Here is a 459,341-nt window from a genome sequence, read left to right as displayed (position 1 = left end):
ATTCCATCCGTGGCTGCACTTAAACCTTGTAAATTATTGCAAAAATGATATATTTTAGATATGAATTGGACGGTAGAAACACTGGATGAACGCGTAGATACCGAATTAGAAGACCTGCCGACCGATATGCGAGCAAAATTTATCTGGATTGGTGAACTGATTGAGGCCAAAGGGCTTGAAAACGTCAGAGAGCCTTATGTGAAACATCTCGACGGTCCGATTTGGGAAATGCGGATGAAGGGGCGCGATGGCATTGCCCGCGCCGCCTATGTCGCCGTGAAAGGTAAGCGTGTTGTGGTTGTTCGGGTGTTTCGCAAGACCACCCAGAAAACTCCGCGCCGGGAAATTGAAATCGCTCTGCAAAGGGCAAAGGAGGTCCGATGACCAGTATGAAAGACCTGAAAAAACAATGGGCGAAAAACCCTGCGTTTAAGGCTGATTATGATGCCATGGAAGAAGAATTCGCATTGGCGGGAGCCTTGATTGATGCCCGGTCCAAAGCGCACATGACCCAAGAACAGGTCGCCATAGCTATGGGAACAACGCAGGCTGTAGTCGCGCGGTTGGAAGGTGGAGGGTCAATCCCGTCCACGCGGACATTGAAACGATTTGCTGAAGCAACGGGAACAAGGCTTAGAATCAGCTTTGAACAGCCAACGGAGCAGCCGTCACGACCATCCTGAGATAAAAGGTAAACAGTTTGGTTTTCAATCAAGCGGCAAAAGAGAAACTCGGTTTCTACGTTTATGTTCTCATTGATCCGCGCGTTGACGCAAAGGACCCTTCTTCAGTTTTCTACGTTGGGAAAGGAAAAGACGACCGCTGCTTTAATCATGCCAACATGCAGACAAACGCTCAAGGAAATCCAAATGAAAAATACAATCTCATTCAGGGCATAAAGGACGAGAAGAATTGCGCGCCGGACATCCAAATCATCGCCCACGGCCTCACTGAGGACGAAGCCCTTCGAATAGAATCAATATTGATTGCAATGCCCTGGCAGTTAACGAATATTCGAGCTGGCCATCTCGCAGATGATTATTGGGTGTCAGCAAAAGATTTAAATGCGCGCTATACCAACCCTATAAAATCATCAGAAATAGATGGCTGCTTCCTTATTGTGAGCTTGAATGGGAATGGTGCCCGAAACCTTCCACCCTACCCTGAATTTGCGGATGATGAGGAAACACTACGACAACGCACTTTGGGAGACTGGCCAGTCAGCAAAAAGCGTGCGGAATCGGTGGAGTATATCGTCGGTGTTTTTCGCGGTTTGATAAGAGTGGTGTTTTCAATCGCAAAAGATGAACAGGCCAAGGCGGATTGTGAGTTAATCCCCCGGTCGGAAAAAGGGAAAATGAACCGTTATCGTTGGATCGGAGAGTTAGATAAGAACTATACGAAACAATATCACCACGGAATGATTGTCGACGAAAATGGACAGGAATTGACTAAAATGCAATTTGGCCGGTCCTGCCATTTCATACCACACTCATAAGCCCGCAGTGAGTTTGCGCGCGCGACCACGCTGCCTCTCCATTGACTGCATCTGTTCTGCTTGCTCCACAGCGCGAATGACCTGAGCGACATCGCGCGCGAGAATGCGGCGGAGTGTTTCAATAGCGAGTTGCAGGGCGCGCCGATCCTGCAATTGCGCGTTGACCAATTCATCTCGCTGGTGTTGGCCGCATTGAAGACCGCACCACCACCCTTTCTCATTCCGCTTTTTCACTTCGCAGCAGCCCAGAGAGACTTTGCCACAATCCGCGCAGTCCTGTGTTCAGTCGCGCTGATCGCTCGGCGGATTCAGCCTGCCACCGCATCTTTTGAATCCCTCGCAGCTTGCCGAGTTCCGCGCGTTGCGCTTTCTTCATCTCTTTACGTTGTTTGGGTAGCGGCGCGACTTCAGTCTCATGCTTCCAATCCACGTCATCCATGAAATCATAAAGCTTGTCTGTGACGGTGCCACGAACACGCGCATGAGTGCGTACCACACATTGAGAGCTGTTGCGGATCGCCGAGAATGCCTTGACCTCCTTGTCTTGATCCCAGACCTCTCTCTGGCTTCAATCAAAACCGCAATACACAGCCGGCGACGTGTCTTGAGCGCGGACATGGCTGCCACCTATCGCGGTAAACCCTGCACTTTCCGCCGCACAGACCGGCCGTGTCATGGTTTCTCTTGAAGCATTAGCCGCCGTGTACCATATTCTGAATAATAGTGATTGCCGGACGGGGTCACTGGAGGGTCGCTTTTTGGGCCGAAGAAAGGATTAGTCATGACGCGCGTTTCTGCGTTTTCCAGCCCCTTCATGCTGGGCTTTGATGAAATTGAACGGGTTTTGGACCGTGTCGCCAAGACCTCCGATGGATACCCACCTTATAATATCGAGCGGATTCGCGCCGATAACGAGACAAAAGGTGACGTGTTGCGCATATCCCTGGCGGTTGCCGGATTTTCCCGTCAGGAACTTGATGTCGCTGTCGAAGAGCGCCAATTGGTGATCCGCGGACGGCAACAGGATGATGACAACCGCGAATATCTGCATCGCGGCATCGCTGCACGACAGTTCCAGAGAGCTTTCCTGCTGGCAGACGGTATGGAAATTCTCGGCGCCGACCTGAAAGACGGTCTGCTCAACATTGACCTGGTCAGGCCGCAGCCTGAGCGCATCGTGCGCAAGATAGATATCAAAATCCACGATGAAACAGATATCGCGAGCGCACAGACCACTGTGGACCATGTGAACACGGTGCAAAAGCTGAAAACAGCACAGCACAAGAAGGAAACCGCGTCATGATAAACAAGACAGAGCCAAAAAAGATAATGAGCGCGCATGATTTTGCACGGCTTGGTGAAGGTAAGGTGGCCTATATCAGGAGCATGACCTCCGACCAGTTCCATGCCGCGTTTCCCGATGTGGAAGCACTTCCCGCCGGCCTGAACCTGTGGGCCTTGCTGAACGCCGATGGTGCACCGATTGTCATTGGCGACAGCCGTGAAGCACTGATCGCCAATGCCTGGGAACATGAATTGCAACCGGTCAGTGTTCACTGATACAACAGCCAGGCGATTTGTCGTACCGACAATAAAGACATCACAGGTGTACTGATGGCCGAGCCAAGCAACCCGGAATACCTTCTCGACCGCCGACGCCTGCGCCGCAAACTGACCTTCTGGCGGGTCGCCGGTCTGGGGTTGCTGGCTGTGGTGCTGATATGGGGCGTTGCGCGGCTGACCGGGCTTGATCCCTTCTCGGAAACACGCGGCCAACACATCGCCGAAATCAGCGTTGACGGACTGATTGTCGGCTCGGACGCCAGACTGGATCTGATCGAGGAGTTGGGCAATCAGGACAATGTGCGTGCCGTCATTGTCAAGATAAACTCCCCCGGCGGCACTACATCCGGGGGCGAGGCGCTGTATGAATCGCTGCGCGCGCTGTCAGAGAAAAAACCGGTTGTTGCAACCATTGACGGGATTGGGACCTCTGCCGCCTATATGGCTGCGCTCGCTACAGATCGGATCTTTGCCCGCCGCGCCAGCATTACCGGCTCGATCGGTGTCATCTATCAGAGCCCGAATGTCACCGCTTTGCTGGAAAAGCTCGGCATCCGCATGGAGGAGATCAAGAGTGATCCGCTGAAAGCCTCCCCCAATCCATTTTCGCCAACGACGCCAGAAGCGCGCGCCGTGATTCAGGATCTGATTGACGATTCCTATGAGTGGTTTCTGGATCTGGTGAAAGAGCGCCGCAATTTTGACGATGCGACTGCCAGAACACTTGCCGACGGCAGGGTCTTTTCCGGCGACCGGGCACTGTCGGTGAAGCTGATTGACGAAATTGGCAGCCAGAAGGATGCTCGAAACTGGCTTGTCATTGAGTATGATCTGGATTCACGGATCAAGGTCATTGACAGAGAAATTACCGATGATGAATCTGTGTTGAACCTGACAATGCGTGCCTTATTTGTCACCTTTGCAAAAACAATCGGCCTCAGGGGGGTCGAATCCGCCATATTGGACGCTGTTTCCGTACCCACACAGCTTGACGGCCTGATTTCTGTTTGGCACCCTATTCTCGATTAGGGAGTAATTCCAATAAGATAGATTCAAATTGAATCTTACCCCCGACAGGGGTCGCAGACATACGCGCTGCGGCCAAATTGCAGTTTGAAGGGCGACAAGGTGATTAAGTCGGAATTGGTGCAAAAGATAGCGGATCGCAATCCCCATCTTTTTCAAAGAGACGTGGAAATGATCGTGAATGCCATCCTGGATGAGATCACTTCCGCGTTGTCCAGAGGCGACCGGGTGGAGTTGCGCGGCTTCGGAGCCTTTTCGGTGAAAACGCGAAATCCGCGAGCTGGCCGGAATCCGCGCACAGGCGAGTCGGTCCAGGTTGAATCCAAAGTTGTTCCGTTTTTCAAAACCGGCAAAGAAATGCGGGAACGGTTGAACAGCGGGTAAAGACTGTCATATAACAGCTTCTCGCAACCCGAATTCTGGCCCTATTTCTGGTCCCTAATTTTGGCTCCGAATTCTGGTCCTGAACACTGGTATAGACAGGTGTGCAACCGATGATGCGGTTTATCAAATATCTTATTCTGATACCGCTCGGTATCATTGTCGTGGTGCTGTCGATTGCCAACAGGCGCGCGGTGACTGTCTCTCTCAATCCGTTTCCCGATGCCGCTGCCGGGACCGATCTTGCAGTGCTGAGCTATTCAGTGCCGCTGTATCTGCTGTTGTTCGGCTTTCTTCTGCTCGGCGTCTTGCTGGGTGGTTTTGGATCCTGGTTTGCCCAGGGAAAATGGCGGCGCAAGGCGCGCGCCAATGAACACCAGGCCAGCCTTCAGCAAAAACGCGCTGAGGAGGCCGAGAAAAAAGCACGGGAAATGGCGCCGGAACAAGAGACCAATCATCCGCTGCTGCCAGTCGCAAAAACATAACGCAAGCTGGCTGCCGGCCGATTTGAATTGAACCCGCTGAACTGACCTGTGATGGACCGGCCCGCAGCACAAGGCTGCCGGTACGGCTATTTCTCACACTGGTTGATGGATATGACGACAGAACCTGCCTTTGACATCAAGATTTGCGGCCTTTCAACACAGGCCGACATTGCCGCCGCAATGGCGGGCGGCGCATCGATGGTCGGCCTTGTGTTCTTTGCGAAAAGCCCGCGCAATGTAAGTCTTGCCCAGGCCGAGAAACTGGCCGCGTCTGCACGCCAGAACAGCCACAGACAGGTTCAGATCGTAGCGCTGACGGTCAACCCGGACGATGTTGAGCTGGCCGCCATAGTCGCGCGGGTCCAGCCTGATATTGTGCAGTTGCACGGCACCGAACCTGCCAGCAGGGTTGCGGAGATCAAGCTGACACATGGCGTTGAGGTCATGAAAGCGTTCGGCGTTCGTGAGGTGGCGGATTTCGACGGACTGAAACCCTATGCAAGCGTGGCGGACAGGCTGCTGATTGATGCAAAGCCACCACAGAACAGCGTGTTGCCAGGTGGCAACGGACTGACCTTCGACTGGAGTATTCTGGATGCGCTGACGGCACGGATTTGTGGTGGCCTGCCGGTCATGCTGTCTGGCGGTCTGAACCCCGACAATGTTGCCAGTGCTGTGGAGCTGTCGCAGCGTCATCCTGTTATTTCCGGCATTGATGTGTCATCTGGCGTTGAAACTTCGCCGGGGATCAAAGATAAAGGGCTGATCGAGACCTTTCTGCAACGCGCCAAGGCCGCGGCACCATCAACAAGCTCCCGAAAAGAGTATCTGCATGACCCAGCATCCTAATCCCAATTCCCTGCGCAACGGTCCTGATGACCAGGGCATGTTCGGCATTTTCGGCGGTCAATTCGTCGCTGAAACGCTGATGCCGCTGATATTGGAGCTGCAGGAAAAATGGGCGGAAGCAAAAGTAGATCCGGAGTTTCTTGCCGAATTGCAGCACCTCAACACGCATTATACCGGGCGTCCCTCGCCGCTGTATTTTGCCGAACGGCTGACTGAGCATCTCGGCGGTGCGAAAATTTATTTCAAGCGCGATGAACTGAACCATACCGGTTCTCACAAGATCAACAATTGCCTTGGTCAGATTCTACTGGCAAAGCGCATGGGGAAAACCCGGATTATTGCGGAAACCGGCGCCGGGCAGCATGGTGTCGCCACGGCCACGGTGGCGGCGCGTTTTGGCTATCCCTGTGAAGTCTATATGGGCGCAACCGATGTTGAACGTCAGGCACCCAATGTGTTCCGCATGAAACTCCTGGGTGCCAAAGTTCATCCCGTCAGCTCAGGCCACGGCACGCTGAAAGATGCCATGAATGAAGCCCTGCGTGACTGGGTGACCAATGTGGACGATACTTATTATCTGATCGGCACGGCTGCGGGTCCGCATCCCTACCCTGAAATGGTACGGGACTTTCAATCCGTCATCGGCACAGAAACCAGGGAGCAGATGCTGGCGGCGGAAGGCCGCCTGCCGGATATGCTGGTGGCAGCAGTTGGGGGCGGCTCCAACGCAATTGGCCTGTTTCACCCGTTCCTCGATGACGCGGACGTTCAGATGGTCGGTGTTGAAGCCGGCGGCAAAGGTCTGGATGGCGATGAACACTGCGCTTCGCTGACGGCCGGACGCCCAGGCGTGCTGCATGGCAACCGGACCTATCTGCTGCAAAATGAAGACGGTCAGATCAAGGATGGACATTCGATTTCGGCTGGACTGGATTATCCAGGAATCGGGCCGGAACATTCCTGGCTGAAAGAAAGCGGGCGGGTTGAGTATGTTCCGATCATGGACAATGAGGCCCTCGACGCATTTCAACTGCTGACCCGACTGGAAGGTATCATTCCGGCGCTGGAACCAAGCCACGCTCTTGCCGAGGTTATGAAACGCGCCCCGGACATGGACAAGGACAAGATCATTGTGATGAATCTGTGCGGACGCGGTGACAAGGACGTCAACACCGTCAGCAACCTCATCGGGGTGGAGCTGTCATCATGACCACACGCATTGACCGCAGATTTCAGGCTCTGAAAGCGGAAGGCCGTCCGGCACTGGTGACCTATTTCATGGGCGGTGATCCGGATTATGAAACCTCGCTGCGCATCATGAAGACATTGCCGAAGGCGGGAAGCGACGTGATCGAACTTGGCATGCCGTTTTCCGACCCGATGGCCGATGGCCCGACCATCCAGCTGGCCGGTCAGCGCGCCCTGAAGAGCGGTCAGACACTGGCCCGCACCCTGCAGATGGCGCGCGCGTTCCGCGAAGACGACGACACCACGCCGATTGTGATGATGGGCTATTACAATCCGATTTACATCTACGGTGTGGAGCGCTTCCTCAAAGATGCCAAAAAGGCCGGAATCGATGGTCTGATTGTGGTCGACCTTCCCCCGGAAATGGATGAGGAACTGTGTCTTCCGGCGATGCAGGCCGGATTGAATTTCATCCGTCTTGCGACGCCCACGACAAATGACAAACGTCTGCCGAAAGTACTGAGCAACACTTCCGGCTTTGTCTATTATGTCTCGATGACCGGCATCACCGGTTCGGCTATCGCCAGCACCGGCCCGGTTGCTGATGCGGTTGCGCGGATCAAGGCCCACACCGATCTGCCGGTCTGTGTCGGCTTTGGTGTCAAGACGGCAGAACAGGCACGGGTGTTCGGCCAGGCTGCAGATGGCGTAGTGGTTGGCAGTGCAATCGTCGATGCTGTGGCCAAATCACTGGCCGGCGGGGATGGGCCGCAGGGTGATCCGGCAGAAGCCGTCGCGGCTCTGGTGCGTGAACTCGCCGCAGGCGTTCGCAAGTCCCGCCTTGCAGAACTCACTTAAACTAACCACATTGGACATCAAACCTCACCAGCGCAGCTCGCTTTATAACTTTCGAGCAAGGAAAGCCTATGAATTGGATTAACAGTGTTGTCCGTCCCAAAATCCAGAATCTGTGGAGCAACAAGCGGGAAGTTCCGGAAAACCTCTGGATCAAGTGTCCGGAATCCGGTGAAATGGTATTTCATCGCGATCTAGAGGCCAATGATTTCGTAATTCCGAATTCCGGCTTTCACATGCGGATGAGCGCTGAGCGGCGGCTGACGAAATTGTTTGATTACGGGTCCTTTGAAAAACTGGCGCTGCCGACCGCGCCTGTTGACCCGCTGAAATTCCGTGATGAACGGCGCTATACAGACCGGCTGAAGGATGCGAGAGCCAAAACCGGATATGAAGACGCGATCTTGATCGGCAAGGGCAGGCTTGAGGAAAACATCGTCATTGCCGCGGTGCAGGACTTCAATTTCATGGGCGGCTCGCTGGGCATGGCCGCCGGCGAAGCTATTATCACCGGCTTTCAGGCGGCAACGGCTGCCGGCGTTCCCTTCATTCTGTTCGCGGCCTCTGGCGGTGCAAGGATGCAGGAAGGCATTCTCTCGCTGATGCAATTGCCACGCACGACAGTGGCGCTGCAGCAGCACCGGGAAGCGGGTCTGCCCTATCTGGTGGTTCTGACCAATCCGACAACCGGCGGCGTCACGGCCTCTTACGCGATGCTGGGCGACGTTCATATTGCCGAACCTGGTGCGCTGATCGGGTTTGCCGGGCAACGCGTGATTGAGCAGACCATCCGCGAGAAACTGCCGGAAGGTTTCCAGCGTTCTGAATATCTGCTTGAGCACGGCATGGTCGATATGGTGGTTCATCGCCACAAAATGCGGGACACTCTGGCCAATTTATGCCGGCTTCTGATGAAGCAACCGGCCGTGGCGATGACAACAAATCTGCTGGAATCAGATGCGCCTAAACCATCAAAAGCGAAACAAGAGACAGCAGATGAATATCTGGAAGTCATCGAGCTGGAACCGGTCGACAGCGACTTGAAACCGGCTGGCAATTCCGCGCAAGTGTCCGAAAAAGCCACAGGCAAGGCATCGTAATTTCGCACCAGTCCACCGGCGTGCGATCTGTCTACAGGTGATGAAATGGCCAGCAGAAAAATCTGCAATCAGACTTGCATAAGCCATGAGATGGCGGCTGATTTTTGCGGCCTTGTCACCGGCTCTGTGTATTTGTCAGCGATAATTGATCCGCACAGCGGATCGCACGCCAACCGTTTGCAGCAATTGAAGTAATCCGATGGACCATAGCACTGCCATTTTAGAGCGGCTGACACGGCTGCACCCGCGCCTGATGGATCTTTCGCTTGGCCGTCTGGAAGCGCTTCTGGAAAAACTCGGCCATCCGGAACGCCGCTTGCCGCCTACCATTCATATTGCCGGAACCAACGGCAAAGGCTCGACCACAGCGTTCATGCGCAGCCTGCTCGAAGCCGATGGAAAACAGGTCCATGTCTACACCTCGCCACATCTGGTGCGGTTTCACGAGCGTATCCGGCTGGGTCAGCCGGGGGCTGGGCGGCTGGTCGATGATGCCACACTGATTTCGACCATGCTGGAAGTCGAGCGCATCAATGGCGGCGCCGAAATTACTCAATTTGAAATCACCACAGCCATTGCCTTCAAACTGTTTGCCGAACACAAGGCCGATGTGCTGCTGCTGGAAGTCGGCCTGGGTGGCCGGCTTGATGCCACCAATGTGGTGGACACTCCGCGGGCGTCCGTGATCACCCCGATCTCCATGGATCATGAAAGCTTTCTCGGGGATTCACTGGCCAAAATTGCATATGAGAAGGCCGGGATACTGAAACCTGGCGTGCCGGCCGTCATCGCCCGGCAGGTGCCTGAAGTGATGTCAGTCATTGCCGAAGTTGCCGGGCGCATCGGTGCGCCGATGCGGTTGCTGGGGCAGGATTTCGATGCCTATGCAGAGCATGGCCGGATGATCTATCAGACCGACAGTCAGGTTCTCGACCTGCCAATGCCCAATCTCGTTGGTCAGCATCAGATAGGCAATGCGGCGATGGCCATCGCCACCCTTGAGACCGCTGGCATGATGCCCGCAGCAAAGGCACGCGAGACCGGTCTGAGCCACGCTGTCTGGCCGGCACGGCTGCAACGTCTTCAGGACGGTGGGATGACAAAATTCACCGATCCGGAAACGGAAATCTGGCTCGATGGCGGCCATAATCCAGGTGCAGGTGCTGTCGTTGCCAGTGCCATGGCGGCGCTGGAAGAACGGGTTGAACGCCCACTGTTCCTGATTGCCGGAATGCTCAATACCAAGGATCCGATCGGCTTCTTTGAGCCTTTTGAAAGCTTGGCACGACATGTCTTTACGGTGACTATTCCGGGCGCAGACGCCTCCAGAGACGCTGATGAACTGGCGCATCTTGCGATCGCCGCCGGGCTGAGTGCGGAACCCGCAGCTTCTGTCGAAGCGGCGCTGACTGCGCTGTCGCAAAACTGGCAGTATGACACCAGCCCGCGCGTGTTGATTTGCGGATCGCTGTATCTGGCTGGCGAAGTGTTGAAGGCCAACGGCACGCTGCCGGAATAGAAAACCCCCGAAGTTGGTGTCCAACATTCGGGGGTCAGTTCATGCTTCCGGGGCTGCTTTTTCAATACGCAAAAGCGCTTTGAAACATATTCTCCAGACCTTCAGAAGACCCTCAGAAGACCTTCAGACCGCGCCGGAAATCCACTTGTCGAGATCACTCTTGGGAGCAGCTCCGACTTTCATATCGACCGGCTCACCATTTTTGAACATGATCAGTGTGGGAATCGAGCGCACACCATATTTGATGGCCGTGTTCTGGTTCTCGTCAATGTTGAGTTTGACGATCTTCACCTTGTCGCCAACCGATTCGGAAATCTCTTCAAGGGCCGGGGCAATCATCTTGCAGGGACCACACCATTCCGCCCAAAAATCCACCACAACAGGTGTATCGGCTTCTAAAACCGAAACGTCAAAATCTGCATCTGTAACTGCTTGAGTTGGCATCTCTTCGTTTCTCCAGTTCAGCGCCTCGAAACACTCGATTCGCGCCTCAATTTCATGTCTCCAAGGTAGGAACCCGACGGGACCAGGTCAAGGACCGTCCACGGCAGATGCAATCACGTCGCTTTGATCTGCATTGGCGTTCAAAACATCCTATACAAGGAAAATAGTCTCAAAATCGGGTTGCGCAATTTCATGGACTCACCATTCAGCTTTTCAGAAGGCCTTGTCAGGCTGGCCGTATTCCTCGGAATTTTTGCGGCCATGGCAATATTCGAAATTGTCGCGCCGCGGCGTCACCTGCTTCATGGCCGCGGAAGTCGATGGTTCACCAATTTTTCCATTGTTGTCCTGGATTCGCTGATTATCCGGGTGCTGTTTCCAGCTGCCGCTGTCGGCATTGCGGTGTGGGCGGACGAGAATAATATCGGGCTCTATCCCTGGGCGGTGGCGCAGGGCGTGGCCCCGCCGCTGTGGCTGTTCGGCGTGCTGGTGTTCATGTTCATGGATATGGCGATCTGGGCACAACATCTGGTCTTTCACAAAGTGCCCGTACTGTGGCGGTTCCACAAGGTTCATCATTCCGATCCCGATTTTGATGTGACGACAGCAATCCGCTTTCATCCGGTGGAAATTGTGCTGAGCATGGTGATCAAGGCCGTGCTGATTATCCTTCTGGGCGCGCCTGCACTGGCGATCTTCCTGTTTGAAGTGGTTCTCAATGGTGCTGCCATGTTCAATCACAGCAACGTCAAACTTCCGGGATGGTTTGACGGATTGTTGCGCAAAGCGATTGTCACCCCTGACATGCACCGGGTTCACCATTCCATCCACCGCCGCGAGATCGACAGCAATTACGGCTTCAATTTTTCCATCTGGGACCGCATATTCCACACTTATAGAGCCCAGCCGGAGGATGGACATGAAGGCATGACAATCGGTCTGAAGGATTATCAGAATGGTGAGCCGGTTCGCCTGACCTGGAGCCTGTGGCTGCCGTTTCTCAGAAAAAACTGACCGGAAAATAGCGCAGATATAATTCGGCGAATTTTCCGGTCTTGAAGCTCTCGCGAATGGCGTAATCGAACCCCTGCTTCAATTCAGGACGGGCCGGCAGAAACGCCATGGCGAAACCGGCACCGAAAAACCGTGGCTCCAGATAGGGACCGCCGACAAAGTGACAACAGTCCTTTGACTGCTCGCCATTGAGCCAAAGAGACAGGGACAGACCATCGCCGAAGGTGAAATCCACCTCGCCGTCCCGCAAAGCGCGGCGCGCGGCAAACAGGGTGTCGTAGGGGCGCAGATCCGCGTTTGAAAAAAAGCCGTTCAGAAAGGCTTCATGAGCGGTGCCGGTCACATAACTGATACTGCGGCCAGCCATCTCATTCACTGCCGGCGATGTTTCATTGCCCTGTTGCGCAGCAAATCGCCCCGGCGTCGTGAGATAGGTCTCCGACAGCAGCAGCCCCTCCCCCAAGGCTGCAGGAATTGAGAGGCCCGAGACAATGGCATCGCCCTTGCCATCGCTCAGTGTGGCGACCAGATCCGCATAGGGACGCACGAGTATCTGGCAGGAAATCTTCAACTCTTCACACAGCACACGGGCAAAATCGACATGGAACCCTGCCAGCTGTCCGTCCCTTGCACGATAGCTGAAAGGCGGAAAGTCGTCGGTCATCAGAAAGCGCACCGAGCCGATATCTTCCGCGGAGGGTCTGTCGCCAACCGTCTTGAAGTCCCAATAATTGGGCACAGGTCCGAGCGTGGCGGCCTGGGACGCTTCCTCTGTAGCAGTTTTTTCGCCATCCTGGGCCAGGCCTGCTGCCGGTGCCAGCAGCCATAGAGCCGCGGCAAACAAGGCGGCCTGAACAGTGATTAATGCAGACCAGCCCGGAACATAGCGCCCGGCGACCATGGCTTCAGATCGCGACATGCAAAACCCGCTTTTCTGGCGATGATATTTCCAAGGGAACTGCATGACATATTTCAAATCGAAAATCCATTTTCCCAAAGCCGTTGGCAAGCAGAGTTTGCAAACGATGCGAAAAATGCCGGCGGTGCTGTTGTTCAAGGCAAAATAATCGCCACATCGGGTTTGCCCGACCATTCGGTCTGCGGCATCCCGTTTCCAGTATGTGGCATTTATGATCGACCAGACCCTGCGTAATTTCTATGAAAACAAGACAACGGAATATGCGGTTGCCGCGCTGGTTATTGTGAATGCAATAACGCTTGGCCTGGAAACCAGCCAGACGGCGATGCAGATTGCCGGACCTGCCCTGTTGCTGGCAGACAGACTTCTGCTTGGCATTTTTACTGTCGAACTGATCGGCCGAATGGTGGCCTATCGCAGAGCGTTTTTTCGCGACGGATGGCGGATATTCGATCTGGTGATCGTTACCGTTGCCCTGGTGCCGTCAAGCGGAGCGCTGTCCGTCTTGCGGGCGCTTCGCATCCTGCGGGTGCTGCGTTTGATCAGTCTGTTGCCATCCTTGCGGCGGGTCGTCGGCGCAATGGTCTCGGCCCTGCCCGGCATGGGGTCCGTGCTGATGCTGCTGATGCTGGTATTTTATGTGGCTTCAGTGATTGCCACCAAACTTTATGGCGACAGCTTTCCGCAGTGGTTCGGCACGATCGGCGGCTCCGCCTATTCACTGTTCCAGATCATGACCCTGGAAAGCTGGTCGATGGGTATTGTGCGGCCGGTGATGGAAGAATTCCCTTATGCCTGGGTTTTCTTCGTCGTGTTCATTCTGTTCTCCAGTTTCATGGTCATAAATCTGCTGATCGGGATCATTGTGGGAGCAATGCAGCAGGAGCATGAGGCCGCGCTGCTGGAGGAAGAAGGCGCGGACACGCATACGCGTCAAGACCAACTGACGGTGCTGGCGGAATTGAAGAATGTCCGTGCCGAACTTGCAAAACTGCGCGGCGAATTGCGCTCTAAGACCTGAAATGTTTCGACAGTTTCAGGCCCTGGCCCTGATAGTTTGACTTCATGTCCACGCCGTATAACGCCTCCGGGCGGCTGAGCATCGGTTCATAGACAAGCCGGCCAATGGTCTGGCCGTGTTCCAGAATAAACGGCACTTCGTGGCTGCGCACTTCCAGAACGGCGCGGCTGCCCAGAAGATTGCCAGCATCATCTTTGGTATGGCCGAAACCGGGATCGAAGAATCCTGCGTAATGCACGCGGAACTCTCCCACCAGGGGATCAAACGGCACCATTTCAGCGGCATAATCCGGCGGCACCTGAACCGCCTCACGCGATACCAGGATGTAGAACTGATCGGGATCAAGAATCAGCTCGGCAGCACCGCGCGGAAAAATCGGTTCCCAGAAATCCAGCACTTCGTAAGCGTCCGGCTTGTCGACATCGACAACAGCCGAATGCGGCTTGCCGCGATAGCCGATGGGAGCACCCTCGCCTGTACCCTCAAGATCGATCGAAAAGGCCAGTCCGCCAGCGATATGCGGCTCGCTGCCGATCACCAGAGGTGTTTCCTCGTGGAGCGCGACAAGTTCGCTGTCGCTGAGTTGCGGATGGCCGCTGCGAAAGCGGATCTGCGACAGGCGCGAACCGGGTCGCACCACAATCGGAAAAGTTCTGGGGCTGATTTCCAGATAGAGCGGACCGCTGTATCCCGCCGGGATCTGATCGAATTCCCGTGCCCTGTCGACGATCACCCGGGTAAAGATGTCAAGCCGGCCGGTCGAGCTTTTGGGATTGGCGGATGCGGACAGCCCTGCGGGCAGGTTGAGTTGCTCCTGCAGCGGCACAAGATAGACACAGCCTGTTTCCAGCACGGCGCCCTGGCTGAGATCAATCTCGTGCAGCTGATAGCGCGCCAGCTTGTCGGCAACCGACAAATCCGGTCCCGGCAGAAAACTGGCACGAATGCGAAAGGCGGATTTTCCCAAGCGCAGATCAAGGCTGGCCGGCTGAATCTGGCCTTCAACCGGCTCGGTTGCGGCACTGATTTCACCGGAGGTGAACAGTTTTTTGATCATGCGGTCCGGCAGTATACCTGCGACCTGTTCACCCGGCTCAATTGTCACAACGCCATCCTGTTACACCTGTGTCGTGCCTTCCTTAACCGATTGCAGGATTGACGCCAAGCAGCAAGGCGGCTATTGCTGCGCTTCGTGGTCATTTGAGCCGACCGGCTTGCCGCCACGTTAAACAAGGCGCTAAAAGGTCGGAAAGCGTGTAGCCCGCTCCGACCACACCAGCGTCGGAACGGGTTTTTTTTTGGTTTTTTGATGGAGCCAGCAATGCGTAAAGATCGATCCCGCCACTACCGCCCTGCCACCCAGATGGTTCATGGCGGCACCATGCGCTCCCAGTTTGGCGAAACCTCGGAAGCGATTTTCCTGACCCAGGGCTATGTCTATGACAGTGCCGAAGCGGCGGAAGCCCGCTTTGATGGCAGCGATCCCGGCTTTGTCTATTCGCGCTACGCCAATCCGACAGTGAAAATGTTCGAAGAGCGCATGAAGATACTTGAAGGCGCCAGCGGCGCCCGGGCGACGGCAAGTGGCATGGCAGCTGTTTACGCCGCGATTGTGTGCGATCTGCAGGCCGGAGATCATGTGGTGGCCGCCAAGGCGCTGTTTGGTTCTTGCCTGTATATTGTGGATGAAATCCTGCCGCGCTACGGTATTGAATCCACACTTGTTGACGGGACGGATCTGTCGGCCTGGCAGGCGGCGATGCGCCCCAACACCAAAACCCTGTTTCTGGAAAGTCCGACCAATCCGCGTCTTGATGTTCTGGATATTCCCGCGATTGCCGATATTGCCCATCAGGGCGGGGCGCGGCTGGTGGTGGATAATGTGTTTGCAACGCCGCTGTGGCAAAAGCCGCTGGCACTGGGCGCAGATGTGGTCGCCTATTCGGCAACCAAGCATATTGACGGCCAGGGCCGCTGTCTGGGCGGTGTCGTGCTGTCTGATGAAGACTGGGTGGAAGACAAGCTTGCCCCCTTCCTGAAACATACCGGTCCGAGCCTTAGCCCGTTCAACGCCTGGACATTGCTGAAAGGCCTGGAAACCCTTCAGCTGCGTGTTGCCGAGCAAACCAGAACCGCAGTAGCGCTGGCTGATTTTCTGGCCGATCACGCTGCGATTGAAACATTGCTCTATCCGGGACGCTCCGACCATCCACATTACGAGGTTGCCTGCAGGCAGATGGAACAGGGCGGCACCATGATTGCATTTGAAGTGAAGGGCGGCAAACAGGCAGCCTTCCGCTTTGCCAACGCGCTCAGCCTGATCCGCCTGTCCAACAATTTGGGCGATGCCAAGAGCCTGATCACCCATCCTGCGACCACCACTCATCAGCGCCTGTCCGATGAAGACAAGGTCGAGCTTGGCATTGCACCTGGCCTGCTGCGTTTTTCCGTCGGTCTGGAAGATGTTGAGGATTTGAAAGAGGATCTGGACCAGGCTTTGTCCGCCTGACCTCTGCTACGAGAGTGGCAGGTGGTACATGTAGCCTGTCCGAAGATAAGTCTGTAGTCTGGCTTGATGGATATCGTTCTTGCCCGCACGTTTCTGGAAATCGCCACATCAGGCAGTTTCTTCAATGCCGCCAAACGTCTGAATGTCACGCAATCCACTGTCAGCGTGCGAGTGAAACGGCTGGAAAAGGAACTGGGCAGGACTTTGTTCCTGCGCACCAAATCCGGCACCCAGATGACACCGGCAGGCGAGCAATTTGAGCGGTTTGCCCGCTCGATGATGAAAGTCTGGGAAGAAGCCAGATATCAAGTCGGTGTTCCCGACACATTTCAGTCCTCCCTTACCATCGGCAGCCAGTACAGTCTGTGGCCGAAATTCACGATGCGCTGGCTGCGTCTGCTTGAGCGCTTCATGCCGGACGTTGCTTTGCGGGCTGAAATGGGCATGCCGGACCGGTTGCTGCGCATGATGCTGGACGGTCTGGTCGATGTGGCGGTGATGTACACGCCGCAATTGCGCCCCGGCCTGTCGGTCGAAGTGCTGATGGAAGATACGCTGGTGCTGGCGGCGTCCGCGCCGGATTACCCGCGCCAACTGGACGCATCTTATATTTTCATCGATTGGGGCCCGGAATTTGCCCAAGCCCATAAAACCCATTTTCCCGAATTTCGCGCCTCCCATGTGACCCTGTCGCTCGGCACCTTGTCGGCACGTTATGTGATTGAACACAACCGGGCGGCCTATTTCCCGGCCCGCTTCATCGAAGAGGAGGTCGAAGAGGGGACGTTGCATCTGGTGAACGATGCGCCGGTTTTTCCGTTCCCGATCTATGCAGTATGGAACACCGATTCAGATACCGAGTTGGTCGAGAGGGCATTGAGAATATTGCGCCGCGTCGCCAGCCGGGTGGATGACGACCAGCACGAAATGCTGGAAGGGGCAGGCCTGGAATCCAGCATGGTGCCGCGCCTGATCGATATTATCGAAGGCACCGGGATCGATGGCACGTCTACTGAAGAATAAACTGCATATAATGTGCTGCGGTCAGAACAGCGGGGGCGTCCAGAATGCGGCTTTCGCAGAGCATCATCGGCAGGCTGCGTGAAACGCCGCCGCAGATGATCCGCATCTCGGTCTGATACAGCAAGATCTCAGTCTGCTCTGAATCTCCAAGTGATATCCGGTCGGAAATGCGCGCCGTGTAGCGCCTGCCATCCTGGGAACTTGCCAGCATGAAGCTGAGCGAGGGCGAGCCGTGAAAATCATAGAGGAAGGTATCTTTGACCCAGATCACGGATGCGCCAAGGCCATCGCTGATGACAAAATCAATTTCAGCCCGGCCATAGGTCGGCAAAATCATGTTGGCGGTCTGCAATTGAGCCTTGAATGTCCGCGTATCGGTATTTGTGTCGATCATCATCTCACACCCCGCACCAGTTCCGTGTCAGTCAAGTGATGCGCCCTTCGAAGCTGGGTGCCGCGACGCCGCCGGCACCCAGCCCGAACCCGTTCCCGGTTTTTGTTGCAGCATGAATGCTGTCTTGTGCGAACACCGGGCTGGAGTTGCAGAAGGCTGTCAACGAAAGCGCAACAATCATGGGCGTGCGTGCGCGTCCCCCCGGTATCGTTGACATGGCTGCCTCCTGCAAGGATTGAGAAGGATCAGGATCTGACCCTATTTTTCCGCATTGAGTGTCAGCGTCGAGACCGCCAAAGCGACATTCAGCCCGGTCTGACCTTCTACACTGAGCGGCTGCAGGCCGATCTGCTTGTCATTGCCGCCGACCAGTGCATTGGCGCCAAGACCAATGCCCAGGGTTGCCCCGGTCGATACACCGACATAACGGCCGGACAGCGGATGGTCCGCCAATTCCGTGCCTGCCGGTGTGAACACAACCCACTTGATGTAGGATTTGCCGGTGACACCCAGATCAAGGCCGAGCTTGCTGATCTTGCCGGAATAGGCGTCCACTGCGCCATTCGATTGGGCAAAAGTGCAATTGACTTTCTTGCTGGAACCGACAAGCAGCCCGATGCCGCCATCAACAGTGCATTCAAGGACGCCAAGCTGGTCGCCCTTTGGCGCAGCGTTTGCGGAAAGTGGTGCCATGACAGAAGCGGACAGGATTGAAGCCACGATAATTCTGATGTAGTTCATTGGGATGATCCTTACTCTATGGAGCGCGTGCCCCGTCAGGAAATGTGCCAGCCCGAAAGCAGCACAAAGTTCGATCTTGCGACCGCGAAAAGTGAAGCTGGAATTATTGGCAGGCCGGATCGTCATTGCGCACGTCGGTGCAAAAATCCTGCTTGGCCGTAGCCAGCAACTGCTTTCCGTCGCGGATCTGGTCCTGGCCCTTATCGATCAGGGTTTCGCCGCGGCTGACGTTCTTCTCGCCGAGCGCGACCAGTTTTTCGCCGCGCTTATAGTCTTCGGCAACTTCGCGCGCCGCCGCACCCCGTGCAGCGATGGTGTCGCCCAGACCGGGGCTGCTGACACAGCCGCCAAGAAGTCCGGCGACAAGAAAAGCAGACATCAGAAATTTAATACCAACACTCATATCCAACCCCCTCGAGTTCAAGTAGAGCGCTGTCTATCAAGAATTTATCTATTCGAATAACGATAAATAATCATGGGTTATATGATTTTTTTTCATTTAATATGCAAATGGTAAACGTGCACGTGACTGGTTTTGCTCACTTTCCGTAGCGCATCAAGCTTTGTTTTCTGCCTTGTTGCCCTGCAATACTCATTATTCCTGGTTGCGCGTCTGCAAAACCGTTGTGCCATCAATTGTCGGGATCAGAGCCCGCGCCCGGCTTCAGGGTTATCCAGCCGATGACCACACGATTTACCGCGGTCACGAAGCAGATGGCGGCAAAACCGTATGCGATCCAGGAGAACCAGTCCGGAAACAGACAGAACGCGACAAATACTGCAATGGTTTCCGTGCCTTCCGCCAATCCGGCGATATAATACAGAGATTTGATGCCCTGCGCCGTGGTGGTGATGTGGCGCCGTTCCGCCATCACGGCAAAAGCCAGAAAACTGGAACCAGTGGCATAGAACCCGGCAAGAAGGACTGCAGCTGCCAGAGCATTTGCTTCAGGATCGGCAATTGCAAAAGCCAGCGGAATTGCGCCGTAGAAAAAGAAATCCAGGGTAATGTCCAGAAATCCACCCAGATCGCTCGGCGCGCTGGCGCGGGCAACGGCACCATCCAGTCCGTCTGCGACCCGGCTCAGCAGCAACAATACAAGCCCCGCCAGATAAAACTGCAATGCGATTGCCAGAGCTGCCAGCAATCCAATGGCAAACCCAGTCAGGGTCACGCCGTTGGCGCTGACATGTTTTGACGCGAGCCAGACTCCGATCCGGTTCAGTGGCGGATCAATCAGTTTTCGCATTTGACCATCAAGCATGGCGTCTTCCCAACTCCGGCTGCTGTTCGAACCCCCGGCACTCACTCCGATTTGGGGGCGGCGTCATCCAATTCCTTCTGCAGCACTTGCGTCAGGCGCACCAAAGCCTGCGGGGAGAGTTCCGCAATTCCCGAGGACATCAGATTGGCCAGCCGGGTCGCCTCCGGGTCGAGCCCGGACGTGTCGACAATTACCCGCGGGTCGGACATGCGGGCCAGTACCACCAGATCTTCCGCATCGTCCCAGATCAAATTGAAATAGGCGATGATCCGTTGCAGCATCAACCACCCCGGAGTGCCGCGATGACCGTGTTCCAGTGCCGAGAGATAGGCTGATGAAACGCCAAGCTCATCTGCCATATGTTTCAGCGTCACTTCCTTTTGGGAGCGCAATTCCCGTAATTTTTGTCCAAATGGTGTCATATTTCTTGCAATCCGGGCCTCTTGCGCCGCAGTCTGACATATAATGCGCCGGTACCGCCATGGGGGGTCGCGGCCTCATCATAGCCAGCGACCAGCGCCGCCAGTTCCGGACCGGACAGCCAGATAGGGACCATCCGGCGCAATATTCCGCGCTCACCGGTATCAGCATTCACAGCTTTGCCTTTCCCGGTAATGACCAGCACATAGCGGGCGCCGCCGGCCTGAGCCTGATGCAGAAACCCGATGAGACGATTATGCGCCGCTGCCTGGGTAAGTCCATGCAGGTCAAGCGTTGCATCCAGCGTATTCTGTCCGCGTTTCAGGCGCCGCCTGCTTTTGCTGTCCAACGGGGCCAGCAACAAAGCTTGCGGCCGCTTGGGAGTAGATACCGGCGGATAATAGGCCGGCATGGCAACGCGGCTGCTTGAGGACCTGACATGATGCTGACTTTCGATGGAAGTCTGCGGACCCGTTTCAGCAGGCTCCGGGTCTGACATGATTTTCGGCCGCGCCGGATGCACGCTCTCCGTGACCCGGTTCCAGAGACGGCGCTCTTCCGGCGACAGATCGCGGGATCTGCGGCGTCTCATGCGGATGCACCCAGCTGAAGCCGCGGCAGCAGCACGGTAAAGCTGCACGGCGCGGCAAACCCGCCCGCATGGTCTGCCGCCTGATCGCCGCTTCCGCAGAAGAAATCTCCACGATGCGCGCCGACAATGGCCGAACCGGTATCCTGCGCAATCATCAGGCGGGCGTGATCGCGGTCATCTTTCCGGTAGTGCACGAAAACAGGCGTATGAAATGTATGCAGCAGGCGGTCGACCGCAAGAGAGCGGCCCTGTGTCAATTGCACACCGGCTGCAGCCCGGGGACCCAGTTCCGGCAGCAAATCCGTTTCCTTCCGAAAGAAAATGAAGGACCGGTTGCTGTGCAGAATGTCGGATTGCCGGTCCGGATGCGCTCGCAGCCAGGCTTTGATGGTCTGCATGGTGATCCCGCCGGATGGCAGCAGGCCCGAATCCTTCAGCACTTTTCCAATCGCGGTATAGGCATGACCGGATTTGCCGTCATAACTGACCCGCATCGTGCCGCCCTGTTGCAGGCGGATGCTGGCCGAGCCCTGTATGTGAATAAAGAAGGCTTCGACCCGGTCGGCCAGCCAGACCAGTTCCAGGCCCCGGTCCGCCAGGGCACCATCAGCCCCTTCAAATCCTTCGATTTCACCGCGATCATAATACGGCACCAGGCCCTGTGTGCCGATGCGGCCAAACCGCAAATCCGGCGGCCAGTCGGACGGCAGGGTTGAAGGTCCGTCCGCCGCCGCAGCCATGGACTTGACTTCCACCAGATCCGGCGGCCGCCGCAGCAAGGGCACGGGAAATGCTTGCGAGGGCGTCAGCGAGCCCTCCACCTCCGGCTCGTAATAGGCGGTCAGCAGGCCGGGATATTGCATCGCCGGCGTCGTCCCGTCCGCAACAGCAACCGGAACAAAATGGCTTTCGAAAAAGCGCCTTGCCGCCAAGTCATCCTGAATGCTGTCGGCCGACGCACGCGCCGTGGCAAAGATTTTACCTAATGCCGCCCCGTCCACACCGCAGCGTCTGGTCTTTGGACCCAGATCACCGGTAAAAATTGCGGCGCTGCGCAAAAAACAGTTGAAGGCGGCCAGATGCTGCTCACCCGCCCACTCCGGCAGATCGCTGAAGTTCAGAGGTTGAAAGGCCGCATGCACCATATCTGCCCCGGCCGTCTGCAAAACTCAGTCGGCGGCTTCAGTTGCAACCAGCCGCCAGTTCGGATCGCGCTCGCGCGGATCGCGGGCAAAAGTCCAGATATCGGTTACTTCGGTGACTTTGCTGGAACTGCCATCAATCACATCACCAGCCTGATTACGCGTTGCAGAAATCAACTCGCTGACAAACCGGATCGTGAGGCGCAATTCGGTCTCGTCGCCTTCGGCACCTACAATTCTGGCTTTTTCAATTCCGACAAATGTAAAATCAACGGCTTCAGAACGGCTTTCGCGTTCGGCAATCGCCTCTTCAAATCCGTCATAGACCTCTGAAGACAACAACGGTTTCAATTGGGTGCGGTTACCGGCGGCATAGGCTGTGACAATCATTTCGTAAGCAACCCGCGCGCCAGCTACAAACTCTTTGGGATCAAAATCGGGATCGACGGCCAGAACAGGAGCGATCAGCTTGTTGAGGGCAACAGTCTTGGGATCGACCTCTTCGTCGATCTGCTTCTGAGTGTCGTCCTGCCCGTCACTTCGTTTTGGAAGATTGATGACATTGTCATTCGAAGATTTCTGACCGGTTTTCGGCTTGTCAGCGTAAGGATCATAGGGACGCCGCTCCTGACCGGTCCGCTTTCCCAGAACGCCACGCAGGCGGAGAAAGAAAAACACCGCTATGGCAACGAAGATCAGAGTATAGAAATCGAAAAACTGCATGAATGTTTTGCTCACACCTTCACTTAACCAAAGCCCGCTTGCGACGCGGGCGCTCATCTGCGCTTTCTTAGTCCTGTTTTAAAGATAGCGCTAGGGCTGATCCGCGCAAGTGTTGAAAGCTCTGCAATCGTTTTTTGGCATATCTTTGACAAAAAAACTGCTGAAAATTCTCGTTTTTCCGGTTAAACCACCTATCTGCGGGACTACGGAGACACATTTATGCGCTTTTCACTGATACCTTTTGCCCTGCTTATCGTACCGCTTCTGGAAATTACCGCCTTTGTTGTCATTGGCGGCGAAATCGGCGTTTGGGCGACACTGGCCCTGGTAGTCGTGACTGCCGTGATCGGATCGTTCCTGTTGCGCTGGCAGGGCATCTCGCTGTTGCGCCGCATTCGCACTGACCTTGCGGCGAAACGTCTGCCGGCAAAGGAACTGGTGCGCGGCGCGATGCTGGTTGTGGCCGGCATTTTGCTGCTGACGCCCGGATTTGTCACCGACACGCTCGGGTTTTTACTGTTTGTTCCGCCGGTTCAGGAAACAGTGTGGCGGTTTCTGAAATCCAGAATCCAGCTGGTCGGTGCGGCAGCATCCAGCGGTTCGGCCACCCGGCAAAATTCCAATGCGCCCGGCGGTCCGTCACAAGCTGGCGAAAGCGTAGTGGAACTGGACGCAAAGGAATTCAGACGCAACGATCCTGACAGTCCGTGGGTAGGCGGGCCGGAAGACGATTCCAGGCGCTAGATCGTTTCCTGCCCGGTTCAATTCCGGTTGGGGGCGATTGCCAGGTTTAAAAGCAGGTGAATGGTTGTTTCCGCGCTAAGCTCATGCTAGCCAGCCACCACCAAATCTTGATTGACAGACAGGACTTACCATGAGCGATACTTCCTCATCCGATCAGGCCGCCACGCCGCAGAATGGTGACGGTGCTGCAAAACCACCGCAAATCAATATCGTCGCCCAATATATCAAGGATTTTTCCTTCGAAAATCCCAAGGCGCCTGACTCATTGCGTCCGCGTGAGGGTGGCCCCAATATTTCGATCAACGTCAACGTCAATGCCACGCCATTGTCTGAAACCGATTTTGAAGTTGATCTGAAACTCGATTCAAAAGCTACTCATGAAGATGATGTGCTGTTCAATGTTGAACTGGCCTATAGCGGCATATTCCGGCTGGCCAATGTTCCGAAAGAACATCTGCATCCGCTTATCATGATCGAGTGTCCGCGCCTGCTGTTCCCATTCGCACGCCAGATCGTGGCCTCGGCCACTCGTGATGGCGGCTTTCCGCCCCTTCTGATTGATCCGGTGGATTTTGCCGCACTATACCGTCAGCGGCTGGAACAAATTCAAGCGCAGCAGAAGGCTGGCGGTCAGCCCAACTGACGCATTTGCCTCCAAGCTGAATTGTTTCAAGCCGGCGCAAACCGGCTTGAAATCTCTCAACCGCCGAACAGGCGGCGCAGAAAACTGCGCTCCTGGCGGCGGCGACGCACCGGTCTTGCATCAACCTCATTGGCAGATCGGGCAAATGGCTGCAATTCGGCAGCTTGCGTCTCGGCCTGGGCCTGAGCTTGGGCCTGAGCCTGGGCGTCTGCTTGAGCCTGGGCCAGCAGCTCTCTGGATTCAGCAACCCCGATCAGATTGGCAACCGGGATTCCCTCATGGGCCGGTTGCATGAAATCACGCCAGATCATCGCCGGTAAATTGCCGCCGGTGGCCCGTTTGGTCGAGCTGTTATCGTCATTGCCAAGCCACACGCCGGTCACAAGATTTGCAGTAAACCCAATGAACCAGGCGTCGCGAAAGTCCTGGCTGGTTCCGGTCTTGCCACCGGCCGGCCGGCCATCCTCTAGCTGTGCCTTGGTAGCTGTCCCTGATAGCACTGTGCGTTCCAACATGCTGTTCATCAGGCCAAGAATGTAGGGCGAGATAACCTGTAGATTGCCGCTGGGCTGGCGCTCATACAGAACCTCGCCATCAGGTGTCGTAATCCGTGTGATAGCATGTTCGATGACACTGTAGCCGCCATTGGCAAACGGCACATAGGCCGAGGTCATTTCCAATGGCGTGGTTTCGCTGGTGCCAAGCGCCAGGCTGGGAATGCGTTGCAATTCGCTGTTGACGCCAAGCCGGTTGGCAACCTCGGCCACCGCATCTATTCCGACTTCTTCACCCAATCGGGCTGCAACCGTGTTCAACGATTTGGTGAGCGCCTCTTCCAGCGTTACAGGCCCGCGAAATTCCCGGCTGTAATTACGGGGCGACCAGCCGTTGATTTCAACAGGACCATCGATCCGTATCGTTTCAGGTGTCAATCCCAGTTCCATGGCGGCCAGATAGACAAATGGCTTGAATGACGAGCCGGGCTGACGGAGTGCATCGGTGGCGCGGTTGAACTGGCTGGCGCCGTAGTCGCGCCCGCCGACCAGAGCACGCACTGCGCCGGTCGGATCAATCGATACAACCGCTCCCTGGGTGACGCCGTAGGTCTCGCCGTCCCGGTTCAGGCCTTCTCTGAGAGCGGCCTCAGCAAGATTCTGCAGTCGAATATCTATCGTGGTTTCGACTAAAACATCTTGGTCAATTGTGCCGAGAAAGCCCTTCACCCGCTCAAACAGCCAGTCGGCCACATAATTTTCGGCACCGGCCAAATGGCGGCTTCTGGCCAAAGCAGGATTGGCGACTGCATAGTCGAGTTCTGCACGGGTAATGTAACCTTCGTCCTCCATGGCTTCAAGTACCAGTTGCGCACGCTCCTGCGCAGCTTCTGCGTTCTTGTCCGGCGACAGGCGGGAGGGTGCTTTCAACAATCCGGCAAGCATCGCGGATTCGGCCAGGTTCAGATAGCGCGCGGATTTCTGGAAGTAGGTCCGCGCCGCAGCATCGACACCGGTTGCACCGCCGCCTAGATAAACCCGGTTGAGGTACATTTCCATGATTTGTTCTTTGGAAAAATTATATTCCAGCCAAAACGCAATCGGTACTTCCTTGAGCTTACGGCGCCAATCGCGCTCCGGACCGAGATAAAGATTTTTTGCCAGCTGCTGGGTGATCGACGAGCCGCCCTGAACAACGCGTCCTGCACGTATATTGGCCACCATCGCCCTGGCCACACCGGGAATATCAATACCGGCATGGTCGAAAAAGCGGCGATCCTCGATGGCCATCACGGCCTGCGGCAGATAGGGCGGCAATTGCTCGAAACGAACCGATTCACCGCCGGTTTCGCCGCGATTGGCAATCAGATCGCCATCACGCGCCACCAATTGCACATTCGGCGAGCGCACCGGTATTTCCAGCTTCGAAAAATCAGGCAGTTCCGTGGAAAAATAGATCAGCAATCCGCCAAGACCGATTGCGCCCCAGAGCATCAGAATGAAACTCCAATAGACGAAGAAGCCCAGCAGACCGCGCTTCTTGCGGCGTCCTGCAGGTTTCGCCTTCTCCTTGCGGTTGCGTCGCGGCGGCTGCGGCTTCATGCCGCCGCCGTCGCCGCGATTGCCGCCGGCATTTATGCCAGGGTCAGGACGCGCCTTGCGCTTTGGCTGAGGCCGGGAACCTTGCGGCGCCGGCCGGCCGAATACCGGTTCTTTCCGGTCTTGTTGTCTGGGACCACTCATGGGGTGTCCTGCGCTATCCGATACTTGAGAAAACTGCTGTGGCGGCAATGGAGTTTAAATGCGGCGATTTAAGGGGCGGTTAAGCATCTGCATCTTTGTTTTCGGGGCTTTGCGAGACCTGGTCCGCCTTTTGTCGTGTACCTGCCGGGACGGGCAACCGGAGTTGCCGCATTAACTGTATCTTGAAATAACCCTGAAATCCGGCCTCCGGTTAACCCATGCTCTAGCCGACAAATGTTAAGACCTTGTTAAACATTCAAAGGAAGGTGACCATGACACAGGATCGTGTAGACTGGGTAGATGCCGCCAAAGGCATCTGCATTATATTCGTAGTCATGATGCATTCAACGCTGGGCGTTGAAAAAGCCGCGGGCGAGCTCAGCTGGATGAACCTGCTGGTGAGCTTTGCCGCACCGTTTCGCATGCCGGACTTCTTTCTTATATCCGGCCTGTTCCTGGCTCTGGTCATTGACCGGCCCTGGCGGAAATATGTCGACCGGAAAGTCGTCCATTTCTTCTACTTCTATGCGCTCTGGGTCACCATTCAGTTCGTCTTCAAAGCCCCCGGATTCGTCGGAGAATATGGACTTACCGGCACGGCACAGCTTTATCTTCTGAGCTATATCGAACCCTTCGGCACACTCTGGTTCATCTATATCCTGCCGATTTTCTTCGTTATTACCAAACTGGCGCGCGACTGGCATATCCCGGTCTGGATAACCGGTCTGGTTGCAGCTCTGCTGCATCTGTCCGGGCTTGAAACCGGGTGGTTGCTGATCGATGAGTTCGCGTCCCGATTCGTGTTCTTTTTCGCCGGCTACGCCCTTGCGCCACTGATCTTCCGCATTGCCGAGTGGGTCCGCCTCGACTGGCGTCAAACAGCAGCTTACATGCTGGCCTGGGCGGCGACCAACGGTGTTCTGGTATGGCTGGGATGGGCCGCAACTCCGTGGTTTTCCCTGCCGCTCGGCTTTGCCGGCGCGGTTGCCCTTATCTGCGTGGCGTCGCTCTGGGTCCAGAGCAGACATTCCACCATCATCACATGGTTCGGGGCCCACTCCATCGTCATCTATCTGGCATTCTTCCTGCCAATGGCAATTTCGCGCATCGTGCTGCTGAAAACAGGAATTATTACCGATCTGGGAACAATCTCTGTTCTGGTGACCATTGCCGGAGTGACCGGGCCTGCCATATTCTACCTCGTGATGAAACGCCTGAATATCGGCAAGTTCCTGTTTGAACGGCCTGCTTGGGCCTACCTTGATGAGCCTAAATCGCAGAAACAACGCAATGTCGTCCTGGAAGCTGGCGAATAGGGATTGACGGGCACCGCCAGGGAAGCTGGTCTGCAGCTTCCCTGGCGGCTTTCAGATTGTACCGACTGGTTTGCAAGCGAAGTTCATCAGTTCGTTGATTTCCGCTTTTTTATGGTCTGCGGCGGTGGCATAGTCCAGCGATGTCAAAACCAAAAGATTCTCACCCCGCCGCCGTAAAATCCGGCGATCATCTCATGCTTGTGGACGGCTCGGCCTATATTTTCCGGGCCTATCACGCGCTGCCGCCGCTGACGCGCAAATCCGATGGACTGCCGGTCGGGGCGGTGGCGGGCTTCTGCAACATGTTGTGGAAATTGCTGGCGGTGGCGGAAGACACTTCGCTTGGCGAAAAACCCACACATTTTGCGGTGATTTTTGATGCCAGCAGCAAGACTTTCCGCAATGAAATTTACGGTGAATACAAGGCCAATCGAAGCGAGCCGCCGGACGATCTGAGGCCGCAATTTGCCATCATCCGCGAAGCCACGCGTGCCTTCAATGTGGCTTGTATCGAAAAAGACGGTTTTGAAGCCGATGACCTGATCGCGACCTATGCACGCCTGGCCGAAGAAGCCGGTGCCCACGTCACCATTGTCTCCTCTGACAAGGATTTGATGCAGCTTGTCACTGAGCGGATCATCATGTTCGATCAGATGAAAGACAAGATCATTCGCAGCGCAGATGTGGTTGAGAAATTCGGCGTCGGGCCGGACAAGATGATCGATCTTCAGGCGCTGGCCGGTGACAGCACGGACAATGTGCCCGGCGTGCCCGGCATCGGTGCCAAGACTGCGGCGCAATTGCTGCAGGAATTCGGCGATCTGGAGACGCTGCTGTCGCGGGCTGCCGAAATCAAACAGAATAAACGGCGGGAAAATCTCATCGAATTCGCCGATCAGGCGAGACTGTCCAGACGCCTCGTCGAACTGGACCAGAAGGTACCGCTGGATTCCCAACTCGATGAGCTGGCAGTCGAAGGGCTCGACGGGCCCAAACTGGTCGCCTTCCTGAAGGGCATGGAATTCACCACCCTGACCAGGCGCGTCGCCGAAGCCACCCAGACCGAGGCCGAAGCTGTTGATGCGACAAGTGTCTCTGTGGATCACTGGGAGGGCAACGCCCAACAGGCCAACGCGTCGGACGAGAGCGGCGCGGCACACTCTCCCCAGGCACTGGCCGAGGCGGTGACAGCAGCTGCGTTCGGCCAGAGCATCGACCATGCCAGCTACGAATGCATCACTGATCTGGAGACGTTGACGGCCTGGTGCGATGCGGCGCGCAAGCAGGGCTTTGTCAGTTTTGACACCGAGGCGACGTCTCTGGATGCGATGCAGGCCGATCTGGTTGGCGTGTCGCTGGCGCTGGCACCGGGCAAAGCTGCCTATGTGCCGCTGCAACACAGGAGCGGTGTCGATGATCTGCTGGGTGGTGGCATGGTTGAGGGACAATTGTCCCTGCGCGACGCCCTGACGGTGATCAAGCCGCTGCTGCAGGATCCGGCAGTGCTGAAAATAGCACAGAATCTGAAATATGACGCCCTGCTGCTGTCGCGTTATGACATTGAAGTCATTGGTTTCGATGACACGATGCTGCTGTCCTATGCGCTTGATACCGGGCGCGGCGGGCACGGAATGGACGAATTGTCACAACGCTGGCTGGATCATACGCCGATTCCGTTCAAACAGGTGGCCGGGTCCGGCAAAAACAAGATTACATTCGATCAGGTGCCGATCGAAGCGGCAACCGCCTATGCTGCCGAAGATGCCGATGTGACGTTGCGGCTGTGGCAGGTGTTGAAACCACGTCTGGCAGCCGACCGCATGACACGCCTCTATGAAACGCTGGAGCGCCCGATGGTGCCGGTTTTGATGCGCATGGAAAGCCGCGGTATTTCCGTTGACCGGCAGATGCTGTCTCGGCTGTCAGGCGAGTTTGCACAGGGCATGGCCGGTCTTGAAGCTGAGATTACCACGCTGGCCGGTGAGCAATTCAACATCGGATCACCCAAACAACTGGGCGATATCCTGTTTGGCAAAATGGGCCTGCCGGGCGGCAAGAAGACCAAGACGGGTGCCTGGTCGACGTCGGCCTCGGTGCTGGAAGATCTGGCGGCTGAAGGTCACGACCTGCCGCGCAAGATCGTCGACTGGCGTCAACTTTCCAAGCTGAAATCGACCTATTCGGATGCCCTGCCCGGTTTTATCAATCCCGACACCAAACGGGTGCACACATCCTACTCGCTGGCCTCGACAACGACCGGACGCCTGTCATCCTCCGACCCCAATTTGCAGAACATCCCGGTGCGCACCGAAGCAGGCCGCAAGATCCGCAAGGCGTTTGTCGCCGAACCAGGCAACAAGCTGCTGTCAGCCGATTACAGCCAGATTGAGTTGCGGGTGCTGGCTCATATGGCCGATATTCCGCAACTCAAACAGGCCTTCGCCGACGGGCTTGATATTCACGCCATGACGGCAAGTGAAATGTTCAATGTGCCGATCGAGGGCATGGACCCGATGGTACGACGTCAGGCGAAGGCGATAAATTTCGGCATCATCTACGGCATCTCCGCCTTTGGACTGGCCAATCAGCTTGGCATTTCCCGCACTGATGCCAAAACCTATATCGACACTTATTTTGAGCGTTTTCCCGGCATTCGCGATTATATGGAAGCAACCAAAGCCTTTGCCCGCACTCATGGCTATGTAGAAACGATCTTTGGACGCCGGGCGCATTATCCGGAAATCAACAGCAAAAACCCCAATATGCGCGCCTTTATGGAGCGCGCCGCCATCAATGCGCCGATTCAGGGCTCGGCTGCCGATATTATCCGCCGCGCCATGGTGCGCATGGAAGCGGCATTGGAGCAAACTACCCTGTCAGCACAAATGCTGCTGCAAGTGCATGACGAGCTGATTTTTGAAGTACCCGAACCCGAGGTTGAGGCCACCAAAGCGGTGGTGTGCAAGACCATGGAAAATGCCTGTCTGCCGCTGATTGATCTGTCCGTGCCGCTGCAGGTCGATGCGCGCGCTGCCGACAATTGGGAAGCAGCCCACTAGATTGTTTGAATGGTGTGCCTGCGACCCGTATTGTCGCGCCGATCATGGTGGCACAGCGGGGTGGCGCCATTGTCAATATCTCCACCTTTGAACCCGATCCGCTGTTTCCCACGTCAGGCGTTTATCGCGCCGGCCGCGACAGGACTTGCATATCATGGCATATTCGGCTGGCATATCTGGCCGGCAAAATGCGCAAGCAGACGCAGAACCGGCCGCTGAAATCCGGTTGCAATGGACCATAAATCGGCCATACCGTAAGCGGATAGAACGAGGCAAATGCCGACAGTATTGCAGTCCAACAGCCGGATTCGGTAATGAGTTTTCGAGGCCTTTCCAAATTCGGACCGCAACTTTGGTGTCTGCTGGCATCGCTGCTCATCCACGGCCTCATTGTCGGCGGGGTGCTGTCCCTGCCAGCCCTTGCCCAGCAGGAGGTGACGGAAGAGGATGTTATGTCGGTAGCGGTCGTGACGCCGGACCAGCTTCAATCCGAAATTGATGCCGCACGCGAGCGCAAACAACAGGCCGTCGATCCCGCGCCGGAACTGGATGTTACTGCTCTGGAGCCGCGTCCCGAGCCGACACAACAGCCGCCAAGGGCGACAACGGAACAACAGCCACCAAACCCGGCGGCAGCGCCAGAACTGCCAAAAATACCAGATGTATCAAAAGCGCCGAAACCACCAGGCTCATCACAAGACCGGCCCGATCAGACCGCGCAGCGAATTGGTCCCAAATTGCCATCCGGCAAGCAGGTAGCGATTCCGCGCAGGCGTGTTTTGCCGAAAGACAAGATGGTGCTGGCAGGGGACCGGCAGCGCGAACAGCTTTGCCATAGCGCGGCCATGGCGGAAATTGTCAAGGCACGACCCGAACTCAAACCGGACCTGGTGATCTCCTCGGCAGTGGATGCAACCGTGGCGGGAGACAATGTCATTGTCGCCAACGGTGCCGCCTTCAGGAGCGAGGGACGCTGGTTCAATTTGAAGTTCCGCTGTGAAGCCGATCTTGTGGCCGATACAGTGATGTCGTTCGATTACCTGATTGGCGGGCCATTCCCCGAAGATCAGGTGGAAATGCGCAAGACGGCTGCGGAAAATTGAGGCCGCTTCAACGTTCGTTGGCAACACCGCTCTCCACTTCACTCCGGCCGCGCGTTCACGTATGAACCCAAGATACTGCCGATAATTGTGGAATTGACATGAACCTGACGATCCGATCCGTAGCTGAAGCCGACAGGGATAGCTGGCAAAGTCTGTTTGACGCCTATGCCGCGTTCTACAAGACCGAAGTGCTTTCGGGGGTTCATGACGCGGTCTGGGACTGGATTTTTGATCCGGCCGAAGCGTTCTGGTGTGATGTCGCTGAGGCTCAGGATGGAACGCTGCTCGGTTTTGCCCAGTATCAATTGATGCACCGCTCTTTGAGCGGTAGCAAGGTCTGTTATATGAGTGATCTGTTTGTCCGGCCGGATGTGCGGGGCAGCGGTGCCGGTCGTGCCCTGATCGACCATGTCATCGGATTTGCCCGGACCAACGGGATTTCCAACCTGCGCTGGCTGACCCAGGAATTCAACTATGATGCCCGCCGCCTGTATGACAGTTTTGCTGCCAGATCAGATTTCATTCTTTACTCAATTCCGCTGGAGACACAGTGATGAAAAACCTGTTCATTTTTGGCGTTGGCTATTCCGCAGGTCTGTTCGCTTCGCACATGCGCGAACAAGGCTGGCAGATAACCGGAACCACCAGAAGCCCGGACAAGGCGGTTGAACTGGCCAGAGCCGGAGTGACGCCGTTGATTTATCAGGGCGGCCACAGCAGCGATGTTGCCGCCGCAATGAGGGCTGCCGATGCAATCCTGGTGTCGATTGCGCCGGATGCAACCCAGTGCGATGCGCAAAGCTCCTCGGGAGGTGATGCGGTGCTGGCCGATTTTGCCGCCGACTTACGCGCCTTGCCGAAAAAGCCCTGGATTGGCTATCTGTCCACGGTGGGCGTCTATGGCGATCATGACGGTGCCTGGGTCGATGAAGTGACCGATTGCCGGCCTGTCTCAAAACGCTCGCGGGCCCGCGTCCTTGCCGAGACGGCCTGGAAAAACCTGACTGATGAAGCCGGCCTCACTCTTGGCATTTTCCGCCTGTCGGGGATTTACGGGCCGGGGCGTAATCCGCTGGAAAAAGTTGCACGTGGCGACGGGCGGCGGATCAACAAGCCCGGACAGGTTTTCAACCGCATTCATGTCAATGATATCGCCACCGCACTGCGCCTTGCGGTCGAACAAAACAAGGGCGGTATTTTCAACATCACCGACAATGAACCGGCCCCGCCGCAGGATGTGGTGGCCTTTGCCGCCGGTCTGCTGGAAATGGAGGTGCCGCCACTGATCGCTTTTGAAGACGCGGATCTGTCACCAATGGGACGGTCGTTTTACGGCGAGAACAAGCGGGTTTCCAATGCCAGATCGAAAACGCAGTTGGGGATGGACTATGCCGTGCCGGATTACCGCACCGGCATGCGCATGGCTCTGGAAACCTGGCAGACCGGGCGGAAAGCTGGCGGATGACACGGACGTACAGTATTGACGGCTATGCGATTGTGTCCGACGATCACTGCATTGCCGACGCCGCCGGCAACATGCCCGATGCCCTGAAAAATGAAGCCGACTGGGCCTATTTTCAGGCAGCGCTCGATGCCGCCACGTTGACCGTCGTTGGACGCAAGGGCCATGAGGCCAATCCGAACCACAAAAATCGCCGCCGTCTGATTCTGTCACGCTCGGTTGATGGGCTGGAGCGCCGCGCCGATGGCTGGTGGTGGAACCCGGCAGGATGTGACTGGTCCACTGCTCTGGCACAGGCGGCCCCGGAAGGCGGCGCCATTGCCATTCCAGGCGGCCGCGAGGTGTTCGATCTGTTTTTAGCGCTGGGCTATTCGAGCTTTCATCTGGCGCGTGCCGAAGGCACTGTGGTGCCGGGTGGCAGGAAACTGTTTTCCGGTCTCGAGGGCACCACGCCGGAACATCTGCTCGCCCGCCACGGCCTGCAGAAGGACGCGCCATATTGGCTGGATGAAGCTGCGCGCGTCAGCATGACGGTTTGGCGATCTTTTTAATTGCAAGATACTGGGTCCCCGGGACAAGCCCTGGGACGACGGGTTTGGAGGATTTCGCGGAATTCCAGACCTCCCAACACTCCCCTCGTCGTCCTCGGGCTTGTCCCGGGGACCCAGAATCAGAGAAATCTCCGGCCTTCCGCCATTACGGAAATCCGGTCCGCTGCTCTAACTCGCAAACACAAGCTCAAAATCCCGGAAGGTTTTGAATTCCAGCGCCACATCGCCCGGTGCATCTATGAAGAATGTGCCCTGTTCGCCCGGCTCGCCGGCAAACCGCATTTGCGGCTCTATCCGAAACGCCACATCGGCGCTGCGCAGGCGATCAACCAGGTTGTTCCAGTCATCCCAGGCCAGAACGACGCCAAAATGCGGCATTGGCACAGCCTTGTTGTCAACCGCTCCGGTGCCGCCTTCGGCCATCATCGAACGGCCCTGATGCAGCGATAATTGATGGCCGAAGAGATCAAAATCTATCCAGCTTGCCGCCGACCGGCCGCGCCTGCAGCCCAGCACGGTTTCAAAAAACCTGGCGGCCGCAGCAAGATCGGTGACCGGGAAGGCAAGATGGAACGGCGTCAGCTGCCGGGCCATGATTATTTCAGAACCTGGGCACGCATCGCCATGGCGCGCTGATCGGAAACCGCTGCATAAGTGTTGGCCTCGCTGCGAAATGCAGTGAAGGATTTGTAGATATCGCCTGCCAGCGGGCTGTTTTCGCCCAGTTCCCGCAACACCACTTCCGCTTCAACGCCCAGCGCATCCACGACATCATCCGGCAGGAAGCGAACTTCGACGCCTTCCTTTTCCAGCAATGGCTTGTAGGAGGTGATGTTGTGGAAGGTGAAATCCGCCAGTGATTCGTAGGAACTGGCCATCGCCGCGTTGCGCACAATTGCCTGCAGATGCTCTGGCAGATCAACATATTGCTGACGGTTCACCAGCAACTCCAATGCTGGCCCAAGCTCGTGAAATGCCGGCATGTAATAATATTTTGCCACCTTGTAGAGACCGAAGGCCAGATCATTCCACGGACCGATCCATTCCGCCGCGTCTATGGCTCCGGACTGCATGGCGGGGAAAATCTCGCCCGGTGGCAGCAGCACGGTGTTGACGCCGATGCGCCGCATTACCTCGCCGCCCAGCCCGGCGATCCGCATTTTGATGCCTTTGAAATCCTCCAGCGAGTTGAGTTCCCTGGCAAACCAGCCACCGGCCTGTGGCCCGGAGGAGCCGGCATAGAACGGCACCACGCCAAACGGTTCATAGGCTTTTTCCCACAGGGCCTGGCCGTCGCCGAACTGCACCCAGGCGGCATGTTCATGCGCCATCAGGCCGAATGGAACGCCGGTAAAAAAGTGGAACGCAGGATCCTTGCCCTGCCAGTAATAAGGTGTTGCATGGCCAAGTTGAGCCGTGCCGGACGAGACTGCGTCAAACACTTCAAATGGCGGCACCAGTTCCCCGGCGGCAAACACCTCGACGGTCAGCTCACCATTGGACATGGCTGTGATTTTGTCCGCCAGCCGCTGAGCATTGACGCCCACACCGGGCGAATTTTTGGGCCAACTTGTGGCCATTTTCCAGCTCCGACCGGTGCTTTGCGCAAGGGCCGGCGTTGCAAGGCCGGTCGTGGTCGCCGCAACGGCAGCACCACTTGTGAGGAATTTACGGCGTGTCACTGTGTCAATCATGAAATGCTCCCATTGTTGCCGCGGGGTCACCGGACAACCCGGTCCGGTTCATCAACTGCTTCAGCGTTCCTGCAGCGATAGTACCGAATTAATAGGCAAAGTTTCGTCCGTGTAAATCTTTTTCATTCAGAGGCGTGTGAACTGCTGTCTCCCCACAGCAGGGTCTTGTAATCAAAGCCTTTTTGAATTGTCGGCTTGATGATCGCAAAATAGGGTGAGAGATCGAAATCACGCGGTGCAAACAGCGAATGATGGCGAATGTGAAGGATTTCACGGCGGGTATAATACATGTGCTGGCCGCGCCAATCCTTGGTGACAGCCTTGTTGGTCACAAGTTCCACTCTCGGCAGGATTGGATATCTCACCGCCTGAAAGGCCTGGGCAATCAGGGTTGAGCAGATCGCACGGGTTGGGTCGCCCGACCCCAGCGCCAGCATACGGCGGCGCCAGCGCACTGGCACAGGTGGAGTGGGAAAAAAATAGCGCAGCATGTCAAGAATGTTTTTCAGATCGTATTTCAGGCCGACGCGGGCCACCATATAGTCCACAACCTTGTCCAGGTCAGCATCGATGAGCCCGACAGGACGGCAGATCCGGGTGTTGAAATCCCGGTATTTGGAGAGTTTCGCGGTGACACAACCTTCCCCCAGATTCACTTCAATCAGCCGGTGAGGTTCTCCATCCGCATCGCGCACATCGATGGCAGTGCCGACATACAGCGCGGCATGTGACCAGGTCGACTGAGTCAGATATTTGATCGCAGCCGAGATTTTCTGATTGCCCTCGACCAGAAGAATGTCGCCCGGACGCAGGCAGGATTCCAGTGTGTCCGGATCGAACGGCGCATATGGCTTATAGCCGCTCGATTCACTGCGCAGACGTCCCGCGATCCAGCGCCCGAGCCGGTCCAGCAGCGTGTCGGCAGGAAGTTTCAGTTTCTCAAGAACAGTGCCGGTTTTTCCCTCTCCAGCCATTTCTTTCCCTAGATTGTTTCATCGTGAAATTGAATTATTTGACCGGGTTCGCGCCCCTGCCGGCGTCAACTCAACCGGGCCCTAGAACAATTTGAACCGCTTGTTGTTCTCTTCCTCATCGGAAGGGCCCGGATCATCCGGCACTGGCGGCATTGCTTCGGGGGAGAGGAAATTCGGACCCGATTTTGCATTGGCTTCATCCGCCTTGCCAGTTTTGCTTTCCGTTTTGCTTTCCGTTTTGCTGGCAGGTCCGCTGGCCGTGACCTGTGGAACGGATGCTACTTTTTCAACGGGTAGCTCTTTTTGTGCCGCTGCAGGGCTTGCCGCAGGCTGGTCATTGACAAGCGTTGCCGCATTGGTTTCCGCATTTTCTTCAGACTGTCTGGATGTTTCGGGGGATGTCTGTTGGCCTTTTTCGCTGTTGCCGGTTTCTTGAGATGCTTTGACTGGCGCTGCTGCGGCTTTTACGGCCTCTGGTTTTGCTGCCGGTTCAGGTTTCGCCTCAGGTTTCGGTTCAGGTTTCGGTTCGGGTGCTGGCTCAGGTTTTGGCGGTTCAATTTCCAGTGGCGCCAGCAGCACGTCGTTTTCGCTGATAATGACAGTCGGCTTGGCCAGTGCCGTGGGCGGCACCTTCCATTCATAGGCATCCAACTGGCCGGAAACCGGCGAAACCGGTGCCCAGTGGTCGGAAATCACTCCATCGGCGATCCAGACCGGATCAGCGGCGGCATGCACCGCTTTTGAAAGCCATTCACGCACCCGGCCTTTGTCGCCGTGTTCGCCTTCTTCAATGTCGGCCATCAACAGACAGGCACGTTGGGTCGGCATGGTCAGATGCGGCCGCAGGGCTGCGCGCGCGCCGTCCCAGTCCTGAGCCTCGATTGAGGCTTTCGCCAGGGCAATGGCGCTTTCCAGATGATCCGGTGACAGCCGTGTCAGGGTCTTGATCCGCTTGACCCGGTCGCGTGGCGAATCTCCGGGCCGCACATGTGCATAGGTTTCAGCCAAATCCGGATGAGGATGCAGCTTCCAGGTTCCCTCCAGGGTTTTCACGGCACGGCGCAATTCACCAAGACGGGAGAGAACGCGCCCGGCAACAACAGCAGCCGGTACCAGCTCAGGTGCCAGCTTGTGGGCCTCAAGGGCTGCAATCTTGGCTTCCTGGGGTTCCCTGTCCTCATGAGCAAGGGCTTTGGCGACCAGAACAACCGCGCGTCTGCGTTTGACTTCCTTGCGGTCAATCAGCCCGGCGGAATTATTCGCCGAGATGGTTTTCAAAGCGCCATCCCAATCTTCTGCGGCGGATTGATAGCGCAACACTGCCGGTCCCGCCCAACTGGCAACCGTGGCGCCGTCATTCGGTCGCGCCGGATGTTTTGCCGCTTCATCCATGGCGCTGATGGCCAGTTGCAGGGCGGCGGAAGGATCGTTGGTGCGCTCTGCCTCCATGAACAATCCGCGCAGACCCAGAAGTTTTGTTTCCGGTCCCTCAAGCATGGAATGGAAGGTTTTTCTGGCGGTCTCATATTCGCCGGCAAGTTGCGCGGCCTGCGCTTTCAGCAACAGCGCAAGCGGCGCATCCTTGAGAAATTTATTGGCATCATGGGCAGCTTTCTGGGCGCGTTTTGCATCACCTTCTCCCACGGCGACAAGTCCGTTTGACAGCGCGTTGTAACCCTTGTCCCGCCGCCGCGCCGAAAAATAACCCTTCAGCATGTGCGGCGACCGCCAGATGGTGCGCAGCACCGACCAGACAATGCCGAGAATGATGATGAAAGCGACAAATGCCACTGCAAAAACCATCAGGCTGGTTTCGATTTCCCGGCCAGCCCAGGTGAACTGAACCATTCCCGGATTATCGGCGAGCCAGGCAAACCCGGCTGCAAACACCAGGAAGACGGCCAGGATACTAAAAACGCGGATCATGTACGGTCTCCCTTGCCGCTACGGGCCCAGATCGATTTTTCAACAGCATCAAGCTGTTGCAGAAGACCGGCGGCGCTCTGTTGATGCCGGGCCTGCGCCTGCCAGCCTGCCACTGCCTGTTGCAACTCTTCGGACGCGGCCGGATTGGCAGAAATGGTGTCCAGTATGGCGCTCAACTGGCCAGGATTTCCGGCACGGGCTGCTTGTTCGGCTTGGCTCAACTGGCCGGACAGCAAATCCGCCGGAGTGGTTTGCTGTTCTGCAATGGTCCTGACCGTAACCAGGCTTTGAGCGCCCTTCATCATGCCTTCCAACAATCCTTTGGCCGTAACCTCATTGGCCGCAGGTTCCGCTTCTGCTGCAGAGCCTTGCGGCGCAAGGGTCGCTTCATAAGTGGTGCGGGCCTGTGAAATTTCGCTGGCGATTTGCGGCAAAGGGGACAGACCGGATTGGGCAGCCTCGGCAAAATCTTCGGGAAGCTCCACTTCGCTGCCATTTTCAGCCAGCACGTCGCGGGCTTGCGACAGCAGGCCGGCAAATGGCAGGCCATTGGTCACAGCTGCGCTCAAGGCGTCCTGCATATAGGCCAGACGCGTACCGTCGGTGACATCATCGCTCTCCTCCACTTGCGGAGCGGCAGCAGAGGCTTCCAGCCTGTCAGTCTTGCCGGCAACACTTTCAAGGCTACTCGTCAGGCTTGCCAGATCGGATTGCTGTTGTTGCGACAGAATTTCCAGATTTTCGGTGATCGACATCTGAAGCTGCAATTTGGTGACCGCTTCTGTCAAAGCGTCCAGCTGCTGACGGATGGCATCCGGCACAGTACTGCTCTGTGTCTGGGTCTCGGTCTCGGTCTGGGCCTGGGCCTGTATCTGATCCGACAGTGCAGAGAGGCGGGTTTCCAGAGTAGCCAATGCCGGGGCTTCACCCGCATTGCCGTTCGACACCGAAGTTTCCAGCGCATTTTGCCGCTCGGTCAGATTGGTGAGCCCTTGCGTCACGGCCTGGTTCTGCGCCGCGGTCTCATCCGAGATTGTCGACATTCTCTGCTGCAGTTCATCGATGCTTGCCTGCATATCTGCCAGCGTTGTCCCGACACCATCCAGCGCATTCTGGTTCGACGCCAGTTCCTGGTTGACCTGCTCCTGAAGCGCCTCAATCTCAGCGGCAAGAGCAGCGGATGTGTCGGCGGCGTTGGAAGTGTCGGGGGCGTTGGAAGTGTCGACGGTGGCGGGTTGGCTCGCCAGAGCCTCAATCCTGTCGGACAGGGCCGCAGACTGTTCCGACAATCCGCTGACGCTGTTGGAAAGTTCGGAAATCTGTGTGTCGGTGGTGGTGGTGTCATTCTCCGGCAAAAGCCCGCTGTTGGCCAGTATGCCACTTCCGATCAGCGCATAGGCACCCAGCAGCGTCAGAATACCGCCGATACCGCCAGCCAGAACCATGGCAAGAATACTGCTGCCGCCTCTTTGGCTGCGCGTCCGGGCGGCGCCCGCAGCGGGAGCGCCGGGCTTTGCCGCCGGTGCTGACGGTTTGGGTCTTCCCGTCGTCTTCGGTCCGGTAGCTGAGGATGACGGCGACGATGATGACGAAGAAGAAGGAGTTGCCGTCGAGGAGGAAGCTGCGGACGGGCCTGGCTTGCCTGTGGTGGCAGACGCTTCGGTTTTCAATCCGGAAGGTTTGCCGGTATCGGCAGCCTTGCCAGCCATATTACGGTCAGGCGTGGCAGTTTCAGCGGATTTGGCCGGTCCGGTCTCCAGCTTCACTGCGGGGGTGGCGAAGGGTGCTGTGTTTTTGATATCAACAGGCTTCAGATCAATGGTGGCCGGCTTCGGCGTCAGTTGTGTTTTAGTGCCTGGCGGCGGCGTTGCAGCCGCGCCGGTTGCGGCGGACCGGGCTGCATTGCCTGCTGTCGAACTGGATTCATTCTGTGATTTTGCTTTACTGGACCGGGCTGACCCTGTGGATCCCGGTTTTGATGTCGGGCGCTGCGGCCGTTTTACCATTCTGGTGTTCCCTTCTGGCGCCATGTCCTGAAATGGGCATGGTAGTGTGCTGTCCTGATTAAGGCCAGCGCGCGGCGCGCTGTCGAACGCGATCCAGCGAGCTGAAACTCAGCACAGATGAATTGACTGACGTAATATAAGCAGTTGGAATCGCGGGTTACAAGAAGGTGTTGCGCGGAATCGGACAGTTCATAACAAATTGGTCTGAATTGCACCAATTTTAAGTTGTTCAACTAACTTTTTGGCCATTGAATCGGCCGTTTCGATGTTTGAAATGGCGATTCTGGTGAAACCGGATTGTCGCGCTTTGGTTGCCACAGATGGCGAAATGCAGACTGCCAACAGAGATCCCAGCACATCATCAGCGCGCGTGCCAAAGCTGTCTTGCAACAATTTTGCGGCATGGCCAGCCGACCGACTGGAAAACAGCGTGACGGCTGCGACCTGATTGGCGGCAAACGCCTCAATAGCCAAAGGCGTAAGCTGCGCGGCGAGCTCGGCCTGATAGGTCTCAACAAGCGTCAACTCGTAATTTGGTGCCAGAGCGGCTTCTAGAAAAGGCGTGCGGGTTGCCCCTGCCACATATAGAAGTGCGGGAGCGTGCGCGCTCTTCTCTGCCGGGATTGTAGTGCGTACCGAATCCAGCATTCCGCGGCTGCCTGCGCCTGTCGAGCCATGCACGTCAGTAAATCCGGCCCGTTTGGCGGCCTCCAGTGTTGCGGTTCCCGAGGCAAATACCGGATGGCGGGCAAATGCCGCAATCCAGGGTTCTGGAAAATGCAGAACTCCATTGAGGCTGGTAAAAATAAGGCCGGTAACCGCTTCCGGCACCAATGGCGGTGTCTTGGGAACAGGCAGCTTGCGGATCGACAGGACCGGGCTGAGCAGAGGTCTGAGGCCATGTTCTGCCAGCGCAGCTGCATGGACGTCAGCCTGAGGCTGCGGCCTTGTCACCCAGATATATGGCCGGGAGTCCGCGCTGCCCTGCTCAAGGCCGGTTTCGTGGGTGGAAATGTCTGCCCTCGATCGTGTCATATTCGCAATACCTGCTAGCGTGTTTCCAACACAAGCAGGCTGTTGGCAATGGCGCTGAGAAATTCATCACCAGCCTGGGCGCGGATCGATTTTCCGGCCTGGGTGCCCAGATCAACAGCCGTGGTTTCATCCGGGGCGGCCAGCGTCCGCGTAACTTCATAGCTCTCCTGGCCATCGGTCGACAGAACCATACCCCGAAAGGCCATGACATCGTCCTCCATCATGGCAAAGGCGGCAATCGGAGTGCGGCAGGAGCCATCCAACTCGCGCAGAAAGGCGCGTTCGGCAAGCAGGCACAGACCGGTCTCACGATGATGGATCGGAGCCAGGAACGATTTGATGGCAGCAGCGTTGCTGCAGACCTCCACACATACTGCGCCCTGCCCTGCGGCCGGTAGAAAGGTGTCGACTGCAAGCCGCGTCGTGATGTGGTGTGCCAGACCCAACCGGTTCAACCCGGCAGCGGCCAGCAATGTGGCATCAACTTCACCATCCGCCAGTTTGCGGATCCGGGTTTCGATGTTGCCGCGCAAATTCACCAGCTTCAAATCCGGCCGCAGGTGTTTGATCATCGCCTGGCGACGCAGGCTTGCCGAGCCGACCACTGCTCCCAATGGCAGTTTTTCCAGCGAATCGGCCTTGTGGCTGAGAAACGCATCTGTCGGGTCTTCCCGCAGCAGAATCGTCGACAGTTCCAGTCCGTCGGGCAGAACCGTTGGCATATCCTTGGAGGAATGCACTGCCAGATCCAGATCGCCGGACAGAAGCCGATCTTCGATCTCCTCGGTAAAAAGACCCTTGCCGCCCAGCTCGTTCAGCGCCCTGTCCTGAATCCGGTCTCCGGCGGTGCTGATGACGTCAATGGCAAAGCAATCTTCACTCAGATCATGCGCCACCATCAGCCTGGCGCGCAATTCATGGGCCTGCGCCAAGGCGAGCGGACTGCCCCTTGTGCCGATCCGCAAGGGTTCGGTGCTGGTCGGCGTCAGGCTTGTATCAGCTTTTGTTTGCAGCGTCATAGGGGCAATGCTAGGTGGTAGCGCAGATGCGCGGGCGGCTTTCGCGTTGTTGCATAGACCATTGTGACAAAGGTCCCAAGCGCAATTTTGGAAATTCAACATGCGCCTTCTCGGTATTGAAACCAGTTGTGACGAAACTGCCGCCGCGGTTATTGACGGTCATGTCGCATCTGACGGCACACCGAGCGGCCGCATTCTGTCGAATATTGTGCTCAGTCAGAAGGACCATGCAGCCTTTGGCGGTGTCGTCCCGGAAATTGCCGCCCGCGCCCATGTCATGGCGATTGACAGCGTCATCATGACGGCGATGAAGCAGGCAGCTATAGAACAGGCAGACTTGGAGTTTACTGCGCTGGATGCGATTGCGGTATCATCCGGTCCGGGTCTGATTGGCGGGCTGATTGTCGGTCTGATGGGGGCCAAGGCCCTGGCGCTGGCCCATGATCTGCCGTTTCTCGGCATCAATCATCTGGAAGGCCACGCCCTGACGGCGCGCCTCAGCGACGGGTTGGCCTATCCCTATTTGCTGCTGCTCGTCTCCGGTGGCCATTCGCAGATTCTGCTGGTCAGCGGATTGGGTCGTTATGACCGGCTTGGCAGCACTATTGATGATGCGCTCGGCGAAGCATTCGACAAGACCGCAAAATTGCTGGGTTTGGGCTATCCCGGCGGTCCTGCGGTGGAACGCGCCGCCCTTGGCGGTGATGCAGACCGGTTTCGCTTTCCCATGCCATTGCGCGGAAAGATGCCGCCGAATTTCTCGTTTTCCGGCCTCAAGACAGCCGTGCGCCAGCAAGCCGGCGAGCTTTTGAAGAGTGGCCACCTGTCAGATCAGGATGTGGCCGATCTGTGTGCAAGTTTCCAGAAAACCGTGGCCGCCATCGTCGAGGATCGCCTGATCCGGGCCTGGGAACTGGCCATGCAGCGCGCCGATCTTCAAGCCGTTCTGATGGGCCAGCCATTGCCGCTGGTTGTGGCCGGCGGCGTTGCCGCCAACATGGTGCTGCGGACGCATTTGACGCAACTGGCCGACCGGTTGGGTACCCGGATTGTCACACCTCCCCTGAATCTGTGCGGCGACAATGGTGCGATGATCGCCTGGGCGGGACTGGAACGTTTCAGTGCCGGCGAAAGCCATGATTTTTCGCTGGCACCACGCGCCAGATGGCCGCTCGACATGAAGGCACCGACCATGATCGGCCATGGCAGAGCCGGAGCCAAGGTATGAACAAAGCGAACCGGATCGGCATAGTGGGTGGCGGTGCCTGGGGGACGGCTCTTGCGGTAGCGGCACACAATGCCGGGGCGGAAACACTGTTGTGGGCGCGCAACAAGGCAATTGTCGATCACATCAACCGGGAGCACGAAAACACGGCCTATCTGCCCGGCATGAAGCTGCCGGAGCAGCTTCTGGCCAGCTCCACAATGCAGCCGCTCGCCGACTGCGATACTGCGCTGATGGTCGTTCCCACTCAGCAATTGCGTGCCGTGTTTGCCGAATTGATGCAATTTTGGCCAGCGGACAAGCCGCTGATTCTGTGCGCCAAGGGTATCGAGCGGCAGAGCGGCCTCCTGCCGGCGGGAATTATTCGCGACATACGTCCCAATCAGGTGGTGGCGGCGCTCTCCGGACCAAGCTTTGCCGTCGATGTTGTTGCCGGAAAGCCGACCGCTGTCAGCCTTGCCGCAGACACGATGGCGCGCTCGGAAGCGCTCTGCCAGATGCTGGCAAGCCCGTTCTTCCGGCCTTATGCCGGGGATGATTTGGCAGGGGTTGAAATCGGCGGTGCCCTGAAAAACGTCACGGCGGTGTGCTGCGGTATTGCAGCTGGTCGTGCTTTGGGAGCCAGTGCCGGGGCCGCGCTGATGGCGCGCGGCTTTTCTGAAATGGTGCGCTATGGCGTGGCCCACGGCGCCCTCGCCGAAACCTTCATGGGACTGTCCGGATTTGGAGATCTGGTGTTGACCTGTTCCAGCAGCCAGTCACGCAATTTTTCTTTTGGGTTTGGCCTGGGAGCAGGCACGCTTGATATTGGCGATGCGCTGGAAGGGCGGGTGCCGCTGGCCGAAGGCGCCTTTACCGCGAGCATTGCAGCGCGCACGGCACGCACGAAAGGTCTTGATTTGCCAATCCTTCAGACCGTATCAGAAATCCTTGAGGGAACGATTGGAATCGGCGCGGCGATTCACCGCCTGCTGGAGCGGCCGCTGAAATCTGAAAAATTGTAACGCGCGCCAGGCGCGAGGGAGACATATAATGTATTTTATCGTTTACGCCAAAGACAAACCCGGACACACTCAACTGCGTATCGACACCCGTCCGGATCATGTGGCGTGGCTGAAATTATCCCCGGTGCCTGTCGCCGGGCCGCTGCTTGCCGATGACAATGAAACCATGATCGGCTCCATGCTGATTGTGGAAGCAGACAGCCGGGCCGATGTGGAAGCCCTGCTGCCGAATGATCCCTATGCCATGGTCGATCTGTTTGAGACGGTCGAAATTCACCCGTGGAAATGGGCCATCGGTTCACCCGCCGCCTGACGCGAATTTCTGGAGATATTTATGGCCTACTGGCTCTTTAAATCCGAACCATTCAAATGGTCCTGGGAAATGCAGAAAGCAAAAGCAAAGGCGGGCGAAGAGTGGGATGGCATCCGCAATTATCAGGCGCGCAATTTTATGCGCGATATGAAAATCGGCGATCTCGGCTTCTTCTATCATTCCAATGAGGGCAAGGAAGTGGTGGGAATTGTCGAAGTCTGCAAGGAAATTCACCCCGACAGCACCACCGACGACCCGCGCTGGGAATGCGTCGACATCAAAGCCGTAAAAGATCTGCCAAAGCCGGTAACGCTGGCCGATGTCAAGGCAACGCCGGCGCTTGCCGAAATGGCGCTGGTCAAATCCATGCGGCTGTCCGTGCAGCCGGTCCGGCCCGATGAATGGGCGCTGGTCTGCAAGATGGGCGGCCTGTGATCCGCTCGCCTGCAAGACACTGGACGAAAGTTGCGCTACCAAAGTTTCAGGCCGCATGACTGGATTATGTCGCACAGCTTTGCATAATGGCGGCACAGACTGCATTTCATATTTTCCGTCTGGGAGGACATTCCATGAGCGAAATCATACTTCATCCGGTACCCGAAAGCTGGGCCGAATCAGCCCATATCGACAAACAGAGCTATCAGAAAATGTATCAGGCATCGGTCGATGATCCCGAGACATTCTGGGCTGAACATGGCAAGCGGATCGACTGGATCAAGCCGTTCACCAAAGTGAAAAACACCTCCTTTGCCTATGAGGATGTCTCCATCAAGTGGTATGAAGATGGGCAGCTCAACGTTTCTGCAAATTGCGTCGACCGCCATCTGGCGACGCGCGGCGACCAGACTGCGATTATCTGGGAACAGGACGACCCGGATGCACCGTCAGACCATATCACCTACCGGCAACTGCATGGCCATGTCTGCCGCTTCGCCAATGTGCTGAAAGATCTTGGCGTTAACAGAGGCGACCGGGTGATCATCTATATGCCGATGATCCCGGAAGCAGCCTATGCCATGCTGGCCTGCGCCCGCATCGGCGCGATTCATTCGATCGTTTTTGCCGGCTTTTCGCCCGATGCGCTGGCCGACCGTATCACCGGGTGCCAGGCAAAACTGGTCATCACTGCCGATGAAGCGCCCCGGGGCGGTCGCAACACTGCGCTGAAATCCAATGTCGACAAGGCGCTGGAAAAAGTGTCGTCAGATGTGAAAGCGCTAGTCGTCAAACGCAGCGGCGGCGATGTTGCCATGCAGGAGGGCCGCGACGTCTGGCTGCATGAAGCGGAAAAAAGTGTTTCCGACACCTGCGAGCCAGAGCCGATGAATGCGGAAGACCCGCTGTTCATTCTCTATACATCCGGCTCGACCGGCAAACCGAAAGGCGTGGTCCATACCACTGGCGGCTATATTGTCTACGCCGCCATGACACACCAATATGTGTTCGATTATCACGATGGTGATGTCTATTGGTGCACAGCCGATGTCGGCTGGGTCACCGGCCATTCCTATATCGTCTATGGCCCGCTCGCCAATGGCGCGACAACTCTGATGTTTGAAGGCGTGCCGACCTATCCCGATGCGTCGCGTTTCTGGCAGGTCTGCGAAAAACACAAGGTAAACCAGTTTTACACCGCACCCACTGCTATTCGCGCCCTGATGGGCAAGGGCAATGAATTTGTCGAAAAATGCGATCTGTCGTCCCTGAAACTGCTGGGCTCGGTTGGCGAGCCGATCAATCCGGAAGCCTGGAACTGGTATGATCAGATTGTCGGAAAAGGAAAATGCCCGATTGTCGATACATGGTGGCAAACCGAAACCGGCGGCATTCTGATTACCCCGCTGCCGGGTGCAACGGCCACCAAGCCCGGCTCGGCGACCTTTCCCTTCTTTGGCATCGAGCCTGTCATTCTCAACGATCAGGGACAACTCCAGACCGGCACTGCCGAGGGCGTGCTTGCCATCAAGGATTCCTGGCCCGGTCAGATGCGCACTGTCTGGGAAGATCACGACCGGTTTGTCTCGACCTATTTTGGGACCTATAAGGGCTATTATTTCACCGGCGATGGCTGTCGCCGCGACGAGGACGGCTATTACTGGATCACCGGCCGGGTCGATGATGTGCTCAATGTCTCCGGCCACCGTATGGGCACTGCTGAGGTGGAATCCGCGCTGGTCGCCCATCCCAAAGTGTCAGAGGCGGCCGTCGTCGGCTACCCGCATGACATCAAGGGCCAGGGAATATATTGCTATGTGACGCTGATGGAGGGCGATGTCCCATCCGATGAGTTGCGCATCGAATTGCAGAACTGGGTGCGCAAGGAAATCGGACCGATCGCAAAACCGGATATTCTGCAATGGGCTCCGGGCCTGCCGAAAACCCGGTCAGGGAAAATCATGCGCCGTATTCTGCGCAAGATTGCCGAAAACGAGACGGGGACCCTCGGCGACACATCCACTCTGGCAGATCCGTCAGTGGTTGATGATCTTATCGCCAATCGTGCCAACAAGTAGGGCCAGATGAGCTTTAAAAATCAACCGCCCGGCCGTTGATTTCCCAATCGCCGTAACGCGCCGGGTCGTGGCCGCCCCGGCCACCCTTCTCGAGCGGCAGGTTTTTTGCCGCAGCAGCGGCTTTGTCCCGGCGGGCAGCCGCTTCGGCCAGGGCCCGTACCGCCTCTGCAGGCAGAGCTTGGCCTGCGCCAGTGTCCGTCTGTGCCGAACCGGTGGCTTGGGTGGCATTTTCCGGCACTCGCACCGGGATTTGAGCTGATACATCCGCTGTTTTATCCATAGCGCTGATATAAGGCGGCACGGGGCACTTGCAAAGTCACATTTGTTTGCCCAATTTGGTCGCAGGATCAGGACTTTCAAAGGCTGACAATAATGAATTACGCCAAAACCGCCATGCTTCTGGCTGTTCTGACAGCTCTGTTTATGGGGATCGGATATCTGATCGGTGGCACTGGAGGCGCATTAATTGCGTTTTTCATTGCTCTGGCAATGAACCTGTTCAGCTACTGGAAGTCGGACAAGATGGTGCTGCGCATGCACAATGCGGTGGAAGCCCATGAGGAAAACGCTCCGGAATTTTTTGCCATTGTCCGGGGCCTGGCCGAAGCGGCTGATCTGCCAATGCCCGCTGTCTATCTGATCAAGAATCCGCAACCCAACGCTTTCGCTACGGGCCGCAATCCGGAAAATGCGGCTGTCGCCGCAACCACCGGGCTTCTGGAGGCTCTGGAGCCTGAAGAAGTGGCCGGCGTGATGGCCCACGAACTTGCCCATATCCAGAATCGTGACACGCTGACCATGACGATGACTGCGACGATTGCCGGTGCGATTTCGATGATTGCCAATTTCGGGCTTTTCTTTGGCGGCAATCGCAACAATAACGGCATCGGCATTTTCGGCGTCATTATCGCGGCCATTGTTGCGCCTCTGGCTGCCGCGATGGTACAGATGGCGATCAGCCGGACCCGCGAATATGCCGCTGACAAGCGCGGTGCGGAAATCTGCGATAATCCGATGTGGCTGGCCTCTGCTTTGGGCAAGATGGCCCGTGGTGTCAGCCGCTTTGAAAATGTGACCGCTGAGCGCAATCCGGCTTCCGCTCACATGTTTATCATCAACCCGTTGTCAGGTGCCCGGATGGATAATCTGTTTTCCACCCACCCTGATACTGAAAACCGCATTGCAGCGTTGCAGGCAATGGACCAGGACTGGAACGCGACTTATGACACAGCCGATCAAACGCAGACCCGGCGCAGCGGCAGGCCGCCAGATACCGGTCCCTGGGGGTGAGTAATTCCAAACCAGGTGGCACCGCCACAAAGCAGCATGGTTCAGGCCCCAACAAGCAGAATCACAGCAAACCGGGCCACAATAAATCGGGCCACAACAAATCGGGGCAGCGTAATTCGCCGGGCCTGGCGCCGCGCAAGGTTGCCGCACATCTGCTTGGACAGATCATCACCGGACACAAGTCCCTTGATGCCCTGCTGGACGATGGCAAGGACAGTGGCTACGCGCGTCTGGCACCGCAAGACAAGGCACTGGCGCGGGCTATTGCCTCCACCACTCTGCGCCATTTCGGCGAAATTCAGCAACTGGTCAACAATCGCCTGACCGGACGGATGCCGCCATCTGCGCCGTATCTTCCCGGCGTGATCTATACCGGCGTTGCCCAGATCCTGTTCATGGAGGTCGCCGATCATGCTGCCGTGTCGCTGGCCGTCGACGCCGCTGCATCTGATCCCAAAGCGCGGCATTTCAAGCCTCTGGTCAATGGTATTCTGCGCGGCATTCTGCGCGAGCGGGATGAATTTCAACCCGATGCCACGCTGAATGCGCCGGGCTGGCTGCGCGATATGCTGATCGACCAGTACGGAGCGGAAAAGGCCGGCGCTATCATGCAGGCCAACATGCAGCGGGCCGGACTTGACCTGACCATCCGGGAGGATGCTGAAGGCTGGGCGAAGCGGCTGGATGGGCAACTCATCGGCGATCACACTGTGCGTCTTGCGCCCGGCACGAAAGTGCTTGAGCTGGAAGGCTTCAAGTCCGGTGCATGGTGGGTTCAGGATGCTGCGGCATCGGTGCCGGCTGAATTGCTGTTGCAGGCGCTGCAGCGCCGCGCTGCGGTCTCCCGCGCCAATCTGCTGGATGCCTGCGCCGCGCCCGGCGGCAAAACTGCGCAACTCGCTGCGGCGGGTGCGAGGGTAACCGCGCTTGATATTTCAGAGCCACGTCTTGTCAGGCTGCGTGAAAACATGCATCGGCTGAATCTGCAGGTGGAAATCGTCGCAGCTGACCTGCTCGACATGGATGAACAGCCGGTGTTCGACGGCATTTTGCTGGATGCACCGTGCTCAGCCACCGGAACCATCCGCCGGCACCCGGATGTCCCCTGGTTGAAAACCCGGAAACAGATTGGCGAATTGGCCGAGCTGCAGCGTAAAATGCTGGCCAAAGCGGCAAAATTACTCCGTCCCGGCGGAATTTTGCTGTATTGTAGCTGTTCGCTGCTCGCAGAAGAGGGCGAATCCCATCTGGATTTTGTGCAGAATGAGTTGGGATTTCAGATTGATCCCATCGGGCCGGATGAAACCGCTCTGTGCAGCCCGTTAACCGTTGCAAATGGTGTCTTCAGAAGCACGCCAGACATGCCAACCGGCCTTGACGGATTTTTTGTAACACGGTTAGTGCACCCTTAACGTAACTGCTGTATCTGCTGGTGGCGGTAAACGATCCGGCATGCAATTTTTTTAACACCAAAGGATTTCGCGGTTGGCAGACGCGCGCAGAATGGTTGAAGTCAGAGTACCCGGCGTCTTCGCCGGACGGTTCCGCTTGTCCGGTGTGGTGTTGCGCGCGGCCGTACAATCCTACAAACGCAGTTTCCATTCAAGTTCGCTGTATCGCTGGCGCTACGGCGGACCTGCGCCCGAGCGGCTGCTGATTGCACCACCTGATGTGCGCACCGCTGATCCGACAATCGCCTCGGAACTGATTGACGGCACATTCGTTTTTGCCGGCGAAGTGGTTGATGCCCCCAATTATTCACCGTTCGAAGTTATTCCGCCGACCCTGGCTTGGGGCCGAGAAATCAACGGCTTCTCCTGGTTGCGCCACCTCAAGGCGACAGATAATCCGGCGGCCCGGCAGGTTGCTCGGGAACTGGTTGAAGACTGGATTGAAATTCATGGCCGATGGGACGATCTGGCCTGGGAACATGATGTCACATCGACACGCATTCTGGCCTGGCTGGCCCAGTCACCGCTGATCCTGCAGGGCAGTGATCACGAATTTTACTCCACTTTCCTGAAATCTCTCAACCGCCAAGTGCGCTATTTGCGCCGCATCGTCAACGAATTGCCGCCCGGTATGCCGCGCCTGAAAGCATCCATCGCGCTGGCGGCTGCAACCTTGTCGATGTCCGGTCAGAAACGCTATTCGCGCACCAGCGCCAGACGTCTGGATGAAGAGCTGAACGCGCAGATACTGCCCGATGGCGGCCATATCAGCCGCTCGCCTGCCGTGATTATCGATATCCTCACCGACCTGCTGCCCTTGCGTCAGGCCTTTACCGCCCGCGGCCTGGAGCCGACCAAGGCAATCATGACCGCGATTGACCGGATGATGCCGATGCTGCGCTTTTTCCGCCACGGCGACGGTGCATTTGCGCATTTCAACGGTATGGGCGGCACCAAATCCGATCTCATCGCCACGTTGCTGGCCTATGATGATGCGCGCGGCAAACCGGTTCTGCAGGCCAAACATACTGGCTACAGCCGCATGGAAGCCGGCAGCACAATTCTTATTGCCGATACCGGTGGAACACCGCCGATGCGCCTCAGCGAAAAGGCCCATGCCGGCACATTATCGTTTGAATTTTCCAGCGGCCGACAGCGAATCATAACCAATTGCGGTGCGCCCTCGGCACATCTTGCTGATTGGCATCAGATGACCCGCTCGACCGCCGCCCACAGCACGCTGGGCCTGAACGACACATCCTCGGCCCGCTTCCTGACAGATTCCAGTGCAGAAAAATGGCTGGGCCCGGTGGTCATTTCAGGGCCGGAAGACGTTCGCTCGACTATTTATGAAAACGAGCGCGGCCATGAACTTGTCATGAGCCATGATGGTTACGCTGCCCTTTTCGGACTGGTTCATGAGCGCACGCTTATTCTGGAACAGGATGGCAAGAGCCTGTTCGGCGTCGATACGCTGTCGGGCCGCCCTATCGAAGGCTATGATGAGTTCGCCATCCGGTTTCACATTCATCCAGGTGTTTCCGCCAACATGACGTCCAGTGGCGAAAGCGTGTTTTTGTCCTTGCCGAATGGCGATGCCTGGGAATTTGAAGCCACACCCGGCGTCGACATCGCGCTGGAAGAAAGCATCTACATGTCCGAGACATTCGGCCATCGGCGCAGCGAACAGATCGTAATTTACGGCAATGCCGGCAAAATGAATTCAGTGACATGGTCATTTGTGCAGTCCGGCAGTGCCCGCTCGCGGCCGCTGTCGGAAGTGGATCTGGAAGAGGCCATGCGGCTGGAAGAAGAGAATTACGCCGCAGAGCCGCATTTTGTTGATGAGCCAGAACCGGATGATGACGCTGAATCCGATGATGAAGTGGTTGGCAAAGACGCTTAGCTGCCGTAAGCAGGGCGCACTTTCCATCACCCATCATTGCGAGCCTTTCCATGTCTGCGCCCATCGCCAAAGCGATCACATTTCCGGATATCGTTGCGGTCAAAACCGCACTGCTGTCTGTCTCCGATAAAACCGATCTCATCCCCTTCGCCCGGGCGCTGCATGATCAGGGGGTTGAGCTGATCTCAACCGGGGGCACCTACAAAGCCATCTCGGATGCCGGCATTGCAGTGCGCGATATTTCATCGGTGACGGGCTTTCCGGAAATCATGGATGGGCGGGTGAAGACCCTTCATCCTTCCGTGCATGGCGCACTGCTGGCACTTCGCGATGATCCCGATCACCAAAAGGCCATGGCACAGCACGGCATTTCGCCGATCGATCTGGTTGTGGTGAATCTGTATCCATTCGAAAAAACCGTCGCGTCCGGAGCCGATTACGCGAATTCGGTAGAGAACATCGATATTGGCGGCCCGGCAATGATCCGCGCTGCCGCGAAGAATCATGGCTATGTCTGCATCGTTACCGATACGGCCGACTATGAAATGGTCGGACATGCCATTGCCGAACAGGGTGGCCTGACGCTGCAGGCGCGCAAGAAGCTGGCGGCACGCGCCTATGCACGTACTGCCCGTTATGACGCCGCCATCAGCACCTGGTTTGCTGGCCAGCTGGACGATCAACTGGGCAACGAGCGGGCCTTTGGCGGAACGCGGCATCTGCAGTTGCGCTATGGGGAGAACCCGCACCAAAAGGCGGCTTTCTATCGCAGCGATGAACCGCGCAACGGCGTTGCCACTGCCATCACCCTGCAGGGCAAGGAATTGTCCTATAACAACATCAATGACACCGATGCGGCCTTTGAGCTTGTCAGCGAATTCAACCCGGCTGACATATCGGCCATTGCCATTATCAAACATGCAAATCCATGCGGCGTTGCCACTGCCGGCACATTGAGTGAAGCCTACCGCAAAGCGCTGGCCTGCGATCCGGTATCGGCCTTTGGCGGCATTGTCGCCCTCAATCAGACACTGACTGCGGACATCGCCGAACAGATTTTGAAAACCTTCACCGAAGTCATCATCGCACCGCAGATTGATGAGGCCGCCAAAGCTGTTCTGGCGAGAAAACCCAACATTCGTGTGTTATCCGCAGGTGGCCTGCCGGACCCGCGCGCCAGTGGACAGATGATCAGATCGGTGGCCGGCGGATTGCTGGTTCAAAGCCGCGATAATATCTGTGCCGCAGATCTGGATTTGAAAGTGGTGACAAAACGCGCGCCGACGCCTGAAGAACTTGCCGACCTGCGCTTTGCCTTCACCATTGCAAAACACGTCAAATCGAATGCCATTGTCTATGCCAGAGACGGAGCCACGGTGGGTATCGGCGCGGGACAGATGAGCCGGGTGGATTCAACCCGCATTGCCGCGCGCAAATCGGAAGACGCGGCGAAGGCCCTTGGCGCGCCAATGGCCCTGACACAGGGCTCGGTGGTCGCATCTGATGCGTTTTTCCCGTTTGCCGACGGATTGCTGGCGGCCGCCGAGGCCGGGGCAACCGCGATCATTCAGCCCGGCGGATCGATGCGCGATCAGGAAGTGATTGATGCGGCAAATGCAGCCGGACTGGCGATGGTGTTTACCGGCGTACGGCACTTCCGGCACTAGCGGCAAAGCCGAGGACCACAAAACCGGCAATCAGAAACCCGATCAGGGCGCTGATGCCGATGCGCTGGGATTGTGAAAATGCCGTCAGCAGACCGACCGCCAGCGGTCCGGCAAAACTCGTTACCTTGCCAACCATGGCGTATAGTCCAAAAGCGCTGGTGCGCTCTGTCGGTTCGGTGATTTCCGCCAGATAGGTGCGGCTGGCGGATTGCAGCGGACCCGCGGCCGCGCCAATCACGCCGCCAATCAGATAATAGCTCAACTCGGCAATACTGCCGGACACCGGCACAACGAACAGAATGGCGGACTTTTCAACAGACAGGATTGCGAGGGATGACAGGATCAGGATTATGATACTGCCTCTGATGACGGCGATCGAGCCCAGCCGGTCGTTTAGCCGCCCACCAATCAGCGCCCCGGCAACGCCGGTAATGGTAAGAAAAATCCCGAACAGGCCAAGCTTCGTCGTGTCCCAGCCAAACACGCTTTGGGCGTAAATTCCGCCAAATGCAAACAACGCAATCAGACCATCGACATAGAGCATATGCGCCAGCAGATAGAGAAACAGCCTAGCATCCTGACGCGCCTGTTTGATGCGCGTGAGCAAATCACCGATGCCCTGCCGTGCCGCAGACAACAGACTGATGCCGTGTCGCCGCGCCGTGTCCGGCGTAAACAGAAACAGCGGCAGGACAAAAACCACATACCACACTGCAGTCAGCGGCCCGCTGGCGCGGGTGCCTTCGGCCAGACCGGGATCAAGACCAAACAGCGGCACCATGCCGAGCAGGGTTCGGCCGCTTTCGGGCGCGGCCACCAGAAAGCCGAGCATGATGACAAGCGATGCAAGCCCCCCAGCATAGCCAATCGCCCAGCCGGTGCCTGACAATCGGCCAAGACGCTCCGGCGGCACCAGATCCGGCATCATTGCATTGGTGAACACGGTGGCAAATTCAGCGCCGATGGTAACCAGAATATAGCTTACGAGAACCAGCAGGATGGCACCGGTCTGCACGGTCACAACGCCGTCGGCAGCGTTTGACAAAGGGGCGGAAAACCACAACAAAAACGCCCCTGATACCAGCAGAACCGAGAATGCGGCGATCCAGGGTTTGCGACGACCTGTGACATCGGCAATTGAGCCGAGAATTGGCGACAGCACGGCAATCAACACGCCCGCCACTGCTGTTGCGTAGCCCCAATAGGCCTGGCCCGCGACCCCGTCGCCGATAAACCGGCCGGCAAAATACGGCGCAAAGATAAAGGTGGTGATCAGAGTGAATACCGGCTGTGTCGCCCAGTCGAACATCAACCAGCCGAAGATGCCTCGTCTTGAAACCATCATCGCACCATCCCCGGCTCGTTCCGCTGCTGAGATGGCACCATGGCGGCCGCGATCAGCTTTGCGCCAGATCGGACAGCAGGCCGGCAGCGACAGCTAATTTGGAAACGGTCAGCGTGCCGTTGTCCACCACCTCTTCCACCGCCTGTATTGTGCGCTTGATGTTGGATTCATGCCCCGCCATCCACAGCGACGCATCGGCTTTTCCATCCGGTACGGCCTTCAGCACGTCTGTTGTGATTGCGCGGTGAGCTTCGCCCAAAACCTGCCTGGCACGCTGCACAGCCAAACCGTCAAAATATTCCGTGATCGGAATAGTCTGCGCCAGTGCGTCCAGACGGCCGAGTTTGAATATCCCGGCAACGTCAAGATATGCCTGGGCGACATGTTGCAGCGAGCGTCCGCTCTTTTCAGCGACCAGCACAATATCGGGCAACATGGCTTCCAGCGGCAAGGCGGCAAGGCGTCCGGCGAGATGTTCGGGAACTCCGCCTTCGCGATAGCGCGCCCTGGTTTCGGCAACCTGCTCCTTCAGATAATCCGGCAGATATGGCGTCAGCTCGCCACGCAAGGTGCCGATACCATTGCCAAAGAGCTCCACAACACTGGAAATGCCAGAGCTGAGATCGGCATTTTTCAGAAACCAGATAATCTGACCGATCAACAGCGCACGGATATTGGCATACAGCTCAAGCTGCAATTTTCCGTCAATCAGCGTGTCCAGCGCATCAATGTCCTCATTCAGATCGGTCAGTTGGAAACTGTCACGCACAATCGCAAAGGCGTGGGTGATTTCAGCCGGTGTCGCTCCGGTCTGATCGCTCACCCGTGTGAGAACGGTGGCACCACCGCGGTTGATCAGCGAATTTGCCAGCATGGTGGCGATGATTTCGCGCCGCAGCCTGTGGCCCGAGATTTCATCGACATAGGATTTGCTCATTTTCTGCGGGAAATAGCGCAATAGTTCCTTCGCCAGATAAGGATCATCCGGCACATCGGAAGCCAGCAAATCGTCAAACAGGACAATTTTTGCATAGGCCAGCAACACCGCAATTTCCGGACGTGTCAGCGATTCATAGCTTGACTGGCGCTCATTCATGGCGGCATCGTCCGGCAGCAATTCCACCGCCCGGTCGAGCAGGCCCCTTCCCTCCAGCTGATGCATCAACCGGGCCTGAAAGCCAAAATCTTCCATGCCCTCGCATTCGGTCAGCGACAAAGACAGGGTCTGCAGATAATTGTTGCGCAGCACCAGGTCTGCAACTTCATCTGTCATCGAGGCCAACAGGCGGTTGCGTTTCTTCAGATCAAGCCTGCCGCTGCGGATCGCCGCTCCCAGCGCGATCTTGATATTGACCTCCATATCGGATGAATTGACGCCTGCTGAATTGTCAATCGCATCCGTGTTCACGCGGCCGCCAAGCTTGTCATATTCAATGCGTGCGCGTTGCGTGACGCCCAGATTTGCGCCCTCGCCGATGGCTTTGGCCCGCACCTGGGGCGCAGAAACACGAATCGCGTCATTGGCCTTGTCACCAACATCCGCATCCGTCTCTGTACTGGCGCGGATATAGGTGCCGATGCCGCCAAACCACAACAGATCTGTGTCCAGCTTCAAGATGGCAATCATGATTTCGTTCGGCGTAGCCTTGTCTGCCGGAATGTCGAGCAGAGCTTTCATTTCAGCTGACAGGGCAATGGATTTCGCACTGCGCGGAAATACACCGCCGCCTTTGGAGATCAGCTTGTTATTGTAGTCCTGCCAGGACGACCGGCCCATCTCATACAGCCGCTTGCGTTCTTCCCAGCTCGTCCCGGTATCAGGATCTGGATCAATGAAAATATCGCGGTGGTCAAACGCAGCCAGCAGTTTTGTCGCCTTCGACAGCAGCATGCCATTGCCGAACACGTCGCCCGACATGTCACCGACACCGCAAACCGTGAAGGGCTCGGTCTGGATATCGCGGTTCAACTCGCGAAAATGACGTTTCACCGCCTCCCAGCCGCCACGGGCGGTAATGCCCATTTTCTTATGGTCATAGCCGGCTGATCCGCCCGAGGCGAACGCATCGCCCAGCCAGAAATCATGGGCTTCTGAAATGGCATTGGCGGTATCGGAAAAAGTGGCTGTGCCCTTGTCGGCGGCGACCACCAGATAGGGATCATCGGGCTCATGGCGCAGCACCTGATCCGGCGGCACCACCTTGTCCCCGTCCAGATTGTCGGTGATCGCCAGCAGGCTGCTGATAAAAGTCTTGTAAGCGTTGCGACCAGCCTCGAACCAGGCTTCGCGTCCGGCCTGTGGATCAGGCAATTGCTTGGGGTAGAACCCGCCTTTGGAGCCAACTGGAACAATCACGGCATTCTTGACCTGCTGGGCTTTCACCAGCCCGAGCACTTCGGTGCGGAAATCCTGCGGCCGGTCCGACCAGCGCAGCCCGCCGCGCGCGACTTTGCCAAAGCGCAGATGCACGCCTTCCACCTGAGGACTGTAGACAAAGATTTCGCGGAACGGCCGCGGTCGCGGCAAATCTTCGACTTTACGCGAATCGATTTTCAGCGAGATCACCCGTTCCGGGCTGCCATCCGCATTCTGTTGGTAGAAATTGGTTCGGACACTGCTTTTGATGACATTTGCGAACCGCCGTAAAATCCTGTCATCATCGAGGCTGACCACATCATCAAGGGCAGCAAGAAACTGCTCGAACAAGTTCTCTTCAACCGCCGGATCGGCATTTGCCGGATCGAACCGGGCGTGAAACAGGGCAACCAGTTCTGCGGCTATGGCACTGTAGCGGTTGAGGGTCGACCACATATAGTCCTGAGAAAACGGAATCCCGGTCTGGCGCAGATAGCGCGAGATGGTGCGCAGCAGGGCAATGTCCCGCCAGGCAATTCCGCCATTCAGGATGAGGGCATTATAACCGTCATTTTCGGCACGGTCCTGCCAGATGGCAAGGAAACACTCCGTCAGTTTGCCGCCCAGCGCTTCCAGACTGAAAGCACCGGAATTGGCCAGCAGCGTCATGTCATAGAGAAACACAATCGGACGCTCGTCCGGGGTAATCTGGTAGGTCCGCTCGTTAAGCGCAGCAAAACCCATATTCTCCAGCAACGGCACCCGGTTTGACAATGGCAATGCCTGTCCGGCGGAATAGACTTTCAGGCTGACGCGGTCTTCCGCCATCCCGGCATCCCGGCTGAAGGATATCGAGATGTTTTCCACTTCTCCCATAGCATCCAGCCGCGCAATATCCTCCACCGCGTGGGCACCGGAAAATGCGTACTGATAGGCCGCCGGAAACGCACCTTCGTAAAGTCCGGCGGTGGAGTTGCCGAGCGCGGCTCTCAGATCATCATCCCAGGTGCGGGCAATCTTGCCGACTTCGGCTTCCAACTCGCTCTGGGCCGGTTTTGGTGTCTCGCCTTCCGAGCGCCCGATGATGAAATGGACGCGGGCCATATTGCCTTCGGGAAAGGCGGGATAAAAGGCCGACAGGCGGCCCTTATAGACCTGTTTCAGATATTCGCCGATACGGGTGCGAACTGTCGAGTTGTAGCGATCGCGTGGCACATAGACCAGCACCGAGACAAACCGGTCAAATTTGTCCAGCCGCGACAAGACGCGCAAGCGCGGCCTTTCATCCAACTGTCTGATCTTGTCGGCAAATTCAGACAGGGTTTTCAGATCGATCTGGAATAATTCGTCGCGTGGATAGCTTTCCGCCACATTCAGCAGCGCCTTGCCGGCGTGGCTGTCCTTGTCGAATTCCGAATGCTCCAGCAGCATTTCGACTTTCTGGCGCAGCATCGGGATCTGTTTGACCGATCGGGTATAGGCGGTCGAGGTGAACAGTCCGACAATGCGCAATTCACCGGACAACTTGCCTTTCTCATCAAACGTCTTGATGCCGACATAGTCCATATAGGCCGGGCGGTGTACCCGCGATTTGACGTTTGCCTTGGTGATAATCAGCGGTTCCGGCGTCATGAAGAACTCGCGGATTTCCGGCGTCATCGTCACCAGTTCCCGGCCACGGCGCAACACCCGCACCTCAGGATCGCGCAATATACCCAGGCCACCGCTTTTGACACGCTTCAGCGTGCCCCGCTTGGGGCCGCCGGAAAAGGCATAATCCCGCATGCCAAGAAAGGTAAAGTTCTGATTGACCAGCCATTCCAGGAAAGCGACGGCCTCATCGATTTCATTTTCCGGAAGTGGTGGCGGGTTGGTCTTGTAATTCAGAATGGTTTCTTCAAGGCGCAGCAGCATCGCCTTCCAGTCCTGCACCGCCATGCGGACATCCTTCAGCACCAGATGAAGGTTTTTCTCCAACTCATCGACTGCGTCTGACCCGGCCAAATCGTCAATTTCTATATGGATTATGCTTTCCCGGTTGGCGCGGGATTGCTGGGTCTTCTTGTGTTGGGCTTTGAGGCTCTCAAGAGTTCCGTTTTTATCGCGGGTGACCGACAGCACCGGATGCAGCACCAGGGCAATGTCAACGCCGGTTTTCTGCAGTTCCGACATCACGCTGTCGAACAGAAACGGCATATTGTTGTTGACAATCTGGACCGCCAGCCCGCCAGGACGGGCGTTTGACGCATGCAGCGAGACATTCGCCGTATCGGCTTTGCGCTTCGCCAAGGCGCCATGGGCATCGCGGACAATCCCGGCAAGCTCGCCGGTGGAAAATCCCGCCAAATCTTCCGAGGCTCCATTATCAAACAGAAGTCCGGCAAAGTCCGCCAGTGGCCGTTCTCCGCTTTTCGTCAATGCGGATTTGACAGCGCGTATGATACCGTCACGGTTCGTGTCTTTCGCCAGGCTCATAAAAGCTCCCTCATTGCCCTTTCAGCATTCCGTCCCGGAGCGGGGAATGAGATGCAGGCAAATCACTCATTTTTTGCCAGCCTAGAGCCTATTTTTTGAATGTCTAGTCATTTGACTGGCCATGCGCACCCACCGCTCAAGCGCATTTCACACCGTGGCCGTCACGACCGGAAGTGGCGTGTAACAGTGGCTGGCCAGCAGACAATTCCGGCCTGCTGAGATGCATGCAAAATGATGCGTCACGCCAGAAATGGCTCGTGCCTGGACAGTTCCACCGGGGAAATTGCCAGCAAGAGTCCTTGTCATTTCCAGAGCTAACCGGATAAAGAGAGCCTCTCCACTGGTAGGATTCTTTCCTTGGAACTGATTGTCACAATTGTCTTGCCGGTCTTCGGTCTCATCGGCCTTGGCTGGCTGGCGGCGCACAGCGCTTATCTGAAACCGGAAACCGGCGACGGATTGATCGATTTCGTGTTTCGCGTCGCTGTTCCGCTGCTGATTTTCCGCACCATTGCCACCGCCGACTTTACCGGCGCCCAGCCCTGGAGCCTGTGGGCGAGCTATTTTTCCGGCGTCGTTGTCACCTGGGCGCTTGGCACGCTGGTTATCCGCCGGGTGTTTCACCGCGATGCCCGAGCTGGCGTCGTAGCCGGTGTGTCAGCGGCCTTTGCCAACACTGTTCTGATCGCCATTCCGCTGGTTCTGACCGCTTATGGCGATGAAGGGGCTGCTGCCGTATTTCTGCTGATTTCCATCCATTTGCCGCTGATGATGCTGGCAGGAACCCTGCTACAGCAGCGCGCCATGCGGCTGGATGGCCTGTCGGAAGGACATGTAAATCTGGCCGAAACCCTCCGCACCACGGCGTTGAGCCTCGTCGGAAACCCGATCATCGTTGGCATTGCCGCAGGCGGGGTGTGGTATCTGCTGGACCTGCCATTGACGGGACTGCCGGAAACGCTGGTCGCGCGCCTCGGACAAGTGGCCGGAACCCTGGCACTGTTTGCCATGGGCATGTCGCTCAGGCGTTATAAGATCTCAGGCAATATTCTGCCGGCCATCTGTCTGTCGGTGATGAAACTCAGCATCATGCCGGCGGTGGTTCTGGTCGCAGCGCTCTATGTGTTTCCGTTGCCGGTTGTATGGGTCAAGGCGATGGTCATAACCGCAGCCTGCCCGGTTGGGGTCAACACATTCCTGATCGCAAGTTATTTCAAGACCGGACAGGCGCTGGCCTCCAACGCCATCACCATTTCAACAGGGCTTGGCGTTGGAACAGTGGCGTTGTGGCTTTACATCGTTGAACTGGTGGTCTGAGGAGCGGGCCAGCCGATCCGCTGCAGCAGTTGATCCCGTGTCATGCCTTCTGCCCGCAGTGCTCGAAGCGAGATGGATTTGTCGGATTTTGACAGTTTCCGGCCGTTCTCGTCCAGAATCAGCCTGTGGTGATGGTACAGCGGTTGCGGCAGCCCCAGCAGATCCTGCAGCATCCGTTGCACCGTGGTGTTTTCCAGCATATCGAGGCCGCGGACAATGTGGCTGACCCCGATCAGCTGATCATGCACCACAGTTGCAAATGTGTAGACATCGTCACCGGATTTGGCACGCAGGACCACATCGCCCCAATCGGCAATGGCACGCTCTTGCATGTGCTCCGCGCCGGTTTCGTCAAATTCTGTCCAGGACACCTTGTCCTTGCCCAGAAGCTGCGCTGCAACGCCGATGCGCAGCCGTTCCGCTGCAGCGCCATGGCTGGTGCTCTCCTGCAGACTTGCCGGGTAAAACGGAGCGCCATCAGGGTCCTTCGGCCACGGCGTTCCCGTGTCGCGCTCATAAGAAACGGCAGCATCCTTGATCTGCCTGCGTGACAGATGCGCCTGAAACGTCAAATCCTTCAGACGCAATGTCTGCAGACAGGCGTCAATCTGTGCCCTTGCATCGGTAAAGCGCACAGGATCGCCCGACCATTCAATGCCGAGCCAGTTCAGATCATCCAGAATCTGCGCTTCGAATTGCGGTCGGACCCGGCTGCGGTCGGTATCGTCGAACCGCAACAGCATAACTCCGCCCAGCGTGCGGGCCAGGTGCTGATTGGTCAGGGCGGACAGGGCATGGCCGATATGCAGTTCCCCGTTTGGACTCGGTGCAAAGCGGAAAACGGGTTGCGAGGCAGGCATTTTCTGTATCAAAATCAGGGTCTCTCAATTGTGCTGCCACCATGGCGCAATTTCCGCAGCGCGCCAAGAAGCTGAATCATTTCATGGCTGGATTGATTTATCTGAGCGGACTGGCGCATCCGCTGGAATGATAATTCGGCATTCTTAAAATGGGCCCACATTACATGCAACCGATTCGCTGTCAGGAAGACGTCAACAGGGCCCTCACCGTTTTGCTGGCGCAAGACCCGGCACTGCAACCGCTGGCGGATCGGGTGGCAATTGTTCCGTTGCGCCTGCGCGAGCCGGGTTTTGAAGGGCTTGCGCGGATCGTCAACTCCCAGCAGCTTTCCGTCGCCAGCGCCACCGCGATCTGGCAGCGCCTCAGCGCCCTGGCCGATCCGTTCCGGCCCGATATGCTGCAGGCTTTGAGCGATGAGGAATTGCTCAAGGCCGGTCTCTCCCGGCCGAAACTGCGTACCTTACGGGCGTTGTCGCAAGCCTGCCTTGATGGACTGGATGTGGAGGCTCTGGCGCAGCTTCCGGCCGCACAGGCGCGCGCTGCCCTGACCGCCATTCACGGCATCGGTCCGTGGACAGCGGATATTTTTCTGATGTTCTGTGCCGGCCACCCGGATATCTTCCCGGTTGGCGATGTTGCCTTGCAGAATATCGCGCGCGATGTCCTCAATTTGACAAAACGCCCCAGCGAAAAACATCTTGCCCGGCTGGTGCGCCGCTGGTTGCCGCACCGCTCGGTTGCGGCGCGGCTGTTGTGGGCCTATTACGGCACGCAGAAAGCGACTTCCGGCAAAACCAGTGTGACCAGCCGGCTGCCGATCTAGGTGCGGCAGGACGTGGAAATCCGTTTCTGCACGCCGCGCCTGAAGACTGTCGGCGCGTGTCGTCTCACGACCCACCGTCGATTTTTGTGGTGATGTCGGTCTGGATCGCCCGCTGCTGCTCTGGCCACCTGCTCTTGATGAAAGCGAGCACCGCCCGGATTTCTTCATCCGCAAGCACGCCTTCGAAGGCAGGCATGTCGCTCTCATAGTCCGGCACGACAGCACTTACGCCCAGCTTGGTGACGGTGAAGAGGCCCCCGTCGGCGTGGTGCCAGGTGTGGCCGGTTTCATCATGCGGCGGTGCGGGCATGCGGCCGTTGTCGAGCCGGCGTTTCCAGTTGGACTGCCCCTCAAGATTGGTGCCGTGACACGACGCGCAACTCTCGGCATAGAGCCTCTGTCCGTTGGCTATTTCCGCCACGCTCACGGGCTCGCCGAGGAAGGTCACGCCTTCCGCGCCTGCTTCGTCACCCGGCTGTTGCGCGAGCGCGGCCATGGTTACCAGCGCTGCAGCAGCGGCGCCGGCAAGGAAGATTGCCTTGCGGTTCATTGGATCCCCCCGAGGTACATCTGCGGCTTTATCAGTCCGCCGCCAGCCATCATCAAGCCCATCATCAACTCGTTTTTCATGTCACCAACTCCTTTACTCATTGGAATAGACAGCGACGCCGTCATTGCCGAAGGCATATGTCTTCAATGTGCCGGTCTTCTGCGCCGCCATACCGGGGGCATTTCCCGGCATGCCCGGCAATGTGATACCGGTGATATCCGGCCGCTCTGTGACCATGCGCTCGATAATGTCGGCAGGCACCAGCCCGCTGACATAGTAACCGTCAATCTCTGCCAAATGACAGCCAAGACCCCGCGCCGGGACGCCCGCCGCGACCGACCGCTTGTCGAAATTCCGGTCGTCGATGCGCGTAACCTGATAGTCGTTCGCCTCGAGATAATCAGCATAGGCATCGCAGCAGCCGCAGCCGGGATCGCGCCAGATCGTGATCGCCCTGCTCTGTGCCGAGGCAGTCGGCATGGTGGTGGTCTGTGCCAGGGACAGCGTTGAGAATGTGATTCCGCCTGCGGCAGCAAGGGCCGCGACGGTGGCAATGACAAAACTCGGTTTCATGGTGTTCTCCGTTATTCGGCCGCAAGAGCGGTCCAGGTGGTGCCGCCGTTGCGGCTCTGCAAGAGGCCGCCATCGATGGCGGCGAGAATGTATTCAGCGTCGCTCGGATGCACCGCAACTGCCGTGGCACGTCCCCCTGTCACGCGGGACCAGACGACGCCAGCATCGCGTGATGCCCAAATGCCCGAGGGCAGCGCGGCATATAAGGTCTGCGGTGCGGAAGGCGCGCTGACCAGCGCCTTTATCGGCTCGCCGGCCGGGAGCGGCGCTTCAGGCGGTGCCTCTGCTCCGGATGCCAGCGCCGCCATTGCGTCGCCCGGCTGTACGTCCTGCCAGCGGCAGAAGCAGTCCGGCACGCGGGTCAGACCCGCCTCGGTTCCGGCATAGATCCAGATACCTCCCATACCGGATGCGAGATTCACCGATGCGAGTGTCATCGGATCGCGTTCGGCATCGATCAGCCACGGACGGTCCATGACGAATGTCCAGGACGATCCGGCATCTTCGCTCCGCCAGAGCCCGTCGCCCCGCACAGCAGCATAAATTATATCCGGCTGCGCGGCCGCCACGGCCGTCGCGGTCACAGCTTCGCCGGGCAGTCCTTTGTTCCGCGCTCCCCAGCTGCGACCGCCATCGGCGGATATGGCAAGGCCTCCTGTTGCCAGACCGGCGATAATTCTACCCGGGCGATCCGGATGGGTGGCCAGCGCCAGAATGTCAGACGCCTTGGGGACGGTCTCTGATACCCAGGAGGTGCCGCCATCGTCGCTGCGAGATAATGACATTCCCGCAACGAGAAGTGCGTCGCCGTCGAATGCGAGAGCCTGAACGCGCCCAACTTCAGCAGAGCCAGCAGACAGGCCTGGCGGCAGGCCGATCAGCCCGACGCCAGCCAGAGCTGTGCTCAGGAAGGCTCGTCGCGACAGGGTGGCCGATAGTCCAGAGGTACCTTTCATCTCGATATCTTTCTGTGTCAGAGGGTTTGGAACGTTTCGGAGACGATACAAAGTATGTGTTTGGGGTTCAGTCCTGCCTTCATCAGCGCCAGCGCCGGTCTATCCGAGGGGGACATTATTTTGTCTCAGCTGGTGGCCAGAATGACCGGGCGCGCAAGGCGTGTCTGCGCATGCGGACTGGGCGCGAACATCGGCGCAACAGCAACCTGACATCGCGAGCATGACGCGTCAGTCGAGACAGGTCTCGAGTGGCGTCAAATCAGATGAGCGTTCTGGGGGGATGCGGCTCGGGCTGAGCCGTTCGACCAACAAAGCCGTAAGCGCCCTTCGCAGCGGCAGTCGAGGCAGCGAGGGGCGCGCTGAGTATGGGCTGCGTGCCAAGATCAGCTATCAACGGAACAATGCACGCGAACACGCAGGACAGACCGTCTTCAGCGCCATTGCCGTCTGCATCGCAATTGGTGCAATTTGCCGCGTCCATAGTGCCGCCTTCGGCAAGTGCCATCTTGACGGCCATCGTTGACGTACTCGTCGCCTGAACAACCGAGCCCGCCGCAAAGCTGGCGATCAAAGCAATAACGAGGATTCGGACGAGTTTCAGCATAGCAATGGAGTAGAAGAGCGGAGCCGAATTGTCAACGGAATTGAAAGGTCGGCACCCCGGCTGATCCGCCCGGTTGCCGCGGCTTTTGCGGGTTGTTATGGCCCACCGAGAACTGCTTCCGGGGGAGAAGAGCGGGACCGGGTGGCCGCCTTTCCAGGGCCTGAAAGGCGCGGGCGGGAACCGGGTTTGCCCGGGATATTGCTGCAAAGACTTGAAAACCGGACAATTTCCTGCACATTTGCGCCAGACTGCGGTTGAAATCACATCGACCGCTATGCGATTCCCATTGAGTCCAGCCCCCCAGGATTTAGAGAATTATGCCTTTGCCCCTTCTCGACGGCCCGCGCCTTGCCCCGCAATCCGGCAGGCCCGCCAAACAACTGATTGTGTTTCTTCACGGCTATGGCGCCGATGGCCATGATTTGATCGGCATCGGCCACCAGTGGGGCTCGCATCTGCCGGATGCGGCCTTTGTCTCGCCCCATGCGCCGGAACCCTGCGGCATGGCTCCGGTCGGACGGCAATGGTTTCATCTGACCTTGCGCGATCCGTCCGAATACTGGCGCGGCGTGGTCGCGGCCCGGCCCGCACTTGATGCATTTCTGAATGCCGAGCTGCAGCGCGTCGGTCTGAAGGACAAGGATCTGGTGCTGGTCGGCTTCAGCCAGGGCACGATGATGGCGCTGCATTGCGGTCTGCGCCGTGCCCGTGCGCCCGCAGGAATTGTTGCCTATTCCGGCCTGCTGGCCGGTCCGGAACATTTGCAGAAGGAGATTTCCGGCCGCCCGCCAGTGCTTCTGGCCCATGGCAGCCAGGACGAAGTTGTGCCGTTTGCGGTGATGGCGATTGCGGAAACCGCCCTCAAAGCAGCAGGGGTTCCGGTGGTCAGCCATGTGGCAAAAGGTCTTGGCCACGGCATCGACAGCACCGGCCTTGCCCTCGGCCTGGCACATTGCCAGCAGGTTCTGGGCAGCAACTGACCCACGGGCTTTCTCACGATATCCAGCGTGCAATCGAAAAGCGCTTCACAACACTGACATAGTGGCTATACATTATGCCGGTGAATTGCAGAGCGCTGGCGCCGTGTCACCGCGATGTAGAGGAGCGTAGTGTGACTGAACATGTGTCACTCGATGCCCATCCGGCATTGGTGCTGAATGCGGATTTCCGTCCGTTGAGTTATTATCCTCTATCGCTTTGGTGCTGGCAGGATTCCATAAAAGCCGTGTTTCTGGAACGTGTGAACATTGTGTCGGAATACGATGTTTATGTGCACAGCCCCTCGACAAAAATGCGCGTGCCCAGCGTGGTCAGCCTGAAGGATTACATCAAGCCGTCGCGGCATCCCGCCTTTACCCGGTTCAATGTGTTCCTGCGCGATAAATTCCAGTGTCAATATTGCGGTTTTGACCGTGATCTGACGTTTGACCATGTCGTGCCGCGCTCAAGAGGCGGCCGGACCACCTGGGAAAACGTCATCACCGCCTGTGCACCCTGCAATCTGCGCAAGGCCAACAAGTCTCTGAAACAGGTCGGCATGACCGCGCGCGGCAAGGCGTTCCAGCCGACAGTGCATGAATTGCACAATAATGGCCGCTATTTTCCACCCAACTATCTGCATGAAAGCTGGATGGATTATCTGTATTGGGATGCGGAACTGGAGCCTTAGAATATCGCTCCTGGTCAAGCCAGCATCCAGATACGAGCTTCAGCGTTGCGGGAGGCTCGGCAAAATTGTGCAGCAGGCGGACAGAAGCGCTGACCGGTTTGTCAGGTGCGCCGGGTCAGCATTCGTCTGAGGGGAACCATTTTACGGGATTCATCTGAAACCGCCTTTATCAGAACCAGCAGTGGGACCGCGATAAGCAGCCCGACAATGCCCCAGACCCAACCGCAATAGGTCAAGGCCAGTACAACGGCGATCGGCGCCATTTTCATGTGGTTGCCAATCAGAGAGGGTGTAATGAAATTAGCTTCTATGAGGTTGATAAAGAGGTAGGCTGCGGGGGGAAGCATCGCCAGAAGAAGCGTATCGTAGGTTATAATCGACACCAGCGATAAGGCCGTTGCGCCAATGAATAATCCAGCAAAGGGTATGAAATTCAATAATGCTGCTGCCACCCCCCACAAGGCGGGAGAGGGCATGCCAAGTGCCCACAAGGACAGTCCGACAGCGAATCCGAGGCCGGTGTTGATGATTGAGGTGACGAGGAAATAGTGCGCCAGCTTATGCTCCGCATCGCGCCAAGTCTGGGCGGCGTGACGTTTGGAGGTAAATCCGGAAAACGGCAGGGTAGCCAATATTAAAAAAGGTCTTCGGGCCGCCAGAAGAAAACTGGTGAATACCACTGTCAGCGCGAAAATAGACAGGATTTCAAAAAACGACAGGGCGGCACTTGATAAAAAGCCCGGTTCGCGAACAATAACTTCCTGGACTTTATCATCTGCAACGATAGCCGTAACTTCCTCCGCTGCCTTCTTGATGTTTTCCGTGGCATCCTGCGCACCGCGGAAGGAGCGCCTCAATTCCAGCATTTTTGATCGTAGCTCAGTCTCCAGTTCGGGCGTTTCCAGAATCATCTGTTGCGCTGGCAAAAGCGCAAATTTGTAAATGCCAATTCCGCTGAGCAGGATGATGATGGTGACAGCAAGTACGGCAAGATATCTTGGAAAGCCACGATCCTCGGCTGCGGAAACCGGCATTTGCAAGATCAAAGCCAGAAAAGTTGCCAGCGCCAGGGGCTGAAGGATCGGGGAGCCGTATTTCAAAACAAAAGTGCCGAGGCTGATAAACAGCAATGCCATGACCGGCTTCAGAAACGGAATTTCATTTGTCACTCGATAGATCCTGATATGTGAGAAGCGCCTGCGGACACAGCTTTCCTGTTACATGCCGTATGGCAGTATAGCCAGAACTCTGGACAATGCGATTCAGTTCCAATTCGCGGTCACTTGGCAACGGTGCTCCAGCAGTGTACCGGCAGCGCTCCGGCTGCCATTGTGAACCAGTGACCGCTTTTTTTGAGTTTTTTGCAACCTTTTGCCCGCGTCGCCGTTGTTAAAGCAAAGGAGACACGCCATGGAAATCACATTTGCTGTTATGTTGCTGCTCGGTTGCGCGGATGATACGTCAGTATGCGAGGCCGCCCAGGAGGTTGCCCCCAAATATGTATCCATAGAAGCCTGTGAACAGGATATAGAAAACAAATTCCTGCAGGATACGCGTTTTCCAACGTTGATGGCTCAGTGTCTTGCAGTGCCAGCATCCCAGGATGCCGGACCGGTGGCGATTGACTGGCAAGTGACTGACGATGGCAGATTGCTGGCAAATGTGGTCGATTCGCAACGTCAGTATGCCGGTCTCAAAGCCGAGACAGCGACCGACTGATCACAGTTGTTTGATCCCAACCTGACGCCCGGACAGTTACGTATCCCGCGTCAGGGAATTGCAAGTACGATGAGTGCCCCCAGTTTTTCCGCCACGCTTAAAGCAGGCATTGCTTCATTGCCACGTGTTTTGCATGTTTACCCGACTGCCGTGCTAGATGTATCAATCTGTTCTGAGGCACGCCTGCTGACCCGCAGGTTCTGCCGATAGGCAACGGCAATTTTCGGGGATTCATGATGGGCGAGGGTGCAACATCCAAAATGGTGGAAGTTCTGGTTACGGCAACCGAGGCGTATCCAGCCATGGAACGCCTGATCCTGAACAGCGAGCACCAGCTGTGTATCTCACTGCATGCATTGTCCTTCGAAACGACCCTGACAAGCCCGGAAGCCCTGGCGGCAGGCCTCAACACCTGGTGCGATCTTCTGCTGAACGCCGCGGCGCGGGGCGTGGAAATATACCTGCTGCTTACTGATTTTGATCCTGTTGGAACGCACCAGCTTCATGCCCAGGTCTGGACCCGGGCGGATGTGCTGTTTGATGCGCTGAAAGCGGCACCACTGCAGACCACCGAGAAATTTCACATCCAGATCGCCTTTCCAGGCGGTCGGGCGGGTCTCATCCTGCAACAGGCTCTGTGGCTGTTGGTCAGACGCAAGGCTGCAGAACTGCTTGACGAACCATCGCCCCCGGCTCGTCATCCTCCGGGACTGGCAGATCTTTTGTCCAAAGACGATACAATCCGGCCGTCGCCGTCCAAACCACTCTTTTCCCAGACGTTTCACCAGAAGTTTTTGATTGCCGACAATTCGCACAGCATCATTGGTGGACTGGATGTGGACCCGCGCCGGTTTGACAGCCCCGAACATGACCGGGACGCAGAAGAAACCTGGCATGACGTGGATATAGAAATCAAAGGACCCGTGGTCCGCGATATCTGCCGGCATTTCCAGCTCAGCTGGAGCACTGCGAAGCAGGATGGATTTTCGTTTTTGCCCCAGCATCTGGCCCGGCATTATCCGCGCCTGCAATATCTGTCCGCAGCCAGCCATCTGAAATTTGCCTGTCTTGAAGGGGAAGCGGACGACGTACCCTGTCCTCAGATCGAGGTGGTGACCACAGCGGGACAGCAAAAACCCGACCTGCTGAGCTGGGGCTCGGAGAAGACAGTAACCGATATCGAGAAGGCCCATTTGCACCTGATTGGTTCAGCACAACATCAAATTTATATCGAAACCCAGTTTCTGCGCTCAACGCCGATTATCGATGCACTTGTTGATGCGGGCAGACGTAACCCGTCGCTGAGCGTTATTCTGCTGCTGCCGGCGGCGCCGGAAGACGTCGCTTTTGGCGGCGACCGATCCGCAATCCATCGTTATGGAGAATGGCTCCAGATTAAAGGCATTAACCGGCTGCGGCGTTGCTACGGTGACCGGTTCGGAGCTTTCTGCCTGACCAATGATCGAAAGCGGGCCGAACACGAGGAGCGGGATGCGCTGTTTGGCCACGCGATGGTTTACATCCATTCCAAGGTCATGCTGGCAGATAATACAGTCGGACTGGTTTCCTCGGCAAATCTCAACGGGCGGTCCCTGCGATGGGATTTTGAGGCCGGGTTGGTGATCCGGGCCCCGGAAATCATCGCAAAATTGCGCTGCCGTCTGTGGTCATGTCATCTGAGCAATGCAGAGAGCGACATCATCCGGTCTTTGCCGCTTGAGGATGGCCTGTCTTTGTGGCGCAGTAAAGCCGAGCAGCGCGCGGCCCTGAAAGAGCGGGCAAAGGGCGTTGGAGCCGTGCCGTTTCCCTATCAGAAAACCGCCCGGTTTTCTCTCCCGATGCCATTTGTCACGGAAAACATGGTGTGAACTCTCTGGAACAAAACGGACGGCAAGACGTTGTTGATCGTAGAACCTGACTTGCAGAATAAAATGTTGGCAATGGTGCCAGGATTCCCTAACAGAATGTCGCGCCGTACTGACCGACCTGATTGTTGGGTTGGCCTTTGCCAGCATCTCGGCGCTGGTTTTCGCGGCCGCCGAGATCTGGCTGACACGAGATGGATGGCGCGATCAGCGCGCCCCTCCAGAAAACAGTAGGGTGCCAAATGCGAAGTCAAACGCCGTCAAAGTGTCACGGATCGCAGATTAGCCGGCGCTGTGGCTGTGCCGGGTCTGGAATCCTATGATAGGCTGGTTATCGGTTAGACCTTTTATGAACAGATCGTGCGGCTCTTTCGCGCACGGGGCAACGGAGTAAGAAGATGGGTATGGAAGTTGGTTTTTTTGGGTTGCTGATTTTGATCGCAGATATTTATGCGATTATCAAAACTCTTGACTCAGGTGCCTCGACGGGCGGCAAAGTGATCTGGATTCTGCTGATCCTGCTGCTGCCAGTGGTCGGACTCCTGCTCTGGTTTATCATGGGACCATCCAGCAAAAAGCGCGGCACCATCTGATTTTCCGAGAAGCCGGCGAGGGCAGCCAAAGTAACTTGGCGTCGGCCTTTCAGGAGCGCTTCCTTCGATGTGAAAATCGCAGGTCAAAAATTCCGAGCGGTAGGGATGCCGGCTCTGTATCTGTTCAATATGGATACTTTAGATAAACCGTCGTTTGCCCTCCGGCAGCCCTTCCCAGCCAGCAATCTTCATGAGGGCATCGATGTCCTTAATCACAAATCCGGCATCCTTCCAGGCGATCACGCCACGGGATTGCAGTTTCCGCAGAGTTTTGTTGGTGTGAACCAGCGACAGCCCGAGTGTATCTGCGACATGCTGCTGGGTGAGCGGCGTTATGACCGCAGATTTGCGGAACAGACCGACCAGCTTGGCACGCTCATAGATGAAGGCCAGCAGATAGGAAGCGCGCTCCAGTGCTGAGCGGCGGCCGACACTGAGAAGATGTTCATCGAGCATCTGCTCCTCGCGCGCGCCAAGCCAGGTGATATCGAATCCAAGACCGGGCTGTTCTTTGAAAAGATCAAACAGCCGGTCCCGCTCAAAAACACACAACAGGATGTCGGACAGCGCCTCCACCGAATGCATCATCTCTGTCAGGAGCGAGCCCTGCAATCCGAGAAAGTCTCCCGGCAGGACATAGTTCAATATCTGACGGCGGCCATCTTCCAGAGTTTTGTACCTGAAGCCCCAGCCTGAAATCACTGTGTAGAGATGCGGGCTATTGGAGCCCTCGACATAGATCGTCGAGCCACCTTCCGCCACCAGTTCACCTCTTTTGAAGCCCGATATGTAAGACAGCTCATTGCCTTCAAAATTGCGGAAGGAATCGTTTCTGCATAACGGACATTCGTCGCAGGGAATGATCCGGGTACTTTTGGGCGGGCGTGTGTCCATTCCGACTTTCTCCGATATGTCTAAACCAGTCTTTTTGTCCGGTTATGTCATAGTTAAATGACGGCGACCGTTAAAACTACTAGCTCAAGGGATGAGAACTTAGCAACAGGGTGTTAAAATGGGCTTCGCAAAGTGTTGCGCCTTCATCGTCGATGATGAAAGTCTGATCGCCTTCCAGCTTGACGATATCGTCAAGTCTCTGGGCGTGCATGCCGTGACGATGTCAAAATCCGGCAGCGCTCTGGAAACTTTGAGGCAGGCAGAAGGGTGCTTCCAGTTTGCGATTGTCGATATTCGCAATGCTGGTAAATTCGGTGCCGACCTGCTTCAGGAAATTTCGCGTCAGAAGTTGCCAGTGGTGCTGACGACCACCGACGATGAGGTTGAGACAAACCTGCTGGGAAACAGCCCATTGAGACAGGTGGTCGTGCGCAAACCGTTCGACAGCGAAGATATACGGCGTGCGGTGCAGCGTTTGTCGCTGGAACCTGGTTCGAAGAGTGGCGAAGACCTGACCCGATCCACGGCTCTGAGCCAGACTCCCCCTGTCCTAGATGGTGTCAAGCATTGCGGCACGTGACAGTATGTGTGACGTGACCTTGTCAGGTCCAAATTCAGATGCTTCGCTGATGTCCAGTATTTCAGACAGGCGAACGCGCGCCCGTGACACCCGGCTCTTGATGGTTCCAACCGCAACAGAGCAGACTTCAGCAGCCTCCTCGTAGGACAGACCAGAGGCCCCGACCAGAATGATCGCTTCGCGCTGATCTTCCGGTAAAGTTGTTAAGGCTCGCTTGAAATCCTGCAGGTCCATCTTTCCGTCCTGCTCGGGATGACTGGCCATACGCTCGGTCAGGGTTCCTTCAGAATCGGATATTTCCCGCCCGCGCTTGCGCATTTGACTGTAGAATTCATTGCGCAGGATCGTGAACAGCCAAGCCTTGATATTGGTGCCGGTTTGAAACGATGACTGCTTGTGCCAAGCTTTTACGAGGGTTTCCTGCACCAGGTCATCCGCCAGATTGCCGTTGCCGCAAAGCGACAGCGCAAAGGCTCGCAAATTCGGGATTGCTTTGACCAGCAGACCCTTGAACTCGGGGCATTCACTCATGCATCACCATCTTTGTGACCGGTCTTTTCGGCCGCTTCAAGACTTGCCAGCAAATTGAGAAACTTGTCGGGAATAGGCTCATTCACAACTGCATCGTAACTGTCACGCAGCCGCTTTCCGATTTTGGATTTCGCCAGCGGGTCCAGCCGCAATCCGTCTTCGTTTGCATTTCGGTCTGCGCTCATCACATCAATTGCCTTTCAGTTTCTTGGCCAAGAAAACACACTCTATCTGCCCGTAAACGCACCATATTAAAAAAAGTTCCAAAAAAAAATGGAACTTGTACGCGGTTCACACATTTAGCATATAGAAGACTTCCACAAAGAAGACAAAAAGCGCTATCCAAGGAACCTTTCATATGTCGCTCGCTGCCGAAATCACCCCCTACATCCCATATCTGCGTCGCTTTGCCCGCGCACTGACCGGTGCCCAGTCAAGCGGAGACGCATACGTTGCAGCGGTTCTTGAAGCCCTGATTACAGACAGCGCCGATTTTCCCAAGAATCATGGTGCCAAAATCGGACTTTACCAGACTTTTATCGCGGTCTGGCAGTCCATCGAGGTTAATCTGAAGATGAATGTTCTGGGTGCGGAATCAAACCCGGGATCGGAAAAAAAACTGCAGGCCATAACGCCCGCCGCACGTCAGGCATTTCTGTTGACCACAGTAGAGGGGTTTACCAACGCAGAAGCCGCGCTGGTCCTGAAAGTCAGCCAGCGCGATATTGAGCAGCTGCTGGACCAGGCCAATAAGGAAATTGCGGCGCAGGTGACAACCAATGTGATGATCATCGAAGACGAGCCGCTGATTGCCATGGATATTGAATCGATGGTCGAGGATCTTGGGCATTCGGTGACAGGTATCGCACGCACGCACAAAGAAGCGATCGCGCTGTTCAACGCCCACACCCCGGGGATCATTCTGGCTGACATTCAGCTTGCCGATGGAAGCTCCGGGCTGGAAGCCGTTAATGAAATTTTGAAGGGCTTCGAAGTTCCTGTCATTTTTATTACCGCGTTTCCCGAACGCCTTCTGACCGGAGAGCGCCCGGAACCGGCATTTCTTGTCACCAAACCTTTTCAGCCGGATATGGTTCGCGCCCTGATCAGTCAGGCGCTGTTCTTCAGTGAAGGGGACGAAAGCCGGGCGGCTTGAAGGAACCTTTGTTGACCTGCCACGTTGATCCAGACATTCAACGAGGAAAATTTCATACGGCAGTCTTTGTTGCATCAAGACATTGGCAGCCAGAGTTGCTGGTTCCGGCAGTGATTGGGCATCTCGGCCGGAACAGTTATGATTCCATTGTTCCAACTTTAAGGCTTCGCCTGTTGTCAATACGGCTTTCGAATTCGTTGTCAGGTGCGCCGCAATTGTCTATGCGGCAATGCATGCCGATTCAAAAACATGCGTGCCCTCTATGATGACAAAAAAAGAAAATAGCGATCTCATTGCCCGCGCTATCATGGGAACGCCCATCACAGTTTTTCTGCAGGACAGTAAAGGTGTCATAACCTGGGTTGCAAATCCGCAATCAGGCTGGACCAAAGGCGCGATTGTCGGAAAACGCAACAGCGAAATTTTCGATCACCGGAATGCTTCCCTGCTGGACTCGGCAAAAGCTGTCGCCAAAGCAAGCGGTGAAGACCAAACCATCGTTGTCGAGGCTACTCAAAACAGCCGGGCTCAGTGGTTTAAAATTGTCATAAAACCGATTGAGGACAAGGAAGGCGACACCCACTTCCTGTGTTCATGTATTGAAATTACCAATGAACGTGAGCGTGAAGAAACCCTGCGCGCTTTGCTTCTGGAGGTCAGCCACCGGTCCAAGAACATGCTATCAGTGGTTTTGAGCATAGCGGCGCAGACTGCGAAAACCGCCCGGAACCCGGAGCTGTTTCTGCGGCGGTTTACCGGCCGGGTGCAATCGCTGGCAAAGTCACAAGATGTGATTGTCAACAGTGAATGGGTCGGTGCAACGCTGCAGGAACTGATAAACCGGCAGGTTTTGGGACACAATTCGGAGATCAGTTCACAAATCGTCGTCGAAGGCGACAACCCCCAGTTAAGCCCGAACGGCGCTACCCATGTGGGATTGGCGCTGCATGAACTGTACACCAATTCTATTACTTTCGGAGCATTGTCCGTACCGGAAGGGAAAATCGCCATCCGCTGCAGCAAGACCGTGATCGATGGCATTCCCAGCGCCCAGCTTGTCTGGGACGAGTCCCCGCGTGTAACACAGGGGGCGGCGCCGAAAAAATCATTCGGTCGCACTGCGCTGGAGCAAATCGTGCCATCCGCTGTCAATGGCAAAGGCACATTGTCAGTCGATTCCGACGGCGTGCGTTATTCCCTGACCATCGGCGCATCGGAACTGGTCGGCTAAACCGGTTTTTTCGAAACGCCGGCCCCTTCCCTTGCTATCACAAATAAGTGATAAGTTGCCTTGCTTGCCGGGAGGCACCCTCTGCTTCATGCTCACGACACAAAATTTCGACATTTGCAGAACAATTCGCCCCCCTGAAAAGTTTTTGTGGGAAAAGGGACGGAAGATGAGATCCATCGCTAGCGGCATTCTGGCTGGTCTTTGTGCCACTGTGGTGTTGTCCGCATTGATGGTTTTAAAATCGATGACGAAGTTTTTGCCGGAACTGGACATGATCGACATGCTTGCAGCAATGGTTGCGGGAGGGGCCACGATAGGATGGGTTCTGCATTTTTCCATCGGCGCATTCTGGGGCATTGCATTTTCGGTAGTTCATGACTTCCTGCCTGGCGGAAACGCGGTTGTGGAGGGAATTGTTTTTGGCCTGATTGCGTGGCTGATGATGATGGTTTTAATCATGCCTATGGCCGGAGGTGGCGTGTTCGGGTTAATGTTCGGTGTGCTGGCACCAATCATGACCGGAGTGCTTCATGTTATATTCGGGGCCGTGATGGGCTGGATCTACCAACACCTTACCCTGAGCGATGCCCTGCCGGCTGAATGACAGCCTGCTGAGCACCGTTTGTAAGGCAGAGCGCAAGAAAGACCGCCGCGAGGCGGCCTTTCCCTGCTACGCAGATTCAGCGCTAGAGAGAGTCGATCCAGTCATTGACTTCGCGCTTGGCGTCCTCTTTGGATTTGCCATATTGAGCCTGAAGCTTTCCTTCAAGGGCTTCACGATTGCCATTGACCTGGGCAACATCGTCGTCAGTCAGTTTTCCCCATTTGGCTTTGGCTTTTCCGGAAAACTCAGTCCATTTACCTTCTACTTGATCCCAGTTCATGTGTTGTTCTCCATGTTGATTGCTCGTTCGTAAATCAACGATCTGCAACTGGATTTGGTTCCAGATACGACACTTGTTTTTGCGGATTTCAGGGTGCTTCGTCAGACCCAGCCACATGATCAGCGACATAAGCGCCGCGCTGACCAGGAGGCGCATCAGGACCGACGGTCGTATCGGGGACGGTCTGCAGTTCAAGCTCCGCGTTGATGATGGCACCCGCGACAAACACCAGCGCTGAAAAATACAGCCAGAGCATGAGGATCGCTGCAGTGGCGATGGATCCGAACGTGGCGCCGTAATTGGCGAAATTCTCGATATAAAACGAAAACGCGATGGAGCCGCCCAGCCAGAACAGTGATGCAGTGATCGCGCCGGGCAGGACCCAGCGAAATTTCGGGTCGTGGCGGTGGGGAGCGATCTTGTAGAGGAAGGCGATTGCCGCCAGGACAATCAAAGCAACGACAGGCCACCGCAGCCAGAGCGCCATTGTTTCCGCCTTGATAGGCAAAGGGAGAAACGTGGTGAACACCGGCAGAATGGCGACAGCAGCCAGAACCAGCATTCCGATGAGAAAGGCTGCAATGGTCAATGAGATGGAAATTGCGGCAGCCAGAAAAAAAGGCCGTTGATCGTCTTCCCGATAGGCCTTGGTCATGGCATGGACCAGCGCATTGATACCGCGTGATCCACTCCACAGGGCAAGGACGAGACTGATAATCAGTCCAAGTGTGAGTGTTTCATTACTTTCGGTGATGATGGCTTCCAGCCTTTCTGAAAACAGCGCCGTCACGCTTGACGGTAGAAATCTGTCAGCCAGATACATTTGCTCATTGAGGGTCTGAATATCGGCAAACAGACCGTAAAGTGCAACGCCGACGGCCACGGCGGGAAACAGGGACAGGAAGCTGAAGAAAGCGATGCCGGCGCATCTCAGAGAGACGTCGGTTTCCGAGGCGCGAACCGCAGCCCGCTTCAAGGCAGCCCAGACATTGGCGCCAGACAGCCTGGTCGGATATCTGGCCATTTTTCCCGGGTCAACCACGTCCTCGCCGGATTTGCCGGAAGAGGTCATCTCGTCCGCATTGCCGCCAGGGCGATCATTAGCTTGTCTCATAGCCTCTACTTCTTCTGTCGGGTTTCCAGCGCCAGGCACAACGGCAATCGGGAACAATACCTGCCGCGCGGATGGACTGTCGCGGCAAGTTTCTGAAACTGTTGCACGGTGTGAGGTTTCGTTCAAAAACTATATCAGACAGGGGCGAAAGACCGATGCATCGCCCAAGAAAAAAGGCGCCACAACAGCGCCTCTCCAACCTTTTCGGGATTAATTGCCCGGAAGGTCCACCTTGATGTTGATATCCGACGAAGAGCCTCCGAAGATTGCATCGCGATATACAAATCCGCCAATCAGGAGCGCACAAATTGCAACGATTGCAACAATCCAGCCAGCGCTGCTCCCACCATTGGTCACGATGACCTTGCGATCTGTATCCGGCATAGGAATATATCCCCTTCATGTTTGATATCCGGCCCCAGCGCCGGCATGCGAACGCACCCGAACGCACCCGGACGCACCGGCACAATACCCCAAGCCGGTGGTTAATCAGAGTCAAAACTCCAGAATGTTTAAATCATTTTTTACCGGTGCCGCATCGCGGTCACCGAGGTCAGCTACACGGACCAAAATCGCGCCAGCGATTGCCAGAATGAACCGCCGTTTAACGCTCTGGATTTTCTGTCGATGTGAACATTGGCACGGTGGAAATAGACATCTTAGCCGAGCCGTCCTGAACCTGGCGCGAATGCGACAGATAGATCAGCGTATTGTTGGCTTTGTCGTAAATCCGCTTGACGATCAGCTTTTTCCAGATCAGCGAACGACGGCTTTTGAAAATTTCCTCACCGTCCTTGCTCATATCAATGTCGCCAATCCGGATCGGGCCAGTCTGGCGGCAATCGATCGACGAATTTGACGGGTCCTCGAACCAGTTGCCCTTTTGCAGGCGGTCAATCAGGCCGCGCTCGAAATAGGCAACATGGCAGGTTACGCCTTCAACCTCGGGATCCTGAACCGCTTCAACAATAATATCGTTGCCCAGCCAGTCGACGCCGATTTCGCCGACAACTTCTGCCTGGGCCGATTTGAGCGTCGGCGCGGCCAGCATGAGACCTGCCACAAACAGGCCTGTAATTTTCGATTTCATGAGCGTCATAGCCTTGCCTGTGCGTGTGTGTTGAACCACCGAGAAGATGCTACCCCTGCAAAGCAGATCAGTTGCGCGCTGCCTCGTCTTCAAGATCACGCAGTTCCTGTTTCAGCAGCTTCACGTTTTTAGTGTTGGATTTGTAGGCGAAGTCAAACAGATCGCCAATCAGCGGAATCGCCCCGATGACAAGATCGATCAGCGAGTTCGATACCATGCGCACCAAAGTGCGTTTGCGGGCACCCTTTTTATGCGCATCCAGAATGATGATCGCCGACAGACCTGCGGTAATGGTATCGCCAATGCCGGGTATCAGGCCAAGCAGGCCATCAAGACCGAAGTGCAACCGGGTTCCCGGCACGGCAAACCTGGATTCCAGCCAGCTTTCCAGAGAGTCGATCTGCTCATCACTGAGCATGCCCCGTCTTGCGGCCGGTTCACGGCGTACAGGGGTCAGATCGGAGACTTTGGAGAATTCAGTCATACTGTAATCTATCGGCGCGCTATGATCCAGATGGCGTGAATAATGCCGGGGATGTAGCCTAGAAGCGTCAGCAGAATGTTGATCCAGAAATGCAGGCCGATGCCGACCTGGAGAAAGACCCCGAGCGGCGGCAGCAGGATGGAAAGTATGATTCTGACAATATCCATAATTGCGTTCCTTAGTAATCCGGTGCCCCGAAAGGCACCGGATTTGATACAGTTAAGCCAAGCCCATGAAGGACAGAAGAGCCAATACCACGACGACAACGCCGATCAGGTAAAATACACTATGCATGTTCCAGTCTCCTTAGGATTTTGTATTGAAGCCGGTAACGGCATCAGACTTTTTCGAAGCCGAGTCGTGTGATGCGCTGTCAGGCCGGGGAGCACCGCCACGACTGATTCCGGTTGTCGCCGGACCGGACTTTGCTGAATTTGACGTGCCGGTGGCGGGTTTTCTGGATGTGGCCGGTTTTTTCCGCGTCGCAGTAGAAGCCTTCTGCGCGACGGTCTTCTGACGGGATGCGGCTGATTTCGGAGCTGGCTTTGGATCGGCACTGCTCTTGACCGGCGTCGGCGCGGCGTAGGCCGGAGCAGACACAGGTGAGGCAGATGCATAAGGTGCATCAGCGGGCCGACGCGAAGGATAGGAATTGTCAGGCCTGTCGGTAGATTCTGTGGCTTTCTTTGCAGTAAAGAAAGACGCCGCAGCAGCGCCGAGAGCCAATGCCATCAGCCCGACGGGTACCGGATTTTCTCTGGCCCAGTCAGCGGCATTCGTGGTCGATTGGCGCACCTGTTTCGGCACATCTTCGATATGGCGTTTCATGGACTCTGCCTGGTGCGCAAGAGTGTCGCCGATCTCACGGGTCTGCTCCTTGAGGCGATCAGATTGTGCGCCAATACCGGAGCGGGCACTGGAATAGGCCTGCTTCAAATCATCGGCCTTTTCACTGGCATAGCTCCGGGCGTTACCGGCAGCATCGCGCGCAGCATTTTGAACACTGTCGATCTTTTGTCCGGCAGCAGCCTTGATCCGCCCGGCTTCCGATGACAGGTCTGCCACATGAGAAGCGACTCGGTCAGCAGGGTCGGAATTGGACCTGGCGCCGGCTACTGACGCATTGTATGGCACCGGGACATTGGCTGCGCTCTGCGCAGGTCTGGCTTTCTGGCTGACCAGAAGCCCGACCAGACCAATACCGATCAGCGCTGCCGGAATCGGGTGCTCGCGCACGCTGTTGATGGCGGCATCCACAAGTTCACCAGGTTTTTCACCGTTTGCGCCCAGAGCGCGCGAGGCAATGGACGACAGACTCAGATCATCTGTGAGATGGTCCACGCGCTCGCTCATACGGTTCTGGATACGCTTGATGTTGTCTTCTATAGCTTCTGTTTCGCGTCCCATTATACAGCATCCTTTATGGTATCGGCGCTTTGGCGCACGGATTGTATTGTTTTCTCCGGCATCAGGTTTTTGGCCTTCAGCTGATCGGCTCCGGTTTTGATAGCAAAAAAGGCGATGACGGCGAGTGTGACCCCCACCAGCAGCGCGGCGACCGATGCCGGCATGATGTTAGCCAGAGCGACGACCAGTGCTTGCACCAGCACCAGAAGGGCGCAGAAGGCGATCAGCAATCCGGTGACAATGCTCACCATGCCGATCTGGATCTGCTCGATTTTCTCTCCAGCCTCAGCGCGGGCGAGACGGGCTTCCTGCTGCATCAGCAACGTCGCGTCGCTGATCAGCGCTCTTACGGTTTCGATAATGTTTGAAGTGTTTGTCATGATAAATCCGATTGTTGAAAATGGCGCGCCGTTATTTGCCGGACCTGGTGTTGAGGAAAGTTGCGAATGCAAATCCTGCTGCCGCCAGAACCCCGGCGGCCACCAGAGGCTTTTGCCGAACAAAATTCTCGACCCGCGACGTTACATTTTGCGGGTTGAAGCTGTCGACTTCATCGGCTGCGCGGTCGAACCCGCGGGCGGCTGCGCGCACATATCCTGCCGTTCCGGGCATTCCGTCGCGTTCAAGACTGGCGCTGCCAGCATCAATGGCGCGGCCAAGTTTGCGGACGATGGTCTGCATTTGCGTCTGCCGCTTGACCGCCTCTTCATCTGCCTTTGTCTTGGCGGTGTGGATTGCGTCTGAAGCCACACGTTCCGTTTTATCTGCGAGTTGTTCGGCAGCCTGGGCAGCGCTTTGTTTCACCTTGCCGGCGGATGTTGCCTGGCTGTCCTGTTGTGCCTCAGTTGAAGTGTTCACAAGGTCTCTCCCGTGTTGCTGTGTGACGTTTAAACAGCGGGATGCGGCAATTTGTTCCAAAGTTTTTTTGTCGGGTCTGTTGAATCCGGCCTTGCAGCGTCACAATTGCGCGCAGACCATGGCAACGCAACGAAAACGAGAGTTTTCAGAACAAATGCGCGCAAGCCGGGTGCCTGTACCGTTTGAAACTCACATCGAAAATTGCTGTTCTATTTTGCTGGCCCGCTTTGCCTGTACAAATTGGCCTGCATGGTCATGAAGCCTTGCCGGATTGCGGCTAACTCGCCCAGATGAGCTTTGCTCTCCGACACACTGCCATATTTGCTGATCAGAAACTTTTCCAGTCTCGTGGTCGCCAACTCGCTTTCGCCGTGGTCTTCATAGGCTTTCAGTATCCTGACGAGGAGGTCCCGCATCTCCGGGTTCGGATCGCTCAACCCGGTTTCGCGCACAGTATCGGCACGTTGGTGCCGCGTTATCGGCGCAGTGGTGAACAAGATATAGCCCAGCACGTCAAACAGATCGCTGTCCTGCGCATCTATCAGCCGGCGAATATCATCCAGCCGGTCCCGATCATAGCCATGGTCCCGCAGCTGCGACAGGAAATGCTGCCTGTTATCCGGATCACTCCAGACCTGTCTCAATTGATCTTCATCTCCAATCAGCCCGGATAAATCACCGAACAGACGCTCCAGCAGCTGTGCTGCGGAAACCGGTCGTCCGTCGGCATCCCAGTAGGTTGTCGTGGCGATGTACCGGATCGAATGTTTACGCCCGTCGGACAGGGATATGACCAGCATTTGCCGCTTTGGTGACCCGGGTGCTCCATCGTCATCAGTTTCAATATCGCCCGGATCGGGAACACCATCCGGCCCGGTGTCAGCTCCCTTACCTGGCCCGGGAAGGTTGATGATCGTTTCCTCCGGTTCACCATCCCATTCAGGGTCCTGGAAGTTTTCATGGGCTTTCACGAAATCCCAGATCGTGAAGAAATCCTTGCCGTCATAGGTCCGGGTGCCACGCCCGATAATCTGTTTAAACTCGATCATGGAGCGGATCGGGCGCATCAGAACAATGTTCCGAACGTTGCGCGCATCAACTCCGGTCGACAGCTTCTGTGACGTCGTCAGGACAGTCGGAATGGTTTTTTCATTGTCCTGAAAATCCCGCAGATGCTGTTCGCCAATCTGCCCGTCATCAGCAGTGACGCGCGCGCAATACAGCGGATTTGTACTGTCAGCCAACTGGTTGATCAGATCCCGTACCACCGCCGCATGATCCTGGGTGGAACAAAAAACAATCGTCTTCTGTTTCTGATTGATCTGCGCCATGAATTCCCGGACGCGGCTTTCCTCGCGCTCAGGAATGATAATCTCTCTGTTGAAGGCCGGCTCGAGAAACCCCGTGCCGTGATCAACTTCACCTTCTATGACCTTGTCACTGCCATCATAAACATATGCGTCGATCGTGCTGGCCATCTGGCGCACCTTGAAGGGTGTCAGGTAGCCGTCTTCAATGCCATCACGCAGCGCATAGGTGTAGACCGGCTCGCCAAAATAGGCATAGGTGTCGACATTGTTTTTCCGCTTTGGCGTTGCGGTCAGTCCCAACTGTACAGCAGGCTCAAAATATTCCAGCAATCTGCGCCATTCGCTCTCGTCATTTGCGCCGCCGCGATGGCATTCGTCAATCACGATGAAATCGAAGAAGTCGCCGGGATAATCCTTGTATACCGGCGCGCCTTCGCCGGTCATGAAGGTCTGGAAAATGGTGAAGAACAGGCTGGCATTCTTTGGCGGTCTGCCACTGTTCTTGCGGATCGTGTCAGGGTCGATCCGGGTCACCGCGTCGTTGGGGAAGGCGGAAAAGGCATTATACGCCTGATCCGCCAGAATGTTGCGGTCCGCGAGGAACAGGATGCGGGGGCGGCGCAGCGGCTCGCCGGACAGGTTCCATTTGGCCTGAAACAGTTTCCACGCAATCTGGAACGCGATGGAGGTCTTGCCGGTGCCGGTGGCCAGCGTCAGCAGAATGCGCCGGTCACCTTTGGCCACGGCTTCCAGCGCCGCCGTGATCGCCTTGTGCTGGTAGTAGCGCAGCTCCCACTTGCCGCCATCCGTCTCGAAATCCACCGCCCCGAACCGGTCGCGCCAGGCATTCCGGTCGGCGAAGGTGCGGTCCCACAACTCATCGGGCGTGGGAAAGGGCAAGGCCATCTCCCCTTCCGACCCGGTGCTCATGTTGATCTGGTACCACTCCAGCCCGTTGGTGGCATAGGCAAAGCGCGACCCCAGCCTTGTGGCGTAGTCCTTGGCTTGTGCAACCCCATTGCGGTGGCTGATGCCTGCGCGCTTGGCCTCCAGCACCGCCAGTTTCTGGCCCTTGTGGATCAGAACATAATCGGCAGACAATCCCCTGCCGCGCGTGCCGCCCGACTGGATGCGGCCCGGACAGATGACTTCGCGCCGCACCATTGATCCGTTCTGCCCCCAGCCCGCCGCCGCCAGGACCGGGTCAATGCGTTCGGCGCGGGTGTCGGCTTCTGTTTCGTCGTGGTGGCTCATACAAATCTCGGATTAGGTGTCTTTAAACGTCTGATCAAACCGCGTCGTCGCAACCTTAGCTTGGTTCAGCAGAATATTGAAATCATCGGGCGGGTTTCCGCTATCGAGCATGCCTTTAAACGTGGCATAGGCATCCGTCCTGCTGCCATAGGCCCGCAAGGTCTTTTCATCATTGACCCAGGCCAGAACGATGATTTCGGCCCCGGCGTCAAAGCGGAAGAACAATCTGTATTGTTGAAAGAATTTGGCGCGAAACCAGTGTTTCTTATCGGCCCCCAGCGTATGGCCCTGACGAAACCTGGCATCTGCCGGGTTTGCAGGGATCACTTCGGTTACAAGCTTGCTGATCGCCGCCAGTCGTTTGGCGCAATTCTTTTTCAGATAGGTTTTCGGGACACGGCGTTTTTTCTCTTCAACCTCCCCGATCAGACCTTCAAGCTGATCGAGAAAAACCGGATGCGCATAGATAGACCAGCCATTGACGACAATCGCCGCTTGCTGGCCGGTCATTCGTCATCAGGGGACAGAGCGGCGTCAAGATCGACATCACTGCCGCCGACAAGCGCCTGCAAGCGGTTCCGCAGGCCACCGTCGAAAGCGGTAAGGCGCTCGGGATGCGCTGTAATATCGGCTTCCAGCAGGTTCAGAAACGCCCCCAGCGCCGGGTCGCCTTCCGCCGGGCCAGCCGCTTCGAGATAGACGCGCCCATCCGCGTCATGGCGATAACAAAGCTGATCGCCCTTGCGCAGATTAAGCAGCTTGCGCACACCACGGGGCACCGTTGTCTGATAGCGATCCGTCAGCTTTGAAACTTCCTGCACAGGCGTAATTTTTGCAGGTGCAACCATGTCGGATTCCTTCGCCGTTTTATTGCGACAATTGAGCGAAGGTAATGCAGATGCATTACCAAATCAAGTGCTGCGTTTTTGGAGGCAAAATGCGCGGCTCAGGTCAGTTCGCCCGCAAAGGCTTTCTGCAACAGGGATTGGCGGAGGTCGTCGAGGTCTTGGAGTTTGAATTTGGCGTTTTTGAGAAGATTGTCATGTAAGTTCCTAATCGCATGAACTCGCGATACGATTTCGGCTTGCTGATCTTGCGACGGTGTCGGGAACAAGAACTGAGGAAAGTCCTTGATTGAGAGTCTATCGACTGTTGCTCCTTTGATGGTCTTGCTTCTAAGGAAGTTCTGGAAATGAGGAGATAGATAGCAAAGAACAAAATACTCAGGGTCAATCAATGCAGGGTTCAATCGGATTAGGCCCATCCGCCTACCGAGACAGCACCTCATTCCGGCGGGAATTATGCCGACTTGTCCAAGCCGCGTCTCGTAGGAGAACACGACATCTCTTGGTCTGGGCGTTATACGCCTCGTCCACTTCGCGAAGTTCTCTTCGGTGACGTGGCGCGTCTTTGTTAATTCAATTCGGCCATCTACGAGCGACGAAATTCCAAGAAATAGAGGTCCATCATCAACCGTTTTAGGCGTTGCATGCGGGCCGTCAAATACCTCGCCGAGACTAGAAATCTGTGGTGAGGGCCATTCAGACGCTTTTCCAAAGACGTGGTCGATTGCGCTATCAAACAACTCCCGCGCGTTTTGGAGGTTGGCTTCGGCATGGGCGCGGGCGCGGGCCAGACCCTCGAAGGCCTCGTCCAGAACCGCAACAATCCGCTGTTGTTCTTCCGGGTCTGGATAGCTGATCGCTAATTCCTTCACATGGCGATAGTGGCGCGCGTATCCGAGAGATGGAGCGCGATTGGCCATGACGAAGTAGTATAGGTACTTGGCGTCTATAAAAGGTTTCGGCGCAAGCACTTTGACGCCATCTGCGCCCACCACAAAGTCAAAATCCACATATTTCAGAACTTGGGTGTGATCTCCAAAGATAACGACTGGGCGATCCAGCACACAAACGTCCGCCGCCTCGTCCCAATAGCCATTAATGAAATCAGCCTCTTGCGACACAATCGGAAAGGTGCCGGCATTGCGAAATTGTTTTCGCTGTATTTTTGCGGGAACGCGGAACCGATCAAGGCAATGTTCCAGCGGTCTGACATCCCAACCAGCCTTCACAGCATCCCCCGGATGTTCTTCAGAATCTCCGCCGTCTCTGCATCCCGCACCAGCATGTCGGCGATGATCTCTTCGGGAGCGCGCAACGCCGCTACTTCGGGTGCGTTGGGGTTTTTCACCGAAAGGTCACAGGTGGCCTCGTCCAGTTCGGCGCGATTGATGATCCAGCTTTTCGGACCATTCGCGCGGCGGCGCTGCAGTTCAACGAATTCTGCCAGGTCGTCATCGTTCAGCGGGTTGGTTTTGCCCAAACTCCGCCCCGGATCAAGCTGGTAAAACCAGATATCCCGTGTCGCTGCGCCCTTTTCAAAGAACAGTACCACGGTCTTGACGCCCGCGCCCTGAAACGTGCCTTGCGGGCAATCTAGGATGGTATGCAGTTCTGCCGCCTCCAGCAGTTCGCGGCGCAACGCCACGCTGGCATTGTCGGTATTGCTGAGGAAGGTGTTCTTGATCACGATTGCGGCCCGGCCCCCGGCGCGCAGCTTGCGGATGAAATGCTGCAGGAACAGATAGGCGGTCTCGCCAGTGCGGATCGGGAAATTCTGCTGCACCTCGCGCCGCTCTCCGCCACCGAATGGCGGATTGGCAAGAATGATGTCGTGGCGGTCCTTTTCCTGAATATCCATCACGTTTTCATTCAGCGTGTTGGCGTGGACAAGGTTCGGGGCCTCGATGCCGTGCAGGACCATGTTCATGATGCCGATAATATAGGCGAGACCCTTCTTTTCCTGGCCATGGAAGGTGCGGGTTTGCAGGGTCTCAAAATCCGACGCCGACAAATTGCCTGTGCGCATGTAGTTATAGGCTTCACAGAGGAAGCCGGCCGAGCCGACAGCGCCATCATAGATGGTTTCTCCGATCTTCGGATCGGTGACCTTGATCATGGCGCGGATCAGCGGGCGGGGCGTGTAATACTCACCGCCATTACGCCCCGCGTTGCCCATGCGGCGGATGCGGGTCTCGTAAAGCTGCGACAATTCGTGGCGCTGGGCCTGTGTGTTGAAGGACATGGCATCAAGGATCTGCAGCACGTCGCGTAATATGTAGCCGGACCGGAACTTGTTGCGCAGTTCGGTAAAGATTTCACCGATCTTGTATTCAATCGTCTGAGGCCCCGTCGCCGATTGACGGAAAGCCGCGAGATAGGGAAACAACTCCCGGTCAACAAAATCAACCAGATCATCGCCGATATGTGCGGTATTGTGATCGAATGCGCCGTCTTTTTGAGGTGCGGCCCACTGATCCCAGCTGAAAACTCCATTGATGATCGGGGCGTAGCTATCGCCCTTCAGTTCCGCGCGATCCCGGCGTTCGGTTTCCAGATCGTGCAGATATTTCAGAAACAGAACCCAGGAAATCTGCTCTACATAGTCCAGCTCATTGGCAACGCCTTCCTCGGCGCGCAGATCTTTCTCGATCTGGTTGAAGGCATTTTCGTACATATAATTCCCCGGTTCTTTCCACTCCGACAGCAAGTGGTTCAATGATGTTGCCGCCACGATGGTGTCAACCCATGATTACCGTCGGCAACCAATATCGAGGACGGGAATAACTGGAAAATCTGGACGCTCTCAAACGAGCCGATGGCGCCTCCCGCACTCATATTAAGTGATTATGTATATGATTTTATAATGTTATTTATATAAGGTTTTCATACATACCCCCAATGATACCCCGATACTCATACACTTAGTCGAAACCGACAGACAGCTTTGAACAGAGGCCCACTTACACTCCACCCTTTTAGAGAAGACGCTTGCTTGCGCGTACCTGTTTCCTGTCAGGGTCCATGGTGCTTCCGTCCATTCAATGGAAGGAAGCACCTGATGATCTCCAAGTCATGCGCTTGCAACCCTGCAAGCGCACTGCATAATGAAGCCAACCAGATGAACCGTTTCCACTGAGGAGATGACAAATGTCGCAGCACTACGCTTTCGTTGGATGCTATTCAGGGTTTGCGCCCGGGCAGCTTGGATGGGTCGGTTCAAACAATCCCGGCGAAGGCATTCTCTGCTTTTCATTCAACAGTGCCGATGGCTCACTGTCCCCAACCGGCAAAGTTACGAAGCAGGATTCACCGACATGGCTGGAGGTTCACCCAAACCAGCGCTTTCTGGTTGCCACACATGAGCTTTCCCACCACACGGGCACGCCAAGCGGTGTCGGATTTGTGACATCGTATCGGATACTGCCTGATGGTTCGCTTGAAAAGATATGCACCCAGTCAACCGGTGGTCGGGGAAACACGTGTGCAGCCTTTGACCGTACCGGGCGGTTTCTGCTGGTGACCAGATATTGGGAGGGTGGCATCTCGGTGCTGCCTTTCGACCCCGATACTGGAATGATCGGCAAGGTAACAGCGCGGCCAGACCATGAAGGCGCGGGGCCGCATCCCCTGCGTCAGTCGACGCCTCACCCACACGGCATCCACGGCGATCCCCAAACGAACCGGGTGTACGCAATGGATCTGGGTACGGATAAGGTCCACCAGTACATGCTTGACCCGGCGAGCGGAGATCTGACGCCGCAGGGTGACGTGGCGCTGGCTGCGGGGTGCGGTCCGCGCGGCATCAACTTCCACCGCTCACTGCGGGTGGCCTATGTAAATTGCGAGCTTGATGGCACCGTCGTCGTATGCGCTGTTGACGATGAGAAGGGACTGGTTCCCATACAGTCCACAGACTGCTATCCGGACAGCTTCGAGGGCCGCGACCATCCGGAGAATTTCGGCATGGCAGATTTCTGGGGTGCCGAAGGCTGTTTGTCGGCCAGTGGATCACATTATTACTATATCTGCCGGGTCGACCAGAGCATCGCTGTGTTCACCGTGGACCCTGCCAATGGTATGCTGACCTTTTCCAGCCGACACGCGCTTACGGCACACTCAAATGCCCGAAATCTCACGCTGGACCCAAGTGGCGGGTTTCTGCTTGTGGCGAGCCAGGACGCTGACTGCGTTGAGTGCTTCCGAATTGATTCAAGCACTGGCGCGCTCGAGCTGGCGCACACGCAGTATGCGCCATGTGCCGCCGACGTGGCAGTCATTTGATCCGAATGCCGGTTGAGCACCCGCTCATTGCAAGGTTCAAGCTTGGTTTATTGCTTCCCCACAACTCGAAACCTCGATCAAATAGCACTTGATTAAACGGGCGAATACAAACTGGATTAGTGACGCCAAACAAGAAGCCGAAAAATCTTCCGATAGGCAAAGCCCAAATCAGGCCCATAGACGCTGCTGATATACAAGCAGTGGTCAACAGGGCGTGTGAAAACCCAGTAGACACAAGCGTTTATCGGACGTATTGGGATGTAGCTGTAATAGCCGATGGTGCCCCCTCCCGGAATCGAACCGGGACTCCCGAAGGAACGGGATTTTGAATCCCGCGCGTCTACCAGTTCCGCCAAGGGGGCCTCGCGCAGTTCGTGCAACTGGTGGGCACTGATTAACCGAAAGTGGCGGTGCTGCACAAGGGTCTTTCTTTGCGCCGTGACGTTTGATACAGCAGCGCCATGACAGATGTTACACCCTCTCCCCTGCGCCGGCTCTATGACTGGACCATGGCCCTTGCTGCACAGAAAAATGCGGCCTGGGCGCTGTCCTGCGTCTCGTTCATTGAAAGCTCGGTGTTTCCGATTCCGCCGGATGTGCTGCTGGTGCCAATGGTGCTGGCCGATCGGCGCAAAGCCTGGTGGTATGCGTTGTTATGCACCATTGCCTCGGTGCTGGGCGCGCTGCTGGGCTATGCCATCGGCGCACTGCTGTTTGAGGCGGTGGCACAGCCGATCCTGGGATTTTACGGCTATGCCGACAAGTTCGACGAATTTGCCCTGCGCTATAATGACTGGGGCCTGTGGGTGGTGCTGATTGCCGGGCTGACACCGTTTCCCTTCAAGGTCATCACCATTGCCTCAGGAGCAACCGGGCTGGCGCTGCCGGTGTTTATCATCACCAGTATTGTCGCCCGCGGCATCCGGTTTTTTGCCGTGGCCGGACTGATTTACGTGTTCGGCCCGCCGGTGCGGGCCTTTGTGGAAAAGCGCCTCGGCCTGGTTTTCACCGCCTCGCTGGCAATATTGATCGGCGGCTTCGTGCTGGCCCGCTATGTGATCTGAGGATTTTATGACAATGACCGAAATAACCGGCTCCGATACAACCGCCCAAACCCGGATGCGCCTTGGCCTGCTGGCGCTGATTGTGGCGCTGGCAGCGATTGGCGGGGCGTGGGCCTTCCAGCTGATCGGCGGCTATATTCCCTGTGCGCTGTGTCTGCAGCAGCGCGTGCCCTATTATGCCGGCATTCCGGTGCTGCTGGCAGCGCTGCTGGTGCTGCGCTTCAGGCCGCAATTGAATTTTTCGCGCCTGCTGTTTTTCGGGTTTGCCGTGATCATCGCCTATAGTCTGTATCTGGCGGTCTATCACGCCGGTGCGGAATGGGAATTCTGGGCGGGCCCATCGGATTGCGGCGGCAATGCCATGCAATCGGACGACACCAGCACGCTTCTGGCACAGCTCGAAACCGTACGGCTTGTCAGTTGCACCGAGGCCGCCGGGCGCTTTCTCGGCCTGTCCTTTGCCGGCTGGAATGCGGTCTCGACCCTGCTGCTGACTGGGCTTGGGCTACTGGCAGCCCTGCTTCCCGCCAGAGCGGCAAACCGGAGCAGCATTTGAACATATCGGAATATCCGGCCGGGTTGATGCGTGATCTCGCGATGAAGCGCTTTTCCAGACAGCCAATCTGATAGATACAGCCTATCACCTCTTCTATTATTATTATTTGCGCTAATGGCCAGCTTTGGTAATTCTTGTTGCAGGAGGACCCACCACTTCCAGACGCTCAATCTCGCCACTGTTGAAAAAGTTTTCAAAGCGCTCCTTCAATTCAGTTGACCGCACCATCGTCACCCATTTTTGATCCGACAGATAGGCAACGCCCTTCTTCTTCAATGCGGCCTGGTGGTGACGCTGGCAGATGCGCCAATTCTCAGGGCGACATCGCGGCGTTCGCGAATCGCGATCACGGCATCCTTCAGCAGGGCCATGTCATTGGACAGAACTTTTGCATAGACCGCGAGCTGCCGGCCCTCCGGGGTAATGCTTAATCCGCGCGGTGTGCGCTCGAAAAGCTGAAACCCGATTTCCAGCTCCAGTTCGCGCAGGCTCTGGCTTAAAGCCGGTTGACTGATGTTGAGAAACTCCGCCGCCTTGCGCATTGACCCCTTTTGCGCGATTTCCAGAAAGCGCATCAGAGAAACCGGGTTCGTCATTGCCGTTTTTACCCCTTGTTCTTCCACCGGTTTGCCAGCGCTTCCGTGCGGCGGAATTGTAACCAGGCAGAAGGTGGAGACGAAGCCTAATCCATAGCTTCTTTCCAGTCTATTCATCAGCTCCGACTAAAGCAGTTAAAACGTTCTTTTATCGTTGCAAATCAATGTATTAATGGGTAGTTTTTTGGTACAAATCCTTGCCGGGAAAAAGCACTCTTTCTGCTGCGCTGGCGACCAAAACCTTCGACCTGCGGGACCTGTCCTATGGCAACAAAAGAGAAACCGAATATTCTGTGGTTCTGCACCGATCAACAGAGATTCGATACAATTGCCGCTCTTGGTAACGAGCATATTTCCACGCCGAACCTTGACCGGCTTTGCGCCTCCGGGACCGCGTTTACAAGGGCCTATTGCCAGGCGCCGATCTGCACACCCAGCCGGTCGAGTTTTCTGACCGGCATGTATCCCTCGACGATTGGTGCCAGCCGCAACGGAAACGCCTATTTTGCTGACCGGTTTCCGCTGTTGCCAAAAATTCTGGCCGATGCAGGATATCGCTGCGGCAATGTCGGCAAGCTGCATCTGGCGTCGGCCTTCAAAGGCGTTGAACCGCGTGTCGAAGATGGTTACAGCGAGTTTTACTACAGCCATGCGCCGCGCGATGCATGGAAAGAAGGTCATGATTATGCTGACTGGGTGAAACAGAAGGGCGGCAATCTGGCCGAACTCAGCATGGATATTGACGGGGTGCCGGCCGAGTTTCACCAGTCGACCTGGGCGGCAGAGCGCAGCATAGAATTTGCCGCGCGCAAAGATCCGCGCCCCTGGTTCTTAAGCGTCAATGTCTATGATCCGCATCCGCCGTTCAATCCTCCCAAACAGTATCGCGAGATGTTCCCGCCGCAATCGCTACCCGGTCCACACTATATTCCTGAAGATCTGGAACAGCAGAAATATCTCGAAACTATCGATTTTCAGTCACATGCGCAGCACCCGGATGCGCTGGATATTCCCAACCCGGTCCTGCCGGTCGATCCTGCGCCGGACCCGGATAATCCGGGGGCCGAAACTGCGGGCGAGCGCGACGCGCAAACCCTGATCAGCGCCTATTATGCGATGATCCGGTTGATTGATGATCAGTTGGGCCGCATACTGGATGCGCTGGAAGACAGCGGCCAGGCGGAAAACACGATCGTGGTATTCACCTCCGATCATGGCGAAACGCTGGGCGATCACGGCCTCATTCTCAAAGGCTGCCGCTTCTATGAGGGGCTGGTGCGGGTGCCGATGATCTGGAGCTGGCCCGGCCATATCGAGGCCAATGTGGTGCGCGATGATCTGGTTGAACTGACCGATATTGCGCCCACCCTGCTGGACCTTGCCGGACTGGAACCGATGGAGCGCATGCAGGGCCTGTCGCTGCGCTCAACCCTTGCCAATGGCGCAACCGTTGAGCGCAGCGGTGTTCGCTGCGAATTCTACGACGCGCTCGATCTGCCGCATCACAGCCGGGCCACCATGTGGCGCACCGAGCGCTACAAGCTTGTGGTCTATCACGGCACCGGCAAGGGCGAGCTGTTTGATCTGGATGCCGATCCGTGGGAGCATGACAATCTCTGGCTCGATCCGGATCACGCGGAAATCCGCCAGGCACTGCTCGCCGAAAGCTTCGACCACACCGTTGCCGCTATCGATCCCGGCCCGCCACGCACCGGGTCTTTTTAAGGGGAGAACAGACGTTTCAGATTGGCTGACTGACCGCGCTCAATTCATCCCAATCCGGATACGCCGCAACTGCCAGACCGGGCCCGTGCAGTGATTTCAGCGATACGGAGCCATTCTCGATCTTCAGCCGTACCCGTCCGTCCGCACCGGTGGCGTAAAGATCGCCATGGGCCTTGGCAAATCGCTGTTGCTCTGCCAGCGGCGCGTCGCCGAAACCGTGGACATAATGGTGGCCGTTGCGCTCCACATGAGTGGCACCGGTCAGCGCTGCCAGGGCAAAATCCTGTTGCACGGAAATGCCGGGCTGGGTGGTCAGATCCTCGGCGATGATGAAGTAATCGCCGCCGCTGCCGGCCGCATTCCACTGGCGTGCGCGCACCGCATTGAGAATGGCACGGTAAAAGCCCTTGCAGGATTTCGACGAGATGCCGCGATAGCCAAAGGCGCGGGCCACTGGGAAGACGCCGACATGGCTTTCGGATTCATCAATCGCGACAGCTTTGCGGGCGGCGATGGCGTGGACCGGCTGCTCCAACGCCTGTGCCCGTGCAATGGGTTGCTCCAGATAGAGCGTTGAGGCCCATAACCGGGCCAGCGCAGGCACGCTTTCGACCGCATCAATCCAGTCAACCACGGCTGCTGCATCGGCAAACTGCTCGTTTCCATCGAGGCTGACGCGGTAATCTGCTGTGCTGCGGTCGAGCAATTCGGCAATTTGGCCAAGGCGCTCAATGTCGGCGCTGGTATCGCCGCCGACCTTCAGTTTGAAATAGCGATGGCCGTAGCGGGCAATGACGGCTTCCAGGCTTTCCGGCAATCCATCATCAACCCGGCTGGTCAGCTCAGCCTCGGTAATCGCATCTGCCATGCCGACCGTATGGCGCACATCAATCCGTTCGGGCGCGGGCAGCGCACGCAAATGCGCTGCGATGTCGGTTCCGTACAAATCCGGCGTGGTGGCAGCATCAATGCCCGGCAGATTGCTCTGAACCGCCTGAAAAATCGACTGGCCCTGCGACCGGCAAAGCGCGTCGAGCACTGCGCGGTCCATCAAAGCCGTGCCATATGAAGCAATCAGCCCGTTAAGATTGTTGCGGGTGCAGGCGGCATAATGAGCCGCCTGCAGGCCCGCGTGCAAGGCAAAGGCGGAGGAGAAACGCCCTGCCTCTTGGTAGAGGTCTGCAGCAATTCGCATCGAGGTGCGCAACTGCTCGAAATTGTCCTCATTGGACAGATCCGGGTTCTTGTCGAACCATTTCGGTGCCAGCAATTCGGCCGAAACTCCGATTTCCTCGCCGGTTCCGCAGGCAATACGAGCGCGCACGAAAAGTTGCGGCGTCTCCCGCAGCGTCACTGCGCCGAACTTGAATGGCAGCCGCAGGGTGACGGGCCGTTCAAACAGTTCAACTTCGCGCACTTCGACGGCAGGACTATTCTGGCTCATTGGGTCCGTCCGGATGTGGCGGCCTGCTCCAGCGCTCGGATGGTGCCGATAGCACGGGCGGCGGCGGCCGGCCCGTCCGGCACGTAATCGAACGGTTCAACGCCGATCCAGCCATCATATTCCAGTTCGGTCAAACGCTGCACAATCGGCAGGAAATCCAGCTTCCCCTGACCCGGACCGCGCAGATTGGGATCGTTGAAATGGACATGACGGATCAGGCCGGTGGGCAGATGCCGGGACAGCAGCTCGGGGATCGGCGCTGTCTCCGCCTGCGCTGCCGAGCAGCAGTCGATCATGGCGGAAAAATGCGCATTGCCGACAGCGCCGACAATGGCAGCGGCCTCATCAAGCGTATTGACATAAGCGGTCTGGGCCGATGACAGAGGCTCCAGCAGATAATTCACGCCGGCCTTGCTTGCCGCATCTGCCGCAAGGCGGAAATGATCAAGGGCGCGAGCGCGGGCAGCTGCTTCATCATCGTCTGGCAGAACACGCTGGGCCGGAGATCCGTGGATCAGATAGGCACCGCCCAGTGTCGCGCACATTGTGACCAGCGCTTCGATGGTGTCCCGTGTGCGCTGCTTTATGTCTGCAGCGGCATCGGTGATCGACAAGCCGTCCGGTGCAACCAGCAGCCAGTGAAGTCCGGAGACTTCAATTCCTTCTGCCTCGACGGTCTTGCGAATGCGCAACAATGCCGCCTCATTCAGCGCGCGCGGCCCATTTTTGTTGAGCGTAAAGGGCGCGATTTCGAGACCGTCATAACCCAGCGCCGCTGCGAAGGCAGCCTGTCTGCCGATCTCCCAATCGCGGATCACCTCGTTGCAAAGCGCAATCTTCATGATGTTTTTCCTGTCAGGCGTGCGCGCAACGAAGCCGCCATGGCGGCGACACGTCGACGCAGCGCAGGAACTGCGCCAAGCAGCATCAGCAGGCAGGCAAGCGCCAGAAACGCCGAGATGGGCCGGGTGATGAAAGCGACAAAGTCACCATCCGAGAGGGTCATTCCACGGCGGAAGCTCTTGTCCAGAAGATCGCCCAGCACGATGCCAAGCACCAGCGGTGCCATCGGATAGTTCATCTCGCGCAGTGCAAATCCCAAAATACCAAAGGCCAGCATGACCTGAATGTCGAAAACCCGGCCAGCGATGGCAAACGAGCCGATTGTGCAGAGCGTGAAGATGATCGGCATCAGGTAAGCGCGCGGCACTGCCAGCACCAACAGCAGCGGACGGGTGAGCAGCAATCCGATGATGAGCATGGCAATCATCGCCATTGCGACCATCGCCACGACCTGGAATACGAAGGCGGGAGACTCGATCATGATCATCGGCCCGGGGCGGATGCCGTGAATGAACATCGCGGCCAGCAGCACGGCAGCGGGCGCGGAGCCGGGCACGGCCAGTGTCAGCACCGGTATGATGGCTCCGGGCACGGCAGCGTTATTACCGGTTTCAGCGGCCATCAGACCGTCGAGCGAGCCCTTGCCGAAGGTTTCCTTGACCTTGCTGGCGCGCTTGGCGGCGGCATAGGACATCCACGCGCCCATATCCTCGCCGACACCCGGCAACAGCCCCATGAAAGTACCGATCAGACCCGAGCGGACAATGGTCCGCTTATAACGCCAGACATCGCTGAGGCGCGGCAGGATCCGGTCCGATGCGTCGCGCACGGACTGGAAGCCCCGCGCTTTCATGACAGTCAGGATTTCGGCAAAACCGAACGCGCCGACAAGGGCCGGTAGAAGGCCGATGCCTCCGGCCAGATCTGACGAGCCGTATGAGAACCGCTGGTAGGACTGAATGCCTTCCTGCCCAATCATTGCAACGAACAGTCCGAGGAATCCGGCGATCCAGCCTTTCAGCGAATCTCCTGTCGTCGTGATCTGGCCGGAAATCAGGACCCCGAACAGCGCCAGCCAGAAAAACTCGTAAGAGCCGAAGGACAGGGCAAAATCGCCCAGAACCGGCGCGACAAGCGCCAGTGCCAGCATGCCGATGACACCGCCGGCGAAGGAGCCCGCCGTGGCGATGCCCATCGCCTGCCCGGCCTTGCCTGCCCGCGCCAGGGGAAAGCCGTCCAGCGCTGTCGCCGCATTGGCCGGTGTTCCGGGAATGTTCAGCAGGATCGCGGACCGCGAGCCGCCATAAATTGCGCCGACATACATGCAGATCAGAATGAGGATGGCCTGGGTTCCGTCCATACGGAACGTCAGTGTGGTCAGCAGAGCAATGCCGAGCGTCGCCGTGAGACCGGGCAGAGAACCGACAATAATGCCGAGAAATGTTGCCCAGGCCACATTGAACAGCGTCATCGGACTGGTCAGGAATGCCACCATTGCATCGGCGAAAAAGCCCAGCCCGGTCACGGCAGACGCACGTAAAAGACGTCTTCAAAGACGGTGGTGATGCCCCAGGCTGCAACTGCCGAAATGACAAATGCCAGGGCGGCGCGCTTCGCCAGAGCCCGGCCGGTAAGCGACTTGCCTTCGACCCGGCGATCTTCGCGGTCAAACAGCATGATAAAACTGAAGAGAAACAGAAATGCGGCGAGAACGAACGGAATGAGTCCCACTGCCACATAGGCGAACCCGATACACAGCAGCAGTGTAATCAGTAGACGCCGAACCGTGCCCGGTTCACGTGGTGGCGGTGCCAGGCCGATGGCCTGGCGGGCGCGCAGGAACAGGAATGCACCCATCGTGGTGAGGGAGAGACCGATCATGCCGGGAACGACACCGGGTGCGGACCAGATACTGGAACCAAATTCCTCCATGCGCGGCATCCGCCAGGATTCGAAAGCGATGAGCAGACCGAAGATGACAAAGAATATGCCGGTCCAGGCATCTGCTCTTGTAGGTTGCTGGGCATTATCAGGCGATTCTTCCGCGACCGTCGTGCCATTGTTGTCGATCATGCCATTGTCGATCATGTCGCCGAAACATCTCCCGCTGCAATGAAACCGGCCCCGGCGGATAATGCCTATCCGTCGGGGCGTTCTGTCTGTCTGCCAATCTTATTCCGGCCGAGTAATACCTACACTAGCAGGATCGACCTTGGCCTTGCCGCCATCAAACAACAGATATGCATTGTTCTGAATGGCAGGCAGCACGCGCTTCTGCGCGTCGTCACCGTAAAATGGTGCGAAGACCGCGCCGCGATTGGCGGCATAGTCCTTGAGCGCCTGGCTGTTGGCAATATCACCAGCCCAGACCTTGTCGAGCGCGGCCACCACTTCGGCAGGAGCGGTTTTCGGCACGAAGATGCCGAAATAGTTCGGTGCAATCGGGACATCTTTGACGAAATCGGTGATCGGCGGAATCTCGCCATAGCCTTCCAGTATCAGTGGCTCCGCATTGAGCACTGCAAGGGGACGGATTCTCTTGGCGCGGATCATTTCGGCCTGTTCCACGGCAAGTTGTGTTGTCGCCATGGTTTCGCCCGATACAGTGGCAATGACGGCCGGATTACCACCATCATAAGTGACATGTTTGTAGTCGCCACCTGCAGCCTTCTTGATCGCTTCAATGGCATTGTGGCCACCTGAGTTGAGCCCGGCTGTGGCCACTGTCACAGACTGTGGATCGTCCTTCATGGCCTGCAGCATGTCGTCCATGGTCTGATACGGCGAATCCGCATTGACGCCGATGACGGCAACATTGGCAACGTCGAGATACAGGTTCCAGTCCTCGATCGAGGTGTCGAGCATTCCCAGAACCTTGTAGGTGCCAAGATCCTGCGCAGCGCCCGCCGTCCAGGTATAGCCGTCAGGGTCGGAATCCAGCGCACTCTTCGAACCGATTGAACCGGATGCACCGGGCTGGTTTTGAACCACAACGGTTCCGCCAAGAGCTTTTTCCAGCTCGGCTGCAACAATGCGCGTGACTTGGTCGGTGGAGCCGCCCGCTGACCATGGAACGATAATATTGATGGGTTTTTCCGGCGTCCATTCCTGCGCTACCGCAGTGCCGGCGGCTGATACGCCAAGGGCAAAACCAGCCCCCAGAAACAGCCCTGTCAGGGTCTTGATGCTCATGCGAAATGTCCTCCTGTTAAATGACAAGAGCCGGTCTGCGCGTCTTGTCGCACGCAAGTAACCAGCTGGTTATTGCAGAATGAAGCGGTGACCCCGCTGTGTCAAGCGTGCCTTCCGCATAAATGCTCCGGCACCTGTTTAATCATTCAACCAGCGATCCAGATGCAGGGCAACAAAGGAATCATCGGTCAGGTGCGGATAATCTTTAGTAACGCGCGTCAGCTCCTCCGCCTGTCCCGGTGAGAGGCTTTCCTGCGGATCAAGGCACCAGATGCCTTCAAGCAAGCCCTGGCGGCGCAGGATCTCATGGCAGCCGGCGATGACCCCGGCAAAATCATTGGCGACATCAAACACGGCCGCGTTGATATCCGTCATCTGCGCGTCCAGCGCGAGCAGCGCCGCAGGCACATCGGCATCACCGGCCACTGCGGCGCGGCATCTGGCGTGCAGATCGACAGCTGCTTTGGTCCAGACCGACCATTGTCCCAGCAGGCCACCGACAATGCGAATGGTGACGTCCTCGCCATTACGCCTGTGTGCAAAAGGCATCAGCAGATCGGCGACAATATGATCATCATTGCCGGTATAGAGCGCGACGCGGTCCTCGGCCTGCGCAGCAATGACGCCGCGCACCACGTCAAGCGTGCGATGGCGGTGAAATGGTGCGATCTTGATGGCCAGGACATTATCGAGGGAAGCGAACCGTCGCCAGAAATCCACCGACAGCGCACGGCCGCCGACGGCCGTTTGCAGATAGAAACCGATGATCGGCATCACTGCGGCAACAGCGCTGCAATGGTCGATCAACTCGCCTTCGCTGGCATCGCGGAAGGGTGCGGGGCTGACCAGGGCTGCGTGATAGCCAAGCGCCGCTGCGGTTTTGGCTTCCGCCACCGCCTGCGCGGTTCTGCCGGCAACACCGGCGATCATGGCAAGCGGGCGGTCGGTCCAGTCGGCGGCGCTTTGCGCGGCCAGTTCCAGCACCGGTTGATAAAGGCCGGCCTCGCGGATTTCAAACTGGGTTGTGTGCACGCCCACAGCCAGGCCGCCACTGCCCGCATCGATATAATAGCGCGATAGCGCCCGCTGCCGCCGCCGGTCAAGCTCGCGGCTGGCATTCAGCGCCAGCGGATGCGCCGGAATTGCCGTGCCGCCAGATATCAACTCACGCACATTGGAGGGAAGGTCGGCGATCTTCATGGTGTCAGTACTTTCCGTCGCGGGCTTCAAAATGGGTCGGCTTGTCAAGGCTCCTGCCACCCTGCAACAGCCAGTCCGCCTGCCAGTCAATCATGTCCTCCAGTGACACCGTCAGCGGGCCGAACGCCTGCATCGATGCGCTGGCATCATTCAGCCAGGCGGTCAGTGCCTCCTCGCCGGTGATCTGCGCCGGCTTGCCGAAACGACTGGCAAAAGCCTCGGCGATGGCGCGCACCCGGACCACTTCGGCACCGGTGACATTGATCGGGCTGGTCGGTGTGGTGGCCAACGCCAGACTGCGCAAGGCACGGGCATTGGCATCGCGTTGCCAGATCACCGTGACATGACCCATCGAGACGTCGACCGGTTCTCCGGCCAGCACTTTTTGGGCGAGATCATGGAGCACACCGTAACGCACATCGATGGCATAATTCAGCCGGAACAGCCGCCCCGGGGTCTGATGCACCACGCTCATATGTTCAAACATTCGCTCTCGCGCAACGCAGGACCAGGCATAATCCCCCGGCGGCGGATTGGGCGCGACCTCCTCTGTCGGGCCGGAGGCCGCATCAACCGGCCAGAACGGATAGACGCATCCGGTCGAAAATGCGACAATGCGCGCCGAAGCATAGCGTTCCGCGACCAGCGCAGGACACAGCGCATTCATCGCCCATGTCAGATGCTCCGCGCCTGACGAGCCGAATTTTCGGCCTGCCATGAACATCACATTGGCCGCCTCCGGCAGGCCGGCCACCGCATCGCGGTCGAGCAGATCGGCTTTGATGGTTTCAATGCCGTCACGCTCCAGTTCGTCGCGCAAACCGGTTTCGGAAAACCGGGCCACGGCGATGACCTTGTGTTCGTCCGCCATGGCGTTGCGGGCGAGACGGGCAAGGCTCGGCCCCATTTTGCCGCCGGCGCCGAGTAAAATCAGATCGCCGGGCACTTTGGCCATGTCGGCACGCAGCGCATCGTCAGGGAGGGCAAGCGCTTTTTCCAGCGCCGCCTCATCGGCAAATGGGCCCCTGCCTACTGTGTTACCAGTCGTATTGCCTGTTGTGATTCCTGGGGGCATGGTTTCCTCCTAAATTGCGCGGTAGCGGGCTATACATGTTTCCAGCACAAGGTCGGCATCACGCTTCCACCAGTTTTCTGCTGAGAAAATCTCGACTTCCTGATGACCGCTGAATCCAGCCTTTTCAATCATGTCGCGAAAGCCCGACAGATCGATAATCCCGTCCCCCATCATGCCGCGATCGAGCAACAGATCTTGGGTCGGCACCAGCCAGTCGCAGATATGATGTGCAAGGATGCGGCCCTCCCGGCCGGCACGGGCGATCTGAGCGGCAAGCTCGGGGTCCCACCAGACATGATAGGCGTCGATGGCGAGGCCCAAATCGCCGCCATTGCCGGGCGCGAGTGTATCGCACATGTCAAGCGCCTGACTGAGCGTGTTGACGCAGCAGCGATCGGCGGCATACATCGGATGCAGCGGTTCGATGGCAAGCGGAACGGCGGCGGCACGGGCATGATCGAGCACTGCGCCGATGCCGTCTGTCACCATCTGCCGCGCACCGGCAATGTCGCGGGAGCCATCCGGCAATCCACCGACCACCAGCACCAAGCAATCCGCGTTGAGACTGGCGGCCTCATCAATGGCGCGCATATTATCGTCAATCGCGGCGCGGCGCCCAGCCGCGTCAGAAGCGGTGAACATGCCGCCCCGGCAGACACCGGTAACCGTAAGATCATGCTCGCGCACCAGGCGCGCCGCCGTGTCGAGGCCGATGGCCGCAATCTGATCGCGCCATGGCGAGATCGCGCTGATGGAGTGGCGCAGACAGGCATCCACCGCTTCGCTCATGTCGCATTGTTCACGGATGGTAGCAAGATTGATCGAAAGGCCGCCGCGTCCGCCCAGCGCCGCGCTCATGCCAGCCCCCTGACAGCAAGAACACGCTGCATGCGCTGCGCCGCGCGCTCCGGATCCAGCAGAATACCGGCCTTGTCAGCCAGCCGGAACAGCTCTGCCAGATGCAAAGTGGAGCGGGCACCTTCCTGGCCGCCAACCATGGTGAAATGGTCCTGCAAGCCGTTGAGATAGGCAATGAACACGACACCGGTTTTGTAAAACCGCGTCGGCGCAGCGAAAATGTGTCGGGACAGGGCAATTGTCGGTGCCAGAATGTTGTGAAAGCGCTGCCTGTCATCATTGCCAAGGGCGGCAAGTGCGGCGGAAGCCGCCGGAGCGATGGCGTCGAAAATGCCCAGCAGCGCATCGGAATAGCCGTGCTCATCCCCGGCGATCAGATCAGGATAATTGAAGTCGTCACCGGTATACATGCGAACGCCTTGGGGAAGCCGGCGCCGCATGGCGATTTCCTTGTCTTTCGACAGCAGCGAAATCTTGATGCCGTCAATTTTCGCGGCATGGGCGGCGAGCACCTCGAGACAGGTATTCATCGCCTCGTCATGATCGGCGGCACCCCAGTAGCCTTCCAGAGCCGGGTCGAACATCTCGCCGAGCCAGTGAATGATCACCGGTTCGCGCACCTGTGACAGCACGCGGTCATAAATACGGACATAATCATCCGGTCCCTTTGCCGCCTGCGCCAGTGCACGTGACGCCATCAGGATGATGCGCCCGCCCTCGCCTTCGACAAAACCGACCTGCTCTTCGTAGGCGCGCAGAATGTGGTCCAGCGTGACATCGGGTCCGGGCTGCAGATGATCCGTACCTGCGCCACACGCGATCAGAGCATTGTCACGGCTGCGGGCAGCGGCCAGCGCGCGTGAAATCAGCTCTTGCGCCTCAGCCCAGCCAAGGCCCATGCCGCGCTGCGCCGTATCCATCGCTTCGGCCACGCCAAGTCCAAGATCCCAGAGATGCTCGCGAAAGGAAATGGTCCGGTCCCAGTCGATCGCAGGCGTGAGGAACGGATCATTATCGGCCAGCGGGTCAGAAACCACATGGGCTGCCGCGTAGGCGATTCTGTTGAATTTCATCGTGCCGGACACCGGAAGCGCCAGCGGCGCGCCCATTGTGTAGCTTTCAGATTTGCCGGACCGTGCCGGAAGGGTCAGCGTTACCGTCATGCGCCAATCTCCGGCACATCAAGCCAGCGGCGCTCGCGCCAGCTTGCCAGACCCAGTTCGGCCAGTTGGACCCCCTTGACGCCTTCCATCAGGCCGTATCGCCAAGGCGCATCCTCAACCACATGGCGGATAAACTGTTCCCACTGAACCCGGAAACCATTGGCATAGGTCTCGTTGTCGGGAACCTTCGACCATGTTTCGTAAAAATCGATGGTCTGCGGCACGTCCGGGCTCCATACCGGTTTCGGTGTGTTGGCGCGGTGCTGGGTCCAGCAGTCGGTCAGCCCGGCCACAGCGGAACCTTCCGTACCATCGACCTGGAAGGTCACGAGATCGTCGCGGCGCACCCGCACCGTCCAGGAAGAATTTATATGTGCGATCACGCCGCCTTCCAGCTCGAAAGTGGCATAGGCGGCATCGTCGGCGTCGGCTTTGTAGGGCTTGCCGTTTTCATCCCAGCGTTCCGGGATGTGCGTCGCGCCCATGCAGGACACAGCGCGCACTTCGCCAAACAGATTGTCGAGCACATAGCGCCAGTGGCACAGCATATCCAGAATGATGCCGCCACCCTGGGCCTGGCGGTAGTTCCACGATGGGCGCTGAGCCGGCAGATTGTCGCCTTCGAAAACCCAGTAGCCGAATTCACCGCGCACCGAGAGAATGCGTCCGAAGAAACCGCTGTCGATCAGCCGCTGCAGCTTGCGCAGACCGGGCAGGAACAGCTTGTCCTGCACCACGCCATGCTTGATTCCCGATGCCTGCGCCAATCGGGCAACGCGCAAAGCGGCCTGCATGTCATCAGCAATCGGCTTTTCGCAATAGACATGTTTGCCAGCAGCAATTGCCTTTTCCAGCAGCCCGAGCCGCATCTGGGTTGTGCCGGCATCAAAGAAAACCGTGTCGCCGGGATTCGCCAATGCCGCATCAAGATCATCCGTGTGGCGCTCAATTCCATGTTCGGCCGCAAGGCGGGCAATCTTGGCGGCATTGCGGCCCACAAGAATCGGGTCCGGCATGACGCGGCTGCCATCCGACAGCACCACGCCGCCATCGGCGCGGATCGCCAGAATCGACCGGATGAGATGTTGGTTGAGGCCCATCCGTCCGGTAACACCATGCATGATGATGCCCAGTTTACGGGGCTCGCTGGTATTGCTGTCTGTCATAATTCCCGCTCCTGACCGGCTCTGCCCCGGTGATAAGTAACCATCTGGTTACAATAGGGGCCAAGAACTACGGGTGTCAAGACGGGAAAAGGCAGACAGAAGTGTCACTTGGAAGTGTCATGCCAAAGTCTCAGGCGGAGGTGTCAGGCAGAACTGTCTCAGGCGCGCAGAAAGCCGGTGACGACAGCGACAACATGATCGCGGCGCAGGGACAGCGCCTCCGGGGTTGCCAGTTCGCGGTTGAAAATAACCGACAGCGTGTAGCGGTTGGACAGGTGGAAAAAGCTCAGCGAAGCGATGGTGATATACAGCTCGACCGGATCAACGCCGATGCGCAACACGCCCTCGCTCTGGCCACGTTTCAGCACATCCTGGATCTGCCCCACCAGTGGAGAATGCATTTGCTGCACCTTGGCGGATTTTTTCAGATGCCCGGCCTGATACAGGTTTTCAATGTTGAGCAGCGCCAGAAAATCCGGATGTTTGACGAAATGATCATAGCTGAACCTGACCAGCGCCTCGATTGCCTGCATCGGTTGCAGATGATCCAGTTTAAGGGTTCGCTCGCCGGTGCGGATGCGCTCATAGGCCGCTTCCAGCACGGCCAGGAACAACTCCTCCTTGTTGCCGAAATAATGGTAGAGCATGCGCTTGTTGATCGCTGCGCGTGACGCGATCTCATTGACACTGGCCCCGGAAAAGCCATGGCTGACAAATTCCCCGGTGGCGGCCTTGAGGATAGATCGGCGGCTGCGCTCCGGACTACGGGTTGCTGCGGGTGGCGCGGCTTGCGACGTCGATGGCATGTCAATTCCTATCCTTGCCGTTCCGCACGGAACAGGTGCACGGCTCTATACAAGACTGTGCTGAGAAATCAAAATCATGGCTGTCCGGCTACGTCACGCCGGATTGCTGACGTGAAACCGTCAGTGTCAAATGCGCTGCATCCGTTTCAGATCGGTCCAGCTACCCATGAAACGATCTGGTTTTCGTCCCCGACGACCGGTTTTGCATCTGCGCATTAGTTAAATCGATCAAACATCAGATCGCGCGGTTCACGGCAAATAAACAGGGTGCACATCCCGCTTTTCGTCGGCACATCATAGGGTGTGTGGATGGTCGAAAACGAACACTGATAGTGCGGCGCGTAGAATTTGCGGTAGACGAACCGGTTCTTGGTGTTCATCACAACCGTGCCGCGCTGGTCAATGAAGTCCCGCACTCCAGAACAGCTGTAATCGGTTGTATTCGGCCGGGCCTGTGCCGCACTGCCGGAAAATACGGCAGCAGCCAGAACAAACCCTGCAAAGGCGATTGTGGTGGTCAACAGGCGGTTTAAAAACATTTGCAGCACTCCTGCTTTGTTCAGCATCATCAGTGCACGGCCCCACAGGCTATAGTAGAGCACGATTTATGATTGTCGAGCCATGGCGAAATGAAATCTTCGGATTGATCGACCTGTCAAGGCAGCTTAAGACGGCTTTATGCTGACATTCATCGCTGCCGTATTTTTTCTCATCATCACGCCCGGCCCGGGCGTCCTGTCCACCGCCGGTGTCGGCTCAGGCTTTGGCTACAAGCCGGGCCTGCGCTATGTTGCGGGCCTGTTTGTCGGTACCAATCTGGTATCTGTGGCAGTGGTCAGCGGCATGGCGGCGATTGTGCTGTCCGTTCCCGTGATCCGCAGTGTGTTGCTCTATGCATCGGCCGCCTATCTGCTTTATCTGGCACTGAAAATCGCGCTGTCCGGCACAAGGATCGCTTTCATCCGGTCAGAAAAGCCGCCCGGTTTTCTCGGCGGTCTGGCGCTGCAGGCGATCAACCCCAAAGCCTATGCGGTGAATACCGCGCTGTTTACCGGGTTTCCGTTCCTGCCCGACAATCTGCTGCTGGAAACCCTGTCGAAATTTCTCGTCATGAATGCAATCTGGATTCCGATCCATCTGCTATGGCTGAGTGCCGGGGTTTATCTGCACCGCCTCAATCTCAGCGAACGCAGTCATTTGCTGATCAATATCGCCATGGCGGTTTCGATGCTCGCTGTTGTGGCGCTGGCCGCGCTGGCGCAATTGCGATGAACCGGGAATTGTCCAGTGACTGACAGGGTTGCGCTCTCCGCTTTCATCATCACCTGCAATGAAGCCGATCGTCTGCCCGCGACCCTTGAGGCGATTCGGCAACTGACGGATGATATTGTCGTCGTCGACAGCGGTTCAACCGATGACACGGTGGCGTTGGCCAATCGTCTGGGTGCCCGCGTGCTGCACAATGACTGGCCGGGGTTTGGCCCGCAGAAGCGCTTTGCCGAGCAGCAGTGCCGCCATGACTGGCTGCTCAATCTGGACGCCGATGAAGTGCTCAGCCAAGCCGCGATTGCTGAGATCAGAGCGCTGTTCGCAGACGGTCCACCGCCAAGGCCGGGTTATTATCTCAAAGTGGTGACGATTTATCCGGGCCAGACAAAACCACGGCCACTGGCGGATTTCTACCGCATCAACCGGCTCTATGACCGCCGCAAAATGCGCTATTCAGACAGTTTCACCGATGACCGGGTGATCGATGCCGGAGCGCAACTCGGGCAGATCGATGGTCCGGTCTGGCATTACAGTTTCAGACAGTTGGCCGACATTGCACCGAAAATGGAATCCTATGCCCGCCAGCAGGTGCCTGAAAAAGCATATCGCCGCTCTGCCAGTGGCCTGCGGGCGCGCCTGTTGATTGAATATCCACTTAATCTGATGCGCTATCTGTTCGGCCGCCGTCATATCACCGGAGGCGTTTTGGGCATCCGCTATGCTCACGAACTGGCGAAGTCGAAAAAAAAACGCCTGAAGATTTTTCTCCAGGCGCTTCGGGATCGTTAGACGGTATCTCAGCTTCAGCTGCAGGTGGACGCGCCTTTGACGGGCTTGCCGTTGAGTGCGGTGACCTTGACCCTGGCAACGCCAGAGCGGATCATGCCGATTTTCTTGGCAGCACCTTTGGATACGTCTATAACACGGCCCTTGATGAACGGGCCGCGATCATTAATGCGCACAACTACAGACTTGCCGTTTGCCATATTCGTCACTTCCACCCGCGTGCCGAAAGGCAGCGAGCGGTGTGCTGCAGTCAGCAGGCTCGGATTCATCATCTCACCGCTGGCTGTGCGGCTGAAAAGTGCGTACCAGGAGGCTTTGCCGCAACGCGCGCTGGTGTCTGCATCCGCAGGAGTTGAATTGAAGCCAAATGTGGCCAGTGTCAGGAGGCCAAAGGCCGTGAATACTGATTTAAACATGAGTCTCTTTTACTTGTCTTGGGATAGACAAGTGACTGATGCTGCAGTGCGGCAAAACTATGGCAATTCCGAATCAGATGTCCAGATTTGAGACATTCAGGGCATTTTCCTGGATGAAGAAGCGACGCGGCTCCACATCATCGCCCATCAGTTTGCTGAAAATATCATCCGCATCATAGGCTTCACCGATCCTCACCTGAAGCAGCGTTCTGGCATTCGGGTCCAGTGTGGTTTCCCAGAGCTGATCGGCGTTCATTTCGCCAAGCCCTTTGTAACGCTGCATGGAAATGCCTTTACGGCCGACCAGAAGGACGGCATCGAGAAGATCGGTCGGACCGTGGATCGGCGTTTCCAGCTCTTTGCGCCTCAGCACGCCTTCCCCTTTAAAAGCATCGGCAAAGCGCGCTGCCAGAGTATTCAGACGCCTTGCATCGGCGCTTTCAAACAGGGCTCCATCCAGAATCAGCGCCTCGCGCACACCGCGCACTTCGCGAGACAGCACGATCGAGCCATCGCCGCGCTTTTCGCTGGCCCAGCCGCGTTCGGTTTCTTCCGACAGAACATCCAGCCGGGTGACGAGTTGCTCAATCAACGGGTCGGCATCGCCGTCCTCGGCAACACCTGGCTCCAGCAGGCCGACCAGGGACGCCTGCTCGACCAGACGGCGATCGTAGCGGCTGTGCAGCCCGGCAAGGGTTTTGGCAAAGGCACGCACATCGCTCAGCAATCCGTTGAGATCGTCCCCGGCCCGTACTTCACCGCTTTGAAGGGTCAGCGTTGTGTCATCGATACCGGACAGAATGAGGTAGTCCTGCAGCGCTTCTTCATCCTTCAGATAGCTTTCCGAGGAGCCGCGTTTCACCTTGTAAAGCGGCGGTTGCGCAATATAGAGATGGCCGCGCTCGATCAACTCCGGCATCTGACGGAAGAAGAAGGTCAGCAGCAATGTGCGGATATGGGCACCATCGACATCCGCATCGGTCATGATGATGATTTTATGATAGCGCAGTTTATCGGGATTGAATTCTTCCTTGCCGATCCCGGTGCCAAGGGCCGTGATCAAGGTGCCGATTTCGTTAGACCCCAGCATGCGGTCAAACCGGGCCCGTTCCACATTCAGAATTTTTCCGCGCAGGGGCAGAATCGCCTGATTGGCGCGGCTGCGGCCCTGTTTGGCCGATCCGCCTGCAGAATCGCCCTCCACCAGAAAAATTTCCGATTTGGCCGGATCGCGCTCCTGGCAATCAGCCAGCTTGCCGGGCAGCGAGGCGATGTCGAGCGCGCCCTTGCGCCGCGTCAACTCGCGGGCCTTGCGGGCGGCCTCGCGTGCAGCGGCGGCCTCTACCACCTTGCCGACAAGAATTTTGGCTTCGATGGGATGCTCTTCCAGCCAGGCCTGCAGCGATTCATTGACCGCGCTTTCGACAACAGGACGCACTTCCGAGGAAACCAGTTTGTCTTTCGTCTGGGATGAAAATTTCGGGTCCGGCACCTTGACCGACAACACGCAGGTCAGGCCTTCACGGCTGTCTTCGCCTGTAACATTGACCTTTTCCCTTTTGGTGATGCCCGAGCGGTCGGCATAGCCCACCATCTGCCGGGTCAACGCACCGCGGAACCCGGCCAGATGGCTTCCGCCGTCACGCTGGGGAATGTTGTTGGTGAAGCACAGCACATTTTCGTGGTAGCTGTCATTCCACCACATGGCAACTTCAACCGTAATGCCGTCTTTTTCGGTGATCAGGGAAATCGGATTGTCGATCAGCGGATGTTTGGCCCGGTCAAGATAGGCGACAAAGGCTTCCAGACCGCCATCATACTGCATCTCTTCAATGTGGTCTTCAGTTCCGCGTTTGTCGGTCAGAATTATGTAAACGCCCGAATTCAGAAAAGCGAGTTCGCGCAAACGGTGCTCAAGCGTGGCAAAGTCAAACTCGGTTTGCGTGAAGGTATCGGTGCTGGGCAGGAAGGTCACTTCTGTCCCGGTCTGGGTGCCTGCGTCACCCGTTGCCGCCAGAGGCGCGTCCGCAACGCCGTGAGAATAACTCATTTCGAAGACTTTTCCGGCCCGCCATATTTTCAGTTTCAACACAGAAGACAGCGCATTGACCACCGACACGCCAACGCCGTGCAACCCACCGGAAACCTTGTAGGAATTCTGGTCGAACTTGCCGCCGGCATGAAGCTGGGTCATGATGACTTCGGCTGCGGAAATGCCCTCTTCGGAGTGAATATCGGTGGGGATGCCGCGGCCATTATCCTGAACTGTCACCGAGCCATCGGCATTCAAAGTGACCTTGACAAAATTCGCGTGTCCGGCCAGCGCCTCATCGATTGCGTTGTCAACAACTTCGTAGACCATGTGGTGCAGACCGGTACCATCATCCGTGTCACCGATATACATGCCCGGCCGTTTTCGCACGGCGTCGAGACCGCGCAGAACCTTGATGGAATCGGCACCGTATTCGGCCTCTTCTATCACGATTTCTGGGTCTGCAATCGGCTCAGAATCGGCCATAACGAATCACTTTCCGGTCTGTAAAAAAGTCTCAGACCCTTATATGGGGTTTCAGTTCGCATACAACCATTGAAACCGCACGGATTAGGCACCAAAACCGCGAAAATCCGCCAAAAACCGATGAAATCAGGTGTTTGCGACCAGTCGTTTCATTTGTCTGCGTACCGCAGGGCGGGCGAACACGGACAGGGCTTTGACGGCAAGCACAACGTAGCTGATCACCAGCGTCGCCATAATCTGCCATCAATGGCGGACAGGCCGGCACCGATCAGGGCCATTCCGGCCAGATCGGTCAAGGCCAGATGTTCCCCCAATATGGCTATTCCGAGCAGCGATGCAGTGATCGGCACCAGGAATGTAACCAGAAGCAGATTGGTTGAGCCGACACGAGCCAGCAATTTGAAATAGATCACATAGGCAAGCGCTGTCGAGGCCAGCGCCAGCGCCAGCAGTGAAACCATGGCAACCGGATCAAGCACGCCTTTGATGGCGCCCGTTCCGTCGAACATCAGCGCAACCGGCCAAAGCATCAACGAGGAGGCGGTGAGTTGACCTGCCGCAGTCAGCAACGGCGGCACGCCGTAGCGTTGAAAGCGGCGGCCAAAGGCTCCGGAAAAGGCATAGGAGAGCGCCGCACCCAGGCAGGCCAATTGCGCCAGCACGGTGGGCAACCCGGTGCCGGATGGCTGAATTCCTGCCAGATCTGCACCAATCATGATGACGACGCCGCTGAAACCGATCAGCACACCGGTAAATTTCAAAATGCCGGGTTTCTCGTCAGCCAGAAACAACGCAGCCACGACAACGGCAAACAGCGGCGTTGTGGCGTTGTGGCGTTGAGAATCGCCGCCAGGGCCGAGGCAATCTCAACCTGGGCAAAGGTCAGCAAGGTGAAGGGAATGGCATTGTTCAGCAGCCCCATCACCAGAAATGCCAGCCAGACCCGCGCCGGAAACACGGCCTTGACCCGAAGCACGACGACGATTGACCACAGTGCCAGTGCGGCCAGTGACACCCGCAGCGCGACGAGGGTCAGTGGCGGTATCACCTGCAGCACGATTTCGATGAAGAAAAAAGATCCTCCCCACAGGATCGACAGAAAAATCAGCAGCGCCCAGTCGGACGGATTCATGGTGAGACGGATCATGTCTGTCTTTCTTCGGGGCGGTTTCCCGCAAGTTGTGGCGGACCGGACCGTTCAAAGGTGGCATCAAACGCTCTACTCCGGAGCGCCCGACAGGGCCACCCGTTTCCTGACCGCACAGCCAGGTTGTCTCATTCAGGCTATCTGTGTGACGCCGCCGCCATCAACGCGCATATGCTGGGCGCGGGTACCCAGCGCTTCAAACAGAACCGGGTCGGTTCCTGTCATCCAGGCCTGGCCGCCGAGTTCCAGCAAGGCGTCAAACAGGGCGGCGCGCCGGACAGGGTCGAGATGCGCCGCGATTTCATCCAGCAGCAGAACCGGACTGCGCCCGTCCAGTTCGCTGACCAGTCTGGCATGAGCCAGCACCAGACCGATCAGCAGGGCCTTTTGTTCCCCGGTGGAGGCCAGCGCGGCCGGCATGTCTTTATCGCGGTGATGGACCAGCAAGTCGCTGCGGTGCGGCCCGTCCAGCGTGCGTCCAGCGGCGGCATCGCGGCGGCGGCCGTTGCGCAACAGGTCGCGAAAATCCTGCTCCACCTCGATTGCGGGCCGCTCCCCGGCCGCCAGCAATTGCTCGAACGATCCTTCCAGCGCAAGCGCGGCTTTTGGAAAGGTTTCGTCAGGGCCACTTTCAGCATAAAGACGCGCATCCAGCCGCTGCACCAACTCGCGGCGGGCAAAGCCAACGGCAACGCCAAGTTCCGCTACCTGGCTTTCCAGCCCGTCCAGCCACGATGTGTCCGGGCGCGGCGCATCCAGCAGCCGGTTGCGGCCTGTCAGCGCCTTTTCATAGGAATTGACGCGCCGTCCGTGACCCGGATCGCCTGCCAGCACAAGCCGGTCGAGAAACCGTCTACGGTCACCCGCCGGTCCCGTGAACAGCCCGTCCATGGCCGGGGTCAGCCAGAGAATGCGCAGATAGTCCAGCAGGCTTTCCGCACTGGCAGCATTGGCCTGATTGATGCGCAGTTTCTTGCTACGCTCCGGGCCGTTCGCGGCAGGTTGAAGACCGATGCCGATCCGCGTCGCCTCGCCGCCTTCCGTGATATCAGCAAAGACAGCCCAGAATCCGTCGCCATTGATATGGGCGATCTGATCCTGTGGCGCACGGCGCAGCCCCCGTCCGGGAGACAGAAACGAGACAGCTTCCAGCAGATTGGTTTTTCCAGCCCCGTTCGGACCGGTGAGAACCACCGGGCGGCTGTCGGGTTTGAGCGTCAGGTGCGGGTAATTGCGGAAGCCGGTCAGTGACAGGCGGCTGATAAAGGGCGCGCGTCCCGTCACAATTGCCACCTGTGTCCTATCGAATTTGCCTCGGCGTCTGTCAGACGCGCATTGGCATCAGCACGTAAAGTGTGCTCGGATCTGCTTCGTCGCAGACCAGCGTCGGCATGCCAGGATCTGAAAATTTGAAAAGCGCCGCCTCACTTTGCAGCTGACTGGCAATGTCGAGCAGATATTTGGCGTTAAATCCGATATCCAGACTTTCAGAGCCGTACTGCACGGCCAGCTCTTCTGTCGCCGTGCCGGAATCAGGATTGGTCACACTCAAAACCAGTTGATCTTCGCTGAGCGAGAGTTTCACCGCACGTCCACGCTCGCTGGAAATGGTTGAAACGCGGTCGACCGCCTTTTCAAAGGTCGCCCGGTCGAGGCGAAGTTCGCGGTCATTGTTGCGCGGAATGACACGTTCGTAATCAGGAAATGTGCCATCGATCAGCTTGCTGGTCAGAATAACTGAACCGAGGCTTACGCGAATCTTGCTGTCCGACAATTCCACCTGTACCCGTTCGTCAGCGCCATCGAGCAGCTTTTGAATCTCGCCGACAGCTTTGCGCGGCACAATAATGCCAGGCATATTTTCACAACCCTTGGGAGCGGCTATATCGGCCAGAGCCAGACGATGCCCGTCGGTGGCAACGGCGCGCAGCACCAATTCACCGGCCTGATCCTCGGCATGCAGATAGATGCCATTGAGATAATACCGGGTTTCCTCGGTGGAGATGGCGAATTGAGTGCGGTCGATCAGTTTTTTCAGATCAGCGGCATCCAGTGAAAACGTGTGGCTGAACTCACCGGCGGTGATATCCGGGAATTCACTGTCCGGCAGCATCTGCAGGGTGAAGCGGGATTTCCCGGCGCTCAGCGCCAGGGTGTCGCCGCTCCCGGTAGTGTCGAGGCTGACTTCCGCCCCGTCCGGCAATTTGCGGATGATGTCATGAAGAATATGAGCCGGAACCGTGGTCGCGCCAGGCTGTTCCACCATTGCCGGAACCCGCTCGACAACTTCCAGATCAAGATCCGTCGCCTTCAATTGTACACTGCCTTCCTCACTTCTGATCAGAACATTTGACAGAATGGGAATGGTGGTGCGCCGTTCCACCACCCGGTGCACATGACCGAGCGATTTCAACAGATGGGAGCGTTCCAGGGTGGCTTTCATGGAAATAACCGATGTTCAAAAACTAAAGACACGAAAGACCTCCGCTTTTAACGGAGGCCTTTGACTTGTGCAAATTTGGCGCGCCTGACCCAAAAGTGCAAGGGGAATTCCGATTTCCGCTCAAACTTGCACTTTTGGGTCAGGCAGAGCCGGTCTATTCCTGGACCAAACGGCTCAGCAATTCAATTTCCTGACCCAGCTTCGTGTCGGTTTTCAGCAGGCCTTCAATCTTGCGCACCGCATGCAGCACGGTGGTGTGATCGCGATTGCCGAATCGCCGACCGATTTCCGGCAAGGAACGCGGCGTGATGCTTTTGGCAATATACATGGCGATCTGACGCGGCAGAACGATGGTGCGGGTGCGCCGCGCAGACAGTAAATCAGTACGCGATACATTGTAGTGCTGCGAGACGATTTTCTGGATATCTTCAATACGCACTTTTCTCGGCTCCCGGCGGCCTATCAGGTCAGACAAGGCTTGTTCCGCTACCGAAATGGTTACCGGTTCACGGCTTGTCTGGGCATGGCAGATCAAACGGTTAAGGGCGCCATCCAGATCCCGGCCATTGGTGGTGATGAGATTTGCGACATAATCCAGCACAGTGTCACTGATGTCGATGGCCGGATGATTGGCGGTAATCGTCTGGCAACGACGCGCCAGAATATCGCGGCGCAACTGCGTATCAGGTGCCGCAATCTGGACTGCAGCGCCGCCCTGGAGCCGTGACCGCACCCGTTCTTCCAGCGCATCGAGTTCTGATGCCGGGCGGTCTGCGGCGACGACAACCTGTTTTCCACCATCAATCAGCGCATTCAGCATATGGCAGAATTCCTGCTGGATCGATTTTCCGGTCAGAAACTGCATATCATCGATCAACAGCAGATCAATCGCGCGCAACTGTTCCTTGAATTGCAGCGCCCGCTCACTGCGCAACGCCTGGACAAAATTGGACATGAAGCGCTCGGCGGTCAGATACACCACCTGCCGTGTCCCAGTGCTGGCGGCCTGATTGGCAATGGCCTGCAACAAATGGGTTTTGCCAAGGCCGACACTGCCATGCAGATAAAGCGGATTATACAGCACCGGTGCACCGGGAAGCGCCATTGCCACTGACCGGGCCGCTTCAAACGCCACCTTGTTGGCAGCGCCCGGGCAAAATCCGTCAAACAGGTAACGCCGGTCGAGCGCGCTGCTGAGTGATTGAACCAGCGACAGGGAATTGCCGGTTACGGCCGCGCCGCCATAAGCCGGCTTGGCGGGTTTCGGGCCCGCGACCGTCTTGCCCGTCGGTTGCGTCCGCGCTCCCGTTTCAAACCGCGTGCTCATGGCCTCGCCGGCATGATTGCGGCCGGAATGACCGGAACTGCCGCGCATATCCGCGAGGCGCCTGGCTGATGCGGATTTGCCGCCCAGCGCCGCACTCTCGGCTGCGCCGCCCACATTGGCAGATTGGCCGGCCTGCGCCCGCAATGTACTGCGCACCCGAATATCGAGTTTGTGCACAGTGCCAATTTCTTTTTCCCAGAACCCGATCAGGGTTTCCTTGAAATGAGACATGATCCAGTTGCGCAAAAACCGGGTAGCAGCCGAGAGGGTCACAACGCCGCCCGTCAGACTCTCCAGTTCAACCCGCAGGAACCAGGAGGAAAACACATCCTCGCCAAGCTCAGTCCTGAGCCGCGCCAGGATCTTCTGCCAGATTTCCTGAAAATCCTGGCTGTCATCATCGTCGGTCAAGGTGGCATCAGTCATGGTGGAAAGGACCTGTTGGGCTGCAGTGTCGGATGATTTCAGTGGTTTCGTAGCAATTTGCCTGGACTTCGCCGGCCTATTTGCGTTGCTGTCGGCGACCAGTTCAATGGCTTCGGCCGATGATTTGCGGAAATGCGATGCTTCATTCGTATTCTGCTGCGGTTCAGTATCGCTCTTGCCAATCATATCGCCCTCGTGTGGTCGTCGCTCATCTGTCAAATCGTATTCGGTCAGGCCGCTCAGCCACTGGTCATCGCTCATCGGCCGGTCAACCCTGGCGCCAAGGCAGATCATCGGCTTTCCAGCCATTGACCCTGCCCCGGTGCCCCTGAGCGTCAGGGACGCCCTCAAATCCGTTTTCAATATTGAAACACGCCGGAAAACCCGCCCCGGTCATGGCAATCGCCGCGGCGCGGCTGCGGGCTCCCGACCGGCACAGAAAATATACCGCAGGCGCATCAGCCGGATGATCCCCACCGCTGCGCGCCAGAATTTCCTGGCCTGCCAGGCTGACGAATTCCGGGTTCAACTGCATGTCCGGAAAAATCTGCCATTCGCACAGCACCAGTTGTTCAGGTGTCAGGGCAGGCAGGCCGACAAAAGTCCATTCCGCACCGGTGCGCACATCAACGATCAGCGCCTTGTCAGCGAGAGAAGCATATGCGTCCGGAGCTGAAACATCACCAGCATAGCCAATCGCCGCAACAGTCTTTTGCAACTCCGATGCCGCGCAACTGGTCTGGCTTGGCGGCCTGACAGCTGTCAAACCAATTGGTCGCGTTATCTGAAAGTCAGTCATCTTCGCCCACGTTTCCCATTCGAGCGCATCATCTGCACGCTCCGATTACCCGACTGCTTCTACCCGACTGCCTCAAGTACCTGACTGCCGAAACCGGCATTCACATCCTGTCCGCTGATCCCCGGCTCCAGATGCAAGATCTGACCCGGTGATGCCAACTCATCCACTACTACGCTGAACACTGTCCTGGCCCTCTATGCCCGTTGATGAGCTTAGCTCGTTTCCAATCGGCAGGACGGAAGATGAAATTCACTTCCATTCTGCAAACCTGAAACGCACGCCCAGGAATTAACAAAACGTTATTCTGGCGGTTGGACTTTTCCCATACAGGCAAAAGTAAACCGGTCACGCAAAACCAATTTTAAAAGGTCAGCGCTATGCGAATACTCAATCAGGAACGTATTTTATTTGGGACCACTCTGAACAAGAGTGTGTGTGCCGCCGTTGATGAGATAAAGATACACACAGGTTTTTGCCACCGCAAGCCGACTCAGGCAAGATTCTTTTAGCAGTTTCCAGCCCGCAAGCCGATTCCGGGGAGCTGTTTTCGAAGCGTGATTTGTTAAGGCTTTGCGACTCAATGTGTTTTGTGTCAAGCGGTGCTATCGATGGTCTCCCGATGCACGCCCGAAAAAAAAATTCTGCCCGCGCGGTTGACAAAAACAGAATCGGTTTTTCGCCTGAAGGTTGCTGTCAAAAGGGTCGGGGCTTTTTAATAACACATTGAAAAATATGGATAATTTCCAAAATTCTGCTTGGCTGTTAAGAATTTCTCTGACTCTTCAATGACTTAGTCGCGGCGCGCGCGGCCATCACCTGTCGCGAGGGTCAGGACTCCAAATCGGCAACAAAAAAGGCCCGGCATCGGCCGGGCCTTTTTTTAGAAAATCTGGTCAGGATCGGGATTCCTGGGCGCTGACGAAAACTGCATGCGTGGCGTTGCCGAACGGCAGTACTCAGAATGCAGAATGCGAAATTACGCCTGCAAAAAGCTCGCCGAAGAAACTTAAGCTTCGAGTGCTTTTACTCTGGCAGCCAGACGCGATACTTTGCGCGATGCGGTATTTTTCGGCAAAACGCCCTTGCCTGCAGCCCGCATCAATTCAGGCTGCACGTCCTTGAGAGCGGCGGCGGCATCGGCCTGATTGCCGGAGGCGATCGCTTCTTCGGCCTTGCGAAGATAGGTGCGGATGCGGCTGCGGCGCGCCTTGTTGACTTCGGTGCGGGCAATAATTTTGCGCGCTGACTTTTTGGCTGAAGGTGTATTCGCCATGGGCTTGAGCCCCTCTATTTGCAAAAGGCCATCCAGACCAGCCTTCGCGGCCATCTGCTGCCTTGTGATTAAAACGAAAAGGGCGGCAATCACAATTGCCACCATATGGCGCGCCTTATAGGGGTAAACCGGCGCATCCGTCAATGGTGCTTTGCCTGATCACCACCAGTTTTTCGACGATCCGGGACAGCGGATTCCCTTAACCGGCGATTCCCTCCAGCAGCGTGTCGATGCTGCGCATCAGGCGCTGCAGATCCTGCGGCCGCGAAAGCCGGTGGTCTCCATCCGGAATCAGCGACAGAGCTACATCATCCAGTGGCAGCTGGCTGGCAAGTTTCAGGGCATGGGTCGGCGGCACATCGGTGTCCAGCCCGCCTTGCAAAATGTGAACCGGACACCCCGTTTCAATGATTGCAGAACCGAACAGATGGTGTTTGCCATCTTCGATCAGCCGAAGCGTCAGGATGTAGGGGTCATCTGAATAGTCACTGGGTTTTTCAAGCCGCCCGGTGTTCAGCAACTCGGCCCTGCCGGCCTCTGACATCTCCTGCCACATCAGATCCGCTGTCATATCAACCGCAGGTGCAATCAACACGAGCCCGGAAATCTGCGGGCCGCCGGATTGGCGCAAACGTCTGTTGAGCAACAGCGCAAGCCAGCCTCCCATTGATGAGCCGACCAGAATGCGCTGGTCCCCGGCGCCGGATGTGGCCCTGACCACAGCTTCCGCCTCATCCAGCCAGCGCGAAATCGTTCCGTCCAGAAAGCTGCCGCCGGAAAGGCCGTGTCCGGAATAATCAAACCGGGTGAAGCCAAGGCCGTGTTGTTCAGCGTAACGGGCGAGGGCGAGGGCTTTCGATCCGTCCATGTCGGATTTAAAGCCTCCCAGCCAGACCAGACCCGGCGGGACCGCATCTGTTGCCGTGCTGTGGCGAAAGGCAATGGTCCTGAGTTCATCACCGCTGCCCACTGCAAGGGTCTGGGGCGCTGGCAGGTCAGGTTGGGATTCGCTCATCGGGGGCCTTGCACTGGGTGGTATTTCAAATCGTTTGATGCCATAGCGGGGCGATCAGGACAAGATTGCGATGATCATCAATCTGTTTGCAGGACCACGGCCAGATGCAACAACCGGAACATTCTGCCGACACACTGGCGCTCAGCGGCCGCACCATCCTGCAGATCATTCCGCGACTGGAAGCCGGTGGCGCCGAGCGCACAGTTGTCGACATGGCGCGGGCAATTGTTGCTGCCGGTGGCAGGGCTGTGGTGGTGGCAGAACCCGGTCGCATGGTGGCAGAGCTGGAAACCGCAGGGGGCAAATTTATCGCCATGAACGCCGCCAGCAAGAACCCGGTTCGGATGCTGCACAGCGCTTTTGCGCTTGTCAGGCTCATACGCGATTACAAGGTTGATCTTGTCCATGCCCGTTCGCGGGCTCCGGCCTGGCCGGCTCTATGGGCCGCGCGCTGGACCGGCCGCCCCTTTGTGACCACCTATCACGGAATTTACAGCCAGGCCAACGCACTGAAAGCGTTCTATAATTCGGTGATGGCGCGCGGCGATGCGGTCATCGCCAATTCAGGCATGACTGCCGCGCTGATTGCACAACGCCGCCCCGAGGCAAAGCCCCGCATCACCACAATTTATCGCGGCATTGATTTGGATGCCTTTGCGCCAGCTTCGATTTCACTGCCACGGCGTGAAGCTGTCAGGCAGCAATGGTCGTTTCAAACCATCGACACCAGCCGGCCGCTGATACTCAATGTCGCCAGACTGACAGGGTGGAAAGGCCATGAGGTTCTGATCGAGGCAATGGGCCGGCTGCTGGAGAGCGACCGTCAGCAAAACCCGCTGCTGATTCTGGCGGGTGGCAGCCAGGATGACAACGCGTTTGAAATGCATTTGCAGCAGCTCATTGAAGCGCGCGGACTAACCGGTCACATCCGTCTGGTTGGCCATTGTGATGATGTGCCTGCTGCACTGATGCTGGCAACCTGTCTGGTCGTTGCATCAACGCGCGAGGAAGCATTTGGCCGTGCCGCCGTCGAAGCCGGGGCGGCAGGCATTCCGGCCATTGCCACCGATCATGGCGGTGCACGGGAAACCATTCTGGCTCCGCCCGAGGCGAGCGAGGACGAACGCACCGGCTGGCGCGTGCCGCCGGGAGATGCGGCGGCGATGGCTGACGTTCTGGGAACTGTGCTTGCCATGAGCGATGAAACCCGCGCAGCCACAGGGCGCCGCGCCAGAAACTATGTGGCAGCTCGTTTTTCGCTGGAGGCGATGTGCACGCAGACATTGCGAGTATATGGTGCTCTTTTGCAGACCAAAAGGCGAAATTGAAATTGAAATCCGGGTAAATCCGGCAAATTTCAGTGTTTTATCCATCCAACTCCGCTGAGTTCTTGACTTTTCGCCATTGGCACAGGATTTTATGCTAAGGCGGGTCTGAATAGCTTCGGCATGATGCAAGACTGGACAAAGGACCTGCAAATACCAATTTAACCCGTATCGTAAACAATCAGGAGTAAACCACCATTCGCCGTCCACATAGAGCCGCTCCGGCAGTGAAAGAAGGCCCTCGCGCCAATAAGGAAATCACCACCCCCACCGTTCAGTTGATTGACGAAAAGGGTGAAAATCACGGCATCGTGCCGACAGACCGCGCCTTGGAAATGGCCGCTGAAGCAGGGTTGGACCTTGTTGAAATTGCGGCAAATTCCAAACCGCCTGTCTGCAAAATTCTGGATCATGGTAAGTTCAAATACCAGGCCCAGAAAAAAGCTGCCGAAGCCCGAAAGAAGCAAAAGACAGTCGACGTCAAGGAAATCAAGATGCGGCCGAATATCGACATCCATGATTATGAGGTGAAGATGCGGTCCGTAAACCGGTTTTTTGAAGAAGGTGACAAGGTCAAGGTCACGATGCGCTTTCGCGGCCGGGAAATGGCGCACCAGGAACTGGGTATGCAGGTTCTGATGCGCGTCAAGGAAGCGACCAAGGACATTGCCAAGGTGGAGATGCCGCCAAAGCTCGAAGGCCGCCAGATGACAATGGTTCTGGCACCCGTCTGATCAGCCTGTTCACCATCAGGAACAACCCGGATCGGCTTGATGAAGCATTCCAGGTTTTCGCGACACAACACCACGCCTGCCGGTAATGTTTTCCGGCGGGCGTTTGTTTTTCAATAAACAAGTTTGTTAGACGGAAGCGCCAATGGCGCGAGGAAACTGGTTGCGTCAAATTGCAATTATACCTATATTGGTATAGGAGAATTCGCCAGTGTCAGAAAGGTCATTGATCTGGGTCGGAGACTCCAAGAAGAACCTGATGGCGTTCCCCAAAGAGGTAAAGATTGCCGTGGGGTATGCGCTGAGTGAAGCGCAGAAAGGCCGAAAGGCGAGCTATGCAAACCCCTTGAAAGGCTTAGGTCCAGGTGTTTTGGAAATCGTAGCCGACCACAACACGGATACGTACAGGTCTGTATATGCTGTAAAACTTGCGGATGATATTTTGGTTCTGCACGCGTTCAAAAAGAAGTCCAAATCCGGGAGTGCGACTCCCAAGTCAGAGATTGATCTCGTGAAAAGTCGCTTGAAGCAAGTGCAAGCGCAACTGAGGAGAAAAACATGACTGAGACCATTGAAGACGTCGAAATGGAGATTGGTAGCGGGAATGTATTTGCCGATTTGGGGCTCGAAGATGCCCCGGAGCTCAAGCTAAAGGCTGCAATTGTCGGGCAAATCAACTCCATTCTCCACCATCGCCATCTGAATCAAAAGCAAGCTGCGGCGTTACTTGGTGTTCCTCAGCCCAAAATTTCAGCCTTGAAGAATGGAAAGCTTCACGGCTTTTCGCTGGAGAAGCTTTTGGGATTTATGGTCAAGCTGGACCGTGAAGTTGAGATCGGATTCAAGAAAACAACTTCCCCCAAAGACTCCCGGTATTTTGTTCGCAATGAAAAAGAGCGCGTACCGGTTGGGGGCTGAGAAACCTGAAAGGTAGTGGTCTCTGACAATTATTTGCCCGAGATTTTTGGTGTCTCCAAACTGGGAACGCGTCATCGGCCTGATCCGGGTTTTTGTTTTTAGATCGTTCTAATCCCGGCTGCTGAGGGTACGGCTGACGGCATCTTTCCAGCCGGCATATTTTTGCGCACGCATGGCTTCATCCATTTTCGGCTCAAAAGTTCTATCAAGCTGCCAGCGCGCCGCAAATTCCGCCTGATCTCCCCATACACCGACGTGATGACCGGCCAGCCAGGCTGCGCCAAGTGCCGTTGTCTCCAGGATGGTCGGCCGATCAACCGGGGCGTCCAGAATGTCGGCCAGAAACTGCATGGTCCAGTCGCTGGCCACCATGCCGCCATCGACCCGCAACACCGTATCCGCCTCGGCGGCCCAGTCCTTATGCATGGCTTCCAGCAGATCGCGGGTCTGGTAGCACACCGCCTCCAGTGCGGCGCGGGCCAGTTCGTTCGGGCCCGATGCCCTGGTGAGGCCGAAAATCGCGCCTCTGGCTTCGGCATCCCAGTAGGGCGCGCCAAGCCCGACAAAGGCTGGCACCAGATAGACATGCTGATGTGGATCGGCAGCCTCGGCCATCTCACCGCTGTCACCGGCATTGTCGAGCATCTTCATGCCGTCCCGCAGCCATTGTACAGCCGCTCCGGCGATGAAGATCGAACCTTCCAGTGCGTAAGTTACTTTCCCACCCAGCCGGTAAGCCACCGTGGTCAACAGGCGGTTTTGCGACGGCACCGGCTTGTCACCCGTGTTCAAAAGCGCAAAACAACCGGTTCCATAGGTCGATTTGAACATCCCCGGTTCAAAACATGCCTGGCCGATTGTGGCGGCCTGCTGGTCCCCGGCCACACCGGCAATCGGAATGGCCGCACCCAGGATCTTGCTGTCAGTGGTGCCGAAATCACTGGCACAATCCTGCACATCCGGCAACATGGCGCGCGGTATCCGCAAAATCTCCAGCAATTCATCATCCCACTCCTGGGTGTGAATGTTGAAGATCAGTGTGCGGGCGGCATTGGTTGCGTCCGTGACGTGGGATTTGCCAGCGGTCAGCCGCCAGATGATGAAACTGTCGATGGTACCGAAGACCAGCTTGCCGCTTTCCGCCCCGGCACGCGCACCCTCAATATTGTCGAGCATCCAGGCAAGCTTGGTCCCTGAAAAATACGGATCGAGCAGAAGTCCGGTTTTGCTGGTGAACAGATCTTCGTGACCTTCCGATTTCAATGCGGTGCAGAACCCGGCGGTGCGTCTGTCCTGCCAGACAATGGCATTGTGGATTGCTTTTCCGCTCTCCCGGTCCCAGATCACAATGGTTTCGCGCTGATTGGTAATGCCGATGGCAGAAATCGCATCGGCGCCAAGGCCGGCATCGGCAAGCGCCGCTTTTGCAGTTTTAACAACGCTGTCCCAGATTTCCTCAGGATCATGTTCCACCCAGCCTGAATCCGGGAAATATTGCGTGAATTCCTGCTGACCGGAGCCGATTGCGGTCAGTGTCTCGTCAAAAATAATGGAACGGCTTGATGTCGTTCCCTGATCAATTGCAAGAATGTTGCCAGTCATGAGCTTCCGATTCAGCATTTTTGGCGATCCGCCGGGGGTGGTCGCGCTGGTGTTACAGCCGTCTTTTACCAGAGCAGATTGCATCGTAAAGCGATGGGGTCAGAGAAACATAGGATTCCGACTTGTGATCCAGCATAAACAGCGGCTCGGAAACATTGGCCGGATTGCACCCCTGTCTCACCAGCTCAACCTTGCGCTGCTTGAATGTACTGGTGGTCTCGATGCTGTTCTGGATACGCAGAAACACAGGCCGGGCGTAATCCGGCAGGGTCTGGCAGACATGGCCATAAAACGCTTTTGGATTAAAATCGTCTTCCACCACCAATGCCGCCATGCCGGCGCGGCCCTCCATGCCGGGTACAGCAACCCCGTAGACATTGGCTTCGCGGATGCCGGCAAATCCTGTGACGTTTTCCGATACTTCAGACGTGGCGACATTTTCGCCTTTCCAGCGGAACGTATCGCCGATGCGATCGGCAAAATAGAAATAGCCCAGAGCATCGCGGCGCATCAAATCTCCGGTGCGGAACCAGCGATCACCTGGCTGAAAAACTGCCTCAAGTATCTTGCGTTCGCTTTCGCTGCGGTTGCTGTAGCCTTCGAAGCGTTGACTGGGCCGTTTCGGATCGTTCAGAATCTGCGAAATGACTTCGCCGATTTCATTCGGCTGGCATTTTTCACAAAAGCCGCGGGCGTTGCGCTTCGGAGCTTCGGTCTCATAGTCGAAGCGCACGACTTCGGTGACAAATTTGTGTTCAGCCCATTTGGGAATGCGGCCGATCGACCCCACCTTGCCGTCAAAATTGAAGAACACCGCATTGCTTTCAGTGGCAGCATACCATTCCAGAATGCGGGGCAATTTGAAGCGCGTGCGGAAGGTTTCCCAGATGTCCGGCCGCAGACCATTGCCGTTGCACAGACGTATGGTGTGGGCGCGCTCTTTGGGATGGGGCGGCGTATTCACCAGATAGCGGCACAACTCGCCGATATACTGGAACATGGTGCAGTCATTATCGACAATATCATCCCAGAAACTGCTGGCCGAAAAGCGCTCGGCGATGAAGACCGAACCACCGACTGTCAGCATCGACCCGGTGGCAATCAGCCCGCCCGCTGAATGATACATCGGCATACAGGTGTAGTTGCGGTCCGTCGCGAGCGCCCCCATGGCCCCGGAAAATCCGTGCATGATGGCCTGAACCCGATAATGGTTGATGTTGGCAGCCTTCGGCAGGCCGGTGGTCCCGCTGGTGTAGATATAAAGGCATTTATCGTCGGTCGTCAGATCGGGACGGTCGGCGATGGCCAGAGGCGCGGTATCAGCAGCGTCGAGCAGAGGCTTGAGCGGTTTCGGGGCCTGTGCAAACGACACCGTGGTGTCGCCATATATCCACACATCCGGCTGATCGGCAGCGGCGTCATAGTCCAGATGGTTCTCCGCATCAGAAAATGCATCAGCGAGGGCGGCATCGACGATCAGATGTTTCGGTGAAACAATGTTGATGCAATGCGCCAGCGATGTGCCGCGCAAATTGGTATTCAACAGTGCTGTCACACCCCCGGCGCGGGCAATCCCGGTCCACACCGCCAGAAATTCGGGGCTATTGGGCATCAGCAATGCAACGACATCGCCTTTTTTAATCTGCGCGTTGCTGGCCCAGCGGGCATACTGGTTGGCCCGGTTGAAAAGTTGCGAATAGCTGAAATTTTGGTTTCGGCTGAGCAGGGCCGGCCGATCGCCAAATCTGCCGGCCAGATATTCCAGTCCATCAGGCCAGATGCGGGTTTTGTTTTCAGCTATAGGTTTCAACCGGCGCAGCGTGCGAATGGCGCCCGTCAGGTAAGCATATTCACTGCGCATGCGTGAGATAAGTGTCATGCGCCCTCCCTGTCACACACCGTGAATTATTACACTCGTCGGGTCCGGGCCGCAGACGCTGCGCCCTGGTTGACGCTGATCGGTGTTATCGGACGATAACGTGCAGGTCAGGCAAGTTCAACAATTGCTTTGCCGCATTGATTTCTGCCAATAGAGTGTTTCCTGAAACCAGGAAACACTCTGATATCTCACCCTTCAGGAAAGACACCATGACCTTTGACCCCCTGGACCACAGCAGCAATCGTGCAGTTGAAACGGACGCAAAGGCAACGTTGCTGGATGTGAGCGGTCTGCAATGCCCGCTGCCGGTCCTCAAAACCCAGAAAGCACTGCGCGGTCTTGATAGCGGCGCGGTGCTGCGTGTCATCAGTACCGATCCGATGGCGAAGATCGATATTCCGCATTTCTGCTCCGAACACGGCCACAAATTGCTGTTGCAGGAACCCCATGGCGCGGCAACCGCATATCTGGTGGAGAAAGGCGTGAAGAAAACGGTTATCTGATCTCAGCTGCCGTTTTTCCACGCATATGCTGGCCGGAAATGTCTAGGGTCTGGACTCAATTAGGAGGTTGAATTGGTGAATTTGATTTTGGTCAGGGTTAGGAGCAAAGGCGCAGGAAACCATCTGGTTTCCAAGCCTTTGCGACGACATCCTGGCCAAAATCAAACTCATCGCAAGGGACGCTGCCAGAAAAGCCCAACTGCCGTTTCACAGATTTTGGAAAGGCAACCAGCCTTACCTGCAATCCGTTCATAGCATTTGGGCTTTTCTGGCAGCGCCAATTCAATCTCCTAATTGAGTTCAGACCCTAGTTTACCGGCTCTGCGGTCTTGGCAAATGCCGGCCTGTCGGCAGGTAAGGGAATGCCTCCCAATGCCGCCGATTGGGCGGATTGGCTGTTGGCTCGTGCCTCATCGCCATCGCCGTCGCCGGTATCAACCTGATCGGCGCTCCCTTCCACCTGACTGGCAACCTGATTAGCAACCTGGCTGGCAACCTCTGTAGCACTGCCCTCTTTAGCACTGCCCTGGGCAGCAGTGTCACCTGCAGGATCCGGCACAGCCACCAGAACCACATTCGGGCGCGGAACAGGGGGCGGGGCGTTCCTGAACGCAGCTGAAATCGTCCTGATGGCACCGCCGGTGCGCACCGTGACCGGGATCGTGTCAATGAGATCAACATTGCTCAACACCGAAATGCCTTCACCCATCTTGTAGGACTTGCGGAAATTTGCCCGTTCGCTGCGCGCAGTGCTGCTGCAGATCTGTTGCCTCAAATCAATCGGCTCGGCAGTCAGGCCGCGTGCTTTGTAACCAGCTACGGTGCGCTGGCCTGACCGGCCAGAGGAGCGGAACCCCTTGTCCAGCAGCTTGGCGGCAGTTTCAGCGCGCTCTTGCGAAGAAGGCGCACCGAAAACAACTGCGATCAGATGTCTGCCGCCGCGTTGTGCCGTGGCAACCATGTTGAAACCCGAGGAGCAGATAAAACCTGTTTTCATCCCTGTTGCACCCTGATAGCGGGTCAAAAGCGGATTATAGGATTTCAGAACACGTTTGCCGGCACGTATGGCAGTGATTTTGAACAGATCGCCATGTTGCGGATACTGCTTGAAAATGGCCTGTGTCAAAACCGCCATGTCTCGGGCATTGGTTGTCTGACCTTTTGCCGGCAGTCCATTTGGATTGCGGAACTGGGTGCCGGTCATGCCCAGTCTGGCAGCGGTTTTATTCATCCGGGCAACGAATTTCTGTTCGCTGCCGCCCACGGCCTCTGCAAGCGCAACGGCAATATCGTTGGCCGATTTGACGATGAGCATCTTCAGGGCATTCTCAACGGTGACTTCCGTGCCAACAGGAAAACCCATTTTGCTCGGTGGCTCATTGAGCGCGTTTTGCGACATGATCACGGCAGACCGCATGGTCAGATCGCCAGCGGCAATCGCCTCAAAAGTAACGAAAGCAGTCATCAGTTTGGTGACCGAAGCGGGATACCAGGGCTGCAGAGCGTCTTTCTGCTCCAATATGCGTCCGCTCTCCATGTCGACCAGAATATGAGGCGCTGCAGCAGCGGGCTGGCTGATCAACAGCAACAACGGCACCAGGACTGCCGTCGCATGGCGACCGAACATGGATGCTCTGAGCTGCCAGTTCAGATTTTGCATAAGTGATCGGACAAATCTCACGGCCAACTCCAGGGTTCAATTTTCAACAAAATAGCCGGTTTCAACAAAATAGCCGGCATCTGTTTCTGCACGTACATGCTTCCGCAAGGTCTGGCCACATTTGCAAGACAAAGACGGAATGGCTCTTCAACAATTATATCTGCCTCTGCATACCTGATTTGCTATGGTCTTGGCAAAGGTCTCAGCGCATTTTTCACCGATTGCCGTTGTTTCTATGCAAGAAAGCAACACACCAACCTTGAATTGCGGCGAAAAAGCAGGGTGCGGCTTCGCTGCGGCAAAGGAACGCAAGCGTTGAGCACGATTCCGCAAAGACCGCCGTGCCACCGCCGAAGGTGTGCGATGAAAATGCGCCGCAAAATCGGACCCGGCCTGACGACGCATTTCTGCCCCCGGCCGACGACATCCCGCATTGGCAAGTCCGCTAAAAACAGTCATATAAAAGCGACGGCCCCGAAGGAGACTCACAATGCCCATTATCAACCGAATTGCAGATTTTCATGACGAGATCACAGGCTGGCGCCGGGATCTGCATCAACATCCCGAATTGCAGTATGACCTGCCGCGCACGGCGCGGACAGTGGCAGAGTTGTTGACCGGGTTTGGCTGTGACGAAGTGGTGCAGGGTCTTGGAAAAACCGGTGTGGTTGCGGTCATCCACGGGCGTCACAACAAGTCTGGCAAGGTGATCGGCCTGCGCGCCGATATGGACGCCTTGCCGATCGTCGAGGCGTCCGGCAAACCCTATGCCTCGAAAACATCGGGACGAATGCATGCCTGCGGCCATGACGGCCATACGGCAATGCTGCTCGGGGCCGCCAGGTACCTTGCCGAGACGCGGAATTTTGACGGGACAGCGGTGCTGATATTCCAGCCGGCGGAAGAAGGCGGTGCCGGCGCCAAGGCAATGATCGATGATGGATTGCTCGACCGGTTCGGCATTCAGGAAGTCTTCGGCATGCATAATTTTCCTGGCCTGCCGCTGGGTGATTTTGCCATTCGCCACGGTGCATTAATGGCGGCAACCGACGAGTTTTCGATTGTCTGCGAAGGCTATGGTGCGCACGCCGCGCGGCCGAATCTGTCGGTTGATCCGGTGCTGATGGGGGCGGCGATCGTGCAGAATCTTCAATCCATCGCTGCCCGCAATGTCGATCCTTTGGAAAGCGTGGTCGTTTCGGTCACGGTATTTCAGGCCGGCAAGGCGTTCAACGTCATTCCACAAACCGCAGAGTTGCGCGGCACAATTCGCTCGCTGACCGCCGAAGTGCGCACGCTGGCTGAAAAGCGGCTGAGGATCATTGTCGAAAATACTGCCGCAGCCTTTGGTGGAACGGCAAAGATAAAATTCCACCGGGGTTATCCGGTCACCGCCAACAATCCGGAAAAAGCTGATTTTGCCGCCGGCATCGCGGCGCAGATTGTCGGGCAAAGCCGGGTCAACACCAATGTGGCGCCAATTATGGGCGGCGAAGATTTCTCATATATGCTGGAACAGCGTCCGGGCGCCTTCATCTTTGTCGGTATTGGCCCTGGAGCCGGGCTGCATCATCCGGAATATGATTTCAACGACGAAGTCATTCCGGTCGGCGTATCCTACTGGGCGCGGTTGGTTGAAACTGCAATGGCAGCTTAGGCGGGCTGATGTATACTGCAGGACACCTGAGAAGCCGGCTCAGCCACGCCGGTAGAAACGCAGACCTGATTGAGCGCTCCTTTGCAATCGAAATGAACTGCCAGTGATGTCAGGCATTCTCCCGGGCACGATAGAGCCGTGGTTTGCTGCCATCATCGTTGCAACAAGCTTTCTGACTTCGTCGATTTCGGCAGCGCTCGGACTGGGTGGCGGCGTGTTGCTGATAGCCATCATGGGTTTTGGTCTGCCGCTGACGGCTCTGATTCCGGTCCATGGTGTGGTTCAGCTTGGCTCCAATGCCGGCCGGGCTCTGCTGCAATGGCGTCATGCCACGCGCTGGATTTTGCTGTGGTTCGGAGCCGGTAGCATGATCGGAACGCTTGTGGCCGGCCGGCTGACTCTGGATCTGCCGGAAACAGTCTGGCGACTGGGTCTGGGTGTTTTCATTCTGATGATCAGCTGGCTGCCAAAACCGAATTTCGGCAGGACTGCCAGACCGATTGTGCTGCTCAACGGCATTCTGGGCGCTATATTCACCATGTTTTTCGGTGCCACCGGTCCTCTGGTGATGGCCATTAATGCCCCGCATGCCGGGTCGCGTCACGGCATCGTCGCCACACATGCAGTTGCCATGACACTGCAGCACAGCCTGAAAATCATGATGTTCGGGTTTCTTGGTTTTGCCTTCGCCCCATGGCTGCCGCTGATCGTGATGATGGTCCTGTCAGGCCATCTCGGCACAATTCTCGGCACCAGATTGCTCAACCGTCTGCCTGAAGAACGGTTTCGCGCAGCCCTGAAGGGCCTTCTCACCGTGCTGGCGCTTGGCCTGATCATTCAGGGGCTGGCTGCGACGGGTTAGCGCACGTTCTTTGATTTCCGAGCCATTTGGTGATCCGATATTCATAAAAATGGTCTACCCGGGACCAACGCCCGCGCCCTGCCGATCTCCTGAGCGTCCGCAATATCAGGCGCCTACTTGTTGAAAGGCGACTGCCTTTTGTTGCGATCTTGATTTGGGGGTCGCGGAATCGGCTGCCTCAAAGATCACGAAGACAGGTGGCTGCGCGGTTACACCCGGTAGAGGCAGGAGAACTTCATGGGCGGCCTGACGAATTTTCTCGACCACAACTGGTGACTGCCTGCCGGTGTTATGTCATTTTCGTCCTGTTCGGCGTCCTCCTGCCCGTCGTGCTTAACGCCGGTATCCTTTCGTCGGTCCGGCGTGTTGGCTTTCGCGCGGCCGCGTTTGCAGTCATCGGTGTTGGATTGGCTTTTCGACAGTGAAAAGCTGGTCAGCATGGGCCGCGCGGGTTGCCAGCGGCAGCCAATGGAACTGATATCGCGCCCTGTCCAAGCGGCCCTTGGGGATCGGGGCCGGCGGGCCACCTGCTGCAAGAAAGCGATATTTTATGAATGAAGTCGATGCCAATTTTACAAAGGATCCAATATGAACGCCACCTCTACCACACCCCCCGCCAGAAACCCTGCCAGAAACCCTGCCGCCAGGATCGCAGTTGTCGTGGTCCTGCTGCTCCTTGTGATGGTCGTCCTCTATGCGCTGACTGACCGTTTGGCCCCGTCTTCGTCACGGGGCATCGTCTCGGCTCATGTCGTCCAGATCGCCGCGCGTGTTTCAGGCGAGATAAAGCAGGTGCACGTGGTGGATGATGCTGTGGTGCAGGCTGGCGAGGAATTGTTCTCACTGGATCCCCGCCCTTTTGAATTGGCAGTGCAGCAGGCGGAGGCCAACCTGAAGTCCACGGTGCAAAGCATCGATGCATCCAGCGCCTCGCTCGTTGCGGCCCAGGCAGAGCTCACACAGGCCCGCATCGCGCTTGACACGACCCGCGCGCAGGCAGAGCGAACCTTTCGACTGGAAGAACGGGGCATTGCGGCCAGGGCACAAGGCGATGCCGCACGAGGGCAGATTGCAGATGCTGAAGCGCGCGTGGCATCAGTAGAGGCCAATCTTGAAAGTGCACGCACGCAGCTTGGGCCCCAAGGCAATGACAACCCGTCGATTGCCGCCGCGCAAGCACAGTTGGAACGCGCACAATATGATTTGGCCTCGACCACCGTGGTCGCACCTCATTTCGGCGTCGTCACCAACATGCTGCTTTCTGAAGGGCAGTTCATTAGTGCCGGAAGTCCCACGCTGACCTTCATCGATGCGGCCGCCGCGTGGGTGACGGTTGATCTGCGCGAGAATCAGCTTCAAACCATTGAGCCCGGCGATCCCGTGAATTTGCTGTTTGACGCGTTGCCGGGGCGGATTTTCGAAGGTCGCGTGCAAAGCATCGCATGGGGCATCAATCCCGGTCGCAACGTTCAGGGAGGTCTGGTGGTCAATCAGCCCAACAACCGGTGGTTTGAACCTGCGCGGCGTATTCCTGTGCGAATCGAGTTAAACGGCGGAATGGAGGCCTGGCCCAGCCAGGTGCGCGTCGGCGGCAAGGTTCACGCCGTGGTGTTCGCGGCTGGCAAGGGTAATCCTATCGCCTGGCTGGCTGGTGGTTTGCAGTGGATCAGGTCATTCACCAGCTACCTGCATTAAGAGGGCTGGCCCGATGTATGTGACCCCACGACCCAACGTTTCGGAAGATCCGCTCTATGCAGTGCGCATGGGCATGACGGGAATGCTCGCATATGCTTTTGTCGCGCTGCTGAACCCCGCGCTGCCACCGATTATCGCAGCCCTGCCCCTGGGTCTGATCGCGGCGCAGCGCAAAGCGTTCAACCCGGCCAAGATGCTCGCCGCTCCGATTGTGATGATTGCTATCGTCTATGCCATGACATGGTTCGTGGAACAGTTGCGCCCGATGCCTTTGGTCTATGTCGGCGCTATGTGGCTGACCTATTTTGTCGCGTTCCGCATGATCCTGAAAACCGGGGCGCCACTGGGCATGCTTATCATCATCGTGGCGCTTCTCATGTCGATTATGGGGATGCACGGTACCGCCACGCTAGAGACGATGCGCGATGGCTTCGTCCAGGCCTCACTGGTGGCGCTGATCATCGGACCATTGGTCTACATGGTGTTGCCCGCCCGGACTCCAGAGTTACACGTCGACGACCCACTACCAAGCCCCGGTAATATCGAGGTTGGTGCGGCAATCCGTGCCACAGTTCTGCTGGGCCTCAGTTTCTGGCTCTATTCAGTCATGCAACCATCGGACATGATGATGGCGATGATTGCGGCAATGGTAATTGTCTTCCCGACCCGCGAGCGGGTGTGGGGCGAAGCCTTACAGCGGATACGTGCGACACTTTATGGCGTCGCAATTGCAATGCTTGTGTTGTGGCTGTTCGCCTGGTCCTCGCACCTGTCAATTCTGCTTGGCCTGATCTTCCTGTCAGGCCTGTTTCTGGGAAGCCGGATGTTGAGTGGCCCGCATCCCAGCATGGTCTACCAATACGCGTTTTCAGTTACGCTCGCACTGGTGGCTGGCGCGCTGTCCACCCAGGACCCCGCCTATGCAAGTTTCACACGGATCGTGCTGACACTCGTGGGGGCTTTCTCGGCAGCCTTTGCGGTCGCGCTTTTGGACATGCTGACAGATTGGCGCGGCAACGACACGCTGCCCGCACAAGCCAACTCCGGCGGGTGACAAGACAAGAGGAGATGATGCGCTTTTTCAACAGGACCGGCCTGACTGTTTTGCCGCTGCTCTTGGGGCTGTTGTTCTTTGCGGCGTCCCTGACGCCTTCATTGATTCCGCGCGACTGGCTCGTGCAGGGCGTACTTGGCGGGCTGGTCATGGCTCTGGGTTACCTGATCGGGCGCGTTATGGCGGGGCTTTGGTGGCTGATGAACCTGCCCAGATTCAAAGGCCGCTCGGCCCGTATCTTCTACTTTACCGTCGCCACGCCGGTTCTGATCGTGCTGATGCTGAGCCTTATCCAGGCACCAGGTTGGCAAAACGGCATCCGCTCCCGCATGGGCATGGATTTGGCGGACAGCGGTCATACCATACAGATGATGCTCGTGGCCTTGGCTGTTTTTACCGTTTTAGTCGTCGCCGGTTTTATGCTGAATATGGCTTTCGATTACCTGCGCCAGCGCCTCGACCGCTTCATGCCCCGACGCACGGCTAATATCGCAGGCTTTCTACTGACGGTCTTTGTCGTCGTGATCGTTACGCGGGACGGCGTCCTGGACATGGTGATTGCAAAACTGGACAAGTCTGTGACGGTTGCCCAGAACCTGTTTGATACGGCTCCGCCGCCGCCAGCTGGAACTGATATCGCGGGCGGCAAGGGATCGTTGATTGACTGGGGCGCTATGGGCCAGCCTGGTCGGGATTACGTCACAACGGGTCCCGATGCCGCCGCCATATCTGAATTCACCGGACGGGAGGCGATGCAGCCGATACGTGTCTACGCTGGCCTTGCCCAGGCGGACACTCCAGAACAACGTGCCAGGATCGCGTTTGCGGAGCTGCAACGGCTCGGCGGATTTGAACGGAAAGTTCTCATCGTCGCCTTGCCAACGGGCACGGGCTGGCTGGACCCCGGCGCGGTGGATTCTGTCGAGTATATGCACGGTGGCGACATTGCGACGGTTGCGGTGCAGTATTCCTATTTGCAATCGCCGCTGGCACTGATCCTGGAGACACGTTCCGGCCTGGATCAAGCCCGGGCGCTTATTTCAACCATTCATGGGTATTGGAAGACGCTTCCCAAAGATTCGCGCCCACGGCTCTATATCCACGGCCTCAGCCTTGGCGCCTGGTCATCCATGTATGGGACAGGACTGTTTGCGTTGCTTGACGATCCGATTGACGGCGCATTTTGGGTTGGCCCGCCATTTCCATCTCAGATGTGGAATGGCATCAACGCCGAGCGCGACCCTGACAGTCCCTATGTGAGACCCACAATCGGCGATGGCAGATTGGTACGCTTCGCGTCTCATACCGATGACGCGGGCGGGCCGGATGGATGGGGCGAGATGCGACTGGTCTACCTTCAATACTCCAGCGACCCAATTGTGTTTTATGAACCTGCGTCCTTATTTCGTGCGCCTGCCTGGATGCTCGAAGCTGCCGCAAGTGACGTCTCGCCGGATCTCAGATTCATGCCGGTGGTCACTCAATTTCAACTTGCGGTGGACATGGCGCTGGCCAACAGCGCTCCAGCGGGCCATGGCCATGCCTATTATGGCGCAGATTATGTCGGGCCGTGGGCCGCGGTCACCAACCCGGAAAACTGGACGGCGGCGGACAGCGCCCGATTAAAAACTCATTGCGGTGACGGCTTTGGCAAGGGTTGCAGAAATTAATCCTCGGATTGGAGTACGTTTTATGAATGTCGAGCCATTTGACAGGAATACCGGAGGCAGGAAGTGCGCGCCCGCCGGGCCCCCCACACGCTATAATTCATTGGCATACAGTGGTTCAATGTTCGCGCTCAGGAGCTGCAAACGGTACGGGACTGAACCGCTGGCACTCCTTAAAAATATGCGTTTGCAAGCATCTGTCGCAATTGTTTCTTATCGGCCTCGGTGGCGGATGTGAGAATCGATCTCGTGATATTCTCGATATCTTCAGCAGCGGTATAGCGAACCGACCGGCCGCGGCTGGCAGCGGCAGCGACGAATTCCTCGCTGGTGAGAATCCGCTCAAGCGCCGCAGAAAGGAACTTAACATTGGCCCTCGGCGTGCCGGGGGCAACAATCAGCGCGCGCCCCAGTCCAGACAGATTGACCTGATAATCAAGCCACTTCTCAGCGGCCGGATCGTTGTTCAACTCGTAGATCGTCGGAACTTCGGGCGCGAGTTCAGAGCGTGTCCTCGATAACACGGCGGCCATGGTGAAACCTGTCGTATCGATGAATTGCCGGGCGGTTTCAAGCGAAATCACGACTGCATCAGCCTGACCGCGCAACAATCCCGCTATTGCCTCGCTGGTACCACTGAAACCGGTTATGATTCTGGATTTCAAACCAAAAGCCTCGGTCAGAAGCGCCGCCGAGAGAGCAAGACTATCCGACTTTCCAAGGGCCGCCCAGCGGATAAGAGGTGGCGTCTGCAGTGTTGACAGCCAATCTTCCAGGCGCGTTCCGTCAGCCAGTAGCAGTACTCTGGCATCGGAGGCAATTCCACCCAGCCAGACAAAATCATTGGAATGAAACATGGCTGCGTCTGACGCCAGCAGAAGGGCTGTGACAGATGCGGATACATTGGCGACTGTCAGCGTCAACCCGTCAGGCTTTGAATGAGATGTATCGTTCAGCACGGCCAGACCACCGCTGCCCGGTTTGTTCTCGACAACCACATTGGCGCCGGTTTCCTGTTCCAGCAGGGGCGCAATCAACCGCGCAAAGGTGTCATAGCCGCCGCCTTTACCATAACCGACTACCAGTCTGATCGTCTTTCCAGTATAAAACTCCGTCATGTTTCCGGCTGCTGCGCTTTCCAGAGACAGGCTGGCGAGAGCCAGCATTCCAGCAATGGTGGCAGACAGCATGGACAGAATTTTCATGGGCAGCTCCAGAGAAGATCATCTGGTGATCTGAATATTTTTCAGGAACTATGGAGTGGGCGGAGTGAAGATTTGATAAACGATTCCGCATAACCCGTAAGAGCCATGGTCACCGTCTCACCCGCACGATGTCGAAGACATAGCTCTTCGACAGATCAGCCGGGCTTTGCCAGCCAGACCGATTCTTATGTTTTCTAAAAGGGTTGCTCGTGCTGCCAGGCCGCTTTCAGGAACGACCCGAAATCCAAATTAACCGAACAGGCCCGAGAAAGACGGGCGCGGCTTTAACCGCGCCCCGGCGGTGCAGTATGGTCGCTATTTATGTTTTTGCGGCGCACCGCTTTTCACTGCATTTTTGACCGCATTACCGGCTACCACTGCGACGGGCTCCGGCTTTTTCTCCATTTTCGGCTTGCGGATTTCCTTGTTACTGCGTTTCTGGCTCTTGGCCATGATCTGTCTCCCGACATGTAAATCCAGGCATGAATTGTGCGGGATGGCTGACGGCAGAACGCGTGCTGCCTGTTGGGCACACGTCATCCGGTTTTCATGAAAACACTCCGGTCAGATACAGCAGTCATCCCACAGCAGCGCTGCACCGTCCGTGACCGGATTATGCGCCTGATTATTCTGTTTTCATAGCGGAATTATCGGGCGGTGAGCGCCCATTGCGCTGCGTCCCGCACCACCGCATCGGGGTCTTCCAAATGTACGCGCGCGGCTTCTTTTAACGCAGCATCCGCGGAATTTCCGATGGCGATCAGGACGTTTCTCAAAAACCGGTTGCGGCCGATACGCTTGACTGGTGAGCCGGCGAAATGTTTGCGAAAAGCAGCATCATCAAGGCTGGCGAGGAATTTCAGATCCGGGTGTTTCAGATCATCCCGCGCCTGCAATTTGGCCTCGCTGGCGGTTTCGGCGAATTTGTTCCAGGGGCAGACCGCAAGGCAGTCGTCACAACCGTAAATCCGGTTGCCGATGGGTTTGCGGAACTCTTCCGGGATCGGCCCCTTATGCTCGATCGTCAGATATGAGATGCAGCGTCTGGCATCGAGCTGATAGGGTGCCGGGAAAGCGCTGGTCGGGCAGATATCGAGGCAGGCCCGGCAGGAGCCGCAATGATCCGATTCCGGCGCGTCTGATGGCAGGTCGAGATCGGTAAAGATTGATCCCAGAAACAGCCAGGAGCCGAAGCTGCGGGACACCAGGTTGGTATGTTTGCCCTGCCAGCCAAGCCCGGCCTGTTCGGCCAGTGGCTTTTCCATCACCGGGGCAGTATCGACAAAGACTTTCACCTGCGCCCCGTTGCGCGCCGCAAAGCGGCCAGCAATGGTTTTCAGCCGGCCCTTGATGACATCGTGATAATCGCGGTTTTGAGCATAGACCGAAATGGTGCCTTCTGAGCGGCGCTGCAATTGCGGCAACGGATTCTGATCCGGGCCGTAATTCATCGCCAGCATGATGACGCTCCGGGCCTGCGGCCACAATGTCCCCGGGTCGGCGCGGCGCGCCGCAGTCTCCGCCATCCAGCCCATCGAGCCGTGCCTGCCCTCGTCCAGATATGCGTTGAGATGTCTGGCAATGTCCTGCGGCAGCCGGGCAGGACAAACCGCAACGGCATCAAATCCGGCTTGTCGCGCATCCTCGTGCAGGGCAGATAGGATAGTGGCAGGTGACATCAGGCGGCACGCCCGTAAATTTGACGATCAGGATGAAAATCCGGATCAATCCGTGAAAAGCTGCGACGATTTAACACCAGCGCCGGCACAATTTCAAAATTCCGCCGGCCGGGGCGCTTAAAAATCCAGATCAGTGTAATGTGCGGGGGGCGGAATGCCACGGATCTTGTCGGCCAGAATTTCGCGGAAGGCGGGACGGCTTTTGATGCGGGAATACCAGGTTTTGGCCGCTTCATGCTCGGCCCAGGGCATTTCATTGAGGTAATCAATGACGGAAATCGCGGCGGCGGCGGCAAAATCCGCATAGGACATCTGATCGCCGCCCAGCCAATTGCGTTCTGCGGCAAGATATTCCAGATAGGCCAGATGATTGCGCAGATTGACACGGGCCACACGCAGCACGCTGGATTCCGGCGCGCCGCCCCCCGCATCGCGCGGCTTCTCGCGCTTGGTGACTTTTTCATTGACGAAATACTGGGTTGCCTCGGCATCCATCTTGACCAGAAACCAGTGCATCAGGCGGCGCACTTCGGCGCGGGCCAGCGGATGGCTTGGCATCAGACGGCGGTCTTCCAGGGTAAAGCCCCGGGTCTCATCGAGATATTCGCAGACCGTTGCGGTGCCGCTGACCGGCACGTCATCTTCATCGATCAGGACCGGCAAGGTGCCTTCCGGGTTGAGCAGCAGAAAGTCCTCACGGCGCTCCCAGGTGCGTTCCAGAATATATTCGGCGCTGGCGCCATATTCGCCGATGGCAAGGCGTATCAAACGTGAACCGGCCGACATGGGGTGATGATAAAGCTTCAAGGATCGCTCTTTTGGCAGTTGGGGTGTGGTTAGGTGAAGAGTTAGTAAACAGGAAAGCTTTCCAAACTATTGATTTGGACGCTGCCTGTTGTGCGGCCAGCGCTCTGTGACGCGCCAATGCGGACAAATTTGGGCAGCATTGTCAGCTTGTGTAAGAACTGAGTCCTGCTGCAGAGGATGATTCAGACCCGTTTGCTATAGTGCTGACACAAAGAAGCTATTAAAAGCCGGGAGATCGATTCGCCCTGCCCTGCCACTTCAAGAAAAGCCAGACATGGATCAACAGACACTGTTCGAAGCCGCTTTTCTTGGCTTGCTGGAAGGCTTGACCGAATTTCTGCCGGTTTCCTCGACCGGCCATATATTGCTGGCGGGCCATTTCCTTGGCTTTGAAAGCGAAGGCAAGGTGTTTGAGGTGCTGATTCAGTTCGGTGCCATTCTGGCAATTCTTCTGGTCTATTTCCGCCGGCTCTGGACGATCGCGCTCACCCTGCCCTCATCGGCCACCAGCCGCCGCTTTGTCGCCGGCATTGTGCTGGCATTTTTGCCTGCTGCGGTGATCGGCGTTTTTGCCCATGGATTCATCAAGACCGTGCTGTTTGAAGCGCCGACGCTGATCTGTATCATGCTGGTGCTGGGCGGATTTGTACTGTTGTGGGTGGATCGCCGCAAAACCACCGTGCGCTATAGCGATGTGCAGGACTATCCGTTGATGCTGGCGCTGAAAATCGGCCTGTTTCAGACCATCGCCTTCATTCCCGGCGTGTCGCGGTCCGGCGCGACCATTGCCGGTGCCCTGCTGATGGGGACCGACAAGCGGTCGGCGGCGGAATTTTCATTCTTTCTGGCGATGCCGACCATGGGCGGCGCCTTCGCGTTTGATCTGTGGCTCAACCGCAATGCGCTTAGTGGCGATGATCTGTCGTTGATTGCTGTCGGATTTGCTGTCGCCTTTGTGGCGGCCATTATTGTGGTCCGCAGTCTGCTGGACTTTGTTTCACGCCACGGCTTTGCACCCTTTGCCTATTGGCGCATTCTTGTCGGCACACTGGGCCTGATCGGGATTTACCTACTGTAAGCCGGGTCACCCGACGGCAATGCCGAAATGAGGCGGCTCAACCGGCCGCAAAGCCAAATTGAGGCCGGTCAGCCGGCCGCAAAGCCAAATTGAGGCCGGTCAGCCGGCCTCGGGTTCAAACTGACCGCGTTCGCGGTACTGGATCAGATAGGTTGGCAGGATCGCTTCCATTGAGCGCGGGCTGATGCCAAGTCCGGTCAGGGTGCGCTTATCGGCCTTGGCCGCAGTTCCCACCACATTGTCGCGTTTCAGCATCAGCACCTGATCGTGGGTCAGAGGCGCATTGGGCAAGATGCCCAGCATTTTACCCTGTAGTTCCGCCAGCCACCACGGCAGCGACACCAGCGCACGCTTGCGCTGGGTGATTTTCAGCATCAGTTCCAGACATTCGCGGAAACTGGCGACATCCGGACCGCCCAGTTCATAGATTTTGCCCGGTGTCATGGCCCCATCAACGCCCAGGGCGATGGCTTCGGCGACATCGCCGACAAATACCGGCTGGAATTTTGTAACGCCGCCGCCGATCAATGGCAGAACCGGCGACAGGCGGGCCATCGCGGCAAAGCGGTTGAAGAAATCATCATCCGGACCAAAGATAATCGAGGGCCGCACAATCACGGCCTCGGGAAATTCGCGCAGCACCGCCGCTTCGCCTTCCGCCTTCGAGCGGGCATAGGCGGCTGGGGACCCGGCATCGGCACCAATGGCAGACATGTGAACCAGGCGCTCGACACCGGCCTGTTTGGCAGCACGTGCGACCTCCGCCGCGCCGCGGGCCTGAACTGCATCGAATTTCTGTGCACCGCTTTCCAGTAGAAGGCCGACCAGATTGACCACATAATCCGCATCAGCGACCGCCGCCACGATGGAATCGGGATAGCGCAGATTGGCCTGAACCGGCTGAATCTGACCGACAGCGCCGAGCGGACGCAGGAAACCGGCCAGATCGGGCCGGCGCACCGCAACCCGCACCCGGTAACCGCGCCTTGCCAGGGCCTGCACCACGTGGCGGCCGACAAAGCCTGAGCCGCCAAAGACCGTTACGCGTTTTTCCATACCGCTGTGCTTGTGCATGCTGCCACCCTGTCTGTGCTGTTGGACGTTCTATAGCAGAACTCGGGCGCGGTCCAAGAGCGTGCATGCGGAAATTTTAAGGATTTTGCAGAATGGCCCAAAACGACCATTGACACAGAACAATGTGGCCCGTATTGCAACGCCCATGCCCAGATGGCGGAATTGGTAGACGCGCCAGCTTCAGGTGCTGGTACTCGCAAGGGTGTGGAGGTTCGAGTCCTCTTCTGGGCACCAAACACAGCTTCTCATAGCTGCTCATTTCTTCTCAAAGCCATTGAAAAATATACAGTTTTCTGTTATGTTCCTGAACATAGCATATCACTGTTATCCGCTGGTACCCGTCAAATTACGGGTATCGAAGCGGGTATCAGGTTCGAAATCGACAAAATGACACTTCGATACCCGGTCCGATACCCGAGGCGCAAATGTTGTTACGAGAGCTTGAAGTTCGAAAAGCTAAGTCCAAAAACAAGCCCTATAAGCTGCCTGATGGCGGTGGCTTGCATCTTTTGGTCAAACCAAATGGTGCGAAACTGTGGCAGCAACGCTTTGTCTTTATGGGCAAAGAAAAGCTGCTGTCCCATGGTCAGTACCCCGCAGTCGGTATTGCCGCAGCCAGACGGAAGCGCGACGCGGCCAGACAATTGCTGGCCGAAGGGACTGATCCCAGTGTTCAGAAAATGTTGGATAGAATCACTGCCAGCAACACGGCCAATACCACCTTCAAGTTGATCGCCGAGGAATATCTGGAAAACTTGGCAGAACGTGAGTTGGCACCCGCCACGATGAGAAAAAAACGCTGGCACATCTATGATTTGGCGGAGTCACTTCACAATCGTTCAATCAATGAAATTACCTCTGCTGAAGTACTGTTCCTGCTCAAAGGCATTGAGAAAAGCGGCCGTCGAGAAACTGCCAAGAAACTACGCGGCACGTTGTCTGCAATCTTCCGGCTGGCCGTCGTGACCCTGCGCGCCGAGAACGACCCGACTTTTCCGCTGCGTGGCGCATTGCTGCCACCCAAAGTCACCGGTCGGGCCGCCATCACTGATGAAAAACGTTTTGGTGACCTGCTGCGCAGTTTTGAGGAGTTTACCGGGTGGCCAGTGATTATTGCCGCCATGAAGTTTCAAATCCTGACCATGACCCGGCCCGGCGAAACCCGTGGGGCTATGAAAGACGAATTTGATCTGGATAAGCAAACCTGGAACATTCCACCCGAGCGCATGAAGATGCGCCGCGAACACAAAGTACCACTGTCCCGACAAGCCATGGAAATTGTACAGGCTCATTGGCCCCAGATTGAACCAGTCGAACTGTTATTTCCCTCATTGGTATCAAATCGCAAATGGTTGTCCGAGAACGCCTTCAATTCCTCTCTGCGACGTATGGGGTACACCAAAGAGGAAGTAACGGCTCATGGCTTCCGAGTGACCGCCAGTACTATCCTCAATACCAGAGGATACAATCCCGACGTGATTGAAGCGGCCTTGGCGCATCAGGACAAGAACGCTATTCGCCGGACATACAACCGCTCAACGTATTGGGATCAGCGGATGCTACTCATGCAAGATTGGGCGGATTTGGTGGATGGGTTTCGGGTTCAGTGAACCTTTTTTCGATTTTGAAAACACATAGGTTTGTTTAGACTCATTCCACCATACGTGTTTTTTCTTCATTGGCATATTGACGAAGGCACTTACCTTCCTCCTTGCGGGATCTGATCCGCCGGAGTTGAAGACGCCCAGCAGTGTTGAGGCCCATCTTCCAATTCCGCCGAGTCCAATAGACCCCTTCCGCCTTATCAATATTTTCCATGTCAATAACCAAGTCAGCCGCGCCCAAGTGAGTCTCATCATCGGTAACAACGGGATTTGGCGTTTCTTGCTTATAGATGTAGGTCAGATGAAGGTGGTCATGGTCGTTTTTCCAAGGGCGGACCGTGATGGAGTGCGATTGACCGTTGGTGGAACTCAGGCCCCCTGTGATTTTAACGTAGAACAGCGACGCTTTAATCTCTATCGCCATCGCGTCTACTTGTTCCGGTGTGTCATGCAATTCGTCTCGGGTGATCTTGTTGTCTGTCTGAGCGGCGTCCAGCATATTTTTGATCGTTGGCCAGTTTGAGCGGGTAGAGCCTACCCATATTCCGTTTAGGTCAGGAAATAGCTTTGTGTTCAGAAAAGGGACCACGCGCCAACATACGCGCCACGGTGACCACCAACCAGTGCCTCCAAAGAGAAATGCAAATACCAATGCTGCTGCTGACGCACTGACCGTCGCGACGCGCCAGTCATTCATCGAGAAGTTGAACTGATCTACCACCCATAGAGCAGCTGCATTAAAGAGCGCAAATATGGCTAGACCTGCCAGCCAATACTGCTTTGGCAATAACTTATACACGATTTGTTCTCCTGCCTGATTCTTGCAAAAAGACCTTGAAATCATTCGGTCCAACAACCACTTGTAGTGGCGTTAACGATAAGGGGCCCTATATATGTACGATTTTTCAAAAGAGATTTCCAGGTTTCACTCCGATTGTGTGAGGCTTACAAACAGCCAACGTGCTGACATGCGACAAAAGCGTGAGACCAACCTCACCCGGATTAAGAGTGGTCTTGCCGATCTGGACAAACCAGAGGTTCTTGAGGTCATCAACCAAGGCGGGTATGCCCAAAGAACCATGACACAGCCGCCAGAGGCGGACCAAGAGAGTCGGTATGACATTGACCTAGGCGTCGTGTTTGCGGAGGACGATGCTGCCGGTGCCAAGACAACACGAAACTGGGTTAGAGACGCAATTGCTTGCAAAGCAACTAATATGAAGAATGACCCAGAAACGAAGATGAAGTGCGTACGGGTGATCTACGCCGATGGATACCAGTGCGATTTTCCGGTCTTTCGACGCCGAGAGACCGACAATGGTTGGCAGTATGAGCTTTCAGCTGGCGAGGCTTGGGTTGCATCTGACCCGAGGGCCATGAACACTTGGATCGACGCGCAGGTCTCCCAGAAAAGCCCCGAGACTTCCGGCAGCTTCCAGCTTCGCCGGATCATTAGAATGGGTAAATTCTACAGTAAATCACATGCTTCCCGTCTCAATAGAAAATTCCCCAACGGCCTTGTGGCAACCGCTATCTTCATTGATGCCTACGTCCCAATTGAGGGGCGTGATGACGACGCATTTCGGCAGACGCTCCGAGCAATTGCCAATCGATCCAAGCATGACGCAGTTTATGCCAATGGAATCCAAGTGTCAGACGAAAAGGACATAGATCGCGCTGGTAGGCTAATCACCGAGGCGGCAGCATCGGTAAACGAGCTCGACCAGCTAGATGCGCATGAGGCGACCGAAACCGATGCCCGAAAAGCTTGGAAAAAGGTCTTCCTCCACAGCGCTTTTAACAATGGGGTCAAAGAAGCCTTTGCCTCATTGGAGAAGTCTTCTGCCGTTGGAGGTGGCGCTGCTCTGGCTACACCGTTTATCGCGTCAGAGGCAGTCGCCGCATTATCTGATGCTGAGAGAGTGGAACGCATGGAGGCTTCGGTCACCGCGCGAAAAGAGAGTGGCGGCGGCAAACCTTGGTCGAGCTGACAATACCATCAGAATTACTCGCTCAAATTCAGCAAACAGTCATAGCTTGCCAACCCGAGTTAAGCGTGACTACCGCAGATGAGTTGGTCATTTTGGACGGAAAGTTCGTTGTGACCGGTCCAAAAGGACCATTTGATGCATACATGGTCAACATCAAGGTTTCGAGTGCCTTTCCGTGGCAAGAACCCATTGTTGTTGAGACGGGTGACCGAATCCCAAAAACTATCGACCGCCACATTTTCCCGAACACAGGGAGATGTTGTCTTGGTATCTGGGAGGAGTGGCTGCTAACCGCGCCGGACCATACCTTTCTGACTTACTTATCAGGTTGGTTACACGACTACTTTGTTAGCCAAACATCATTTGAGGCGAAAGGCGAGTGGCCTTACGGCGAAAGATCGCATGGCGACGAGGGAGTAAATGAGAGCTATGCTGAACTTTTGGAGGTCCCGAATGACGCAACGGTGATTTCCGACTACCTCAGGCTTTTGGCCAGGTCGATCGCCAAAGGACACACACCTTGCCCCTGCGGTAGCGGAAAAATACTACGCAAGTGCCACAGGGACAGCGTTGCACAATTGCGTGCGCGCATTGTACCGGCGATGGCTACTCGAATGCTGGACCGCGTCTCACAAAAATAACAAAGGGACGGACAAACCAGCATAAAGCTAAAATGGGACGCCAGCAGTTATAGGTATGTTTTGCGCCGCAGTCCAGATTAGCGCCGCGTTCTCCCATTCGCATTGGGTTCAAAACTGGTCATAGCCCTTTGCTTCCATGATTTCTTACACGGATATTTTCTGAAACTTAAAATAACTGCTACTCTACCACCACCCTAGGGCAACCCCCGGGGCATCGCGATGCTCCTCACCATGAGGAGTATCGTGATGAAACTGTTGAGCAAACGTCAGGTGAAGGAGATGGTTCTGTATTCTCCGCAACACATTGCCCGTCTGGAAGCCGCCGGCCAATTTCCCAAGCGGGTACAGCTGGGCGTCAACCGGGTTGGTTGGGTTGAGGAGGAAGTGCTGGACTGGCTTCAAAGCCGTATTGACGCCCGTGGTCAACAAATCTGACTCTCCTTAGCTGAGAGCAGGAGGGCCGGTGGCAACACCGGTCCTCTTTCGTTTCGCAGGGTTTCCAGGGGGATAGCCCGGGGGATACGGTATCCCCCTATCCGGTAGAAGTATCGACACTCCATACTTGAACCCAGTTGCACATATCGATACATTTCAACCATAAGATTTGGCAGGAATCACAAAGAAGCGAAGCATTCTTTGGGATGGGGAGGTTTCATGCAATTGCTTTTGTCACGCGATCAAGTCAGTTCAACAGCGTTTTCTCTAGTTCCGCTTCGAATCGGGAGCGGTACGACCTTCACCCTGTTGGCGGAACTGGAGTTGACCGCTGAGGAAGATGCCCTCTTGAAGAAATACAATTTCGCCAAGGCGCCGCTGGTTGTCAGCGACCCGATTGACGACCTCAAACAAAGTTTCCGCCCCGCGTTGGTTCTTGGTTTCGTCGCCTTCATTGTGTTCTGGGTTTTGACCTCGTTCACAGCGGCCTTTGGCATGGCTATGTTGGTGACCATGGTAATGACGATTGTCTATTTTCGCAGTTTGCGCGAACAGATTATTGTCAGCCAGTTGCTGGCAGGCGGTCGCAAGTTCCGTTGCGACAGCATCGTGGCGTTAATCCAGAAAGAAGCCTTTCTGCGGCACATCTGTGCCCACCTGCGGCAGGTTCTGGAAAGCGCCAAGAACTGGGGTGACCGGGAAGCCATCCCGATTGAACCCTTATCAAAGATTGAAGCCATGCAAGCGGTCCTGAAGGCCTCCAGCTAGGATGAGTTTCCGTCCCATCTATGAAGGTTGGGATGTTCCGGGGCATGTGTCCCGCCACCTGCGGCAGCGCTTCTCCGGCTTTGGCCTCAATCGCGATCAGGCTGGGGCTGTGCGACAGGCGGAAGCGATTTGGCAGACGCTGATTGAAAAGGAACTGGACAGTGCTGCCGGTCAGGCCGCCTTGGCCGAATCAATGGCCAGTGCCGCCTTGGAGCGGCTTGGTGCCGACACCGAAACCACACCCTTCCGTACCCATATCACGGACGTTCTGGCCGATCTAATAGTCTATGAAGGCTGGTTTGCCATTCCTGATTTTACCAACCCACCAAAGCTCTCCCGTTCGGAACTCTGGCAGATAGAGGATCAATTGAAGCGGGTGGCCGCCATCGTTGATGAGCTCGATACCATTATCGAGTTGGTCACCGAATTTACCGTCTCTATGATTGCCCCGCTCATTGCCGATCATCCCCGGTTACTGACCACCAGTTCCAGTGATGGCATCCCCTTCACCACCAATCTGCTGGAAGTGACGACCAGTCTGCCTACTATCATGGAGCAGTTGATCCACCTGCCTTTTGCCCCGGAGTTTGAGCCGCTGGTATTGTTGCCGCGCCTGCGGGACCGGCTGGAATACAATCTTCATATTGTTTCCGGTGGCGTACCCGGTGACACGGGTAACCTGCGTACTTTAAAACTGCCCACCAAGCAATCCGCGATACCCGATCAGAAACTGGCAGCGGCCTATCTTGACGGCACGCCGCTCCAGAAGCTGTTTGACCATTCTCTCACCGTCACTTTGCCGCCCACCACCCGGTTTGAGCACCATCACATCGTTGCGGGTTCCGGTCATGGCAAAACCCAGACCATACAGCATCTCATCCGGCACGATCTGGAAGCCGTGGCAGCAGGCGCGGCGTCTATCATTGTCATCGACAGTCAGAGCGATCTTATCAACAACATTGCCGGGTTGGAATCGTTCGCGCCGGGCCAGCCCCTGGCTGATCGGTTGGTGCATATCGATCCAACGGATCTGGAATGGCCGGTGGCGCTTAATCTGTTTGATGTTGGCCTCGACCGACTGGACCAATATTCGCCACTGGATCGCGAGCGGCTGACCAATTCAATTCTCGAACTGTATGACTTCGTGCTCGGCTCATTACTGGATGCCGCAATGACGCAAAAACAAACAGTGATTTTCCGATACATCACCCGGCTGCTGCTGCATATTCCCGGTGCCACCATTCACACTCTGCGCGAACTGCTGGAAGATGGCGGTTCCGACCGCTATCGCTCCCATATGCAAAAGCTGCAAGGCTCAGCCCGAGCCTTCTTTGAGCACGAATTTGACAGCAAGGAATTCCAGGGCACCAAACGGCAGGTGCTGCGCCGTCTCTACGGTATTCTGGAAAACCAGACCTTTGAACGGATGTTCTCCCATCCCAAAAGCAAGCTTGATCTGTTCTCCGAAATGAACGCGGGCAAAGTAATCCTGATTAACACCGCCAAGGATTTGCTGAAGGAAAGCGGCACCGAAATCTTTGGCCGGTTCTTCATCGCCATGATTGCCCAGGCGGCCCAGGAACGGGCTGTACTGACTGCTGCCAAGCGCTTGCCGACCTTTGTCTATATCGACGAGGCCAATGATTATTTTGACCGCAATATCGGCATTATTTTAAGTCAGGCACGCAAATACAATATCGGCGTAATTTTGAGCCATCAATTCCTGGGCCAATTGGACACCAAGCTGCACGAAGCCATCGCCGCCAACACCGCCATCAAGTTTGCCGGTGGTGTTTCGGCCAAGGATGCCCGTGCCCTGGCGGGTGATCTGCGCACTGACGCCGGTTTCATCGAAAGCCAGTCAAAACTACACTTCGCCGCCTTCATCAAAGGTCAAACCGAGCGGGCCGTATCCCTCCACATTATACCAACATCAGCAAATTCTGACTCAGGTGGGATTCCCAAGGCTCTGATTTTGTGATTCATCATGGCAAAGGAGATTTGCCATGCCTACTGCCATACCGCTTCGCTGTGATTTTGATGCTCCTACTCTGCGCCGGCTTGCGCGTCGATGTCGTGACAACCGTCAGATACGCCGGTTGCTTGCGTTGGCCGCTGTGTACGAAGGTATGAACCGGACAGATGCGGCGCGGATTGGCGGGATGGATCGTCAAACGCTGCGCGATTGGGTGCATCGCTTCAACGAAGATGGCCCTGATGGATTGACCAACCGCTCAGGAGCCGGACGCCCTCGTTTGCTGAGCGATGAGCAAATGCTGGAACTGGCGCAGATTGTCGAAACGGGACCAGAGCGAAAGATAAATGGTGTTGTGCGGTGGCGGCGCATTGATCTGGTTCGGATGATCAGCGAACGGTTCGGGGTAATGTGCTCTCAAAGCGTCGTCTCCGATTATCTGGCTGAGCTCGGCTTTTCCCATATCTCAGGCCGTCCGCAGCATCCTGCTCAAAATCCGCAGGTGATCGAGGCTTTCAAAAAAACTTCGCCAATACGCTCGCAGCCCACATAGCCGACCTGCCGGAGGGCACTCCAGTTGAGGTGTGGTTCCAGGACGAAGCTCGTATTGGACAAAAGAACGGACGCGTCCGTATCTGGGCGAAGAAAGGAACTCGACCACGCCTGCCTGCCGACCAGCGTTACCAGAACACCTACCTGTTCGGTGCCATTTGTCCCAAGCGCGGAACAGGTGCGGCTTTGGTCCTGCCCTCCGCCAATACCGAAGCGATGCAATTGCACCTCGATGAGATCAGCAAATATGTCGCCCGCAAGGCCCATGCAGTGGTGCTGATGGATCGCGCAGGCTGGCACACGACAAGCAAACTCAACGTACCCAAAAACATCACCATCATCTTGCTGCCGTCAAAGTCGCCAGAGCTGAACCCGGTCGAAAACATCTGGCAATACCTTCGGGCAAACTGGCTCTCAAACTGCGTCTTCAAAGACTACACCGCTATCGTCGATGCAGCATGCGATGCATGGAACAATCTCATCCATCATCCAGAAGTCATCACATCAATCGGAATGAGAAACTGGGCTCATGTGGGTCAGTGATTTCTGACTTTGGTATTACACCCGGTCAATTGGAGCAGTTGCCGCGAATGGATGACGACGCCAGGCGCGCCTTGCGTGATTCCATGCGGCAGCGCTATGCCGTCCACTACAGCGAACTCAATGCCAGTCACCAGCCGACCGAAAATGATGGCAATCCAGAGACAATCGCAGACACCGGCGAACCGATGGACTGGTGAAACCAGTCGATCCTGGTCGTTTGATTCCATGATACACTGAAACCAGAGCCACGACTCCTTTCTCGACTTGCGCACCTGATGATCGGGCGCGCCTAAGGGAAAGGAGACCATGATGGCCAGTTCATCAGAAACGATACGCGACCTCAATGACCGGTTTCGCCAGGGCGACTCGACCATTCCTGGCCGAGTTATGATTACCATTGGCGTGCAAAATCTGATTGCTGAACATGATGGCTGTTCACTGGAACAGGTCATCGAACAGGTTCAGCAGTTTGATACCTTCGCCGCCGACAATGATCCGCAGGCCGAGCATGATTTTGGAGCCTTTGATTTTCTGGGAGCCAAACATTTCTGGAAAATCGACTACTACGCCCCAGACTTGCAACACGGTTCGGAAGACCCGGCAGACATTTCCAAAACCACGCGCGTCCTCACCCTCATGCTGGCCGAGGAATACTGATGGCACCGCCTCGGGATCGCCCGCTTACCAAAGCCGACCGGGAGTGGATCTTCCGCCGCGCCACCGCAGCGCTACCACGAAAATAGGGTGTGGCCATCAAGGAAGGCATGACCGATGAGCAACTGACGGCCGCTCTGAAGGACATTCTTGGTATATTCGGCGGCCGGAGCGCGTCGGGAGAACTCTCCTTCACCGTCATGGGCGCGGGATTGCGCATCTGGGGTGGCTGGCAGGTCGTCAATCACGTCATTGAGCCGCCGCTCTATGCCGGAAAGATCACCATTGCTATTGCGCGGGAGATCTATGGCATTGCCGATCCGGACAATCCGCAACTGCGCCTCTTTTGAAACACCGCCACCGATGGCGGTGTTTTTTCTGTTCTGCAAAAAAGTGTTCCACGAACATGGCTGACTTTCCGATTCCACCACGATCCATCATCGACCATAGCGAACGGTGACAAATGGCCGGTCAATCCCAGAAGAGCGACATTCCGAGGCTCACCAAATGCAGAACACCAAGGATACCAACAATGAAATTGACTTTCTTGTTGTCGGACGCGACCGCTGTATCAAACGCGCTGCCAAACGTTAGTTGCAAATTGCCTTGTTCGCGGGCCTTTTCGCCTTGGACATTGAAGATATATTTATACGCCACCGACACATATGGCCGGTGAAATAATAGTCATATTATCTGCCCATGCCGAGTACAATTGGTAGAATTTGCGATAGCCCAGAGCTCACCAAATCAGCAAATGAATCCAAAGCACCAGTCCTAAGAGACCCCACCGCGCCATCTACGCTACTATTATAACGATCAACCATTAACTCATCGATATCAAGGCCACCATCATCATTGTAATCACTGCCCTCGATCAGTGTCGATGCAATGTATGGCCCAACAATCGCAGACATCGCCACGCCTACCATCAATTTTTCAATTGGAACTGCAGGCCCATCGTGAGAGTAGTAGGTCACAAAGAACGACAACGCCCTAATTATTCGAGCTATTTCTGCCTTTGATAGAATTCCATTACCGGATACATCAAACGCCGTAATAATAGTAGATAAACAGATTCGGGCGTTCGCACCACTACAGCTTATTCCGATTTGATTTATGTGCGAGAGGAGAGATAATGCCTCGCTAAATACAAGATTTATTTGAGGATTTGCATAATCACATCTAGCATATTCGCCGACCTCAGGATCACGCAACATACCATCCCCAACGACTATCGTTTGAGGTATTTCAAAATCCAATCCCTTTAACGGTATCTTTTGTCTTATTTCCCAGCGTATATACCCATTTACAAGCGAATATTTAGCCCCAGTAATATAGAATATTCTTGAAAAATATTTCTTTTCGTCTGTTTTCAAAACATAGAATTCGACTATTATTCTGCCAGCGATAATTTTGGTGTTAGATTCGGCGCTTGAACAATCGGGGGTCGACCATATTCCATCAAAGTCTCGCGAGAATTCTGCGTTGGGGAAAGGAACGAGCGAGCCGGACAGTTGCATCTGTTTCGTCAGCATATCGGATAAAGATAAATTATTATCCAGCGCCTGCACATAGCTATTTGATGTGTTGTTTTGCGAAATGCTATCGGATGCACCTTCGAGTCGGGGCTTGAGGTCGCTATACGGTTGAGTATTCATTAAGCCATTTTCCACGACCACTCGCCATATTCTCTTATGACCGATCGATGGATCCGCGCCAGCATCAAGCATGGCTCGAACGCCTTCTGCATTTTTAAAAAAAACCAAACCATACAGAGGCGTCAAGCCGTCCAAGTCAACAGCATTTATATTAGCACCCGATTGGATTAATGTCCTGATAAATTTCGCCGTATTATAACCGGTTAGATGCAAAGGCGTTGATCCGTAAATATCTGCAATATTAACGTCAGATCCATATTTGATCAGTTTTGTTCCTATGACTTCCGCAAAATTGTTCTGAGTTGATGCTTGAACATAGTGTAGAGCAGTTTGTCCTTGTTTATCTTTTATATTTAGATTTAGGCCGTTATTTACTAATATATCTAATATTTCTACAGTTTCCTGAGTTGGATTTCTCAATATTGCTTGTGGAAAAAATTCTCCGTCGTTATTTATTTCTGAAACATCCATTCCTTCATGAAGGCAATAATTAACTTTCCAAACTGCATTATAATTTATAATGCTGCTCCAGTCTCCGCAGTATTTCATCGATAGTGGTAAAATCTGACGCCGATTTGGGTCTAGAAATATACTAGCGTTTTTCCAGAGCACATATTTTTCGGGGGGTAAGACGAAGCCCGTCCCCTCGCATTGGCGGATGGCATTTTCAATGTTTTGCAGCACTTCTGGTGTTGCTATAGAACTTGGAGAAATCAGCTCAATTGAGCCCGCTACAATTCTTCCATTTTGAGCAAGTGAAAAGCTAACCGTAATTGAACCACCAGGTACGAGGTTTTCGTCTTTCATTGCTGCGCAATTTCTGAGTTTCGCCGTCAAGCCTCTCCAGTCTTTGGTTTTAAGCGGTTCGAGGTTCAACTGAGAGTATTTGTTCTGCGCTGCCGTAGCTGAAATCCCAACAGGGAATATTGTGAGAAAAATTGCCATCGCTCCGGCAATAAACCGAAATACATTCAAAATATTCACCGATCCAATCACCATACCGACCTCCTAAATCCATATATTGGGACTTAATTTTATCAACACCCAAACTTGGCAACTATGCTGATGCCCCTCATGTGGCGTTCTTCGAAATGAGAGACTGGCATGGATCGTTTCTTTACCCCAAACTTTTTCGGTTTGACGTCAATTACGGCCAGTCTTCCACGGATTTGATGCAATTCGAGTAGGATTTCTCGGACTGGCCCAGAATTTGGGAATAGCGCCACCGCAGCGCTACCACGAAAATTGGGTGTGGCCATCAAGGAAGGCATGACCGATGAGCAACTGACGGCCGCTCTGAAGGACATTCTTGGTATATTCGGCGGCCGGAGCGCGTCGGGAGAACTCTCCTTCACCGTCATGGGCGCGGGATTGCGCATCTAAGGCGGCTGGCGAACAGTCAACCACGTCATCGAGCCGCCGCTCTATGCCGGAAAGATCACCATTGCTATGGCGCGGGAGATCTATGGCATTGCCGATCCGGACAATCCGCAACAGCGCCTGCTCTGAAACACCGCCCCCAATGGCGGTGTTTTTTTGCAAAAAATGTTCCATGAACATGTTTCACTTTCCCAATCCATGGCGACCCATCATTGACCATAGCAAACGGTGACAAACGACCGGTATGCTGGTTGTCTACCGCCATGACTATCGACCACCATCAAAACGCCACCAAAGACCCCCGCCATGACCGGCTGGGCCGCCGTTTGCGCTTCAGGCGTTGCCACACTGGAAAACGCCTCATACTGGGCGCGCGCGATTGCGACATCCTGGGCTGGCTCCATCGCTATCGTTTTCTTCGGCAATCCCAGCTTTTGGCCTTAATACAACCCCAGTCAGCCAAACGCTTCACTGAACGCTTGGGTGATCTCTATCATGAGACGGGCTATATCAATCGACCGTCCTTTCAGGCCAGCCAATTCGATAGCCGCTGCACTTCAATGCTGTATGAAATTTCGGAGGCAGGCCAGGCCTATCTGGTTGCCCTGGATCAACTGCCAACCCGCGCCGTTACGTTTTCCCGGCGCACCCGCCCTCGATACAATCCGCAGTTCCTGCATACCATGATGATCATTGAAGCGCTGCTGACAGTGGAAATGGCCACAATCGTTACCCCCGGCCAGCGGTTTGTCCCGGTTGATGAAATTCTGGCCAAGGCACCCAAACCGGTTCAGCAAGCTACCAATCCGCTGTCGGCTCCGGTCACCATCCGGCCTGGGGAAGGGCTGCCCGGTCTGCGCTCAGCGCTGAACACCCACATCATCCCCGATGCCCTCTATGGCATCGAATATCTGATTGATGGCCAGCAGAAATATCGCTTTTGGGCGCTGGAATGCGAACGCACCAGCCCGAGGCGTCGAAACACTATCCGGGTCTCCAGCACGCAGTTAAAGCAGGCGGCCTATGACAGTCTGATCCAATCCAAAGCCTTCCAGCGGCATTGGGGTATTCCCAATTTGAAACTGCGGATTGTGACGAGAGAGGGGATTGGGAGCTAACCTTGCCCGTCTCTCCGGCAGTGGCGAAGGCGACCAGGTTCGGTCAGTCTGATATTCCACGATAAACCGCCAATCAAGGGCCTGCCGGGCCACTTGATGGTTTCACCCTTGACTGGCGGTTTCTCGCGGAGTGAGAGGCCATGACGAACCAATCGCGAGGTGTGGCCGAACTCCACAGAAAAACACCACCCGCCAAAGGAGTGGTGTTCAAAAAGAACGTTATGCTGCCTCATCGGTCAGCGTGAGCGACAAGGCGAGTGTCAAAGCTTCAAAAAAGATCATGCTGCGTGGCTCCGGTAGCCAGCAGGGTGGTTTTTCTGGCAGCTGTGATTTCAGATCGGGAAACCGTCTGGTCAGCGCCTCTGCCTCTTCATATTTGTTCTTGTGTAGCCGCAGGCGTGGCACAGTTACATTGATGACTGGAGCATCTTCTGCTGCCTTGGCGATAGCAGCCAGGAGCTTGATGGTCAGGCCATGCTTGCGCATGCGCTTGGTGAGCCGTTCGGACACGAACGCATCGGGTTTGAGGAGATCAATCCAATAGCTGGTTTTGGCAGCCACCTGTGCCGGTGATTTACTTGCCACCTTGGACAGGCCCCAATCAATCAGGCGTTCTCCCTCCAACAAAGCGTAGCCGACCTTCCCGGTCGCGGCGGCGACGCCCAGCACTTTATACCCGGCCATGCTCATTTTTGGATGAGACCGCTAAACGGCTCGGGAGACTGTTCAAGGTGTGGTTACGGTTAAATCGTCCCAGCCACGCCTTCGGGCAATCTGGCAACGAGGACAGCTGTTGATGAACGAGTTTCCGGGCGCGTTCGAACATCGAGGCAAACAGGCTTTCAAAAGACCTCCCGTAGATCAGCGACAGGGTACAAATTTCCTGCACTGAAGGCGTGCTTCTGCCGGATTCCAGCCTCGATATCCGGCTCGGATTAACGTCTAATAAATGGGCGCAATCTTGTTGCGTCAGACCTGATTTGCGACGGGCCACCTTCAGGTCCAGTGCGAATTGTGCATTCATACATATTATGATTACAGTTCGGGCAACCACTGACTTGGCCGACAGGAACACCAGACGCAATTGCCCCAGTCTAATAAATTTCTACCTGTGTCAAAGAACTCAGTACCACCAGTTCAGCCCGAAGCCGCTTGGAGCAGGAGGGGTGAAACCCCTCCACCAACGCTCCGACTAAACTGGTGGTAGATTTATACTGGTAACTCTTTCCTATCGTCCTGTCAGGTTACCCTTTCGGCATTTCAAAACAAGTAGGCACCAATTGCCAATCCGGCATATCAGGCCTTCTGGCAGCTATGATCCACGCCGCTAGACTAGGTCCATGCAAAGCCACCAAAACAATCTACCGCCGGAGCTGGAGCGCTATCTGGCGCTGTGTGAACGCGTCCATCAACGCATGATCAGAGAGGGCACCTGGCCCTGGAAAGACGATCCCGATTCGACAGATGGCCAGGATTTGGTAGAGTCTGAGGATAATCCCACTGATATATGAAATCTTGTTTTGGCTATGTCCGCGTCTCCTCCCACAGACAGGGTGAGGGTGTATCCTTGGACGCGCAAAAAGATGCCATTCTTCGGTTTTCTGGTTCCAACAACATCACCATCAGCCAATGGTTCGAGGAGCAGCAAACGGCTGCCAAATCTGGCCGCCCGGTTTTTAACAGTCTGCTAAAAGCTCTCAAAGCTGGCAAAGCCAGCGGCGTTGTCATGCACAAGATTGACCGATCAGCGCGGAATTTCTTTGACTGGGCCAAAATCGGTGAGTTAGCCGACAGTGGCATCAACGTTCATTTCGCGACCGAAAGCCTCGATTTCCAGTCACGGGGCGGACGGCTGACCGCCAATATCCAGATGGCAGTGGCCGAAGACTATGTTCGCAATCTGAAAGCCGAAATCCATAAAGGTCAGCGAGGGCAATTGAAGCGTGGCTACTATCCTTTCAAAGCCCCCATCGGCTATCGTAACAATGGGGGTAATGAGCTCAAAACGATTGATCCACATTCCGGGCCGTTGGTCAAAACGGCGTTTGAGCTGTATGCGACCGGGCAATACTCGCTTCATTCCTTGCGCTATGAAATGGCCCCCCGTGGACTACACCGCTCATCTGGAGAGCCGTTGTCGAAAGGGTGTGTTGAGAAATTCCTGGCCAATCCTTTCTATACCGGACTCATCCGCATCCATCGCACCGGTGAAACTTATCAGGGTGCCCACCAGCCACTGATCGCCACCGCCTTGTTTCAGCGGGTAGCCGAAGTGCGTGCCGGAAAAAGCGGCAAGAAAACCACGCGCCACAATCACCTGTTTCGCGGGCTGTTCCGCTGCGCCACTTGCCGATACTCCATGATTCCGGAAAAGCAAAAGGCCTATGTCTATTACCGCTGTCAGTCAGTAGCGTGCCGGGGAAACAGCGTCCGCGAAGAACCGCTTGATAGGGCAATTGCCAAGGTGCTGGGGAAAATCAAACTCTCACCGCAACACCAGACAACGATCAACCAGCGAGTGGAGCAATGGTGCCGCACCAAGACCAACTCTGGAAGACACAGCAGCGGTGCCATGCAACTGGCGCAGGTGACACAAAAAATCACCAAACTGGAAGACGCCGCAATTACTGGAATCATTGATGCTGACAATTTTGCCAAGCGGAAGGAAAAGTTTTTATTGGAGCAGGCCGCCTTGAACGAAAAGATGGAAACGGCCGCCACCAATCGCACCGATTCCGAACGAGTGCACAAATTTCTCGAACGGATAAAAAACCTTGCCGAGCACTATCATTTTGCCAATCCGGCTGAAAAACGGGAACTGGTCGAAATAGCCACCTCGAACCGTACAGTCGTCAACAAAAACGTCACTGTTGAGCCATCGAATTGGCTTCGGGCCACCGAGGTTGCGGTGGGTGGCTTCTGTTGTGCACAGTCTCCACCCACTTCTCGAACCAGTCACGAAATGCCAAACCAGCAAACCGGGGCTGGGTTGGCGGAAAAGACGAGTGATTCTGAAGCATTTTCAGAGATCGAAGCTCGTCACCTTGAGCAAGTGATTGAAGCTGCCAACTCACCAGAAGCCCACCGCATCTACGAGATGTTCATGGATGGCTATCGCGGAGCCGCGTTGGGCACAGAGGATTGCCGGGCTAATCATAAACGCCTGTGAAATCGGCCCGGGAAATTATCACCACGATTGGCCAGACACGGGGCCGACCACCGGACCGGCTGTTTGGTATGCGTCAGGCAGACCGGCTGTTTCATTCGTATATTATAGGCCAGACGGGCACAGGTAAATCCAGTCTGATGCGCACCATGGCCACTCAGGATATCAATCGTGGTCAGGGGTTCTGCCTGATTGATCCGCATGGTGATCTGGCTCAATCTGTCCATAAGCAGGCCGGTGACAATTGCCTGTACTGGGACGCCGCTGATCCAGCCTGTCCCTACGGATACAATCCGCTGACCTATGTATCAGAACCATACCGCCCATTGGTCGCCTCTGGCCTGATTGATGCCCTCAAGAAACAATGGGCCGATGCCTGGGGGGCCAGAATGGAACATCTATTGCGCTATGCCTTGCTGGCTTTGCTTTCTCGACCAGGTTCAACCCTGCGGGATATCATGCCGCTGTTTTTGCAAACTGAGTTTCGGAAGCAAGTATTGACCACGGTAACGGATGAGCAAGTGCGACACTTCTGGACCAGCGAATTTCCCAACATGAACTACAAAACCGCCGCCGATGGGGTAGCTCCAATCGCCAACAAGTTAGGGGCTTTTATGGCCCATCCCCTGGTACGCCGGGCCGTCTGTGAGCCGGAGAAACCCCTGCGGTTTCGTAGCATCATGGATAAGGGCCAGACATTGATCGTCAATCTGTCCAAGGGGCGGCTGGGGATTGATGTTGCCAACATCCTGGGCGGTTTGATTGTCTCATCCGTTGCCCTGGCCGCGTATAGCCGTCAGAATCAATCGGAGAGCGAGCGGCGGCCATTTCTGCTCTATGTTGACGAATTCCATTCATTCACGACCACAGCCTTTGCCGACATGCTGTCCGAATTGCGCAAGCATGGTCTGGCATTAGTGTTAGCCCACCAATACACGTCGCAACTGGATAATGAAGTCCGGGAAGCCATCTTTGGTAATGTGGGAACGTTGATTTCATTTCGGGTCGGGGCTAGTGATGCCGCCATTCTTACCAAGCATTTTGCGCGTGATATTCCGCAGCCACCCGATCTGGTGAACCTGGCCAACTATGACATGTTTATCAAGCTGATGGTGGATGGACAGCAAGGGAAGGCGTTTTCTGGTAGGTCGGTTGTTTGATAACAACGTTCTTTGACTCAACGGCGGCGGTCCGCAGGCCTGGCTCACCCACGTCCTCAGCCGTATCGCCGATCACAAGTTCACCAAGCTGGACGAGTTGATGCCTTGGCGTTACGCTGCCAGACATCGTAACCGCCATTTCGAGTCTCGGAAAGGTCGGGCTGGCCGAACTCTCGCCATTCGCATGGCGGAACGGGTACTCAATCACGCATCTGGCGTTGCTGCGATGAATGACCGGTATAGTTATTGGGAAGAGATGGTTGAGCTAGACTTTTCTGATTTCAGTTATAAGTTGGGCATCTACTAGATAATCTAAAATTGGCTGAAATGTATAGACAAATAATATTATTGCTGTTTATCCACATCGTAATATAGGTTTGTGTACGTAACCTGTATAATTTATCTATGAAGTATCTCTCAAAAAAAATTGATAATTTTTATGTATTACAATTTTTCTGGATAATAATGTTAATTTATGGTGGTTATTTCTATGTGTACGGATATTTCACTTCGCCAACAATAAATATCACAGGTGATATTTTATCTTCAATATTCTTGTGGATATCTTTGACTAGTCATACAATATTATGCTTTTTTTCTATATTTTTTAGCTTTAAATATCGAAAACAAGGACGTACGGCCATTTCAAATAAGATTGCCAAGCTTCCATTATTTCATCCTATCACATATTTTCTTATCCCAGTGATAATTATAAAAATTGTAAATATAATTAACATTAATTAACAAAATCACCAGCTTCCATTGTTGTTATTTAAATTTTCCTCTAACGAATTTATAATATTTTTTATAGAATGCTTGTTAATTTTTGAGGTGCTAAAAGTATATTTTGTTGATCCGATTTGGTTCCGTACTGCACTAACGGGGTCACCTGCTAGCCTCACATTAATCACATTCGATAAATTACTCGGGGCAACACCTTTTGATGGCCCCAATCCAGCAGCGTTAAAAGTTACCGATTTAATTTGGCTATTCTCACTGGCTACATATTGAGCCAAACCACCACCCAACGAGTGGCCAACAGTGGTTAATTGTTTCCCACTGTACTCGGCTTGCGCAAAATTGGCAAAAATGAGCGCAAAATCATATTGGTTGAGATCCCGATCTCCAAAAATTAATTGAGGAAGATTGGTGCCTACATAATCCGCCATAAATGAAACAATAGGCACACCGCTAAATAGTGTAGCGCTCCCTTCAAATACCAAGGCAATTTCGCCATTTTTTTCGTAAATTGCTGCGTTAAAACCTGATGCACTCAATGTTAGCATAACTATTTCAAGCTGTGCTTTCTCAACAATTCCCTGTGCCGCGAACCCATCTCTCAGTATATCTTTCCAAGATTTCTGCAAATTCCAGCCATCAATTGATTTCGCATTGTCGTAAATTCCGTTCGCTAAATTTGCATATGTCAATAACGCAGAAGCCGCATTGGTGTTCGACAATCGGCCGGACCACAAGTCAATCTTGTTTCCGTATGAATCATACCCAGGAGTTCTAATCACAATTGGAACAGCGTCCTCAAGAAACGGGGGGGTGGACTGCGCAGTGCCTAACAGTAACTCCGGATCCGACACCACCGGCGGCACCGGCGGCACCACCACCGGTGTCACAGGCACACACGTAATCCCTGCACATTGCGTCACTGGGTTCATCGACTCCGCCACCTCAAGCAACGGCAGCACATTGAGCTCTCCACCCACACCTGCTTGGCTTCCGGCCGCCACGAGTCCATTGGAGTTAATTTCGGCGACATTGTTACCTGGCTGCGTAGCTGTCAATGTGCTTGCTGGATCGATGAACAGGAACACAATCTGCGACTGGCTCGTATCAGTGATTGCACCATCTGCCAGCACAGCATTGTGATCCATGATCAGCTGCAGCGATATCGGGGTACCGCCAAGATTGATGGAGTTCTGGCCGAATGTTGCAGTGGCAGCGTTGTAGGAAAAGTTAACAAACCCACCTCCGGCAGAACTCAGTTCATATGAACCTGAAGAAGACGGATAGTTCTGAATGTCGATCTGAATTGCGCTTGGATTGCCAACATCTGAACCGAACCCAGCGGCTGAGATGTTTGCCCCTTCTTTGGCTGCCAATAGCACCAGCCCGCCATTGGTATCGACGAAGCCGGTATTGTTCCCGCGAATCTGCCCCTCTGCCGATGCGAAGCTCAAGAGAAGTCTTCCTGAGGTCGAAGTAATATCAACTCCGCTTGCAATCACAATATCGTCAACCGAGTTAAACCCGAGGATGCCGTCCCCGCCACTTGTCTTGTTTATGTCCGCTTCAATTGAAATCCATCCGGCATCATCACCCAACGAGTTTACATTAGTAATGAATACCGCAGTGCCACTATTGAGCGCAGTCTCGATGGTAGCAGCATCTATGATGGAAGCAGAACTGTGACTATCAATACGTGTGAATCCACCGAATCCGTCGGGAACCAAATTGTATTGATCGACTGGGACGTAAAAGTCAGCAAACACGTCTACGAGCGTACCATTCACAGGGAATTGACCCCAAAATTGGTTTGGCATGATGTCCAGATACTGTTCAAGCCCGTCAACGATTCGAATGTTGACCGGGTCCATAAGCCAGCTACCAACCTTGCCATTTGAAGCTGAAGCATCAGCAGCGGTGAGCACCGAGAGGTAGTTTTTGCCCGAGGTTTCAATAAACCCGCCGTCACCGCCGTTTGAGCCTCCACGCGCAGTAATTGTTGCGGATGTCAGCGTTGCCTCATTTGACCAGACTACCACCTTGCCACCATCTCCGTTGTCGGTCGCATCTGCGGTGATTGTTACGCTTTCTTCCAACACCACAAAGTCGGCGGTTGGAACTGGAAACGCTGAATAGGCAATACCGTATTCAGCCATGGTCTCTGGCGTCGCGTTACCTCCAAGATAGTCCCCACCAATCAGAACGGCTCCACCACCATCATTACCTGATACATTGATGGTTGCCGAAGTTCCCAATATGACCTCACCGGTGACGACAATCTGTCCCTTTTCCTCAGGACGGCGCTTGGGCAGCACTACTTTTGTGATCGGCTCGTAGGTCGTGGCGGACAGGGGTCCAGAAAGGCGCACTACCTGCTGCGGCGCTCCGGCGACTTTTGTCGACCGCGTCTGCGCCCCCAGAATGATCTTTCCGCCGCGCATCCTAACCGTATTTGCCTCAATGACGCCGGTATTGTTAATCACCGAATTCACCGCCAGCCGTGCCGTAGCCGCTGACATTGCAACGGTGCCGCCATCGGCCTTCAATGTGCCTTCATTCTTCACCAGATCAGAGACCGGTTTTCCAGTGGCCACATCAAACACTTCAGCGCTGATCTCATCATCAATAGCAAGCTTCACCAACCCATCCCCATAAGGGTCAATGGTGAAGCTGTTGCCAGAAGCAAGATTAATAGTGCCAAGCCGTGCTGTGATGGTACCGGAGTTGCGTACAGATGGTGCCACAAACGCGGCCAAGCCATAGTCCTTAACACTAATACCTGCTTCAATGACGATGGAAGCTGAGGCATTGCCCGCTTGGTCAAATATCAGATTGCCGGTATTGAAGTTTTCATTGCTGATACCGCTGGTGGTCGCAATTAAACGATTGACGTCCACTTGCGCGCCTGCGCCAAAGTGAATGCCGTCAGGATTGACAATAATCACATTCCCATTGGCTTCCAGGTTGCCAAGGATGCGGGATGGATCATTCGAGCCAGTCACGCGGTTAAGTGTCCAGGACTCGGAGCCTGGTTGCACAAAACGGGTTGTCTCTCCTGCCTCGATATTAAACTCACGCCAGTTGATAATGGCGCGGTCAGTGGTTTGGGTCACGCTCAAGGTTTGTGGGTCTGGGGCGGTAATAGTGGCATCTCCTGATACCACCTTCCCATCAAGCGGGTTCGCGGCAGCATACACGGTGGCAGCCAAGAGCAGCGCGGGTGTGAGAGCAGAGGTCGCATGGAGGCGCTTCTTTAATCGTTTCACCACATGCACTCCTAAAATCTGAAGGCAGTTTTGAACCACCCTCTGGTGTCATCAAGACTGGTTTGGCTATTGGGCTCATCAATGATTTGTGTGACAGCCAAATCAGCCGAGAAACTGCCCTTGCCGAAACGAATGCCAAGACCAGCCGAGGTGCCATTATCATTGTCCGGCGTACCCAATGGCGCATCAATGTTAGTGATGTGGCCAAAATCAACAAACGCATATGGCTGAGCGTATTTGAGTACTGTGCCAGAAACCGGCAGGTCATGCCGGAATTCCAGCGTTGTTAAAAAACACCGGTCGCCGGTGATGATGGAGGAGTCGAAGCCGCGACCAAAGGTACGGCCACCATAGCCGCACTCTTGCGAAGACAAGAGTGGGTCATCAGTCCACTGGGCAAATCCGCTGAGATACAAGCTGTTTCGATTGCCAAGCTGTTGGGTGCGAGAGAGTGTGCCTGTGACTTTGAAGAAATCCACCACGCCGGGAATGCGTGAGGCCATCGGATTGCCGTTTTCAGTGCTGCCCAAGCCTTCAATGCCATGGCTGGCTGAGAGGTTCAGTTGGGTAACGCCATTGAACTCATCAGCTTTCTCATAATCGAGTTCACCGCGAATAATGCGCAACCGGTCTTCAGTGGCCATCATGCCAAGGTTCAATGACTCGGAGTTTTTGAAATCAAAGGCAATCAGGCCAGTGAGATTTTCCGAGCGGGTTCGGATAAACGGAAACGATACGCCAGCGGAAATATTGAGACCTTCGGTTTCATAGTCAAGCGCTCGCAACGCTTCAGTGCCAGGATAGCCTTGGCTATAATTTCCGTTGATGAAGAAAGTTAGACCTTCTGCGGTAAGTACCTGTTCATAGCTAAAGGCAAAGTAATTAAGTTCCAGATCATCATCCTCAGATGGACCTGCGGCGGTGAAAGCCCCTTCAATGCGCTCGTGAATACGCAAGGTGTTATTGAGCCCACCGCCGATGGTGGCCTGATACGGCCCGCTGGCTTCAACTCCATGATTATCGATTGAGACATATCCATCAGCTCGCGTCTCGGTCATGGTGATAATGAGGGTGGATGCATTGGGAGTGGTCTCAGAGGCAACCAGGTTTGACTCGAACTTGAGGCCGGGCAGGTCACTGGCCAGAAGCAGGTAGCGCTCCAACGTCCGATTATTGAGTGGTCGGTCGGCAGTGATAGCAGCACTATATGAGTCAAAGAAATTGCGATAGGACGTCACGCCTTCCGGCCAACGCACTTCATCCACATAGCCTTCAATGATTTGTATCGTGATGGATGCGCCAGCAGGATCAAGTTCCTGTGGGGGTACAATTGCGCGCGAAAGCAGATACCCGTCCTGCCCATACTTGGCGGTGATTTGAGCAGCGATGTCGAAAACTTGCGCGAGGGTGACCTGTTTGCCGATAAGATCACTGTATATGACTGACAAGTCGTTGCTGCTGTATACGGTGGAGCCTTTCACCGTGACGCCGTTTAAGCGAAGAGAGACTGAAGCTGCTTCTGAAGGAGGCGTAGTGCTTTCAAGGCCGCGGGTGACTTTGGGTTTTACCGTAGGGGCAGTACGTTCTTCGAAACGCTCTTCTACGCGGCCAGCTTCAGCACCACCGGGGACCTGGGCATAGCTTGTTTGAATACTGCACAATAAAGCTATGCCCAGCCCTATGGCTGCTGAGAGTTTCAACATGGATTGGCCCCCGCCATTAACATTCACTGCGCTTCTATTTATCAACGAGCGCTTTTGAAGATAAATTAACTGATATTCTCCAGATGGAATTATTCGTAGAGAGAGACTTGCATGTATCGTTGCTTTCTCCGAATCTTTTTCGATTTGGCGCAGCATACGGCTTATCTTCCACGGATTTGACGCAATTCGGGTGGGATTTCGCGGCTCGGCTTCGCGGACTGGACACGAATTTGGGCGTAGCTCGGCGTCCGCGTGGGAGACGGTGCACCTTTCGTATCAGGCTATTATACGCCCGAAATTTGGAGCGCCGATTGTCAGCAGGAATTGGAACTCGGCAGGGCGGTAAAGGCGCGTATGGACGAATTGCTTGCCATAGACGGAGTGCAGGTGTTCGACTCTGGTGATGTAGACAGCACGCAAAGCAAACGTCCCTTGGTCTGGGTCAAGCTACCAGACGGACGCACGGCTGGCTCGGTGCTCATGGCTGAAGGGTTGGCGCGTGAATGGACACCCGGGTATAAAGCAGACTGGTGTGAATGATGGCGTCGTCATTTAAGAAAAAACCCCTACCCAAGAACACAAAGCCGATTTGGGGGAAAATTAGATGAATGTCTTGCTTTGGATCGCTGACGGCGCTTAGGCCTCTTTGCGGCTTGGTAGCTACTAAAGACCGTCCTGTCCCTTTCTGTCCCGCCAAAAGTCTCTGAAAGGCATTTTTGAAACAGGCGTTAAAGCGCAAGGCGTTGAGTTTCCCGCATTCCTACTACTCAAATGACGAGATCGTGCCATTGCCTTACCGGAGCAAGGGGTATCGCAACGAAAATCAACATTGGTACTCAATATAGACTCGAACCCTAAAATTAAAACGAGAACGGGGGTATCGGCTGGGGTACAGGGCAAAACCGCATGCCTAATACCTTAAACCTTTCAAATGCTTGGAAGAAACATGCGAGTCCTCTTCTGGCACCATTTGACTGTTCGACAAGGTTCGGTACAGTACAAAAACAATCATAAAAATCAATGTGATATGGATAATCCCGCTATTTCTGTGTGCGGGATCGTCCAACACGATGTGCCTACATCCACCATTTTTGTTGGTTGTTTTGTTGGCTTTGTTTGGCATACACGCGATGTTTTGAACATCATTCATGGATGCGAGCAGCGCGGTGCAGTCGTCACCATACTTAACCGTCATGTTTCGACACGCGGTGAAATGGGCCACATGGTGCTCTCAGGGCTTGACATGGTGGCGCAGTTGGAGCGTCGATTTATCAAGGAACGCCAACGAGAGGGCATCAAGCGCGCCAAGACAAATTGAATTTACAAAGGTGGAAAGTATCGCTCGATCAATACGGATACTCAAGAATGCGAGTTTATCGTATCCTTGGAATTGCCAATAACCAATGCCTGTGAGTTGAGCCGTTGCGTCTCAACTTCCACTTTTCAAAGTTCGATTATTTTTGTTTCAGCGCATTGAGAATGCTCTGCCATTCAGCTTCAAGTTCATGGCTTGCCTGGGTTTTTTCCGCTCTGCGATACCAGTAAGATGCGTTCGACTTGTCGCCTTCGATGAGGTGAACAAATCCATGAACCCAGTCATGGTCTGGACTTCCCTCGTTGGATTGGCAAAGGTCATGACACGAGCTCCAGTTTGGGCCCATTTCAAAATTATCATCCTTAAGACGTTCGACTGCATCTATCAGCCGTGTTCTTGTCTGGCTCATTGTTCTGATCTCAACTCCAATTCGAATTCATTTCATATTCGCATCTGTCATGGCTTTCAAGCAGACGCGCCTTGATAGCCGAACCGCCTGGGCGACCTTCATTTTTCTACCATTAGAGAACCTGATGAGACAATGTCCGGCAGAACTCCATTCATATGCTGCATCAAAGCGTGAGATCAAAAACTGGGTCCGCGACTACACCGAATGGCGGCCACGATGACCGCTAGTTTCGTGGTTTGGGGACCTGCCAATTGTCAGAGAGGGAAATTAATATCGCTTCCGGTGGCGACGTAATAAATTGGCATTTGCCAGGACAATCCTGTTTCAGGCATGAGAGGTGGTCGGTTTGCATGGCGTTGAACCTGTCGCTGTCAGCTTGATCTGTCACAATTCAGGCGCATAGGACCGCCGCAATTCGAGCGACGGAACCTGGCACCCCGACCTGAAACGTCAAGCCGATCTCTTCATCGGACATTGCGCCGGTATCCGGATAAACGGTTCGCTCGCGGTTTCCAACGCGGCTTCAGTAATTCCAGAGCGTTCCGTCTTCCAGTCGCACGACCGGGTGGCTGCCGGGTTTGTAGCTGTAGCGCGCGGCTTCCTTTTCGTCAAAGTCGACGCCCAGGCCGGGCGCGTCGCTGACATATACCATTCCATTCTGCATCCTGTGCGCTGAGGGGAACAGCGCGTCGCATTCGGACGTGCCGAGCACGAGGTATTCCTGAATGCCGAAATTCGGCGCCCAGGCGTTGAGATGGGCGTGAGCCGCCATGCACAGCGGCGAGTGGCTTGGCGCGCCATGGAACCCTGTGCGCACGTGATGCAGCCCCGCCAGATCGACGATGCGTTTGACGTGAGTGATGCCGCCGGCATAAGTGACGGCAACGCGGATGAAGTCGATCAACTCGTTCTCGATCAGCTTGTTGCAATCCCATATCGAATTGAACACCTCGCCGATGGCGATTGGCACGGTGGAATGCTGGCGCATAAGCTTCAGCGCGTTTTGATCCTCAGCCGGGGTCGGATCTTCAAGCCAGAACAGGTTCACCGGTTCGACCGCTTTGGCGAACTCGGCGGCTTCACGCGGCAACAGCCGGTGATGCACGTCGTGCAGGATTTTCAAATCCGGGCCAAAACGCTCGCGGATCCGGGCCAGTGCATCGGGCATGTAACGCATGTAGCGATCAGTGTCCCAGATCTCCACCTTGGGATGGATACCACTGAAATCGGTGATGAAGTTCTTGAAATCGCCCTTCTTCTCCGAGACGCCATAGCTGGCAGTCGGCATTCCGGGGATGCCGCATTGCACGCGGACCGCCTTGTAGCCCTCATCAACGTAATAGGCGATCGAGTCCATCAGGTCTTCGAGGTCGGAGCCGGTGGCGTGACCATAGACCAGTGCGCCCTCGCGGCTTTTGCCACCGAACAGCTGATAAAGCGGCAGGTCGGCGAGCTTGGCCTTGATATCCCACAGCGCCATATCGATTCCGCCAATGGCCGCCATCGCAATCGGGCCGCCCCGGTTGTAGGCACCGCGATAGAAGAACTGCCAGATGTCCTCGGTGTTGCGGGGGTCCTTGCCGATCAGGTTCGGAATCAGGTAGTTCTCCAGATAGGTCGCAGTCACTGTCTCGCGGCTCTTAAGCGTCGCATCGCCCAGCCCGTAGATGCCCTGGTCGGTCATGATCTTCAGCGTGACGTAGGGCTTGCCGGGCCCGCCGACGAACACTTTTGCATCAGTAATTTTCATGGGGATAATCTCCGTTGAAGGTCACATTCAGTTCAGTGCGGTCACGTCCGTCCAGTTGCTGTTGTTGCGGATCAGATCGATGATCTGCTGGTATTGGCTGCCTTCCCTGAACGTCGGGTAGGGTTCGACAGATTCACCTTGAATGTCCCTGACGAACTCTCTCGCCAGATAGTGCCAGCATTGCTCGGTCGCACCAGCGACGTGCGGCACGGTTGCGGCAATCTCCGGGGGCAGAGGCAATTCTTCCCAGGTCTTGCCCTTGCCCCACAGATACAACTGACCACTGCCATAGTGGCCCTTGATGTAAATCGCGCCTTCGGTGCCGTAGAATACGATGTGGTCCTCGTGGAACCGGGGCACCAGTCCACCATGCTTGAACAGCACCGAAACCGGTTTTTCGGCGAACGCGCTCTTTATCTGCGCCAGCACCGTGTAGGACCATTCGACGTTGCTTTCCCCCCATTTGAGCGAAGGGTCGTCGAGGTCCGTGGGAATGAAGTCACGCCGCGTTGCGAAATTGTGCACGCCCTCCACGATTGGGGCGCGGCCGAGGTCATCGCGGGTTTCACCGATGATTGACAGGATGTTTTCACCGATAACCGATGTCACGATGGACAGCGTATGGGTGAAGTTGTTGTTCAGGCGGCCGCCGCCGTCTTCCTTGCGGTGAGACCATCCGAAGGGAATTTCATGCTCCAGGTTGAAGTGCGACATGCACTCAACCTCAACCGGTTCGCCAATCGCGCCAGCCGCGACCAATTTTCTGGCGTGCAAAACGCTCGGCGCGTAGCGGAAGCTGGCGGCATAGGCTGTCTTGACGTTATGTTGCTGCGCAAGTTTGTAAAGCTCGACTGCGGAGTCGCTGGTTGCTGTCATCGGCTTGTCGCAAAACACATGACACCCGAATTCGATGGCCTGCTTGATGGGCTCGTAATGGGCACCACCCGGCGTCGCAATGGCGACGATATCTGGTTGGCAGGCATTCAATGCTTGTTGCCAGTCGGTGCCTGAATACGGGATAGCCATTTTGGCGGCCACCTCGCTCACGACATGCGCGGTGCGGCCGACGATGCCGACGACGTCGGCACCGGCCCCACGAAAAGCATCAGCATGGCCTTGTCCGGCAAAGCCGGTGCCGGAAATCAGGACTTTCAAGCTGCAATCCTCCTCTTTGCGTCGGGTTCCCATAGCTACCGCCGCCTATACGGTTTCGGCGTCGGCCATTTATTTATGATATGTGACTGAAGCGGCAGGCGCGGACCCAATCAATGCAACATCCAAGACACCAGACCAGTTTCTGGACCGCAAGCCTATGCCTGAAGCAACATGATGATCGCCAGCTCGAAAACTCAATAGATCGCTCCATGTTCGAGTGAGCGCGCAGCGCCAGCTAGACACGACGCCCGGTTTCCTTATCGAAGATATGGACCTTTTCGGGATCGATCGAGACTGCGAGCGTCTGGCCTATGTCGACGTCTATCCCACCTTCCAGGACTGCGGTCGCCGAGGTGTTGGCCAACTCAAAAGTCACATGGGTTTGGGCGCCGGTAGGTTCGACAAGTTTGGTGGTGCCCGAAAGTGGAGCGCCAGAAGCATTCAGGGCAAAGTGCTCGGGACGCATTCCAACAATGACTTTCTGGTGTTCAGCCAAACTACGATGGTGACTGGGAACCGGCACGGATTGACCACCGGAAAACAAAGCCGCCAAGCCACTGTCGGTCTTGACGATTGTCGCATCGATCAGATTCATCGAGGGCGTCCCTATGAAGCCGGCAACAAAAAGATTCTGCGGCGAGTTGTAGAGAGTGATAGGGCTGCCAACCTGCTCGATATTGCCGCCGCTCAGAATCACGACCCGGTCGGCAAGGGTCATCGCTTCGATCTGGTCATGGGTTACATATATAGAGGTTGTTTTGACGCGTTGATGAAGTGTCTTGATCTCGGAGCGCATCTGGACCCGCAATTTCGCATCGAGGTTCGAAAGCGGCTCGTCGAACAAAAACACCGCCGGGTTTCGAACGATTGCGCGACCCATGGCAACGCGCTGCCGCTGTCCACCCGAGAGCTGTCCGGGTTTACGTTCGAGTAGCGCGTCAAGTTCGAGCAGCTTTGCCACCTCTTGAACCTTGATGTCGATTTCGCGACGTTTGAGCCCGGAAAGTTTCAGGTTGAAGCCCATGTTTCGGGCAACCGTCATATGCGGATAGAGCGCATAATTCTGGAACACCATCGCAATGTTGCGCTCACGAGGATTGAGGTGATTGACGACTTTGCCGTCGATCTTGATTTCCCCCTCGCTTGCCGGCTCCAGCCCGGAAATGATCCGCAGCAAAGTCGATTTGCCGCAGCCGGATGGACCAACCAGAGCAACAAATTCACCATCCTCAATGTGAAGGTCAACACCGTGGATGACTTCAACGGCACCAAAGGCTTTCTTCAGCCCAGTGATTTCTACAGAGGCCATTGGCCCTCCCAATCCTTATTTTCCCATCGATCGATTCAAGCCGGTCACCGCTCATGCCAAAGCGGCGGCTCGTTCACGAATGATCTCTTGTTTCAGTGTCTCGCCCGACAGAAACCGCCGGACCTCTTCCACTGCCGAGAGCCCCTGGTGAATGTAGCTCTCAACGGTGTGGCCAGCGCAGTGCGGGGATAGATAGATGTTTTGCAACTCGCGCAACGCGTCGTCGTCAGGCAGCGGCTCTATGTCGAAAGTGTCAATCGCCGCGAATATGCGTCCTTGCTGCAGAACCTCAAGCAGGGCACCCTTTTCGATCAACCCGGCTCGCGCCGTGTTGACCAGTAATCCGCCCGGTTGAAGGCTCTCGAGGTGATCTCGAGTAATCATACCTTCTGTTGCCGGAAGGTTGGCAGCGTGCAAACTCACGACGCTGCAGCGTTCAAAAAGTTCTTCCAGGCCGAGCAACGTCACGCCAAGCTCTTTTGCCTGAGCCGTGTCGATGAACGGATCATAGACGCATACGTTGCATCCGAAAGGACGCAGCATTTTCTGCACCAGGTGACCAACATATCCGAGGCCCACGATTCCGACATCCTGCGCGCCAAGAAGCCGACCCAGATGGTTGTGGCGCAGCTCAAACCACGGCTTACCGGCACGGAGCCCTGCGTCCATTTCCGTATGACGTCGAAGATGTGCCAGTATTTGTGCAAGGGTGAATTCCGCGACTGCATCGGCGATTTTAGGGGCCGCATGGCTGACGCGGATGTGCCCGGCTTCAAGTGAGCCGAGGATATCCAAGGCCTTGATCGATCCCGCTGCGTGCGAAACGAACACGACGCTGCCCCTGGGCGCGAGCGACTCGATCGGAAGTTTTGGACTTTTCCATCCGGTGATAGCGACGGGGACGTCTTCCAGCAATTCGGGCAGGCTCTCGCCGGCAAGCTGATCGTCTGCCGCGATCACCGGCTCGGCAAAGGTCGCCAAAGCTTCCACAACGACATCGGTGAATATGCGGTTGCGGGTCTCCTCGGGTATCAGCACGGCAACTCTTGGCCGGTTGGTGGCGAGTGATGAACTTTGCATGTCTTTTACCTTAATTCTTGTCGTTGGGTTTGGTCAGCGGATCGCCGGCTGCATGATTATTTCGGAAATATGTGCCCGCTCTGGCAAGCGCATGACGAACATGCAGGCGTCGGCAATGTCTTCTGGCTGAAGCGCCTTGGCACGCATTTCGGCGGTTGGGGGGGTTGGTCGCTTTTCCAGCAGCGGCGTGTCGGTCATGCCCGGCAGAATGACCGTAGCGCGAATGTTATTTTGCCACTCTTCTTCCATGATCGCATGGGTCATCGCCATGACGCCCGCCTTTGTGGCCTGATAGGCCGCTCCGGACGGGTCGGGCTTTCTGGCTGCCGTCGAGGAGATATTGATGAGCAGCCCACCACCGCGCTGGCGGAAAATCGGGACGATTAACCTGGCAAGATTGAAGGCCGCGTTGAGGTTCGTATCGATCATCGACGCCCAAGCCTCGGACGTCAGGTCAACGAACGCACGTTTGACAATGTTGACCCCGATCGTATTGACCAATGTGTCGATCCCGTCCAGTTCCCGCTGGTGACCGGCGAATGCTTTGGACAGCGCTGTTGCATCTGCAGCGTCGCCTTGTATGCAAAGAACAGAGGCCGCCCCGCGCTCTGTTGCCTCGTGCTCAATCTCTTCCAATCGCGCCTTGTCCCGGCCAAGAAGAACAAGGCCGGCACCGGCGGATGCAGCGGCGCGGGCCGTCGAACGGCCCATGCCGCTTGTCGCACCTGCAATTAGGATGTTTCGACCTGAGAGGTTTGTGTCTGTGCTCATGTTTTTGATCTCGATTGGAATTTGACGGAGGTACTCGGGGCGGCGGTCGAAGCGCGAACAATCAATTCTGGTCGCAATTCAACATGGGGATCATCAATCTCGCCTTTCGACTCCAGCGTATCGATGAGCTTTGCGACCATCAGCTCCGCCATTCTCTCAACGGGTTGCCGAACTGTGGTCAATGGCGGCTGCATAACCTCGGCCATGAAAATATCGTCAAACCCGACGACGGAAAGATCTTCGGGTACCCGATAGCCAAGTTCGCGCGCGCCTGCGCAGGCACCAATCGCGTACATATCGTTGACGGTAAACACTGCCGTAGGCGGATCATCCAGGGTTAGCAGTTCACGAATTCCGGTTCTGCCAAGATCAGCAGACTGGCTGTCGCCAAATCCTGTGGCATTGGGCCCGAGCCAAACAAGATCGGGGTCCAGCGTGAGCCCGGCCTTCTTGAGCTCGGAGCGCATCCCATTCAGCCGGGCGGTCCGGTTCGATGTGCCAATAGGGCCGGAAATAAAAGCGATGCGCTTATGGCCCAACCCTATCAGATGACGTGTGGCCAATCGTGCGCCGAGTGCTTGGTCGACGCTTACAGAGCACGAAACCACCCCTTGCGCACCACGTGTTTTGCGGTCGAACGCGGCAACCTGCATTCCCTTTTCTGCGAGTTCACGCAAGTAGTCGAACGAAACCGGCGAAGACCCCAGGATGACGCCACGAATCGAAGAACCATAGAGCGACGACAGATAGTTGGCTTCCAGTTCAGGATCGCGTTCCGCGTTGCAAATCAGGACCTGGTAACCGCGCTTCAGCGCTTCTTTTTCAATTAGCTGTGAGACGTTGCCCCAGAATGGGTTCGCAACAGACGGGACAACAAGGCCAATAGTTCTGATCTGCCCTGACCGAAGCTGACGGGCGACGGCGTTTGGGGTGTATTGCAGTTCAGTAATGGCCTCCTGGACGCGGCGCAACGTTTGGGCTCCCATCTTCGCGTGCCGACCGTTAATCACATTGGAGATGGTGCTGACAGACACGCCGGCTTTTTTCGCCACATCTTTAATTCCTGCCATTTAACTATCTCACTTAGGTTTCACCAAGGGACGGTTGCCGGGGCCGCCCTGCCACTATCCAGACTAACAGTCTTTGGTAACACGTTATATATAATAACTGGAATGCCGGTTGTTTTTCCAGCACGTTTTTCTTCAAACACACTTTTTTTGATAACTCAATCCGCACTTGATGCAGCGTCAGTGGGAAGAATGGATCGACTCGTTATTTTCAGATGATATAAAAATATCAGTTTTTTCAGTTGTTTATGATGATAACTTATTAAAAATTAATACCTATGGCGGCGCAATAGTGAGCGCCGCATTACTATCAGAAAGCCAGTGAATTTTTTTGTCGACTTTGGTGCAACGTTTTACTATATTCGATCTGTGGACTCTCGAATTGCGGATTTCCGTACCGAGAGTTCCACAGCTTGGTCGAGCTCACAGGGAGGAAAAAATGACCACATCTCATTCACGCAGACGATTTCTGAAACAGAGTACAGTCGTGGCCGGTGGCTTCGCGCTGACCGTTGTTTCGAATGGTGCAATGGCTCAGGGGAAGAAAAAGGTCCGTTTCAGCGGATATGTTGAATCGGAGGAGCAACTGGCTACAACGCTAAAAGTGCTCAAGGCATATGAAGCGAAGAATCCCGATGTAGAAATTATTCCGGAATTCTCGAATTTCCGGTCTTTCACCGACAAGCTTGCGACGGAAGCTGCCGGCGGCAACGCACCCGACATGTTCAGCGTGAACGTCGATTTGCTGGCCGAATATGCCGCACGTGGCGTCTTAACACCGCTGTCAAAATGGATTCCTGACCCGCTTGACGTCTCAGCGTACCAGGATGGCAGTATTTTTGGTGCCACGTATAGAGATGAGCTTTATGCCATCCCGAACGATGCGATTGCGCCCGCCATCATCTACAGTCCTAAAAAGTTCGAAGAACTTGGCGTTGCGGTTCCCGATGACTTTTTCACTTGGGAGCAACTGCACGAGACGGCTGTAGCGCTTGGCACGGCATACGGGCGTGGCTTCTGGGGCATCGAAGACGGTGGCGGCAACTACGTTCCGTGCGACATTTTCCTCAGGGCCAAGGGGAAATCCATGTTCACTCCGGAGCATACGCTTGGATTCGAAGCGGCGGATATGGCTGCCTGGTTCCAGTACTGGGAGGATATGCGTAAAGCTGGTGGCGCTCCGCCGGCAGATGTTCAGGCTCAGGCTGGCGACAATTCCACCACTTTGGGCATCGTGCGCGGCCGTTCAGCCATGTTGATCCAGATGACCGACAGTTATGTCGGCATCGGTGCCCTGGTGGAGGATCCGCTTGAACTTCACATGCTGCCGAACGGCCATGCCGGCGGTGAAATGAAGCAGCATCACTACGATTATGCCGGGAACTCGACCGGGATCTGGTCACAATCGACTGAAAAAGATCTGTGTATCGACATAATTCGCTTCATGCACTTCGACCCGGAAGGTGTTGAGCTATTTTATACCGGCAGTGGCATGATTCCCGCCTCGACCGCCGGCCTCGAAAAGTTCGGCGCTACAGGCAATAAAGAAGAGAAGAAGCTGGTTGCCTACCTCGCGAAACTTCGCGAAGACCCGGCACCTTCGCGCCGTCCAGGCGTGGGTGGCCTTGGTGGCATGTTCCGCCGTACGAACGAGTCCGTTGCATTTGGCGATGCAACCCCGCTTGAAGCGTCGGAAGCGTTTATTGCCGAAGCTGAGGAAAAGCTCGCAGCGCTTAAGAAATAAAATCACTCTCCGGAGGGACATTGCAGGCGGATCAGTTTGCTTTGTCCTTCCGCCTCCGGGCGCGGCCTGCAATCTTTGAGGGAACGGATAGCGCGGTCTCATGAGCAAGACAAAGAATTTCTCTACAAAGCAGAATGGCGTTGCTTTTCTGTTTCTGTCTCCCTGGATCATCGGGTTTGCTTTGCTGACCCTGGGCCCTCTGATTGGGTCAATGTATCTTTCCTTGACAGATTACGATCTGTTCACCTCGCCCGAGTGGGCAGGCACGGCCAATTACGAAAAGCTTTTGAGCGGTGACTCGCGCTATATTCAATCGCTCAAAGTTACCTTCGGTTATGTCTTCTTCTCGGTGCCACTGAAACTGGGCTTCGCCTTGTTTATTGCGCTGATACTGAATCGTGGCCTGCGTGGCCTGGGTCTGTACCGGTCAGTTTTCTACCTTCCTTCCCTGCTCGGCGGCAGTGTGGCCGTGGCGATCATGTGGCGCCAGATCTTTTCCTATGACGGCATCATCAATCATTTTTTATGGACTTACTTCGAGTACGATGCTCCCAGCTGGATCACCAATCCGGACTATGCACTTGGGACGCTGGTATTGTTGGCGGCATGGCAATTCGGTGCGCCGATGGTCATTTTTCTGGCAGGCCTCAAGCAGATTCCGCAAGACATGTACGACGCAGCCGCCATCGATGGGGCGCGACCGGTGCAGCAGTTTTTCTATGTAACAATCCCGCTTCTAACACCCATCATCTTCTTCAATTTCGTGATGCAGACGATCGGGTCATTTCAAGCCTTTACGCCGTCATACATCATCTCCGATGGCTCAGGCGGTCCGGCAGACGCGACGCTGTTCTATACGCTGTATCTTTATGAACAGGCGTTTACGGATTTCCAGATGGGATATGCATCTGCAATTGCGTGGGTGCTGGTGGGAATCATCGCCATCGCAACATCGATTTCCTTCCTGAGTGCAAAATACTGGGTGCATTACGGGGATCAGGAATAAGGGCCATGGCAAAAGCGGGAACGAGCAACATGACTTCCGAAATCAACCAGACCACCGTAAAATCCAAGGCACGATCACGCCTGCTCATGCATGCCTTCCTGATTATTTTCGGACTGGTCATGCTTTATCCGTTGGTCTGGCTTGCCGTAAGTTCGTTGAAACCTTCAAACGTCATCTTTTCTGACACCAGCATTATTCCGCGACATTTTGAGTGGCAAAACTACACCAGAGGTTGGAAAGGTGTGGCCGCGCCCTTCAACGTCTTCTTTAAAAACAGCTTTGTAATTGCGAGTCTGGCGGTCGTTGGAAATGTATTGTCCTGCTCGTTTGTAGCCTATGCATTCGCGCGTCTGGAATTCGCATTTAAAAAGCCTTTGTTTGCGATCATGCTGATGACGATCATGCTTCCTGTGCATGCGTCCCTGATTCCGCAATATATTCTGTTCAACTGGTTTGGATGGGTAAATACGATCCTGCCGATCATAGTGCCGAAGTTTCTGGCAGTTGATGCCTTTTTCATTTTTCTGATGGTTCAGTTTATCCGGGGCATTCCACGAGAGCTTGATGAGGCTGCGGCGATTGATGGTGCCGGACCTATCCGCATCTATTTCTCGATCATCATGCCGCTCCTGACGCCGGCACTCGTCACAACCGCCGTGTTTTCATTCCTTTGGACCTATGAAGACTTCCTGACGCCTCTGATCTACCTGACATCGATCGAAAACTACACTGTTCCGCAAGGGCTCCGCCTTTTGCAGGCCTCGCGCGGGGCAAGTACCTGGGGATCGATGCTGGCAATGTCGCTTCTGTCGCTTGTTCCAATGTTCATCGTCTTCTTTATTTTCCAGAGGAAACTGATCGACGGAATAGCAACCACAGGGCTGAAGGGCTGAACTCTCGCACTGACAAACAAAACGATTGGAAGGACGTTGCCTCTATGACCAAACCGCTGATTTCAGTATTCACGAAACCCTGGACAGATCCATTGCCAGAACTGGCGGCAAAACTGACTGGCCTCGGATTTGAAGGCGTTGAACTGGCGGTTCGTCCCGGCTATCAGGTATTGCCGGAAAACGTGTCTACGGACCTGCCCAAGGCTGCCAAGTTGCTGGAAGAAAACGGATTGAAAGTGGCGAGCATCGCCGGTGAGATCGATGAAGTCACAATCAACTCCTGTGGTCAGGCCGGAGTTGGAATTATTCGGATTTGTGCGGCGATTGACATGGGCATCGGTTACCTTGCCTCGGTTGATAGCTATCGGCGCAGGTTTGACGCGGTCTTGCCTGCGCTCGAGAGAAATGGTGTCGCGATCGGCGTGCAAAACCATTATGGCGAGAATATCGGAAGCGCCGCAGGACTTGCCCACCTTCTTTCAGATTACGATCCCAAACTTGTTTGCGCGGTCTTGGACATGGGCCATTGCGCCGTCGACGGTGAACCGGTCCGCATGGCCGTGGACATTGCCCGTCCCCACTTGAACGGACTGGTGAACTTCAAAAGCGCCTGCCACCTGCGCGCGAACGGACCAGAGCTTGAGGCCGAATACGTCGTGCATTGGACGACCTATGATCACGGCGGTTATAACTGGCGGGAACTTGTTTCTGCGCTGCATGAAGCCGGTTTTGGGGGCACGTTCTGCATGCCTGCCGAGTACAGTACTCAGGCGGGAACAAAGGGCCAGCGCATGGGCGATGATGTCATTCCATTCCTGAGTAAGGATATTGCTCATCTGAAAGCTCTGATCGACGAAATCTATGTTTGAACCGAAGCGCGACAGCTCGATGGCATTGCGTCCAGAATCCGGGCTACAGGCGGGATGAGTCACGTCGGCGACAGGTCCGCACCGGGTGTCGGCTTCAAAGTGGAAACTGCGGCAAACTAATCCTGTAACCGCTCCTGCATGCCCGTCGACCGCCCGGAAGAGAGAATAGTGAGGAGCCGGTAATCCACCGGTCATCGCATCATATTAAAACGAGGAAACTAACAGTGAACAGTAAATTCGGTAAAACCGATCTGACAACAAGTCCTATCGTCTACGGCTGCATGGGCGGTTCCGGTGCCTTTGGTGCCCAGGACGAGACAGACTCCATCGAAGCGCTGCAGGAAGCCTTCAACGTAGGTATCAACTTTTTCGACACCGCCGAAGCCTATGGCAACGGGTATTCAGAACAGCTCCTGAGCCGCGCTCTGGGCGACAAGCGCTCCGAACTGGTCATTTCATCCAAAGTCGCCACCCCGAATCTGGCTCCTGATGACGTGATTGAAGCTTGTGAGCGCAGCCTGAAGAATTTGGGCACCGACATCATCGATCTGTATATGCTGCACTGGCCCAACAGAGACGTTCCCCTTGCCGATAGTATCGGCGCTCTGAAGAAACTCAAGGCAGACGGCAAAATCCGCTGGTATGGTGTGTCCAACTTCGGCAGCAACGACATCGACGATGCGCTGGAACTGGGAGACATTTCCGTTAACCAGCTTCCCTACCACCTGTATTTTCGTGCCATTGAGTTTGAGGTGCAGCCCAAATGCGAGGCCGCCGGCGTGCCCATCATGTGTTACTCCTCGCTGATGCAGGGCCTTCTGGCGGGCAAATACAAGTCCCTGGACGAGTTCCCCGTGAACCGCGCCCGCACCCGGATGTTCGATCATCGCAAATGGGCCGACGCAGTGCACAATGAAAACGGTGCCGAAGAAGCCGGTCAGGAACTCCTGGACGCGCTGTGGAAACTTGTGGATGAAACCGGTCTGTCCATGGAAGAACTGGCTATTGGCTGGCTGAAAACCCGCCGCGCTGTCGGCGGAGTAATCGTGGGAACCCGAAATGCCAAGCAGAGCCGGGATCTGAAGAAATTGCTCGACGTGAGCCTTGACGATGCCGTACTGCAGACCCTGAGTGATGCATCCAACCGGCTCAAGCAAGAGCTGGGTCGTGACGTCGATATGTGGGGCAAGGGCAGAACCAGATAGGAATACAAAGGAAGGACCTTCCTGCTGGATTAGAGTCACGTCGTTCCAGTTATAACAAACTGCTGCGAACGACCGGGCTCCTCAGTTCTCTCTGTACGACTTTGAATGTCCGCAAACGGCAAATTTTCTGCGACTCAAATTCACCAATCACAACTTCTCACAGCTACATAATTCCCGTTAAAATCATCGCAATTCTGCCCGCCGGATTTATTTAATTTTGCGATTTCGCTTGATGAGTTGCTGGCCTATCAGAACTCCGGAGAGCGCTATGATGCTAGCGCCGAGGAGCGTCTGCGATGATGGCCATTGTTTGAAAACCAGGCCATCTATCAGCGCCGCCCAGATGATGGCGGTGTAACGTGTCGATCCGATCACTGCCAGACGGCCATACATGGTTGCCGTTGCGATGAGCAGACTGCTGCACATGAACAGGGTGGCGGCCATTGCCGTGAGCATCAGCTCATCCATTCCCGGCGGCTTCCATGGCACCAGCAAAGCCGCCGGGATAATGACAAGCAATGTGACTGCACTGCTGGCGGTCATCAGATTTACCGGGTCATCCTGTTTCATGTAAAAGCGGGTTATGGCATCACGCGCGCAATAAAGCATGGCGCCAAGGGCAGCCGCGCTCAGACCCAGCGATGCATCGGGGCCGAGCAATCCAGAACCGAATTCCGGGCCCAGTTTCCCACCGGTTGCCAGAAAGGCACCGAAAAAGCCGACTGCAATAAAAAGCGCGGTCAGCACTGAGACAGGTTCTCTGCGTGTTACCGCTCCAATCGCGGTCACTCCCATGGGAATGAGCATCATAAAGGTTGCAACGATGCTGAGCGATAAATGAGCCAGGGCCGTCAGCAGCGAAATCGTGGCCAGTGCGTCGCACAAAGAGCGGCTGATCAAGCGTGACGACCATCGCAGATGCTGGCGTTTTGTAACCAGCCGGATCGGCAGCAGAAACACCAGCATCATCACGGATCGCAGGGCGGCAATTTCAGTCGAAGGCAGAAAGGCGAGCTGCTTGAGAAGAAAATTGTTGCCGACACCCGCTGCAATGGCGAGCAGTCCGGTAAAGACGGCGCGGCGCTCGCTTATCTGGCTCTTTACCGCTGGTTCTGCCGGCCTTGCCACGCTGCTCAAACGCCGCTGTGATCGCAATTATGCTGCATGGGTGATTTTGCTTTTACGGTGTGAGGCAATCGCCAGCGCACCATCGATTGCCGCCTCTTCCCGGCCTTTGCGAACCGTGAGATTCAGCGACCGGGCGACGCGCTCATAACGATCATTCAAACCGTCATTGCCGACAATTCCGATTTCCCCTCCGATTTCCGCCTGACGGTCAATCCAGCCGCACAGGTCAGCCTGCCTGAACTCGTGGCCGATGAGGAGACCCGATATATAGTCGCGGGTCTCGGTGGCTGCCATTTGTCCTGCAAGGATGCCGGTGCGGGCCGAGAACAGAAGCGACAGCAAAGCGTCTGTCTCAGGCAATGCGCGCCCCGCCTGCTCTGCGCCGCGATCAAATGCAGCCCAGTCCATTGCGCCGGTTTCGTCACCGGCGGCCTTTGCGATGAAAGAATGTTTCGACAGCAAGGCAAATATTTCACCGGTTACGAAAGTCTGGAAGCCCTGAATGCGGCCATCCCCGATGCGCGCCCATTTGCTGTGTGTTCCAGGCAAAACAACGCAGATATCCTTGTCCAGGCCAAAGCCGACAATCTGTGTCTCCTCACCGCGCATGACGTCGGGAAAGGGCGTCCGCGCGGGGTCGGTTATGCCGGGCAGAAGGAGCACCGGACATCCGTTGGTCAGATGCCTGCTGACAATGCCTTTTGCCAGATCGGCTGGTGTTGCCGGACACGAGACATAGGGCACCTCAACCCAGCCGTTGCGGCTTGTGACCATGCCGAGCGCCAGAATCGGCAAGATGCCATATGTGTCAATCCAGCCGGATATGGCAGTGGTCAGCTCAGCTTCATAAGCGTCATCGGCAATGAACTGGATACCGCGTTCGCTCTCCATCCTGTCCCCGATTGTGCCATCCGGCGAGATTAAAAAAGCCCGCAATGATGTCGTGCCCCAATCGACCACAATGTGTGATGGATGAAAATTCTGCGGTTTCGTCATTGCTGAAATCCCTTTTGTATCGTGTGAGCGCCTCACAGAAACGCCAATGAACTTACCCCTTGCAATATCCGCACGATTTAATTAGTGTCAATATATAATTCATAGTATCATAATATGGACATATATAATGAGCGCTGCTTTGACAGGAATTTTGCCGGTTCTGCCAACCCCGTTCGCTGCGGATGGCACGGTTGACACAGCGGCAACAAAAGCGCTGGTTCAGTTCGCTGTTGAGGCCGGCGTATCCGGTGTCGTGTTTCCGGGGTTTGCCAGTGAAGTGGAAACACTGACCTCCACAGAGCGCGCTGCGCTGCTGAAAATTGTCGCCGACAACGCTCTGGGACATGTCGATGTGGTGGCCGGTGCGAGCGCCGCGACACCGGCCGAGGTGATAGAGCATGGCAAATCCGCAGCCGCACTTGGCATCCAGTTTCTGATGATCCAGACACCGAAAGCGATCGGCTCGGATCTCGCGCCGGTTCAGGCGTTTTTATCGGAAGTTGCTGAAGCCCTGCCGGAGGCGCAGATTATTCTGCAAAATGCCCCGGCACCGCGCGGCTCTGACCTGTCTCCGGAAACGATCCTCAATCTGGCGCGGGCAATTCCGCAAATCGCATATGTAAAAGAGGAAACCCTACCCGCCGGTCCGGCTATTTCCCGCATTCTGGAAAACCGGCCGGCATCGCTGAAGGGCGTTATCGGCGGTGGTGGCGCTCGCTACATTCTGGATGAGTATGGGCGCGGCGCCTGCGCGGCTATGCCGGCGATTGAAATTGCTGATCTTCACGTCGCACTGGATCGGGCCTGGCGTGCCGGAAATCGCCAGCAAGCACGCGACATCTATGTCAAAACCCTGCCCCTGCTGACCTTGCAGGCGGTTTATCGCATGAGATTGACGAAATTGACGATGATGCATCGCGGCATCCTCCACAATGCCGAAGTGCGCGCCCCGACGCCGGAAGTCGATGCGGCGGCAAAGGCCGATATTCTGGCAAATCTGGCTGAGCTTGGAATTGCGAGCTCAGCTTCAGCCGCACAGGACGCCGCAGAATGAATGACACCGTAAAATCGGTCGAGGTTTTCACGCTGACGCTGACACGCGACACGCCGTATCTGGGTGCGGGGCGGCCGGGGGAAGAGCCTAATGCGCAAGGCTATTTTGTGCGCAAGGCCAACCGGACGGTCTATACTGCGTTTGATCGCAGTGTACTGGTACGCATTGAAACCGGTCATGGAATTGTCGGCTGGGGCGAAACCTATGGCCTGGTCGCGCCGGGCGCAGTCGGTGCAATCATCAATGATCTTCTGGCCGGTTTTACGATAGGTCGCGATCCCAACGATCCAACCCTGATCTATGATGATCTTTATGATCTGATGCGGGTGCGCGGCTACACTGGCGGCTTTTACGTCGATGCACTGGCCGCCATTGATATTGCGCTCTGGGATATTGCCGGAAAGCAGCAGGGCAAACCGGTCCATGCACTGCTTGGCGGCGCTGTTCACAGCCGGATACCAGCCTATGTGTCCGGATTGCCGGAATCCACCAGAGCCAAGCGCGCCGCGCTTGCCCAGACCTGGCAGGCGCGAGGCTTCAACGCGTTCAAATTTGCAACGCCGGTGGCCGATGACGGAGCGGCGGCGGAAATGGAAACGCTGCGCTCGGCCCTTGGCGATGAGGCGCGCATTGCAGCAGATATGCACTGGAACCAAACCGCCGATGAAGCGCTGGAGCTTATTGCCGCTATGCAACCATACGGGTTGTGGTTTGCCGAAGCGCCGGTACGTACAGAAGATATTTGCGGGCTCGAGAGGGTTACAAAAACATCGGCAACCCCGATTGCAGTCGGTGAGGAATGGCGCACCGAGCATGATTTTTTGCAGCGGGTCGGGCGTTGCAAAATCGCGATTGTGCAGCCGGAAATGGGCCACAAGGGTATTACCAATTTCATGCGTATCGGCGCTATTGCCGCAGCGCACTCTATTGAAATCATCCCGCACGCAACCATTGGCACGGGTGTTTTTCTGGCCGCAAGCCTGCAGGCAAGCTCCGCCTTAAGTGCCGTCACCTGTCATGAATTTCAGCATTCGATTTTTGAACCCAATCGCCGGCTGCTGGCCGGAGACATGGATTGTGAAAAAGGCGCCTACACCTTGCCGACCGGCAATGGACTGGGCGTCGAATTATCGTCAGAGGCATTGGAACTGCTTCAGCGACTTTAAACCCACCGAGGAGGAAAGACTATGAAAACCACATTGCAGAAAATGATGATTGCCGCGCTGGCCGCAGGACTGCTGTCGACCACAGCCATATCGGGCGCTGCGGCGCAAACCCTGCGTTTTGTGTCATGGCAGAATGATGATGGCGGCATGGGCGACTGGTGGAAGGCCGCGATCAGCAAGTTCGAAGCGGAACATCCCGGTGTCAATATCGAATTCACCAAAGTTGAACGCAAAGCCTATGCTGACACAATGACCACATTGTTTGCCGGCGGACAGCCGCCGCACATCGTCCATCTGGCATCCTTTGAGTACCAGAAGTTTGCCGAGAATGGCTGGATGGAAAATCTCGATCCCTGGCTGGCCAAAGACGGCATCGACATGACCGGGTGGGCCGGACAGAACACCTGTGTATGGAACGGTGATACCGCCTGCGTCATGATGCTCTATTTCGGCTTCATGATGGCCTATAACCCAGAGCTTCTGGAAGAAGCCGGCGTCGCGGTTCCGACCAATTACGATGAATTTCTGGCAGCGGCAAAGGCAACCACCAAGGACCTGAACGGCGATGGCATCACCGATCAGTATGGCACAGGCCATGAAACCAAGGGTGGTGCAGGCCAGTATCTGACAGAGATGCTGAACTACGTGCTGGATGCCGGTGCCTACTGGACCGATAAATCGGGTAACATCACAATCGATACGCCGGAGATGGTCGAAGGTCTCAGCCGCTGGAAGACAGTCATCAAATCCGGTGTCACACCGATTGATCTGTCGGCAGGCGATATCCGCAAGCTGTTTTCCGATGGTAAGATCGCGTTGCGTCTTGATGGCCCGTGGCTTTACGGCACGATGCAGCAAGGTGCAGCGGCAGACAAATTGAAGGTGGCAATGCCCCCGTTCAGCCCACCTGTCGGCGGCTCATCCAATGTGCTGGGCATGGCCAGTGAAATTTCCGATGAAGAAAAACAGCTGGTCTGGGACTTCATCAAAATCACCATGTCACCGGAGTTTCAGCGTGATTACGCCATCATCGCCGGTAACACACCGCCAAGTCCCGCCGCCGACGTCAGCGGCGTTGAAGCGGATGTGCCGCATTTCCAGCTTCTGATCGATTCGCAGAAGGCGGCGGCAGCGGCCGGTGTGGACCGGATTCCGACCGGACTTGAAATCCAGTATGGCGAATTCAGCAAAATGATTCAGGAAGAAGTTCAGCGGATGCTGATCGAAGATCTTGATCCGGCAGATGTGGTCAAAACCATGCAGGCCCGTGCTGAAGAAATCCAAAAGGGCTGACCTCCCCGGCCCGGCCGGCCCGTACCATTCGGGCCGGCCAATTCCGAGTTCACATGGCGGCCCGTACCATTCGGGCCGGCCATTTCCGAGCTCCCATGCAGGCGAACGCGACGAGGAACCGCCATGGCCATTTTCAAATCACTTGATCTCGCGCGTCCCAGCCGTCAGCATTTGTTGGGTTATATTCTGCTTGCTCCAGCCGTGCTTCTGGTCGGTGCAATTATCATCTATCCGCTTATCATTTCCATCGATCTGTCTTTTCAGGATGTAAAGCTGCCGCGTATCGGCGCAGCTCGCAAACCTTTCACGCTGGCAAATTATGAGAAATTGTTCACATCAGCGGAATTCTGGATGGCCTGCTGGACGACCATCAAGCTGGTCACAGCTGTCACCATCGGCAGCCTCGTTGTCGGTCTGTCCACAGCTCTGCTGGTCAACAATAATTTCAAGGGCCGGACATTGGCGCGCCTCGTTATGGCGCTGCCCTGGGCTGTGCCGGAAATTATCGCTGTTGTCATTTTCGCATGGATTTTCGACAGCTCATTCGGTTTCATGAGCTGGCTGTTTATCCAGCTCGGCTTTTCCGACACGATGATTGCCTGGGTCTCCACCCCCGGGCCGGCTTTCTGGGCGGTCACCATGACCATGATCTGGAAAGGCTTTCCCTTCGTCTCGATCATGACGCTTGCCGGCCTGCAATCCATTCCGGCGGATTATTACGCTGCCGCCAAAGTGGATGGTGCGAATGTATTTCAGCGCTTCCGCTGGATTACAATTCCATGCCTGATGCCGGTGTTGGGCGTGACACTGGTGCTCGTCATCCTCTGGGTTTTCCGAGATTTCTCGATCATCAAAGTTCTTACCGATGGCGGTCCCCTGAAGTCCACCCAGACACTGTCGATCATGACCTATGATCAGGCCTTCGGCTTTTTCAAATTCGGCTATGCCTCCGCCATCGGCATCATCACCCTGATCATATGCATCTTCGCCAGCCTCGCCATGCTCGGCCGTGGCTCCAAAGCAATGTATTAGGGGAGCTGGTCATGAAACGCACACCGCTTCAGACATTCGCGCTGTATGCCACGATCATCGTACTTGCCGGTGTCATCCTGTTCCCGATTTACTGGCTTTTCATTACCGCGCTTTCAACATCCGACGAGTTGTCAGGCCTGCCGCCAAGTTTCTGGCCCGAAGTGCCGCAGTGGCAGATTTTTGCCAAAGTCTGGGAGGAGCGGCCGATCGGCATCTGGCTGATCAACTCAACCCTGGCAGCACTTGGCTCAGTGGCCCTGTCAATGGTGGTCTCGGTGCTGGCCGGATACAGTCTGTCGCGCTTCCGGCTGCGCGGCGGCCAGTCAATGGGTCTGTTCATTCTGACCGCTAAAATGCTGCCCGCCACCCTGCTGGTCATTCCGCTGTTCGCAGTGTTCCGCAATCTCGGCATGATCGGCAGCCTGTGGACACTGGTGATTGCCCATTCGACATTGATCATTCCCTTCACCACATGGATGCTGAAAGGCTATTTCGACACGATACCCAGAGAGCTTGAACAGGCAGCCATGGTTGATGGATGTTCGCCGCTCGGCGCCATGTTCCGCGTGGTTCTGCCGATTTCAACTCCGGGACTTGCCGCGACATCATTATACGCATTCGTTCTCAGTTGGGCTGACTATGCCTATGCGCGGACGTTTCTGGCGAGCCGGCCGGACAGCTGGACGGCCAATCTTGGCATCACAACCATGCAGGGCGAGTACACCACCGACTGGAACGAAATTTCGGCGGCGGCGGTGTTCGTGGCGATCCCGATCATGCTCATCTACCTGTTCCTTGAACGCTATCTTGTCGGCGGCCTGACTGCTGGCGCGGAGAAATAATCTTGGCCAATATATCCATAAAAAATGTGCAAAAGAGCTATGGCGCGCTGAATGTCCTGAAGACATTTTCGCTGGAAATCGAGGATGGTGAATTCGTCGTTCTGGTCGGCCCGTCGGGCTGCGGCAAGTCGACAATGCTGAAAATTCTGGCAGGCCTGGAACCCGCCTCAGCCGGCAAGATCACGATTGGCGACAGGGATGTCACGGATCTGGCCCCCGGCGACCGCGATGTCGCAATGGTGTTTCAGAATTACGCGCTTTATCCTCATTTGAGCGTTGCGCAGAATATCGGATTTGGGCTCAAAATGCGCGGCATGCCGGCTGCCGAAATCAGCAAGCGCGTTGAAGAGGCAGGACGCACACTGGGTGTCTCCCATCTGCTCGAGCGCCGGCCCAAGGCGCTGTCCGGTGGTCAGCGTCAGCGTGTTGCCCTGGGCCGTGCCATCGTGCGCGAACCAAAAGCGTTTCTGATGGACGAGCCGCTGTCCAATCTCGATGCGAAATTGCGCGTTCATATGCGGGCCGAGATCAGCGCACTGCACAAGCGCGTCGGTGTCACAACGGTTTATGTCACGCATGATCAGGTGGAAGCCATGACGATGGCCGACCGGGTGGTCATCATGCGCGATGGTATCATACAACAGATCGCTGATCCCGATACGTTGTTCCAGCAGCCGGACAATCTGTTTGTGGCCGGTTTTATCGGCTCACCCGGCATGAACTTCCTGCAAAGCAAAATTGAGCAGACCAATGGCGGCAAGACCGTCAATATTCTGGGTGCGAATGCACCGGTGGATCACCTGCATACCGGCGGTGTCACCGATGTGATTGTCGGCCTTCGCCCGGAACATATCGAGCTTGGACAAGGCAAGGTAAACATCAGGGCCATTCCCGTTCTTGTGGAAAGTCTCGGTTCGGAAAAATATGTCTATTTCAGCGGCGGAGACCAGCAGGTGAGCCGCGGTGCCGAAACCGAAGAGGATAATACCAAAGGCCTGATCGCGCGCGTCAGTCATTCAGGGCGCATGGATGAAGGTGAGGAAATTGCACTCTCCTTTGATCCTGAAAATCTCTATCTGTTCGATGCCACAACTGAAGAAGCCCTGCGGTGATGAAAGTTCTGGTCACCGGCTCCTCCGGCCGGATCGGTTTAGCTGTGGTCGAGGCGCTGCTTGCGAAAGACCATACGGTTCGCGGCTTTGATCTGCGTGCTTCGGGCCGCTCCTCCAGCCATTATGACGAGGTCACCGGCTCGCTGGATGATGTGCGCGCTGTGGAAAACGCGGTTTCTCAGGTCGATGCTGTGCTGCATCTGGGCGCCTTCATGTCGTGGGCACCGCAGGACAAGGCGAAAATGTTCAGTGCCAATGTGGAAGGCACCCGTTTACTGGCCCATGCGGCCTCGGCCGCCGGGGTAAGGCGCTTTGTGTTTGCAAGTTCCGGCGAGGTTTATCCGGAAAATGCGCCGCTCAGCCTGCCTGTCACCGAGGATCAACCGCTCAATGCCAATTCGCCCTACGGCCTGACGAAACTGCTTGGCGAGGAGATTGTCAGATTCCATCAGCGCGCCGGAAAAATGCAAACCGTCATCCTGCGTTTTTCGCATACGCAGGACGCCAGCGAATTGCTGGATGAAAACAGTTTCTTCTCCGGACCGCGCTTCTTTCTGCGCCCGCGTATCAGACAGCAGGAAAATTTTGGCAATCACGCTGTGGCCGAAATCTTGCGGGTATTGGACACGGGCGAGCCGGCGCATATTCTGGCGCGCAACGAACATGGCCGGCCTTACCAGATGCACATCACCGATACGCGCGACATGGTGCAGGGGGTGTTGCTGGCTCTGCAGCATGAAGATGCTGCCGGACAAGTCTTTAATCTGGGCGCCACCGATCCGGTTGATTTTGAAGCGCTGCTTGTGCACATGTCCGACATAACGGGCCTGCCGATAATCATTGCTGATTTACCCGGCCAGGGCGTCTATTATCAGACCTCAAACGAGAAAATTCGTCGGATTTTGGGGTATCAACCGGTATGGACGATCGAGCGGATGGTCAAAGAGGCCGGCGAAGCCCGCAGGAGGCGCCGATCATCGTAAAACTCGAGGACAGGAAAGTCCCTGCTGGTGCAGCGGCCCTTGCCAAAGGGCTGCGCCTGCTTGACCTTGTGGCAGATGCCGAACAGCCGATGCGCTTTGCCGAGTTGATGCGGCTTTCGGACCTGCCGAAGCCGACTTTCGCGCGCATCCTGCGCACGCTGATTGCCTTTGGGCTGGTGCATCAGGACGAGGCGAAGGGCACTTACCGACTTGGTCCGCGTTTTCTGGAAATGACGCACCGGGTCTGGGATACGTTTGATCTGGCGACCTTCGCATTACCCGAGCTTGAGCGCCTGTCAAAAGAGCTTGGTGAAACGGTGGCGTTGTGTCGACTGGAAGGAAACACAGTGCTCTACCTGGAGGAGCGCTCCGGTGATGGACTGGGCGTGCGCGTCGATGTCGGCCGCCGTGTGCCGCTGCATGCCACCGCCGCCGGCAAGGTGCTGCTTGCATTCCAGGAGCCATCGATCGCCCGTGCTCTGCTGGACCAGATCAGCTATGAGGCATTTACCGACAAGACCATCACCGACCGCAAATTGTTTGAAGCTGACCTGACGCTGACACGGGCGCGGGGCTATTCGGTTTCGATTGAAGAACATCTGCACGGCGTGAGTTCTGTGGCGGCGATGATCGCGGGCAAAGACGGACTGCCCATTGGCGCGATTGTGGCGCTGGGGCCATCTTCGCGGCTGGGGGCGTCAGAGGTCCATCCGGTGGGCCGTGAACTGATTGCCGCCGCGCGGCACATCACCGGATCGGCCGGAGCCATCGCGCTGAGTTCGCGGCCAAGGCCGCGCAGCCGGTCTGTGCAACCTGTCGATGGGTTGGAATGTGTTCTGCCCTGGGGCGCGCAGCTTGGCGAAGCGCCGGTCTGGCATGAGGCGGAAAGCGCACTTTACTGGGTCGATATTCTGCATCCGGCGGTCTACCGGTTTTCACCCGACAAGGCGCAGAATGCGATTTGCCAGCCAGGCAAAATCGTCAGTGCAATTCTGCCGGCTTCAGGCGGCAGGCTTCTGGTCGCATCGCAGGATGGCATCGAGACGCTGGATTTTGCCACAGGTCAGACCCGCCCATTTGCCGATCCTGAAAAAGATATGCGTGATAACCGCCTGAATGATGCCAAGGTTGGACCCGGCGGCGCGATCTGGGTCGGCTCGATGCGGCTGGATGCGAGCAAGCCGACGGGGGCACTTTACCGCGTCACCGGTGACGGAAAAGTGGAGCAGAATGAGCGCGGCATCTCGGTCTCCAACGGAATGGGCTGGAGCCCGGATACCAAGGTTTTCTATTTTGTCGATACAGTTCCCGGACTGATCTACGCTTACGATGCGCAACCCGGCACAGGTAAAATCGCCAATCGGCGCGTCTTTGCTGCCATATCGGAAACTGAAGGGCGGCCCGGTGGTCTGACAATCGATGCTGAAGGCGGTGTGTGGTGCGCGATATGGGACGGTTGGCGCGTCAACCGCTATCTGCCGGACGGAACACTTGATCGAACAATTGATCTGCCGGTGCCGCGCCCAACAAGTGTTTGTTTTGGCGGGGCTGATCTGAAAACGCTGTACATTACCAGTGCCCGCACCCGTCTGCCGGCTTCCACACTGTCCGAAGCGCCCTTGTCGGGCGGGTTGTTTGCCTGCCAGCCGGGCGTGCAGGGCATCGCCTCCAATCTGTTTAAAATCAACGATGAAATGCTTTAAGCCATGTCGCTGCAATCCATATTCGGCCTAGAGGGGCGCACGGCGCTTGTCACCGGTTCCAGCCGGGGCATCGGCGCGGCCATTGCAAAAGGTCTGGCGGATGCCGGTGCCTCGGTCATTGTTCACGGGCAGAGCAAAGACGCCACCGCAGCGACCTGCGATGCCATCAGCGCCACAGGCGGAACGGCTTTCAGCATTGGTGCGGACCTTGCCGGTCCAAATGCAGGAAGCCATCTGATTGCACAGGCGCTTCACTTTACCGGCCGGCTTGATATCCTTGTGATCAATGCCTCTGCGCAGATCAATGCGACGCTTGATGACTTAACCAGCGAGGATCTGGAACTGCAGCTGGCGGTCAATCTGCGCTCAACCCTTGCCATGCTGCAGGCAGTCCTGCCGAAAATGGCGGCGCAAAAATGGGGTCGCGTGGTGAGTATCGGCTCGATCAACCAGTCTCGTCCCAAATCGATAGTCACCGCTTACGCTGCCACCAAAGCCGCGCAGCACAATATCATTCAAAGTCAGGCCCGGGACTTTGCCAAGCACAATGTATTGCTGAATACGCTGGCACCCGGTCTTATCGATACGGACCGCAATGCCGAGCGCAAGCAGGCTGATCCTGAAGCCTGGCAGCGCTACGCTGCCGGGCTGAACTGGATGGGCCGGGAGGGAACAGCTGAGGAAATGGTCGGAGCCGCGCTGTTCCTGGCTTCCGATGCATGCAGTTTCATGACCGGAGAAACTGTGGTTCTGTCCGGCGGCTATTGAGCCACTCTAGAGCGTTTCACGGTTACATTGAACCATTTGATGCTCCAGATCAGTTCATTGGCAAGGCAGTCAACGCAGTGCGATGCAGGGCATCGGGCAAGTTGGCTAACGCTGTCCGATGGGCTGATATGGAGCACCGAAGGCTAGTTTTGCACGCCTGCCGGACGTCGTTACACTCCGCTTGTGGTCATGAAGACCACGGCGCGAAGTGTGCCTAGCCGGCAAACGAGCAAAACCGGTCAAATGCTTCAATGTAACCGTGAAGCGCTCTAGCAATAGCCTTCCGGACCGAGCCACTGGGCACGGGTATAGCGGTCGCCATGGGCCCAGCCAACCGGCAGGAGGGTATCGATGCCGGTCATGATCTCGTCGGTCATGACGAAATCACTTGCTGCGGCGCACTCTGCCAGATGGGCAGCCGTACGGGTTCCCGGAATTGGAATAAGATGGTCGCCGCGCGCCAGACACCAGGCCAGCGCCAGAGTGATCGGACTGGTGCCAAGGTCCGCAGCAAAGCTTTTGAAGCCTTCGACGATCAGGGCATTATAGCTGAAATTCGGCTCAATAAAACGCGGAGTGCCGACACGGAAATCGGTAGCGCTGAACTGGTCCGGATCAAGCGTTTTGGCAGCAAATATGCCGCGGCCAACTGGTGAGAAGGGCACAAAGGCGACGCCAAGTTCGGCGCAGGTCTGCAACATGCCAAGATCCGGGTAGCGGGTCCACAGGGAATATTCGCTCTGTACTGCATCGACCGGACCAATGGCGCAGGCACGGCGCAGCGAGGCCGGGGAAATCTCCGAAAAGCCGATCCCGCCGATCTTGCCCTCAGCCTTGAAGCCGAGCAATGTTTCCATCACGTCTTCAATCTCCACATCCGGGTCGCGGCGGTGAATATAGTAGAGTGCGACATGCTCCAGCCCGAGCCGCTTGAGAGATTTCTCCAACTCACTGCGCAGATGCTCCGGCTTGTTGTTGAAGCCGCGTGTGCCGGTGTCAGGATTGCGCCAGATGGCGCCTTTGGTGGCAATGCTGAATTTGCCGGCATCGCCTTTCAGAAAGGACCCGATGATCGTTTCTGACAGGCCCATGCCATAGACATTTGCAGTATCGAGAAAATCAATGCCAAGATCGAGCGTGGCTGCCAGCGTGTTGTGCGAGGCGGCCTCGTCGGTCGGGCCGTAAAACCCGGCAAAACTCATACAGCCGAGGCCGATTTCCGACACCAGAGTGCCGTCGCTCAGAAGTTGACGCTGTTTCATGAAAAAGTCCTTTTTGCAGTCGATCGATCTGATTCGGGGGGCGGAAACCGTGCTCGAGCAGTGAACTTGCAACACGGTGTCCATTCGGTCCGGATCAAAAAGTCTGGAATGATCGGATGAACTTGTAAGAATGCACATCTGACCCTGTTGCGTCGAGCGGAAATGGAGCAAATATCAATCCCGACCAACGCGCATTGGGTCTTCGCGGCATAACCGGTGCTCGGGAGTGTGCGGGAACGGCGAATCGGACATTTCATTGGCAAGATGCCGATTTTTCCCAATCACGGATATGTTTAATTGGCACAGGCCACATGGTGGGATACAAGGCTGAACCCCTGTTCCTCACCCGGTCCGACCGGGTCACCATATCGCAGCTCCAACGCTGGAGCACATTTCTGACAACAAGCCACAACAAGATGACAACCATGATGCCATTTCGATTCCTTTCCGCTGTTCTGTCAGCGCTGATCGTGCTGATTCTGACGGCTGGAGCCTGGGCCCTGATTGCCGTTCCTGCCGGCAACCGCAATGCCACCCAGCCGGAGATACCCCACGATGCCATTGTCCGGACCCAACAGACCGGCGACACTTTCGAGGGCAAGTTTGAAAAGGTGTTGCGGCTGTTCCGGAATGACCCAAAGCTTGTCAGCAAAATCCGCAAGACGGCACAGCGCTACGATATAGATCCGGTCCACATGATCGGTGCCATTGTCGGAGAGCACACTTATAATGTGGATGCGGTAGACCAGTTGCAGTCCTATTACGTCAAGGCGCTGGCCTATGCGGAGACCCGCATCAGGTTTGAATATGAGGGCGAGGACGTTACCGAATTCATCACTCGCCCCGAATTTTCCGCCTGCCTCGGACTGACCGATTCCTACTCACTCTGGACCTGCCGGGAAGACGTGTTCAATGCCGTATTTCGCGGCCAGTCTGTTGACGGCAGAACCTATCCGGACCAGTCCTTCGGCAAAACCTTTTTTCAGCCGTTGTTTGCCGGTCAGACCTTTGGCCTTGGTCAGCTCAACCCGTTAACAGCGTTGATGATGACCGATATGGCAAGGTCTTTTGGCCGGCAACGCAAGCTTGACGTGCACAAGCCCAGCGATATCTATCAGACCATCATGGATCCAGATAAATCGCTGCACTATATGGCGGCGGTGTTGCGCAGTGCGATCGATGACTACCAGCAAATTGCCGGTTTTGATATTTCCAACAATCCCGGACTTACGTCCACCTTGTACAATCTTGGGGGAACCAGAGGACGGGCCGTGGCGCTTGCCCGTGAAAACCAGCGCCGCGAGGCGGCCGGCGAAAGTCTGAAATTGCCCGAAGAAAATTATTATGGCTGGCTCGTCAATGACCGCGTCGACACCTTGCGCGCATTGCTGAACTAGAAAGCGTTTTATTCATTCTTTGACTGCATCGGCAATTCCAATATGGTTCGCTGATGAATTTACCAGTGACATTTGCGGGAAAGAATATCCTCGCCAAAAACTGGCCCTTTTGGGGCTGGCTTGGCCTGCTGCTGGTGACAATTGCGGTTGTGTCATTGAATGAGAACCGGTTGCTGCGGAGCGAACTTGCCAGCGAAAGTGCCATTCTCCACCGGTTGGCCTCACAGCGGGCGGACCAGCATGACGCGCATCTGACGGCTCTGTCGGCGGTCGCGACCGCCGGCAATGATGTGCCGGGAGTTCTGTTTCTGGATGTTGCGAATACGATTTTGCGGTTTTATGACCGTATCATTTCGATAGATCTGGTGTCGCTGGAGACACCGAACGACACTTTGAGCACAGGCGGGGAAACCGCGCCGAAGATCGCCGCGCTGGTCGTGGATGCCGCAGCTTCATCGGATCGTGCGCTGAAATTACGCGCCAATCCGGTAAGTCCGGGCACTTACCTGCTGATCAAGCGCAGCCCAAATACGGACACACCGAGATACGGCCTGTCCCTGACCATTGACGGGCAGGCGCTGGTGGCAACGGATTCAACTTTCTGGGCTTCTCCTGCGGCGCGGTACAGCCTCAGCCTGCCGGATGGAACCCAGATTGCAGGCGCTCCGGTCGGTCCCGATCCAAGCTATTCAAAACGGCTTGGCAGCACATCCCAGCCGTTGTTGCTGGAAGCGGCGGTGACACCGTCATGGGCTGTGTTGTTTCCATGGAAGCCGATTGTCACCACCGTCATCGCGATGAGTTTGGCCTATTTGCTGATTCTGTTGATCCTGCGGCAGGTGCTGCGCACCCGGCAGGCGGAAAAAAGAGCGCAACTGAGCGAACAGGAAGCGCGTCTGGCGCATGCTTCGCGGGTCAACGCGCTGGGTGAAATGGCAAGCGGACTGGCCCATGAGCTGACCCAGCCCCTGACGGCCATTCTCAGCCAGTCGCAGGCCGGCAAGCATCTGCTGGCAAAAGGCGACATAAAGGCCGTAACATCAGTGCTCGAGGATACGATTGCCCAGGCCCGCAGAGGCTCCACGATTCTGGACAGAATGCGGCGCTGGACCAGACCGATGCCGGAGGTATCGACTGAAAGCTCTCTGGCGCAAGCCGCCAGAGATGTCGAAGCCCTGCTGTTGTCTGAAGCCAAGCGGCAGAATATCCGGCTGATCGTTGATCTTGCCGACGGCGTACCGCTGCTCGTCAGGGCTGATCCGGTGGAACTGGAGCAGGTCATTTTCAATCTGGTGCGCAATGGACTTGACGCAGTCGCCAATGTCGAAGCCGGATGTGTGGAAATCCGCAGCTATCAGCAATCCGGGCGGGCAATTCTTGAGGTACAGGACAATGGCGGCGGCGTCGCAGATGACATCAAGCCGCGGCTGTTCGATCCATTTGTTACAAACAAGCCGGCCGGCACGGGCCTCGGCCTGGCGCTTTGCCAGCGGCTGATGGAGCGGATGGGCGGTACGGTTGCGCTGGTGGAAACCCGGTCTGCAACGATCTTCCGTATCGAGCTGCCCCTGGCGGAGCCGCGATCCGTACAGGTTGCCGCCCAATGACATCACCTGTGTATCTGGTTGATGATGATGATGCGGTGCGCAAGGCACTGACTTTGCTGCTCGAAACCGTTGGTATACAGGTCACCGCGTTCCATACGCCGGAAATTTTTCTGCAGACCATTTCCAAACTCGATCCCGGTTGCCTGATCCTGGATATTCGCATGCCGATGGTCACCGGGCTGAAGCTGCAGCAACAGTTGAATGAGCGCGGCGTCAACTGGCCAACCATCATCATCAGCGGACATGGCGACATTGAAGCGTGCCGCCGCGCCTTCCAGAACGGTGCGATTGATTTTCTCAGCAAGCCGATTGACGAGCAGGATCTGATCGACGCCATTCAGAAAGGACTGGCGATGCTTGACCGGACTTTGCAACGCCAGTCCGAAACGGCCGAAACCATCGCATTGCTGAGCCATCTCAGCAAACGGGAATCCGAGGTTCTGGAGATGGTGGCGCGCGGTATCACGAGTGCGCAGATCGCCGACATCCTGTCACTGTCCCCGCGCACAGTGGAAAGCCACCGCGCCGCAATCGGGCATAAGCTGGGCACCACTTCGGCAGCGGAACAGGCACGGCTGTGGCAGGAAGGCAATGCCTCCTCTGCGTAGATATACGGATGCCGCCGGGAAGGTTACGAAGTGTGACTTGTGCCTGGCTGATTTAGGGTCTTCCCACCATTCAAACACTGGTCAACCACTGGAGATCGCAATGAAACCTACTTTGATTTTGCTGACATCAGCTTTTGTCTCAAGCGCCGCTTTGGCACAGGAACTGCCAACAGCGCCCTATCTGCCCCTCGACATGGCGCTGACGGCGGCTCAGAAAACCATCGAATCCTGTGCCGCTGACGGCTATAATGTCAGCGTCGCAATCGTCGCGCGCAGCGGCGAGACCAAAGTGTTGCTGCGCGCCGATAATGCCGGACCACACTCGATCGGCAGCAGCATCGGCAAAGGTTTCACTTCAGCAAGCATGGGCCGCGATACCGCAGGTCTGGCCGGATTCATCGGTGACAATCCGCAAAATGACGGTCTGCGCGACATGGATCCACGCCTCGTCATTCAAGCCGGCGGCCTGCCGATCAAATTCGGCGGCGCGCTGGTCGGCGGTATTGGTGTGGGCGGTGCCCCTTCCGGCGATCTGGATGCGGCCTGCGCCCGCGCCGGCCTTGATGCCATCGGCGCTGAATAATCGGACAGATTACCCGCTGCGTTTACCGCAGCGGGCCTTTCTGCAAGGAGCATGTGATGTTCAGAAAAATTATTGTGCTGCTCAGCATTTCGCTGGCAGGCGGGTCGCTGAGCGGCGGCGCTTCGGCACAAACGCCACCATCGGCAGCACAGATTAAGCAGTATACCGGTATACACCAAGCCGCATACGCGAATGATGTCGTCGAAATCGGGCGGCTTGCCAAAACCGGTGCAGACATCAACGCCCGCGATTCCTATCGCAGAACGCCGGCCCATGTTGCGGCCTTCGCGTCGAACGACAAGGCCCTGGCCGCCCTGGCTGACGCAGGTGCCGATTTGAACGCGCTGGAAGCTGGTCTTTATGATGTCGTCACCATTGCCGCCGTGGCGAATGATCCTGAGTTGATGTCACTGGCCATCCGGCGCGGCAATCGGGCTGATCTCACCACCAGTATTTATGATGGTACGGCGCTGATTGCCGCAGCGCATCTGGGTCATCAGGAAATTGTCCAGCGTTTGATCGACGCCGGTGCTCCACTGGATCATGTCAACAATCTGGGATGGACCGCGCTGATTGAAGCCGTCATTCTGGGCGATGGCGGACCGGACCACTTGGCCACGGTCAAAGCGCTGGTTGCAGCGGGAGCGGACCGCTCAATTGCCGACCGCAACGGCGTCACACCGCTGGCCCATGCGGAAAACCGCAACTATCAGGATATTGCCGCGATCATCCGCAACGGCAGCCAATAGAGCGCATTACTCGGCCAATTGGCTTTGCAGCAGATGCGCGACTTCCAGCAATTGAGCGCGTTCAACATCTCCGGTCAGGGCATAGGCAAAGCCGGTATCGCTCCAGAAAAACGCGTTTGACCCATCCTGACTTGCGAAGCGGAAGGACACTGTCTCGGCTTCGCTGGCGCGCAGATAGACCGTGACACGTGTCCCCTCCGGTGTCTGATACATCAGTTGCGCTGCCGGACTTTCCACCGAGGGCAAAAGCCGGCCGCCGATCAGCTCCAATCTTGCAATCCGAAGATCAGGCAGCTTGATGGGCCGTTTCAGCCGGTTGCTGAGCCAGGTCGCCAGATGCCCGCCGCGCGCCGCCTCTACTTCGACAGGATGGGCAACCTCGACAACAAACGTATCGTGAGCCGCCCTCGCCTCCATGGCAAAGCTCGATAAGGCTGCCGTCTGAGGCGGCTGGACTGTCGGCTTCAACTGCCACCCTGCCGTGCCGGCAAGGACAGCTATCCCTATGGCCGCCGCAATCTGGCTCAGGCCGCTCCACCGGGAAACTCCACGCCTGGGCTGAAGATTGCTGACATCAAGGCGGTCCGGCACCGGTCCAGACTGGATTTCGGCAAAAGCCGCTTTCATGTCCCGGTTCAGGTTGCTGTCTGCGATCACCCGCGCCCGCACCTCTGGATTGTGTTCGAGAAATTCGGCAATGCGCTCATGGCGTGCATCATCAAGTGCACCATCCACATAAAGCAACAGATCCTCTTCGCTGACCCGGGTCTCCACGATCTTTGTCATTGTACGGCCCTCAGTCGGGATTTTGGCCGCTCCGGCCCCGTTTCGCTGCGGGAAGCCCGTAATTTGCTGCGCGCCCTGCTCAACCGTGACATCACTGTGCCTTCCGGAACATCGAGAATATGCGCTGCCTCGCCATAGGTAAAACCCTCAACACCGATCAGCACAATCGCTTCGCGCTGATCAGCGGGTAAATTCAGGATCAGGCGCATAAGTTTCTGCAACTCGCTGTTATGGCTCTGCCGTTCCGCTTCAAAAGGCTCCTGAGCCATTTCATCGAGGATCAGGTGGTCGGTTTCGCGACGGCCTTTGCGCCAGGTGTCGATGTGAATGTTACGCATCATTCGAAACAGCCACGGCCGCAAGGGTGCAGAGGCCCGCTTGAAGCGCAATTTGCGCAAAGCGCGTTCCAGACAATCCTGGACCAGATCGTCAGCGCGCTGCTGGTTACCGGTCAGAGTGTACGCATAGCGCCGCAAGGCTGGCGTGACTTCTGTCAATTGATCGAATTTCCCGGGCATCCGGTTGGGTTCCTGATGATCTTAATTATAGACACGCGGCCGATATCGGATTTATTCCCTGAAAAATTATACTGCGTGACGGCGCGAATTGAAAATTCTTTCAAAAAAGATGGAAGTGTTTGCAGGCCGGCGACGTTGACTTGGCGAGACGCCTCAAACCGGCGCTCCCGATCAACTCTTTTGAATTGGACTGAAGCTATGAATACCAAATCAATAAAAGCCGCCGTTCTGATCTCCGCCACAATGATGGCCGGTTCGGCGTTTGCCGATGGAGATACTCTGTCTGTTTCCGGCCAGGATCTGGGTGTCAGCGTCACCATCGATTCCGTTGAGGCATCGGAAAACGGCTTTCTCGTAATCCATGATATTGTCGATGGAAAACCGGTTGCGCCATCTTCGATCGGACACACCTATATCACTGCTGGCAAACATGAAAACGTCCGTGTTGCGCTGGACAAAAAGCCTTCCGGCAAGGCCCTGGCGATGTTGCACAAGGACACTGGCAAACTCGGCGTCTATGAATTCGGTCCCGATAACACGAATGATGATCTGCCGGTTGTGGTGAATGACAAACCTGTCGTTCAACCGTTTGACATTAACTGATCCCGCAGTTTTTATACAAATGGCGCCGGCAAGACCGGCGCCATTTTATTAAAACTGCCGCCTGGTTGATCGGGCTCTATTGTGACGTGCTTACCGCGAAGTCGGTCAATTTGGACAGCGCGCCAGCCATCATATCCAGCGCCTCCAGATCGGCAGGCACATTGTGGTCCCCGGCAAAGGCTTGAGGATCACGATAGACCAGTGTGGTCGTACCAGCCGTATTTTCAAAGATCGCAACGCGAAGCGGCAGGTCAAGCCCGGAAGCAGGGTCTGCCTGCAAGACAGGAGTTCCGATTTTCGGATTGCCGAATACAAGCATCTGATTGGGTTTCAGATCAGCTCCGATTTGCTCCGCGCCCGCTGCATGGTCTACCCGGACAAATACCGTAGCTCCTGCATTTTCCACTGCCATCACCAGACGATCCATGGTGTCCGCTACTGAATGAGGGCTTGTCCTGGAAACAAGATCAGCCGCATTGGCCGAAACGGATGCGATGATGATCGCAAAGCCCAAAAGAACCGATTTCATAAATTTCTCCAAAGGTTGCACTTGCAAATTTTGCCCTTGACTTGATACGAGAGCCAGAGCGCACGGATTGTTGCGCCTGCCGTTTCCTGCGATATTTTGGATGAACGTTTCAAATCCGGGCGGACAAGTTGCAGTGTCAGCTGCAAAGGTGACCGTTTTGAGAAGACGACGTCCCGGTGCCCGAATTCGGACAAGCAGATGCTGCAGCAAATCAAGCGGCGTTGGAGGCGATGTCTTCGGTAAGGATGGCATACAGACCGGCAGAATCACGAGTTTCGCGCAGCTTGGCCGTGATATGATTGTTGCGGAATACTCTGGCGATGCGTGCCAGGGCTTTCAGATGGTCCGCGCCCGCGCCTTCGGATGCGAGCAGCAGAAAAATCAGATCGACCGGCTCACCGTCGAGTGATTCAAATTCGATTGGCGTTTCCAGACGGGCAAAAACACCGGTAATGCCGTCAAAGGTCACCAATTTGCCATGGGGAATGGCAATCCCGTGGCCAACACCAGTGGACCCCAGCCGTTCGCGCTGAAGCAGAGTGTCAAATATCTCGCGCTCGGGCACGCCGGTCAGAGACGCCGCCTTTTCGGCGAGTGCCTGGATGGCCTGTTTTTTGGATTGCACCTTCAACGTAGGTATTACTGCGTTGGGCGAAACCAGATCACTCAGATCCATCGCAAATATCCATCATTGGTTCAAATTTTTTGCGGCACGTGTCTCTGCTTCACAGACTGGCTGCTGTCAGCCAGTCTGTTCCGGGTTGCGATCGCGTCTAAACGACACCCATCAAACCTGCAATGATGGGTCAACCCAGCCAATATTGCCGTCGGCGCGACGGTAGACCACGTTTATGCCGCCATGTCCAGCATTTCGGAAAACCAGAATCGGCACATCTGTCATGTCCATTTCCATGACTGCATTTCCAACAGTGAATGAGGGCAGACTGGCTGCGGTTTCGGCAATGATCACCGGATTGAAATCTTCCGGCACCTCCTCATCGTCGAGGGGAGCGGCCAGAATATAGCTTGCCGCAATCATCGCATTTTCGCGGTTGGCACGGTGATGGTGATCTTTCAGTTTTCGCTTGTAACGACGCAGCTGTTTTTCCACCCGTTCGGCCGATTTTTCGAAACTTGCGCGGGGCTCATGAGCATTTCCCGAAGCCGAAAGATTGGCTCCCGTGCTCAGGTGAATAAGGCACTCTGAAGAAAACCCGTTGGGTTCCTTGGTCAGGGTGACATGTCCTGAAAATGTACCGTTGAAATATTTGTCTACTGCCTCGCCGATCCTGTTTTGAATTTCTTCCCGCAGACTGTCGCCCACATCCATGTTTTTTCCGGATATGCGAAGTTCCATAATTTGTCCTTTCAACTGCGTCCCGAGATGGGACCATTCGTCAATCTATAATTCCGGTCATAATTCCGGGCGCATGGCAGCGATGCATCAACCGTTTCGTCTGGTCTGTTCGACAGCCACCCGCTTTTCTCTGCGCCGTGCCACACTCGAGGGTATGCCAAGTGCTTCGCGATATTTTGCCACGGTTCGCCGGGCAATGTCGATGCCGGACGCCTTCAATTTTTCCACAAGCGCATCATCACTGAGGATTGCGCTGGCGATTTCCTGATTGATCAACTGCCGCATCCTGTGGCGAACCGATTCTCCGGAATGAACCTCACCATTAAGCCCGGCGATGGACGAGGAAAAGAAGAATTTCATTTCAAAAATGCCGCGCGGCGTGGAGATATATTTGCTGGAAGTGACCCGGCTGACTGTCGATTCATGCATGTCGATGGCATCTGCCACCTGTTTCAGCGTCATCGGCTTGAGATATTCGATCCCGTGAGTAAGGAATGCATCCTGCATGCGCACAATTTCTGTGGCGACCTTCAAAATACTGCGGGCTCTTTGGTCCAGTGCTTTGATCAACCCGCTGGCGGACTGCAGACTGGTGTTCAAAAAGGTCTTTTCATCCTGTTTGGCGTGTTTTGAAACGGTCTGATAATAAACTTCATTGAGCAACAGGCGGGGCAGCACATCGCTGTTCAGTTCAATATGCCAGCTGCCGTCAACGGCCTCTGATGCGCGCGGTCTCACCAGCACATCGGGCACCAGACTTTCCGGCTCCAATGTTTCAAACATTTCTCCGGGCTTGGGATTGAGCGAGCGGATACAGGCAATTTTCCGGCTGAGTGCCGCATCGGACAATCCGGTCAGACTTTGCAGGCCGGTAAAGTCCTGTTGTGCCAGCATTGCAAGATTGTCCAGAATTGTTGCCATTGCGGCATCCAGCATGCCCTGGTCCCTGAGTTGCAGTTCCAGACATTCTTTCAGACTGCGGGCGCCAATGCCGACCGGTTCACAGGCGTGTATCAGGGCAATTGCCGCCTCGATCATTGTCTCGTCGGTGGAAAACTGTTCGCAGATCGCAACACTGTCGAGTTGCAGATAACCGGCGCCGTCAAGCTGGCTGACGAGATACCGGCACAGTGCCCGTAATACCGGGTCCGTGGTCATCAGGAGCAGCTGATCTTCCAGGCGCGTGCGCAGGCTTGTGGTGCCAGCCAGCCTTGCGTCGAACGCCATATCCTCGCCAATCGCTCTGCCCAGCATGGACGGACCTTCCAGCGCCCGGTCGTAAGCGGATATTTGTGAGGGTGTCAGAGCCGTTTCATTGTCATCCTGATACAGATTGCTGTAATCGGAATCCGGCGGGCCGCTGAGATCGTTATTGGCTTCAGTCAGCTCTCTTGCGTGCCAGTCCTCGGATTCTGTTGGAGGCGGCGCGGCATCGTCCGTGTCGGTGTCTGCATCGCGTTCGAGCAGCGGATTGCGCTCCAACTCCTCGTCAACGTGTTTTAGGAGCTCCAGATGCGACATCTGCAACAGCTTGATCGCCTGCACGAGTTGTGGCGTCATCACCAGAGACTGGGACAGATTCTGCCGCAATCCGGGCGCAAGCTTCTGGCTCAACCCGCCAGCACCTGAAAATGAATTTGGCCCGGCCATCGGCTATGCGTTCCCTGAGGTCTGTGACAATGCGGACGTGTTCGTTCCAGTTGGGCCGCTGTCTTTCAAGTGCGACTCTATCGGAGCAGGCTGTTGTGTTCAAAGAGTAAATTGATCGCCAAGATAAACGCGCCGCACGTCTTCATTGCGCACGATATCATCCGGCGTGCCTTCCATCAGGACCTCGCCGGAGTGGATGATATAGGCCCGGTCGATCAGTCCCAGCGTTTCGCGCACATTATGATCGGTGATCAGGACACCAATTCCACGTGCAGTCAATTGCCGCACCAGTTGCTGGATGTCGCCGACGGCAATCGGATCAATCCCGGCAAACGGCTCATCCAGCAGCATAAAAGCCGGCCTGCTGGCCAGAGCACGGGCAATCTCGCAACGCCGCCGTTCCCCGCCTGAAAGCGCAATGCTTGGCGATTTGCGCAAATGTTCTATCCCGAATTCCTGCAACAGACGTTCCAGATCCTGCTTGCGCTGACGCCGGTCCGGCTCGACGATTTCCAGAACCGCCTTGATATTGTTTTCCACAGTCAGGCCACGAAAAATCGAGGTTTCCTGCGGCAGATACCCGACCCCGAGCCTTGCGCGTGAATACATCGGCAGAGAGGTGACATCAAATCCGTCAATGCGAATACCACCCTGATCGGGACGAATCAGCCCGGTAATCATGTAAAATACCGTGGTCTTGCCAGCTCCGTTCGGTCCAAGCAGTCCAACCGCTTCGCCCTGGCGGACCGCAAGTGTGACATCTCGGACCACGGGCCGGCGGCGGAAGCTCTTGGCGAGATTCTGGGCCACCAGCCAGCCATCTTCATCGCTGAACCGGGTGCCTTTCCGGGGCCGCTGACGCCGCAGTGCAGGCGCCGCGACCGCGCCTGTCACGCCGCCGCCGACACGGGACCGGGCGGCGTCTTCCCGATTATTTCGGGATTGAATCCGATCTGCTTCAGGAATGTGCTTGCGGTTGGGCTCGGCTGCCGGACGCTCGGTTCGAACGCGATCAGGGCCGGACTTGGCCGATTTTCGTTTGGGTCGCAGTGCCTTAAAGGGAGCCAGCACAGCCTTTGCGAGGTCTTTCAGCCGAAAGGAGCCGCGTTCGTTCCCGGACATCGCGCTGGCGCGACGCCTTTCATCCACCTCGTCATCATAAATCGAGCGCAACTGACCACGGTGCGGCTCATCACCTGCGATCACGACTTCATTCCAGGTGTCAGGTTCGGCAAAATCCGCAGAATTTTCGCGCGGCGAATCATGCCCACGGTTCGCTGGCCTGGAGGTTCTGAATTTTTTCACTGATGCGGCAACCCCGGAACATGATATGCGTGGTGTTCAATAGCCTGCTTCAAAAGCCATGTCGATGCGCGCGCGCCGACAGATGCTATTGCCTGCCTGGCAGGAACACACCCCGGACCCGGCCGCCAGACTTGTTATTTGGCGCCTCGACCCGGCTTTCTCCGGTTTTCAGATTGACGATCAGCCGCTGACCGCGCAGCTCATTGCTACCTTTTGTCAAAATGACATTGCCGGTCAGGGTCAGGATCTGGGTCGCCATCTGGAATGTGGCGAGATCGCCGCTTGCGGTCTGATCCAGATTGGTGACGCGAACCGGACCGCGCGCCTCGACTTTTGAAATCTGCTGATTGGTACCTGTGGCCCGGCCGGCATAATACACTGTGATGCTGCTGGCCCGCAGCGTTGTCGGACCCTGGACCAGACGCACATTGCCGCGGAACACTGCAGTCTTGTCGCGGTCCTGAACTTCCAGTTCATCGGCTTCAATTTCGATCGGATCTTTCGAGGAGGACGACAAGCCTGAAAAGGCGTCCGAGACGTCTTGCGCCATCGCTGGCCCAGCCACCGCAAATGCCACCAGCAAAGCCATAAGCAAGTGGGCAAAAGGCATCATAACAGCGCTTCGCAATCCCCGGCCGGAGGCCGGTGGCAGAAAATTGAATTTTTTCGGGATCATTAAGTCACCACTATTCCTCAAATATCAGCTTTGCATCTGATTCCGGCGGTACAATCGTCAGCCGGATGCCATTTGTAAACCGGATTCGCTTGCCGCTATTGTCAATAATCAGCTGATTGGCCTGCATAAAGCCGGTTTCGCTGCGCACTTCAACCGGCGAGCGGCTGATCAAGGTTCCGCTTTTCAGATCGACTTCAGCGTTTTGCAGCGTCACCTTGTAGCCTTCACTGGAATCGACCTTGATTGGCGAATTGATGCTGAGCGCAGCCGTGTTGTTGTTGTAAATTCCATCCTTGGAGCGCACATCCGCCCAAGTGCCATCATCGAGGGTTATCTTGGCAAACAGACCATTGAGGTTGATGAGGCCGGGAAGCAGAATCGACTGGGAGGCGCTGTCGGCTTTCACCTCGTAGGATTGGCCATCATCGCCGAAACCGCTGAGTTTCGGATTGTTCATCAGGATCGACGAACCGTTGAATGACAGCGTCATCCCGGGGTCGAGTTCAAAACCCTCCACTCCGATTTTCGGAATGAAGCTGGTAATGATGACCAGTGCCGCCACGGCGCCAACACCGAGAAGCGGCAGAAGCAGCCGCAAGACCTTGACCCACAGAGTGTGGCGGCGGATTTTTCTGAAGAATTTCGAGCGCTCGGACGGCTTCAGATTGTCGGAAACGCGCAGGTGATCGCGCGCAGGTGTCATGCCACCGGCGGTCAGAATTCTTGATCCGTTTGAAACAGTTTCACTCAACGGCCAGCAGACCCAGTTGTGTTTCGTCCATCGTCTCCACCGCAAGACCGGTCGTCAGACCATAAAGGCTTCCATTCACAATATCTATAAACCGGAAAGTTTTGGTGAGAGTATGTCGTATGGTGCGAGAAGCGGATTTGTCGCGCAGGCTCAGGAATGGGCGAAAATATCCGTCTCCGGCCAGCCCATCAGATCAAGCCGCGCCCTTGTCGGCAGGAAATCAAAACAACTTTGCGCAATTTCCGTGCGGCCTTCACGGGCAAGCCGCTCATCGAGTTGCTGTTTCAGCGCGTGCAGATACAGCACATCGCTGGCAGCATATTCCTGTTGCGCCTGGGTCAGTTCATCTGCACCCCAATTGGAGCTTTGCTGTTGTTTCGACAAATCAACATCAATCAGCTCGCGGCACAAATCCTTCAGACCATGGCGGTCCGTATAGGTGCGCACCAGCCGTGACGCAATCTTGGTGCAATAAATCGGCGCAGTAAGTGCACCAAAGCGATGCAGCAGGACAGCCACATCAAATCTGGCAAAATGGAACAGTTTCAAAACCGACCGATCATTCAGAATCCGTTTCAGATTGGGCGCAGTTTCCTGTTCCTGGCTGATCTGAACCAGATCGGCGGTGTTGTCGCCTCTGGATATCTGGACGAGGCAGAGCCGGTCGCGGTGCGGGATCAGTCCCATTGTCTCGGTATCAATGGCAACCGAGCTGCCCGGATCATAGTCATCAGGCAGATCGTTTTTATGCAGGCGGATGGTCATAGGGTGTGTCTCTCTTGAATACAGGATGGGTTTCATAGTCGCTTTGTGCCGACAGGTCCATCACAAGCAAGACGCCGCCCCGCAAACCAACCCAGCCAGGCTTCTGCCGGTAGCGTAATTCAGAACCTATTTTTCGCGAAAGGCATGCTGCAGCTGGTCGGAAAACGGTTTGAGGAAATAGTTCATGGGCGAGCGGTCTCCGGTTTGCAGAAACGCTTCGACCGGCATGCCGGGCTTGAGCACCAGAGAACCAAGCTTGGCTTCTTCGGTTTTGTCGAGGGTCAGGCGCACTTTGTAGAAGGGCGGCGTATCGACATTGGGTTGATTCAGATCCGCCGAAATGCGGGTCACCTCACCGCGGATTTGCGGTGTCAGCCTGCTGTCGGCGTTGGGAAACAGCAACAACGCACTCTGCCCGGTGCTGATCCGGTCGATGTCCTGGGGGCGCACTCTTGCCTCCACCACCAGCCGGTCGCCACGTGGTACAAGCTGCATCACGGTTTCGCCCGGTGCCAGCACGGCACCGATGGTGGTCACTGACAGATCCAGAACCTGCCCGGCACGCGGCGCAACGATGTCGGTGCGGCGCAAACGCGCCGAGACCGCGTTGCGGCGCTCGCGATATTCACCGAGCCGGGCTTCAGCATCGCGCAACTCATCAAGAGCCCTGGCGCGGAAATCATCGGTGATCTGAATGGCTTGCAGCCGGGTTTCGCTGATGCGTCCCGATACGCGTGCAATTTCCGAGCTGAGTTGCCCGGCTTCGCCGCCCAGACGCGCCTGTTCGCGCTGCAGCGAGAGGACCCGGGATTTGGGTATGAGACCGCGGCTGATCAGGGATTCAATGTCATTCTGTTCTTCGGTGATGAATCCGATCTGGGCCTGTTTGGCAGCCTGTTGGGCTGTCAGGCCCTTGATCTCCTCGCCATATTGCTCAATACGCTGGTCCAGTTGATCGAGCCGCCCCTGAATAGCTGCATTCTGGGTCTGCAAAAGGCGGCGTTGCCCCAGCATCAGAGCTGTCACAGTTGGATCATCACCCCGCGACAACAGATCCTCATCGAAGTCGATCTGTGTTGAGAAATCCCGTTCCGCCCGCAGCCGGGCGCTTTTGGCCAGCAATTCCAGCCTGGCAGATTCCAGGATCGACAATTCGGCCTGAGCATCGGTGTTGTCGAGCCGCAACAGCAGATCACCCGCTTCAACCGGATCTCCTTCGTCAACCAGAATTTCCGCGACAATCCCACCTTCGCGATGCTGAATGCGTTTGGTGCTGCTTTCCACGACGATTGTGCCGGGCGCTATCACCGCACCGCTGATGCTGGTGAAACTGGCCCAGGCGCCGATACTGCCCAAAACGACAATGATCGCCAGTCCGCCGGCCAATTGATAGCGCCGGATCGATCTTGCCGGAGAACCGATCATGCCGATGCATCCTTCACGGTTTTGCCAACCACAGCGAGCTGCTGGGCCGGGCGCGGCGTGTCCTGCTTCTCGCCAGCGGCCCCCGAGCCGGCATCCGATGGAGCATATTCATCCGCTTCGGGACGCGGCGCGATCACTTTTCCCAGAACCTCATCGCGATCTCCAAAGGCTACCATCCGGCCGTTGCGCAGCATCATCAGCTTATCCAGCGCCGCAATTGCGCTGGGCCGGTGGGCCACGACAATGATTGTGCCGCCGCGAGCACGCACCGCCAGAACCGCCTTGATCAGGGCAGCTTCGCCTTCAGCGTCCAGATTTGCATTGGGTTCGTCCAGTATCACCAGAACCGGCTGACCGTAAAGCGCTCGGGCAAGACCGATGCGCTGACACTGGCCGGCAGACAGGGTGCCGCCGCGCGGACCGATCATCGTATTATAACCATCGGGCAATTGCTGGATCATGTCATGGACCGCCGCCTGCCTGGCAGCCGAGACAATATCGTCAGCCCGCGCTGCGGGTTGGAACCGGGCGATATTCTGACTGATGCTGCCTTCAAACAAATCGACTTTCTGCGGCAGATAGCCCAGATGTGGACCCAGTTTCACCGGGTCCCAGTGGTCCAGATCTGCGCCATCCAGCCGTACCACACCCTGTTTCAACGGCGCATTGCCGATCAGGGCGCGTGCAAGCGTGGTTTTTCCCGCACCTGTCGGACCGATAATACCAAGACCGCTGCCCGGTTCCAGCCGGAAGCTGATGCCCTGTATCAGCGCCCGCCTGTCAGTCGATGAAAACACGCTCAGACCCTCCACACTGATGCGGCCTTCGGGATCTGGAAGGGTCAGCCGGGCGACCGGCGCAGGCTGACCGGCGATGAGGTTTGAAAAACGTTGCCAGGCCTGCCGGAACGACACAAAGGCCTGCCAGTGAACAACGGATTGCTCGACCGGTGCCAGCGCCCGCGACATGATGATCGAGGCGGCAATCATGGTGCCGGGAGATATCTGCTGGCGCACTGCCAGATATGCGCCGATGGCCAGAATGGCGGACTGAAATACCAGTCGTAAAGTACGCGATGTGGCAGAAATGACACCGCCTCTGTCCGCAGCGCTGCTCTGCGCCTGCAACGCTGCCATCTGCAGCTGTGCCCAGCGGTCCCGCACCACATCGCTCATCCCCAGAACCGAACTGGTTTCAACATTGCGACGGCTTTCATCTCCCAGATCCTGCGCTGCGGACTGGGCCTTTTGCGACGCCTCGGTCGGTCCGGTGATCAGCCGGTTGTTGAGCATTGCAAGCGCAGCCAGCAACAGCACTGCCAGCAAAGAAGCCAGCCCCAGGACAGGATGCATGAGATAGATCACAAACAGATAGACCGGAGCCCATGGCATATCGAGAAACGCCAGCGGACCCGGCCCGGATACAAAGTTGCGCAGCGTGACCAGATCCTGAATCGGTGACAGCCGAACCTGGGCGTGGCCGAGCCTGGCATGATGGTTCACCAAATCAAAAGCAGTGGTGCGAAACCGCTCTTCCACCTGCTGGCCGACGCGCGCCATAATCCGTCCCCGGATAAATTCCAGAAAGCCATACAGCGCATAAAGGATGATCACCAGAATCGACAAGGCTATCAGGGTGGAAACGCTGCCGCTGGCCAGAACGCGGTCATAGACCTGAAGCATGAACAGGGGGCCGGTCAGCATCAGCAGATTGGTGACCAGACTGAACCAGACGACAGAGACCGGCATCAGACGCAGCAGCGACAGTGCCCGTTTTCCATTTCCGGAATGGTCTGACACATCCTCCGAGGCTTCGGGCGGTTGTCGTGATGTGGTCATGTCTGGATTTTTCTGACGGTTCATTTCCGGCCTTTTCAGCCCCGTGTCCGAATGCAAAGTGCAGTTTAAGGTCGCATTCCGAAACTTTGTTTAACATGCTAGAATAGATATTAATAATTTATGTATTGGTTTGCGCTAGAAATTTCCGTCCTGAGTCGGCTCCGGACCGACTGGGGACGTGAAACACTGGGGACGTGAAACACTGGGGACGTGAAACACTGCGGGAGAACAATGCTTATCAGATCGAGCGCCTTATTGCTGTCACTGCTGGTACCGCAACCCGGCATCACGTCTGAAGCCACCATTCTATCCGGAATGGTGGTGCCGGGCGGCATTACCTGTCCAATACTCAAAACCCAGGACGGGAAAACAGTTTCCCTGATGGGGATCAGGCCAGCAGATGCACCGATTGGAAAAGATTTTGATTTCTCTGGAACTTTTGTTGCGCGTTCAACGTGTCAGCAATTACCCCTGACGTTTCGGGTTGATAAAATACTGCTCTCAAAACCTGCTGCCGGTAAAACACAGTGACACGTTATAAATTTTCATTATTGACCAAAGAGTTAGCGCATTGATTCCGACATACACACCTTCTGATCCGCTTTTCAACCAGCAATGGCATCTGGCGTCAATCGGCCGTCTGGGCTTCACCCTGGGGACAGATTTTGCCGGACTGGAACGGATCTGGGCGGATCATAGGGGAGATGGTGTCCAAGTCGGTATCTGGGATGACGGCGTGCAGGCCAGCCACTGGGACCTTGATGGCAATTATAATGCCAGTATGCAGGTTACCATTGACGGAACGCCCAACAATGGACAGCCACTGACCGCAACCGACGGGCATGGAACCGCCGTTGCGGGCCTGATCGCGGCTGAAAATAACGGCATTGGCGGCGTTGGTGTGGCGTTTGAGGCCAGCGTTACCGGTATCCGCATTTTTGGCGGCGCTGACGATATCAACTCCAACTGGTCACGATACCTCAAGACGCTGGATCATCTGGGTGACTTTGACGTCACCAATCACAGCTATGGCGGGTCACCGAGTTTTTACGTCTACAGTGATGTCGCGAAGTTTGAAAAATCGGCCGAGGTTGGTCGCGGCGGTCTGGGAACCGTCAACGTCAAATCCGCCGGAAACAGCAATATTGACGGCAATGGCGAAGCGCTTGACGCAAGCCGTTTCACGGTGACAGTCGGCGCACTGGATTCAAGCGGTCAGGTTGCTTCCTACTCCACCTATGGTGCTCATCTGCTGGTCTCTGCTCCCGCCGGGTCGGTGACGACTGACCGTCTTGGCAACGGCAATGGCTATGACGGGCTGTTGAACGGCGACTACACCAATAAGTTTGGCGGCACATCTGCGGCCTCACCAATCACTGCCGGCGTTGTCTCGCTGATGCTGGACGCCAATCCGGGTCTGGGGTGGCGGGATGTGCAGAATATACTGAGCTATTCTTCGGTCGGCACAGGCAGCCTGTATTCCGGACCGACCACCTATGAAAACAGCAGCTGGAAATGGACTGGTGCTGACAACTGGAATGGCGGCGGCCTGCATTTCAGCGAAGATTACGGCTACGGCATGGTCAATGCGTTCAACGCAGTTCGCATGGCCGAAGTCTGGAGCGCTTTCAATCCGGCACCGGCGACATCGGCCAACGAACAAAGTGTCACGTCGGGCACGGTTACGGCGAACAAGGCAATTGTCGATCTGGCAACGCTGAGCTTTTCCTTCATGGTCAGCCAGAGCATTGCACTGGAATATGTGGCGCTGACGATTTCTCTGACCCACAGCTATTTCACCGATCTGCGGATGGATCTGATATCGCCCGACGGGACACAGATGTCGTTCTATGACGGATCGAGCGGCGACGGCACCACTGCCGATGGCAATTTTTCCTATACGTTCGGACTCGACGGCTATCGTGGTGAAACCAGCTACGGTCAGTGGACGGTTGAGATTGAAGACACCTATGGCGCCGACCAGGGCACGCTGCAATCGGTGAAGTTCACCGGCTATGGCTCAGCCATCAGCGCCGACGACGTCTATCATTATACCGACGAAGTCCTGACAGCCCAGGCCGCCCAGAATGGCCGCGAGGTTCTGACGGATTCCGATGGCGGCGTGGACTGGATCGACGCCTCGGCGATGTATCGCAATCTCGTCCTGAACCTGACAGAAGGCAGCACTTCGACGCTTGCCGGCACAGCCTTTCTGACCATCGCTGCCGGCACCAGCATTGAACATGCCATTGCCGGCGATGGCGATGATCTGATCACCGGCAACAGTCTTGACAACAGCATTTACGGCATGCGCGGCGATGACACGATGGATGGCGGCGATGGAACCGATACGGCGGTTTTCTTCGGCAATCTGGCCGATTATACCATTACCAACTCCGGCGGTGTCGTGACAGTGAGCGGTGCCAGCGGTACCGACACACTGACAAATTTCGAATTCCTCGCCTTTGACGATCAGACCATCGAAATCCAGGCTGCCGGTCTGGATGTGACCGCGCCGCTGCTGACTGCCAGCACGCCGGCAGATGAGGCCAGCGCGGTCAACGTCGACGCTGACATAGTGCTGACTTTCAACGAGGCCGTGAAGGCGGGCACCGGATTCATTGTGATCCACAATTCCAATGGCACTGTGTGGCGCAGCATTGATGTGACCGACGCCAGTCAGATCAGCATTGTCGGCAAGACCGTCCGGGTCAATCCGGCTGCGGATCTGGCATCCGGCAGCAGCTATTATGTGACTGTCGATGCCGGAGCCATTCGCGACAGTTCGGAGAATGGCTTTGGCGGCATTGCCGGCAGCGGGGCACTGAATTTCGCCACCCGCTCGCAATATAATATCATCACCGGCGATGGTGGCAGAAACCGCCTCAACGGCACGAATGGCGATGATCTGATTTCAGGTCTTGGCAATCATGACCGGCTGTCCGGCGGCAATGGCAATGATGTCCTGATCGGCGGAGATGGCAATGACCGGCTGGATGGCGGCAAAGGCCTGGATACGGCTTCATATGCAGGCACAATCGGAGGTGTCACAGTGGATCTCAACAATCTGCGCGCCCAAAACACCGGGGCCGCAGGCAGAGACACGATACGCAACATCGAAAACGTCACCGGCGGCGATGGCAACGACGATCTGACCGGAAATCGAAATGCCAACCGGCTGGAAGGCGGCAAGGGTGATGACACGCTGCGCGGCGGCCTCGGTAACGACTATCTGGATGGCGGCTCGGACAGTGATACGGCTGTCTTCAACAGTACCCTGGCGGCATCGACAATTGTCTATGATCCACAGAGCGGTGAATTCACGATCACCGGTCCGGACGGCACCGACACGCTGGCCAATGTGGAATTCTTCCAGTTCTCCGACGTCACAGTCAACGCCGGCGACATGATGACCGTTGCACTGACGTCCGGCAATGATGTTCACATTGGCGATGCGACCGACGAGCGGATTGACGGGCTGGCAGGCGCGGACCGAATAAATGGTGCCGGCGGGTCGGACACGCTGATTGGCGGCGCTGGTGATGACATTCTCAACGGCGGCGCGGATGATGATACGCTGATCGGCGGACAAGGCACGGACACAGCGGTCTTCAGCGGTAACCGGTCGCAATATACGATCGGCTTCGACGCTGGACGCTTTACTGTCAGCGGACCGGACGGAACCGATACGGTCGAGCAGATTGAACAGCTTCAATTTGATGATGTTGTCGTCAGCCTGCCTTCTGTCGTCTCAGTTTCGGGGCTTCGGGCGCGCGCTGCGGAAGGCGATGCAGCGACAACGCAACTGAGTTTCACCATTGCCCTCGACAAGGCATCAGCGAGTGAGCAGTCAGTCGATTTTGCAGTTAGCGGAACAGGCGCAAATGCGGCCAACAGTGCCGATTTTGAAGGCGGTGTTCTGCCGTCTGGCTCAGTGCTGTTCGCCGTCGGCGAAACCACAAAAACCGTGACCTTCTCGGTTCGGGGCGACACCGATTCAGAGGGCGATGAGACCTTCGCTGTCAGCCTCACCAACCCGACCGGCGATCTGATTGTCGGGACAGGTGTGGCAATCGGCACGATTGTCGATGATGACCTCACCCAGATTTATCTGAGCGGAGGGCGCGACCGCTATAATGGCAGCAACGATTCGGACTGGATTTACGGCCTCGACGGTAATGACCGGATCAACGGCCGCAACGGCGATGACATACTCAATGGCGGTGCCGGCAATGACAAGCTGGATGGCGGCAATGGAATAGATACGGCATCCTATGATGGCACCGACCAGGGTGTTTCCGTCACGCTTGCCTCGACACGCGGCCAGAATACCGGCGCAGCGGGCAGAGACCAGTTGCGCAATATCGAAAATCTGGTCGGCAGTGCCTATGATGATGAGCTCAGCGGCAATAATCTTGCCAACGTTCTGGATGGAGCGGCCGGAGACGATCTGCTGTTCGGCGGCGGCAGGGCTGATACGTTCGTCTTCAGGACCGGCAACGGCGATGACACGATTGGCGATTTCTCCACCAGCGAAGGCGACCTCATCGATGTCGCCGCCTACGGCTTTACAACTCTGGCTGATTTCGACGATTTCAGGTTCGACGGGTCTGATACCATCGTACAGCTGGATTCAAGCAACAGCATCACCGTCAGCAGCGTTGATCTGACCAGCGCGCTGACCCCGGAAGATTCATTCCTGTTCGGGTGATCACCGCACGATTTCCTGCTCACATTGAAACGAGTTAGGCCGACCGCAGAATTGTGGCCGGCTTAATTGCATTTCGATTGAACGCTATTGAACAAATTCAAAAGGCGGAAGCGAAGTTGATTTGTTCTTTCACGGAACAGGATCAGGCGCGCAGCAGACGGGCAATTTTTTGTACTTTTTGGCCCGGTGGCCGAAGCCATCTTGTCAGCTCTTCAATTGGAAGCGGCCCGCTGAACAGAAACCCCTGAATTTGATTGCATCCTGCCAGGTGGGCAAGGTTGGCCTGTTCGGCAGTTTCCACGCCTTCGGCAACCACCGTCAGATCAAGGGCACGGCCAAGGCTGGCAATGGATTCCATCAGGTTAAGCGCTTCCACATTCTGTTCAACACCCATGACAAAACTCTGGTCGATTTTCAGCTTGTCAAACGGCAATTGGCGCAGATAGCCGATTGATGAGAATCCGGTACCGAAATCATCCAGCACAATTCCAAATCCGGCGGATTTCAGGGCATTGAGTTTTTCCCTGGCCAGTCCCGGGTGGCTGACAACAATGCGTTCGGTCAATTCAAGCTCGATGCGGTGTGTTTCGATACCGGTCTCTTGCGCGATGGCCAGCAGATCCTCTGTCAGCATCGGATCGAGCAGTTGAACCGGCGACAGATTGACACTGACCTTGAGATCCGGCCGTCCGACCATATCCTCACAGACCCGGCGGAACACATAGGTTCCCAGAATGCTGATCAGGCCGGATTCTTCGGCCACAGGAATGAAGGATTCAGGCGACATCCGCCCGAACTCCGTGGAATTCCAGTAAACCAGGGCTTCCGCCAATTCCATCTGGCCGGTTTGGGAATGCACGATCGGCTGATAATGGACTTTAATTTCACCGGCAGTCAGTGCCGCGCGCAGGGCCTGATCAATCTTGCGGTTCTTGAACAGGGATGATTCATATTCTTCGCGATAGATAATCGGTTCGCCAGCTTTCCTGGCCTTGGCCTGATACATCGCCACATCCGCCTGGCGGACCAGTTCTTCGCAGCTGGTGGTCTGATGTTTCGCGATGGCATAGCCGATTGATACAGAGACGCGGAAGATGCGTCCTTTTACAAGGAAATCCCGCTGGATTTCGGAAAAGCATTTTTTCGCGGTGTTCTCCACCGAGGAGATAATGTCATCTCCAGTTACCAGAATATTGAATTCGTCTCCGCCAACGCGGGCGAGAAAGCCGTTTTTCGGAAGCGCCGCTGCCAAGCGGTCGGCGACCTGACAGATGAGATCATCCCCGCCAGCATGACCAATCGTGTCATTGACATTCTTGAAGCCATCGACATCCAGAAAAATAATGGCGAGTTGGCCGCTGGCGCAAGCCCGACGTGTTGTCGGTTCGCTTAGTCGTTCGACAAAGTGAAACCGGTTGGGCAGCTTTGTCATGCTGTCGGTTCGGGCGTTTTCGAAAGATTCAGCTTCCTTGCGGCCGAGCTCTTCAGCAAATTTACGGGCACCAAAGGCGACGAGAAGCCCGATACCGGCGAAAGAAAGGAGGGCCGCGGAGAGAGGAAGCAGACTTTTTTGCAGTAATTCGTCACCTGGAGTTGGCGCGGTCCATGTCAGATGCCCCAGGATTTCGCCTTCTGCCCCAACCAGTTCGATATGCTCCTTACCCGGATCTTGCGTATCGGACAGTTCAAGGTCATCTGTCAGAAACGTTGCGCCCAATGCCGCAATGCGCTCCTCGTCGAGCATGAAGCCGGAAATATTGACGGTCAGCGTGTCGAAATCGAGACCTTCCAGATCGTCGGACGTTATATAAGCTGCGGCCAGCAGAAACATCTTATCGCCGATCTTGACAAACTGTGTCCGGGCCACAACTTCATCTGTCGGCGCATCGATGAGCAAGTCGCGCATCTGTTGTATCTGTACCGGCGTCAGCAGATCCGCTTGCGGTCCATCCTGTTCCTGGCCTTTGATCCAGCCATATTTGGGCGGTCCATCGGCGGGGGACAGAACAACAAGATCGAGCGCAGAAGAATCGGTCACGCCGGAACCGATGTTAGACACTAGCCAACCGGCATCATCTGCACGGATATTGTCATAGGCATCCTGCCACCAGGAATAATCTACGGTGACGAGACGTAATGTATCGTCGATGGCTTCCAGGCCACCATTCATCATGACCCGGGAATCCTGGAGGGATTTCTGGTTAAATTCTCCTGACATCCAGACCAGTACCGCGCTGATGGTAAAAATCGTTACGGCGACTGCGCCGAACAGAAGCACTGTAATTCTTCTGGTCAGTTTCCGGTTCATCAAATATCCCCTGTGCACAAAGGCACGATTGTCTTTTGTTGCCAGCGTTACCCTACCGCTCAAAATTTCCTATTCCCTAAAGGTCATTGCGCGCGATGTGACAAGTTGGGAATATCGTAAATTATCGGTAAAGTGGAATACCTACTGTGAAGCCGCAGAAATCGGCGCGTTTCCGAAAAATGGCAGCCTGCCGTGCGGTCACTTCACAATAGATCCGATGAAATCGGGGGACAGGCCAACCCAGTCACTTCGTGTCAGCTTTCAACCCGGCAGGACGCTGGCAAACAGTCCCATAAACAGGGTGACGAGCGCCGCCACAGCCCAGACGAATGTCAGCAGTGGCAATCCGGGCGGGGCGGTGGCCGTGCTGCCGTTATCCGCTGTGTGATACATCGGCACGACAATGCGCAGATAGACCCCAAGCGCAAGCACCGTGTTGAGAATGCCGATCACTGCCAGCCAGAGAAAGCCGGCTTCAATTGCAGCGCCGAACAGATAGACCTTGCCGACAAAGCCGAACAGCGGCGGAATACCGGTTAGTGACAACAGGAAGATCACCATCGCAACACCGGCAAAAGGGGCGCGGCGGCCAAAGCCGCGCATGTCATCGAGATTTCGCCCGGCCACCATGACGATAGCAAAAGCACCGAGATTCATCGCCACATAGGCAGCCCCAAAGACAATGACGCCCGGCACGGCCAGCGGACTGACCCCGAGCGCCGCGATGCCAAGCAGGAAATACCCCGATTGGGCGACCGAGGAATAGGCGATCAGCCGCACCAGATTGGTCTGCACCAGAGCTGCAAGATAGCCATAGGTCATGGTCGCCGCCGCAATCAGGGCGATCACCAGAGGCCAGCCGGTGGCGGGCGGCAGTTCGCCCAGCACCCGGACAAAGGCGAACAACGCCGCCACTTTGGTAATGACCGACAGATAGGCCGCGACGCAAACCGGCGCTCCGTCATAAGCGTCAGGTGCCCAGAAATGAAACGGCACCAGCGCGGCTTTGTAGCCCAGTCCGACAATCACTGCGAGCAGCCCTGCAATGGCGATGAGGGGCCGTTCGCCCAGCACGCCGAGGCCGGAAAACAAGGTGGTTCCGGCGCCGCCGAACCAGAAGGTCAGTCCGTAGATCATCACCGACCCGGTGACCGCGCCGAAAACCAGATATTTCATTCCCGCTTCGGTCGCTGCATCATTGCGCGGATAGGCCACCAGCGCAAAGGACCCCAGCCCGGTCAGCACAACGCCAAGCACCAGCAGCATCATGTCGTCGCCGCCCGCCAGCATCAGCGCACCGAGTGTGACAAGGCAGAGCAGGGAATAGACGCTGCCCTCACGGTCCTTGCCGGCCAGTTCCGCCCGCGCCAGCAGCAGCGCCAGTGCCGTGCCCGGCAGCAGAATCAGCTTGGCCCAGCCACTCAGCAAATCGATCCGGTAGGTGCCGCCGAAGACCGTGTTTGCGGCGTCGAGAACCGGAAATGTCGCCGCCACCGCCAGTGCCAGACCGGCCAGCCCGAAGCCCAGCGCCAACCGCGGCATGCGCGCCATCTCGGCGAGCAGCATGAAGACGACCGTCACGGCCAGCGTCATCTCCGGGATCAGAAAGGAGAGGTCGTGGGCCATCAGAAAGCAAGGCTCGCCATGGTGGTATGGATCAGGTCAATCAGCCAGGCTGGTGCCACGCCAATCAGGATTGTCAGGACCAGAAGCGGCACAATAGCCAGTTTCTCGCGCCGGTCGAGATCGGGCATCGCTTGCCATTTTTCGTTCGCCGCGCCGAGAAAGACTCTGGCAATGGCGCGCAGATACAGCCCCGCCGTGACGACGATGGCAAGGATCGCGATGATTGCCCAGGGGGTGGCGTTCAGCGTTGCCAGGAAAATCTGGAATTCGGCCGGGAAATGCGCCAACCCGGGCAGGCCGAGCGAGGCGAAAGCGGAGAGGATAAAGGCCCATCCGAGCCACGGAACACTGCCCAACAACCCGCCGAAATCCGCCATCTCGCGGCTGTGGGCACGATCCTGCAACATGCCGACCAGGAAGAACAGCGCGCCGGTGACCAGGCCGTGGCTGACCATCTGCAAAGTCGCGCCATCAAGCGCCACAATGCGAATGGCGGGGTCGAGCGTCAGCGCCGCGACAGCCACACCCATCACCACATAACCCATATGGTTGATTGACGTGTAGGCAATCATTCTCTTCAAATCATTCTGGGCCAGCGCCGCGAACGCGCCGTAGAGCGCGCTGATTACCCCGAAGGCCAGAATGAACTGGCCGGCCTGGATAAAGGCTTCCGGCGTCATCTGAAGCGCGAAGCGGATCAGTCCATAAGTGCCGAATTTCAGCATCACCCCGGCGAGGATGACGCTGCCTGCCGTGGGGGCCTGCACATGGGCGGCCGGTAGCCAGGTATGCACCGGAAAGGCCGGAATCTTGATGGCAAATGTGATGAGCATCGCAATCAGCGCCAGCATTGCGGCCAACCCCTGCAGCGGCGGCGCGTCGATCCAGACGCGCATGTCGAAGCTGCCGCTGCCGAGATAAAGTCCGAGGATCGCCAGCAGCAGCGGCAGGCTGCCCAAAAGCGTATAGAGAAAGAACATCAGCGCCGCGCGCTGGCGATCCTCATGGCCCCACCCGGCTATCATGAAATACATGCCCACAAGCGAAACTTCGAAAAACACGTAGAACAGCAGCCCGTCCAGCGCCATGAATGTGCCGAGCGAAGCGGTTTCCAGCATCAGCAACACCACCACATAGGTGGAGGCGCGCTCGCTCACCCGTGCCGAATAGATTGCCGAGAGGAAAAACAGCAACGAGGTCAGCAGTACCAGTGGCAGACTGAGCCCATCCACGCCCAGCCGGTAGGCCGCGCCGATGGCCGGAATCCAGGCCATTTCTTCAATCTGGGCAAAGCCGCCAGGTTGAACGCCGCGCCACCAGATGACAAGGGTGACCAGAAAGGTCAGGCCGCTGACCACGATAGAGACGCCATGCGCCATGCGCGCCGAGCGGTCCGGCAGCGCCATCAGGACAAGGCCACCGGCAATCGGCAGGAAGGTTGCGAGGGTCAGGAGTGGCAACATGGGACGGGTCTCCTCAGGAATAAAACGGTGCGGCGAGCAGCACCACCGCAATCAGTGCGATGCCGACGACTGTAATGGCAAGCTCGCGGTGGATCAGACCGCTTTGCAGGCGGCGGGCGCGGTTGCCGCTGGCGATGATGCGCCGCACCAGCCCGAAGATCAGCGCGTCAATAGCCTCCGCATCGGCGCGCCGGACCAAGCCGCCGAACAACAAATTGATCCGTCCGAACGCCAGCACTAAGCGATAGAGAAACTGTTCCAACCGCTCGCAGGCCGCGGCGATTGCCAGAGCCGGACGCAGGCCGAACGCCAGCACTGAGCGATAGATAAGCTGTTCCAGCCGCTCGCAGTCGGCGGCGATAGCCAGAGCCGGGCGCAGGACCAGCCGGTCCATGCCGCCGGCTATGGTAAAGCCGCCCCGGGCCGGGTTGAACAACGCACCGAGCAGCCGGCGCGGCGCGACGAACCAGCCCAGCAGAAGGCCACTCAGACTAGCCCCCAGCCCAAGCGCCGGCACAATCAGTCCAACTTCGGCCATGCCAGCGTCAAGCAGCCGTTCGAGCGGACCGAACACAGCGCCCAGCACCACAGCCAGCGCCACCAGCACAGCAAAGCCCAGCGCCATTTCGGGAATGCGCTCGCGCGCCGGTCCGGCAGCACCGCGCCACAGCACGCTTAGCGCCCGGCCCATATAGGCGCCGGTCAGCAGCGTTCCGGCCAGTGCCAGCGGTGCCAGCCAGACCACCGAGGAGCCGGCGAGCGCGGAGGCAATGATAGCATCCTTGGAAAAGAACCCGGCCAGTGGCGGAATGCCGACCAGAGCCAGTGCCGCAATGGCAAAGCCGGTATAGATTGCCGGCCGCGCCCGGCCCGCACCGGCCAGACCATCAAGGTCTGTGTCGCCGCGGTCATGCTGGAACACACCGGCGCCAAGGAACAGCGCACTCTTGATGGCGGCATGGGCGATCAGATGCAACAGCGCCGCGACCGGTGCTCCAGCGCCGATCGCGACCAGCATCAGACCATACTGGCTTGACGTAGAGGCGGCGAGCAGGCGCTTCAGATCACGCTCCGCCAGGGCTATCAATCCAGTCACGACGGCGGTGACACCGCCAACGATACCGACTGCCAGCAGTGCGCCGCCGGGCAGCATCGGCGCGGTGCGGATCAACAGGATTGCCCCGGCCGCCACCAGCGTCGCCGAGTGCAGCAGGGCCGAGACCGGAGTGGGGCCGGCCATGGCGCGTTGCAGCCAGTTCTGCAACGGCACCTGGGCCGACTTGCCCATCGCGGCCAGCAGCAGCAACAAACCGGCAATCAGTGCAGGCGTACCGGTGGTCAAGAGGGTCAGCGAAATCTCGCTGCTGCCAGCGGTGCCAATGAGCAAAAAGACGCCGATATAGAGCCCCAGATCGGCACTGCGAGTGTACAGAAAAGCCCGTGTGGCGGAGCTGGCTACATCTGGTCGGTCATGCCAGAATCCGATCAGCAGATAGCTGGCAAAACCGATCATCTCCCATGCCGCCAGCAAGGTGATCCAGTCACCTGACAGCACCAGCGCCTGCATTGCGGTGACAAACAACAGCATCGTGCCAAAAAACCGCACACGCTGCGGATCGTTGCGCATATAGCCGACAGCATAGATCAGAACGAAAGCGGCCACGGTTGCGACCAGCAGCGAGAGCACCACCGTCAATGGCGTGGCGGTCAGCCGCAGCGGCATGCCGGGAAGGCCGGGCAAGACTGCTTCGACGGCGTCGATGCCTGAGATACCGTAGAGCAGGCCGAGCGCACCTGCCAAACTCAGCGCTGCGCCACTGAGTGCAACAGGGCCGGGCGCGCGGCGCACGAGAAGAATGGCGAGAGCTGCCAGCAGCGGCGCAAGCAGGGTGAGTGCCAGCATCATCATCCCCTCAACTCGCGGGCTTCTTCCATTTCCAGCGATCCGCGTGAGCGGAACCGTGCGATGGCAATGCCAAAACCGACCGTCATCTCGACCGCCATCACTGCCATGACAATCAGCACGAACATCTGCGCAGCCGGCTCATCGGGGTGAAGATAGCGCCAGAAGGCAACCAGATTGACAAGCGCGGCAGCCAGGATCAGTTCGACCCCCATGATGATCATCACAAGATTGGTCTGGCTGAGTGCGCCATAAAGCCCGACGCCAAACATTCCCGCGCCGACGCTGAGCGCGATTATCAGCTCAATAATCACTTGCCTGGCTCCTTGTTCGGCACAATCGCGACCATCGTCGCGGCGACCATCGCGGTCAGGATTGTCAGCCCCGCCGACTGGAATATCAGCATTGACCGGCCGAGCAGTTCCCGCCCCAGATCTGCGGTCTGCTGTGCGGCTTCAGGGATATCCGTTGCGGGCGGGCCCCAGTCGGCCAGCAATGACACCAAAAGCGCGGCCACCAGTGCGACGCCGCCGACCCAGAGCGAGAGGCGCTTCTGGTGGGTCATGTCCATGGCTCCCATACCGCCCGGGTCCATCATGAACATCACCATGAAGATCGCCATCACACTCATTTCGGTGGCCATCATCATGATCTGCAGGATGCCGAGAAACTCCGCCTGCATGACGAGAAACATCAGGCCGACAGCGGTTTGCGAGAACAGCAATGCAAGGGCGGAGCGCACCATTGAATGGGTGCGGAAAACACCAACGCCGAACCACACTGCCGCCACGCCAAAGAAGGCGAGGAAAATCATCTGCGCATTTATGCCGGTCATAGCGGCACCAGCAGCGCGATGACGCCGACAAGAAATATATTGGCGAGCGCCAGCGAGATGCCCAATTTCCAGCTGACCGCCAGATAACGCGCCTCGCGAACCCGTGGCACAAAGCGTCCGAAGATCAGCATCGCTGCAGCAACGGCCAGAATCTTGATGGCGCTCCAGGCCCAGGCCGGCAGCCAGGGACCAAGCCAGCCGCCCAGATAGAAAGTTACAGTGGCTCCGGCGAGCGCCAGAATAATGACCATCCGCGCCAGCCGCAGCACAGCCAGCCGCGCTCCGGTATATTCCGCCTCAATGCCACCGGCCAGATCACCCGGCGCAGTTGGCAGATCAAGCGGCGGCAGCCAGGCCAGCCCCATTGCAGCAACGATAAACAGCACGAAACCGATCGGCTGGTAGAGGATGTTCCACAACCCCTCCTGCGAGGTGACGATGACAATAGTGGAGAGCGATTCCGCGCGCATTGCCACCGCCGTAATCGGCATCACGATGAGCATCGCATAGGCAATGAATTGCCCGAGAAAACGCCAGCCGCCAATCATGGCGTAAGCGCCATTCGGCCCCCATCCGGCCATGATGAGCGCCACCAGCACATAGGCCAATGCGGCATTCAAAAACAGAGCACCATTGGCCAGATCGGTGATGATCAGAGCCGGTGCCAGGGGAATTACCGACACAGCCAGCAGTCCGGCGACCAGCAGAAGCACGGGCCCGGCTTCGAAGAACAGGCGGTCCGAAGTGCGCGCCAGCACCGATTCGCGCCCCAGCAAAGCCAGCGCTGCAATTGCCGGGCGACCCAGGCTCAACCGGCCATGCACGACCCAACCCTCCAGCACGGCGAGACCATAAGCTCCAAGGGCCAGCGCTAGAAGCGGCATTGCAACGCTCACGCCTGTACCTCCCACGGATCAAGATCCAGCGAGCCGATCGCGGTCAGCGCGTCGGCCAGTTCGGTCTGCGCTGTGAGCCCGTCGATCAGATCGATCTGTGCGGCAAAGGGTGTGGTCAGCCGGGCGCTGGCGATGCGACCGTTTTCCAGCGACAGTTCAAGTTGTGCCGGGCCGCGCGGCGTCTCGATTTCTGCCCTGCCCTCACCGGATATTTTGCCGATGTAGGAGGAAGCGGGAAATGCTATCGCACCGGCGCTCGCGATCAAGTCCTGGCTCTGGGCGATCTCATCACAGCGCTGGTGCAGCCGGGCAAGCGCATCACCGCCGGTTTGGGTGACAATCGCAAAGCCCAGAGCGGTATAGACAGGATCGCGCGCACGGGCATCCTCCTGCCTGCCGGAAGCGCGGCCAACCGGACCGCCCACCGAAGCATCATTATCGAGCAGGCCGATACCGGCAAGTTTTGCCTTCATCAGCGGCGTTGCCCTGACCCGGCTCATAAGCGCCCGAACCGATCCGGCGCGCCGGGCGATTTCATCGACGGGCGATGCGCGCAGCACCAGCTGCAGTGCTGCGGCACGGCGTTCCAGCCAGACCATCCCGGTTTGGCCAGCAAAACCCGCCAGCCAGCCAAGATGGCTGACGATCCGCTCGCGCTCGACTGCAGCGGCACGGGCAACAGCTGCATCGGGCGCCTCCTGCGCGTCCGCTGCGCTCTCCAGCGCGCGGCAAGCCAGTTCCCGCATGGCGACAGGTGCAAGCGGCACCAGTGCTGCCAGACGGTCGCAAAGATCGTTCGGAATGGCCCTATCGGCAAGGGCTGGCCCGGCATTGAGCAGACTTCGCACCCGAGTTTTAACGACGGTATCGCCATCCAGTGTCAGGTTCAGATCGAGGCCCGCTGGCAGACCCGGGAAGAATGGCCCGAACGGCACGTCAATCCAGTCCATCCGCAAACCATCGGGGCTGGCCGGCATATCGCGGGTCAGACCGACCATCGACATGAAATGCGGCTCGATTCCTGCGATGGTTTCACCGCCGCCATGACCACTATGACCACCGTGCATGCTGTGATCCTGTCCGCCGTGACTGCCATCTCCGTGACTGGCATGTCCACCGTGAGCGCTGTGGCCGCTTTCCCCGCTCTTCGTGTCTTCGACCGGCACCAGTGTCATGCCGCATTTCGGGCAGGAACCAGGTTCGTCGCTGAGTACTTCGGGATGCATCGGGCAAGTGTATTGCGCCGGCGCAGCTGCGTGTTTGCTGTGGTCGTGGCTGGCGGAAGGCATGGCCGGCGCATGAGCCGGCATCGCGGCCTCTTTCGCAGGACCGGCGTGATTGCCATGACCAGCGTGACCGGCATGGGCACTTGCTGATGTTTCTCCGGGCACCAGCGTCATGCCGCAAATCGGGCAGGAACCGGGCTCGTCGCTAACCACCTCGGGGTGCATCGGACAGGTATATTCAATGCGGATTTGCAACACCGGCGCTTCGAACTGCGTCACCCTGGGCGCGAAGGCACCGCTGGCAAAGACCGCGCGCAGATCGGCCAGAGCCGCGGCAAGCCCGGCCTGCGACAGGTCCCCGATGGCATCGGCTACGGGCAAGGGCGCAATATCCCTCGCCCCCAATGCGAGGATTGCACGCGGCCGCGGCATTTGGGCATAAGCGACAGAAGCCGCTTCAGCGAGGCCCGGAGGCAGCTTCCCGACAATCAGCAGCACATTGGCGTGGCGTGGCGTGGCAGCGAGATGCAGCCCCACTGCTACGAGATTGAGCCCGTGCGCCCGCGCGACATCCAGTCCCGGCACTACAAAGGCGCACAAGTCGCGCGCCATCGCTGCGGCGATAATCCGGCGCAGACCGCTCATTGTGCCCGGGCGCGCGCCAATCATCATTGCCGCCTCAACGCGCCCTGGCTCCAGCCATAGAGCAGGCCCAGAAACAGAATCGCCAGAAACACGCCCATATCAAGCAGCGCCACCAACCCCTCCTCGCGGTAAACCACGGACCAGGGATACATGAAGGCCATCTCCATATCGAAGGCGAGAAACAGCAGGGCGTAGCCATAATATTTGGCGTGATAACGGACCCAGACCGGATCGCGCGACAATGTGCCGGCACTGGCCGGGACGTCCTTGCCAAGCTCATCCATGGCGGCATCGGTCATACCGGCCGTGTCGCTGCCGCCTCCAATGGCACGCGCCAGACCGTAAAGGATGAAGACAAGACCGACCGTCCCAAGCGTCAGTCCGAATAAAATGGCGTATTGGGCAAGGGCGTTCATCTGATCAGGACCCTTATTGGAGGATTCGTTCCACGACGTTGTCGCGATGGCACAGGAGTAGAACAATCACAATGATATGTCAGAATCATAGTCTTAGACGCAAGAAGGCGGCAAGAGTTACTTCAAATAGTCCAAAATCGGATCATCGCACCTGTAAACCGAACCGATAGGCGTTCGAGACCTGGCGGATGGCGCAATGCGCGCAATCCGACCGGACCATCCGGGAGTGCTTCGGGATTCCATCCGACAAAAAAGGTTGACATAATACTGTTTGGTATCATATATAAGTGATACCTTTTGGTATTATATGGAACCCGTCATGGCCAATTCTGCATCAGACAAATTATCGACCGGCAGGTTTTGCAACACAGCCGGTGATATTGCCCGTGTCAGGAGGCGTAATTTCAAAGAAACCGACATCCGGCTCCCTTTTCAAAACGGGTATCCCGTTTATCTGCCGGCGTGGGCGGCGCTTTCACGATGATCGCGCAGCACCTGAACGATCATGCTGTTCAAGGGGCGTTTCGCGCCCTTGCCGATCCGACGCGGCGCGAGATTCTGCTGCTGCTGAGCGAAGATGACATGACTATCGGGGACGTGGCCGACCGCTTCGAAATCACCCGCGCGGCGGTCAAGAAACACCTCACCATTTTGCAGGAAGGCCGGCTGATCTCGGTTCAGCCCCGTGGCCGGCAACGCATCAACCGGCTGGAGCCGCTCGCCCTGAAACGGGCGTCCGACTGGTTGAACTATTTTGACCGCTTCTGGGATGAGCGCCTGTCGGCGCTGCACAAAGCCATCGAACACGACAACCCGGATGATGCAGACCTGCATCCCCCTAAATCCAGCAAGAGAAAGACTGCAACATGACAACCAGCATCACCAAGACTGCCTTTTTCAACGCCACCAAACAGACTGTCTGGTCGTATCTGACCAATAAGGACAAGCTTGGCGAATGGTATTATCCGGCAATGGCGGATCTGGCTCCCGGCGAAGATTACTGCCTCTATGCACTTGACGAGGATGGCACACAAGTGACGAAGGTCAGCGGTGCGGTTCTGGTCATGGAAGCCCCGTCAAAACTGGTAACGAGTTTTGTCATCGGCCCTTTCGGGTCCAATTCGACGACTGTCACATGGCTGCTGGAAGAGGCGGCAGGCGGAACCCGCCTGCATCTCAGCCATGACGGCATTGCCGAGGCAAGCGGCGATGCGGCGCTAAACCTGCTGATGGCGCTTGATGATGGCTGGGACAAGCATATGGCCGCGCTGCGAAGCTCGGTACATGCGGGGTGATCGCGCTTTTCCCTGGCACCCGGTGACAGCCAACCAAGTCGGGGCAGGCCCGTGCTGGCCGACACCGGGGATAGGTCTGCAAGAGCTGCTACGACGTAGTTTCAGCCTTCGCTGCCGCTTGAAGTACCGCGATATTGATTTTCTTCATTGTCATCATGGCATCCATGGCGCGTTTGGCTTTCGCCCTGTCCGGATCGGCCAACAACTCCGGCAGCGCGCGCGGAATGATCTGCCACGAGAGGCCGAACCGATCCTTCACCCAACCGCATTGTTCATTTTCCGGATGCGCTGAAAGTGCTTCCCAATAGCGATCGACTTCCTCTTGGTCCCTGCAATCAATCGATAGCGAAATGGCTTCGGTGAAGGGAAAGCTGGGGCCACCGTTCAACGCGAGAAAACTGCGCCCCCCAAGGGTGAAGGCAATTTGCAGAACATCGCCAGCCTTGCCACTGGGATAATCGGTCGGTGCATAGGTGATGCTGGCGATATGGCTGTCGGGAAACAGGCCGGTGTAAAAGTCCGCGGCTTGCTCTGCCTCGCCGTCGAACCATAGATGGGTGCTGATCTTGTCCATAAGCTTTCTCCTGTTCGGCGCATTTCCAAATTGCTATCATGCGCAATTCTCGTGCCTTACCTCAGATCGGTTTTGCCGGTTCCTGAAGCCGATTGGCGGCGGGCCGGTTCATGTGGCTGCCTTGCGCGGTCCTGTGAACATGATCCTGGCACCCCGCGGATCGGTCACCTGAATCAGCCAGCCGCTGTCGTCCGGCAATTCGGTCGGACCCATCCGCACCGTGCCTCCGCCGTTTTCGACCGCTGTCCTGGCGGCATCGATATCGGCTACCTGCAGGGCGAAGTTCCAGAACGGTTTGGTGTCCTTTTCAGGGGCATCCATCACCGCGCCGATCATCTCATTGTTGTGATTGATGAAAGTGTAATCGCCCATGTTATCGCCCATCGGCATTGAGCCACCCTTCTCCCAGGCGAATAATTTTCCATAAAACTCGAGGGCGGCGTTCTGGTCGGAGGTGACAAGCTCGTTCCAGCTGCAATGACCCGTCTTCATCGGGGCGAACGCCGTGCTCGGCTGATCGCTGTTGCCGCGCATCAAATAGAAATGCGCGCCTTGTGGATCGGCAACGAAGGCAAAACGCCCGACATCAGGAATATCGGTCGGTTCGATGTCGATCCTGCCACCGAGCGACTTCACCTTCTGTGCGGCTGCATCAACGTCGCTCACGCCCACATAGAAGAACCACATGTCGGGCATGGCCTTTGCGTGATCCTGTGTGCGCATCACGCCAGCGACGGTTTCGCTGCCCGCAGACGCGATGCGATAATCGTTGTCGGGCGCGCCGGGCATGGCCGCGAATGTCCATCCCATGACGGAGCCATAGAAGTCCTGCGCCGAATCCGGGTTCTGCGCCATAAATTCGTACCAGATGGGGGTGCCTTCACGATTGGTCATTGTCGTCTCCTTTTCGGTTATGCATCAGGTTTGTTGGTATGAATGCCTTGCGGGAGGCACATGTCGGCCCCTCCGTTGGGCAGCTCGGCAAACAGCAGTTCGATATAGCGTTTCAGATGATCGACGCTTTCGCGCGCGACCTTACGGTCGCCGGTCGCTTTGGCGAGAATAAAGGCGCCCTGCAGGACCGCCTGGGTGTGCCGGGCCAGACCCGCCGGCGTCCAGTCGGCTGTGATGCCGCGCTGTTCCATCGCCGCCGAGATATCCGGTTCGAGCGTTGCGGCATGACCGAAAATGCTTGCTGCACAGGCGTCGCGAATTCCCTGAGACGAGCCGTATGTCTCCTGCACCATGGTGCCGACGAGGCAGGTGAATTCGGCAATGTTGCCCTCGATGATCGACTTGCGAAAGTCGACATAGGCGAGCACGCGATCCAGCGGATCGACATGGTTGTGATAGGGCGCGGTCCGGAAAAGTGCCGAGGTGGTCTGCGCCCAGAACGTCGCCGCCGCGACGCCAAGCGCTTCCTTACTATCGAAGTGATGGAAGAAGGCCCCTTTGGTGACGCCAGCCGACCTGCATAAATCGTCAATGGTTGTCGCTGCAAAACCCTGCTGGCGGACGACGTCCCGTGCCGCTTCGAGAAGTCGGGTTCGGGCATTGCCGCGTTCGGGTTGATATTTGGTTGGTCTGGACATGAAGAATACATACATTTTAGTTGGTATGTATGTCAAGTGACACAGATTCGAAGACATGAATCGCTAGAAACTAAATTTTCGGCAAACGCTTTAATTGACCAATTTCTGAGTTTACCGTCGTGGCTCGGAGTGGTGGTCATCTGCGCGATTATCGCCATGGGACGGCTGAGGAACTCGCCGCTCCAAACCAATTCGGGAAAGGCTGTGCGATGACAAAAATAATGCCGGAAGTCGAAAACCTGCTGAACACGGCGAAGTGGTACAAAGAACGCAGGAAGCTGCGTTCTCTGATCCTCGATTGCGGCCTTGATGAGAACGTGAAGTGGGGCAAGCTGTGCTATTCGTACCGGTCCAGCAATGTCGTCATCATCTACGGATTGAAGACCTACTGCGCACTTGGATTTTTCAAGGGGTCCCTGCTCGATGACAACAAAGATGTGCTGGTGCAACCCGGCAAACACTCTCAGGCCATGCGCCAGCTGCGGTTCGAAAACCTCGATGAAATCACCGACAGCGAAAACCTCATCAAGAGCTACATTGGAAAGGCAATCCAAGTGGAGAGGGATGGTCTGGAGGTGGATTTCGACGAGAAGCACACTCTCGCATATCCCGACGAGCTTCAGGTCGCGCTGAACGAAAACCCCGAATTGGCCGAAGCCTTCAATGAGCTGACCCCTGGACGCCAGCGGGGCTATGTCCTGCATTTTTCGGATGCCAAGCAGTCCAGGACGCGGACATCGAGAATTGAGAAGAGCCGGTCAAAGATCATGGATGGCAAGGGGTTGAACGAGCGGTAATGTCTCTCAAACTGGCAGCCGCAGCCGCCGCTTCAAATATCGCTCATCATCACTCTGCGGATTTTGGCCGCATGGGGTCTGCAAAGATGTCGATAGCGCGCCCGGTTTCCAGATATGATTTCATGCTCGACAGGACGGTCGGCCAACCTTGGCTGATCGCCTTCTGCATCCCGCTTCCAGGCTCCAGTTCATCATGTGTGAGCGTCAGCCGGACCATGTCGTCGAGCGGCTCGACATCAAACGTGACCCGGCTGTGCTTCGCCGGATCAGACTGTTGAGAGGCATTCGCCCATGTCATAACCAGACGCTTTGGTGGCACGCATTCGACCACCTTTCCTATCAGTTCTACAGTGCGGTCCTTACCGGCGCGGATATGTTCCCACTTCGATCCGGGCTGCCAGTCCGATACGTTCTCGTGGGCCCAGTAACGCCGTGCGACTTCCGGTTTTGTAATCGCGTCGAACACTTTTTGCGGCGTCGACAAGATGTAAGTGACGTAGACGAAGCTGGTTGTTTCTGTGGTCATCTTGGCTTTCCTTCGAGTTCCTGTTTCAGATCATGCAGCAGGCTGAGGCGTTCAACTTCGAACTTCCGGACCCATCGCTGGTAAATGTCATGGAGAGGCACGGGATTGATGAAATGCAGCTTTTCCCGCCCGCGTTTGACAGTCGCAATCAGGTTTGCCTCTTCCAGCAGCCCGAGATGTTGGGTTGCCGACTGGCGCGCCATGTCAAGGTGCGCGCAGAGCTGGCCAAGTGTCTGACCATTTTGTCCGCATAACAGATCCAGCAAACGCCTCCGACTGGGGTCAGCCAATGCCCGGAACACTTTATCCGCGTCCATTTCACGCTTGTCATCCATGGGAAAATTATATGCAGGTATTTACCTGCATGTCAAGGAGCGAGAATGAGGCAGGCAAGGCTGAGGTTTCGCGAATAGTGAGTGGACTTGGCCCGATACTGCAGATGGGGTTTCACTGTACCTACGATGACCACTGCCAACCGCGCGACCATCTCAACGACGACATCAATGCGTAGAATTACGCCCGAAGCCTCAAAACCCTCGGTGGTCTCACACCATATGAATGCATCTGCAAAATCGGGACAAATAAACCAGAAAGATTCAACCTAATGCCGATCCAACAAATGCCAGGACTACACCCCTGGTCGTTCCTTTATTTGACCCCGGGAAAAGTCGCGCCTTCCCGTTATGGTGGCCGCGAGTAAAACGCCTATGGCGAAAAAAATGCATTCTTGCTAAGCGTTGCGTGGTCCTGCTTTGGAGTGGATGCTCAATGGTCACTAAAGCGATTGCTGGTTCTGCGCGAGCGGCGATAGCATTCATTATCGCAACTTTGCTGATCTATTCAGCTATCGTTGGCTCTCTGGTCTATCAGGGGTTCAACGATGCGGAAGATCGTGCTGAAGTCACCGCCACAGCAGCTGCCAAGGCGGTACAGATCAATACCGGATGGATCGTTGAGGTAGCGGCACAAGCGCTGCGACGAATGGACTCGGCTCTTGGAATAGATGTCCAGCCCAATAACACGTCGACTTTAAGCAGCGTTCGGGACGCTCTGGAAGGACTGCCCGCCAGTGCCAAAGCCTACATTGTCGCCGCCGATGGCCAAACCCTCTACACGACCGATCCCAACTTTGTGGACCTCGACATTCGCGACCGAGAATATTTCTCCGGCCCGGCAGCGGGCGAACAGTTCTTCACGTCTTCCCTTCTAATCAGTCGCCTTGATGACAGTCAGATCTTCGCGTTTAGCCGGCGCCTTGAACGAGGTGGTGTTTTCATTGGTGTGGCAGTTATTTCATTCGATGCGGCCCTGCTGGAAGACTTGCTTGACTCTCTGGACCTGGGGACAGGAGCAACCATAAGTATCTTTCGCTCCGACGGAATGCTGGTTGCCCGCTACCCACCGGCTGACGCTCCCCTGGACCTCAGCGCGTACGTACTTTTTGCAGATCTGCTCCCCAATGCAGACTTTGGTGTCTACAGAGGCAAGTCTCCCCTCGATGGCGTACAAAGAGTAGTCAGCTACCAAACTGTACCGGGCACTAACCTTATCGCTTTGGCCTCAGTCGGGACCGCTGAAACGGTGGGGCGGTTCTGGCGCCGCGTTTGGGTCCTCTTGGCGATAGTCATTCCGACCATTCTCGCCCTGACCTTATGCGCGATTTGGATCATCCGGCTGCTACAACGAGATGGCCGTCGTCATGAAGAACTGCAAGCAGCTTTAGCCACAAATACGATGTTGTTTCGCGAGATACATCACCGGGTGAAGAATAATATGCAGTCGATGCAATCGCTAGTCAGAATGCAGAATCTTCCTGAAACCATAAAAACCGATATTCAGTTGCGATTTGCGGCCATGTCCAGTGTCCACGAGCATATGTATAACTACGATGCATATGCGGCCCTCTATGCTCCGGATTTCATTGCTTCAATCACAGAAACGCTTATTCAGGCATATGGCTCGTCGGCCGAATTGACCCTCGATATAGATCCCTTGTCGATCAGTCACGAACGGGCAACGCCATTGGCGCTGCTGATCAATGAAGTCGTCACCAACGCTTTGAAACATGTTGACGTGAATAAGCCTGATACTTTGATTTCCATCAGCCTCAAGCGCTTGACAGAGGACGTGGCAAAACTTGTCATTGCGGACAACGGACCGGGGTTTGACCCTGCAAATGATCCCACCGGGATGGGCACTAAGATTATCAAGGGTATGGTGATGCAGCTTGGTGGATCGCATACGTATACGTTTGATGACGGCACGATATTTTCCACCGAGATCCATACCGGCTAGGTGCCGACGAATTGACCATTCCGCCAGAACTTGCAGGTGGTGACCACATTCATCTACTGTCTCGCTTCCAAAGCGTCCCTGGATCACGTTTCATGAAGAAGGCCGTGAGGGCCCGCGTGACGTCCCATTCAATGAAATGAGTGGCGATTGATCAGGCCAATGCGGCAGCAAGGAAACGATATATGGGGTCGCCCGCTTGCATGCAGACATTCCAGTCCGGGCAGACTGCCGTCACAAGATTCTTCGAGGTCGAAGTCATCTTGTCCAACAGCATATTATTTCCTGTTATCGCGTCGGAACGGGATGGCGTGCTCATCCTCCAAATTCCCGCTGAGACATCACCCGACTGTACCCGCCGCGCTCAATCCCCACCGACACAGCTCACAGCGCCTTAACGATCCGTAGCTGTCTGCCGTGAGGCAAACTGAAACTGGTTCGAATTCGTCTGACAGCAAATTCCATTTGATTGCAAAGACGGCACCACACGGGAAACGCAAATTGAGTTGCCACAGTGCGTTGGAGCACCTAACGTTGCCTCCAGTCCCTGATGTTCGGGTAAGACCATTTATGTGAAGAAGACTATATTTAATAGTCTCTGTTTTCTGGGAGAAAAAAATGACAAAATTTCGAATTGCATCCGGAATTGTTGCGGCACTCGCCGCCGCGATAATTTCAACGGCTCCGGTTCAGGCGCAGGAATTGAAGATCGTCACCTCGATGCCGAGCCTCGGATTTCCATTCTTTGTTCATATGCAAAATGCGCTTAACGCCGAAGCAGAAGCACTCGGCGGCATTGAAATCATCAACCAGGATGGCCAGAACTCGGCGCCCAAACAGACAGCCGATCTTGAGGCGGCAATCATCAACCAGGTCAGCGGTGTGGTTATCAGCCCGCTTGATTCCGTCGCTCTGGCTCCTGGTGTTAAACAGGTGATCGATGCTGGAATTCCAGTCATGACCATCGACCGGCGCGTCGATGGTGTCGAGGGTGTGCTTGGCCATGTGGGCGCTGATAACGTGATCGGTGGCGAGGCACAGGCAAATCTGATCATCAAACTCTTCCCTGACGGGGCGAGCATCGTCAATCTTCAGGGTCAACCTGGAGCGAGCCCGGCCATCGACCGCAACAAAGGCGTTCACAACATCCTGGATTCGATGTCGGACAAATATGTTTTCGTTGCGGAACAGACTGCAAACTTTGCCCGGGAAGAGGGTGCGAGCGTCACGGAATCGATACTGGCCGGACTTGACTCGCCTCCCGATGTCATTGTTGCAGCCAATGATGACATGGCGCTTGGCGCCCTGCAGGTCATCCAGGAGCAAGGCCTCGATATTGCAATCCTTGGATTTGATGCGCTGCCTGAGGCTCTGGCAAGTGTGCGTGACGGCGGTTTAACCGCAACAATCGAACAGTCGCCAGGTGGTCAGAGCCGTCTTGCACTTCAGGCGCTGGTCAAATACCTGCGCGACGGAACGAAGCCCGAGCCGTTGGTTCTGCTTGAACCGTTCGCGATTACCAAGGACAACATCGACAAGGCCGAACGTCTTTCGGAACTGAACTGACTTCACTTGGCAAGTAACGGGCCCGCCGCCGGAACAAGGTGGTGGGCCTTGATCGTTACTGATGACGGACCTTCCGGGCAGGCGTATGAATTCAGACAACACAACTGGCGAGACAGAACCGGACAACGGAACTGACTGGTTTGGGCTTGCGGCAAGATATGCTGCCCCGATTTTTCTGCTTGGGCTCATCCTGGTCTTCGCACTGCTTCAGCCCAATTTCCTGCATCCCCTGAACCTGCTGAACGTTCTGCGCCAGGTTTCGATTTCCGGTCTGATCGCTATCGGTATGACATTCGTGATCCTGACCGCAGGTATCGATCTCTCGGTGGGCTCTCTGGTGGCCCTTGCGGGGTTGGTTGGCGCCTATGTTTCCAAGGGTGGGCTGGATAACCGTTTCGCGATTGGTGCGGATGCAGCGACAGGCAACCCGGTCATCTATGCAGTTCTTGCGGCAATTGCGGTGGGAATAGTTGGCGGTGCACTCCAGGGGCTGGCAATCACCAGACTTAAAGTACCTGCATTCGTGGTCACACTTGGCGGTCTGAGTGTGTTTCGCGGGGCTGCCCTGCTGTTTTCAGGTGGTGGTCCGATCAGCGGCTTCAGCCCGGAGTATACCTGGTGGGGCCAGGGGCGCATCGGTAGCATACCGGTGCCAGTGATCCTGTTTTTTTTAGCTGCCGCAATAGCGCATGTTGTGCTCAAACATACCCGCTTCGGTTTGCACGTCTATTCAGTCGGCGGAAATGCGGCTGCTTCGGATCTGAATGGAGTCAACACACGCCGGGTTACGTTCATGGTCTATGTGATCGTAGGATTCTTCTGTGGCCTGGCGTCATTTCTGCTGTCGGCGCGATTGAACTCGGCTGAAGCCGTTGCGGGAATGGGGCTGGAACTCGACGTGATCGCCGCCGTGGTCATAGGTGGCACCTCGCTGTTTGGCGGAGTGGGCAGCATTTTCGGTACCGTCGTCGGAGCGCTTCTGATCGGCGTTCTGCGAAATGGCCTGGTCTTGATGAATGTATCTTCGTTTGTGCAGCAAATTGTCATTGGTCTGATCCTCATCGCAGCAGTTGCCTTCGATCAATATGCCGCATCGCGGAGTCGGGCTTAGCACGGGCATAGGACCGGCATGGGGCGGGCATAGGGCCAGCATAAGGAATGGCATGATGAGTATCCTCGAACTGACCGGCATCACCAAAAACTTTGGCGGTATTCACGCTCTGGCTGGCGTCGATATCAAGCTGGAGCGGGGCCAGGTCCTGGGGTTGATGGGCGACAATGGAGCGGGCAAATCCACGCTGATCAAAATCATTGCAGGCAGTTTTCCCCCGACATCTGGAACAATCCGCCTTGACGGCAAAACAGTGACTTTTGGTCGCCCGCGAGAAGCCCGCGATGCCGGCATTGAAGTCGTCCATCAGGACCTTGCCTTGTGCGACAATCTCACGGCATCGATGAATGTCTTTCTCGGCCGTGAAATTGTGCGCAAGGCGGGTCCCTTCAGCTTTCTCAACCGTACTGCAATGAACGAACGGTCTGCTGAGCTGTTTGCCGATCTCAAATCCGAGACCCGGCCGAGGGACCTGGTCCGCCAGATGTCGGGTGGGCAAAGACAGGCAGTTGCAATTGCCCGAACCCGGCTGTCAAAGCCCAATATCGTTATTATGGACGAACCGACCGCCGCTATCAGTGTCAGGCAGGTTGCCGAAGTGCTGGACCTGATCCGGCGTCTGCAAGGCGCGGGGCTCGCGGTGATACTCATCAGCCACAGAATGCCCGACGTATTTGCGGTCTGCGACCGGGTGGTGGTCTTGCGACGCGGAACCAAAGTCGCTGACAAACCGGTGGCCGAAACATCTCCCGAGGAAGTCACCGGCCTGATTACCGGCGCTATCGAGATGGCCTGAGAATTTCGTTTGGAGGTGGTCCGGGTCTCATCGGAGCGATGAAGCTTGAGGCCAGTGACGTGCAACGTCGGTTGAAGCCGCAGAAACAGCTTGCCCGGTTTAATCTGCGGACCATCGGCGGACTGGAATACGTCCCCTTGTCGGCGACAAGGGGAGCGGAGTTGCTATTCGAGGTGTTCTCACGCCGCCATGTGAAAATCCTGGAATTAAATGGCGATAACTATCGCCTAGCGTCGGCAATATACTGCGCGAAAAGCATGCGTGTGAATGCCTGGCGAACAAGAATTCGCCAGGCATTGTTTAATCAAGAATAACGATAGGGAACGCCGGCCTTTTCCATGACATCCTGATACTTTTTGAATATTTCCACAACTCGTGCGGCGCGGTCATTGGTCGCTGCCAGTTCATCCCAGAAACTCGCAGCATCGGCGACAACGCCATCCCATTCTTCGGCCGGGATAGTGGTCAGTTCAAGTTTTTCGCCGTTCACACGCAGAGCGGCCTCGCCACCCCAGTACCAGACCTGGCGATAGTAATGCGACTGATCCATGGACATCCGGAACAGCTCTTGCAGATGTGGCGGAACTTTTGCCCAGCTGTCGGTGTTTGCAAAATACGACCCGCACCAAGCACCGGTGACGTTGTTGAGCAAGCCGTAATTGCAGATATCTGCCCAGCCAACCTCGTAAGCCTCGGTAAAGCCGCACCATGCAACGCCGTCCAATTCGCCGGTCTGCATCGCGACTTCAACATCTTCCCAGGGAATAGTGACCGGGATCAGACCATAACGAGACAGGAACCGCCCCGCGGTCGGCACGCCAAAGACTTTCAGCCCGGCCATGTCCTTGACCGACCGGATCGGCTTGTTGACCGTAAAGATGTGCAATGGATCCCAAGCACCCGCGCCAAGCCATTCCACGCCTTCGATTTCGTCATAAGCCTCTTTCCAGATTTCGTTCAGGCCGTAACGCTGAAACAAAACAGGCATATCAAGGCTGTAGCGCGTGGAAAACGGGAAATATCCCCCGAAATCCGCGACATCGGCGGGGGAGGCCATGGTGGCGTCATCCGACTGGATCGCGTCAAGCGTGCCGTTCTGCACAGCGCGGAACAGCTCGCTCGTTGGCACAAGCTGGTCAGCGTAGAACAGTTCGATTTCCATTTCGCCATTCGCCGCCTTGTTGAAGGCTTCGATCTGCGGCTTGATGACATGGGCCCCGAGAGGCGCGCCGGAATAGGTTTGCATGCGCCATTTGATGGGTGCTTGAGCCTTTACAATGCTTGGTGCCGTTAAAGCTGCCACACTGCCAATGCCGGCTGTGGTCAAGAACTTTCTTCTGGAAGTCATGTCACTCTCCTTTGTTGGACATTTTTGCGTTTTCTTGCCTGTTGAACTGTTGCTGAAGGGAATATTGTTAGCGCCCATAGACATAATTGGGAAGCCACATCGCGATATTCGGAAAGACCATGATCAGGATAAGGGCGATAACCATCACAAGAACGAACGGAACGATGGATGTATAGATATCTTTGATGCTGATCTCGGGCGGGGCCATGGCGCGCATCAGGAACAGATTATAGCCGAAGGGCGGCGTCATATAGGCGATCTGCGTGGTGATCGTGTAAAGAATGCCATACCAGATCAAGTCAAAACCAAGCGCACCGACCAAGGGCACATAAAGCGGCGCCACTATCACCAGCATGGCAGTGTCATCAAGGAAGGTGCCCATAATGATAAAGCTGAGTTGCATCAGGATCAGGATGACCCAAGGGTTCAGGTGCAGCTTGTCTGTAAACAGCCCCTCGATCGCCTTTACCGCGCCCAAGCCATCAAAGACCGCCCCAAAGGCCAGCGCCGCCAGCACAATCCACATGAACATGCACGAAATCGCCAGGGTTTCACGCACGGAAACCTCGAAAACCTCACGCGTCATGCGCCCCTTCAGCACTGCTGCCACAAAGGCGGTCATCGCCCCGATTGCAGAGCTTTCCACAAGGCTGGTCCAGCCTTTCAGGAAAGGAAACATCATGCAGACAAAGATAATCACGGGCAGAAGGCCAGCCAGCAACAGCCGGTATTTTTCCGCGCGCGTAATATCGCGGTCGGCGTCTTTGAGAGCGGGTCCAAGTTCTGGCTGAAATTTGCAGCGGATATAGATGTAAAGGATGAAAAGCGCGGCCATCATCAGGCCGGGGAACACTCCGGCAAGCCAAAGCTGCCCGACCGGCTGACGCGCAATCATCGCATACAGCACCAGAACGACGGAGGGCGGCACAAGTATCCCCAAAGAGGAGCCTGCCTGGATCACCCCCGTCACCATGCGCTTGTCGTAATTGCGTCTAAGAAGCTCCGGCAGAGCGACGGTTGCCCCTATGGCCATACCCGCCACGCTCAGCCCGTTCATTGCGGAAATCAGCACCATTAATCCGATGGTTCCAATCGCAAGCCCGCCGTTGACCGGCCCCATCCAGACATGGAACATCTTGTAAAGATCATCAGCGATACGGCTTTCGCTCAACACATACCCCATGAATATGAACATGGGCAGCGTCAGCAGCGGGTACCACTTCATCACCTTCATGGCGGCTGCAAATGGAATGTCAGAACCACCGGCCCCCCAGAGAAAAAGGCTGGCAATGGCAGCAATCCCGCCGATGGCTGCAAAGACTCTTTGTCCGGTGATCAGCATCAGCATCATCGAGGCAAACATCAAAAACGCGATAAGCTCGTAGGACATTAAAGCACTTCCCCACGGATTTTCGCGATGTCTTTTATCAACTCGGATATGGATTGGAGCAGCATCAGAAAGATGCCAAAACACATCACCGCCTTGACAGGCCACATCAGCGGTCGCCACAAGCTGGGGCTGCGTTCCTGATACTGGATGGAATAGGATATTGAATCGAGGCCGCCATAGAGCAGCACGATCAGATAGAACATCAACAGCAGTACCGTAAAGCTGTCCACCCAGGCCTTTTTGCGGTCGCTCCACGACCCGTAAAACAGATCCATGCGCACGTTGGAGCCGAGCTGGATCGAATAGGGACCGCCAACCAGATAATAGGCGACGAGGGCAAATTGCGCCACTTCCAGGGTCCAGAAGGCCGGAACGGTGAACAAGACCTTTGACAGTGACGACCAAAGCAGAATCGCGACCATGACAAAGAGGCCATACATCATCATGCGCCCTATGAACCGATTGAAGCGGTCAACAGTTCTGACATAGGTTCTGGCAAATCGGTGCACGTTCCAAATTTCCTTGTTCACACGATATTTACATCAGCGGCAATGAGTGCGGCCTTCAGCTCAGGTGCGGGCGTGACATTGAGAATGACGTTTTTAATTTGAGTCAACTCACAAATCCGGAATGTTGAGGCTCTTCCGAGCTTTGAGCCGTCCGCCACCAGAGTAAGCGCAGTTGCGCCTTCGATCATAGCGCGGCCAACCTGTGCTTCATCCTCTGAAAAGTCATAGGCCCCCGAACTGTCGAGAGCACTGATTGTAAGGATAACGTGGTCGGTTCTGATGCGGCGAACCTCTGCGCAGGTTTGTGCGCCGATGGTTTGGGCATTGTTATCGCTATAGATCCCGCCAAGCAATATGGCACGCGAGCCGTTCCTGGCCGCCGCCACAACCTGCGCAATGTGAGTGGAATTTGTAATCACGGTAAGATCGCGGTGACGTATGAGTGCCTTAATGCAGATCAGCGTTGTCGACCCCGTATCAATCATGATTGATTGCCCCGGCCGCACTTGATGCAAAAGCTTCTCTGCTATTTCCTGTTTGGCACGGGTATTTGCGGCAAGGCGTTCCTCGAATAATCCTTCATTGGCGATGTTGACCTTGACCGCCCCGCCATACACCTTGCGTACGCGCCCGGCCGCGGCAAGGACACCCAGATCCCGGCGGACCGTCTCGACCGAGGCACCAAATTTTTCGGCGAGCTGTTCAACCGTCGCGCGGCCACGCTTTTCGATCGTTTCAAATACTGCGGCCTGCCTGACCGATGGCCGCATTGTTTTGCTGTGTATCACCCCACCCCTCCTGACCGACCAGACTAGCCCTGTATCGAGTTATGTCCATAATTTTATGCCCATTTGGTCTATTTTTTTATTATAGTTAGTGTTTTCAATGGCTTATAAATCAGTTTTCACACACAAAAATGACCGATTGATCAATACTCTGAATTTTACTTGCTGAATCCCGATGCCTGCTGCACATTGCCGCTAGAGGTGGCCGAGGAGTTAATCAGATTCCGTTGGCCAAGGCTCCGAGCTATCAGGACGCGCTGTGCAGTCTAAATCGTATGATATCGCAGTGATCGGTGCAGGCGTGGTCGGTTGTGCAATGGCTCGCCGCTTCACCCTTGATGGTGCTCGTGTTGTGGTGATCGAGAAATCTCTTGATGTGCTGGACGGAGCGTCCAAAGGTAACAGCGCCATTTTGCACACCGGATTTGACGCGCCACCGGGATCGCTGGAACAACAATGCATCAACGCTGGCTACCGGGAATACCTCGACATTGCTGAACCCCTGTCGCTGCCGATCCTGAAATGCGGTGCGATGGTGTTGGCATGGGACGAGGATCAGCTTTCGCAGCTGCCAGCGCTGATCGAAAAAGCTCATCGCAACGGTGTTGCCAGCGTCGCCATGCTGAGCCGCGAGCAGATCACGCAGCGCGAACCGAAACTTGCGCCCAACCTGTACGGTGGGTTTGAGGTTCCGGGCGAGTCCCTGATAGACCCCTGGACCTCAGCGCATATGTATATCCTTCAGGCGCTTGCCAATGGTGCCGAACTGGTGCCCGGAGCCGAGGTTGCGGAAGGGAGCTTTGCGCAAGGGGTCTGGACCCTGCGCACCACGGCGGGCGAGTTTTGCGCAAGCCATGTCATAAACTGTGCAGGGCTGTATGGCGATATCGTTGATGAGCGACTTATGGGCCAGCGAAATTTCACCGTTACCCCCCGAAAAGGCCAGTTCGTCGTTTTCGACAAACCCGCATCCGAACTCGTTTCGTCAATCATCCTGCCGGTTCCCTCAAAGACAACAAAAGGTGTCGTTTTATGCCGGACGATCTTCGGCAATGTTCTGGTTGGGCCCACGGCTGAGGAACAACAAAGCCGCACAGATGCCTCTACAGATCGCGACGCGCTACTGGCGCTGCGCGACCAAGCTGTCGCGATGCTTCCAGAGCTTGCGCAATGCGAAATTACAGCGAACTATGCCGGCTTGCGTCCAGCCACCGAACATCAAGATTACCAAATCCGACAGCACGCGGGTTGCAATGCTGTCACTGTCGGCGGAATCCGGTCTACCGGTCTAAGCTCTGCCCTTGGCATTGCGCGTCACGTTACAGGGTTGCTTGCACAGAGGGGCGTGAAGTTCACGGCCCTGTCTGATCCTGTCATTCCCGACGCTGACCGGCTATCCAATTATCACGGCCGGGATTGGGAAACGGCAGGCAATGGTGGTGTTGTTTGTCATTGTGAACTTGTCACACGGCGTGAAATAGAGCGGGTTCTGGATGGACCGATGCCGCCTGCTACGCTGTCGGGGCTGAAACGCCGCACGCGTGTCACAATGGGCCGATGCCAAGGGTTCTACTGTATTGCTGAACTGGCTCAGATCACGAAGGGTCGGTTGAAACGTCCAATTGAGTGCGAAAATGATTGAGGAAACCTGCACTGTTGCAATCGTGGGCGGTGGAACAGCGGGCCTTGCGCTGGCGGCTGAATTACAGCGGCTGGATGTGGGCAAAGTCGTCGTTCTTGAACGCGAAGCAGAGGCGGGGGGCATCCCGCGCCATTGCGGGCACTACTCTTTCGGCCTTCGCGAATATGGTCGTTTGTTCAAAGGGCCCGACTATGCCCGACGCAACCGGGATGTCGCCGCGTCCCTTGGGGCGGACATCCGCACCGGTACCACTGTCACTGCCCTGCGTCGTGGGGGGGAGATGGAAATCCTGACCAACGCGGGGCGAAGCTTACTGCGCGCCCAGCGGGTTGTTCTTTGTATGGGGGTTCGGGAAAGCTCGCGCGCGCAGCGTTTTGTCAGCGGCGACCGACCGGGAGGTGTCATCACCACGGGCGCTTTGCAATCCATGGTGTATCTGAAGGGAATCAGGCCCTTCAAACGTCCGGTGATCCTGGGGTCTGAACTAGTCTCTTTCTCGGCGATCCAGACTTGCGAACATTTGGGCATCAAGCCGGTGGCGATGGTAGAGAAGGCAGATCGCATTCTGGCACGCCGCTTGCTGCGCCCTTACCTTTTGCTCAAGCGTATTCCGCTGTATTCGGCTGTCCGCGACCTGCGCATCCTTGGCCGTGAACGGGTAGAGACGCTGAAATTTGTCGATGCAAACGGGCAAACCCAACAGATAGAAGCAGATGGCATCATTATTTCCGGCCACTTTCGACCAGAGTCAGCGCTGCTGCGATCCAGCCACCTTGAAGTTGATCACGGCAGCGGCGGCCCCGTGGTTGACCAGTTTGGCCGCTGTTCAGACCCGGCATATTTCAGCGCCGGCAATTTGTTGCGCGCGGCCGAGACTTCCGGTTTTTGCTGGCGTGAAGCAATTGAAACGGCCCAAAGATTGAGCGTGGATTTGAAGCGATCTGCGCAACGGCAGGATTCGAGCGTGACAGTTGTCGCGTCCGATCGGGCGATCAGCTTCATAGTGCCCCAGCGTTTATGCCTTAATGGAGAACCGGGCGGAATGGCACAGTTTTATATGGGGTTGAACAAGCCGGTGGACAGCACAATCGTTGCACGCTGCGGCAATCGAACCCTTTGGAAGGGAAAATTGAAATCGCGGCCAATGCGCCGGGTTCAGCTTCCTATTGCCGGAATTTTAGCCGCGGCCCCCGATACGGGAATCCGGTTTTCGCTAGAATCGGATCACTGAGTTGCGCATCGCCGGTATTGATCAGGGAACCACCAGCACCCGCGCGCTTGTCGTCAATCGCGATGGTAAACTGGAAGTGGTGCATTCGGTGGCGCATCAGCAAAGTTACCCGCAAACCGGCTGGGTCGAACATGACCCGGAAGAGCTTATGCGCAACATACAGGCCTGTGTCGATGCCGCGGGCAAGCTTGAGGCGATCGGCATCGACAATCAGGGGGAAAGCTGCCTTGCCTGGGATGCGCAGACCAAGAAGGCGCTATCTCCGGTGATCGTATGGCAGGACAACCGCACTTTGGCTGATCTTGACACACTGCGGGCACAGGGCCTTGAAGCACAAACCGTGGCGCGTGCAGGCCTGCCGCTTACGCCCTATTTTTCTGCAAGCAAGCTGGGGTGGATAGTGCGCAACCTGCCCGCGGCGCAAGAGGCGCTGAAACGTGGAACTCTGCGTTTGGGGACAACCGATGCGTTTTTTCTTGATCGGCTGACCGGACAATTCGTCACCGATGTGACCACCGCAAGCCGTACATCGTTGATGAAACTTGACGGTCTTTGCTGGGATCAGACGCTGTGTGACATTTTTGGAGTACCGATCGAATGTCTGCCCCGGATCGTGCCGACAACCGGCGATTTTGGCTGTATGAAAACCGCCTCTGGCCCAGTGCCTGTGACAGCGAGTGTGGTTGATCAGCAGGCCGCACTTTACGGTTTCGGGTGTCGGCGCAAAGGACAGGCCAAGGTCACGTTCGGGACCGGAGCCTTTGCGCTGATGGTGACGGAAGACGAGATCGTGAACAGACCGGAACTTGGCCTGTTGCCGACCGTCGCCTGGCAGTTGGACGGGCAAGAGCCGGTTTATGCAGTCGATGGCGGGGTATTCACCGCCAGTGCCGCGCTGAATTGGGCAAGGTCACTGGGCTTGTTCAGTAGCTATCACGACATCAATGCCTTTGCTGCGCTGCCCGCAATTGAGAGTGGTCTTGTGTTCGTACCCGCCCTTGCGGGCCTCGGGTGTCCGCACTGGGAGCCACGGGCCCGGGGTGTCTGGCTGGGCCTGTCTCTGGAACATACAAAGGATCAGATGGTTCAATCCGTGCTGGAAGGCGTTGCTCTTCGGGCCGCAGAAGTGGTGCAGGCGATGGACCGCTGTATCCCGCTAGCCGATGAAGTGCTGATAGATGGCGGCATGAGCAAGAACCCATATTTCACTCAGTTTCTGGCGAACGTTACCGGAAAAGTGATCCGGTCTGCTCGCATGCCCGAACTGACCGGGCTTGGAACCATTTTGCTGGCCGGTGACCATGCCGGCTGCAAATTTGAGGCAGTATCGGATTTTCATACCTGTACGCCGCACGCTTCAAAGGATCGCTACCAACAGATTTTCAGTGCGGCTGTCACAATATCGCGAAACTGGTAGGGGATTTGCCTGTGCGGGTTGCGTGCTGGGGGTCATCCACCTGTTCACTATTTCAGCCCAACCCATGGCGTCCCGCCACATTATGCTGACATATAGTGGACACCTCCCGATCAGGTGGGCTTTGTGTAGGCTCTAAATCATTGAAAAATTTGGTGCACCCGACAGGATTCGAACCTGTGACCTCTGCCTTCGGAGGGCAGCGCTCTATCCAGCTGAGCTACGGGTGCTTGCGGTGTGGACCCCTGTTTAGCGGAAGCCTATCCGGGCTGCAACGGTGAATTGCGCACAGCGGGCTATTAATAAGCGGCCCTGCGTGTCCCCGCCTCTGGCCTGCGGGTATCGTTGGCCCTACCAGGTGCGCCTGGGGCCGACATCGATGTGGTAGAAGCCGGCCGGGTAGTATTTGTAGCCGCCAACGTCGGGGTGGCTTTTGAGGAAGCGTACCACCTGATCGGGATTGGCGCGGACGCTGAAATCGGTGGCCTTGCATTTGCGGTGCCAGGATTTGCGGGCGCCGCCCTTCAGCCAGTTTTCCAGCCACCAGCGTTTTGTCGAGGTAACCGAGACATTGCCGAATTGGCCGGCGACTTCCTGCAGCACTCTTTTGAGGCGCCGCGGCACACACCATTTTGTGTCAGAATAGGTGACGGTGGCATTGGGGTAGTTCACGCGTGATGCGCTGTAACTGGCGCAGCCAACAAGGGCGAGCGCGAGCAGAATTATGGCCAGAACCATGACAATCCGCTGCAAATTGGCCGGTTTTGGCACTCTGGACGCAAACAATCTGCCGCCGGCGCTGCCGGGAAAGGCGCTGCTAGCGGAGCTGTTGGCAGGCGGGTGTGCGGTCGGGCCACCGCTCTGTGTGTGTAGGCTGTTTTTCATGGTTGCAGAATAGGCAACCAGAGTTAATACGGCGCTGACAAAGCTGGTTGATAAAGTGTTACCAGCCACCGCCACCAATGTTGCCGCCGCCACCGCCGGCAAAGCCGCCGGAGGAATGGCCGCCGCTGCCGGAGGGGGATCTGGGCGGTGGAATGGCGGAGCGCATGTCATCTTCCAGCGAGCGCGACAGGCGCCCCAGATCGCGGCCAAGATGGCCGGGGCCGCGGCCTGTATGGCTGTGCCAGCCGGCGGACCGGGCGCTGGCCACCTGCTCTGCAGTGGCGGTTGCAAGCCAGCGGTCAAACGCCCGCGACCAGGGTTTTTCCAGCTCCAGGGCAATGGCGTAGGGCAGCAGGGTTTCAAAATGCTGCGGCGACATGTCCGGTGCGCCTTCCAGGTTCATGCGGTCCTGCTCTGCCAGCTTCAGATAGGTTTGCAGCCCCTCGATCGCGGTCAGCACCTGCTGGCCCAGCGGGGTCGGCGCCTGCATCAACCGGAAGAACAGCGCATTGACCCCGGCTAGGGCACTGAAGGCGACCAGAACAAACGGATTTTCAATCTCGAAACCGGCAATCAAAGCGGGGGTGGCTACAGCCGCCACCACAGCCATGATCAGCAGCGGCACGGCCGAGACGATCAGCCGCCAGCCGCTGGTGCGTGTGGTAAAGGCTTTGACCAGGCGCAGCGCCACAAGCGTGATGACGGCGAGAAACACCGCATTGATGAGCAGCAGCGGAATGAGGCTTGCCAGACTGCCTCTGGACAGCACCAGCAGCACCGCCACTCCGGCCAGCGAAAGGGCGATGCCGGCAACGCAGTAAAGCCGGTTGAGGCGAAAAAATGCCGCACCATGCTCACGCTCGATAGCGCTTCTGAAGCGGCTGACCAGCGCTTTGACGATTTTGCCATTGGCCCTGGAAAACTGCAGCGTGCTGTGCGCGTCGAGCGAACCCAAAACGGCCGCCTCGCCTGCCGGCAGCTTGCCGATGGCGCTGTCGTCACGGGGTTTTGCCGTTCTGGACACAGTTGGCGTTTTGTCGAACCCTGATATGGTAACAAAGCCTTTGACCGCCAGGCTGATGAAAGCGGCGGACAGGGCGCGAAACGGGTCGCTGCCAAATCCGCGGTTCTGAATGTAGCTGGCCAGCGCCGGAGAAATGCCGGCGGGCGGCGTCCATTGTGGCACGATGATGCCATCGGGAGGATCGCGCCCGACGCGTAGCCAGGCGGCCAGATAATAGGCCGTGACCAGAACCAGAATAAGCAGCGCTCCGACAGCTTCCAGCCGGTCACGCAGATACCATTTCAGCTGCTGGCGCAGACCCGGCGCTTCAACCACGCCCTTGTTGAGTTCCGCGCGCAGCGTCACGCCCTCGCCGGGCAGCAGCACCTGTTCGCGGCGGAACACTGCCATGTTGCGGTCCGCGGCAATCTGCAGCGTCTCGGCGGCACTGTCTTCGCCTTGCGTACCGGCGAAAAAATCCACCGATTTCAGCCGCCCGCGTTTGGGAAGACGCAGGGTGACCGTGACATCTTCAATGGGAAAGCTCCAGAAATTGCCGAGGGCATTCCAGGTCAGAACATCCTGCTCGGGCTGGAACTGAATCTGCCGGTCGACGCGGTAGCGGATTTCGTATTCGTGAATTCCGGCTGTCAGCAAAGTTCCAGCATCACCCAGAAACACCCGGATCGTCCCTGGAAAATATTTGATTTCAAACTTTTCCGGCGCGCCGTCGCGGGTGATCTTCTTGAAATCATAAGAAACTTTGTCGAGTGTGCCGTCACGCTGCACCAGCACAGTGCCGAAATCGCGATAAATCCCGCGCCGGATCTCGCGCCCTTCGGCACGCACGGTAATCCGGTCAAGAATATCGAGCTTGCCATCGCCGCGAATCTTGATGTTGCTGTCAAACGAAAGGATGCGCTCACCAGACCCGGCCTCTTCCGGGTGAGTGGATTGGGCCTGAAGAGGCTGCGGCTCGGTGAATGCAGCCACCAGAACAAGCAAAAGCCCGGCGGCGAAGCGCAACAGACCGGCACGCAACAGACCGGCACGCAACAGACCGGCACACAACAGACCGGCAGGCAGCGGATGGGACGTCGGATATGCGGTCATTGGCGCATCAAAAACTGACTTCCGGCACGGCCCGGTCGGTGGCGTTCTCGATTTCGAAATAGTCCATCTGCGCAAAGCCGAAATTATTGGCGATCAGATTGGAGGGAAAGCTTTCCACTTTCACATTCAGGGCACGGGCCGCGCCATTATAGTAGCGCCGCGACATCTGGATCTCACCTTCAATTTCACTCAGTTGCTGCTGCAGATCCTGGAAATTCTGGTTGGCCTTCAACTCCGGATAGGCTTCCGCCACGGCCATCAGTTTGACCAGCGCGTCGCCAAGCATGGCTTCGCTTTGGGCACGGCCGCTGACATCATCATCATCCACCTGGCCTGCGCGGGCGCGCAGTTCCGTCACCCAGGAAAACGTCTCCATTTCATGGGTGGCATAGCCCTTCACGGTTTCCACCAGATTGGGGATCAGATTGGCGCGCCGCTTGAGCTGGACATCAATCCCGCTCCAGGCCTCTTTCGCCATCTGGCGGGCTTTCACCAGACCATTGTAGCTGACAATCAGATAGAGGCCGACGACCACGACAAGGCCGATCAGTAACAAATCCATAAGTTCCTCCCCCGACCAGGCAGGGTTTTCCAGGCCGTTTGCGCGCTGCTGCTGGAAGCAATTGCTTGCCGGTCGGCTTATTCGCGATATATTGCCGTTCATATTGGGTATCCAACTGAAAGACAATCTGATGAAGTCTCTGCTCCCCTTGCCGGTGGCGGGTTGCGCTATTTCTGCAACAAAGCAGATGACGCTCCGGCGTTGGACACCTGCCCTGTTGGTGCTGGCGGTCTGCGCTATTCTGCCTGCAACGGCGCAGGCGCAGGGCGGCGCTGCCGGGGTTGTCGTCGAAACCGTTGAAATCCGCTCTTTCACTGAAACCGCGCCGGTGCTCGGCGAATTCGTGGCGTCGACCAGCAGCGTGGTGGCAAGCCGCATTCCCGGCCTGATTGTCGAAGTCTTCGTTCAGATCGGCGACCGAGTCAGTCAGGGTGACCCGCTGGTGCGGCTGGATACAGAATTGCTTGGCATTGAACTGCGCGCGGCAGACGCGTCGCGCAACGAGGCGGCCACCGGGCTGACAGTTGCCGAGGCCGATCTGGCGCTGGCGCGGCAGGCGTTTGAACGTATTGAGCGGCTCAAATCATCGCCCGCCTTCTCGCAGGGCCAGTTCAACGATCTGGAACGCCAGTTGCAGCGCGCCCAGGGCCAGATCGCCCAGGCCCAGGCGCGAATTCGAAGCGCGGATGTGTCGATTGCCCGGAGCCGCTATAATCTGCAGAATGCCAGTATTCTGGCACCGTTTTCAGGCACCATACTGGAACGTCAGGCGCAGCCGGGTGAATATATCAACACCGGCAGCGCAGTGGTCAGCCTGCTCGACCAGGCGCATCTGGAAATCGTCGCCGATGTTCCGGCATCCTATCTTAATGGGCTGCCGGAAGGGCGCGAAATCACCGTCCGGCTGGCCGGCGGCGCGAATTTTCAGGTCAAGGTGCGCGCCGTGCTGCCACGGGAATCCGTTGCCACCCGCACCCGCCCGGTGCGCCTAACTGCGCCATTCACCGAAACGCAGGCAAGGGATACGATTGCGCCCTTTGCTGTGGGACAGTCGGTCACTGTTCTGGTGCCGGTGTCGGAAGAAAAATCCGTTCTGACGGTTCCCAAGGACGCTCTGGTGCAGGGCCGAGGCGGCTGGATCGTGTATATTGCGGAAGCCGGGAAAGCCCAGCCGCGGCCGGTACAGATCGGCGCTGCGGTTGGCAACAGGTTTGAGGTGCTGAGCGGCCTGCAGGACGGCCAGCAGGTGGTGGTGCGCGGCAATGAAAGGCTGCGGCCGGGTCAGGATATCATGACGGAACCTCCCGGCGGCGAGCAGGCTGCGGGCGGTAGTGCATCACCGGCCGCGCCGAAAGCGGCGCAGAGTGAGGCGGGTGATCCGGCTGCAGATGACAAAAGCGGCGGATAGCTGATGAACGTCATCAAATATGCCATTGAACGCCCGATTGCGGTTATCGCGGCGGTGTTGATGGCGGTGCTGTTCGGTCTGGTCGCACTGAGCACGATCCCGATCCAGCTGGCACCGGATGTGCGCAAACCGATTATCCTGGTATCAACGGATTGGGGCGGCGCCGCACCGGCCGAAGTTGAACGCGAAATCGTCAATCCGCAGGAAGATGTGCTGCGCGGACTGGATGGTCTGGAGACCATGCTGTCGCGCTCCCAGAGCGGGCGCGCCGAAGTCACCCTGGAATTTGCCATCGGCACCAATATGGACCGCGCCCTGCTGCTGGTCTCCAACCGACTCGACCGGGTCAACTCATATCCCGATGAAGCCGGGCAGCCGAGGCTCAACACCTCCGGCGCGGAGGACAGCCCGATTGCCTGGTTCATTTTGATCCGGGCGGAAGGCAACAACCGCCCGATCGTCGAATATGGTGACTTCATTGAAGATGTCGTCAAGGATCAGCTGGAGCGGGTTGAAGGCGTTGCCAATGTCAATGTGTTTGGCGGCGTCTCACGCGAATTGCGCGTGGTTATCAATCCCGAGCGGCTGGCGCGGTTCCGCCTGACCATTCCGCAGGTGATCTCAAAACTGCGCTCGGAGAATATCTCGATCTCCGCCGGAGATGTGGAGGAAGGCAAGCGGCGCTACATTGTCCGCGCACAGGGCGAGTTGAACACGCTGGAGGCGGTCAGCAGCGTGGTGCTGCGCAGCGAGACCGATTTGGGCACCGACCGGCTGGGCCGGGTTCTGGTCAGCGATGTTGCAACGGTCCGCTTCGACTACAAGGAAGCCACTGCCCGCATCCGCTACAAGGGCCAGCCCGCAATTGCCATCAATGCGGTGCGCGATGCCGGGGCGAATGTCATTGAGACCATGGAAGGCGTCCGGCAAACCCTTGAAGCACTGAATCAACGCGATATTGCGCCGGCCGGGCTGGTGCTCAATCAGGTCTATGATGAAACGCTGTATATCAACAGCGCCATTGATCTGGTGATCCAGAACATCTGGGTCGGCGGCATTCTGGCGGCTTTCATCCTGATGCTGTTTCTGCGCTCGCCGCGCGCCACGCTGGTGATTTCGCTGGCAATTCCGGTCTCGGTGGTGGCGTCCTTTGTGGCCATGGCGGCGATGGGCCGGACACTGAATGTGATTTCGCTGGCGGGCATCGCCTTTGCGGTCGGCATGGTGGTGGATGCGGCGATTGTCGTGCTGGAGAACATTTTCCGCTTCCGGCAGATGGGCTATTCCTCACGGCGGGCCGCCTATGAGGGTGCAAGGCAGGTCTGGGGTGCCATTCTGGTGTCGGCCCTGACCACAGTCATGGTGTTCATTCCAATCCTGGTGATGGATCTGGAAGCAGGCCAGTTGTTCCGCGACATTGCTGTGGCAATCTCGGTGTCAGTTGTGCTGTCGCTGGTGGTTGCAGTAACGGTGATTCCGGCCCTGTCGAGCCGGTTGCTGGGCAACCGCGGCAAGCTGGAGCCGGTCGGCCTGCCGGTGATCGATCATTTCGCCCGGTTTTTCTCACGTCTGGTGATGGCCTATGTCCGGGCAACCATTGCCAGCCGCGTGCTCGGGCTGGTGATGGTGGCAGCGATTGGCGGCGGCGCGCTGACGGCGGCCTGGTATTACCTGCCGGAACTGGAATATCTGCCGGAAGGCAACCGCAATCTGATCTTCGGGATTGTCATTCCTCCACCGGGCTACAATCTGGAAACCACGACCGGCATTGCCAAGCGCATTGAAGATGTCGCCGAGCCGATGTGGAGCCTGGAGACGGACGATCCGGCAGGACCGCCGGCCATCAACAGTTTCTTCTTTGTCGCCACACCGAGTAATTCATTTGTCGGTGCCGACGCCAAAAATGGCAGCCGCATCGGTGAACTGATACCGATCCTGTCGCGCCCGATTTTTTCCGAACCGGGCACGTTCGGTTTCATCACCCAGCCGTCCCTGTTTGGTCGCGGCATTGGCGGCGGACGCGCCATAGAACTGAATGTTTCAGGGCCCGATCTGGAAGATATTCTGGGCGTTGCCCAGCAGGCAGCCGGTATCATTGCCGGGCGGCTGCCACGCAACGAAGGCCATCAGTTCCGCCCGATCCCGGGCCTGGAACTGGGCGCGCCGGAAGTGCGCCTGACGCCTGACCGTCTGCGGCTGGCTGATGCCGGCGTCGGGGCCGCCAATCTGGCGACAACGGTGGATGCCTATAATGACGGGGTGCGGATTGCCGAAATCACCGTCGATGGCGAGCGCATAGATCTGACCCTCAAAGGCGACGACAGCAATGCCGCCGCGCAAAGAACCCAGGATATCGGCGCCTATCCGGTTGTCACCCAGTCCGGCCAGATCGTGCCTGTGGAAGCTCTGGCGCGGGTGACGGTGACGGCCGGGCCGACCGAGATCAGACATCGCGAACGGCTCAGAACCGTGACGCTGGAAGTGCGGCCCTCAAATGCGCTGCCGCTGGAAACGGCGCTGGAAATTCTGCAAGCCGAAGTCGTGTCGGTGCTTGAACAGGGCGGACTGCCGCCCGGCGTGCGCTTCACCCTGTCGGGCACGGCAGATCAGCTGACCCAGACCTGGAATGCGATTTCGATCAATCTGGTCATAGCGCTGCTGATCGTATTTCTGGTGATGGCGGTGCTGTTTGAAAGTTTTATTCTGCCGCTGGTGATCATGATATCGGTGCCGGTGGCGGCTGCAGGCGGGGTTGGCGGCCTGGCCGCTCTCAACCTTATTCAAACCCAGCCGCTGGACATGCTGACCCTGCTGGGATTTGTCATTCTGGTTGGCATTGTGGTCAATAATGCAATCCTGATCGTGCATCAGTCGCTGCATCATCTGCGCGAAGACGGTCTGGAACCGAAAGCGGCGATCATCGAAGCCACACGCAACCGCATCCGGCCGATCTTCATGAGCACGCTGACCAGCGTCTTCGGCATGTTGCCGCTTGTGCTGTTTCCCGGTGAAGGCTCGGAACTGTATCGCGGCCTGGGTTCTGTGGTGGTTGGCGGACTTGCCACATCGGCGCTGCTGACGCTGCTAACCGTACCGCCGCTGCTTGGCATCGTCCTGCGCAGCCAGCCATCGATTGCCGATGAGGCACCGGCGCAGAGCATTGACGGGGAAAGGCCTGCGCCACAGCCGGCAGAGTAGAACCGGGTGTGACGCCTCGATATGGTGAGTGGAGAGGGGCAGTAAACTTTTCTGCTGCCACGCTCACAAGAGAGTAAATCCGAAAGCTGCGCGAAGTACAAATGTCCGGTTTGCTGATCTCGGCGGCGAACATCGGGTCGAATCTGTGCCATAAGAACCATCCATTCTTCAATCGCCGTCCGTCTACGGCCTGATGCGCTCGGCACTATGCCTGAGGCGGCGGCGCTGCCGGCCTCAGACCGTGGGCGCGCATGATTGCCAGCAGACTGGCTACGTCCGGCGGTCCATCGACCGCCGCGTTTATCACCTCGCCGACTTCGCGGAAAAACTGCGGTCCGATTGCCGCCGGTGAGATAATGCACAGCACCTTTGCGTCCTGGCTTCCATTATTATCGAAGCGGTGAACGGCACCTCGTGGAATGCAAAGCGCCATCCCGGGCCCAACGTCGATCGTCTTTCCGTTGACTGTCCAGGTAAGCACTCCGTCGATACCGTAGATTGTCTCCTCATAGTGTTCGTGGCTATGTGCAGGCGCTTCAAGACTCTCCGCGGCCGGAACGTCGAGTTCGAAGGCTGCGAGGCTGCTGCCTGAGTCTTCGCCAGTTATCAGGAAGTGCACTGTGTGCGGCCCGATGCGGATTGTCTCATCGGACGGATTGACGTCGAGGCCGTTGGTAAGCTGTATCATCTCGGTGTCCTTTATGGTAAACGTAGTTTACGGTCAACTTAGTAAACGGAATTTACGAAATGTCAATACACTCATCGCGTCAGAGCGCGCCAGTTGAAACGAGCAATATGCTTATCGGTGCACTGTTGCGCGTTCCAGCGCAGGCTATTCATCGCCGCATCATCAATGAGCTTAACGCGGCGGGTTTTGGCGAACTCCGCGCTCCGCATATGGCAGTGCTGCAGTATCCGGGGCCGGATGGGGATCGCCCAAGCATCCTCGCGGAGCGTGCCGGAATGAGTAAGCAGGCAATGAACCAGCTGCTCCGGAGCCTTGAGGCATACGGGTATATCGAGCGGTCCGACCTACCTGACGAGGGGCGTGCGCGCGCAGTTCACTTCACGGAACGTGGACGCTCTGCATACGCGAAAATCCACGATATCCTCCGCGACATTGAGCGCGAATGGTCCGCCGAGCTTGGGCCGATCCAATTCGCCAAGCTCAAGGAACTGCTCTTCCAAGTCTGGGACAGCCCGTTGATCCGATAGCCAGGAGCAGACACATCGACGCACCCGCATGCGAATGGCCACGTCAGGTTGCGAGGACCGATTGCTCCGGCCGAGTATCATGAACACGCTGACCAGCGTGTTCGGCATGTTGCCTCTGGTGCTGTTTCCCGGCGAAGGCTCGGAACTGTATCGCGGCCTGGGGTCTGTGGTGGTGGGCGGCCTTGCCACATCGGCGCTGCTGACCGTGCCGCCGCTGCTCGGCATCGTGTTGCGCAGCCTGCCATCCATCGCCGAGGAGTCGCCGCTGCAGAAAGTCGACGAGGAAAGACCTGCTCCACAGCTGGCTGAGTAGATCCTGAACCGGGCCACGAATGTGCCTGTCAAAGCACGGCCAGCTCCCGGTTCGACAAATTGCCGTGGCTGCTTTCGCGCATCTCAAGTTTGCGTTCAAGCGACATGATGACACTCTCGCCAAAGTCGGTGTCGTGCATATCGCATATGCTCCACATACCCCCGGGCGTGAACACATTGATCTCAAGGATCTTGTCACCGACGATATCCAGACCGACGAGGAACAATCCATCATGAATAAGTTTCGGGCGCACAAGGTCTGCAACAGCCAGGATCTTGTCGGTCATCTCCACTTTCACCGCTGTGCCCTTGGCGTGCATGTTGGAGCGAACGTCACCTTTCGCAGGGACACGGCGCAGTGCCGCGTATTTTCCATCCCGTTCCAACGGTGTACCGTTCATGACGAAGACCCGCACATCGCCACCCTTGGCTTCCGGCATGAAGCCCTGCGCGATCATATAGCCTTCTTCGCTGACGGCTTCGAATATCTGATTGATGTTGGAATCATCAGGACCGTCGATCTTGAAAACATTCTTGCCGCCTGAGCCCTGCAATGGCTTGATGATGATCCCTTCGGGCTGGCTGCCGATGAAATCCCGGATTTCCTCGAGGTTTTTGGAAATCAGTGAAGCCGGTCTTGCCGCCTCCGGAAAGCCCTGCAGATACAGCTTGTTCTGAGCCAGTGACAAACCGTCAGGATCATTGACCACCAGAACACCACGATCCGCAGCCAGCCGGCCGAACATCGGGCCAGCCTGCGCCGCCCATGGGTGCGTATCGGCATCCTGAGAGGGATCATTGCGCAGCATCAAAACATCAATTCCGGTCACGTCGATGGTTTCGCGCGTGGTCTCCTCGGACTGCAATGCCTTGTGCAGTGTCTCCACCTTCTTAAACGCTTTCTTCGGCAGGTTCAGAACGCTGACATGAAGGGTATCGTCGGCTCGCAAGACGAAGCCGCCGGGGGTGATATAGCACACTTCATGGCCCCGCGAGAGCGCCGCCAGGGCAAAAACCGTTGTCGTGAAACGGGGATACTCATCTTTGATGGCGTTGACAAAAAATGCGATGCGCATGGTTTTTCCTATCCTGAAATGAGGTCGGCGGGTGCCAGGCCTGCACGGGCTGCAGCAAGGCGCTTTGCTGCACCTCTGGCGGTGAGAAAGGCCGGGGAGACCGGCGGCGTCCTGAGCAACCCGCGTGTGGCAAGTTCCTCAATCTTCGGAAACTGGGCTTTGGAGAATTTTCCCAGCCAGTACGGATCGAGCGATTTTCCCGCCCCGATATGGAGGAGAACATCGCGCAGACCACGCAGATAAATGGCATCCTTCGCCAAGCCGCCGGAGCGATACAGCCGTACCGTCAGATTGAAGGCGGCGCTGCTGGAAAATCCATGCTCCCGGGTCAGCAGCCGATAGGTTTCGATAAAATCCGCACCTTCCAGCATTGCCGCGCATCCGACCACGCGCCCGGCAAGCAGGCGCAGACGGCCGGGGGTCAAACCACCGACAAGGTACTCGGCGAAGACTGCCAATCCCTCCTGAATGCCTTCATAACCGGCGAGTCCGGTGCGGAAAATTCTCAAGCCTTGCGCATCACCGGCGAAATAGGTCATCAGATGAACGCCTATCTCATGGCTGAGCAATGCCTGCACCCGGCTTCGCGCCATGCGCGTATTGCGCGATATCATCAGGCCATTGCCAGAAACCATCATGCCCGGCGGCAGGTCATCGCGGATGACAATTTCGACATCAAAGCCGGCATAGTCGGCCTGATACTCAGCCACCATCTGACGGGCCGCCGCCTTCAGCGCGTAGCAGTCGACGTGGCCTTCCAGCCCGCCTTCGCCTTTGGATGCCTGTCCACTGCTGTGGGGCAGCGCAAGAATATCCTGCGCCATCGTCAAAAGCTCCGCTTCAACCGAACCATACAGAAGCCGACTGACCTCTTTGAACCGTGGTGTGTTGCGCAGGTCAATTGCAGTCAGCTGCAAGTCCAGCTCCTGCTGTTTTTCCCGGTAGATTTCGTAAAGGACAGGGTCTTCCAGATTTTCAAAAGCAACGGAATGAAGTGTCTTCTTCTCAAAATCAACTTCCACAGTGAGAGGACGATAAAGCAGCTCAGGTGGGGATTGCTGCGCATTGTCACTGAATTTTCCCCAGGCTTCTGCGGTGTTGATCGGCGTAACCGCCATGAGAAAATCAAACGAACCACAGACCTTGTCGATCTGCCGGTCGAGCCTTTTGACCGTGTCGACAAATGATCTGCGGCCCAGAGCCCGGTGGGACGCAGGTTCAAGCGCACCAGTCTTTGTGGTAAAGGCGGCAACCCCGCGCAGCAGCGCGTCAAAAATATTGGCGACCACCCGTTCAAGAAGTTCGGGATAAACCGCTGCGCTGTCGGGTTGCCGATAGATGGGAGCAAACCTTATTGAGAGAAACCCGATCGCCGGGTCAAGTCCGGCCAATGTCGAGTTGTCACGCCTGTCGGAGATAATTCTGTCAACAACCGGAGAGCGGTATCTGACGGCCACGCTCTCAATCGCTTCGGCTGCGGCCTCCATTGCTGCCCGAGTTTCAGGTCGTTGTTCGGTCTCAAGCTGAATTTCGAAATCAGGCAGATAGGGACTGTCGTCGCTCAGCAAAGTGTCCTGATCCAATTCAGTCACTTCAATCACCAAAAACGCTCCGAACCGCTCAATCATTTTGTGACCGATCCGGTTCAGGGCCTCGACATCTGTGGCAAGTTCGGAGGAGACCAAATAAGACGCATTGGATGTTGTAATGTCATAAGCGGCCTGTTGAAGGTCATCCTTTCTGTGATGAATGCAGATAAACGGAAGTGGCCGGTCAATATGCAGCCGCGCACCGGACTTCAGCGTAGCCCGGACAGGTTTTGCATCCGCAAGAGCCGCCACTATGGCGTTGACCGGCTGGATTTTCTGCCCACTGTCACTCATGACATTCCTTCAATAATGCCTTCCAGCAGAGGCAAAGCTGATTGAATCATGCTGCGCATTGCGACCAGCGCTTCGCGATCAGGCTTCCCGGTCCATTCATCCATGAAGAATTTTTTAAACTCAATCGCAATGGCACATCCGGATTTGGGGAAAGTATCATGAATAAACCGGGTCTGCTCACCCTTGCCCTGAAACGCGACATTTTCGCGTACATCCAGCTTGTGACCGCGAAACTCGAATTCCCGCAATTTGTCCATGAACGGATCAACCACATGGGCCCATTTCTCGCGGTCCATTGAGTAGGTCCCGATATTGATTTCCGGCATGTCATCGGGGTCGCTGGGCCGTGCTTGCGGCCCGGCGCGGCGATGATTGTAACTGTGAATGTCCAGAACAATGAAATGACCGTACTGCTCTTCCAGTTCGCGCAGCATCATCTTCAGCATCAGATAGTAATGATCATGCATCTGAAGCGAATGCTCAATCATTTCGGGCGTTGGGTCATCCGCCCATACTTCCAGCCCCCAGGATTGCTCAGGCGACAGGTAGACAGCTTCCTCGCGGGGACGGTTGAGATCGACGGCAAAGCGCGATCTGTGGAAAGCAATCCGGTTGGGCAGATCGCGAATGATGAACTCGGTGAATGGATCTTCCTCGCGCAGCCGGTCATCTTCGGGAAGCGCCATCTGATCTTCCAGCGTGGCATCAACCTCATGACCATTGTGGATCGCCGTTCCCAGGACCGGCGAGGCTCCGCGGTGAACTGTCCACCAGTCCCGATCAGTCGTCTTGAGTGAAATTCCCTTTTCAGTAGACATGCTCTCGTCCCGTTTCGTTGGCTTGCTCAACAACGCTGCAATGCGCCCTGGATCTCTTCCCCGATGGGTCCGTCATAAAATTGGCTCTGGCAGAGTTTTGACTGACCTGCCTCGTGGTATCGGGTAGTGCTGTGGAAAACGCGAGCTGGGCATGGAAGTTCCGAAAGTTGCTGGCAGACCTGATTCAACCAAGACGGTCTCTGGCTGCGACACGAAGCCTTTTGCCCGCTCTCTGGCGAGGCGGCAAGGCGCGATGCCGGCCGCGCGTAATCTGCAGAACCACCTTATTTCGGCAGCGGTGCCGCAGGATTGACAGGGATGGAGTTTTCATCGCCAGCGATGTGAAGCAGGATTGCCTTGCCGTCGGTGAAAAATGGATCTCCTGTCAGATTCTGCCCAAGAACCGGTGCAACGAGCGGGATGCGCTGTTCTGAACTGACCAGACCCGCTTTGGACAGACCGCTGGCAAGAAAGTCCCGTTCGGCGTCGATATTGGGATCAATGCGATGGGTCAGGCCCCATTTCAGACCGACATCGAAGCTTGCCGTTCCCAGAAAGATCGACTGACCATCGGCCGTGCGAAAACCGCTGCGCCAGAACCGGGCGTGGTGGCGCTCGCGCAGGCTCTTGTCTGCGGTTTTGGCCTGAAATCCGAAATCGTGGGGCTGACCATTCCAGAAAGCCGGCGTGATGGGGGCCGTGTCATATTCATTGGCGAACCAGACCGCAAACGCGGCGCGGGACAATGTGCTGATGCCCGGCCTGTCGGCGAGACGCCATCCGGCTTTGCTGAAAGCCTCAAGAAATGCAGCCTCGTCCTGTGCCAGAATGATAAGGCTGATCGGCTCCTGAGGCTGGCCGAGAATGTTCTCTGAATGGGACGGCAAGCGGCCGTCTGCAAAAGCCGCCGCGACCGGCTCGATCAATTGTTCGACGCCTGCAACAATGGGTACGTGGAGCGTCTGCTGATAATCTTTGACGAAGACCCCTACGGCCAGCAGGGCGCTGGCGAACGCGGCAATCGCTGCGACATTCCGCCAGAATGGGATCAGGATCTGCTTGTTCCGATCCCGTTTGGAGTGCAGCCATTCCGCCAGCCAAATCCCGAGCAGCGCCCAGAGTACGCCGACAAGATAGCCGTTCAGCACATCGCTGAGATAGTGCTCAACAAGATAAATCCGGCTCAGTCCGATCAAAAAAACGACTGTCGCGCCAGCCAGAAAAGACACAAAAATCGGACCGACCCGCTCGCGGATCAGAAGATAGGTCAGGAAGCCGAAAAACGCGATACTGGCCGCACTGTGGCCGCTGGGAAAGGAAAAACTGCTTTCAGCGTATACTGCCATGCCGGGGCGCGGGCGGGCAAAGACATATTTCAGCAAGGTCACCGTCAGCTGATTGCCGATCAGGGAGAGCCACAGTCCCGGCAGATAATGCAGCCGCCGCCGCAACAGCAGGACGAGGGATACAGTGGCCGCCAGAATGGTGACGGACAGCCAGGATCCCAAGGCGGTGACCAGGGTGAAAAACCGCGTTAAATTTGGATCCCGGAAGGCGGACAACAAATTGGCGACACGTACATCGACGGCGACGATCTGGCTCTGATTATAAAAATCCAGCGTCGAACCAGCATAGAGTATCAGAAAGTATGCAAAGGCCGATGCCAGAATGGTGACGGGCAAACCGCTGAAGGCCTGGCGTGACAGGCGATCCGACAGAAAACTGAAAAGGATGGGATAACGGGCGACCAGATCCCGGACATCGGGGTTGTCTTTGATGGCGAGCCCAACAGAGCGCAGCACTGACACGAAAAACGGCACGGCCTTGCGCAGCTTGATGGCGATAAACCACAGGATCGCGATGGCCAGAATAACAGCGATGGCAAACAGGCCGCCACGCGTCATCGTGGCGCTGAACAGATCAACGGTCGTTCCAAAGAAGTATCCGACGCTCAGCAGAGCAATTGCGTAGGCAAATCCGCCGATCACGTTCCACACGAAGAAGCGGCTTCCAGACATACCGGACAGGCCAGCGACAACCGGAACAATCGGTCTCAAAGGCCCAAAAAAATGGCCGAAAATGATGCTGGGCGCGCCATATCGGGCAAAGAAGCCTTGTCCGCGCTGAAGAATTGCGGGCGAGAACACGCGGCGGCCCTCTTGAAACAGGTTTGTTCCCCTGGCTCCGATTCTAAAACTGAATTCCGCGCCTAGGATTGTGCCTATGGCGACAAACCAGATCATGTCGCCGAAATCGTAAATGCCCTGGGCGATGAGCGCACCGCCAAGAACAACAACAACGGTGCCGGGCGCAAAAATGCTGGTCAAAACCAGTGCTTCACCAAAAGCGAGCAGCCCGATGATCCAGTAGCCCCAAAACCCCAGAGACTGGAGCGAAGGCAGAAGGTCATTCACATATGTCTGCATCGTGTCCTCACCAGTGAGGGATCACACACGCATTTGTCAAAGAATATTGGTGATGAAGCGATCAATGCGTGTCCCCCGCTGATAGAGCAAGAATATCAGAATAGCCGCACTTGCGCCTGACAATGCGCCGCCAAGAACATCGCTGGCGTAGTGGGTGCCGACATAGATCCGGGATATGGCAACGGCCAGTGCGGCCAGAGCAAACCAGGCTGCACGTTTTGGCATTTGGTGCAGGACAAATGTCGCCGCGATTGCAAATACCGCTGTTGCGTGATCGGATGGAAATGACGGGTCGAGACTGGGTGCGATCAGCAATTCGCTGACACCCGCAGCATAGGGCCGGACCCGATCCACAAACAGCAGAATGATCTGGTTGATTGCCAGTCCCAGAATAAAGGACAATCCGGCAGCGACCAGAACATGGCGGGTGTCTTGTCTGTCCGGTTTCGCCCTCCACTGGCCGGCCACGGCCAGAACCAGCAGCGGGATACCTGCCGCGGAAGCCCAGATCATGACGGTGTCAAGCAACCCGCTCTGTCCAGCAAAGCCATTGATCGCTCTGGTGACAGTGACATCGACATTCCACAACAGATTCATCGCGGTGTCACAAACCCTGATTGGCGTCGAACACGCGTCGTGCATAATCGGCCAATTGATTTTCGCAGGACGTCAGGCGCTCTGACGCATCCGCGGCGAGCGGCGCGCCGTAGAAATCCAGACTTCGAATCTTTTCGACCCAGCCCTGCAGTTTCTTGAGTTCGTTATCCTCTTCCTCGAGTTCGGCATAGGTGAATTTTTCTTTCGCGATTTCGCGGGCGATTTCCGCCTCGAAGGCATCGCATTTTCCGATGAATTCGCGATATTGATCGTCTCGATCTTCCTGAAACCGCCTGACAACCTTATCTTCCTGTGCCTTGTCCAGAGAGGTTGTGACCAGAAGTACCGATTCTCCACCCATTGCGGCCGCATCATTTTCCAGCATCTTCAACTGGCGCATGTGTTCTTCGGTCTGAGGCAGCAGGCAAACGCCGTTCTGAAGATAGACCGCGCCCATGCCTTTGAGCCGCCGCCACAAGGCAACACGCTTTGCAGCCGGTTCCGGCGGGACCTTATAGGTCATGAGAATCCAAGTGATGTGTTCCATGGTATCGACATATTGTTACCATCGTTACATGTCAATGGCGGTTCAAGGACAGATATTTCAAAAAAGCTCAACGTTTGTGAAATCGACAGTTTGAAGGACCCGGCAGTGCAGCGTGACGAATGCGCACGATGATCTTAAAAAATCCCGGCGAGTTTGCGCAATATCTGACTCATCTTTCCCCTAACCCATTTCCTGGGGTGCATCTTCCTTGAGGAGATCCTGATCCGCCATCTGGGCGCGTTCTTCATCAATGATTTCCGTGATGCCGTCATTGGCAGCGATATCGGCTGCGTCTACGGGAGCGACAGGTTTCTTCTTTACAGCGGCAGGTTTCGCCAATGGCTTTGCCGTGTCTTGGGTCAGAGCAACGCGCAAGCCCGGTTCAGGCAGTTCAAAGCCGGCATCTTCCAGGGCGCGCATGATCAGGCGGATGGCTTGGCCCCGTGCCAGCACCATGCTGGTTTCGCGCTGATCAATCCAGCCGGCAAACCAGAGCTGAACCGTGGAATCTCCCAATCCTTCAATGCGGGCTTCCGGCAGCGGTTTGTCGAGAATGAAATCGACCTGTTTCAGCACCGCTAATCCGATATCAACCGCTTGCTGCAGATCGCCATCCGGGGCAATGCCCATTTCAAAATCAAATCTGCGTTCCGGATGACGCGAGTAATTGGTAATCACGCTTTTGAACACTGTAGCATTGGGAATGCGGATGTGGTTGCCATCAGGGCTGAGCAGAACCGTGGCGCGCGCGGTCAGCATGATGACGTGGCCCTCATGACCGTCAATCTCGACATGATCATTGGGCCGGAATGGTTGACGCAGGCTGAGCAGAATGCTGGCGATATAGTTTTCAACCGTGTCACGCACTGCAAACCCGACCGCAAGACCGACAATACCGGCCGCCCCCAAAACAGTTCCGATAATGGCAGTGGCGCCCATAATATCCAGTGCCAGAACCAGCCCGATGCCGAGAAAAGCCAGACGAACCACCTGGCGCAGCAGATCGGATATGAAGGCATTGGGCGCGATTTTCGCAAACGGCCACCTGCGGGCGGCCAACCACCAGCCGATGATTCCGACCAGCGCGAAGACAAGCACGGCGACGGTTAGCAGCGGGATGTAATTGATGGCGCGCTGCAGGCGGGTGAAAAGCCTATCCATGATCGGAACGATGCGTTCGCTGACCGAGGTGTCTTCCAGCAACTGGCTGGAGACCGCCACCACGCCTTCCACCCGGCCAGCAAGAGCCGCGGCCTGCTCGATTGCCGCTTTGTCGGGTACAGCGCCCTGCAGCAGCACTACCCCTGATCTGACCGACACATCGACAGCACGCAAGGCATCGATCTCGGCAAAGATGGCGGAGATGCGTGCGGCAATGGCGCTGTCAGCCGGAATTCCGGTTTCCGCAGCAATGGGTTCGCTGCCGATCAGATCCGTTGCCACAGGTGCGGTTTCGTCCAGTGAGGACTGGGCAAAGACGCCCGCTACGGCAAAGCTGAGAAACAGCAGAAGAGCCAGAAATATTCGCATGGCCAGCCTTGTTTGCATGGGACAACAGAATTTGGAATGCCCCGCCGATTAGCACAAAGAGGGTGATAATGCGATGCCCGTGACACTGCAGTTCTCGCTGACGCAGCGGTGAGGGCCGGTCCCGAAACCCTGATTTGGTGCATTACATAATTCATTGTAAACATGAGATGCACTCTGGTCGGGAGGATTTATGGGATTTGATGTAACAACAATCGCCTGGTATGCGGCTGTCTGCGGTGCCTTGTCGGGCCTGGCTCCCAGTCTTGGCGGGCTTGGCCTGCGGCTGGCCATCGGCGGCGGCGTTGGCGTGGTTGCGGCCAGCGTTCTGCCGGCCATTCGCGGCATGATGGGCTATTGATGGCTGCGGCCAATTCACCTCCAGCACTGGATCAGAACATGCATCAGACAAAAATGGTCTGCCATCGCGGTGCCCGGCTGAGCGCGCCGGAAAACACGTTTGCTTCGGCTGCAGCAGCGCTCGATCTTGGCGGCTCCATCATCGAGCTGGATATCCGCCAGTCGGGCGATGGCGTTCTCTATGTGCTGCATGATGAAAGCGTTGAGCGCACCACCAATGGCACCGGCAACATCTGTGACATGAGCAGTGCGCAAATTGACCGGCTGGATGCGGGAAGCTGGTTTGATCCGAAATTCAAAGGCGAGCAGGTGCCGCGGCTTGATGCCTATCTGGCGACATTTGCCGGGCGCGCCGGTTTCTATCTGGAAATCAAACTGGCCGATTGCGCAGATGTGGCAAAGCTGGTGCGCAAACTCGGCATTGCCGAGCAGTGTTTCACCTATTCCTTCAATCCGCAGATGCGCCGGGCCATGCTGACCCATTGCCCCGAGGTGCGCCGCATGGTGCTCTGGTCCAATGCGGGCAGCGCGCAGGCGGCCCGGCAGGAGCACCACGCCGAAATTGTTGAATTCCATACTGATGCGTTCGATCCAGCGCGAATCCGCGAGTGTCAGGACGCCGGACTTGAAGTGATGTTTTATACCGACAAGCCGGACGAGGTGCGCTTTATCGAAGCGCTCCGCCTGAAGATGAATTACGTCAATATCGATTATCTGGCGCTGTTTCAGCAACTCAGAACCGAGCGGGCCACAGCTGCTGTATCGATCTAGAAGGGCGTGAGCTTGGAAATTCTGCAGGTCCTGCTGGACCCCATCCTGCCCGTATTTGCGATCATGGCATTCGGCTTTGCTATGGGCCGCGCCGGCAAGACCGGCGTTGAGGATGCGCGGCTTCTGAACCGCTTTGCGATGTCGATCCTGTTGCCGGTTTTTATCTTCGGGCTGATCGCCAATACATCGATTCAGAGCTTCAGCTTTGTCCCGGTGATGATTTATCTGGTGGTGCAGATCGTCATATTCAGCTGCGGTTTCCTGGTCGCGCTGCATCTGTTCGGGCGCACGCCGGCGGAATCCATTCTGCTCGGATTTTGCGGGGTGTTCGGCAACAATGCGCTCTATGTGCTGCCGATGTCCGTGCTGCTTTATGGCCAGGCCAATGTGCTGCCTGTGACCAGCATCGTCACACTGGATGCGATCTTTGCCTTTGGCTTGTCAATGCTGGCGCTGCAGATCATCAGCCTTGGCAAGGCCAGCCCGGTTTCCATCGCGCTCGGCATTGCCAGACTGCCGATGCTGCAGGCCATTGTCGTCGGCCTGATCGTCAGTCTGGCGGGCATTGCTGTCCCTGCGCCGGTCAACACTTTTGTCAGATTTTCCGGAGCGGGGGCCGCTCCAGTGGCGCTCTATGCGCTGGGTGTTGTGCTGTCCCAGACAAGGTTTCAGCCGGACAGACTTGTCATCAGTTTTACCTTGGTCAAATTGCTGTTGTTTCCCGCAATGATCTGGCTGGGTCTTGAGATGTTCGCGGCGCAGGATGATGGCCGCAATCTGTTCCTGCTGGCGTCAGCCGCACCGGCGGGGGCAATGTCCTTCAGCCTCGCCATGCTCTATCATGTGCGCACCGATGCAATCGCCCAGATTATCATACTGACCAGCGTCCTCAGCCTCATCACGCTCGCCATGCTTGCCTAGTCGCATTCTGGCCGGGAATTTCGCCTGCAATCTGCATCCATGCTATGTTTTTCCAGGATGGTATCTGCAGGAGATATAAGGGCCGTGCAATCCCCGACTTTCTTTGTGAATTGGCTGCGCGCCTGTGTGCTGATCATTTGTGCTTTGAATCTGACCTCTGGCTACGGGCAAACCGGCTTTGCTGTGCCTGAGCACCTTCAGCCGGACAAGAACGGAAAATCAGACGCCAACGCGTGGGCTGATTATCTTTCAAGCTTTTTGCCTACGCTTGATCCGGACTCTGCGGAAGTCAGAACGTTTTTGGAATTAAACACACAAAACAATGCTCAGTTGAAACGGTTCAACCAGTTTGATCAGGAGCTGGCCAATCTGGATCTTTGCATCCTGCCACCTTGCGCACCAAACCCGCCAGCACCGCCCGCTAGACGTCTGCAAGTCAACCCACTGCCCTTTTTCAGCTATCACTATGCCCAATTGTCCGAGACAATTGCATGGCTGCGAAAGCAGAACAGCGTTGACTATGAGCAAATGGCTGAGCTTCACGATGGCATAATGCAATCGGTCGCATCGCCAATTGGCGCGATCATCATGCAGGAGTATGGCGATACATTCACGGCGCTGGTCGAAGCCCGCCATTTTTCGGCGCCGGACACAGAAACGCGCAAAGACTACAGTGGCGATATCCGTTTCAGGTTGGCCAATTCAACGAAAACCTCCCCATTCGGACTATCCAGCGCATCTCAACGCGATCCCGGTCTGACGCGAACACTGGATATATCTGTCGCAAATACCGGCAAGGATGATTTCAAATGGGTCAAATTGGAGATTACCACCAGCAAGCCACTTTCTCTGTCTCCTGGTGACTATGATCGCTACAAAACCGTGCTTTATCAGGGCGGCTATCAGCCAAATGTCTCCTGCAGTATCAAGTCTCCTCAGAGTATCGAGTGCGAAGCATATGAAAGCGAATGGGTAAAACTGACGTTCAATGTCGAGGATTTTTCGACAGACACGCTCGAAATTCAACGAACAATACTGGCCACCGCCAGTGCGCTTGATCCTGAAGATGGCGAATGGATTCCCCTTGGCTCAAAGTCAGGTCCGGTCTTCGCCAAAAAATGCGATGCGGCCTATGAAATCGCACTCAAAGCGCACAACACGGATGCGTTGCAGACGCTTTTACAAAAACACACCAAGCCTGTCGATGGCCTGCCTGGCAAACGCTTCTATCCGGGCCCGACAGACGGCTATTCAATGAATGCTGCAACAACTTTCAAAATCAAGACACTGACAAACATTGTTGCAGAAAACCGGCTGAGAGATAAAATCTCTCGCGCTTCATGCCGACGGCAGCAATGGCGATCTGAACAGCTACATCAAGACCTACCAAAGCGTGTTGAAGACACCACAATGCAGCGCAGTGGATGCGCATTTTACCGAATTTGAACGCATGAGAGGCTTCAGCAATCTGTTCCACCGGCGCGCACTGGAAATTAATGCACTCAGCCATCGCACAAGATCTCAAACGGAAATCTGGGAGTCGGGCTTCAAGGCGCATATCAAAGGCTTGTCTGGCGCATTGCCCAAGCCCCTGCAATCCCTGCTGGGTGTCGGTGGCTCAAACAACACGGATATTGAAACACTTGTTCGGGAATCCCACAAAAACCTGGCGAGTTCCGCCAGTACCAGCGCCGTCATTGAGTTGGGTTTTTTCATTATCGCGAATGCCACCAAGTCAGGCGGATATACCAGTACGCTGGCCTCACGGGCTCCTAACGCCGTCAGTCTTTTGATGCTCGGGGCTCAATATGCGATCATCATCGTAGATACCATTCACCTGATCGCTGCGAACACCAGCAAAGAGAATATCTATGCCTGGATGGAGGCAGATGCATATCTGGAACCGTTGGCAAGTCGCTATGAAACCATATCGGCTCCGTTTCGCAGCCATGCGGACGGTTTTGGCATCTCGGCCCTCAGCAGAGATGCCTGCACCTGCCAGTGACACTTCTGTTGCCTGTATCTGTTGCCTGCATCTGTTGAGTGCATCTGTTGCCTGCATCTGTTGAGTGCATCTGTTGAGTGCATCTGTTGAGTGTCAGGTGCCGAGCTGCCAGCTGGCTGCAGCAAAAGATCCAATCCAGCCGCCGCTGGAAATCATCCATCAAGATAGATTTCGCCATCCAGATCATCCAGCTTTGACTGCAAGTGATGCCTGACATCCTGCACCGCCTGATTGTAAACCGCTGGACACAGGGTCTGCAGACAAAGGGTGAGGATATCGTCAGCCCGAAATTCGGACAGCTCAAGCTCGAATTCATCCTGGAATAATTTTTTAAGGCTGGCGGTGAATTCCCGTTTCCTGGCGTCTGATAAATTGATCTGCATGGTAAAGTCCGTATATGGGCAAAGCGCCACAGTGAACCATGTTCCAGACGCAGCGCAACCATCCGGATTTGATTCCCCCGCAGATCAAGCGTTCTTGACATTTCATGGCCACCGGAGACACTGGATGGCAGTCGCTAACTAAATTGGATCTGGTCATTTCATGATTATTGTTTTTGGTTCCATCAATCTTGACGTCGTCACGCGCGCGGCCCGTATTCCAGGTCCCGGCGAAACCGTGAAAGGGGATACATATCAGCTTATTCCTGGCGGCAAGGGGGCCAATCAGGCGCTGGCGGCAAAACGCGCGGGCAGCGACACCATGATGGTCGGTGCGGTCGGCTCGGATGCCTTCGCTGATCTGGCGCTCGGCAATCTTCAGCGTGACGGGGTCGATCTGGCACAGCTTCGCCGGGTCGCCGATCCGACCGGCATTGCAAATATCACGGTCGATGACAGCGGCGAAAACGCTATTGTCGTTGCCGCTGGAGCCAACAGCAAAGCGCTCGCCTCGCAACTTGACGGGCTGGGTTCAGTGCAGGGGTTTTTGCTGACCCAGAATGAAGTGCTGGAGCAGGAAACGCTCAAGGCCCATGCCAAGGCAAAACAACTGGGTCTGACAACCATTCACAATCTGGCGCCCGCCAGCAAACTGGACCGCGAGGCGCTTGGTTTTATTGACTGGCTGGTGGTGAATGAAACAGAAGCCCTGATTGTCGCCGATGGCGCCGGCATATCAACCGGGTCTGATGCAGTGAAAGCGGCCCGGGCTCTATCACAAAAAACCGGACACAATGTCATTGTGACGCTGGGCGACAAGGGCGCCTACAGTTTCGGCCCGGCCGGCGAGCACCACGGCAAAGCTCTGGCTGTCGAGGTGGTTGATACCACAGCGGCAGGCGACAGTTTTACCGGCGCGTTTGCTGCGGCTCTTGATCAGGGCTTTGCCGTCGCGGACGCCCTGTCTCGGGCGTCTGTAGCGGGCAGCCTGGCCTGTACCGTCTTTGGCGCACAGCCCAGCATTCCGGACAAGAGCGCTATTGATGCCGCTTCCTGAGCACAGGCTTACGCGGCCATATCTTCGGCATCTGGCTCCTTGGCTCCGGTCATGAAGGCGACCGCATCCGACATGGAATATTTCTTCGGATTGATCACACACAGACGCTTGCCGAGCCGGTGAATGTGGATGCGGTCGGCAACCTCAAACACATGCGGCATGTTGTGGGAAATCAGAACAATCGGTATTCCGCGGCTCCGCACATCCTGAATCAGTTCCAGCACACGGCGGGATTCCTTCACGCCGAGGGCGGCCGTTGGCTCATCGAGAATGATGACCTTCGATCCGAATGCCGCAGCCCGTGCCACGGCGACACCCTGACGCTGGCCGCCTGACAGGGTTTCAACGGCCTGATTGATGTTCTGAATGGTCATCAATCCCAGTTCGGTGAGCTTCTCGCGGGCGAAATTCTCCATTGCCTTGCGGTCAAGCTGGCGCAGAAATTTGCCGCGAAATCCCGGACGGCGCAGTTCGCGGCCCATGAACATATTATCCGCGATTGAAAGCGCCGGTGACATGGCAAGGGTCTGATACACCGTCTCGATGCCGGCCTTGCGGCCATCCAGCGGTGAATGGAAATTGACCTTCTTGCCTTCCAGATAAACTTCGCCTTCATCGGGGACCACGGCCCCCGACACAGCCTTGATGAGCGTGGATTTGCCCGCACCATTATCGCCGATCACGGCCAGCACTTCGCCGGGATACAATTCGAAATCGCAATGATCCAAAGCAGTCACACGCCCATAGCGCTTGACCAGATTAACGCCTTTCAAGATCGGTTCCATCAGCTAGATACCTTTCTGATCCATTGATCCACCGCGACAGCGGCAATGATGAGCAAACCAATGAGCAGGAATGTCCATTGTGCATCCGCGCCCAGAAGGCGCAGGCCCAAAGTGAAGACGCCGACAATCAGCGCTCCGAACAACATGCCCATGATCGAGCCGCGTCCGCCGAACAGGGAAATACCGCCGATCACCACAGCGGTGATGCTTTCAATATTCGCCAATTGTCCGGATGTGGGCGAGACAGAGCCGATGCGGCCGATCAGTGCCCAGCCGGCAAAGGCGCAAATCAGTCCTGACAGCACATAAACGGAAATCAGAACGCGGCGGACCTGGACACCGGACAGTTCGGCGGCCTCCGGATCATCACCAACAGCGTAGACATGGCGGCCCCAGGCGGTTTCGCGCAGGACATAGGCCAGCACCACAATCAGCGCGACCATGAAGATCACACCATAGGTGAAAGTCGCACCGCCGCGTCCGGCTTCATCTGCCCCGATCTTGAACGTATTGCCGAAGAACTGCAGCAACGGTGCCTGTTCCGCAATATCCTGGCTGCGGATGGTTTCGTTAGCCGAATACAGGAAGTTGGTAGCCAGAACGATCTGCCACATGCCAAGGGTGACAATGAAGGGCGGCAGCTTCATCACAGCCACCAGCCAGCCATTGAGGTATCCGAAAAAGGCGCCGCACAGCAATCCGGCTCCTATGGCAACTTCAACCGGCAATCCGTAGCGGAATGTGAATTGTCCCATCACCACCGAACTCAGCACCATGATGGCACCGACCGACAGATCAATGCCGGCGGTCAGGATTACAACCGATTGTGCAGCGCCAACAATGCCGACAATGGCAACCTGCTGGAGGATCAAAGTGAGCGCGAAAGGTGAAAAGAATTTTGACCCGAGCAGAAGCCCGAAAACGACGAGCGACATCAGCAGAACAATCAGCGGCACCAGAGATGGTGTCTGATGCAGCGCATGCTGTATGCGCTTCATGCCCGAAGGCTTTGTTTCAATAAACTCGGCGACCGTTTCGGGACTGCCGGCTATGGCAGATTCATAATCCGGCTCGCTTGATGGACCTTCAGCCATGAATGCCTCCCCAGCATTGATGCTTTAACACGATTGGGTAATTGCCGTATCCTTGAAGCCGGCTGCGGATTGAAAAGGGGCGGGATCTGCCCGCCCCTTTCCGTTCCAAGTGGTAGCATTGTGGTGGTTGAGATCAACCCCAGCAGCGATCCATGCCTTCAGCGACGGAGATGGAGTCCACTCCATCGACCGGCTTGTCTGTAACCAGAGATACACCGGTATCGAAGAAGTCCTTGCCCGGTGTTGTTGCCGGTTTGGTGCCGTCTTTAGCCCAGGTTGCAATGGCTTCAATGCCGAGAGAAGCCATCAACAGCGGGTATTGCTGAGACGTGGCACCGATAATGCCGTCTTTGACATTGGCTACACCCGGGCAACCGCCATCAACTGAGACGATCAGCACGTCATTCTCGCGGCCGATCGATTTCAACGCTTCATAGGCACCGGCTGCTGCCGGTTCGTTGATGGTGTAGACCACATTGACTTCCTGATCGGTGGCGAGAAGATTTTCCATGGCTTTACGGCCACCTTCCTCGTTACCGGCGGTTACGTCATGGCCGACAATGCGCGGATCGGTTTCGTCACCCCATTTATTCGGATCACCCAGTTCAATGCCGAAGCCCTGCAGGAAACCCTGATCGCGCAACACGCCGACTGTCGGCTGGCTGACAGCAAGATCGAGCATGGCAATCTTGGCGTTGGCAGCGTCATCACCTAGAGTGGCAGCTGCCCATTTGCCGATCAGTTCACCGGCCAGAAAGTTATCAGTTGCGAAGGTCGCATCAGCAGCATCAATCGGGTTGAGCGGTGTGTCCAGCGCGATCACCAGCAAACCGGCATCACGGGCCTGCTGAACAGCTCCAACGATTGAAGACGTGTCAGAAGCGGTCAGCAAGATACCTTTGGCGCCATCGGCGATGCAGGTTTCGATAGCTGCGACCTGAGTTTCATGATCGCCGTCGACCTTACCGGCAAAACTTTTCAAAGTGATGCCCAGCTCTTCCGCCTTGGCGGTCGCGCCTTCCCTCATCTTGACAAAGAACGGGTTGGTGTCGGTCTTTGTAATCAGGCAGGCAATAGTGGAATGGCTTGCTGCATTCGCGGACCCGGTCGCCAGGCTGGCTGCAGCAATGGCACCCATAGCTGTTGTTAAAAGCAATTTTTTCATTGTAAGTTTCCCTCCTCAAGGCACGTCATTTGCGACGCAAATATTACTCAGTTTGTCTGAGCCTGATGTCATCAAAACACGATTTCATCATCCTGTCAAATAACTAAATCCGATTGATTTATTAAATAATGTACGGTAAAAATTTTCACAACCGGCGCTGCATTCGGCGGTCCGGACGGCAACAATAATATAACATGGAGGATTCGGTTTGACCCGTCCCATTGTGGTCGATCCGAGCGGCGGTGCGAACCAGATTCGCGTGCGCGCTTACAATGAACGCCTAGTGATGACACTGATCCGGCGGCATGGCGAGTTGCCGAAAGCGGAGATCGCCAGGCGCAGCGGCCTGTCGGCGCAAACCGCATCGGTCATCATGCGGGCCCTGGAAAGTGATGCTTTGCTGGTGCGCGGCGAGCCACAGCGCGGCCGCGTTGGCCAGCCATCCATTCCGCTGGGGCTGAATCCTGATGGAGTGTATTCAATCGGCCTCAAGATCGGCCGCCGCAGTGCCGAACTCGTCCTGGTGGATTTTCTCGGGGCGGTACGCGCCTCCTCCAGCATGGCCTATGCCTACCCCCTTGCGGACAAAATCCTGCATTTTCTCAAAACCGATCTGCCGCTTCTTGTAGAGAACCTGCCGCCAAAGCTGCATGAACGGATTGCCGGCATCGGCATCGCGACGCCCTTTGAATTGTGGAACTGGGCGGAACACGTCGGGGCACCGGGGACACACATGTTGGAGTGGAAGAATTTCGACATGGCATCGGAAGTTGCCAAGCTGACAGATCTTCCGGTTTTCGTGCAAAATGATGCTACAACCGCCTGCGGCGCCGAGCTGGTTTTCGGCAGTGGCCAGGCCTATCGCGATTTTGCCTATTTCTTCATTGGCTATTTTATTGGCGGCGGCATCGTCATCGATCATGCGGTCTACCCGGGTCGCTCCGGCAATGCGGGAGCGCTGGGGTCACTTCCGATCGCGGTTGGAAACAATGGAACCGGTCAATTGCTGGATCAGGTGTCGCTGTCGAAACTGGAAACCACCCTGTTACAGCATAGCATCGATCCCTCGCCGATCTGGAAAACGCCCGATGGCTGGACCACATTCGGTGAGATTCTGGACCACTGGATTGATGATTCAGCCGGTCATCTGGCGCGGGCCGCCCTGGCCTGCTGCGCGGTGATCGACTTTCAGGCCATCATCATTGACGGCGCCTTCCCGGCAGATGTGCGCACCAGGCTGGTCGAAAAAACCAACGCAGCGCTTGAAACAATGAATATACAAGGTCTACAACGTCCTGATATTCTGGCAGGAGATATCGGAAACGATGCCCGCAGTCTGGGTGCTGCAACACTGCCGATTTTCAACCGGTATCTTATCGATCAGAATGTGCTGTTTTCCGGCAGCTGACCAAACAGATTGAGGATTGACATGAAACGATCAACAGTAAACCAGATCATGGCTGAAGCCGACGATTTCATCCGGTCCTTTGGTTTTCTTCTGCCGCCTTTTGCCTATTTTTCACCCGAGGAAATGCGCGCACGCCGCACCGATATTCAAGCCATTGTTGACGCCCGGCTTGGCTGGGACATAACCGATTTCGGTGCCGGGAATTTCGACGAGATGGGCCTGTTCCTGTTTACAGTGCGCAATGGTGACCCTGAACATCTGAAGGCCGGTGGCGGCATGTGCTACGCTGAAAAAATAATGATTGCCCGCAAAGATCAGCTGACGCCGATGCACCGCCATATTGTCAAGGCGGAAGACATCATCAATCGCGGCGGTGCCACCCTGGCACTGAAACTCTTCAACTCGCTGGACAATGGCGATATCGATCACGACTCTGATGTCACGGTGCATTGTGACGGCATCCCCCGCACCCAGAAGGCGGGTGATATCCTGCGCCTGTCACCGGGCGAAAGCGTGACCTTGCTGCAGGGCAACTGGCACAGTTTCTGGGGCGATGGCGGAGATGTCCTGATCGGTGAAGTCTCGACGGTTAACGATGATCTGACGGACAATATCTTTGCAAAGCCGATTGGCCGATTTGCCGAAATTGACGAGGATGAGGCACCAAAACATCTGCTGGTGTCCGATTATGACAAATGGTTGATGCCGGGCTGATCCCGGCGCCGCGCCAGTGGTTGTCTGCTCCCGGGAAATTGCTTAAAACCGCGCCGCTATTGGCAGGTTGAAAGCCGTAACGAACCGTAGTGAAGGAATGTGCATTGCGTCTGGCCGCATGGAGTTTTGCCGCCCTCTGCCTGCTTCCGATCGTCGCTGTTGTGGTGACGGCGTTTGGAGCAGATGGCGGCCGTTGGGCTGCGCTGATTGATACTGTCCTGCCCGGATATGTCTGGAACACGCTGCAGCTTGTGGTGTGGGTTGCCCTGGGAACCGGCCTGCTTGGCACCGGAACAGCCTGGCTGGTGACGAATTGCCGCTTTCCCGGCCAGCGCATTTTCGAATTTGCACTGGCCATGCCGCTGGCTTTTCCGGCCTATGTGCTGGCCTATGCCTATACCAACCTGCTGGATCATCCGGGGCCGGTGCAATCGGCGTTAAGGACGGTTTTCAATCTGGGGCCACGGGATTACTGGTTCCCTGAAATTCGGTCTCTGGGCGGCGCTGCTGCAATGCTGACTTTCGTACTTTACCCTTATGTCTATCTGCTCGCGCGCACAGCCTTTCTGCAGCAATCCGCCAGTGCCTATCAGGCGGCACGCATGCTGGGGCGCAGCCCCTGGGGCGCTTTCAGATCGGTCAGCCTGCCGATGGCGCGCCCGGCCATCGTGGCAGGCGTGACCCTGGCGCTGATGGAAACGATTGCCGATTTCGGAACCGTTGCCCACTTCAATGTGCAGACATTTGCCACCGGAATTTACAGAGCCTGGTTCGCCATGGGGGACCGCGGTATGGCGACACAGCTGGCATTGTGGCTGCTGGCGGTGGCTGTGCTGCTTGCGGTCATCGAGCGGATGGAACGCGGCGCGGCACAGCGCTTTCCGGCGGGCAGGAAGAATGACGGCATGATGCCACAGCAACTCTCCGGTATACAGGCATTCGCAGCCATTGCGTTCTGCGCATTACCGGTGCTGGTCGGCTTTATCATCCCGGCAGTCATGTTGCTGGTGATGGCGGTCGGCTCCGGCCAGAGCCTGTTCACAGCGCGCTATCTTGGATTTGTGGGAAATTCCATCACCCTTGCCGGTCTGGCAGCCATGGTCACGGTTCTGGGGGCGCTTCTGATATCCTATTGCGCGCGCCTGTCGCCAGGAATTGCCGCGCGCAGCGCCAAGCTGCTGGCCGGGATCGGCTATGCCATTCCCGGCGGAGTAATTGCGGTGGGGCTGCTGGTGCCCTTTGCCGGTTTCGACAATTGGCTGGACGCGTTTTCGCGCGAGCAGTTCGGCTATTCGACCGGATTGCTGTTCACCGGATCAATCGGCCTGTTGATCGTGGCCTATGTGGTGCGTTTCATGGCGGCAGCGCTGGGCGCCGTCGATGCCGGCCTTGCCAATATCAAACCGAGCCTCGACGAGGCCGCACGCTCGCTGGGGCGCACGGAAGTCGGAATGCTGAAAACCATCCACATTCCGCTGTTGTCCGGCAGCCTGCTGACGGCGTTGCTGATCGTGTTTGTCGATGTCATGAAAGAATTGCCGGCGACGCTGATCATGCGGCCGTTCAATTTTGACACCCTCGCCGTGCAGGCCTACCGCCTGGCCTCTGATGAGCGGCTTGAACAGGCGGCCGTGCCATCTCTGGTGATTGTCGCGATCGGACTGGTGCCGGTTATACTTTTGTGCAGAGCGATTGCAAATGATGCGGCACGGCCGGCACGCAGTCCCGCATTGGGCGCCACGGTGACCCGGCCGCGCTGACACAATCGGTCCCGGCTTACGGTCAGCCGGCAGAAAACTGCTGTCTGGCTGAAAGACTGCCGCGTTTCACTTTCCAGGTTTTGAAGAACGCGATCAGTTGCAACAGCACAATGGTCGTGACCAGCACGGCAAAGGGAAGCTGTGCCCAATTCGGGTCCGGGACCGGGCGATGGAAATCCTGAAAATGCATGTAGAGGAAATAGGCGGTGTGCACGACGATCAGCATCCACAATACATAGGCGCTCTGCTGCAGGAATTTCCATACCGAGATGCTGAGCAGCCTCTGGCTCCAGTTGCTGGACGAGAGCGCCAGAACTGTGCCGTAAAGCAGGGCTATGATGCCAATGACATTGGCCAGTCCGAAGCCGTGCTGCAACATCACATAGGTCCCGGAGGGATGCAGCTGATAACCAAAAATGCGTATCAGGTCCCATTCGACCCAACCGGCCAGAATGATGATGGTGTGAATGAAGGCGAGTACCACGCCGTAGATTCCCAGCTCGCGACGCCACAGCAAGATACTGCGGAAACGGACGAAAAGCCGCGACAGCGGCCCAATAGCCATCGACAGCGCAATCAGAACCAGGCTCATATCGCCGATTGCACGGTTCCAGCGGTGCATCTGCGACCATTCAGCACGGGATTCCAGAAAGCCGTAGGTGCCGATGAGCGCAAGGCATACCACAGCGAAATGCCGGAAGACCGGTCGGGACGCCAATGATTTGACAGACTTAAAGCCAACATCCATGAGCAATCAGTTTCCTTGTATCGGTTCAAATCTTGTGTGAATTCAGATATGCTGTGGTTCTGCCAGACTGGTTGGTTTTGTGGCCAAACAGAGGCAACTGCAACGTCGCTTGATTAAACTTTCCTGATATCTACCAAGGAAAGCTCAATATCCCAACAGATGTCTGTTGTGTGGGCGAAGCAGCCGCTCGCCGGTTTGAAGGTCAAATTATTAACAGACACTCCCGATTTGATTGGTTTTTTCAGAGAGCAATTCAGACACGTTTGCCTCCAGAATTCCGTAGCTGATGTTCCCAAACAGGATCTGGCGTCCTTCGCTCAGTATATAGGTAGGACTGCCCTGAACCCGCAGGGATTGGGCAAGCTCATAGTCAGCGGCCAATTTCGCAATTGCTTCGCCTGTCTCGATTTTGTTCCGAACCTCGTCAAAATTCACGCCGATTTTCTCACTGACAGCTCTTTGAAAAGACCAATCCGAGATATCCTGTGCTTCAGCAAAAAATCCGACCCGGAGTTCCCTGGCTGCCCTATTGGACAAACGATGCGAGAATGTGACTTCGGGTGATGCGTGTTCGAGCAACCCTATCGCCTTGATAAACAAGTGCGGGCTTGCAGAAGATTTTGGTCGCACCCTGGACCAGACGTCATCGTGAATACTTACGTTTGGAAACCCTTCAGCAACCATCTTAACATGCTCGGCGTATCCGCTAAAACCGCCCCGGTCGCGCCAGGCATTGTCGATTTTGGTTTGCGTATCAGGAAAAACCGAACAGAAATGCTCTTCCACTTGAACTCGGTCATCGAACTTTTCGACCAATCTATAAAGGCTGGCTTGTCCAACATAAGCCCAGATACACAGAACGTCGGAAAAGTGCAGGATCTTTAGTGCGGACATAGGATGAAGTCCCTTACGAGGATGGCAATGGAATATTGGCCATATAACAGCCGACTCTCCCTGGCAAATTAACGTCTTGTCACTGTGACGCAGGTCTGAGGCCGCTTTGCGCTATGTCAGGACATCCGCCAAGTTTGGGGTCAGATCAAACCCGATCCGGGTGTGCCACGCATTTAAGGTCGCAGACAAGCGCGCCAGTTGCTACAAAGCAGGCGAAGCAAAACCATGCGCCCTAAGGCCACTATTACAACTCACGCTTTCCACATCCACGGCCCCAGTCCTGTCCGATCAAACTGAGACGTTCCAACTCAGCAAGCTATAAGGTTTACACTATGAAAGCTGTCGCTCTTACGCATTATCTTCCCGTCGACAATCCCGAAGCATTTCTCGACGTGGAACTGCCCCGACCCGAAGCTGCAGGCCGCGATCTGCTGGTGGCTGTGAAGGCTGTGTCGGTCAATCCGGTCGATACCAAAATCCGCGCGCCCAAAGACGATGTCGAAGCCACGCCGCGCGTTCTTGGCTGGGATGCCAGCGGCGTGGTTGAAGCCGTCGGTCCGGATGTCACACTCTTCAAACCCGGCGATGAGGTGTATTATGCGGGCGATGTGACCCGCTCCGGTTCCAACGCCGAATTTCAACTGGTTGACGAACGTATTGTCGGAACGAAACCGAACAGACTGGGTTTTGCCGAAGCTGCAGCGCTGCCCCTGACAACGATCACTGCCTATGAGGCTTTCTTTGACCGTCTGGGTATCGATCGCGACGGGGCCGACAAGGGCCAGTCGGTTCTCATCATCGGGGCGGGCGGAGGTGTCGGTTCGATCGGCATTCAGCTTGCCAAGGCGGCCGGGCTTGTGGTTATCGCCACCGCGTCGCGTCCCGAGACATCGAGCTGGGTCAGGGAGCTTGGCGCAGATCATGTCGTCAATCACCGCGAGCCGATGGTTGAGCAGGTGCGCGCGCTGGGGTTCCAGCATGTCGACCATATTGCGATCTTCAATGATATGCGCCACTGGGAAACTGCCGTTGAGCTGATCCGTCCACAAGGCGGGATTGTCTCGATTGATAACACCGATCTACCAATGCCGATGGCCGGCATGAAGACCAAGGCAGCCAGCCTGCACTGGGAGTTCATGTTCGCCCGCGCCATGTTCACAACGCCGGATATGATCGAGCAGCACAAATTGCTGAACTATGTGGCGCAGGAAATCGACGCAGGACGAATCCGCACCACACTCGACAAGGTGCTGAAGCCGATCAACGCCGAAAACATCCGGGCCGCCCACGCGCTGATTGAAACCGGCCAGGCAAAGGGCAAGATTGTCGTTGAATCCTTCTGACATCAATGCCATCCGCAACAAAATTGCGGATGGCATTTTTTTGAGATTTTTGCAGGCTACTCCGTGATGCCATGCTCCGCCTGGAGCATGGCATCACGCAAGAATCGAGGCCGCTTTATTCCCAACCGACGGCATTGAAGATTTCGGTTGCTTTGGTGGAATTGTTGGCCACCGTCGACAGATTGATCGCGTCCTGGCGGAACAGACCAAGCTTGGCAACGGAGGCACTGAGGGCAACGCCGGAGACAGCGGGATATTCATCATTGCCGTCGGAGAAATATTTCTGCGCGCTGTCGCTGGTCAGATATTCCAGAAACTTGATGGCATTGTCGCGGTTCGGCGCATTGGCAGCGACAGCACCGACGGAAATATTCATATGTGCGCCGTTGCCGGACTGGTCCGGAAACACCCAGCCGATACGGTCGATGGAAGCTGACAGATCTGTCACATCGCTGCGGAGCGCCCGGGCAAAATAATAGGTGTTGGCAATGGCTATGCCGCATTCGCCGGAAACAATGCCGCGCAACTGGTCGGTGTCACCGCCCTGGGGCGCACGCGCCATGTTGCCGCGCACCGCTTTTGCCCAGTTAGTCGCAGCTTCTTCGCCCTCATGGGCAATGATGGAAGACAGCAATGCGATCTGATAGGTATTGGTGCTGGAGCGGGCGCAAATCAGGCCCTTATAGTCCGGCTTTGCCAGATCCGCATAGGTCAAAGGCGGGGTTTCAATTCGCGCCTTGTCATAAAATATAATGCGCGAGCGTTGTGAAAATCCGAACCACAAACCGTCGGGATGACGCAGATGCGCGGGGAGCCTGGTTTCAAGAACCACACTTTTGACCGGAGCGAGCAACTGCTTTTCTTCAGCCCGCACCATGCGCGAAATATCCACCGTCAGCAGCACGTCGGCGGGACTGTTGGCGCCTTCGGCCTCCATCCGTGCAATCAGCTCGTCGGCATTGCCTTCAATCCGGTTTATGGTGATGCCGGTCTGTTCTTCAAAATCGGAATACAGCCGTTCATCGGTATCATAATGACGTGATGAATAAAGATTGACCTCGCCTTGTGCGAGGCTGGCGCCGGTTCCGGCCAACACACCGATTGTCAGCAGCGTTGCTCCGAAAGCTGCCGTCAGGCAGGATGATTTGTAACTCATTTGTCTTCTCACTGTTGGTTTTTGAGGCGGGTTGCCGACCGGTCGAACCCTGCCGGATCCGGAGTGCCAACCCTAAACTTGAATTTGCCAGTCATGTATTATTCAACGAAAAGCCGGTCGTCAATCATCTGCAATAAAAAAACTTGAATTTTTTACTCATGTTTCTTAGAATGATTCCAAACTATTGTCCCGGAGTGAATTATGCGCCTGACGCGACAGACCAATTATGCCATTCGCATGTTGATGTATTGTGCCGCCAATGATGGGCAATTGAGCCGCGTCGGCGCCATCGCCACGGCCTATGGTGTGTCCGATCTTTTTTTGTTCAAGATATTGCAGCCCCTTGTCGAAGCCGGTTTCATGGAGACGGTTCGCGGCCGCAATGGCGGTATCCGCCTTGCCAAACCGGCCGGCAGCATTTCCCTGCTGGATGTGGTGAAAACCACAGAAGAAAATTTCGCCATGGCCGAATGTTTTGAGGATGACGGGACCGATTGCCCGCTGCTCGGCAGTTGTGCCCTGAACGGTGCGCTGCATGAAGCACTCGATGCGTTCTTCGCCGTGCTTGGCCGACACACGATTGACGATCTGGTGGTGCCCAACCCGATGCTCGGCTCTCTACTGGGCCTGGAGCCGGGCATTCGTCCTGTCGCTTAGATGCGCTACTTAGCGAAGGCTGTTTGCAGCCGGCTGATCGCCTCTTCCAGGGTTGCACGCGGGCAGGCGATATTAAAGCGAAGCCAGTTCTCCCCGCCCTTGCCGAAGGAGAGGCCCTTATTGACGGCGATTCGAGCAATTTCCTGAACGCGATCTGTGGCTTCCTCTATCGAATAGCCGGTTTCTGAAAAATCGAGCCAGGCAAGATAAGTGGCCTCCAGTCTCATGGAGCGGATGCCGGGAATGCTCCGCGTCACGGCTTCTTCAAATCGGTCCCGATTGGCCTGAATATAGGGCAAGAGGGCATCGAGCCAGTCAGCGCCATGGGCATAAGCGGCGGTGACCATTTCAATCCCGACACGATTTGGCGAAGCTGATCCGGCGCCACGCAGAGCGTTGCTGAAAGTATCGCGCAGCCTGGCATCGGAGATAATGGCATGGCCGGTCAGAGAAGCAGCGACATTGAAGGTTTTTGTCGCCGCCGTCAGGGTAATGAGCCGGTCGGCGATGGCCGGATAGGCATTTGCCGTGACGCAATGCTTATGGCCTTCAAACACCAGATCCTGATGGATCTCATCTGAGATCAGCAGCAGATCGCGGGACTCGCAAAATTTGCAAATATCAATCAGTTCCTGGCGCGACCAGACGCGGCCGCCGGGATTGTGCGGCGAGCACAGCACCATAATCTTTGTGCGCTCATCGATCTGGCTGTCCAGAAGCTCCAGATCCATCTCATAGCGGCCCTGAACGATTTTCAGCGGGCTTTCGATCAGGTTCCGGCCCGCCGCCCGGATGGTGCTGCCAAAAGCGTGATAGACCGGCGAGAATACGACGACACCGTCACCAGGTTCACTGAAGCTCTGCAGGGCAAACCCCAGCCCGGCAACAACGCCATGGATGTTCACTATCCAGTCCGGATCAATCTCGAATTGATGGCGGTTGCGCATCCAGTCACAGAATGCGCGCTTGAACTCTCCATCTTCGCCAAAATAGCCAAACACGCCATGATTCGCCATCCTGTGCAGGGTTTCAGAGACCGCTGCCGGAGCCTGAAAATCCATGTCTGCGACCCACATCGGCAAAATGTCCGGACCGCTCAGTCCCAGTCTGCTTTGCACGCTGTCCCATTTTTGCGAATGGGTGTTGCGCTGTTCGATAACCCGGTCAAAATCGAATGACATCATTGCTTGGTCCTGTCTGCTGGCGATTGCCGTTCTATGTCACACAAGCTTGCGCCCTGTCACCCACAGTTCGCCCACAAAATAACCTTCACGCGGCCACGCCACGACAAAATTGCGGCCACAGCCGGCTGGCAGTCTGCGCTTGTTCAAACCGAACATTGCAACACTGGAGACTGATCATGGCTCATGCGACACGAGCGAAATCCATCCTTCTTGCCACTTTATTTGCCGGAGTGTCCGCTGCCGCCCTGGCACAGCCTGTTGAATTTACTACAATCGACATCAATGGAGACGGCGTGCTGTCAATGGAGGAAGTGCAGACGCTTCTGCCCAATTTGGCTGACGAAGATCTTTTCGCAGCCGACGTGAATGCAGACGGCGTGCTTGACGAAGCCGAATACCAGATACTTACTGACGGCTGAAAATTCCGCAACATTATCCGGAGCAGTGCCCTGTTAACGGCGCTGCTTCAGACGTCTGACCAAATCCGGATTGGTTCAGTCGGTCTCGTCAACAAAGCCGAACGGCGAAATGCCGCGGCGGTGCTCGTCCACATCCAGCACTTTTGTCAGGGGCGGAGCGGCGCGCTGGCGGCAATCGGCGCGATCACATAATTGGCAGTTTATGCCAATCGGCGTGGCATTGGGCGTATCCAGATTTGCCCCCTTGGCATAGACAAGCCGGTGGGCATAACGCAGCTCACAGCCAAGACCGATTGCGAGTTGCGGCTCGGGTTCAGAAAACGGCGTGATCGCCCGGCGTACGGTCCGCGCCAGGCTGAAATACTGCACCCCGTCCGGCATTTCCACGATCTGGGTCAGAATTTTGCCAGGCGTGTTAAAGGTGGAATGCACATTCCACAGCGGACAGGTGCCGCCAAATTTGGAAAAATGAAATTTCCCCGACGAAAAGCGCTTTGAAATGTTGCCGGCATTGTCGAGTCGGATAAAGAAGAACGGAATGCCGCGTGCGGTCTGGCGCTGCAGGGTGGTGAGCCGATGGGCAACCTGCTCATAGCTGGCACCAAAGCGCTGGCACAGAATATCGATATCATAGCCGAGGGTTTCGGCAGCATCGAGAAAGCGCGTATAGGGCATCATCAATGCGCCGGCGAAATAATTTGCAAAGGCGACCCGCGCCAGCCGTTTTGTCACCGGGTCCTTCAAATCGGCGCGCTGGACCAGATCATCAATGGTTTTGCCGGCCTCGGTAAAGGCGAGTTGATAGGCCACCTGAAAGGCGCGTCCCGCAGGTTCCATCAATTCGGACAGCATCAGGCGTTTGCGGTGGCGGTCAAAACGGCGCAATTCACCACGCATCACGTCTTCCGGCATGACCCGGACATCGATGCTGCGAAGCTCGCGCAGATGCCGGCGCATCGGCGCATAGATCTCGTCATCCTGCTGGCGAAATCCGCCATAGAGATCTTCCGCCATCTGGTCCAGTTCCGGGTAATGATTGTTGGCATCGCGGATCATGTCGCGAATGTCATCCATGGGATTGCGGATACCGGCAGAGCCGAGGCGCGTTGCGGCGTGGGCATGACCATCCTCGCCAACGCCGACAGCTCCGGCGAGACGGTCGCCGGACAGCTTTGCGCCCTTATAGGCCTGGTACAGCCGCAACACCGCATCGGCGACGCTCGGGCTGTGCTCGGTCAGATCACGCAATTCCTGCGGCGGCACCGGGCCACTGCCACCGGCAAACACCGGATCGGCAAAAATTTCACGCAATTCTCCAAGTGCCTGATGCTCGGTATCGGAAGCCAGAGCGCGGATATCGACATCATAGGCCCCTGCCAGCTTGATGAGGAATTGCGCTGTGGCCGGACGCTGACTGCGCTCAATCAAATTGAGATAGCTTGGCGAAATGTCGAGCTCTTCCGCCATTTTCGCCTGGGTCAGGCCAAATTCACGCCGTATGCGCCGCAGGCGCGGACCAATAAACAGTTTTTTCTCGACGACCTCACTCATTAATTTTCTCCATCATGAAGAGTATTCCAGCGAAAACTGTGCGCCGCAACAGTCCGGACCAACACACACTTATTTACAAAATTCACAAATTTACAAAAATTACAAGTCGTTCTTTACAATGCGACATCATTCTGTACCGAGAAAATACGATATTTCTTGTAATTAAATTTCAAAAATGAAATCAATTACGCAAGAAACTGAAATTTATCTGACGTAGAAACGATTTTGAAAAGTTTTTGTCAAGATACGCAAACTTTGATCTGACACAGCGCAATGATCCGATTTCAGTTTCTGCCGCACTGCAAAGACAGCCCCTCTCGCGGCGCAATAGAAACCTGAAGGCCGGCCCTCAAGGGGCGGCAAACCGACTTAAGGAACGCATATAATGGCACACGATACATTCAGCACCCTGGTCCCCGACACAGCTGAGGACCGCTTTCAGTATATCGAACGGCCTTACAGCGCTGAGGATGTGGCAAAGCTGCGTGGATCGGTGAAGATCGAGCATACTCTGGCCGACAGGGGCGCGCGCAAATTGTGGGACCTGCTGAAAACGGAAGATTATGTCAACGCCCTTGGCGCCATGTCCGGCAATCAGGCGATGCAGATGGCACGCGCCGGGCTGAAAGCGATTTACCTGTCAGGCTGGCAGGTTGCAGCCGATGCCAATGTGGCCGGGTCGATGTATCCCGACCAGAGCCTTTACCCGGCCAATTCCGGGCCGGAACTGGCGCGCAAGATCAACCGCACCCTGCAGCGTGCTGACCAGATTGAACACAGTGAAGGCGGCGTTAACCGTGACTGGTTCGTGCCGATTGTCGCCGATGCGGAGGCCGGCTTCGGCGGACCGCTGAACTGTTTTGAAATCATGAAAGCCTATATCGAGGCTGGTGCAGCGGGTGTCCATTTTGAAGACCAGCTTGCCTCTGAAAAGAAATGCGGCCATCTCGGCGGCAAGGTTCTGATCCCGACACAGGCGCATATCCGTAATCTGGATGCAGCTCGGCTGGCGGCCGATACCTGCGGCGTGTCGACGCTGGTGATGGCGCGGACGGACGCCGAGTCGGCCCGTCTGATCACCTCGGACATTGATGAGCGGGACCATGAATTCCTCACCGGAGAACGCACACCGGAAGGCTTCTTCCGCCTGAAGGAGGGCACCGGGGTCGATCACTGCATCAAGCGCGGCCTGGCATTTGCCAGACATGCGGATCTGTTGTGGTGGGAAACCTCAAAGCCTAATCTGGATGATGCGCGGCGTTTTGCGGAAGCGATTCAAAAGCAATTCCCGGGCAAGATGATGGCCTATAATTGCTCGCCATCATTCAACTGGGAAGCCAATCTGGATAAGGAAACCATCGCCATTTATCAGCGCGAGCTGGGGGCCATGGGCTACAAGTTCCAGTTTGTCACGCTGGCCGGTTTCCATCAGCTCAACCACGGCATGTTTGAACTGGCGCGCGGCTACAAGGAGCGCGGCATGGCGGCCTATTCCGAACTTCAGCAGGCGGAATTTGCCTCCGAGGCTGATGGCTACACAGCCACCCGGCATCAGCGCGAAGTCGGCACCGGTTATTTCGATGCGGTGAGTGTGGCGATTGCCGGTGGCCAGTCATCGACAACAGCGATGGGCGAATCCACCGAAACCGCCCAGTTCACCAAAGCGGCCTAGAGATTAAACCTGTCAAATTTAACTGGCAAAATCAGACCTGAAAGGATCAGAACCATGCAAAACGGACGTTTTTGGATTGTCGGCGGCGAATTTACCTCAACCGAGTTCAACCAGGTAATCGAGGGAACACAACAGGTTGTCGGACCGATGGAATGCCGAAAGAAGGCAGAGCAGATGTGGCGCAACATGTCCGAACAGGACCGTTCCCAATGCAATATCCGCTACTCCATCGTCAGCGAACCAGCCTTCGGCTGAAGCTGTGACAGATGACGCAACAAACCCTCGCGGTGGCTGAGCCACCGCGAGGGTTTTGGGTTTTCCCTACAGGTCGTCCGCAGAACCGGCCCTGCGCCGCGCCAAGCCCAGCATGATGGGTGCCAGAAAGGTAAGGATAAACAGGCGCATAACATGATGGGCCGCGACAAAAGCGGGATCCGCGTTCAGCGAAATCGCCATGGCCGCCATGGTTTCAACGCCGCCGGGGGCAAAAGCCACCAGCAAATGACTGAGCGGCGTATCAATGAACAGCGAGACACTCCAGGCAGCCAGCGCCGAAATGACGAAAGCCGCCAGCGTGACTGTGATTCCGGCCAGAAAGGCGCGCTTCAGAAGCGCCCGTGTGACCCCGTAAAACCTTGTGCCGATCAAAGCCCCCATGGTGATAAAGGCGGGTATGGCGACATACGGCGAGACCGTTCCGTCAATGGTGCCGGTGATGTGGCTCCCGGTCGACCATACCAGCCCGGCAATCAGATAGGCGGCAGGCAGGCGCAGCCGGTTCATCAGATAGCCGCCGGCAAAGGACAGGACAATACTGAGGCCAAACATCGGCAGCGTCATAATATCCATCGCCACCAGTGAGGCGTTGGTTTCAATGCCGATCAGGACCACTGCGAATGGCACCAGAATGGTCAGCGCCAGAACCCGTATGCTCTGGATAACGCTGATCGTTGCCAGGTCTCCATTGGTGTCCGCTGACAAGCCAAGCACGTAGCTGAGATGTCCCGGAACAACGGACAGAAGTGCCGTCATCGGATCAAACCGCCAGCGGTTCTGCAATATCCAGCGGCCTGCCAGCACAATGGCGAACAGTGACAGCCCGAGAATGACGAAACTCAACGGCCATTGCCGGGCGGATTCCACTACATCCGGCGTAACGCCGGCACCCATGCTGAGACCGATAATCACGAAACAGACATTTCTCAGGACCATCGGCACGCTGACCGCAACCCCGGCCAGGCCCATACTTGCCACGGCAAGCGAGGACCCGACCAGAAACGGTGCCGGGACGCCTAGTAGATAAGCAACACCAGAACCCGAACCGGCTATGATCAGAGTGGTCGCAACTGTCTTGAATGTCAGCAGCCATGACAGCGCCGACGCGGAGGAGGAATCAGGGGGCATGCCGCTTATTTCTCATGCAGATTGTGGAAATGCAAGCTGGAGTTTGCAGCCAATGGGGACCATGGCCTATGCGCCGCACAGGACACACCGCAGACTACTCAGATAAACGCCTGTCGAGAAACTCCAGTCGGTCCTGACCCCAGAAACGCTCGCCATTCAGTACATAAGTGGGCGTGCCGAAAACGCCGGCAGCGCTGGCTTCCGCATGGCTTTTTTCCCAAAGAGCCATGATGTCCGGTGTATCCTGCATCTCAGCCAGGCGTGCCCCGTCCATGCCCTCGACCATGGCCACTTCAACACGCGTCTGGGTGTCGAGGATATCCCGTTCCTCAGACCACAATGCGCGCAGCAGGGCGTGGCTGAGCCTTAAAGCGTCCCATCCCAAAATATCGGCAGCGATGACCATACGGGCGGAATATTCCGGATTGGCTGGATAATGCGCCGGTCGCAGCACAAGCGGCATATCCAGATATTTGCGCCAGCGGTCCAATTCCAGCTCATGATATTCCTGCCGCGCTGAGGGGCGCGTGCGCAAGGGAATTCCACCATTTTCTTCCAGAATGGTTGTCGGGCGCAGCAGCACTTTCAGATCATGTTTGCGCACGATATCATGAAAGCGCGGGCCGCTAAGATAGGCCCAAGGTGATGACAGGGAATGAAAATAGACAATTTCTCTACTCATGGAAAAAACAGCTCCTTTGCTGCCAGGTATTTGGTTGTGTGCATGGCATCTGCCTGTGCCGGGTCGTGAAGATGACAGGCGACCTTCCGCCCGGTTACCGGTTCTATGATTTTCGGCGTTACCTTGCGGCACAAATCCGTGGCAAACGGGCAGCGCGGATGGAAATGGCAACCGGAGGGCGGATCTGAGGCAGAGGGAATTTCCCCGCTCAGCCGTGCCAGCTCCGTGCGTACCGAGGGATCGGGGATCGGCGAAGCTGCACGCAAAATGCGGGTATAGGGGTGCAGTGGTGTATCAAAAACCGGACCCACAGGACCACTTTCCACGATGCGGCCCAGATACATTACTGCCAGTCGCTTGCAGAACACCCGCACCACGCCAAGATCATGAGATATAAACAGAAACGACAGGCCGCGGCGCAGCATGATGTCGCCAAGAAGCTTCAGGATTTGCGCCTGAATAGACACATCCAGCGCGCTGACGGCTTCATCGGCAATGATGAGATCCGGATCCAGCGTCAAGGAACGAGCGATGGCAATGCGCTGGCGCTGGCCGCCGGAAAACTCATGCGGGTAACGGTTTGCTGCTTCGACCGGCAGCCCTACCTCCTGTAGAAGATTCGCTACAATACGATCCGCTTCGCTACCTGAAGCCCGACCATGGACACGAATCGGCTCGGCCAGCGCGGCCCCCACCCGTTGCTTTGGATTGAGGGAGGAATAGGGGTCCTGAAATATCATCTGCATGTGCGGGCGCAGCGCCCGCAAGTCTACCGGTTGCAACTGCAACAGATCCTGACCATGCAGCTTAACGCGCCCGGCATCCGGTTGGATCAGATGCAGCACGGCCCGGCCAACCGTGGATTTGCCACAGCCGGATTCGCCGACAAGGCCAAAAGCCTCCCCGGCCTCAATATGGAATGACACGCCATCCACTGCCCGTACGGTTACCGGCTTGCCACCGAACGCACCGACACGGGTATGGAAATACTTCTTCAACCCTTCCACCTCAAGAACACTCATGGCGCTGTCCCGGCGCGCACGTGACATGCTGCAAAGTGGCCCGGTGTCATCTCAACCAGCATGGGATCAACAGTCTCACAGCGATCAATTTTCAAAGGGCAGCGCGGCGCGAACCGGCAGCCTTTCGGCATCTTGTCAATCGAGGGAACGGTACCCGGTATGGAATAAATATCCTTGGCATCGCGGTCCGGGCGCGGGATGGAGCGCAACAGGCCTTCCGTATAGGGATGAATTGGACCGGCAAATATTTTGGCAACCGGACCGGTCTCGACAATCGCGCCCGCATACATCACCGCCACACGGTCAGCTACGGCGGCGACAACACCCATGGAATGGGTGATCAGCAGCAGGCCCATCCCCTTGTCGTGGCGCAAATCTTCCAGAAGGCCCAGAACCTGCGCCTGAATTGTCACATCCAGAGCTGTCGTCGGTTCGTCGGCAAACAGCACTGCCGGCTCGCAGGCCAGCGCCATTGCAATCATCACCCGCTGCCGCATTCCGCCGGAAAACTGATGCGGATATTCCCGGGCGCGGCTCCTGGCGGAAGGAATGCCAACCTGTTCCAGCAGACGCACTGCTTCATCCATTGCAGCCTCACGGCTCAGGCCCCGGTGCTGCATCAAAGGTTCTGCCACCTGATAGCCTATGCGCAGAACCGGGTTGAGAGCGGTCATCGGCTCCTGAAAGATCATCGCCATCTGATTGCCACGCAGCTTTTGCATCGTCTGCGCATCGGTCCCGACCGGCACACCATCAAGCAGCACGTCGCCTTCAATCCGGCTTCCCGCTTCCGGCAAGAGCCGCATGACAGACATCACGGTCACCGATTTGCCGCAGCCGCTCTCGCCGACGATGGCAAGGGTTTCATTGCGTGCCAGCTCGAAAGACACGCTGCGGACCGCTGGATGCCATTCTCCGCCAATATAAAAACTGGTAGTCAGGTTGCGAACCTGCAGAACCGGGACAGTCATCCCATATCCCTCACCTGTTTCAGCCGCGGATCGAGCGCATCGCGCAGGCCATCGCCGATGAGGTTCAGGGACAGGACGGCCAGCAAAATGCACAGGCCTGGGAAAATGGACATCCACGGGGCCTGAAAGATATGCTCAAAACCTTCGCGGATCATGCCGCCCCAGGTGGGCGTGGGTGGCCTTACACCCAGCCCCAGAAACGCGAAGCCGGCCTCTATCATGATCGCGTTTGCGGTCCACAATGATGCCATGACAAGAATTTCAGTGAGGATGTTCGGGATGATGTGGAACAGGATGATCCGCGCGTGAGAAAATCCCATGGCGCGGCATGCTTCGATATAGGCCCGTTCTTTCACCGCAAGGGTCGGAGCGCGGGCAATGCGCGCAAATTTCGGAATAAGCGTAACCGTAATGGCAATGATGACATTGGTCAAAGACGGACCAAGCAGCGCCACGATAACAATACCGGTGATCAGTGTTGGAAATGACAGCAACACATCCATGCTGCGCATCACCACTGCATCAATCCGCTTTCCGAAATAGCCGGCCAGTACCCCCAGAAGTCCGCCGATACTCATGCCCAGCAAAACGGAGACGACACCGACGGCCAGCGAGATGCGCGCACCATAAACCGCACGGGAAAACTGATCGCGTCCGAAAGCATCGGTGCCAAACAGATACTCAGCAGAGGGCGGACGCATGCGATTTATCACACTTTGATCAATCGGTCCGTAGGGCGCGATGACCGGCGCCAAGATTGCAATCAGGCAAAGGGCCGTGAACAGCACCGTGCCGACCCAGGACAATTTGTTGCGATTAAACGTCTGGACCAGTCCCCCGGTGATGGAACCTGTTACACTCATGGCTGTGTTCCACTCATGATTGGCCGATGCGCGGATCAATGACCGAATAGGTCAGATCCGTCAAAAGGTTGACGATGATGACGATCGCCGCATAGGCCACCAGCAGTCCCTGTACCATCGGGTAATCGCGATTATCCAGCGAACCGATGATCAGTGAACCAAGACCGGGACGGGTGAAGACTGTCTCGATCAGCACTGAATTGCCGATAATAAGTGCAAAATAAAGCCCGATGACCGTTACGACGGGGATCAGCGCGTTGCGCAAGGCATGTCGGTACAGCACGGTTTTCTCCGGCAGGCCCTTGGCACGTGCTGTGCGAATGTAATCATCCCCCAGCACATCCAGAAGCGATGAGCGGCTGGCACGTGTGATCATGGCGATCAAACCCAGAGATCCGGCCACTGCGGGTAATACCAGCCCATGCAGGGCAGTGCCGAAGCCGCCGGTTGTTGAGCTGATCACCGGGAACCAGGGAAGCCAGACGGCAAATATCAAAATCAGCATGATACCGGCATAAAAAACCGGGAATGAAAACCCGAGAAGCGAAAGCACTCGCGTGATATAATCGATCAGCCGGTTGCGGTGCAGCGCCGAGATGATGCCCAGCGGTATGCCGATCACTGTTCCAATCACGATGGAAGCCAGAGTTAGCGCCAGCGTATAGGGCAGCACGCGCAGCAATTCTGACAACACGCCGCGCCCGTACACCAGTGACGTGCCCAGATCACCCCGCAGCAGGCCACCGAGGAAATCAAGATACTGACGCCACACTGGCAGGTTCAGTCCAAGCTTTTCACGCAGGCCCGCAATAGCAGCATCGGTAGCGGAATCGCCAAGAATCGCTAGCGCCGGATCTCCGGGCAATGTGCGGATTGCAAAGAAAATGACTGTCAGCACCGCGAGCAGAGTAGGAATGGCCGACAACAGCCGCCTCAAGATATAGAGCGGGGCGCGATAACGCCCCGCCCAATCATGCATCGCGCCCATTTATCGCGCTCAGGTCTATTGTGCAAAGTGAGTGGCTTCGGTGATAGGAGGTCCAAGGTTCAGGGTTCCGGTCAACTCATAGCCCAGTTCAAGCGACTTGCGTTTGCCCCAGACCTGCATCAGTTCAAAGATCGGAACCACGCATAAGTCCTCCATGATCTTCTGCTGAGCCTTTTCCCAGGAAGCAAGTTGCATGGCAGCATCCGACGCAATCCGGGCGGCGGCAATCTCTTCATCCGCAACATCGCAATGCGAGAAGTTGGTCTGGCCAGTCGGCGTGCCAACAATCGATGACGATGCAAAGAAGGGTGTCAGGAAGGCGTCGGATTCGGGGAACGGTGCCGCGCCATAAATCACCAGCGGGCTTTCATCCTTTCGGATCAGAGCATGCCAGGCCCGGTGATCGACAAAATCCACTTCCAGATTGATGCCAACCCGACGCAACTGCTCCATGATCAGTTCGAAAGGAACTTTAAGAGATGCGATCTGAGTTGTCGGGACCTTGATGGAAACGCCATCGGGATATCCGGCCTCCGCCAGCAAGGCTTTGGACTTTTCCTGGTCGAATTCATATCGCGGCAGATCGGACGCCTGCCCCAGGAAGCCGCTTGGTACAGGAGCAAATAATTGCTTTGTGATGTCCTGACCGATCAGCACCTGGAATTCATCACGGTTGATGGCGTGGGCTATGGCCTGGCGCACGCGGATGTCATCCAGCGGCGGAACGCTTTTGTTCAAATGCAGCATGCGTGACTGGCTGGGGCTGAAAATCAGGACATCCAGATCATCGCCGTACTGATTTTTAACACGCTCAACCCAGTCCTGCTCGCGGCGGCCATAAAACAGATCAATTTCGCCTGCTGCAAAGGCAAGCTCACGGGCATTGTCCGAGGGAATGTAGCGATAATTGATCTGCTCCAGCTTCGGCGCACCGCGGAAATAGCCGGTGTGAGCACTCAGCACCGTCTGGACTTTTGGTGTATAGGTTTCGAATTGGAACGGGCCTGTACCTACCATTGCGGCTTTGACATCATCTCCCAGTTCCTCAGCGGCTTTTTGAGATATGATGTAGCCGCCTGCCGGGTTGGCAAGCATCCCTTCAAATGTTGGCACACGCTCCTTCAGCGTGATCGTGACCGTCGTGTCGTCAACAGCCTCGACGCTTTCAATTGCAGCAAGCGCGGACGCAAAACCCGATGTTTCCGGATTGCGCGCACGATCGAGCGAATAAACCACATCGGCTGAGTTCATCTGACCATAGCCATGGTGGAATGGCACGTCATCGCGCAGCTTGATGGTCCAGACAAGTCCATCATCACTGCCGTCAATGGAGCTTGCCAGATCCAGTTCAATCTTGGTCGGATCCATGGAACCGGGGGGAAAGCGTGTCAGACCATTGAACACATAACCAAACAAAGCACGGTCCTGGCCGCCGCCGGACAAATGCGGGTCAAGCTGGTTCGCGTCAGCTCCGAATGCGCCGACATTTACAACACTTTGCGCCATGGCGCCGGTAGCCAGAACAAAGCCAAGCGCCACCGCACTCAGCCCGCGTTTCAGGAAATAGTTGGTCATGTTCGATGCCTCCGGATCAGATTGCGAAAATCATATGAATGATTTCAGGCTACACCGGAATTTTATCAGAGTCTCACCACTATATCGGGAAAATATGGAAATTTTCCATCAAACGACCCACAGAACCGGCAACAAGACTTCACTTCGTCAGGATGATGGGCCGTTGACCCCAATTGCCTAAAAAACCACGCCTTTGCGCAGAATATAGCAACCGAAAGGGCGGTCTTCAGAGGTTTGAACCACGGCAAAAGCCTTGGCGGCGCGGGCGTAAAAATCCTGCCGCTCAATGCTTTCCAGTGCCGCGTCGCCTGGCATCGCGGCCCTGATTACAGCATTGGTCGCCTCATGAACCGGGTTTATCTGCCGCGGCGCGTTGTCGACCTGCATCTGCAGAGCGCAAAAATCGGTAAATGCGTCGAGCGGCATCAATTCGGTGATCAGTTCAACCACTTGCGGCATATTGAGGCCAGTCATCGAGACCACACGGCCGGACACTGTTGTTGCGGCGGTGGAATAGGCCGGAAAGTTTGCATCTGCCAGCACCAGTTCATCGCCATGACCCATTTCCATGAGGCACAGCATCAGCTCCGGCGTGACCAGCGGATTAATCCCCAAAAGCATGTTCGGCTCCGTTTCGTCTCTGTTGCATCAGCCTAATTACAGACCTTATTGCGAAGATTGCAATGCCGCGTCGCAGTTGCGTTTTATGAATGGCGCGATTGTAATGCCGGCCATGGCTTTCAGCTTTGCGGTTCGTTACATTGACGCCAGATCGGGCGAGACCAGAGGGAAAGGACAAAGATGCCGGTACTTCATCCGCGGCAAAGCGAAATTGTCGAACGCGCACGCCGGGAAGGACGTGTCGAGGTTGACGATCTGGCAACAGCTTTCAATGTCAGTCCTCAAACCATACGCAAGGATCTGAATGATCTGTGCGCCCGTAAACTGCTGCAGCGCATTCATGGCGGCGCAGTGTTCCCGTCAACCGTCAGCAACATCGCCTATCTGTCGCGGCGCAACATGGCATCCGGTGCCAAACAGGCGATTGCCCGCAAGGCCGCAGCCCTCATCAATGACGATGCCTCGATCATCCTGAATATCGGTACAACAACGGAGCAGGTCGCCGAAGAACTGAAGCGCCACAATGGCCTGCTGGTGATTACCAATAATCTCAATGTGGCCAATATTCTGGCCGATGCGCAAGGCATCAATCTGATGGTGGCTGGCGGCATGGTGCGCAAATCCGATGGCGGTATTGTCGGCTCATCGGCGATGGACATGTTCCGTCAGTTCAAGGTTGATTTCGCTGTCATTGGCGTTTCCGCCATAGATGAAGATGGCAGCCTGCTGGATTTTGACCACCGCGAAGTCCAGGTCACCAAAACCATTCTCGCCCAGGCGCGGACGAAAATACTCGTGGCCGATGCCATGAAATTCAACCGCCGGGCACCGGCGCTGGTCAGCAATCTGGCAGAGCTGGACATTTTTATCACCGACCAGAAGCCGCCTCAGGCGATTGTGGATATATGCCGTGCCAACAAAGTCGCGCTGCACGTCACCGGTCAGGACGCTTCAGATGTCGGCGACAACCCGTAACCTTATTTTGCGGTTCTGAACCGCGCAATGGCACTGCGCTCGATTGCTGCCACAGTGAGGCGGTCAAGGCCAAGGCGGTTGCGCAGCATCTGCAGCAGGCGCAGCTCCTCACGCTCCAGCTGCCCGTCGGCGGCGGCAACTTCAACGGCCAAAGCATAGGCGGTGTCGTAAAGCCGCTGCGGCAGACTGTCGGCTATAATGGTCAGTACATCCTGTAGACTGTGCTCACCCTGGAGCTTTTCTGCACAGGACGAGGCCGTCAGCAACAAGGCTTCAGGGTCGTATTTATGAAAAATCGGCAACCCCTGGACCAGATCATGAATGGTCTTCAGTTCCTTATCCGTCATATTGCTGTCGGCCGCCGACACAGTGACCATGGCGTAAATCAGGGCTTCCTGGATTGCGATTTGCTCTGACATAAAAGCTTCTTTCCTGTTGCGGCGCCACGGGAAGGCCCTGCGGAAGCCATAATTCTTAATTCTGTTGATTGACCGCTTAGCAGATCAGGATACATATGGGCGCGCAAATGGCACACAACAAATGACATATTCAGTTTTGCGCCATGATACCAGACACCAGAAGAGATTTCCCATGACTTCGCCGACGCTTGAGCCGATGCCAATGGACGAAACGCTTGTTGCGGCGGCGCAGACTTGCAAAGCCTGGCCCTTTGAGGAAGCGCGAAAAATCGTCAAACGTCTGGACGGCAAAACGCCTGACAAGCCGATTCTGTTTGAAACCGGCTACGGTCCATCCGGCCTGCCGCATATCGGAACGTTCGGCGAAGTCGCGCGCACCAGCATGGTGCAAAACGCGTTCCGGCTTCTCACCGAGGACAGGATAAAGACCCGGCTGCTATGCTTCTCCGACGATATGGACGGTTTGCGCAAGATTCCCGACAATGTGCCCAACAAGGACATGCTGGCAGGCTATCTCGGCCAGCCCCTGAGCCAGGTGCCCGACCCGTTCGGCAGTGAACACGGCTCGTTCGGCGCGGCCAATAATGCAAGGCTGCGGTCGTTTCTCGACGGGTTCGGTTTTAATTATGAATTCGCCAGTTCGAGCGATTACTACAAACGCGGCGTATTTGATGAAACACTGCTGAAAATGCTGGCAGTCTATGATGACATCATGAACATCATTCTGCCGACCCTGGGGCCGGACCGGCGCGCCACCTATTCCCCTTTTCTGCCGATCTCGCCGCGCAGCGGCGTCGTGCTGCAGGTGCCGATGGAAGCCCGCGATACGGAAGCGGGAACGATTTCCTACCGCGATCCGGACACCAAAGAGCTGGTTGAAACGCTGGTTACCGGCGGTGCGGTCAAATGCCAGTGGAAGGCTGATTGGGCGATGCGCTGGGCGGCCCTTGATGTCAGCTATGAAATGGCCGGCAAGGACCTGATTGATTCGGTGCAGCTGTCCGGCAAAATCTGTCGCGCGCTGGGCAAGCGGCCGCCAGAAGGTTTCAACTATGAACTGTTCCTGGATGAACAGGGGCAGAAAATCTCCAAATCAAAAGGCAACGGCCTGACGATTGAAGACTGGCTGGCCTACGCTCCGCCGGAAAGCCTGTCGCAATTCATGTTCATCAAACCGAAAACCGCGAAACGTCTGCACTTCGACATTATTCCCAAGACGGTCGATGAATATTTCGCCCATCTGGCGGCGTTTGAAAAGCTTGATGCAGACAAGCAATTGTCCAATCCGATCTGGCACATACACAATGGACGCGCGCCCGATACGCAAATGCCGGTGTCATTTGCGATGCTGCTGAATCTGGTCAGCGCATCCAATGCCTCCGACAAAACCGTATTGTGGGGATTCATCTCGCGCTACGCGCCGGGCAGCACTGCGCAGACCCACCCGAAACTCGATCAGATGGTGGATTATGCGATCCGCTATTTTGAGGATTTCGTCAGGCCGGGCAAAACCTTCCGCGCTGCGAGCGAGCAGGAGCGCGCGGCACTGACCGATCTGAAAAAGCGGTTTGATGCACTGCCGCGTGATGCGGATGGTGAGATCATCCAGAGCGAGGTCTATGCAGTAGGCAAGGAGCATGGTTTTGAACCGCTGCGCAGCTGGTTTCAGACGCTCTATCAGGTGCTGCTGGGTCAGGATCAGGGACCGCGTTTCGGCTCCTTCGCCGCGCTGTACGGGCTTGATGAAACAGCCCGGCTGATTGACGAAGCGCTGTCCGGTTCACTGATCAAGGCCGAGTGATTATTCCTGGCTTTCGATCCGGCCGGGATTTCCGGGCGACTTGATCGGGCCGAGAATATCCGCCACCGGCAGATCCGGCGGTGGCGGCAGGTCTGCGCTGCTGCCCTGCCGGGTCAGGGCCTGATAATCTTTCCAGCCGCGCGGCGGCGGCTGATACATACCAGCGGATTGTGCATAGGCTTCATCTGCGAGGTTTTGCACCCGCTCCGGCGCTTCGTCTGCGGCATAGGCCCAGCCTTTCGAGACAACAATATCCCTCAGATCCGCTCCGCGCAGCGCGCAGGAAATCTGCAGGGGCTGATCCTGTGGCTGCCAGGCAAAGGCACAATTCAGCGCACTGAGGCGGATGTGGCGTTGCAGGGCTCTGACGACAAATGCACCGCAAGGCCAGTTGGCGCTTTGTGCAGTGCAGGTGACATCGCGCGAAATGCCGACGACGCCGGGAAGCTCGACCCGCCAGATACGTCCAAGATAGCGGCCCTCGAATGTGGCCGTATCCACTACTTTGATGCGATAGAGATTACGCTCCCGGATATCCGGCGGCGGCGGCGCCACGCCAGGGATGCGTTTCAGCGGCGCAGTAATTTTTGGCCCCGGCGTTACCCCTTGCGGCGTCACGTCGCGGCTGACACCGGGCATCAGGGATTGCTGCGCCCCAAGCGGTGCCGGCGCGAGGCCGCACAACAGGATGACAGCAATTGCGCCTTTCGCTCTGAGCCGTTTCAATGACTTATCCGGGTCCGTGTGTCTGATGATGAATGAACTATGCCGATTGCAGCCGGTTCGTCCAGATCATTTCAGGCTTTCATGCCTGGCTGTTCGGCAAACCGCCCGTAAAAGGTTTCATTGCCGGCTGCCAGATCACGTAGCAGAGTGTTGGGTGCAAATCTTGGTCCGTGTTTTTTGGCCAGCTGATCACACAGATCGACAAAGACGGCAGTGCCCATAGTGTCGATGTAAGACAGGGTTCCACCGGTGAAGGGTGCAAAGCCAAAGCCCAGAATCGAGCCGACATCGGCTTCACGAACATCGGTCACGACGCCCTCTTCGAAACAGCGGGCGGCTTCCAGAGCCTGGATCACCAGTATCCGGTTGCGGATGTCCTGACGGTCAATCTGATCGATCTGATCGGGATTGCTGATTTGTGGAACAAGTTGGGCGAGGCCCTGCCAGAGCCGCTTGTTGCGTCCATCATAATCGTAAAATCCCTTGCCGTTCTTGCGGCCAAGACGCTGCTGCTCCACGACCATCGCCTGGAGGAGTTTTTCCTGGGCGGGATGAATCGCATCCTCGCCAAGATCCGCTTTGGTGGCCTGAACGATTTTCCACGCAAGATCGACGGCGATTTCATCATTGAGGGCCAGCGGGCCAACCGGCATGCCGGCCTGAAGCGCGAGATTTTCAATCATCGCAGCGGGGATGCCCTCGGTCAGCAGCAGATGAGCCTCCAGCAGATAGGCCATGACCGAACGGTTGGCATAAAAGCCGCGCGCATCATTGACGACAATCGGGGTTTTGCCGATGGCACGGACAAAATCCATAGCGTTGGCCAGCGCCTGATCGCCGGTTTTCTGGCCCATGATGATTTCCACCAGCATCATTTTATCAACCGGGGAAAAGAAATGGATGCCGATGAAGTTTTCCGCATCGCTGTGGTGGCTGGCCAGAGATGTGATCGGCAGCGTGGAGGTGTTGGACGCCAGGGTGACATGGTCCGGCAGTGCAGCGCCGATAGCGGCAATTACTCCGGCCTTGACCTTGCGGTCTTCAAACACCGCCTCGATAACCAGATCGCAGGCGGCAAGAGCGGCATAGTCGGTGGTCGGCATGATGCGCGCCAACAGAGCCTCCCTGTCGGCTTCACTGGCGTAGCCCCGTTTGACGGCTTTCTGCATCAGCGCATCGGAATGGGATTTACCCGTGTCTGCTGCCTCAGCTGTGCGGTCGAGCAGCACCACATCAAGCCCGGCTTTGGCGCTGACAAAGGCAATTCCCGCGCCCATGAAACCGGCCCCGATCACGCCGACGGTTTTCAGCTTCAGGCTTTCCGCACCATGCGGCCGCCGCGCGCCCTTGTTCAGCGCTTGCATCGACACAAACAGCGTGCGCAACATGTTGCTGGCCTCTGCGGTTTGCAGGACGGCCGCGAAATAGCGGCTTTCCACCGCAAGCGCCTGGTCCATTGGCAGTTGAAGTCCCTCATAAACTGATTTCATGATGGCTCGCGCGCCGGGATAATTATCGTGGGTTTCCTTGCGATACAATGCATTGGCGGCGGGCCAGAGCTGAAATCCCGCCGCAGAATAAATCTGCGCCGCGCCGGTTAATTTATATCCTTTCCGGTCCCATGGCTTTTGCGCGGACAACCCGTCGGCGAGCATTTTCTTGGCGGCCGGAACAAGATCCGCCTCTTTTGCCACCAACACATCTACGAGACCCATGGCTTTGGCTTTTGCGGCATCCAGATTCTTGCCCTGAAGCAGCATCTGAAGGCCGGATTGCGGATCGGTCATGCGCATCACCCGCTGAGTGCCGCCGGCGCCGGGGAAAATTCCGATGCGGACTTCAGGAAGCCCCATTGCGGCTTTGCCATCATCAACCATGATGCGGCCATGAGCGGCCAGCGCCAATTCGGTGCCGCCGCCAAGACAGGTGCCGTTGATGGCCACGACAAAGGGTTTGCCGCAGGTTTCCAGACGCCGGTAAATCCGCGACAGCCGGGATGAACTCTCCAGCAGCCTGGCAGCGGCCTCATCCGCGGACAGTCCTGCATTCTTTTCCATGCCCTGTTTCAGGGCATGAATCATGGTGATATCCGCCCCGCCGGTGAAAGATCCGGGTTTTACTGATACAATCACGGCACCCCTGATTGCGTCATCCTGTGACACCTGATCAATCATGGCGTCCAGTTCGTCCATCACCGTCACGGTGATGACATTCATCGAGCGGTCCTGCATATCCCAGCGGAACAGCGCCCAGCCATCCTTGTCGATCTCAAAACTGAAGGCGGTATAAGAAACTGCCATGGTCTACACCCGCTCTATGATTGTTGCCGTGCCCATGCCGGCACCAATGCACAAGGTGACAAGTGCGGTGGAAAGATCCCGCCGTTCCAGCTCGTCCAGAACGGTGCCGAGAATCATCGCCCCTGTCGCGCCCAGCGGGTGCCCCATGGCGATGGCGCCGCCATTGACGTTGACGATCTGCGGATCAAGATCAAAGGCCTGCTGATAGCGCAGTACAACAGAGGCAAAAGCCTCGTTGATTTCGACCAGATCAATGTCGTCAAATGTCAGACCGGTTCTGGCAAAAAGTTTTTGTGTGACATCCACCGGTCCAGTCAGCATCAGGGCCGGTTCGGAGCCGATATTGGCAAATGCCCGGATACGCGCTCTGGGGCGCAATTGCGCCTGCTCACCGGCCTGCCGCGAGCCGATCAGGACCGCAGCTGCACCATCGACGATGCCTGATGAATTACCGGCATGATGAACATGATTGATGCGTTCGATCTCTGGATGGGCTTCAATGGCGACCGCATCAAATCCGCCCATTTCCCCCATCAGCGCAAATGAGGGCAGCAGCGCGGCCAGGGTTTGCATGTCGGTGTCGGGACGCAAATGCTCATCGCGGTCAATCAGTGTCGCACCATGGGGCGCTTTCACCGGGATAACCGAATTGGCGAAACGGCCTTCCTGCCAGGCAGCGGCGGCGCGCTTCTGGCTTTCCACGGCATAGGCGTCAACCTCATCGCGGGAAAAGCCGTATTTCGTCGCAATCAGATCGGCCGAGACACCCTGCGGCATGAAATAGGATGGCACTGCCACACCGGGATCGACCGGCCATGCACCGCCGGAGGCACCGATGCCGATCCGGCTCATGGATTCAACGCCGCCAGCAATTGCCAACTCGTTCTGGCCGCTGGCAATCTGGGAGAAGGCAATATTCACCGCATCAAGCCCTGAAGCGCAGAAGCGGTTGATTTGCATTCCGGGAACAGACTGGTGGAAGCCGGCGGCAAAAACCGCCGCCCGTGCAATGTCGCCACCGGCTTCGCCGATCGGATCGACACAACCCAGAATGACGTCATCGATCTGCCCGGTATCGAGCGCGTTGCGCTGACGCAGCGCGCGCAAGGTGGTTGCCGCCAGTTCAACTGCGGTCACCGTGTGAAGACCGCCATCCGCCTTGCCCCGGCCACGGGGGGTGCGAACCGCATCATAGATGAAAGCGTCAGTCATTCCATCTTCCTTCAAAAAGCCTCAGCCGGCAGCGCCATCATGGTGTCCGCACCACTGGAAATGCGGGCCAGATGCGCGGCCGTTTCCGGCATGCAGCGCTCCATGAAATACCGGCCGGTGACAAGTTTGGCATTATGGAAATCCGGGTCCTGGCTATCACCGGCAATCTTGTCCAGCGAGACCTTTGCCATCAGCGCCCACATGTAACCCATAGACACCAGGCCGAGCAGATGCATGAAATCGGTCGATCCGGCACCGGCGTTTTCCGGTTTCTTGATGGCATTCTGCATCAGCCACATGGTGGCGGCTTGCAGATCGTCCAGCGCCGCCTCAAGCGGGCCGGTATATGGCTTCATATCCTCCACACCGGACATTTCAGCGAGAAATTTCTTCACTTCCCTGAGGAAGGTCTGCATCGCCCGGCCGCCATCCTTCGGCAGTTTCCGGCCCACCAGATCAAGTGCCTGAATGCCGTTCGTGCCTTCATAAATCATGGCAATGCGGGCATCACGGACATATTGCTCGATGCCCATTTCGGCAATATAGCCGTGACCGCCATAAATCTGCTGCGCCTGCACGGCATTGGCAAATCCGGCATCGGTAAACACGCCCTTGATCACCGGTGTCATCAGGCCCAGATAATCATCGGCGGCCTGGCGGATGGTGCTGTCATCGGATTTGTGCAACTCGTCGGCTTTCAGGGCGGTCCACACCAGCAAGGCGCGCGCACCCTCGTTGAACGCCTTCATATTCATCAGCATGCGTCTGACATCGGGATGCACAATCAGCGGGTCAGGCTTCGCGTCCGCCTGCTTCGGCTTGCCCATGGCCTGGCCTTGCAGCCGTTCCCTGGCATAGGTAACAGCATTCTGATAGGCGATTTCGGATATGCCCAGTCCCTGGATACCGACCGACAAGCGTGCTTCATTCATCATCACGAACATGGCTGGCAGGCCGCGATGTTCCTCTCCGACCAACCAACCTGTAGCCGCGTCATAATTCATGGTGCAGGTGGCATTGCCGTGAATGCCCATCTTTTCCTCCAGTGAGCCGCAGCTTACTGAATTGCGTTCGCCCAGGCTGCCATCCTTGCGGGGAATGAATTTCGGCACGACGAACAGGGATATACCCTTTGTGCCCGGCGGCGCGCCTTCAATACGGGCGAGCACCAGATGGACAATGTTTTCGCTGAAATCATGTTCGCCGGAGGATATGAAAATCTTCTGCCCGGTGATCCTGTAAGAGCCATCCGCCTGCGGCTGCGCACTGGTTTTCAGAAGGCCGAGATCCGTACCGCAATGTGGCTCGGTCAGATTCATCGTTCCGGTCCATGTGCCAGCGGCCAGCGGTGGCAGATAGGTCCGGCACAGATCGTCAGAGGCATTCGCTTTCAGCGCGGCATAGGCACCCTGCGACAGGATCGAATACAGGCCCCAGGCGAAATTGGCGGAATAGATATATTCCTGGACAACACTACTGAGGGTGACAGGCAGTCCCTGACCGCCATAATCCGGATCGCTGCTCAGGCCGGGCCATCCGCCCTGTACAAAAATATCATAGGCCTGCTTGAATCCCTGCGGCGTGGTGACACTGCCATCCTCATGACGCCGGCAACCTTCGATGTCGCCAATGCGGTTCAGCGGCTGCAGGGTCTGTTCGCAAAACCGCGCCGCTTCGCCGAGGATGGCTTCAAGCGTGTCTGGCGAGGCGTCGGAAAATCCCGGCAGATTGTCGTATCGCTCCATGTGAAACACATCATTGAGCAGAAACAGAGTGTCCTTGATCGGCGCATGATAGGCTGGCATCTGTGACTCTCTCTTTTCAGAAGATGTCTACCCATGCATATATTACGTCAACGTCACCTTTAAAAGATGGTTCGGCTCAGCGGATGTTCACTTTTGCATCATCAGGTCGCCGGCCGGGCCCCGCTTCATCCGCTGGCGGTCTCTTTTTCACGCAGCATTCCAGCCACTACATCGACAGTGCGCTCCAGTTCCTCGATCGCCTGCTCGATGTCGTTACGCTGGTCTTTCAACACATCGACCTGTTCCTGAAAGCGTTTCAGCGCGACACGCAACTGCACAATCTGACCGTCCTTTAAATCGTAAAGGTCCAGCATTTCGCGGATTTCCGTTAACGAGAACCCGACTTTCTTGCCCATCAGAACAAGCTTCAATCTGGCCCGGTCGCGCCGACTGTAAATTCGTGTTGTGCCGTCGCGGCGAGGACTGACCAGACCGCGATCTTCGTAAAAACGCAAAGTCCGAAGCGTGACCCGAAACTCGCGCGCCAACTGGCCGATGGAAAACGAATTTTCGGTTGTATCCTCATCATGGCTGGCGCGCTGCGCTCTTGATGAGACGGTTTCAGCCGCTTTGGTTACAGAATCGCTTTCAGCCAAATTCGGGCTCCAACTTTTTTGCTCCGGCGAGGATGCAGATCACGCGGCGAGGAAAGCCGATTACCGGAAGCCATCAACCGTGTCCAGCCGGGCCGGGTTATTTCACGGCAAAAGCCTCGCCAATCGGGCAAGCCGCTGACACTTTTCATGGCTCATTGCAGGTAAAATTAACCACATGTTTACCATAAGCGTTGACGTTTGAGTAAATAAACCTCCCGTGACTCGCGCCGCCTGCGCGGGTATCACAGGATCCGGCAAGAAAGCATCAACGCAAGTGACCGTTCTCAAGCGCAAATCCAGCCCGCAAACCGGTGACTCTGACACCATCAATGATGATCAATCCGGTGACGTCTTTGGCCAGGTTATAGACGCCGCCAAGCGAAACGGCATGTCACTGGAAACCTGGTTGCAGGTAGCCGTACGTCAGGACGAAAATCGCGACCATCTGTCGCCGGATGAAAAAACCCTGAAAAAATTGTTGCAGACACAGCGGCACAGCCGTCTGGAGGCTGAACGGGCGGCATTCGTCGCAGAAGAAGCACTTCAGGACGAATTGGAAGAACCCGACACAGATGCCGACAGCGAAGCTCTGATCAGCGCAATCGACGATCTCAGTACACAGTTGAATTTTCTCAAAACACCAGAAGAACCGAACACGGAAGACAATCCGCAACTACCGGCTGCCGAAGGCGCGGCAGAAGACGATGAAGTTTACAGAATGCAGGGTGGTGGCAGTACGATTGAAGATCTGCGCGCACGTATCCTTGCCTTGAAACAGCGCATTGTTTCCCCCGTCGAGCCGCTTGAAGATGCGGAAACAGAATTAGAAAGTAACAATGCGGCTCCGGAAATCATATTCGATCTGGATCTGGATGCCAGCCCCGGCCGGACTACACGTCCGGACAGCGTGACTGAATACGACGCAGGCGATGAATCCTTTGACCAGTCCCATGACCAATCCTTATGGGACACGAGCTTTGCCCAACAGCCTGCAACTGGCGGCAGCCCTACCCCGGATGCAATCCTCGAAGAGGCTGAAACTGCGCCAGAAGATGGAGAGAAGGAAGAGGCCCTCTCCAGCGAAGTGATGGAGTCGCATTTCAAACTGCTTGGCGACAAAATAAATTCGCTTCTGGAAAAATCGGATTCAGAGGCGAAGACCCATAATGATGACATCCGCGAGAAGCTGGAGCACAATCTGTCTCTGCTTGAGTCGAAAATCTCGCAACTGCCAACCCGAGATGACGTGGCGATTTTGCGACCCATGGCCAAAATGCAGGTCAAGCTGCAGGAAGACCAGGGCCGGCTCGACCAGAACTTACAGAAGCTTGCTGATGAGCATGTGCGCTTGCATAATTCGGTGACCCAGTCTGACGCAGGCCGGCAATTGCCGGCCTTGCAAAGCCAGATCGACAATCTGGAAGCCTCTGTGAAATCGATCAAGCCGGCGTTGTCGAGAGATGTTGCAGGCCTGCTGGATCTGACCGTGCAGAAGCTTGAAAAATCCATCCGGCAGCAGCCTGATGCCGTGACCAATTCGGCACTGCAGACGCAAATTGCAAAGCTGGAAAAGACTTTGCAGAATCTGCCTTCGGAAATTGCCCAGCAGCAGCCCAATCCGCAAAGCCTGATCAGCTTCCTGCCGCCCCGGGAGACGCTTGAATCGATTGAACATACGGTTGGCCGGCTTGAAGCTATTCTGATGGAACAGCAGACCAGCCTTAATGCACTGAAGGCCGGCGATCAGACACACTTGTTCAAGGATCGCTTTGACAGTCTGCTGGCGCGGCTGGACGACACAATGAAGCGGTTCGATTCAGCTTCTCTTGAGGCAGACCGCCGCGCCGGGGAAAGCACCGAACAGCAAACCTTTCAGAACCAGAACTTTGTCGAGCAGCTCAGTCTCCAGATTGAAAGCCTGGAACGGCGCATAGAAGAGATCCCTGCGCTTGGCGCGGCAAAGATTGACGAGACCGATGCCACGCATCAGCAGATGCAGGATGATCTGGCGCGGATCGAAACACAAATGTCGACCGTCATGGCGCAACTGGAAAAACAGCTTGCCAGACCCGACCCGAAAATTCCCGCTGCACCGACCGCCACTGAAGTTTCCAAGGCGGTTTCCGATGCTGTCGTGACACCCTTGCACGAGGCTCTCAACCGGGTCGAACGCGGCATTGATGCCCGAAGCCAGCAGACGCTTGACGATCTGTCAGCACTGCTCAAGGCGAATGCTGAAAAATCGAAATCGCCAGAAGGGCTGGACAAACGGCTCAGCTCTGTACCGGATACGCTGAGCTTGCTGCTGAACAAAATCTATGACCTGGAAAGCGGCGTCGACCGGCTTCAGGCCAAACGCAGCAAACAGGCGGTTGCACACTCTGTCGCCGCGAAAGATACGCAAACCCGTTCCCGTATCCGAAAAGCCGAAATCGTGCCGGATCGCACTGATCGCACAGGTCGCACTGATCAATCAGGCGATACCCCGCCGCAACCGTCAAAACCTGCCCTGGAGACTACCCGTGAAACTGCCCGGCCCAGCGAATCCGTTGAGGCGGTAGAGCCGGTTCAACAGGCGGCGGCTTCCGGCACTGCCCGCGGCTCACGCAGCGCCAAATCCGAACAGACGGCCGAACCCGGCGTCGGCATGAACTATATTGCTGCCGCCCGGCGTGCCACCCACAAGCGCGCCGAGCGCCCCGCCATTCCCGCAGAAGCAGCATCAACTGAGGATCCGTCCGTTGACAGCATCAAGCGGCGCGCCGAACATTTCCTGGCGCAGCAAAAGCAGGAGCTGCAGACTGAGAGCGACCCGTCGCGGCGCAAGAAAATTCTCGGCGTCTGTCTGGGATTGTCCCTGATCATCGCTGCGGTCGCGCTGACACTGCAAAGCTACCGGTCACAATCCGGACCTGAAGAGGTTTTGACAACAGGCAGTATTTCGGGGCCGGCAAAGGCCGCTCGGGCAAGCCTGGCAGCGGCTAGCAAGGTCATTGATGATCCTTCTGATACGGCGGCCCGGCCGGTGCGCCAGAAAATTCCCGATCGGCTGCCGGGCGGAACCGACCGGTTCAGCGCGCTCGGTGAAAATATCTTTGGCGCGTTGACCAAGCCGACCAATATTGCCTTGCCGGTTGCCAAACCTGACAGCGCCAAAACCGCAACAGACACACCGCTGCTGCATACCTTTGTTGCACCCGCCCCTGCTTCCACTATCGGACCGTTGCCGCTGCGTTACAAAGCGGCAATCGGAGATGCTGTGGCGCAGTTCGAAGTGGGCAGCCGGTATGCTGATGGGTTCGGCACTCCTGCCGATATGCAAAAGGCAGTGCAGTGGTATCGCCGCGCCGCCGACCAGGGACTGGCACCGGCACTGTACAGGCTCGGCAGTTTGCTGGAGCATGGCCGCGGCATTACCAAGGACAAGGCTGCGGCGGCTGAGCTTTATGAACAGGCTGGCGACAAAGGAAACACCAAGGCGATGTATAATCTGGGTGTTCTGCATGCCCAGGGCGCGTTGGGTGAACCGGACTTCGCTGCAGCTGCAGAATGGTTCACCAGGGCAGCCGAAGCCGGCGTCAGAGACAGCCAGTTCAATCTGGCCATTCTCCATGCCCGCGGAATGGGTGTCGCGACCGATCTTGAAGAGGCCTATTTCTGGTTTGCCGTTGCCGCCAAGGATGGCGATCCCGATGCTATTGCCAAGCGTGATGCGCTGGGTCCGGACCTGTTGTCCGATATACGCGCGCAGCTTGATCGCAAGGTTGCCGGCTGGGTTCCAGAGCTGCCGCCGGAAAATGCCAATAATGTCGCCATCCCGGATGAAGGGTGGATTGCAGTCGAACTTCCCGCGAGTGCGGAAGCCGTGCTTGCAAAACACGCCGAAACCGCGAGTGACGGGGAAACAGCATCCGTTGGCGGCCTTCCGACATTTTTTGAACAGTCCGGCGTGCTTGACGGCAAACCTTTAACAAATATAGACGAATCTCGAATTTAAAATTTAATCTGTGCCCTCTGGACATTGACAGAGCGACTCAGCAGGCGTTTATCAAACCACACTGGCGGTGTGCCAGAATTAGTTACATCTCGCGCCAATGAGCGCCTAGCCATAAAGACAGACGTCCGTGCAGATTTACCTGCCCATAGCCGAACTACCGGTCAGCATTTTGATGTTGCTGGGCATGGGTGCAGCGGTCGGCTTTATTTCGGGTCTGTTTGGTGTCGGCGGTGGATTTCTGTTAACGCCACTGTTGATCTTCACCGGTATACCGCCCGCCGTGGCTGTCGCCACAGTGACCTCGCAGACCGTCGCTTCATCGACATCGGGGGCGCTGTCCTACTGGCGTCGCCAGGCAATTGATCTGAAGCTTGCCAGCATGCTTATCAGCGGGGGCGTTGTCGGCTCGGCACTGGGTGTTTTTGTCTTCCGGCTGCTCCGTGATATCGGTCAGCTCGATCTCATTATCTCGGTCTCCTACCTGACATTTCTGAGCTCAATCGGGATTTTGATGTTGCGTGAATCAATCCGCGCAATGCTGAAAAACCGCGATGGCAAGCCGCCGCCCGCGAGAATGCCGGGCCAGCATAGCTGGGTTCTCGGCCTGCCGCTGAAAATGAAATTCCGCCGCTCGAAACTTTATGTCAGTGTGCTCCCGGTCCTTGGTCTGGGGATCTCGATCGGTTTCATGGGCTCGGTGCTCGGTATCGGTGGCGGCTTTATCATGGTGCCGGCGCTGATTTATCTGCTGCGCGTGCCGACGGCCATGGTGATCGGGACATCGCTGATCTACATTCTCGTCACCATGTCGGTTGCCACCGTGCTGCACGCCAGCACCAATCAGACCGTTGACGTTGTGCTGGCACTTGCGCTGATGATCGGCGGCGTTTTCGGCGCGCAATTCGGAGCGCAACTGGGCCAGAAGCTGCGGGGCGAACATCTTCGTGCGCTGCTGGGTCTGCTGGTACTGGCAGTTGGAATGCGGTTTGCGGTCAACCTGGTTCTGAAACCGGACGAGTTGTATTCGATTTCGGTGCTGCGGCTGATGGGGGCAAGCTGATGTTCCGCTTGCTCGCAGCCAGCGTGATGGCCCTGCTCGCGACGCCAGTATTTGCCGAGCGCGTGGTGATAGCGGTCTCCTCGGAGAATGTGGCGATCAATTCAAATTTTTCGGGAACTGATATTACCGTTTTCGGCAGCATCGAGCGCGACCGCGCATCGATTTCACGCCCTGGAGAATATGACGTTGTCGTGGTTTTCAAAGGACCGCCGGTAGATGTCGTGACACGAAAGAAGGAACGCATTTTTGGTGTCTGGATCAACCGCAACTCGCGAACCTTCCTCAGTGTCCCGTCATTTTATGCGCTGGCCGCCAACCGTCCAACGGAGGATATCGCTCAGTCGCAGGCTTTGCAGGCAAATCAGATCGGTTTGGAGAATATCATTTTCCCGGTGGCAACCGATGCCATCGAGGCACCGGGCAATTCAACTGATTTCGCCCTTGCTTACCGCCGTCTGAAAGCCAGCAATGATTTGTTTTCCATGAACAATGACGGCGTCGATTTCCTCACGGAAACCCTGTTCAAAAGCACGATACGCATTCCCGCGCGCGTGTCTGTCGGCACCTACCGCATTGAGGTTTTCGTCTTCAATCAGGGTGCGCTTCTGGCCCATGACGAGCAGTCTCTGTGGATTTCCAAGGCGGGACTTGAGCAGCTTGTGTATGATTTCAGCCGCGAAAATGGCATGTTGTTCGGCGTCTTTGCCGTGCTTCTGGCGGTATTCGTTGGCTGGTTCGGTGGCGTGGTGTTCAGACGAGAATAGACCGGGGCAAACCGCGATGATCATGACGTCCAACGATCCGCAGGACACCAGCCGTCCGTCATCGCAAATGGCTATATGGCTTGGCTATGCCGGTCTTATTCCGTTCGTGATTTCGGCAGCAGCGGTTCTGCTGTTCGATGAAGACCCGTTTCTACAGGAGACCGCCGGTCAGGCCCTGGTGGCCTATGGAGCCGTGATCCTGTCTTTTCTGGGTGGCGTGCGCTGGGGCAGAGCGCTTGGTGCATCTTCCAAGGAAACCCAGACACGGGATTTTGTTCTCAGTGTGCTGCCCTCCATATTCGGATGGAGCTGCCTGTTGCTGCCAATCATTTCGGGCGGGATCTTCCTGCTGATTTTTGGCTATCTGTGGCAGCTCTATGTCGATCTCAAAGCCACACGCAACCATTCCTTGCCACGCTGGTTCGGGCGCCTGCGGTTACGCTTGACTGTCGGCGCAATCATCGCGCTGGTGGCTGGCGGCCTTGGCCTTTTATAGCTTGGTCCTTCCGTCAGGCGCGGCGGGCATCCGGTCGGCAATCATTCCTGTCTACGGTGTAGATCTGCTGATCTCCAAGCATATGAATTCTGACGCGATGGGGCACACCGAACATGCCGGTGAAGGCGTCATCACAGATGTTGAGGCCACCGGTCAATGCGCCAAAGGCAGGCAGGATGGCTCGATCGCCGTCTTCGATGAAACAGGCCCTGCGGACCGAACGCGCCCGGCCCCTGACCTTGCTGCAGGGATGCAGATGTCCGGCAATCTCGCCCTTTGCGCCGGCTAGCGGTTCATGGCGGAAGGTGATCGGCCCGATTGTCATCTCATCACAGGCATGGCCGCCCAGCGCCACCGGCGGATAGGGATCATGATTTCCGGAAACCCAGATCCACTCACAGCTCTGTTGCAACCGCAAAACTGTGGCACATTCTTTGGCGCCGAGACGGTTTGCGGCCTCGACATCATGAAAACTGTCTCCCAGGGCAATCAACCTGTCCGGTCGCAGCTCTTCAACGAGCGTGGCCAGACGGCCCAGCGTGATGCGGCTGTCATATGGCGGCAGGAAGGTGCCTTTGCGGGCAAAACTTGAGCCTTTCTCCAGATGCAGATCGGCGACAATCAGAGTAGCTTCGCCGGGCCAGTACAGGATGCCGTGCGGATGCGCGAGGAATGTCTCACCCATCAGTGTCACTTCTGCGCCTTGCGGCAGCATCGGCTCTGAACTGTTTTCTGCAAGAGTCATGAATCAGTTGACCAACTTATAATCGCATTGCTTCTTCGACCAGATCGTCCAGCGGACTGGTATTGCCCGCAACCTCCGCCAGAATCATTTCATCGGCGCTGCCGAAAACCGGCTCCTTGCCAATCTGCAGCATCACTGGAACCGCCAGCGGGGAAATCCGGTCGAGGGATTTGTGACGCAGGTGATTCTTGACACGGCCAAGCATAGCGCCGAGACGCTGAATATCCAAAAGACCAGTTGACGCATCCGCCCAAGCCGCCTGCAGCAAAATGTGATCAGGTTCATGTTCGTTCAGCACATCGTAAATCAGATCCGAGGAAACCGTGACCTGCCGGCCGGATTTCTCTTTGCCCGGATGGCGTTTTTCAATCAGTCCGGCAATCAACGCCGCGTTGCGAAAGGTTCGTTTCATCAGAAAACTCTCGCGCAGCCAGGCTTCCAGATCATCCCCCAGCATGTCTTCGTCGAACAGAGCATCCAGACTCAGCTGTTTTTTGCGGATCATCTGTGACAGATCGCGCAGACACCACACTCCGAGCGCATAATCCGTGGCGACAAAGCCCAGCGGACGCGCCTTCATGCGCTCCAGCCTTCGGGTCAACAACATACCCAGTGTCTGATGCGCCAGCCGCCCCTCGAACGGATAGGCAATCAGATAATGCTTGTCGCCACGGGGAAAAGTTTCCAGCAGCAACTCACTGCGGCCCGGCAGCACAGAGCGCAATCTCTGCATCTCAAGCCATTGCGACACCTGCTCTGGCAGCGCCGCCCAGCTGGCCGGATCAGACAGCATATTGCGCACGCCTTCGGCCAGATAGGTGGAGAGCGGGAACTTGCCCCCGGCAAAGCTCGGGATTTTTGGCGTTTCGGCAGCGCTTTTGGTCACCAACGCCTCATTCTCGCGAATACCTTCAAAGCGCACGATCTGGCCGGCAAACAGAAACGTGTCCCCCGGCTCCAGCGTTTCCAGAAAATATTCCTCGACCTTGCCAAGCACACGGCCGCCGCGTCCGACCCGTCCGTCTCTGCTTCTGGTCAGCCTGACCAGAAGCATCGGGTTTTCAATAATCGTGCCGACATTGATGCGGTATTGCTGCGCCAGACGGGGATGGGTCAGACGCCAGGTGCCGTCTTCGGTCTTGCGGATTTTGGCGTAGCGCTCATAGCTTTTCAGGGCGTAGCCGCCGGTTGCGACAAAGTCGATGATCCTGTCAAATGTGGCTCTGGTCAGATCGGCATAGGGCGCGGCTGAAGTGACTTCTGCAAACAGCTCATCGGCCAGAAACGGCGCTGCGCAAGCCATACCAAGCACATGCTGGCACAGCACATCAAGCGCCCCGTCATGCAGTCTGGGTGTATCCTGCGCGCCGATATAATTGGCGTCCAGTGCAGCCTTGCATTCCAGCACCTCAAACCGGTTTGCCGGAACCAGAATTCCCTTTGACGGGACGTCCATGCGGTGGTTGGAGCGGCCGATTCTCTGGGCCAGCCGGCTGGCCCCCTTTGGTGCGCCGACATGAATCACCAGATCGACATCGCCCCAGTCAATGCCGAGATCCAGCGTCGATGTGGCGACGATGGCGCGCAGACTGCCCGTGCCCATCGCCGCCTCCACCTTGCGGCGCTGTGCGACATCGAGCGAGCCGTGATGCATGGCTATTGGCAGGGCGTCGTCATTGGCACGCCACAGTTCCCGAAACAGCAATTCAGCCTGAAACCTTGTGTTGACGAACAGCAAGGTGGTCTTGTGCGCCTTGATCTGCCGGTAGATATCAGCAATTGCGTAAAGTGCGGTGTGGCCGGCCCATGGCAGGCGTTGCTCTGTCTCCAGGATGCTGATCTGCGGTTTTGCACCACCGGAAATATGGATCAACCCGGCTTCCTGCACTTCCCCGTGGATGCGCTGCTGCGGCACCAGCCAGGCCTGCAGATCCTGTGGATTGGCAACCGTTGCCGACAGGCCAATGGTGGTGAGTTGTGGGGCATGGCGGACCATTCGCGCCAGACCCAAGGACAAAAGATCGCCGCGTTTGGATACCACCAGCGAGTGCAATTCATCGAAAATCACGGTTTTGACCTGTCTGAAAAACCGCGGTGCGTTTCTGTCCGACAACAAAAGAGCTATCTGCTCCGGCGTTGTCAGCAGGATATCGGGCGGGTATTCCTTCTGGCGCTGGCGCTTGTGGGCAGGTGTATCACCGGTCCTTGTTTCGACACGAACCGGCAGGTTCATCTCGCGAATAGGTGCCTCAAGATTTCTCGCAATATCGACCGCCAGAGCCTTCAGCGGAGAAATGTAAATCGTGTGGGGCCCGAAAAAGGCGGTACCAGGCTTGCGCCGCAAGCCGTCCTCCTGATGCAGGTCGATCAGGCTCGGCAGAAACCCGGCAAGGGTTTTTCCTGCACCTGTCGGGGCAATCAGCAGGGTTGAGCAGCCGTTGCAAGCACGTTGCAGCAGGTCAAGCTGATGCGCACGCGGTTGCCAGCCGCGTGAAGTGAACCAGTGTTCAAACAGCGGCGGCAAGCCTTGCAGTTTTTCGGCTGTTTGAACTTCGTCCACAGACCACCCGTTATTCGCTGGAGCCAGAGCCATAACATAGAACGCAAATCCCCGTTTGCGAGCCATGTTTGAAAGACCGCCGGCAAGCTCTGGCACCTCACAAGCATGCAGCGGGTTCTGTTTGACATTAAACCGCACAGTCTTATCTGCTGGCAGAAGGCACAGGTTTACGACACAGGCAACATGATGCGCTTTGATGAATTGCTCCATCCCACTCCAAGGGGGCTGTATTGTCCACCGGGCGATTTCTACATTGATCCGGTAAAGCCGGTTGACCGGGCGTTGATTACGCATGGTCATGCCGATCATGCGCGGGCAGGTCACAAGGCGGTTCTGGCCACACGGCAGACGCTGGATATCATGACGTTACGCTATGGCGCGGCTCATGCGGACAGTACCGAGGCCATTGCCTATGGAGCGAGCCGCAGGATTGGCGATGTCAGTGTTTCATTTCATCCCGCCGGCCATGTTCTGGGCTCCGCTCAAATCGCGGTGTGTTGCAATGGCAAGCGCATCGTTGCCTCAGGCGACTACAAACGTCGGGATGATCCCACCTGCGCAGCGTTTGAAGCGGTACCCTGCGATGTATTCATCACCGAAGCCACATTTGCCCTGCCGGTGTTCCGTCATCCCGATGACCGCCAGGAAATTCAAAAGCTGCTGTCATCGGTGGTGCAGTTTCCACAACGCGCGCATCTGGTCGGGGCCTACGCGCTGGGCAAAGCGCAGCGAGTGATCGCGCTGTTGCGGGAGGCGGGATACGACCAGCCGGTGTTCATTCATGGTGCGATGCAGAAACTGTGTGACTATTACCAGTCCGAAGGTATTGATCTCGGCCCGTTGCAGCCGGCCACACTGGACAAAGGCAAAAAGGGTGATTTTGCCGGTGCCATCATTGTCGGGCCGCCATCCGCCTTTGCCGATAAATGGGCACGGCGCTTTCCCGATCCGATTGCGGCATTTGCTTCCGGCTGGATGCAGATCCGGCAACGCGCCAAACAGCGTGGTGTCGAATTGCCGCTGATCCTGTCGGATCATTGCGATTGGGATGAGCTGATCGCAACTATAGAGGAGATCGCGCCGGAAGAGGTGTGGATTACCCATGGCCGTGAAGATGCGCTGACCCGCTGGTGCGAATTGAACAATTATACAGCGCGGCCATTATCGCTGGTCGGCTACGAAGAGGATGGCGAGTGATGCGCGCCTTTTCGCACTTGCTTGAACGGCTGATCCTGACACCGCAGCGCAATGGAAAGCTGAAGCTGTTGCAGGATTATTTTGCCGCAACGCCCGACCCGGAACGCGGCTTTGCGCTGGCCGTCCTCACTGGAGAACTGTCGCTGCCAAGCGCCAGGCCGGCAATGTTGCGGGAGCTGATCCAAGCGCGCATGGACCCGGTTCTGTTTGCGTTGTCCTATGATTATGTTGGCGATCTTGCGGAAACCATTTCACTGGCGTGGCCGGAAAGGAGCAGCCCTGACCGACCCAATTCGGAACTTCACCTCAGCGATATTATAGCAGCACTGCTGCAAAGCTCGCGCCGCGAAACGCCAGCGCTTGTGGAAGGCTGGCTCGACCGCTCCGACAGTTCGGTGCGCTATGCGCTGTTGAAACTTTTGACCGGTGGATTGCGGGTCGGTGTCTCCGCCCGGCTTGCCAAAACAGCGCTGGCGCAATTGGGAACACGCAGCGCTGACGAGATTGAAGAAATCTGGCATGGCCTGGAGCCACCCTATGAGGCGCTGTTCGCCTGGGTTGAAGGTCGCGGCCCGGTGCCGATCAATGACAACCCGGCGCCGTTCCGTCCCGCCATGCTGGCGCATCCGATCCAGCCGGAGGATTTTGAGAAACTGGTGGCAGGAGATTTCAGCGCCGAGTTCAAATGGGACGGTATACGGGTTCAGGCGAGCGCCGGTTACGCACCCGGCGGGATTCTGAAAAAAGCACTTTATTCGCGAACCGGTGAGGATATTGCCCGGGCCTTTCCCGATCTGGTTGATGTGCTGAGCACGGATATGACCATAGATGGCGAATTGCTGGTGCTGATTGATGGACGGGTGCAGCCGTTCAATGTGCTGCAGCAACGGCTCAACCGGAAAACCGTCTCTGCGAAAATGATGTCAGCCTATCCCGCCCATATCCGCGCCTATGATCTGCTGGTCAGGGATGGCGAGGATTTGCGGCCGCTGCCCTTTGCCGAACGCCGCAGGCATCTGGAACAGGTGGTGACTGATCTGGATTCAGCGCGCATTGATATCTCACCGCTGATCGCGATGAAAAGCTGGGATGAGGCTGCCGCTGCACGCGCCAACCCGGCCGATTTCGGGTCGGGCGCGGATGCCGACGCGGTCGAGGGTCTGATGCTGAAACGCTGGGACAGCTCTTACGTGCCGGGCCGGCCGCGCGGCCCATGGTTCAAATGGAAGCGGGACCCGTACAATGTTGACGCGGTGCTGATGTATGCCCAGCGCGGCCACGGCAAGCGATCTTCGTTTTATTCCGACTACACATTTGGCGTCTGGCGCGAGAGCGAACTGGTCCCGGTCGGTAAAGCCTATTTCGGCTTTACCGATGAAGAACTGAAAGAGATTGACCGCTTTGTCCGCGCCAACACAATCAATCGGTTCGGCCCGGTGCGCGAGGTCACCCACACACTGGAAAAGGGGCTGGTTCTGGAAGTTGCGTTTGAAGGCCTGAACCGCTCGACCCGTCACAAATCCGGTGTAGCCATGCGGTTTCCGCGCATCGCCCGGCTGCGCTGGGACAAACCGCCGGCGGAAGCCGACCGGATCGAAAGTCTGGAGGCGCTTTTGCCCCGTGAAGACACGGTTTAAATCGTTATTTGACTACCCGCCGCCACAGATGCGGAAACGCGACGCTGGCAACGATGAGGCTTGCAAACACCAGATCGACAACACCCAGCTGCGTATCCAATATTACCCATGCCGCCGCCAGTCCGATCAGCGGGGCAAAGGAGGCATTGAGGGAAAGGGTCGCTACACCTACCCGGGCGAGCGCGATGTTATAGGCCAGAAAGTTGGTCACCGTCATGAACAACACCAGATAGAGCGTTGCGAGCAGATTGCTGCGCACAAGCAGATCCGGCGGATCGAACCCTAGCAGCGCCGTCAGTGCAACTGCCCCGATTGCAGCGCCGGTGATCTGAAGTGTGGCGGCACGAAACCAGCTTTTGGGCTGGCGGTTCATGATTCTTCCAATCACCATGCCGAACGATGCACAAACCACAGAGAGCAATACCAGCAGATTTCCGATCATATCGCCGGCACCACTTTCTGACCGGCTCTCTGCCAGAAGCGTCACGAGAACGAACGACACGATTCCGGCAGCTGTAAAGGTCCAGTGCAACGGTTCGCGGATCAGCAACCGCGCGGTGATGGCACCGACCAGCGGAAAAGTGCCCCAGATCATTACCACGCTGAGACCCTCCGTGCGTGCTGCTCCGGCGATGCCAAAGGCAAATACAAGCCCCGGCGCAATCAGCCCCCAGGCCAGATTGGCGGCATTGCGCCGGTTGAACTGTGGCACGCCGCTGATCATTATGAGGGCCAGTAACATGAAGATGGCCGCCAGACCGAGTTGCAGCAGCATGACCGACTGAACATTGGACTCCGCCACCAGCAGTTTCTGGACGATCAGCCCGGATTGCCAGACGGACAGGGAAATAAATTGCGCGAGGACACCGACCCGGCCGGCTGCGACATCCGCCCGCGTCAATGCTGGAAGCTGTGAGTCAGTCATGGATTGACGATAATCGACTCTTCAAGGACGATGTCCTGGTTGCGAAACCACAATGGCACGACAGTTCGGTCCGAGGTCGCATCATTGACCGATACGGTAATTACCAGTGCGTATTCGCCGTGTTTGTTGAAGCTGAACATGCCGTCCGCATCGCTCGTCGTCTCACTAATCATCTCGACGGAGGTAACCGTCTTGCGCGATAATTTCACCATTGCTCCAACCAGCGGCGATCCGTCGCTGGTGATAACCTGGCCACGAACGCTTCCGCCATCGTTGAACGACACATAGAGGTTCCACAGCAGCGCAATGATCATCACCGTCGCTATGGTAACGACGAAGCGGTTCAGCAGGATCGGGCGCCATTGCATCATCTCAACCTTTGGTCGCGCCGGATGTCAGACCGCGAATGAAGTCCTTCTGAGCTAACAAAAATACCAGCATGCTGGGGACGACGACGAGCACACTGAAGGCGTAAAGCGACCCGGTGGTGTCTTCGAAGGAGGCCAGAAAGGACACCAGCCCGAGCGGCATCGTCTGCTGATCCGGGCTGCGCACGACGATCAGCGGCCAGAGGAATTCGTTCCAGGACCAGATGAAGGACAGGATGATATTGGTGGCAACCGCTGGCTTTGATAGGGGCATCATGATGCGGGTCAGAATTTGCCATTCGGACAATCCGTCAAGGCGCGCAGCCTGAATCAGTGACGAGGGAACCGCCTCGAAATTCGATTTGAACAGCAGGATGCAAACAACGTGACTGAGTGCCGGCAGTGCGATGCCAAGTTTGGAGTCGAGCAGGCCAAGCTTTGCGGTCAGCAGATAGGCCGGGATGATGGTCGCATGAAACGGGATCATCATCGACATCAACAGGAACGAGAGTACCAGACCCTTGCCGGGAAACTGCTTGGTCAGCGCGTAACCGGCCATGGCGTTGAGGAAGAGATTGGCGACCACCACCAGTGTGGCAATCACGAAACTGTTGGAAAACAGCCTGACAAAGTCGACCGTGTACCAGGCTTCGACATAGTAGAACAGATTCGGGTCCGCCGGGATGATCGATGGCGGATAGGAAAACAGATTCTCTCCCGAGACGCTGGTTTTGAAGACCCAATAGATCGGCGTCAGTATCAGAATCGAAACAATGATCAGAAGCAGGTGGCTGACAATCTTGTGCGAGAGGCTCATCTGATCAATCCGCGATATCGACTTTGCCCGCATCGCCGCCGGACAGGCGGTTGGCGATGGTGGCCAGGGTCAGAAAAAGAAGAAACATCACAACCGTGACGGCGGCGGCATAATCAAACCGGCTGAGGGTGAAGGACAGTTTGTAGACGTAGGTAATCAACAGTTCAGTGGCCAGACCGGGGCCCCCGCCGGTCATCGTGTAGATCAGATCGAAACTTGTAAAGGATGCGATGACGCCGAGGATGACGCACAGAAAGATAGACGGGCGCAGCAGCGGCAGGGTAATCCGCCAGAACCGGTGATGCGCCCGCGCACCATCGATCAGCGCCGCTTCATAGAGATGCGCTGGAATGTTTTGCAATCCGGTGAGGATGATGATCATAAAAAAACCGACGATCTGCCAGATCGCCGCAACCATCACGGACAGCATGGCAAAATCATACGATTCAAGAAAGGCGATCGGCCGGTCAATCAATCCGGCGGATCGCAGCAGAAAATTGATCAGTCCAACGCTGTCATTATAAAGCCAGCGCCAGACAATGCCGACGGCGACGATCATCATGGGATAGGGCAGAAAAATGATTGTCCGGTAGATCGAGCGGCCTTTCAGATTCTGGTCGACAAGCAGGGCAAGGGCAAGGGCGATTGCAATCGAGACCGGCGTTGCCAGCATGAACACTGCGGTGTTTTTCAGGACTACCCAGAAGGCGTCGTCAAAATAAAGCATTTCCTCATACTGATAGAGACCAGCGAACTTGAACGGCTTGCCCGGCGCCCAGAATGAAAACGACAGGACCACATTCCACAGCAACGGAATCACGCGATAGAACAGATAGACTGCGAGTGCCGGAAGCAGAAGCATCCAGACGAATGTCAGCTCCCGGCTTCGTTTGGTTTTCAACAGGGTCATCATACCGCGTATTTCCCTCTGGCTGATAAGCCCGCGCTAGTGGAGGTAGCGCGGGCTCCCGTTTGCTCGTTCAGGGCCGGGACAGAATCCGGTTGACCTTCGCTTCGGCAGCAGCAAGTGCTTCCTGGGGGTCGGTCTGGCCGAGCAGCGCTGGTTGGACGGATGTCCAGAAAGCATCCTTGATGCGGGCTTCAAGCGGCGACTTGATATAGCCGGAGATCTTGTCCAGTTTCGATCCTGCCATTTCAAGGATCTTTGCCTTGAGTGGTGCCTCTGTCTTGAACTTCTCGATCAGTTTCGGATCAACATTCTTGTTGAGCGTCAGGATCGAAAAAGTACTCGACATGGTTTCCTGCCACTTGTCCGATGTCGCGATCTTGATCAGATCGACTGCCGCATCGGGGTGCTTGGTTGATGCAGATACGCCCCAACCATGGTGGTTAGGCGTCCACCAGTCGCCGGGCGCATCGTAGACTTCAACATTCTCATCATTGATCCAGTCGGCCTTGCTGGCAGCCCAGAACAGAGCCGAGTTCGGCGCCATATACATGGCGACATTGCGCGAGGCAAAAGCGGTGTTGGGCTCAACCCAGCGTCCAGTCCAGGAGATGTTGTTGATTGCGCCGCTCTTCGTGGCTTCGGCCAGCGCGGTCAGGGTTTCCACGGCCTTGGGCGTATTGAAGGCGGCCTTGGTCATATCCTCATTGAGAATCTCAACCCCGTTCATGGCAAATAGCGGCCAGTAAAGCCAGTCGAAATTCGTTGTCAGGAAACCGGACTTGCCCTCACCTGTCACCTTGTTCGCGGCGGCCATCAGATCTTCGAAACTGGTGATCGGTGTGGTAATGCCGGCTTCGTTCACCATCTGCTTGTTGATGTAGAGCAGCGTGCGGTTGAAATACCACGGCACCATGTAGGTCTTTTCGTCGGTCTTCCACAGATCAAGGGCACCGTCGACGAAGCGGTTGGCGAATTCGGCGTCGGCTTCCAGATAGGGCGCCAGATCGAGCAATTGGCCATTGGCGGCATATTCCGCCCACAGCGCGCCCTGAATATTGACCACATCGGGCGGTGTTCCGGCGGCAAGCTGGGTCTGGAAAAAGGTTGCCCATTCCGTTCCCTTCTTGTCGATCCATTCGACCTCGATGTCGGGATGCATTTCGTTGAATTCCGCGATCCAGCCTTCGATCTTTTCGCCATAGATGGGCAGATTCCAAGTCAGCACCGTGATCTTTTCAGCGGCGAGTGCCGGCGCCGTCAACGCTATTGTGGCAACCGACATGGCTGCTAATTGTTTGATGAATGTCTTCAGCATTTCATTTCCTCCTTCTAAAATGCTCCAGGTGAGCGGGATTAAAGTGTCATGAAGTCAAGGCAATGGGCTTTCCCCGGCGAAACGACTCCTCGGCTGCAAGGCAGATTTCCACGGCAATACGAGCCTCCGCCGGTGACAGGATCGAGCGGCCCTCGTGAAAGCCGGCGAAGGCGGCACGAAGATTTTCCTCAAGCTCGAAAACCTCGCCGGATTTCGGGATCTCGATGGTTTCAACCTCGGCTGTGCCGCGTTTCAGTTTCAGTTCGAAGTCCGGATGCATGGTGCGGTCAAGCGCGCCCGACCACCAGGTGCGCAGGCCACCGTCAGTGCCTCCGATTTCCAGAAGCGTGTGATGCTCAAATCCGGACAGGCACTGGCTCAGCACCGCGACGGCGCCATCATCCCATTCAAGAACCGTGGCGAAATTGTCGGTCAGATTGCCTTTGGTGCCATTGCCATAGGCAGTCACCCGCGCGGGCTTGCCATTCTCGGTGGCATACCAGGTGACGAGATCGAAAAAATGAACCAGTTCTTCCAGGATCCACGACCCGACGCGGGCCGGATCATAACGCCATCCACCCGATCCCTGCCGGAAGGCATGGCGGTAAAGCGACAGATGCTGATATCGCACATCACCGATATCACCGGCAGCGATGCGCTCGCGCACAGCGCGCCACTGATGCGAGACGCGCAGCTCATGGTTGAGCGCGACAAGGCCGGTGCTGCATTGGTTTGCCGCAATCACCGCATCACATTGCTCAAGAGTAATACCCAGCGGCTTTTCCAGAAAGACATGGGAGTCCCTCTCCAGCGCGGCGATGGCGTATTGTGCATGCACATCGTTGGGCACAGTAACGTCGACAACATTGAAGCCGCCGTTTTCCAGCATTGCGTGATAGTCGGAAAACCGCTCTGCAGCGGGCAGATGTTCCGCGGCCGCCTGTTCGGACCGCTCCGAATGACAAAATACCGAAACGATTTCCGCATCGTCGATATTGGCGATTGCACGGGCATGCATCTGACCCCAGGCACCAAATCCGGCAAGCGCAATGCGTGTGGGCTTCGTGGTCATCGCAATGCCTTTCCGGTTGCTGTGTCGAAAAGATGAGACCGCGCAACATCAATTTCCAGCCGAACAGCATCGCCCGGTCTGACGCGTATGTCCGGACGTATCCGTGCGGTGACCGGCTGCCTGCCGACATTGGCAAAAACCAGCGTGTCCGGGCCTAGCGCCTCGACAACATCGACGATGCCGTCAACAGCAACACCAGAGGGGATGTCTGAGCCGTCTGCAATCCGGATATCTTCGGGTCGGATACCGAAGACGTAATTTGATCCTGTCGCGCTTGCTGCTGCGGGATGTGACAGATCGAAGCCGTCTTCGCCTTCAACACGCAGGCGGCCATCCCCGCTGCGACTGACTGGAATAAGATTCATCGTCGGCGAACCGATAAAGCCGGCAACGAACAGTGTATCGGGAGCATTATAGACGTCTTCGGGCGCGCCGATCTGATCGATATTGCCGCCATTCATGACAACAACGCGGTCCGCCAGTGTCATCGCCTCGATCTGATCGTGGGTCACGTAAACAGTGGTCACACCAAGTTCGCGATGCAGTTTCTTGATCTCAAGCCGCATCGATCCGCGCAGCTTGGCATCAAGGTTCGACAAAGGCTCGTCAAACAGGAACACTTGCGGTTTGCGGACAATGGCCCGGCCCATGGCGACGCGTTGGCGCTGACCACCGGACAATTGTTTCGGCCTTCGGTCGAGCAAGGCGGTGAGGTCGAGAATTTCAGCGGCCTCAGCGACGCGCTCCCTGATCTGCGTCTTGGGCGTGTCGCGATAGCGCAGTGAAAACGCCATATTGTCATAGACCGACATGTGCGGGTAAAGCGCGTAATCCTGAAATACCATGGCAATGTCGCGATTGCGCGGTGCGATTTCATTGACGGTCTTGTCGCCGATCAGAATTTCGCCAGAGGTGATATCTTCCAGCCCCGCCAGCATGCGCAGCGAGGTGCTCTTGCCGCAACCGGACGGGCCGACGAGAACGATGAACTCGCCATCATTGATGGCCAGATCAATGCCGTGAACAACCTGGAGGTCACCGTATTTTTTGATCAGATTGCGGAACTCGACAGTCGCCATTGTCAGACACCCGGACCTGCGGCAGAGGTGCCGGCAACCTCACGAAAGCGCCGGGCCGAGGTGCTGGCTGCGGAAAACAGTAACGCTGCTTCATTGGCCACAGAGACGAAGTCGTAACCGCTGCGAAGATGGCGTTCGGCAATATCCGCTGTCGGGGCGAGAACACCGACGGCCTTGCCGCAAGCGCGCACCCGTTCGGCGGCGCGGTCGATTGCATCGGTCACGTCGGCATCTGCCGCCTGGCCGAGCTTGCCCATACTTGCGGCCAGATCGCCCGGACCGAAGAAGACGGCGTCGACACCATCAACAGCGGCGATCATGTCGATGTTTTCAAGCGCTTCCGCGGTTTCCGCCTGAACAATCAGAAACAGCGAGTCCGAAGCGTTGCGCAGATAATCCTTTTCAAACCCGTAGCGGCTGGCACGATGCATTGCAGCAACGCCCCTGTTGCCGCGTGGCGGGTAGTGCATTGCATCAACTGCAGCGCGGGCTTCATCGGCGTTTTGAACATAGGGCAGCATCAGGGTGCGGGCGCCGGCATCGAGGAACTGCTTCAGCAGAATGCGGTCGTTCCACGGCAAACGCACGATGGGCACTGTCGGCGTGGGAGCCAATGCCCGCAGATGGGTCATTGCATCCGGCAGTGTGATCGGGGCGTGCTCACCGTCAATCAAAAGCCAGTCATAACCGGCCCATCCCAAACCTTCCGAGGCATTTATCGAATTCAACATTGACCAGATACCGATCAGCGGCTTTCCTGAGCGGAGCGCCTCGCGGAACGGATTTGTGAGCCGTTCATTGTTGTTTGGCTGTGCAACTCTTGCATCCATATCAGTTCACCCGTCCACGTGCATCAATCTGCAGCTTTCGCCCTTTCCCGCTGCCGTCCACCAGATTGATCTGATCAAACAGATTGACCACCGGGCAGACATGATTCGGCAGAATGCGCACAATCTCGCCGATTTTCGGTACCGAACGGCATTGTGACACATCGACAAAGCCGTGCTCCTCGGCGAAACGCATCAGGCGCGCTTCGGGATAATCGACCAGCAGGCCATAATCATCGAATCCTGCCAGATCGCTGGTCAGCGTCTTCGACCCTGAATCCAGCATGATACGCCCGGCCTCGGGATGCGAAATCACTGTGGCATGCACAAACAGGGCGCAATCGCGCGGTTCCGCCGCATCAATACTGACCATTTGCCGGTCGTTGAAAATTGAGGTTCCAGAGCGGAATTCAGTTTCCGAAAACTGGCCCGCAAAGGCAAGATTAGGTGTACCGCCGGTAGATACGATCTCAATATCAAGCCCGGCATGGCCGCATAATTGACGGGTTTCCGTGACGAATTCGGTGGCCTCGCGCCACGCGCCATCGGGCGGATAGAGCAGCAGGCCGCTGAAATGCAGCCCCGGCAGACGATCAATCTCGATGGCCAGCGACACCGCCGCCTGCGGCGAAAGGACACCGCAGCGGTGCCGGCCGGTATCGCATTCGACCAGCACATTCAGCCGCTTGCCGGTGGCTGAAACGGCTTCAGACAGATGTTCCGCAACGACTGTATTGTCGCAACAAACGGTCAGGGAAATGCGGCGGTGCAGATCCGCCAGACGGGCATGTTTGACGGCACCCAGCACATTATAGCTGATCAGAATATCATCAATTCCGGCGGCCGCCATGATTTCCGCTTCGCCAAGCTTCTGGCAGGTAATCCCGGCAGCACCATATTTCAGCTGAAGTTTTGCAAGCTCGACGGATTTATGAGTTTTGATATGGGGCCGATTTTTGATCCCGGCCTTGTCGCAAAGCGACTGAACGCGTTGGATATTCCGCTCCACCACGGCAAGATCGACCACGACTGCAGGCGTGTCCAGATGCGTGAGGTCTGCGGGCCTTTGATTTCCCGCTCCCCAATCCATCGGCATCCGCATTTTCTGGCCAGGTTCCATGGGTCTGAACTATACAGAATTGCCGATGTCACGCAATATTAATATTACATGTCAATATTGAATATCACATAGTGATACTACAAGCTTTCGAAATCACGGATCTCGCTTTCAATATACTGGCCGGCCGCGAACGCGCCACACGGGCTGAGCCGGGACGAGCCAATCCTTTCCTGGCCGAGAACATCGACAAAGCGAAGCGGTACGTTCACCAGTTTTAATAGCGTGAGGTCAGCGGGTCCGCCAATGGTGATGTGTCCCAGATCAGGACGTCCCATAGCGGTTGCCGGATGATGTGTCGCCATGGCAATGGCATCGGCAAGGGCAACACCGCAATGCATCAGCTTGCTCATCGTATGCAACAGGTCGAAAGCCGGCCCGTCAACGCACAGCGCATGAACATCACTGGAAATGATGTCAGGCAGAAAGCCGTGTGAAATGGCCGATTCCGCGCTCTTAAATCCGAAGGCTCCCATGCCGTGGCCAATGTCGAACAACACACCCCTTGCGCGCGCCTCAATGAGTGCCGGCAACACGTCGCCTCTCGTGTCCACCGGGGCATTTGGCGCCGGCCGGAAACAATGGGTCAGAATATCGCCCGGGCGCAGACGCGCGAGAATCTCGGCATAGGTCGGGGGCGGTTTTCCGATATGGGCCATCACCGGCAAGCCGACACGCTCTGCCGCCTCAATCGCACGGTCCAGCGCCAGCAGGCCGAGATCTCCGGATGTATTTGCCCCCAGGCGGACTTTCACGCCAACCACCAGATCAATGTTTTCCTGCACCGCAGCCACGCAATGATCGACCGACAGCAATTCCCGCACGGCCGCTTCGCCGACAACAAAATCGCGATCAAACGCAAATATGCCTGGATAGGAAATGTTGACATAGGCCAGCAGCCGGAGCGGTGAGCGTGCAAAAATGAAATCCCTCAGCCCGGCGAAATTTCCGGCGCCCGCACTTCCCGCATCCACCATGGTCACCACACCGGAGCGCCGGGCGATGGGTTCAGGATCGACCCCATAGGCGGTTGCCTTGTGATAGATGTGGGTATGCAGATCGATCAGGCCGGGAACCACCAGCATGCCATCCGCCTCGATGACTGAGTCAGCATTGCTGCGCGATAATCCGGTGCCAACCGACGCGATCGAACCCTCGCTGATGGCGATATCAAGCTGTGTATCGACCGCGTTTTTGGGATCGATAACCCTTCCGCCCGCAATCAGCACATCCCATTTCGGTTTTGAACTCACCATGGCAGGGGTGTTCCATCATAACTGAAAATCTGTCCGGTCTCATGGTTGCCGAGATGGTGGATCAATTTGCGCATTGACGAAACGCTCTCGCCAACCGGGACTGCCGCATTGCCCCCACCGCCCGCTGTATCAACCCAGCCGGGATGTATCGACACAACCGTTATGCCACGGGGGAAAAGATCGATTGCCAGACTGCGCATCATGGCGTTGATGCCGGCCTTGCTGGCGCGATAGCCGTAATGCCCTCCTGACAGATTGAGGCCGATACAGCCCATGCGGCTGGTGATGGAGGCAATCCGGCGCATGTCACTGGCGGCAAGATTGTCCACCAGCGTCTCGATCAGACGCAACGGGCCGATGGCATTGATCTCATACATGGTACGGACATAATTGAAATCGAGGGCGCCGAGGCGTTTGATGTCGAGACCAACACCGGCATTTGATACCAGAAGATCGACCGGTGCGCCGTCGAGCGCCGCGGGCAGCGCCGCAAAATCGTCATCCCGGGTCAGATCAAGTGCAATATTGCGGAGGCGTTTGCCGGATGGCAACGCATTGCTGATATCGCGATAGCTCGCAATCACGTCCCAGCCCTCGGCGTCATATTGCTGGGCAAATTCCCGGCCAATTCCGCTATCGCAGCCGGTGATCAGAACTGTTGGCATAATGGTTTATCCTGTCTCGACAGTAAAATCGTGATCAAACACGGGTTCGGGCAATCCCTTCGCTCCATGACCGGTAATGCGGAACAATTTGCCCGCATCCGGCCACTCGCCGCGCTCGCTCTTATCCAGCATTGCGGTTGCACTCGTCACATAAAGATCCGTGCGGTCGGGTCCGCCAAAGGCAACCATGGTGGGGTGACGGCATGGCACCGCAATGCGCTCAATCAGCTCCCCTTCCGGAGAAATGCAGCCAACCTCGCCGCCATGAACCAGGGCACACCAGTAATTTCCATTGGTATCGCAGGCGGCTCCGTCAACCCGGCCCTCGATTGTGCGGGTCGAGAAAAACAGCCGGCGGTTCGATATCGCTCCTGTTGCAATATCGAAATCGTAGACCCAGACGGTTTCGTCCCGGCTGTCGGCAAAATACATCCGCGTGTCATCCGGGGAGAATGCGATGCCATTGCCGATAATAAAACCATTGTCCATTTCGCGGACCGAAAGATCCGGGTCGAGCCGGAATAATGCGGCTGGCCGACCGATAAAATCGGAATGAACGCTGCCGCACCAATAGCGGCCGCGCCGGTCACACTTGCCGTCATTGAGCATCATTCGCGGATCAGCACCAAGCGGATTGGCGAGTGGTTCCACCGAGCCATTTGCAAGATCGATGCGATGGAACCCGCCGCGCATACCGGCGACCAGACTTCCGTCCCTGGCAAAGACAAATGACCCAATGTCTGCCGGCAGCGGGAATGAGGTGACATTGCCGTCATCCGGATCGAGAGACCTGATTGCCGGAGCAAAGGAATCGACCCAGTACAGTCTGTTTTCGCCGGCATGCCATTGCGGCGCTTCTCCCAGACAATCGGGTTCATTCGTAACGACCGAGACCTCAACCATGATGGACCTCGCCGCAGCTGAAGCGGACGATATCCTGCCGGCTGACGCCGGGTTGAAGAGCGCGCAGAGACGGCTTTTCCCGAAACGCCCCGGCAAAACCAGCCGGATCGCCGTGTCCCGTCCAGCTCTCGATTGACAGAAATGGCGCTTCCGGCCTGGTCCAGATAGCAAAGTGAGGGAAGCCGTCATTGGCAATTGTAATTGAAGGCCGGTCATTTTGGCAGAATGTCAGCGCGCGACTTTTCGCGTTCAGAAAACACAGCGCTTCGGAACCGAGATTGCGCTCCGACAAGGCCAGTGTGTTGCCATCGAGTTCGAGCCGTCGCACGTTGTCCGTGAAAAAACCATCCGCTGTAATCACCGGCACGCTGGAAGGTTCAAGGGCTTCAAATATGATTTTCGCGTCGCTGCCGGTATTCCTGTCCGGCCAGTTGAATCCCGGATGCAGGCCGAGCGCATAGGGCATCGGTTCGGCACCGGTATTGGTAACGGAAAAGGCACAGGTGACGGAAGCCGCCTCAAGACGATAGCTGACCTTGAGCTCGAAGGCGAAGGGGAAATGCTGCCAGGTCTCAGGCGTATCGGTGAGCAGAAAGTGGGCGGCGTTGTCGGTGCAATCCATCGTCGCGAACGGCATCTGCGAGGCAAAGCCATGGCGGCTCATCGGATAGCTCTGATCGCCGATGCGGATCGCACTTCCGACGCACTGGCCAACCACCGGGAACAGAATTGGTGACGAGCGCGGCCAGAAATCGGGGTCTGCCTGCCACAACAGCTCCAGACCATCGACGTTCCAGGAAGTCAATTCGGCGCCCAGCGGCCTGACCTGCAGACTTGATCCACCGTGCGAAAGCGTGACCATCGGGTTCACTGCGCGACCCGCACGATCATCTCTATCTCGATCGTCATACGGTTTGGCAGACTGCCGACACCAAAAGCGGAACGCGCATGGCGGCCTTTGTCGCCGAAGACATCGACCATCAGGGAGGAAAATGAGTCAATGACCTTGGGGTGATCGGCAAATTCCGGCACGGCATTGACCAGCGCCAGCACCTTGACGACGCGCTCGACTTTTTCCAATGAACCGATTGCCGCCTGGATTGCCGCCAGCAGATTGATGCCGGTTATACGGGCATCCTCGCTGGCCTCTTCGACAGAGACATCACCGCCGACCTTGCCCACTCTGCGGCTGCCGTCAGGGCGCCGCGGCCCCTTGCCCGACAGATACAGCAGACCATTATCCAGCACGGCGTCGACATAGGCGTTTAGCGGTGCCGCCAGAACCGGCAGATCAATGCCGAGCGCTTCCAGCCGCTCCCGACTGCCATCTTTGCCGATTATGCTTGTTTGCGTCATGTCAGCTCACCTTCCGGTATCCGAGTTTCCCCGATATCTGCCCGGCCGCAGCATTGACCGCTTTGATGATGCCGGCAAACCGCTGTGAAGCGGAATCGCTGCCGAATGTCGAAATACTCAATCCGGCGACAATACTTCCCGAGGCATTGCGCAACGGGGCTGCGGCGCAGATCACGAGTTCGTTGAATTCATGATCATCAACGGAAAACCCGGCCTGACGCACCTTGTCCAATTCGGTGCGAAACACCTTCGGATCGCGGATTGTCTGCTGCGTTTTCGCCGGCATACCGGATGTTTGCAAAATCTGCTCGACCTCGCTCCAGGGCAAATCCGCCACCAGAACCTTGCCAAGGGCCGTACTGTGAATCGGGCGCCGAGTGCCTATCTGCGTATTGATTCTGAGATCGAGATTTTCCGGCTCCACCTTTTCGACGTAAATCACATCACAGCCACTCAATATAGCCAGTTGCACCGTCTCTCCGATATCGCGGCAGGTGCGTTCCATGACCGGGCGGGCAATTTCGCGCAAATCGTTACCGCGTCTGCCGCGCGACGCGATTTGGAACAGACCTGCGCCCAATGTCCATTGTTTGCCGTTGCGCTCCTGCTCGACAAGACCGTTGATCTCGAGTGATTTGAGGAAGCGCAGCACGGTCGCCTTGTGAAAGCCGGTATACTGGCTCAACTCCGTCAGCGTCACGCCGTCCGGGTAGCGGGACAGAGAATTGAGAAGTTCCACGGCGCGATCAATGACTTGTACTTTGGAACTTTCATTGCCGGCCATTTTGCGGTCCAATTTTTTCAGGCTGGTCGCCGGTTCGTCGCCAGGCAGGCGCTCGCAGGGGTTGCCGCGACGGTGATCCGGACGATAATCTACCGATGCCACAGACCATGAAAAATATCAATATACAATTTCCGGTTTCACCATGTGAACCAATGTTCTGTCGATTGCGTTTCCATGCCAGACCTCTGCCAACATGGCCGCGTCAGAGAATCGTGGTCGCGGTGAAGCGGGTGATCAAATGCTTCAACATCGACACAAAGTGCTCTATGTAGGCGCAGCCAACCCTTTGCCGGAAGATTATTCATGGAAGACGCCGCCCAACTCGCCCAGTCAATCGCCTCAAACGTTGCTCCCTTTCTGTGGAGCGTCGCACAGGCGATCCTGTTTCTCGTGCTCGGATTCTGGGCAGCCGGGTTCATCAAAAGCTTTATTCGCAAACGCGCGGTGGCCAGTACCCGGGTGGACAGCACATTGGGCGTGTTTCTGTCGACGATTGCCTATTATCTGGTTCTGGTATTCGTCATCATCGCCGTGCTGCAATTGTTCGGTTTTGAAGCAACCAGCCTGGTTGCGGTTCTGGGTGCCACCACTCTGGCTATCGGCCTGGCCTTGCAGGGCACCCTGTCTCATGTCGCAGCCGGTGTGATGCTGGTTCTGTTCCGGCCCTATAAATTGTATGAATATGTCTCCATCGCTGGCGAAAGCGGTACCGTGGAAGATATCAATCTGTTTTTCACCCAACTTGTCACGCCGCAGAACGTCCAGGTGATCGTGCCGAATGGCGATGCCTGGGGGTCGACCATCACCAATTTTTCGCGCAAGGAAACCAGGCGGCTGGATATCACTTTCGGGATTGATTATGATGATGATATCGACAAGGCGATCGGCATCATTGTGGATGTGGTCAAAGAAGATGAGCGCGCCAAGAGCGAGCCCGAGCCATGGGTGCGGGTGACCACGCTGAACGATTCATCAGTGGATCTGCAATTGCGGGTCTGGTGCAATACCGGTGATTACTGGGAATTCAATTTCTCGCTGCTGAAAAAGGTCAAAGAAGCATTTGATGCTGGCGGAATCACCATTCCATACCCACATCAGGTGGAAATTCATAAGGGTTCTGAATGACCGATCCAAATTCCCTGAATGACAGGCGCTCCGGACTGGACCGTTTTCTTGGCGATACGCCTTTGCGGGTGGCTGTGCGGCTGATCATTCTGTCGCTGGTGGTCGGCTTTGTGCTGTCGGCATTCCAGCTGCAACCACTGGAGCTGATCCGCACGCTGATAGACTTTATCGAACGCGCCTTTATCAGCGTCTTCAATTCGCTGGGTGATTTTCTCGGCTATATCGCGCTGGGCGCGGTGATTGTAGTACCGGTTTGGTTCTTCCTGCGGCTGATGAAATCGCGCGACTGATCCGGCAAGGTCGGCCGCCTATTTGCTTGCATTTACGACCACGTCATCCCCTGCCGCGATAGGGAGGGACACCCTGATCCGGGATCCAGACCCCCTCCGGCATGGTGCCGGTTTGCCAGAACACATCAATCGGGATGCCGCCGCGCGGATACCAGTAGCCTCCGATCCGAAGCCATTGCGGCTCAAGAAAATCGACCAGCCGCCGTGCGATCGAGACCGTGCAATCTTCATGGAAAGCGCCATGATTGCGGAACGCGCCGAGGAAAAGCTTGAGCGATTTGGATTCCACAAGCCAGTCTGCCGGCACATAATCGATGACCAGATGGGCGAAATCCGGCTGGCCCGTCATCGGACACAGCGAGGTGAATTCCGGCGCGGTGAAACGCACACAATAAGCCACATCCGCCTGGGGATTCGCGACACGCTCAATTACAGCCTGCTCCGGTGACACCGGCAGTTCTGTCCGGCCACCCAATTGTTGCAGATCGCTATAGATCGTTTCCATAATTCCTCCTTACGCGGGACAGACCCGGCGTATATTGCCGCAAACCAGCAATCGTCAATGCCTGTTTCCGCCAGTCTATACAGCGGCAGTGCGGAAAATGTGACAACGAAATGCCGGGGCTGCGCACTGGATGCCAAGCGTCAAAGGGCTCGACATTCATAAAATCTGTTCTAATCTCTGTAAAATTTACGGGAGTGCACAATCAATGTCTTCAAGCACCCTGACCGACTTGACCGTCTTGACCGTCTTGGCCGCCACCACCAAAGGTGCCTTTTTGATTTCCGGCGGAACCGGCCGCAGCGGCTGGAAAGTGACAGGCCCGTTCTGCGATGGCTGGCCGATCAATCATATCGTCGGAGACCCGGCAACCGGCACGCTGTGGGCCGGCGGTGGCGGCGACTGGCATGGCGCTGGCATCTGGCGTTCGGAAGATGCGGGTGAAACCTGGCAGCTTGTCAGGCTTACCAGAGGCACACTGGATGACTGGGCCGCCAAAGATGCCGACTTTGCCAAAATGATTGGCTGGACCGAAGACGCATTGCCGTTCAACGCGGATTTCGCTCAAATCTGGTCGCTCTGCTTTGCCCATGGCACGCTTTACGCCGGCACCAAGCCTGCAGGCCTTCTGGCCAGCGAGGATCGCGGCAAAACATGGCACCGTGTGGAAGCTTTGACCGACCACCCTTCTGCGGAGAATTGGAACCCGGGCGCTGCCGGACTGGTGCTGCATACGATTGTCGCTGATCCGGCCAATCCGAAAAAGCTCTGGGTCGGTATTTCCGCAGCCGGCGTATTTGCGACCGAAGATGGCGGAGCAAGCTGGCAGAGACGCAACCGTTTGTCGAATGCCGAGGCCTGTGTCCATCATGACCATCCCGCAGCTCCGCGTGACGGTGAAACCGGTCACTGTGTCCATAACATGATGCGCGCGCCCGGCGCGCATGATCTGCTTTACCAGCAGAACCACCACGGCGTCTGGCGTTCGCGCGATGGCGGACGCAACTGGGATGACATTACAGAAGGCCTGCCATCGACCTTCGGCTTTCCGATCCGGGTTCACCCGCGTGATCCGGATACAATCTGGACGCTGCCGCTGAACGGCGATATGGTCGGGCGCTTTCCACCCGATGCCGCCGCTGCGGTGTGGCGCTCGCGCGATGGCGGTCAAAGCTGGCAGGCGCTGCGCAAGGGTCTGCCTCAGGAGGGTTGCTTCTTCACCGTGCTGCGTCAGGCGATGACGGGGGATCAGCGCGATCCGGCAGGGGTTTATTTCGGAACCAACAGCGGCTCGGTGTTTGCCAGCTTCGATGAAGGCGAGGAATGGCTGGAGATCGCGCGCCACCTGCCGACTATTCTCGCGGTCGAAGTTTTCGAGCGCTGAGACTGTCTCACATCGGGCACAGCCGGCTGGCTGGCATGAAACGATTTAGGTTTTGCTGCGGCTGATAATCAGTCCGAACGTCACGAGGCTGGCGGACAGGAAACGCCAGACTCCGAACCCTTCCTTCAAAACGAACGTTGAAATGAGTGCTGCAAAAAGAACACTTGTCTCGCGAAGGCCGGACACCATGCCCATCGGCGCGACAGCAAGCGCATAGACGATGATCCAATAGGCGCTCACCTGCATGGCGCCCCCGGCGAAGCCTGTCAGGACGTTGGTTTTTACAACCACCACGATCTCGCGCCGTTTCCACAGCAACGCAATCAGGAAGGTCAGAATGCCGTCACCAATGGTCAACCACACCGCAAAGCCCAGAATTGAGCCGGCTTGTCGTGCGCCCAGCCCATCGACAATAGTGTAAGCGGCGATGCAAACGCCTGTTGCAAGAGCAAAGAAAACCGCCCTGGGATTGATCCTGCCGGGCTTTCGGCCATCGAAGGCAAGCGCCATAACCCCGACAGCCAGACATAGAACGCCGATCAAAGCCATTTGGCTGATCTGTTCTCCGGCAAAAATGAGGGCACCCAGCGTGACAAGAATAGGCGCCGCGCCGCGCGCAATCGGATAGACTTGGCCAAGATCGCCATGGTCGTAGGCAATTGGAAGAAAGAAATGATACCCGGTATGGATCAGAATGGTCAGGGCGAGCAGTGGCAGGCTGGCAATGTCAGGACTGTCCACAAATGGAAGCGCGAGCAGGGAAAGCATGCTTCCTGCCAGAGTGACAACTGCCATGACAGCGATCCGGTCGCCGCTGATTTTGATCAGCGCATTCCAGCCGGCATGCAAAGCTGCGGCCAGCAGGATCAACACGGTTATTTCAATGCTCATAGCGCCATTCTATGCATTCAAAGGTGATCTACAAGCGGTTTGTTCCGGGAGCGAAGTCTGCTTTTCCAACGCAGAGAACAGCTTTCGTATAGCGGCGCATCTTGCTCAAATGACCGCGCAGTTTGGGTTCCCGGGGGCGTGTTTCCCACGCCTCCGGGTCCAACGCCTTAAGACGCTCCGTCAATGTATCAGACCAGATAACTCACCCCTGCCCGGCGGCCTTGAATTTTGCAGTGATCTGGCCGGCTTTTTTCTGTGCCGCAAGGAACTGGGCACTGGTAAACGCCTGCACGGTTTTCAAATTGGAGACCGTGCCGGTAGCCCCTGCCACAATCAGAGAGGCCATCATGCCTTCCAGATCATCCGTCTCAATGACCATCGAAAAATCCGTCTCTCCGGTGGTAATCAGAAACGAGATCAATTTTCCACCGCCTGCCGCGATCAACGGACGTACTGCCGCTTCCCGGTCACTGGGGTGGTTGATAAGCCCCTTTGCTGCCTCAGCCGTGTAGCAGCCGGTAATAATATACAATCCCATGTCACCAACCTCATATGTGTATCTATGGGCTTGTTAAAAGAAGCCCGAAGTCGCGCAAACCGCGACATATCAGCATATCACAGGCCACAGTATTTTTCTAACGGTCCTCAGGCTACCGCCGCGATGAGCCGGTGCAATTTGCTTCGCAGGCAGACATAAGAATTTCGAACTTTTCCCTGTCTTGCTTTAGACTACAAGCAAAAGAGAAAGCCCCGACATGACACTTGATTCGCCGCCGCGTGTGCCCAAGACCGAGACCCAGATTGCGCGCCCGTTTCCGGTCAACAGCCGTGTTGTGGTCGGGCTGGCAGTGCCGATGACGCTGGCCTATCTGTCAACGCCGTTGCTGGGCATAGTCGACACTGCCGTGATCGGGCAATTGTCGGACGCCGCGCTGATCGGCGGCATTGCTGTCGGGGCAGTTATTTTCGATATTATTTTTGGAGGCTTCAATTTCCTCCGCTCAGGCACCACCGGCCTGACTGCTCAGGCGCTGGGACGCAATGACCGCAAGGAACAGCAGGCAGTGTATTACCGCGCAGTTCTGCTCGCCGTATCGCTCGGGCTGCTGACCATCGCGCTGAGCAAGCCGTTTCTGGAAACCGGCCTGTATTTCATGAAGCCCAGCGCGGCTGTGGACCAGGCGGTACGGACCTATTTCACTATCCGCGTGCTGGCAACGCCATTCTCGCTGGTCAATTATGCAGTGCTGGGCTGGTATCTGGGACTTGGTAAATCCGGCACCGGGCTGCTGATTCAGACCGTTCTTAACGGCCTCAATATGGCTTTCAACGTTACGCTTGTGCTGTATTACGATTTTGGTGTTGCTGGCATTGCCTGGGGCACATTTATGGCCGAAGCGCTGATCGCGATTGCCGGATGCGTGATGGTTCATAGGCAGATCGGCAAACGCTTTGAAGCCGAGGAGCGGCCCAGCCGACAGCGGATTTTCGAACGTGCGTCGATGATGCGTATGTTTTCGCTGAACCGGGACATCATGATCCGGTCCTTCGGGTTGCTGTTTGCGTATGCGTTTTTCACCGCCCAGGGCGCGCGTCAGGGCGATCTGCTGCTAGCGGCCAATGCGGTGCTGATCCATTTCTTTCTGACCGGCGGGTATTTTCTCGATGGTCTTGCAGTCGCTGCCGAACAATTGGGCGGCCGGGCGCTCGGGGCCAATTACCGGGAAGGCTTCGTGCAAACTGTGCGCCTGACCAGCCTGTGGGGCTTTGCCATGGCCGCAGTGCTGGCCCTGCTGTTCTGGACAGGCGGGCCGCGGCTGATTGACATCATGACCACGGAGCCGGATGTGCGGCAACTGGCGCGGACCTATCTGCCATTTGCGGCGGTGACCCCGATCATCGGGGTGCTGGCTTTCATTATGGATGGCGTGTTTATCGGAGCGACATGGTCGCGCGATATGCGCAACATGATGATCGCGTCGCTGCTGCTGTATCTGGCCGTCTGGTGGGTTCTGACACCGCTTTACGGCAATAGCGGTCTGTGGATTGCAATGTGGGTATTCCTCGCCGCACGCGGATTTTCTCTGTGGTGGATTTCGCGGAGACGCATCCGGGAGAGTTTCGCATCAAACTAACTAATAGCTGCGCGAGGCCCATTCCCGGACATTGCTGCCGGTGAGGACGGAAACCCTTGAGACATCCTGCTGGTCCAGGGTTGCGAGCATTTCTGTCTTGATTTCCTGCAGCAGCGGCAGCCCCTGATAGGCCAGAGCGCTGTAGAGCTGGATGAGATTGGCGCCCGCTTCCAGCTTCTGAACAGCCTGGCGGCCATTTGAAATTCCGCCGACGCCAATCAGCGGCAATAGCGGGCCGACGCGCTCCCGGGTCTTGGCAAGCAGAATCGTTGCCCGGTCAAACAACGGCGCTCCTGACAGGCCGCCAGCCTCGCCAGCGTGGCGGGCATCCGATACCAAAGACCGGTCGAGCGTTGTGTTGGAGACAATCATGCCTTCCAGACGATGCGTGGCCACAGACCGCACTATCGCATCAAGCTGATGCTCGGTGATATCCGGGGCGATTTTCAGCAGCAGCGGTTTTGGCTGATGGTCAAAAACCACTTCATTGCGCGCCTCCACTACCCGAGCCAGCAATTCATCCAGCGCATCGCCAACCTGCAGGGCGCGCAGGCCTGGCGTATTGGGCGAGGAAATATTGACGGTGATGAATCCGGCAAAGGGCGCAAGGCGGCGCACACAGACGGCATAATCCGCTGCCTTGTCCGGGCTGGTTTTGTTGGCCCCGACATTTATGCCCAGAACGCCGGCCGGCGGCACAGTCTGAAGACGTTGCGAAACCGCCTCCATGCCATCATTGTTAAAGCCGTAACGGTTGATAATTGCCTGGTGCTCCCGCAGTCGGAAGGCGCGCGGGCCTTCATTGCCGGGCTGCGCCAGAGGCGTCACAGTGCCAGCTTCGGCAAATCCGAAGCCGAGTTTCAGCAACTGGTTGTACACCAGGGCGTTCTTGTCAAAACCCGCCGCAATCCCGACAGGGTTGGGAAAATGCTGACCCAGAATCCGCACCGAAAGACGCGGGTCGTCGGTCGGATAGTGCCTGGGATACAGACCGGCGCGCAAGGCGTTAATGGTCAGATTATGGGCGCGCTCGGCGCTCAACATCTGAAGGAAGCCCTGGGTGAGCTTTTGCAGAAACGCGCTCATCAGCGCGGTCGCGCCCAATTTGGAAACACGAAGGCCCCCGCGCTGTCGCGGGACAGAACACTGGTTCTGCCCACAGCAGCCAGCGGCAGATCCGCATACAGATGCGGAAACAGGGCACCGGCCCGCGCTGGCTCCCAGGCCACTGCTTTTGGCAACGCCGCGACGTCAATTTCCGCCACGACCACTGCAGGCAGAGCGGAAAAATACTTTGCGGCGGTTTCAGCAATTTGAGAGCGGGTGGAAAAATGAATGTAACCGTCCGCAAGATCGACCGGCGCACCCCGGAAAATCTTTTCGGCCTGAAAAGTGCTCCATTGATCCTGTGTCAATAATTTGAAGATAAATTGATCCGTCATGAAATGCGCATCAGTCCGAAATATTGCCCAACCCGACCAGGGTCCCGGCCCCAGAGTGGTTGAAACCCGATCCCGCGCCGCCTGTCAATCATGACGTTGCCATGTTCCCCTGCAATGACAGTGGGCAGAAAGGAGAATGTGATGCAAACAAAGTCGAGACACCCGCTATGGCGATATGCGGCAGCTTTCGGGTTCACCGTATCAGCCTTGGTCGTCACCAGCGCCGAAGCCGAACGGTTTCAGATGATTGAACTGAACCAGACCGGCAACAGCGCGTATTTGCGCATTGATCTGGAAAGCGGTTCCGTTTCCCGCTGTGAGCAGGAAAATGCCGTCTGGCAATGCAGCGCGATCACTGACATGAGCGCAGAACAAGAGACCAGTCTGAAGCGCCGTATCGACGAGCTGGAAAGACGTGTTGACAGGCTGGAAGCAGAGCAGACCGACCAGCCCGACATGGCAAAACTGGAAGAGGCGTTGGATATGAGCGAACAGGTGATGCGGCGGTTTTTCAGTATGGTGCAGGATATCAAGAAGGACATGGCAGAATAGAGCTGTGAAAATAATATGAGAATTCTCATTGGCGGATTGGGTGTGCTGCTGGCGGGCCTCATCGTATGGGCAATAGTGGCCGGAGATTTTGGCGCTGCCGGTGAATTCCTGTTCGCCAAACCATGGGGTATTGTCTCCATGGCGGATTTGTATCTGGGTTTTGTGCTGGCTACTGTGGTGATTGTCGTTGCCGAAGCAGACAAGCGGGTCGCGCTGGCCTGGGTGGTGCCGATTTTCGTTCTTGGCAATGTGGTGACAGCCCTGTGGTTCGCCCTGCGTGGCCTGCCCAGATTGCGGGCACGCTTCAGGAATGCGCTTTAGCTTTCCGGCAATCCGCCAATCCGCGTGGTGACGGGGTCTCCGGTTCTTTGCGGTGCGACAAGGGCTATCAGAAGGCCAGTCGCCAGCCCGACCAGAGCGCCGGGAAGGCCGGCCGCCGCCAGTGGGAAACTCTCGCCAATCTGCGGTAACACCAAGCCGCGCAGGTCGTTGAAGAACTCGATCTGCAGCAACATCCCGAGCATCGCCAGCGTGAGGCCGGTCCCGGTCAGCGTGGCTGCAAATGCTGCCAGTTTTCCCGCCCTGTGGATCCAGATACTGAGGAAATAAATCGGAAACAGCCCGCCGGCAGCAACAGCAAACCCGGTCAGGATCAGCGTTTCCGGCTGCTCCAGATAAGCGCCGAGCGGCGGCCATGTGACCAGCCAATAGATACCGGCGGTTACCAGCAGAACAGAAACTCGGACCAGAAACACAATCCGGCTCATGGGTGCGCTGGTGCCGAGAAATTTCGCATAAAGATCGAGCGCGAGATGATGCGAGAGCGAGATCAGACAGGCCGAGACGACGGCAATCAACGCGGCCAGAGCCCCACATGCCATCATCGCAGACATGGTCTGAGGAACCTCGCGCCCCATGCCGGCAATGAGATCCGGCAGGGCTGTCATGAAGGCAATTGGTGCAATTTCCAGATCAGAGGCAATCAGTCGCGCGCCATCGCCGCAGGCGGCAATAGCCGCTTCCACGGTGGAGACGGGCACGCCGCACAGCGCCAGGCCGGATTGAATATCGAACAGGAACGGCGCTTCCTCGGCAATGCTGTTGACAGTGATGCCGGTGAGAAATTCGGTGATCTCCAACTTCAGAAAAATCGCATAAACAGGCAGGGTCGCGACCAGAACCACAAGAAACACCAGCGCCCAGCCAATACTGGCATCGCTGTCTTTGGCACTTCGGGTGGTTTGCGAACGCGCCAGCAGGGGCGGAAACACACTGACACCGAGGGCCACGCCAACAAGGCTGAGGCTGACAATGCGCCAGTCGGGCGGCAGCAATTCGAGCCAGTAAGTGTCCGCAGTTTCAGCCAATCCCCGCAGAATGGCATCTTCCTGAAGCAAGCGGGTCGCCGACCAGGCGCTGCCCGCTGACAAATAGGGCACCGGCAGACCGGTCAGATCCAGCGCCATCCATGCCAGAAACAGCAGAAATCCAAAGCCGGCAAGAATCGCCATGGTCATCTGAAGCCAGCTTGCGGCACGCATTCCGCCCAGTAACAAGGGCAGCGCCACTGCGACCAGAATCACAATCAGGGCGGACTCGGCAGCGATTGTGGTATATCGGGCAGTCAGCCCGGACAAGAACGAAATCTGCCCTGCCAGGACCAGAATGATCGCAAGAATTGATATCAGCGTGGCGAGCAGCAACACCAGTCTGGAGCCGAAACGCTGATCGAGCAGTTCCATTGGTGTCAGCACATCCGCACGCCGCAGAAAGGGAACGAAGAGAGCGCCCATCAGGGCGACGCCGGCAACGACGCCGACAGGAACAACAAATCCGCTGAGCTGATTGGCGTAAATGTCCCCCGGCCAGAAACTGTACCCCAGCGCACCGGTGGCTACCATGGCAATTGCCAGTCCGTTTGGAATCGGCGTCATGCGGTAGCCATCGACGAACATGTTGGCCGTCTGAACGCTGCGCGCCCGTACGCCTGCAAACAAAAGGGTCACCAGAACAAGGGCGAACAGAATGCGCACCACAAGATCGCTGGACAGGCCAAGACGTTCCATAAGTCCCAGAATGCCGAGCAATATTATGGTGCCGGAAAAAAACGCGTTCAGGACCCTGAGCCGAACCATCAGTCCGTATCTCCCCTGCTTTCAAATCCAGCCTTGCCGACGTCATGTGGGCGCGGTTTTGGCGTCGGGAAGTCTGCCTCCGGCACTTCCCGCCCCGTTACCGGAAAGGCTTTCAATCGCTTGGGAACACGGCGGCGCTGCAGTTGATCTTCACTGTCCAACTCATAAGTGCGATCCAGCCGCTGCTGCAGACTGATCTTGAATATAGCGAACAGCAGGAACAGCACGGGCAGGCCAAGTGCAAAAAACAGCAAGGTCGGCGGCAAACCCATAATGAGGCCGGCCGGCAGACGGGCGGCGACCAAAGGCGACAGGATCACGGCAGCCAGAATCAGCACGGCTACACCAAAATTTCTAAATGTCGCTGAGCGCCAATAGGGTTTTGACATTCTGCCTTGCCGGTACTTTTCAACGCAATCACTTCGATATACTCAGCCGTGCAGCGAATCATCGATTGCCGCATTTGCCAGCTGGTTGAAGTTTTCTAACGCAAATACCGCCGCTTGTCTTTGCCCGCGATTCAGGCAGCGGCTGATAGTTCGGCGTCAGGTGCATTTTTTTCTTGCTTTGTTATAAATCAGTCTCAATGCTTAACGGGCATTTTGAACCAATGCAGGGGGAAATTGACTGGGCCGTTTTCTGCAGGTCCTGGCACCACAAATGACAAATCTTCAACATATAATTATTGCAGATGACCATCCGCTGTTTCGGGGTGCCCTTCGCCAGGCGGTGGAAGGCCTGTTCAGTGATGCGATCATCCATGAGGCCGGTGCGCTGGATGAGGTGACGGCCGCGCTGGATGCACATCCTGATACTGATCTGATCCTGTTTGACCTGTCGATGCCGGGTGCACGCGGCTATTCAGGGCTGATGTATTTGCGCGCCCAGTATCCGGCCAATCCTTTGATTGTCGTCTCCGGCAAGCAAGACCAGATGACTGTGCGCCACTGCATCGATCTGGGAGCCAGCGGGTATATCCCCAAATCCATGGGCATTGAAATAATGCGCGATGCTATTGAAAATGTGCTGGCCGGTCATATCTGGGTTCCCACTGGCTACGATCTGGATGCACCGATTGATGATGAAACCGCCAATATGGTGTCGCGCCTGTCAACCCTGACGCCACAGCAGGTGCGGGTCCTGATGATGCTGAGCGAAGGTCTGCTGAACAAGCAGATCGCATATGAGCTCGGCGTTTCCGAAGCCACGATCAAAGCTCATGTTTCCGCAATTCTGCAAAAGCTCAATGTCGACAGCCGCACCCAGGCCGTGATCGCTGCTGCCAGAATAGAAGCGGGCCAGTGGCAAACCCCGGCAGCACCAGCCAGCACGGACGCCACCAGCAATAGCTGATCTGGTGCATGTTGTGCAGCTCATCAGGCCAGCTCCAAACCTCCACTTGACTGGTTACAAGGATTCATTATGGCGAAGAAACGCATTCTGGTGGAGTTCGGAATGGGCACGTCACTGCGCCGCCAGGATTATACCGAAGCGGCGCGGCGCGCCCTGCGCGATGCGCTTTGGCACAATTCCATTTCGGCAGCAGAGCTGTTTGATTTTCCCAAGGATGCCATGCTGATCGATGTTGAAATAGGCGTTCAAGCCCCCGAACAGGTCGATATTGCCAGCCTGGAACAGGAATTTCCCTATGGCCAGCCGCATATAAGTGTGCGCCATGGCGGGCTGGATGTGGCAAAGCCGGACGGACAGGGCTGGACGATTATCGCCAATTGCGCGGTTTCGGTTTCCTTCGACATGGAGCCGGTGCAATGACGGCAAAGCGCATCATTCTGGAAATGGGATCGGGCAATGATTTGTACGGCGGTGATTACACCAAAGCCGCCTGCCGGGCTGTCGAAGACGCTCTTCATCATTCGTCACTGACGCTGTTTTCCACACTGGATCTGTCACATCGGGATTTGCAGGTGAAGGTCACTATCGGCGTACGGAAACCGGAGGCAGTTGATCGCGAACGCGTGCGGGCAAAACTGCCCCGCGGCACAGCCCATGTTGAAGTTGTTGCAGGCGGTCTGGATGTGGCAGATCCGGATCATCAAGGGCATCATGTCATTGCAACGGCCGCGATAGAAGCGTTTTTGCCACTTCAACCGGGCCGGTGGCAGTTGAGCAAACACACCCGCCGGACGGAGGATTAGAGCGTTTCAAAATTACATGACATGCTCTATTCCGCTGCCGGCGCGGTTTCGCGTCGGGCCGGTTTGGCGAGTTGTTGCAGCACGGCGCGCAGGGCGGCCGGTTTCAGCGGCTTATTAAGGACGGGCATATTCTTGGCTGCCGCCTCTTCGCTTACTCCGGTGGTCCTGTCTGCGGTGATCAGCACACCGGGCAGGCCGCCTTCAAAGCGCCATCGCAACCGTGCCAGAACTTCCACGCCCCGCATGCCGCCGTCGAGATGATAATCTACCAGAACGGCATCCGGCAGATCACCGGATCGCCGGCGCTGCGCTTCAATCGCTGTATTGGCCTGGTCCTGATTGGCCGCAGTCAGCACACGGCAACCCCAGCCTTCCAGAAGTTTGCGCATGCCGTCCAGAATTTGCGCCTCATTGTCGATGCACAATACGAGCATACCTTGCAGATGAGCAACTGCTGCCGGCGGTTTGGGCGCAACAGTCTGAGGCAGGCCAAGGGGACGGGCCACTGGCAGGCTGACCGAGAAGCGGGTGCCTTTGCCGAGCCGCGACTCCAGCTCGATCGGATGTTCCAGAATATCGGACAGCCGCTCGACTATGGAGAGACCAAGACCTAGACCCGGCGCTGCCCTGATACCGGATTCAAGCCGCTGAAATTCGCCAAATATCTCTTTCTGCTTGGAAATCGGAATGCCAATTCCGCTGTCAAAGATTTGCAAGGTAGCGCGGTGAAAGCCACGTCGGCAGCCCACAGTGACACGGCCGCTGGGTGTGTATTTAATTGCATTTGATATGAGATTTTGCAGCAATCGCCTTAGCAGGCGCCTGTCGGAGCGCACAAAAAGCCCGCTTTTTATGAATCGGAATCTCAGTGATTTTGCTTCGGCCATAGGCGAGAATTCAACATGCAATTGCTCAAGCAGCTCATCCAGCGGAAAGACGGTTGGCTCGACCGTCATACCGCCTGCATCAAGCCGCGAAATATCCAGCAGAGCGCTCAGAATTTCCTCGACCGAACTTAGCGCGGCTTCAATATTGTGGGCGCTCTGAAGATGGCGGTCATCGCTCAGACTCTCGCCCAGCGCGGTTGTGTAAAGCCGGGCTGCATTGAGCGGCTGCAGAATGTCGTGCCCGGCAGCAGCGAGAAACTTGGTCTTGCTGATATTGGCCTCATGGGCCATGCGGCTGGCCTGCTCCAATTGAGCATTCAGCCGGGTCAGTTCCTCGGTGCGCACCTTGACGCGTTCCTCCAGCGCCTGATTGACCTCTTCCAGGCTGCGCTTGCCTGCAGCACGTTCACTGACATCGGTATAGGTCACGACAATTCCGCCATCCGGCATGCGGTTGGTGCGGACTTCCAGAATCTGCCCGGTGGGTAGAAAAGTCTCTTCGAAAATATTAGGCGCTTCGACCATCTGTTTCAGTCGATTGTCAATCATACTGGCAGGATTGCCCTCGCCGTAATGACCGCTTTCAACGCCATAACGCACGACGTCACCCAATGATTTACCGACCTGGCCGAAATCGGTCGGCAGGCCCAGAAAGCCGCGGAAATGCTGGTTCCAGCAGATCAGGCGCAGATTGATATCAAACACGGCAATGCCCTGCCAGACATGGTCGAGGGCGCTCTGCAGCAAATCCCTGTTATACTGTATCGCCTGGGAAGCATCATCGAGAAGCGCCAGAGGCACACGCCCCTGAGCATCGGCCTTTTGCATCAACAGGGAAAAAACCAGGCGTGATGAGGCAGCTCCGATGGCCGAGGCGAGTAATTGCTCGGAATGAGTGACCAGCGCCGAATCGGCCAGAATATAGGGCGTCAGATCGACCCGATTGTCTTTGGCATAGGCGTTGAAGGCACGCTGGGTGCGCTCTTGTCCCAAATAGCGCGAGATGGTCTGCTGCAGTTCCTCAACCGTGACGTTGCCGCGCCAGGACCGGCGATGCGCCAGCAGCGTTCCGGTATTGGGCAGCGAATTGTGGACAAAACTGTCTGCCTGTAGACGTTCCAGCGGCAACGGTTTGCGGGTCAGGGAAAACACGACAAAGCCAACAATATTAGCGACCAGCGACCAGATCACGGCGTGCGTGAGGGGAGGCAACTGGCTGCCAAACAGATGTTCCGGCCGCAGCCAGAGCTGCTGGAACGGCCCTTCTGCCACCAGGGTTGCAAGCGCCGGGCTGCTGTTGGCAAAACTTGGCAGAAGCAATGTGTAGAACCAAGTGGCAAAGCCGATCACCATGGCTGCAACAGCACCGCGCGCGGTCGCCCTGCGCCAGATCAGACCACCGAGAAAGGCCGGGGCCAATTGGGCAATGGCGGCAAAGGACAACAACCCGATCGAGGCCAGTGCTGCGCTGTCGCCGGCCACTTCGTAATACAGATAGCCCAGTGCCAGAACCGCAAAAATCGCTACCCGCCGCACATTCAGAACGGTCTGGGTCATGTCGCGACCGGCAAAGTGTGCCGGAGACTGGCGCAACAGGACCGGCAGCACGATCTGATTGGAAATCATGATTGAAAGCGCGACCGCCGCAACGATGACCATTGCAGTCGCCGCCGACAGGCCGCCAATGAAAGCGGCAATGACAAAGAACACGGATTCGGTTGATAGAGGCAGTGCCACCACAAACAGATCGCCACTGACATCAGGACCAAGCGTGACACGCCCGGCAATGGCAATCGGCACGACAAACAGATTGATCGCCACAAGATAGAGCGGAAACAGCCAGGCGGCGCGCTTCAACTCCTGCCTGTTGTTGTTCTCGACCACAGCGACATGGAATTGCCGGGGCAGCAATAAGACGGCCATACTGCTGAGCAGGGTAAAAACTGCCAGTTGGCCCCAGTTCAGCGAGCCATATAAAGGCAGAATATCGCCTGCCTCAGCTGCTGCCTGAAGCATGGCTGAAGGACCATCAAACAGCACTGTCAGAACGAAAACGCCGACACTGATAAAGGCGATCAGTTTCACCAGGCTTTCCGTCGCCACGGCCAGCATCAGCCCTTCCTGGTGCTCAGTCGCGTCGGTATGCCGGGTGCCGAACAAGATCGCGAACAGCGCCATGGCCACCGCCACAAGCAGCGCAATATCTCCAATGAAGGGCAGTGACAGATCCGCTGGGCGGCCGCTCTGGGATTGCAGCACCGTGGCAGCGAGAGACGAGGAAACCGCTTTCAACTGTAACGCAATATAAGGAACTGAACCGACCACTGCGATCAGTGTGGCGACCATCGCAACGGTCTGGCTTTTGCCGTAACGGGCAGAGATAAAATCTGCAACCGAGGTAATGCGCTGTGCCTTGGACACTGCAACAATATGGCGCACCAGAGGATATCCAACCGTAAAAACAAGGATCGGACCGGTGTATATGCCAATGAAATCCCAACCGGTTCTGGCGGCCAGCCCAACCGAGCCGAAAAACGTCCAACTGGTGCAGTATACAGCCAGAGAGAGCGCATAAAGAGTGGGACGTGCGGAATAGCGTTTGACGAATCCTGCAGTCGGGGCGGATCGATTCCGCGAAGCCCTGTCGCCATAGGTCGCGACCAGAAACAGAAGCACAATATAAAACAGTGCCGCCGAAACGACGACCCAAGCGGCCAGCATTCCCTACTCCTTCAGAGGCCCCACGCCGGGTGTCAGTCTAGGGCGCGTTTTATGAATGTCGAGCCATTTGATCATTCACACGCAGGCCGCTCAACAGGTGATGGCCACACTTGCTTTTTTCGCAAGCTTGAGAGAAAGGTCTGTGATTGCGAAAACGCAGATCAAAGGGGTGACCATGCTTAAGGAATTCAAAGAATTTGCCTTGAAAGGCAATGTCATGGATCTCGCCATTGGCGTGATCATCGGCGCCGCCTTCAGCGGGATCGTGAAATCGCTGGTTGATGATGTCATTATGCCTGTTATCGGTGCAATTACCGGTGGTATCGATTTTTCCAACTATTTTATCGGTCTTGCGCCCACGGTGGATGCGCAGACCCTTGATGCGGCGAAGGAACAGGGCGCTGTGCTGGCCTATGGCAGCTTCATAACTGCCTCGGTCAATTTCCTGATTATTGCTTTCGTGCTGTTTTTGGTGGTGCGCAGCCTCAACAGTATGAAACGCAAAGAGGAAGCTAAACCCGCGCCGGTGGCAGTAAAGCCGCGTGACGAGGTTCTTCTGGAAGAAATCCGGGATATTCTGGCGGCGAAATAATTGACCCGGCACCTGCCAGACAGGCCTCGCCCTACCCTAACAGGACCAAGCCGCACCGGTTTGCGGCAGGAAGCAAGAATTCCGCGTCCATTTCCAACTGACGCAGTTGAGCAGACATATGACAGAAGATTTGTTTCTGAACGCCTTGCGGCCGGAAGCGGCAGCTTCACCGGAAAGCGGCATTGTGCGGGTGATGAACCATGCCAGGGCCACCGGAAAACCTTATATACCCCTGGTGGCCGGAGAGGGCCACCAGGCAACACCGGACTTTATCTGCAAGGCCGCAACAGCCTCGTTGGAACGCGGCGAGACCTTTTACACCCACCAGAAGGGCCTGCCGGAATTGCGACAAGCGCTGGCGGCCTATCACAAGCGTCATTTCAACCGCACCATGCCGGCTGACCGTTTCATCGTCACCGGCTCAGGAATGCAGGCTATTCAACTGGCCATTCAGGCGGTTGCGGGCGCTGGCACAGAAGTGCTGCTGCCGACACCGGCATGGCCGAATTTCGCGGCAGCGCTGGGAGTCATGGGTGCTGTCCCGGTCTGCGTGCCGATGAATTTTGCCGAGAATAGCTGGTCGCTCGACCCGGAGGCACTGGAAGCGGCCATCACCACGCGCACGCGGGCGATTTTCATCAATTCGCCCTGCAATCCAACCGGCTGGGTGGCCAATGAACCACTGCTCAAAGCCCTGCTTCAGCTGGCCCGCAAACATGACCTCTGGATCATCGCCGACGAGGTTTACAGCCTTTTCCATTACAGCGGAACACGGGCGGCGTCGTTCTATGACATCATGGAGGCAACCGATAAGATTCTGCTGGTGAACACATTTTCAAAAAACTGGGCGATGACAGGCTGGCGGATCGGCTGGATTTCGGTGCCGCCCGCTTTGCAACAGGTCTTTGAAAATCTGGTTCAGTATTCAACATCGGGCGTGGCAGCTTTCATGCAGCGCGCCGCAATTGCAGCATTGAACGATGGCGACGCATTTCTGAAAGCGCAGGTCTCAGCCTGTCATACAGGCCGTGATATTGTCTGCGATGCATTGGCGGCCACAGGAATGAGCCGGTTTGAACGGCCATCCGGCGCATTTTACCTGTTTTTCAGTCTGAACGGATTTCCCGATACGACCGATCTTGGCATCCGGCTGGTTGATGAGGTCGGTGTTGCCTTGTCTCCCGGCGAAGCCTTTGGCCCCGGTGGTGGCGGTTTCATGCGTCTCTGCTTTGCCCGCAATCATGATGATTTGCGCACGGCGCTGGACGGCCTGACAAAGTGGCTGAGCAAAAACGGCACTGCAATCCAGCCTGTCAGATGAATTCTAGCCCAGCGTTTCGTGACCACCTGTCGCCTGCGGTTGATTGTCGCATATTCGCTTGGGTTATGCGAAGTGTTAAGGCTTCCCCGTCAGACTGGGTGCTCAGGTTCAGGAGTATCCGGCTTGTATGATTTATCAGATCTTTCGATCGCAATTGCCGATGACAGTGCCTTCTTCCGGAAGGTGCTGAGCACGATCCTGCGGGGATTTGGAATCCGCCAAATCTTCGAAGCCGAGGACGGTGCCAAGTGTCTGTCAGTGATTAACGGTCAGAATCCGGATATTCTGTTTCTGGACTGGGAAATGCCGGCGATGCGAGGCCCGGATGTTATGCGCAAGATCCGCACAAGGACGGCGGTCAATCCCTTCCTGCCTGTCATCATGGTGACCTCACACGCAGAGCGCCAGCATGTGGAGTATGCTGCAAGCCTTGGCATCCATGAAATGCTGACCAAGCCTATTGCTGCAAAGCCGGTCTATCAGCGGCTGTCTTCCATGATCCAGAATCCACGGCCATTTATTCAAAATGGCGCGTATTTCGGCCCGATACCACGCCAGGCCGTCAAATGCGCAGATGCAATTTCGCAACATCGACCAGGTTCTGTTCTCAAAAACGAATTTGTCATTTAGCGCGTGTGGTTTGAGTGCAGTGTGAGTGTGAGTGTGAGTGGGCTTATGCCGGTCACATCTGCAAAAGCGAACCGATTTCAGTGATGCCGCCCGTTACGGTCAGCATGGACAGTTTGATGGCTGCCAGGCGATGTGCCAGCTTCAGTCATCGATCCTCAGGTCAGTTGCTGCCGGCAAGAAATGCGTTGATTTCTGCTCGTGTCGGTGGGTTGCAGCCGACGCTTTGACAATTGATCGCAGCTGCACTGGTGGCAAAACGCAGCATCTGCGTCAGGCCGTCTTCATCCAGTTTACGCAATGCCTCGGCATCTGACAGGCCCTGATCCAAGATCCAGGCGAGCATGGTGCCCATAAGCGTATCGCCTGCGCCAACCGTATCAGCCAGAACAATTTTCGGTGTCGGTGCCGTGTGGGTGGCCGCGCCGGTATAGCCGGTAGCGCCCTCTCGGCCGTCGGTGATAATGACCAGGCCAGCTGATTTGGCGAGATGCTGGTTTGCAAATTGTTCGGCGCTCTGGTGCGGCGCGATAATCTGCAAATCCTCGACACTGAGTTTGATGATGCTGGCGATCTCCAGCAGCCGGGCCATGCGCTTGTGCCAGGCCGGCCAATCCTCAATCATGCCGGGGCGGGCATTGGGATCGATCGAAATCATCATCCGCCGGCTCATGGCAACGGCAAAATCGGTAATGTTGTCGGCTGCGGGCAGATCGATAAGCGAAATTGATCCGACATCCAGAATGTCGCCTGGCTTCGGATCCATCATTGCCGCAGTGGGCGCCATGTTGGAGGTCGAGGTACCGTTGTTGAAAAACGCGTAGCGCGGATCGCCACTCGACAGATCGACAAATGCCAGCGTACTGGGATGCCGGCTGCGCGGCACGGCATCGCAATAGACCCCGCTCTCCTCCAGATGCTGTTTCAGCTGATCGCCGAAAAAATCGCTGGAAATCGCCCCGAGAAAACTGACCTCAGCTCCGGCGCGGGCGGCTGCCTTGGCGGCATTATACGGAGAGCCGCCGGGCTTGGGCGCATATCCGGTCTGCCCCTCAGTGCCCGCAAAGGGAACAAAGTCAATCAGCGCTTCGCCGCAAATACTAAGTTTCGGCATCCAGATCTCCGTCAGATCGCGTTTTCAATGGCTGCCGTCATGATGGCATGACTGGCGGCGGTTTCAGCCGGTGTAGCACATTAGAATGGCTGCGAGATAGCCTTCTGGACATTGACCCTTTCATCCAGAAATGCACAATACATCTGCTGGATACTGTTGACGTGCACCCCTGAAAAATCCGCGCGGCGAACAGCAAATTGGTGAGTGGAACCTTGAGATCACAAGACGATCCGACAAGGCCGACGAATTCATCGTCTTGCCACGGAGACGGGTTGTAGAGCGCACCTTCGTGTAGCTTGGGCGGTCAAGACGCTTTGCCAGGCACTGGGCCAGGCACTGGGCAAAAAACTGGGCAAAAAACTGGGCAAAAAACTGGAAAGCGCCATCACATGGCTCTTTGTCGCCAATATCCGTATCATCACCAAACGGCTTCCAAGATATTGAATTAAAAGAACACCATTCAGAAGTGTGTAGCGCCTCTTATCAACTTTATTTCAAAGCCGCAGTTGACTGACCCACAACAAGACGTGGTGCAAATTCTGCGGAACGTGGAGGAATAGTTTCGCTCTCCCCTTCAAGTCGTTCAATAAGCCAGGTCGCAGCAAGCTTTGCCATATCTCCAATCGGTTGCACAGCGCAGGTTGGTTTGGGTGATATGAGTTCACCCCACTGAATTTCGTCAATCGTCGCAATAGAAATGTCTTCCGGGCAACCAAGCTGAAGATCTCTTGCGGCACGCAACGCCCCTATCGCAGTTACATTGTTTGCGGTCACAAGTGCCGTCGGTCGGTCCGAATTTCGCAGCAATTTAAGCGCTGCGCGATAGGAAATATCCTCATCATATTCACCAAAATCCAAGTCATTTTGGTCCAACGTCAAACCGGCATCTTTTAAGCTTTGCCGGAGTCCGTCAAACCTTTCAGTGCCGCTCCATTGACGCTGGTTACCCGCGATATGGCCGATGCGGCGATGGCCAAGATCCACCAAATGGCGGACCAGTAATTCCATCCCCATGCGGTTGTCCAACCCAACATGGTCACATTCCAAGCCTGATAATTTATGGCCGTAGCTGACAAAACGGATAGAGCTGTTTTTGAGCGCGGAGACATATTTTTCGTCTGAGCCAGATGGCATTATGATGGCTGCGCGTACATTCAATTGCTCAAATTTGCGAACAAACTCGATGTCTCTTTTGGGGTCATGCGCAGCCGTGGCAGTCATGACCATATAACCAACATCATTAGCCGTTTTCTGAACATGCTCCAAAACTGAGCCGCTATGAGGGTTCGTCAAATCTGCAAGTATTAGGCCAACGATATTGTTGCGCCCTGTCTTGAGACTTTGCGCGACTGGATTAGGCGTATAACCAGCTGCCTTTGCAGCGTTTAATATGCGATCCCGAGTTTTTGTGGATACGCGTTCTGGCGCACTGAAGGCGAGTGACACGGTCGATTTTGCAACTCCGGCAGACTTAGCGATATCGGCCGCTGTTACACGTCTTGAAAATTCAACCACCTAAAAACTCCATTCACATATCGAATCGGTTCGATGCAGAAATGATAGAGGCATCGGACACAATTGAGCAGATTACCATACTTGACAAATCGAAAGGCAAAACGTTACATTAAATTTCGAACCGGTTCGATAGAATTGTTTGAAAGCCGGCGTTTCATTGGGAGGAAACAGAATGCGAAACATGCTTAGAACAACTCTACTGCTTGGCTGCAGTGCACTTATTGCACTTCCGGCTTTTGCCGAAACAACGATCAGTTTTAGATATAATGATCCAGATCCGGAAGTTATTGAGGCGGCTATTGAAGCCTTTGAAGCCGCAAATCCTGATATCGAGATCGAACTTGAACGCATATCCTGGGGCGATTCACGCACTCAGTTCTTGCGCGAAGCAGCTGTAGGCACTGGTCCTGACGTCGTGCACATAGCATTTGTTTGGCCCCTTGAAATGGGCAGCGCGGGGGCATTGCTTCCATTGAATGATCTCATTGAGAAGAACGGTGCAGGCGCCGGCTTTGATGATTTTATTGCGACAGATCTGGCACGCGACGCCGATGGTAAAATTTTCGGCTTGCCATGGACTGCTGACACATTCTCGCTTGTCTATATGCCTTCAGTACTGGAAGAAGCTGGCGTAGAAGTTCCAAAAACGTGGGACGATCTGCAGGCAGCAAGTCGTATGGTTGCAGAGAAAACCGGCAAAGTTGGCTTTGGATTTCCGGCGGGCGGCAGCGCCACGAACACGGTTTGGTTCCTCGTCAATTATCGCCTTTGGTCGAACGGCCTCGCACTTGTGGAAGAAGATGGCAATGGCGGGTTCAGAGTCGGTGTCGACGCACCGACTCTTGCCAATAGTTTCAAATTTTTTGCCGACTTCATGGGTGACGGCGGAAATCCGGACTCCAATATTGCTCTTGGTGGCTTAGCAGACATTGGCTCGCTGGCACCTATGGTTGAGGGTGATCAAGCCTTTGCCATCCTGCCGCCAAATGTGACCAAGGCTTTGATTGCTGCCTATCAGGAAAAATCCGGCACGACGGATGTACCTTATGCGTCGGTTGGTATTCCAACAGGTTCCGTTGGCGGTATCAGCCACATGGGCGGTCGCATGCTGGGCATCAACGCCAATACCGATCACCCGGAAGAATCATACAAATTCATGCAGTTTTTGATTTCCAATGAGTTTTTCTCCGATTACTTGACGGCGCAATTTCCGGCCAGCAAATCGGCACTCGCTGCTCTGGAATATCCTGCTGGGCTAGAGGGATACGGTATGCAATTGCCGAATGCCCGAACTTGGGGTGCCTATGCTAACGGCAAAACACCTATCGGCACCATGTGGAGCGAGACGGGGCGCGAGTTCGGCGCAATTCTGGTCGGTGACAAAACACCCGAAGAAGCCGCTCAGTCATTGATTGATACAATCAACGAGATGCTGGGCAGCTAGTGAGTTTGGCCAGCCGATTGGCTGGCCAGCCTTATCTTCGAGGAAATCATGCTTAGCTATTCCAAGGATCAGCGGAAGTTTGTCTTGTGGATGCTGTTGCCGGCATTCGGCATGATGGCGGCATTTTTTCTTTGGCCTACAATCTACAACATCAAGAACAGCTTTACCGATCTCAGTCTGCTCGGTTTGCGCGACGGCGGCAAATGGGTCGGCCTCGATAATTACATTGCGCTGTTTAACGATTCCGATTTCAAAAAAGTCGTCTTTAATACGTTATTTTGGCTGACATTTGTTTCTGTCAGTCTGCGGCTTGTCATAGGTTTTGCGCTCGCGCTGTTCATTGAATCTGAACTTATACGCCGCTTGCGTTTAACGGTGCCGCTTCGCATGGCAGCACTTCTGCCGTGGGCAACACCGGATATTGTTGCAGTTACTGTGTGGAAGCAAATTTTCGATGGCCGTTCGGGTGTCATCAATAACAAGCTGATCGATTGGGGGATTATCGACCAGCCCATCGTGTTTCTGGGCGACCCATCCTACGTATGGCCGGCCGTAATCACCGTCATTGTATGGAATGGTCTTCCCATCATTACGCTTACAATGGCAGCGGCCCTACAAACCGTGCCGCGCGATCTTTATGAAGCTGCAGACATAGATGGTGCCAACAGCTGGATAAAGTTCTGGCATGTCACATTCCCCCATGCCCTTCCGGCACTGGCGGTGCTGGGCCTTCTGACAACAATCTGGACATTCAACAACTTCATCTATGTCTGGATGTCCACTGGTGCCGGACCCGGAACATTTTCAAATGTTCTGGCAACCGAAGTTTATCTTCAGGCTTTCGTGAACTTTAAATTGGGCCTGTCATCGGCAATTGGCACCTTCATGGCAGCATTGGCGCTCGTCTTCGGCGTCATCTATTTCCGCTATGTTGTGACCAAAAGATTTGGAGGGTTGATGTGAGCGATATTGTATTGAACCCTGCGATTATGCGGCGGCGCAAACGTGGCCTCACGCGCAAACACAGCCCCATGAAAGCGGTATTGGCAATTGCGTTCTCTGCCTTGTTGATATTCTTCTTTGCCTCACCAGTTGTGTGGATTTATTTTGCATCGTTCAAGCCCAGTGCTGCGCTGATTGGTTCCGGTACCGAAGGCCTTGGTTTCACCTTTGAAAATTATAAGAATGTCTGGAAGAACGACTTCGGCCGCTTCATGTTGAACAGCCTGTACATCTGTGGCATCTCGGTGATTATCTCGACGACAGTTGCAGTCTGCGCCTCTTATGTGTTGTCGCGCTATCGCTTCGCCTACAAAAAGTGGCTCTTCGGTTTTCTTGTGCTAACGCAGATCTTTCCCTGGATCGTTATGATGACGCCCTTGTTCATCATGTTTGCGCAGCTTGATCTTATCAACAATCACTTCGCGATCATGTTCTGCTATGTCACGATTACGTTGCCGTTTTCGATCTATCTTATGGTCGGTTATCTAGAGGCACTGCCAAGAGATCTTGATGAAGCAGCTCTGATGGATGGCTGCTCTCGTTTGCAGACAATGCACCACATCATTTTGCCGCTGCTGGCACCCGGTATTGTAGCCACAGCAACCTACTCGTTTTTGTTGATGTGGACCGAATTTTTGCTTGCCCTGGCGCTGCTTACAAAAACTTCGATGAAGACATTGCCGCTTGGTCTCGCATTGTTCTTTGGCGAAGACACCGTCGACTGGGGCGCGGTGATGGCAGCATCTGCGCTGACAACATTACCCGCTTTACTTCTGTTCCTGCCGGTTCAGGCTCGCCTCGTTGCGGGTCTGTCGGCTGGTTCGGTCAAAGGATAATAATTTAGAATGGAAAATGCTGTTCTGGCCAATGACCATCCCGCCCTTGAATTGAAAAATGTTGAAAAGCGTTTCGGTGACTTTGCGGCCCTGCAAGGCCTCAGTTTCTCTGTGCCGAACGGCGCATTTGTTGCGATCGTGGGACCATCAGGTTGCGGCAAGTCTACCCTCTTACGCTTGATCGCAGGTTTGGAAGTAACAAGCGGCGGCGAAATTTGGTTGGATGGCGAGGATGTCACCGAAGCGTCTGCGGGCGAACGCGGCCTTGCGATGGTTTTTCAATCCTATGCGCTGTATCCGCACAAAACAGTGCGCGAGAATATGGCGTTTTCACTTAAAATTGCCAAGCGGCCAAAAGCGGAAATTGAAAGCCGCGTTGCAGAAGCTGCCCGCGCATTGCAACTTGAAGAATTGCTCGAAAGGCTTCCCAAGCAACTTTCAGGCGGTCAGCGCCAACGCGTTGCCATCGGTCGTGCGATTGTTCGCAAACCCAAAGTATTCTTGTTTGATGAGCCACTTTCCAATCTTGATGCCGCGCTGCGTGCTGAAACTCGCGTTGAATTGGCCGAACTCCACCAGCGGCTTGCTGCAACTATGATTTACGTCACGCACGATCAGGTTGAAGCGATGACACTTGCCGATCAGATCATCATACTCAATGCCGGCGAAGTGCAGCAGATTGGCAGCCCCAAAAAGCTATACAATGAACCGAAAAATGCTTTTGTGGCAGGTTTCATTGGTTCACCGAAAATGAATTTCATACGCGGAGCCATACGCGGCACAGCGTTTGAATCTGCGGACCTTTCGGTTTCAGGCTTGGGCAAAATCCCGGCTGGCGCTATCACGCTTGGCATCCGGCCTGAATCACTGATGCTTGCGGGTAAGCGCAAGGGCATTGGCCAAATTGAAGTTTCTATTGTGGAATATCTAGGCGATGAAAGCGTTATTCATGGCCGTTTAAGCGATGGCACGCCAATAATTCTACGTGAAAAGGGCGGCGTCGAGCTCAATTCTGGCGACAAAGTTTCCATCGATGTCGAAAATTCCGAAGCGCTTCATTTCTTTTCAATTGATGACGGCAAGCGCATTGCGATGGCGCCATCGGCAAAAGCACCGAGTGAAGGATAGCTGATGGGAGCAAAACCGAACTTTATCTTCATCATTGCCGATGACCATCGCGCCAGCTCGATCGGTGCTCATGGATGCCATGGAGTGTTAACACCCAACCTTGATGCATTGGCAAAGCGGGGCACAGACTTTCTTGGTGCACATTGTCAGGGTGGTTTTAACGCCGCCGTCTGTGTTCCTTCCCGAGCAACGCTGATGGCCGGCCGCAGCGTATTCGATTTGTCACCGCCCAATGAACGCGATGCGGATGACTTCAGCGTGGGTGCCACCATTCCGCCAGAAATGCCGACAATGCCGCAGCATTTGCGTAATGCAGGCTATCGGACACACGCCATTGGCAAATGGCACAATGATAAACCATCCTTCGTGCGCAGTTTTTCTTCAGCAGACAAAATCCTCTTTGACGGTATGTCAGAACATGAAGAGATGATTTTGCAGGATCACGATCCAAGGGGCATTTATGAGGAAAGCCGCGCGCGGCATGTGCCTGGCCATTCCACCGACATATTCAAAGATGCCGCCTTGAAATTTGTCGAAACGGCAAAATCTGATGAGCCGTTCTTTCTCTACATCGCATTCACCGCGCCGCACGATCCAAGAACGCCGCCTACTGAATTTGCGGTCGATCCATCAAGCGTTGCGTTGCCAAAGGCATATATGCCAGTTCATCCATTTGATAATGGCGAGGCCCTCATCCGTGATGAAATGCTGGAAGAGTTCCCGCGTTCGCCGGAGGCTATCCGTCAACATATCGCAGACTATTACGGCATCATAACGCATATGGACGATGCCATTGGCCAAATCATCAAAGCGGCTGAAAATAGGGGCCTGCTTGAAAATACAATCGTAGTTTACACAGCAGATCACGGCCTTGGGTTGGGTAATCATGGTCTTATGGGCAAACAAAATCTCTATGAACACAGCCTCAATATTCCGCTGATCATCGCCGGACCAAACGTCCCGGAAAACAAGAAATCAGACGCGCTCATATGGCATGGTGATACCCACGCGACGGTGCTGTCATTTGCCGGACTTGAACCTGCTCCGCAATGCGCCGGTACCAGCCTTATTGCACAAGATAAAAATGAAACAAATGGCTCAATGCGTCAGTATTTTGGCGCCGTTTACCGTTCATCGCAGCGTATGATCCGCGATGAACGCTACAAGCTGATACGATATTACAAGGACACCACGCAGCGCAGTTCAACCAATAGCCCGACATCCGGATCTGAATTGATCCAGCTATTCGATCTTCAAACCGATCCTGAGGAACTTATCAATCTCGTCTTTGTGCCTGAGCACCGGGCCACGCGCGACCGGCTTTGTGAGGCAATGAAAAACTGGCAGGCCGAAATGGGCGATAGCTGTGGCGCGTGCTCGTAGCTGTCAGGAGATTTTGTGATGAGCAACGATATTGACGTTTCCAGCCTGGTTCTAACTGACGAGAGTTAGAGTGTGAACTGCTGCCGGTTCCCGTCGTCGGAACGGCCGATGCGAATTTTCGGCCCGGCTGTTCAGCCAGCGGCCCGTTTCTTGTCTGTCGGCGCTACCAATGACCTTCATCGCGACACCGCAGGATCGCAGCCTGTCCGTCGCGATGACATTGGGATTTCTTGTCCGTTGGAGCGTTTCTGAGACACCTTATGCGACAAGCGGTCAAATATGCGCCGCCTCGTTCTCGGCAGGCTCGGGAATGCCTGCCAGCGTGAGTTCGGCCGCGTGATGGCAGCGCACCAGATGGCCGGGTGCCCATTCCCGCAATTCGGGCTGCTCTTTGCCGCAGATTTCGGTCGCATGCGGGCAGCGGGGGTGAAAATAGCACCCCGAGGGGGGATTGGCCGGGCTGGGCACATCACCTTCGAGCGGCGCCATCGCCGCGCGCTGCCGCGGATCGGCCACCGGAATGGTCGACATCAGGGCGGCTGTATAGGGATGTTTGGGTGTCGAATATAGGGCATCGGTGGGCGCCACTTCGACAACCTTGCCCACATACATTACCGCCACACGGTCGCAGATGTGGCGGACGACGCTGAGATCATGCGCCACGAACAAATAGGTGAGATGCAGCTCCTCCTGGAGGCGCATCATCAGGTTGAGCACCTGCGCCTGCACAGAGACATCAAGGGCCGATACCGGCTCGTCCGCCACCACCAGACGCGGATTGAGGGCCAAAGCGCGCGCTATGACAATGCGCTGGCGCTGGCCGCCACTGAAGGCGTGCGGGAAGCGCTTCATGTATTCGGGACGCAACCCCACCAGCCGCAACAACTCGGCAACCCGCTGATGGCGCGCTTCACGATCCTTCATGCCACCGGCGATCATCAACGACTCGCCCAGAATGTCCTGGATTTTCATACGCGGGTTGAGCGAGCCATAGGGATCCTGGAAGATCATCTGGATGTCGCGCCGCAAAGGTCGCATCTCGCGTTCCGGCACCGCAGCGAGATCGGTCACAGCGCCATCCGCACCATGATAGAGAATTTCGCCGCCTGTGGGGTCCATGGCGCGCATGATGCAGCGCGCAGTCGTGGTCTTTCCGCAGCCGCTTTCCCCCACAAGACCAAGCGTTTCGCCTTCGACTATGGAAAAGCTCACATCGTCGACAGCCCGCACCTGGCCGACGACCCTGCGAAGGAAACCCTTGCGAATGGGGAAGTATTTCTTCAGGCCCTTGACCTCAAGGACGGTCGAACGACGCTCCATGGGCACTGTCACTGGCATCAAGCTTCCTCGGCACGGTCATGGTGAAGAAAACAGGCGACGGATTGGTGCGGGCCGACAGACGCGAGCCGTGGCGTGCGCACATCACATTTGCCGGGCATGAAGGCCCCGCATCGGGGATGAAAAGGACAGCCTGCGGGGCGATTGAACGGGTGCGGGATCGTGCCTTCGATGGCCGGAAGCGGCCCGCGGGCTGTCTTTTGCACCGAGGGGACCGAATCCAGTAATGCCCTGGTGTAGGGATGCTGGGGGTTGTGGAAGATATCGTCCACCGGCCCCGCTTCCATCACCCGGCCAAGATACATGACCACCACATCATCTGCGATCTGGGCGATGACGCCCAGATCATGGGTGATGAAGATGATCGACAGGGCGTGGCTGTGTTGCAGACTGCGCAGCAGGGTGAGCACCTGCGCCTGGGTGGTCACATCAATGGCAGTGGTCGGCTCGTCGGCAATCAGCAGCTTGGGGTCGCACAACAGCGCCATTGCGATCATCACGCGCTGGCGCAGGCCGCCACTGAGTTCCCACGAATACATATTGAGGCGCTCTGCTGGGTTGGGCATGCCCACTTCCGACAGACGTTTCAGGACGATCTTCTCGGCATCAGCCTTGCTGATCTTGCGATGCAAACGCACCGCCTCGATCAACTGATTGCCAATGGTGTGCACGGGGCTCAGCGCGGCCATGGGCTCTTGCGGGATCAGGGCGATCTCGTTTCCGCGAATGGAGCGCAGCTCGCGCCCGTTCTGGTCGAGCTTTGCCAGATCGATCACCTCCGGTCGAAGAGGGGACCCCGCCTCGGGACGGAACAGGATTTCTCCATCCACGACGTTTCCCGGCTTTTGCACAATCCCCAGAATAGACTTGATGGTGACGCTCTTGCCGCAGCCGCTTTCGCCGACAATGCCTACAACCTTGCCGCGCGCGACATCAAAGCTTACGCCGTCAACCGCCTTGGTGACCCCCTCCTCGGTGCTGAAATAGGTCTTGAGGCCGCTCACCGACAGGATGAAGTCTTCGTTCATGTCACGCCAATCAATGGTAGGGATCTGCGGCATCGCGCAGCCCGTCACCGACGAGATTAAGCGCGAGCACGGTTATGATGACCGCCAGGCTGGGCAGGAGCAGCCACGGTGCCAGCGCCACCGATTGCAGGTTTTGCGCTTCGGCCAGCATGACGCCCCAGCTGATCGCGGGTGGCCGCATACCGAGTCCGAGAAAGCTCAAAAATGTTTCATTGATGATCATCACCGGAATGGCCAGCGTCACGGCGGCGATGATGTGGCTGCTCATGCTTGGCACCATATGGCGCAGCACAATGCGCATCTGGCTGCATCCCGCCAGCTTGGCCGCCACGACAAAATCCTCTTCGCGCAGTACAAGGAACCGTCCGCGCACCTCCCGGGCGAGCGTTGTCCAGGTGATCAGCGCCAGAATGACGGTAATGGCCAGATAGGTTGTGGTGACCGACCAGGTTCGCGGCAGGGCGGCGGACAGGGCGAGCCAGATGGGAATTGGCGGAATTGACTGCAGCAGTTCGACAACGCGCTGGATGACCATATCGGTAATGCCGCCGAAATAGCCCGAAATACCCCCCATCACGATGCCGATAATTGTGCTCAGGAACACGGCAACCAGTCCGATGGACAAGGACACCTGAGTGCCGAACAGCAGTCTCGACCATTGGTCGCGCCCCAGCCTGTCCGTGCCCAGCAGGTGGATATTTCCAACCGTCTCCGCGTCCGCCAGGGCTAGAAAATGAAGACGGGACGGAAACAGGCCGAACACCCGCCATTCATAGCCCCGGCCGAACAGAACCAGCGGTATCTTGCGGCTTTCGTCGATCTTCCACTCCATGCGCAGAGTGCGCGAATTGCGCGAGCCGGTGGCGTCGAACACAAAAAGTGCCGGTCCGTTGTCCCACAGCTGGATGGTTTGCGGGGGTCTGAACGAGCCTACTGAATTGCTGTCATTCGGGTCCTGGGTGCTGAAGAATCCGGGAAGCAGCCCCATTGTGATGATCACGATCAGCACCACTCCGCCGACCAGGGCAAGCCGGTTCTTTTTGAACCGCCACCAGACCAGTTTCCAGTTCGGCGCGACCGCGAAGGCGTCCTGCTGGCCAGATATGTCCGCCGGCGGGTTTTCGAGGTCGGACAGGTTGGATGGCGACTCAACGGACATGCGTTCGTCTCCGGGTCAAATGTCGTGACTGTGGATGGCGCTTGATCGCCACCGCCGTAATCACGCTCCCTCCATGCGAATGCGCGGGTCGATCCAGGCCAGCAGGATGTCTGAAAGCAACGTGCCGATGACTGCCAGACCGAAATAGGACATCACGATAGCCCCCGCCAGGAACATGTCCTGGCCGATGAGCGAGCGCAGCAGTAGCGGCCCGATGGTTGGCAGGTTGAGCACTGTCGCCACCACAAGGCTGCCTGAAAATATCAGTGGCAGATACCAGCCAAGGCTGCTCACCAACGGATTGATGGCCAGACGTAAGGGATATTTCAAAACCAGTTTCCACTCCGACATGCCCTTGGCGCGCGCCATTTCCATATAGGGCTTGCTCAACTCGTCGAGCAGATTGGCCCGCAGGATGCGCGCCAGTCGTGCGGTGCCGTCGAGACCCAGGATCACCATTGGCAGCCAGATGTGTTTCATAAGATCCAGCGTTCGGGCGAAGCTCCATGGCGCATCAGCGTAATCGGGGGAAAACAGACCGGTAATGGTGATGCCCCATTGCGTGAAGGCGATCCACATCAGGACGAGGGCGGTCACGAAGGTCGGCGTGGCGACTCCCACATAGTTGATGACGGTAAAGACATAGTCGAGGATGGAATATTGCCGTGTCGCCGAAATGATGCCGATGGGAAGGGCGACGGCGAATGTGAACAGGAAGGTCGACAGGCCCAGCGCCACCGTCAGCAGAAGCCTTTGGCCAATCAGTTCCGAGATGGGTTTTTGAAAGTCGAGCGACATGCCCAGATCGCCCTGCAACATGCGCAGCAGCCATTTGGCATATTGCACATACATGGGCTGATCGAGACCGTATAATTGCCTCAACGCATCGATCTGCGCCTGGTCGACAGAGGACCCGGAAGCGGCCAGTTCGGCAACATAGCTGGTAACGAAATCGCCGGGTGGGGCCTGAATGAGCGCAAAAGCGATAATGGAAAACACGAACAAGAGCGGCGGTAACAGCAGCAGCCGCTTGACGACGTAGAACAGCACTGGCTGGCCCTCTCAATGAATATGCAGTCCTGCCCGGAACCACCCTCCCGGCCCATTTCGCGCCGGGAGGGTATTCTCAATCCGATGCTGTCTACTTTGCGAAGTAGAACTGCTCGGGTCGGGTATTGCCGGGGGTGCGCAGCGGCCAATCATTGCCGGCGACTTCTGCGACGTTCTTCAGCTTGCCGTTTACAACAACGACACCCTGCACCATCGGCGTGAGTCCGACCGTGCCGATCTCCCAGACATTGTCAGCCCAGATACGGAACAGTTCCTGGGCAAGTTCGATCTGGCGATCCTGGCTGGAAACCTTGGCCTCGTCGATAATATCCATGATCCTCTGGATCTCGGGGGTCGGCTCGACGCCTTTTTCTCCTTTGCTGTTGACCCACTGACGCACCAGGGGTGCAAGGGTCATGGCAGGCTGGCTGCGCGGATCGTAATTGGGCTGCCCGCTGAAGGGGAACCCTGTCGTATCCTCGTTCCAGATTTCGATCTGCAGGTCATTGGTGTCGCGCATGGCAAAGTGCGGAGTACGTTCGCGCAGTTCGATATGTGCCCTGACGCCAACCTCTGCCCAGTCTTCCACGACCAGCTGGCCAATATCCGCCCAGCTGGCAAATGCCGGCACAACGCTGATTTCGAGATCAAGCCGCTCACCATTGGGCAGCAGGCGAAACCCATCGCCGTCGCGTTCCGTCAGGCCGATGCCATCGAGAAGCGCATTGGCCTTGTCGATCTCATGCTGGGTATATTTGAAGGCATATTCGTCACCCGGATAATAGGGATGGAACGGTGCCGGAACGCCCTGGCGTGACTCACCAATGCCGAGGAATGCGAGTTCCTTGATCGCTTCGCGTTCGATGGCATAGGACAACGCGATTCGGAAATCCTTGATCCGCAGAATATCGCCAATGGCCGGGTCGTTGTTATAGGTCTGATTAAACATCAAAACCGCATCGGAGCCACCGAATGTCGGATAGGTGACCACGCGATAGCCGCCCTTTTCGGCGTTTTCCATGAGCACGGGATAATTGCTCATCTCGATATGACGGCCCTGCATGTCGATCTGACCGCCGACGGCTGCCAGGTTCAACGTCTGCTTGTCGGCAAAGAAGGTGAACTTCACCTCATCGATATAGGGAAGTTGATTGCCTTCAGTATCGACAGCGAAATAGTAGGGGTTGCGCTCGATCACAAAGGTTTCGTCACCTACGGTCGTGCCATTGGGCGCCCACGCGGCGGTGCTTGGACGATTGCCGCTCAGATGCGGCAATGCCTCGACCTGAAACAATTGCACCCAGCTGTCAAAGCCAGCCTCGGCCACCTTGGCCTTAAGTTCATCTGCACCGGTGAAATCAGGGTGGAACTGCTTGAGGTAATGGGCTGGCGCGAAGGCGAGATTGGTGATCGACTTGTCAGCCCCGTCCTTGTTGGCCAGGTCAAGCAGGAACGCCGTGTTCGGCTGCGTAAAGGTCCAGCGCACCGAAGTCTCGTCGAGTTTCTCAACGGTCACGACCGAGCCGTCCGGATTGCTCATCCACACGGGCACGGAAGGCATCAGCTCGGCATTCTTCAGAATGGAATTATACCAGAACATGATGTCATCGGCGGTAAAGGGCGCGCCGTCGGACCATTTCATGCCCTTGCGCAGTAACACTGTCCACTGCGTAAAATCGGCGTTGGACTCCCAGCCCTTGGCGATATGTGGAATCACCTCACCGCCGGTCGGTGAAAATCGCAACAATGCGTCATAGGCGACGCGGGTATAGTTGTTATGATCGGATGGCCCGAGGAAACCACGCCGCAAGACGCCACCATAGGTGCCGATGGAATCGGTCACCTGCTCGACAAGTGGCTCCTCCGGCAGCCGATCCTGTACCGGCGGCAGCTCGCCGCTTGCGACCAATGCGGCCAGTGCGGGCGCTTCCTGATATTCAGTTTGCGCCGCCGCCTGTTGCGGTGCCGCCAACACAAGGCCAAACGCCACGGCCAAACTCCCGGCCTGCAGTGCTCTCCAACTCCAGCTCATGTTCATTCTAAGTCTCCCTGTTTTTCCTGTTAACCGCAACGCGCAGTCGTTTTGTCTTTTGGAACCAGCCTGCGCTCGTGATCTGTTTCAGATGTCACGCACTTCTTCTTGATCGCTTATAAGCCGCTGAGATTCTCGCAGAATATTGGCCGAGAGGAAACCTCATTTCCATCATCAACCTGTCAAACAGTCGCAGAATTTGCCGCATTGTCAAGCCCGTCCCCGGCGCCTATTCAGGCACAACGCTCCAGGGTCCGATCACCGCTTTCACCACATGCGGATGACCGCCGCCCAAATCCCATTCGACGAAATCCGCCGGCTCCCCCGGCCGGGGATTTTTTGCGGAAAGTCCGATGGCGCGCAAGGGGTTGGCCCGGGTCAGTTTGATGACTTCGCTCATACCGAATCCGTACCATTGCATGACGTTTCGGACCATTTCGTCCATCGAGGCGGCAGACCCGGCAAGATAGCTGGACCCGGGCAGCCGCACCGACCCATCCTTGTGCCTGAAAATCTTCTGGGCACCGATGGTGAATTCGCTGAGCGTGGCAGGCGCGCCAGCTGCGGCTGAGGCGTCGGTCACGATCATTGCCCGGTCGAGCGTCTTGGCGCGCAGCCATGACTGCAGGATATCGCGGGGAATATGGATGCCATCGGCAATGAAGCTGGCCATCAGCTGGTCGCGTCCCAACTGGACCAGCATTGAGCTCTCGTTCTTGTTCAGCATGTGCGGCATTCCGTTCCCCAGATGGGTCGACATCGTCGCACCGGCAGCGATCGCCGCGTCGATCTGGGTCCGGGACGCCGCCGAATGGCCAATGGCGCAGGCGATGTTCTGCCCCCGCAGGAACGCGATCAGATCGATGACGCCGTCGATCTCGGGCGCAACTGTCATCAATTTGATCGGCCGCGTCGACACGCGCTGGAGCGCCACAACCAGATCGGGCGAGCCGGAACGCATATGCGCCGCCGGATGGGCACCCACATAGCCTTCCTCCGGCGACATGAACGGGCCCTCGATGTGGTAGCCAGGGACCATGAACGGGCCAAGATTGCTGCGCGAAACCGCGTCGTCGAGCGCACTCAAAAGGGCAATTAGGTCGTCCTGACTGGCGGTGATCAGCGTCGGCAGGCAGCGGGTCACGCCCGTGGCCAGCATCCCGGCCAGCGCTTCGTCCATGCGTTCCGGCGTCACGCCGGGCGCATTGAAATCGATGCCGGCAAAACCGTTGACCTGGATGTCCACCATGCCCGGGGTGACAACTCGGTCCACATCCTGTTCCACATCGGCCTTGGGGTCAGCGCTCAGGATTTCCCCTGCACCGTCGATGTCATAGCGGGCAGGCGCCCCCTCCGGCCCGAATGCGGTCGCGATGGTATAATTTTCGGTCTGCCTTTTGGCTTTCATCTGTCAGGTTTCTGAGGCCAGCGCTGCCAATGTACCGGGTGACAGCAGCGCGGCCGACTCCGGATCGAGGAAGAGATAAGTATTGTCATGGGTTCGAATGATGGACGCCGGACATGAATTGCTCACAGGCCCCTCCAGGGCGTTCTTGACGGCCTCGGCCTTGCGCGCATCCGGAACGGCACATACCAAGGTGCGGCTGCGCAGGATTTCCCGCACGCTCATCGAAATCGCCTCGGTCGGAACCTCGGAGAAATCGGCAAACCAGCCTTCATTGGATTGTTGGCGGCGGCACTTCTCGTCCAGCTGGACGACGATATAGGGCTGCGTCGTATCGAAATCAGCCGGAGGGTCGTTGAACGCCAGATGCCCGTTTTCCCCGATGCCGATAAAGGCCACATCAATCACGACCTCGGAAATGACCTTTGAGATGCGCGCCAGTTCCGCTTCGAGATCTGATGCGTCGCCATTGACCGGCACGAAGGCCTTGAGCGCGCCCACCTTGTTGATGAAGCGCGTCTTGAGGTAGCCGCGAAAACTCGCCTTGTGGGTATCCGGCATGCCGATATACTCATCGAGGTGAAAGATTGTCACGCGCGACCAGTCGATATCCGGCGCTGCGATCAGCGCGTCGAGCGTTTCGAGCTGGCTGGCACCCGTGGCCAGAATGACGAAGGCCTCGCCGCGCTCCTTGATCGCTTCTGTTATCTTTGCGGCCCCGGCATGCGCCGCCTGTTGACCCAGTTCAGACGAATTCTCAGCCAGACTTGCGAACATACAGCACCGGTTGTTTTTTGTTGAAAATCAGAAATTGACCTTTAGCGCGACTGCTTTACCGGGTCAATGCAGCGAACCGGGTTGTGATTGAGAGAACACAAGTTCCCTGGACCGATTTCGTCAACCCATGCAGACTTTCGACTTCTGGTTCACGTCCTAGAGCGTTTCATGGTTACATTGAATCATTTGACCGGGTTTGCCAACTTGCCCGATGCGCAGCCCCGAATTGCAATGGGCGCTACGTCGCCTGCCTTGCCGATAAACTGATCTGGAGCATCAAATGGCTCAAAGTAAAGATGAAACGCTTGTCTTAAGATTTTGTCGGCTGTTGTGGGAACAATGAGCCACTGCACGCCAAGATTTGGTGGCGTGCAGTGGCGGCGGCTGGATCGTGAAACGCTTGGTCGTGATGGACCGTTTTAGAGTTTGATCAGCCGTCGTCTTCGCATGAGGCCTGAACGGATACGCAGCAGCCAGAGGCTCTGCACGACAAGCAAAGGACATGACGAAGACAATGAAGGATAGCATCGGCATCGACATTTCGAAAGATCAATTGGACGTGCATCGGTCCAACACGGGCGCGTCAGCCCGGTTTCCCAACAATCCAGCTGGGTTCAGAGCGCTGAAATGCTGGATCGGGAAGGATGGGAAGGTGCAAAATTTGTCTGCTCGCCCCCGCCGCGGGATCTGGCCAGTCAGGCGGCCTGCTGGGAAGGCATCGAAAATGGCATTTCTGACCTGTTTTCCTCCGATCATTGCCCGTTCCGCTATGATGATCCGGAAGGCAAGCTGAATGCCAAGGGATCGACCAGTTTTCGCTGGATTCCAGATGGCATTCCAGGGGACGAGACGCGGTTGCCGATCCTGTTTTCGCAGGGTGTCGCCACTGGCCGTATCAGCGCCTGCCGTTTCGTCGAACTGACCGCCATAAATCACGCCAGGATTTATGGTCTGTACCCCAAAAAAGGCACGATTGCCGTGGAGAGTGATGCGGACCTGAGCTTGTGGGACCCGGCCTTAAAAAGAACAATCACAAATACCGATCCCAACCACCGCCCCGATTACGCGCCTTATGAAGGTATGGAAATCACCGGCTGGCGGGTAAAAACCCTGCTGCGCGGTACAGTGGTTTGCGATGGCGGACATCGGAACGAAAAACCAGCGAGCCGCTACCTGCTGCGGCAGCGCTCACCGCTCTGTGCGTAGAACAGGTTTACTGCCAGCAGCGACCAGCACCGGCACCGCGACTGACGATTCAGCACCATGGCCTGACCGACGACTATCAGTATATCAAAGAAGTGCGGTCATTTGGAGCAGCGAACGATCTGGACAATTTTAATCCGGCGCAGCACCCGTCCTCATCTCAAGCGATAGTGGGCTGATTGTATCCAACGCGGGAACGCTGGCGGCGGTGCGCTCCTGCTCGGCCTGCAATGCGTCGGCAGCAGCATCCCAGTCGATCGTCAGAACCGTTCCCTCGGCTACGACCTGCTGGCCGTCGACCCAAACATCGCGAACGCTGCGTCCGCCCGAGGAATAGATCAGGTTTCGCAGCGGGTCGCGTAGCGGCCGCATATTGGGTTCGCGCAGATCGCACACCACCAGATCGGCTTTGGCACCGGCGGCAAGACGGCCGATGTCATCTCGTCCGAGCAATTTTGCCGCACCGATCGTGGCGGCGTGAAACACCCGCGCCGTGTTTGCGGTGTGGCGCGGTCCGGCCGCGACACGGGCAAGTGTTTCCGCCAGACGCATTTCCTCGAATAGGTTTTGCGGGTGGGTATCGGTGCCCAGCGCAATGTTGACACCGGCATCCATATAGGCGCCCAGATGGTGCATCATGGTGCCATCGCGGGCAAAAACAGTGGGGCAATGCGCCACCGACGTACCGGTGCCGGCAAGCAGCGCCAGATCATTGCGGCGCGGCCAGTTCAGCCAGGGGTGTTCGTCAGTAAAGACAGCGTGACCCAGGATCGTGGTCGGTCCGAGGAAGCCGATCTGGTGGAGATATTCAACCGGTGTCATGTCGAGGCGTCTGTTGATGCCCCTGAATTCGGGATAGCTTTGCGCCGCATGGGTGTGCAAAGGCCGTCCGGTTTTACGCGCCAGTTCAGCGGCTGCCACCAGCAGTTCCTTGGTGCAGGTATCAACCTGCGCCGGAGAAACCAGCGCAGACAAGCGCCCGCTTTCATGGGTCTCGGCAGTCTGCATTACCGCTTGAGCCTCTTCAAAGGCCGACTGCCCTAAATCCGGTGCCCAGTCATATTTGGTTTCATGCCCGGTGTCGGTCCACCAGCGCGCCGAGCGAAACATCGGTGCCGCCCAGGCGCGCAATCCGCTATCAGCCAGCAGATCAAGCCATCCAGGATAGGCATGGCTCAGATCGACAATCGAGGTCGTGCCATTTGATAGCAGTTCGGCGAGACCGTAGCGCGCCGATGCCAGTTGCGCCGCATGATCGTGAATGAAGTTCTGCCGGAACGGGTGGCGGGAGCTGTAGAACAGCATGGGGTTGCCGAATTCATCAACATAACCCCGGAAGATCGCGGTTTGCGAGGGGTGGCAGTGGATGTTGATCAACCCGGGCATGACGAGGCGTCCAGCGCCCTCGATCTCGGTTGCGACCGGCCCGTCATAGTGCCCGCCGACCTGCAGCAGCCGGTCGCCTTTCCAGACGACATCGCCGCCTGTCTGATAATCGTGCTGCCCGGTCTCACGGTTCCAGCCAATGATCCAGTCTGCTGCACGGATGCAGGTTACATGCTCGTTCAGTATTGCGTCTTGGGTAGCCATGTTATCATCTCCGGAAAAACGGTCATGATTGCAACGAGCAGGAAAATGCAGCCCAGGAAGGGCAGTACTCCCACCACGACATCAGCAACAGAGCCATGACCTCGAACCGCCTGCACGACATAAAGGTTCATGCCGACCGGTGGTGTAATCAGCGCAATTTCGCACATCACGACGAGAAAGATGCCGAACCACAGCGGATCGAATCCCAGCGCCGTGACCACCGGAAAGACAATCGGAATTGTGGCAATCATCATCGCCAGAGAATCCATGAAGCAGCCCAGCATCACGTAGAAAATCACCAATACGAAAATCATCTGCCAGGGCGGAATATCAAGCTGCGACATGGCGCTGGAAATCTGAGCCGGCACGCCGAGGACGCCAACGATGAAATTGAGATAGAAGGCAGCAATCAGGATCAGTAGCGTCATGGCGGTCACCCGGACAGTCGCCAGCAGGCACTCATATAGCATGTGCCAGCCCAGTTCCCTGTTGGCGGCAACAAGGATCAGTGCGCCGCATACGCCGAGGCCGGCTGCCTCTGTCGGTGTCGCCCAGCCGCCATAGATGCCGCCCATCACCAGCAGGAAAATCGCAAGTGGCGGCAACAGATCGCGAAGCCTGCGGCGGCGCACCGCCCAGGGGACAGGGTCCGAGCTTGCGCTGATGGCGGCATTCAACGTGCTGGCAACGATGATGGTCCCCATGAAAAGCAACGCCAGAATGACGCCCGGCACTACCCCTGCAAGAAATAGCTGACCAATCGATGTGTTGGTCAGCGCGCCATAGATGATCAGGTTGATTGACGGGGGAATCAGAATGCCCAGCGTTGCTCCGCTCGCCACCGTACCCAGCACCCAGGGTTCGGAGTATTTCTTACCGCGAAAGGCCGGGAACGCCACCGTGCCGATGGTGGCTGCCGTTGCAACAGATGATCCCGAAATCGAGGCGAAGATTGCAGAAGCTGCAATGTTGGTATGCAGCAGGCCGCCCGGCAGCGGACGCAGCCAGTCATCCAATGCGACATACATTCGTTCGGTAATCTTGCCGCGTACGAGAATCTCGCCCATCAGCACGTAAAGCGGTATCGCCACCAGAAGAAAATTGTTCAACGTGCCCCACATCAAAGTGCCGAAGGGGCGGAACATCGTGTCGCCGAAAAACCACCACGCAGCAAATGCGGCAGTGAGAAAAAGAGCCGATGCGATGTGAAAGCCGATAATCAGCATCAGCAACATTAGCCCGAATCCTAAGGCCAGCATCCAGAGACTAACCATGGGCGTCCTTGCGTTGAAGCTGTTTCATGCGGGGGTGTCCGTGCCGGGCCGGGCAGCGGTATAGTCGGCAACCTCGCTTTCGATTTTCACAGTGCCAAACTCCCTTTCCACCCTGGGCGGGTCAGTTATCAGAAGAAGCACTGCACGCAGGGCCTGCAAAACCGCATTCAATGCAAAAAACCAGATTCCCAGCACCCAAAGCCCCTGTGGAATCCAAAGCGGGGTCTGCAGCGGCGTATTTGCGCGGGACTGAAACAGAAGGGTTTCATTCAATGTCCCCTGGGCGTGATAGGCTAGGAACAGCACTATGCCAGCCAGGGAAACATAAGCGAGAACATGCAGGATGCGTTGCAGCCCGATCGGGAACAAGCGGAAGGCAAGGTCAATACGTGTGAACTCGCGGCGGTGCAGCACATGGCTCATACCGAGCGATCCGACCAGCGCCAGCACATAGCCGCCCAATTCGTCGGTGCCCTGAACCGAAAACGCCAGAAGCTTGCGTGCAAGAATGTCATAGGCGATCAGTACTGCCAGGATCAGAACCGCGATTCCGCCCACAAGCGCCAGCAGGATTCCTGCTTTGCCGAGAACAGAATCCAACTTCCGGTATGAGATCATGAGTGCCCCGCCTTTACGACCAATGCAAAGGCAGTTCACCAACGCATGTGGCATTCTGCCCGATCTGCCTGCAGATTTGCATCCCCAGCCTAATGCCGGGGATGCAATGTCCTCAATTGACAGTCGCAGCCATTCCGCGTGCGGTGCCGACTGTCTCGTTCCAGACCTTAGCGCAACCCTCATAGACCCGTTCACAGCGCGTCGCCCATTCACCGAGAATGACATTTTCAGCAATTCTGCGAAGCTTATCCAGATCGCTTTCGGCTAATGCCACAAGCTCAAGATCATAACTTGTGTAAAGCGTGCTGTCACATGCACCGCCAGTTGTGCAAGCCACTGCAAGTCCATTGGTTTCACCCGCCAGTTGCCACAGATCAGACTCCATTTTGTCAAAAGCGGCTTCAAGCTTGGCCTGCTCTTCAGCTGGCAACGAGTTCCACCATTCGACATTGACAACATGCGCCTGAACCGCGCCCGACACGGCAAGTGGCAGAACATGTGTCGTCACTTCCGGCCATTTTCCGGTATTGGCTGACGTGGCCGAAGTGATGCCGCATGAGGCAACACCACGTTGCAGCGCCGGATAGACTTCAGGAAAGGCAAGGGTTACCGGGCTTGCACCGACCGCTTCGATAAGGGCCGACATGGAAGCGGTGAACGAGCGGACCTTCAGGCCTTTGAGATCGTCGAGATTTGCAATCGCCTGGTTGCAGAAGAATATCTGCCCGCCAAACGGCCAGATCGCCACCGGCCGGACGCCAAATCGCTCTTCCAGCCGTGCGGCGAAGACATCGCGATACGCATCGACCGAAGCGCGGAGTTCATCGAGATTGGTCGAAACTCCGATCAGATCAATGCCTTCCAGAAAAGGATCATCGCTTGCGACAAGTCCAACCTGGATTGAAGCGACATCAAATGTCCCGGCGCGGATCAGGCGCAGGCCATCTGCCATTTTAATGCCCAGCGCCTGGAACTCACTGCGGTCGACGGTAAAATCCTCGCTTCTGAGTTGCTCCATCGTAGAGGATTCTACAGGATATTGTGAGCTGGTTTCCTGAGACTGGCTGAGCCAGCGCACGGGCGTCTGGGCGGCTGCCAAGGCGGGAACGCAGGCCAACACGACACTCAATATGGGTAATGCTGAACGTAACATGATTGAACTCCTGGTTTGATTATTGACTGACTGAACGCGCATTTCTTGATGACAATGCTTCCTTTCATGATCGTAAATGTTCGTTTTCGTTCAAATTTTTCAACGGGGTTCATCCGGCACTTTTCCCACATTGCGCTATCATGCTGTCGACCGAACTCTGTACGCTGACGCGGTTGCACATCAATCCAGACTGCACTGGCAATCCGTCAGTTTGCTTGGAGATCTGTAGTTCCGGTCCATGGCGATATCGGCGAGCGCGATACTCACCCTTTGATCTGTCAGCGCGTCGGCATTCGACCTGCCGATGCCGGTTGCCGCCCCGGTCACAAGCGGAGTTTTTCGCTGTAGGCCATCTGCCAGAGGAAATCCCACCAGCACCCCCCTCGCCAGTGCGTTCGCAACCGGCCTTGCGTCCCTGCGGGGCCCGTTCTCACCGTCCCCAGTGCCAAATATGATACACGGGTGAGGCCGGCGGTCCAGAGAAATGTTCGATTGACGATCGAAATTGTGTGCTTATGATGGAATCAACTGTGGTTGTATGAAATCAGACAAATGCGGAGAGCGGCAGGCATTTCTTTCAACAAGACTTTGAGTCAATCCATGAATACAGAAAATCCCGGCGCTGTCAGCAGTGGCGGAATGCTCGCTGCGGCGCGCCGTGACGCCATCAGCCGACTGGTTGCCGAGCAGGGCGCATTGTCCGTCGGTGCGCTTGCCACGCGGTTTGGGGTTTCGGAAATGACGGTGCGGCGGGACTTGAATCAACTCCAGCGCAGCGGCGCCATACAACGCGCTCACGGCGGTGCAGTCCGGGTCCCGGTGGTGGTGCCGGTCCCTGCCATGAGCGAGCCGACTTTCAATGCGCGGCGACAGTGGAACAGGGAAGCAAAGGCCCGGATCGCCGCGACGGCACTCGGTTTTGTCGGTGAACAGGATGTCATCGGGGTGGATGTCGGCTCGACCGCCACCGAACTGGCAGAGCTTTTGCAGGCCCGCACAGACATCAGTGTCATTACCCATAATCTTCAGGCCGTTGCAGCACTAGCGCGGTCCGAATCCGGTCCGAAAATGTATGTAATCGGGGGGCATTACCGGCGCAGCGAGGGATCCTTGTGCAGTCCCGAAGCGTCGAATGAATTGAGACGCTTTTCCCTCAACACCGCCTTTATCGGAGTGGCCGGAATCACGCCGGAAGGCCTGTTCGACTATTCGCCGGAAGAGGCTGATATCAAGAATCTGTATGCCGACCGGGCACACCGGACTTGTATCTTGTGCGATTCTTCAAAATTCGGCCGGCGCGCGCTTGTCCGCTTCAGCGGATTGAACGCGGTCGACATTCTTATAACGGATCAGGCTCCGCGGGGCGAGCTTGCTGCGGCGCTGGCAGACAACAAGGTTCAGGTCATCGTTGCAAGCGCCCCGGCGTCGCTGAAAAAATCGTCCTGAGACACCACCTCGTTCGGCAAAAGGCACAGTTCCGCGATCTGTACGGCACATAGGTGCCCTGGTTTGCAAGGAATAAACTGACACAGAGGAAAGACATGACACAGCGCAATCTTTTGGGAATGCTGACGCCATCATCGAATACGATTGTCGAACCGGTGGTCAGCGAAATGCTGCGGAGTGTGAGCAATACCACCGCGCATTTCAGCCGTTTTGAGGTCACTCAAATCAGCCTCGACAGGGACGCACTTGATCAGTTCCAGAGCGACAGACTGGTTGCTGCGGCTACTCTGCTGTCCCATGCCAGGGTTGCTTCGATCTGCTGGGCCGGCACCTCGGCCGGCTGGCTGGGTCCCGAAACCGACCACAGGCTTTGCCGGCAGATTGAAGAGGCGACCGGCATTGCAGCGACAACATCCACGCTGGCCCTGCTCGACGCGTTCACAAGCGCAGGGGTGAAAAATTACGGACTGGTCACACCCTATCTGGATGATATTCAGGAAAAAATCATCGGGAATTTCCGGCAACAAGGCTTCAATTGCGTGCGTGAGCGGCACCTTTGCGACCGCGGCAATTTCTCATTCTCCGAATATGGCGAAGACATCATAGAAGACATGGTGCGCGAGGTTGCCGCCGACAAACCTGATGCAATTGCGATTTTCTGCACAAATCTGCGCGGCGCCAGCCTTGCCGACAGGCTGGAAAAAGATCTGGGGATTCCAGTCTATGATTCAAATGCCACCAGCCTATGGGGCGGCATGCGCGCAGCCGGTCTGGATCCGTCATCGGTGCAAGGGTGGGGCTCGCTGTTCGCTCTCAAGACGCCGCACGGCACAAGCGCATCTGGATAAGTTCAGCAGGGCCAGGGGCGGCTGTGGGCAGCCCGTTGGGCACAAAGGTGTCACCCACGCCCATGAGCCCGCTCTGCCCGCATTCTCTGCCCGATGCAGATGCAGCGAACCGGGTTGTGATTGAGAGAACACAAATTCCCTGGACCGATTTCGTCAACCCATGCACACCGTCGACTTCTGGTTTGCGTTCTAGCCCTTCCAATTCATATAAGCGTCAGTCCCGCCATTTCGGGCGCTGGCAAAGTCATCCTCATTGGCGGTAAGGCTGCTGCCTTGGGCGAGGACGCGCGACAGTGTGTCGGCCACAAGCGGCGCTTGGCCGGGTGTCAGGTTGCAGGGATCAAGCTGGAAATAACCCAACTCGACTTCATGATTGCGCACGATAATTGCGGGATCTTCCTGTCCCAAAGCGCGCGCAAAGGTAGCGGCGCTGGCCCCGGCACGGGTTGGATCGACGATGATTTGCAGCCGCTGCAGCGGGTTGCCCGTGGGGTCATCGATTTTGAGGGCTGCGATACCGGGCAGGCCCTCCACCGCCCCTTGCCAAAGCGTCAGCGCTGCGTCTTCCTCGGCGCGTATGCCGTCATGGTCGCGCTGCATCCACGCCTCCATCGCCGCAATCACGCCTGCAATGCTCTCTTTGCCCACCTTCATACCGCGCCCGATACCCACATTTTGCAAGTAAGCGGCGCGAACCAAATCGGTGTTGCCCGCGATGATGCCTGATGTGGGGCCTCCGAGAAACTTGTGACCGGAATAAATGGCAATATCTGCCCCTTCTGCGATAAAGCGCGTCAGATCATATTCCGAGGCAGCATCAACAATCACCGGCACGCCTTTGGCGTGGGCGATACGGGCAAAACGTGCAAAGGGGATTTGGCCGTAAGCGACAACGTGATGGGAAACAACGTAGACGGCGGCGGCAGTGTTCTCTGTCAGGGTCGCGTCAAATTGATAGTCCGTGCAAAGAGTTGATTGCCCAGCGGCCACGACGCGCGCACCCGTCAATTCGATCGCGGTGGCAAGCGGTGCGCCGTAGTTGCACAGATGGCCTAATTGCACGACCACGTCTGATCGCGAGCCCACTGCGCGCGGCAGATTTTCGGCTGCAACAGGGTTCATCCCGGTTATTGCCCCAGCGACGGCGAGCGAGATGCCCGCACTGGCAGAAGCAGTAATACAACCCGATTGCGCCCCGGTCAGCTGCGCGATCACGCGACTGGCTTTGGTTTGCAATTCATTCATCTTGACGAACCGGCCCATCACATCGACGGTGGCACGCCGAACCGTGCCTCTGGTGATCGAACCACCAAGTGAAGTCATGGTGCCGTTGACATTGATAATGCGGGAAAACCCGTTGGCATCATACCAAGCGAAGTAGTCGTCAGGAGTGTCGAAATCTTGCATGGGCTTACCTTGAAAGTTGGGCTAAACATCCATAATTATGGAACATGAAGCACTATTGCGGAGTTTGGCAATGAATGACGAAACGCGCAAGCGGACCAGCGGTATTGATCGCGCGTTGCAGGTCATGGATATTCTGACCGAACGTCAGACACCGATGAGCGCATATGAATTGGCTAAATCGGTCGGTGCTCCGGTTTCGACGATTTACCGAATTGTGGATGATTTGGTGGAACGCGAAGTGCTGTCGCGGGCGGATGAAACCCGCATCTGGCTGGGGCCGCGATTGATGCGCTATGGGCTGGTCTACCGATCGCAGATGAACATGTTCGCCGAAGCGCGGCGCGAGATGCTGGCGCTGAGCAAGCGGACGGGTGAGACCGTGCAGGTCTGCGCGCGTGATGACGGCATGATGGTGGTGATCGCCATGGCCGAGGGCGAAGGGCATTTCCGCGTCACCTCGTATGTTGGCACGCGAGTGCCTTTGAACTGGACTGCCTCGGGGCGGCTGCTTTTGGGTCATCTGCCGGATGCAGAACGGCTTGCCGCGTTTCGCAAGAGCGCACGGTCGTCGCAGACCGGAATTGCCGAAACAGACCCCGAAACCCTGGCACAGCAGTCGCGCGACGATTATTTGCAGCGCCTGGCGCTGCAAACCGGAAATTCCGAATATTCTGTTGCCTGCATCGCCGCCCCGATACGTGATCCCGACGGCGTCTGCGTGTCCACCATGTCTATCGTTCTGCCGGAGCAACGGGTGTTCGAACGGTTGGAGGAACTGACCGGCGAAGTGCAGCGCGCGGCTGAAGCGGTTGAGCGAGCGCTGGGGCGCCGCGCGGCTTAGTCGGGTCATTCCGCGCCCTTCACCTCAAATATCGCCTCGATCTCTACCGTGATTTGATTGGGCAAGGATCCGACACCAAATGCAGACCGCGCATGTATGCCGCAGTTGCCAAAAACAGCGGCCATCAGCTCGGACGCGCCGTCGATCACAAAGGGATGGCGGGCGAAATCGGGCGTGGCGTTCACCAGGCCAAGCAGTTTGATCACGCCGCCAACCCGGTCAAGGCTGCCCAAATGCCCACGCAACGCGGCCAGAATATTGATGGCGGTCAGCGTGGCATGGGCGCGGGCCTGTTCTGCCGTCACATCGCTGCCGACCTTGCCGCAATGCAGGTGGCCATCAGCCTCTATCGGGCCTTGACCCGACACATAAATCAACCCCCGGCTTTCCCGCACATTGCAAAAGGAACCGATTGGCGATGGGGCTGCTTGGGGCAAGGAAATTCCAAGGGCTGCCAGACGCTTCTCCGCCGTATCCGTACGTTCAAATTGATTCATGAAGCTCTTTCAGTCGTTTGCAGTAACTTTGATGGGCGGGCGCGACGGTCACGGGTTCATGAACACCAGCCGCGCAAATTTCCGCTGCATGGGGGCAGCGCGTGCGAAAGACACATCCCGAAGGTGGGTCAAGTGGGCTGGGAATATCACCGCGCAGAATGGTGCGAGTGCGTTCCAGCTCCGGGTCGGGCAGCGGTATCGCTGACAGTAACGCCTTTGTATAGGGGTGCGAGGGGGTAGCATAAAGCGCTCGCGCCGGGCCGATCTCCACCACCTTGCCAAGATACATCACCACGATCTGATCACAGAGATATTCCACCACTGACAAATCATGCGCGATGAAAAGCATGGTTAGATTGCGCTTTTGTCTTAGCTCAAGCAGCAGATTCAGCACTTGCGCCTGAATGGAGACATCCAGTGCAGAAACGCTTTCATCGGCGACGATGAATTCCGGTTCCAGCGCCAACGCCCGGGCAATCCCGATCCGCTGGCGTTGTCCGCCTGAAAATTCATGCGGGAAGCGGGTCATTTGGTCGGCGCGAAGCCCAACCTCCTCCAGCAAGGCGGCCACCCGGTCGCGGCGCTCCGGCTTGGTGCCAATGCCATGAGCGACCAGCCCTTCGGCGATGATATGGCCCACCCGCAGGCGCGGATTCAGGGATGACACCGGATCTTGAAAGATGATCTGCATGCGCTGGCGCATCTTTCGCATGTGCGCGACGTCAAGCGCGTTGAGATCCTGGCCGTCGAACAGGGTCTTGCCCTCGGACGGTTCCACCAAACGCAGCAATGTGCGGCCCAGCGTGGTTTTGCCCGATCCGCTTTCCCCGACCAACCCGGTGATGGAGCCGCGCGGAATATCAAAATTGACATCATTTACCGCGTGAACAGGGCCATGGGGCGTGTGAAATCGCTTTGACAGGTTTTGAATTTGCAAAAGTGGTTGACGGTGGGTCTGGTCAGCCATGGGCACTCCCCAAGGCATGTATGCAGGCAACGTGGTGGTTTGCTCCCGTGTCCTGCAGGCTGACAGGCGCATCGCAGGCCCTATCCGCCAGGCGGCACCGCGGCGCAAAGGCACATCCAGGAGGCATCGCGTGCAAGGGCGGCACAGAACCGGGAATGGGAACCAGCAATTCTCCCTCTGCCCGTCCCGGAACGGGGATCGAGGCCAACAGCCCCTGCGTATAGGGATGCTGCGTGGCACCAAAAACCGCGTGCGCAGGTCCTTGCTCGACCACAGCACCCGCATACATTACCGCAACGTCGTCGGCCATTTCCGCGACAACTCCCATGTCATGGGTGATGAACAGAATGGACATTCCCAAGTCTCTTTGCAGGCGCCGCATCAGATCAAGGATTTGCGCTTGAATGGTGACATCCAGTGCGGTTGTCGGTTCATCGGCGATCAAAAGCGACGGGTTGCAGACCATGGCCAAGGCAATCATCACCCGCTGACGCATGCCGCCCGAAAGTTCATGCGGATAGGTATCGACCCGTGAAGCCGCCGCAGGAATTTCGACCAACTCCAGCATCTCAATGACACGTTTGCGGCGCGCTGTGGCATCCAGCGCCGTGTGCAGCAATAACATTTCGCCGATCTGATCGCCGATGGTAAAAAGCGGATTGAGCGAGGACATGGGCTCTTGAAAGATCATTGCCATTTCCGTGCCACGCAGGCGACGCATCTCGGCTTCGGTCGTTCGGGTCAGATTGATGCTTTGTCCATCGCGTCGTGCATAAGTGATAGCCCCGCCCGTAACCTCGCCATTGGGTGGCAGCAATCCCATTATGGCCAGTGATGTAACCGATTTACCCGACCCGCTTTCGCCTACCAAGGCCAGTGTCTTGCCCGCCGGCAACTGAAAGCTGACATCGCGCAGTGCGGTCAGGCTGCTTCGGCGGGCGCGAAAACTCACGCGGAGGTTGGACACATCAAGGACGGTTTTAGTCATTGTCCCCTCCTGGCAGAGGGCTCCACGCTGGTGCCGATCACGGTCAGCCGCGGTTCAAACATCTGGTTCAGAGCAAGGGAGTTACCGGAACTGTCGGTTGCGATCACTTCGGTTTCGGCCAAATCAAATACCGTGAAATCAGCCCGGATTCCGGGGCTGGCACACTTCACACTGTCAAGTCCCAGGACATCCCGGGGGCGTTGCGTGACGGCGGCGATACATTCGTCAAACGGCACGCCCACGGACAACAGCTTGGACATAGTGGTCGCCAAGTCATGCACGGGGCCTTTGATATTGCGCAAATGCAGGTCGGTTGAAATACTGTAGGGCAGCAACCCATCGGCCACCGAATCCCGAGCGGTCTTGAAATCGAACGAGGCTTGGCCGTGGCCGATATCCATCAGGATACCGTTTTCCGCCATTCGTTTGGCCTGGGCAAAGAGCGCGGCCGTGTCACGGATGGAGCCCGCTCTTTTTCCGTTAAAGCAATGGGTTACAATGTCACCGGGGGTTAGAATGTCGAACACTTCGTCAATCAGCGGCCCTGGCTCCCCCACATGGACCATCAAGGGCAAGCCCGCAATTTCGGCTACACGTTTGGCGATTTTTGCCGGAGCCACGCCCCATGCTCCCACGATGACCTGGCTTGCTCGAACCTTGACGCCGCAGATGACATCGCGGTTTGCCTCGATCACCGCAAACGTGCGGTCAATATCGATAGACCGATCATCGATCAATTCCGACACACGGTTGCAAGCCACTAGACCAATGGAGCCGATATTCAGAAAAGCGCGAATGGTTTCGGCATGGGGTTCGATAATATATTCGCGCAGTCCATGAAAATTTGCCTCCCCAGCCGATCCGGCGTCCGCCATTGCGGTCACACCCGTGGGGCGCCCCGCCTCGGACGCGCGAACGGAAATATCGGTGCCGCCGTGCCAAACATGAACATGAAGATCGCACCAGCCGGGCGACAGATAGGCGCCATTGCAATCCACGATCTGCGCGCCGGTTTGCGCTGTGTCAGCTACCAATCCGGCATCGGTGATGTGAATTGTGTCAGGAGCATTGCCAAGCCCCGTGGCGCGGAAATTGGTGAGCGTAATTGCCATGTCAAAGGTCCTTGGCCAAACGGGGGTCCAGCGCATCTCGCAGCCCGTCGCCGATAAGTTGCAGGGACAGAACAGAGGCCGAGATGGCCAAACCAGGAAAGACGATAAGAAACGCGGCCTGATCAATGTATTGTCGACCCTCATTGATCATCGTTCCCCAAGTGGGCGTGGCTGGGTCAACCCCCACTCCGAGGAAAGACAACCCCGCTTCGGCCAGCATGGCATAGGCGAAAATGAAGGTCGCCTGCACAATGATTGGAGACAGGATGTTGCGCAGCACGTGGGTTGTCATGATCGTAAAGGTCGAGGAGCCAAGCGCGCGCGCAGCCTCGACATAGGGCAACTCGCGGATCACCAGGGTAGACGCGCGCACGATACGGGCGATGCGGGGGGCATAGACGATGGACAACGCAATCATCACGTTTACCATCGAGCCGCCAAGAATTGACACCAGCGCAATCGCCAACAGGATATCGGGAAAGGCCATCATCGCATCAATCAGCCGCGACATAGGCGCATCGAGTTTGCGGAAGAAACCTGCAATCAGGCCAATCGCGATGCCAATCACACTTGAAAATGCCGCGACCCCCAATCCGATTGCCAGCGACACCCGCCCGGCATAAAGCAGACGAGATGCCACATCACGGCCAAAAGCATCAGCGCCCAGCCAGAACTGTGCTCCCGGTTCAGTCAACCGTGCCCGGACGGACATTTTGAACGGATCGGATGGTGCGATGATCGGGGCCAGCAGGCAAAGTGCCGCGATAATCACAAAAATGATCAGCGCAGCCAGCACGTTGCGACGTGAAAACAGCACGTCCAAAAAACTGGCGTCATCGGTGGTTGCAGCGGCCATACTGTCCCCTGCCTCAGTATTTCACGCGCTTGTCGACCAGCAGGTAAAGCAGGTCGGTCGCAAGATTTATCAGCACATAAAGCGTCGCAACGACGATCAACGTGCCTTGGATCACCGGATAATCCCGTCGCAGCACCGCCGAAACGATCAAATTGCCCATACCGGGTATGTTGAACACGCGTTCGGTCACAACAGCCCCCGACACCAGCAGTGCGAAGGTAAGGCCAACCACTGTAATGATCGGAATCGCTGCATTTTTCAGTGCGTGGCGCAGCACCACACGCGCCTCGCCCATACCTTTGGACCGTGCTGTTCGGATATAATCCTCGCCCAGAATGTCCAGCATGGAGGCGCGGGTGAACCGAATGATCAACGCCGAATTGACAATACCCAGCACAATGGACGGCAGCGCAAGATGCCCCATCCTCATCCAGAAATCCGCGTCCGGCCCGCCATAGCCCGAGGCGGGGAACCAACCCAACTCTGTCGCGAGATAGCGTTGGAACATCAAGCCGGTCCAGAAACTGGGGATCGAGGCCGCCAGCATTGCCGTGGAAATCGCACCCTGATCCAGCCAAGACCCCCGACGGTAAGCCGCATAGATGCCGATGGGAGTGGCAATGACCAGGGCGATGAGAAGAGAAAACAGCGACAGAAAGATCGTAGGCTCTGCCCGGCCCAGCAATACTTGCGTCACGGGTTGGTTGAAAAAGATCGAGGTGCCCAAATCACCCTGCACCGCATTGAACAAAAAGGTGAGATACTGCACCAGAATTGGGCGATCCAGACCAAGTTGCGCGCGCAGCCGTGCGGCATCTTCCGCGCTGGCCTCAGGGCCAAGCATCAAGGCCGCCGGGTCGCCAGGGGCAAGGCGCACGATCACGAAAGCAATGGTCAGGACCAAGAAGATCACGACCATCAGCCCTACGATCCGTTTGAGAATATAGGCAGTCACGCCCTGTCTCCGATTTTCGGTCGATGGAAATCCCCGCCGCAAGGCCTTGTTGGACCGTCAGCGGCGGGGCGTTGGTTACTTCGCAGCGTTCCAGAAGAAAGGCCAAGGCGAAGGGGTTACACCCGTCAGTCCTTTGCGCGTCCCCATCAGCGCGTTGAAACCGCCAATTTTGATGAAGCCCACATCGTCAAACAGCTTTTGCTGCAATTGGGCAAACAGCTCTTGCCGCTTTGCCTGATCGGTCTCGACGGTAAACTTGGCAAGAATCGCCTCCTTTTCCGGCTCCGCCCAGCCCAGTCGCGAGGTGGCAGAATAAAGATTGGTCAACGCCGGTTCCGGCAGGAATGGAGAATGGGTGATATAGATATCCCACAGTGCCGGGTCATTGCGCTGCTGGCCCAGTGTCGCCCAATCCACGACATTCATTTCAACCTTGAAGCCCGCCGCCTCCAGGGCGACCTTGGCAACTTCGGCCATCTTGAAATGGAACTCATACTGGCGCGAAGTCAGGATGCGCAACGGCGTGCCGTCATAGCCGGTTTCCTTCAGCAGCGCAGCGGCTTTGGCCTGATCGTTCTGGTTATACTGGTCGGTTCCAGCGTCCGAGCGCCATGTCCAACCTTCAGGATACATCGGGCCATCGACGACAAAGAAATTATCGTCACCAAAGGCTGCGAACAGCATGTCGTCTATTGGCAGTGCCGCTTGCAGGGCTTGGCGTGTCTTGAGATCAGTCAGCAACCCGGCCTTGTGGTTGATCGCGAAGATTGGCCAGCCAAAAGGGCGCAGCAGCATCGGGTCGGCGGCATCGCTTGCCTCAATCCGTGCAAGGCTTTCGGCAGGCAGACCATCGGCAAAGTCGAACTGACCGGACAGCAGCCCTTCAACGCGGGTATTGGCATCCGGTACCGGGACAAAACGTATCTCATCTGCCAGTTGTTGGCGCGCACCTGCCGACCCTGAGGACGGTTCTGTTCGCGATACATAATCTTCAAATCTTGTCAGTTGCAGGTATTGGTCCGGCACGTGTTCTGCAATCTGGTAAGGGCCGGTGCCGATGACATTCTCGATCGTCTCGGCGATGATTTCTGACGGATAGACCACCGCCGCCGAGTTTGAAAACGCCAACAGTGACAGAAGCGGCGAGTACGGTGCGCTCATCTGGATAGTCACTTCAAACGGCCCGCTAGCGGTGATCGAGGCGATCTTGTCGGCAACGCCTTTTCCGCGCGGTGATTGGGCTTTCCACCGTTCCAGGGAGGCAACTACATCGGCGCTGTCCATGGCAGACCCATCGTGGAAGGTAATGCCTTCACGGATGCCAATCGTATAGGTTAGGCCATCGGCACTGATCGTCGGCAACTCGGTCGCCAGCAAGGGGGCCACGCCCCAATTGGCGTCAAACGTATAGAGCGTTTCGACGAAATGCTGGGTTATGATGCTGACCACATCCTTGGTCGACATCATCGGGTCAAAGGTATCAGCCTCACCCACGATGGCGATATCGAGCTTGGTTTGTGCGGTGGCGGGCAACGCCAGTGCTGCGCTGGCCAAAAGTGCAAAAAGCGCGGATTTGGAATTCATCGTCCGTTTCTTCATTGGTCCCTACTCCCTTATTGTGGAACAAATTCCCTAATTAAAAAGTATAGACCGTTAACTCATCCGTCAAGGGATTTGACTCCAAGGCAGACCGTCAGGTCGACCCTTTGCATCTTGCTGTGCGGGGTGGCGGGTGCACAGATCCGGCAGCAGATCCAATATCAGTCGAGCACAGACGAAGCTCACTTGAACCTGCTTTCCATGCGTTCGAGCCAAGATAAATGTGCCAATTCCCGCTTCCGCCCAGGCGCCAAGGCGCCCAGGTGCTTCAGCGCGTGCAACGAACCACCGCTTTCCAAATATCCCTGTAAGCGGTCAACGCATGGTGCCCGCCGCCACTATAACCCTACAGCCACAGCCTGCGCTGCAGGACCTCGAAACAATGACGTGACCCGCCACGAAGCGCTCAGGATCAGGGCTGGTCCTTTTGGATCAGGTGATCCCGATGTGCCGGGACGGACGATAGGTGCAGTAGCTCTTCGCGGCCGCGAGGATGGTTCCGGTCGATCCCGGTGAAGCGTTCAAAAGCGCCGGGGTGAGGACCTACGGGCTCGTCACGCCTTATCAGGACAATGTTTAGTTTAGGAGAACATCATCCTGAATTTCTGGCAGGAAGGTTTCGATTGCGTGAGTGAAAACCTCTCTACTTTATCGGGGCAAGTCCACTTGGAAGAAGTCCCCCATAGTGGAACGAATCTAACGCCTGGTGCCTACGTCTGACGGCGGCGATGATTTTGTCGGGGTGACCAGGGAATCCCAATTCAGACTCTTCCGTCAACGCGAGGATCTACATGAGTAGATTCAACTTGCGGGGACCAGAGCAATCACCTAGCCGGCCTCTCTGCCCAGATTGTCGGCTTTTACCGCGTCGCGCTGTCCCATCGGACGGTCAGGACCAACGGTCGAATCCGCGCGTGTCTGCGCCTCAAGCTCCGCATTCAGTTCTGCGCCCAGCAGGATGATGAATGCTGATATCCAGAACCACATGAGCAGCACGACAACCCCAGCCAGCGCGCCGAAGCTTTCATTGTAAGACCCGAAATTACCCACATAGAAGGCAAAACCAGCCGATGCCACGATCCAAAGCAGAGAACCGACAATTGCACCGGCGGACGCCCATTTCCATTCCGGAGCATCGCGCGAGGGCGCGTAGCGGTAAAGAGCTGAAAGGCCAGAGATTGTCAGTGCAATCAATCCGATCCACGGTAACGCCGCGATTGCGATTGCGCCGACCGGACCCAAATCCACGAACGCCAAAACTGCCGGAACCGCAAGAGTGGCACCAAGCCCAATTAGCAACCCGACGATCAGGAGTAACGTCAGGCCAAAAGTCACCAGTTTCAGCTTAAAGAAGCCACGGCTTTCGTCTTCGTCATAGGCGACGTTGAGGCCCTGGATCAGGCTCGCCATTCCTTTAGATGCAGAGTAGAGCGCAATCAAGAGGCCGATAACGGCCACAAGGCCCAGACCACCGGAACGAGATCCCGCCACGGACGTAGCCTGATCAGTGACGATGGTGAGGACCTCCTCGGGCACGAGACCTGAAAGCCCTTCCAACTGATCGATGATCTGGCTCGGCTCTACCAGCAGGCCGCTGATGGCAATCACTGCCGTGATGGCCGGGAATAACGCCAGCAATCCGTAGAAAGCGACGCCAGCGGCAAGCAGACCCACACGGTCGGTGGCCAGCTCATCCTTGACGCGGAACGCTACGTCTTTCCACCCGACGGCAGGGATTTCAGCTGGTGTTTCGGCGCGGCGGCCGCGGGACATGGGCGTCTCCTTCGTGCTCAGGACTTAAAAGAAGGGGGCATTTAAGCCCCCTTCACGAACCCTATCAGGTCGTTGGCTTGCCAAGATTTTGCTCTTTGGCGGTCGTCTTTGCGGCAACGGCAACGCGGTCGGCGACCGATTTGGCCTCTTCGCCCAAAGCCTGCGCCGCAGTCTTATCACCGGGCACGCCGCTGTCCAGGTCGGATTTTGTCTCGTCCACAATATCCATGACCTCGTTCTTGACGGATTTGGCAACTTCCATCGCCTTGGACTTTTCTTCTTTGAAAATCCGTTCCGCTTCATCATAGAGCATATCGCTTTGACTGCCCATCAGGCCGTCTTCAGTTTTCGTACGGGGCAGCGCCCCGCCCAAGGCAGCACCAACCGCAAGGGCCAGCGCGCCGATGACCAGAGGCTGACGGTCATAGAAATCAGCCGCTGCATCTGTGCCTTGGCTGATGGATCGCGCTGTATTGCGGCGCATTTCCAGTGCCTTCCTGCGCGCCGCGACCACACGCTGACGACCTTCTTCTGTAAGTGTCTCTGTGCCTTCCGCGATGCGACTGCCCGCTTCGGCAATGCTGCTCCGGACCGATTTTGCATGACTTGCGATCGTCGATCCAGCAGAAGATGCGGCGTCAGCCACGGATGATCCGGCGTTTGATACACTATTTGATGCCGAAGCGGCAGCAGAGGTTACACCCGCACGCACAGCATCCGCGCGCTGCGAAGCGCTATCTTTTACGCTGGTGGCCCGGTCCGAGAGACGACCCGCTATTGACGATTCGTCGTCATGTTGCTCTCGCGCCCATGATGGGCCGGTGTCATAGTTCACAACAGGTCTGACCGGCGGGGTATAGGGGCGACCCTGATCCAGCCGTGAACGCCGGAAATCCTCTTCAGCGCTGCTATAACCACTGGAGGACGCAGACTTCAGCCCATGGCCAAACATCATCCATGCGAGGCCAATCCCGGTCAGCGCCAGCGGGATCGGGTTTGCCTTGGCCTGATCGCTGATGGACCGTCCAAGATCACCGCCATGTTCGCGAAATTGATCGCTAATTTGGCGAACCAGCGTATCGATCGAAAATTTGTCCTGCAAGCCTTCGAGGTTTGAGGTCAATTCCGAGCGTTGAGATTCAATCTCGCGTTCGATTTCCTTCGGGGTGCGGTGTTCACTTGTCATTGTAAGCTTCCTTTACGGCTTCAGCGTCGCGTTTCACATTCTTGACGGTCCGTGTCGGGGCGAGGCTCGAGAGTTTAAGATCGTTGATACCTTTTCCGAACAGGACAAAGGCAATGACGGCGAGGATCACGCCGACGATCAGCGCTGACCAGCCTGCCTCCAGACCGGCCTCGGTCAGGGCCGCAACCAATGCTGCGACAAGCAAATTCAATGTCACCAGCGCGATGATGGCCGCTCCGGCGATCATGCCGATTGCTACGCCTGCCCTGGTGATGTTCTCATTGATTTCCGCGCGGGCCAGATCGACCTCGCTGCGCACCAGCGAGCTGATGTTACTCATCGCGTCCGACAGCAGACTGCCGACGCTTTTGTTTGGGGTGGTATCACTCATGACATGTCACCATGGGTTGATGTTGAGGATGTGTACTGGCCGGAACCGGTTGTTTCGGGCTCCCCAGACGCCTTCGCAAAACGCGTCGCGGCAAAGCCGATCAGCGCCGCACCGCCCAGAAAGACCAGCGGGTTCTTGCGAGCGAAGCGGGTGACATCCTCCACCATGGTGCTGAGGTCCTTTTGACGCAGCGCATCCGATGCGTCTGCAAGTCCTTCTGCAATCTGTCCGAAAGTACGTTCCTGCGGCGAGCCGCTGCGCATCTCTTCGGCTGCCGTCCTAAGTGCCGAGGCAACACCGGACACTTCGTCGGCGACGGAAGATTTCGCGGCGTCGGCCCGCGAGACCGCAGCCTTTGTCGCACTGTGTACGGCGTCCTCAGCAGTATCCCTTGCCTTTTCCGCAAGGTTGCCCGCCGTGTTCCTGGCCTTGTCCGCGACCGACTGGTCGGACTTGCTCGGTGATATGTTGGAAGTAGTCATGGTGTTTCTCCTTTTCATGTTCAAAATACAAAACCGATGACGGCCAGAACGACGACAATCACACCGATGACGTAGAAAACGTTGTGCATGGGACTTTCCTCAATTGTCGGAGCGACATGTGCGCGCCCGCTGTTCACTAAATTGTTACATGAGGTAAATGGTTCCATATCAAATTAGGCGAGTTCGCTTGTGCGTGAAGACGTCATCGGAAAGCTTTTCTGGGAAATCTATTGGCGGAGCTATTGTCGCCAATCTCGATCAGGTACTTGTCGTAGGTATTGACTGAAACGGCGGTGTTTTCGTTCTCGATGTAAAACATGAAAGCAAATTCCAGGATTTGTTGGGAGGAGTCCGGGAGGAGTGAAGCGTTGTGTCAGGTGGAACGATCAAGCTCCTGATGCGTTTGTTCCAGATAGAAATGAATGATCATGAAAAGTTTTATGACTGTGCCGGCAGGCGTCGCGTACCCTTCGGTTTCGTATGCTAATACGCTTAATGTCGATGATATTAATGCAGCCGAGCCGATCGATGAAATGTCATTAGCTGCTACAATTAAACTACAAGTTTTGCTCGATTACGCGGTAGCTTCGCCAAGTGTTGTCGACGGTCAGGATGGTCCAAACACAACGTCAGCGATAATGGCGTACGAACGGATCAACGGATTGGGTCAAGACGGCAAAGTTAAATTGACAAAATAACACTTGGAGCGGAGAAATCACATGACTGACCAACTAATTCCACACGGTGCACTGATCGTTATCGCAACTGGCGAAGAAGCCAAATTCTTTCGCAATGAGGGCAAACAGGGCACCATCAAACTTAAAGCCGAAAGGACAATGACCCCCGGCGATATGGCAGACGAAGGACCTTCAGGCAAAATGCCACCGGATCATTCGGACCAGGAAAACAATGAAGCAACGTTTTCCAAAATTTTATCAAACCATCTCTACAAGGAAGCTCATGCTGGAAAATTCGACAAGCTGGTGCTAGTGGCCGACCCCGATACGCTGGGAGAAATGCGACCTCAGTTGCATCAAGAAGTGACAGACAAGATCATCATGGAGTTGTCCAAAACACTGATCAACTCGCCAACAGACGATATCGAAAAATCGCTGCGTAAAGGATGATGCAGATACCAAAATTTGTTTGGCCGTCTGTCTTGGCTTTGCTCTCCAGCATGGTTCCCACTGACCAAAAATGGCTCTTTCTCTGCACGGACTATCACGCAGGCGCAGATGGGTGCAGTAGTTTGGATCGAACGAGCCGGATGTCTTTCCCGGCGAAGGCCAATTGAAGCCGAACGATGAGGAGCGTCGCAGCCTGAGACGGAAAGTCGCACAACTCAAAGCAGAGCGCGCCATCTTGAAAAAGGCCGCAGCCTACTTCACCAGGCACCAACTGTGATGTACCGGTGTGTCGCGGAGCGGATTTAGCCTGGTTTAGAACCAGGATGCCGAGGCATAACCTTTATAAGTGTCGACCTGAGGGTATTTCAAACTTCACAATCCGTCAGCGCGCCCTACTACTTTCCCAGACTATGGCTGAGATAGATGCTCAAACAGCTCGGTATGTCGCGGTTGAATTGGATTGATCAGCGGACTTGCTGCTCAATATAACTCATTTGAAACAATGAGTTATAAGGGTGCGTGGCGGAGAGACAGGGATTCGAACCCTGGAGACAGTTACCCGCCTACACGCTTTCCAAGCGTGCGCCTTCGACCACTCGGCCACCTCTCCTTGAGGAAACGTGCCGGAGACCGGACCGTTTAATCAGCGCGAGAGCTTTATACTGATCACAAGGCCTTGCGCAAGGTGCAGAGCCTATCTTTTAGGCCGTCGCAGATGTTTTTTCTCGCGCAACTGTGAAGACGCTTGATTTGCTGATAAAAGGGCGGCGGTCTATATGCCTGAAAACCAAACAGGACCTCACATGATACGTTTTATATTCCGCATTCTCGGCTTCTGGCTGTTTGCCGGTGCCTTTGTCGCGCTGGTGCTTGACGGCGCCCGTTCCATCACCAGTGGCGCTCTGATCGTTACCCCGGCAGGCAGCACTTGGTTTGAACTGCATTCCGGTTCTCTCAATCTGGCGCAGGCTGTTATTCAGCGCAATGTGCACCCATATCTGTGGGACCCGGTGATGATCTCCATCCTGCAGGCGCCGACCTGGCTGGTAGTGGGCATTATCGCATTGCTGTTTATTCTGATCGGCAAGAAACGGCGCAGTGTTGTTGAGGCCTGATCCGGGAAGCGTGATCTGGGAGGCCAGATCTGGAAAGGAATCGAGATGTTTTCATTCAATCGTCTGCAGAACAAGATCAGCATTCCCGCCAAAGGCGATGCTCTGCCGGGGCGCAGCGAGGCGCTGCCAACGGCAAGCCAGCATTTCGTCAATGGCAATGTGCTGAAAGGCCCGTTTCCCGACCATCTGGAAAAAGCCTATTTTGCGCTGGGCTGCTTCTGGGGCGCGGAGCGGATTTTCTGGAAACTCGACGGGGTTTATACCACCGCCGTCGGCTATATGGCCGGCCACACCCCGAACCCGAATTACCGGGAAGTGTGCAGCGGCCAGACCGGCCACACCGAAGCCGTGCTGGTGGTGTATGACCCCAAACTGGTGTCGTTTGACAGCTTGCTGAAAACCTTCTGGGAAAGCCATGATCCGACACAGGGCATGCGCCAGGGCAATGACAGCGGCACGCAATACCGCTCTGGCGTCTACACCACATCGCCCGAGCAATTGGCAGCAGCACAGGAAAGCCGGACCCTGTATGAAAAAGCGCTCAAGGGTGCCGGCAGATCAACCATCACCAGCGAGGTGATGGATGCGCCGGAGTTCTTCTATGCCGAAGAGGATCATCAGCAATATCTGGCGAAAAATCCGACCGGTTATTGCGGCATTGGCGGCACCGGCGTCAGTTGCCCGGTTCCCGGCGCTGTCGCATCCTGACAGCGCCGGATGACGTATCCCAATGACGCTTGACGAGTATAATGCATTCTGCGGCAGCCTCCCTGCCTCCACTTATGTGGTGCAGTGGGGCGGCTCCCATGTGTGGAAAGTCGGCGGCAGGATCTTTGCGATTTCCGAGCTTGGCAGCGGAGCGGGCGAGGCAACGCGCCCTGAAGGTGCAGGCATCGCGCTGGCATTCAAATGCGGCGACATGTCCTACCGCATGCTGACAGACCTGCCCGGGATCATTCCGGCACCCTATCTGGCGCGGGCCAAATGGGTGCGCGTGGAAGCAGATGCAGCGTTCAGTGACGCGGACCGGAAAGCCTATATAGCCGAAGCCCACCGCATCATCAGCGCCAAGCTGACCAAAAAACTGCGCGGCGAACTGGGCCTGTCTTAAGTATCAAGGTTGAAAACGCACTTGCCATCGACAAATGTCCGAACGATGCGGCCACTGAAGCGGGCGTCTTCAAAGGCGGTGTTTTTGGAGCGCGAGCGGAACTGGTCTTCGCTGGCAATCCAGGGCGCATCGGGATCGGCAATGGCGATGTCGCCAGCGCTGCCGACTTCCAGCGATCCGGCAGCAAGGCCGAGCAGACGGGCCGGTGTGTCACTGGCTGCGCGCACCAGATCGATCAGGCTCAGACGCTCATCATGAACCAGCCGCATGGTGGCGGAAAACAGGGTTTCAAGGCCGATGGCCCCGCTTTCCGCCTCGGCAAAGGGATGGCGCTTGGCCTCGACATTCTGCGGGTCGTGATTTGAAACAATCACATCAATCGTGCCGTCGGCAACCCCGTCAATCAGGGCCTGACGGTCATCTTCCAGGCGCAGGGGCGGCGACAGTTTGAAGAAGGTCCGGTAAGCGCCAATGTCGATTTCATTGAGCGACAGGTGGTTGACCGACACACCGGCGGTGACCGGTATACCGGCGGCTTTTGCCGTGCGAATTGCGGCAACGCCCGCAGCGGTGGAGAGCTGCGCGATGTGGCAGCGGCTGCCGGTCAGGGCCGCGAGGCGGATATCGCGGTCAATCATGATCAGCTCGGCCTCGTGAGGAATGCCGGGCAGACCCAGACGCGTCGCGTTTTCGCCCTCATTCATGACCCCGCCCGCAGCCAGATCGGGATCTTCGGCATGGTGAATGATGAGACAGTCAAAGTCGCGGGCATAGGTCAGAGCGCGGCGCAGAATAAGCGCATTCTGCAGCGCTCTGCGGCCGCTGGAAAACGCCACGGCGCCAGCTTCCTTGAGCAGTCCGAATTCGGTCATTTCCTGACCCGCCTGCGCCTTGGTCAGTGCCGCTGCGGGATGGACTTTGACGCTGGCTGTATCGCGCGCCCGGCGCAGCATGAAATCGACCAGCGCCGGATCATCAATCACCGGGTCGGTATCCGGCGTAGTGACGATGGTGGTGATGCCGCCAGCCGCCGCCGCTGCGCTGGCTGTGGCCAGGGTTTCCTTATGCTCTTCGCCGGGTTCACCGACATTGACCTGCATATCGACAAAACCGGGCAGGACAAGCTTTCCGGCAGCATCGAATGGCGGAATGTTTTCGTTTGAAACCGCCAGCTTCCCCGCCGGGCCCATCGCCGCGATGCGGCCGTCAATAATCAGCAAATCACTGATCTCATCGAGTTTCTGCCGGGCGCAGACAAGGCGGCCATTGCGGATATGAACGGAGTTGCCGGAGATTGCCATGATTACCCCCGCCTGTCGCGATTTGGCAGATGCTGCGACAGCGCTTCCAGAACAGCCATGCGCACGGCCACACCCATTTCCACCTGTTCGCGAATGACGCTGTTAGGACCATCGGCAACAGCTGGATCGATTTCAACACCGCGATTCATCGGTCCGGGATGCATCACCAGCGCATCCGGTTTCGCCCAGGCCAGTTTCTCCGCATCCAGGCCGTGATAGCGGAAATATTCGCGCACCGACGGCACGAAGGCCCCGGCCATGCGTTCGCGCTGCAGCCGCAGCATCATCACGACATCGGCGTCTTTCAGGCCGGGTTTCATGTCGCGAAAAACGTCCACACCGAGACGCTCGATCCCGGCAGGCAACAGGGTGGACGGCGCGACAACCCGGACCCGGGCGTCCATGGCGTTGAGCAATAATATGTTGGAGCGGGCAACTCGGCTGTGCATCACATCGCCGCAGATCGCCACTGTGAGACCTGCCAGCGAGCCCTTGTGGCGGCGGATGGTGAGGGCATCAAGCAAAGCCTGGGTGGGGTGCTCATGGGCTCCGTCTCCGGCATTGATCACCGAGCAATCGACTTGCTGCGCCAGCAGTGCGGCAGCGCCTGCGGAATGGTGCCGCATCACCAGAATATCCGGGTTCATGGCGTTCAGCGTCATCGCGGTATCGACCAGGGTTTCGCCCTTTTTGACCGATGAGGATGAAACCGACATGTTCATCACATCGGCGCCAAGGCGCTTGCCTGCCAGTTCAAACGAGGACTGGGTGCGGGTCGATGCTTCAAAGAAAAGATTGATCTGGGTGCGCCCGCGCAACACGGATTTCTTCTTCTCGACCTGGCGGCTGACATCAATCTGCTGTTCGGCGAAATCCAGCAGAACGGCGATGTCTTGGGCCGACAGGCCCTCGATGCCAAGAAGGTGGCGGTGCGGGTAAAACTGGGTTTTGGTTGCTGTGCTCATTAAAAGCCGAGCTTTAAGCATAAATTTTTGATCGTGCAAGCCGCTTAAGAAACCATCGAGAGAAAAAGCGGGATGGTGACAAAGCTGACAGCCGTCTGGATTGTGGTCACCGCTGCATAAAGCGGCGCATCGCCGCCCAGTTCCTTGGCCAGAAGGTAGCCGTTCATGGCTGTGGGAACGCTTGCACAGATGATGGCAATGGCCAGCGCTTCGCCGGTCAGCCCGAAGATGAAGGCAAGCACGGCGACGAGGGCCGGAAACAGGATGAGTTTCAGGAACACGCCTATCCAGACATCGCGTGAGGGCTTTAGCGCTGCCCGCAGTTTCAGTCCGGTGCCGACCAGAATAAGGGCAACACCAAGGGCCGCACTGCCCAGAATATCAAGTGTGGTCAGGACGGGTTGATAGATCGGGATGGACAGAAGATTGATCACCAGCCCGATCATGCAGCCCAGGATCAGCGGATTGCTGAAAACGGATTGGGACAGACGCAGGATCGAGGGGCGCTTATCCGACAGCAGCAGCGTGAGGATTGTCACATTCTGCAGATTGACGATTGGTACCATGGCAGCAAGCGCCACTGCCACGAGGCTGACGCCGCTTTCATCATAGAGCTTTTCCACTATGGCCAGCGCAATAAAGCCGCTCCAGCGTGTGGAGACCTGATAGATTGTCGAATAGGCCGGAATGCTCATGCCCAGACCCCGGACAAGCAGCGGTTTCAGGGCCAGGATAACAAATCCATAAATGAAGACAGCAACAAACAACGCGAGCGCCAGAGTGCTGGCCTGACCGCCCTTCAGATTGGCGTCAATCAGTGTTTTGGCCAGCAGCGAGGGCAGCAGAATCCAATAGGTAAGCCGTTCCGCGCCCAGCCAGAAAGCCGGATCGGTCACCATTTTGCGGCGCATGATAACGCCCAGAACAATGACGATGAACACCGGCAGCAGAGTTTCAAAGCTTTCCAGCACCGCTTCTACAGCCCCCGCAGGCGGTCCAGCACGCCCTGTAAGATCAGCCCTGCTGCCGCCGCATCGATGCGGGCTGCACGTTTCTTGCGCGACAGATCCGCTTCCAGCATGGCGCGCTCTGCCGCGACCGTTGTCAGCCGCTCGTCCCAGAACATCATGGCACGGTCGATCTTTTGCGAGAGGTTGCGTTGAAAGGCGCGGGTTGCCTGGGCACGGGGGCCCTCGCTGCCATCCATGTTAAGCGGCAGCCCGATCACCAGCCCGCCAATATCGTGTTCTGTGCAGATATCCTGCAGCCGTTCCGCATCCTTGGTGAATTTGGTGCGGCGGATTGTCTCCATCGGCGATGCGATGCGATGTCCGGCATCGCTGAGCGCAATACCGATGGTCTTGGTGCCCAGATCAAGACCGATCAGGCGGCGGCCGGACGCGGCTTGGGCAAATTCGGAAAGGTCAAGAAGGGGCATCACAATTCTCTTTTTCCCTGCGTTAGCACCGCATCCGCCTGCGACGCTAGTGCGCAGCCGCGATTTCGGCTGATTTTTCCGGAATTGCGCCGGCAGGGCAGTCCGATTTGCCCAAAACCATTGCATCGTCCACAAGGCATCTGCTATGGCCGGGGCGCACTTCTCATCCGCACAGCCCCCAACGATTAAGGGATTTTCATGTCCGTCGATACAGACACCGTCAAGCGCGTGGCGCGGCTTGCCCACATTGCGGTCAGCGAAGAACAGGCCGAAACCATGACCGGCGAATTCAATGCAATTCTGGGTTTCTTTGAACAATTGAACGAGGTCGAAATTGATGGCGTTGAGCCCATGATATCGGCGCTGCCGATGGCGGCGAAACAGCGCAAGGATATCATCACCGATGGCGGTAAACCGGACGATATCGTAGCCAATTCGCCCTTGAGCGAAGACCATTTCTTTGCCGTTCCGAAAGTGGTGGAGTGAGCATCATGAATGAGTTGACCAAACTGACCATCGCCGACGCGCGTGAGAAACTGTTGCAAAAGGAAATTTCATCTGCCGAGCTGACCGACAGCTATATCGGTGCCATCGAGACCGCCAATGACAGCCTCAATGTCTATGTGGCACTGACCTTTGACAAGGCGCGCGCCATGGCCAAGGCATCTGACGAGCGGCTTGCTTCCGGGTCCGGCGGTGCGCTGGAAGGCATTCCCCTTGGCATCAAAGATCTGTTCTGCACGGAAGGCGTTCACAGCCAAGCATGCAGCCATATTCTGGATGGGTTCAAGCCGAGATATGAAAGCACGGTGACCGCTAATCTGTGGGCCGATGGCGCGGTGATGCTGGGTAAGCTCAACATGGACGAATTCGCCATGGGATCGTCGAATGAGACATCCTATTACGGCCCCGTGACCAATCCGTGGCAGGCCAATGGTAGCAATCAGCCGCTGGTGCCGGGCGGCTCGTCCGGCGGATCGGCCGCCGCCGTTGCCGCGCAGCTTTGCGCCGGGGCGACCGCCACTGATACAGGCGGCTCGATCCGCCAGCCCGCCGCCTTCACCGGCACAGTCGGTATCAAGCCAACCTATGGCCGCTGCTCGCGCTGGGGCATGGTTGCCTTTGCCTCATCGCTGGATCAGGCCGGACCGATTACCAGAACGGTGCGCGATTCAGCGATCATGCTGAAATCCATGGCATCGGTCGATGACAAGGACACCACATCCGCCGATATTCCGGTGCCCGATTATGAAGCCGCTGTGGGCAGGAGCATCAAGGGCATGCGGATCGGGATTCCGGCGGAATATGTCGTTGACGGCATGCCGGATGATATTACAGCGATGTGGGAACAGGGCAAAGCCTGGCTGAAAGATGCCGGAGCTGAAATTGTGCCGATCGCACTGCCCCACTCCAAATACGCCCTGCCGGCCTATTATATTGTGGCGCCGGCAGAAGCCTCCTCCAATCTGGCGCGCTATGATGGCGTGCGTTACGGGCTCCGGGTCGAGGGTGATGATATTATCGACATGTATGAAAAAACCCGTGCCGCCGGATTTGGCGCCGAGGTCAAGCGCCGGGTGCTGATCGGCACCTATGTGCTGTCGGCAGGCTATTATGACGCTTATTACCTGCGCGCGCAGAAGGTCCGCACTCTGATCAAGCGTGATTTTGAAACTGTCTTCGCCGATGGCGTGGATGCGATTCTGACGCCGACCACACCGAGCGCCGCGTTTCCCATCGGCGATGAAACAATGAAGTCCGACCCGGTGAAAATGTGTCTCAATGATATCTTCACTGTCACAGTCAACATGGCCGGTCTGCCGGGCCTGGCTGTGCCCGCCGGTATCAATGGCGAGGGGCTGCCGCTTGGCCTGCAACTGATCGGCAAGGCGTTTGACGAAGAGACCCTGTTCTCGCTCGGCGAAGTGCTGGAACAGGCTGCAGGCCGGTTTTCACCAAAAAAATGGTGGTAGGGACCTATCTGACAGGACGCGCCTTCGGGGGCGGCGCAGTGTTCCACGGATAGGGCGGCCAACTCAGCGCCAGCCTGCGCACAGAGACACCGCCGGGAGCCGGGGCATCCAGCACTGCGGTGCAGGAATTCGGCAGTTCACTGAGCTGGGTGTGACGCTGCGTGACCGGCTTGGCGTTCGGATCTTTGGGCTTGGCCGGTTTCCACGGCGCATCGGTAAACCAGTAGGCCAGCGGCGCTCCGCAGCCATCGCCAGGTGGAGGGGCCGCTTGATCTTTGCAGCCTTCAGACCCTGACGGGCATTTCAGACGAACATGGAAGTGGTAGTAATGCCCGTACCAGGGCCGGATTTTTTGTAGAAAGCCGCGATCATCTCCGGCTGTGTCGCAGAGCTTGCGCTTGATGCCAGGATGCACAAAAATCCGCGCTACTTCATTGTAAGAGGCGGCGCGTTTCAAAATACGGAATTGTGCATCGGTCCAGACAGCATCATCGACGACCAACGTGTCGTCCTTGAGCATCGAAATGGCTGAAATCTCTTCGCGTTCCTGCCGGCTCAACCGCTGGTCCGGCAGCGGCCGCAACCAGATATCAGCGTCCAGACCAATCTGGTGAGAGGCATGGCCGGTCATCATGGGCCCGCCGCGCGGCTGTGACAGATCGCCCACCATCAAACCATTCCAGCCATCTTTGGTGGCTGCAGCCTCCGCCAGTTTTTCCAGATATTCAATCAGGACCGGATGACCCCAGTTGCGGTTGCGCGAAAGGCGCATGGCCTGCCAGTAAGGTCCATCCTCGGACAGTGCCGCACCACCGGCAAGACAGCCCTTGGTATAAAACCCGACGGCGTTGGCGTTCAGATCAGCCGGAACATCGCGGCTGCTGAACAATCGATTGGCGGGCTGATGTTTGGCGGCAAAAGCCGATGACAGACCAGTTCCAGCGATCAGAAGGGCGGTCCCGATAAGGGCACCAATTTTGATAATTGACTGCAATCCGGCCATCAGTTTCTCCTGATTCGCGCGCCATCCGTTTCCGGCGATCAAACTATCACAGACAGGATGCCTCTTCCTGATGCAATTTGCAATTCCCGCTTTCGCAAGCTCCGCGAATGTCAGTGAAGCCACAGAGCCGGGCGCTCAGACGTGAGAAATATCTGTCAATTCAGGGATGTGAGCGATATGGCTGACATCATCTTACAGGATCGACCCAGATGCCCCAGATTGGTGATAATATGCGCGGTGCCGGATTCATGGTTTTGGCCATGCTGGGCTTCACGCTGAATGACGCGTTAATGAAACTCGCCAATGTGGACATCGGTCTGTTTCAGGCAATTTTTCTGCGCGGCATTCTGGCCACTGCATTGATGGGTATTCTGACCTGGCGCAGTGGTGGATTCTCCGACAGGCGGGCCGCGTTTGACAGGCATCTGGTGCTGCGCACCATTGGAGAGCTGGCCGGGACCGTGTTTTTTCTGACGGCCCTGTTCAACATGGAACTGGCCAACGCCGCCGCCATTTTGCAGGCTATGCCACTGATCGTTACGCTGGCAGCCGCGGTGGTACTGCGCGAAGCGGTCGGCTGGCGGCGCTACAGCGCCATTGCTGTCGGTCTGGTCGGCGTGCTGATCATCATCCGCCCCGGTGGCGAGGGATTCAATATCTTTTCTTTGTCTGCACTCGCAGCCGTGTTTTGCCTTGTTCTGCGAGATCTGGCGACCCGCCAGATACCGCGCAACATATCGGCAAATTTCATTTCATTCTATGCCAGTTGCGCGGTGATGATCATGGGAGCGCTCGTCACCCTTTTCGGGACATGGCAGCCGGTCTCGGCTCTGACCCTTGTAAAGTTGAGCGGTTCTACGTTTTTTCTGCTGACAGCTTATTTCTGTTCGATTCAGGCGATGCGGTTCGGAGATGTCAGTTTTACCTCTCCTTTCCGGTATACCGCTCTGATCTGGGCTGTCCTGCTGGGATATATGGCCTTTGGTGACATTCCCGATCTGGCCATGATCATCGGCAGTATCATTGTCGTCTGCAGCGGTCTTTTCACGCTTTACCGAGAACGCAAACTGGCGATCAGCCGGCGGCGGCCCATCGGACCCGGTTCGCCCTGAGAGGTGCGGCGGCGTGGTTGAATTTCGAATTCAACTGCTGCCTTCCAGTTCGGCCACAATGGCTTGCATCACCGCGACAGGATTTTCTGCGGCATTGATCGGCCGCCCGATCACCAGATAATCGGCACCGGCATTGACCGCCTGCGCCGGTGTCATGACCCGTTTCTGGTCGCCATGATCACTGCCCTTGGGGCGGATGCCCGGCACCACCAGGGCCATGTTGTCACCGACGATGGCGCGCAGAGCGCTGGCTTCCAGTGATGAACAGACCAGAGCGTCCATGCCCGCAGACAAGGCCTGTGCGCCGCGGCTGGCAACCAGATCCGAAGCGCTGGCGTGATAACCGGCATCCTGCAGATCATCATCATCCATACTGGTCAAAACCGTAACACCAAGCAGGCTCAGATCGGCGGCCGCCGGGGTTTCCTTTTTCGCGGCCACTGCAGCGGCCATGGCTTTGGGATAGGCATGCAGCGTCAACATATCCGCGCCAAGCGCTGCAATACTGCTGACACCGCCCTTGATCGAGTTGTCGATATCGAGCAGCTTCAGATCGAGAAACACCCGCTTTCCGGCCGCTTTCAACTCCGCGACCAGAGCCAGACCACCGGCAAAGGCAAGCTGATAGCCAATTTTGTAAAAAGATGCACTGTCTCCCAGTGTTTCCACCAAAGCTCTGGCTTCGTCAGTGCCTGAATAGTCGAGGGCAACGATGACACGGTCCCTGGCTGTCAAATGTTCGGGTCGCATTCAGTTTTACCTTTCGTAGAGTTAGTCTCTGGACTCAATCAGGAGGTTAAATGGAAGAGTTTGATCTTGGCACCGTCATAAAATGGTGGCGTAGCGCCACACCCGTGCCGGAGGCAGATTGAGCATGATCCAGGGGCTGACATTCAATTCGCAGGGGCTTTGCAACTCACCGCTTCTGACAGGTGGCACCAGTGCATAGGAGAACTGAATAAATTCCCCGCCCCGGGGCATCAGCGACAGAGCGGCGTTGATCAGCGCAATACGATCAGCCAGCGGACGGGTGAACAGCGGCAGGCTGGACACGAAACAGGCAGCTTGCGTAATGCCGTGGTCCTGCAGCGTTTTGCCAAGCGCATAGGCATCACCCTGCAAAATCCGGCAACCGGGAAATCGATTGCGGAGCAATTTGCAGAAATCGCGATTGAACTCGAGGGCAATAATGCGCTGCGGAGGCACGCCTCTTTGCAACAGCGCCTTGGTTACAGCTCCGGTGCCCGGTCCCAGCTCCACCACCGGCAGGTCCGATTGCAGATCAACCGTCCGCGCCATGCGTTCAGCCAGGGCTTTTCCGGACGGTGAAACCGCACCGGTTGTCAGCGGCCGGGAGGCCCAGTTTTTCAGAAACCGGGCGTCATCTTTCAGGCCGCGCAAAAGTCGATCGCGGCGCGGGTCCCTTGCACAATTTTCCTGAGATGATCCGGCCTCCCCCGTCTTCGCGGACGGTCCGGTGTGTCCGTCAGTCTTGGAGTGTTTGTCACTCTCTGTCACAAAACCTCCCAGATGAACCCGGCCGCGCCTGTCAGGACGCTTCGCCGCCCAGATTTTCAAAAAAATCGCGCATTCTTGCAAAAAAACCGTGAGACTGCGGGCTGTTGTCGGCAGAACTTTCTTTTTCGAATTCCTGCAACAGCTCTCTCTGCCGTTTGCTCAGATTGCTCGGTGTTTCGACCGCGATCTGAATGTACATGTCACCGCGCTGTTTGGAGCGCAATACACTCATACCCTTGCCGCGCAAGCGGAACTGTTTGCCGGTCTGACTGCCGTCAGGTACCTTGACGCGGGTCTTTCCGCCATCAACCGTCGGCACATCAAACTGGCCGCCCAGCGCAGCCGTTGTCAGGGAAATCGGAACCCGGCAAAATATGTCCGCGCCGTCGCGCTGGAAGAAATCATGCGGCTTCAATGAGACGAATATATAAAGATCACCGGTCGGGCCGCCGCGTTCTCCGGCTTCACCTTCATTGGCGAGGCGGATGCGGGTACCGTCCTCAATGCCTGCCGGGATGTTGACAGACAGGGACCGCTGTTCGTGAACGCGGCCCTGGCCGGAACATTTGTCGCACGGATTGCTGATGATCTCGCCACGACCCTGACAGGTCGGACAGGTGCGCTCAATGGTGAAAAATCCCTGCGCCGCGCGGACTTTGCCAATGCCGCCACAGGTGGCACAGGAAGTCGGGGAGGACCCGGGGTTGGCGCCACTTCCGGCACATTTGTCGCAGGCGATTGACGTTGGAATGTCAATGTCGACGGTCTTGCCGGCAAAGGCATCTTCAAGACTGATTTCAAGATTGTAGCGCAGATCCGCGCCGCGATTGCTGGCAGTCCGGCCGCGGCGTCCGCCAGCGCCCATGAAATCCCCGAAAATATCTTCAAATATATCCGACATCGAGGCGCCGAAGTCGCCTCCCATTCCGGCACCGGGCCCGCCCTGTTCAAAGGCGGCATGGCCGAAACGGTCATAGGCGGCGCGTTTCTGCGGGTCCTTCAGAGCCTCATAGGCGGCATTGATATCTTTGAAATTGGATTCTGCGGCTGCATCCCCAGGATTGCGGTCCGGGTGATACTGCATCGCTTTCTTGCGGTATGCGCCTTTGAGAACCTTGTCGTCGGCACTCCGGTCAACTCCCAGCACGTCGTAAAAATCGCGTTTGGACATCGGAAATCTACTCGTCTCTGGCGGGATCAGAAAGGCTCGGACCGACAGGCATCCGGGTGCGATCAAGCAGTGAGTAACCGTTCACAACACACAATTCCAGCACTTTCGATTCACCCCGTCCTGTTTCAATAATCAATCGGTCCGGCACCCTTGATGATGGTGCCTGGCGGACATCACCGCCGGCTCTGCAACATCACGATTCGTCGCATCAACTTTCAGCGCAGCGCCCCGGAGGACGGATCAGATTGCCCTGCCTGTCTGCACCTTCCGCCGCGCTGTCGGCGAGCCATATAGAATGCGGACAAGTGTGGAGCGGAACCGGTCATCAACAACCACACCCGAATGCGGGCAGGCGCCCGAAGGCACCTGCCCGATCAGTTGGCATCGACCTTATGCGGATTTTTGCTCATCCGCATCGTCGTCGGAGACTTCTTCAAAATCAGCGTCGATGACATCTTCATCACCAGCATCTGATCCGTCGGCCTCATCGGCCTCTTCCTGGGAAGCTTTGTAAATCGCTTCGCCAAGCTTCATGGATACAGTTGCCAGCGCCTGAGTCTTGGTCATGATTTCTTCTGAATCATCACCTTCAACCGCTGTTTTCAGATCGGCAATGCCCATCTCGATGGCCGTCTTGTCGTCTTCAGGGAGCTTGTCACCATGCTCCTCAAGCGACTTCTCGGTCGTATTGAGCAAGGCTTCCGCGTGGTTTTTGGCCTCAACGGATTCCTTGCGTTTCTTGTCCGCATCAGCATTCGCCTCAGCGTCCTTGACCATATTGTCAATCTCACCATCAGACAGACCGCCGGAGGCCTGAATCTGGATCTGCATCTCCTTGCCGGTGCCCTTATCCTTGGCCGACACATTGACGATACCATTGGCATCAATGTCGAATGTCACCTCGATCTGAGGCATGCCACGTGGTGCAGGCGGAATTCCGGCCAGGTCGAACTGACCAAGAACCTTGTTGTCTGCAGCCATTTCGCGTTCACCCTGGAAGACCCGGATAGTGACCGCATTCTGATTGTCTTCAGCGGTTGAATAGACCTTCTGCTTCTTGGTCGGAATGGTGGTGTTGCGTTCGATCAAACGATCGAACACGCCGCCAAGAGTTTCAATACCAAGCGACAATGGTGTCACATCCAGCAACAGCACATCCTTGACATCACCCTGCAGAACACCAGCCTGAATGGCAGCGCCCATGGCAACCACTTCGTCCGGATTGACGCCCTTATGTGGCTCCTTGCCGAAGAACTCTTTTACCACTTCCTGGATTCTCGGCATGCGGGTCATGCCGCCAACCAGAACCACTTCGTCAATCTCGCCGGCTGACAGGCCGGCATCTTTCAGAGCCGATTTGCAAGGGCCAACCGTACGCTGAACCAGATCCTCAACGAGAGATTCCAGCTTGGCGCGGGTGAGTTTGATGGTCAGGTGTTTTGGTCCTGAAGCATCGGCCGTGATAAACGGCAGATTGACTTCGGTCTGACTTGAAGAGGACAGCTCGATCTTGGCTTTCTCGGCAGCTTCCTTCAGACGCTGCAGCGCCAGCTTGTCACCGCGCAGATCAATGGCCTGATCCTTCTTGAACTCGTCTGCCAGATAATCGACCAGACGCATGTCAAAATCTTCACCGCCGAGGAAGGTATCACCATTGGTGGATTTCACTTCAAACACGCCGTCGCCGATTTCCAGTATCGACACGTCAAAAGTACCGCCGCCCAAATCGTAGACAGCGATGGTCTTGCCATCGTTCTTGTCCAGACCATAGGCAAGGGCCGCTGCAGTCGGCTCGTTGATGATGCGCAGCACTTCGAGGCCGGCGATCTTGCCGGCATCTTTGGTGGCCTGACGCTGGGCGTCGTTGAAATAGGCCGGAACGGTAATAACCGCCTGGGTTACGCTTTCACCCAGATAGGCTTCCGCAGTTTCCTTCATTTTCTGAAGGATCATGGCAGAGACCTGGGAGGGTGAATAGGTTTCGCCCTGGGCTTTGACCCAGGCGTCGCCATTGTCGGCTTTGACAATCTGGTAAGGCACCAGCTTTTTGTCTTTCGTCACCATCGGATCATTGAAGCGACGGCCAACAAGACGCTTGACAGCATACACTGTGTTTTCAGGATTGGTGACTGCCTGACGCTTGGCGGACTGACCGACCAGACGTTGACCGTCCTCGCTGAAACCGACCATGGATGGTGTGGTCCGGGCACCTTCGGCGTTTTCAATAACTTTCGGGGCTTTACCGTCCATAACGGCAATACATGAATTGGTAGTTCCCAAATCAATACCAATGACTTTCGCCATGCTTACTCTCCTTATTTGGCGGATATGAACCGTTTCATCGCACCGACCTCAAGGCATCGGTTGTTGTTTTCACGACTTAGGATCAAATCCCCTTTGTTCAACAGCTTTGTTACTGCACGTTTGATGTGGGCCGGGAGGGTTCCGTGAAACAGTGGAAAAATCCGGCGTCACCGTGCGTCGAGGCGTATATAAGAGAGCAGGCCGATACCTGCAAGCGCCGGAATGGGCGGTTTTTTAAGAAGCTGGTTGGTTTGATAGTTACATTGATCTTTTTGATGATCAGGATCGGCCTACCGGCAAAGATAAAACTGCGGATGAAAGACATCAAAAAACTTATGATCACCGACTCATGATCGACCTTGGCGGCGGCGTGTTGCTTTACCGCGAGTACTTTGATCGGGAGGCCCAGATCGCGCTTCGCGACGCGGTCCGCGATATTGTTCTGCAGGCCCCACTGTTTCAACCCACCATGCCAAAAACCGGCAAAGCACTGTCGGTAAAGATGAGCAATTGCGGAGCTCTGGGCTGGGTCGCAGACCGGCAGGGCTATCGCTATCAATCCCGGCATCCTGTCACAGGGCAGCCATGGCCAACCATGCCGGCCATGCTGCAGGAACTTTGGGTCAACGTTGCTGAGCAAGCGCCGGCACCGCAGGCCTGCCTGATCAATTATTACGAGCCAGGCGCGAAGATGGGCCTGCATCAGGACCGCGACGAGACCATGTTCACGGCGCCCGTTGTATCTGTCTCACTGGGCGATACATGCCGGTTCCGCATCGGCGGCGTCAACAGAGGTGGTGCGACACAAAGTTTCAAGCTGCAATCCGGGGATGTTCTGGTGATGGGCGGCGAGCAACGCCTGGCGTTTCACGGCGTCGACCGAATCTATCCCGGCACATCAACCCTGCTGAAGGCACCGGGCCGGATTAATCTGACACTGCGGCGCGTCCATGAAGAACCGGTCGAGACGGAGCAGCGCTTGGTCTGATACGCTCTACGCCTCGTCTTCAGTGTCCTCTGCAGGGCCGGCTTTCGGGGACATCTTCGGACCACCTTTGGCGACACCGACCATGGCAGGCCTCAAGACCCGGTCGCCGAGCATGTAGCCGGCCTGCATAACCTGCACGACAGTGCCGCTGGAAACCGAGGCATCCGGTACTTCGAACATCGCCTGATGGCGGTTCGGATCAAATTTCTGGCCGACCGGTTCTTCCTTGGTGACACCGTGTTTGGCAAATACCCGAACCATTTCGCGGCCGGTCATTTCTACACCTTCCACCAGAGCTGCCAGCGTGGTTCCGGCATTTTCCTTTTCCTCGTCGGACACTGTGGAAATGGCGCGGTCCAGATTATCGCCGATGCTCAATACATCACGGGCGAAGTTTGAAATCGCATATTGCCGGGCATCCGCAACATCGCGCTGGGTGCGGCGGCGCAGATTTTCCATGTCGGCGGCAACGCGCAGCATCCGGTCCTTCGCCGCGTCTTTTTCGTCGCGCAGATCCTGGTTCTCCTGCAACAGCGCATCTATCACTTCTTCCGGCGATCGCTGCGCAGTATCAGCGGCTTCCGACGCGCTGTTTGCGGCAGCTTCGTCCTGCGCGCCGGTTTCTGACATATCAATGTCCGCCGCCTGGTTTTTCAATTCATCAATTTTTCTGGTTTCGTCACTCATGATCGATCACGGTCTTTTCGATTTAATCTGATGGTCGGGATATCGAAGCTTGCAAGTGAAAAATCAACCTTCAATCGGTCTAACTGAGCATTTTTCCCAAAAGCTGGGCGGTATAATCGACAACAGGGATGATGCGGCCGTAATTCAGGCGGGTTGGTCCGATGACGCCGAGCACGCCCACAACATTGTCTTCCGCATTGTGATAGGGCGCGACCACAAGCGATGATCCGGACATGGAAAACAAGCTGTTTTCCGAGCCGATGAAAATCCGCACACCGTCGCCGCTTTCGGTGGAACCCAGCAGTTCAATCAGGTCGGACTTGCTCTCCAGATCTTCAAACAACAGGCGGATGCGATCCAGATCCTCGCCCTGACTGACATCTTCCAGCAGATTGGCACGGCCCCGGACAATCAGATTCTGGGCGTTGCGCGCGCCCTTGTTGACACCGGCCCAGGTCGCCAGTCCCGCTTCTACCAGCCGTGCAGTCAGATCATCCAGTTCGCGGCGCTGAGAGTCCAGCATCTGCTGCAGTTCCTGGCGCGCTTCGGGAAGGGTGCGGCCGCGCAATCCTTCATTGAGATAATTCGATGCTTCGACCAGAGCTGACGCCGGCATGCCTTTTGGAATCTCGATGATGCGGTTTTCCACCGCACCATCCTGCGCCACCAGCACCACCAGGGCGCGGCCATCCTCAATGCGGACAAACTCGATATGCTTCAAAGGCACTTCGCGTTTTCCGGTCAGAACAAGCCCTGCCCCGCGCGACACGCCGGACAGCATGCGGCTGGCATCGGCGAGCAGCGTTTCGCCAGGATTATCAGTTCTGGGACTGCCAAACTGGGCATCGATCTGTTGGCGTGACTGCTCGTCGAGATCGCCTATTTCCATCATCGCATCGACAAAAAACCGCAACCCGCGTTCCGTCGGCAGACGACCGGCGCTGATATGCGGCGCATAGATCAAACCCATCTGTTCCAGATCGGACATGACGTTGCGGATCGAGGCAGGCGAGAGGTTGAGTGCCAGGCTGCGCGACAGATTGCGTGAGCCAACCGGCGCACCATCTTCCATATACGCATCGACAATCCGCCGGAACACCTGACGGGAGCGTTCGTCCAGATCTTGATCAAACAAGTGATTGACAGAGGCCATCGTCACCATTCCGCAGAAACTCGGATTACAGGTATAGAACTTAGTGTCTGCCGGGCATCATGAAAAGTGAAACTTGTGACAGCCCTAACCATCTTACGGTTTCTCTGCTTTGCTTTCCGGTCCGGCTTGTCTATCAAGATGCGTGAATCGCTGAAAATGAAGAGATTAAAGACCCATGAGACCATCCAATCGTACCGCCGATGCCCTGCGTGCCGTTTCTCTGGACCGCAATGTCTCAAAACACGCTGAAGGGTCGTGCCTGGTGAAATTCGGCGATACCCATGTGCTGTGTACTGCCAGTCTTGCCGAAAACGTGCCGCCCTGGCTGCGCGGTGGCGGCAAAGGCTGGGTGACCGCAGAATACGGCATGTTGCCGCGCTCCACCGGCGGGCGCATGCGCCGCGAGGCGGCCAGCGGCAAACAGTCGGGCAGAACCCAGGAAATCCAGCGCCTGATCGGGCGCTCATTGCGCGCCGTGGTGGATATGCAGGCGCTCGGCGAACGCCAAATCACGCTGGATTGCGACGTCATCCAGGCGGATGGCGGCACACGCACGGCGGCGATCACCGGGGCCTGGGTCGCCTTGAGCGATTGTCTGAGCTGGATGCGCCAGCGAAATCTGATCACCGGCACCGTGCTGAAAGATAATGTTGCGGCCATTTCCTGCGGCATTTACCAGGGAACGCCTGTGCTGGATCTTGACTATGATGAGGATTCGGCGGCCGACACCGACGCCAATTTCGTCATGACGGGTTCCGGCGGCATTGTTGAAATCCAGGGTACGGCAGAACAGGAACCGTTTACCGAAGGCCAGTTGAATCAGCTGCTGGAGCTGGCGAAATCCGGGATCAGCCAATTGGTTTCGCTGCAGAACATGGCGATCATGTAAATGAACCGCCCGGCTCGCAAACTCAATGGTGGCAAGCTGGTGCTGGCCAGTCACAACGAGGGCAAGCTTCGCGAAATCCGCGATCTTGTCGCACCCCATGGCATTGAAGTGGTCTCAGCGGCAGAGCTGGATTTGCCGGAGCCGGAAGAAACCGGCACCAGTTTTGCCGCTAATGCAGAATTGAAGGCTCTGGCCGCGACCCATGCCACGGGCCTGCCCGCATTGTCCGATGATTCCGGGCTGTCCGTTGACACTCTGGACGGCGATCCGGGAATTTACTCGGCAAGATGGGCCGGACCGGACCGGGATTTCATGATGGCCATGCGCAATGTTCAGGAGGCGCTGATGGCAAAAGGCGCAACCAGCCCGGCCGCCCGGGGTGCCGAATTTGTCAGTGCGCTCTGTCTGGCCTATCCTGATGGTGAAACGTTCCTGTTTGAGGGAATTGTCAGAGGTGAAATCGTCTGGCCACCAAGAGGTACACAGGGATTTGGCTATGATCCGATTTTTTTGCCCGAGAATCATAATAAAACATTCGGGGAAATGACCCCGCAGCAAAAGCACGGGCCGCGGCCCGGCGGTGAGCCGGGTCTGTCGCACCGGGCGCGTGCTTTTGCTTTGTTTGAGAAATTCGGGCTGTGACCTCCACGAACAGGATTGCGGTCGTGTGACACTGATGGAACATTATTCTGACAACCCCAAACCGGAAGGGCGCGCACTTGCCGCTGCAGTGCGCTCCGGCAGCGGCGGGCCTGACCATCCAACCCGGAATGCCGGGTTCGGGATTTACGTGCACTGGCCGTTTTGTGCTGCGAAATGCCCTTATTGTGACTTTAATTCCCATGTCCGCCACAAGCCGGTTGATCAGGCGCGGTTTCTGGCCGCTTTCAAATCCGAAATCGCCCATTTTGCCGAGCGCACACCGGACAGACAGGTTTCAAGCATTTTCTTCGGAGGCGGCACACCATCCCTGATGGAACCGGAAATTCTCGCCGGTATACTGGACGCCATTCACTGGCACTGGGCAGTCGAGCCGGAAGCGGAAATCAGCATGGAAGCCAATCCGCAATCGGTTGAGGCAGACCGGTTCAAGGCCTATCGCAAGGCTGGCATCAACCGGCTGTCGCTGGGTGTGCAGGCCCTCAATGATGGCGATCTGAAATTCCTCGGCCGACTGCATAATGTCGACGAAGCCGTCAATGCCATCGAACTGGCGCGCCAGACCTTTCCGCGGCTGTCGTTTGATCTGATTTATGCCCGGCCCGGCCAGAATGTGAAAGACTGGACGGAGGAGTTGAAACGGGCGCTCGATTACGCGGCTGACCATCTGTCGCTGTATCAACTGACCATCGAGCAGGAGACACCGTTCTGGGCGCTACAACACGCCGGCAAACTGGTGGTTCCCAGTCAAGACGAAGCGGCAGAGCTCTACCAGGTGACGCAAGCCATCTGCGAAGAGGCCGGATTGCCGGCCTATGAAACCTCCAACCACGCTGTACCCGGCGCTGAAAGCCGGCACAATTTGATATACTGGCGCTATGGCGAATATGTCGGTGTCGGCCCCGGTGCTCACGGCCGGCTTGTGGGGACGAATGGCCGGTCACGCTTTGCAACGGCAACGGAACGCAATCCTGAACGCTGGCTGTCGCTGGTGGAAGCCAACCAGCACGGCACCATTACCGATGATGAATTGCTGGCTGAAGAACAGGGTGACGAATTTCTGGTGATGGGGTTGCGGCTGCATGAGGGCATCGATCTGGCCCGCTATCAGGCGCTGTCAGGCCGCCGCATCGATCCACGACGGGTGGAAGATTTGCTGAGCCATAACATGATCGAACGGCTTGCGCCGATTGCCGCAGGCTCCAACAGTGAAGACCGCATCCGCGCCACTAAAGATGGTGCCATCGTGCTGGACGCAGTGGTCGCCGATCTGGCGATTTAGCGCATTTGATGATTACATTGAACACTCTGGTTCGCTATTCATCAACCGCTTTAGAAACCGCGATTGCTCAAACTTGTCGGGGCCGGGCTGACAACCCGCGCGCCACCGGACTGAACCTCGTAAACGGCCATGGCGCGGGTATTTGTGCCGTCTGAATTGAACCGGAACACGCCATCTAAACCGGCAAATCCATCTGGATTGGTCAGCACCCGCTGGCTGAATTTCTGGTCACCGAATCGCGCCGTCAGGCCTGCCGCGAGTATTGCAGCATCATAAGCCAGGGAGGCATTTCGCGGCGGTGGCGAGCCGTAGGCCTGCTGGTAGCGGCTGGAAAATTGCTGGAAACGATCATTCGGCGCTGAAGCATAAATCGCTCCGCGCAAGGCCGGTTCTGCCGGAATTTTCGGATCATCCCATTGACCTGATCCGACATAGAGCACGCGCGGTGACTGCATTCCTGCCGCCGCCAGAAGTTGAGCCAGGAACGTGACAGATCCGGCGCTGTCCGGCATGAAGATACCGTCAATTGACGAGGATAATTTGGCGACCTCCGCAACCTTTTGCTGCATTGATGTGCGATCCTGCTCATAGCGTGCAATGGTAGCCACGCGAATGCCGAACGACGCTGCCGCCTCGCGGAACAGACCTTCATAAATGAGACCCGGCTGGGTGTTGGGGACCAGCACCGCAAATGACTTTTTGCCCTGCTCGGAGGCATAGGCGGCGGCACGATAGACCTGATCTCTGGGCAGGAAGCCCATCAGAAAGGCGCCGCGGGTCGCGACCTCGGTGCGGGTTGAAAACGAAATAACCGGAACCGAGCGCGGAACGGCGAGCGCCGCGACGGGCTTTACCGCATCACCGAAAACCGGCCCGAGAATAAGCTCAACACCTTGTGACAAAGCTGCATTTGCGGCTGCCTGGGCACCTTGCGGCGTGCCCTGAGTATCCTTGACCAGTATCTGGATATTGGCATTCGGGAAATCGCTTATGGCGAGCGCGGCTGCATTCTTGAAAGATGTGCCAATGGTGCCGGCATTGCCTGTGGCGCTCTGCGGCACAAGCAGGGCGATACGCACCGAGCCGGAGCCGATCACTTCACCGCCTGGCGACTGGGTCGGACCTGCAAGTGGCGAGCCCTGATTGCGGAAACCGGAGCCGCCACCGCCACCGCCAAAACCGGACGGCAGGCATCCGCTCAACGCGGCACCGGCAGCGACCAGCACTGCTGTCCGAATCCATTGACGCTTAAACAAATCTACAAAAGCCATAGCAATACCACACTGTTTTCGCGGCCCGGACCTGTCCGCAGCCGGCTGACCGGACTCACTTGCAGAGCCAATCGGGAAACCGCCCTTGCCTTTTACGGCAAAAGCGCGAGAAATGGGAACACAACAAAGTAACAAATTGCATAATTATCTCCTCTCCACCGTGCTGCAGGTAAAAAATCCAGTAAACTTTTAAACGTTCAGCGAATATCTCTTGACCGGCAATCGTGATTAAAAGGGTTTTTGAATGGCGCTACCCGCCGACAAGATAGCAGATAATGGCAGGATAGCTGAATCAGGCGGGTTTTCCATCGGTGGGCATCGGCTGCATGCCCCGCGCCTGGAAGCGGGGCTGTATCTGGTTTCCACACCTATTGGGCATCTCAAGGACATTACGCTGCGGGCTCTTGAAACCCTGGCAAGCGCGCATCTGATTGCCTGTGAAGACACCCGTGTCAGCCGGGTTCTGCTGTCGCATTACGGCATCACCACGCCGATGATGGCCTATCATGAGCACAATGCGGAGACGGCCGGGCGCAAAATTATCGAAGCTCTGGACAGCGGGCCAGTGGCGCTGATCAGTGATGCCGGCACACCGCTGGTCTCTGATCCCGGCAGCCGGCTGGTGAGCCAGGTTCTGGAAGCGGGACATCAGGTTGTTCCTGTGCCAGGCGCATCTGCCGTTCTGGCGGCGTTGGTGGCGGCGGATCTTGGTGACAGCCAGTTCCATTTCATCGGGTTTTTGCCGAGCAAGGAAAAAGCCCGAGCTGACTTGATTCGATCCGCCGGCGCTCTTGCTGCAACCGTGATTTTCTATGACAGCCCGAAGCGGATCGCGGCCAGCCTGAAAACCGCTGTCAATGTACTGGGCGCAGACCGTCCGGCGGTGGTGGGACGCGAGCTGACCAAACGGTTTGAGACATTTTATCGCGGCACGCTGGGTCAACTGGCCGGGGAATTTGACGCCGCGCCTTCTCCCAAAGGGGAAATCGTGCTGCTGATCGGGCGCGGCACACAACAGGGCGACGCGTTTGATCTGGATGGTGCGCTGGCCGAGCGCCTGGCGAAGGTGTCGCTGAAACAGGCGGTGGATGATGTGATGATGATCAGTGGCCTGAAACGCCGCCAAATTTACCAGCGCGCTTTGCAGTTGCGCGATGGCGAATGAGCCGGCCTGATCGACGCCAACGGGCTGAAACCCGTGGCAGACAAGCCGAAACAAAAGCCGCCCTGTTGTTGCGGGCCAAGGGGTTTGCCATTTTGAGCCGGCGTTACAGAACCCCCGTCGGAGAAATTGATCTTGTGGCGGGCCGGGGCCAGCTTGTGGTGTTTGTCGAAGTCAAATGGCGCAGCACTATTGACGCTGGACTGGAATCGATCCACCCCACCGCCCAGGCGCGCATTGCCCGCGCGGCTGATCATTGGCTGTCACGGCATCCGAAATTCGCAAATTACAATACGCGCTTTGATGTGGTAGCCCTTGCGCCATGGCGCTGGCCGGTCCATCTGAAACAGGCTTTCGACACTCCTGATCCCTTCTGAGGTACGTCTATGTCACTCCAGGTCGCGGTCCAGATGGACCATATTTCCACTGTTCAGATTGGTGGCGATTCGAGCTTTGCCCTGTTGCTGGAAGCCTCCAGACGCGGCCATGTCCTGCATCATTATGAACCGGCGCAGCTGATGATGCTTGATGGCACTGTCCGGGCGCGAATGGCACCGCTGACCGTCCAGGATGTGAAGGGTGACCATTTCTCTCTCGGCGACGAGGAAATGCGAAATCTGGCGGATCTGGACGTGGTGCTGCTGCGTCAGGACCCGCCATTCGACATGAATTACATCACCACGACACATCTGCTGGAACGGGTGCATCCGCAGACCCTTGTCGTCAACGACCCGTTTCACGTGCGCAACGCGCCGGAAAAAATCTTCGTCACCGAGTTTCCCGATCTGATGCCGAAAACGCTGATTTCGAGAAATCGTGATGATATAAGGGCCTTCCGACAGGAGCACGGCGATATTATTCTGAAACCACTGTACGGCAATGGCGGCGCCGGTGTGTTCCGACTGACAGGCGCGGACCAGAATCTGGCTTCGCTGCTGGAAATGTTCGAACAGGCGTTTCCCGAGCCGTTCATGGTGCAGCAATACCTGCCTGATGTGCGGGCCGGTGACAAACGCATCATTCTGGTCGACGGGGTTGCCGTCGGTGCGATCAACCGGGTGCCTGCCGAAGGCGAGGCGCGGTCGAACATGCATGTCGGCGGCCGGGCGGAAGCCATTGGCATGACGGCACGCGAGCATGAAATCTGCGAGCGCATCGGCCCGGCGCTGAAGCAGCGCGGTTTCATCTTTGTCGGCATTGATGTCATTGGCGATTACATGACGGAAATCAATGTCACCTCCCCAACCGGCATACGGGAAGTGAAAAAATTCGGCGGCGCTGACATCGCTTCGCTGATCTGGGATGCCATCGAGGCCAAGGTTTAAAGCTGCAGAAGTCACATCCCGGTTTCTTCCCGATGCGAGATGGCGGCCAGGATACGATCCTGAACGCCTGTGCAACGCCATCGTTCGAACCGTTTGTAGCAAGTGGTATATGGGCCATAGCACTCGGGCAGATCACGCCAAAACGCCAAATTTCAATGTCTGTTTCGCCTTCAAATATAGTGATCCGGTCTGTGAGGTGGATCGACCCGGTTGCGGAACCAGAAGGGAAGTTGCATAGTTGTGAGCTTGGGAACCGCGCATTCGGCGCGGGGTGATAGCCTTGCAAGGCTATGCCAACTCTGGCGGGATTTTCCGCTTCAGACCATTTCCCTTCGGACGCCGCACAGGCGCTAAAACAAGGAAAACCGATGAACTTAATACGAACTACGATCACGAGAACACTGGGATTCATACTGGGTGCCACGATTGCCGCCGCTACCGCGCAGGCCGGTCCGTTGGCCGATCGTTTGGAAGCCGGAGAGCCGATACGTCTGGGCTTTGCCGCTGCGCCGCCTTGGGCCTATGCCGGTGAGGATGGGTCCGCCAAAGGTTTCGTTAACGATATTACGATCGCCGTTCTGGAGCGCATGGGGCATACGAATGTCGAACCTGTGCTAACCGATTGGGCGGGTCTGATCCCCAGCATCATCGCTTCACGGGTCGATATCGTAACCGGGGGGATGTATATTCTGGCCGCACGCTGCGAGAATATGGATTTCTCAGAGCCGATCGGCGTGTTCGGTGACGCATTCGTCGTGCCTGCCGGCAACCCGAAGGGGATCGGCACCTATCAGGACATCATTGATCAGGACCTGGTGATGGTGTCGCCCTCGGGCTATAACACCATTGCCGATGCCAAGGCGGCGGGCGTTCCCGAAGCCAACATCATGGAAGTGCCCGGCACCACAGAAATGCTGGCCGCAGTGCGCGCAGGACGTGCCGATGCAGGCGCAACCAATGCGCTTGAGGCGCAACGCGTGCAGGACATGTCGGACGCGGTCGAAATGACCGATCCGCTGGCGTTTCCGGCTAACAGCCGTACGCCGGTCGGCGTTGGCTTCCACCCCGAGGATGACGCCTTCCGCGAGGAATTCAATGCGGAATTGGCCAAATATCTCGGCTCGGACGAAATGATGGAGAAGGTCGCGGCGGAAAATTACACTGCGGTGTTCCTGCCCGATGGACAGACCACAGCAGAAGCCTGCAAGGCTGACTGACCCTGTTCAAAAAAGATAGTACCGAACAGCCGGACGGCGGAGTTTTCGCCGTCCGGTTTATTTTTACGTGTCACGGAACCTCACCCTCACATGTCTTATCTGGATTTTGTTGTCACCCACAGTGATCGCCTTGTCGCCGGTACGCTGATCACCATTGCGCAATTCGTGCTGGCGGCACTTGTGGCCGTTATGGCGGCGGTGCTGTCAGGGCTGATGAAGCTGGCCCCGTCGCAGCCATTGCGCGGCATCGCCACTATCTATATCGAGATTTTTCGTGGCACCTCGCTGCTGGTGCAGCTTTACTGGGTATTCTTCGCCCTGCCCCTGTTCGGGATCTCTCTCGACAAGTTCACGGCGGGCTTTGTCACCGTGGGCCTTTGCTATGGTGCCTACGGTGCCGAATTGGTGCGCGGCGCGATTCTTTCGGTGCCCAAGGGCCAGTGGGAAGCGGCGGTGGCGCTGAACATGTCGCCCATGCGCCGAATGTGGCGGATTATCCTGCCACAAGCGCTGGTGGGGATGCTGCCTCCCTGGGGCAATCTGATGGTCGAAATCCTGAAGGGCACGGCGCTGGTTGCGTTGATCTCTGTCACGGACCTGATGTTTGAAACCCGCCAGATCAACAACAACACTTTTTTGTCGGCGCAGGCGTTCGGCACCGCGCTGATCATCTACTACGTCTTTGCCCGCTTCCTGATCACGCCGCTCATGCGTTGGATGGAACGGGTCATGGCCCGCAAGATTGGAAGGGCCTGACTGATGATCGGCTGGAAATGGGACTTTACCTGGGAAATACTGCCACGCCTTGTGGAAGCAACGGGCAACACGCTTCTGGCGGCGGGTGGTGGCTATGCGGTGGCGCTTGTGCTGGGATTGGTGTTTGCGCTGGCGCAACGCACGCCCTTGCGTTTGTTGACGATGGTGACCCGTGAACTGGTCGAATTCATTCGCTCGACCCCACTGCTGCTGCAGGTATTCTTTATCTACTATGTCGGTCCGCAGTTTGGACTGCGCCTGTCGCCCTGGACGGCCGGGTTGATTGCAATCGGAGTGCACTATGCCGCTTATCTATCCGAGGTCTACCGCGGCGGGATCGAAGGCGTGCCCAAGGGCCAGTGGGAAGCCGCAAAGGCGATCAACCTTTCGACAGCCCAGACCTATCGGCGCATCGTCATCCCACAGGCGCTACCCCCGGCACTGGCAGGAATGGGAAACTATCTGGTCGGCATCTTCAAGGACACGCCGATGCTGTCAGTGATCGGGGTTGGTGAGCTGATGCATGCTGCCAATTCTATCGGTGCTGAAAACTATCGCTATCTGGAGCCCTACACGATCGTTGGCCTCATCTTCCTTGCGATATCGCTGCCGACGGCCTGGTTTATCGGCCGATTTGAGACGGCAATACGCCGCAAACTGGGACTGATCAAATGACAGACGACATGAGCCAATATCCCCTGACGCTGGAAGGTGAAGACGCGCCAATGGTGCGTTTCCAGAATGTCAGCAAAACATACGGCGATCTGACGGTGCTTGACCGGCTGAACCTTGACGTTGCAACAGGGGAGATGGTGACGATCATCGGCCCCTCCGGATCGGGCAAGACAACCGTGCTGCGCATGCTGATGACGCTGGAAAAAATCGACAGCGGCGTAATCTATGTGAACGGCGAGCCCCTGACCCACATGGAAAAGAACGGCCGCCTCGTGCGCGCAAACGTCGCCCATATGCGCCGGATGCGAACCAAGATCGGAATGTGTTTCCAGCATTTCAACCTATTTCCGCACATGACTGCCCTTGGAAACTGTATGGAAGGGCCGGTGCAGGTTCTGGGCCTGCCGAAAAAAGAAGCCGAAGAGCGCGCCCTGGACCTTCTCGACATGGTCGGCATGGCCGAAAAACGTGATCAGCATCCCGCTCGCTTGTCAGGTGGTCAGCAGCAACGTGTGGCGATCGCACGCGCGCTGGCCATGCGTCCCAAGGTGATGCTGTTCGACGAAGTCACTTCGGCGCTTGATCCCGAGGTCATTAGCGAAGTGACAAGTGTGATCCGCAAGCTGGTGGATCAGCACAACCTCACCATGCTGATGGTCACGCACCAAATGGGTTTCGCCAGGGAAATCTCAGACCGGGTCTGCTTCTTTTTTGATGGTAACATCGAAGAACAGGGTTCTCCCGACATGTTGTTCGACACCCCCGAAAAAGAACGCACTCAGCAATTCCTGAGCGCCGTTCTGGAGGCCAATTAGTCGAACTCGGTTTCCGCCGGAGACGAATATTGGCGCTCAGCTCAGACGTATTTTGCCAAATCATTCGATTCCCGCGATATTGAGATACCGATTACCCGAGAATCAGGATCCCCCCGGATGGTTGCGCGTGTCACCACAGTGAGTTTTCAGGGCATTGAGGCCCTGCCAGTGGATGTTCAGGTCCTGCTGGCTCCTGGACTGCCGGCCTTTACCATTGTCGGCTTGCCGGACAAGGCGGTTGCGGAAAGCCGGGAACGGGTGCGCGGCGCTCTGCATGCCTCGGGCCTGTCATTGCCACCGCGCCGCATCACCGTCAATCTGGCACCGGCGGATCTGCCCAAGGAAGGCAGCCATTACGATCTGCCGATCGCCCTTGGACTAATGGCCGCAATCGGGGCGCTTCCGGGAGAGTTTCTCAGCCGATTTGTGGTGCTGGGAGAGCTGGCGCTGGATGGCAGCATTGCCGCCGTCACTGGCGCGCTGCCGGCTGCCATTGCCGCAAATGCCATGCAAAAGGGTCTGATCTGTCCTGCCTCCAGCGGTCCGGAAGCTGCCTGGGCGGGCACCGATCTGGAGGTTCTCGCCCCGGAAAACCTGCTTCAGCTTGCCAATCATTTCAAGGGCACACAGGTGCTGTCCAACCCGGAGCCGGCGATTCACGCTGCCGCCGGGAACCTGCCTGATCTGGCTGACATCAAAGGTCAGGAAACCGCAAGACGGGCCCTGGAAGTGGCCGCCGCCGGTGGGCATAATATGCTGATGGTCGGACCGCCGGGAGCAGGAAAATCAATGCTGGCGGCGAGATTGCCCTCCATCCTGCCACCGCTGGCTCCCCGGGAGCTTCTGGAAGTTTCGATGATCGCGTCGATTGCGGGAACCCTGTCATCGGGCGGCCTGTCAGACCGGCGCCCGTTTCGCGAGCCGCACCATTCCGCCTCGATGGCGGCGATGGTCGGAGGCGGCATAAGGGCACGACCTGGCGAGGTGTCGCTGGCCCATCATGGTATTCTGTTTCTCGACGAATTACCCGAATTTGCGCCGCAGGTGCTGGACAGTCTGCGCCAGCCTCTGGAAAAGGGCGAAACTTCGATTGCCCGTGTCAATTACCGCCTGACCTATCCATCGCGGTTTCAGCTGATTGCTGCGATGAACCCGTGCAAATGCGGGCGCGCCGGGGAACCAGGATATAAATGTGCCAGAGGCCCACGCTGCGCCAGCGACTATCAGGCCCGCATTTCCGGCCCGTTTCTGGATCGCATCGACATCCGTATCGCTGTCCCGGCTGTCACGGCAAGTGACCTGATAGCGCCAAAACCCAGCGAGCCAAGCAAGGCGGTGGCAGAGCGGGTCGCCAGCGTGCGGCGGTTACAGGCAGAGCGGTTCAGCGCCCTTGGCCACCCGAATATCCGCAGTATTTCCGAAGCGCCGGCCGATCTTATCAGCGTGGTTGCGCAGCCCGATGCGGCTGGTCTGGCTCTGCTAAAGGATGCCGCTGAAGCGATGCATCTCAGTGCCAGAGGTTATCACCGTGTTCTGAAAATCGCGCGAACACTGGCCGATCTGGAAGGCGCGGACCAACCCGGCCGGGTGCATCTGGCAGAAGCCCTGAGCTATCGCATGATGGGGGATGCCGGAAGGGCAGTGGCGTAATCCAGAAGCGTTAGGGCAAAGGATGGCGGAAGGGACCCCGGGAATGTTCAGGGACCGAGGAATTGTGCTTCTTGCAATTGGGCAGACCCTGGCATGGGCCGGTCTGTACTATTCATTTCCTGCGATGCTTTTGCGTTGGGAGCGCGAACTGGGCTGGTCCAAGCCTGATCTCATGGCTGCAATAACCATGGCAGTCCTGATTTCAGGGCTCGTGTCACCACTTGCGGGTCATTTCATTGATCGCGGTCGTGGACCTTCATTAATGGCGCTTTCAGCGATTTTGGGGGGAGTTGCTCTTGTATTTCTATCGATGGTGTCCACACTTTGGCAGTTCTATGCGATATGGGCCATTATCGGTCTGGCAATGTCCGGATGCCTCTACGAACCCTGCTTTGCGCTTGTTACTCGCGCACGTGGAGCTGACGCGAAACGCAGTATCATCTTCATCACGCTCATAGCCGGATTCGCCAGCACCATCAGTTTCCCCCTCGTTTACACGCTGGCAGAAGCGTATGGCTGGCGAACAACCGTGGTCTGTTTCGGACTTCTGGTGATACTGATTGTATCTCCGCTGCTTTGGCTGGGAGCCCGGCAGATCGAATTTGCAAGGGACATCGATCCCGCTCGATCAACGGCGGGAACAGATGCTTCCGAGGCGTTTTTGAAACGACCGGCATTCTGGTTTCTTGCAGTCGGCTTCAGCTTTGTCGCAATTGTGCACGGAGCAACACTGCACCATCTGCTCCCAATCCTGAACGAGTATGGTCTTTCCAGCGAAATAGCGGTGTTGGCTGCTTCATTCATTGGTCCCATGCAGATTGCAGGACGACTGGCGATGATGGCAGCAGACAAATACACGTCCAATCACAGCATCGCAGTTGCGGCCTTTATGCTGATGGGTGCAGCTGTGTTGTTACTGATGCTAAGCGGCAGTTCGCCTGCATTTCTGTCGACTTCAATCATACTGTTTGGTGGCGCATATGGCACTGTGAGTATTCTTCGACCATTGATTGCCCGCGAAATTCTTGGCTCACAAAACTTTGGTGCGAAATCCGGTGCATTGGCGCTTCCGTATTTGGCCGGGTCTGCGTTTGCACCCTTTTTGGGTGCCCTCATTTGGGAAATTGGGGGATATGACACGCTCTTGAGCTTGCTGGCCGGACTGGCGATTATCGGGTGCGCGATGTATGTTGTTTCCTATCGGCTGGCGGCCCGCACGTAGAGAAATTCTCGGTCAGCGTTTAGCTGATGCCCACAATTCAGGAGTTTACCCATGATCTGAGATGCCGGATGGGCAATGGCGTGAAGCGAAGGTCCGGCTGTGCTGAACTTGCGGGACGTGTCGACCGCGCCGGTGTCATCTGTTGGTCAAATACCGGTTATAAAGCGTTTTGTGCGCAGGCGAATCACGCTTATATGCCGAACAGCGGGTTTGCAAACAGGTCCCGTCTCCAACAGGTGGTAGGACTCAAGGGGAGTAATGCTTGTGATGCGAACGGGGTTGGGCACACCGATATCGGCCTGGCAGCGGTTGCGATCCGCCTCATGGGCGCGTGGCCCCGGTTTTCTGTCCTCTCTGCCAGTGAGCCCGGTGCTGGGCCCGATGCCGATTGGCGGCCGGATCGGCAATCTGGAAGTGCGGCTGGCCGCAACGCCAGTTGAATTGCGCAAGACGCAGGCGTTGCGCTACCAGGTTTTTTACCGGGAAATGGACGCGGTTGCTGACGCCAGAACCCGCTTTTGGCGCCGCGATGAAGACCGTTTCGACCGGATCTGCGACCACCTTCTGGTGCTCGATCATGGAAATCTGAACCGCCGCAAACAGCCCCGAATTGTGGGAACCTACCGCCTGCTGCGACAGGAGGTTGCCGATGCGCATGGCGGCTTCTACAGCGCCGGCGAATATGACATCGAGCCACTTTTGAAGCTTCATTCCCACCGTAAATTTCTCGAGCTGGGCCGGTCCTGCGTATTGCCAGATTATCGCAACAGCCGCACGGTTGAATTGCTGTGGCATGGTATCTGGTCCTACGTCCTGGCGCACAATATTGATGTGCTGTTTGGCTGTGCCTCTTTTGCCGGTACAGAACCGGACGACAATGCTGTCGCACTGTCATTCCTGCATCACCATGCAGCAGCGGCGCCGCAGTGGAGGGTGAAGGCGCTGCCGGCGCGGTATACCGCTATGAATCGCTTGCCGAGGGACGAGGTTCCGGTGAAAGCGGCGCTGCGCAATTTGCCGTCGCTGATAAAGGGATATTTGCGTGTCGGCGCGAAGATCGGCGACGGCGCAGTGCTGGATTTCCAATTCGGCACAACCGACGTTCTGATTATTCTGCCGGTTTCCGAGATTGATGAGCGTTATATCCGGCATTATGGTGCAGATGCGGCCAGATATGCAGTGTGATCCAGATACGCTTTGTGATGATGACGCGGGACAAACCAGCTTCAACCGGCTAGAAAGTGCTTTCCGTCCTTCACAGGTTGTCAGAATCCGATATGGCTGAATTGCCGCCCGCAAGACGTAACCGCATGCAGACGCCAGATATTATGGGCTTGCAGAGTGACGGCCGGGCCGGGGCGGCTTTCGCAACAGATCCCCTGATCCCAGCCCAGTCAGCGCTGGATATCCGGCCCGTGCTGCTGGTGATCGGCATTCTGACCGCGATTCTGGGCGTCACCATGATGGCCCCTGCCATTGTCGATGCGGCGCTCGGCAATGCGGACTGGCGCAGCTTCTCTGTAGCGTCTTTGATAACCACCCTGTTCGGACTGGGATTGTGGCTGGCGACGCGCGGAACCGTGCGCGGTCTGGGCACGCGCCAGGCCTTCATGATGACCGTATCCGCCTGGCTTGTGCTGACAACGTTCGGGGCCCTGCCAATCTATCTGTCCGGCGTGGTGCCGAGCTTCACCGACGCCTTCTTTGAAGCCATGTCAGGATTGACGACCACTGGCGCGACGGTGATTACGCATCTGGAGGCGACGCCGCCTGGCATTCTGTTCTGGCGAGCTATTCTGCAATGGCTTGGCGGGCTCGGAATCATCGTCATGGCGGTCGCCATTCTGCCGATGTTGCAGATCGGCGGCATGCAGATATTCAAGGCGGAAGCATTTGATTCCACAGATGCAATCCTGCCGCGGGTAACACAGATCTCCGGTGCAATGAGCATGATCTACATTAGCCTGACCGTATTGTGCACCTTTGCCTATTTCATTGCCGGAATGAGTTTATCCGACGCGTTGTTTCACGCCATGACAACTGTCGCCACGGGCGGGTTTTCCACCAAGGACACGTCGCTGGCCTTTTTCGACAGCGCGCTGATTGATACAATCGCAATGGTGTTCATGATTGCGGGCAGCCTGCCCTTTCTGCTTTGGGTACAGGTGTTTCAGGGCCGGCTCAAACCAATCTGGACGGACCAGCAGGTGCGGGCTTTTTTCGGCATTCTGCTGATGTTCATTCTTGCCATCTGGGCCTATGAGAGCTGGAATGAAGCCCATTTCGGGCTGGATGGCCTGCGTTATGGCGCTTTCAATGTGATTTCGATCATGACCGGAACCGGCTACGCCAATGATGATTACGGTGCATGGGGACCATTTTCGGTGGCCCTGTTCTTTGTCATCACCTTTATCGGCGGTTGCGCCGGATCAACATCCTGCGGCCTGAAAGTGTTCCGCGTTCAGGTGCTGTTCATGGATTTAAAACAGCATCTCAATCGTCTGGCCTTTCCCAATGGCATTTTCATCCGCCGCTTCAACGGGCGACCGATCCCGGGCAGCGTCTCGCAATCGGTGATGGCGTTTTTCTTTCTCTATCTTTTGAGTTTTGCAGTGTTGGCGGTGTTGCTGTCGCTGACTGGTCTGGACACGCTGACCGCCATGTCAGGAGCCGCCACCTCGCTGTCAAATGTTGGTCCGGGACTTGGAGAAATCATCGGACCGTCCGGCAATTTTGCGCCATTGAGCGATACCGCCAAATGGCTGCTGATCCTGGGTATGCTGGTGGGACGGCTAGAGTTCTTTACGATACTGGTGCTTATTCTGCCGCGCTTCTGGCGCTCATAGGACTGCCATATATGGTCCGGCGCAGCCGGGTGAAATCCTCGCCGACACCAATCAGGGCGGGCACCAGAAACAGAACCAGCAGGGTGGCGAAGGCCAGGCCGAACACCATGGTAATTGCCATTGGCATCAGGAACTGGGCCTGAAGACTGGTTTCAAACAACAATGGCGCAAGGCCGCCAATGGTACTGAGCGATGTCAGCAACACTGCCCGCAGCCTGTCGCGACTCGCCCCTGTGGCAGCGGCGCGCGGGACATCACCATCGGCGAGGCGTTCCTCCAGCCGGCTGACCAGAATGATCGAATCATTGACCAGAATGCCCGACAGGCCGAGCAGGCCGATGACCGACAGGACCGTCAGGTCAAAGCCAAGCAGCCAGTGCCCGAACACCGTGCCGACAAAGCCGAAGGGGATAATCATCATCACCACAAGCGGCCTTGTATAGCTGGCAAAGACCCAGGCAAGAATGATGTAAATCACCAGCATCGCTGCGGCCGTGCCAAGGCGCAATTCGCTGAAGGATCTGTCCTGCTCTTCAGCCCGGCCGGACAATTTGTAATCCACTCCGTAGCGCGTGGCGATGGCCTCCAGGCCATCGGTTTCAAGCTGTTCCAGAATGGCATTGGCGTTGGTCACCTGGTCATCGACATCAGCTGTTATCGATATGGTGGTGCGGCCATCGCGCCGCTGGATGGCGGCAAAGCCCTGGCGCTCCGACAGGCTGACCACTTCAGTGATCGGCACATAACGCCCGTCAGGCGCGCGCAGATCCAGCTCGCGCAAGGCGGCAGTGCCTTCCAGAGCACGCTTTTCACTGATGCGAATGGCGATTTCCTCGTCCCCATTGGAAAACCGTCGTGCAATGGTGCCTTCAAACGCATTGCGCAACTGTTCGCCAACCCGGTCAACGGTAAAGCCAAGCGAGGCTCCTCTGTCTTTCAGACGCATCACCAGTTCCGGCTTGCCATATGGCAGATCATCTTCGGCGCCACTGACACCGGGAAATGAATTTATCAGGACAATCAGCTCTGCCGCGGCGGTTTTCAGAATTGTGGGATCGCTGCCTTTCAGCCGCACGTCGATATCCCGTCCGGGCGGGCCGCCGCGGTGCCGCGCAACAGCAAAGCGTTTCAGCCCGGGCATATCGGGAACTGCCGCGCGCCATTCGGAAATAATTTCAGACGTCCGGATATCGCGATCCTCCGACGCTGTCAGCTGGACGCGAAAGCTCGCGACATTATCGCCGCGACTGCGCCCTGAACTTCCCAATGTCAGGAAGCTTGAGCGGATCAACGCGCCGGGTTCAGCCAGCGATGCTTCCACTGAAAACAGAGCCTGTTCCAGTATTCGGAGACGTTGCAGTGCTTCTATTTGTGTAATGCCGGCGTTGAATTCCACTCCGGCACCGATTGATTCCGCCTCAGGCGACGGGAAAAATGTGAAGCTGACCCGGCCGGACTGGACAAAGGCCAGCGCGATAATCATCGCTGCAATTGTGAAGGCGACGGTGATGTAACGCCCGGCATAGGCAGCCTCTGCCAGCGCGGCAAAGGGGCCGTCGCGAAACCGGTTGAAGCCATCGTCAAAGGCTGCGCGTGTGCGCGCGCCCAACCCGGCGCGTCCGGAGGCATGGGGCTTTGCAAGCTGATAGACTACAGCTTCAATCACAACCGCAATTAACAGGCTGATCGCGGAGAAAACACCGGCCAGCGCCAGCGTTGGCCAGGCTTCAATGATAGCCTGCAGCTTTCCGGCTGTCCCCGGCAGTGGCAGCGTATTGGCCACCGTCAGCAACGACAGCAGGGACAGCGCAATGAAAATCATCCGCCAGTGGGACCAACGCCGCTGACCGGCCCGCGTCATGGCGTGTGCCAGATGACCCGGCAAGATGAGAAAACACTCAATCAGACTGGCAATCAGAACCGCAATGACGACCAGAGGCAGGACCCCCATAAAGGCTCCGATCGTGCCGCCGAGCAACAGGATCGGTGCAAAGGCTGCGATGGTTGTAAGCGCCGCCGCCATGACAGGCATCATCATGCGACCAGCACCATTTTCCGCCGCCATCATCGGCGGTTCGCCGCTCTTGAACCGGGTTTCGGTGTGTTCTGCAACGACAATTGCATCATCGACAATGATGCCGAGCATCATGATCAGGGCAAACAGCGACAGCATATTGATGGTTTCGCCCATCAGATAGAGCGCTCCGATGGTGATAAGCAGGGCAACCGGGATACCTGCTGCCACCCAGAAAGCGGTCCGCGCATTGAGGAATACGAACAGAATGACGAGTACGAGGGCAAGTCCTGTTGCGCCATTTTTCACCAGAAGCATGATGCGGTCATTGAGGCGATCGGAGCGAAGATCATAGAGCTGGAGTTTCAGATTACGCGGTAAAGTCGGCTTCAGTTCGTCCAGATAGGTCTGCAATATAGCGGCGGTTTGCAGCGTGTCCTTGCCGGTTCCGGTCTGGATCGTCATTTCAATGCCGGTTTCACCATTGGCGAGACCGCGCACCTGATCGTCATTGAAGCCCATTCTGACACGGCCGATATCGCCCAGCCGGATGGTCTCGCCATTGGCTGCGGACCGCAGCGGCAGGTCACGCAGCGCCTCGGAGTCAAGATCGCCGGCCACCACCCGCAATTGCCGCTCCACATCACTATCGAGGCTGCCGGAAGGCCGGTCGCGGGTATTGGCCTGAACGGCTGCAGCCACATCCGCGACGGTCAGATCGACGCGCCTCAGGCTGCGTTCATCAAGTTCAATACCAATTTCGGTGTCGCGGAAACCGGAGAAATCAACCTTGTCGATGCCAAGCCCAAGCAGATCGTCCCTGATCCGTCTGGCAAAGACTTTCAGCGAACTTTCCGGAAACGGACCGGAAATTGAAAGCCGGGCCAGAATATCGAAAAACCGCGGCGTCGAGAGTCGGGGCGTTTCCGCCTCATCGGGAAGCGTGGAAATGCCATTCAGTGCCTGTTCCACCTTGTCCTGGGTATCCTGCAGATTTGTGCCGGGCTCCAGTTCAAGCCGGATAGACGCCGCCCCCTCACGGGCATTGGAGCGCATATCCTCAACGCCTTCCAGAAACCGCAAGGCAGGTTCCACATTGGCCAGAATATTTTCGGCAACATCTTCAGCGCTGGCGCCAGGCCAGTTGATGATGACGCTCACTGAATTGACTTCAATTGAGGGAAAGACCTGGGTATTGATCCGGCTGATCGCGGCTATGCCGCCCAGAAGCATCAGAATCATCAACAGATTCGCTGCGTTTTTGTGACGAACAAACAATCCGATCAGACCGCCGCGTTTTCGCGCAAATTCATAGGATGCGCCGATGCGCGGCAAAGGGCTTTTGCGTGCCGGACGGCCCGGTTCGTTTCCAGGGATCTGCGGCTGTTTCATAATCTTGACCCGCCGCCGTGGCCGCCCCGAGGACGACCACCTTCACCTCTGCGGCCGCCCTCGCCCCTGCCGGCACCCTCGCCTCTGCCGGCACCCTCGCCTCTGCCGGCACCCTCGCCTCTGCCGGCACCCTCGCCTCTGCCGCCGCGCTCTGTTTCCGGCGCTGCGCTGCCGGCTTCGCGAACGCGCAGTCCGTCCCCAACCTCGGCGATGCGGGTTGTCAGGACCCTTGCGCCACCGGCCAGATCGGCCGGATCGGCTTGCAGAAGAACATTCGTTCCGGAAAACGTCAGCACCGAAACCGGCACCGAGCGCAGCCGGCCCTCTTCGGCAACATAAATGCGCTGTTCATCATACAATGCGGCTTCGGGAACCCTGATCGCATTGGCGTAAACCTGATCTGGCAGGCTGACCTCAACAAAAGCGCCTGGCCGCAAATCCGTCTCTGCCGGCAATGGGTCAAGGGCAGCAAAAAGAGTGATACCGCCGCGATCCGCAGCAATGGTCGATGCCGTCCGGCTGATCGTTGCCGGGACTGTTTCCTGGCGGGAGCCGACAGTCCACCGCACCTTTATCCGGGTTCCGGGCAGTTGTCCTATTTGTTGACCGGTCTGTTGGCCGTTCTGGTCATCGGCCTGGCGTGTGAGCCGGCCATATTGCCCGTCGGACAGGGTAAAGCGGACCTCAAATGCTGACAGATCGAGCAATTCGGCGACGACCTGGTTTGCGGTGACCATCTGCCCGAGAGTCATCGATTCGGTGTCGATAACTGCATCGGCAGGTGCTTTCAGAACGGTTTGATCGAGGTTGCGTTGTGCCCGTGTGCGCTTCAGCGCGAGCCGGTCCATGGCTGCCTTCTGCTGCGCAAGTTTTGCTTCTTCCACCTTCAGATTCGAGCGGGCGCCATCAAGCGCTGCCCTGATCTGCAGAAGCGCCTGCTGGCGCTGGTCAGCTGTCTGACGGGTTGCCGATCCTTTAGCGACCAAGGCTTGCGCCCGTTCCAGATCCCGTTCAGCCAGTTCCAGCTGGGCTTCGGTATTCGTCACATCGGCTTTGACCGCCGACAACCGGGCCTGCGCTTCCAGCAATTTGGCCTCTGAATCGAGAATATCAATATCGGCTTCTGCGAGAGCCGTCTGATACTCAAATGGGTCGATGCTTGCGATTTCTGTACCGGCGCTGAGGACGGAACCGCTGCGAAGCAAAGGATTGACCGAGATCAAAGGGCCGGATAATTCGCTGCGCAGCTCGATAATATTACCGGCAATGATCGTTCCAAAGACTGAAATTTCGGGCTGAAAGTTGCCGCGTTCCAGCGCAATTGTCTCCACCGTAAAAACCTGTTCACGCACCGGGCGCTGCATCGGGGCGGCTTTTTCGGTCAGCATCTGCAGCATGATCAGCGCGGCGCCAAATACGATGGCGATTGCAATGATGCCCTGCAGGAGCAGAAACACCGGTCTGATCCGCTTTTTGCCGGAAAGTTCGGACGGGCCGCTATCTGCAGGCCCAACCATAGGTGTTCTCTCGGCACCGGGTCTGGCCAACTCCTTTGCCAGTTCCTTTGAAGGTCTGTCCGCATGCTGGTCCGGCAGTTCGGTATCCATCAAGGCCATCTCCGTTTCTGCTGTCCTGCGACACGCCGGGAACATTGCTGCACAGGATCAAGTCCGGACATTGGGACCGGAGCCAGACGCCTAGACGAAGGATCAGGCGATTATTTGACGCATTCGCGTGAGAATGCAAAATGAAATTCCGGTCATCTGCAGAGAAACGTGTAACGGATTGTCGCAGTATTCGGCCAGTGAGGACGAATTTTGCCGCTATGTCCGGCCGGTTCGCGGCGTCCGCCGGGTGCGGGGCTGATAGATCGACCAGAGCGATTCCACAGCAAAAGTCGCTACATATACAGCGTGAGCGGCACGCTCATCATCACTCAAACGCGGCGGCAAGGGGTCTGGTCTTGGCTTCGGATGCCAGAGATTGCCATCTTCATCAAGGCCCTCTTCGGGATTGGCTGCATTCAGTCCAAGGTCCGCCTGTGCGCCACCAAGCAGTTCAAGATAGACCTTCGCCAACAATTCGGCGTCAAGCAGAGCGCCGTGGAAAGTGCGGTGGTTGTTGTTAACGCCGAAACGGGTGCACAGCGCATCGAGCGAATTAGGACCGGCCGGATTTTTGCGCCGTGCCAGCACCAGCGTATCGACGACCCGTTCATCGGGATAGGCTGACTGGCCGATCGCCGCCAGTTCGGTGTTGACGAAGCCCATGTCGAAACTGGCATTGTGGGCCACCAGAATGCCATCCTCACCGACAAATTCCATAAAACCGGCGGCAATATCGGCAAACACCGGTTTGTCTTTGAGACTGTCCCAGGACAGGCCATGAACATCAAAAGCGCCGGGGCTGACCTCGCGCTCGGGGTTGATATACTGGTGATAGGTCTTTCCCGTGGGAAACCGGTTGACCAGTTCCACGCAGCCAATCTCGATCAGCTTGTCGCCCTTGCGGGCGTCTAGCCCTGTGGTCTCCGTATCAAAGACTATTTCGCGCATGGCTGGTTCACTCCGACAGGATCAAGCCATATCTGCTTCGCGAACCTGTTGTCCAGTGGAGGCGATTGTTTCACGTGAATCATTTGCGCAACTGGCTCAAAATGTCGAGAACCTGGCGCTTTGCATCCTTCAGACCCTTGTCGGTGGATACAATGAAATCCGCTCTGGCGCGCTTTTCCGCATCGCTCATCTGCCGGGACAGGAGCTGGTCGAACCGCGCCTTGGTCATGCCTTTGCGTGCCAGAACCCTGGTCTGCTGGACCCTTGCCGGTGCGCTGACCACCACCGTCTTGTCACACACCTCATCGCCATTGCTTTCAAACAGAAGGGGGATATCGAGAACGACGAATTCTGTGCCCTGGCTCTTGTGCTGCGCGATGAAATCAAGCTCCGCCTGGCGCACCAGAGGGTGAATGATTGCTTCCAGATCGGACAAAGCCTGCTGATCGCCGACAACAAGGCGGGCCAATGCCTCCCGATCAATCGTTGCGTCCCGGAGCGCATCGGGAAATCTGGCAGCGACCGGCGAAACGGCAGGTCCGGAATACAGCTCATGCACTGCTGCGTCGGCATCGAATACCGCAGCGCCTTCCTGCCGGAACAGCTCCGCCGTTGTTGATTTACCCATGCCGATGGAGCCGGTCAGACCGAGCACAGTTGTGCCACCCTGCCGGCCCGGCCCGGCAGGGGGATTTGACTGAGGCCCGGTTTTGAGATCGTTCATAGATCCTGCAGCATATGGCGGTGCAATGCCTCTGTGACCTGCGGGCGAATGCCAAACCATCTTTCAAAGCCGGGCACGGCCTGATGCAGCAACATACCCAGTCCGTCTACTGTGCGGTTGCCCCGGCCTTGTGCAGCTGACAGCAATCCGGTCTGCAGAGGTGTGTAGACGATATCGGTCACGACCGCGCTGACCGGAAGCCGGGTGAGTGAAATCTCTAGCTCATCCTGACCCACCATACCAAGGCTGGTTGCGTTGACCAGCAGATCCGTGTGGACCAGAGCGGCCTCGGCATCCGCAAGTGTCAACGGCAGAAGTCGGCAATTCTGCTGTTCTGCGGCTGCGGCAAAATGCCCGACCAGCTTTTCGGCTCGCGACAGTGTGCGATTGGCGAGGACGATTTCAGTGAAGCCGCGGCTGATCAGACCAAACACAATTGCTCGTGCAGCGCCGCCGGCGCCCAGCACGACGGCTTTGCGGCTGATATCCGCGGGACGCCGATCCCATTGCGGCACTGCGGCGTCCAGATTGGCGAGAAATCCGTATGTGTCGGTGTTGCTGACATGGAGTGCGCCATGTTCGGACCAGAAGGTGTTTGCCGCACCCAGAATTCGCGCGGTCGCATCAGCCTTGTCGGCCAGCGCCAGCAAAGCCTCCTTGTGGGGAATGGTTGCATTGCCGCCGCAATAACCTGCTGCGTCCTGCTTCACCGACAGCAGAAAATCCGGCAGTCCGTCGGGCGCAATTGATTCGGCTGCGTAACATCCATCAATGCCATATTGGTCGAGCCAATAGGTATGCAACTGCGGTGAACGGGAGTGGGTGATGGGAAACCCGATCACGCAGGCTCGTATGTCAGGAGACCCGGTCATCGATTCGGAGCCGCAACACTCATGATATCAGGATTTTCTCGGACCGCAGCCAGGCCAGCAAGGGCAGAAGCGGCAATCCGAGAATGGTGAAATAATCACCATCTATGCTGTCGAACAATTGTGAGCCGGGACCTTCCAGCTGATACCCTCCGACACTGTCGAGCGAATCCGGGCGGGTTGCTGCGACATATCGGCCAACAAATTCGGGCGTTAATATGCGCATTGTCATATGGGCCTGGGAAGTATGCTGCCAGACCGTCTCGCCATTATACACAACCACCAGCGCGGCGCTGAGAGTATGCGTCCTGCCGCTGAGCCACAGCAGTTTCTTGCGCAGGTCCTGATCATCCTCGGCTTTGTGAATAATCCGACCCTCGCAAGTCAGGGTCTGATCTGCGCCTATGATGTGGGTATCAGCGAATTGGGGCGCGACATTAGCAGCTTTGGCCTGAGCCAGGATCAGAGCAAGATCCTCGCCTTCAAGGTCGCTTCCGACGGCGGCCTCGACACTGCGCTCGTCGATATCGGCCTCGGCTGTTGTTATTTTCAGACCGGCAGCGCGCAACAGGCCCGCGCGCGCCGGGCTTTTGGAGGCGAGGACAAGAGGGGCGTGCTGAAATTCCCCATAAGTGGTTGTCATGGTGTTTCCTGTCTTGTCTTGTGGGTGTTGTACAGCGTCAGAATTGCGGCGGCGGTTTCCTCGATCGATCGCCTCGTGACATCGATAATCGGCCAGCCACGGCGGGCACACAGCCGGCGCGTCAGGGCAATTTCTTCGGCCACTGCGTGTTTGTCGATATAGGCTGTGTCCTTCGTATCCGCATTGATCGACAAAAGTCGGTGCTGGCGAATCTGCACGATCCGGTCGGGACTGGCAATCAGTCCGACTATGAACGCGGTTGACATCTTGTCGAGGGCATCAGGCAGCGGAACGTCGGGAACGAGCGGAATATTGGCCGCCTTGATGCCGCGATTTGCCAGATAAATCGAGGTTGGTGTCTTCGATGTGCGGCTGATTCCCAGAAGGATGACGTCAGCTTCATGAAGCTCGTTGCTGAGCTGGCCATCATCATGGGACAAGGTGAAGTTCAGAGCATCGATGCGGCGGAAATACTCGGTATCAAGCGCATGTTGCGCCCCTGCCCGCTTGGCTGATTTGGCTCCGAGATAGGTCTGAAACAAGCTTAGAATCGGGTCCAGAACCGACAGCGCCGGAACGCCGAGCTCGCGGCAGCTCTCCTCCAGCATGGCTGCGTGTTCCGGCTCGATCAGAGTATACAGGACGATGCCCGGTGCGGTTTCGATTTCGGCTACCACCTTCGTGATATCTTTTTCGCTGCGCACCATAGTGTAGATATGCTCCCGCGCCTGGGCGGAATCATATTGCGCGGCAGCCGCACGGCCGACATTGATCAAAGTTTCACCGGTGGCGTCCGAGACCAGGTGCAGATGGAAGAAGGTGGATTTTTTCACGTAAGATATCCACAAACTGTGGGCGAACCCTGTTGACGAATCATGAATGAGTTTTGGAGAAGTCCTGGCGAAATGTCCAGCGGCGCAGCTTGTTGCCGATGGTTAATAATAGATTAACAAATTGTGCTCTGTGTAAAATTCCCGGTTTCACCGGATGAAGTGCGGGGATAAAGAGTTGTGCAGGTTTGTCCAACTTTATTCCACAATTTATTCGATTTGAAGTGGCGGTTAAGGTTTTGTTAATGATTGTGAAATTTGATCTCCTCAGTGTTCGGGGAATTCAGGCTGGGGTTATAGCCGCTTTGAAAGATGAGATAATTTCAGGTAAGAGCCGGGAAAAGTGTGAGTGTCATTGAATCCCCGTTACTCACAGACAAATAATATAAACAATAAGAAATTAAGACTTTATTAGGGAATTTTTGGGGAATGAAACGATCAGCGCCTGTGCTAGACAGAACGCTGTCGCAAGTCGGAAATTCAAACCTTTGCCACTGCCCCGGTGGCCTATCGGATCATCTATGAACAAGTGCCTGCTGCAGGTTTTACAAAGTGGCCCTGAAGACGATGCGCTTTGGCCGCCTCCGATCTGGATGATGCGTCAGGCTGGACGATATCTGCCTGAATACAGGAAGACCAGAGCGGAAGCGGGTTCATTTCTGGATTTGTGCTATTCGCCGAAATTTGCCAAAGAAGTCACGCTGCAGCCGATCCGCAGGTTTGGGTTTGACGGCGCAATCCTGTTTTCCGACATTCTGGTTGTGCCGGATGCGTTGGGCCGCAAAGTCAGTTTTGAAAGTGGTGTCGGGCCGCGGCTGGATCCGATCAATCCTGGAGAAATTGTAGCGCTTAGCCTGAATGGGGCTTTGGATCACCTGCAACCGGTTTTGCAGGCGGTCAGTGATATTCGCGCTGCGTTGCCGGCAGAGACCACATTGCTTGGTTTCTGCGGTGCGCCCTGGACGGTTGCGACATATATGGTGGCTGGGCGGGGGACGTCGGATCAGGCTCCGACACGGGTTTTTGTTCATAAATACAGGGCGGAGTTTCGTGATCTGATTGAAGTGCTGACCGCGATGTCGATTGAGTATCTGTCGGCACAGATTGAGGCCGGCGCAGATGCGGTTCAGGTGTTTGACAGCTGGTCGGGGATTCTTGGAGAAGCTGATTTTATCGAGTTTTGCCTTGAGCCAATGAAACAGATTGTTGCCGGTGTGAAAGCACGTCATCCCGGCACGCCCGTGATTGGGTTTCCGAAGGGCGCTTCTCTGCATTATGAGCGTTACGTGAGGGAGACCGGGATTGATTGTGTCGGGCTTGACTGGACCTATCCGATGGCATTGGCGAAACAGCAGTTGAGTTCCAGTGTGGTTTTGCAGGGTAACCTTGATCCGACCCGGCTGGTGGCTGGAGGTACCGCCCTGCATGAGGGGATCAGCGATATTCTGGACGCTGCCAAAGGTGCGCGGTTTGTGTTCAATCTGGGACATGGTATTACCCCGGAAACCCCGGTGGATCACGTATCAGCGATGATTGAACAGGTTCGTGCGGGTTAGGAATTTCAGATGTATTTGTGGCTGAAGGCTTTCCATATTTTAGCGGTGATCTCGTGGATGGCGACATTGCTCTACCTGCCACGGTTGATGGTGTATCATTGTTCAGCGGCGGCCGGGAGTGAGCAATCGGAAACCTTCAAGATCATGCAACGGCGGTTGTTACGCGGAATCGGGACGCCGGCGATGCTTGTCAGCTGGGCGTTGGGGCTCTATCTGATTGGGGCTGGCGGCTATCTGGGTGACGGTACCTATTGGCTGCATGGCAAGTTGCTGCTGGTGATCCTGATGAGCGCAGTGCATTTTCGGCTGGCGTGGCATGTGAAGCAGTTTGCTTCCGATCAGAACCGGCACTCTGAGCGTTATTTCCGCATTATCAATGAAGTTCCTGCGGTGATAATGGTTGGGATTGTCATCCTTGTGGTGGTCAAGCCGTTTTAGGTTGCGGGCTGTTTTACGGGCTGTTTTAAATGGGCTGAATTTGCATGAAATTCAAAAAGCTCTTGTGAATCGGCGGATTTATCGCTATTTCAGGAAAAACCCACCTTTGGCCCGATTAGGGGCGCTTTCACAAACGTAACAGAATGTTCATCCGCACGCATGGCTCTTGAACACAAAAGCGACTTAATCAACTGAAACAGGCTTGGTGCCAGATGTGGCATGGTTGTTTGGTTCGCTGGGCTCGTTTGCAACTTTCACAACAGATTTATTAACCGATTAATGCGCGAGCGCCGCGCAAGGATTTGAACACACAAATGGCCGAGATGAAACTCTCCGATCTGAAACTGACCAGCCCCACTGAATTGCTGCTGATGGCAGAGCGGCATGATATCGAGAACGCCAGCACGATGCGCAAGCAGGAGCTGATGTTTGCGATTTTAAAGCAACTGGCTGAGGAAGAAGTCGAAATCATAGGCGAAGGCGTTGTGGAATTGCTGCAGGATGGTTTCGGCTTTTTGCGCTCGCCACAGTCGAATTACCTGCCTGGTCCTGATGATATCTATATTTCGCCTTCACAGATTCGCCGATTTTCGCTGCGCACCGGGGATACGGTTGAAGGGCATATCAGAAGCCCCAAAGATGGTGAGCGTTATTTCGCGCTGCTGCGCGTCAATACAATCAATTTTGCTGATCCGGATCAGGCGCGCCACAAGACCCATTTTGATAATCTGACGCCGCTTTATCCCGATGAAAGATTTCGGATGGAGATCAATGATCCGACACGCAAGGATCTGTCTGGTCGGGTGATTGATCTGGTGGCTCCGCTGGGCAAGGGTCAGCGTGCTCTTATCGTGGCACCGCCACGCACCGGTAAGACTGTGCTGCTGCAGAACATTGCCAATTCAATCGCCGCCAATCATCCGGAATGCTATCTCATTGTATTGTTGATCGATGAGCGGCCGGAAGAAGTGACGGACATGCAGCGCTCAGTTGATGGCGAAGTAATTTCATCGACCTTTGATGAACCGGCGACACGCCACGTTCAGGTTGCGGAGATGGTAATTGAAAAGGCCAAGCGTCTGGTCGAACACGGCCGCGATGTCGTGATCCTGCTGGATTCGATCACGCGCCTGGGCCGGGCCTATAATACGGTGGTGCCGAGTTCCGGCAAGGTCCTGACTGGGGGTGTCGATGCCAATGCGCTGCAAAGGCCGAAGCGTTTCTTTGGCGCGGCTCGTAATATCGAAGAGGGTGGCTCGCTGAGCATTATTGCGACGGCTTTGATTGATACCGGTAGCCGTATGGACGAAGTGATCTTTGAGGAATTCAAAGGCACCGGCAACTCGGAACTGGTGCTGGATCGAAAAGTTGCTGACAAGCGGACCTTCCCGTCGATGGATATTCTGAAATCCGGCACGCGGAAAGAAGATCTGCTGATGGGTAAAGCCGAGCTGCAGAAAGTGTTTGTACTGCGCCGTATCCTGTCTTCCATGGGGACAGTTGACGCAATTGAGTTCCTCCTCGATAAGCTGAAACAGACAAAATCCAATGAAGATTTCTTTGATTCCATGAATACTTGATTGGATACAAGGGCGAGCCGGATTCGATTCGTCCCCGTAACTATGTCAATCCGGTCAGGATTTTTGACATTCAGGCATTGTGATGGCTGATACCGCATTGTTCCGAGATACGATTTTTGCCCTGGCCAGTGGCGCTACGCCAAGTGGCGTGGCGGTTGTGCGCATCAGTGGCCGTGATGCTGCATCCGCGCTTGAAGTGTTTCACGTGAAACAAACTGTGCCGCGGCGGGCGCACTTGACCGTCCTCAGCAACAGCGACGGCGATCCCATAGATCAGGCGCTGGTCTTCTGGTTTCCTGGACCCGCCAGTTTCACCGGTGAAGATGTGGTAGAGTTCCATCTTCATGGCAGCGCTGCAGTCCTGAATGCCGTATTTCAGCAATTGGGTACCTTGCGCAATTGGCGGATGGCAGAACCGGGGGAATTTGCCCGCCGGGCGTTTGAAAATGGCAAGATGGATCTGACCGAGATCGAAGGCCTTGGTGATCTGCTCGCAGCACAGACGGAAAGCCAGCGCCGCCAAGCCCTGAGTCAGTATTCCGGTAGTCTGCGCACGCTGTATGATAGCTGGCGGCAGTCCCTGTTGATCCTTCGCGCTTCTGTCGAGGCAGATTTTGACTTTTCCGATGAAGAAGACGTACCAGGTTCCGTCGCGGAATACGTCTCTGAAGATGCGCTGTCACTGGCGCGGCAGATCGAACAGCATCTGAATGATGGCCGGCGCGGCGAAATCATCCGTAATGGATTGCGGGTGGTTCTCATTGGTCTACCTAATGCCGGAAAGAGCAGTCTGTTGAATGCCCTTGCACAAAAGGATGTTGCCATTGTTACCGAGATTCCAGGGACTACACGGGACGTTTTAACGGTGTCGCTCAATCTCGGGGATCAACTGGTCATCCTTTCGGATACGGCTGGGCTGCGGGAAAGCGAGGATACAATTGAACAGGAAGGCATGCGGCGCGCGGAAGAAGCTGCACGTCAAGCGGATCTGGTTCTGTCGCTCTGCCCGGCTGATCAACCGGGGTCTCATGTCGTATTTGACCCGGAGAGTGACACTAATTTTCCACCTGTTCTGAAGGTGCGGACCAAATATGATTTGATCGATACGGCGCGGACAGGTGGAACCTTTGAGGTTGAAGCGGCTGACGAAATTGGTGTATCGATCAAGGATGGGCGAGGATTGGATGCGCTGATTGCTGCACTTATTCGATTCGGTTCCGTTTCTGATTTGACCAGTGGGGAAAACCGCAACAATCCACTGATCACGCGCACCCGGCACAGGCTGGCTTTGCAAAGTTGCGTGGAGTCGCTGACGCAGGCGGGGGATGACCATCTGCCGCTGGAGATCCGGGTCGAGTATCTGCGAACTGCTTCAGATGCCCTGGGGCAGATCCTTGGCCGGATTGACGTTGAGGATATTCTCGGCCATATCTTTTCTGAATTCTGTATCGGCAAATGATACTGTCGCCAACGGACCGGCCCTGAGACGAAATGTCCGGCCAGGTTTGCTGACACTTGAAGATAATCTTTAGAACGGGACCCGGTCTCGCGGGTAAGTGACAATGCGCTTTGATGTTATCGTAATCGGTGGCGGGCATGCGGGCTGCGAAGCCGCCGCTGCGTCGGCGCGGTTTGGCGCCAAAACGGCGCTGGTCACACATTCGTTTAATACGATCGGGGCAATGTCGTGCAATCCCGCCATCGGCGGGCTTGGCAAGGGACATCTGGTGCGCGAAATTGATGCTCTGGATGGATTGATGGGCCGTGTGGCGGATGAGGCCGGCATTCAGTTCCGTATGCTCAATCAGCGCAAAGGCCCGGCAGTGCAGGGTCCGCGCGCGCAAATTGATCGCGGATTATATAAAAGGGCTATGCAGCGGGAAATCACTGCTCAGGCCGGTCTCAGAGTAATTGAAGCTTCGGCAGAGCAGATCCTGACCGACTCCGCCGGCATCAGCGGCTTGCTGTTGGACACTGGCGAAACGCTGCACTGCGCTGCTCTGGTGATCACTACGGGAACGTTTCTGCGTGGCTTGATCCATATGGGAAATGAGCGCGTTGAGGCCGGGCGCGTTGGCGAGGCACCTTCCATCGGCCTGGCGCAATCCTTTCTGGCCCACGGCTTCAAACTTGGCCGCCTGAAAACCGGGACACCTCCGCGATTGGATGGCCGGACCATTGACTGGGGGCAGCTGCAGCAGCAGCCCGGCGATGAAACACCAGTGCCGTTTTCGTTTATGAATGATGAGATCACAACGCCGCAGGTAACCTGCCATCTCACACGGACAACTCCGGAAACCCATAAGATTATCGCTGATAATCTGTTGAAATCGGCGATGTATTCCGGACAGATCTCAGGGGTTGGCCCGCGTTATTGCCCGTCGATCGAGGACAAGATTGTGCGCTTTGCCGAGCGGGATCACCATCAGATCTTTCTGGAACCGGAAGGTCTCACCGATCATACGATCTATCCCAATGGCATCTCTACCAGCCTGCCTCGTGACGTCCAGGATCTATTTGTTCGCAGCATTCCCGGGCTTGAGCAGGTCAATATTTTGCAATCTGGTTATGCAATTGAATATGACCATGTTGACCCGCGTGAGTTAAAGCCGACACTGGAAACCATCGCACTGCCCGGTCTTTATCTGGCTGGGCAGATCAACGGCACCACCGGCTATGAGGAAGCTGGCGGCCAGGGACTGATTGCCGGACTGAATGCAGCGCGGAAAGCCGGGGACGCGAGCGAAATCATTTTCGACCGGTCGGAAGCCTATCTGGGTGTCATGTGTGATGATCTGACAACACGGGGTGTGACCGAACCTTATCGGATGTTCACATCGCGCGCTGAATACCGCTTGTCGTTGCGGGCAGACAACGCCGATCTCCGCCTCACGGAGAAAGGTTATGCCTGCGGGATTGTGGGCGATGGGCGTTGGCGCCGTTACAGTGCCTGGCAGTCAGAGTTTGCCACAACCGTGGCACATGCCCAATCTATCGACGTGCTGCCGTCTGCTCTGGCAAGAGCCGGAATCAAGATCAACCAGGATGGGCGGCGCCGGGATTTGTTTGGGTTGCTGTCTTATCCGACTGTATCACTGGAATCACTGATCGACTTCTGGCCGCAGATTGCGGGATTTAGCCCAAGATTAAAACAACAGCTGGAAACAGAAGCAAAATATGCGGTTTATCTGGATCGGCAGAAGGCTGATATTCACGCTTTCAGACGGGATGAACAAATTGCCTTACCGATGGATCTTGATTTCAGCCAGTTGCCGGGTATCTCCAATGAGGTCAGTCAGAAACTGACGATTGCGAAACCCGCGACACTGGGACAGGCGTCGCGTATTGAAGGCGTGACACCGGCTGCGCTGACTTTGTTGCTGGCTTATGTCAAACGGCGTGGCACCGCAGCCTGATGTGTTGTGTATGGCGCGCGGGATCGGCAGTGCCGCGTTCCAAATTTCCTGTGGCGGCGAGATACCAGCGATGAACGGCGGCGTGGCAGAGCGTGAAGCTTTCCAGCAGTTTTATGATGTTCAACCGGATGTCATGGCCCGGCTCGAGCGTTATGCAGCTTTGCTGATCGAATGGCAGCGGGCAAAGAATCTTGTTTCTGGCTCGACCCTGGACGGGCTCTGGAAGCGCCATATTTCTGATTGTTATCAATTACTGCAATACGCTCCTGTCAACGCCCACTGGCTTGATATTGGCAGCGGAGCCGGTCTGCCAGGTGCAGTGGTGTTGCTGGGACGCCCTTTGTCGGGGCAAGAACTGCCGGTGGGATCAGTGACAATGATCGAAGCCAATGGCCGCAAATGTGCCTTCCTGCGGGCTGTTTCACGTGAAACAGCCCGACCGGCTATCATCATAAATAATCGAATCGAGTCCGTACCGATTTCGCATCTGCCTCATGTTCCCGATATCATCACTGCCAGGGCGCTGGCGCCCTTGCCAAAACTGTGTGATTTGATGGCTCCGCTGATGGGACCAAAAACATGTGCACTTGTCCACAAGGGACAAGATTTTGCGTCTGAAATTGAAAAAGCATCTAAATATTGGGATTTCGATGTGATACAACACCAAAGTCAACTGGATGAGAGCAGTGTGATTCTTGCCATTTCGAACCTGCAAATTCGCAGGTGAACGACTGCCTGGCTTGATGCAGCTGACGTAAATTTGCTTCTACTTTGGGTGAAATAATCGTGTTGATGGACCAAAAAACCACACAAGACGGCGCAGACAGGCCGGTTGCGGATCTGACTGCGGCGCGGCCAAGGGTTCTTGCTCTGGCGAATCAGAAGGGTGGTGTCGGCAAAACCACCACCGCCATCAATCTGGGCACAGCCTTGGCAGCGATTGGCGAGCGTGTGCTGATTGTCGATCTGGACCCCCAGGGCAATGCCAGCACCGGCCTTGGAATTGACCGCAAAACCCGGCAATGCTCAACCTATCACGTGCTGTGCGGCGATGCCGTCATGAGCGAGGCGGCGATGCCGACGTCAGTGCCGCGTCTTGACGTTGCGCCCTCGACGCTCGATCTGCTCGGGCTTGAGCTGGAGATTGCGCAAATGCCGGACCGGACCCACCGGCTGCGCAGCGCGATTGACGGTCTGAATTTGGAACCGGGCGCGACAGGCGAGGCCTATACCTATGTGCTTGTTGATTGTCCGCCATCGCTCAATCTGCTGACCATCAACGCGATGACGGCCGCCGATGCCATCTTGGTACCATTGCAGTGCGAATTTTTTGCCCTGGAAGGTTTGAGCCAGCTGCTGTCCACCGTGGAGCAGGTGCGCCGCACCCTCAATCCCAAATTGTCGATTCACGGTGTGGTCCTGACCATGGTGGATGACCGCAACAATCTGTCTCACCAGGTGGCAGAAGATGTCCGCGCCCATATGGGGAACAAGGTTTACAATACGGTTATTCCGCGCAATGTCCGTGTTTCCGAAGCGCCATCCTATGGCAAGCCGGTGCTGCTGTATGATCTGAAATGCCGCGGCAGTCAGGCCTATATGAAACTGGCCTCGGAAATCATCCAACGAGAGCGCACCCTTCGTGCGGCCTAAAAGCAAAAGAGCCCTTATCATGGCAGACGATATTTCCAGAAAGCGCCTTGGCCGCGGCCTTGCGGCCCTGCTGGGGGATGTGGACACAGATGCAGAAGCGGTCGAACGGGCCCGGTCGCAACGCCGCGTTCCAATTGAATTCGTCACGCCCAATCCAAATAATCCCAGACGCAGTTTTGCAGCGGACGATCTGGAAGATCTGACTCGATCCGTGCGTGAAAAGGGCATTGTGCAGCCGATCCTGGTGCGCCCGCAGCCGGGTCAGCCGATCAGCGAGAACCGCTATGAGATCATTGCTGGCGAGCGCCGGTGGCGGGCTGCGCAACAAGCCGGCCTTCATGAAATACCTGTTTTAATTCAAGCGGTTAGTGATAAGGAAGCGCTTGAACTCGCCATTGTGGAAAACGTCCAGCGGGCTGACCTCAACCCGATCGAAGAGGCTCGCGGCTATCAGCAATTGCTCGACGGGTTTGACTATACCCAGCAGGATCTTGCCAGTGTTATCGGCAAGAGCCGCAGCCATGTTGCCAACACATTGCGGCTGCTGAAGCTGCCCGATCATGTGCAGCAATTGCTGCAGGCGGGTGATCTCACCGCTGGTCATGCTAAAATTCTGGTGACAGCGGACGATCCGGCTGCCCTTGCGGCGCAAATCGTTGAGGGCCATATGAGTGTCCGCGCTGCGGAAACTCTGGCGCGCACCGCCGGTGGTGGTTCTGCTTCCGGTGCAACCAGGTCTGCGGCAGCCTCGTCCGTCAAGGATGCTGACACACAGGCGCTGGAGAACAGCTTGTCAGAAGTCCTCGGGCTGGTGGTTGATCTCAGACACAAGCCAAATGGCGGCGGCGAGTTGCGCGTTAAATACAAGACGCTGGACCAACTCGACTTTATCACCGCCAGACTGAGGCAATAGACGCCAATCCGGCTCTGCCGGAAACGTCCGCGGAACAGGCGATCCAGTACTGCGCTTGAAGCCTGCCGGGAAAAATCAGGGCAGCAGCACGGCGCCAGCCCGCTGATCTGCGATTCCGATTCTATGGTCTTGTTCTTACGGCAAAATACCACCATATTACTGGAGAGTTTTAACCGGGGTTGCTCATCCCATCTCTTAATTTGTTTCTAAGAGGAAATAATGGCTGAAATTAATCGTCGTACAATTGGGCAAGCCGGCGTCCAAACCCAAGCTGGCATTGATGAAGGCCTGCGCGCCTACATGCTTAAGGTCTATAACTACATGGCCATCGGCCTTGCGCTGACGGGTGTTGCTGCCCTGCTGTTTGCCAATATGGCAACAACAGGTGATGCGGGCTCGGCTGCCGCACAATTGCCAAATGGCAAAATGCTCACCGATTTCGGTGTGACCCTGTTTACCTCGCCATTGCGCTGGGTTGTGATGCTGGCTCCTCTGGGGTTGGTATTCTTCCTGTCGTTCCGCGTTCATACAATGAGTGTCGGTGCTGCGCAGATGACCTTCTGGGCCTATGCTGCGCTGGTTGGTGTGTCGCTGTCGTCGATTTTTGTGATCTACACACCAGAAAGCATCACGCAGGTATTCTTCGTGACGTCTGCCTCTTTCCTGGGTCTCAGCCTCTATGGCTACACGACCAAAAAGGATCTGTCGGGCTGGGGATCGTTCCTGATGATGGGCCTGATCGGCATCATCATCGCGGCGGTCGTGAATATTTTCCTTCAGTCAAGTGCGCTCCAATTCGCCATTTCGGTCATTGGTGTGCTGGTGTTTGCAGGGCTTACTGCCTATGACACGCAAAAGATCAAGGAAATGTACAATGTCAATGATGACGGGACCGTTTCCGGTCGCAAGGCTATCATGGGTGCTTTGAGACTGTATCTGGATTTCATCAACATGTTCATCATGCTGCTGCATCTGTTCGGAAATCGCAATTAGCAAGAGATGCCAGTTTAAATATTTCAGGAACGCGGCCCAACCGGCCGCGTTTTTTGATTCGGATACTCTAGGTGTGCTGAACAATGTCCGTTGACCTGTCCGGAGTTCATATCTCACCACCAGATGCGCAGGATCTGCCCTCCATTCAGGCCATCTATGCCGACGCGGTGTTGACCGGAACAGCCACATTTGAGTTGACGCCGCCGGATCTGCCAGAAATGACCCGGCGCTGCCACGCGCTGACCGATCAGGGCTTTCCGTATTTCGTCGCCAGATCAACAGAAGGCCAGGTGTTAGGTTATGCCTATGCCGGACCCTACCGGCCACGCCCGGCCTACCGCTTTACCGTTGAAGATTCCATCTATCTTGCACCCATGGCGCGCGGCCATGGCGTTGGCAAAGCTCTTCTGGCCGCCTTGATTGAGCAGGCCACTGCCAAAGATTTCCGCCAGATGATTGCTGTCATCGGCGACAGCAAGCACAAAGCCTCGATCGCCCTGCATGAAAGGCTTGGCTTTGAACATGCCGGTGTTTTCAGAAATGTCGGCTGGAAACACAATCGCTGGCTCGACAGTGTGCTGATGCAGAGGCCACTGGGTGCGGGCGCGCTGCGCTCGGGAACCATGCCCTGATGGGCCGCCACTGCGCAAAATAATCCAGGACGTGTTCAGCGCAGTTCCTTGCGGATCATCAATTTCAGTCCGGACCAGGTCTCATCCACAGCACAGACCTTCACATCGACAAGGCCCAGAGGAAGACAGACGAAACGTATTGTGTCTTCAACAATGTCGGTTGGTACTTTGGAGGCTTTCTTCGGCCATGATACCCAGATCATGCCGGACCGATCGAGGTGTTCAAGGCAGGTGGGAAGCAGTCTGTCGCGGACATGGTGAACAGATGGATGAACTGAATTCCCTGACCCATTTCACTCACCCAATCGACTCCCTCCGCATCAGCGCCAAGCAGAGTGATGTAATGACCTGGCGCATTCAGCGCGATCGCCCGCATACCCGGCTTCAGTCCGAGTTTTCTGAAAAGCGGTGTTGCGGAATAGCCAGAAGCCAATGTCTGTGATCCCGTCTGGTGGTTCGGTTCTTATAGCTGAACCCGGCAGGTTGAACAGCAGGTGGCCAGGTCCCCCGTTGGTGCAGGTGCATCTGCCATAAGGAGTTGCAGATGCGGCCCAGATATGGTCTTGGCAACCAGTCAAAGTTTCCCTGCGGACAGCACATCAAATCGGAACCCGATGAATATTGTCGAAATCATAAAATCTGTCGAGGGCACCGAAACAGGTGCTTTGATTGCCCTTGTTCTCGCCCTCCTGTCGGCAATGGCCCATGCGATCTTCGGGGCAGTCGTCAAATCCGGCGACCCACTCCTGAATCGGGGTGCGATCAATATCTGTTACGGAACAGCGGCAGCGCCGATTGCCCTGTTCGTTACGCCATGGCCAACGCCCGAATTATGGCCGATCCTCGGAATCGTCTATGTGGTGCATTTTGCCTATGAATGGTTTCAAGTGAAATCGTTCGAACATGGTGCCTTTGTGCTGGTCTATCCCATCGGCCGCGGGTCCGGCCCGTTGCTCACTGCCCTTGCAGCGATGATCGTTTTTGATGAAATACTCACTTTAAATCAGTGGCTTGGCATCATCATGATTTCCGGCGGGATTCTAGCTCTTGCCCAAGTCAATTTGCGCAGTGCGATCGCTCTCGGCGTCAATATGCGCGGTCTGAAACTGGCCATAGGATTTGCCATGGGAACTGGCGTGCTAATCGCGGTTTACACCACGGTGGACGCTTATGGCATTCGGCTGGCTGACAATCCGTTTACCTTTCTGGCGTGGTTTTTCTTTTCCGGGCTGTTTGGATCACCCATCATAGCCGGGCTGAAATATCGCCGTCTTGAGACGCCAATCGACAAGGCTGCCCTGTTTACCAGAGGTCTGTTCGGCGCATTGATCGGTGTTATCAGCTTCGGCGCAATTATGCTGGCGACGCGCCTCGGCCAGGTCGCCACTGTCGCGGCCCTGCGCGAGACATCGATCATTTTCGGCACCGCACTGGGTGTTTTCATCTTCAAGGAAAAGGTGACGGTGCCGCGTCTGCTGCTGATTGGCCTGATTGCCGCCGGAGCGGTTATGATTGAATGGTGAGAACGATCGGACGGCCAATTGATGCCAGTCCTGGAGCGCTCGACGATAACGCGCTACAGGTGATCCTGTCAGGCGCTTAAATCGGTTGACGGGTTGACCGGTATGACAAAGCTTTTGAAGGCGGCCGGTTCACACAGGTCGGAATAAATCCGCATCGCAATGTCGTTCTTTTCCGAGACCAGCCAGCGCAGATAGGTCCAGTTGCGGCTGTGCCCGATTTGGGTCAGGTGCCGAACCAGTTCGGTGCTGATGCCCAGTCCCCTGTGCTCATGGGAAATAAAAAGATCATCCATTTGTCCGGTGCGGCGGCCGCTAACCGCTTCCGGCAGATCAAAAAAGATCGCAAATCCCACCAGTTCCGCACTGCGGAAAGCACCCAGTACTTCGGCGGTGCGGTCCTGAAGCAGGGTTTCGGCATAATAGCGGTCCGGGCGGCGCGGCGCGCCACGGCGCAGCAATTGCGCGTAAGAGGCAAGCAAGGGCGCCAGAATCAGGGCATCACCATCCGCCAGAAGCCGCAGGGAAAGCCCATCAATTGCCTGTTCCTGCGCGTCTGTTTGTGTAGTCTTCGATGTCCCGTCAGATGTCATTGGTTCAAGCCTCAGTGCCTTCTGATAAACTATCCAGCTCGGACAGAATAGCTGCGCCCATGCCATGGGTGCCGACTTTCGTCATGCCATCAGTGTAAATATCGGCTGTGCGAATGCCCTGGTCCAGGACATTCGCGATGGCTTTTTCGATCAGGCTGGCAGTGTCGCCCATATCGAGTGAATAGCGCAAGGCCATCGCCAGACTGGAAATCATCGCAATCGGGTTGGCATTGCCGCTGCCGGCGATATCCGGGGCCGATCCGTGGACCGGCTCATAAAGCGATTTACGCCTGCCAGTGAGAGCATCCGGCGCGCCAAGCGAGGCTGAGGGCAGCATGCCCAGCGAGCCGGTCAGCATGGCGGCAATATCCGATAGAACATCGCCAAACAGATTGTCAGTGACGATAACATCGAACTGCTTTGGACGCCGCACCAGTTGCATTGCACCGGCATCCGCCAGCATATGATCCAGCTCCATATCAGAAAATTCCTCGGCATGGACCCGTGTGACGATCTGGTTCCAGAGCACGCCGGATTTCATGACGTTGCGTTTTTCCATGGATGTGACCTTGCCATTGCGGGTTCTGGCCATGTCAAATGCAACGCGGGTAATGCGTTCAATTTCATAGGTATCATAAATCTGGGTATCAATGCCGCGCTGCTGGCCGTTGCCAAGATCAATAATTTCCTTCGGCTCGCCGAAATAGACGCCGCCGGTGAGTTCACGGACGATGAGAATATCAAGATCTTCGACGATTTCCCGTTTCAAGGATGAGGAATCGGCCAGCGCGCCATAGCAGATCGCCGGACGCAGATTTGCAAACAGCTCCATATCCTTGCGCAACCGCAACAGGCCGGCTTCCGGGCGCACATCATAAGGCACATCGTCCCATTTGGGGCCGCCGACGGCTCCGAAAAGCACAGCGTCCGCCGCCTGCGCCAGCGCCATGGCATCATCGGAAATCGCTTTGCCATGGGCGTCAAAGGCCGCGCCACCGACCAGATCCTCTTCCAGTTCAAAACCGGCCAGACCGGCCTTTTCGATCCAGGCCAGGACGGATTTCACTTCAGTCATGACATCCGGGCCGATGCCGTCACCGGGAAGAAGCAGAAGTTTGTGGGTGGTCATAGAACGGTCCTTGATGAAAAGCTTTGTTGAAGCTGGGATAAAGCGGCTTTCCTGCGCTGGCAAGTGCCTGCCCCGCTGAAGAACTCTGAAACGGCGGATTCTTCAGAAACTGCCGTGCTCTAAGTCAGGAGGGCCGGCTCACTCTCGGTCGAGATGCGGGCTTTCAGGGCAGTGATTTCGATCTCAATTTTCATGGCCGGTTCAATCAGATCGCAGATCACCATTGTAGCGGCCGGCTGAATCCCGCTGAAATAGACGCCTGCAAGGGGAAACACCAGTTCGACCAAATTGCGATCCGCCACATAATAAACAACCCGGATAACGTCTGAGCGCAAAAATCCGGCCTGTTTCAGTGTGGCATCAATGGTGGCGAACACATTTGCCAGCTGGGCTTCCAGACTGTCTGGCAATTCCATAGTGCTGTAATCATATCCGGTCGTGCCGGATACAAAACACCAATTGTCCTGAATGACAGCCCGGGAATAGCCGGCGGTCGTCTCAAACTGCGACCCGGTGGAAATTCGTTTTCTGGTCATGTCTTCAAATCCCAAGGCGGGGGACTATGCCCAGGGCCGCGCATCGCTCTGCTTTGCTTCATAAGCGTCAATATTTGCAGCTTTTTCCATGGTCAGTGCAATGTCGTCGAGCCCGTTAATCAGACAGTGTTTCTTGAAAGCGTCAATCTCGAATGCAATCACGCCGCCATCGGGCCCCCGGATTTCCTGGGTTTCCAGATCAACGCTCAAAGTCGCGTTGGCACCGCGTTCCGCGTCATCCATCAGCTTGTCCAGTTCTTCCGGGCTGACGACAATGGGAAGAATGCCGTTCTTGAAGCAATTATTGTAGAAAATATCGGCGAAACTGGTGGAGATGACACAGGTAATGCCGAAATCCTTCAAGGCCCAGGGCGCGTGTTCGCGGCTGGAGCCGCAGCCGAAATTATCACCTGCCACCAGAATACTGGCATTGCGGTATGCAGGTTTGTTGAGCACGAAACCGGCATTCTCCGAGCCATCATCATTATAGCGCATTTCCGAGAATAAAGCGGATCCAAGCCCGGTCCGTTTGATGGTTTTGAGATATTGCTTCGGGATAATCATGTCGGTGTCGATATTGATGATCGGCATCGGTGCAGCCACTGCGGTCAATTTGTCGAACTTGTCCATCTTGAATTCCCTTATTGATTGGCGCCGGTTTACCTTAGCTTGCGGGATTTGTGAAGCAGTGTCTTGGCGCAATCGTCGATGAAACAGTGCATTCGAACTGCAAGCGAGCCAGATGCGAGGTTGGCTCATCAGGTGGTGTTAACCATGGCACGCATCGAGAGCCCGCAATTAACGTGCAATTTACATCAACAGCAGATGTTGGTGCCATCGCCTCACCCAAACCGTCGCAGAGATGGTGTGCCCATGTCCTTATCAGCTCCTGTCCTCGCATTTGAGGAAAACAGCGGCTTAGACACTGCTGAAAGCGCAGCGTCCTGTGCCTTGAAACTGGTGCGGCATGACGCTCTTTCGAAGGCCGATCTATCGGCTATTGAGCAACTCGCGCACCAGCCGGCAGCCCGCCACAGCGGCAATGTATTTTTCGCACCGCGTGCAGTTGCCGCCTCGGCAAGCCTGTCCAGAGGGTCGATTGACTGGCTGTTATGGTTTCAGGACGGCCGGCTTTGTCTGGCAGCTCCTGTTGTTATCTCGCGGATTGCCAGCTTCTCCCTCGTCAGGATTTGGACACACACCTACGCCCCTTTGGGCACACCACTGGCGGATAAACGGCTGCGGCCGGATCTGCTGTTCGAGGAATTGGCAGACAGGGGTTTTTCGGCTCTGGCATGTCCGTTGCTGGAAACCGGCAGCACCCTGGCAACAGCGGTTGCGCTGCCGGGTGGCCGCCAAGACGGCAGAGCCGGCTTCTGGTCCGGCATTGCCGAGCGCGCTGTGTTGACATCCGACTGGACAGAGGCGGCCGCGCTGTCAGCGCAACGCAAAAAGAAACTGCGGAAAATGCAGCGGACCCTTCCGCTGGTGCATCGGGTTCTGCGCGGTGATGCGGCCCGTGATGAAGGCTTTCGGCAATTCTGTGAGCTGGAGGCGATGGGCTGGAAGGGTGCGGCTGGCTCGGCGCTGAAACAAAGTGACACGGCACTGGCCTATGCCAGCGAATTGGTGGCAAGCCACGGGGCGCAGGACACGCTGGCGATTGATAGTCTCGAGGACCCGCAGCGACAGGGCAATCAGAGCGTTGCTATGGTGATCAGCTTTGAGATCGCGGGCCGCGGCGTGGTTTGGAAAATCGGCCACAATACAGATTATGACGCCGTATCGCCGGGCTATCAGGTGATTCTGGCGGCGTCGCGGCGCTTTGCAGCTGAAAACACCCCGATCTGGATTGATTCCCTGGCCGGACCCGAGCATCCGCTGGTCGGATGGCTCTGGCCGCAGCGTCTCACCGTGGGCACTCTGGTGGTTCCTCTGAAGGGCTCTCATGCTCCGGCCCGAACCCTGTCAGGCTTCTATCAGGCTGAAGCCCGCCTCAGACAGGTGGCAAGGGCTTTGCGGCAGCGGCTTCGCAGATAGCCTCCTGGCGCAGGGTGCGCCGAATTATTTTTCCAGATGTGGTCAATGGAAGTGCCGAACGGAAGGCAATTTCACGCGGATACGCATGAGCTGACAGGCGATTGCGGACATAGTCCTGAATGTTGCCGGCAAGCTCTGCCGATGGCTCGTAGCCATCCGCCAGAACAACATAGGCCTTGACGATTTCCGTGCGCAAAGGATCAGGCTTGCCGATTGCCGCCGCCAGAACGACAGAAGGGTGGCTCAACAAAGTGTCTTCCACCTCGGTTGGTCCGATGCGATAGCCTGCCGAGGTGATGATATCGTCATCGCGACCAACAAAGCTGACAAAACCCTCTTCATCCATCACTGCCTGATCGCCGGTTGTAAACCAGTCCTTGTCCGGTCCCTTGAATTTGGCTGCGGTTTCCGCCGGTTTGTTCCAATAGGACAGCATCATCACCGGATCCGGGGCGCGAATGGCGATTTCGCCCTGGGTGCCGGGCGGTACGACAGATCCGTCCTCATCCAGAATGGCGAGCTGGTGCCCCGGAACGATGCGGCCAATGGCACCGGCGCGGCTTATCCCGAGCGCTGAGCACGATCCCAGCACCAGATTGCATTCGGTCTGGCCATAGGCATCATTGACCGTCAGGCTGAGACTGTGCTGCACCCAGTGATAGGTTTCAGCGCCGAGCGCTTCACCGGCAGATGCCAGCGTGCGCAAATGCAGAGCAAAGCGTTCGGCCGGATGAGGCACTGCGCGCAGCATTTTCAGTGCGGTTGGCGGAATAAAGGCGTTGACCACACCCCGGGTCTGCATCAGATCGAACGCCCATTCGGGATCGAATTTCTGCACGGCGCTGGAAACAACGGCGACGCCAAGCAGCAGCGATGGCAGAAGCACGTTGAGCAGGCCCCCCGCCCAGGCCCAGTCGGCTGGGGTCCAGATGCGGTCTCCCGGCTGGGGCAGAAAATTATGCGACATCTGCATGCCGGGCAGATGGCCCAGCACCACGCGATGGCCGTGAAGCGCGCCTTTCGGTGCCCCTGTGGTGCCGGAGGTATAAATCATCATGGCCGGATCATCCGGCCCGGTCCTGCACATCTGGAAGGTGGCAGAGGCTTTCTGCTGAATCTCGTCAAAATGGTGGACATGATCGGGCAGGGGCACTTGCGGCGCCATATCTGCGACGATGATGCTGCGCAGATCCGGCAATTGCGACTGCAGAGCCAGCAGTTTCTCCAACCCCTGCGCATTGGTAATGACGCAGGAAACACCGCCATCTTTCAACCGGTAGGCCAAGGCGTCTGGACCGAACAGCAGCGCCAGCGGCACTGCGATCAGTCCTGCCTTATAGGTGGCCAGATGCGAGATCAGCGTTTCAGGTGCCTGAGGCAACAGAATTCCGATCCGCTCGCCCGGCGCGCAACCGCTGGAGCAGAAATAATTAGCCAGCTTATTAGATGCAATGCTTAGCTGGCTGAATGTCCAGTTCTGAACATCGCCATCGGCCAGGATATGATGTAGGGCAACGCGGTTTGGCTCGCGCCTGCGCCAGGTTTCGCAACAGGCTTCAGCGATGTTGAACCGGGCCGGAATGCGCCAGCAGAAATTGCGGTAGAGCGCATCGTAACTGGCGGCATAATCGAGCATCTGCGCCTAGCGGGCTCCACAGAGTGGCAGGATCGGCATCATGCCTGGACCTGAACACCCAGAACCATTGCCCAATAGGTTTCCAGATGAGTGGTCGGGTTCTGGCTGACGCCAATTCCGATTTCACGAACCGCTGGCTTGAGCAGGTTCTTGCGATGACCGGCCGAAGTCTGCCAGCCGATCATGGCCTCTTCTATTGTGTCGAACCCGCCGGCGATATTTTCTGCAGCTTCCTGGGCATCATAACCCGATGCATAGAGGCGTCGCACAAAATTATCGCCAAAACCGATGGAATGCTGGACTTTTCCGGTGCGGGCCATGGCCATGGCATGACCTTCCGCCATGCGCTGCAATTTGGCATTGCTCGTCACCGGCCCAAGGCCCTTGCCGGCACGGTAGGCGGAGGTCAGAGACGCGCCTTTGGAGGTGTGAGTGGCAGTGGTGATGATCCTCGCCATGGAAGGATCCAAGCCTTCTTTTCCGGCGTTTTTCGACAGACCGGGTGCGATCCCGCTACCGATGCAACCGGACAGGGTGATGGCACCGGTTCCGGACATGCCTGCAAGCAGAACATATCGCAAAACCTGTCTGCGATCTGGCAGTGTCATCACACACAATCCTTTCTGGCCTCACTGGCCTTTCTGGCGTGAAGATGGATGGTGATCCCGACTGGATTCGAACCAGTGACCCTCAGATTAGGAATCTGATGCTCTATCCTGCTGAGCTACGGGACCCCAGCACGCTTTACCTGCCCTTGTTAGCAAAGCCGGAACGGAAGTCAAATAGCGATGCTGCACTGCATTCCAAAAACACCGGTGTGGCCAGCTGCCGCTATGGCCGCTCGGACATAGGCTGATTTCTTACACAGATGTAAGACATCTGACAGAGCGCCGAAAAGAGCAGGGCGTAGACAGGACGTTATTATTTGAAGGATGCGGCCATCACTGCGGTTCAAGGCAGCCAGGAGTGAGTGTCTTTTTTGTGTCCAGCCACCCAAAGGCTTTTTATGTTGCGTGTTCCCAAGCTGACTCGTCCGGCACTTTCCCCTGTCCTGTTGAGCGCTCTGGTAACGCTCTATCTGTTTGCCGGCCTGAACAATACATTCTGGTCACGCGGGGTCGCTGTGTTTGATGGCCATTCCGGCAAGCTGGTCCTGTTGGCTGTCACTCTGCTGCTGGCGCATATTGCCGGGCTGCTGGTGTTCTCCAACAAGTATGTTTTCAAACCGGTTCTGATATTTTTCATCCTGGTGGCGGCGATATCCGCCTATTTTGTCGACGGATTCGGCGTTGTCATTGATCATGAGATGATCCGCAACACTGTCACCACCACCGTTAACGAAGCGTCGGACCTGATGACGCCTGCCTTCTGGTTGCATCTGCTGGTCTTCGCCGTGCTGCCGATAGCATTTGTAGCTTTTGTCACTGTGAAACGGGGGCCAGTGCTGAAACAGGTTCTGTTCAACGCGGCTTTTGTCGCGATCACTCTGGTGGTCGGCGGCACCATCATGCTGTCCAATTTTTCCGCCTATTCCTCGATCTTTCGTGAGCGCCAGGATTTTATGGCTGTGATCAACCCTGCGGCCCCTGTCGCAGGCGCTGTAAAATATGTCCGCCGGGCGATGCGTGAAACGAATATCGTGGCTCAACCACTGGGAACGGATGCCAGGCAGGGAACTGTTCTGAAAGCTGCGACGAAGCCGCTCTTTGTGGTGCTGGTTATCGGCGAAACCGCGCGGGCGCAAAATTTTGGCCTGAACGGGTATGAACGCAACACCACACCGCAACTGGCAAAACGTGATGTCATCAATTTTTCCGATACCTCCAGTTGCGGGACCGCCACTGCGGTTTCCCTGCCCTGCATGTTCTCGCATTATGCCCGCGATAGTTTCAGCAACGAAAAAGGCAAAGCTTCGGAAAATCTGCTGGATATTGTCCAGCGAGCAGGATTTCAGGTCGCCTGGTGGGAGAATAATACGGGCAATAAAGGCATCGCCAAACGCGTACCAAACCAGAAATTGTCAAACGGGACCAACCCCGAGTTCTGCCGCGATGGCGAGTGTGACGATGGCATCTTTACTGAAACTCTGAAGCCGTTTATCGGCGAGGCCAAGGACAATACCTTGCTGGTGATGCATCAGATCGGCAGTCATGGCCCGGCCTATTACAAGCGCTATCCCCAGGCGATGGAAGTGTTCGCTCCGGCCTGCCGGACGGCTCAATTTGCCGACTGTACCCAGGAGGAAATTGTTGCCGCCTATGACAATACGATCCTTTACACAGATAAGAACGTTGCGGATATCATCGATCTTGCCAAGAGCAAAAGTGATACGCTGGCAACGGCGGTGATCTTTATGTCAGATCACGGCGAATCGCTGGGAGAATCCGGGCTTTACCTCCATGGCGCACCCTATTTCATCGCGCCTGAGGAGCAAACCAAGGTTCCGTTTGTGGCGTGGTTTTCCGAAGAATTCAAAAACCAGATGAATTTGAATACGGACTGTGTCAGCGCCAGGAAAGACAGCCCGGTATCCCAGGACAATCTGTTTCATTCGATGCTCGGTCTGCTGAATATTGAGACTGAAGTGCGGCAGCCGGCGCTGGATCTGTTTGGCACCTGCATGGCGCAGAATCCGGCCAGCCTTGCCATGACAACGGATCGATGAGCCGATGACGATCTCCCACCAGCCGATAAATCTCCCTCATCAACCGGCTCATCAACCGGAACGCGTTCCGCCGCGTGCTCATGGGGCTGCCCATGTGCTGGCGGCGGCGCGATATTCCAGCGGTGGCGCAAAACGATTGCTCGGCGAAACGGCATTCCGTCATGAACTCATTCTGTTCGCCGTGATTGTGTTTGGCTTTGTGTTGTCGGGTGCGGCTTTTGCCAGCTATCTGATTGCAGGCGGGTTGTTCCTGCTGCTGGTCGCGGTGGAAGCTTTGAACACTGCCATCGAAATTGTGGTGGACCGGATCTCGCCGCAATGGTCATCATCTGCCCGGGACGCCAAGGATCTCGGCTCTTTCGCGGTATTCTGCCTGCTGGCGGCGAATATGCTGTATGCGCTTTATGTGATTGTTTCACCGCTTGTTGCAGGAAACACAATACTGACCTGAAGGCCAGGTTGATTGTCAGTCAGTTCAGCGCGGGCGCCATGCATTTCCGCCACAGCTTTCACCAGCGCAAGGCCAAGACCATTGCCGGATGTGGTTCTGCTCTTTTCCAGCCGATAAAGCCGGCGCAGGACATTGCATCGCTCGTTCTCGGGAATGCCCGGCCCTGTGTCGGAAATCCGGATTTGGGGCTGATCGTCAGAGACACTCGTGGCAAGGCTGATGACGGTGTCCGGGCCGCAATGGCGGATCGCATTTTCTACCAGATTAACCAGCATCTGCATCAGCAATTGCTCATCGCCGACAATCAAAACCGGCGGACCCGCAGGCTCAGTCTGCAGTGACATGCCGCTGTCAGTGGCGACATCGGCATAAATATCGGCAATTGTTTCAATCAGGGCGGTCAGATCCAGCGCTACAAAATGTGACTTGTTGCGGGCACCGGCCTCAATCTGGGCAATCCGCAGCAAAGCTTCAAATGTCCGGTTGATGTTTTCGCATTCATCACGTGCCACTTCCAACCGCTTGGATACAGGCTCGCCTGCCGCATCCTTCTGCAGTGCGTCCTCAATTGTAAAAGCGAGGCGGTTTAGCGGCGTCTTCAAATCATGGGCAATATCGGTTGTCACTTGGCGCATGCCGTCGACAAGAAGTTTGAGCTGGTCCAGAGCATCGTTGATCGTGCCGGATAATCGGTCAAGATCATCGGCGGACTTTGACAGGGGAATGCGGGCGTCGAGATTTCCCCCTGCTACCCGGTTCATGGTGTCCGACACCAGACTGAGCCGCCGCTGAACTTTCCGGCTGAGGAAAACCGACCCGATGATCGCGAGAAAAACGGCAAGTGCGGACGTCCAGGCCAGATTGATCAGTGAGGTTTCCAGCAATTCCTGAGTATCTTCAAGACTGCCGCCTATGGTCAGTTGCATATCACCAACCGGCCTGGAATATAGCCGGTAGGAATAGTCCTCGCGGCGTTTCACCTGCGTCAGCGGATCCATAGAAAATCCAGATTTGACCGGGAAAGGGTCGACATTTCCCGCCAGTCGGCTGCCGCCGCTGGCAGTCAGTAGCAGAACACTGATTTTCGGATCACTTAAAGCAGCCAGAGCCCGGACATTCTCGATGAAACTGTCTCGCGCATCGGGATTCCATAATGCAGAGATTATTTCATGCTCCGGCTTCAGCCGGTCATCGACGGTTTCAATCAGCTCATCACGCAGAGACAGATATGTTGTTACCGTTGCAATCAGGAATAACAATAAAAACACGCCGAAAAATGCAGCAGCCAATTTTGCAGCGGCGCTGCGATAAATTTTAGCGGGGCGCATGGACAGAATATCCTGTGTTGCGGACCGTATGCAGCAATTGCACGTCAAACGGTTTGTCAATTTTCGCGCGCAGCCGCGAAATCAGGGTTTCGACAACGCTGGTCTGCGGCAGAAAATTGAAGTCCCAGACTTTTTCCAGCAGCATGGTGCGGGTTACGACCCGGCCCTCATTGCGCATCAGCACTTCGAGAACTGAAAATTCACGGGGCTTGAGATCAATGTTGCGACCAGCCCGCATTGTGGTCCGCCGCACCAGATCCAGAGTCAGATCGGCGACATGCAGTTCGGTAATCTGGGCCTTCAGCGAAGGCCGCCGGGCCAGCGCATTGATGCGGGCCATTAATTCTGAAAACGCAAACGGCTTGACCAGATAATCATCGGCGCCGGCTTCCAGCCCCTCGACCCGGTCATCGACGCCGCCCATGGCGGTGAGCAGGATAATCGGCAGACCGGACCCGGAGGCGCGCAGAGTTTTGACAATGGCAACACCATCCAATACGGGCAGCATGCGATCTATCACAGCCAGATCATAGGCTTCGTCGAGGGCGTACATAACGCCGTCCCGGCCATTGTTGACCAGATCCACCACATGGCCGAGTTCGCGCAGGCCGGCTTCAACAAACTCTGCTGTCGGCTTGTCATCTTCGACGATCAATATGCGCATTTTGGACTTTCACAAAGATGGCTCGGCTGAGGGATTATAGACCCGGCGAATTGTAACATTTTCGGCCATAATAGACAGGAAAAAACTGCTGAAAACCGCCAGAAACGGTCCGGAAATACTGTTATTCCGGATAAGCTCTGACGGATGGAAAAAAGTTGCGGCCTATGGTCGCTCCGGGACCATCTTCAGACCGTAGCGGGCTGGCACAAACATCGAAACCGTGCCCTGTTTCCTAAAATTCAACACCAATCATATGGGTCAGAAGTTCGGCGGCGTTTCGCACATCGAATTTCTTCAACAACCGGCTGCGGACATCTTCAATGGTACGCGGTGACAGGCCGAGAGAACGGGCGATCTGCTTGCTGGTCTGACCCTTGCTGAGCTGTAACACGATTTGCCGCTCGCGCGGTGTCAGCCGCACGTTGGCAATGGTGTCGGAGATCACTGCAAAGCTCAACACACTGCGCTGCAACGGTTTGTGTCGGGTCAGGGTACGGGCTCTGAAACGGCACCAGAACGGCGTGCCGTCGCGCCGTTTCATGATCCGTTCGTCAGAGTAAATTCCCTTTTCCTGCAGTGGTTTAAGTCCAATATCGCGGATCGCGTCAAACTCCTGACGGTTGGAATACAGCATCCGGAAAGACTGGTTTATCAGCTCTTGTTTTTCATACCCGAACAGGTTTGCAAAGGTTGCATTGCAGCTTTTCATGATCCTGTGTTCGGTCAGCACAATGCCGATCGGTGCTTCGTCAAAGGCCAGCATGGCCAGATCCTGTTCCATCGTTAAACGCAGCCTCCTATGGTCCGGCCTAACCGTGTTTATACGGTCTTGAGACCGTAGGGAAATCTGCTGATACTGATGCGGATAGCAGGACCTGAAAATTCCATCTCGAACGAAACGGGAGACCCGATGCAACCGAAGGTGAAGCCGGCCGATGCTTTGTCCGACCTGATAGAGGCGCGCCGCGAAGATCTGATTGCCCTGACACAGGATCTGATCCGCATTCCGACGCTCAATCCGCCGGGCAATAATTACCTGGAGATCTGCGAATTTCTTGCCAATCGCCTGAAGCGCAGGGGCTTTGAGGTTGAGATGGTCCGTGCGGAGGGCGCGCCCGGGGACAGTGATGCGCTGCCGCGCTGGAATGTTGTGGCCCGCTATGATGGGGGCCGCAGCGGCGATTGCATCCATTTCAACTCTCATACGGATGTGGTGGAAGTCGGCCGTGACTGGACCTTCGATCCGTTTGGCGGTGAGTTGAAAGACGGCAAAATCTACGGCCGCGGCGCCTGCGACATGAAGGGCGGGCTGGCGGCTTCAATCATTGCCGCCGAAGCATTTCTGGAACTCAATCCGCAATTTTCCGGCGCGATTGAAATTTCCGGCACCGCTGACGAGGAAACCGGGGGTTATGGCGGCGTTGCCTATCTTGCCGAAAAAGGCTGGTTTTCACCACAGCGCGTGCAGCATGTCATCATTCCCGAACCGCTCAACAAGGACCGGGTCTGTCTTGGCCATCGCGGCGTGTGGTGGGCAGAAATTGAAACCCGTGGTGAAATTGCCCACGGCTCGATGCCGTTTCTGGGGGATTGCGCAGTGCGCCATATGGGTGCGGTGCTGGAGGAAATGGAAACCACTCTGTTTCCCGCGCTGCAGCAGAAACACACCGCCATGCCGGTGGTTCCCGAAGGTGCACGACAATCGACCCTCAACATCAATTCCCTGCATGGCGGCCAGGACGAGTTGCCAGCAGATTTCAACGGCTGGCCTTCGGCCTGTGTGCCGGACAGCTGCCGCATGGTGATTGATCGCAGGTTTCTGATGGAAGAAAATATCGATGATGTGAAACGGGAGATCAGCGAGATTCTTGAGACCGTGAAGGCACGGCGCGACAAATTCCGATATGATATCAAAGACATGCATCAGGTTCTGCCAACGATGACAGCGAGAGACGCACCCATTGTAAAAACCGTTTCAAGGGCGATAGAAGAGGTGCTAGGAATGGCTCCGCAATATGTTGTGTCACCGGGGACCTATGACCAAAAGCATATCGACCGCATCGGTCGCCTGAAGAATTGCATTGCTTATGGTCCCGGTATACTGGATCTGGCGCATAAGCCTGACGAATATATCGGCGTTGAGGATATGATTGACTCTGCAAAAGTTATGGGGCGCACTCTCATTCAACTTTTGTCAGATCGGGATGAATGATCAGAAAAGGGACTGTTAGATGATTTACGGGAAAACGATTTTTGCCATTGCCGCCGCCCTGGCCATGGCAATCAGTGCCGGCACTGCCAGTGCTGCCAGAACGGATATTACTGTGGGTCTGCAACTGGAGCCGCCGCATCTCGACCCGACGAGCGAAGCTGCCGGAGCGATTGATCAGGTGGTCTATGCCAATATTTTCGAGGGCCTGACCAGGTTTGCCTCTGATGGCTCGATTGTGCCCGGTCTGGCAAAAAGCTGGGAGATTTCCGATGACGGTCTGAGCTATACATTCACGCTCAACAGCGGCGTCAAATTTCATGATGGCACAACGATGGATGCCGAGGATGTGAAGTTCTCGTTGGAGCGTGCCCGCGCCGACGACAGCACCAATGCGCAAAAGGCGCTGTTTGCCGATATCGCCACTGTGGACGTCGTCGATCCGCTGACGGTGAAAGTCACGCTGTCGCAGCAAAATGGCAGCTTCCTGTTCAATATGGCCTGGGGCGATGCAATTATCGTTGCCCCTGAAAGCATCGACAACATAAAGACCAAACCAGTTGGAACCGGGCCGTTCGTGCTGTCCAACTGGGTGCAGGGTGATCGTATTGAGCTGGCCAGGAATCCGGATTACTGGGGCAAGCCGATCAGTCTCGACAAGGCCACATTCAAGTTCATTTCCGATCCAACGGCTGCCTTTGCCGCAGTCATGGCGGAAGACGTCGATGCCTTCATGGCGTTTCCGGCACCGGAAAATCTGGCGCAATTTGCTGCCGATCCACGTTTCAAGGTTCTGGTCGGCTCGACCGAAGGTGAGACCATTCTCGGGATCAACAACAAGTTGCCGCCATTTGACAATATCAAGGTCCGCGAAGCGGTCGCCCATGCAGTAGATCGCTCGGCCATCATCGATGGTGCAATGTTCGGCTATGGCACCCCGATCGGCAGCCATTTCGCGCCGCACAATCCGGACTATATCGATCTGACGGCGAATTCGGCCTATGATCCGGACAGGTCCCGGGCGCTTCTTGCGGAAGCCGGGCTGGCCGATGGTTTCACTACGACACTGAAACTGCCGCCGCCATCCTATGCAAGGCGCGGGGGCGAGATCATTGCCGCGCAACTGAAAGCCGTCGGAATTACGGTCGAGATTTCCAATCTGGAATGGGCGCAGTGGCTGGAGCAGGTGTTCCGTGGCAAGGATTTCGGCCTCACCATCGTGTCCCATACCGAGCCGATGGATATTGGCATCTACGCCCGGCCGGATTACTATTTCCAGTATGACAATCCGGCTTTCCAGGCTGTGATGAAAGATCTGAATGCCTCGACGGATCTGGCGGAACGGACATCACTTCTGCAGAAAGCCCAGACCATGATTTCCGAGGATTATGTCAATGCCTATCTGTTCCAGCTGGCAAATACAGGTGTTGCAAACGCCAAGATCGAAGGTCTCTGGGCCAATGCACCGACCCAGGCGGTGGATCTGACAGGGGTTTCCTGGACCGACTGATGATCCCTGCGCATCCCGGCCGGGCCGTCTGGCTGTTCTGGCTGTTCTGGCCGGGATGCGTTTCTGCCGACATGATTGAATCGGAAGCATGATTGAATGCTGCGCTATACGCTGAAACGGGTATTGTCTTTGAGCGTCAGCCTTGTCGTCGCAAGCTTCGTCATATTTCTGGCCATCGAAGTGGTTCCCGGCGATCCCGCCTCCTACATGCTCGGCATCAATGCGCAGGCCGATACAATTGCCGCACTGCGTGAAGAACTCGGCCTCAATGTGTCGCTGTTTGAGCGCTATGTGAACTGGGTCAGCGGCATGCTGACGGGAGATTTCGGCACGTCCTATACCTACCGCACGCCAGTGGCCGGCATGATCAGAGATCGGGTGTGGATTTCACTGCCACTGGCGCTGTTTGCGCTTGTTTTATCGACATTGATCGCCTTTCCGGCCGGTATACTGGCGGCGGCGCGGCGAGGATCAGTCGCTGACACAGTGGTAATGGGGATTACCCAGCTGGGTGTGGCGATTCCCAATTTCTGGTTTGCGATGCTGATGGTGCTGGTGTTCGCGATCAATCTGCGCTGGTTTTCCGCTGGCGGCTTTCCCGGCTGGGATGGTGGATTCTGGCTGGCCATCAAGGCGCTGACCCTGCCAGCAATCTCCCTTGCCCTGCCGCAGGCTTCGATCCTGGCGCGCGTCATGCGCTCGGCGCTTCTGGATACGCTGGACGAGGATTTTGTCCGCACTGCCCGCGCCAAAGGCCTGACGCGCGGTCAGGCGTTGCGGCGTCATGCCCTGCGCAATGCGATGATTCCGGTGCTGACTATTCTCGGTCTGCAATTTTCGTTTCTGCTGGCCGGTGCGATCATCATCGAGAATGTGTTCTTCCTGCCAGGGCTAGGCCGCCTGGTGTTTCAGAGCATCTCGCAACGCGATCTGATTGTGGTGGAAAGCGTGGTAATGCTGCTGGTGTTTGCCGTGATCGTTGTGAACTTCTCGGTTGATATCGCCTATGCGCTGGTTGATCCCAGACTGCGGAGGCGGAGCTGATGGCGGCACCTGATCTGGCGTCGCAAGACAGCGCTCTGCTGCGGCAGGCCCTGCGTTCGCGCAGTCTGATGATCGGTCTGATCCTGAGTGCACTGTTTGTCGGCGCGGCCCTGCTGTCTTATCTGTGGACGCCGTTTGATGTGGAAAGTCTCAACATTCCCAACAAGTTGAAGCCGCCGGATCTGCAGCACTGGTTTGGAACCGATCATTTTGGCCGCGATATTTTATCGATGATCATGGTCGGTGCCAGAACCTCGATCGCGGTTGCCCTGGTGGCGGTCGGGATCGGCATACTGGCCGGGGTGCCGCTCGGACTGGCATCGGCGGCGCGGCGCGGCGGCATGATTGACGAGCTGATCATGCGCGGCAATGATCTGGTGTTCGCCTTTCCCGCGCTTCTGATTGCAATCATGATTACCGCAGTTTTTGGCCCCAGCGCGCTGAACGCCATTATCGCAATCGGAATCTTCAACATTCCGGTGTTTGCACGGCTGTCGCGCGGCTCGGCGCTGTCGTTGTGGACACGGGATTATGTGCTGTCGGCGCGGGTCGCCGGCAAGGGTGCGGTGCGCATTTCAGTGGAGCATATTCTACCCAACATCATGAACCTGCTGATTGTGCAGGGCACCATTCAATTCTCGCTGGGCATTCTCGCAGAAGCCGCGCTGAGCTATATCGGGCTCGGCGCGCAGCCGCCAATTCCAAGCTGGGGCCGCATGCTGGCCGACAGCCAGACGCTGATTACGCTTGCGCCCCATATGGCGCTGTTCCCTGGCTTTGCCATTTTGCTGACGGTTCTGGGTCTCAATCTGATGGGCGACGGATTGCGCGATCTGTTTGACCCGCGACTGAGAAATGCGCGCCGATGAGCCTGCTTCAAATCGACCATCTCGGTGTTGATATCTACCGCACGCCGATCCTGCGTGACGTTTCATTCGACATCGATGCCGGCCAGATTGTCGGCGTCATCGGAGAATCCGGTTCGGGTAAATCGATGGCTGCCTATTCAGTGATGCAATTGCTGCCTGAAGGGGCCACCCTCAGAGGGCAAATCAGGTGGAACGGCGAAGATCTTGTCGCCGCCCCGGAGGCGCGGATGTGCAGCCTGCGCGGCCATGAGCTGGGAATGGTGTTTCAGGAACCGATGACCGCGCTTAATCCGGTGAAAACCATTGGTGAACAGGTTGCAGAGACCGTGCGGATTCATAAAAAGGCCTCGAAAGCGGAGGCCCGGCGCATTGCCCGCGACACGCTTGACCGGGTCGAGCTGCCCGCAAACCATTTTCCGCTGTCGCGTTATCCGCACGAATTGTCCGGCGGTCAGCGCCAGCGCGTGGTGATTGCCATGGCAATTGCGCTGCGCCCCGGACTGCTGATCGCGGACGAGCCGACCACTGCGCTGGATGTCACCACCCAGGCGCAGATTCTGGTGCTTCTGAAACGACTCGTGCGCGAAGACAATATGGCGCTGATGATGATTACCCATGATCTGGCAGTGGTGTCGAATCTGGCAGATGATCTGGTCATCATGAAGCAAGGCGACGTGGTTGAAACCGGGAAGGCGAAAACCCTGTTTCAAACCATGAAACATCCCTATACACGGGCGTTGTTTGAAGCCTCATCCCATGTTCCCGACCGTGGCGAAGCGGGCGCAGAGCAGGCCGTGCCGCTGCTCGAAGTCAAACATGTCTCGCGAGACTATGTGTTGCCGCGCACTTCGCTGATTGCGCCCCCGGCCAAATTCAGGGCTGTCAACGATGTCAGCTTCACGCTTGTTGAAGGCGAAAGCCTGGGGCTTGTCGGGGAAAGTGGCTGCGGCAAGTCCACTCTGACCCGCGCCATACTCGGACTGGAAGAGGTCCAGGAGGGGGAAATTCTGATCGGCGGGCTGCCGGTCTATTCCGGCCATCGGGTGAGACGCGACGTGCGACAGATGATGCAGGTGGTGTTTCAGGATCCTTACGGCTCTTTCAATCCCAGGCACAGGGTTGCGCGTCTTGTCGCTGAACCGTTTCATCTGCTGGATACGCCGCCGCGCGGGGCGGCGCTTCAAAAGGCCGTCACCGAAGCGCTGGAAAGTGTTGGACTGCACGGCGCGGATGGTGAAAAATATATCCATGAATTTTCCGGTGGTCAGCGCCAGCGGATTGCTATTGCCAGAGCGCTGATCATCAGGCCGAAACTGATCGTGCTGGATGAGGCGGTGTCGGCTCTGGATGTTTCGATCCGGGCGCAGATCCTTGATC

The 459,341-nt window shown here is 56.5% G+C and carries 440 protein-coding genes, 5 tRNA genes, 6 pseudogenes and 1 riboswitch (1 of these 452 cut by a window edge); of the genes and pseudogenes, 206 read left to right on the top strand and 245 right to left on the bottom strand.

Annotated features, from left to right (window positions below):
• The first annotated feature begins 60 nt into the window (after positions 1-60).
• Genes RAL88_RS13705 through RAL88_RS13695 form a run of 3 tightly spaced genes read left to right on the top strand, consistent with a single transcriptional unit; the run spans position 61 to position 1,498 of the window.
• The gene (locus tag RAL88_RS13705; RefSeq protein ID WP_306264233.1) at positions 61-384 is read left to right on the top strand and encodes a type II toxin-antitoxin system RelE/ParE family toxin; all 324 of its coding nucleotides are present in this window, start codon (positions 61-63) and stop codon (positions 382-384) included.
• Positions 381-683: a helix-turn-helix domain-containing protein gene (locus RAL88_RS13700; RefSeq protein WP_306264231.1), complete on the top strand. Its 303-nt coding sequence runs from the start codon at positions 381-383 to the stop codon at positions 681-683. The genes RAL88_RS13705 and RAL88_RS13700 overlap by 4 nt, the downstream gene beginning before the upstream one ends.
• A gap of 17 nt (positions 684-700) precedes the next feature.
• The gene (locus tag RAL88_RS13695) at positions 701-1,498 is read left to right on the top strand and encodes a hypothetical protein (protein ID WP_306264229.1); all 798 of its coding nucleotides are present in this window, start codon (positions 701-703) and stop codon (positions 1,496-1,498) included.
• Between the two features lie 217 nt (positions 1,499-1,715).
• Here RAL88_RS13695 and RAL88_RS13690 read toward each other — a convergent pair whose 3' ends face one another.
• Positions 1,716-1,937 (bottom strand): hypothetical protein, encoded by a 222-nt coding sequence (locus RAL88_RS13690; protein ID WP_306264227.1) that lies wholly within the window; start codon positions 1,935-1,937, stop codon positions 1,716-1,718.
• Positions 1,938-2,279: 342 nt separating this feature from the next.
• Here RAL88_RS13690 and RAL88_RS13685 point away from each other — a divergent pair.
• From RAL88_RS13685 to RAL88_RS13640, 10 genes and pseudogenes are all read left to right on the top strand, one after another.
• Positions 2,280-2,705, top strand: a pseudogene (locus tag RAL88_RS13685) (Hsp20 family protein); the annotation flags it as partial.
• Positions 2,706-2,797: 92 nt separating this feature from the next.
• On the top strand, positions 2,798-3,058 hold the full coding sequence (locus RAL88_RS13680; RefSeq protein WP_306264225.1) for a DUF1150 domain-containing protein: 261 nt from the start codon (positions 2,798-2,800) through the stop codon (positions 3,056-3,058).
• 54 nt (positions 3,059-3,112) lie between these two features.
• On the top strand, positions 3,113-4,090 hold the full coding sequence (gene sppA, locus RAL88_RS13675; RefSeq protein ID WP_306264223.1) for a signal peptide peptidase SppA: 978 nt from the start codon (positions 3,113-3,115) through the stop codon (positions 4,088-4,090).
• A gap of 99 nt (positions 4,091-4,189) precedes the next feature.
• Positions 4,190-4,471, top strand: a complete 282-nt coding sequence (locus RAL88_RS13670) for an integration host factor subunit beta (protein ID WP_306264222.1) — start codon at positions 4,190-4,192, stop codon at positions 4,469-4,471.
• A gap of 110 nt (positions 4,472-4,581) precedes the next feature.
• Complete coding sequence (locus tag RAL88_RS13665; protein WP_306264220.1) at positions 4,582-4,953, top strand: lipopolysaccharide assembly protein LapA domain-containing protein; 372 nt, start codon at positions 4,582-4,584, stop codon at positions 4,951-4,953.
• 111 nt (positions 4,954-5,064) lie between these two features.
• Positions 5,065-5,802 (top strand): phosphoribosylanthranilate isomerase, encoded by a 738-nt coding sequence (locus RAL88_RS13660; RefSeq protein ID WP_306264218.1) that lies wholly within the window; start codon positions 5,065-5,067, stop codon positions 5,800-5,802.
• Positions 5,786-7,012 carry a tryptophan synthase subunit beta gene (trpB, locus tag RAL88_RS13655; RefSeq protein WP_306264216.1) on the top strand — a complete coding sequence of 409 codons (1,227 nt, stop codon included), beginning with the start codon at positions 5,786-5,788 and terminating at the stop codon, positions 7,010-7,012. The genes RAL88_RS13660 and trpB overlap by 17 nt, the downstream gene beginning before the upstream one ends.
• A complete protein-coding gene (trpA, locus tag RAL88_RS13650) occupies positions 7,009-7,848 on the top strand; it encodes a tryptophan synthase subunit alpha (protein WP_306264214.1) in 840 nt (279 codons plus the stop codon). Before trpB ends, trpA begins: the two co-directional genes overlap by 4 nt.
• 68 nt (positions 7,849-7,916) lie before the next feature.
• Positions 7,917-8,945 (top strand): acetyl-CoA carboxylase, carboxyltransferase subunit beta, encoded by a 1,029-nt coding sequence (gene accD, locus RAL88_RS13645; RefSeq protein WP_306264212.1) that lies wholly within the window; start codon positions 7,917-7,919, stop codon positions 8,943-8,945.
• A 199-nt stretch (positions 8,946-9,144) separates the two neighbouring features.
• A complete protein-coding gene (locus RAL88_RS13640) occupies positions 9,145-10,464 on the top strand; it encodes a folylpolyglutamate synthase/dihydrofolate synthase family protein (RefSeq protein WP_306264210.1) in 1,320 nt (439 codons plus the stop codon).
• A gap of 123 nt (positions 10,465-10,587) precedes the next feature.
• Here RAL88_RS13640 and trxA read toward each other — a convergent pair whose 3' ends face one another.
• Positions 10,588-10,908 carry a thioredoxin gene (gene trxA, locus RAL88_RS13635; RefSeq protein WP_306264208.1) on the bottom strand — a complete coding sequence of 107 codons (321 nt, stop codon included), beginning with the start codon at positions 10,906-10,908 and terminating at the stop codon, positions 10,588-10,590.
• Between the two features lie 261 nt (positions 10,909-11,169).
• Here trxA and RAL88_RS13630 point away from each other — a divergent pair, with 261 nt between their 5' ends.
• On the top strand, positions 11,170-11,922 hold the full coding sequence (locus RAL88_RS13630) for a sterol desaturase family protein (RefSeq protein ID WP_306264206.1): 753 nt from the start codon (positions 11,170-11,172) through the stop codon (positions 11,920-11,922).
• On the opposite strand, the gene RAL88_RS13625 is transcribed toward RAL88_RS13630, so the two are convergent.
• Positions 11,909-12,841 (bottom strand): transporter substrate-binding domain-containing protein, encoded by a 933-nt coding sequence (locus RAL88_RS13625; RefSeq protein WP_306264204.1) that lies wholly within the window; start codon positions 12,839-12,841, stop codon positions 11,909-11,911. The two genes, RAL88_RS13630 and RAL88_RS13625, sit on opposite strands and share 14 nt — an antisense overlap.
• A 211-nt stretch (positions 12,842-13,052) precedes the next feature.
• Between RAL88_RS13625 and RAL88_RS13620 the strand changes: the two genes are divergently transcribed.
• On the top strand, positions 13,053-13,862 hold the full coding sequence (locus RAL88_RS13620; protein ID WP_306264202.1) for an ion transporter: 810 nt from the start codon (positions 13,053-13,055) through the stop codon (positions 13,860-13,862).
• Here the strand turns inward: RAL88_RS13620 and RAL88_RS13615 are convergent.
• Positions 13,852-14,967: a 2'-deoxycytidine 5'-triphosphate deaminase gene (locus RAL88_RS13615; RefSeq protein WP_371932099.1), complete on the bottom strand. Its 1,116-nt coding sequence runs from the start codon at positions 14,965-14,967 to the stop codon at positions 13,852-13,854. The genes RAL88_RS13620 and RAL88_RS13615 overlap by 11 nt on opposite strands.
• A 77-nt stretch (positions 14,968-15,044) precedes the next feature.
• Positions 15,045-15,123: riboswitch (SAM riboswitch) on the top strand.
• A 60-nt stretch (positions 15,124-15,183) separates the two neighbouring features.
• On the opposite strand from RAL88_RS13615, the gene RAL88_RS13610 reads away from it, so the two are divergent.
• Together RAL88_RS13610 and RAL88_RS13605 are read left to right on the top strand one after the other, a co-directional pair.
• Entirely contained in the window at positions 15,184-16,371 is a 1,188-nt protein-coding gene (locus tag RAL88_RS13610) for an O-succinylhomoserine sulfhydrylase (protein ID WP_306264201.1), read from the top strand.
• Positions 16,372-16,437: 66 nt separating this feature from the next.
• On the top strand, positions 16,438-17,394 hold the full coding sequence (locus tag RAL88_RS13605) for a LysR family transcriptional regulator (RefSeq protein ID WP_306264199.1): 957 nt from the start codon (positions 16,438-16,440) through the stop codon (positions 17,392-17,394).
• On the opposite strand, the gene RAL88_RS13600 is transcribed toward RAL88_RS13605, so the two are convergent.
• The 9 genes from RAL88_RS13600 to RAL88_RS13560 all read right to left on the bottom strand — a co-directional run bounded on the left by RAL88_RS13600 (position 17,381) and on the right by RAL88_RS13560 (position 22,671).
• Positions 17,381-17,788, bottom strand: a complete 408-nt coding sequence (locus RAL88_RS13600; protein ID WP_306264198.1) for a hypothetical protein — start codon at positions 17,786-17,788, stop codon at positions 17,381-17,383. The two genes, RAL88_RS13605 and RAL88_RS13600, sit on opposite strands and share 14 nt — an antisense overlap.
• Positions 17,789-17,819: 31 nt before the next feature.
• Positions 17,820-18,005 carry a hypothetical protein gene (locus tag RAL88_RS13595; protein WP_306264196.1) on the bottom strand — a complete coding sequence of 62 codons (186 nt, stop codon included), beginning with the start codon at positions 18,003-18,005 and terminating at the stop codon, positions 17,820-17,822.
• Positions 18,006-18,046: 41 nt separating this feature from the next.
• Positions 18,047-18,529, bottom strand: a complete 483-nt coding sequence (locus RAL88_RS13590; protein ID WP_306264194.1) for a DUF992 domain-containing protein — start codon at positions 18,527-18,529, stop codon at positions 18,047-18,049.
• 103 nt (positions 18,530-18,632) lie between these two features.
• The gene (locus RAL88_RS13585) at positions 18,633-18,932 is read right to left on the bottom strand and encodes a hypothetical protein (protein ID WP_306264192.1); all 300 of its coding nucleotides are present in this window, start codon (positions 18,930-18,932) and stop codon (positions 18,633-18,635) included.
• A gap of 229 nt (positions 18,933-19,161) precedes the next feature.
• Positions 19,162-19,794 (bottom strand): CDP-alcohol phosphatidyltransferase family protein, encoded by a 633-nt coding sequence (locus RAL88_RS13580; protein WP_306264190.1) that lies wholly within the window; start codon positions 19,792-19,794, stop codon positions 19,162-19,164.
• A gap of 41 nt (positions 19,795-19,835) precedes the next feature.
• Entirely contained in the window at positions 19,836-20,216 is a 381-nt protein-coding gene (locus tag RAL88_RS13575) for a helix-turn-helix domain-containing protein (protein WP_306264188.1), read from the bottom strand.
• On the bottom strand, positions 20,213-20,806 hold the full coding sequence (locus RAL88_RS13570) for a Smr/MutS family protein (protein ID WP_306264186.1): 594 nt from the start codon (positions 20,804-20,806) through the stop codon (positions 20,213-20,215). Before RAL88_RS13570 ends, RAL88_RS13575 begins: the two co-directional genes overlap by 4 nt.
• Positions 20,803-21,951 carry a murein transglycosylase A gene (locus RAL88_RS13565; RefSeq protein ID WP_306264183.1) on the bottom strand — a complete coding sequence of 383 codons (1,149 nt, stop codon included), beginning with the start codon at positions 21,949-21,951 and terminating at the stop codon, positions 20,803-20,805. The genes RAL88_RS13570 and RAL88_RS13565 overlap by 4 nt, the downstream gene beginning before the upstream one ends.
• Positions 21,952-21,975: 24 nt before the next feature.
• Complete coding sequence (locus tag RAL88_RS13560; RefSeq protein WP_306269688.1) at positions 21,976-22,671, bottom strand: Tim44/TimA family putative adaptor protein; 696 nt, start codon at positions 22,669-22,671, stop codon at positions 21,976-21,978.
• 219 nt (positions 22,672-22,890) lie between these two features.
• Here RAL88_RS13560 and RAL88_RS13555 point away from each other — a divergent pair, with 219 nt between their 5' ends.
• Both RAL88_RS13555 and secB read left to right on the top strand, forming a co-directional pair.
• Entirely contained in the window at positions 22,891-23,415 is a 525-nt protein-coding gene (locus tag RAL88_RS13555; protein ID WP_306264181.1) for an FxsA family protein, read from the top strand.
• 130 nt (positions 23,416-23,545) lie between these two features.
• Positions 23,546-24,058, top strand: a complete 513-nt coding sequence (gene secB, locus RAL88_RS13550) for a protein-export chaperone SecB (RefSeq protein ID WP_306264179.1) — start codon at positions 23,546-23,548, stop codon at positions 24,056-24,058.
• Positions 24,059-24,114: 56 nt separating this feature from the next.
• Here secB and RAL88_RS13545 read toward each other — a convergent pair whose 3' ends face one another.
• Complete coding sequence (locus RAL88_RS13545) at positions 24,115-26,295, bottom strand: transglycosylase domain-containing protein (RefSeq protein ID WP_306264177.1); 2,181 nt, start codon at positions 26,293-26,295, stop codon at positions 24,115-24,117.
• 272 nt (positions 26,296-26,567) lie between these two features.
• On the opposite strand from RAL88_RS13545, the gene RAL88_RS13540 reads away from it, so the two are divergent.
• From RAL88_RS13540 to RAL88_RS13510, 7 genes and pseudogenes are all read left to right on the top strand, one after another.
• Positions 26,568-27,611 (top strand): acyltransferase family protein, encoded by a 1,044-nt coding sequence (locus RAL88_RS13540; protein WP_306264175.1) that lies wholly within the window; start codon positions 26,568-26,570, stop codon positions 27,609-27,611.
• A gap of 140 nt (positions 27,612-27,751) precedes the next feature.
• Positions 27,752-30,670: a DNA polymerase I gene (polA, locus tag RAL88_RS13535; protein WP_306264173.1), complete on the top strand. Its 2,919-nt coding sequence runs from the start codon at positions 27,752-27,754 to the stop codon at positions 30,668-30,670.
• Positions 30,671-30,675: 5 nt separating this feature from the next.
• Positions 30,676-30,804, top strand: a pseudogene (locus RAL88_RS13530) (3-oxoacyl-ACP reductase); the annotation flags it as partial.
• A gap of 180 nt (positions 30,805-30,984) precedes the next feature.
• Positions 30,985-31,773 carry a DUF930 domain-containing protein gene (locus RAL88_RS13525; protein WP_306264171.1) on the top strand — a complete coding sequence of 263 codons (789 nt, stop codon included), beginning with the start codon at positions 30,985-30,987 and terminating at the stop codon, positions 31,771-31,773.
• A gap of 98 nt (positions 31,774-31,871) precedes the next feature.
• On the top strand, positions 31,872-32,327 hold the full coding sequence (locus RAL88_RS13520) for a GNAT family N-acetyltransferase (protein ID WP_306264169.1): 456 nt from the start codon (positions 31,872-31,874) through the stop codon (positions 32,325-32,327).
• A complete protein-coding gene (locus RAL88_RS13515) occupies positions 32,327-33,238 on the top strand; it encodes an SDR family oxidoreductase (protein ID WP_306264167.1) in 912 nt (303 codons plus the stop codon). Before RAL88_RS13520 ends, RAL88_RS13515 begins: the two co-directional genes overlap by 1 nt.
• Positions 33,235-33,786: a hypothetical protein gene (locus RAL88_RS13510; protein WP_306264165.1), complete on the top strand. Its 552-nt coding sequence runs from the start codon at positions 33,235-33,237 to the stop codon at positions 33,784-33,786. The genes RAL88_RS13515 and RAL88_RS13510 overlap by 4 nt, the downstream gene beginning before the upstream one ends.
• Before the next feature lie 168 nt (positions 33,787-33,954).
• On the opposite strand, the gene RAL88_RS13505 is transcribed toward RAL88_RS13510, so the two are convergent.
• The 5 genes from RAL88_RS13505 to RAL88_RS13485 form a co-directional block, all read right to left on the bottom strand.
• Positions 33,955-34,380 (bottom strand): VOC family protein, encoded by a 426-nt coding sequence (locus RAL88_RS13505; protein ID WP_306264164.1) that lies wholly within the window; start codon positions 34,378-34,380, stop codon positions 33,955-33,957.
• 2 nt (positions 34,381-34,382) lie between these two features.
• Positions 34,383-35,480 carry a TRAP transporter substrate-binding protein gene (locus tag RAL88_RS13500; protein ID WP_306264162.1) on the bottom strand — a complete coding sequence of 366 codons (1,098 nt, stop codon included), beginning with the start codon at positions 35,478-35,480 and terminating at the stop codon, positions 34,383-34,385.
• Positions 35,481-35,602: 122 nt separating this feature from the next.
• Positions 35,603-36,415: a lipo-like protein gene (locus RAL88_RS13495; RefSeq protein ID WP_371932182.1), complete on the bottom strand. Its 813-nt coding sequence runs from the start codon at positions 36,413-36,415 to the stop codon at positions 35,603-35,605.
• Between the two features lie 120 nt (positions 36,416-36,535).
• Positions 36,536-38,380 carry a heme biosynthesis protein HemY gene (locus RAL88_RS13490; protein ID WP_306264159.1) on the bottom strand — a complete coding sequence of 615 codons (1,845 nt, stop codon included), beginning with the start codon at positions 38,378-38,380 and terminating at the stop codon, positions 36,536-36,538.
• Positions 38,377-39,825 (bottom strand): hypothetical protein, encoded by a 1,449-nt coding sequence (locus tag RAL88_RS13485; protein WP_306264157.1) that lies wholly within the window; start codon positions 39,823-39,825, stop codon positions 38,377-38,379. The genes RAL88_RS13490 and RAL88_RS13485 overlap by 4 nt, the downstream gene beginning before the upstream one ends.
• Between RAL88_RS13485 and RAL88_RS13480 the strand changes: the two genes are divergently transcribed.
• On the top strand, positions 39,824-40,417 hold the full coding sequence (locus RAL88_RS13480) for a hypothetical protein (protein WP_306264155.1): 594 nt from the start codon (positions 39,824-39,826) through the stop codon (positions 40,415-40,417). The genes RAL88_RS13485 and RAL88_RS13480 overlap by 2 nt on opposite strands.
• Before the next feature lie 158 nt (positions 40,418-40,575).
• Here RAL88_RS13480 and RAL88_RS13475 read toward each other — a convergent pair whose 3' ends face one another.
• On the bottom strand, positions 40,576-41,421 hold the full coding sequence (locus tag RAL88_RS13475; protein WP_306264154.1) for a uroporphyrinogen-III synthase: 846 nt from the start codon (positions 41,419-41,421) through the stop codon (positions 40,576-40,578).
• A gap of 14 nt (positions 41,422-41,435) precedes the next feature.
• Entirely contained in the window at positions 41,436-42,440 is a 1,005-nt protein-coding gene (gene hemC, locus RAL88_RS13470) for a hydroxymethylbilane synthase (protein ID WP_306264153.1), read from the bottom strand.
• A gap of 100 nt (positions 42,441-42,540) precedes the next feature.
• Between hemC and tsaD the strand changes: the two genes are divergently transcribed.
• From tsaD to acs, 5 genes are all read left to right on the top strand, one after another.
• The gene (tsaD, locus tag RAL88_RS13465) at positions 42,541-43,668 is read left to right on the top strand and encodes a tRNA (adenosine(37)-N6)-threonylcarbamoyltransferase complex transferase subunit TsaD (RefSeq protein WP_306264152.1); all 1,128 of its coding nucleotides are present in this window, start codon (positions 42,541-42,543) and stop codon (positions 43,666-43,668) included.
• Positions 43,665-44,669: an NAD(P)H-dependent glycerol-3-phosphate dehydrogenase gene (locus RAL88_RS13460; RefSeq protein WP_306264150.1), complete on the top strand. Its 1,005-nt coding sequence runs from the start codon at positions 43,665-43,667 to the stop codon at positions 44,667-44,669. Before tsaD ends, RAL88_RS13460 begins: the two co-directional genes overlap by 4 nt.
• 28 nt (positions 44,670-44,697) lie before the next feature.
• Entirely contained in the window at positions 44,698-44,982 is a 285-nt protein-coding gene (locus tag RAL88_RS13455; RefSeq protein ID WP_306264148.1) for a YciI family protein, read from the top strand.
• 21 nt (positions 44,983-45,003) lie between these two features.
• Complete coding sequence (locus RAL88_RS13450; RefSeq protein WP_306264146.1) at positions 45,004-45,417, top strand: EVE domain-containing protein; 414 nt, start codon at positions 45,004-45,006, stop codon at positions 45,415-45,417.
• A gap of 134 nt (positions 45,418-45,551) precedes the next feature.
• The gene (gene acs / locus RAL88_RS13445) at positions 45,552-47,495 is read left to right on the top strand and encodes an acetate--CoA ligase (RefSeq protein WP_306264145.1); all 1,944 of its coding nucleotides are present in this window, start codon (positions 45,552-45,554) and stop codon (positions 47,493-47,495) included.
• Between the two features lie 13 nt (positions 47,496-47,508).
• On the opposite strand, the gene RAL88_RS13440 is transcribed toward acs, so the two are convergent.
• Positions 47,509-47,775: a DUF1674 domain-containing protein gene (locus tag RAL88_RS13440; RefSeq protein WP_306264143.1), complete on the bottom strand. Its 267-nt coding sequence runs from the start codon at positions 47,773-47,775 to the stop codon at positions 47,509-47,511.
• Positions 47,776-47,867: 92 nt separating this feature from the next.
• Here RAL88_RS13440 and htpX point away from each other — a divergent pair, with 92 nt between their 5' ends.
• The 4 genes from htpX (at position 47,868) to purH (ending at position 53,809) form a co-directional block, all read left to right on the top strand.
• Complete coding sequence (gene htpX, locus RAL88_RS13435) at positions 47,868-48,785, top strand: zinc metalloprotease HtpX (RefSeq protein WP_306264142.1); 918 nt, start codon at positions 47,868-47,870, stop codon at positions 48,783-48,785.
• Positions 48,782-50,197: an RsmB/NOP family class I SAM-dependent RNA methyltransferase gene (locus tag RAL88_RS13430; protein ID WP_306264140.1), complete on the top strand. Its 1,416-nt coding sequence runs from the start codon at positions 48,782-48,784 to the stop codon at positions 50,195-50,197. The genes htpX and RAL88_RS13430 overlap by 4 nt, the downstream gene beginning before the upstream one ends.
• Positions 50,198-50,288: 91 nt before the next feature.
• On the top strand, positions 50,289-52,142 hold the full coding sequence (locus RAL88_RS13425; RefSeq protein WP_306264138.1) for a heparinase II/III family protein: 1,854 nt from the start codon (positions 50,289-50,291) through the stop codon (positions 52,140-52,142).
• Positions 52,143-52,192: 50 nt separating this feature from the next.
• On the top strand, positions 52,193-53,809 hold the full coding sequence (purH, locus tag RAL88_RS13420; protein ID WP_306264137.1) for a bifunctional phosphoribosylaminoimidazolecarboxamide formyltransferase/IMP cyclohydrolase: 1,617 nt from the start codon (positions 52,193-52,195) through the stop codon (positions 53,807-53,809).
• Here the strand turns inward: purH and RAL88_RS13415 are convergent.
• Both RAL88_RS13415 and RAL88_RS13410 read right to left on the bottom strand, forming a co-directional pair.
• Positions 53,781-55,151, bottom strand: coding sequence for an MFS transporter (locus RAL88_RS13415; RefSeq protein WP_306264135.1), 1,371 nt, complete (start codon positions 55,149-55,151; stop codon positions 53,781-53,783). The genes purH and RAL88_RS13415 overlap by 29 nt on opposite strands.
• 55 nt (positions 55,152-55,206) lie before the next feature.
• Positions 55,207-59,985 (bottom strand): NAD-glutamate dehydrogenase, encoded by a 4,779-nt coding sequence (locus RAL88_RS13410; RefSeq protein WP_306264133.1) that lies wholly within the window; start codon positions 59,983-59,985, stop codon positions 55,207-55,209.
• Between the two features lie 357 nt (positions 59,986-60,342).
• On the opposite strand from RAL88_RS13410, the gene RAL88_RS13405 reads away from it, so the two are divergent.
• Positions 60,343-61,302 (top strand): AEC family transporter, encoded by a 960-nt coding sequence (locus tag RAL88_RS13405; protein ID WP_306264132.1) that lies wholly within the window; start codon positions 60,343-60,345, stop codon positions 61,300-61,302.
• Here RAL88_RS13405 and gluQRS read toward each other — a convergent pair.
• Positions 61,278-62,162 carry a tRNA glutamyl-Q(34) synthetase GluQRS gene (gluQRS, locus tag RAL88_RS13400; protein ID WP_306264131.1) on the bottom strand — a complete coding sequence of 295 codons (885 nt, stop codon included), beginning with the start codon at positions 62,160-62,162 and terminating at the stop codon, positions 61,278-61,280. The genes RAL88_RS13405 and gluQRS overlap by 25 nt on opposite strands.
• A 164-nt stretch (positions 62,163-62,326) precedes the next feature.
• On the opposite strand from gluQRS, the gene RAL88_RS13395 reads away from it, so the two are divergent.
• Entirely contained in the window at positions 62,327-62,986 is a 660-nt protein-coding gene (locus RAL88_RS13395) for a DNA-3-methyladenine glycosylase (RefSeq protein ID WP_306264130.1), read from the top strand.
• 64 nt (positions 62,987-63,050) lie between these two features.
• Here the strand turns inward: RAL88_RS13395 and RAL88_RS13390 are convergent, their stop codons facing one another.
• The 4 genes from RAL88_RS13390 to RAL88_RS13375 form a co-directional block, all read right to left on the bottom strand.
• A complete protein-coding gene (locus RAL88_RS13390; protein ID WP_306264128.1) occupies positions 63,051-63,536 on the bottom strand; it encodes a cytochrome c in 486 nt (161 codons plus the stop codon).
• Positions 63,537-63,629: 93 nt separating this feature from the next.
• Entirely contained in the window at positions 63,630-64,109 is a 480-nt protein-coding gene (locus RAL88_RS13385; RefSeq protein ID WP_306264126.1) for a DUF411 domain-containing protein, read from the bottom strand.
• Between the two features lie 11 nt (positions 64,110-64,120).
• A complete protein-coding gene (locus tag RAL88_RS13380) occupies positions 64,121-65,065 on the bottom strand; it encodes a hypothetical protein (RefSeq protein ID WP_306264124.1) in 945 nt (314 codons plus the stop codon).
• A 259-nt stretch (positions 65,066-65,324) separates the two neighbouring features.
• On the bottom strand, positions 65,325-65,669 hold the full coding sequence (locus RAL88_RS13375) for a hypothetical protein (RefSeq protein ID WP_306264121.1): 345 nt from the start codon (positions 65,667-65,669) through the stop codon (positions 65,325-65,327).
• A gap of 317 nt (positions 65,670-65,986) precedes the next feature.
• Here RAL88_RS13375 and RAL88_RS13370 point away from each other — a divergent pair, with 317 nt between their 5' ends.
• Positions 65,987-66,649 carry an alpha/beta hydrolase gene (locus RAL88_RS13370; RefSeq protein ID WP_306264119.1) on the top strand — a complete coding sequence of 221 codons (663 nt, stop codon included), beginning with the start codon at positions 65,987-65,989 and terminating at the stop codon, positions 66,647-66,649.
• Between the two features lie 131 nt (positions 66,650-66,780).
• Positions 66,781-67,338: an HNH endonuclease gene (locus tag RAL88_RS13365; protein WP_306264117.1), complete on the top strand. Its 558-nt coding sequence runs from the start codon at positions 66,781-66,783 to the stop codon at positions 67,336-67,338.
• A gap of 101 nt (positions 67,339-67,439) precedes the next feature.
• On the opposite strand, the gene RAL88_RS13360 is transcribed toward RAL88_RS13365, so the two are convergent.
• The gene (locus tag RAL88_RS13360) at positions 67,440-68,507 is read right to left on the bottom strand and encodes an AI-2E family transporter (RefSeq protein WP_306264115.1); all 1,068 of its coding nucleotides are present in this window, start codon (positions 68,505-68,507) and stop codon (positions 67,440-67,442) included.
• 241 nt (positions 68,508-68,748) lie between these two features.
• Between RAL88_RS13360 and RAL88_RS13355 the strand changes: the two genes are divergently transcribed.
• The 3 genes from RAL88_RS13355 (at position 68,749) to RAL88_RS13345 (ending at position 71,515) form a co-directional block, all read left to right on the top strand.
• The gene (locus RAL88_RS13355) at positions 68,749-69,057 is read left to right on the top strand and encodes a hypothetical protein (RefSeq protein WP_306264113.1); all 309 of its coding nucleotides are present in this window, start codon (positions 68,749-68,751) and stop codon (positions 69,055-69,057) included.
• A gap of 236 nt (positions 69,058-69,293) precedes the next feature.
• Positions 69,294-70,925, top strand: a complete 1,632-nt coding sequence (locus RAL88_RS13350) for a phospholipase D family protein (protein WP_306264111.1) — start codon at positions 69,294-69,296, stop codon at positions 70,923-70,925.
• A gap of 395 nt (positions 70,926-71,320) precedes the next feature.
• On the top strand, positions 71,321-71,515 hold the full coding sequence (locus RAL88_RS13345; protein WP_306264109.1) for a PLDc N-terminal domain-containing protein: 195 nt from the start codon (positions 71,321-71,323) through the stop codon (positions 71,513-71,515).
• A 138-nt stretch (positions 71,516-71,653) separates the two neighbouring features.
• Here the strand turns inward: RAL88_RS13345 and RAL88_RS13340 are convergent, their stop codons facing one another.
• The gene (locus RAL88_RS13340) at positions 71,654-72,409 is read right to left on the bottom strand and encodes a Crp/Fnr family transcriptional regulator (protein ID WP_306264107.1); all 756 of its coding nucleotides are present in this window, start codon (positions 72,407-72,409) and stop codon (positions 71,654-71,656) included.
• A 118-nt stretch (positions 72,410-72,527) separates the two neighbouring features.
• Here RAL88_RS13340 and RAL88_RS13335 point away from each other — a divergent pair, with 118 nt between their 5' ends.
• A complete protein-coding gene (locus tag RAL88_RS13335) occupies positions 72,528-72,989 on the top strand; it encodes a response regulator (protein WP_306264105.1) in 462 nt (153 codons plus the stop codon).
• Here the strand turns inward: RAL88_RS13335 and RAL88_RS13330 are convergent.
• The gene (locus RAL88_RS13330) at positions 72,960-73,520 is read right to left on the bottom strand and encodes a sigma-70 family RNA polymerase sigma factor (protein ID WP_306264103.1); all 561 of its coding nucleotides are present in this window, start codon (positions 73,518-73,520) and stop codon (positions 72,960-72,962) included. The genes RAL88_RS13335 and RAL88_RS13330 overlap by 30 nt on opposite strands.
• Positions 73,517-73,705, bottom strand: a complete 189-nt coding sequence (locus tag RAL88_RS13325) for a NepR family anti-sigma factor (RefSeq protein WP_306264101.1) — start codon at positions 73,703-73,705, stop codon at positions 73,517-73,519. The genes RAL88_RS13330 and RAL88_RS13325 overlap by 4 nt, the downstream gene beginning before the upstream one ends.
• Positions 73,706-73,878: 173 nt before the next feature.
• Here RAL88_RS13325 and RAL88_RS13320 point away from each other — a divergent pair, with 173 nt between their 5' ends.
• From RAL88_RS13320 to RAL88_RS13310, 3 genes are all read left to right on the top strand, one after another.
• Positions 73,879-74,676: a response regulator gene (locus RAL88_RS13320; RefSeq protein ID WP_306264100.1), complete on the top strand. Its 798-nt coding sequence runs from the start codon at positions 73,879-73,881 to the stop codon at positions 74,674-74,676.
• A gap of 262 nt (positions 74,677-74,938) precedes the next feature.
• Positions 74,939-75,907 carry a sensor histidine kinase gene (locus RAL88_RS13315; protein ID WP_306264098.1) on the top strand — a complete coding sequence of 323 codons (969 nt, stop codon included), beginning with the start codon at positions 74,939-74,941 and terminating at the stop codon, positions 75,905-75,907.
• 64 nt (positions 75,908-75,971) lie between these two features.
• Positions 75,972-76,511: a DUF6789 family protein gene (locus tag RAL88_RS13310; RefSeq protein ID WP_306264096.1), complete on the top strand. Its 540-nt coding sequence runs from the start codon at positions 75,972-75,974 to the stop codon at positions 76,509-76,511.
• 82 nt (positions 76,512-76,593) lie between these two features.
• Here RAL88_RS13310 and RAL88_RS13305 read toward each other — a convergent pair whose 3' ends face one another.
• The 14 genes from RAL88_RS13305 to RAL88_RS13240 all read right to left on the bottom strand — a co-directional run bounded on the left by RAL88_RS13305 (position 76,594) and on the right by RAL88_RS13240 (position 87,884).
• On the bottom strand, positions 76,594-76,791 hold the full coding sequence (locus RAL88_RS13305; RefSeq protein WP_306264094.1) for a CsbD family protein: 198 nt from the start codon (positions 76,789-76,791) through the stop codon (positions 76,594-76,596).
• Positions 76,792-76,879: 88 nt separating this feature from the next.
• Positions 76,880-77,905 carry a YihY/virulence factor BrkB family protein gene (locus RAL88_RS13300; RefSeq protein WP_306264092.1) on the bottom strand — a complete coding sequence of 342 codons (1,026 nt, stop codon included), beginning with the start codon at positions 77,903-77,905 and terminating at the stop codon, positions 76,880-76,882.
• Positions 77,906-78,115: 210 nt separating this feature from the next.
• Entirely contained in the window at positions 78,116-78,289 is a 174-nt protein-coding gene (locus tag RAL88_RS13295; protein ID WP_306264090.1) for a hypothetical protein, read from the bottom strand.
• A 220-nt stretch (positions 78,290-78,509) separates the two neighbouring features.
• Positions 78,510-78,956: a CreA family protein gene (locus RAL88_RS13290; RefSeq protein WP_371932181.1), complete on the bottom strand. Its 447-nt coding sequence runs from the start codon at positions 78,954-78,956 to the stop codon at positions 78,510-78,512.
• 106 nt (positions 78,957-79,062) lie between these two features.
• On the bottom strand, positions 79,063-79,479 hold the full coding sequence (locus RAL88_RS13285) for a DUF4112 domain-containing protein (RefSeq protein WP_306264086.1): 417 nt from the start codon (positions 79,477-79,479) through the stop codon (positions 79,063-79,065).
• Between the two features lie 8 nt (positions 79,480-79,487).
• Positions 79,488-79,646 (bottom strand): YqaE/Pmp3 family membrane protein, encoded by a 159-nt coding sequence (locus RAL88_RS13280; RefSeq protein ID WP_306264084.1) that lies wholly within the window; start codon positions 79,644-79,646, stop codon positions 79,488-79,490.
• Positions 79,647-79,785: 139 nt separating this feature from the next.
• Positions 79,786-80,886 (bottom strand): hypothetical protein, encoded by a 1,101-nt coding sequence (locus tag RAL88_RS13275; RefSeq protein WP_306264082.1) that lies wholly within the window; start codon positions 80,884-80,886, stop codon positions 79,786-79,788.
• Positions 80,886-81,266 carry a phage holin family protein gene (locus tag RAL88_RS13270; RefSeq protein WP_306264081.1) on the bottom strand — a complete coding sequence of 127 codons (381 nt, stop codon included), beginning with the start codon at positions 81,264-81,266 and terminating at the stop codon, positions 80,886-80,888. The genes RAL88_RS13275 and RAL88_RS13270 overlap by 1 nt, the downstream gene beginning before the upstream one ends.
• A gap of 31 nt (positions 81,267-81,297) precedes the next feature.
• The gene (locus tag RAL88_RS13265) at positions 81,298-81,744 is read right to left on the bottom strand and encodes a hypothetical protein (RefSeq protein ID WP_306264079.1); all 447 of its coding nucleotides are present in this window, start codon (positions 81,742-81,744) and stop codon (positions 81,298-81,300) included.
• 209 nt (positions 81,745-81,953) lie between these two features.
• Complete coding sequence (hsdR, locus tag RAL88_RS13260) at positions 81,954-84,308, bottom strand: EcoAI/FtnUII family type I restriction enzme subunit R (protein ID WP_306264077.1); 2,355 nt, start codon at positions 84,306-84,308, stop codon at positions 81,954-81,956.
• A 12-nt stretch (positions 84,309-84,320) separates the two neighbouring features.
• Positions 84,321-84,818, bottom strand: a complete 498-nt coding sequence (locus tag RAL88_RS13255) for a type II toxin-antitoxin system YhaV family toxin (protein WP_306264075.1) — start codon at positions 84,816-84,818, stop codon at positions 84,321-84,323.
• Positions 84,815-85,156, bottom strand: a complete 342-nt coding sequence (locus tag RAL88_RS13250) for a type II toxin-antitoxin system PrlF family antitoxin (protein WP_306264073.1) — start codon at positions 85,154-85,156, stop codon at positions 84,815-84,817. The genes RAL88_RS13255 and RAL88_RS13250 overlap by 4 nt, the downstream gene beginning before the upstream one ends.
• Before the next feature lie 98 nt (positions 85,157-85,254).
• Positions 85,255-86,382, bottom strand: a complete 1,128-nt coding sequence (locus RAL88_RS13245; protein WP_306264072.1) for a restriction endonuclease subunit S — start codon at positions 86,380-86,382, stop codon at positions 85,255-85,257.
• Positions 86,379-87,884, bottom strand: a complete 1,506-nt coding sequence (locus RAL88_RS13240) for an N-6 DNA methylase (protein WP_306264070.1) — start codon at positions 87,882-87,884, stop codon at positions 86,379-86,381. Before RAL88_RS13240 ends, RAL88_RS13245 begins: the two co-directional genes overlap by 4 nt.
• A 416-nt stretch (positions 87,885-88,300) precedes the next feature.
• Between RAL88_RS13240 and RAL88_RS13235 the strand changes: the two genes are divergently transcribed.
• On the top strand, positions 88,301-89,434 hold the full coding sequence (locus RAL88_RS13235) for a lactonase family protein (RefSeq protein WP_306264069.1): 1,134 nt from the start codon (positions 88,301-88,303) through the stop codon (positions 89,432-89,434).
• Between the two features lie 277 nt (positions 89,435-89,711).
• Here the strand turns inward: RAL88_RS13235 and RAL88_RS13230 are convergent.
• A tRNA-Leu gene (locus RAL88_RS13230) sits at positions 89,712-89,796 on the bottom strand.
• A gap of 99 nt (positions 89,797-89,895) precedes the next feature.
• Between RAL88_RS13230 and RAL88_RS13225 the strand changes: the two genes are divergently transcribed.
• Positions 89,896-90,498 carry a YqaA family protein gene (locus tag RAL88_RS13225; RefSeq protein ID WP_306264067.1) on the top strand — a complete coding sequence of 201 codons (603 nt, stop codon included), beginning with the start codon at positions 89,896-89,898 and terminating at the stop codon, positions 90,496-90,498.
• 7 nt (positions 90,499-90,505) lie between these two features.
• Positions 90,506-91,054, top strand: a complete 549-nt coding sequence (locus tag RAL88_RS13220) for a disulfide bond formation protein B (RefSeq protein WP_306264065.1) — start codon at positions 90,506-90,508, stop codon at positions 91,052-91,054.
• Positions 91,055-91,165: 111 nt separating this feature from the next.
• On the opposite strand, the gene RAL88_RS13215 is transcribed toward RAL88_RS13220, so the two are convergent.
• Entirely contained in the window at positions 91,166-91,330 is a 165-nt protein-coding gene (locus RAL88_RS13215) for a hypothetical protein (protein ID WP_306264063.1), read from the bottom strand.
• Positions 91,327-91,650, bottom strand: coding sequence for a LysR family transcriptional regulator (locus tag RAL88_RS13210; RefSeq protein ID WP_306264061.1), 324 nt, complete (start codon positions 91,648-91,650; stop codon positions 91,327-91,329). The genes RAL88_RS13215 and RAL88_RS13210 overlap by 4 nt, the downstream gene beginning before the upstream one ends.
• Before the next feature lie 264 nt (positions 91,651-91,914).
• On the opposite strand from RAL88_RS13210, the gene RAL88_RS13205 reads away from it, so the two are divergent.
• On the top strand, positions 91,915-93,375 hold the full coding sequence (locus RAL88_RS13205; protein WP_306264059.1) for a sulfatase: 1,461 nt from the start codon (positions 91,915-91,917) through the stop codon (positions 93,373-93,375).
• A 16-nt stretch (positions 93,376-93,391) separates the two neighbouring features.
• Here RAL88_RS13205 and RAL88_RS13200 read toward each other — a convergent pair whose 3' ends face one another.
• The 12 genes from RAL88_RS13200 to RAL88_RS13145 all read right to left on the bottom strand — a co-directional run bounded on the left by RAL88_RS13200 (position 93,392) and on the right by RAL88_RS13145 (position 105,661).
• The gene (locus RAL88_RS13200) at positions 93,392-94,819 is read right to left on the bottom strand and encodes a mandelate racemase (protein ID WP_306264058.1); all 1,428 of its coding nucleotides are present in this window, start codon (positions 94,817-94,819) and stop codon (positions 93,392-93,394) included.
• Positions 94,816-95,661 (bottom strand): sugar phosphate isomerase/epimerase, encoded by an 846-nt coding sequence (locus RAL88_RS13195; protein ID WP_306264057.1) that lies wholly within the window; start codon positions 95,659-95,661, stop codon positions 94,816-94,818. The genes RAL88_RS13200 and RAL88_RS13195 overlap by 4 nt, the downstream gene beginning before the upstream one ends.
• Positions 95,658-97,187 carry a tripartite tricarboxylate transporter permease gene (locus tag RAL88_RS13190; RefSeq protein ID WP_306264056.1) on the bottom strand — a complete coding sequence of 510 codons (1,530 nt, stop codon included), beginning with the start codon at positions 97,185-97,187 and terminating at the stop codon, positions 95,658-95,660. The genes RAL88_RS13195 and RAL88_RS13190 overlap by 4 nt, the downstream gene beginning before the upstream one ends.
• A complete protein-coding gene (locus RAL88_RS13185) occupies positions 97,184-97,750 on the bottom strand; it encodes a tripartite tricarboxylate transporter TctB family protein (RefSeq protein WP_306264055.1) in 567 nt (188 codons plus the stop codon). Before RAL88_RS13185 ends, RAL88_RS13190 begins: the two co-directional genes overlap by 4 nt.
• Before the next feature lie 84 nt (positions 97,751-97,834).
• Complete coding sequence (locus tag RAL88_RS13180) at positions 97,835-98,854, bottom strand: tripartite tricarboxylate transporter substrate binding protein (protein ID WP_306264054.1); 1,020 nt, start codon at positions 98,852-98,854, stop codon at positions 97,835-97,837.
• Between the two features lie 138 nt (positions 98,855-98,992).
• Entirely contained in the window at positions 98,993-100,054 is a 1,062-nt protein-coding gene (locus RAL88_RS13175) for a dihydrodipicolinate synthase family protein (RefSeq protein WP_306264053.1), read from the bottom strand.
• Positions 100,055-100,058: 4 nt separating this feature from the next.
• The gene (locus RAL88_RS13170; RefSeq protein ID WP_306264052.1) at positions 100,059-101,129 is read right to left on the bottom strand and encodes an NAD(P)-dependent oxidoreductase; all 1,071 of its coding nucleotides are present in this window, start codon (positions 101,127-101,129) and stop codon (positions 100,059-100,061) included.
• A 9-nt stretch (positions 101,130-101,138) separates the two neighbouring features.
• Positions 101,139-101,987, bottom strand: a complete 849-nt coding sequence (locus RAL88_RS13165; protein ID WP_306264051.1) for a sugar phosphate isomerase/epimerase — start codon at positions 101,985-101,987, stop codon at positions 101,139-101,141.
• Positions 101,984-103,150, bottom strand: coding sequence for a dihydrodipicolinate synthase family protein (locus RAL88_RS13160; protein WP_306264049.1), 1,167 nt, complete (start codon positions 103,148-103,150; stop codon positions 101,984-101,986). The genes RAL88_RS13165 and RAL88_RS13160 overlap by 4 nt, the downstream gene beginning before the upstream one ends.
• Positions 103,147-104,316: a Gfo/Idh/MocA family protein gene (locus RAL88_RS13155; RefSeq protein ID WP_306264047.1), complete on the bottom strand. Its 1,170-nt coding sequence runs from the start codon at positions 104,314-104,316 to the stop codon at positions 103,147-103,149. The genes RAL88_RS13160 and RAL88_RS13155 overlap by 4 nt, the downstream gene beginning before the upstream one ends.
• A gap of 158 nt (positions 104,317-104,474) precedes the next feature.
• Positions 104,475-105,122 (bottom strand): TetR/AcrR family transcriptional regulator, encoded by a 648-nt coding sequence (locus tag RAL88_RS13150; protein ID WP_306264045.1) that lies wholly within the window; start codon positions 105,120-105,122, stop codon positions 104,475-104,477.
• Positions 105,123-105,337: 215 nt separating this feature from the next.
• A complete protein-coding gene (locus RAL88_RS13145; RefSeq protein WP_306264043.1) occupies positions 105,338-105,661 on the bottom strand; it encodes a hypothetical protein in 324 nt (107 codons plus the stop codon).
• A gap of 139 nt (positions 105,662-105,800) precedes the next feature.
• Between RAL88_RS13145 and RAL88_RS13140 the strand changes: the two genes are divergently transcribed.
• Together RAL88_RS13140 and RAL88_RS13135 are read left to right on the top strand one after the other, a co-directional pair.
• Complete coding sequence (locus RAL88_RS13140; protein ID WP_306264041.1) at positions 105,801-106,394, top strand: LysE family translocator; 594 nt, start codon at positions 105,801-105,803, stop codon at positions 106,392-106,394.
• A 15-nt stretch (positions 106,395-106,409) separates the two neighbouring features.
• A complete protein-coding gene (locus RAL88_RS13135) occupies positions 106,410-107,180 on the top strand; it encodes a glycosyltransferase family 2 protein (protein ID WP_306264039.1) in 771 nt (256 codons plus the stop codon).
• Positions 107,181-107,194: 14 nt separating this feature from the next.
• On the opposite strand, the gene RAL88_RS13130 is transcribed toward RAL88_RS13135, so the two are convergent.
• The 10 genes from RAL88_RS13130 to RAL88_RS13085 form a co-directional block, all read right to left on the bottom strand.
• The gene (locus RAL88_RS13130) at positions 107,195-107,593 is read right to left on the bottom strand and encodes a septal ring lytic transglycosylase RlpA family protein (protein WP_306264038.1); all 399 of its coding nucleotides are present in this window, start codon (positions 107,591-107,593) and stop codon (positions 107,195-107,197) included.
• 73 nt (positions 107,594-107,666) lie between these two features.
• Positions 107,667-110,111: a DNA topoisomerase (ATP-hydrolyzing) subunit B gene (gene gyrB / locus RAL88_RS13125; RefSeq protein ID WP_306264036.1), complete on the bottom strand. Its 2,445-nt coding sequence runs from the start codon at positions 110,109-110,111 to the stop codon at positions 107,667-107,669.
• Between the two features lie 218 nt (positions 110,112-110,329).
• Positions 110,330-110,911 (bottom strand): DMT family transporter, encoded by a 582-nt coding sequence (locus tag RAL88_RS13120; RefSeq protein WP_306264034.1) that lies wholly within the window; start codon positions 110,909-110,911, stop codon positions 110,330-110,332.
• Positions 110,869-111,258 (bottom strand): DMT family transporter, encoded by a 390-nt coding sequence (locus RAL88_RS13115; RefSeq protein ID WP_306264032.1) that lies wholly within the window; start codon positions 111,256-111,258, stop codon positions 110,869-110,871. The genes RAL88_RS13120 and RAL88_RS13115 overlap by 43 nt, the downstream gene beginning before the upstream one ends.
• 132 nt (positions 111,259-111,390) lie before the next feature.
• Positions 111,391-112,542: a DNA replication/repair protein RecF gene (recF, locus tag RAL88_RS13110; RefSeq protein WP_306269686.1), complete on the bottom strand. Its 1,152-nt coding sequence runs from the start codon at positions 112,540-112,542 to the stop codon at positions 111,391-111,393.
• A gap of 40 nt (positions 112,543-112,582) precedes the next feature.
• Complete coding sequence (gene dnaN, locus RAL88_RS13105) at positions 112,583-113,701, bottom strand: DNA polymerase III subunit beta (RefSeq protein WP_306264031.1); 1,119 nt, start codon at positions 113,699-113,701, stop codon at positions 112,583-112,585.
• A gap of 154 nt (positions 113,702-113,855) precedes the next feature.
• Positions 113,856-115,763 carry a chromosomal replication initiator protein DnaA gene (gene dnaA / locus RAL88_RS13100; RefSeq protein WP_306264029.1) on the bottom strand — a complete coding sequence of 636 codons (1,908 nt, stop codon included), beginning with the start codon at positions 115,761-115,763 and terminating at the stop codon, positions 113,856-113,858.
• Complete coding sequence (locus RAL88_RS13095) at positions 115,723-116,172, bottom strand: rhodanese-like domain-containing protein (protein WP_306264027.1); 450 nt, start codon at positions 116,170-116,172, stop codon at positions 115,723-115,725. Before RAL88_RS13095 ends, dnaA begins: the two co-directional genes overlap by 41 nt.
• A 1,087-nt stretch (positions 116,173-117,259) precedes the next feature.
• Positions 117,260-117,526 carry a 30S ribosomal protein S20 gene (rpsT, locus tag RAL88_RS13090; protein ID WP_306269684.1) on the bottom strand — a complete coding sequence of 89 codons (267 nt, stop codon included), beginning with the start codon at positions 117,524-117,526 and terminating at the stop codon, positions 117,260-117,262.
• A gap of 199 nt (positions 117,527-117,725) precedes the next feature.
• The gene (locus tag RAL88_RS13085) at positions 117,726-118,541 is read right to left on the bottom strand and encodes a carboxylesterase (protein WP_306264025.1); all 816 of its coding nucleotides are present in this window, start codon (positions 118,539-118,541) and stop codon (positions 117,726-117,728) included.
• Between the two features lie 104 nt (positions 118,542-118,645).
• On the opposite strand from RAL88_RS13085, the gene RAL88_RS13080 reads away from it, so the two are divergent.
• The 4 genes from RAL88_RS13080 to RAL88_RS13065 all read left to right on the top strand — a co-directional run bounded on the left by RAL88_RS13080 (position 118,646) and on the right by RAL88_RS13065 (position 121,515).
• Complete coding sequence (locus RAL88_RS13080; RefSeq protein ID WP_306264023.1) at positions 118,646-119,869, top strand: glycosyltransferase family 4 protein; 1,224 nt, start codon at positions 118,646-118,648, stop codon at positions 119,867-119,869.
• A 194-nt stretch (positions 119,870-120,063) separates the two neighbouring features.
• A complete protein-coding gene (gene infC / locus RAL88_RS13075; RefSeq protein ID WP_306269682.1) occupies positions 120,064-120,600 on the top strand; it encodes a translation initiation factor IF-3 in 537 nt (178 codons plus the stop codon).
• Between the two features lie 256 nt (positions 120,601-120,856).
• Entirely contained in the window at positions 120,857-121,159 is a 303-nt protein-coding gene (locus tag RAL88_RS13070) for a type II toxin-antitoxin system RelE/ParE family toxin (RefSeq protein WP_306264021.1), read from the top strand.
• Positions 121,156-121,515, top strand: coding sequence for a helix-turn-helix domain-containing protein (locus tag RAL88_RS13065; protein ID WP_306264019.1), 360 nt, complete (start codon positions 121,156-121,158; stop codon positions 121,513-121,515). Before RAL88_RS13070 ends, RAL88_RS13065 begins: the two co-directional genes overlap by 4 nt.
• Positions 121,516-121,623: 108 nt before the next feature.
• Here the strand turns inward: RAL88_RS13065 and glpK are convergent, their stop codons facing one another.
• Together glpK and RAL88_RS13055 are read right to left on the bottom strand one after the other, a co-directional pair.
• Positions 121,624-123,117 carry a glycerol kinase GlpK gene (gene glpK / locus RAL88_RS13060; protein ID WP_306264017.1) on the bottom strand — a complete coding sequence of 498 codons (1,494 nt, stop codon included), beginning with the start codon at positions 123,115-123,117 and terminating at the stop codon, positions 121,624-121,626.
• Positions 123,118-123,169: 52 nt separating this feature from the next.
• Positions 123,170-124,996, bottom strand: a complete 1,827-nt coding sequence (locus tag RAL88_RS13055; RefSeq protein ID WP_306264015.1) for a long-chain-acyl-CoA synthetase — start codon at positions 124,994-124,996, stop codon at positions 123,170-123,172.
• A 209-nt stretch (positions 124,997-125,205) separates the two neighbouring features.
• On the opposite strand from RAL88_RS13055, the gene RAL88_RS13050 reads away from it, so the two are divergent.
• A complete protein-coding gene (locus RAL88_RS13050) occupies positions 125,206-125,499 on the top strand; it encodes a sulfurtransferase TusA family protein (RefSeq protein WP_306264013.1) in 294 nt (97 codons plus the stop codon).
• Positions 125,500-125,806: 307 nt separating this feature from the next.
• Here RAL88_RS13050 and RAL88_RS13045 read toward each other — a convergent pair whose 3' ends face one another.
• Positions 125,807-127,180 (bottom strand): D-alanyl-D-alanine carboxypeptidase family protein, encoded by a 1,374-nt coding sequence (locus RAL88_RS13045; protein ID WP_306264011.1) that lies wholly within the window; start codon positions 127,178-127,180, stop codon positions 125,807-125,809.
• Between the two features lie 469 nt (positions 127,181-127,649).
• On the opposite strand from RAL88_RS13045, the gene RAL88_RS13040 reads away from it, so the two are divergent.
• Together RAL88_RS13040 and RAL88_RS13035 are read left to right on the top strand one after the other, a co-directional pair.
• On the top strand, positions 127,650-128,816 hold the full coding sequence (locus tag RAL88_RS13040) for a M20 aminoacylase family protein (RefSeq protein WP_306264009.1): 1,167 nt from the start codon (positions 127,650-127,652) through the stop codon (positions 128,814-128,816).
• A gap of 106 nt (positions 128,817-128,922) precedes the next feature.
• Positions 128,923-129,678: a sulfite exporter TauE/SafE family protein gene (locus RAL88_RS13035; RefSeq protein WP_306264007.1), complete on the top strand. Its 756-nt coding sequence runs from the start codon at positions 128,923-128,925 to the stop codon at positions 129,676-129,678.
• Positions 129,679-129,887: 209 nt separating this feature from the next.
• On the opposite strand, the gene RAL88_RS13030 is transcribed toward RAL88_RS13035, so the two are convergent.
• The gene (locus tag RAL88_RS13030) at positions 129,888-130,118 is read right to left on the bottom strand and encodes a hypothetical protein (protein ID WP_306264005.1); all 231 of its coding nucleotides are present in this window, start codon (positions 130,116-130,118) and stop codon (positions 129,888-129,890) included.
• Between the two features lie 220 nt (positions 130,119-130,338).
• Here RAL88_RS13030 and RAL88_RS13025 point away from each other — a divergent pair, with 220 nt between their 5' ends.
• Genes RAL88_RS13025 through RAL88_RS13015 form a run of 3 tightly spaced genes read left to right on the top strand, consistent with a single transcriptional unit; the run spans position 130,339 to position 134,097 of the window.
• A complete protein-coding gene (locus RAL88_RS13025) occupies positions 130,339-131,373 on the top strand; it encodes an HlyD family secretion protein (protein ID WP_306264003.1) in 1,035 nt (344 codons plus the stop codon).
• 13 nt (positions 131,374-131,386) lie between these two features.
• The gene (locus tag RAL88_RS13020) at positions 131,387-132,427 is read left to right on the top strand and encodes an FUSC family protein (protein WP_306264001.1); all 1,041 of its coding nucleotides are present in this window, start codon (positions 131,387-131,389) and stop codon (positions 132,425-132,427) included.
• Positions 132,428-132,444: 17 nt separating this feature from the next.
• On the top strand, positions 132,445-134,097 hold the full coding sequence (locus tag RAL88_RS13015; RefSeq protein WP_306263999.1) for an alpha/beta-hydrolase family protein: 1,653 nt from the start codon (positions 132,445-132,447) through the stop codon (positions 134,095-134,097).
• Positions 134,098-134,267: 170 nt separating this feature from the next.
• On the opposite strand, the gene RAL88_RS13010 is transcribed toward RAL88_RS13015, so the two are convergent.
• The 4 genes from RAL88_RS13010 to RAL88_RS12995 form a co-directional block, all read right to left on the bottom strand.
• Positions 134,268-135,299: a tripartite tricarboxylate transporter substrate binding protein gene (locus RAL88_RS13010; protein WP_306263998.1), complete on the bottom strand. Its 1,032-nt coding sequence runs from the start codon at positions 135,297-135,299 to the stop codon at positions 134,268-134,270.
• Positions 135,300-135,614: 315 nt separating this feature from the next.
• Positions 135,615-135,752 (bottom strand): hypothetical protein, encoded by a 138-nt coding sequence (locus RAL88_RS13005; protein WP_306263996.1) that lies wholly within the window; start codon positions 135,750-135,752, stop codon positions 135,615-135,617.
• A 194-nt stretch (positions 135,753-135,946) separates the two neighbouring features.
• Complete coding sequence (queG, locus tag RAL88_RS13000) at positions 135,947-136,978, bottom strand: tRNA epoxyqueuosine(34) reductase QueG (RefSeq protein WP_306263994.1); 1,032 nt, start codon at positions 136,976-136,978, stop codon at positions 135,947-135,949.
• Positions 136,979-137,095: 117 nt separating this feature from the next.
• On the bottom strand, positions 137,096-137,785 hold the full coding sequence (locus RAL88_RS12995; RefSeq protein ID WP_306263991.1) for a glutathione S-transferase family protein: 690 nt from the start codon (positions 137,783-137,785) through the stop codon (positions 137,096-137,098).
• 274 nt (positions 137,786-138,059) lie between these two features.
• Between RAL88_RS12995 and RAL88_RS12990 the strand changes: the two genes are divergently transcribed.
• The gene (locus RAL88_RS12990) at positions 138,060-138,863 is read left to right on the top strand and encodes an undecaprenyl-diphosphate phosphatase (RefSeq protein WP_306263989.1); all 804 of its coding nucleotides are present in this window, start codon (positions 138,060-138,062) and stop codon (positions 138,861-138,863) included.
• A 99-nt stretch (positions 138,864-138,962) separates the two neighbouring features.
• On the opposite strand, the gene RAL88_RS12985 is transcribed toward RAL88_RS12990, so the two are convergent.
• Positions 138,963-139,937 (bottom strand): complex I NDUFA9 subunit family protein, encoded by a 975-nt coding sequence (locus RAL88_RS12985; RefSeq protein ID WP_306263987.1) that lies wholly within the window; start codon positions 139,935-139,937, stop codon positions 138,963-138,965.
• Between the two features lie 147 nt (positions 139,938-140,084).
• Here RAL88_RS12985 and RAL88_RS12980 point away from each other — a divergent pair.
• Both RAL88_RS12980 and RAL88_RS12975 read left to right on the top strand, forming a co-directional pair.
• Positions 140,085-140,171, top strand: a tRNA-Leu gene (locus tag RAL88_RS12980).
• Positions 140,172-140,362: 191 nt separating this feature from the next.
• Complete coding sequence (locus tag RAL88_RS12975) at positions 140,363-141,547, top strand: tyrosine-type recombinase/integrase (protein WP_306263985.1); 1,185 nt, start codon at positions 140,363-140,365, stop codon at positions 141,545-141,547.
• A 40-nt stretch (positions 141,548-141,587) separates the two neighbouring features.
• On the opposite strand, the gene RAL88_RS12970 is transcribed toward RAL88_RS12975, so the two are convergent.
• Positions 141,588-142,340, bottom strand: coding sequence for a hypothetical protein (locus RAL88_RS12970; RefSeq protein WP_306263983.1), 753 nt, complete (start codon positions 142,338-142,340; stop codon positions 141,588-141,590).
• A 94-nt stretch (positions 142,341-142,434) separates the two neighbouring features.
• On the opposite strand from RAL88_RS12970, the gene RAL88_RS12965 reads away from it, so the two are divergent.
• The 9 genes from RAL88_RS12965 (at position 142,435) to RAL88_RS12925 (ending at position 149,450) form a co-directional block, all read left to right on the top strand.
• Positions 142,435-143,532, top strand: a complete 1,098-nt coding sequence (locus tag RAL88_RS12965; protein WP_306263981.1) for a cyclic GMP-AMP synthase DncV-like nucleotidyltransferase — start codon at positions 142,435-142,437, stop codon at positions 143,530-143,532.
• Positions 143,520-144,173, top strand: coding sequence for an SEC-C domain-containing protein (locus tag RAL88_RS12960; RefSeq protein ID WP_306263979.1), 654 nt, complete (start codon positions 143,520-143,522; stop codon positions 144,171-144,173). Before RAL88_RS12965 ends, RAL88_RS12960 begins: the two co-directional genes overlap by 13 nt.
• Before the next feature lie 246 nt (positions 144,174-144,419).
• Positions 144,420-144,608, top strand: coding sequence for an AlpA family transcriptional regulator (locus RAL88_RS12955; RefSeq protein ID WP_306263977.1), 189 nt, complete (start codon positions 144,420-144,422; stop codon positions 144,606-144,608).
• 219 nt (positions 144,609-144,827) lie between these two features.
• Positions 144,828-145,376, top strand: coding sequence for a hypothetical protein (locus tag RAL88_RS12950; RefSeq protein WP_306263975.1), 549 nt, complete (start codon positions 144,828-144,830; stop codon positions 145,374-145,376).
• Between the two features lies 1 nt (position 145,377).
• Complete coding sequence (locus RAL88_RS12945; protein WP_306263974.1) at positions 145,378-147,357, top strand: type IV secretory system conjugative DNA transfer family protein; 1,980 nt, start codon at positions 145,378-145,380, stop codon at positions 147,355-147,357.
• Positions 147,358-147,382: 25 nt separating this feature from the next.
• Positions 147,383-148,446 (top strand): IS630 family transposase gene (locus RAL88_RS12940; protein WP_371932098.1). Its coding sequence is split into 2 segments (ribosomal slippage): positions 147,383-147,869 and positions 147,869-148,446, totalling 1,065 coding nucleotides; the frame shifts between segments, so codons are not numbered across the junction.
• 47 nt (positions 148,447-148,493) lie between these two features.
• Complete coding sequence (locus tag RAL88_RS12935; RefSeq protein ID WP_306263970.1) at positions 148,494-148,643, top strand: hypothetical protein; 150 nt, start codon at positions 148,494-148,496, stop codon at positions 148,641-148,643.
• A 112-nt stretch (positions 148,644-148,755) separates the two neighbouring features.
• Positions 148,756-149,103: a DUF3768 domain-containing protein gene (locus RAL88_RS12930; RefSeq protein ID WP_306263969.1), complete on the top strand. Its 348-nt coding sequence runs from the start codon at positions 148,756-148,758 to the stop codon at positions 149,101-149,103.
• A 107-nt stretch (positions 149,104-149,210) separates the two neighbouring features.
• Positions 149,211-149,450, top strand: a complete 240-nt coding sequence (locus tag RAL88_RS12925; protein ID WP_306263967.1) for a hypothetical protein — start codon at positions 149,211-149,213, stop codon at positions 149,448-149,450.
• Positions 149,451-149,789: 339 nt separating this feature from the next.
• Here the strand turns inward: RAL88_RS12925 and RAL88_RS12920 are convergent, their stop codons facing one another.
• Positions 149,790-151,757, bottom strand: a complete 1,968-nt coding sequence (locus RAL88_RS12920; RefSeq protein ID WP_306263965.1) for an ankyrin repeat domain-containing protein — start codon at positions 151,755-151,757, stop codon at positions 149,790-149,792.
• Between the two features lie 234 nt (positions 151,758-151,991).
• Complete coding sequence (locus RAL88_RS12915) at positions 151,992-152,318, bottom strand: hypothetical protein (RefSeq protein ID WP_306263964.1); 327 nt, start codon at positions 152,316-152,318, stop codon at positions 151,992-151,994.
• An 83-nt stretch (positions 152,319-152,401) separates the two neighbouring features.
• Between RAL88_RS12915 and RAL88_RS12910 the strand changes: the two genes are divergently transcribed.
• On the top strand, positions 152,402-153,256 hold the full coding sequence (locus RAL88_RS12910) for a replication-relaxation family protein (protein WP_306263962.1): 855 nt from the start codon (positions 152,402-152,404) through the stop codon (positions 153,254-153,256).
• 219 nt (positions 153,257-153,475) lie between these two features.
• Here RAL88_RS12910 and RAL88_RS12905 read toward each other — a convergent pair whose 3' ends face one another.
• Both RAL88_RS12905 and RAL88_RS21715 read right to left on the bottom strand, forming a co-directional pair.
• The gene (locus RAL88_RS12905; protein WP_306263960.1) at positions 153,476-153,940 is read right to left on the bottom strand and encodes a hypothetical protein; all 465 of its coding nucleotides are present in this window, start codon (positions 153,938-153,940) and stop codon (positions 153,476-153,478) included.
• The gene (locus RAL88_RS21715; RefSeq protein WP_371932097.1) at positions 153,927-154,280 is read right to left on the bottom strand and encodes a helix-turn-helix transcriptional regulator; all 354 of its coding nucleotides are present in this window, start codon (positions 154,278-154,280) and stop codon (positions 153,927-153,929) included. Before RAL88_RS21715 ends, RAL88_RS12905 begins: the two co-directional genes overlap by 14 nt.
• A gap of 316 nt (positions 154,281-154,596) precedes the next feature.
• Here RAL88_RS21715 and RAL88_RS12900 point away from each other — a divergent pair, with 316 nt between their 5' ends.
• From RAL88_RS12900 to RAL88_RS12885, 4 genes and pseudogenes are all read left to right on the top strand, one after another.
• Positions 154,597-154,767 (top strand): hypothetical protein, encoded by a 171-nt coding sequence (locus tag RAL88_RS12900; protein ID WP_306263958.1) that lies wholly within the window; start codon positions 154,597-154,599, stop codon positions 154,765-154,767.
• Positions 154,764-156,425: a recombinase family protein gene (locus tag RAL88_RS12895; RefSeq protein ID WP_306263956.1), complete on the top strand. Its 1,662-nt coding sequence runs from the start codon at positions 154,764-154,766 to the stop codon at positions 156,423-156,425. Before RAL88_RS12900 ends, RAL88_RS12895 begins: the two co-directional genes overlap by 4 nt.
• Positions 156,426-156,493: 68 nt before the next feature.
• Positions 156,494-157,582: a type IV secretory system conjugative DNA transfer family protein gene (locus RAL88_RS12890; RefSeq protein WP_306263954.1), complete on the top strand. Its 1,089-nt coding sequence runs from the start codon at positions 156,494-156,496 to the stop codon at positions 157,580-157,582.
• 28 nt (positions 157,583-157,610) lie between these two features.
• Positions 157,611-157,889, top strand: a pseudogene (locus RAL88_RS12885) (transposase domain-containing protein); the annotation flags it as partial.
• Between the two features lie 442 nt (positions 157,890-158,331).
• On the opposite strand, the gene RAL88_RS12880 reads toward RAL88_RS12885, so the two are convergent.
• Both RAL88_RS12880 and RAL88_RS12875 read right to left on the bottom strand, forming a co-directional pair.
• Positions 158,332-161,586, bottom strand: a complete 3,255-nt coding sequence (locus RAL88_RS12880) for a filamentous hemagglutinin N-terminal domain-containing protein (protein ID WP_306263952.1) — start codon at positions 161,584-161,586, stop codon at positions 158,332-158,334.
• Between the two features lie 11 nt (positions 161,587-161,597).
• Positions 161,598-163,445 carry a ShlB/FhaC/HecB family hemolysin secretion/activation protein gene (locus tag RAL88_RS12875; protein ID WP_306263950.1) on the bottom strand — a complete coding sequence of 616 codons (1,848 nt, stop codon included), beginning with the start codon at positions 163,443-163,445 and terminating at the stop codon, positions 161,598-161,600.
• A gap of 96 nt (positions 163,446-163,541) precedes the next feature.
• On the opposite strand from RAL88_RS12875, the gene RAL88_RS12870 reads away from it, so the two are divergent.
• Together RAL88_RS12870 and RAL88_RS12865 are read left to right on the top strand one after the other, a co-directional pair.
• A complete protein-coding gene (locus RAL88_RS12870) occupies positions 163,542-163,829 on the top strand; it encodes a thermonuclease family protein (protein WP_306263949.1) in 288 nt (95 codons plus the stop codon).
• Between the two features lie 583 nt (positions 163,830-164,412).
• A pseudogene (locus RAL88_RS12865) lies at positions 164,413-164,604 on the top strand (recombinase family protein); the annotation flags it as partial.
• 139 nt (positions 164,605-164,743) lie between these two features.
• Here RAL88_RS12865 and RAL88_RS12860 read toward each other — a convergent pair.
• The 7 genes from RAL88_RS12860 to RAL88_RS12830 form a co-directional block, all read right to left on the bottom strand.
• On the bottom strand, positions 164,744-165,013 hold the full coding sequence (locus RAL88_RS12860; protein WP_306263947.1) for a hypothetical protein: 270 nt from the start codon (positions 165,011-165,013) through the stop codon (positions 164,744-164,746).
• 523 nt (positions 165,014-165,536) lie between these two features.
• The gene (gene manD / locus RAL88_RS12855; RefSeq protein ID WP_306263945.1) at positions 165,537-166,763 is read right to left on the bottom strand and encodes a D-mannonate dehydratase ManD; all 1,227 of its coding nucleotides are present in this window, start codon (positions 166,761-166,763) and stop codon (positions 165,537-165,539) included.
• A gap of 27 nt (positions 166,764-166,790) precedes the next feature.
• The gene (locus RAL88_RS12850; protein ID WP_306263944.1) at positions 166,791-167,918 is read right to left on the bottom strand and encodes a Gfo/Idh/MocA family protein; all 1,128 of its coding nucleotides are present in this window, start codon (positions 167,916-167,918) and stop codon (positions 166,791-166,793) included.
• A 235-nt stretch (positions 167,919-168,153) separates the two neighbouring features.
• Positions 168,154-169,227, bottom strand: coding sequence for an ABC transporter ATP-binding protein (locus RAL88_RS12845; protein WP_306263942.1), 1,074 nt, complete (start codon positions 169,225-169,227; stop codon positions 168,154-168,156).
• A gap of 51 nt (positions 169,228-169,278) precedes the next feature.
• Positions 169,279-170,307 (bottom strand): hydroxyacid dehydrogenase, encoded by a 1,029-nt coding sequence (locus RAL88_RS12840; RefSeq protein ID WP_306263940.1) that lies wholly within the window; start codon positions 170,305-170,307, stop codon positions 169,279-169,281.
• 33 nt (positions 170,308-170,340) lie between these two features.
• Positions 170,341-171,078, bottom strand: a complete 738-nt coding sequence (locus RAL88_RS12835) for an SDR family oxidoreductase (RefSeq protein WP_306263938.1) — start codon at positions 171,076-171,078, stop codon at positions 170,341-170,343.
• The gene (locus tag RAL88_RS12830; RefSeq protein WP_306263936.1) at positions 171,075-172,148 is read right to left on the bottom strand and encodes a LacI family DNA-binding transcriptional regulator; all 1,074 of its coding nucleotides are present in this window, start codon (positions 172,146-172,148) and stop codon (positions 171,075-171,077) included. The genes RAL88_RS12835 and RAL88_RS12830 overlap by 4 nt, the downstream gene beginning before the upstream one ends.
• A 436-nt stretch (positions 172,149-172,584) precedes the next feature.
• Between RAL88_RS12830 and RAL88_RS12825 the strand changes: the two genes are divergently transcribed.
• The 5 genes from RAL88_RS12825 to RAL88_RS12805 all read left to right on the top strand — a co-directional run bounded on the left by RAL88_RS12825 (position 172,585) and on the right by RAL88_RS12805 (position 177,862).
• Positions 172,585-173,889 (top strand): ABC transporter substrate-binding protein, encoded by a 1,305-nt coding sequence (locus RAL88_RS12825; RefSeq protein WP_306263934.1) that lies wholly within the window; start codon positions 172,585-172,587, stop codon positions 173,887-173,889.
• A gap of 100 nt (positions 173,890-173,989) precedes the next feature.
• On the top strand, positions 173,990-174,895 hold the full coding sequence (locus RAL88_RS12820; protein WP_306263933.1) for a carbohydrate ABC transporter permease: 906 nt from the start codon (positions 173,990-173,992) through the stop codon (positions 174,893-174,895).
• A 5-nt stretch (positions 174,896-174,900) separates the two neighbouring features.
• Entirely contained in the window at positions 174,901-175,788 is an 888-nt protein-coding gene (locus RAL88_RS12815; protein WP_371932096.1) for a carbohydrate ABC transporter permease, read from the top strand.
• Between the two features lie 92 nt (positions 175,789-175,880).
• Positions 175,881-176,657, top strand: coding sequence for a sugar phosphate isomerase/epimerase (locus tag RAL88_RS12810; RefSeq protein ID WP_306263930.1), 777 nt, complete (start codon positions 175,881-175,883; stop codon positions 176,655-176,657).
• Positions 176,658-176,881: 224 nt separating this feature from the next.
• Positions 176,882-177,862: an aldo/keto reductase gene (locus RAL88_RS12805; protein WP_306263928.1), complete on the top strand. Its 981-nt coding sequence runs from the start codon at positions 176,882-176,884 to the stop codon at positions 177,860-177,862.
• 207 nt (positions 177,863-178,069) lie between these two features.
• On the opposite strand, the gene RAL88_RS12800 is transcribed toward RAL88_RS12805, so the two are convergent.
• Positions 178,070-178,990: a DMT family transporter gene (locus tag RAL88_RS12800; RefSeq protein ID WP_306263926.1), complete on the bottom strand. Its 921-nt coding sequence runs from the start codon at positions 178,988-178,990 to the stop codon at positions 178,070-178,072.
• Positions 178,991-179,017: 27 nt separating this feature from the next.
• Positions 179,018-179,986 carry a 2-dehydro-3-deoxygalactonokinase gene (locus tag RAL88_RS12795; protein WP_306263924.1) on the bottom strand — a complete coding sequence of 323 codons (969 nt, stop codon included), beginning with the start codon at positions 179,984-179,986 and terminating at the stop codon, positions 179,018-179,020.
• 127 nt (positions 179,987-180,113) lie between these two features.
• Here RAL88_RS12795 and RAL88_RS12790 point away from each other — a divergent pair, with 127 nt between their 5' ends.
• The 9 genes from RAL88_RS12790 to RAL88_RS12750 all read left to right on the top strand — a co-directional run bounded on the left by RAL88_RS12790 (position 180,114) and on the right by RAL88_RS12750 (position 189,939).
• A complete protein-coding gene (locus RAL88_RS12790; protein ID WP_306263922.1) occupies positions 180,114-181,040 on the top strand; it encodes a dihydrodipicolinate synthase family protein in 927 nt (308 codons plus the stop codon).
• Positions 181,037-182,206, top strand: coding sequence for a mandelate racemase/muconate lactonizing enzyme family protein (locus RAL88_RS12785; RefSeq protein WP_306263920.1), 1,170 nt, complete (start codon positions 181,037-181,039; stop codon positions 182,204-182,206). Before RAL88_RS12790 ends, RAL88_RS12785 begins: the two co-directional genes overlap by 4 nt.
• A 21-nt stretch (positions 182,207-182,227) precedes the next feature.
• On the top strand, positions 182,228-183,499 hold the full coding sequence (locus tag RAL88_RS12780) for a sugar ABC transporter substrate-binding protein (protein ID WP_306263918.1): 1,272 nt from the start codon (positions 182,228-182,230) through the stop codon (positions 183,497-183,499).
• A 123-nt stretch (positions 183,500-183,622) separates the two neighbouring features.
• On the top strand, positions 183,623-184,531 hold the full coding sequence (locus RAL88_RS12775) for a carbohydrate ABC transporter permease (protein ID WP_306263916.1): 909 nt from the start codon (positions 183,623-183,625) through the stop codon (positions 184,529-184,531).
• An 11-nt stretch (positions 184,532-184,542) separates the two neighbouring features.
• Complete coding sequence (locus RAL88_RS12770) at positions 184,543-185,373, top strand: carbohydrate ABC transporter permease (RefSeq protein ID WP_306263914.1); 831 nt, start codon at positions 184,543-184,545, stop codon at positions 185,371-185,373.
• A gap of 2 nt (positions 185,374-185,375) precedes the next feature.
• Entirely contained in the window at positions 185,376-186,485 is a 1,110-nt protein-coding gene (locus RAL88_RS12765; protein ID WP_306263912.1) for an ABC transporter ATP-binding protein, read from the top strand.
• Positions 186,485-187,468 (top strand): NAD(P)-dependent oxidoreductase, encoded by a 984-nt coding sequence (locus tag RAL88_RS12760; protein ID WP_306263910.1) that lies wholly within the window; start codon positions 186,485-186,487, stop codon positions 187,466-187,468. Before RAL88_RS12765 ends, RAL88_RS12760 begins: the two co-directional genes overlap by 1 nt.
• Entirely contained in the window at positions 187,405-189,171 is a 1,767-nt protein-coding gene (locus RAL88_RS12755) for an SMP-30/gluconolactonase/LRE family protein (protein ID WP_306263908.1), read from the top strand. Before RAL88_RS12760 ends, RAL88_RS12755 begins: the two co-directional genes overlap by 64 nt.
• Positions 189,172-189,174: 3 nt before the next feature.
• Positions 189,175-189,939 carry an SDR family NAD(P)-dependent oxidoreductase gene (locus RAL88_RS12750; RefSeq protein ID WP_306263907.1) on the top strand — a complete coding sequence of 255 codons (765 nt, stop codon included), beginning with the start codon at positions 189,175-189,177 and terminating at the stop codon, positions 189,937-189,939.
• 269 nt (positions 189,940-190,208) lie between these two features.
• Here RAL88_RS12750 and RAL88_RS12745 read toward each other — a convergent pair whose 3' ends face one another.
• On the bottom strand, positions 190,209-191,201 hold the full coding sequence (locus RAL88_RS12745) for an aldo/keto reductase (protein WP_306263905.1): 993 nt from the start codon (positions 191,199-191,201) through the stop codon (positions 190,209-190,211).
• Between the two features lie 416 nt (positions 191,202-191,617).
• Here RAL88_RS12745 and RAL88_RS12740 point away from each other — a divergent pair, with 416 nt between their 5' ends.
• The 5 genes from RAL88_RS12740 (at position 191,618) to RAL88_RS12720 (ending at position 196,145) form a co-directional block, all read left to right on the top strand.
• Entirely contained in the window at positions 191,618-192,598 is a 981-nt protein-coding gene (locus tag RAL88_RS12740; protein WP_371932180.1) for a DUF1402 family protein, read from the top strand.
• Between the two features lie 53 nt (positions 192,599-192,651).
• Entirely contained in the window at positions 192,652-194,205 is a 1,554-nt protein-coding gene (locus RAL88_RS12735) for a sensor histidine kinase (protein ID WP_306263901.1), read from the top strand.
• Positions 194,202-194,813 (top strand): response regulator transcription factor, encoded by a 612-nt coding sequence (locus tag RAL88_RS12730; protein ID WP_306263899.1) that lies wholly within the window; start codon positions 194,202-194,204, stop codon positions 194,811-194,813. The genes RAL88_RS12735 and RAL88_RS12730 overlap by 4 nt, the downstream gene beginning before the upstream one ends.
• A gap of 100 nt (positions 194,814-194,913) precedes the next feature.
• Positions 194,914-195,396: a heme-binding protein gene (locus RAL88_RS12725; protein WP_306263897.1), complete on the top strand. Its 483-nt coding sequence runs from the start codon at positions 194,914-194,916 to the stop codon at positions 195,394-195,396.
• Between the two features lie 56 nt (positions 195,397-195,452).
• On the top strand, positions 195,453-196,145 hold the full coding sequence (locus tag RAL88_RS12720; protein WP_306263895.1) for an ankyrin repeat domain-containing protein: 693 nt from the start codon (positions 195,453-195,455) through the stop codon (positions 196,143-196,145).
• Between the two features lie 6 nt (positions 196,146-196,151).
• Here the strand turns inward: RAL88_RS12720 and RAL88_RS12715 are convergent, their stop codons facing one another.
• Positions 196,152-196,931 carry an anti-sigma factor gene (locus RAL88_RS12715; protein WP_306263894.1) on the bottom strand — a complete coding sequence of 260 codons (780 nt, stop codon included), beginning with the start codon at positions 196,929-196,931 and terminating at the stop codon, positions 196,152-196,154.
• The gene (locus tag RAL88_RS12710; protein ID WP_306263892.1) at positions 196,928-197,449 is read right to left on the bottom strand and encodes an RNA polymerase sigma factor; all 522 of its coding nucleotides are present in this window, start codon (positions 197,447-197,449) and stop codon (positions 196,928-196,930) included. Before RAL88_RS12710 ends, RAL88_RS12715 begins: the two co-directional genes overlap by 4 nt.
• 198 nt (positions 197,450-197,647) lie before the next feature.
• Between RAL88_RS12710 and RAL88_RS12705 the strand changes: the two genes are divergently transcribed.
• The gene (locus RAL88_RS12705; protein WP_306263890.1) at positions 197,648-198,052 is read left to right on the top strand and encodes a hypothetical protein; all 405 of its coding nucleotides are present in this window, start codon (positions 197,648-197,650) and stop codon (positions 198,050-198,052) included.
• A gap of 76 nt (positions 198,053-198,128) precedes the next feature.
• Here the strand turns inward: RAL88_RS12705 and RAL88_RS12700 are convergent, their stop codons facing one another.
• The 10 genes from RAL88_RS12700 to RAL88_RS12655 form a co-directional block, all read right to left on the bottom strand.
• Complete coding sequence (locus tag RAL88_RS12700; protein WP_306263888.1) at positions 198,129-198,581, bottom strand: DUF302 domain-containing protein; 453 nt, start codon at positions 198,579-198,581, stop codon at positions 198,129-198,131.
• A gap of 211 nt (positions 198,582-198,792) precedes the next feature.
• Positions 198,793-199,257 (bottom strand): PTS IIA-like nitrogen regulatory protein PtsN, encoded by a 465-nt coding sequence (gene ptsN / locus RAL88_RS12695; protein ID WP_306263885.1) that lies wholly within the window; start codon positions 199,255-199,257, stop codon positions 198,793-198,795.
• A gap of 111 nt (positions 199,258-199,368) precedes the next feature.
• Entirely contained in the window at positions 199,369-199,938 is a 570-nt protein-coding gene (gene hpf / locus RAL88_RS12690) for a ribosome hibernation-promoting factor, HPF/YfiA family (protein ID WP_306263883.1), read from the bottom strand.
• A gap of 87 nt (positions 199,939-200,025) precedes the next feature.
• Positions 200,026-201,588 (bottom strand): RNA polymerase factor sigma-54, encoded by a 1,563-nt coding sequence (rpoN, locus tag RAL88_RS12685; RefSeq protein WP_306263881.1) that lies wholly within the window; start codon positions 201,586-201,588, stop codon positions 200,026-200,028.
• Positions 201,589-201,687: 99 nt separating this feature from the next.
• Positions 201,688-202,455 carry an LPS export ABC transporter ATP-binding protein gene (lptB, locus tag RAL88_RS12680; protein WP_306269680.1) on the bottom strand — a complete coding sequence of 256 codons (768 nt, stop codon included), beginning with the start codon at positions 202,453-202,455 and terminating at the stop codon, positions 201,688-201,690.
• Positions 202,456-202,978: 523 nt separating this feature from the next.
• Positions 202,979-203,569 (bottom strand): lipopolysaccharide transport periplasmic protein LptA, encoded by a 591-nt coding sequence (lptA, locus tag RAL88_RS12675; RefSeq protein ID WP_306263879.1) that lies wholly within the window; start codon positions 203,567-203,569, stop codon positions 202,979-202,981.
• A 10-nt stretch (positions 203,570-203,579) separates the two neighbouring features.
• Positions 203,580-204,320, bottom strand: coding sequence for an LPS export ABC transporter periplasmic protein LptC (lptC, locus tag RAL88_RS12670; RefSeq protein WP_306263877.1), 741 nt, complete (start codon positions 204,318-204,320; stop codon positions 203,580-203,582).
• 150 nt (positions 204,321-204,470) lie between these two features.
• Positions 204,471-205,085, bottom strand: coding sequence for a ribonuclease D (locus tag RAL88_RS12665; protein ID WP_306263876.1), 615 nt, complete (start codon positions 205,083-205,085; stop codon positions 204,471-204,473).
• A gap of 126 nt (positions 205,086-205,211) precedes the next feature.
• Complete coding sequence (locus tag RAL88_RS12660) at positions 205,212-206,510, bottom strand: HlyD family type I secretion periplasmic adaptor subunit (protein ID WP_306263874.1); 1,299 nt, start codon at positions 206,508-206,510, stop codon at positions 205,212-205,214.
• Positions 206,507-208,348, bottom strand: coding sequence for a type I secretion system permease/ATPase (locus tag RAL88_RS12655; protein ID WP_306263873.1), 1,842 nt, complete (start codon positions 208,346-208,348; stop codon positions 206,507-206,509). Before RAL88_RS12655 ends, RAL88_RS12660 begins: the two co-directional genes overlap by 4 nt.
• A gap of 231 nt (positions 208,349-208,579) precedes the next feature.
• Here RAL88_RS12655 and RAL88_RS12650 point away from each other — a divergent pair, with 231 nt between their 5' ends.
• Together RAL88_RS12650 and RAL88_RS12645 are read left to right on the top strand one after the other, a co-directional pair.
• On the top strand, positions 208,580-208,879 hold the full coding sequence (locus tag RAL88_RS12650; RefSeq protein WP_306263871.1) for a hypothetical protein: 300 nt from the start codon (positions 208,580-208,582) through the stop codon (positions 208,877-208,879).
• A gap of 40 nt (positions 208,880-208,919) precedes the next feature.
• Positions 208,920-213,059 carry a S8 family serine peptidase gene (locus RAL88_RS12645; RefSeq protein ID WP_306263869.1) on the top strand — a complete coding sequence of 1,380 codons (4,140 nt, stop codon included), beginning with the start codon at positions 208,920-208,922 and terminating at the stop codon, positions 213,057-213,059.
• A 142-nt stretch (positions 213,060-213,201) separates the two neighbouring features.
• On the opposite strand, the gene RAL88_RS12640 is transcribed toward RAL88_RS12645, so the two are convergent.
• From RAL88_RS12640 to RAL88_RS12600, 9 genes are all read right to left on the bottom strand, one after another.
• Entirely contained in the window at positions 213,202-215,367 is a 2,166-nt protein-coding gene (locus RAL88_RS12640; protein WP_306263867.1) for a bifunctional diguanylate cyclase/phosphodiesterase, read from the bottom strand.
• Between the two features lie 261 nt (positions 215,368-215,628).
• A complete protein-coding gene (locus RAL88_RS12635; RefSeq protein WP_306263865.1) occupies positions 215,629-216,993 on the bottom strand; it encodes an NADH-quinone oxidoreductase subunit N in 1,365 nt (454 codons plus the stop codon).
• On the bottom strand, positions 216,993-218,456 hold the full coding sequence (locus RAL88_RS12630) for a NuoM family protein (protein WP_306263863.1): 1,464 nt from the start codon (positions 218,454-218,456) through the stop codon (positions 216,993-216,995). Before RAL88_RS12630 ends, RAL88_RS12635 begins: the two co-directional genes overlap by 1 nt.
• A gap of 13 nt (positions 218,457-218,469) precedes the next feature.
• A complete protein-coding gene (locus RAL88_RS12625) occupies positions 218,470-220,362 on the bottom strand; it encodes an NADH-quinone oxidoreductase subunit L (RefSeq protein ID WP_306263861.1) in 1,893 nt (630 codons plus the stop codon).
• The gene (gene nuoK, locus RAL88_RS12620) at positions 220,362-220,673 is read right to left on the bottom strand and encodes an NADH-quinone oxidoreductase subunit NuoK (protein WP_306263859.1); all 312 of its coding nucleotides are present in this window, start codon (positions 220,671-220,673) and stop codon (positions 220,362-220,364) included. The genes RAL88_RS12625 and nuoK overlap by 1 nt, the downstream gene beginning before the upstream one ends.
• The gene (locus tag RAL88_RS12615) at positions 220,670-221,194 is read right to left on the bottom strand and encodes an NADH-quinone oxidoreductase subunit J (protein ID WP_306263857.1); all 525 of its coding nucleotides are present in this window, start codon (positions 221,192-221,194) and stop codon (positions 220,670-220,672) included. The genes nuoK and RAL88_RS12615 overlap by 4 nt, the downstream gene beginning before the upstream one ends.
• Positions 221,191-222,090, bottom strand: coding sequence for a complex I subunit 1 family protein (locus RAL88_RS12610; RefSeq protein ID WP_306263855.1), 900 nt, complete (start codon positions 222,088-222,090; stop codon positions 221,191-221,193). The genes RAL88_RS12615 and RAL88_RS12610 overlap by 4 nt, the downstream gene beginning before the upstream one ends.
• Positions 222,087-223,985 (bottom strand): heavy metal-binding domain-containing protein, encoded by a 1,899-nt coding sequence (locus RAL88_RS12605; RefSeq protein WP_306263853.1) that lies wholly within the window; start codon positions 223,983-223,985, stop codon positions 222,087-222,089. Before RAL88_RS12605 ends, RAL88_RS12610 begins: the two co-directional genes overlap by 4 nt.
• On the bottom strand, positions 223,985-224,377 hold the full coding sequence (locus tag RAL88_RS12600) for an NADH-quinone oxidoreductase subunit A (RefSeq protein WP_306263851.1): 393 nt from the start codon (positions 224,375-224,377) through the stop codon (positions 223,985-223,987). The genes RAL88_RS12605 and RAL88_RS12600 overlap by 1 nt, the downstream gene beginning before the upstream one ends.
• Positions 224,378-224,857: 480 nt before the next feature.
• Here RAL88_RS12600 and RAL88_RS12595 point away from each other — a divergent pair, with 480 nt between their 5' ends.
• Together RAL88_RS12595 and RAL88_RS12590 are read left to right on the top strand one after the other, a co-directional pair.
• Positions 224,858-225,247 carry a helix-turn-helix transcriptional regulator gene (locus tag RAL88_RS12595; protein ID WP_306263849.1) on the top strand — a complete coding sequence of 130 codons (390 nt, stop codon included), beginning with the start codon at positions 224,858-224,860 and terminating at the stop codon, positions 225,245-225,247.
• Positions 225,244-225,672: an SRPBCC domain-containing protein gene (locus tag RAL88_RS12590; protein WP_306263847.1), complete on the top strand. Its 429-nt coding sequence runs from the start codon at positions 225,244-225,246 to the stop codon at positions 225,670-225,672. Before RAL88_RS12595 ends, RAL88_RS12590 begins: the two co-directional genes overlap by 4 nt.
• A gap of 88 nt (positions 225,673-225,760) precedes the next feature.
• Here the strand turns inward: RAL88_RS12590 and RAL88_RS12585 are convergent, their stop codons facing one another.
• From RAL88_RS12585 to RAL88_RS12575, 3 genes are all read right to left on the bottom strand, one after another.
• A complete protein-coding gene (locus RAL88_RS12585; RefSeq protein WP_306263845.1) occupies positions 225,761-226,246 on the bottom strand; it encodes a VOC family protein in 486 nt (161 codons plus the stop codon).
• A 108-nt stretch (positions 226,247-226,354) separates the two neighbouring features.
• Entirely contained in the window at positions 226,355-227,101 is a 747-nt protein-coding gene (locus tag RAL88_RS12580) for a VOC family protein (protein ID WP_306263843.1), read from the bottom strand.
• A 56-nt stretch (positions 227,102-227,157) separates the two neighbouring features.
• Positions 227,158-227,838 carry a TetR/AcrR family transcriptional regulator gene (locus tag RAL88_RS12575; RefSeq protein ID WP_306263841.1) on the bottom strand — a complete coding sequence of 227 codons (681 nt, stop codon included), beginning with the start codon at positions 227,836-227,838 and terminating at the stop codon, positions 227,158-227,160.
• Between the two features lie 221 nt (positions 227,839-228,059).
• Between RAL88_RS12575 and RAL88_RS12570 the strand changes: the two genes are divergently transcribed.
• Positions 228,060-228,635: a YdeI family protein gene (locus RAL88_RS12570; RefSeq protein WP_306263839.1), complete on the top strand. Its 576-nt coding sequence runs from the start codon at positions 228,060-228,062 to the stop codon at positions 228,633-228,635.
• Between the two features lie 49 nt (positions 228,636-228,684).
• Here RAL88_RS12570 and RAL88_RS12565 read toward each other — a convergent pair whose 3' ends face one another.
• Entirely contained in the window at positions 228,685-229,161 is a 477-nt protein-coding gene (locus RAL88_RS12565) for an SRPBCC family protein (RefSeq protein WP_306263838.1), read from the bottom strand.
• Positions 229,158-229,478, bottom strand: coding sequence for a helix-turn-helix transcriptional regulator (locus RAL88_RS12560; RefSeq protein ID WP_306269678.1), 321 nt, complete (start codon positions 229,476-229,478; stop codon positions 229,158-229,160). Before RAL88_RS12560 ends, RAL88_RS12565 begins: the two co-directional genes overlap by 4 nt.
• Positions 229,479-229,507: 29 nt before the next feature.
• Here RAL88_RS12560 and RAL88_RS12555 point away from each other — a divergent pair, with 29 nt between their 5' ends.
• From RAL88_RS12555 to RAL88_RS12525, 6 genes are all read left to right on the top strand, one after another.
• Entirely contained in the window at positions 229,508-229,672 is a 165-nt protein-coding gene (locus tag RAL88_RS12555; RefSeq protein WP_306269802.1) for a hypothetical protein, read from the top strand.
• Positions 229,673-229,929: 257 nt separating this feature from the next.
• Positions 229,930-231,456: a sensor histidine kinase gene (locus RAL88_RS12545; RefSeq protein WP_306263836.1), complete on the top strand. Its 1,527-nt coding sequence runs from the start codon at positions 229,930-229,932 to the stop codon at positions 231,454-231,456.
• A 615-nt stretch (positions 231,457-232,071) separates the two neighbouring features.
• A complete protein-coding gene (locus RAL88_RS12540) occupies positions 232,072-233,019 on the top strand; it encodes a substrate-binding domain-containing protein (protein ID WP_306263834.1) in 948 nt (315 codons plus the stop codon).
• Positions 233,020-233,104: 85 nt separating this feature from the next.
• Positions 233,105-234,130, top strand: a complete 1,026-nt coding sequence (locus RAL88_RS12535) for an ABC transporter permease (RefSeq protein WP_306263832.1) — start codon at positions 233,105-233,107, stop codon at positions 234,128-234,130.
• Positions 234,131-234,185: 55 nt separating this feature from the next.
• On the top strand, positions 234,186-234,926 hold the full coding sequence (locus tag RAL88_RS12530) for an ATP-binding cassette domain-containing protein (protein WP_306263830.1): 741 nt from the start codon (positions 234,186-234,188) through the stop codon (positions 234,924-234,926).
• A gap of 38 nt (positions 234,927-234,964) precedes the next feature.
• Positions 234,965-235,240: a hypothetical protein gene (locus RAL88_RS12525; protein ID WP_306263828.1), complete on the top strand. Its 276-nt coding sequence runs from the start codon at positions 234,965-234,967 to the stop codon at positions 235,238-235,240.
• On the opposite strand, the gene RAL88_RS12520 is transcribed toward RAL88_RS12525, so the two are convergent.
• The 4 genes from RAL88_RS12520 to RAL88_RS12505 all read right to left on the bottom strand — a co-directional run bounded on the left by RAL88_RS12520 (position 235,231) and on the right by RAL88_RS12505 (position 238,961).
• A complete protein-coding gene (locus RAL88_RS12520) occupies positions 235,231-236,274 on the bottom strand; it encodes a twin-arginine translocation signal domain-containing protein (protein WP_306263826.1) in 1,044 nt (347 codons plus the stop codon). The genes RAL88_RS12525 and RAL88_RS12520 overlap by 10 nt on opposite strands.
• A gap of 67 nt (positions 236,275-236,341) precedes the next feature.
• Positions 236,342-237,664 (bottom strand): TRAP transporter large permease subunit, encoded by a 1,323-nt coding sequence (locus RAL88_RS12515; RefSeq protein WP_306263824.1) that lies wholly within the window; start codon positions 237,662-237,664, stop codon positions 236,342-236,344.
• Entirely contained in the window at positions 237,664-238,173 is a 510-nt protein-coding gene (locus RAL88_RS12510; protein ID WP_371932179.1) for a TRAP transporter small permease subunit, read from the bottom strand. Before RAL88_RS12510 ends, RAL88_RS12515 begins: the two co-directional genes overlap by 1 nt.
• A 17-nt stretch (positions 238,174-238,190) precedes the next feature.
• A complete protein-coding gene (locus tag RAL88_RS12505; RefSeq protein ID WP_306263822.1) occupies positions 238,191-238,961 on the bottom strand; it encodes a DeoR/GlpR family DNA-binding transcription regulator in 771 nt (256 codons plus the stop codon).
• 256 nt (positions 238,962-239,217) lie between these two features.
• Here RAL88_RS12505 and RAL88_RS12500 point away from each other — a divergent pair, with 256 nt between their 5' ends.
• From RAL88_RS12500 to RAL88_RS12490, 3 genes are read left to right on the top strand one after another with little or no spacing between them, the layout of a single operon-like run.
• Positions 239,218-240,600: an NAD(P)/FAD-dependent oxidoreductase gene (locus RAL88_RS12500; RefSeq protein WP_306263820.1), complete on the top strand. Its 1,383-nt coding sequence runs from the start codon at positions 239,218-239,220 to the stop codon at positions 240,598-240,600.
• Entirely contained in the window at positions 240,593-241,831 is a 1,239-nt protein-coding gene (locus RAL88_RS12495; protein WP_306263818.1) for an NAD(P)/FAD-dependent oxidoreductase, read from the top strand. Before RAL88_RS12500 ends, RAL88_RS12495 begins: the two co-directional genes overlap by 8 nt.
• A gap of 1 nt (position 241,832) precedes the next feature.
• Entirely contained in the window at positions 241,833-243,248 is a 1,416-nt protein-coding gene (locus RAL88_RS12490; protein WP_306263816.1) for an FGGY family carbohydrate kinase, read from the top strand.
• A gap of 150 nt (positions 243,249-243,398) precedes the next feature.
• Here the strand turns inward: RAL88_RS12490 and RAL88_RS12485 are convergent.
• From RAL88_RS12485 to RAL88_RS12470, 4 genes are all read right to left on the bottom strand, one after another.
• Positions 243,399-243,475, bottom strand: a tRNA-Arg gene (locus RAL88_RS12485).
• A 121-nt stretch (positions 243,476-243,596) separates the two neighbouring features.
• Positions 243,597-244,130: a D-Ala-D-Ala carboxypeptidase family metallohydrolase gene (locus RAL88_RS12480; RefSeq protein WP_306263814.1), complete on the bottom strand. Its 534-nt coding sequence runs from the start codon at positions 244,128-244,130 to the stop codon at positions 243,597-243,599.
• 58 nt (positions 244,131-244,188) lie between these two features.
• Positions 244,189-246,246 (bottom strand): DUF2207 domain-containing protein, encoded by a 2,058-nt coding sequence (locus tag RAL88_RS12475; RefSeq protein ID WP_306263813.1) that lies wholly within the window; start codon positions 246,244-246,246, stop codon positions 244,189-244,191.
• A gap of 7 nt (positions 246,247-246,253) precedes the next feature.
• A complete protein-coding gene (locus tag RAL88_RS12470) occupies positions 246,254-246,808 on the bottom strand; it encodes a LemA family protein (RefSeq protein ID WP_306263811.1) in 555 nt (184 codons plus the stop codon).
• A 130-nt stretch (positions 246,809-246,938) separates the two neighbouring features.
• Between RAL88_RS12470 and RAL88_RS12465 the strand changes: the two genes are divergently transcribed.
• The gene (locus tag RAL88_RS12465) at positions 246,939-248,216 is read left to right on the top strand and encodes an efflux RND transporter periplasmic adaptor subunit (RefSeq protein WP_306263809.1); all 1,278 of its coding nucleotides are present in this window, start codon (positions 246,939-246,941) and stop codon (positions 248,214-248,216) included.
• Between the two features lie 3 nt (positions 248,217-248,219).
• Positions 248,220-251,414 carry an efflux RND transporter permease subunit gene (locus tag RAL88_RS12460; RefSeq protein WP_306263807.1) on the top strand — a complete coding sequence of 1,065 codons (3,195 nt, stop codon included), beginning with the start codon at positions 248,220-248,222 and terminating at the stop codon, positions 251,412-251,414.
• Positions 251,415-251,619: 205 nt separating this feature from the next.
• Here RAL88_RS12460 and RAL88_RS12455 read toward each other — a convergent pair whose 3' ends face one another.
• Positions 251,620-252,102 carry a cupin domain-containing protein gene (locus tag RAL88_RS12455; RefSeq protein WP_306263805.1) on the bottom strand — a complete coding sequence of 161 codons (483 nt, stop codon included), beginning with the start codon at positions 252,100-252,102 and terminating at the stop codon, positions 251,620-251,622.
• A gap of 107 nt (positions 252,103-252,209) precedes the next feature.
• Here RAL88_RS12455 and RAL88_RS12450 point away from each other — a divergent pair, with 107 nt between their 5' ends.
• Positions 252,210-252,629: a MarR family winged helix-turn-helix transcriptional regulator gene (locus RAL88_RS12450; RefSeq protein ID WP_306263803.1), complete on the top strand. Its 420-nt coding sequence runs from the start codon at positions 252,210-252,212 to the stop codon at positions 252,627-252,629.
• A gap of 28 nt (positions 252,630-252,657) precedes the next feature.
• On the top strand, positions 252,658-252,942 hold the full coding sequence (locus tag RAL88_RS12445; protein WP_306263800.1) for an efflux RND transporter permease subunit: 285 nt from the start codon (positions 252,658-252,660) through the stop codon (positions 252,940-252,942).
• Between the two features lie 28 nt (positions 252,943-252,970).
• Here RAL88_RS12445 and RAL88_RS12440 read toward each other — a convergent pair whose 3' ends face one another.
• The 7 genes from RAL88_RS12440 to RAL88_RS12410 form a co-directional block, all read right to left on the bottom strand.
• Complete coding sequence (locus tag RAL88_RS12440; protein ID WP_306263798.1) at positions 252,971-254,017, bottom strand: glutathione synthetase; 1,047 nt, start codon at positions 254,015-254,017, stop codon at positions 252,971-252,973.
• An 8-nt stretch (positions 254,018-254,025) separates the two neighbouring features.
• A complete protein-coding gene (locus RAL88_RS12435) occupies positions 254,026-255,900 on the bottom strand; it encodes a flavohemoglobin expression-modulating QEGLA motif protein (RefSeq protein ID WP_306263797.1) in 1,875 nt (624 codons plus the stop codon).
• Entirely contained in the window at positions 255,897-256,718 is an 822-nt protein-coding gene (locus tag RAL88_RS12430; protein WP_306263795.1) for an N-formylglutamate amidohydrolase, read from the bottom strand. The genes RAL88_RS12435 and RAL88_RS12430 overlap by 4 nt, the downstream gene beginning before the upstream one ends.
• A 284-nt stretch (positions 256,719-257,002) precedes the next feature.
• The gene (locus RAL88_RS12425) at positions 257,003-259,144 is read right to left on the bottom strand and encodes an LssY C-terminal domain-containing protein (RefSeq protein ID WP_306263793.1); all 2,142 of its coding nucleotides are present in this window, start codon (positions 259,142-259,144) and stop codon (positions 257,003-257,005) included.
• Positions 259,145-259,180: 36 nt separating this feature from the next.
• On the bottom strand, positions 259,181-259,741 hold the full coding sequence (locus RAL88_RS12420) for a phosphatase PAP2 family protein (protein WP_371932095.1): 561 nt from the start codon (positions 259,739-259,741) through the stop codon (positions 259,181-259,183).
• Between the two features lie 7 nt (positions 259,742-259,748).
• Complete coding sequence (locus tag RAL88_RS12415) at positions 259,749-260,288, bottom strand: Chromate resistance protein ChrB (RefSeq protein ID WP_306263791.1); 540 nt, start codon at positions 260,286-260,288, stop codon at positions 259,749-259,751.
• A gap of 180 nt (positions 260,289-260,468) precedes the next feature.
• The gene (locus tag RAL88_RS12410; protein WP_306263789.1) at positions 260,469-261,818 is read right to left on the bottom strand and encodes a mechanosensitive ion channel domain-containing protein; all 1,350 of its coding nucleotides are present in this window, start codon (positions 261,816-261,818) and stop codon (positions 260,469-260,471) included.
• A gap of 190 nt (positions 261,819-262,008) precedes the next feature.
• Between RAL88_RS12410 and RAL88_RS12405 the strand changes: the two genes are divergently transcribed.
• The 5 genes from RAL88_RS12405 (at position 262,009) to RAL88_RS12385 (ending at position 265,872) form a co-directional block, all read left to right on the top strand.
• Positions 262,009-262,176 (top strand): hypothetical protein, encoded by a 168-nt coding sequence (locus RAL88_RS12405; protein ID WP_306263787.1) that lies wholly within the window; start codon positions 262,009-262,011, stop codon positions 262,174-262,176.
• 38 nt (positions 262,177-262,214) lie between these two features.
• The gene (locus tag RAL88_RS12400) at positions 262,215-262,946 is read left to right on the top strand and encodes a glycerophosphodiester phosphodiesterase family protein (protein WP_306263785.1); all 732 of its coding nucleotides are present in this window, start codon (positions 262,215-262,217) and stop codon (positions 262,944-262,946) included.
• 12 nt (positions 262,947-262,958) lie between these two features.
• The gene (locus RAL88_RS12395; RefSeq protein WP_306263783.1) at positions 262,959-263,867 is read left to right on the top strand and encodes an AEC family transporter; all 909 of its coding nucleotides are present in this window, start codon (positions 262,959-262,961) and stop codon (positions 263,865-263,867) included.
• Positions 263,868-264,686: 819 nt separating this feature from the next.
• On the top strand, positions 264,687-265,313 hold the full coding sequence (locus RAL88_RS12390) for a hypothetical protein (protein ID WP_306263781.1): 627 nt from the start codon (positions 264,687-264,689) through the stop codon (positions 265,311-265,313).
• A complete protein-coding gene (locus tag RAL88_RS12385; protein ID WP_306263780.1) occupies positions 265,264-265,872 on the top strand; it encodes a hypothetical protein in 609 nt (202 codons plus the stop codon). Before RAL88_RS12390 ends, RAL88_RS12385 begins: the two co-directional genes overlap by 50 nt.
• Before the next feature lie 152 nt (positions 265,873-266,024).
• Here RAL88_RS12385 and RAL88_RS12380 read toward each other — a convergent pair whose 3' ends face one another.
• Positions 266,025-266,255: a DUF2164 family protein gene (locus RAL88_RS12380; RefSeq protein ID WP_306263778.1), complete on the bottom strand. Its 231-nt coding sequence runs from the start codon at positions 266,253-266,255 to the stop codon at positions 266,025-266,027.
• Positions 266,256-266,415: 160 nt separating this feature from the next.
• Between RAL88_RS12380 and RAL88_RS12375 the strand changes: the two genes are divergently transcribed.
• Positions 266,416-267,309: a ribokinase gene (locus tag RAL88_RS12375; RefSeq protein WP_306263776.1), complete on the top strand. Its 894-nt coding sequence runs from the start codon at positions 266,416-266,418 to the stop codon at positions 267,307-267,309.
• Positions 267,310-267,317: 8 nt separating this feature from the next.
• Here RAL88_RS12375 and RAL88_RS12370 read toward each other — a convergent pair whose 3' ends face one another.
• The 3 genes from RAL88_RS12370 to RAL88_RS12360 form a co-directional block, all read right to left on the bottom strand.
• Complete coding sequence (locus tag RAL88_RS12370; RefSeq protein ID WP_306263774.1) at positions 267,318-268,094, bottom strand: ATP-binding cassette domain-containing protein; 777 nt, start codon at positions 268,092-268,094, stop codon at positions 267,318-267,320.
• Positions 268,094-269,188 carry an ABC transporter permease gene (locus RAL88_RS12365; RefSeq protein WP_306263772.1) on the bottom strand — a complete coding sequence of 365 codons (1,095 nt, stop codon included), beginning with the start codon at positions 269,186-269,188 and terminating at the stop codon, positions 268,094-268,096. Before RAL88_RS12365 ends, RAL88_RS12370 begins: the two co-directional genes overlap by 1 nt.
• A 133-nt stretch (positions 269,189-269,321) precedes the next feature.
• Positions 269,322-270,353 carry a sugar ABC transporter substrate-binding protein gene (locus RAL88_RS12360; protein WP_306263770.1) on the bottom strand — a complete coding sequence of 344 codons (1,032 nt, stop codon included), beginning with the start codon at positions 270,351-270,353 and terminating at the stop codon, positions 269,322-269,324.
• 208 nt (positions 270,354-270,561) lie between these two features.
• On the opposite strand from RAL88_RS12360, the gene RAL88_RS12355 reads away from it, so the two are divergent.
• From RAL88_RS12355 to RAL88_RS12345, 3 genes are all read left to right on the top strand, one after another.
• Positions 270,562-271,761: an ROK family transcriptional regulator gene (locus tag RAL88_RS12355; RefSeq protein ID WP_306263768.1), complete on the top strand. Its 1,200-nt coding sequence runs from the start codon at positions 270,562-270,564 to the stop codon at positions 271,759-271,761.
• A 21-nt stretch (positions 271,762-271,782) separates the two neighbouring features.
• Positions 271,783-272,475 (top strand): D-lyxose/D-mannose family sugar isomerase, encoded by a 693-nt coding sequence (locus tag RAL88_RS12350; RefSeq protein ID WP_306263766.1) that lies wholly within the window; start codon positions 271,783-271,785, stop codon positions 272,473-272,475.
• 104 nt (positions 272,476-272,579) lie between these two features.
• Positions 272,580-274,235, top strand: a complete 1,656-nt coding sequence (locus tag RAL88_RS12345; protein WP_306263764.1) for an iron ABC transporter permease — start codon at positions 272,580-272,582, stop codon at positions 274,233-274,235.
• Between the two features lie 22 nt (positions 274,236-274,257).
• Here the strand turns inward: RAL88_RS12345 and RAL88_RS12340 are convergent, their stop codons facing one another.
• Complete coding sequence (locus RAL88_RS12340) at positions 274,258-274,983, bottom strand: ferric reductase-like transmembrane domain-containing protein (protein ID WP_306263763.1); 726 nt, start codon at positions 274,981-274,983, stop codon at positions 274,258-274,260.
• A 210-nt stretch (positions 274,984-275,193) separates the two neighbouring features.
• The gene (locus RAL88_RS12335; RefSeq protein WP_306263761.1) at positions 275,194-275,877 is read right to left on the bottom strand and encodes a DsbA family protein; all 684 of its coding nucleotides are present in this window, start codon (positions 275,875-275,877) and stop codon (positions 275,194-275,196) included.
• Positions 275,878-276,209: 332 nt separating this feature from the next.
• Here RAL88_RS12335 and RAL88_RS12330 point away from each other — a divergent pair, with 332 nt between their 5' ends.
• Entirely contained in the window at positions 276,210-277,220 is a 1,011-nt protein-coding gene (locus RAL88_RS12330) for a zinc-binding alcohol dehydrogenase family protein (RefSeq protein WP_306263759.1), read from the top strand.
• Between the two features lie 115 nt (positions 277,221-277,335).
• Here the strand turns inward: RAL88_RS12330 and RAL88_RS12325 are convergent, their stop codons facing one another.
• Positions 277,336-278,376, bottom strand: a complete 1,041-nt coding sequence (locus RAL88_RS12325; RefSeq protein WP_306263757.1) for an extracellular solute-binding protein — start codon at positions 278,374-278,376, stop codon at positions 277,336-277,338.
• Between the two features lie 201 nt (positions 278,377-278,577).
• Between RAL88_RS12325 and rirA the strand changes: the two genes are divergently transcribed.
• Complete coding sequence (gene rirA / locus RAL88_RS12320; protein ID WP_306263755.1) at positions 278,578-279,033, top strand: iron-responsive transcriptional regulator RirA; 456 nt, start codon at positions 278,578-278,580, stop codon at positions 279,031-279,033.
• A 5-nt stretch (positions 279,034-279,038) separates the two neighbouring features.
• Here rirA and RAL88_RS12315 read toward each other — a convergent pair whose 3' ends face one another.
• Positions 279,039-280,217, bottom strand: a complete 1,179-nt coding sequence (locus RAL88_RS12315; protein WP_306263753.1) for a MalY/PatB family protein — start codon at positions 280,215-280,217, stop codon at positions 279,039-279,041.
• 176 nt (positions 280,218-280,393) lie between these two features.
• On the opposite strand from RAL88_RS12315, the gene RAL88_RS12310 reads away from it, so the two are divergent.
• Complete coding sequence (locus RAL88_RS12310; RefSeq protein ID WP_306263751.1) at positions 280,394-280,636, top strand: hypothetical protein; 243 nt, start codon at positions 280,394-280,396, stop codon at positions 280,634-280,636.
• A gap of 75 nt (positions 280,637-280,711) precedes the next feature.
• Here RAL88_RS12310 and RAL88_RS12305 read toward each other — a convergent pair whose 3' ends face one another.
• Positions 280,712-282,187: a short-chain fatty acyl-CoA regulator family protein gene (locus RAL88_RS12305; RefSeq protein WP_306263749.1), complete on the bottom strand. Its 1,476-nt coding sequence runs from the start codon at positions 282,185-282,187 to the stop codon at positions 280,712-280,714.
• A 385-nt stretch (positions 282,188-282,572) separates the two neighbouring features.
• Here RAL88_RS12305 and aceA point away from each other — a divergent pair, with 385 nt between their 5' ends.
• Together aceA and RAL88_RS12295 are read left to right on the top strand one after the other, a co-directional pair.
• A complete protein-coding gene (aceA, locus tag RAL88_RS12300) occupies positions 282,573-283,859 on the top strand; it encodes an isocitrate lyase (RefSeq protein ID WP_306263747.1) in 1,287 nt (428 codons plus the stop codon).
• Positions 283,860-283,913: 54 nt separating this feature from the next.
• Complete coding sequence (locus tag RAL88_RS12295; protein ID WP_306263745.1) at positions 283,914-284,114, top strand: hypothetical protein; 201 nt, start codon at positions 283,914-283,916, stop codon at positions 284,112-284,114.
• Positions 284,115-284,180: 66 nt separating this feature from the next.
• Here RAL88_RS12295 and RAL88_RS12290 read toward each other — a convergent pair whose 3' ends face one another.
• From RAL88_RS12290 to RAL88_RS12255, 8 genes are all read right to left on the bottom strand, one after another.
• Positions 284,181-285,263: an AbrB family transcriptional regulator gene (locus tag RAL88_RS12290; protein ID WP_306263743.1), complete on the bottom strand. Its 1,083-nt coding sequence runs from the start codon at positions 285,261-285,263 to the stop codon at positions 284,181-284,183.
• Positions 285,264-285,357: 94 nt separating this feature from the next.
• Entirely contained in the window at positions 285,358-285,945 is a 588-nt protein-coding gene (locus RAL88_RS12285) for a 2-hydroxychromene-2-carboxylate isomerase (RefSeq protein WP_306263741.1), read from the bottom strand.
• A complete protein-coding gene (locus RAL88_RS12280; RefSeq protein ID WP_306263739.1) occupies positions 285,942-286,967 on the bottom strand; it encodes an ABC transporter ATP-binding protein in 1,026 nt (341 codons plus the stop codon). The genes RAL88_RS12285 and RAL88_RS12280 overlap by 4 nt, the downstream gene beginning before the upstream one ends.
• Entirely contained in the window at positions 286,964-287,938 is a 975-nt protein-coding gene (locus RAL88_RS12275; protein ID WP_306263737.1) for an ABC transporter ATP-binding protein, read from the bottom strand. The genes RAL88_RS12280 and RAL88_RS12275 overlap by 4 nt, the downstream gene beginning before the upstream one ends.
• Positions 287,935-288,801, bottom strand: a complete 867-nt coding sequence (locus RAL88_RS12270) for an ABC transporter permease (RefSeq protein WP_306263734.1) — start codon at positions 288,799-288,801, stop codon at positions 287,935-287,937. Before RAL88_RS12270 ends, RAL88_RS12275 begins: the two co-directional genes overlap by 4 nt.
• A gap of 13 nt (positions 288,802-288,814) precedes the next feature.
• Positions 288,815-289,780 (bottom strand): ABC transporter permease, encoded by a 966-nt coding sequence (locus RAL88_RS12265; RefSeq protein ID WP_306263732.1) that lies wholly within the window; start codon positions 289,778-289,780, stop codon positions 288,815-288,817.
• Between the two features lie 24 nt (positions 289,781-289,804).
• Positions 289,805-291,364, bottom strand: coding sequence for an ABC transporter substrate-binding protein (locus RAL88_RS12260; RefSeq protein ID WP_306263730.1), 1,560 nt, complete (start codon positions 291,362-291,364; stop codon positions 289,805-289,807).
• A 177-nt stretch (positions 291,365-291,541) separates the two neighbouring features.
• Complete coding sequence (locus tag RAL88_RS12255; protein ID WP_306263728.1) at positions 291,542-291,985, bottom strand: RbsD/FucU family protein; 444 nt, start codon at positions 291,983-291,985, stop codon at positions 291,542-291,544.
• 180 nt (positions 291,986-292,165) lie between these two features.
• Here RAL88_RS12255 and RAL88_RS12250 point away from each other — a divergent pair, with 180 nt between their 5' ends.
• Positions 292,166-292,960: a DeoR/GlpR family DNA-binding transcription regulator gene (locus RAL88_RS12250; protein ID WP_306263726.1), complete on the top strand. Its 795-nt coding sequence runs from the start codon at positions 292,166-292,168 to the stop codon at positions 292,958-292,960.
• Between the two features lie 2 nt (positions 292,961-292,962).
• Here the strand turns inward: RAL88_RS12250 and RAL88_RS12245 are convergent, their stop codons facing one another.
• On the bottom strand, positions 292,963-293,379 hold the full coding sequence (locus tag RAL88_RS12245; RefSeq protein ID WP_306263724.1) for a tellurite resistance TerB family protein: 417 nt from the start codon (positions 293,377-293,379) through the stop codon (positions 292,963-292,965).
• Between the two features lie 172 nt (positions 293,380-293,551).
• Between RAL88_RS12245 and RAL88_RS12240 the strand changes: the two genes are divergently transcribed.
• On the top strand, positions 293,552-295,180 hold the full coding sequence (locus RAL88_RS12240; RefSeq protein WP_371932094.1) for a lysine--tRNA ligase: 1,629 nt from the start codon (positions 293,552-293,554) through the stop codon (positions 295,178-295,180).
• On the opposite strand, the gene RAL88_RS12235 is transcribed toward RAL88_RS12240, so the two are convergent.
• The 5 genes from RAL88_RS12235 to RAL88_RS12215 form a co-directional block, all read right to left on the bottom strand.
• Positions 295,181-295,906: a hypothetical protein gene (locus RAL88_RS12235; RefSeq protein WP_306263722.1), complete on the bottom strand. Its 726-nt coding sequence runs from the start codon at positions 295,904-295,906 to the stop codon at positions 295,181-295,183.
• A 71-nt stretch (positions 295,907-295,977) separates the two neighbouring features.
• Positions 295,978-298,206, bottom strand: a complete 2,229-nt coding sequence (locus tag RAL88_RS12230; RefSeq protein WP_306263720.1) for a 3-hydroxyacyl-CoA dehydrogenase NAD-binding domain-containing protein — start codon at positions 298,204-298,206, stop codon at positions 295,978-295,980.
• A gap of 3 nt (positions 298,207-298,209) precedes the next feature.
• Complete coding sequence (locus RAL88_RS12225) at positions 298,210-299,418, bottom strand: acetyl-CoA C-acetyltransferase (RefSeq protein WP_306263718.1); 1,209 nt, start codon at positions 299,416-299,418, stop codon at positions 298,210-298,212.
• Positions 299,419-299,429: 11 nt separating this feature from the next.
• The gene (locus tag RAL88_RS12220) at positions 299,430-301,223 is read right to left on the bottom strand and encodes an acyl-CoA dehydrogenase C-terminal domain-containing protein (protein WP_306263716.1); all 1,794 of its coding nucleotides are present in this window, start codon (positions 301,221-301,223) and stop codon (positions 299,430-299,432) included.
• Between the two features lie 125 nt (positions 301,224-301,348).
• Positions 301,349-301,720, bottom strand: a complete 372-nt coding sequence (locus tag RAL88_RS12215; RefSeq protein WP_306269671.1) for a MerR family DNA-binding transcriptional regulator — start codon at positions 301,718-301,720, stop codon at positions 301,349-301,351.
• Between the two features lie 373 nt (positions 301,721-302,093).
• Between RAL88_RS12215 and RAL88_RS12210 the strand changes: the two genes are divergently transcribed.
• The 4 genes from RAL88_RS12210 (at position 302,094) to RAL88_RS12195 (ending at position 308,136) form a co-directional block, all read left to right on the top strand.
• The gene (locus RAL88_RS12210; RefSeq protein ID WP_306263713.1) at positions 302,094-305,816 is read left to right on the top strand and encodes a hypothetical protein; all 3,723 of its coding nucleotides are present in this window, start codon (positions 302,094-302,096) and stop codon (positions 305,814-305,816) included.
• A gap of 127 nt (positions 305,817-305,943) precedes the next feature.
• A complete protein-coding gene (locus tag RAL88_RS12205) occupies positions 305,944-306,876 on the top strand; it encodes a sulfite exporter TauE/SafE family protein (protein ID WP_306263711.1) in 933 nt (310 codons plus the stop codon).
• The gene (locus tag RAL88_RS12200) at positions 306,876-307,640 is read left to right on the top strand and encodes a TIGR02186 family protein (protein ID WP_306263710.1); all 765 of its coding nucleotides are present in this window, start codon (positions 306,876-306,878) and stop codon (positions 307,638-307,640) included. Before RAL88_RS12205 ends, RAL88_RS12200 begins: the two co-directional genes overlap by 1 nt.
• 22 nt (positions 307,641-307,662) lie before the next feature.
• Positions 307,663-308,136, top strand: coding sequence for a DUF3429 domain-containing protein (locus RAL88_RS12195; RefSeq protein WP_306263709.1), 474 nt, complete (start codon positions 307,663-307,665; stop codon positions 308,134-308,136).
• Positions 308,137-308,149: 13 nt separating this feature from the next.
• Here RAL88_RS12195 and pdeM read toward each other — a convergent pair whose 3' ends face one another.
• Positions 308,150-308,881: a ligase-associated DNA damage response endonuclease PdeM gene (pdeM, locus tag RAL88_RS12190; protein ID WP_306263707.1), complete on the bottom strand. Its 732-nt coding sequence runs from the start codon at positions 308,879-308,881 to the stop codon at positions 308,150-308,152.
• Between the two features lie 16 nt (positions 308,882-308,897).
• A complete protein-coding gene (locus RAL88_RS12185) occupies positions 308,898-311,441 on the bottom strand; it encodes a ligase-associated DNA damage response DEXH box helicase (RefSeq protein ID WP_306263705.1) in 2,544 nt (847 codons plus the stop codon).
• Between the two features lie 186 nt (positions 311,442-311,627).
• On the opposite strand from RAL88_RS12185, the gene RAL88_RS12180 reads away from it, so the two are divergent.
• Together RAL88_RS12180 and RAL88_RS12175 are read left to right on the top strand one after the other, a co-directional pair.
• Entirely contained in the window at positions 311,628-312,638 is a 1,011-nt protein-coding gene (locus RAL88_RS12180) for a ligase-associated DNA damage response exonuclease (protein WP_306269668.1), read from the top strand.
• Positions 312,638-314,275 (top strand): cisplatin damage response ATP-dependent DNA ligase, encoded by a 1,638-nt coding sequence (locus RAL88_RS12175; RefSeq protein WP_306263703.1) that lies wholly within the window; start codon positions 312,638-312,640, stop codon positions 314,273-314,275. Before RAL88_RS12180 ends, RAL88_RS12175 begins: the two co-directional genes overlap by 1 nt.
• Positions 314,276-314,279: 4 nt before the next feature.
• On the opposite strand, the gene RAL88_RS12170 is transcribed toward RAL88_RS12175, so the two are convergent.
• The 15 genes from RAL88_RS12170 to RAL88_RS12100 form a co-directional block, all read right to left on the bottom strand.
• The gene (locus RAL88_RS12170) at positions 314,280-315,200 is read right to left on the bottom strand and encodes a DMT family transporter (protein WP_306263701.1); all 921 of its coding nucleotides are present in this window, start codon (positions 315,198-315,200) and stop codon (positions 314,280-314,282) included.
• Positions 315,197-315,568, bottom strand: a complete 372-nt coding sequence (locus tag RAL88_RS12165) for a carboxypeptidase-like regulatory domain-containing protein (RefSeq protein ID WP_306263699.1) — start codon at positions 315,566-315,568, stop codon at positions 315,197-315,199. The genes RAL88_RS12170 and RAL88_RS12165 overlap by 4 nt, the downstream gene beginning before the upstream one ends.
• A 4-nt stretch (positions 315,569-315,572) precedes the next feature.
• The gene (locus RAL88_RS12160) at positions 315,573-316,385 is read right to left on the bottom strand and encodes a carbohydrate ABC transporter permease (protein ID WP_306263697.1); all 813 of its coding nucleotides are present in this window, start codon (positions 316,383-316,385) and stop codon (positions 315,573-315,575) included.
• Positions 316,386-316,389: 4 nt separating this feature from the next.
• Positions 316,390-317,295, bottom strand: coding sequence for a carbohydrate ABC transporter permease (locus RAL88_RS12155; RefSeq protein WP_306263695.1), 906 nt, complete (start codon positions 317,293-317,295; stop codon positions 316,390-316,392).
• Positions 317,296-317,365: 70 nt separating this feature from the next.
• Positions 317,366-318,610 (bottom strand): ABC transporter substrate-binding protein, encoded by a 1,245-nt coding sequence (locus tag RAL88_RS12150; protein WP_306263693.1) that lies wholly within the window; start codon positions 318,608-318,610, stop codon positions 317,366-317,368.
• Between the two features lie 46 nt (positions 318,611-318,656).
• Complete coding sequence (locus tag RAL88_RS12145) at positions 318,657-319,682, bottom strand: Gfo/Idh/MocA family protein (protein WP_306263692.1); 1,026 nt, start codon at positions 319,680-319,682, stop codon at positions 318,657-318,659.
• Positions 319,679-320,761: an ABC transporter ATP-binding protein gene (locus RAL88_RS12140; protein ID WP_306263690.1), complete on the bottom strand. Its 1,083-nt coding sequence runs from the start codon at positions 320,759-320,761 to the stop codon at positions 319,679-319,681. Before RAL88_RS12140 ends, RAL88_RS12145 begins: the two co-directional genes overlap by 4 nt.
• A 2-nt stretch (positions 320,762-320,763) precedes the next feature.
• Positions 320,764-321,591 carry an HpcH/HpaI aldolase/citrate lyase family protein gene (locus RAL88_RS12135; RefSeq protein WP_306263688.1) on the bottom strand — a complete coding sequence of 276 codons (828 nt, stop codon included), beginning with the start codon at positions 321,589-321,591 and terminating at the stop codon, positions 320,764-320,766.
• Between the two features lies 1 nt (position 321,592).
• Positions 321,593-322,678, bottom strand: a complete 1,086-nt coding sequence (locus RAL88_RS12130; RefSeq protein WP_306269666.1) for an alanine racemase — start codon at positions 322,676-322,678, stop codon at positions 321,593-321,595.
• A gap of 107 nt (positions 322,679-322,785) precedes the next feature.
• On the bottom strand, positions 322,786-323,961 hold the full coding sequence (locus RAL88_RS12125; RefSeq protein ID WP_306263686.1) for an amidohydrolase/deacetylase family metallohydrolase: 1,176 nt from the start codon (positions 323,959-323,961) through the stop codon (positions 322,786-322,788).
• Positions 323,955-324,626, bottom strand: coding sequence for an SDR family oxidoreductase (locus RAL88_RS12120; RefSeq protein WP_306263685.1), 672 nt, complete (start codon positions 324,624-324,626; stop codon positions 323,955-323,957). Before RAL88_RS12120 ends, RAL88_RS12125 begins: the two co-directional genes overlap by 7 nt.
• A gap of 6 nt (positions 324,627-324,632) precedes the next feature.
• Positions 324,633-325,529, bottom strand: coding sequence for an SMP-30/gluconolactonase/LRE family protein (locus RAL88_RS12115; RefSeq protein ID WP_306263683.1), 897 nt, complete (start codon positions 325,527-325,529; stop codon positions 324,633-324,635).
• Positions 325,522-326,391: an aldose 1-epimerase family protein gene (locus RAL88_RS12110; protein ID WP_306269664.1), complete on the bottom strand. Its 870-nt coding sequence runs from the start codon at positions 326,389-326,391 to the stop codon at positions 325,522-325,524. The genes RAL88_RS12115 and RAL88_RS12110 overlap by 8 nt, the downstream gene beginning before the upstream one ends.
• Before the next feature lie 5 nt (positions 326,392-326,396).
• Positions 326,397-326,885, bottom strand: a complete 489-nt coding sequence (locus tag RAL88_RS12105) for a RidA family protein (RefSeq protein WP_306263682.1) — start codon at positions 326,883-326,885, stop codon at positions 326,397-326,399.
• A gap of 1 nt (position 326,886) precedes the next feature.
• Entirely contained in the window at positions 326,887-327,669 is a 783-nt protein-coding gene (locus RAL88_RS12100; RefSeq protein WP_306263680.1) for an IclR family transcriptional regulator, read from the bottom strand.
• A 303-nt stretch (positions 327,670-327,972) separates the two neighbouring features.
• Here RAL88_RS12100 and RAL88_RS12095 point away from each other — a divergent pair, with 303 nt between their 5' ends.
• Positions 327,973-328,794, top strand: a complete 822-nt coding sequence (locus tag RAL88_RS12095; RefSeq protein WP_306263678.1) for a mechanosensitive ion channel family protein — start codon at positions 327,973-327,975, stop codon at positions 328,792-328,794.
• A complete protein-coding gene (locus RAL88_RS12090; RefSeq protein WP_306263676.1) occupies positions 328,791-329,084 on the top strand; it encodes a DUF6460 domain-containing protein in 294 nt (97 codons plus the stop codon). The genes RAL88_RS12095 and RAL88_RS12090 overlap by 4 nt, the downstream gene beginning before the upstream one ends.
• A 43-nt stretch (positions 329,085-329,127) precedes the next feature.
• On the opposite strand, the gene queF is transcribed toward RAL88_RS12090, so the two are convergent.
• Positions 329,128-329,589 carry a preQ(1) synthase gene (gene queF / locus RAL88_RS12085; RefSeq protein ID WP_371932093.1) on the bottom strand — a complete coding sequence of 154 codons (462 nt, stop codon included), beginning with the start codon at positions 329,587-329,589 and terminating at the stop codon, positions 329,128-329,130.
• A gap of 205 nt (positions 329,590-329,794) precedes the next feature.
• On the opposite strand from queF, the gene RAL88_RS12080 reads away from it, so the two are divergent.
• Positions 329,795-330,970: an exo-alpha-sialidase gene (locus RAL88_RS12080; protein ID WP_306263675.1), complete on the top strand. Its 1,176-nt coding sequence runs from the start codon at positions 329,795-329,797 to the stop codon at positions 330,968-330,970.
• Between the two features lie 45 nt (positions 330,971-331,015).
• On the opposite strand, the gene RAL88_RS12075 is transcribed toward RAL88_RS12080, so the two are convergent.
• Positions 331,016-331,861: an EamA family transporter gene (locus RAL88_RS12075; protein WP_306263673.1), complete on the bottom strand. Its 846-nt coding sequence runs from the start codon at positions 331,859-331,861 to the stop codon at positions 331,016-331,018.
• Between the two features lie 202 nt (positions 331,862-332,063).
• A complete protein-coding gene (locus RAL88_RS12070; protein WP_306263671.1) occupies positions 332,064-332,399 on the bottom strand; it encodes a GYD domain-containing protein in 336 nt (111 codons plus the stop codon).
• Between the two features lie 217 nt (positions 332,400-332,616).
• Here RAL88_RS12070 and RAL88_RS12065 point away from each other — a divergent pair, with 217 nt between their 5' ends.
• A complete protein-coding gene (locus RAL88_RS12065) occupies positions 332,617-333,996 on the top strand; it encodes an MATE family efflux transporter (protein ID WP_306263670.1) in 1,380 nt (459 codons plus the stop codon).
• Here RAL88_RS12065 and RAL88_RS12060 read toward each other — a convergent pair whose 3' ends face one another.
• Both RAL88_RS12060 and RAL88_RS12055 read right to left on the bottom strand, forming a co-directional pair.
• The gene (locus RAL88_RS12060; RefSeq protein WP_306263668.1) at positions 333,997-335,082 is read right to left on the bottom strand and encodes a quinone-dependent dihydroorotate dehydrogenase; all 1,086 of its coding nucleotides are present in this window, start codon (positions 335,080-335,082) and stop codon (positions 333,997-333,999) included.
• On the bottom strand, positions 335,082-335,438 hold the full coding sequence (locus RAL88_RS12055; RefSeq protein ID WP_306263667.1) for a DUF952 domain-containing protein: 357 nt from the start codon (positions 335,436-335,438) through the stop codon (positions 335,082-335,084). The genes RAL88_RS12060 and RAL88_RS12055 overlap by 1 nt, the downstream gene beginning before the upstream one ends.
• Before the next feature lie 141 nt (positions 335,439-335,579).
• Between RAL88_RS12055 and RAL88_RS12050 the strand changes: the two genes are divergently transcribed.
• Entirely contained in the window at positions 335,580-335,990 is a 411-nt protein-coding gene (locus RAL88_RS12050) for a hypothetical protein (protein ID WP_306263665.1), read from the top strand.
• Between the two features lie 15 nt (positions 335,991-336,005).
• Positions 336,006-336,311: a hypothetical protein gene (locus RAL88_RS12045; protein WP_306263663.1), complete on the top strand. Its 306-nt coding sequence runs from the start codon at positions 336,006-336,008 to the stop codon at positions 336,309-336,311.
• Here the strand turns inward: RAL88_RS12045 and RAL88_RS12040 are convergent.
• The gene (locus tag RAL88_RS12040; RefSeq protein ID WP_306263661.1) at positions 336,308-338,125 is read right to left on the bottom strand and encodes a hypothetical protein; all 1,818 of its coding nucleotides are present in this window, start codon (positions 338,123-338,125) and stop codon (positions 336,308-336,310) included. The two genes, RAL88_RS12045 and RAL88_RS12040, sit on opposite strands and share 4 nt — an antisense overlap.
• A complete protein-coding gene (locus RAL88_RS12035) occupies positions 338,125-338,514 on the bottom strand; it encodes a hypothetical protein (protein WP_306263660.1) in 390 nt (129 codons plus the stop codon). The genes RAL88_RS12040 and RAL88_RS12035 overlap by 1 nt, the downstream gene beginning before the upstream one ends.
• Positions 338,515-338,785: 271 nt before the next feature.
• Here RAL88_RS12035 and RAL88_RS12030 point away from each other — a divergent pair, with 271 nt between their 5' ends.
• The 3 genes from RAL88_RS12030 to RAL88_RS12020 all read left to right on the top strand — a co-directional run bounded on the left by RAL88_RS12030 (position 338,786) and on the right by RAL88_RS12020 (position 340,281).
• Positions 338,786-339,478 (top strand): response regulator transcription factor, encoded by a 693-nt coding sequence (locus tag RAL88_RS12030; protein WP_306263658.1) that lies wholly within the window; start codon positions 338,786-338,788, stop codon positions 339,476-339,478.
• Between the two features lie 69 nt (positions 339,479-339,547).
• Positions 339,548-339,898, top strand: a complete 351-nt coding sequence (locus RAL88_RS12025; RefSeq protein ID WP_306263656.1) for a Lin0512 family protein — start codon at positions 339,548-339,550, stop codon at positions 339,896-339,898.
• Positions 339,895-340,281 (top strand): Lin0512 family protein, encoded by a 387-nt coding sequence (locus RAL88_RS12020; RefSeq protein ID WP_306263654.1) that lies wholly within the window; start codon positions 339,895-339,897, stop codon positions 340,279-340,281. Before RAL88_RS12025 ends, RAL88_RS12020 begins: the two co-directional genes overlap by 4 nt.
• 26 nt (positions 340,282-340,307) lie before the next feature.
• Here RAL88_RS12020 and RAL88_RS12015 read toward each other — a convergent pair whose 3' ends face one another.
• Positions 340,308-343,889 (bottom strand): hybrid sensor histidine kinase/response regulator, encoded by a 3,582-nt coding sequence (locus tag RAL88_RS12015; RefSeq protein WP_306263653.1) that lies wholly within the window; start codon positions 343,887-343,889, stop codon positions 340,308-340,310.
• A gap of 175 nt (positions 343,890-344,064) precedes the next feature.
• Between RAL88_RS12015 and mscL the strand changes: the two genes are divergently transcribed.
• The 3 genes from mscL (at position 344,065) to RAL88_RS12000 (ending at position 346,432) form a co-directional block, all read left to right on the top strand.
• Positions 344,065-344,481, top strand: coding sequence for a large conductance mechanosensitive channel protein MscL (gene mscL / locus RAL88_RS12010; RefSeq protein ID WP_306263652.1), 417 nt, complete (start codon positions 344,065-344,067; stop codon positions 344,479-344,481).
• A 118-nt stretch (positions 344,482-344,599) separates the two neighbouring features.
• Positions 344,600-345,802 carry a pyridoxal phosphate-dependent aminotransferase gene (locus RAL88_RS12005; RefSeq protein ID WP_306263651.1) on the top strand — a complete coding sequence of 401 codons (1,203 nt, stop codon included), beginning with the start codon at positions 344,600-344,602 and terminating at the stop codon, positions 345,800-345,802.
• 123 nt (positions 345,803-345,925) lie between these two features.
• Positions 345,926-346,432 (top strand): response regulator, encoded by a 507-nt coding sequence (locus RAL88_RS12000; protein ID WP_306263650.1) that lies wholly within the window; start codon positions 345,926-345,928, stop codon positions 346,430-346,432.
• Between the two features lie 160 nt (positions 346,433-346,592).
• On the opposite strand, the gene RAL88_RS11995 is transcribed toward RAL88_RS12000, so the two are convergent.
• Together RAL88_RS11995 and RAL88_RS11990 are read right to left on the bottom strand one after the other, a co-directional pair.
• Entirely contained in the window at positions 346,593-347,543 is a 951-nt protein-coding gene (locus RAL88_RS11995; protein WP_306263649.1) for a carbohydrate kinase, read from the bottom strand.
• 489 nt (positions 347,544-348,032) lie between these two features.
• Positions 348,033-349,058 carry a LacI family DNA-binding transcriptional regulator gene (locus RAL88_RS11990; protein WP_306263648.1) on the bottom strand — a complete coding sequence of 342 codons (1,026 nt, stop codon included), beginning with the start codon at positions 349,056-349,058 and terminating at the stop codon, positions 348,033-348,035.
• Between the two features lie 172 nt (positions 349,059-349,230).
• On the opposite strand from RAL88_RS11990, the gene RAL88_RS11985 reads away from it, so the two are divergent.
• From RAL88_RS11985 to RAL88_RS11965, 5 genes are read left to right on the top strand one after another with little or no spacing between them, the layout of a single operon-like run.
• Positions 349,231-350,502: an ABC transporter substrate-binding protein gene (locus tag RAL88_RS11985; protein ID WP_306263647.1), complete on the top strand. Its 1,272-nt coding sequence runs from the start codon at positions 349,231-349,233 to the stop codon at positions 350,500-350,502.
• Positions 350,503-350,550: 48 nt separating this feature from the next.
• The gene (locus RAL88_RS11980) at positions 350,551-351,465 is read left to right on the top strand and encodes a carbohydrate ABC transporter permease (protein WP_306263646.1); all 915 of its coding nucleotides are present in this window, start codon (positions 350,551-350,553) and stop codon (positions 351,463-351,465) included.
• Positions 351,462-352,340, top strand: a complete 879-nt coding sequence (locus tag RAL88_RS11975) for a carbohydrate ABC transporter permease (RefSeq protein ID WP_306263645.1) — start codon at positions 351,462-351,464, stop codon at positions 352,338-352,340. Before RAL88_RS11980 ends, RAL88_RS11975 begins: the two co-directional genes overlap by 4 nt.
• A gap of 9 nt (positions 352,341-352,349) precedes the next feature.
• Positions 352,350-353,468 (top strand): ABC transporter ATP-binding protein, encoded by a 1,119-nt coding sequence (locus RAL88_RS11970; RefSeq protein WP_306263644.1) that lies wholly within the window; start codon positions 352,350-352,352, stop codon positions 353,466-353,468.
• Between the two features lie 3 nt (positions 353,469-353,471).
• Positions 353,472-354,851, top strand: coding sequence for a sulfatase-like hydrolase/transferase (locus RAL88_RS11965; RefSeq protein ID WP_306263643.1), 1,380 nt, complete (start codon positions 353,472-353,474; stop codon positions 354,849-354,851).
• Between the two features lie 273 nt (positions 354,852-355,124).
• Here the strand turns inward: RAL88_RS11965 and RAL88_RS11955 are convergent, their stop codons facing one another.
• The 7 genes from RAL88_RS11955 to RAL88_RS11925 form a co-directional block, all read right to left on the bottom strand.
• A complete protein-coding gene (locus RAL88_RS11955) occupies positions 355,125-356,189 on the bottom strand; it encodes an ABC transporter ATP-binding protein (RefSeq protein WP_306263642.1) in 1,065 nt (354 codons plus the stop codon).
• On the bottom strand, positions 356,189-357,250 hold the full coding sequence (locus RAL88_RS11950) for an ABC transporter ATP-binding protein (protein ID WP_306263641.1): 1,062 nt from the start codon (positions 357,248-357,250) through the stop codon (positions 356,189-356,191). The genes RAL88_RS11955 and RAL88_RS11950 overlap by 1 nt, the downstream gene beginning before the upstream one ends.
• On the bottom strand, positions 357,228-358,376 hold the full coding sequence (locus RAL88_RS11945; protein ID WP_306263640.1) for an ABC transporter permease: 1,149 nt from the start codon (positions 358,374-358,376) through the stop codon (positions 357,228-357,230). The genes RAL88_RS11950 and RAL88_RS11945 overlap by 23 nt, the downstream gene beginning before the upstream one ends.
• Positions 358,377-358,436: 60 nt before the next feature.
• Positions 358,437-359,426, bottom strand: coding sequence for an ABC transporter permease (locus RAL88_RS11940; RefSeq protein WP_306263639.1), 990 nt, complete (start codon positions 359,424-359,426; stop codon positions 358,437-358,439).
• A gap of 91 nt (positions 359,427-359,517) precedes the next feature.
• Complete coding sequence (locus RAL88_RS11935) at positions 359,518-361,464, bottom strand: ABC transporter substrate-binding protein (protein ID WP_306263637.1); 1,947 nt, start codon at positions 361,462-361,464, stop codon at positions 359,518-359,520.
• A gap of 223 nt (positions 361,465-361,687) precedes the next feature.
• Complete coding sequence (locus RAL88_RS11930) at positions 361,688-362,866, bottom strand: N-acetylglucosamine-6-phosphate deacetylase (protein WP_306263636.1); 1,179 nt, start codon at positions 362,864-362,866, stop codon at positions 361,688-361,690.
• Positions 362,867-362,869: 3 nt separating this feature from the next.
• On the bottom strand, positions 362,870-363,640 hold the full coding sequence (locus tag RAL88_RS11925; protein WP_306263635.1) for a glucosamine-6-phosphate deaminase: 771 nt from the start codon (positions 363,638-363,640) through the stop codon (positions 362,870-362,872).
• 627 nt (positions 363,641-364,267) lie between these two features.
• Here RAL88_RS11925 and RAL88_RS11920 point away from each other — a divergent pair.
• On the top strand, positions 364,268-364,846 hold the full coding sequence (locus tag RAL88_RS11920) for an amidohydrolase family protein (protein ID WP_371932092.1): 579 nt from the start codon (positions 364,268-364,270) through the stop codon (positions 364,844-364,846).
• Positions 364,847-364,975: 129 nt separating this feature from the next.
• Here the strand turns inward: RAL88_RS11920 and RAL88_RS11915 are convergent, their stop codons facing one another.
• The 4 genes from RAL88_RS11915 to RAL88_RS11900 all read right to left on the bottom strand — a co-directional run bounded on the left by RAL88_RS11915 (position 364,976) and on the right by RAL88_RS11900 (position 369,478).
• Positions 364,976-366,433 (bottom strand): amidohydrolase family protein, encoded by a 1,458-nt coding sequence (locus tag RAL88_RS11915; RefSeq protein WP_306263633.1) that lies wholly within the window; start codon positions 366,431-366,433, stop codon positions 364,976-364,978.
• Positions 366,409-367,668: a TRAP transporter large permease gene (locus tag RAL88_RS11910; protein ID WP_306263631.1), complete on the bottom strand. Its 1,260-nt coding sequence runs from the start codon at positions 367,666-367,668 to the stop codon at positions 366,409-366,411. The genes RAL88_RS11915 and RAL88_RS11910 overlap by 25 nt, the downstream gene beginning before the upstream one ends.
• Positions 367,669-367,731: 63 nt before the next feature.
• Positions 367,732-368,325 (bottom strand): TRAP transporter small permease subunit, encoded by a 594-nt coding sequence (locus RAL88_RS11905; RefSeq protein ID WP_306263629.1) that lies wholly within the window; start codon positions 368,323-368,325, stop codon positions 367,732-367,734.
• Positions 368,326-368,437: 112 nt separating this feature from the next.
• Complete coding sequence (locus RAL88_RS11900; protein ID WP_306263627.1) at positions 368,438-369,478, bottom strand: TRAP transporter substrate-binding protein; 1,041 nt, start codon at positions 369,476-369,478, stop codon at positions 368,438-368,440.
• A 600-nt stretch (positions 369,479-370,078) separates the two neighbouring features.
• On the opposite strand from RAL88_RS11900, the gene RAL88_RS11895 reads away from it, so the two are divergent.
• Positions 370,079-370,924, top strand: coding sequence for a DeoR/GlpR family DNA-binding transcription regulator (locus tag RAL88_RS11895; protein WP_306263625.1), 846 nt, complete (start codon positions 370,079-370,081; stop codon positions 370,922-370,924).
• A 95-nt stretch (positions 370,925-371,019) separates the two neighbouring features.
• Positions 371,020-371,772, top strand: coding sequence for an aspartate/glutamate racemase family protein (locus tag RAL88_RS11890; RefSeq protein WP_306263623.1), 753 nt, complete (start codon positions 371,020-371,022; stop codon positions 371,770-371,772).
• Between the two features lie 189 nt (positions 371,773-371,961).
• Here RAL88_RS11890 and RAL88_RS11885 read toward each other — a convergent pair whose 3' ends face one another.
• A complete protein-coding gene (locus tag RAL88_RS11885) occupies positions 371,962-373,179 on the bottom strand; it encodes an aminotransferase class V-fold PLP-dependent enzyme (protein ID WP_306263622.1) in 1,218 nt (405 codons plus the stop codon).
• 70 nt (positions 373,180-373,249) lie between these two features.
• On the opposite strand from RAL88_RS11885, the gene RAL88_RS11880 reads away from it, so the two are divergent.
• Complete coding sequence (locus tag RAL88_RS11880; protein WP_306263621.1) at positions 373,250-374,020, top strand: IclR family transcriptional regulator; 771 nt, start codon at positions 373,250-373,252, stop codon at positions 374,018-374,020.
• Positions 374,021-374,025: 5 nt separating this feature from the next.
• On the opposite strand, the gene RAL88_RS11875 is transcribed toward RAL88_RS11880, so the two are convergent.
• From RAL88_RS11875 to RAL88_RS11825, 11 genes are all read right to left on the bottom strand, one after another.
• Positions 374,026-374,517: a RidA family protein gene (locus RAL88_RS11875; RefSeq protein WP_306263620.1), complete on the bottom strand. Its 492-nt coding sequence runs from the start codon at positions 374,515-374,517 to the stop codon at positions 374,026-374,028.
• On the bottom strand, positions 374,504-375,484 hold the full coding sequence (locus tag RAL88_RS11870) for an ABC transporter ATP-binding protein (RefSeq protein ID WP_306263619.1): 981 nt from the start codon (positions 375,482-375,484) through the stop codon (positions 374,504-374,506). Before RAL88_RS11870 ends, RAL88_RS11875 begins: the two co-directional genes overlap by 14 nt.
• A complete protein-coding gene (locus RAL88_RS11865; RefSeq protein ID WP_306263618.1) occupies positions 375,477-376,472 on the bottom strand; it encodes an ABC transporter ATP-binding protein in 996 nt (331 codons plus the stop codon). The genes RAL88_RS11870 and RAL88_RS11865 overlap by 8 nt, the downstream gene beginning before the upstream one ends.
• Positions 376,469-377,584: an amidohydrolase/deacetylase family metallohydrolase gene (locus RAL88_RS11860; protein WP_306263617.1), complete on the bottom strand. Its 1,116-nt coding sequence runs from the start codon at positions 377,582-377,584 to the stop codon at positions 376,469-376,471. The genes RAL88_RS11865 and RAL88_RS11860 overlap by 4 nt, the downstream gene beginning before the upstream one ends.
• A gap of 1 nt (position 377,585) precedes the next feature.
• Complete coding sequence (locus RAL88_RS11855; RefSeq protein ID WP_306263616.1) at positions 377,586-378,440, bottom strand: ABC transporter permease; 855 nt, start codon at positions 378,438-378,440, stop codon at positions 377,586-377,588.
• 13 nt (positions 378,441-378,453) lie between these two features.
• The gene (locus tag RAL88_RS11850; protein ID WP_306263615.1) at positions 378,454-379,395 is read right to left on the bottom strand and encodes an ABC transporter permease; all 942 of its coding nucleotides are present in this window, start codon (positions 379,393-379,395) and stop codon (positions 378,454-378,456) included.
• Positions 379,396-379,470: 75 nt separating this feature from the next.
• Positions 379,471-380,994 (bottom strand): ABC transporter substrate-binding protein, encoded by a 1,524-nt coding sequence (locus RAL88_RS11845; protein ID WP_306263613.1) that lies wholly within the window; start codon positions 380,992-380,994, stop codon positions 379,471-379,473.
• An 828-nt stretch (positions 380,995-381,822) separates the two neighbouring features.
• A complete protein-coding gene (locus RAL88_RS11840; protein ID WP_306263611.1) occupies positions 381,823-382,767 on the bottom strand; it encodes a YihY/virulence factor BrkB family protein in 945 nt (314 codons plus the stop codon).
• Between the two features lie 64 nt (positions 382,768-382,831).
• Positions 382,832-383,953: a DUF3618 domain-containing protein gene (locus tag RAL88_RS11835; RefSeq protein WP_306263609.1), complete on the bottom strand. Its 1,122-nt coding sequence runs from the start codon at positions 383,951-383,953 to the stop codon at positions 382,832-382,834.
• Entirely contained in the window at positions 383,943-384,344 is a 402-nt protein-coding gene (locus RAL88_RS11830) for a phage holin family protein (protein WP_306263607.1), read from the bottom strand. The genes RAL88_RS11835 and RAL88_RS11830 overlap by 11 nt, the downstream gene beginning before the upstream one ends.
• On the bottom strand, positions 384,341-384,826 hold the full coding sequence (locus RAL88_RS11825) for a hypothetical protein (protein WP_306263605.1): 486 nt from the start codon (positions 384,824-384,826) through the stop codon (positions 384,341-384,343). Before RAL88_RS11825 ends, RAL88_RS11830 begins: the two co-directional genes overlap by 4 nt.
• 428 nt (positions 384,827-385,254) lie before the next feature.
• Between RAL88_RS11825 and RAL88_RS11820 the strand changes: the two genes are divergently transcribed.
• Together RAL88_RS11820 and RAL88_RS11815 are read left to right on the top strand one after the other, a co-directional pair.
• Positions 385,255-385,524, top strand: coding sequence for a peptidoglycan-binding protein (locus RAL88_RS11820; RefSeq protein WP_306263603.1), 270 nt, complete (start codon positions 385,255-385,257; stop codon positions 385,522-385,524).
• Positions 385,525-385,545: 21 nt separating this feature from the next.
• Positions 385,546-385,953, top strand: a complete 408-nt coding sequence (locus RAL88_RS11815) for a host attachment family protein (RefSeq protein ID WP_306263602.1) — start codon at positions 385,546-385,548, stop codon at positions 385,951-385,953.
• 520 nt (positions 385,954-386,473) lie between these two features.
• Here the strand turns inward: RAL88_RS11815 and RAL88_RS11810 are convergent.
• Positions 386,474-386,563: transfer RNA gene (locus tag RAL88_RS11810), tRNA-Ser, on the bottom strand.
• Between the two features lie 193 nt (positions 386,564-386,756).
• Between RAL88_RS11810 and RAL88_RS11805 the strand changes: the two genes are divergently transcribed.
• From RAL88_RS11805 to RAL88_RS11795, 3 genes are read left to right on the top strand one after another with little or no spacing between them, the layout of a single operon-like run.
• Positions 386,757-387,068 (top strand): hypothetical protein, encoded by a 312-nt coding sequence (locus RAL88_RS11805; RefSeq protein WP_306263600.1) that lies wholly within the window; start codon positions 386,757-386,759, stop codon positions 387,066-387,068.
• A gap of 45 nt (positions 387,069-387,113) precedes the next feature.
• Positions 387,114-387,776: a peptide-methionine (S)-S-oxide reductase MsrA gene (gene msrA, locus RAL88_RS11800; RefSeq protein WP_306263598.1), complete on the top strand. Its 663-nt coding sequence runs from the start codon at positions 387,114-387,116 to the stop codon at positions 387,774-387,776.
• A gap of 22 nt (positions 387,777-387,798) precedes the next feature.
• Positions 387,799-388,179, top strand: a complete 381-nt coding sequence (locus RAL88_RS11795; RefSeq protein ID WP_306263596.1) for an MmcQ/YjbR family DNA-binding protein — start codon at positions 387,799-387,801, stop codon at positions 388,177-388,179.
• Here RAL88_RS11795 and pyrC read toward each other — a convergent pair.
• The 4 genes from pyrC to ruvX are packed head-to-tail and all read right to left on the bottom strand — an operon-like array spanning position 388,176 to position 391,883.
• The gene (gene pyrC / locus RAL88_RS11790; protein ID WP_306263595.1) at positions 388,176-389,480 is read right to left on the bottom strand and encodes a dihydroorotase; all 1,305 of its coding nucleotides are present in this window, start codon (positions 389,478-389,480) and stop codon (positions 388,176-388,178) included. The two genes, RAL88_RS11795 and pyrC, sit on opposite strands and share 4 nt — an antisense overlap.
• Before the next feature lie 2 nt (positions 389,481-389,482).
• Entirely contained in the window at positions 389,483-390,445 is a 963-nt protein-coding gene (locus RAL88_RS11785) for an aspartate carbamoyltransferase catalytic subunit (RefSeq protein ID WP_306263593.1), read from the bottom strand.
• A gap of 44 nt (positions 390,446-390,489) precedes the next feature.
• On the bottom strand, positions 390,490-391,416 hold the full coding sequence (locus RAL88_RS11780) for an AEC family transporter (RefSeq protein ID WP_306263591.1): 927 nt from the start codon (positions 391,414-391,416) through the stop codon (positions 390,490-390,492).
• A gap of 5 nt (positions 391,417-391,421) precedes the next feature.
• Positions 391,422-391,883 (bottom strand): Holliday junction resolvase RuvX, encoded by a 462-nt coding sequence (gene ruvX / locus RAL88_RS11775; protein WP_306263590.1) that lies wholly within the window; start codon positions 391,881-391,883, stop codon positions 391,422-391,424.
• A 198-nt stretch (positions 391,884-392,081) separates the two neighbouring features.
• Here ruvX and gatC point away from each other — a divergent pair, with 198 nt between their 5' ends.
• Both gatC and gatA read left to right on the top strand, forming a co-directional pair.
• Entirely contained in the window at positions 392,082-392,369 is a 288-nt protein-coding gene (gatC, locus tag RAL88_RS11770) for an Asp-tRNA(Asn)/Glu-tRNA(Gln) amidotransferase subunit GatC (protein WP_306263588.1), read from the top strand.
• A gap of 5 nt (positions 392,370-392,374) precedes the next feature.
• Entirely contained in the window at positions 392,375-393,856 is a 1,482-nt protein-coding gene (gatA, locus tag RAL88_RS11765) for an Asp-tRNA(Asn)/Glu-tRNA(Gln) amidotransferase subunit GatA (protein ID WP_306263586.1), read from the top strand.
• A 4-nt stretch (positions 393,857-393,860) separates the two neighbouring features.
• On the opposite strand, the gene mepA is transcribed toward gatA, so the two are convergent.
• Positions 393,861-394,859, bottom strand: a complete 999-nt coding sequence (gene mepA, locus RAL88_RS11760) for a penicillin-insensitive murein endopeptidase (protein ID WP_306263584.1) — start codon at positions 394,857-394,859, stop codon at positions 393,861-393,863.
• A 209-nt stretch (positions 394,860-395,068) separates the two neighbouring features.
• Between mepA and RAL88_RS11755 the strand changes: the two genes are divergently transcribed.
• Positions 395,069-395,971 (top strand): DMT family transporter, encoded by a 903-nt coding sequence (locus tag RAL88_RS11755; RefSeq protein WP_306263582.1) that lies wholly within the window; start codon positions 395,069-395,071, stop codon positions 395,969-395,971.
• Positions 395,972-396,001: 30 nt separating this feature from the next.
• On the opposite strand, the gene pyrF is transcribed toward RAL88_RS11755, so the two are convergent.
• The 4 genes from pyrF to dnaK all read right to left on the bottom strand — a co-directional run bounded on the left by pyrF (position 396,002) and on the right by dnaK (position 400,964).
• A complete protein-coding gene (gene pyrF, locus RAL88_RS11750; protein ID WP_306263581.1) occupies positions 396,002-396,721 on the bottom strand; it encodes an orotidine-5'-phosphate decarboxylase in 720 nt (239 codons plus the stop codon).
• Between the two features lie 75 nt (positions 396,722-396,796).
• A complete protein-coding gene (locus RAL88_RS11745) occupies positions 396,797-397,489 on the bottom strand; it encodes a class I SAM-dependent methyltransferase (protein ID WP_306263579.1) in 693 nt (230 codons plus the stop codon).
• 31 nt (positions 397,490-397,520) lie between these two features.
• On the bottom strand, positions 397,521-398,660 hold the full coding sequence (dnaJ, locus tag RAL88_RS11740; protein WP_306263576.1) for a molecular chaperone DnaJ: 1,140 nt from the start codon (positions 398,658-398,660) through the stop codon (positions 397,521-397,523).
• 390 nt (positions 398,661-399,050) lie between these two features.
• Positions 399,051-400,964: a molecular chaperone DnaK gene (gene dnaK, locus RAL88_RS11735; RefSeq protein ID WP_306263575.1), complete on the bottom strand. Its 1,914-nt coding sequence runs from the start codon at positions 400,962-400,964 to the stop codon at positions 399,051-399,053.
• A 143-nt stretch (positions 400,965-401,107) separates the two neighbouring features.
• Between dnaK and RAL88_RS11730 the strand changes: the two genes are divergently transcribed.
• Both RAL88_RS11730 and RAL88_RS11725 read left to right on the top strand, forming a co-directional pair.
• Positions 401,108-401,317: a hypothetical protein gene (locus tag RAL88_RS11730; protein ID WP_306263573.1), complete on the top strand. Its 210-nt coding sequence runs from the start codon at positions 401,108-401,110 to the stop codon at positions 401,315-401,317.
• Positions 401,314-401,952 (top strand): alpha-ketoglutarate-dependent dioxygenase AlkB, encoded by a 639-nt coding sequence (locus RAL88_RS11725; protein WP_306263571.1) that lies wholly within the window; start codon positions 401,314-401,316, stop codon positions 401,950-401,952. The genes RAL88_RS11730 and RAL88_RS11725 overlap by 4 nt, the downstream gene beginning before the upstream one ends.
• Before the next feature lie 6 nt (positions 401,953-401,958).
• Here the strand turns inward: RAL88_RS11725 and grpE are convergent, their stop codons facing one another.
• Together grpE and hrcA are read right to left on the bottom strand one after the other, a co-directional pair.
• Complete coding sequence (gene grpE, locus RAL88_RS11720; protein WP_306263569.1) at positions 401,959-402,639, bottom strand: nucleotide exchange factor GrpE; 681 nt, start codon at positions 402,637-402,639, stop codon at positions 401,959-401,961.
• A gap of 79 nt (positions 402,640-402,718) precedes the next feature.
• Positions 402,719-403,801 carry a heat-inducible transcriptional repressor HrcA gene (gene hrcA / locus RAL88_RS11715; RefSeq protein WP_371932091.1) on the bottom strand — a complete coding sequence of 361 codons (1,083 nt, stop codon included), beginning with the start codon at positions 403,799-403,801 and terminating at the stop codon, positions 402,719-402,721.
• 166 nt (positions 403,802-403,967) lie between these two features.
• Between hrcA and rph the strand changes: the two genes are divergently transcribed.
• From rph to hemW, 3 genes are read left to right on the top strand one after another with little or no spacing between them, the layout of a single operon-like run.
• A complete protein-coding gene (gene rph, locus RAL88_RS11710) occupies positions 403,968-404,681 on the top strand; it encodes a ribonuclease PH (RefSeq protein WP_306263565.1) in 714 nt (237 codons plus the stop codon).
• Entirely contained in the window at positions 404,682-405,323 is a 642-nt protein-coding gene (rdgB, locus tag RAL88_RS11705) for an RdgB/HAM1 family non-canonical purine NTP pyrophosphatase (RefSeq protein WP_306263563.1), read from the top strand.
• Between the two features lie 34 nt (positions 405,324-405,357).
• A complete protein-coding gene (gene hemW / locus RAL88_RS11700) occupies positions 405,358-406,623 on the top strand; it encodes a radical SAM family heme chaperone HemW (RefSeq protein ID WP_306263561.1) in 1,266 nt (421 codons plus the stop codon).
• A gap of 50 nt (positions 406,624-406,673) precedes the next feature.
• Here the strand turns inward: hemW and RAL88_RS11695 are convergent, their stop codons facing one another.
• The gene (locus tag RAL88_RS11695; protein WP_306263559.1) at positions 406,674-407,894 is read right to left on the bottom strand and encodes a penicillin-binding protein activator; all 1,221 of its coding nucleotides are present in this window, start codon (positions 407,892-407,894) and stop codon (positions 406,674-406,676) included.
• 244 nt (positions 407,895-408,138) lie between these two features.
• Between RAL88_RS11695 and rsmI the strand changes: the two genes are divergently transcribed.
• The 3 genes from rsmI to gshB are packed head-to-tail and all read left to right on the top strand — an operon-like array spanning position 408,139 to position 410,381.
• Complete coding sequence (gene rsmI, locus RAL88_RS11690; protein WP_306263557.1) at positions 408,139-409,059, top strand: 16S rRNA (cytidine(1402)-2'-O)-methyltransferase; 921 nt, start codon at positions 408,139-408,141, stop codon at positions 409,057-409,059.
• The gene (locus RAL88_RS11685; protein ID WP_306263555.1) at positions 409,056-409,433 is read left to right on the top strand and encodes a YraN family protein; all 378 of its coding nucleotides are present in this window, start codon (positions 409,056-409,058) and stop codon (positions 409,431-409,433) included. Before rsmI ends, RAL88_RS11685 begins: the two co-directional genes overlap by 4 nt.
• Before the next feature lie 9 nt (positions 409,434-409,442).
• On the top strand, positions 409,443-410,381 hold the full coding sequence (gene gshB / locus RAL88_RS11680) for a glutathione synthase (protein WP_306263553.1): 939 nt from the start codon (positions 409,443-409,445) through the stop codon (positions 410,379-410,381).
• Positions 410,382-410,416: 35 nt separating this feature from the next.
• Here the strand turns inward: gshB and RAL88_RS11675 are convergent.
• Positions 410,417-410,521: pseudogene (locus tag RAL88_RS11675) on the bottom strand (transposase); the annotation flags it as partial.
• 228 nt (positions 410,522-410,749) lie between these two features.
• On the opposite strand from RAL88_RS11675, the gene RAL88_RS11670 reads away from it, so the two are divergent.
• The 8 genes from RAL88_RS11670 (at position 410,750) to RAL88_RS11635 (ending at position 419,562) form a co-directional block, all read left to right on the top strand.
• A complete protein-coding gene (locus RAL88_RS11670) occupies positions 410,750-411,598 on the top strand; it encodes a transporter substrate-binding domain-containing protein (RefSeq protein ID WP_306263551.1) in 849 nt (282 codons plus the stop codon).
• Between the two features lie 90 nt (positions 411,599-411,688).
• Complete coding sequence (gene ehuC / locus RAL88_RS11665) at positions 411,689-412,354, top strand: ectoine/hydroxyectoine ABC transporter permease subunit EhuC (RefSeq protein WP_306263549.1); 666 nt, start codon at positions 411,689-411,691, stop codon at positions 412,352-412,354.
• Between the two features lie 6 nt (positions 412,355-412,360).
• The gene (ehuD, locus tag RAL88_RS11660) at positions 412,361-413,029 is read left to right on the top strand and encodes an ectoine/hydroxyectoine ABC transporter permease subunit EhuD (protein WP_306269660.1); all 669 of its coding nucleotides are present in this window, start codon (positions 412,361-412,363) and stop codon (positions 413,027-413,029) included.
• Positions 413,026-413,844: an ectoine/hydroxyectoine ABC transporter ATP-binding protein EhuA gene (ehuA, locus tag RAL88_RS11655; RefSeq protein WP_306263547.1), complete on the top strand. Its 819-nt coding sequence runs from the start codon at positions 413,026-413,028 to the stop codon at positions 413,842-413,844. Before ehuD ends, ehuA begins: the two co-directional genes overlap by 4 nt.
• A 117-nt stretch (positions 413,845-413,961) precedes the next feature.
• The gene (locus RAL88_RS11650; RefSeq protein ID WP_306263545.1) at positions 413,962-415,494 is read left to right on the top strand and encodes a YifB family Mg chelatase-like AAA ATPase; all 1,533 of its coding nucleotides are present in this window, start codon (positions 413,962-413,964) and stop codon (positions 415,492-415,494) included.
• Positions 415,495-415,537: 43 nt separating this feature from the next.
• Positions 415,538-416,716 (top strand): MFS transporter, encoded by a 1,179-nt coding sequence (locus RAL88_RS11645; RefSeq protein ID WP_306263543.1) that lies wholly within the window; start codon positions 415,538-415,540, stop codon positions 416,714-416,716.
• A gap of 267 nt (positions 416,717-416,983) precedes the next feature.
• Positions 416,984-417,901: a GNAT family N-acetyltransferase gene (locus RAL88_RS11640; RefSeq protein ID WP_371932090.1), complete on the top strand. Its 918-nt coding sequence runs from the start codon at positions 416,984-416,986 to the stop codon at positions 417,899-417,901.
• 125 nt (positions 417,902-418,026) lie between these two features.
• Positions 418,027-419,562, top strand: a complete 1,536-nt coding sequence (locus RAL88_RS11635) for a TrkH family potassium uptake protein (RefSeq protein WP_306263540.1) — start codon at positions 418,027-418,029, stop codon at positions 419,560-419,562.
• Here RAL88_RS11635 and RAL88_RS11630 read toward each other — a convergent pair.
• From RAL88_RS11630 to RAL88_RS11600, 7 genes are all read right to left on the bottom strand, one after another.
• Positions 419,534-422,968: an efflux RND transporter permease subunit gene (locus RAL88_RS11630; protein WP_306263538.1), complete on the bottom strand. Its 3,435-nt coding sequence runs from the start codon at positions 422,966-422,968 to the stop codon at positions 419,534-419,536. The two genes, RAL88_RS11635 and RAL88_RS11630, sit on opposite strands and share 29 nt — an antisense overlap.
• Positions 422,965-424,575 (bottom strand): efflux RND transporter periplasmic adaptor subunit, encoded by a 1,611-nt coding sequence (locus RAL88_RS11625; protein WP_306269656.1) that lies wholly within the window; start codon positions 424,573-424,575, stop codon positions 422,965-422,967. Before RAL88_RS11625 ends, RAL88_RS11630 begins: the two co-directional genes overlap by 4 nt.
• A gap of 216 nt (positions 424,576-424,791) precedes the next feature.
• A complete protein-coding gene (dnaQ, locus tag RAL88_RS11620) occupies positions 424,792-425,523 on the bottom strand; it encodes a DNA polymerase III subunit epsilon (RefSeq protein ID WP_306263537.1) in 732 nt (243 codons plus the stop codon).
• A gap of 79 nt (positions 425,524-425,602) precedes the next feature.
• Positions 425,603-426,247, bottom strand: a complete 645-nt coding sequence (gene coaE / locus RAL88_RS11615; protein WP_306263536.1) for a dephospho-CoA kinase — start codon at positions 426,245-426,247, stop codon at positions 425,603-425,605.
• Positions 426,244-427,119 carry a shikimate dehydrogenase gene (locus RAL88_RS11610; protein WP_306263534.1) on the bottom strand — a complete coding sequence of 292 codons (876 nt, stop codon included), beginning with the start codon at positions 427,117-427,119 and terminating at the stop codon, positions 426,244-426,246. Before RAL88_RS11610 ends, coaE begins: the two co-directional genes overlap by 4 nt.
• A 19-nt stretch (positions 427,120-427,138) precedes the next feature.
• Complete coding sequence (locus RAL88_RS11605; RefSeq protein ID WP_306263532.1) at positions 427,139-427,759, bottom strand: Maf family protein; 621 nt, start codon at positions 427,757-427,759, stop codon at positions 427,139-427,141.
• On the bottom strand, positions 427,756-428,592 hold the full coding sequence (locus tag RAL88_RS11600) for a pyruvate, water dikinase regulatory protein (RefSeq protein ID WP_306263530.1): 837 nt from the start codon (positions 428,590-428,592) through the stop codon (positions 427,756-427,758). The genes RAL88_RS11605 and RAL88_RS11600 overlap by 4 nt, the downstream gene beginning before the upstream one ends.
• Positions 428,593-429,110: 518 nt before the next feature.
• Here RAL88_RS11600 and hemE point away from each other — a divergent pair.
• From hemE to RAL88_RS11550, 10 genes are all read left to right on the top strand, one after another.
• Complete coding sequence (gene hemE, locus RAL88_RS11595; protein WP_306263528.1) at positions 429,111-430,145, top strand: uroporphyrinogen decarboxylase; 1,035 nt, start codon at positions 429,111-429,113, stop codon at positions 430,143-430,145.
• Positions 430,146-430,154: 9 nt separating this feature from the next.
• Entirely contained in the window at positions 430,155-430,583 is a 429-nt protein-coding gene (gene hemJ / locus RAL88_RS11590) for a protoporphyrinogen oxidase HemJ (RefSeq protein WP_306263526.1), read from the top strand.
• A 314-nt stretch (positions 430,584-430,897) separates the two neighbouring features.
• Entirely contained in the window at positions 430,898-432,163 is a 1,266-nt protein-coding gene (rho, locus tag RAL88_RS11585) for a transcription termination factor Rho (RefSeq protein ID WP_306263524.1), read from the top strand.
• 82 nt (positions 432,164-432,245) lie between these two features.
• Complete coding sequence (mnmE, locus tag RAL88_RS11580; RefSeq protein ID WP_306263521.1) at positions 432,246-433,622, top strand: tRNA uridine-5-carboxymethylaminomethyl(34) synthesis GTPase MnmE; 1,377 nt, start codon at positions 432,246-432,248, stop codon at positions 433,620-433,622.
• A 103-nt stretch (positions 433,623-433,725) separates the two neighbouring features.
• The gene (gene mnmG, locus RAL88_RS11575) at positions 433,726-435,579 is read left to right on the top strand and encodes a tRNA uridine-5-carboxymethylaminomethyl(34) synthesis enzyme MnmG (RefSeq protein ID WP_306263519.1); all 1,854 of its coding nucleotides are present in this window, start codon (positions 433,726-433,728) and stop codon (positions 435,577-435,579) included.
• Positions 435,551-436,306, top strand: a complete 756-nt coding sequence (gene rsmG, locus RAL88_RS11570; protein ID WP_306263517.1) for a 16S rRNA (guanine(527)-N(7))-methyltransferase RsmG — start codon at positions 435,551-435,553, stop codon at positions 436,304-436,306. Before mnmG ends, rsmG begins: the two co-directional genes overlap by 29 nt.
• Before the next feature lie 65 nt (positions 436,307-436,371).
• On the top strand, positions 436,372-437,232 hold the full coding sequence (locus tag RAL88_RS11565) for a ParA family protein (protein ID WP_371932089.1): 861 nt from the start codon (positions 436,372-436,374) through the stop codon (positions 437,230-437,232).
• 19 nt (positions 437,233-437,251) lie between these two features.
• A complete protein-coding gene (locus tag RAL88_RS11560; RefSeq protein ID WP_306263515.1) occupies positions 437,252-438,145 on the top strand; it encodes a ParB/RepB/Spo0J family partition protein in 894 nt (297 codons plus the stop codon).
• Positions 438,146-438,364: 219 nt separating this feature from the next.
• The gene (locus RAL88_RS11555) at positions 438,365-439,138 is read left to right on the top strand and encodes a Bax inhibitor-1/YccA family protein (RefSeq protein ID WP_306263513.1); all 774 of its coding nucleotides are present in this window, start codon (positions 438,365-438,367) and stop codon (positions 439,136-439,138) included.
• Positions 439,139-439,233: 95 nt separating this feature from the next.
• Positions 439,234-439,770 carry an N-acetyltransferase family protein gene (locus RAL88_RS11550; protein ID WP_371932178.1) on the top strand — a complete coding sequence of 179 codons (537 nt, stop codon included), beginning with the start codon at positions 439,234-439,236 and terminating at the stop codon, positions 439,768-439,770.
• A 35-nt stretch (positions 439,771-439,805) separates the two neighbouring features.
• Here the strand turns inward: RAL88_RS11550 and RAL88_RS11545 are convergent.
• Positions 439,806-440,146: pseudogene (locus RAL88_RS11545) on the bottom strand (hypothetical protein).
• Positions 440,147-440,384: 238 nt separating this feature from the next.
• Between RAL88_RS11545 and RAL88_RS11540 the strand changes: the two are divergent.
• On the top strand, positions 440,385-441,293 hold the full coding sequence (locus tag RAL88_RS11540) for a DMT family transporter (protein ID WP_306263510.1): 909 nt from the start codon (positions 440,385-440,387) through the stop codon (positions 441,291-441,293).
• Positions 441,294-441,361: 68 nt separating this feature from the next.
• Here the strand turns inward: RAL88_RS11540 and RAL88_RS11535 are convergent, their stop codons facing one another.
• The 4 genes from RAL88_RS11535 to leuD all read right to left on the bottom strand — a co-directional run bounded on the left by RAL88_RS11535 (position 441,362) and on the right by leuD (position 444,178).
• Entirely contained in the window at positions 441,362-441,883 is a 522-nt protein-coding gene (locus tag RAL88_RS11535; protein ID WP_306263509.1) for a GNAT family N-acetyltransferase, read from the bottom strand.
• A 4-nt stretch (positions 441,884-441,887) separates the two neighbouring features.
• Positions 441,888-443,012 carry a 3-isopropylmalate dehydrogenase gene (gene leuB, locus RAL88_RS11530; protein ID WP_306263508.1) on the bottom strand — a complete coding sequence of 375 codons (1,125 nt, stop codon included), beginning with the start codon at positions 443,010-443,012 and terminating at the stop codon, positions 441,888-441,890.
• 119 nt (positions 443,013-443,131) lie between these two features.
• The gene (locus tag RAL88_RS11525) at positions 443,132-443,548 is read right to left on the bottom strand and encodes a RidA family protein (RefSeq protein ID WP_306263507.1); all 417 of its coding nucleotides are present in this window, start codon (positions 443,546-443,548) and stop codon (positions 443,132-443,134) included.
• 24 nt (positions 443,549-443,572) lie between these two features.
• On the bottom strand, positions 443,573-444,178 hold the full coding sequence (leuD, locus tag RAL88_RS11520) for a 3-isopropylmalate dehydratase small subunit (RefSeq protein ID WP_306263505.1): 606 nt from the start codon (positions 444,176-444,178) through the stop codon (positions 443,573-443,575).
• A 243-nt stretch (positions 444,179-444,421) separates the two neighbouring features.
• On the opposite strand from leuD, the gene RAL88_RS11515 reads away from it, so the two are divergent.
• Positions 444,422-445,588: a GNAT family N-acetyltransferase gene (locus RAL88_RS11515; protein ID WP_306263503.1), complete on the top strand. Its 1,167-nt coding sequence runs from the start codon at positions 444,422-444,424 to the stop codon at positions 445,586-445,588.
• On the opposite strand, the gene RAL88_RS11510 is transcribed toward RAL88_RS11515, so the two are convergent.
• The 3 genes from RAL88_RS11510 to RAL88_RS11500 all read right to left on the bottom strand — a co-directional run bounded on the left by RAL88_RS11510 (position 445,545) and on the right by RAL88_RS11500 (position 447,958).
• Positions 445,545-447,224 (bottom strand): AMP-binding protein, encoded by a 1,680-nt coding sequence (locus RAL88_RS11510; protein ID WP_306263501.1) that lies wholly within the window; start codon positions 447,222-447,224, stop codon positions 445,545-445,547. The genes RAL88_RS11515 and RAL88_RS11510 overlap by 44 nt on opposite strands.
• A 38-nt stretch (positions 447,225-447,262) precedes the next feature.
• A complete protein-coding gene (locus RAL88_RS11505) occupies positions 447,263-447,832 on the bottom strand; it encodes a CAP domain-containing protein (RefSeq protein ID WP_306263498.1) in 570 nt (189 codons plus the stop codon).
• Between the two features lie 49 nt (positions 447,833-447,881).
• A tRNA-Arg gene (locus RAL88_RS11500) sits at positions 447,882-447,958 on the bottom strand.
• A 275-nt stretch (positions 447,959-448,233) separates the two neighbouring features.
• On the opposite strand from RAL88_RS11500, the gene RAL88_RS11495 reads away from it, so the two are divergent.
• Positions 448,234-449,889: a phosphoethanolamine transferase gene (locus RAL88_RS11495; protein ID WP_306263496.1), complete on the top strand. Its 1,656-nt coding sequence runs from the start codon at positions 448,234-448,236 to the stop codon at positions 449,887-449,889.
• A gap of 4 nt (positions 449,890-449,893) precedes the next feature.
• Positions 449,894-450,340 (top strand): diacylglycerol kinase, encoded by a 447-nt coding sequence (locus RAL88_RS11490; RefSeq protein WP_306263495.1) that lies wholly within the window; start codon positions 449,894-449,896, stop codon positions 450,338-450,340.
• On the opposite strand, the gene RAL88_RS11485 is transcribed toward RAL88_RS11490, so the two are convergent.
• From RAL88_RS11485 to RAL88_RS11475, 3 genes are all read right to left on the bottom strand, one after another.
• Positions 450,292-451,668: a HAMP domain-containing sensor histidine kinase gene (locus RAL88_RS11485; RefSeq protein ID WP_306263493.1), complete on the bottom strand. Its 1,377-nt coding sequence runs from the start codon at positions 451,666-451,668 to the stop codon at positions 450,292-450,294. The two genes, RAL88_RS11490 and RAL88_RS11485, sit on opposite strands and share 49 nt — an antisense overlap.
• Positions 451,655-452,332 (bottom strand): response regulator, encoded by a 678-nt coding sequence (locus tag RAL88_RS11480; RefSeq protein ID WP_306263491.1) that lies wholly within the window; start codon positions 452,330-452,332, stop codon positions 451,655-451,657. Before RAL88_RS11480 ends, RAL88_RS11485 begins: the two co-directional genes overlap by 14 nt.
• A gap of 232 nt (positions 452,333-452,564) precedes the next feature.
• A complete protein-coding gene (locus RAL88_RS11475; protein ID WP_306263489.1) occupies positions 452,565-453,113 on the bottom strand; it encodes a PAS and helix-turn-helix domain-containing protein in 549 nt (182 codons plus the stop codon).
• A gap of 129 nt (positions 453,114-453,242) precedes the next feature.
• Here RAL88_RS11475 and RAL88_RS11470 point away from each other — a divergent pair, with 129 nt between their 5' ends.
• The 5 genes from RAL88_RS11470 to RAL88_RS11450 form a co-directional block, all read left to right on the top strand.
• A complete protein-coding gene (locus RAL88_RS11470) occupies positions 453,243-454,544 on the top strand; it encodes an acetylornithine deacetylase/succinyl-diaminopimelate desuccinylase family protein (protein WP_306263487.1) in 1,302 nt (433 codons plus the stop codon).
• A 19-nt stretch (positions 454,545-454,563) separates the two neighbouring features.
• The gene (locus RAL88_RS11465) at positions 454,564-456,051 is read left to right on the top strand and encodes an ABC transporter substrate-binding protein (protein WP_306263485.1); all 1,488 of its coding nucleotides are present in this window, start codon (positions 454,564-454,566) and stop codon (positions 456,049-456,051) included.
• Between the two features lie 96 nt (positions 456,052-456,147).
• Positions 456,148-457,095 carry an ABC transporter permease gene (locus RAL88_RS11460; protein ID WP_306263484.1) on the top strand — a complete coding sequence of 316 codons (948 nt, stop codon included), beginning with the start codon at positions 456,148-456,150 and terminating at the stop codon, positions 457,093-457,095.
• Complete coding sequence (locus tag RAL88_RS11455) at positions 457,095-457,964, top strand: ABC transporter permease (protein ID WP_306263482.1); 870 nt, start codon at positions 457,095-457,097, stop codon at positions 457,962-457,964. The genes RAL88_RS11460 and RAL88_RS11455 overlap by 1 nt, the downstream gene beginning before the upstream one ends.
• Positions 457,961-459,341, top strand: the 5' portion of a protein-coding gene (locus RAL88_RS11450; RefSeq protein ID WP_306263481.1) for an ABC transporter ATP-binding protein. It continues 245 nt past the right edge of the window; 1,381 of the gene's 1,626 nt are visible here — the first part of the coding sequence; its start codon is at positions 457,961-457,963; its stop codon lies beyond the right edge, outside the window. The genes RAL88_RS11455 and RAL88_RS11450 overlap by 4 nt, the downstream gene beginning before the upstream one ends.

The organism is Pararhizobium sp. IMCC3301 (assembly GCF_030758315.1).
In the GTDB taxonomy this organism is placed as follows: domain Bacteria; phylum Pseudomonadota; class Alphaproteobacteria; order Rhizobiales.
Note: the sequence above shows the minus strand (reverse complement) of the source record. Positions and strands in the feature narration are given on the sequence as shown.

Excerpts from the sequence above, each read along its gene's own strand:
- RAL88_RS12435 (WP_306263797.1), bottom strand. The coding sequence starts at position 255,900 with ATGAGTGACAGTGGGCAGAAAATCCAGCCGGTCAACGCCATAGTGGCG.
- RAL88_RS12605 (WP_306263853.1), bottom strand. The coding sequence starts at position 223,985 with ATGATTGGCGCGCGCCCGGGCACAATGAGCGGTCTGCGCCGGATTATC.
- RAL88_RS13415 (WP_306264135.1), bottom strand. The coding sequence starts at position 55,151 with ATGGTTTCAAGACGAGGCATCTTCGGCTGGTTGATGTTCGACTGGGCG.
- RAL88_RS13505 (WP_306264164.1), bottom strand. The coding sequence starts at position 34,380 with ATGGCCCGGCAGCTGACGCCGTTCCATCTTGCCTTCCCGGTCACCGAT.
- RAL88_RS11860 (WP_306263617.1), bottom strand. The coding sequence starts at position 377,584 with ATGGCAATTACGCTCACCAATTTCCGCGCCACGGGGCTTGGCAATGCT.
- RAL88_RS12115 (WP_306263683.1), bottom strand. The coding sequence starts at position 325,529 with ATGGTTGAGGTCTCGGTCGTTACGAATGAACCCGATTGTCTGGGAGAA.
- RAL88_RS12920 (WP_306263965.1), bottom strand. The coding sequence starts at position 151,757 with ATGGTGATTGGATCGGTGAATATTTTGAATGTATTTCGGTTTATTGCC.
- RAL88_RS12255 (WP_306263728.1), bottom strand. The coding sequence starts at position 291,985 with ATGCTTTTGGGGATTAATCCGCTGGTCACGCCGGAGCTGATGCTGTGC.
- RAL88_RS12715 (WP_306263894.1), bottom strand. The coding sequence starts at position 196,931 with ATGACAAAGATCGTGGAGACCCGGGTCAGCGAAGAGGATCTGTTGCTT.
- RAL88_RS11815 (WP_306263602.1), top strand. The coding sequence starts at position 385,546 with ATGACTGACCAACTAATTCCACACGGTGCACTGATCGTTATCGCAACT.
- RAL88_RS13390 (WP_306264128.1), bottom strand. The coding sequence starts at position 63,536 with ATGAACCGCAAGGCAATCTTCCTTGCCGGCGCCGCTGCTGCAGCGCTG.
- RAL88_RS12860 (WP_306263947.1), bottom strand. The coding sequence starts at position 165,013 with ATGAGCCAGACAAGAACACGGCTGATAGATGCAGTCGAACGTCTTAAG.
- RAL88_RS13015 (WP_306263999.1), top strand. The coding sequence starts at position 132,445 with ATGCGCTTTTTCAACAGGACCGGCCTGACTGTTTTGCCGCTGCTCTTG.
- hemJ (WP_306263526.1), top strand. The coding sequence starts at position 430,155 with ATGTATTTGTGGCTGAAGGCTTTCCATATTTTAGCGGTGATCTCGTGG.
- RAL88_RS12405 (WP_306263787.1), top strand. The coding sequence starts at position 262,009 with ATGGGATTTGATGTAACAACAATCGCCTGGTATGCGGCTGTCTGCGGT.
- RAL88_RS12065 (WP_306263670.1), top strand. The coding sequence starts at position 332,617 with ATGACACTTGATTCGCCGCCGCGTGTGCCCAAGACCGAGACCCAGATT.
- RAL88_RS12660 (WP_306263874.1), bottom strand. The coding sequence starts at position 206,510 with ATGATCGGTTCTCCGGCAAGATCGATCCGGCGCTATCAATTGGCCGGC.
- RAL88_RS11505 (WP_306263498.1), bottom strand. The coding sequence starts at position 447,832 with ATGACACTGCCAGATCGCAGACAGGTTTTGCGATATGTTCTGCTTGCA.
- RAL88_RS13340 (WP_306264107.1), bottom strand. The coding sequence starts at position 72,409 with ATGGACACACGCCCGCCCAAAAGTACCCGGATCATTCCCTGCGACGAA.
- RAL88_RS11980 (WP_306263646.1), top strand. The coding sequence starts at position 350,551 with ATGCTTAGCTATTCCAAGGATCAGCGGAAGTTTGTCTTGTGGATGCTG.
- RAL88_RS12305 (WP_306263749.1), bottom strand. The coding sequence starts at position 282,187 with ATGAGTGAGGTCGTCGAGAAAAAACTGTTTATTGGTCCGCGCCTGCGG.
- RAL88_RS11915 (WP_306263633.1), bottom strand. The coding sequence starts at position 366,433 with ATGGCTACCCAAGACGCAATACTGAACGAGCATGTAACCTGCATCCGT.
- RAL88_RS13510 (WP_306264165.1), top strand. The coding sequence starts at position 33,235 with ATGACACGGACGTACAGTATTGACGGCTATGCGATTGTGTCCGACGAT.
- RAL88_RS13705 (WP_306264233.1), top strand. The coding sequence starts at position 61 with ATGAATTGGACGGTAGAAACACTGGATGAACGCGTAGATACCGAATTA.
- RAL88_RS11485 (WP_306263493.1), bottom strand. The coding sequence starts at position 451,668 with ATGCGCCCCGCTAAAATTTATCGCAGCGCCGCTGCAAAATTGGCTGCT.
- RAL88_RS13255 (WP_306264075.1), bottom strand. The coding sequence starts at position 84,818 with ATGACCGGCCAGCAAGCGGCGATTGTCGTCAATGGCTGGTCTATCTAT.
- RAL88_RS12975 (WP_306263985.1), top strand. The coding sequence starts at position 140,363 with ATGTTGTTACGAGAGCTTGAAGTTCGAAAAGCTAAGTCCAAAAACAAG.
- RAL88_RS12315 (WP_306263753.1), bottom strand. The coding sequence starts at position 280,217 with ATGATGTCATTCGATTTTGACCGGGTTATCGAACAGCGCAACACCCAT.
- RAL88_RS11865 (WP_306263618.1), bottom strand. The coding sequence starts at position 376,472 with ATGACTAAAACCGTCCTTGATGTGTCCAACCTCCGCGTGAGTTTTCGC.
- aceA (WP_306263747.1), top strand. The coding sequence starts at position 282,573 with ATGGCACACGATACATTCAGCACCCTGGTCCCCGACACAGCTGAGGAC.
- RAL88_RS12775 (WP_306263916.1), top strand. The coding sequence starts at position 183,623 with ATGGCCATTTTCAAATCACTTGATCTCGCGCGTCCCAGCCGTCAGCAT.
- RAL88_RS11835 (WP_306263609.1), bottom strand. The coding sequence starts at position 383,953 with ATGACAAGTGAACACCGCACCCCGAAGGAAATCGAACGCGAGATTGAA.
- RAL88_RS11540 (WP_306263510.1), top strand. The coding sequence starts at position 440,385 with ATGAATATTGTCGAAATCATAAAATCTGTCGAGGGCACCGAAACAGGT.
- RAL88_RS11925 (WP_306263635.1), bottom strand. The coding sequence starts at position 363,640 with ATGTTCGCAAGTCTGGCTGAGAATTCGTCTGAACTGGGTCAACAGGCG.
- RAL88_RS12915 (WP_306263964.1), bottom strand. The coding sequence starts at position 152,318 with ATGTTCATGGAACATTTTTTGCAAAAAAACACCGCCATTGGGGGCGGT.
- RAL88_RS11535 (WP_306263509.1), bottom strand. The coding sequence starts at position 441,883 with ATGACATCTGACGGGACATCGAAGACTACACAAACAGACGCGCAGGAA.
- RAL88_RS11880 (WP_306263621.1), top strand. The coding sequence starts at position 373,250 with ATGAATGACGAAACGCGCAAGCGGACCAGCGGTATTGATCGCGCGTTG.
- RAL88_RS12665 (WP_306263876.1), bottom strand. The coding sequence starts at position 205,085 with ATGACCATCCGCCTGCATAAAAACGATCTGCCTGATGACTATGATCCG.
- RAL88_RS11460 (WP_306263484.1), top strand. The coding sequence starts at position 456,148 with ATGCTGCGCTATACGCTGAAACGGGTATTGTCTTTGAGCGTCAGCCTT.
- RAL88_RS13030 (WP_306264005.1), bottom strand. The coding sequence starts at position 130,118 with ATGCTGACCAGCTTTTCACTGTCGAAAAGCCAATCCAACACCGATGAC.
- rph (WP_306263565.1), top strand. The coding sequence starts at position 403,968 with ATGAGACCATCCAATCGTACCGCCGATGCCCTGCGTGCCGTTTCTCTG.
- RAL88_RS13475 (WP_306264154.1), bottom strand. The coding sequence starts at position 41,421 with ATGACACGATCGAGGGCAGACATTTCCACCCACGAAACCGGCCTTGAG.
- RAL88_RS12540 (WP_306263834.1), top strand. The coding sequence starts at position 232,072 with ATGACAAAATTTCGAATTGCATCCGGAATTGTTGCGGCACTCGCCGCC.
- RAL88_RS12835 (WP_306263938.1), bottom strand. The coding sequence starts at position 171,078 with ATGAGCACAGACACAAACCTCTCAGGTCGAAACATCCTAATTGCAGGT.
- RAL88_RS12160 (WP_306263697.1), bottom strand. The coding sequence starts at position 316,385 with ATGAGCCTCTCGCACAAGATTGTCAGCCACCTGCTTCTGATCATTGTT.
- RAL88_RS13305 (WP_306264094.1), bottom strand. The coding sequence starts at position 76,791 with ATGAACTGGGATCAAGTAGAAGGTAAATGGACTGAGTTTTCCGGAAAA.
- RAL88_RS12945 (WP_306263974.1), top strand. The coding sequence starts at position 145,378 with ATGAGTTTCCGTCCCATCTATGAAGGTTGGGATGTTCCGGGGCATGTG.
- RAL88_RS13020 (WP_306264001.1), top strand. The coding sequence starts at position 131,387 with ATGTATGTGACCCCACGACCCAACGTTTCGGAAGATCCGCTCTATGCA.
- RAL88_RS12630 (WP_306263863.1), bottom strand. The coding sequence starts at position 218,456 with ATGTTGCCACTCCTGACCCTCGCAACCTTCCTGCCGATTGCCGGTGGC.
- RAL88_RS13375 (WP_306264121.1), bottom strand. The coding sequence starts at position 65,669 with ATGCTGAAACTCGTCCGAATCCTCGTTATTGCTTTGATCGCCAGCTTT.
- RAL88_RS13555 (WP_306264181.1), top strand. The coding sequence starts at position 22,891 with ATGCGCTTTTCACTGATACCTTTTGCCCTGCTTATCGTACCGCTTCTG.
- RAL88_RS11890 (WP_306263623.1), top strand. The coding sequence starts at position 371,020 with ATGACACAGCGCAATCTTTTGGGAATGCTGACGCCATCATCGAATACG.
- tsaD (WP_306264152.1), top strand. The coding sequence starts at position 42,541 with ATGCGCCTTCTCGGTATTGAAACCAGTTGTGACGAAACTGCCGCCGCG.
- gatC (WP_306263588.1), top strand. The coding sequence starts at position 392,082 with ATGTCCGTCGATACAGACACCGTCAAGCGCGTGGCGCGGCTTGCCCAC.
- mnmE (WP_306263521.1), top strand. The coding sequence starts at position 432,246 with ATGGCTGATACCGCATTGTTCCGAGATACGATTTTTGCCCTGGCCAGT.
- rpoN (WP_306263881.1), bottom strand. The coding sequence starts at position 201,588 with ATGGCCGGGCCAAATTCATTTTCAGGTGCTGGCGGGTTGAGCCAGAAG.
- RAL88_RS12370 (WP_306263774.1), bottom strand. The coding sequence starts at position 268,094 with ATGGAACCGATCTTGAAAGGCGTTAATCTGGTCAAGCGCTATGGGCGT.
- RAL88_RS11995 (WP_306263649.1), bottom strand. The coding sequence starts at position 347,543 with ATGCCGAAACTTAGTATTTGCGGCGAAGCGCTGATTGACTTTGTTCCC.
- RAL88_RS12140 (WP_306263690.1), bottom strand. The coding sequence starts at position 320,761 with ATGGCGACTGTCGAGTTCCGCAATCTGATCAAAAAATACGGTGACCTC.
- RAL88_RS12495 (WP_306263818.1), top strand. The coding sequence starts at position 240,593 with ATGATTGAGGAAACCTGCACTGTTGCAATCGTGGGCGGTGGAACAGCG.
- RAL88_RS11970 (WP_306263644.1), top strand. The coding sequence starts at position 352,350 with ATGGAAAATGCTGTTCTGGCCAATGACCATCCCGCCCTTGAATTGAAA.
- RAL88_RS12250 (WP_306263726.1), top strand. The coding sequence starts at position 292,166 with ATGCCGGTACTTCATCCGCGGCAAAGCGAAATTGTCGAACGCGCACGC.
- RAL88_RS12365 (WP_306263772.1), bottom strand. The coding sequence starts at position 269,188 with ATGGCTGAAGGTCCATCAAGCGAGCCGGATTATGAATCTGCCATAGCC.
- mepA (WP_306263584.1), bottom strand. The coding sequence starts at position 394,859 with ATGGCCGGATTGCAGTCAATTATCAAAATTGGTGCCCTTATCGGGACC.
- glpK (WP_306264017.1), bottom strand. The coding sequence starts at position 123,117 with ATGACTGGCAACATTCTTGCAATTGATCAGGGAACGACATCAAGCCGT.
- RAL88_RS12615 (WP_306263857.1), bottom strand. The coding sequence starts at position 221,194 with ATGACCGGCATAAATGCGCAGATGATTTTCCTCGCCTTCTTTGGCGTG.
- RAL88_RS12905 (WP_306263960.1), bottom strand. The coding sequence starts at position 153,940 with ATGGCCGGGTATAAAGTGCTGGGCGTCGCCGCCGCGACCGGGAAGGTC.
- RAL88_RS13525 (WP_306264171.1), top strand. The coding sequence starts at position 30,985 with ATGAGTTTTCGAGGCCTTTCCAAATTCGGACCGCAACTTTGGTGTCTG.
- RAL88_RS13165 (WP_306264051.1), bottom strand. The coding sequence starts at position 101,987 with ATGAGCGCGGCGCTGGGCGGACGCGGCGGCCTTTCGATCAATCTTGCT.
- gatA (WP_306263586.1), top strand. The coding sequence starts at position 392,375 with ATGAATGAGTTGACCAAACTGACCATCGCCGACGCGCGTGAGAAACTG.
- RAL88_RS12095 (WP_306263678.1), top strand. The coding sequence starts at position 327,973 with ATGGAAGACGCCGCCCAACTCGCCCAGTCAATCGCCTCAAACGTTGCT.
- RAL88_RS12475 (WP_306263813.1), bottom strand. The coding sequence starts at position 246,246 with ATGACCGCATATCCGACGTCCCATCCGCTGCCTGCCGGTCTGTTGTGT.
- ehuA (WP_306263547.1), top strand. The coding sequence starts at position 413,026 with ATGACAGACGACATGAGCCAATATCCCCTGACGCTGGAAGGTGAAGAC.
- RAL88_RS13490 (WP_306264159.1), bottom strand. The coding sequence starts at position 38,380 with ATGATCCGCGTTTTTAGTATCCTGGCCGTCTTCCTGGTGTTTGCAGCC.
- RAL88_RS12825 (WP_306263934.1), top strand. The coding sequence starts at position 172,585 with ATGACCACATCTCATTCACGCAGACGATTTCTGAAACAGAGTACAGTC.
- pyrC (WP_306263595.1), bottom strand. The coding sequence starts at position 389,480 with ATGGCAATCTCCGGCAACTCCGTTCATATCCGCAATGGCCGCCTTGTC.
- RAL88_RS13605 (WP_306264199.1), top strand. The coding sequence starts at position 16,438 with ATGGATATCGTTCTTGCCCGCACGTTTCTGGAAATCGCCACATCAGGC.
- RAL88_RS13350 (WP_306264111.1), top strand. The coding sequence starts at position 69,294 with ATGGGCGAGGGTGCAACATCCAAAATGGTGGAAGTTCTGGTTACGGCA.
- RAL88_RS12340 (WP_306263763.1), bottom strand. The coding sequence starts at position 274,983 with ATGGATGTTGGCTTTAAGTCTGTCAAATCATTGGCGTCCCGACCGGTC.
- RAL88_RS12705 (WP_306263890.1), top strand. The coding sequence starts at position 197,648 with ATGAATACCAAATCAATAAAAGCCGCCGTTCTGATCTCCGCCACAATG.
- RAL88_RS12820 (WP_306263933.1), top strand. The coding sequence starts at position 173,990 with ATGAGCAAGACAAAGAATTTCTCTACAAAGCAGAATGGCGTTGCTTTT.
- RAL88_RS12580 (WP_306263843.1), bottom strand. The coding sequence starts at position 227,101 with ATGGCGCAGAACCCGGATTCGGCGCAGGACTTCTATGGCTCCGTCATG.
- RAL88_RS12120 (WP_306263685.1), bottom strand. The coding sequence starts at position 324,626 with ATGCCAACAGTTCTGATCACCGGCTGCGATAGCGGAATTGGCCGGGAA.
- RAL88_RS12640 (WP_306263867.1), bottom strand. The coding sequence starts at position 215,367 with ATGAACCGGAAACTGACCAGAAGAATTACAGTGCTTCTGTTCGGCGCA.
- RAL88_RS12520 (WP_306263826.1), bottom strand. The coding sequence starts at position 236,274 with ATGACTTCCAGAAGAAAGTTCTTGACCACAGCCGGCATTGGCAGTGTG.
- RAL88_RS13575 (WP_306264188.1), bottom strand. The coding sequence starts at position 20,216 with ATGACACCATTTGGACAAAAATTACGGGAATTGCGCTCCCAAAAGGAA.
- RAL88_RS13005 (WP_306263996.1), bottom strand. The coding sequence starts at position 135,752 with ATGGCCAAGAGCCAGAAACGCAGTAACAAGGAAATCCGCAAGCCGAAA.
- RAL88_RS13640 (WP_306264210.1), top strand. The coding sequence starts at position 9,145 with ATGGACCATAGCACTGCCATTTTAGAGCGGCTGACACGGCTGCACCCG.
- RAL88_RS13600 (WP_306264198.1), bottom strand. The coding sequence starts at position 17,788 with ATGATCGACACAAATACCGATACGCGGACATTCAAGGCTCAATTGCAG.
- RAL88_RS11900 (WP_306263627.1), bottom strand. The coding sequence starts at position 369,478 with ATGTTACGTTCAGCATTACCCATATTGAGTGTCGTGTTGGCCTGCGTT.
- RAL88_RS13195 (WP_306264057.1), bottom strand. The coding sequence starts at position 95,661 with ATGAAGATTGCGCTTTGCAACGAGGTGATCCGCGATTGGGAGATCGGC.
- RAL88_RS11465 (WP_306263485.1), top strand. The coding sequence starts at position 454,564 with ATGATTTACGGGAAAACGATTTTTGCCATTGCCGCCGCCCTGGCCATG.
- RAL88_RS12415 (WP_306263791.1), bottom strand. The coding sequence starts at position 260,288 with ATGGAACACATCACTTGGATTCTCATGACCTATAAGGTCCCGCCGGAA.
- RAL88_RS12410 (WP_306263789.1), bottom strand. The coding sequence starts at position 261,818 with ATGCGAATATTTCTGGCTCTTCTGCTGTTTCTCAGCTTTGCCGTAGCG.
- RAL88_RS13570 (WP_306264186.1), bottom strand. The coding sequence starts at position 20,806 with ATGAGACGCCGCAGATCCCGCGATCTGTCGCCGGAAGAGCGCCGTCTC.
- RAL88_RS12425 (WP_306263793.1), bottom strand. The coding sequence starts at position 259,144 with ATGCAGACATATGTGAATGACCTTCTGCCTTCGCTCCAGTCTCTGGGG.
- RAL88_RS11510 (WP_306263501.1), bottom strand. The coding sequence starts at position 447,224 with ATGCTCGATTATGCCGCCAGTTACGATGCGCTCTACCGCAATTTCTGC.
- RAL88_RS12470 (WP_306263811.1), bottom strand. The coding sequence starts at position 246,808 with ATGGATTTGTTACTGATCGGCCTTGTCGTGGTCGTCGGCCTCTATCTG.
- RAL88_RS12020 (WP_306263654.1), top strand. The coding sequence starts at position 339,895 with ATGACGGCAAAGCGCATCATTCTGGAAATGGGATCGGGCAATGATTTG.
- RAL88_RS13330 (WP_306264103.1), bottom strand. The coding sequence starts at position 73,520 with ATGAGTGAATGCCCCGAGTTCAAGGGTCTGCTGGTCAAAGCAATCCCG.
- lptA (WP_306263879.1), bottom strand. The coding sequence starts at position 203,569 with ATGATCCCGAAAAAATTCAATTTTCTGCCACCGGCCTCCGGCCGGGGA.
- RAL88_RS12625 (WP_306263861.1), bottom strand. The coding sequence starts at position 220,362 with ATGATGCTGGCACTCACCCTGCTTGCGCCGCTGCTGGCAGCTCTCGCC.
- RAL88_RS11755 (WP_306263582.1), top strand. The coding sequence starts at position 395,069 with ATGCCCCAGATTGGTGATAATATGCGCGGTGCCGGATTCATGGTTTTG.
- RAL88_RS13035 (WP_306264007.1), top strand. The coding sequence starts at position 128,923 with ATGTCAGGCATTCTCCCGGGCACGATAGAGCCGTGGTTTGCTGCCATC.
- RAL88_RS12025 (WP_306263656.1), top strand. The coding sequence starts at position 339,548 with ATGGCGAAGAAACGCATTCTGGTGGAGTTCGGAATGGGCACGTCACTG.
- rdgB (WP_306263563.1), top strand. The coding sequence starts at position 404,682 with ATGAACCGCCCGGCTCGCAAACTCAATGGTGGCAAGCTGGTGCTGGCC.
- RAL88_RS11875 (WP_306263620.1), bottom strand. The coding sequence starts at position 374,517 with ATGAATCAATTTGAACGTACGGATACGGCGGAGAAGCGTCTGGCAGCC.
- RAL88_RS12950 (WP_306263975.1), top strand. The coding sequence starts at position 144,828 with ATGCAATTGCTTTTGTCACGCGATCAAGTCAGTTCAACAGCGTTTTCT.
- RAL88_RS11845 (WP_306263613.1), bottom strand. The coding sequence starts at position 380,994 with ATGAAGAAACGGACGATGAATTCCAAATCCGCGCTTTTTGCACTTTTG.
- RAL88_RS11605 (WP_306263532.1), bottom strand. The coding sequence starts at position 427,759 with ATGACAACCACTTATGGGGAATTTCAGCACGCCCCTCTTGTCCTCGCC.
- queF (WP_371932093.1), bottom strand. The coding sequence starts at position 329,589 with ATGGAAACGATCTATAGCGATCTGCAACAATTGGGTGGCCGGACAGAA.
- RAL88_RS12930 (WP_306263969.1), top strand. The coding sequence starts at position 148,756 with ATGGCCAGTTCATCAGAAACGATACGCGACCTCAATGACCGGTTTCGC.
- dnaK (WP_306263575.1), bottom strand. The coding sequence starts at position 400,964 with ATGGCGAAAGTCATTGGTATTGATTTGGGAACTACCAATTCATGTATT.
- RAL88_RS13620 (WP_306264202.1), top strand. The coding sequence starts at position 13,053 with ATGATCGACCAGACCCTGCGTAATTTCTATGAAAACAAGACAACGGAA.
- hemE (WP_306263528.1), top strand. The coding sequence starts at position 429,111 with ATGAACAAGTGCCTGCTGCAGGTTTTACAAAGTGGCCCTGAAGACGAT.
- RAL88_RS11695 (WP_306263559.1), bottom strand. The coding sequence starts at position 407,894 with ATGGCTTTTGTAGATTTGTTTAAGCGTCAATGGATTCGGACAGCAGTG.
- RAL88_RS13185 (WP_306264055.1), bottom strand. The coding sequence starts at position 97,750 with ATGATCGACAATGGCATGATCGACAACAATGGCACGACGGTCGCGGAA.
- RAL88_RS13285 (WP_306264086.1), bottom strand. The coding sequence starts at position 79,479 with ATGACTGAATTCTCCAAAGTCTCCGATCTGACCCCTGTACGCCGTGAA.
- RAL88_RS12130 (WP_306269666.1), bottom strand. The coding sequence starts at position 322,678 with ATGGATTGGGGAGCGGGAAATCAAAGGCCCGCAGACCTCACGCATCTG.
- RAL88_RS11490 (WP_306263495.1), top strand. The coding sequence starts at position 449,894 with ATGACGATCTCCCACCAGCCGATAAATCTCCCTCATCAACCGGCTCAT.
- RAL88_RS11795 (WP_306263596.1), top strand. The coding sequence starts at position 387,799 with ATGACGCTTGACGAGTATAATGCATTCTGCGGCAGCCTCCCTGCCTCC.
- mscL (WP_306263652.1), top strand. The coding sequence starts at position 344,065 with ATGCTTAAGGAATTCAAAGAATTTGCCTTGAAAGGCAATGTCATGGAT.
- RAL88_RS12565 (WP_306263838.1), bottom strand. The coding sequence starts at position 229,161 with ATGACCACAGAAACAACCAGCTTCGTCTACGTCACTTACATCTTGTCG.
- trxA (WP_306264208.1), bottom strand. The coding sequence starts at position 10,908 with ATGCCAACTCAAGCAGTTACAGATGCAGATTTTGACGTTTCGGTTTTA.
- RAL88_RS12135 (WP_306263688.1), bottom strand. The coding sequence starts at position 321,591 with ATGGATGCAAGAGTTGCACAGCCAAACAACAATGAACGGCTCACAAAT.
- RAL88_RS12910 (WP_306263962.1), top strand. The coding sequence starts at position 152,402 with ATGACTATCGACCACCATCAAAACGCCACCAAAGACCCCCGCCATGAC.
- RAL88_RS13140 (WP_306264041.1), top strand. The coding sequence starts at position 105,801 with ATGCTGACATTCATCGCTGCCGTATTTTTTCTCATCATCACGCCCGGC.
- RAL88_RS12265 (WP_306263732.1), bottom strand. The coding sequence starts at position 289,780 with ATGCATGATTGGGCGGGGCGTTATCGCGCCCCGCTCTATATCTTGAGG.
- RAL88_RS13625 (WP_306264204.1), bottom strand. The coding sequence starts at position 12,841 with ATGTCGCGATCTGAAGCCATGGTCGCCGGGCGCTATGTTCCGGGCTGG.
- pyrF (WP_306263581.1), bottom strand. The coding sequence starts at position 396,721 with ATGCGACCCGAACATTTGACAGCCAGGGACCGTGTCATCGTTGCCCTC.
- RAL88_RS12375 (WP_306263776.1), top strand. The coding sequence starts at position 266,416 with ATGATTATTGTTTTTGGTTCCATCAATCTTGACGTCGTCACGCGCGCG.
- RAL88_RS12125 (WP_306263686.1), bottom strand. The coding sequence starts at position 323,961 with ATGGTGAGTTCAAAACCGAAATGGGATGTGCTGATTGCGGGCGGAAGG.
- RAL88_RS12180 (WP_306269668.1), top strand. The coding sequence starts at position 311,628 with ATGCGCTTTGATGAATTGCTCCATCCCACTCCAAGGGGGCTGTATTGT.
- RAL88_RS13660 (WP_306264218.1), top strand. The coding sequence starts at position 5,065 with ATGACGACAGAACCTGCCTTTGACATCAAGATTTGCGGCCTTTCAACA.
- RAL88_RS11565 (WP_371932089.1), top strand. The coding sequence starts at position 436,372 with ATGGACCAAAAAACCACACAAGACGGCGCAGACAGGCCGGTTGCGGAT.
- RAL88_RS13275 (WP_306264082.1), bottom strand. The coding sequence starts at position 80,886 with ATGGGACGCGAAACAGAAGCTATAGAAGACAACATCAAGCGTATCCAG.
- RAL88_RS13320 (WP_306264100.1), top strand. The coding sequence starts at position 73,879 with ATGTCGCTCGCTGCCGAAATCACCCCCTACATCCCATATCTGCGTCGC.
- RAL88_RS12785 (WP_306263920.1), top strand. The coding sequence starts at position 181,037 with ATGAATGACACCGTAAAATCGGTCGAGGTTTTCACGCTGACGCTGACA.
- RAL88_RS12195 (WP_306263709.1), top strand. The coding sequence starts at position 307,663 with ATGACGTCCAACGATCCGCAGGACACCAGCCGTCCGTCATCGCAAATG.
- RAL88_RS11555 (WP_306263513.1), top strand. The coding sequence starts at position 438,365 with ATGGCTGAAATTAATCGTCGTACAATTGGGCAAGCCGGCGTCCAAACC.
- rpsT (WP_306269684.1), bottom strand. The coding sequence starts at position 117,526 with ATGGCGAATACACCTTCAGCCAAAAAGTCAGCGCGCAAAATTATTGCC.
- RAL88_RS13055 (WP_306264015.1), bottom strand. The coding sequence starts at position 124,996 with ATGACACTTATCTCACGCATGCGCAGTGAATATGCTTACCTGACGGGC.
- RAL88_RS12440 (WP_306263798.1), bottom strand. The coding sequence starts at position 254,017 with ATGCGCATCGCATTTTTTGTCAACGCCATCAAAGATGAGTATCCCCGT.
- RAL88_RS13050 (WP_306264013.1), top strand. The coding sequence starts at position 125,206 with ATGACCTTTGACCCCCTGGACCACAGCAGCAATCGTGCAGTTGAAACG.
- RAL88_RS11920 (WP_371932092.1), top strand. The coding sequence starts at position 364,268 with ATGCTGGATCGGGAAGGATGGGAAGGTGCAAAATTTGTCTGCTCGCCC.
- RAL88_RS13065 (WP_306264019.1), top strand. The coding sequence starts at position 121,156 with ATGACTGAGACCATTGAAGACGTCGAAATGGAGATTGGTAGCGGGAAT.
- RAL88_RS12570 (WP_306263839.1), top strand. The coding sequence starts at position 228,060 with ATGCCGGAAGTCGAAAACCTGCTGAACACGGCGAAGTGGTACAAAGAA.
- RAL88_RS13300 (WP_306264092.1), bottom strand. The coding sequence starts at position 77,905 with ATGAGACAAGCTAATGATCGCCCTGGCGGCAATGCGGACGAGATGACC.
- RAL88_RS13480 (WP_306264155.1), top strand. The coding sequence starts at position 39,824 with ATGGCAAGAATACTGCTGCCGCCTCTTTGGCTGCGCGTCCGGGCGGCG.
- RAL88_RS12895 (WP_306263956.1), top strand. The coding sequence starts at position 154,764 with ATGAAATCTTGTTTTGGCTATGTCCGCGTCTCCTCCCACAGACAGGGT.
- RAL88_RS12150 (WP_306263693.1), bottom strand. The coding sequence starts at position 318,610 with ATGCTGAAGACATTCATCAAACAATTAGCAGCCATGTCGGTTGCCACA.
- RAL88_RS13175 (WP_306264053.1), bottom strand. The coding sequence starts at position 100,054 with ATGAAGATCGCCGACCTTCCCTCCAATGTGCGTGAGTTGATATCTGGC.
- RAL88_RS11840 (WP_306263611.1), bottom strand. The coding sequence starts at position 382,767 with ATGTCCCGCGGCCGCCGCGCCGAAACACCAGCTGAAATCCCTGCCGTC.
- RAL88_RS12750 (WP_306263907.1), top strand. The coding sequence starts at position 189,175 with ATGTCGCTGCAATCCATATTCGGCCTAGAGGGGCGCACGGCGCTTGTC.
- RAL88_RS12575 (WP_306263841.1), bottom strand. The coding sequence starts at position 227,838 with ATGTCCAGACCAACCAAATATCAACCCGAACGCGGCAATGCCCGAACC.
- RAL88_RS13700 (WP_306264231.1), top strand. The coding sequence starts at position 381 with ATGACCAGTATGAAAGACCTGAAAAAACAATGGGCGAAAAACCCTGCG.
- RAL88_RS12060 (WP_306263668.1), bottom strand. The coding sequence starts at position 335,082 with ATGAGCGCGTTTCTGCAAAAGCTCACCCAGGGCTTCCTTCAGATGTTG.
- RAL88_RS13665 (WP_306264220.1), top strand. The coding sequence starts at position 4,582 with ATGATGCGGTTTATCAAATATCTTATTCTGATACCGCTCGGTATCATT.
- RAL88_RS13690 (WP_306264227.1), bottom strand. The coding sequence starts at position 1,937 with ATGGATGACGTGGATTGGAAGCATGAGACTGAAGTCGCGCCGCTACCC.
- RAL88_RS13425 (WP_306264138.1), top strand. The coding sequence starts at position 50,289 with ATGGTTGAAGTCAGAGTACCCGGCGTCTTCGCCGGACGGTTCCGCTTG.
- RAL88_RS21715 (WP_371932097.1), bottom strand. The coding sequence starts at position 154,280 with ATGAATGCACAATTCGCACTGGACCTGAAGGTGGCCCGTCGCAAATCA.
- RAL88_RS12845 (WP_306263942.1), bottom strand. The coding sequence starts at position 169,227 with ATGGCCTCTGTAGAAATCACTGGGCTGAAGAAAGCCTTTGGTGCCGTT.
- RAL88_RS12420 (WP_371932095.1), bottom strand. The coding sequence starts at position 259,741 with ATGAATCTGTTGTGGAATGTCGATGTCACTGTCACCAGAGCGATCAAT.
- RAL88_RS12515 (WP_306263824.1), bottom strand. The coding sequence starts at position 237,664 with ATGTCCTACGAGCTTATCGCGTTTTTGATGTTTGCCTCGATGATGCTG.
- RAL88_RS12220 (WP_306263716.1), bottom strand. The coding sequence starts at position 301,223 with ATGCCAGCCTATCATGCGCCGATCAAGGACACTCTGTTTCTGCTCAAT.
- purH (WP_306264137.1), top strand. The coding sequence starts at position 52,193 with ATGTCTGCGCCCATCGCCAAAGCGATCACATTTCCGGATATCGTTGCG.
- RAL88_RS12530 (WP_306263830.1), top strand. The coding sequence starts at position 234,186 with ATGAGTATCCTCGAACTGACCGGCATCACCAAAAACTTTGGCGGTATT.
- RAL88_RS12650 (WP_306263871.1), top strand. The coding sequence starts at position 208,580 with ATGCTTATCAGATCGAGCGCCTTATTGCTGTCACTGCTGGTACCGCAA.
- RAL88_RS12525 (WP_306263828.1), top strand. The coding sequence starts at position 234,965 with ATGAAGCTTGAGGCCAGTGACGTGCAACGTCGGTTGAAGCCGCAGAAA.
- RAL88_RS12455 (WP_306263805.1), bottom strand. The coding sequence starts at position 252,102 with ATGATACAGCTTACCAACGGCCTCGACGTCAATCCGTCCGATGAGACA.
- RAL88_RS11470 (WP_306263487.1), top strand. The coding sequence starts at position 453,243 with ATGCAACCGAAGGTGAAGCCGGCCGATGCTTTGTCCGACCTGATAGAG.
- RAL88_RS12155 (WP_306263695.1), bottom strand. The coding sequence starts at position 317,295 with ATGACCCTGTTGAAAACCAAACGAAGCCGGGAGCTGACATTCGTCTGG.
- RAL88_RS12815 (WP_371932096.1), top strand. The coding sequence starts at position 174,901 with ATGGCAAAAGCGGGAACGAGCAACATGACTTCCGAAATCAACCAGACC.
- gshB (WP_306263553.1), top strand. The coding sequence starts at position 409,443 with ATGTCACTCCAGGTCGCGGTCCAGATGGACCATATTTCCACTGTTCAG.
- RAL88_RS13295 (WP_306264090.1), bottom strand. The coding sequence starts at position 78,289 with ATGCCGGATACAGATCGCAAGGTCATCGTGACCAATGGTGGGAGCAGC.
- hrcA (WP_371932091.1), bottom strand. The coding sequence starts at position 403,801 with ATGGTGACGATGGCCTCTGTCAATCACTTGTTTGATCAAGATCTGGAC.
- coaE (WP_306263536.1), bottom strand. The coding sequence starts at position 426,247 with ATGAACGATCTCAAAACCGGGCCTCAGTCAAATCCCCCTGCCGGGCCG.
- RAL88_RS11670 (WP_306263551.1), top strand. The coding sequence starts at position 410,750 with ATGAACTTAATACGAACTACGATCACGAGAACACTGGGATTCATACTG.
- RAL88_RS13450 (WP_306264146.1), top strand. The coding sequence starts at position 45,004 with ATGGCCTACTGGCTCTTTAAATCCGAACCATTCAAATGGTCCTGGGAA.
- RAL88_RS11475 (WP_306263489.1), bottom strand. The coding sequence starts at position 453,113 with ATGGAACAGGATCTGGCCATGCTGGCCTTTGACGAAGCACCGATCGGC.
- RAL88_RS13040 (WP_306264009.1), top strand. The coding sequence starts at position 127,650 with ATGCCCATTATCAACCGAATTGCAGATTTTCATGACGAGATCACAGGC.
- RAL88_RS12890 (WP_306263954.1), top strand. The coding sequence starts at position 156,494 with ATGCGTCAGGCAGACCGGCTGTTTCATTCGTATATTATAGGCCAGACG.
- RAL88_RS13380 (WP_306264124.1), bottom strand. The coding sequence starts at position 65,065 with ATGAAAGGTACCTCTGGACTATCGGCCACCCTGTCGCGACGAGCCTTC.
- RAL88_RS12045 (WP_306263663.1), top strand. The coding sequence starts at position 336,006 with ATGAGAATTCTCATTGGCGGATTGGGTGTGCTGCTGGCGGGCCTCATC.
- RAL88_RS12295 (WP_306263745.1), top strand. The coding sequence starts at position 283,914 with ATGCAAAACGGACGTTTTTGGATTGTCGGCGGCGAATTTACCTCAACC.
- RAL88_RS11930 (WP_306263636.1), bottom strand. The coding sequence starts at position 362,866 with ATGAAAGCCAAAAGGCAGACCGAAAATTATACCATCGCGACCGCATTC.
- RAL88_RS12875 (WP_306263950.1), bottom strand. The coding sequence starts at position 163,445 with ATGCTGCGCCAAATCGAAAAAGATTCGGAGAAAGCAACGATACATGCA.
- RAL88_RS12965 (WP_306263981.1), top strand. The coding sequence starts at position 142,435 with ATGTACGATTTTTCAAAAGAGATTTCCAGGTTTCACTCCGATTGTGTG.
- grpE (WP_306263569.1), bottom strand. The coding sequence starts at position 402,639 with ATGAGTGACGAAACCAGAAAAATTGATGAATTGAAAAACCAGGCGGCG.
- dnaQ (WP_306263537.1), bottom strand. The coding sequence starts at position 425,523 with ATGCGCGAAATAGTCTTTGATACGGAGACCACAGGGCTAGACGCCCGC.
- RAL88_RS11480 (WP_306263491.1), bottom strand. The coding sequence starts at position 452,332 with ATGCGCATATTGATCGTCGAAGATGACAAGCCGACAGCAGAGTTTGTT.
- RAL88_RS12985 (WP_306263987.1), bottom strand. The coding sequence starts at position 139,937 with ATGCACAAGCACAGCGGTATGGAAAAACGCGTAACGGTCTTTGGCGGC.
- ptsN (WP_306263885.1), bottom strand. The coding sequence starts at position 199,257 with ATGGATCTGAGTGATCTGGTTTCGCCCAACGCAGTAATACCTACGTTG.
- RAL88_RS11885 (WP_306263622.1), bottom strand. The coding sequence starts at position 373,179 with ATGCAAGATTTCGACACTCCTGACGACTACTTCGCTTGGTATGATGCC.
- secB (WP_306264179.1), top strand. The coding sequence starts at position 23,546 with ATGAGCGATACTTCCTCATCCGATCAGGCCGCCACGCCGCAGAATGGT.
- RAL88_RS11945 (WP_306263640.1), bottom strand. The coding sequence starts at position 358,376 with ATGTCCGTTGAGTCGCCATCCAACCTGTCCGACCTCGAAAACCCGCCG.
- RAL88_RS12165 (WP_306263699.1), bottom strand. The coding sequence starts at position 315,568 with ATGCAATGGCGCCCGATCCTGCTGAACCGCTTCGTCGTTACCATAGCG.
- RAL88_RS12560 (WP_306269678.1), bottom strand. The coding sequence starts at position 229,478 with ATGGACGCGGATAAAGTGTTCCGGGCATTGGCTGACCCCAGTCGGAGG.
- RAL88_RS12720 (WP_306263895.1), top strand. The coding sequence starts at position 195,453 with ATGTTCAGAAAAATTATTGTGCTGCTCAGCATTTCGCTGGCAGGCGGG.
- RAL88_RS12350 (WP_306263766.1), top strand. The coding sequence starts at position 271,783 with ATGAAACGATCAACAGTAAACCAGATCATGGCTGAAGCCGACGATTTC.
- RAL88_RS12245 (WP_306263724.1), bottom strand. The coding sequence starts at position 293,379 with ATGTCAGAGCAAATCGCAATCCAGGAAGCCCTGATTTACGCCATGGTC.
- RAL88_RS13355 (WP_306264113.1), top strand. The coding sequence starts at position 68,749 with ATGGAAATCACATTTGCTGTTATGTTGCTGCTCGGTTGCGCGGATGAT.
- polA (WP_306264173.1), top strand. The coding sequence starts at position 27,752 with ATGTCAAAACCAAAAGATTCTCACCCCGCCGCCGTAAAATCCGGCGAT.
- RAL88_RS13540 (WP_306264175.1), top strand. The coding sequence starts at position 26,568 with ATGACACAGGATCGTGTAGACTGGGTAGATGCCGCCAAAGGCATCTGC.
- RAL88_RS11625 (WP_306269656.1), bottom strand. The coding sequence starts at position 424,575 with ATGGATACCGAACTGCCGGACCAGCATGCGGACAGACCTTCAAAGGAA.
- accD (WP_306264212.1), top strand. The coding sequence starts at position 7,917 with ATGAATTGGATTAACAGTGTTGTCCGTCCCAAAATCCAGAATCTGTGG.
- RAL88_RS12330 (WP_306263759.1), top strand. The coding sequence starts at position 276,210 with ATGAAAGCTGTCGCTCTTACGCATTATCTTCCCGTCGACAATCCCGAA.
- manD (WP_306263945.1), bottom strand. The coding sequence starts at position 166,763 with ATGAAAATTACTGATGCAAAAGTGTTCGTCGGCGGGCCCGGCAAGCCC.
- RAL88_RS11805 (WP_306263600.1), top strand. The coding sequence starts at position 386,757 with ATGATACGTTTTATATTCCGCATTCTCGGCTTCTGGCTGTTTGCCGGT.
- RAL88_RS11785 (WP_306263593.1), bottom strand. The coding sequence starts at position 390,445 with ATGAGCACAGCAACCAAAACCCAGTTTTACCCGCACCGCCACCTTCTT.
- RAL88_RS12710 (WP_306263892.1), bottom strand. The coding sequence starts at position 197,449 with ATGCCCGGGAAATTCGATCAATTGACAGAAGTCACGCCAGCCTTGCGG.
- RAL88_RS13590 (WP_306264194.1), bottom strand. The coding sequence starts at position 18,529 with ATGAACTACATCAGAATTATCGTGGCTTCAATCCTGTCCGCTTCTGTC.
- RAL88_RS12110 (WP_306269664.1), bottom strand. The coding sequence starts at position 326,391 with ATGGTCACGCTTTCGCACGGTGGATCAAGTCTGCAGGTCAGGCCGCTG.
- msrA (WP_306263598.1), top strand. The coding sequence starts at position 387,114 with ATGTTTTCATTCAATCGTCTGCAGAACAAGATCAGCATTCCCGCCAAA.
- RAL88_RS13115 (WP_306264032.1), bottom strand. The coding sequence starts at position 111,258 with ATGATCCGTCTCACCATGAATCCGTCCGACTGGGCGCTGCTGATTTTT.
- RAL88_RS12780 (WP_306263918.1), top strand. The coding sequence starts at position 182,228 with ATGAAAACCACATTGCAGAAAATGATGATTGCCGCGCTGGCCGCAGGA.
- RAL88_RS13410 (WP_306264133.1), bottom strand. The coding sequence starts at position 59,985 with ATGAGCCTGGCGAAAGACACGAACCGTGACGGTATCATACGCGCTGTC.
- RAL88_RS12755 (WP_306263908.1), top strand. The coding sequence starts at position 187,405 with ATGGACGATCGAGCGGATGGTCAAAGAGGCCGGCGAAGCCCGCAGGAG.
- RAL88_RS13500 (WP_306264162.1), bottom strand. The coding sequence starts at position 35,480 with ATGATTGACACAGTGACACGCCGTAAATTCCTCACAAGTGGTGCTGCC.
- RAL88_RS13335 (WP_306264105.1), top strand. The coding sequence starts at position 72,528 with ATGGGCTTCGCAAAGTGTTGCGCCTTCATCGTCGATGATGAAAGTCTG.
- RAL88_RS11645 (WP_306263543.1), top strand. The coding sequence starts at position 415,538 with ATGTTCAGGGACCGAGGAATTGTGCTTCTTGCAATTGGGCAGACCCTG.
- RAL88_RS11635 (WP_306263540.1), top strand. The coding sequence starts at position 418,027 with ATGCAGACGCCAGATATTATGGGCTTGCAGAGTGACGGCCGGGCCGGG.
- RAL88_RS12285 (WP_306263741.1), bottom strand. The coding sequence starts at position 285,945 with ATGAGTAGAGAAATTGTCTATTTTCATTCCCTGTCATCACCTTGGGCC.
- hpf (WP_306263883.1), bottom strand. The coding sequence starts at position 199,938 with ATGGAACTTCGCATATCCGGAAAAAACATGGATGTGGGCGACAGTCTG.
- RAL88_RS12055 (WP_306263667.1), bottom strand. The coding sequence starts at position 335,438 with ATGACGGATCAATTTATCTTCAAATTATTGACACAGGATCAATGGAGC.
- mnmG (WP_306263519.1), top strand. The coding sequence starts at position 433,726 with ATGCGCTTTGATGTTATCGTAATCGGTGGCGGGCATGCGGGCTGCGAA.
- RAL88_RS12445 (WP_306263800.1), top strand. The coding sequence starts at position 252,658 with ATGCGAATGGCCACGTCAGGTTGCGAGGACCGATTGCTCCGGCCGAGT.
- RAL88_RS11685 (WP_306263555.1), top strand. The coding sequence starts at position 409,056 with ATGAGCCGGCCTGATCGACGCCAACGGGCTGAAACCCGTGGCAGACAA.
- RAL88_RS13145 (WP_306264043.1), bottom strand. The coding sequence starts at position 105,661 with ATGTTTTTAAACCGCCTGTTGACCACCACAATCGCCTTTGCAGGGTTT.
- RAL88_RS11825 (WP_306263605.1), bottom strand. The coding sequence starts at position 384,826 with ATGACTACTTCCAACATATCACCGAGCAAGTCCGACCAGTCGGTCGCG.
- RAL88_RS13210 (WP_306264061.1), bottom strand. The coding sequence starts at position 91,650 with ATGACGAACCCGGTTTCTCTGATGCGCTTTCTGGAAATCGCGCAAAAG.
- RAL88_RS12555 (WP_306269802.1), top strand. The coding sequence starts at position 229,508 with ATGCAGGTATTTACCTGCATGTCAAGGAGCGAGAATGAGGCAGGCAAG.
- RAL88_RS12225 (WP_306263718.1), bottom strand. The coding sequence starts at position 299,418 with ATGACTGACGCTTTCATCTATGATGCGGTTCGCACCCCCCGTGGCCGG.
- RAL88_RS12335 (WP_306263761.1), bottom strand. The coding sequence starts at position 275,877 with ATGTCCGCACTAAAGATCCTGCACTTTTCCGACGTTCTGTGTATCTGG.
- RAL88_RS12585 (WP_306263845.1), bottom strand. The coding sequence starts at position 226,246 with ATGGACAAGATCAGCACCCATCTATGGTTCGACGGCGAGGCAGAGCAA.
- queG (WP_306263994.1), bottom strand. The coding sequence starts at position 136,978 with ATGTCACCTGCCACTATCCTATCTGCCCTGCACGAGGATGCGCGACAA.
- RAL88_RS13170 (WP_306264052.1), bottom strand. The coding sequence starts at position 101,129 with ATGCCCCCAGGAATCACAACAGGCAATACGACTGGTAACACAGTAGGC.
- RAL88_RS11525 (WP_306263507.1), bottom strand. The coding sequence starts at position 443,548 with ATGACCAGAAAACGAATTTCCACCGGGTCGCAGTTTGAGACGACCGCC.
- RAL88_RS12275 (WP_306263737.1), bottom strand. The coding sequence starts at position 287,938 with ATGACTGTCCCGGTTCTGCAGGTTCGCAACCTGACTACCAGTTTTTAT.
- RAL88_RS12170 (WP_306263701.1), bottom strand. The coding sequence starts at position 315,200 with ATGACTGACTCACAGCTTCCAGCATTGACGCGGGCGGATGTCGCAGCC.
- RAL88_RS12590 (WP_306263847.1), top strand. The coding sequence starts at position 225,244 with ATGACAACCAGCATCACCAAGACTGCCTTTTTCAACGCCACCAAACAG.
- RAL88_RS13485 (WP_306264157.1), bottom strand. The coding sequence starts at position 39,825 with ATGGTTCTGGCTGGCGGTATCGGCGGTATTCTGACGCTGCTGGGTGCC.
- RAL88_RS12990 (WP_306263989.1), top strand. The coding sequence starts at position 138,060 with ATGGATCAACAGACACTGTTCGAAGCCGCTTTTCTTGGCTTGCTGGAA.
- RAL88_RS13520 (WP_306264169.1), top strand. The coding sequence starts at position 31,872 with ATGAACCTGACGATCCGATCCGTAGCTGAAGCCGACAGGGATAGCTGG.
- RAL88_RS12760 (WP_306263910.1), top strand. The coding sequence starts at position 186,485 with ATGAAAGTTCTGGTCACCGGCTCCTCCGGCCGGATCGGTTTAGCTGTG.
- RAL88_RS13205 (WP_306264059.1), top strand. The coding sequence starts at position 91,915 with ATGGCAACAAAAGAGAAACCGAATATTCTGTGGTTCTGCACCGATCAA.
- trpA (WP_306264214.1), top strand. The coding sequence starts at position 7,009 with ATGACCACACGCATTGACCGCAGATTTCAGGCTCTGAAAGCGGAAGGC.
- RAL88_RS12175 (WP_306263703.1), top strand. The coding sequence starts at position 312,638 with ATGCGCGCCTTTTCGCACTTGCTTGAACGGCTGATCCTGACACCGCAG.
- RAL88_RS13155 (WP_306264047.1), bottom strand. The coding sequence starts at position 104,316 with ATGACAGACAGCAATACCAGCGAGCCCCGTAAACTGGGCATCATCATG.
- RAL88_RS13270 (WP_306264081.1), bottom strand. The coding sequence starts at position 81,266 with ATGACAAACACTTCAAACATTATCGAAACCGTAAGAGCGCTGATCAGC.
- RAL88_RS13160 (WP_306264049.1), bottom strand. The coding sequence starts at position 103,150 with ATGACGGTAACGCTGACCCTTCCGGCACGGTCCGGCAAATCTGAAAGC.
- RAL88_RS13325 (WP_306264101.1), bottom strand. The coding sequence starts at position 73,705 with ATGAGCGCAGACCGAAATGCAAACGAAGACGGATTGCGGCTGGACCCG.
- RAL88_RS13080 (WP_306264023.1), top strand. The coding sequence starts at position 118,646 with ATGCAACAACCGGAACATTCTGCCGACACACTGGCGCTCAGCGGCCGC.
- hsdR (WP_306264077.1), bottom strand. The coding sequence starts at position 84,308 with ATGAGCCACCACGACGAAACAGAAGCCGACACCCGCGCCGAACGCATT.
- RAL88_RS12790 (WP_306263922.1), top strand. The coding sequence starts at position 180,114 with ATGAGCGCTGCTTTGACAGGAATTTTGCCGGTTCTGCCAACCCCGTTC.
- RAL88_RS12460 (WP_306263807.1), top strand. The coding sequence starts at position 248,220 with ATGAACGTCATCAAATATGCCATTGAACGCCCGATTGCGGTTATCGCG.
- RAL88_RS13150 (WP_306264045.1), bottom strand. The coding sequence starts at position 105,122 with ATGCCATCGACGTCGCAAGCCGCGCCACCCGCAGCAACCCGTAGTCCG.
- gyrB (WP_306264036.1), bottom strand. The coding sequence starts at position 110,111 with ATGGCCGATTCTGAGCCGATTGCAGACCCAGAAATCGTGATAGAAGAG.
- RAL88_RS11955 (WP_306263642.1), bottom strand. The coding sequence starts at position 356,189 with ATGCCAGTGACAGTGCCCATGGAGCGTCGTTCGACCGTCCTTGAGGTC.
- RAL88_RS11725 (WP_306263571.1), top strand. The coding sequence starts at position 401,314 with ATGATCGACCTTGGCGGCGGCGTGTTGCTTTACCGCGAGTACTTTGAT.
- hemC (WP_306264153.1), bottom strand. The coding sequence starts at position 42,440 with ATGACGCTGCAAACAAAAGCTGATACAAGCCTGACGCCGACCAGCACC.
- RAL88_RS12535 (WP_306263832.1), top strand. The coding sequence starts at position 233,105 with ATGAATTCAGACAACACAACTGGCGAGACAGAACCGGACAACGGAACT.
- RAL88_RS12090 (WP_306263676.1), top strand. The coding sequence starts at position 328,791 with ATGACCGATCCAAATTCCCTGAATGACAGGCGCTCCGGACTGGACCGT.
- RAL88_RS13440 (WP_306264143.1), bottom strand. The coding sequence starts at position 47,775 with ATGGATAAAACAGCGGATGTATCAGCTCAAATCCCGGTGCGAGTGCCG.
- RAL88_RS13680 (WP_306264225.1), top strand. The coding sequence starts at position 2,798 with ATGATAAACAAGACAGAGCCAAAAAAGATAATGAGCGCGCATGATTTT.
- RAL88_RS12070 (WP_306263671.1), bottom strand. The coding sequence starts at position 332,399 with ATGGGATTGTATATTATTACCGGCTGCTACACGGCTGAGGCAGCAAAG.
- RAL88_RS13560 (WP_306269688.1), bottom strand. The coding sequence starts at position 22,671 with ATGCAGTTTTTCGATTTCTATACTCTGATCTTCGTTGCCATAGCGGTG.
- RAL88_RS13225 (WP_306264067.1), top strand. The coding sequence starts at position 89,896 with ATGACAGATGTTACACCCTCTCCCCTGCGCCGGCTCTATGACTGGACC.
- RAL88_RS12200 (WP_306263710.1), top strand. The coding sequence starts at position 306,876 with ATGTTCCGCTTGCTCGCAGCCAGCGTGATGGCCCTGCTCGCGACGCCA.
- RAL88_RS11455 (WP_306263482.1), top strand. The coding sequence starts at position 457,095 with ATGGCGGCACCTGATCTGGCGTCGCAAGACAGCGCTCTGCTGCGGCAG.
- RAL88_RS11630 (WP_306263538.1), bottom strand. The coding sequence starts at position 422,968 with ATGAAACAGCCGCAGATCCCTGGAAACGAACCGGGCCGTCCGGCACGC.
- RAL88_RS12900 (WP_306263958.1), top strand. The coding sequence starts at position 154,597 with ATGCAAAGCCACCAAAACAATCTACCGCCGGAGCTGGAGCGCTATCTG.
- rho (WP_306263524.1), top strand. The coding sequence starts at position 430,898 with ATGGCCGAGATGAAACTCTCCGATCTGAAACTGACCAGCCCCACTGAA.
- RAL88_RS13460 (WP_306264150.1), top strand. The coding sequence starts at position 43,665 with ATGAACAAAGCGAACCGGATCGGCATAGTGGGTGGCGGTGCCTGGGGG.
- RAL88_RS13565 (WP_306264183.1), bottom strand. The coding sequence starts at position 21,951 with ATGGTGCATGCGGCCTTTCAACCTCTGAACTTCAGCGATCTGCCGGAG.
- RAL88_RS12100 (WP_306263680.1), bottom strand. The coding sequence starts at position 327,669 with ATGGCCGGCAATGAAAGTTCCAAAGTACAAGTCATTGATCGCGCCGTG.
- RAL88_RS12795 (WP_306263924.1), bottom strand. The coding sequence starts at position 179,986 with ATGACGAAACCGCAGAATTTTCATCCATCACACATTGTGGTCGATTGG.
- RAL88_RS13385 (WP_306264126.1), bottom strand. The coding sequence starts at position 64,109 with ATGAAACCGAGTTTTGTCATTGCCACCGTCGCGGCCCTTGCTGCCGCA.
- RAL88_RS13250 (WP_306264073.1), bottom strand. The coding sequence starts at position 85,156 with ATGGTTGCACCTGCAAAAATTACGCCTGTGCAGGAAGTTTCAAAGCTG.
- RAL88_RS11515 (WP_306263503.1), top strand. The coding sequence starts at position 444,422 with ATGTCCTTATCAGCTCCTGTCCTCGCATTTGAGGAAAACAGCGGCTTA.
- RAL88_RS12595 (WP_306263849.1), top strand. The coding sequence starts at position 224,858 with ATGATCGCGCAGCACCTGAACGATCATGCTGTTCAAGGGGCGTTTCGC.
- RAL88_RS13280 (WP_306264084.1), bottom strand. The coding sequence starts at position 79,646 with ATGGATATTGTCAGAATCATACTTTCCATCCTGCTGCCGCCGCTCGGG.
- RAL88_RS13345 (WP_306264109.1), top strand. The coding sequence starts at position 71,321 with ATGGGTATGGAAGTTGGTTTTTTTGGGTTGCTGATTTTGATCGCAGAT.
- RAL88_RS12040 (WP_306263661.1), bottom strand. The coding sequence starts at position 338,125 with ATGGTTCGGCTCAGGGTCCTGAACGCGTTTTTTTCCGGCACCATAATA.
- hemW (WP_306263561.1), top strand. The coding sequence starts at position 405,358 with ATGGAACATTATTCTGACAACCCCAAACCGGAAGGGCGCGCACTTGCC.
- RAL88_RS12230 (WP_306263720.1), bottom strand. The coding sequence starts at position 298,206 with ATGGCAGTTTCTTATACCGCCTTCAGTTTTGAGATCGACAAGGATGGC.
- RAL88_RS13580 (WP_306264190.1), bottom strand. The coding sequence starts at position 19,794 with ATGCTTGATGGTCAAATGCGAAAACTGATTGATCCGCCACTGAACCGG.
- leuB (WP_306263508.1), bottom strand. The coding sequence starts at position 443,012 with ATGACCACCCACAAACTTCTGCTTCTTCCCGGTGACGGCATCGGCCCG.
- RAL88_RS12745 (WP_306263905.1), bottom strand. The coding sequence starts at position 191,201 with ATGAAACAGCGTCAACTTCTGAGCGACGGCACTCTGGTGTCGGAAATC.
- RAL88_RS12290 (WP_306263743.1), bottom strand. The coding sequence starts at position 285,263 with ATGCCCCCTGATTCCTCCTCCGCGTCGGCGCTGTCATGGCTGCTGACA.
- RAL88_RS12840 (WP_306263940.1), bottom strand. The coding sequence starts at position 170,307 with ATGCAAAGTTCATCACTCGCCACCAACCGGCCAAGAGTTGCCGTGCTG.
- RAL88_RS12925 (WP_306263967.1), top strand. The coding sequence starts at position 149,211 with ATGACCGATGAGCAACTGACGGCCGCTCTGAAGGACATTCTTGGTATA.
- RAL88_RS13595 (WP_306264196.1), bottom strand. The coding sequence starts at position 18,005 with ATGTCAACGATACCGGGGGGACGCGCACGCACGCCCATGATTGTTGCG.
- RAL88_RS11560 (WP_306263515.1), top strand. The coding sequence starts at position 437,252 with ATGGCAGACGATATTTCCAGAAAGCGCCTTGGCCGCGGCCTTGCGGCC.
- RAL88_RS13610 (WP_306264201.1), top strand. The coding sequence starts at position 15,184 with ATGCGTAAAGATCGATCCCGCCACTACCGCCCTGCCACCCAGATGGTT.
- dnaJ (WP_306263576.1), bottom strand. The coding sequence starts at position 398,660 with ATGTCCAAACGCGATTTTTACGACGTGCTGGGAGTTGACCGGAGTGCC.
- dnaA (WP_306264029.1), bottom strand. The coding sequence starts at position 115,763 with ATGGCTGGAAAGCCGATGATCTGCCTTGGCGCCAGGGTTGACCGGCCG.
- sppA (WP_306264223.1), top strand. The coding sequence starts at position 3,113 with ATGGCCGAGCCAAGCAACCCGGAATACCTTCTCGACCGCCGACGCCTG.
- RAL88_RS12430 (WP_306263795.1), bottom strand. The coding sequence starts at position 256,718 with ATGTCTACTGAAAAGGGAATTTCACTCAAGACGACTGATCGGGACTGG.
- RAL88_RS12050 (WP_306263665.1), top strand. The coding sequence starts at position 335,580 with ATGCAAACAAAGTCGAGACACCCGCTATGGCGATATGCGGCAGCTTTC.
- RAL88_RS13200 (WP_306264058.1), bottom strand. The coding sequence starts at position 94,819 with ATGAGCCAGAATAGTCCTGCCGTCGAAGTGCGCGAAGTTGAACTGTTT.
- ehuC (WP_306263549.1), top strand. The coding sequence starts at position 411,689 with ATGTCTTATCTGGATTTTGTTGTCACCCACAGTGATCGCCTTGTCGCC.
- RAL88_RS12380 (WP_306263778.1), bottom strand. The coding sequence starts at position 266,255 with ATGCAGATCAATTTATCAGACGCCAGGAAACGGGAATTCACCGCCAGC.
- RAL88_RS11870 (WP_306263619.1), bottom strand. The coding sequence starts at position 375,484 with ATGGCTGACCAGACCCACCGTCAACCACTTTTGCAAATTCAAAACCTG.
- RAL88_RS12005 (WP_306263651.1), top strand. The coding sequence starts at position 344,600 with ATGACAGAAGATTTGTTTCTGAACGCCTTGCGGCCGGAAGCGGCAGCT.
- RAL88_RS13130 (WP_306264038.1), bottom strand. The coding sequence starts at position 107,593 with ATGTTTAAATCAGTATTCACGGCCTTTGGCCTCCTGACACTGGCCACA.
- RAL88_RS12700 (WP_306263888.1), bottom strand. The coding sequence starts at position 198,581 with ATGAAATCGGTTCTTTTGGGCTTTGCGATCATCATCGCATCCGTTTCG.
- RAL88_RS12740 (WP_371932180.1), top strand. The coding sequence starts at position 191,618 with ATGACAACCATGATGCCATTTCGATTCCTTTCCGCTGTTCTGTCAGCG.
- RAL88_RS12240 (WP_371932094.1), top strand. The coding sequence starts at position 293,552 with ATGACTTCGCCGACGCTTGAGCCGATGCCAATGGACGAAACGCTTGTT.
- RAL88_RS11640 (WP_371932090.1), top strand. The coding sequence starts at position 416,984 with ATGCGAACGGGGTTGGGCACACCGATATCGGCCTGGCAGCGGTTGCGA.
- RAL88_RS13010 (WP_306263998.1), bottom strand. The coding sequence starts at position 135,299 with ATGAAAATTCTGTCCATGCTGTCTGCCACCATTGCTGGAATGCTGGCT.
- RAL88_RS11895 (WP_306263625.1), top strand. The coding sequence starts at position 370,079 with ATGAATACAGAAAATCCCGGCGCTGTCAGCAGTGGCGGAATGCTCGCT.
- RAL88_RS11950 (WP_306263641.1), bottom strand. The coding sequence starts at position 357,250 with ATGCCGCAGATCCCTACCATTGATTGGCGTGACATGAACGAAGACTTC.
- RAL88_RS13315 (WP_306264098.1), top strand. The coding sequence starts at position 74,939 with ATGATGACAAAAAAAGAAAATAGCGATCTCATTGCCCGCGCTATCATG.
- RAL88_RS12600 (WP_306263851.1), bottom strand. The coding sequence starts at position 224,377 with ATGAACGCCCTTGCCCAATACGCCATTTTATTCGGACTGACGCTTGGG.
- RAL88_RS11935 (WP_306263637.1), bottom strand. The coding sequence starts at position 361,464 with ATGAACATGAGCTGGAGTTGGAGAGCACTGCAGGCCGGGAGTTTGGCC.
- RAL88_RS12830 (WP_306263936.1), bottom strand. The coding sequence starts at position 172,148 with ATGGCAGGAATTAAAGATGTGGCGAAAAAAGCCGGCGTGTCTGTCAGC.
- leuD (WP_306263505.1), bottom strand. The coding sequence starts at position 444,178 with ATGGACAAGTTCGACAAATTGACCGCAGTGGCTGCACCGATGCCGATC.
- RAL88_RS12730 (WP_306263899.1), top strand. The coding sequence starts at position 194,202 with ATGACATCACCTGTGTATCTGGTTGATGATGATGATGCGGTGCGCAAG.
- RAL88_RS12480 (WP_306263814.1), bottom strand. The coding sequence starts at position 244,130 with ATGAAAAACAGCCTACACACACAGAGCGGTGGCCCGACCGCACACCCG.
- RAL88_RS12655 (WP_306263873.1), bottom strand. The coding sequence starts at position 208,348 with ATGACCACATCACGACAACCGCCCGAAGCCTCGGAGGATGTGTCAGAC.
- RAL88_RS13630 (WP_306264206.1), top strand. The coding sequence starts at position 11,170 with ATGGCAATATTCGAAATTGTCGCGCCGCGGCGTCACCTGCTTCATGGC.
- RAL88_RS12935 (WP_306263970.1), top strand. The coding sequence starts at position 148,494 with ATGGATGACGACGCCAGGCGCGCCTTGCGTGATTCCATGCGGCAGCGC.
- RAL88_RS11610 (WP_306263534.1), bottom strand. The coding sequence starts at position 427,119 with ATGACCGGGTCTCCTGACATACGAGCCTGCGTGATCGGGTTTCCCATC.
- RAL88_RS12310 (WP_306263751.1), top strand. The coding sequence starts at position 280,394 with ATGGCTCATGCGACACGAGCGAAATCCATCCTTCTTGCCACTTTATTT.
- rsmG (WP_306263517.1), top strand. The coding sequence starts at position 435,551 with ATGTCAAACGGCGTGGCACCGCAGCCTGATGTGTTGTGTATGGCGCGC.
- RAL88_RS12450 (WP_306263803.1), top strand. The coding sequence starts at position 252,210 with ATGCTTATCGGTGCACTGTTGCGCGTTCCAGCGCAGGCTATTCATCGC.
- gluQRS (WP_306264131.1), bottom strand. The coding sequence starts at position 62,162 with ATGCCTGCCTCGCAACCCGTTTTCCGCTTTGCACCGAGTCCAAACGGG.
- RAL88_RS11965 (WP_306263643.1), top strand. The coding sequence starts at position 353,472 with ATGGGAGCAAAACCGAACTTTATCTTCATCATTGCCGATGACCATCGC.
- RAL88_RS13180 (WP_306264054.1), bottom strand. The coding sequence starts at position 98,854 with ATGAGCATCAAGACCCTGACAGGGCTGTTTCTGGGGGCTGGTTTTGCC.
- RAL88_RS12635 (WP_306263865.1), bottom strand. The coding sequence starts at position 216,993 with ATGGCCCACGACCTCTCCTTTCTGATCCCGGAGATGACGCTGGCCGTG.
- RAL88_RS11650 (WP_306263545.1), top strand. The coding sequence starts at position 413,962 with ATGGTTGCGCGTGTCACCACAGTGAGTTTTCAGGGCATTGAGGCCCTG.
- RAL88_RS13395 (WP_306264130.1), top strand. The coding sequence starts at position 62,327 with ATGCAACCGATTCGCTGTCAGGAAGACGTCAACAGGGCCCTCACCGTT.
- RAL88_RS12080 (WP_306263675.1), top strand. The coding sequence starts at position 329,795 with ATGTCTTCAAGCACCCTGACCGACTTGACCGTCTTGACCGTCTTGGCC.
- RAL88_RS12400 (WP_306263785.1), top strand. The coding sequence starts at position 262,215 with ATGCATCAGACAAAAATGGTCTGCCATCGCGGTGCCCGGCTGAGCGCG.
- ruvX (WP_306263590.1), bottom strand. The coding sequence starts at position 391,883 with ATGCCCCTTCTTGACCTTTCCGAATTTGCCCAAGCCGCGTCCGGCCGC.
- RAL88_RS12015 (WP_306263653.1), bottom strand. The coding sequence starts at position 343,889 with ATGCTGGCCGCTTGGGTCGTCGTTTCGGCGGCACTGTTTTATATTGTG.
- trpB (WP_306264216.1), top strand. The coding sequence starts at position 5,786 with ATGACCCAGCATCCTAATCCCAATTCCCTGCGCAACGGTCCTGATGAC.
- RAL88_RS12030 (WP_306263658.1), top strand. The coding sequence starts at position 338,786 with ATGACAAATCTTCAACATATAATTATTGCAGATGACCATCCGCTGTTT.
- dnaN (WP_306264031.1), bottom strand. The coding sequence starts at position 113,701 with ATGAAAGCCACCCTGGAACGCTCCCATCTGTTGAAATCGCTCGGTCAT.
- RAL88_RS12145 (WP_306263692.1), bottom strand. The coding sequence starts at position 319,682 with ATGACCACGAAGCCCACACGCATTGCGCTTGCCGGATTTGGTGCCTGG.
- acs (WP_306264145.1), top strand. The coding sequence starts at position 45,552 with ATGAGCGAAATCATACTTCATCCGGTACCCGAAAGCTGGGCCGAATCA.
- pdeM (WP_306263707.1), bottom strand. The coding sequence starts at position 308,881 with ATGACTCTTGCAGAAAACAGTTCAGAGCCGATGCTGCCGCAAGGCGCA.
- RAL88_RS13220 (WP_306264065.1), top strand. The coding sequence starts at position 90,506 with ATGACAATGACCGAAATAACCGGCTCCGATACAACCGCCCAAACCCGG.
- RAL88_RS12280 (WP_306263739.1), bottom strand. The coding sequence starts at position 286,967 with ATGAGTGTTCTTGAGGTGGAAGGGTTGAAGAAGTATTTCCATACCCGT.
- RAL88_RS12770 (WP_306263914.1), top strand. The coding sequence starts at position 184,543 with ATGAAACGCACACCGCTTCAGACATTCGCGCTGTATGCCACGATCATC.
- RAL88_RS12465 (WP_306263809.1), top strand. The coding sequence starts at position 246,939 with ATGAAGTCTCTGCTCCCCTTGCCGGTGGCGGGTTGCGCTATTTCTGCA.
- RAL88_RS12325 (WP_306263757.1), bottom strand. The coding sequence starts at position 278,376 with ATGAGTTACAAATCATCCTGCCTGACGGCAGCTTTCGGAGCAACGCTG.
- rsmI (WP_306263557.1), top strand. The coding sequence starts at position 408,139 with ATGGCGCTACCCGCCGACAAGATAGCAGATAATGGCAGGATAGCTGAA.
- RAL88_RS13085 (WP_306264025.1), bottom strand. The coding sequence starts at position 118,541 with ATGAGCGAATCCCAACCTGACCTGCCAGCGCCCCAGACCCTTGCAGTG.
- RAL88_RS12105 (WP_306263682.1), bottom strand. The coding sequence starts at position 326,885 with ATGACGCAAACAAGCATAATCGGCAAAGATGGCAGTCGGGAGCGGCTG.
- RAL88_RS13070 (WP_306264021.1), top strand. The coding sequence starts at position 120,857 with ATGGCGTTCCCCAAAGAGGTAAAGATTGCCGTGGGGTATGCGCTGAGT.
- RAL88_RS12735 (WP_306263901.1), top strand. The coding sequence starts at position 192,652 with ATGAATTTACCAGTGACATTTGCGGGAAAGAATATCCTCGCCAAAAAC.
- RAL88_RS12955 (WP_306263977.1), top strand. The coding sequence starts at position 144,420 with ATGAAACTGTTGAGCAAACGTCAGGTGAAGGAGATGGTTCTGTATTCT.
- RAL88_RS11820 (WP_306263603.1), top strand. The coding sequence starts at position 385,255 with ATGAAAAGTTTTATGACTGTGCCGGCAGGCGTCGCGTACCCTTCGGTT.
- RAL88_RS13585 (WP_306264192.1), bottom strand. The coding sequence starts at position 18,932 with ATGAGTGTTGGTATTAAATTTCTGATGTCTGCTTTTCTTGTCGCCGGA.
- RAL88_RS12545 (WP_306263836.1), top strand. The coding sequence starts at position 229,930 with ATGGTCACTAAAGCGATTGCTGGTTCTGCGCGAGCGGCGATAGCATTC.
- RAL88_RS13370 (WP_306264119.1), top strand. The coding sequence starts at position 65,987 with ATGCCTTTGCCCCTTCTCGACGGCCCGCGCCTTGCCCCGCAATCCGGC.
- RAL88_RS11985 (WP_306263647.1), top strand. The coding sequence starts at position 349,231 with ATGCGAAACATGCTTAGAACAACTCTACTGCTTGGCTGCAGTGCACTT.
- RAL88_RS12260 (WP_306263730.1), bottom strand. The coding sequence starts at position 291,364 with ATGACCAACTATTTCCTGAAACGCGGGCTGAGTGCGGTGGCGCTTGGC.
- RAL88_RS11830 (WP_306263607.1), bottom strand. The coding sequence starts at position 384,344 with ATGAGTGATACCACCCCAAACAAAAGCGTCGGCAGTCTGCTGTCGGAC.
- RAL88_RS12075 (WP_306263673.1), bottom strand. The coding sequence starts at position 331,861 with ATGAGCATTGAAATAACCGTGTTGATCCTGCTGGCCGCAGCTTTGCAT.
- RAL88_RS12035 (WP_306263660.1), bottom strand. The coding sequence starts at position 338,514 with ATGTCAAAACCCTATTGGCGCTCAGCGACATTTAGAAATTTTGGTGTA.
- RAL88_RS11905 (WP_306263629.1), bottom strand. The coding sequence starts at position 368,325 with ATGATCTCATACCGGAAGTTGGATTCTGTTCTCGGCAAAGCAGGAATC.
- RAL88_RS13455 (WP_306264148.1), top strand. The coding sequence starts at position 44,698 with ATGTATTTTATCGTTTACGCCAAAGACAAACCCGGACACACTCAACTG.
- RAL88_RS11910 (WP_306263631.1), bottom strand. The coding sequence starts at position 367,668 with ATGTTGCTGATGCTGATTATCGGCTTTCACATCGCATCGGCTCTTTTT.
- RAL88_RS13545 (WP_306264177.1), bottom strand. The coding sequence starts at position 26,295 with ATGAGTGGTCCCAGACAACAAGACCGGAAAGAACCGGTATTCGGCCGG.
- RAL88_RS12270 (WP_306263734.1), bottom strand. The coding sequence starts at position 288,801 with ATGAGTGTAACAGGTTCCATCACCGGGGGACTGGTCCAGACGTTTAAT.
- RAL88_RS12360 (WP_306263770.1), bottom strand. The coding sequence starts at position 270,353 with ATGAAAAAATTGCTTTTAACAACAGCTATGGGTGCCATTGCTGCAGCC.
- rirA (WP_306263755.1), top strand. The coding sequence starts at position 278,578 with ATGCGCCTGACGCGACAGACCAATTATGCCATTCGCATGTTGATGTAT.
- htpX (WP_306264142.1), top strand. The coding sequence starts at position 47,868 with ATGAATTACGCCAAAACCGCCATGCTTCTGGCTGTTCTGACAGCTCTG.
- RAL88_RS13515 (WP_306264167.1), top strand. The coding sequence starts at position 32,327 with ATGAAAAACCTGTTCATTTTTGGCGTTGGCTATTCCGCAGGTCTGTTC.
- RAL88_RS13235 (WP_306264069.1), top strand. The coding sequence starts at position 88,301 with ATGTCGCAGCACTACGCTTTCGTTGGATGCTATTCAGGGTTTGCGCCC.
- RAL88_RS11855 (WP_306263616.1), bottom strand. The coding sequence starts at position 378,440 with ATGGCCGCTGCAACCACCGATGACGCCAGTTTTTTGGACGTGCTGTTT.
- RAL88_RS12725 (WP_306263897.1), top strand. The coding sequence starts at position 194,914 with ATGAAACCTACTTTGATTTTGCTGACATCAGCTTTTGTCTCAAGCGCC.
- RAL88_RS13290 (WP_371932181.1), bottom strand. The coding sequence starts at position 78,956 with ATGCTGGCCGCGCCGACGCTCAAATCGGCCCAGGCAGAAGTTGTCGGC.